At 66.1% G+C, this 461373-nt stretch carries 391 protein-coding genes, 8 pseudogenes and 3 riboswitches (1 of these 402 only partly in view); of the genes and pseudogenes, 182 read left to right on the top strand and 217 right to left on the bottom strand.

What is annotated here, in order from left to right; all coding sequences use genetic code 11:
• The 6 genes from OYT95_RS24150 to OYT95_RS24125 all read right to left on the bottom strand — a co-directional run.
• On the bottom strand, positions 1–272 hold the 5' portion of the coding sequence (locus OYT95_RS24150) for a hypothetical protein (protein ID WP_268789315.1). 52 nt of this gene lie to the left of the window's left edge; only the first 272 of its 324 coding nucleotides appear in the window; its start codon is at positions 270–272; its stop codon lies off the left edge, out of view.
• A gap of 312 nt (positions 273–584) precedes the next feature.
• On the bottom strand, positions 585–1859 hold the full coding sequence (locus OYT95_RS24145; RefSeq protein ID WP_268789314.1) for an amidohydrolase family protein: 1275 nt from the start codon (positions 1857–1859) through the stop codon (positions 585–587).
• A complete protein-coding gene (locus OYT95_RS24140; protein WP_268789313.1) occupies positions 1856–3118 on the bottom strand; it encodes an amidase family protein in 1263 nt (420 codons plus the stop codon). Before OYT95_RS24140 ends, OYT95_RS24145 begins: the two co-directional genes overlap by 4 nt.
• 447 nt (positions 3119–3565) lie before the next feature.
• Positions 3566–4702, bottom strand: coding sequence for an acetamidase/formamidase family protein (locus OYT95_RS24135; protein ID WP_268789312.1), 1137 nt, complete (start codon positions 4700–4702; stop codon positions 3566–3568).
• 338 nt (positions 4703–5040) lie between these two features.
• Positions 5041–6234 (bottom strand): amidohydrolase, encoded by a 1194-nt coding sequence (locus OYT95_RS24130; protein ID WP_268789311.1) that lies wholly within the window; start codon positions 6232–6234, stop codon positions 5041–5043.
• A 241-nt stretch (positions 6235–6475) separates the two neighbouring features.
• Complete coding sequence (locus OYT95_RS24125; protein WP_268789310.1) at positions 6476–7129, bottom strand: TetR/AcrR family transcriptional regulator; 654 nt, start codon at positions 7127–7129, stop codon at positions 6476–6478.
• Between the two features lie 458 nt (positions 7130–7587).
• Here OYT95_RS24125 and OYT95_RS24120 point away from each other — a divergent pair, with 458 nt between their 5' ends.
• Together OYT95_RS24120 and OYT95_RS24115 are read left to right on the top strand one after the other, a co-directional pair.
• Positions 7588–8847, top strand: coding sequence for an MFS transporter (locus OYT95_RS24120; RefSeq protein WP_268789309.1), 1260 nt, complete (start codon positions 7588–7590; stop codon positions 8845–8847).
• Between the two features lie 112 nt (positions 8848–8959).
• Positions 8960–9448 (top strand): nucleoside deaminase, encoded by a 489-nt coding sequence (locus OYT95_RS24115; RefSeq protein ID WP_268789308.1) that lies wholly within the window; start codon positions 8960–8962, stop codon positions 9446–9448.
• 334 nt (positions 9449–9782) lie between these two features.
• On the opposite strand, the gene OYT95_RS24110 is transcribed toward OYT95_RS24115, so the two are convergent.
• Both OYT95_RS24110 and OYT95_RS24105 read right to left on the bottom strand, forming a co-directional pair.
• On the bottom strand, positions 9783–10421 hold the full coding sequence (locus tag OYT95_RS24110; protein WP_128641116.1) for an RES family NAD+ phosphorylase: 639 nt from the start codon (positions 10419–10421) through the stop codon (positions 9783–9785).
• Positions 10422–10428: 7 nt separating this feature from the next.
• A complete protein-coding gene (locus OYT95_RS24105; protein WP_268789307.1) occupies positions 10429–11025 on the bottom strand; it encodes a hypothetical protein in 597 nt (198 codons plus the stop codon).
• A 555-nt stretch (positions 11026–11580) separates the two neighbouring features.
• Between OYT95_RS24105 and OYT95_RS24100 the strand changes: the two genes are divergently transcribed.
• The gene (locus tag OYT95_RS24100) at positions 11581–11907 is read left to right on the top strand and encodes a hypothetical protein (protein WP_268789306.1); all 327 of its coding nucleotides are present in this window, start codon (positions 11581–11583) and stop codon (positions 11905–11907) included.
• Positions 11908–12207: 300 nt separating this feature from the next.
• Here OYT95_RS24100 and OYT95_RS24095 read toward each other — a convergent pair.
• A pseudogene (locus tag OYT95_RS24095) lies at positions 12208–12825 on the bottom strand (alpha/beta fold hydrolase); the annotation flags it as partial.
• A gap of 829 nt (positions 12826–13654) precedes the next feature.
• On the opposite strand from OYT95_RS24095, the pseudogene OYT95_RS24090 reads away from it, so the two are divergent.
• A pseudogene (locus tag OYT95_RS24090) lies at positions 13655–13933 on the top strand (YciI family protein).
• Positions 13934–14189: 256 nt separating this feature from the next.
• Here OYT95_RS24090 and OYT95_RS24085 read toward each other — a convergent pair.
• Together OYT95_RS24085 and OYT95_RS24080 are read right to left on the bottom strand one after the other, a co-directional pair.
• A complete protein-coding gene (locus OYT95_RS24085) occupies positions 14190–15185 on the bottom strand; it encodes an LLM class flavin-dependent oxidoreductase (RefSeq protein WP_268789305.1) in 996 nt (331 codons plus the stop codon).
• 79 nt (positions 15186–15264) lie between these two features.
• Positions 15265–16521 (bottom strand): MFS transporter, encoded by a 1257-nt coding sequence (locus OYT95_RS24080; protein WP_268789304.1) that lies wholly within the window; start codon positions 16519–16521, stop codon positions 15265–15267.
• A 50-nt stretch (positions 16522–16571) separates the two neighbouring features.
• Here OYT95_RS24080 and OYT95_RS24075 point away from each other — a divergent pair, with 50 nt between their 5' ends.
• The 15 genes from OYT95_RS24075 to OYT95_RS24005 all read left to right on the top strand — a co-directional run bounded on the left by OYT95_RS24075 (position 16572) and on the right by OYT95_RS24005 (position 35188).
• On the top strand, positions 16572–16949 hold the full coding sequence (locus OYT95_RS24075; protein WP_442971705.1) for a MerR family transcriptional regulator: 378 nt from the start codon (positions 16572–16574) through the stop codon (positions 16947–16949).
• Between the two features lie 230 nt (positions 16950–17179).
• Positions 17180–18103 carry a nuclear transport factor 2 family protein gene (locus OYT95_RS24070; RefSeq protein WP_268789303.1) on the top strand — a complete coding sequence of 308 codons (924 nt, stop codon included), beginning with the start codon at positions 17180–17182 and terminating at the stop codon, positions 18101–18103.
• A 95-nt stretch (positions 18104–18198) separates the two neighbouring features.
• Positions 18199–19215 (top strand): LLM class flavin-dependent oxidoreductase, encoded by a 1017-nt coding sequence (locus tag OYT95_RS24065; protein ID WP_268789302.1) that lies wholly within the window; start codon positions 18199–18201, stop codon positions 19213–19215.
• 560 nt (positions 19216–19775) lie between these two features.
• Positions 19776–23276, top strand: coding sequence for a serine/threonine-protein kinase (locus OYT95_RS24060; protein ID WP_268789301.1), 3501 nt, complete (start codon positions 19776–19778; stop codon positions 23274–23276).
• A gap of 386 nt (positions 23277–23662) precedes the next feature.
• A complete protein-coding gene (locus OYT95_RS24055) occupies positions 23663–24931 on the top strand; it encodes an MFS transporter (protein WP_268789300.1) in 1269 nt (422 codons plus the stop codon).
• Between the two features lie 3 nt (positions 24932–24934).
• Positions 24935–27373: a glycoside hydrolase family 3 protein gene (locus OYT95_RS24050; RefSeq protein WP_268789299.1), complete on the top strand. Its 2439-nt coding sequence runs from the start codon at positions 24935–24937 to the stop codon at positions 27371–27373.
• Positions 27374–27382: 9 nt separating this feature from the next.
• A complete protein-coding gene (locus tag OYT95_RS24045; RefSeq protein WP_037237211.1) occupies positions 27383–28036 on the top strand; it encodes a TetR/AcrR family transcriptional regulator in 654 nt (217 codons plus the stop codon).
• Positions 28037–28038: 2 nt separating this feature from the next.
• A complete protein-coding gene (locus tag OYT95_RS24040; RefSeq protein ID WP_268789298.1) occupies positions 28039–28797 on the top strand; it encodes an IclR family transcriptional regulator in 759 nt (252 codons plus the stop codon).
• A gap of 123 nt (positions 28798–28920) precedes the next feature.
• A complete protein-coding gene (locus tag OYT95_RS24035) occupies positions 28921–30258 on the top strand; it encodes an MFS transporter (RefSeq protein WP_268789297.1) in 1338 nt (445 codons plus the stop codon).
• An 84-nt stretch (positions 30259–30342) separates the two neighbouring features.
• Positions 30343–30840: a nuclear transport factor 2 family protein gene (locus OYT95_RS24030; RefSeq protein WP_268789296.1), complete on the top strand. Its 498-nt coding sequence runs from the start codon at positions 30343–30345 to the stop codon at positions 30838–30840.
• Positions 30837–31133 carry a hypothetical protein gene (locus OYT95_RS24025; RefSeq protein ID WP_268789295.1) on the top strand — a complete coding sequence of 99 codons (297 nt, stop codon included), beginning with the start codon at positions 30837–30839 and terminating at the stop codon, positions 31131–31133. Before OYT95_RS24030 ends, OYT95_RS24025 begins: the two co-directional genes overlap by 4 nt.
• A gap of 4 nt (positions 31134–31137) precedes the next feature.
• Positions 31138–32421 carry an aromatic ring-hydroxylating oxygenase subunit alpha gene (locus tag OYT95_RS24020; protein WP_268789294.1) on the top strand — a complete coding sequence of 428 codons (1284 nt, stop codon included), beginning with the start codon at positions 31138–31140 and terminating at the stop codon, positions 32419–32421.
• Entirely contained in the window at positions 32411–32917 is a 507-nt protein-coding gene (locus OYT95_RS24015) for an aromatic-ring-hydroxylating dioxygenase subunit beta (RefSeq protein ID WP_268789293.1), read from the top strand. Before OYT95_RS24020 ends, OYT95_RS24015 begins: the two co-directional genes overlap by 11 nt.
• 10 nt (positions 32918–32927) lie before the next feature.
• Positions 32928–33875, top strand: a complete 948-nt coding sequence (locus tag OYT95_RS24010) for a PDR/VanB family oxidoreductase (RefSeq protein ID WP_268789292.1) — start codon at positions 32928–32930, stop codon at positions 33873–33875.
• A gap of 35 nt (positions 33876–33910) precedes the next feature.
• A complete protein-coding gene (locus OYT95_RS24005) occupies positions 33911–35188 on the top strand; it encodes an amidase (protein ID WP_268789291.1) in 1278 nt (425 codons plus the stop codon).
• Here the strand turns inward: OYT95_RS24005 and OYT95_RS24000 are convergent.
• Positions 35185–36094 (bottom strand): IS5 family transposase gene (locus OYT95_RS24000; protein WP_268789290.1). Its coding sequence is split into 2 segments (ribosomal slippage): positions 35185–35736 and positions 35738–36094, totalling 909 coding nucleotides; the frame shifts between segments, so codons are not numbered across the junction. The two genes, OYT95_RS24005 and OYT95_RS24000, sit on opposite strands and share 4 nt — an antisense overlap.
• Before the next feature lie 188 nt (positions 36095–36282).
• Positions 36283–36477 (bottom strand): SDR family oxidoreductase, encoded by a 195-nt coding sequence (locus OYT95_RS23995; protein ID WP_268789289.1) that lies wholly within the window; start codon positions 36475–36477, stop codon positions 36283–36285.
• Between the two features lie 990 nt (positions 36478–37467).
• Between OYT95_RS23995 and OYT95_RS23990 the strand changes: the two genes are divergently transcribed.
• Positions 37468–38541 carry an alkene reductase gene (locus OYT95_RS23990; protein WP_268792265.1) on the top strand — a complete coding sequence of 358 codons (1074 nt, stop codon included), beginning with the start codon at positions 37468–37470 and terminating at the stop codon, positions 38539–38541.
• A gap of 662 nt (positions 38542–39203) precedes the next feature.
• Complete coding sequence (locus OYT95_RS44465) at positions 39204–39587, top strand: helix-turn-helix domain-containing protein (protein ID WP_328286510.1); 384 nt, start codon at positions 39204–39206, stop codon at positions 39585–39587.
• 129 nt (positions 39588–39716) lie between these two features.
• Here the strand turns inward: OYT95_RS44465 and OYT95_RS23980 are convergent, their stop codons facing one another.
• Together OYT95_RS23980 and OYT95_RS23975 are read right to left on the bottom strand one after the other, a co-directional pair.
• Positions 39717–40163, bottom strand: coding sequence for a cupin domain-containing protein (locus tag OYT95_RS23980; protein WP_037237187.1), 447 nt, complete (start codon positions 40161–40163; stop codon positions 39717–39719).
• 104 nt (positions 40164–40267) lie between these two features.
• On the bottom strand, positions 40268–40765 hold the full coding sequence (locus OYT95_RS23975; RefSeq protein ID WP_052033453.1) for a MaoC/PaaZ C-terminal domain-containing protein: 498 nt from the start codon (positions 40763–40765) through the stop codon (positions 40268–40270).
• Positions 40766–41048: 283 nt separating this feature from the next.
• Here OYT95_RS23975 and OYT95_RS23970 point away from each other — a divergent pair, with 283 nt between their 5' ends.
• From OYT95_RS23970 to OYT95_RS23920, 11 genes are all read left to right on the top strand, one after another.
• Positions 41049–41939 carry an HpcH/HpaI aldolase/citrate lyase family protein gene (locus OYT95_RS23970; protein ID WP_012690301.1) on the top strand — a complete coding sequence of 297 codons (891 nt, stop codon included), beginning with the start codon at positions 41049–41051 and terminating at the stop codon, positions 41937–41939.
• Positions 41940–41978: 39 nt separating this feature from the next.
• Entirely contained in the window at positions 41979–42446 is a 468-nt protein-coding gene (locus OYT95_RS23965; protein WP_005565830.1) for a MaoC family dehydratase, read from the top strand.
• Positions 42443–43279 (top strand): fumarylacetoacetate hydrolase family protein, encoded by an 837-nt coding sequence (locus tag OYT95_RS23960; protein WP_268789286.1) that lies wholly within the window; start codon positions 42443–42445, stop codon positions 43277–43279. The genes OYT95_RS23965 and OYT95_RS23960 overlap by 4 nt, the downstream gene beginning before the upstream one ends.
• Positions 43280–43669: 390 nt before the next feature.
• Positions 43670–44794 carry a substrate-binding domain-containing protein gene (locus OYT95_RS23955; RefSeq protein WP_012690303.1) on the top strand — a complete coding sequence of 375 codons (1125 nt, stop codon included), beginning with the start codon at positions 43670–43672 and terminating at the stop codon, positions 44792–44794.
• Positions 44795–44857: 63 nt separating this feature from the next.
• Positions 44858–47398 (top strand): ATP-binding cassette domain-containing protein, encoded by a 2541-nt coding sequence (locus tag OYT95_RS23950; protein WP_442972570.1) that lies wholly within the window; start codon positions 44858–44860, stop codon positions 47396–47398.
• Positions 47399–47401: 3 nt separating this feature from the next.
• Positions 47402–48427: an ABC transporter permease gene (locus OYT95_RS23945; RefSeq protein WP_268789283.1), complete on the top strand. Its 1026-nt coding sequence runs from the start codon at positions 47402–47404 to the stop codon at positions 48425–48427.
• Positions 48424–49275, top strand: coding sequence for a mycofactocin-coupled SDR family oxidoreductase (locus tag OYT95_RS23940; protein ID WP_012690306.1), 852 nt, complete (start codon positions 48424–48426; stop codon positions 49273–49275). Before OYT95_RS23945 ends, OYT95_RS23940 begins: the two co-directional genes overlap by 4 nt.
• A 46-nt stretch (positions 49276–49321) precedes the next feature.
• Positions 49322–49675, top strand: a complete 354-nt coding sequence (locus OYT95_RS23935; protein WP_012690307.1) for an EthD family reductase — start codon at positions 49322–49324, stop codon at positions 49673–49675.
• A 48-nt stretch (positions 49676–49723) separates the two neighbouring features.
• The gene (locus OYT95_RS23930; RefSeq protein WP_012690308.1) at positions 49724–50584 is read left to right on the top strand and encodes an LLM class F420-dependent oxidoreductase; all 861 of its coding nucleotides are present in this window, start codon (positions 49724–49726) and stop codon (positions 50582–50584) included.
• Positions 50585–50627: 43 nt separating this feature from the next.
• On the top strand, positions 50628–51140 hold the full coding sequence (locus OYT95_RS23925; protein ID WP_012690309.1) for a nuclear transport factor 2 family protein: 513 nt from the start codon (positions 50628–50630) through the stop codon (positions 51138–51140).
• Positions 51141–51220: 80 nt separating this feature from the next.
• The gene (locus OYT95_RS23920; protein WP_268789282.1) at positions 51221–52003 is read left to right on the top strand and encodes an SDR family NAD(P)-dependent oxidoreductase; all 783 of its coding nucleotides are present in this window, start codon (positions 51221–51223) and stop codon (positions 52001–52003) included.
• Between the two features lie 87 nt (positions 52004–52090).
• Here the strand turns inward: OYT95_RS23920 and OYT95_RS23915 are convergent, their stop codons facing one another.
• The 5 genes from OYT95_RS23915 to OYT95_RS23895 all read right to left on the bottom strand — a co-directional run bounded on the left by OYT95_RS23915 (position 52091) and on the right by OYT95_RS23895 (position 58104).
• On the bottom strand, positions 52091–53374 hold the full coding sequence (locus tag OYT95_RS23915) for an MFS transporter (protein WP_268789281.1): 1284 nt from the start codon (positions 53372–53374) through the stop codon (positions 52091–52093).
• 333 nt (positions 53375–53707) lie between these two features.
• Entirely contained in the window at positions 53708–55171 is a 1464-nt protein-coding gene (locus OYT95_RS23910) for an aldehyde dehydrogenase family protein (protein ID WP_037237148.1), read from the bottom strand.
• Between the two features lie 185 nt (positions 55172–55356).
• Positions 55357–56460 carry an NADH:flavin oxidoreductase/NADH oxidase gene (locus OYT95_RS23905; RefSeq protein WP_268789280.1) on the bottom strand — a complete coding sequence of 368 codons (1104 nt, stop codon included), beginning with the start codon at positions 56458–56460 and terminating at the stop codon, positions 55357–55359.
• Between the two features lie 28 nt (positions 56461–56488).
• Positions 56489–56890 carry a cupin domain-containing protein gene (locus OYT95_RS23900; protein WP_268789279.1) on the bottom strand — a complete coding sequence of 134 codons (402 nt, stop codon included), beginning with the start codon at positions 56888–56890 and terminating at the stop codon, positions 56489–56491.
• 41 nt (positions 56891–56931) lie between these two features.
• Positions 56932–58104 (bottom strand): acyl-CoA dehydrogenase family protein, encoded by a 1173-nt coding sequence (locus OYT95_RS23895; protein ID WP_268789278.1) that lies wholly within the window; start codon positions 58102–58104, stop codon positions 56932–56934.
• A gap of 294 nt (positions 58105–58398) precedes the next feature.
• On the opposite strand from OYT95_RS23895, the gene OYT95_RS23890 reads away from it, so the two are divergent.
• The 3 genes from OYT95_RS23890 to OYT95_RS23880 all read left to right on the top strand — a co-directional run bounded on the left by OYT95_RS23890 (position 58399) and on the right by OYT95_RS23880 (position 60751).
• Entirely contained in the window at positions 58399–58740 is a 342-nt protein-coding gene (locus tag OYT95_RS23890) for a DUF485 domain-containing protein (RefSeq protein ID WP_268789277.1), read from the top strand.
• Positions 58733–60319 carry a solute symporter family protein gene (locus OYT95_RS23885; RefSeq protein WP_037237141.1) on the top strand — a complete coding sequence of 529 codons (1587 nt, stop codon included), beginning with the start codon at positions 58733–58735 and terminating at the stop codon, positions 60317–60319. Before OYT95_RS23890 ends, OYT95_RS23885 begins: the two co-directional genes overlap by 8 nt.
• A 114-nt stretch (positions 60320–60433) precedes the next feature.
• Complete coding sequence (locus OYT95_RS23880) at positions 60434–60751, top strand: EthD family reductase (RefSeq protein WP_037237139.1); 318 nt, start codon at positions 60434–60436, stop codon at positions 60749–60751.
• A gap of 15 nt (positions 60752–60766) precedes the next feature.
• Here OYT95_RS23880 and OYT95_RS23875 read toward each other — a convergent pair whose 3' ends face one another.
• Positions 60767–61630 (bottom strand): acyl-CoA thioesterase, encoded by an 864-nt coding sequence (locus OYT95_RS23875; protein ID WP_037237132.1) that lies wholly within the window; start codon positions 61628–61630, stop codon positions 60767–60769.
• 189 nt (positions 61631–61819) lie between these two features.
• Here OYT95_RS23875 and OYT95_RS23870 point away from each other — a divergent pair, with 189 nt between their 5' ends.
• Genes OYT95_RS23870 through OYT95_RS23855 form a run of 4 tightly spaced genes read left to right on the top strand, consistent with a single transcriptional unit; the run spans position 61820 to position 66736 of the window.
• Positions 61820–63610 carry an acetyl/propionyl/methylcrotonyl-CoA carboxylase subunit alpha gene (locus OYT95_RS23870; RefSeq protein ID WP_037237126.1) on the top strand — a complete coding sequence of 597 codons (1791 nt, stop codon included), beginning with the start codon at positions 61820–61822 and terminating at the stop codon, positions 63608–63610.
• 1 nt (position 63611) lies between these two features.
• Positions 63612–64361, top strand: coding sequence for an SDR family NAD(P)-dependent oxidoreductase (locus OYT95_RS23865; RefSeq protein WP_037237123.1), 750 nt, complete (start codon positions 63612–63614; stop codon positions 64359–64361).
• A gap of 54 nt (positions 64362–64415) precedes the next feature.
• Positions 64416–65981, top strand: coding sequence for an acyl-CoA carboxylase subunit beta (locus tag OYT95_RS23860; protein ID WP_037237121.1), 1566 nt, complete (start codon positions 64416–64418; stop codon positions 65979–65981).
• Positions 65978–66736, top strand: a complete 759-nt coding sequence (locus OYT95_RS23855) for an SDR family NAD(P)-dependent oxidoreductase (protein WP_268789276.1) — start codon at positions 65978–65980, stop codon at positions 66734–66736. The genes OYT95_RS23860 and OYT95_RS23855 overlap by 4 nt, the downstream gene beginning before the upstream one ends.
• A 612-nt stretch (positions 66737–67348) precedes the next feature.
• Here OYT95_RS23855 and OYT95_RS23850 read toward each other — a convergent pair.
• The 4 genes from OYT95_RS23850 to OYT95_RS23835 form a co-directional block, all read right to left on the bottom strand.
• A complete protein-coding gene (locus OYT95_RS23850; RefSeq protein WP_005250628.1) occupies positions 67349–68191 on the bottom strand; it encodes a mycofactocin-coupled SDR family oxidoreductase in 843 nt (280 codons plus the stop codon).
• A gap of 399 nt (positions 68192–68590) precedes the next feature.
• Positions 68591–69202 carry a TetR/AcrR family transcriptional regulator gene (locus tag OYT95_RS23845; RefSeq protein ID WP_255221632.1) on the bottom strand — a complete coding sequence of 204 codons (612 nt, stop codon included), beginning with the start codon at positions 69200–69202 and terminating at the stop codon, positions 68591–68593.
• Between the two features lie 108 nt (positions 69203–69310).
• Complete coding sequence (locus OYT95_RS23840) at positions 69311–70837, bottom strand: class I adenylate-forming enzyme family protein (RefSeq protein WP_268789275.1); 1527 nt, start codon at positions 70835–70837, stop codon at positions 69311–69313.
• Between the two features lie 388 nt (positions 70838–71225).
• Positions 71226–71528 (bottom strand): hypothetical protein, encoded by a 303-nt coding sequence (locus OYT95_RS23835; protein WP_037237111.1) that lies wholly within the window; start codon positions 71526–71528, stop codon positions 71226–71228.
• Positions 71529–71722: 194 nt separating this feature from the next.
• On the opposite strand from OYT95_RS23835, the gene OYT95_RS23830 reads away from it, so the two are divergent.
• A complete protein-coding gene (locus OYT95_RS23830; protein WP_255221630.1) occupies positions 71723–71848 on the top strand; it encodes a hypothetical protein in 126 nt (41 codons plus the stop codon).
• 14 nt (positions 71849–71862) lie between these two features.
• On the opposite strand, the gene OYT95_RS23825 is transcribed toward OYT95_RS23830, so the two are convergent.
• Positions 71863–73479: an amidohydrolase gene (locus tag OYT95_RS23825; RefSeq protein WP_128641095.1), complete on the bottom strand. Its 1617-nt coding sequence runs from the start codon at positions 73477–73479 to the stop codon at positions 71863–71865.
• Positions 73480–73515: 36 nt separating this feature from the next.
• A complete protein-coding gene (locus tag OYT95_RS23820; RefSeq protein ID WP_268789274.1) occupies positions 73516–74886 on the bottom strand; it encodes an MFS transporter in 1371 nt (456 codons plus the stop codon).
• A 123-nt stretch (positions 74887–75009) separates the two neighbouring features.
• Here OYT95_RS23820 and OYT95_RS23815 point away from each other — a divergent pair, with 123 nt between their 5' ends.
• Positions 75010–75939, top strand: coding sequence for a LysR family transcriptional regulator (locus OYT95_RS23815; RefSeq protein ID WP_235214640.1), 930 nt, complete (start codon positions 75010–75012; stop codon positions 75937–75939).
• Positions 75940–75948: 9 nt separating this feature from the next.
• Here OYT95_RS23815 and OYT95_RS23810 read toward each other — a convergent pair whose 3' ends face one another.
• Positions 75949–76803, bottom strand: a complete 855-nt coding sequence (locus OYT95_RS23810) for an alpha/beta fold hydrolase (RefSeq protein ID WP_268789273.1) — start codon at positions 76801–76803, stop codon at positions 75949–75951.
• Positions 76804–76871: 68 nt separating this feature from the next.
• On the opposite strand from OYT95_RS23810, the gene OYT95_RS23805 reads away from it, so the two are divergent.
• Positions 76872–77474: a CGNR zinc finger domain-containing protein gene (locus tag OYT95_RS23805; protein ID WP_268789272.1), complete on the top strand. Its 603-nt coding sequence runs from the start codon at positions 76872–76874 to the stop codon at positions 77472–77474.
• Positions 77475–77521: 47 nt separating this feature from the next.
• Here OYT95_RS23805 and OYT95_RS23800 read toward each other — a convergent pair whose 3' ends face one another.
• Genes OYT95_RS23800 through OYT95_RS23790 form a run of 3 tightly spaced genes read right to left on the bottom strand, consistent with a single transcriptional unit; the run spans position 77522 to position 81556 of the window.
• A complete protein-coding gene (locus OYT95_RS23800; protein WP_268789271.1) occupies positions 77522–78877 on the bottom strand; it encodes a styrene monooxygenase/indole monooxygenase family protein in 1356 nt (451 codons plus the stop codon).
• A 28-nt stretch (positions 78878–78905) separates the two neighbouring features.
• On the bottom strand, positions 78906–80321 hold the full coding sequence (locus OYT95_RS23795) for an LLM class flavin-dependent oxidoreductase (protein ID WP_268789270.1): 1416 nt from the start codon (positions 80319–80321) through the stop codon (positions 78906–78908).
• Positions 80318–81556: an acyl-CoA dehydrogenase family protein gene (locus OYT95_RS23790; protein ID WP_128641090.1), complete on the bottom strand. Its 1239-nt coding sequence runs from the start codon at positions 81554–81556 to the stop codon at positions 80318–80320. The genes OYT95_RS23795 and OYT95_RS23790 overlap by 4 nt, the downstream gene beginning before the upstream one ends.
• An 821-nt stretch (positions 81557–82377) precedes the next feature.
• On the opposite strand from OYT95_RS23790, the gene OYT95_RS23785 reads away from it, so the two are divergent.
• The 14 genes from OYT95_RS23785 (at position 82378) to OYT95_RS23720 (ending at position 97918) form a co-directional block, all read left to right on the top strand.
• On the top strand, positions 82378–83808 hold the full coding sequence (locus OYT95_RS23785; protein ID WP_268789269.1) for an aldehyde dehydrogenase family protein: 1431 nt from the start codon (positions 82378–82380) through the stop codon (positions 83806–83808).
• A gap of 23 nt (positions 83809–83831) precedes the next feature.
• Positions 83832–85808, top strand: coding sequence for a 3D-(3,5/4)-trihydroxycyclohexane-1,2-dione acylhydrolase (decyclizing) (iolD, locus tag OYT95_RS23780; RefSeq protein ID WP_268789268.1), 1977 nt, complete (start codon positions 83832–83834; stop codon positions 85806–85808).
• A complete protein-coding gene (locus OYT95_RS23775) occupies positions 85805–86590 on the top strand; it encodes an HpcH/HpaI aldolase family protein (RefSeq protein ID WP_268789267.1) in 786 nt (261 codons plus the stop codon). The genes iolD and OYT95_RS23775 overlap by 4 nt, the downstream gene beginning before the upstream one ends.
• Before the next feature lie 55 nt (positions 86591–86645).
• Positions 86646–87860 (top strand): Gfo/Idh/MocA family protein, encoded by a 1215-nt coding sequence (locus OYT95_RS23770; RefSeq protein ID WP_268789266.1) that lies wholly within the window; start codon positions 86646–86648, stop codon positions 87858–87860.
• Between the two features lie 42 nt (positions 87861–87902).
• Complete coding sequence (locus tag OYT95_RS23765; protein ID WP_037237249.1) at positions 87903–88835, top strand: NAD(P)-dependent oxidoreductase; 933 nt, start codon at positions 87903–87905, stop codon at positions 88833–88835.
• The gene (locus OYT95_RS23760) at positions 88832–89824 is read left to right on the top strand and encodes a Gfo/Idh/MocA family protein (RefSeq protein WP_268789265.1); all 993 of its coding nucleotides are present in this window, start codon (positions 88832–88834) and stop codon (positions 89822–89824) included. Before OYT95_RS23765 ends, OYT95_RS23760 begins: the two co-directional genes overlap by 4 nt.
• A 100-nt stretch (positions 89825–89924) precedes the next feature.
• Entirely contained in the window at positions 89925–90821 is an 897-nt protein-coding gene (locus OYT95_RS23755) for a sugar phosphate isomerase/epimerase family protein (protein ID WP_268789264.1), read from the top strand.
• Positions 90822–91187: 366 nt separating this feature from the next.
• Positions 91188–91967, top strand: a complete 780-nt coding sequence (locus OYT95_RS23750; protein WP_037237073.1) for an SDR family oxidoreductase — start codon at positions 91188–91190, stop codon at positions 91965–91967.
• On the top strand, positions 91967–92974 hold the full coding sequence (locus OYT95_RS23745; RefSeq protein WP_128641070.1) for a Gfo/Idh/MocA family protein: 1008 nt from the start codon (positions 91967–91969) through the stop codon (positions 92972–92974). Before OYT95_RS23750 ends, OYT95_RS23745 begins: the two co-directional genes overlap by 1 nt.
• On the top strand, positions 92971–93834 hold the full coding sequence (locus OYT95_RS23740; protein ID WP_268789263.1) for a sugar phosphate isomerase/epimerase family protein: 864 nt from the start codon (positions 92971–92973) through the stop codon (positions 93832–93834). Before OYT95_RS23745 ends, OYT95_RS23740 begins: the two co-directional genes overlap by 4 nt.
• Positions 93831–94811 carry a Gfo/Idh/MocA family protein gene (locus OYT95_RS23735; RefSeq protein WP_268789262.1) on the top strand — a complete coding sequence of 327 codons (981 nt, stop codon included), beginning with the start codon at positions 93831–93833 and terminating at the stop codon, positions 94809–94811. Before OYT95_RS23740 ends, OYT95_RS23735 begins: the two co-directional genes overlap by 4 nt.
• Positions 94812–94949: 138 nt before the next feature.
• Complete coding sequence (locus OYT95_RS23730) at positions 94950–95978, top strand: substrate-binding domain-containing protein (protein ID WP_268789261.1); 1029 nt, start codon at positions 94950–94952, stop codon at positions 95976–95978.
• A gap of 61 nt (positions 95979–96039) precedes the next feature.
• A complete protein-coding gene (locus OYT95_RS23725) occupies positions 96040–97098 on the top strand; it encodes an ABC transporter permease (RefSeq protein ID WP_037245954.1) in 1059 nt (352 codons plus the stop codon).
• A 4-nt stretch (positions 97099–97102) separates the two neighbouring features.
• Positions 97103–97918, top strand: coding sequence for an ATP-binding cassette domain-containing protein (locus tag OYT95_RS23720; RefSeq protein WP_115948502.1), 816 nt, complete (start codon positions 97103–97105; stop codon positions 97916–97918).
• Positions 97919–97941: 23 nt separating this feature from the next.
• Here OYT95_RS23720 and OYT95_RS23715 read toward each other — a convergent pair whose 3' ends face one another.
• Positions 97942–98976: a LacI family DNA-binding transcriptional regulator gene (locus OYT95_RS23715; protein ID WP_037239824.1), complete on the bottom strand. Its 1035-nt coding sequence runs from the start codon at positions 98974–98976 to the stop codon at positions 97942–97944.
• Positions 98977–99233: 257 nt separating this feature from the next.
• Here OYT95_RS23715 and OYT95_RS23710 point away from each other — a divergent pair, with 257 nt between their 5' ends.
• The 5 genes from OYT95_RS23710 (at position 99234) to OYT95_RS23690 (ending at position 104644) form a co-directional block, all read left to right on the top strand.
• On the top strand, positions 99234–100670 hold the full coding sequence (locus OYT95_RS23710) for an NAD(P)/FAD-dependent oxidoreductase (protein ID WP_268789260.1): 1437 nt from the start codon (positions 99234–99236) through the stop codon (positions 100668–100670).
• Between the two features lie 44 nt (positions 100671–100714).
• On the top strand, positions 100715–100963 hold the full coding sequence (locus OYT95_RS23705) for a hypothetical protein (protein ID WP_268789259.1): 249 nt from the start codon (positions 100715–100717) through the stop codon (positions 100961–100963).
• Positions 100964–100993: 30 nt separating this feature from the next.
• Entirely contained in the window at positions 100994–102487 is a 1494-nt protein-coding gene (locus tag OYT95_RS23700) for a CoA-acylating methylmalonate-semialdehyde dehydrogenase (RefSeq protein ID WP_268789258.1), read from the top strand.
• A gap of 121 nt (positions 102488–102608) precedes the next feature.
• On the top strand, positions 102609–104024 hold the full coding sequence (locus OYT95_RS23695) for a sugar porter family MFS transporter (protein ID WP_268789257.1): 1416 nt from the start codon (positions 102609–102611) through the stop codon (positions 104022–104024).
• Between the two features lie 161 nt (positions 104025–104185).
• Complete coding sequence (locus OYT95_RS23690; RefSeq protein WP_268792264.1) at positions 104186–104644, top strand: hypothetical protein; 459 nt, start codon at positions 104186–104188, stop codon at positions 104642–104644.
• Positions 104645–104712: 68 nt separating this feature from the next.
• Here the strand turns inward: OYT95_RS23690 and OYT95_RS23685 are convergent, their stop codons facing one another.
• The 7 genes from OYT95_RS23685 to OYT95_RS23655 form a co-directional block, all read right to left on the bottom strand.
• Positions 104713–105465, bottom strand: coding sequence for an SDR family NAD(P)-dependent oxidoreductase (locus OYT95_RS23685; RefSeq protein WP_268789256.1), 753 nt, complete (start codon positions 105463–105465; stop codon positions 104713–104715).
• Positions 105462–105770: a YciI family protein gene (locus tag OYT95_RS23680; protein WP_037239817.1), complete on the bottom strand. Its 309-nt coding sequence runs from the start codon at positions 105768–105770 to the stop codon at positions 105462–105464. Before OYT95_RS23680 ends, OYT95_RS23685 begins: the two co-directional genes overlap by 4 nt.
• Before the next feature lies 1 nt (position 105771).
• Positions 105772–107505, bottom strand: a complete 1734-nt coding sequence (locus tag OYT95_RS23675) for an FAD-dependent oxidoreductase (protein ID WP_268789255.1) — start codon at positions 107503–107505, stop codon at positions 105772–105774.
• 164 nt (positions 107506–107669) lie between these two features.
• A complete protein-coding gene (locus OYT95_RS23670; protein WP_268789254.1) occupies positions 107670–108431 on the bottom strand; it encodes an IclR family transcriptional regulator in 762 nt (253 codons plus the stop codon).
• A gap of 18 nt (positions 108432–108449) precedes the next feature.
• Positions 108450–109802 (bottom strand): MFS transporter, encoded by a 1353-nt coding sequence (locus tag OYT95_RS23665; protein ID WP_268789253.1) that lies wholly within the window; start codon positions 109800–109802, stop codon positions 108450–108452.
• Between the two features lie 170 nt (positions 109803–109972).
• The gene (locus OYT95_RS23660) at positions 109973–111250 is read right to left on the bottom strand and encodes a hypothetical protein (protein ID WP_268789252.1); all 1278 of its coding nucleotides are present in this window, start codon (positions 111248–111250) and stop codon (positions 109973–109975) included.
• 120 nt (positions 111251–111370) lie between these two features.
• The gene (locus tag OYT95_RS23655) at positions 111371–112024 is read right to left on the bottom strand and encodes a TetR/AcrR family transcriptional regulator (protein ID WP_268789251.1); all 654 of its coding nucleotides are present in this window, start codon (positions 112022–112024) and stop codon (positions 111371–111373) included.
• Between the two features lie 76 nt (positions 112025–112100).
• On the opposite strand from OYT95_RS23655, the gene OYT95_RS23650 reads away from it, so the two are divergent.
• A complete protein-coding gene (locus OYT95_RS23650) occupies positions 112101–112994 on the top strand; it encodes an SDR family oxidoreductase (RefSeq protein WP_128641059.1) in 894 nt (297 codons plus the stop codon).
• A gap of 30 nt (positions 112995–113024) precedes the next feature.
• A complete protein-coding gene (locus tag OYT95_RS23645; protein WP_268789250.1) occupies positions 113025–114518 on the top strand; it encodes a flavin-containing monooxygenase in 1494 nt (497 codons plus the stop codon).
• 32 nt (positions 114519–114550) lie between these two features.
• On the opposite strand, the gene OYT95_RS23640 is transcribed toward OYT95_RS23645, so the two are convergent.
• Positions 114551–115594, bottom strand: coding sequence for a YihY/virulence factor BrkB family protein (locus tag OYT95_RS23640; protein ID WP_128641058.1), 1044 nt, complete (start codon positions 115592–115594; stop codon positions 114551–114553).
• A gap of 42 nt (positions 115595–115636) precedes the next feature.
• Positions 115637–118041: pseudogene (locus OYT95_RS23635) on the bottom strand (response regulator).
• Positions 118042–118239: 198 nt separating this feature from the next.
• Here OYT95_RS23635 and OYT95_RS23630 point away from each other — a divergent pair.
• Positions 118240–119586, top strand: coding sequence for an MFS transporter (locus OYT95_RS23630; protein ID WP_128641057.1), 1347 nt, complete (start codon positions 118240–118242; stop codon positions 119584–119586).
• 69 nt (positions 119587–119655) lie between these two features.
• Here the strand turns inward: OYT95_RS23630 and OYT95_RS23625 are convergent, their stop codons facing one another.
• From OYT95_RS23625 to lipA, 5 genes are all read right to left on the bottom strand, one after another.
• Entirely contained in the window at positions 119656–120879 is a 1224-nt protein-coding gene (locus OYT95_RS23625; RefSeq protein ID WP_268789249.1) for an amidohydrolase, read from the bottom strand.
• A gap of 51 nt (positions 120880–120930) precedes the next feature.
• The gene (locus OYT95_RS23620) at positions 120931–121668 is read right to left on the bottom strand and encodes a hypothetical protein (RefSeq protein WP_268789248.1); all 738 of its coding nucleotides are present in this window, start codon (positions 121666–121668) and stop codon (positions 120931–120933) included.
• A gap of 29 nt (positions 121669–121697) precedes the next feature.
• The gene (locus tag OYT95_RS23615; protein ID WP_235214634.1) at positions 121698–122390 is read right to left on the bottom strand and encodes a DUF5058 family protein; all 693 of its coding nucleotides are present in this window, start codon (positions 122388–122390) and stop codon (positions 121698–121700) included.
• Between the two features lie 123 nt (positions 122391–122513).
• A riboswitch (glycine riboswitch) is annotated at positions 122514–122614 on the bottom strand.
• A 3-nt stretch (positions 122615–122617) separates the two neighbouring features.
• Positions 122618–122709: riboswitch (glycine riboswitch) on the bottom strand.
• A gap of 205 nt (positions 122710–122914) precedes the next feature.
• A complete protein-coding gene (gene lpdA, locus OYT95_RS23610; RefSeq protein ID WP_268789247.1) occupies positions 122915–124288 on the bottom strand; it encodes a dihydrolipoyl dehydrogenase in 1374 nt (457 codons plus the stop codon).
• 35 nt (positions 124289–124323) lie between these two features.
• Complete coding sequence (lipA, locus tag OYT95_RS23605) at positions 124324–125253, bottom strand: lipoyl synthase (RefSeq protein WP_268789246.1); 930 nt, start codon at positions 125251–125253, stop codon at positions 124324–124326.
• Between the two features lie 281 nt (positions 125254–125534).
• Positions 125535–125626: riboswitch (glycine riboswitch) on the top strand.
• A gap of 197 nt (positions 125627–125823) precedes the next feature.
• Here lipA and gcvP point away from each other — a divergent pair.
• The 5 genes from gcvP to OYT95_RS23580 are packed head-to-tail and all read left to right on the top strand — an operon-like array spanning position 125824 to position 132909.
• Positions 125824–128703 carry an aminomethyl-transferring glycine dehydrogenase gene (gcvP, locus tag OYT95_RS23600; protein WP_268789245.1) on the top strand — a complete coding sequence of 960 codons (2880 nt, stop codon included), beginning with the start codon at positions 125824–125826 and terminating at the stop codon, positions 128701–128703.
• The gene (gene gcvT, locus OYT95_RS23595; protein WP_268789244.1) at positions 128700–129815 is read left to right on the top strand and encodes a glycine cleavage system aminomethyltransferase GcvT; all 1116 of its coding nucleotides are present in this window, start codon (positions 128700–128702) and stop codon (positions 129813–129815) included. The genes gcvP and gcvT overlap by 4 nt, the downstream gene beginning before the upstream one ends.
• 38 nt (positions 129816–129853) lie before the next feature.
• Positions 129854–130258 (top strand): glycine cleavage system protein GcvH, encoded by a 405-nt coding sequence (gene gcvH, locus OYT95_RS23590; protein ID WP_037239775.1) that lies wholly within the window; start codon positions 129854–129856, stop codon positions 130256–130258.
• On the top strand, positions 130255–131523 hold the full coding sequence (glyA, locus tag OYT95_RS23585) for a serine hydroxymethyltransferase (protein WP_268789243.1): 1269 nt from the start codon (positions 130255–130257) through the stop codon (positions 131521–131523). Before gcvH ends, glyA begins: the two co-directional genes overlap by 4 nt.
• Before the next feature lie 3 nt (positions 131524–131526).
• Positions 131527–132909, top strand: a complete 1383-nt coding sequence (locus OYT95_RS23580; RefSeq protein WP_268789242.1) for an L-serine ammonia-lyase — start codon at positions 131527–131529, stop codon at positions 132907–132909.
• Between the two features lie 69 nt (positions 132910–132978).
• Here OYT95_RS23580 and OYT95_RS23575 read toward each other — a convergent pair whose 3' ends face one another.
• From OYT95_RS23575 to OYT95_RS23565, 3 genes are all read right to left on the bottom strand, one after another.
• Positions 132979–134487 (bottom strand): carboxyl transferase domain-containing protein, encoded by a 1509-nt coding sequence (locus tag OYT95_RS23575; RefSeq protein ID WP_128642316.1) that lies wholly within the window; start codon positions 134485–134487, stop codon positions 132979–132981.
• Positions 134484–135686 carry a CaiB/BaiF CoA transferase family protein gene (locus tag OYT95_RS23570; RefSeq protein ID WP_128641048.1) on the bottom strand — a complete coding sequence of 401 codons (1203 nt, stop codon included), beginning with the start codon at positions 135684–135686 and terminating at the stop codon, positions 134484–134486. Before OYT95_RS23570 ends, OYT95_RS23575 begins: the two co-directional genes overlap by 4 nt.
• A 163-nt stretch (positions 135687–135849) precedes the next feature.
• Complete coding sequence (locus OYT95_RS23565) at positions 135850–137211, bottom strand: SLC13 family permease (RefSeq protein WP_268789241.1); 1362 nt, start codon at positions 137209–137211, stop codon at positions 135850–135852.
• Between the two features lie 196 nt (positions 137212–137407).
• Between OYT95_RS23565 and OYT95_RS23560 the strand changes: the two genes are divergently transcribed.
• The gene (locus OYT95_RS23560; protein WP_037239763.1) at positions 137408–138103 is read left to right on the top strand and encodes a FadR/GntR family transcriptional regulator; all 696 of its coding nucleotides are present in this window, start codon (positions 137408–137410) and stop codon (positions 138101–138103) included.
• A gap of 6 nt (positions 138104–138109) precedes the next feature.
• Here OYT95_RS23560 and OYT95_RS23555 read toward each other — a convergent pair whose 3' ends face one another.
• Genes OYT95_RS23555 through OYT95_RS23545 form a run of 3 tightly spaced genes read right to left on the bottom strand, consistent with a single transcriptional unit; the run spans position 138110 to position 142367 of the window.
• Positions 138110–139291 carry a CaiB/BaiF CoA transferase family protein gene (locus tag OYT95_RS23555; RefSeq protein ID WP_268789240.1) on the bottom strand — a complete coding sequence of 394 codons (1182 nt, stop codon included), beginning with the start codon at positions 139289–139291 and terminating at the stop codon, positions 138110–138112.
• Positions 139288–141003 carry an acyl-CoA dehydrogenase family protein gene (locus OYT95_RS23550; RefSeq protein WP_268789239.1) on the bottom strand — a complete coding sequence of 572 codons (1716 nt, stop codon included), beginning with the start codon at positions 141001–141003 and terminating at the stop codon, positions 139288–139290. Before OYT95_RS23550 ends, OYT95_RS23555 begins: the two co-directional genes overlap by 4 nt.
• A complete protein-coding gene (locus OYT95_RS23545) occupies positions 141000–142367 on the bottom strand; it encodes an MFS transporter (protein ID WP_268789238.1) in 1368 nt (455 codons plus the stop codon). The genes OYT95_RS23550 and OYT95_RS23545 overlap by 4 nt, the downstream gene beginning before the upstream one ends.
• 143 nt (positions 142368–142510) lie before the next feature.
• Here OYT95_RS23545 and OYT95_RS23540 point away from each other — a divergent pair, with 143 nt between their 5' ends.
• Positions 142511–143401 carry a LysR family transcriptional regulator gene (locus OYT95_RS23540; RefSeq protein ID WP_128641043.1) on the top strand — a complete coding sequence of 297 codons (891 nt, stop codon included), beginning with the start codon at positions 142511–142513 and terminating at the stop codon, positions 143399–143401.
• Between the two features lie 583 nt (positions 143402–143984).
• Here the strand turns inward: OYT95_RS23540 and OYT95_RS23535 are convergent.
• Both OYT95_RS23535 and OYT95_RS23530 read right to left on the bottom strand, forming a co-directional pair.
• Positions 143985–144665, bottom strand: a complete 681-nt coding sequence (locus OYT95_RS23535; RefSeq protein WP_268789237.1) for an epoxide hydrolase N-terminal domain-containing protein — start codon at positions 144663–144665, stop codon at positions 143985–143987.
• Between the two features lie 235 nt (positions 144666–144900).
• Positions 144901–146277, bottom strand: a complete 1377-nt coding sequence (locus OYT95_RS23530) for an Lsr2 family DNA-binding protein (protein ID WP_268789236.1) — start codon at positions 146275–146277, stop codon at positions 144901–144903.
• Positions 146278–147037: 760 nt separating this feature from the next.
• On the opposite strand from OYT95_RS23530, the gene OYT95_RS23525 reads away from it, so the two are divergent.
• Together OYT95_RS23525 and OYT95_RS23520 are read left to right on the top strand one after the other, a co-directional pair.
• On the top strand, positions 147038–148546 hold the full coding sequence (locus OYT95_RS23525; RefSeq protein WP_442972569.1) for a protein adenylyltransferase SelO: 1509 nt from the start codon (positions 147038–147040) through the stop codon (positions 148544–148546).
• A gap of 256 nt (positions 148547–148802) precedes the next feature.
• On the top strand, positions 148803–149396 hold the full coding sequence (locus tag OYT95_RS23520) for a hypothetical protein (RefSeq protein ID WP_268789234.1): 594 nt from the start codon (positions 148803–148805) through the stop codon (positions 149394–149396).
• Positions 149397–149938: 542 nt separating this feature from the next.
• Here OYT95_RS23520 and OYT95_RS23515 read toward each other — a convergent pair.
• The 3 genes from OYT95_RS23515 to OYT95_RS23505 form a co-directional block, all read right to left on the bottom strand.
• Positions 149939–151141 (bottom strand): cytochrome P450, encoded by a 1203-nt coding sequence (locus OYT95_RS23515; protein WP_268792263.1) that lies wholly within the window; start codon positions 151139–151141, stop codon positions 149939–149941.
• A gap of 30 nt (positions 151142–151171) precedes the next feature.
• Positions 151172–152146, bottom strand: coding sequence for a PDR/VanB family oxidoreductase (locus OYT95_RS23510; protein WP_268789233.1), 975 nt, complete (start codon positions 152144–152146; stop codon positions 151172–151174).
• A 101-nt stretch (positions 152147–152247) separates the two neighbouring features.
• On the bottom strand, positions 152248–152931 hold the full coding sequence (locus OYT95_RS23505) for a TetR/AcrR family transcriptional regulator (RefSeq protein WP_037229809.1): 684 nt from the start codon (positions 152929–152931) through the stop codon (positions 152248–152250).
• Positions 152932–153038: 107 nt separating this feature from the next.
• Here OYT95_RS23505 and OYT95_RS23500 point away from each other — a divergent pair, with 107 nt between their 5' ends.
• The gene (locus OYT95_RS23500; RefSeq protein ID WP_037229811.1) at positions 153039–154019 is read left to right on the top strand and encodes an NAD(P)-dependent alcohol dehydrogenase; all 981 of its coding nucleotides are present in this window, start codon (positions 153039–153041) and stop codon (positions 154017–154019) included.
• 4 nt (positions 154020–154023) lie between these two features.
• Here the strand turns inward: OYT95_RS23500 and OYT95_RS23495 are convergent, their stop codons facing one another.
• The 7 genes from OYT95_RS23495 to OYT95_RS23465 all read right to left on the bottom strand — a co-directional run bounded on the left by OYT95_RS23495 (position 154024) and on the right by OYT95_RS23465 (position 159564).
• Positions 154024–154176, bottom strand: coding sequence for a hypothetical protein (locus tag OYT95_RS23495; protein ID WP_005256569.1), 153 nt, complete (start codon positions 154174–154176; stop codon positions 154024–154026).
• A gap of 156 nt (positions 154177–154332) precedes the next feature.
• Positions 154333–155085, bottom strand: coding sequence for an IclR family transcriptional regulator (locus tag OYT95_RS23490; RefSeq protein WP_268789232.1), 753 nt, complete (start codon positions 155083–155085; stop codon positions 154333–154335).
• A 27-nt stretch (positions 155086–155112) separates the two neighbouring features.
• The gene (locus OYT95_RS23485; RefSeq protein ID WP_268789231.1) at positions 155113–156750 is read right to left on the bottom strand and encodes an ABC transporter permease; all 1638 of its coding nucleotides are present in this window, start codon (positions 156748–156750) and stop codon (positions 155113–155115) included.
• On the bottom strand, positions 156747–157676 hold the full coding sequence (locus tag OYT95_RS23480) for an ABC transporter ATP-binding protein (RefSeq protein WP_037229819.1): 930 nt from the start codon (positions 157674–157676) through the stop codon (positions 156747–156749). The genes OYT95_RS23485 and OYT95_RS23480 overlap by 4 nt, the downstream gene beginning before the upstream one ends.
• 8 nt (positions 157677–157684) lie before the next feature.
• A complete protein-coding gene (locus OYT95_RS23475; RefSeq protein ID WP_128641031.1) occupies positions 157685–158389 on the bottom strand; it encodes a TetR/AcrR family transcriptional regulator in 705 nt (234 codons plus the stop codon).
• A gap of 48 nt (positions 158390–158437) precedes the next feature.
• A complete protein-coding gene (locus tag OYT95_RS23470; RefSeq protein ID WP_128641030.1) occupies positions 158438–158818 on the bottom strand; it encodes a decarboxylase in 381 nt (126 codons plus the stop codon).
• Positions 158819–158946: 128 nt separating this feature from the next.
• Positions 158947–159564 (bottom strand): hypothetical protein, encoded by a 618-nt coding sequence (locus OYT95_RS23465; RefSeq protein ID WP_037229824.1) that lies wholly within the window; start codon positions 159562–159564, stop codon positions 158947–158949.
• A 301-nt stretch (positions 159565–159865) separates the two neighbouring features.
• On the opposite strand from OYT95_RS23465, the gene OYT95_RS23460 reads away from it, so the two are divergent.
• The gene (locus OYT95_RS23460; protein ID WP_037229826.1) at positions 159866–160408 is read left to right on the top strand and encodes a hypothetical protein; all 543 of its coding nucleotides are present in this window, start codon (positions 159866–159868) and stop codon (positions 160406–160408) included.
• Between the two features lie 19 nt (positions 160409–160427).
• Here OYT95_RS23460 and OYT95_RS23455 read toward each other — a convergent pair whose 3' ends face one another.
• Positions 160428–160904: an SRPBCC family protein gene (locus OYT95_RS23455; RefSeq protein ID WP_037229828.1), complete on the bottom strand. Its 477-nt coding sequence runs from the start codon at positions 160902–160904 to the stop codon at positions 160428–160430.
• A 106-nt stretch (positions 160905–161010) separates the two neighbouring features.
• Here OYT95_RS23455 and OYT95_RS23450 point away from each other — a divergent pair, with 106 nt between their 5' ends.
• Genes OYT95_RS23450 through OYT95_RS23440 form a run of 3 tightly spaced genes read left to right on the top strand, consistent with a single transcriptional unit; the run spans position 161011 to position 163325 of the window.
• Positions 161011–161694: a hypothetical protein gene (locus OYT95_RS23450; protein ID WP_128641028.1), complete on the top strand. Its 684-nt coding sequence runs from the start codon at positions 161011–161013 to the stop codon at positions 161692–161694.
• Complete coding sequence (locus OYT95_RS23445; protein WP_128641027.1) at positions 161691–162896, top strand: PrsW family intramembrane metalloprotease; 1206 nt, start codon at positions 161691–161693, stop codon at positions 162894–162896. Before OYT95_RS23450 ends, OYT95_RS23445 begins: the two co-directional genes overlap by 4 nt.
• Before the next feature lie 57 nt (positions 162897–162953).
• The gene (locus tag OYT95_RS23440; protein ID WP_037229834.1) at positions 162954–163325 is read left to right on the top strand and encodes a hypothetical protein; all 372 of its coding nucleotides are present in this window, start codon (positions 162954–162956) and stop codon (positions 163323–163325) included.
• A gap of 215 nt (positions 163326–163540) precedes the next feature.
• Here the strand turns inward: OYT95_RS23440 and OYT95_RS23435 are convergent, their stop codons facing one another.
• A complete protein-coding gene (locus tag OYT95_RS23435; RefSeq protein ID WP_200887780.1) occupies positions 163541–163687 on the bottom strand; it encodes a hypothetical protein in 147 nt (48 codons plus the stop codon).
• A 360-nt stretch (positions 163688–164047) separates the two neighbouring features.
• Here OYT95_RS23435 and OYT95_RS23430 point away from each other — a divergent pair, with 360 nt between their 5' ends.
• Positions 164048–167338 (top strand): protein kinase domain-containing protein, encoded by a 3291-nt coding sequence (locus OYT95_RS23430; protein WP_268789230.1) that lies wholly within the window; start codon positions 164048–164050, stop codon positions 167336–167338.
• A gap of 254 nt (positions 167339–167592) precedes the next feature.
• Here the strand turns inward: OYT95_RS23430 and OYT95_RS23425 are convergent, their stop codons facing one another.
• The 25 genes from OYT95_RS23425 to OYT95_RS23305 form a co-directional block, all read right to left on the bottom strand.
• Positions 167593–168993, bottom strand: a complete 1401-nt coding sequence (locus OYT95_RS23425) for an ammonium transporter (protein ID WP_128641025.1) — start codon at positions 168991–168993, stop codon at positions 167593–167595.
• 327 nt (positions 168994–169320) lie between these two features.
• Positions 169321–170718, bottom strand: coding sequence for an aldehyde dehydrogenase family protein (locus tag OYT95_RS23420; protein WP_235214632.1), 1398 nt, complete (start codon positions 170716–170718; stop codon positions 169321–169323).
• Positions 170719–170939: 221 nt separating this feature from the next.
• On the bottom strand, positions 170940–172433 hold the full coding sequence (locus OYT95_RS23415; protein ID WP_268789229.1) for an aldehyde dehydrogenase family protein: 1494 nt from the start codon (positions 172431–172433) through the stop codon (positions 170940–170942).
• 130 nt (positions 172434–172563) lie between these two features.
• Positions 172564–173643, bottom strand: a complete 1080-nt coding sequence (locus OYT95_RS23410) for an LLM class flavin-dependent oxidoreductase (protein WP_268789228.1) — start codon at positions 173641–173643, stop codon at positions 172564–172566.
• Between the two features lie 390 nt (positions 173644–174033).
• Positions 174034–174429 (bottom strand): RidA family protein, encoded by a 396-nt coding sequence (locus tag OYT95_RS23405; protein WP_268789227.1) that lies wholly within the window; start codon positions 174427–174429, stop codon positions 174034–174036.
• Positions 174430–174458: 29 nt separating this feature from the next.
• Entirely contained in the window at positions 174459–175631 is a 1173-nt protein-coding gene (locus tag OYT95_RS23400; protein WP_128641022.1) for an LLM class flavin-dependent oxidoreductase, read from the bottom strand.
• 494 nt (positions 175632–176125) lie between these two features.
• Complete coding sequence (locus tag OYT95_RS23395) at positions 176126–178483, bottom strand: ATP-binding protein (RefSeq protein WP_128641021.1); 2358 nt, start codon at positions 178481–178483, stop codon at positions 176126–176128.
• Positions 178484–178813: 330 nt separating this feature from the next.
• On the bottom strand, positions 178814–180076 hold the full coding sequence (locus OYT95_RS23390; protein WP_128641020.1) for a bifunctional 3,4-dihydroxy-2-butanone-4-phosphate synthase/GTP cyclohydrolase II: 1263 nt from the start codon (positions 180074–180076) through the stop codon (positions 178814–178816).
• Positions 180077–180139: 63 nt separating this feature from the next.
• Positions 180140–181324: a thiolase family protein gene (locus tag OYT95_RS23385; RefSeq protein WP_128641019.1), complete on the bottom strand. Its 1185-nt coding sequence runs from the start codon at positions 181322–181324 to the stop codon at positions 180140–180142.
• A 31-nt stretch (positions 181325–181355) separates the two neighbouring features.
• Positions 181356–182753, bottom strand: coding sequence for an aldehyde dehydrogenase family protein (locus OYT95_RS23380; RefSeq protein WP_235214632.1), 1398 nt, complete (start codon positions 182751–182753; stop codon positions 181356–181358).
• A gap of 162 nt (positions 182754–182915) precedes the next feature.
• The gene (locus OYT95_RS23375) at positions 182916–184037 is read right to left on the bottom strand and encodes an LLM class flavin-dependent oxidoreductase (protein ID WP_005567537.1); all 1122 of its coding nucleotides are present in this window, start codon (positions 184035–184037) and stop codon (positions 182916–182918) included.
• 129 nt (positions 184038–184166) lie between these two features.
• Positions 184167–185687, bottom strand: a complete 1521-nt coding sequence (locus OYT95_RS23370; RefSeq protein ID WP_128641018.1) for a GMC family oxidoreductase — start codon at positions 185685–185687, stop codon at positions 184167–184169.
• A gap of 498 nt (positions 185688–186185) precedes the next feature.
• Positions 186186–186830, bottom strand: coding sequence for a TetR/AcrR family transcriptional regulator (locus OYT95_RS23365; RefSeq protein WP_235214631.1), 645 nt, complete (start codon positions 186828–186830; stop codon positions 186186–186188).
• 161 nt (positions 186831–186991) lie between these two features.
• Positions 186992–187321 (bottom strand): carboxymuconolactone decarboxylase family protein, encoded by a 330-nt coding sequence (locus tag OYT95_RS23360; RefSeq protein WP_128641016.1) that lies wholly within the window; start codon positions 187319–187321, stop codon positions 186992–186994.
• 55 nt (positions 187322–187376) lie between these two features.
• Complete coding sequence (locus OYT95_RS23355; RefSeq protein ID WP_128642313.1) at positions 187377–187904, bottom strand: NADPH-dependent FMN reductase; 528 nt, start codon at positions 187902–187904, stop codon at positions 187377–187379.
• A 35-nt stretch (positions 187905–187939) separates the two neighbouring features.
• Positions 187940–188434 (bottom strand): flavin reductase family protein, encoded by a 495-nt coding sequence (locus tag OYT95_RS23350; protein WP_009475734.1) that lies wholly within the window; start codon positions 188432–188434, stop codon positions 187940–187942.
• 12 nt (positions 188435–188446) lie between these two features.
• Positions 188447–189229: an enoyl-CoA hydratase-related protein gene (locus OYT95_RS23345; RefSeq protein ID WP_268789226.1), complete on the bottom strand. Its 783-nt coding sequence runs from the start codon at positions 189227–189229 to the stop codon at positions 188447–188449.
• A 71-nt stretch (positions 189230–189300) separates the two neighbouring features.
• Positions 189301–189696, bottom strand: a complete 396-nt coding sequence (locus tag OYT95_RS23340; protein WP_268789225.1) for a RidA family protein — start codon at positions 189694–189696, stop codon at positions 189301–189303.
• Positions 189697–189736: 40 nt separating this feature from the next.
• Complete coding sequence (locus OYT95_RS23335; RefSeq protein WP_128641014.1) at positions 189737–191083, bottom strand: MFS transporter; 1347 nt, start codon at positions 191081–191083, stop codon at positions 189737–189739.
• Between the two features lie 65 nt (positions 191084–191148).
• A complete protein-coding gene (locus OYT95_RS23330; RefSeq protein ID WP_128641013.1) occupies positions 191149–191997 on the bottom strand; it encodes an amidohydrolase family protein in 849 nt (282 codons plus the stop codon).
• A 5-nt stretch (positions 191998–192002) separates the two neighbouring features.
• The gene (locus tag OYT95_RS23325; protein WP_128641012.1) at positions 192003–192398 is read right to left on the bottom strand and encodes a RidA family protein; all 396 of its coding nucleotides are present in this window, start codon (positions 192396–192398) and stop codon (positions 192003–192005) included.
• Between the two features lie 28 nt (positions 192399–192426).
• Positions 192427–193599 (bottom strand): LLM class flavin-dependent oxidoreductase, encoded by a 1173-nt coding sequence (locus OYT95_RS23320; RefSeq protein WP_128641011.1) that lies wholly within the window; start codon positions 193597–193599, stop codon positions 192427–192429.
• A 200-nt stretch (positions 193600–193799) separates the two neighbouring features.
• The gene (locus OYT95_RS23315; protein ID WP_009475742.1) at positions 193800–194501 is read right to left on the bottom strand and encodes an SDR family oxidoreductase; all 702 of its coding nucleotides are present in this window, start codon (positions 194499–194501) and stop codon (positions 193800–193802) included.
• Positions 194498–194947 carry a hypothetical protein gene (locus tag OYT95_RS23310; RefSeq protein WP_128641010.1) on the bottom strand — a complete coding sequence of 150 codons (450 nt, stop codon included), beginning with the start codon at positions 194945–194947 and terminating at the stop codon, positions 194498–194500. Before OYT95_RS23310 ends, OYT95_RS23315 begins: the two co-directional genes overlap by 4 nt.
• Complete coding sequence (locus OYT95_RS23305; protein WP_128641009.1) at positions 194944–195396, bottom strand: MaoC/PaaZ C-terminal domain-containing protein; 453 nt, start codon at positions 195394–195396, stop codon at positions 194944–194946. Before OYT95_RS23305 ends, OYT95_RS23310 begins: the two co-directional genes overlap by 4 nt.
• A 320-nt stretch (positions 195397–195716) precedes the next feature.
• Between OYT95_RS23305 and OYT95_RS23300 the strand changes: the two genes are divergently transcribed.
• The 3 genes from OYT95_RS23300 to OYT95_RS23290 all read left to right on the top strand — a co-directional run bounded on the left by OYT95_RS23300 (position 195717) and on the right by OYT95_RS23290 (position 200303).
• Positions 195717–196868: an acyl-CoA dehydrogenase family protein gene (locus tag OYT95_RS23300; protein ID WP_128641008.1), complete on the top strand. Its 1152-nt coding sequence runs from the start codon at positions 195717–195719 to the stop codon at positions 196866–196868.
• Positions 196868–197893, top strand: a complete 1026-nt coding sequence (locus OYT95_RS23295; protein WP_128641007.1) for an acyl-CoA dehydrogenase family protein — start codon at positions 196868–196870, stop codon at positions 197891–197893. The genes OYT95_RS23300 and OYT95_RS23295 overlap by 1 nt, the downstream gene beginning before the upstream one ends.
• A gap of 1006 nt (positions 197894–198899) precedes the next feature.
• Positions 198900–200303, top strand: a complete 1404-nt coding sequence (locus OYT95_RS23290; protein ID WP_268789224.1) for a WS/DGAT/MGAT family O-acyltransferase — start codon at positions 198900–198902, stop codon at positions 200301–200303.
• Positions 200304–200324: 21 nt separating this feature from the next.
• Here the strand turns inward: OYT95_RS23290 and OYT95_RS23285 are convergent, their stop codons facing one another.
• The 14 genes from OYT95_RS23285 to OYT95_RS23220 all read right to left on the bottom strand — a co-directional run bounded on the left by OYT95_RS23285 (position 200325) and on the right by OYT95_RS23220 (position 217303).
• Entirely contained in the window at positions 200325–201581 is a 1257-nt protein-coding gene (locus tag OYT95_RS23285) for an ATP-grasp domain-containing protein (RefSeq protein WP_268789223.1), read from the bottom strand.
• Positions 201578–202897 (bottom strand): MFS transporter, encoded by a 1320-nt coding sequence (locus OYT95_RS23280; RefSeq protein WP_268789222.1) that lies wholly within the window; start codon positions 202895–202897, stop codon positions 201578–201580. The genes OYT95_RS23285 and OYT95_RS23280 overlap by 4 nt, the downstream gene beginning before the upstream one ends.
• Positions 202894–203640, bottom strand: coding sequence for a hypothetical protein (locus tag OYT95_RS23275; RefSeq protein WP_128641004.1), 747 nt, complete (start codon positions 203638–203640; stop codon positions 202894–202896). Before OYT95_RS23275 ends, OYT95_RS23280 begins: the two co-directional genes overlap by 4 nt.
• Positions 203637–204557, bottom strand: coding sequence for a branched-chain amino acid transaminase (locus OYT95_RS23270; protein ID WP_268789221.1), 921 nt, complete (start codon positions 204555–204557; stop codon positions 203637–203639). Before OYT95_RS23270 ends, OYT95_RS23275 begins: the two co-directional genes overlap by 4 nt.
• Positions 204548–205813, bottom strand: coding sequence for a GNAT family N-acetyltransferase (locus tag OYT95_RS23265; RefSeq protein WP_268789220.1), 1266 nt, complete (start codon positions 205811–205813; stop codon positions 204548–204550). Before OYT95_RS23265 ends, OYT95_RS23270 begins: the two co-directional genes overlap by 10 nt.
• Positions 205810–207036 (bottom strand): ATP-grasp domain-containing protein, encoded by a 1227-nt coding sequence (locus OYT95_RS23260; protein ID WP_037229853.1) that lies wholly within the window; start codon positions 207034–207036, stop codon positions 205810–205812. Before OYT95_RS23260 ends, OYT95_RS23265 begins: the two co-directional genes overlap by 4 nt.
• Positions 207033–208112, bottom strand: coding sequence for an Ldh family oxidoreductase (locus OYT95_RS23255; RefSeq protein ID WP_268789219.1), 1080 nt, complete (start codon positions 208110–208112; stop codon positions 207033–207035). The genes OYT95_RS23260 and OYT95_RS23255 overlap by 4 nt, the downstream gene beginning before the upstream one ends.
• Positions 208109–209599, bottom strand: coding sequence for a GNAT family N-acetyltransferase (locus OYT95_RS23250; protein WP_268789218.1), 1491 nt, complete (start codon positions 209597–209599; stop codon positions 208109–208111). Before OYT95_RS23250 ends, OYT95_RS23255 begins: the two co-directional genes overlap by 4 nt.
• Positions 209596–210918, bottom strand: a complete 1323-nt coding sequence (locus OYT95_RS23245) for a KamA family radical SAM protein (RefSeq protein WP_268789217.1) — start codon at positions 210916–210918, stop codon at positions 209596–209598. The genes OYT95_RS23250 and OYT95_RS23245 overlap by 4 nt, the downstream gene beginning before the upstream one ends.
• Complete coding sequence (locus OYT95_RS23240) at positions 210915–211931, bottom strand: AurF N-oxygenase family protein (protein WP_268789216.1); 1017 nt, start codon at positions 211929–211931, stop codon at positions 210915–210917. The genes OYT95_RS23245 and OYT95_RS23240 overlap by 4 nt, the downstream gene beginning before the upstream one ends.
• Positions 211928–212686 carry a TauD/TfdA family dioxygenase gene (locus tag OYT95_RS23235; protein WP_328286509.1) on the bottom strand — a complete coding sequence of 253 codons (759 nt, stop codon included), beginning with the start codon at positions 212684–212686 and terminating at the stop codon, positions 211928–211930. Before OYT95_RS23235 ends, OYT95_RS23240 begins: the two co-directional genes overlap by 4 nt.
• 195 nt (positions 212687–212881) lie before the next feature.
• Positions 212882–214489 carry an SLC13 family permease gene (locus tag OYT95_RS23230; RefSeq protein WP_037229860.1) on the bottom strand — a complete coding sequence of 536 codons (1608 nt, stop codon included), beginning with the start codon at positions 214487–214489 and terminating at the stop codon, positions 212882–212884.
• A 103-nt stretch (positions 214490–214592) separates the two neighbouring features.
• The gene (locus OYT95_RS23225) at positions 214593–215483 is read right to left on the bottom strand and encodes a universal stress protein (RefSeq protein WP_268789214.1); all 891 of its coding nucleotides are present in this window, start codon (positions 215481–215483) and stop codon (positions 214593–214595) included.
• Positions 215480–217303 (bottom strand): amino acid permease, encoded by a 1824-nt coding sequence (locus OYT95_RS23220; protein ID WP_268789213.1) that lies wholly within the window; start codon positions 217301–217303, stop codon positions 215480–215482. The genes OYT95_RS23225 and OYT95_RS23220 overlap by 4 nt, the downstream gene beginning before the upstream one ends.
• Before the next feature lie 314 nt (positions 217304–217617).
• Between OYT95_RS23220 and OYT95_RS23215 the strand changes: the two genes are divergently transcribed.
• Complete coding sequence (locus OYT95_RS23215) at positions 217618–217923, top strand: hypothetical protein (RefSeq protein ID WP_268789212.1); 306 nt, start codon at positions 217618–217620, stop codon at positions 217921–217923.
• A 52-nt stretch (positions 217924–217975) separates the two neighbouring features.
• Here OYT95_RS23215 and OYT95_RS23210 read toward each other — a convergent pair whose 3' ends face one another.
• The 6 genes from OYT95_RS23210 to OYT95_RS23185 all read right to left on the bottom strand — a co-directional run bounded on the left by OYT95_RS23210 (position 217976) and on the right by OYT95_RS23185 (position 224891).
• Positions 217976–218950, bottom strand: a complete 975-nt coding sequence (locus OYT95_RS23210; RefSeq protein ID WP_268789211.1) for an MBL fold metallo-hydrolase — start codon at positions 218948–218950, stop codon at positions 217976–217978.
• Between the two features lie 47 nt (positions 218951–218997).
• On the bottom strand, positions 218998–219894 hold the full coding sequence (locus tag OYT95_RS23205) for an alpha/beta hydrolase (protein WP_128640993.1): 897 nt from the start codon (positions 219892–219894) through the stop codon (positions 218998–219000).
• A 52-nt stretch (positions 219895–219946) separates the two neighbouring features.
• Positions 219947–220393 carry a VOC family protein gene (locus OYT95_RS23200; RefSeq protein WP_268789210.1) on the bottom strand — a complete coding sequence of 149 codons (447 nt, stop codon included), beginning with the start codon at positions 220391–220393 and terminating at the stop codon, positions 219947–219949.
• A 102-nt stretch (positions 220394–220495) separates the two neighbouring features.
• Positions 220496–222463, bottom strand: a complete 1968-nt coding sequence (locus tag OYT95_RS23195) for a hydantoinase B/oxoprolinase family protein (protein ID WP_268789209.1) — start codon at positions 222461–222463, stop codon at positions 220496–220498.
• Between the two features lie 2 nt (positions 222464–222465).
• Positions 222466–224556 carry a hydantoinase/oxoprolinase family protein gene (locus OYT95_RS23190; RefSeq protein WP_268789208.1) on the bottom strand — a complete coding sequence of 697 codons (2091 nt, stop codon included), beginning with the start codon at positions 224554–224556 and terminating at the stop codon, positions 222466–222468.
• Between the two features lie 110 nt (positions 224557–224666).
• The gene (locus OYT95_RS23185) at positions 224667–224891 is read right to left on the bottom strand and encodes a hypothetical protein (protein WP_128970076.1); all 225 of its coding nucleotides are present in this window, start codon (positions 224889–224891) and stop codon (positions 224667–224669) included.
• Between the two features lie 533 nt (positions 224892–225424).
• Between OYT95_RS23185 and OYT95_RS23180 the strand changes: the two genes are divergently transcribed.
• The 10 genes and pseudogenes from OYT95_RS23180 to OYT95_RS23130 all read left to right on the top strand — a co-directional run bounded on the left by OYT95_RS23180 (position 225425) and on the right by OYT95_RS23130 (position 235374).
• Entirely contained in the window at positions 225425–226000 is a 576-nt protein-coding gene (locus OYT95_RS23180; protein ID WP_158461308.1) for a TetR/AcrR family transcriptional regulator, read from the top strand.
• 591 nt (positions 226001–226591) lie between these two features.
• Positions 226592–228079: an aldehyde dehydrogenase family protein gene (locus OYT95_RS23175; RefSeq protein WP_128640988.1), complete on the top strand. Its 1488-nt coding sequence runs from the start codon at positions 226592–226594 to the stop codon at positions 228077–228079.
• Between the two features lie 64 nt (positions 228080–228143).
• Positions 228144–229031, top strand: a complete 888-nt coding sequence (locus OYT95_RS23170; protein ID WP_128640987.1) for an SDR family NAD(P)-dependent oxidoreductase — start codon at positions 228144–228146, stop codon at positions 229029–229031.
• Positions 229028–230788 carry a class I adenylate-forming enzyme family protein gene (locus OYT95_RS23165; RefSeq protein ID WP_268789207.1) on the top strand — a complete coding sequence of 587 codons (1761 nt, stop codon included), beginning with the start codon at positions 229028–229030 and terminating at the stop codon, positions 230786–230788. The genes OYT95_RS23170 and OYT95_RS23165 overlap by 4 nt, the downstream gene beginning before the upstream one ends.
• Before the next feature lies 1 nt (position 230789).
• A complete protein-coding gene (locus tag OYT95_RS23160; protein WP_128640985.1) occupies positions 230790–231881 on the top strand; it encodes an NAD(P)H-dependent flavin oxidoreductase in 1092 nt (363 codons plus the stop codon).
• A gap of 96 nt (positions 231882–231977) precedes the next feature.
• A complete protein-coding gene (locus tag OYT95_RS23155) occupies positions 231978–232457 on the top strand; it encodes a MaoC family dehydratase (RefSeq protein ID WP_128640984.1) in 480 nt (159 codons plus the stop codon).
• Positions 232394–233463: pseudogene (locus OYT95_RS44710) on the top strand (AMP-binding protein). The gene OYT95_RS23155 and the pseudogene OYT95_RS44710 overlap by 64 nt, the downstream one beginning before the upstream one ends.
• Entirely contained in the window at positions 233436–233921 is a 486-nt protein-coding gene (locus OYT95_RS23140) for an AMP-binding protein (protein ID WP_268748103.1), read from the top strand. The pseudogene OYT95_RS44710 and the gene OYT95_RS23140 overlap by 28 nt, the downstream one beginning before the upstream one ends.
• Entirely contained in the window at positions 233918–234334 is a 417-nt protein-coding gene (locus OYT95_RS23135; RefSeq protein WP_268789204.1) for an AMP-binding enzyme, read from the top strand. The genes OYT95_RS23140 and OYT95_RS23135 overlap by 4 nt, the downstream gene beginning before the upstream one ends.
• Positions 234335–234483: 149 nt before the next feature.
• Positions 234484–235374 (top strand): HpcH/HpaI aldolase/citrate lyase family protein, encoded by an 891-nt coding sequence (locus tag OYT95_RS23130; protein WP_268789203.1) that lies wholly within the window; start codon positions 234484–234486, stop codon positions 235372–235374.
• A gap of 77 nt (positions 235375–235451) precedes the next feature.
• On the opposite strand, the gene OYT95_RS23125 is transcribed toward OYT95_RS23130, so the two are convergent.
• The 13 genes from OYT95_RS23125 to OYT95_RS23070 all read right to left on the bottom strand — a co-directional run bounded on the left by OYT95_RS23125 (position 235452) and on the right by OYT95_RS23070 (position 249664).
• Entirely contained in the window at positions 235452–236210 is a 759-nt protein-coding gene (locus OYT95_RS23125) for an SDR family NAD(P)-dependent oxidoreductase (RefSeq protein WP_128640983.1), read from the bottom strand.
• Between the two features lie 40 nt (positions 236211–236250).
• Positions 236251–237507: a CaiB/BaiF CoA transferase family protein gene (locus tag OYT95_RS23120; RefSeq protein ID WP_128640982.1), complete on the bottom strand. Its 1257-nt coding sequence runs from the start codon at positions 237505–237507 to the stop codon at positions 236251–236253.
• Positions 237500–239005: an aldehyde dehydrogenase gene (locus tag OYT95_RS23115; RefSeq protein ID WP_268789202.1), complete on the bottom strand. Its 1506-nt coding sequence runs from the start codon at positions 239003–239005 to the stop codon at positions 237500–237502. Before OYT95_RS23115 ends, OYT95_RS23120 begins: the two co-directional genes overlap by 8 nt.
• A 56-nt stretch (positions 239006–239061) precedes the next feature.
• The gene (locus tag OYT95_RS23110; protein WP_128640980.1) at positions 239062–240201 is read right to left on the bottom strand and encodes an NDMA-dependent alcohol dehydrogenase; all 1140 of its coding nucleotides are present in this window, start codon (positions 240199–240201) and stop codon (positions 239062–239064) included.
• Positions 240202–240287: 86 nt separating this feature from the next.
• Positions 240288–240809 carry a cupin domain-containing protein gene (locus tag OYT95_RS23105; RefSeq protein ID WP_128970075.1) on the bottom strand — a complete coding sequence of 174 codons (522 nt, stop codon included), beginning with the start codon at positions 240807–240809 and terminating at the stop codon, positions 240288–240290.
• A gap of 324 nt (positions 240810–241133) precedes the next feature.
• Entirely contained in the window at positions 241134–241439 is a 306-nt protein-coding gene (locus tag OYT95_RS44705) for a zinc-binding dehydrogenase (RefSeq protein ID WP_442972521.1), read from the bottom strand.
• A 171-nt stretch (positions 241440–241610) separates the two neighbouring features.
• Complete coding sequence (locus tag OYT95_RS23100) at positions 241611–242060, bottom strand: nuclear transport factor 2 family protein (RefSeq protein WP_128640979.1); 450 nt, start codon at positions 242058–242060, stop codon at positions 241611–241613.
• Between the two features lie 66 nt (positions 242061–242126).
• Entirely contained in the window at positions 242127–243470 is a 1344-nt protein-coding gene (locus tag OYT95_RS23095; protein WP_268789201.1) for an SLC13 family permease, read from the bottom strand.
• A 166-nt stretch (positions 243471–243636) separates the two neighbouring features.
• Positions 243637–245034 (bottom strand): MmgE/PrpD family protein, encoded by a 1398-nt coding sequence (locus OYT95_RS23090; protein ID WP_268789200.1) that lies wholly within the window; start codon positions 245032–245034, stop codon positions 243637–243639.
• A 54-nt stretch (positions 245035–245088) separates the two neighbouring features.
• On the bottom strand, positions 245089–245862 hold the full coding sequence (locus OYT95_RS23085; RefSeq protein WP_235214626.1) for an N-acyl homoserine lactonase family protein: 774 nt from the start codon (positions 245860–245862) through the stop codon (positions 245089–245091).
• A 49-nt stretch (positions 245863–245911) separates the two neighbouring features.
• Positions 245912–247378: an aldehyde dehydrogenase gene (locus OYT95_RS23080; RefSeq protein WP_200887779.1), complete on the bottom strand. Its 1467-nt coding sequence runs from the start codon at positions 247376–247378 to the stop codon at positions 245912–245914.
• A gap of 376 nt (positions 247379–247754) precedes the next feature.
• On the bottom strand, positions 247755–248651 hold the full coding sequence (locus tag OYT95_RS23075; protein WP_128640975.1) for a LysR family transcriptional regulator: 897 nt from the start codon (positions 248649–248651) through the stop codon (positions 247755–247757).
• 83 nt (positions 248652–248734) lie between these two features.
• Entirely contained in the window at positions 248735–249664 is a 930-nt protein-coding gene (locus OYT95_RS23070) for a LysR family transcriptional regulator (RefSeq protein ID WP_128640974.1), read from the bottom strand.
• A gap of 213 nt (positions 249665–249877) precedes the next feature.
• On the opposite strand from OYT95_RS23070, the gene OYT95_RS23065 reads away from it, so the two are divergent.
• Positions 249878–251236 carry an MFS transporter gene (locus OYT95_RS23065; protein WP_128640973.1) on the top strand — a complete coding sequence of 453 codons (1359 nt, stop codon included), beginning with the start codon at positions 249878–249880 and terminating at the stop codon, positions 251234–251236.
• Positions 251237–251371: 135 nt separating this feature from the next.
• The gene (locus OYT95_RS23060; protein ID WP_268789199.1) at positions 251372–252058 is read left to right on the top strand and encodes an IclR family transcriptional regulator; all 687 of its coding nucleotides are present in this window, start codon (positions 251372–251374) and stop codon (positions 252056–252058) included.
• A gap of 10 nt (positions 252059–252068) precedes the next feature.
• On the opposite strand, the gene OYT95_RS23055 is transcribed toward OYT95_RS23060, so the two are convergent.
• Positions 252069–252938 (bottom strand): acyl-CoA thioesterase domain-containing protein, encoded by an 870-nt coding sequence (locus tag OYT95_RS23055; RefSeq protein WP_268789198.1) that lies wholly within the window; start codon positions 252936–252938, stop codon positions 252069–252071.
• Between the two features lie 225 nt (positions 252939–253163).
• Between OYT95_RS23055 and OYT95_RS23050 the strand changes: the two genes are divergently transcribed.
• The gene (locus OYT95_RS23050; protein ID WP_268789197.1) at positions 253164–254852 is read left to right on the top strand and encodes an aldehyde dehydrogenase; all 1689 of its coding nucleotides are present in this window, start codon (positions 253164–253166) and stop codon (positions 254850–254852) included.
• Positions 254853–254857: 5 nt separating this feature from the next.
• Positions 254858–255871: a zinc-dependent alcohol dehydrogenase family protein gene (locus OYT95_RS23045; RefSeq protein WP_128640970.1), complete on the top strand. Its 1014-nt coding sequence runs from the start codon at positions 254858–254860 to the stop codon at positions 255869–255871.
• A 116-nt stretch (positions 255872–255987) separates the two neighbouring features.
• On the opposite strand, the gene OYT95_RS23040 is transcribed toward OYT95_RS23045, so the two are convergent.
• The gene (locus tag OYT95_RS23040) at positions 255988–257109 is read right to left on the bottom strand and encodes an NDMA-dependent alcohol dehydrogenase (protein ID WP_268789196.1); all 1122 of its coding nucleotides are present in this window, start codon (positions 257107–257109) and stop codon (positions 255988–255990) included.
• Positions 257110–257511: 402 nt separating this feature from the next.
• On the opposite strand from OYT95_RS23040, the gene OYT95_RS23035 reads away from it, so the two are divergent.
• From OYT95_RS23035 to OYT95_RS23010, 6 genes are all read left to right on the top strand, one after another.
• Positions 257512–258666: a CaiB/BaiF CoA transferase family protein gene (locus tag OYT95_RS23035; RefSeq protein WP_128640968.1), complete on the top strand. Its 1155-nt coding sequence runs from the start codon at positions 257512–257514 to the stop codon at positions 258664–258666.
• 152 nt (positions 258667–258818) lie between these two features.
• Positions 258819–259973, top strand: a complete 1155-nt coding sequence (locus OYT95_RS23030; RefSeq protein WP_268789195.1) for an acyl-CoA dehydrogenase family protein — start codon at positions 258819–258821, stop codon at positions 259971–259973.
• A gap of 39 nt (positions 259974–260012) precedes the next feature.
• Positions 260013–260531: a MaoC/PaaZ C-terminal domain-containing protein gene (locus OYT95_RS23025; RefSeq protein WP_128640966.1), complete on the top strand. Its 519-nt coding sequence runs from the start codon at positions 260013–260015 to the stop codon at positions 260529–260531.
• A gap of 58 nt (positions 260532–260589) precedes the next feature.
• Positions 260590–260949, top strand: coding sequence for a Zn-ribbon domain-containing OB-fold protein (locus OYT95_RS23020; protein WP_268789194.1), 360 nt, complete (start codon positions 260590–260592; stop codon positions 260947–260949).
• Positions 260950–260959: 10 nt separating this feature from the next.
• A complete protein-coding gene (locus tag OYT95_RS23015; RefSeq protein WP_268789193.1) occupies positions 260960–262183 on the top strand; it encodes a CaiB/BaiF CoA transferase family protein in 1224 nt (407 codons plus the stop codon).
• Between the two features lie 18 nt (positions 262184–262201).
• The gene (locus OYT95_RS23010; RefSeq protein WP_268789192.1) at positions 262202–263350 is read left to right on the top strand and encodes a CaiB/BaiF CoA transferase family protein; all 1149 of its coding nucleotides are present in this window, start codon (positions 262202–262204) and stop codon (positions 263348–263350) included.
• Here OYT95_RS23010 and OYT95_RS23005 read toward each other — a convergent pair.
• Positions 263340–263741 (bottom strand): VOC family protein, encoded by a 402-nt coding sequence (locus OYT95_RS23005; RefSeq protein ID WP_268789191.1) that lies wholly within the window; start codon positions 263739–263741, stop codon positions 263340–263342. The two genes, OYT95_RS23010 and OYT95_RS23005, sit on opposite strands and share 11 nt — an antisense overlap.
• A 330-nt stretch (positions 263742–264071) precedes the next feature.
• On the opposite strand from OYT95_RS23005, the gene OYT95_RS23000 reads away from it, so the two are divergent.
• The 5 genes and pseudogenes from OYT95_RS23000 to OYT95_RS22980 all read left to right on the top strand — a co-directional run.
• Positions 264072–264344, top strand: a complete 273-nt coding sequence (locus tag OYT95_RS23000; protein WP_128640962.1) for a WhiB family transcriptional regulator — start codon at positions 264072–264074, stop codon at positions 264342–264344.
• A gap of 231 nt (positions 264345–264575) precedes the next feature.
• Entirely contained in the window at positions 264576–266006 is a 1431-nt protein-coding gene (locus tag OYT95_RS22995; protein ID WP_128640961.1) for an aldehyde dehydrogenase, read from the top strand.
• A gap of 106 nt (positions 266007–266112) precedes the next feature.
• On the top strand, positions 266113–266457 hold the full coding sequence (locus OYT95_RS22990) for a hypothetical protein (RefSeq protein ID WP_128640960.1): 345 nt from the start codon (positions 266113–266115) through the stop codon (positions 266455–266457).
• A gap of 17 nt (positions 266458–266474) precedes the next feature.
• Positions 266475–267302, top strand: a pseudogene (locus tag OYT95_RS22985) (FUSC family protein); the annotation flags it as partial.
• 30 nt (positions 267303–267332) lie between these two features.
• Positions 267333–267707, top strand: a pseudogene (locus OYT95_RS22980) (MFS transporter); the annotation flags it as partial.
• Between the two features lie 495 nt (positions 267708–268202).
• On the opposite strand, the gene OYT95_RS22975 reads toward OYT95_RS22980, so the two are convergent.
• From OYT95_RS22975 to OYT95_RS22955, 5 genes are read right to left on the bottom strand one after another with little or no spacing between them, the layout of a single operon-like run.
• On the bottom strand, positions 268203–269015 hold the full coding sequence (locus tag OYT95_RS22975; protein WP_128640957.1) for an SDR family NAD(P)-dependent oxidoreductase: 813 nt from the start codon (positions 269013–269015) through the stop codon (positions 268203–268205).
• Positions 269012–270187: a CaiB/BaiF CoA transferase family protein gene (locus OYT95_RS22970; protein WP_268789190.1), complete on the bottom strand. Its 1176-nt coding sequence runs from the start codon at positions 270185–270187 to the stop codon at positions 269012–269014. The genes OYT95_RS22975 and OYT95_RS22970 overlap by 4 nt, the downstream gene beginning before the upstream one ends.
• A gap of 53 nt (positions 270188–270240) precedes the next feature.
• A complete protein-coding gene (locus tag OYT95_RS22965; RefSeq protein WP_128640955.1) occupies positions 270241–271425 on the bottom strand; it encodes a lipid-transfer protein in 1185 nt (394 codons plus the stop codon).
• A 49-nt stretch (positions 271426–271474) separates the two neighbouring features.
• A complete protein-coding gene (locus tag OYT95_RS22960) occupies positions 271475–271816 on the bottom strand; it encodes an AtuA-related protein (protein ID WP_268789189.1) in 342 nt (113 codons plus the stop codon).
• A 4-nt stretch (positions 271817–271820) separates the two neighbouring features.
• Positions 271821–273179 carry an acyclic terpene utilization AtuA family protein gene (locus OYT95_RS22955; RefSeq protein ID WP_128642307.1) on the bottom strand — a complete coding sequence of 453 codons (1359 nt, stop codon included), beginning with the start codon at positions 273177–273179 and terminating at the stop codon, positions 271821–271823.
• Between the two features lie 457 nt (positions 273180–273636).
• Here OYT95_RS22955 and OYT95_RS22950 point away from each other — a divergent pair, with 457 nt between their 5' ends.
• The 3 genes from OYT95_RS22950 to OYT95_RS22940 all read left to right on the top strand — a co-directional run bounded on the left by OYT95_RS22950 (position 273637) and on the right by OYT95_RS22940 (position 276597).
• A complete protein-coding gene (locus OYT95_RS22950; RefSeq protein ID WP_268789188.1) occupies positions 273637–274989 on the top strand; it encodes an MFS transporter in 1353 nt (450 codons plus the stop codon).
• A gap of 233 nt (positions 274990–275222) precedes the next feature.
• The gene (locus tag OYT95_RS22945; RefSeq protein ID WP_268789187.1) at positions 275223–276059 is read left to right on the top strand and encodes an alpha/beta hydrolase; all 837 of its coding nucleotides are present in this window, start codon (positions 275223–275225) and stop codon (positions 276057–276059) included.
• A gap of 61 nt (positions 276060–276120) precedes the next feature.
• Complete coding sequence (locus tag OYT95_RS22940) at positions 276121–276597, top strand: cupin domain-containing protein (RefSeq protein ID WP_268789186.1); 477 nt, start codon at positions 276121–276123, stop codon at positions 276595–276597.
• Positions 276598–276599: 2 nt separating this feature from the next.
• On the opposite strand, the gene OYT95_RS22935 is transcribed toward OYT95_RS22940, so the two are convergent.
• On the bottom strand, positions 276600–279866 hold the full coding sequence (locus OYT95_RS22935) for a protein kinase domain-containing protein (protein WP_268789185.1): 3267 nt from the start codon (positions 279864–279866) through the stop codon (positions 276600–276602).
• 210 nt (positions 279867–280076) lie between these two features.
• Between OYT95_RS22935 and OYT95_RS22930 the strand changes: the two genes are divergently transcribed.
• Positions 280077–280505, top strand: coding sequence for a MarR family winged helix-turn-helix transcriptional regulator (locus OYT95_RS22930; protein WP_012689917.1), 429 nt, complete (start codon positions 280077–280079; stop codon positions 280503–280505).
• Positions 280489–281934, top strand: coding sequence for an MFS transporter (locus tag OYT95_RS22925; RefSeq protein ID WP_268789184.1), 1446 nt, complete (start codon positions 280489–280491; stop codon positions 281932–281934). Before OYT95_RS22930 ends, OYT95_RS22925 begins: the two co-directional genes overlap by 17 nt.
• Positions 281935–281966: 32 nt before the next feature.
• Here the strand turns inward: OYT95_RS22925 and OYT95_RS22920 are convergent, their stop codons facing one another.
• A complete protein-coding gene (locus tag OYT95_RS22920) occupies positions 281967–283091 on the bottom strand; it encodes a helix-turn-helix transcriptional regulator (RefSeq protein WP_268789183.1) in 1125 nt (374 codons plus the stop codon).
• A 107-nt stretch (positions 283092–283198) separates the two neighbouring features.
• Between OYT95_RS22920 and OYT95_RS22915 the strand changes: the two genes are divergently transcribed.
• Together OYT95_RS22915 and OYT95_RS22910 are read left to right on the top strand one after the other, a co-directional pair.
• Complete coding sequence (locus tag OYT95_RS22915) at positions 283199–284218, top strand: methyltransferase (protein WP_268789182.1); 1020 nt, start codon at positions 283199–283201, stop codon at positions 284216–284218.
• 27 nt (positions 284219–284245) lie between these two features.
• Positions 284246–285373, top strand: coding sequence for a flavin-containing monooxygenase (locus tag OYT95_RS22910; RefSeq protein WP_268789181.1), 1128 nt, complete (start codon positions 284246–284248; stop codon positions 285371–285373).
• Between the two features lie 146 nt (positions 285374–285519).
• On the opposite strand, the gene OYT95_RS22905 is transcribed toward OYT95_RS22910, so the two are convergent.
• Genes OYT95_RS22905 through OYT95_RS22890 form a run of 4 tightly spaced genes read right to left on the bottom strand, consistent with a single transcriptional unit; the run spans position 285520 to position 289628 of the window.
• Positions 285520–286716, bottom strand: coding sequence for an acetyl-CoA C-acetyltransferase (locus OYT95_RS22905; protein ID WP_268789180.1), 1197 nt, complete (start codon positions 286714–286716; stop codon positions 285520–285522).
• A gap of 16 nt (positions 286717–286732) precedes the next feature.
• Complete coding sequence (locus OYT95_RS22900) at positions 286733–287185, bottom strand: MaoC family dehydratase (RefSeq protein ID WP_037229871.1); 453 nt, start codon at positions 287183–287185, stop codon at positions 286733–286735.
• Between the two features lie 45 nt (positions 287186–287230).
• Complete coding sequence (locus OYT95_RS22895; protein WP_268789179.1) at positions 287231–288454, bottom strand: acetyl-CoA C-acetyltransferase; 1224 nt, start codon at positions 288452–288454, stop codon at positions 287231–287233.
• Between the two features lie 4 nt (positions 288455–288458).
• On the bottom strand, positions 288459–289628 hold the full coding sequence (locus tag OYT95_RS22890; protein ID WP_037229873.1) for an acyl-CoA dehydrogenase family protein: 1170 nt from the start codon (positions 289626–289628) through the stop codon (positions 288459–288461).
• A 231-nt stretch (positions 289629–289859) separates the two neighbouring features.
• On the opposite strand from OYT95_RS22890, the gene OYT95_RS22885 reads away from it, so the two are divergent.
• Genes OYT95_RS22885 through OYT95_RS22870 form a run of 4 tightly spaced genes read left to right on the top strand, consistent with a single transcriptional unit; the run spans position 289860 to position 293091 of the window.
• Positions 289860–290210 carry an AMP-binding enzyme gene (locus OYT95_RS22885; protein WP_009475779.1) on the top strand — a complete coding sequence of 117 codons (351 nt, stop codon included), beginning with the start codon at positions 289860–289862 and terminating at the stop codon, positions 290208–290210.
• A 22-nt stretch (positions 290211–290232) separates the two neighbouring features.
• The gene (locus OYT95_RS22880; RefSeq protein ID WP_268789178.1) at positions 290233–291423 is read left to right on the top strand and encodes an acyl-CoA dehydrogenase family protein; all 1191 of its coding nucleotides are present in this window, start codon (positions 290233–290235) and stop codon (positions 291421–291423) included.
• 14 nt (positions 291424–291437) lie between these two features.
• Positions 291438–292181: a 3-oxoacyl-ACP reductase FabG gene (gene fabG / locus OYT95_RS22875; protein ID WP_037229875.1), complete on the top strand. Its 744-nt coding sequence runs from the start codon at positions 291438–291440 to the stop codon at positions 292179–292181.
• Between the two features lie 40 nt (positions 292182–292221).
• Entirely contained in the window at positions 292222–293091 is an 870-nt protein-coding gene (locus OYT95_RS22870) for a LysR family transcriptional regulator (RefSeq protein WP_128640943.1), read from the top strand.
• On the opposite strand, the gene OYT95_RS22865 is transcribed toward OYT95_RS22870, so the two are convergent.
• Positions 293031–293924, bottom strand: coding sequence for a LysR family transcriptional regulator (locus OYT95_RS22865; RefSeq protein WP_128640942.1), 894 nt, complete (start codon positions 293922–293924; stop codon positions 293031–293033). The genes OYT95_RS22870 and OYT95_RS22865 overlap by 61 nt on opposite strands.
• Positions 293925–293933: 9 nt before the next feature.
• On the bottom strand, positions 293934–294131 hold the full coding sequence (locus OYT95_RS22860) for a hypothetical protein (RefSeq protein WP_128640941.1): 198 nt from the start codon (positions 294129–294131) through the stop codon (positions 293934–293936).
• Between the two features lie 210 nt (positions 294132–294341).
• Between OYT95_RS22860 and OYT95_RS22855 the strand changes: the two genes are divergently transcribed.
• Positions 294342–295826: an aldehyde dehydrogenase family protein gene (locus OYT95_RS22855; RefSeq protein WP_268789177.1), complete on the top strand. Its 1485-nt coding sequence runs from the start codon at positions 294342–294344 to the stop codon at positions 295824–295826.
• A 37-nt stretch (positions 295827–295863) separates the two neighbouring features.
• Complete coding sequence (locus tag OYT95_RS22850; protein ID WP_268789176.1) at positions 295864–296982, top strand: NDMA-dependent alcohol dehydrogenase; 1119 nt, start codon at positions 295864–295866, stop codon at positions 296980–296982.
• 57 nt (positions 296983–297039) lie between these two features.
• Here the strand turns inward: OYT95_RS22850 and OYT95_RS22845 are convergent, their stop codons facing one another.
• Positions 297040–298326 carry an MFS transporter gene (locus OYT95_RS22845; protein WP_037229881.1) on the bottom strand — a complete coding sequence of 429 codons (1287 nt, stop codon included), beginning with the start codon at positions 298324–298326 and terminating at the stop codon, positions 297040–297042.
• Positions 298327–298617: 291 nt separating this feature from the next.
• Between OYT95_RS22845 and OYT95_RS22840 the strand changes: the two genes are divergently transcribed.
• Positions 298618–299310, top strand: a complete 693-nt coding sequence (locus tag OYT95_RS22840; RefSeq protein ID WP_081792293.1) for a GntR family transcriptional regulator — start codon at positions 298618–298620, stop codon at positions 299308–299310.
• Positions 299311–299339: 29 nt separating this feature from the next.
• On the opposite strand, the gene OYT95_RS22835 is transcribed toward OYT95_RS22840, so the two are convergent.
• Positions 299340–300323, bottom strand: coding sequence for an AraC family transcriptional regulator (locus tag OYT95_RS22835; RefSeq protein WP_268789175.1), 984 nt, complete (start codon positions 300321–300323; stop codon positions 299340–299342).
• A 237-nt stretch (positions 300324–300560) separates the two neighbouring features.
• On the opposite strand from OYT95_RS22835, the gene OYT95_RS22830 reads away from it, so the two are divergent.
• The 5 genes from OYT95_RS22830 (at position 300561) to OYT95_RS22810 (ending at position 307453) form a co-directional block, all read left to right on the top strand.
• The gene (locus OYT95_RS22830; protein WP_052032999.1) at positions 300561–300779 is read left to right on the top strand and encodes a hypothetical protein; all 219 of its coding nucleotides are present in this window, start codon (positions 300561–300563) and stop codon (positions 300777–300779) included.
• A gap of 14 nt (positions 300780–300793) precedes the next feature.
• On the top strand, positions 300794–302833 hold the full coding sequence (locus tag OYT95_RS22825; protein WP_268789174.1) for a hydantoinase/oxoprolinase family protein: 2040 nt from the start codon (positions 300794–300796) through the stop codon (positions 302831–302833).
• A 4-nt stretch (positions 302834–302837) separates the two neighbouring features.
• Entirely contained in the window at positions 302838–304799 is a 1962-nt protein-coding gene (locus OYT95_RS22820; protein ID WP_268789173.1) for a hydantoinase B/oxoprolinase family protein, read from the top strand.
• 51 nt (positions 304800–304850) lie between these two features.
• Positions 304851–305870: a zinc-dependent alcohol dehydrogenase family protein gene (locus tag OYT95_RS22815; protein ID WP_037229890.1), complete on the top strand. Its 1020-nt coding sequence runs from the start codon at positions 304851–304853 to the stop codon at positions 305868–305870.
• A gap of 92 nt (positions 305871–305962) precedes the next feature.
• The gene (locus OYT95_RS22810) at positions 305963–307453 is read left to right on the top strand and encodes an aldehyde dehydrogenase family protein (RefSeq protein WP_268789172.1); all 1491 of its coding nucleotides are present in this window, start codon (positions 305963–305965) and stop codon (positions 307451–307453) included.
• Positions 307454–307495: 42 nt separating this feature from the next.
• Here the strand turns inward: OYT95_RS22810 and OYT95_RS22805 are convergent, their stop codons facing one another.
• The gene (locus OYT95_RS22805) at positions 307496–308386 is read right to left on the bottom strand and encodes a helix-turn-helix domain-containing protein (protein ID WP_268789171.1); all 891 of its coding nucleotides are present in this window, start codon (positions 308384–308386) and stop codon (positions 307496–307498) included.
• 239 nt (positions 308387–308625) lie between these two features.
• On the opposite strand from OYT95_RS22805, the gene OYT95_RS22800 reads away from it, so the two are divergent.
• The 6 genes from OYT95_RS22800 to OYT95_RS22775 all read left to right on the top strand — a co-directional run bounded on the left by OYT95_RS22800 (position 308626) and on the right by OYT95_RS22775 (position 312435).
• Positions 308626–309402, top strand: coding sequence for a carboxymuconolactone decarboxylase family protein (locus OYT95_RS22800; protein WP_268789170.1), 777 nt, complete (start codon positions 308626–308628; stop codon positions 309400–309402).
• Positions 309399–310244, top strand: a complete 846-nt coding sequence (locus OYT95_RS22795; protein WP_268789169.1) for an SDR family oxidoreductase — start codon at positions 309399–309401, stop codon at positions 310242–310244. Before OYT95_RS22800 ends, OYT95_RS22795 begins: the two co-directional genes overlap by 4 nt.
• A gap of 86 nt (positions 310245–310330) precedes the next feature.
• Positions 310331–311164 carry an SDR family oxidoreductase gene (locus OYT95_RS22790; RefSeq protein ID WP_268789167.1) on the top strand — a complete coding sequence of 278 codons (834 nt, stop codon included), beginning with the start codon at positions 310331–310333 and terminating at the stop codon, positions 311162–311164.
• A gap of 11 nt (positions 311165–311175) precedes the next feature.
• Positions 311176–311589, top strand: a complete 414-nt coding sequence (locus OYT95_RS22785; RefSeq protein WP_037229899.1) for a (R)-mandelonitrile lyase — start codon at positions 311176–311178, stop codon at positions 311587–311589.
• 38 nt (positions 311590–311627) lie between these two features.
• Complete coding sequence (locus OYT95_RS22780) at positions 311628–312062, top strand: alcohol dehydrogenase catalytic domain-containing protein (RefSeq protein ID WP_268789166.1); 435 nt, start codon at positions 311628–311630, stop codon at positions 312060–312062.
• Positions 312063–312081: 19 nt separating this feature from the next.
• Positions 312082–312435 carry a zinc-binding dehydrogenase gene (locus tag OYT95_RS22775; RefSeq protein WP_268789165.1) on the top strand — a complete coding sequence of 118 codons (354 nt, stop codon included), beginning with the start codon at positions 312082–312084 and terminating at the stop codon, positions 312433–312435.
• A 46-nt stretch (positions 312436–312481) separates the two neighbouring features.
• Here the strand turns inward: OYT95_RS22775 and OYT95_RS22770 are convergent, their stop codons facing one another.
• Positions 312482–312775: an ATP-binding protein gene (locus tag OYT95_RS22770; RefSeq protein ID WP_442972520.1), complete on the bottom strand. Its 294-nt coding sequence runs from the start codon at positions 312773–312775 to the stop codon at positions 312482–312484.
• Positions 312776–313182: 407 nt separating this feature from the next.
• On the opposite strand from OYT95_RS22770, the gene OYT95_RS22765 reads away from it, so the two are divergent.
• Positions 313183–314049 (top strand): helix-turn-helix domain-containing protein, encoded by an 867-nt coding sequence (locus OYT95_RS22765; RefSeq protein WP_268789164.1) that lies wholly within the window; start codon positions 313183–313185, stop codon positions 314047–314049.
• Between the two features lie 4 nt (positions 314050–314053).
• On the opposite strand, the gene OYT95_RS22760 is transcribed toward OYT95_RS22765, so the two are convergent.
• Both OYT95_RS22760 and OYT95_RS22755 read right to left on the bottom strand, forming a co-directional pair.
• The gene (locus OYT95_RS22760) at positions 314054–314773 is read right to left on the bottom strand and encodes a nitroreductase (protein WP_268789163.1); all 720 of its coding nucleotides are present in this window, start codon (positions 314771–314773) and stop codon (positions 314054–314056) included.
• A 63-nt stretch (positions 314774–314836) separates the two neighbouring features.
• On the bottom strand, positions 314837–316009 hold the full coding sequence (locus tag OYT95_RS22755; protein ID WP_268789162.1) for a CaiB/BaiF CoA transferase family protein: 1173 nt from the start codon (positions 316007–316009) through the stop codon (positions 314837–314839).
• 194 nt (positions 316010–316203) lie between these two features.
• Between OYT95_RS22755 and OYT95_RS22750 the strand changes: the two genes are divergently transcribed.
• Together OYT95_RS22750 and OYT95_RS22745 are read left to right on the top strand one after the other, a co-directional pair.
• Positions 316204–316383, top strand: coding sequence for a DUF2255 family protein (locus OYT95_RS22750; RefSeq protein WP_268789160.1), 180 nt, complete (start codon positions 316204–316206; stop codon positions 316381–316383).
• Between the two features lie 23 nt (positions 316384–316406).
• Positions 316407–317546 carry a low temperature requirement protein A gene (locus OYT95_RS22745; RefSeq protein WP_128640925.1) on the top strand — a complete coding sequence of 380 codons (1140 nt, stop codon included), beginning with the start codon at positions 316407–316409 and terminating at the stop codon, positions 317544–317546.
• Between the two features lie 16 nt (positions 317547–317562).
• Here the strand turns inward: OYT95_RS22745 and OYT95_RS22740 are convergent, their stop codons facing one another.
• The gene (locus OYT95_RS22740) at positions 317563–318438 is read right to left on the bottom strand and encodes a helix-turn-helix domain-containing protein (protein WP_128640924.1); all 876 of its coding nucleotides are present in this window, start codon (positions 318436–318438) and stop codon (positions 317563–317565) included.
• Positions 318439–318617: 179 nt separating this feature from the next.
• Here OYT95_RS22740 and OYT95_RS22735 point away from each other — a divergent pair, with 179 nt between their 5' ends.
• On the top strand, positions 318618–319544 hold the full coding sequence (locus OYT95_RS22735; RefSeq protein ID WP_200887776.1) for an alpha/beta hydrolase: 927 nt from the start codon (positions 318618–318620) through the stop codon (positions 319542–319544).
• A 38-nt stretch (positions 319545–319582) separates the two neighbouring features.
• On the top strand, positions 319583–320509 hold the full coding sequence (locus tag OYT95_RS22730; RefSeq protein ID WP_128640923.1) for an alpha/beta hydrolase: 927 nt from the start codon (positions 319583–319585) through the stop codon (positions 320507–320509).
• Between the two features lie 55 nt (positions 320510–320564).
• On the opposite strand, the gene OYT95_RS22725 is transcribed toward OYT95_RS22730, so the two are convergent.
• Positions 320565–321458 (bottom strand): HpcH/HpaI aldolase/citrate lyase family protein, encoded by an 894-nt coding sequence (locus tag OYT95_RS22725; protein WP_268789159.1) that lies wholly within the window; start codon positions 321456–321458, stop codon positions 320565–320567.
• 34 nt (positions 321459–321492) lie between these two features.
• Positions 321493–322668 carry a CaiB/BaiF CoA transferase family protein gene (locus OYT95_RS22720; protein WP_268789158.1) on the bottom strand — a complete coding sequence of 392 codons (1176 nt, stop codon included), beginning with the start codon at positions 322666–322668 and terminating at the stop codon, positions 321493–321495.
• Between the two features lie 264 nt (positions 322669–322932).
• On the opposite strand from OYT95_RS22720, the gene OYT95_RS22715 reads away from it, so the two are divergent.
• Genes OYT95_RS22715 through OYT95_RS22705 form a run of 3 tightly spaced genes read left to right on the top strand, consistent with a single transcriptional unit; the run spans position 322933 to position 326767 of the window.
• Positions 322933–324414: an aldehyde dehydrogenase gene (locus tag OYT95_RS22715; RefSeq protein WP_268789157.1), complete on the top strand. Its 1482-nt coding sequence runs from the start codon at positions 322933–322935 to the stop codon at positions 324412–324414.
• A 25-nt stretch (positions 324415–324439) separates the two neighbouring features.
• Positions 324440–325834 carry an MmgE/PrpD family protein gene (locus tag OYT95_RS22710; RefSeq protein ID WP_268789156.1) on the top strand — a complete coding sequence of 465 codons (1395 nt, stop codon included), beginning with the start codon at positions 324440–324442 and terminating at the stop codon, positions 325832–325834.
• A gap of 57 nt (positions 325835–325891) precedes the next feature.
• Complete coding sequence (locus tag OYT95_RS22705) at positions 325892–326767, top strand: alpha/beta fold hydrolase (RefSeq protein WP_268789155.1); 876 nt, start codon at positions 325892–325894, stop codon at positions 326765–326767.
• A gap of 104 nt (positions 326768–326871) precedes the next feature.
• On the opposite strand, the gene OYT95_RS22700 is transcribed toward OYT95_RS22705, so the two are convergent.
• Positions 326872–328248 (bottom strand): HNH endonuclease signature motif containing protein, encoded by a 1377-nt coding sequence (locus OYT95_RS22700; RefSeq protein WP_268789154.1) that lies wholly within the window; start codon positions 328246–328248, stop codon positions 326872–326874.
• A 294-nt stretch (positions 328249–328542) separates the two neighbouring features.
• Between OYT95_RS22700 and OYT95_RS22695 the strand changes: the two genes are divergently transcribed.
• The 3 genes from OYT95_RS22695 to OYT95_RS22685 all read left to right on the top strand — a co-directional run bounded on the left by OYT95_RS22695 (position 328543) and on the right by OYT95_RS22685 (position 332327).
• Entirely contained in the window at positions 328543–329607 is a 1065-nt protein-coding gene (locus tag OYT95_RS22695; RefSeq protein ID WP_268789153.1) for a lactonase family protein, read from the top strand.
• 49 nt (positions 329608–329656) lie between these two features.
• Complete coding sequence (locus OYT95_RS22690) at positions 329657–330571, top strand: mycofactocin-coupled SDR family oxidoreductase (RefSeq protein ID WP_268789152.1); 915 nt, start codon at positions 329657–329659, stop codon at positions 330569–330571.
• A gap of 157 nt (positions 330572–330728) precedes the next feature.
• The gene (locus OYT95_RS22685; protein ID WP_268789151.1) at positions 330729–332327 is read left to right on the top strand and encodes a sigma-54-dependent Fis family transcriptional regulator; all 1599 of its coding nucleotides are present in this window, start codon (positions 330729–330731) and stop codon (positions 332325–332327) included.
• A gap of 11 nt (positions 332328–332338) precedes the next feature.
• Here the strand turns inward: OYT95_RS22685 and OYT95_RS22680 are convergent, their stop codons facing one another.
• Positions 332339–333202 (bottom strand): helix-turn-helix domain-containing protein, encoded by an 864-nt coding sequence (locus tag OYT95_RS22680; protein WP_268789150.1) that lies wholly within the window; start codon positions 333200–333202, stop codon positions 332339–332341.
• Between the two features lie 152 nt (positions 333203–333354).
• Here OYT95_RS22680 and OYT95_RS22675 point away from each other — a divergent pair, with 152 nt between their 5' ends.
• Complete coding sequence (locus OYT95_RS22675) at positions 333355–334251, top strand: alpha/beta hydrolase (protein WP_268789148.1); 897 nt, start codon at positions 333355–333357, stop codon at positions 334249–334251.
• A 67-nt stretch (positions 334252–334318) separates the two neighbouring features.
• Here OYT95_RS22675 and OYT95_RS22670 read toward each other — a convergent pair whose 3' ends face one another.
• Positions 334319–335413 carry a lactonase family protein gene (locus OYT95_RS22670; protein ID WP_268789147.1) on the bottom strand — a complete coding sequence of 365 codons (1095 nt, stop codon included), beginning with the start codon at positions 335411–335413 and terminating at the stop codon, positions 334319–334321.
• A gap of 381 nt (positions 335414–335794) precedes the next feature.
• Between OYT95_RS22670 and OYT95_RS22665 the strand changes: the two genes are divergently transcribed.
• Both OYT95_RS22665 and OYT95_RS22660 read left to right on the top strand, forming a co-directional pair.
• Complete coding sequence (locus tag OYT95_RS22665; RefSeq protein ID WP_268789146.1) at positions 335795–336919, top strand: NDMA-dependent alcohol dehydrogenase; 1125 nt, start codon at positions 335795–335797, stop codon at positions 336917–336919.
• Positions 336920–336962: 43 nt separating this feature from the next.
• On the top strand, positions 336963–338393 hold the full coding sequence (locus OYT95_RS22660) for an aldehyde dehydrogenase (protein ID WP_268789145.1): 1431 nt from the start codon (positions 336963–336965) through the stop codon (positions 338391–338393).
• Between the two features lie 55 nt (positions 338394–338448).
• Here OYT95_RS22660 and OYT95_RS22655 read toward each other — a convergent pair whose 3' ends face one another.
• Positions 338449–339528, bottom strand: coding sequence for a LuxR C-terminal-related transcriptional regulator (locus OYT95_RS22655; protein ID WP_268789144.1), 1080 nt, complete (start codon positions 339526–339528; stop codon positions 338449–338451).
• 148 nt (positions 339529–339676) lie between these two features.
• Positions 339677–340048 carry a nuclear transport factor 2 family protein gene (locus tag OYT95_RS22650; protein ID WP_235214617.1) on the bottom strand — a complete coding sequence of 124 codons (372 nt, stop codon included), beginning with the start codon at positions 340046–340048 and terminating at the stop codon, positions 339677–339679.
• Between the two features lie 273 nt (positions 340049–340321).
• On the opposite strand from OYT95_RS22650, the gene OYT95_RS22645 reads away from it, so the two are divergent.
• From OYT95_RS22645 to OYT95_RS22625, 5 genes are all read left to right on the top strand, one after another.
• On the top strand, positions 340322–341341 hold the full coding sequence (locus OYT95_RS22645; protein ID WP_268789143.1) for an ABC transporter permease: 1020 nt from the start codon (positions 340322–340324) through the stop codon (positions 341339–341341).
• Positions 341342–341403: 62 nt separating this feature from the next.
• The gene (locus OYT95_RS22640) at positions 341404–342474 is read left to right on the top strand and encodes a sugar ABC transporter substrate-binding protein (protein ID WP_268789142.1); all 1071 of its coding nucleotides are present in this window, start codon (positions 341404–341406) and stop codon (positions 342472–342474) included.
• 13 nt (positions 342475–342487) lie between these two features.
• Positions 342488–344680 (top strand): ABC transporter permease, encoded by a 2193-nt coding sequence (locus OYT95_RS22635; protein WP_268789141.1) that lies wholly within the window; start codon positions 342488–342490, stop codon positions 344678–344680.
• Positions 344677–345762, top strand: a complete 1086-nt coding sequence (locus OYT95_RS22630) for a hypothetical protein (protein WP_268789140.1) — start codon at positions 344677–344679, stop codon at positions 345760–345762. Before OYT95_RS22635 ends, OYT95_RS22630 begins: the two co-directional genes overlap by 4 nt.
• Positions 345763–345773: 11 nt before the next feature.
• On the top strand, positions 345774–347288 hold the full coding sequence (locus OYT95_RS22625) for a sugar ABC transporter ATP-binding protein (protein WP_268789139.1): 1515 nt from the start codon (positions 345774–345776) through the stop codon (positions 347286–347288).
• Between the two features lie 1385 nt (positions 347289–348673).
• Here OYT95_RS22625 and OYT95_RS22620 read toward each other — a convergent pair.
• From OYT95_RS22620 to OYT95_RS22595, 6 genes are read right to left on the bottom strand one after another with little or no spacing between them, the layout of a single operon-like run.
• Complete coding sequence (locus OYT95_RS22620; RefSeq protein ID WP_268789138.1) at positions 348674–349828, bottom strand: CaiB/BaiF CoA transferase family protein; 1155 nt, start codon at positions 349826–349828, stop codon at positions 348674–348676.
• A complete protein-coding gene (locus OYT95_RS22615) occupies positions 349825–350616 on the bottom strand; it encodes an enoyl-CoA hydratase/isomerase family protein (protein ID WP_268789137.1) in 792 nt (263 codons plus the stop codon). Before OYT95_RS22615 ends, OYT95_RS22620 begins: the two co-directional genes overlap by 4 nt.
• A gap of 51 nt (positions 350617–350667) precedes the next feature.
• The gene (locus OYT95_RS22610; RefSeq protein WP_268789136.1) at positions 350668–351789 is read right to left on the bottom strand and encodes a CaiB/BaiF CoA transferase family protein; all 1122 of its coding nucleotides are present in this window, start codon (positions 351787–351789) and stop codon (positions 350668–350670) included.
• Between the two features lie 25 nt (positions 351790–351814).
• Positions 351815–352981: an acyl-CoA dehydrogenase family protein gene (locus tag OYT95_RS22605; RefSeq protein ID WP_268789135.1), complete on the bottom strand. Its 1167-nt coding sequence runs from the start codon at positions 352979–352981 to the stop codon at positions 351815–351817.
• A 10-nt stretch (positions 352982–352991) separates the two neighbouring features.
• Complete coding sequence (locus OYT95_RS22600; RefSeq protein WP_268789134.1) at positions 352992–354941, bottom strand: AMP-binding protein; 1950 nt, start codon at positions 354939–354941, stop codon at positions 352992–352994.
• Positions 354942–354992: 51 nt separating this feature from the next.
• Positions 354993–355457, bottom strand: a complete 465-nt coding sequence (locus OYT95_RS22595) for a MaoC family dehydratase (protein WP_037229976.1) — start codon at positions 355455–355457, stop codon at positions 354993–354995.
• Positions 355458–355665: 208 nt separating this feature from the next.
• On the opposite strand from OYT95_RS22595, the gene OYT95_RS22590 reads away from it, so the two are divergent.
• Both OYT95_RS22590 and OYT95_RS22585 read left to right on the top strand, forming a co-directional pair.
• A complete protein-coding gene (locus OYT95_RS22590; RefSeq protein WP_268789133.1) occupies positions 355666–356997 on the top strand; it encodes an MFS transporter in 1332 nt (443 codons plus the stop codon).
• Positions 356998–357207: 210 nt separating this feature from the next.
• Entirely contained in the window at positions 357208–357426 is a 219-nt protein-coding gene (locus OYT95_RS22585; RefSeq protein ID WP_268789132.1) for a WhiB family transcriptional regulator, read from the top strand.
• A gap of 76 nt (positions 357427–357502) precedes the next feature.
• On the opposite strand, the gene OYT95_RS22580 is transcribed toward OYT95_RS22585, so the two are convergent.
• The 9 genes from OYT95_RS22580 to OYT95_RS22540 all read right to left on the bottom strand — a co-directional run bounded on the left by OYT95_RS22580 (position 357503) and on the right by OYT95_RS22540 (position 369205).
• The gene (locus OYT95_RS22580; protein WP_268789131.1) at positions 357503–358930 is read right to left on the bottom strand and encodes an MmgE/PrpD family protein; all 1428 of its coding nucleotides are present in this window, start codon (positions 358928–358930) and stop codon (positions 357503–357505) included.
• 48 nt (positions 358931–358978) lie between these two features.
• Positions 358979–360442 carry an aldehyde dehydrogenase family protein gene (locus OYT95_RS22575; RefSeq protein ID WP_128640902.1) on the bottom strand — a complete coding sequence of 488 codons (1464 nt, stop codon included), beginning with the start codon at positions 360440–360442 and terminating at the stop codon, positions 358979–358981.
• Between the two features lie 107 nt (positions 360443–360549).
• Positions 360550–361314, bottom strand: a complete 765-nt coding sequence (locus tag OYT95_RS22570) for an SDR family NAD(P)-dependent oxidoreductase (RefSeq protein WP_128640901.1) — start codon at positions 361312–361314, stop codon at positions 360550–360552.
• 34 nt (positions 361315–361348) lie between these two features.
• Complete coding sequence (locus OYT95_RS22565) at positions 361349–361609, bottom strand: hypothetical protein (RefSeq protein WP_128640900.1); 261 nt, start codon at positions 361607–361609, stop codon at positions 361349–361351.
• A 13-nt stretch (positions 361610–361622) separates the two neighbouring features.
• On the bottom strand, positions 361623–363542 hold the full coding sequence (locus OYT95_RS22560; RefSeq protein ID WP_268789130.1) for a hydantoinase B/oxoprolinase family protein: 1920 nt from the start codon (positions 363540–363542) through the stop codon (positions 361623–361625).
• 10 nt (positions 363543–363552) lie between these two features.
• Positions 363553–365619, bottom strand: a complete 2067-nt coding sequence (locus OYT95_RS22555; RefSeq protein WP_128640898.1) for a hydantoinase/oxoprolinase family protein — start codon at positions 365617–365619, stop codon at positions 363553–363555.
• A gap of 138 nt (positions 365620–365757) precedes the next feature.
• Positions 365758–366867, bottom strand: coding sequence for a LuxR C-terminal-related transcriptional regulator (locus OYT95_RS22550; RefSeq protein ID WP_268789129.1), 1110 nt, complete (start codon positions 366865–366867; stop codon positions 365758–365760).
• An 84-nt stretch (positions 366868–366951) separates the two neighbouring features.
• The gene (locus OYT95_RS22545) at positions 366952–368313 is read right to left on the bottom strand and encodes an MFS transporter (RefSeq protein WP_268789128.1); all 1362 of its coding nucleotides are present in this window, start codon (positions 368311–368313) and stop codon (positions 366952–366954) included.
• A 181-nt stretch (positions 368314–368494) separates the two neighbouring features.
• Positions 368495–369205, bottom strand: a complete 711-nt coding sequence (locus tag OYT95_RS22540; protein WP_268789127.1) for a TetR/AcrR family transcriptional regulator — start codon at positions 369203–369205, stop codon at positions 368495–368497.
• Between the two features lie 146 nt (positions 369206–369351).
• Between OYT95_RS22540 and OYT95_RS22535 the strand changes: the two genes are divergently transcribed.
• Together OYT95_RS22535 and OYT95_RS22530 are read left to right on the top strand one after the other, a co-directional pair.
• Positions 369352–370743, top strand: a complete 1392-nt coding sequence (locus tag OYT95_RS22535; RefSeq protein ID WP_128640895.1) for an APC family permease — start codon at positions 369352–369354, stop codon at positions 370741–370743.
• Positions 370740–371885 carry a serine hydrolase domain-containing protein gene (locus OYT95_RS22530; RefSeq protein WP_268789126.1) on the top strand — a complete coding sequence of 382 codons (1146 nt, stop codon included), beginning with the start codon at positions 370740–370742 and terminating at the stop codon, positions 371883–371885. Before OYT95_RS22535 ends, OYT95_RS22530 begins: the two co-directional genes overlap by 4 nt.
• 4 nt (positions 371886–371889) lie before the next feature.
• Here the strand turns inward: OYT95_RS22530 and OYT95_RS22525 are convergent, their stop codons facing one another.
• The gene (locus OYT95_RS22525; RefSeq protein WP_268789125.1) at positions 371890–372957 is read right to left on the bottom strand and encodes an amidohydrolase family protein; all 1068 of its coding nucleotides are present in this window, start codon (positions 372955–372957) and stop codon (positions 371890–371892) included.
• 31 nt (positions 372958–372988) lie between these two features.
• Positions 372989–373348: a carboxymuconolactone decarboxylase family protein gene (locus OYT95_RS22520; protein WP_268789124.1), complete on the bottom strand. Its 360-nt coding sequence runs from the start codon at positions 373346–373348 to the stop codon at positions 372989–372991.
• Between the two features lie 364 nt (positions 373349–373712).
• On the opposite strand from OYT95_RS22520, the gene OYT95_RS22515 reads away from it, so the two are divergent.
• The 6 genes from OYT95_RS22515 to OYT95_RS22490 all read left to right on the top strand — a co-directional run bounded on the left by OYT95_RS22515 (position 373713) and on the right by OYT95_RS22490 (position 380000).
• Positions 373713–374525, top strand: coding sequence for an enoyl-CoA hydratase/isomerase family protein (locus tag OYT95_RS22515; protein ID WP_268789123.1), 813 nt, complete (start codon positions 373713–373715; stop codon positions 374523–374525).
• Positions 374526–374732: 207 nt separating this feature from the next.
• Complete coding sequence (locus OYT95_RS22510) at positions 374733–374951, top strand: helix-turn-helix domain-containing protein (protein WP_268789122.1); 219 nt, start codon at positions 374733–374735, stop codon at positions 374949–374951.
• The gene (locus tag OYT95_RS22505; protein ID WP_268789121.1) at positions 374948–375550 is read left to right on the top strand and encodes an IclR family transcriptional regulator; all 603 of its coding nucleotides are present in this window, start codon (positions 374948–374950) and stop codon (positions 375548–375550) included. The genes OYT95_RS22510 and OYT95_RS22505 overlap by 4 nt, the downstream gene beginning before the upstream one ends.
• 249 nt (positions 375551–375799) lie before the next feature.
• Positions 375800–377170, top strand: coding sequence for an MmgE/PrpD family protein (locus tag OYT95_RS22500; protein WP_268789120.1), 1371 nt, complete (start codon positions 375800–375802; stop codon positions 377168–377170).
• 47 nt (positions 377171–377217) lie between these two features.
• Positions 377218–378612, top strand: a complete 1395-nt coding sequence (locus tag OYT95_RS22495; protein ID WP_268789119.1) for an MmgE/PrpD family protein — start codon at positions 377218–377220, stop codon at positions 378610–378612.
• A 173-nt stretch (positions 378613–378785) separates the two neighbouring features.
• Complete coding sequence (locus OYT95_RS22490; RefSeq protein ID WP_268789118.1) at positions 378786–380000, top strand: MFS transporter; 1215 nt, start codon at positions 378786–378788, stop codon at positions 379998–380000.
• A gap of 382 nt (positions 380001–380382) precedes the next feature.
• Here OYT95_RS22490 and OYT95_RS22485 read toward each other — a convergent pair whose 3' ends face one another.
• Both OYT95_RS22485 and OYT95_RS22480 read right to left on the bottom strand, forming a co-directional pair.
• Positions 380383–380691 (bottom strand): antibiotic biosynthesis monooxygenase family protein, encoded by a 309-nt coding sequence (locus OYT95_RS22485; RefSeq protein ID WP_037230022.1) that lies wholly within the window; start codon positions 380689–380691, stop codon positions 380383–380385.
• Positions 380692–380812: 121 nt separating this feature from the next.
• Complete coding sequence (locus OYT95_RS22480; protein ID WP_268789117.1) at positions 380813–381058, bottom strand: sigma factor-like helix-turn-helix DNA-binding protein; 246 nt, start codon at positions 381056–381058, stop codon at positions 380813–380815.
• Positions 381059–381190: 132 nt separating this feature from the next.
• Between OYT95_RS22480 and OYT95_RS22475 the strand changes: the two genes are divergently transcribed.
• A complete protein-coding gene (locus OYT95_RS22475; protein WP_268789116.1) occupies positions 381191–381958 on the top strand; it encodes a hypothetical protein in 768 nt (255 codons plus the stop codon).
• Here OYT95_RS22475 and OYT95_RS22470 read toward each other — a convergent pair.
• The 4 genes from OYT95_RS22470 to hppD form a co-directional block, all read right to left on the bottom strand.
• Positions 381931–382836: a DMT family transporter gene (locus OYT95_RS22470; RefSeq protein WP_268789115.1), complete on the bottom strand. Its 906-nt coding sequence runs from the start codon at positions 382834–382836 to the stop codon at positions 381931–381933. The genes OYT95_RS22475 and OYT95_RS22470 overlap by 28 nt on opposite strands.
• Before the next feature lie 126 nt (positions 382837–382962).
• Positions 382963–385338: an FdhF/YdeP family oxidoreductase gene (locus OYT95_RS22465; RefSeq protein ID WP_268789114.1), complete on the bottom strand. Its 2376-nt coding sequence runs from the start codon at positions 385336–385338 to the stop codon at positions 382963–382965.
• A gap of 14 nt (positions 385339–385352) precedes the next feature.
• The gene (locus tag OYT95_RS22460; protein ID WP_268789113.1) at positions 385353–386903 is read right to left on the bottom strand and encodes an FAD-dependent oxidoreductase; all 1551 of its coding nucleotides are present in this window, start codon (positions 386901–386903) and stop codon (positions 385353–385355) included.
• Between the two features lie 91 nt (positions 386904–386994).
• Positions 386995–388200 (bottom strand): 4-hydroxyphenylpyruvate dioxygenase, encoded by a 1206-nt coding sequence (gene hppD, locus OYT95_RS22455; RefSeq protein ID WP_268789112.1) that lies wholly within the window; start codon positions 388198–388200, stop codon positions 386995–386997.
• A gap of 181 nt (positions 388201–388381) precedes the next feature.
• Here hppD and OYT95_RS22450 point away from each other — a divergent pair, with 181 nt between their 5' ends.
• The 4 genes from OYT95_RS22450 (at position 388382) to OYT95_RS22435 (ending at position 393083) form a co-directional block, all read left to right on the top strand.
• Positions 388382–388909 carry an Lrp/AsnC family transcriptional regulator gene (locus tag OYT95_RS22450; RefSeq protein WP_009475814.1) on the top strand — a complete coding sequence of 176 codons (528 nt, stop codon included), beginning with the start codon at positions 388382–388384 and terminating at the stop codon, positions 388907–388909.
• A gap of 207 nt (positions 388910–389116) precedes the next feature.
• Positions 389117–390343, top strand: coding sequence for a Glu/Leu/Phe/Val dehydrogenase dimerization domain-containing protein (locus OYT95_RS22445; RefSeq protein ID WP_009475816.1), 1227 nt, complete (start codon positions 389117–389119; stop codon positions 390341–390343).
• A 16-nt stretch (positions 390344–390359) separates the two neighbouring features.
• Positions 390360–391781 (top strand): amino acid permease, encoded by a 1422-nt coding sequence (locus OYT95_RS22440; protein WP_268789111.1) that lies wholly within the window; start codon positions 390360–390362, stop codon positions 391779–391781.
• 132 nt (positions 391782–391913) lie between these two features.
• Positions 391914–393083, top strand: coding sequence for an NADH:flavin oxidoreductase (locus tag OYT95_RS22435; protein ID WP_268789110.1), 1170 nt, complete (start codon positions 391914–391916; stop codon positions 393081–393083).
• Positions 393084–393104: 21 nt separating this feature from the next.
• Here OYT95_RS22435 and OYT95_RS22430 read toward each other — a convergent pair whose 3' ends face one another.
• Together OYT95_RS22430 and OYT95_RS22425 are read right to left on the bottom strand one after the other, a co-directional pair.
• Complete coding sequence (locus tag OYT95_RS22430) at positions 393105–394646, bottom strand: SLC13 family permease (protein WP_268789109.1); 1542 nt, start codon at positions 394644–394646, stop codon at positions 393105–393107.
• Positions 394643–396049 carry a class-II fumarase/aspartase family protein gene (locus tag OYT95_RS22425; protein ID WP_268789108.1) on the bottom strand — a complete coding sequence of 469 codons (1407 nt, stop codon included), beginning with the start codon at positions 396047–396049 and terminating at the stop codon, positions 394643–394645. The genes OYT95_RS22430 and OYT95_RS22425 overlap by 4 nt, the downstream gene beginning before the upstream one ends.
• 181 nt (positions 396050–396230) lie before the next feature.
• On the opposite strand from OYT95_RS22425, the gene OYT95_RS22420 reads away from it, so the two are divergent.
• Positions 396231–397253 (top strand): LacI family DNA-binding transcriptional regulator, encoded by a 1023-nt coding sequence (locus tag OYT95_RS22420; RefSeq protein ID WP_268789107.1) that lies wholly within the window; start codon positions 396231–396233, stop codon positions 397251–397253.
• A 10-nt stretch (positions 397254–397263) separates the two neighbouring features.
• Here OYT95_RS22420 and OYT95_RS22415 read toward each other — a convergent pair whose 3' ends face one another.
• Positions 397264–397752, bottom strand: a complete 489-nt coding sequence (locus OYT95_RS22415) for an SRPBCC family protein (RefSeq protein ID WP_128640862.1) — start codon at positions 397750–397752, stop codon at positions 397264–397266.
• Positions 397749–398081 (bottom strand): ArsR/SmtB family transcription factor, encoded by a 333-nt coding sequence (locus tag OYT95_RS22410; protein ID WP_268789106.1) that lies wholly within the window; start codon positions 398079–398081, stop codon positions 397749–397751. Before OYT95_RS22410 ends, OYT95_RS22415 begins: the two co-directional genes overlap by 4 nt.
• 155 nt (positions 398082–398236) lie before the next feature.
• Here OYT95_RS22410 and OYT95_RS22405 point away from each other — a divergent pair, with 155 nt between their 5' ends.
• From OYT95_RS22405 to OYT95_RS22395, 3 genes and pseudogenes are all read left to right on the top strand, one after another.
• Complete coding sequence (locus tag OYT95_RS22405) at positions 398237–399517, top strand: glycosyltransferase 87 family protein (RefSeq protein WP_268789105.1); 1281 nt, start codon at positions 398237–398239, stop codon at positions 399515–399517.
• A gap of 71 nt (positions 399518–399588) precedes the next feature.
• A pseudogene (locus OYT95_RS22400) lies at positions 399589–399953 on the top strand (TA system antitoxin ParD family protein); the annotation flags it as partial.
• A 17-nt stretch (positions 399954–399970) separates the two neighbouring features.
• A pseudogene (locus tag OYT95_RS22395) lies at positions 399971–400499 on the top strand (zeta toxin family protein).
• Here the strand turns inward: OYT95_RS22395 and OYT95_RS22390 are convergent.
• The 20 genes from OYT95_RS22390 to OYT95_RS22295 all read right to left on the bottom strand — a co-directional run bounded on the left by OYT95_RS22390 (position 400444) and on the right by OYT95_RS22295 (position 427682).
• Positions 400444–401139 carry an NAD(P)H-binding protein gene (locus OYT95_RS22390; protein ID WP_268789104.1) on the bottom strand — a complete coding sequence of 232 codons (696 nt, stop codon included), beginning with the start codon at positions 401137–401139 and terminating at the stop codon, positions 400444–400446. The pseudogene OYT95_RS22395 and the gene OYT95_RS22390 overlap by 56 nt on opposite strands.
• 119 nt (positions 401140–401258) lie before the next feature.
• The gene (locus tag OYT95_RS22385) at positions 401259–404774 is read right to left on the bottom strand and encodes a multifunctional oxoglutarate decarboxylase/oxoglutarate dehydrogenase thiamine pyrophosphate-binding subunit/dihydrolipoyllysine-residue succinyltransferase subunit (protein ID WP_268789103.1); all 3516 of its coding nucleotides are present in this window, start codon (positions 404772–404774) and stop codon (positions 401259–401261) included.
• Between the two features lie 411 nt (positions 404775–405185).
• Positions 405186–406379 (bottom strand): NAD(P)-dependent malic enzyme, encoded by a 1194-nt coding sequence (locus OYT95_RS22380; protein ID WP_268789102.1) that lies wholly within the window; start codon positions 406377–406379, stop codon positions 405186–405188.
• Positions 406380–406463: 84 nt separating this feature from the next.
• Positions 406464–407822, bottom strand: coding sequence for a coenzyme F420-0:L-glutamate ligase (locus OYT95_RS22375; RefSeq protein WP_268789101.1), 1359 nt, complete (start codon positions 407820–407822; stop codon positions 406464–406466).
• The gene (gene cofD, locus OYT95_RS22370) at positions 407819–408784 is read right to left on the bottom strand and encodes a 2-phospho-L-lactate transferase (RefSeq protein ID WP_128640857.1); all 966 of its coding nucleotides are present in this window, start codon (positions 408782–408784) and stop codon (positions 407819–407821) included. The genes OYT95_RS22375 and cofD overlap by 4 nt, the downstream gene beginning before the upstream one ends.
• Positions 408785–410041 (bottom strand): MFS transporter, encoded by a 1257-nt coding sequence (locus tag OYT95_RS22365; protein ID WP_268789100.1) that lies wholly within the window; start codon positions 410039–410041, stop codon positions 408785–408787. It lies immediately after the preceding gene.
• Positions 410042–410182: 141 nt separating this feature from the next.
• Complete coding sequence (cofC, locus tag OYT95_RS22360) at positions 410183–410896, bottom strand: 2-phospho-L-lactate guanylyltransferase (protein ID WP_268789099.1); 714 nt, start codon at positions 410894–410896, stop codon at positions 410183–410185.
• A complete protein-coding gene (locus OYT95_RS22355) occupies positions 410893–413451 on the bottom strand; it encodes a bifunctional FO biosynthesis protein CofGH (RefSeq protein ID WP_268789098.1) in 2559 nt (852 codons plus the stop codon). Before OYT95_RS22355 ends, cofC begins: the two co-directional genes overlap by 4 nt.
• Positions 413448–414611 carry an acyl-CoA dehydrogenase family protein gene (locus tag OYT95_RS22350; RefSeq protein WP_268789097.1) on the bottom strand — a complete coding sequence of 388 codons (1164 nt, stop codon included), beginning with the start codon at positions 414609–414611 and terminating at the stop codon, positions 413448–413450. Before OYT95_RS22350 ends, OYT95_RS22355 begins: the two co-directional genes overlap by 4 nt.
• Positions 414608–415306: an enoyl-CoA hydratase/isomerase family protein gene (locus OYT95_RS22345; RefSeq protein WP_268789096.1), complete on the bottom strand. Its 699-nt coding sequence runs from the start codon at positions 415304–415306 to the stop codon at positions 414608–414610. Before OYT95_RS22345 ends, OYT95_RS22350 begins: the two co-directional genes overlap by 4 nt.
• Positions 415303–416352, bottom strand: a complete 1050-nt coding sequence (locus OYT95_RS22340; RefSeq protein WP_128640853.1) for an LLM class flavin-dependent oxidoreductase — start codon at positions 416350–416352, stop codon at positions 415303–415305. Before OYT95_RS22340 ends, OYT95_RS22345 begins: the two co-directional genes overlap by 4 nt.
• A 109-nt stretch (positions 416353–416461) precedes the next feature.
• Positions 416462–416779: an NIPSNAP family protein gene (locus OYT95_RS22335; protein WP_128640852.1), complete on the bottom strand. Its 318-nt coding sequence runs from the start codon at positions 416777–416779 to the stop codon at positions 416462–416464.
• Positions 416760–417440, bottom strand: coding sequence for an NADPH-dependent F420 reductase (npdG, locus tag OYT95_RS22330; RefSeq protein ID WP_268789095.1), 681 nt, complete (start codon positions 417438–417440; stop codon positions 416760–416762). The genes OYT95_RS22335 and npdG overlap by 20 nt, the downstream gene beginning before the upstream one ends.
• Positions 417441–417577: 137 nt before the next feature.
• Positions 417578–418399, bottom strand: a complete 822-nt coding sequence (locus OYT95_RS22325) for an IclR family transcriptional regulator (RefSeq protein ID WP_128640850.1) — start codon at positions 418397–418399, stop codon at positions 417578–417580.
• 29 nt (positions 418400–418428) lie between these two features.
• A complete protein-coding gene (locus OYT95_RS22320) occupies positions 418429–418899 on the bottom strand; it encodes a VOC family protein (RefSeq protein WP_128640849.1) in 471 nt (156 codons plus the stop codon).
• 41 nt (positions 418900–418940) lie between these two features.
• Entirely contained in the window at positions 418941–420548 is a 1608-nt protein-coding gene (locus OYT95_RS22315) for an AMP-binding protein (protein ID WP_268789094.1), read from the bottom strand.
• The gene (locus OYT95_RS22310; RefSeq protein WP_268789093.1) at positions 420530–421984 is read right to left on the bottom strand and encodes an aldehyde dehydrogenase family protein; all 1455 of its coding nucleotides are present in this window, start codon (positions 421982–421984) and stop codon (positions 420530–420532) included. Before OYT95_RS22310 ends, OYT95_RS22315 begins: the two co-directional genes overlap by 19 nt.
• A gap of 28 nt (positions 421985–422012) precedes the next feature.
• Entirely contained in the window at positions 422013–422900 is an 888-nt protein-coding gene (locus OYT95_RS22305) for an LLM class F420-dependent oxidoreductase (protein WP_268789092.1), read from the bottom strand.
• Positions 422901–422928: 28 nt separating this feature from the next.
• Positions 422929–424131, bottom strand: coding sequence for a CaiB/BaiF CoA transferase family protein (locus OYT95_RS22300; protein ID WP_128640845.1), 1203 nt, complete (start codon positions 424129–424131; stop codon positions 422929–422931).
• A 284-nt stretch (positions 424132–424415) separates the two neighbouring features.
• A complete protein-coding gene (locus OYT95_RS22295) occupies positions 424416–427682 on the bottom strand; it encodes a protein kinase domain-containing protein (RefSeq protein ID WP_268789091.1) in 3267 nt (1088 codons plus the stop codon).
• A 385-nt stretch (positions 427683–428067) separates the two neighbouring features.
• On the opposite strand from OYT95_RS22295, the gene OYT95_RS22290 reads away from it, so the two are divergent.
• On the top strand, positions 428068–428907 hold the full coding sequence (locus OYT95_RS22290; protein WP_268789090.1) for a hypothetical protein: 840 nt from the start codon (positions 428068–428070) through the stop codon (positions 428905–428907).
• The gene (locus OYT95_RS22285) at positions 428904–429359 is read left to right on the top strand and encodes an OsmC family protein (RefSeq protein WP_268789089.1); all 456 of its coding nucleotides are present in this window, start codon (positions 428904–428906) and stop codon (positions 429357–429359) included. The genes OYT95_RS22290 and OYT95_RS22285 overlap by 4 nt, the downstream gene beginning before the upstream one ends.
• A gap of 47 nt (positions 429360–429406) precedes the next feature.
• Here the strand turns inward: OYT95_RS22285 and OYT95_RS22280 are convergent, their stop codons facing one another.
• Positions 429407–430390, bottom strand: a complete 984-nt coding sequence (locus OYT95_RS22280; protein WP_128640841.1) for a potassium-tellurite ethidium and proflavin transporter — start codon at positions 430388–430390, stop codon at positions 429407–429409.
• A 140-nt stretch (positions 430391–430530) separates the two neighbouring features.
• On the opposite strand from OYT95_RS22280, the gene OYT95_RS22275 reads away from it, so the two are divergent.
• The gene (locus OYT95_RS22275) at positions 430531–431100 is read left to right on the top strand and encodes a TetR/AcrR family transcriptional regulator (RefSeq protein WP_268789088.1); all 570 of its coding nucleotides are present in this window, start codon (positions 430531–430533) and stop codon (positions 431098–431100) included.
• 173 nt (positions 431101–431273) lie between these two features.
• Complete coding sequence (locus OYT95_RS22270; protein ID WP_128640839.1) at positions 431274–433583, top strand: serine/threonine-protein kinase; 2310 nt, start codon at positions 431274–431276, stop codon at positions 433581–433583.
• 90 nt (positions 433584–433673) lie between these two features.
• Here the strand turns inward: OYT95_RS22270 and OYT95_RS22265 are convergent, their stop codons facing one another.
• Entirely contained in the window at positions 433674–434300 is a 627-nt protein-coding gene (locus OYT95_RS22265; RefSeq protein ID WP_037242567.1) for a TetR/AcrR family transcriptional regulator, read from the bottom strand.
• Between the two features lie 141 nt (positions 434301–434441).
• Between OYT95_RS22265 and OYT95_RS22260 the strand changes: the two genes are divergently transcribed.
• A complete protein-coding gene (locus OYT95_RS22260) occupies positions 434442–435674 on the top strand; it encodes an oxygenase MpaB family protein (protein ID WP_268789087.1) in 1233 nt (410 codons plus the stop codon).
• Here the strand turns inward: OYT95_RS22260 and OYT95_RS22255 are convergent.
• The 5 genes from OYT95_RS22255 to OYT95_RS22235 form a co-directional block, all read right to left on the bottom strand.
• Complete coding sequence (locus OYT95_RS22255; protein ID WP_268789086.1) at positions 435659–436165, bottom strand: mycothiol transferase; 507 nt, start codon at positions 436163–436165, stop codon at positions 435659–435661. The genes OYT95_RS22260 and OYT95_RS22255 overlap by 16 nt on opposite strands.
• A gap of 52 nt (positions 436166–436217) precedes the next feature.
• The gene (locus tag OYT95_RS22250; RefSeq protein ID WP_268789085.1) at positions 436218–437324 is read right to left on the bottom strand and encodes a Glu/Leu/Phe/Val dehydrogenase family protein; all 1107 of its coding nucleotides are present in this window, start codon (positions 437322–437324) and stop codon (positions 436218–436220) included.
• 100 nt (positions 437325–437424) lie between these two features.
• Positions 437425–438576, bottom strand: coding sequence for a M20 family metallopeptidase (locus OYT95_RS22245; protein ID WP_268789084.1), 1152 nt, complete (start codon positions 438574–438576; stop codon positions 437425–437427).
• Positions 438573–440006, bottom strand: a complete 1434-nt coding sequence (locus tag OYT95_RS22240; protein WP_268789083.1) for an aldehyde dehydrogenase family protein — start codon at positions 440004–440006, stop codon at positions 438573–438575. Before OYT95_RS22240 ends, OYT95_RS22245 begins: the two co-directional genes overlap by 4 nt.
• 33 nt (positions 440007–440039) lie before the next feature.
• Entirely contained in the window at positions 440040–441602 is a 1563-nt protein-coding gene (locus OYT95_RS22235) for a GMC family oxidoreductase (protein WP_128640832.1), read from the bottom strand.
• A gap of 131 nt (positions 441603–441733) precedes the next feature.
• Between OYT95_RS22235 and OYT95_RS22230 the strand changes: the two genes are divergently transcribed.
• A complete protein-coding gene (locus OYT95_RS22230) occupies positions 441734–442219 on the top strand; it encodes a GbsR/MarR family transcriptional regulator (RefSeq protein ID WP_081792755.1) in 486 nt (161 codons plus the stop codon).
• Between the two features lie 41 nt (positions 442220–442260).
• On the opposite strand, the gene OYT95_RS22225 is transcribed toward OYT95_RS22230, so the two are convergent.
• Positions 442261–443766, bottom strand: coding sequence for a PucR family transcriptional regulator (locus tag OYT95_RS22225; protein ID WP_268789082.1), 1506 nt, complete (start codon positions 443764–443766; stop codon positions 442261–442263).
• A 174-nt stretch (positions 443767–443940) separates the two neighbouring features.
• Between OYT95_RS22225 and gabT the strand changes: the two genes are divergently transcribed.
• The 4 genes from gabT (at position 443941) to OYT95_RS22205 (ending at position 450970) form a co-directional block, all read left to right on the top strand.
• A complete protein-coding gene (gene gabT, locus OYT95_RS22220) occupies positions 443941–445287 on the top strand; it encodes a 4-aminobutyrate--2-oxoglutarate transaminase (protein ID WP_268789081.1) in 1347 nt (448 codons plus the stop codon).
• Between the two features lie 47 nt (positions 445288–445334).
• Positions 445335–446789 (top strand): NAD-dependent succinate-semialdehyde dehydrogenase, encoded by a 1455-nt coding sequence (locus OYT95_RS22215; protein ID WP_037242587.1) that lies wholly within the window; start codon positions 445335–445337, stop codon positions 446787–446789.
• A 54-nt stretch (positions 446790–446843) separates the two neighbouring features.
• Complete coding sequence (locus OYT95_RS22210; RefSeq protein WP_268789080.1) at positions 446844–449909, top strand: NAD-glutamate dehydrogenase domain-containing protein; 3066 nt, start codon at positions 446844–446846, stop codon at positions 449907–449909.
• Between the two features lie 173 nt (positions 449910–450082).
• Positions 450083–450970, top strand: coding sequence for an HpcH/HpaI aldolase/citrate lyase family protein (locus tag OYT95_RS22205; protein ID WP_268789079.1), 888 nt, complete (start codon positions 450083–450085; stop codon positions 450968–450970).
• Positions 450971–451076: 106 nt separating this feature from the next.
• Here the strand turns inward: OYT95_RS22205 and OYT95_RS22200 are convergent, their stop codons facing one another.
• The 7 genes from OYT95_RS22200 to OYT95_RS22170 form a co-directional block, all read right to left on the bottom strand.
• Positions 451077–451769 carry a PucR family transcriptional regulator gene (locus OYT95_RS22200; RefSeq protein WP_268789078.1) on the bottom strand — a complete coding sequence of 231 codons (693 nt, stop codon included), beginning with the start codon at positions 451767–451769 and terminating at the stop codon, positions 451077–451079.
• 13 nt (positions 451770–451782) lie between these two features.
• Positions 451783–452457 carry an RraA family protein gene (locus tag OYT95_RS22195; protein WP_200887773.1) on the bottom strand — a complete coding sequence of 225 codons (675 nt, stop codon included), beginning with the start codon at positions 452455–452457 and terminating at the stop codon, positions 451783–451785.
• Positions 452454–452831 (bottom strand): RidA family protein, encoded by a 378-nt coding sequence (locus tag OYT95_RS22190; RefSeq protein ID WP_217999492.1) that lies wholly within the window; start codon positions 452829–452831, stop codon positions 452454–452456. Before OYT95_RS22190 ends, OYT95_RS22195 begins: the two co-directional genes overlap by 4 nt.
• A gap of 17 nt (positions 452832–452848) precedes the next feature.
• Complete coding sequence (locus OYT95_RS22185) at positions 452849–454219, bottom strand: MFS transporter (RefSeq protein WP_268789076.1); 1371 nt, start codon at positions 454217–454219, stop codon at positions 452849–452851.
• A gap of 413 nt (positions 454220–454632) precedes the next feature.
• Positions 454633–456084, bottom strand: a complete 1452-nt coding sequence (locus OYT95_RS22180; RefSeq protein ID WP_442972519.1) for an amino acid permease — start codon at positions 456082–456084, stop codon at positions 454633–454635.
• A 9-nt stretch (positions 456085–456093) separates the two neighbouring features.
• Positions 456094–457737, bottom strand: a complete 1644-nt coding sequence (locus tag OYT95_RS22175) for a flavin monoamine oxidase family protein (RefSeq protein WP_037242596.1) — start codon at positions 457735–457737, stop codon at positions 456094–456096.
• A gap of 65 nt (positions 457738–457802) precedes the next feature.
• Positions 457803–458570, bottom strand: coding sequence for a nitrilase-related carbon-nitrogen hydrolase (locus OYT95_RS22170; protein WP_268789075.1), 768 nt, complete (start codon positions 458568–458570; stop codon positions 457803–457805).
• Between the two features lie 319 nt (positions 458571–458889).
• On the opposite strand from OYT95_RS22170, the gene OYT95_RS22165 reads away from it, so the two are divergent.
• Positions 458890–460050 carry a PucR family transcriptional regulator gene (locus tag OYT95_RS22165; RefSeq protein WP_268789074.1) on the top strand — a complete coding sequence of 387 codons (1161 nt, stop codon included), beginning with the start codon at positions 458890–458892 and terminating at the stop codon, positions 460048–460050.
• Between the two features lie 44 nt (positions 460051–460094).
• On the opposite strand, the gene OYT95_RS22160 is transcribed toward OYT95_RS22165, so the two are convergent.
• The gene (locus OYT95_RS22160) at positions 460095–461357 is read right to left on the bottom strand and encodes a M20 family metallo-hydrolase (protein ID WP_037242605.1); all 1263 of its coding nucleotides are present in this window, start codon (positions 461355–461357) and stop codon (positions 460095–460097) included.
• Positions 461358–461373 lie beyond the last annotated feature (16 nt).

Below are 461373 nucleotides of genomic sequence, written 5' to 3'. Positions count from 1 at the left end.
TTCGGGTTCGGGTTCGGGGCGGAGCGGTAGGAGCCCGGATCGATGGTCAGGTCTTCGGTGTCGGCAAAGACCAGCCGACCGTCGTCGAGCGCGACCGCCCACCGATGCACCGGCGCCCACGCGTGCCCACCGCCGCCAGGGTCGGTCACTGCCGCATAATCCTCGACCACCTCACCGGTGAGATCGGCCCCGGCGCTCCTGCGGACCAGCACCCGGACACCGACCGTCAACTCCGGGCCATCGACCGGCCGGTTGCCGCTGTGTCGGGCCATCTTGATGCACCTCTTCGCTCGGCGAAACTCCCGAGATCGAGCATAAGCACCACCCTGCCCGGTCGGCGCATCGAACACGGAAGAACCCCAACTCTCGACCGCCTCGCAGCGTCGCTACCACCGAGAATCGGAACTAGCCGAGCGACCGCACTCGCGGAGTCCGCGATACTCATCCTGTCCCTGCCGTTTCCTCCCCAGCGCTATGCCCATTAGTCAATCCACCTAGACCACCAATTCGTCGCTCTCCGCGAACCTCACGCCAACTCGTTGGCCCAATCGCTTCCAGGAACAGAACTCTCCACGGGCCAACTGTTACTTCGCTAGTTCGAGTTGTCGGGCCCTGTGATGCCAGTCGCGTTCCCGACGTTCGGTGTAGACCGGTAGCCCGCCCGTCAGTACGAGAGTTCTGGGCGGCTGATCGAATAGCAGCGTGGTGGGATCCTCGGTGTCGAGGACGACTAGATCGCCGCGAGCGCCAACCGTGACGCCGTGGGGCTCACCCGGACGGACCACCGCAGCGGCCGCAACAGTCGTCATGCCAACGATACGCGTGAACTCGTCCGGCGAGGACACGTGCGCGACTCGGGCCGCGAGAAGGGCGATGTCGAGCGGGTCCGCTCTCCCTGTGGGAGTGAATGCGTTCCGAATGTTGTTCGACGACAAAGCCGTCGGCACACCGGCCGACCACAACTCGCGAATCGGAGCGACACCGCGTCGAACATTTCGTTCGTCGTCGCGACCCATGAGATAGAGGTCCGTCGCCGGCAGGGCGACAACGGTGATCCTCGCGGCGGCGAGAGCGTCGAGCACTCGGCCTCGAGCCGAGAGGGACAATGCCGCCAGGGTGGTGACGTGGCCGATGGCCACGCGACCTTCGAGTCCCCTTGCCACGGTTTGGTGAGCAACGTACTCGGCGAGCGTGAAGCGTGGATCGGTGTCGTCGTTCGCCAGGTCGAGGTGCAGGTCTGCCGGGATCCCGAACTCGACAGCGAGGTCCAGAATTGCGTCGACGTGCCGTTGGGCGTGCCGCAGCGAGTCCTCGGCATAAGGGCATCCACCGACGACGGTTCCGGTGATTTCGAGGGCCTCCCGCAGCAGGGGCATCGTGCCGGGACGGCAGAACAGTCCCTCCTGCGGGAATGGCGCCACCTGAACGTCGACGACGCCAGCAAGCTGACGTGCCAAATTGTCGATTACTCGGACCGACAGCAGACCTATGTCGGGGTCGATCTCGGTGTGCGCGCGTATCGCGGTGGTTCCGTGGGCGACGGCTCGGGCGAGAACACGAAGTGCACGCGTACGCACGTCGCGGTCGGTGAACAGTGCCTTCGCCGCTGCAGTCTGTGCGATCGCCTCGCGTAGCGACCCACCGGCGGCCGGTGTTCCCAGAAAGGCCTTGTCCAGATGGAGGTGTGGTTCGACGAAGCCGGGCAGTACCACTCGCCCGCCGGCGTCGTGGGTGACGCCTGCGGTTAGAGGTGCGGTTCCGGCAGAGGTCACCGACGAGATCCGTCCGTCGGTGATGCATATGTCGACTGGCCGGTCACTGTCGAGCAGCCGAGCCGACAACAGAGTGGTCGATGTCATGGCTTCACTCTCCGGATCGGCGCGAGGAGGCGGTCTGCCACTGTTGCCGCTGCGAGCAGCGTCTCGTCGTCGCCCGGGTGGCCGACGAGGCACACTCCTACCGGCAGTCCCGCAACTGTGGTCAGCGGGAGGGATACGGCGGGGAGTCCGCCGAGCCCGGCCACACAGGTCATGGCGATGGTGCGGTTCCGCAGTTCGGCTTTGGCGGTACCGGGAAGGTCGATTCGTGGTGCCGGCCCCGCGGCCGTTGCGAAGGCCAGCATGCCTCCCGGCGGGATCGTGGATTCGATCTTCTCGCGGACCATCTCTCGTCCTACGTCTGCGAGCCGGGCCCGCTCGGGATCCGCCGCGGCGGCCTGGCGCATGCGTGACGTCACCCCCGGCCCCAGGTTGGGGTGCCGACTTGTCACCCAGGCGCCGTGAGTTGCCCAGATGTCCGCCATCTGGCGCACTGTGAACAGCTGCTGCCAGTCGGCGAGGGTGCCCACCCCAGCAAGTGTCGCCTCGGTGACCGGTACCCCAGCGACTTCGGCCAGTCCTCGCGCTGCTGCGGTCACGGCGGCAGCGGTGTCGGAGTCAGCCAGCGCGAGTAGGTCGGTCGCGAGGACGATCTCGGTGGGCGGCGCGGCAGTGGCCTGCGGGCCGGCACCAGGTTCCAACAGGACGGTCGCTGCCCGCTGCAACGCCTCGCCCGTAGCGGCGAGCACACCGACGGTGTCGAAGAACGGTGCCAGTGGAACCACGCCGGTCATCGGGATTCTGCCGTGGGTGGTGCGTACTCCGAACGTGCCGCAGTACGAGGCGGGGACACGGGTGGACCCTGCAGTGTCGGTGGCGAGGGCATAGTCTACGCGTCCTGCCGCCACCGCTGCGACGGAGCCGCTCGACGAGCCGCCCGGAACATGTTCCGGAGCAGCCGCGTTCACCGGGGTCCCGTAGTGGGCGTTGGTGCCGGAGAGACTGAATGCGAGCTCGTCGCTGTGTGCGATTCCGATGACCGAGGCCCCGGCGTCCGTCCAGCGTTTCACGGCCCAGGCATGCGACGATTCGATGCGGGCAGCGGCAAGCCAATCCGGGTTTCCGGCACCGATTCGGTGGCCCTCAATCGCGAATAGATCCTTGACGACGGTCGAGGTGCCGGCGAGCGGGCCGGTCGGTGAACCGCCTGCGAGAATCTGGGGCCCGACTCTGAGCGATCGGCTTCTGGCATACGACTGCCTCACCTCTAGTGGGACGTCGCATAGTGCGTCTGTCGTCATGATTGCCCTTCGCGGTAGACAGGCTCAGTCCCGGATCCCGACGATGCCGACCTCGACGATGGGGTTCCCGGATTCTGATAGCGGGGGTTCGGAGGATGGACGAGCCCACGCTGCACAGCGGCGGGCATCGACTACCTGTGGATGCTGCTCATTCCGAGTCTCGAGTGTGTCACCCAAATGTTGCGCGAGACCTACGATCTGTTAACTGAAAGTTACTGGACTACAAGCATTTTCGACTCTCTCAAGAGGGGGATAGCGCGGGCCGCCCGAACGCGGCAGTTCCGTCGAGCCTGACGCCCGACATCTACGTACCGCGGGCGCGGACAACACGTCCGGGCCAGCGCACCGAAGCGGGGGTCACCGTCGACCTCTCCGCGGCTGTGCGTAGCGCGATGAGTAGACAGCGCACTGAGAAGGGCTGCGGAAGAGGGAATTCCATAGGAACGGCTAAGGCCTCGACGAGAGGATCAGACGTTGAAGCGAAGCCCATCCGGTGGGACCGAAGTCGCTGGTGCGGATCTGACCGTGGACTCCCTGCACGAGATCCACGGCCTGGGAGACCTGGAAGTCGGTTGCCGCACTCAGGTACAGGTACGCCTGCTGTCGATCCATGCCGAACAGAGAGACGAGCATCTGCACGGCGTTGGTAACACAGGACGACAAGGCTTGGCCGAGGTCTTCGTGCAGTCCCGTCGGGATGAGGAGGCCGTCACTGATGGCGAATGGGCCGGTGACCCGGGTCAGCTCGCCGAGATCTGCGGCGGGAATGACATCGACTGTGAGTGTCGCGCGAAGCGGAGCCTCGAGCGCAGTCAGCGCGACCTCCCCGTTTCCTTGGGCGTAGTGCGGGTCGCCGACGTACAGCAGTGCGTCCGCCACCTGCACGGGGAGGTAGAGCGTGCTGCCGACCGTCAACAGCTTGATGTCGAGGTTGCCACCATGATGTCCGGGCGGGATCGAGTTCGCTCGACTCGTGGAATCAGTTGCGACACCCATGATTCCGAGGAACGGTTGCAGCGGAAACGAGGCACTCTCGTGCTCGTCGGGGCGCAGTGCCATCGAGGCCACCCACCCTCGGTCGGGATCCGCAGTCACCGGGCAGAACGATCCGTAGTTCCCCGACAACACCGGGTTCCCGCGCAGGACGCCCCGTCCGTGGCGGGTCGAGATGACACCGTATGGTGCCCGCATGACGAGGTCGTCGACTCGTACCGCGAGCAGATCCCCTGGGCGTGCACCGGAGACGGCGATCGGACCGGTCACGATATGTGGCCCCTGCCCGGGTGCCGGGGTTCGTATTCTGGCGATTTCTCTTGCATCGGTGAGTATCTGATCGGATGGGACTCCGTGTCGGCCGAAGAAGGCGACCGGGTCGGAACCCTGGTCAGGGAGAAGTCCCTCATGGCTGACGGTGTCGACGACGATGGTCTCGCCTGGTTCCACCGACACGATTGCAGCATCGGTGCTGCACGGCAGAGTCCCCCAGAGGACGGTATCCGGTTCCGCCGGCACGTACCGGACACCGGTGGTGATGCCGTCCCCTGTTTGGACGAGCGGGAACGCATCGATGTGTGTTGCAGTCACTTCTGGGCCTTTCACCGACGACTGGCGTGGATATGTGTTGGTAGCAGGGCTGAACGGTGGGTGTGGCAGGATGCACACCCATCGTTCAGCCCTCGACGAGATGGGAACTGCGTTGCCATCGATGTCCTTGCACGGGAGAATCGATGGCCGATCGCGTGCCCCAGGTCGGCGTCTGCGAGAACGGGTACCGGCACGAGCCGCTAGCCGGTGGCCGCCCGAATGAACTGGAAGGAAGACCCATTCGCCGGCAGCGTCCGACGATTCGCCGCGGGCGCACCGACCGGGTTGGATGCCTAGTCGACTGGATTCTCAGGTTGTGCGATCGCCGAACGCGGATGTTACACGAGGCATTCGCCATCGCGGGCGACGATGCGCCCACGCTTGAGGACGAGGCGCTCGGTCGGGCGTTCGATGATCGTCTGCACGTGCGTTTCGCCAGGCAGAAGAACCAGATCCGCATAGCATCCGACCTCGAGCCCGTACGATTCGGCCCGCATCACCCGTGCGCCACCGTAGGTGGCGAGGTCCAGGGCGATCTCCAGCTCGTCGTCGCCGCTGAGACGGTTTCGGAAGGCAACGAGGTACGCGCGGTTCAACACGTCCGGCCGGTTGAACGGATTCCAGGTATCCCCCACGCCGTCGTTTCCCATTCCGCAGGCCACTCCTGCTTGATGCAGACGCTTCACCGGCGGATTCGGATGTGACCCGCCGGGGCCGTTGCTCGTGATCGAGATGCGATTCTCGGCGAGCTCCTCGATCAGCCTGTCCGCGTAGGCGGGCTCGATGTCGCCGAGGAAGTTCGGATGGCTGATCACGGTGCGATCGTGCCATCCCAAGGTCTTGACCCGCTCGATGATCAACTCGCAGGTGAACGCACCGAGGGTACCCACCTCGTGGAAGTGAATGTCGACGTCCTTGTCGTACTTCTCCGCGAGGCCGAAGATCACGTCGAGGTGCTTGACCGGGTCGCGGTCGTAGTAGGCGGGGTCCATGCCGCCGACGGAATCTGCCCCATTTTGCAGGGCTTCCTCGAGGAGTTTTTCGACGCCTGGCGTCACCAGCAGCCCGCTCTGCGCGAACGCGACGATGTTGATCGTGAGCGCCCCGGCCAAGTCCTCGCGAGTTTTGAGGACACCTTCGAGGCCCTTCAGTCGCGCGCTCGGATCAATGTCGACAAAGGTCCGAAGGTGAGTTGTGCCTGCTGCGATGGACGCCCGCGCCTGGCGGGACGACTGGACGTGGTGGTCGAAATCCGGTCTTTCACGGTAGTCCTGGCCGTCCTTGATCATCTCGGCCCACGAGCGTCCTGACCTGCGGCTGTACCAGCCCAGCCCGACTGTGCACTTGTCGATGTGGGTGTGGGCGTCGGCGAATCCGGGCAGGACCAGGTGCCCGTCCCCGTCGATCACCTGTGCGTCGGGCGCCGAGGACGTCAACGACGGTCCGACGGCAGCAATGCGTTCATCCTGCACCAGGATGTCCACGGCGGAGCCCGCCAGCGGGCGGACGTTCTTGATCAAGGTTTCCTGCACAAGGCTTCCCTTCGAATCCGGGTCCGGACGTTGCGTGCGTCAACGGCACCCACCGAGCTAATGGACTAACCGTTCCATACATTAAGGCCGGCGTGGGCGACTGCGCAAGAGGTAGGGCGGGTGAGATCGCGCCGCGTCGCGGAAAGAGGTCACGCAAAAGCGGGCGAGCCCGGCGCCAGATCGCGCACGGGCTCGCCCAACTTCACTGTGAAAATGTATCCCCTGCAGGGCCTTCGGTGCGTCAGGGCATCCCCGGCGCCGCCCCTGTCGTCAGGTAGCTGACGATGAGATCGCCGATCATCGCGCGATAGTGGTCCCGATAGTCGGGATCGCGGAGATCGCGCCCGAAAAGAGCCCTGAAGGTGTACCGATTCGCCACGCGGAACACGCAATACGCGCTGATCAGCATGTGTACATCCAATGGATCGACCTGGCGGACGAACACACCCTGCGCCTGCCCCTTCTTCAGCACGCGATCGATCACATCGATGGCCGGCGTCCGCAGGTTGGACAGGAGCTCCGACTTCACAAGATGCTCGGCCTGATGGACGTTCTCGATGCCGACCAGCTTGAGCATGTACGGGTTCTTGTCGTGATGGTCGTAGAGCAACCCAGTGATGCTGCGGATCGCGGACACCGGATCGAGCTGGTCGACATCGAGGCCCTCCTCGGCGACCTGGAGCCCCAGGTACGCACGCTCGAGGACCGCGATGAACAACTGCTCCTTCCCACCGAAGTAGTAGTAGACCATCCGTTTCGCGGTCCCGGTCCGCTCCGCGATCTGATCGAGCGTGGCCCCGGTATAGCCCATGCGGGCGAACACCTCGGTGGCGGTGTCCAGAATCTCTTCGCGCGTTCGTTCTTTGTCCCGCTTCCGCGTCACCCCTGTGGGCACCACGCCTCCTCACTCCGTGTGGGTCTCAATAGTAGGCGCCCCCAGAAACAGCGCCCACGACCAGCATCTGAGATGGGTTGGCGCCCCGGGCCGCAGTGATGTCCGCCGCACCCGACCAGGCTCGATCTGGGAGTGTTCATCCCTCCGTAACAACACCTCTCGACGATTAGTTGGGCATCGAAAATAATGTGGATCAGGGTCTAGCGGACGGTGAATATCACACCCATAATGGACTAACTGATCCGTACACAACGGTGACGTGTGCCGCTCCACTCTTTCCGCGTGTCAGGATCCTGGGCCAGCGATGTCCCAGACGCCGGCCGCTCCAGCATCGACCACACGAGGCCCATCACATGAACGGTAATCCCGCATCCACGCAGTCGGTCCAGACAGCCACAACACCGCAAACCGAGGCCGAGCGCCGAAGAGATGTCCGGCGCGTCCTCATCGGAGCCCCGATGGGAACCATGCTCGAATGGTTCGACTTCGGGCTCTACGGCGCGGTGTCGGCGATCGTCTTCCCCCAGGTCTTCTTTCCCAGCCTCGACCCCGTCGCCGGCACACTCGCATCACTGGCCTCATTCGGTGTCGGATTGGCAGCGCGCCCCCTAGGCGCAGTGGTCTTCAGCCACATCGGCGACCGCGCCGGCCGCAAAAAGGCGATGGTCATCGCCATCATCTTGATGGCCGCGGCCTCGCTGGGCATGGCCGCGCTTCCCGGATACGACAGTTGGGGGATCTGGGCACCACTGCTGCTCGTCGCCCTCCGCTGCGTGCAGGGCCTCAGCCTCGGCGGTGAATCCACCGCCGCGCAGCTGATGGCAATGGAGTACGCCCCGCCCGGCCGCCGCGCCCTCTACGGCTCGTTGGTCAACGTCGGAGCCCCACTCGGCCTCGGCATCGTCTCGCTCACACTCGTCGCCATCCGTGGAGCCGTCGGCGAAGAAGCCTTCATCGAATGGGCATGGCGCATCCCCTTCCTCGTCGGCTTCCTCATGGCGATCACCGGCTTTGTGATCCGCCGGTACGTCAACGAGACACCGGTGTTCGAGGAAGCCAAGAAGAAGCATGCGCCCGTGCGGCGCCCCATCCTCACCATGTTCAAGAGCTACCCCCGGACAGTCTCACGCCTGACGCTCTTGTGGGCCGCCAACGTCGCCACCGCCTACATCGTCAACACCTACTCCGCCGCCTACATCACCAAGAACCTGGGGATGTCGTCACAAACCGTCTTCACCCTCGTCCTGACGGCAACAGCGCTCGGCGCCATCGCCACCCCCACCGGCGGATACCTCGCCGACCGGGTCGGACGCAAGAAAGTCCTGTACACGGGCACCATCATCAGCCTCGTCGGCGTCATCGCCTACTTCCCACTACTCAACACCGAAACCTGGCCATTGATGGCACTCGGCATGATCCTCGCCCTCAACGGCCAAGGATTGGCCTTCGGCGCCCTCGGTGCCGTACTCGCCGAACACTTCCCCACCCCCGTGCGGTACTCCGGACACGCGGCGACATACACCCTCACCAACCTGGTCGGTGGAGCCGCAACACCCTTCCTCGCGGCATGGCTGATCAACACCTCCGGAACAACGTGGAGCATCGTGGCCGTGCTCGTCGCCGGCTACGCCGTCAGCCTGACCATGATCCATCGCACCCCAGAAACCCGCGACGTCGACTTCTACGCCGACAACATGAACGTCGTCGCCGCAAGATAGTTCGCCACCGCTTCTCGGTCCGCCCGCCCCGACCCCTGCGGGCGGGCCCGGGAGCGGCCCGGGCCGAACAATGCGCGCGAATACACTTCCACCAACGAAATTGAGGAATTCGATGTACATCGAACGGCTGATGCGCGAGGTCATCGACCTCTCCGCGAGCGCGGTCCACCAACCCGGCCGTGCACCGTTCGCCGCGATGGTGACACGCAACGGCGGCACCGTTGCAACCGGACTCAACGACGTCAACGAATCCCTGGACCCCACCGCCCACGGAGAAATCCTCGCAATCCGGGCCGCCTGCCGCGCACTCGGACGACCGGACCTGAGCGACTGCGACCTCTACACCTCCTGCGAACCCTGCCCCCTCTGCACCGCAGCAATATCCATCACCAAGATTCGCCACATCTACTACGCAGTGGGACGCACGCAAGCACGAGAACTGCTGGGAAACCCACCCACCAACCACCCACCCCTAATGCGGATCGAGCAAGTCATCAACGATGTCAGCTCGCCCATCGACGCACGCAGCGTCCCCGCGTCCCAACACCTCGAGACTGATGCCTCCCACGCGTTGCGATTGTGGCGAGAAAGTTGCACCTGATGCCGACCGTAGCCGGGGACCGGGCGTCCAGGGTGTGCAGCGAATTGTGCAATGTGTGATGGCAGAATTACCGCCAACCGATACCGCTAACCACTCTGCCGAGCAATCCGTTACCCCAACACACGAGCCCGCCAGTCGCGTTGCGAGGTCCCGCACGCAACGATCATCGACTGCCGGCGCCAACCAGGTAACCGCCCAGCACAACCCGGTTCGAAGGAAATTTTTCGACGCGGCCCGCGTCGCCGGCCTCTATTTCACGTTCCGTTCAGTCCCCGAATCAGATCCATGGACGTCACGAAACCCGGCGTGCCGCTATCTGCCGGTACTGGCTGGATCAGGGTCCGAGCGCGGCGTTGTGCGGGGTGAGAATCGCACCCAAAAGGTAGTGCCCGTCGGCGGAGTCGAGCGCGATCACCCCTCCGACGGCGGTGACGGCGGGGTGGGTGTGCGTGGCCGGGTCATCGGCCAGCATCCAGGCGAGGGTGTTCTCGTCGTGCCGCGGACGGTATTGCACGCCATCGACATCGGGGTTCGCGGCGAGGATCGCGGCGACCCATCGGCGGGTGTGCAGATACCCTGAGGGGTCGCACTTGGACAACCAGGCGCCGGCGTTGATCCGGGACGCCCCGGTTCCGGTCAGGTCCACGACCTTCACCGTGCGGGTGGTCCGCAGTTCACGCAGAACCCGGCCGGCGATCGTCGCCCGCGGGATCAGCCGCGGGGACTGGTCGACCGGCAGGTTGCGGCAGAGCGTCTCGGCGACCGCCGCAGCGGGGCTGTCACCGAGGTACAGGTACGCGTAGGAGCCGTCGAGACTGTCGAACCGGCCCCCGGCCCGGGCCCTCGGCCGGGCGGTGGGGTTCAACTCCGCGGCGCCGCGGGCGGCGCTGTGGATGCGCCACAGCGAGGTATCGGCGGGGATCGTGGTGACCAGGGCAGGCGGCAGCGGTGTGGGTGGATCCGGGTAGGACACTGCCGATTCAGTCCTGCGTCAGATCGTCGGCCATGTCCCGCAGATCCTGCTCGTGCCCGCCGGCGACGGCCAGGGCCGCCGGCGATCGCGGGTCGTCGGCGAAGTCGGTCGGGCTCAGCCACCAGGACGCCACACCCCACGGGTCGCCCTTCGCGCCGAGGGCCCGGTTGATCTCGGCGACGATCGGGCGGACCTGCCGGCGGTCGGCGTCGAACTGGAAGGCCGGGTAGAGCTTGTGCCCCGATACCGGCAGCGCGATCACCGTGCCGGCCGCCGACAGGCGGCTGGCGGTGTTGCGGCTGGTGGGCGCCTTCCCCAGGACACGACTGACGGCGGTGGAGTCGAGCATCTCGTGCTGGTCGACGATCGAGTTCAGCACGGACGCCACAATCCGTGTGCGGGCCACCGCCGCGGCGGCCGGGTTGGCGACCGCACGCTCCTGTTGACGTGCCAGCGCGGGGCTCATCGACAGCAACGCCGTCACATCGTCACGGACAGGACGCAGGGCGGGGCGCCGGGAGAACTCCTCGACCAACAGCTCCACGAGGTCCGGGTCCGACAAGGCATGGATCGAGTCGCGGGCCCGATCTCGGTCGACGAGCATATCCACCTCCGATTGTGCCAACAGTGTACCGCGTACCGCCCGTGTCACGATAGGCGCGTGCGGACGAATCTCGGCACGGGCGCCGTCTCGCCGAATACTTCGACAGCCCGCGGGCAGGTCCGCAACCGCAACAAGCGCCCCCCGCCGTGCCGACATGGGTCGGCATTCACACTCAACGGCATCGGGACCGCTTCGGCTCCCCAGATAACAACGAGCCCTTTCACTCACAATCAAGCGCCAGCACCGTCCCACTTCGGACCTCGGCGAATGCCCACAGCCGAATGAGCGCGGCGGCATGATGCACCCGCGCAGCGGGTGGCGAGGTCATGAAATTACTTAGCAAAAAGAGTTAGCACTCCCACGACACGAGTGCTAAATTTCTTATGGGGTCTTCGTCACAAGCGGAGACCCTCGACCGAGTCGCAATCCTCGACCTCCGAAACGGCTTCGACACCACCGTTCCCGTTGCGCCCGAACAGTTCTTGGCGACACTTTCGGTCTCGTCCATCGTACTTGCCTCGTCGACCCGACTCGTTAACCGTGAAAGGGAGGATCATGACGGCCGCCGTCCCCGACAGCCCCCGTGCCGACCACCGCATGTGCTCCTCCCTCGACGACAACGGGATACCGAAACAGCATGGGTCGCGGCTGCCCGCGGTGTCGATCGCGATCGGGGCGCTATCCGTGGCGTCGTTCTGGGTGGTCGGACTCGGCTTCCTCCTGGGGTTGGCCGCGGTGGTCTGCGGCGCCGTCGCCACGTCGCGGTCCGCGGTAGCGGACGACGAGGCGGCATCCTTGCGGGCCCTCCTGGGCGTCGTTGCCGGCGCCGCAGGGATCACCGTCTCCGCGATCGCCCTGTTCCCCATGCTCGCGCACCTGTGAATAACGGGAACCGGTAGCAGCGCGAACATGGCGGATCCACTATTTGATCGCCATCCGAGGTCTGCTGCGGTTCGGTCGCCCACGCCCCTCCTGCCCTGACGGTTACGATCGCCCCGCTCGTTGGATTCGCGAAATGTTCCGACAGTGCAGCATTACGATGCTGACCCACTCCGATCGCCTACGGACGGATCAGTCGGACGGCGACCGGTTGCGGAGCCAAATCCGGTTCGCCGCTGCAACCGGCACGGATGCAGATTTAAGCTGATCCCTCGACCGGTCGCGTCCGAGGGCTCGACCGCGTCAGTAGCGCGCTGCGATAACGTCTTCGTCGAGGAATCCCTTCAATCCGCCACTGAAGGCATCGCTGTCATCGCCGGCGACCATATGGCCGGCCCCGGCGACGTCAATCAGCGTGGCCGTCGGAATCAGCTCGAGCAGCTCCCTGGCGCCTTCCTCGCTGACCACATGGGATTGCGTGCCCCGCACGAGCAACGTGGGAACCGTGACCGCGGCCGCGGCGGCCCGAGCGCGTTCGTATCGCACGATCGAATCGGCCTGACGAGTCGGTTCGTCGCCCTGGCGAAGGAACGCCGGATCCCAATGCCAGAACCAGCGGCCATCACGCAGGCGGAGGTTTTTGCGCAACCCATCCGGGTTGGGCTTGCGAACCCGGTTCGGGGTATACGCCGCGATCGCCGCAGCAGCCTCGGCCAGGCTCGCGAAACCCTCGAGGCCACTGCGCATGAACGCCATGATCTCCGCCGTGCCGGCGGTTTCGACCTTCGGCGCGATATCGACCAAGACCAGACCCCGAGCGAGCTCCGGGTTCTCCCCCTGCCCGATCAACGACGTCATACCGCCCATCGAGGCACCGACGAGCACCGGCCTCACCCCCAGCTCGCCGATGACCGACGTGACTACCGACTGGATACGCGATCGGGTCGAACGCATCTACGACACCATCATCGCCATCCTCGACAGGTCGAACGCGGAGTCGATCACCCCCGGACAGGCAGCCGACAGCATTGCCGTAGCACGCCTGTCCTCCACCCCCTCACGTAGAGCCCGAGCCACCAGCTCGGCCGGGGCCCTGTGCCGCTGCCGCCCGACGGCAGCGAGCGTATCCCGAGCGTTCTGGCGCCCGCCCGGGATGCGGGCGGCCCCGTCGTCCAACCGGCAACGACGGGGCTGCCGATTACCAATCTGATCCGATCTCCCGGATCACGCTAGGGTCCCGTACGTGCTGCGCATTCGACTCTCTCGGCATCTCCGCCGTTTTCCTCGGGGTGGTGCCTGAGCCGGGGTGGTCAGTTCAAGCACCCAAGTCCACGGTGGCGGCGGCCGTATCAGGCGATGTTCGATCCCGCCTCCCCCATTCTTTAACGAACCGGCGGGATCGCGCACACACTGCTCGGGCCGGAGGATCGGACGCAACCACGCCGCGGAGTATCCTGATGACAAAGTATCAAAAGGCGGATATACCATGGGTCTTCGAGGCTTTGGCGGTTCCAGTCGATCGCTCGGTCCTCTATGGACCGAGCGTCCCGAGATCGGGGTCCTTGCTGATGCCTCCGCTTGGTAATGAAGCCGCTGATGGCCGAGTTTGATCCACTGGAGACACAGAGCGACGTCGCGCACCCGGTCGCGACCGAGTTGAGCACGGCCGGATTCGAGGATGCCGATGAGATCGGTCGCGGCGGCTTCGGTGTCGTTTATCGCTGCTGGCAGCCACGAGGAATCAGAAACCATGCCAATCTTCGTCGTCGACTACACCTACTAAGCCCAAACCGCCGCAGGCCGTGACACGTACCGATCCGGACACCGAGCATGGCTCTCCGAATTGGTCGACCAGCGGATCGTCATCGCCTGCGGCCCGTACGCCGATGACAGCGGTGCCTTCATCCTCGTGGAGGCCGACACGACCGACACGGTCGCACAGCTCTTCACGCACGATCCCTTCGTCATCCACGGCCTGGTACCGGACCATCGAATCGTCGAGTGGACGCCGGTGATGGGTCGTCTCTAAAACTATGGGGCAGGATTCGGAATCATATTGCTCAACTGGTCTTCACAACCGACTCGGCTGGAAGACCAACTGCACTGCGGGGTTTCGGCAGCGTCAGCAGGCGTGCCATCCGAGGCGGCACGCGCTCTGGTCATGGGATCACGTTGCGATTAGCCACGGTAAGGGCGCCCACCGTTGCGCTATCGAACGACGGGGGGTCACGGTGCCCTGTCCCTTCTGTGCATCGAGGCGGGACGAACGGTGAGAGAGTCGGGTGTCATGCGGTCTTCAGGTCGGCGAGGAGTTCGTAGCTGCGGATCCGGTCCTTGAACTCCCAGGTCTCGGTGAGAACGATGAGTTCGTCGGCCTGCGTCTGCTCGACCAACTCGTTGAGGCCGTCGCGGACGGTGTCAGGCGAGCCGACGCAGGACGCGCGGAGCATGGCACCGACGGCCGAAGCTTCTTGCGCGGACCACAGCTGGTCGATGTCGTCGACGGGAGGCAGGTTCTGCAGTTCGCCGCGGATCAGGGTGAGGAACTTGCGCTGGAGGGTCGTGAAAATGTGCTGGGCGTGTTGGTCGGAGTCGGCGGCGATCACGTTCACGCCGACAACGGCGTGTGGCTTGTCCAGGTTCTCGGAGGGGCGGAAGTTCGCACGGTAGATGTCCAGGGCAGCGGACAGCTGGTTGGGAGCGAAGTGCGAGGCGAAGACGAAGGGCAGGCCTTCCTTCGCGGCGAGGGCCGCGCCGAAGGTGGAGGAACCGAGGATGTACAGCGGGACGTTGGTGCCCTCGCCGGGGATGGCGCGGACCCGGCTGGTGGGTCCGCCCGGCGCGAGGTAGCGGCGAACCTCCGCCACCTGGGCCGGAAAGTCCTCGGCGGTGGCTTCACCGCGCCGCAGTGCCTGGGCGGTCCACGGGTCGGTACCCGGTGCGCGACCCAACCCGAGGTCGATGCGTCCGGGGTAGAGGGAGGCGAGGGTGCCGAACTGCTCGGCGACCACGTACGGGGCGTGGTTGGGGAGCATGATGCCGCCGGAGCCGACCTTGATCCTCTCGGTGGCAGCGGCCACCTGCCCGATCAGGACGGAGGTCGCCGCCGAGGCCACGGCGGCCATGTTGTGGTGCTCGGCGATCCAGTAGCGGTGGTAGCCGAACTCCTCTGCCTTGCGTGCGAGTTCGATGGTCTCGTGCAGCGCCTCGGTGGCTGTGCCGCCGTGCCGGATGGGGGCGAGGTTGAGAAGGGAGAGCGGGATATCGCGGAGGTTGTTCATGACTGTGCGAGATTGCCTTTCGCTTGCTGCGGCGGATGTGTGATCACGCCTGGATATGTGCGGATGAGGGTGGTGCAGGTCAGCGGTGCTGACCGAGCTCGGCGAGTTCGTGAGTGAGGCTGGCCTCGTCCTTGTTGCCGGGTCGGGCGATGACGGCCGACGTCGTGCGCCGGGGGAACGCGGACGTGCGCGCGAACACGACGATGAGCAAGGCGACCGCGGTGAGTGCAGCGGCCGCACCGGGCACGGCGGCCACGCCGATGTGATCGAGGACCCGGCCGCCGACCAGCGAACCGCCGCCGATGCCGAGGTTGAAGCCGATTATGAACAGCGCGGAGGCGGCAGCCTGTGCGGCTGGCGCTGCTTTGAGCGCGGCCGACTGCAGGAAGGTCGGTAGTGCCGCGTAGGCCAGTCCCCACAGCACAATCAGAGCGATCGTCGCAGGAGTGAACCAGCCGACTGCCCCCAATCCGGCAAGGGCCAGAACCACGATGCCCACGGCGCTCAGCAGGGCACCCCGCGGGCGCCGGTCCACCAGCATTCCGGCGCACCACACCCCGGCGATGCCCGCGACACCGAAGGCGAAAAAGACTGGGCTGACCGCTTTCTCGGAGATACCGGCATCCTGCAGATAGGGGGCGACATAGGTATAGAGCGTGAAGTGACCCAGCATGACCACGGTGGTCGTGACGGCGATGGCCAGCACTCCAGGGATCCTGAACGCCTTGGCGGCCGACGAGTCGGCGGAGCGCGTGCCAGGAACCTGAGGCAACAGGGCAGGAGCCGCGACCATCACGAGGACCGCAACCCCGGCCAGGACGACGAAGGCCGCCCGCCAGCTCAGGGCATTACCCAGCGCCGTACCGAGGGGCACGCCGAGGGACAGGGCTGCGCTGTTGCCGGCGTAAACCGTGGCGACGGCGCGGCCGGCGCGGCCGGGAGCGACCATCTGCGTGGCGTAAGCAGCCATCATCGACCAGAGCACACCGTGCACCAGCGCCGCGATGAGTCGGCCGATAACGGCCACGGGAAAGGTGGGGGCGAGGGCCATCAAGAGGTTGCTCACGGCGAAAGCTGCCATGATCACCAGAAAGAGTCGACGCCGTGGCCAGTTGGCGGTCCATGCGGTGACGGGCAAGGTCACGAGCATGACAACGAAGGCGTAGATCGCGACCAACAGTCCGACCTGCGACTCTGATGCCCCCAGGCCTTGGCCCATCTGCGGCAGCAGACCCATGGGCAGGGTCTCGGTGGTGATGGTCATGAAGGCCGCCACGAACAGGACGGCGAGGCCGCCCCTTTTCGATCTGGAGGAGTCGTTCATTACGTCGGTCACGCCACTGACGCTAAACTTATACATTGATGTCAAGGTCAAGCCGAAACGGAGTGAAGCACATCACCATGAAGATCGGTGAACTTTCCCATCGCACCGGAGTCGCCACCCGACTCCTGCGCTACTACGAACAGCAGGACTTGCTGCACCCCGACCGCCTGGCCAACGGCTACCGGGACTACCCCGAGAGCGCAGTGCAGCGCGTCCAACAGATTCGCGATCTGCTCCAGGCGGGGCTGAGCACCGGGGTCATTCGCGAGATCGTGCCCTGCTTCCTCGGCGCCGGTGCCGCCTTGCGCCCGATGGTCGACGCGGAGTTGGCCGCGAATCTCGCCCGCGAGTTAGGCGAGATCGAGCGGCGTATCGACACCCTGACGCGCAATCGGGACGCCATCCGCGCCTACCTGACGGTCGCCAGCCCGGCTGCCTGAGAGGCAAGAGAGAGAAGGGCGCCCGCCGACAGGGTGTGGATCTCAGGTTTCCGAGTTCGGTCGAATTCCGTTCTGCGCGTAGCACCGTGCGTGGATGGTGACGTGCTTCACTCCGCTGTCGCTTGACCTTGACATCAATGTCATTGTTTAGCGTCGTCGACATGACCCGCAACAATCGATCGATCACATCGGAGCGAGGCCGCCTCGACCCAGAATCAGGACAAAGGTCGATGTCCCCGACGGCCGAGGGGGTACTCGCGGCGTTGGACATCTTCGTGGCAGGTTGGGCCGACAGTGACCAGGACGCCCTGACTACCGTCTTCGCCGACGCGAGCGTCCTGTACTCCAGTGCGCATGGTCAGGCCCGCGGAGCCAGGGCAATCACGGCTCTGTTCAGCGCCGATTTCGATCCCATCATGCCCCTCGACATAGTCACCACGAACCACTTCGTCGGCGGTGACGACGAGCGGACAGTACTTACCTCCTACCTGTACGGTCTCACGCCGCAAACGGAACCGGCGCCTTCGACGTTCGGCGCGACACTCGTGGCCGACCTCGTCCGGACCGAGTCCGGTTGGCAATTCGAGGTCCTGCGGCTGTCCATCCCATGGATCGACGGGGACGAGGCTCGGTTCGCGAAATGGAGCATCCCGTCCCCCGAAGGATGGAAGATCGGCGACGCGACGCCCAGCATCGTGAGCGAGTTGGACTCGCCCTGGGCCCGCGGTATCCCTGATCTCGACCCCCACGATGCCGTGCGGCAGGTCGCCGACTTCTACTCGCGCTATTCGTGGGCCATCGACCAAGGCGACATCACGCTCCTACGTGGCTGCTTCACCGAGGACGTCTTCGGGGCGTTCCCCCCGATGGGTGACCTCCAGGGACGTCATGAAGTCATCGGACAGATGAAGTCCTTCCGTCGTCTGTGGCCGTGGATGCAACATTTCGGCTGCCCGCTGCAGATCACGGTCGACGAAGCTCGCAATACCGCTCACCTTGTGGTCGGCCGGATCATCCCTCAGCGGCCGGCTACACCGAGTGGGCAGGATCTCTACGGAGCCCACTATCAGTTGGATCTCCGCCGCGAAGACGGTACCTGGAAGATCTCGCGTTTCGAATACATACCCGGCTGGATCACCGCGGCGGAACGGTAGACCGCCCGCCGAGTCGCGGCCGCCGTGCCGCCTCCCAGGTGTCTTTCCCCGCCGAAGGCACCCCTGACCCACCCCTAGACAAGAAACGGCACGCGATGGATACCCTTTCCACTCCTCCGGATCGTCCGGCACTCTCGCTTCTCGATCTCGCACCTATCCGTCACGGCCACACTGTCGGTGACGCATTGCACCGCACCGTCGAACTCGCCGCCTATGCCGAGCGCCTGGGCTTCCACCGCTACTGGCTTGCCGAGCACCACAACATGGCGCCGATGGCGAGCTCGGCCAACATCATCCTGGCCGGCGCGGTCGCCGCCGGGACCCGGACCATCCAGGTCGGCACCGGCAGTCTCAATCTGTCCAACTACGCGCCGCTCGTCGTGGCCGAGCAGGTCGGCACTCTGACAGCCCTGCACCCCGGCCGCTTCGATCTCGGGCTGGGGCGCGCACCGGGAACGGACCCGTGGACGGCGGCCGAAATCCGTCGCGGGCGACCGGCGGATCAGGAGTTCACTGCGCAGTTCGCCGAACTCCTCTCCTACCTCCACGGCACACGACCACAGGTGCGGGCCATCCCGGGAGAGGGCGCCGATATACCCATCCACCTGCTGGGTTCCGGTGTCTACAGCGCGGCCTTGGCTGCGCGTCTCGGGCTGCCGTTCGTCTTTGCCGCACACTTCGCCCCGTCTCGGCTGCAGGAAGCAACGGATCTCTACCACTCCACATTCCGCCCTTCGCAGACGCTGTCCGAGCCGTATGCGATGGTCTCCGTGAACGCAGTCCTCGCGGATGACGACCGAGAGGCGGCCCGGCTGTTCACCTCCGTCCAACAGCGGTTCCTCGCAACGGTGCGCGGCCGGATGCAGCCGCTGGATCCACCGGTGGACGACATACACCGGCTGTGGACCCGGGCCGAAGCCGCGGCGGTGGCGGAGCAGCTGAACCAGTCCTACATCGGCACTCCTGAGACCGTCCGTCCTCGACTCGAAGCGCTCGTGGCTCGGACGGGCGCCCGCGAGCTCGTCTTCATGTCGGAGACCTACGACCAAGCAGCACGTATGCGCTCGTACGAGCTCATCGCCAGCCTCTGGGACCCCGCGACGGCACGGTAGCCCGACAGCGCAAGGACTGCGGCCTGGGCTGCCCGGCGCGCAGTTCACCGTCGTGGCCACCAATCCGAGTCAGAGTTCGTCTCTGCTCCCGTCCAGGATCGGAGTGCCGGCTAAATACACCCGATACTTCATTCGACGCATTTGATGCAGGTAATGGGTCCGAATACCGTTGCGAGAGAAATCGATATGCCTGGACACCACGAGCAGCGCAGAGGTCTGCACGATTCCCGCGAGCTGCCAAAAGGAACCAAAATCGATTTGGGCACAACAACTCCCGATGTCCTCTAGTCCGGTCTGGAATAGCTCGGCCGCTCTGGTCGGCATCACCGAGGGTTGCGGCGGCACCGCAGCCGTGGGCGAACAGTGCGAGCGCTACTCGATCTTGCCTTGACGGACCACCGACCTCGACCTGGGCCCCGGCTGACCGTGCGAGCCGCTCGAACTAACTATTCACCGACGATTCGTGGGTTCGGATCGGGGCTATGCTCGCATTGATGCTCGAGAGGTGATGTGCATGACACCGCGATTGCGGACACCAAGGCACGGGATCGAGGTCGGCCGTGGCCGAATACGATCCAACGGCGACACAGCGTGATCTGACCCCGGGTATCGCCACGGAGTTGGCCGCGGCGGGGTTCGATGATGCCCAGGAGGTCGGTCGGGGCGGCTTCGGCGTCGTCTACCGCTGCCTGCAGCCATCCCTCGACCGCACCGTCGCGGTGAAGGTGCTCACCGCCGATCTGGATCCGGACAACCTCGAGCGGTTCATTCGTGAGCAACGGGCGATGGGCCGGCTGTCCGGGCATCCGAACATCGCCAACATTCTGCAGGTCGGTGCCACCACCAGCGGGCAACCGTACATTGTGATGCACTACCACCCGCACGGTTCGCTGGCGACACGGATTCACCACACGGGCCCGATCGAGTGGCAGGAGGCGGTTCGACTGGGCGTGAAGATCTCGGGCGCGCTCGAGACCGCACACCGAATCGGCACCGTACATCGGGACGTCAAGCCCGCGAACATCCTGCTCACGAACTACGGGGAACCGCAGTTGACCGATTTCGGAATCGCTCGCATCGCGGGTGGCTTCGAGACCTCGACGCGAGCGGTGGTCGGCTCACCGGCGTTCACCGCACCCGAGGTGCTCAAAGGCCAGCCCCCCACCCCGGCATCGGACGTGTACGGCCTCGGAGCGACGCTGTTTTGCGCGATCACTGGGCATGCCGCGTTCGAGCGGCGCAGCGGCGAGCACGTGATGGCCCAATTCCTGCGGATCACTTCCCACCCCGTCCCGGAACTGCGTGGGGAGGACATCCCCGACGACATATGTGCCGCGATCGAACGAGCGATGTCCCGGGAGCCGGCCAGTCGTCATGCGACCGCCGTCGAGTTCGGGGAGGAATTGCGCGAAGCCCAACTCCGGAACGGCCTGCCCGCCGACGAGATGGCCCTACCCGCCGACCTCGACACGCAGACCCACGATGAACATCGCCGCGGCGCCTCGACCAGGACTGCGTCGGGCAGGTCCGGCCCGATGACGACGGCCGGCCGAAACGATGCAGCGACGCCAAGCACGCCGCCGGCCCCCTCCACCCGATTCCGCCCGCCCACGCCGACCCGGCAACTGGTCGAGCGTAGACAACTCATCGACTCCCTACGCGCCGGAGAGCGGCGCAGGTTGACGGTCATTCACGCGCCTGCCGGATTCGGCAAGAGCACCCTCGCCGCCCAATGGAGTGAAGTGCTGACCGAGGAGGGTGTGGCGGTCGCGTGGCTGACGGTCGATCACGATGACAACAACGTGGTGTGGTTTCTCTCGCATCTGGTCGAGGCGATCAGACGGGTCCGCCCGACCCTGGCGCGCGACCTCGGGCAGGCGCTCGACGAGCACGGCGACGAGGCCGAGCAGTACGTCCTGTCTTCGCTGATCAACGAGATCCACGCCCGCGGTGAGCGGGTGGCGATCGTGATCGACGACTGGCACCGGGTCACCGACGCCGGGACACGCGGAGCCATGGGATTCCTGCTCGACAACGGCTGCCACCACATCCAGGTCGTCGCGGCAAGCCGCACCCGGGCCGGCCTTCCGATGAGTAGAATGCGCGTGCGTGATGAACTTGTCGAAATCGACTACACAGCATTACGTTTCGATGACAATGAGGCACGATCCTTCCTGGTCGACCTAGGCGGACTGGAGCTGGAGCAGGAGGATGTCGCGGACCTGCGGGATTCAACCGACGGGTGGGTGGCGGCGTTGCAATTGGCATACCTGTCACTGCGCGGACGCGACGACCCCACCGAGCTGATCGGGCACATGTCGGGTCGGCATCACGCCATCGGCGAGTTCCTCGCCGAGAACGTGCTCGACACGTTGGAACCGGAGATCCTCGATTTTCTGCTGGCGACGTCGGTCACCGAACGGATCAGCGGCAGCCTCGCGGGCGCGCTGGCGCACGTGTCCCGCGGGCAGGCGCTACTCGAAGTAGTCGAGGAGCGGGATCTGTTCCTGCGACGGGTGGACGAGGACGGAGTGTGGTTCCGGTACAACCACGTGTTCGCCGAGTTCCTGCAACGACGACTCGAGCGTGATCAGCCCGAGCGGATCGACGAACTTCACCGCACGGCATCGACATGGTTCGCCGATCACGAGCTACTCGGCGAGGCCGTCGATCACGCGCTCATGGCTGGGGATCAGGTCCGGGCGGTCGAGCTCGTCGAGCGCGATGGGATGCACCTGATCGAGTACTCGCACATGACGACCCTCCTCGGTATGGTTGCGAAACTCCCTCCCGCGCTAACGGAGTCGCGTCCGTGGTTGCAACTCGCCGTAACCTGGGCCAATATCATGCTGCACCGTGCCGAACCTGCACAGAGAGCACTCGACCTCGTCGAATCAACGCTCGATCGTGTTCCCTCCACCGACGAGGTCGCCGATCTCAGAGTAGAGGCCGCCGTGATGCGGGGCGTTATTCGGTTCCGCGCGGACCGAATCGACGGCGCGGACGAGTTGGTCCAGGCATGCCTGCCGCGGCTGGACACGTTGCGGCCGTGGGTTGTGTCGAGTGCCGCGAACATGGCAACCTATCGCGCGACGTACCAGTTCGATTTCGACGAAGCGCGCCGACTGCAGGAATGGGCCTCCACATTTCATGCGCGAACCAACGGTCCGTACCTGGTGATGCACGGGCACTGCTTCGCCGGCCTTGCCGCCTACGAACAACTCGATGTCGCCGCAGCAGAAAGCAGCTTCCGGGCGGGGGTGCGTGTGGCAAGGAAGATGGGCGGTAAACACTCGGAGGCCGCGCGCCTGGCCGATTCTCTCCTCGGCGCGTTGTTGTACGAACGGGGCGAGATCGACGAAGCCGAACAGTTGCTCGACGAAGGCTATGAGCTTGGGGGCGAAGGCGGTCTCGTGGAATTCAAGATCCCTCGGTATGTCCTCGGGGCGCGTATCAAGGCCCTGCGGGGCGATCGGTCAGCGGCAGCGCAGCGACTGGATGAGGGGGCGAGGATCGCTGTGACACTGTCCCTTCCGCGGTTGCGCGCCAATGTCGAGAACGAACGGATCAGGCTGGGGCTACCCCTGAGCTCCGACATCCCGGTCTCGCCCCCCGCAGAATATTCTTCCCGTCGACGACCGGTCGACGGCATCGAGGCACTGACGGCGCAGATCGAAGAGGCAACAGCGATCAGACTGCTGCTCGATGAGCTTTCACCGGACCAGGTCGAGCTCGCCTGCACGTGGGCACAGGAGTGGGTGGACTTACTCCGAGGTCGCGGCGCGCACCGGCTGTTGATGCAGGGTAGGAGGCTGCTCGTGGCCTGTTTGTCCGCCTCGGGCCGCATCGACGAAGCCAAGGAACTGCTCGCCTCGATCGCAGCACAGTGCGCCGAGCTGGGCATGATGCGTCACCTTCCGGATGGCGGACCGCACATCGTCTCGCTCATCGCGGCATTGCGGGGGGACCAGGTCGCGGGGCGGTGGCGCAAGGACTGGGCACCGGTCCCGGCCGCTTTTCTCGCGGACGTGGTGACTGCCGAGGCACCGCACAGGATCTGATGAGTTACGGCCAGCGACGCGCTCTGGCACCCACTCGAGCAGGCTTCGAGACCACCAGCCGCTTCCATACAGCACCACACGCTCGAATGTCACGAGCCCATACGGTCGGGCAACGCCACGACGATGTTCGGGCCGTCCGCAATGAACACTGCCCCGCCGCTACCGTGCGTGACATTGGGTTTCGGTCCTGTTAACGATTGCTCTCGCCCCACGCTTCGGCCCGCACAGCGGACCATAGCGTTTGATTTCCGTTCACGCCCTCGCCACAGTCTTCACACCCCCCACCAAGGGTCACAGCAGTCTCGCTCCAACATGCAGACCGAGTACTCGGTCTGTCACACTCATCTCTCCGCCCACGCCGCTGCGTGGGTGCTGAAGGAGGACCCATGACCACGACAGGCGAAGCAGTACCCGTCGCCGCCGTCATCTCCCCACCGACCGAGAAAGCCCCGCCGAAACTCGTGGGGTCCATGGCGCTGGCACAGTTCGGTCTGTCGATCGCGCTGCTCACCCCAGTGACCGCGAGTCTGACGATCAAGGTGCAATCGCTCGTCGGCACGGACAACGTGATCGCCGTGTTCGGTGCGGTCAGCAGTATCGGCGCTCTCGCCGCGTTTCTGGCGAACCCCATCTTCGGCCGGATCAGCGACCGGACGACCGGGCGGTTCGGCCGACGCCGACCCTGGCTTCTCATAGGGATCGTCGGCCTCGCCGTGAGCGAGCTCATCCTTGCTCTCGTGCCCAGCATCGTCGGAATCGCGATTGCCTGGTTCGCGGCGCAGGCGTTCGCCAACGCAGCGCAGGCCGCGCTGATGGCATCGATCGCGGACCAGATACCACCGCAACAGCGCGGCAGGGTGAGCGGTCTCATCGGTGTCATGCAGCAGAGCAGCAAGCTCGGCGCCGCCTATGCGGCCCAGTTTCTGGTGGCGAACATGCTGCTGATGTTCCTGATACCAGCGGTGATCGGCATCGTGTTCCTCCTGCCGTTCCTCCTCCTGCTCCCCGACAAGCCGCTTCTCGAGCGCCCACCGAGCGAAGGCTTCCGCGTGGTACTGAAGACGTTCTGGCTCTCGCCGCGCCGCTACCCCGACTTCGCCTACGCCTGGTCGTCGCGCTTCATGATCACGATGGCGTTGTATCTGTTCATGACGTACCGCCTGCTGTACATGCAGCACGAACTGGGGCTGTCGATCGCCCGCGCGACCGCGGTGATGGCCACCGGTGTGCTGTTCTACACGATCACGCTCGCCGTGGCAGGGCAGGTCGCCGGCTGGCTCTCGGACAGGGTGGGTAGGCGCAAGCCGTTCGTCGTCACCGCGTGCCTGATCTTCGGCATCGGGTTGGTGATGCTCACCCAGGCTCACACCGCGGGTGGTTTCTACGTCGCCGAAGTCGTGCTCGGGCTCGGTTTCGGCATCTACATGGGCGTCGACCTGGCGCTGGTCATCGACGTCCTGCCCGGCCTCGACGACTCGGCCAAGAACCTGGGTGTACTCAACATGGCCAACGTACTGCCGCAGACCCTCGCTCCCGGGATCGGCGCCCTGCTGATCGGGATCGGCGGGCACAACTACGACCTGTTGTTGAGCACGGCCGCCGCCGCCTGCGCGGTGGGTGCGCTCCTCATTTTCCCGATCGGAAAGGTGCGCTAGGCGATGGCTGACACACGGAATCCGCTGGCCGACCAGGCATCCACGGGCCCCCGCCAAGATCTGGAATCGCGAATCCACAAGTCGATTGCGACCCTGGATCTCGAGTCGAAGGTCCGGTTGCTGACGGGTGCAACGAACTTCACGCTGTACCCCGACCCGGCGATAGAACTCGCCGAGGTCGTACTCTCGGACGGTCCGACCGGCGTGCGCGGCGAGCGCTTCACCGGCGGGCGCATCGCGTGCCTGCTGCCCAACGCCACCTTGCTTTCTCAGCACTGGGACACCGCGGTCGCGGAGGAGGTCGGGGCACTGCTGGCGGAGGAGGCCGGCGCGCAGCATGTCCATGTGGTGCTCGGGCCGACGGTCAATCTGCATCGCACCCCCCTGGCCGGACGACTGTTCGAGTCGTTCAGCGAGGACCCGTTGCTCACCGGAGCGCTTGCCTCGGCATACATCAAAGGCCTACAAGACAACGGCATCGGGGCCACGCTGAAACATTTCGTCGCCAACGAGTCGGAGACCGACCGCAAGACCGTGAACTCCGTCGTGGACGAGCGAACCTTGCACGAGGTATATCTCCTGCCGTTCGAGATGGCGGTCGCCGACGCCAATCCCTGGGCGATCATGGCCGCCTACAACGACATCAACGGCGTTCCCGCCACCGCGAACACCGCGCTCATCGAGGGAGTCCTGAAGGACGAGTGGGGATACGACGGGCTGGTCATGTCCGACTGGTACGCGACCGACTCCACTGCCGAGAGCGCCAACGCCGGACTGGACCTCTCGATGCCGGGCCCCGCGGGTCCCTGGGGTGACGCACTTGTCGCCGCAGTCCGAGCCGGCGAAGTGGCGGAGACGACGGTCGACGAACACGTGCGCCGGGTACTGAGATTGGCGGGGCGGGTCGGAGCGCTCGGCTCGGAGCGGGAGTGGCCGTCCACTGCGCCGGCACCCGACAGTCCGAGCCGGCGCGAGGCTCTCCGGAACCTGGCCGCCGGTGGTATGACCGTGCTCGTCAATCGACAGTCGATCCTCCCGCTGGCGACCGAGGGAACCGTCGCACTCATCGGACGGCACGCGACGGAAACCGTTGTGCAGGGCGCTGGTTCGTCGCAGGTACGCCCACCCCATGCGATCGGCATCGCGGACGGCATCACGGAGGCTCTCGGCGCGGATCGGGTATCCGTCGTCGACGGGGTCGAGATCAGCACGGATCCGCTGGCCGCCGCCCAGCACTTCCTGCGCGACCCGGAGACGGGCGAGTTCGGTATGCGGGTCACCACTCGCGACGACCGGGGCGAGGTGATCGAGTCGCGATACGTCGACTGGAGCGAGGTCTCCCTGCGGGAGAGTCCGTGGTTGGAGTCGGCGGCGACCATCGAACTCACCGCCGAGGTCGTCATGGAGCAGGCGACACGCATGCAAGTCGGTGTGCGCGGCCGTGGTGACTGGACATTCACGGCACCGGGTCATTTCGAACAGGTTCACCTGGACCGCGTCGACGACGCGGGTGAAGTGCTGCGACTGCCGTTCCGCACCGTGGTCCTCGACCTGGAACCTGGCGCGACGATCACTGCGGTCGCGGCGGCCGCACCGGGCAGACCCGTCCTCGGACTGGCCGCTCGTGTGGCGACGAAACCACCCGCGGTTGCAATCAGCGCCGCCACTCGGGCAGCGCGTAATGCCGACGTCGCGGTGGTGGTCGTCGGACTCACTCCGGAGCAGGAGACCGAGGAGGTCGACAAGATCACCCTCGCCCTTCCCGGAGAGCAGGACGCCCTGGTCGCCGCTGTCGCGGCCGTCGCGCGCCGTACCGTTGTCGTGGTCAACGCGGCCACGCCGGTGCTGATGCCGTGGTTGGATCGGGTGGACGCTGTGCTGTGGGCCGGGCTGCCCGGCCAGGAGGCAGGGGCGGCGGTGGCCGCGGTCCTGACCGGCGAGGTGGAACCCGCCGGTCGACTCGTCACCACCTTCCCGGCGCGGGACGGGGACGGTCCGACCTGGTCGCCGGTACCGGTGCACGGCGAACTGCCGTACAGCGAGGGCAGCGCCGTGGGGTACCGCGGCTGGCAGACCGAGCCGTTGTTCTGGTTCGGGCACGGATTGGGCTACACGGAATGGTCGTACGGCGAAGCGAATTTGACCGTCGACGACGCGATTCGTGCGGTGACGGTCCCGGTGACCAACAGCGGCTCCCGAGCCGGACGTGAAGTCGTCCAGGCGTACTGGCGACCGGAGGGTGAGCCCGTGCGGCTCATCGGATGGGCCGGCGTCGACGTCGAGCCCGGACAGACCGCGTCCGTCGATGTTCCCGTCGACCGGCGGGTACTGCGTCGGTGGCACCGAGGTGGATGGCAGCCGTTGCCGCTCACCGGCGAGGTGCTGATCGCTCGTGGCCTCGGTGACATCCGGGTCACCCTGCCCGTATCCGGACAACGATAGGGAGCGCGCATGTCCTTTCCACCCGGTTATCACACAGCGCCGCCGAAATCGCAGCGCGAGTTGTCCGGCGAGGTGTCGCGGGCCAAGGCGGTGCGGACGGCCCTGGAACTGTTTGCCACCTCGGGCTTCAAGGGCACGTCGATCGCGAAGGTGGCGGCAGAGAGCGGACTGTCGCAATCCGGTCTGCTACACCACTTTCCGAGTAAGGTGGCGCTACTCTCGGCGGTCCTCGAGGAGCGCGACGCCGAGGACGGCATGTTCCTGACCAACGAGGACGGGGAGGCACCGTTGGGCTGGGACGCGTTCGACGCGCTCGAGGCGTTGGTGGCACGCAACTCGACGCGCCCGCACCTGGTCGGACTGTTCGTCCGACTGTCTGCGGAGGCGGTGGAGGTGGGGCATCCCGCTCACACCTGGATCAAGGATCATTACGTCGGCATGGAAGCCTGGCTGACCGACGCCGTCCGTGTCGGCCAGGCCCGCGGCGACATCCGTGCCGACGCCCCGGGGCCCATCCTGGCTCACCGCACGATCGCATTGGTGGACGGGCTGCAACAGCAGTGGCTGCTGCATCCCGGCCGAGTGTCCATGGTCGAAGAGTTCGGTGCGTACATGGCCGAACTCCACGCCCGCTGGGGGACCGCGCCCGAGCGAGAAGGGTAACCGTGGGAACGACCGAGCCGGAAGGCGAATCATTACTGCGGAAGGTGCGGAGAATCCTGGACGCCTTCGACACCGGCGCGCCAGTGCTCGGACTGTCGGAACTGGCGCGGCGGACCCAGCTCGCCAAGACGACGGTCCACCGGGTAGCCACGGAGATGGTCGAGGTCGGTCTGCTGAACCGGCACGGCCGCCGCTACGAGCTGGGCTCCCTGCTCTTCGAGCTCGGGCAGCGCGTACCGCGGACCAGAGACCTGAGGCTGATCGCGGCGCGGTACCTCGAGGACCTGGCGCTCACCACCCGGGAGACCGTGGTGCTCGCCTTCCCCGGCGATCAGGCGGTCCTCTTCGCCGAGAAGTACTTCAGCCAGCGTGGGGGCGGTGTCACCTTCACCCAGGTCGAGGGCCGGGTTCCATTCCACTGTGGGGCGTCCGGCAAGGCGCTGCTGGCCTTCGGTGACGCGGCGATCCGCGAGCGTGTCCTGGCGTCGACACTGTCACGCCGCACCCGGTGGACTATCGCGGATCCGGCACGGCTGACCGCCGAGCTGGACCAGGTGCGGCGGCACGGCTTCGCGGTGGATCGTCAGGAACTCGTCGTCGGCTACGGGGCCGTCGCGGCACCGGTCCTCTCGCACGGTGTCGCCGTTGCGACGTTGACCGTGGTCGGTCCGATCGACCGCATACAGGTCTCGCGTCTCGCTCCCGTGGTCACAGCGGCAGCTGCCGCTCTCACCCGGGATTTCGAACATGTAAACAACTGACCGTCGCTGACTTTTCGGTCCGAGCACCGGACCGATTGCATTCTCTCGAATGAATCCGTCGTGAACACTCCGTGCAGCTGAACCACAGCTACCGATCTCGACAACGGCCCATGGAGGACCCCTATGACAGGAACGCAGCGTACGCCGCGTCAGGTACGCACGGCGGCGATCGCGAGCCTGGTCGGCAGCGCATTGGAGTGGTACGACTTCTTCCTCTACGGCACCGCTGCGGCGCTCGTCTTCAACACACTGTTCTTCCCCACCTTCGATCCCTTGGTCGGCACGATCGCGGCCTTCGGAACGAACGCGGCAGGGTTTCTCGCCAGACCGTTGGGTGGCGTGATCTTCGGTCATTTCGGTGACCGGGTCGGCCGAAAGTCGATGCTCGTGGTGACTCTGATGATCATGGGGGTGGCGACATTCCTGATCGGCGTCCTGCCGACCTACCATTCCATCGGAGTGTGGGCGGCCGTACTGCTGATTGTGCTGCGCATCGTGCAGGGCATCGCCGTGGGCGGAGAGTGGGGCGGCGGCGTACTCATCGTCAGCGAGCAGGCTCCGAGCCACCGCCGCGGTTTCTACTCGGCGTGGAGCCAGACGGGCGTCGGACTGGGGTTCGTGCTCTCCGCGTCGGTGTACGCACTGGTCCAGACGACGACCACCACGGAAGCATTCCTCGCGTGGGGATGGCGGATCCCCTTCCTGGCCGGCATCGTGCTCACCGTCGTAGGGCTGCTGATCCGGCTCCGGGTCATGGAGACACCGGTAGCCCGGCAGAACGCTGCGGCCACCAAGCCCGCGAGGCCGCCGATTCTCGAGGTGCTCCGCAGCCACCGGAAGTCGGTTCTGATCACGTTCGGCGCGCGAATCGCAGAGAACGGCGCGATGTATGTCTTCCTCACATTCAGTCTTGCCTACGCGGCCAAGATCGGTCTCGACAGCGGGCTCGTCCTGGCCGCAGTCGTAGTGGGGATGCTGATCGAATCGTTCGCGATGCCTGCGTGGGGAGCGCTGTCCGACCGTGTCGGACGCCGTCCGGTGTATCTGGGTGGCGCGATCGCGATGATCGCCTGGGCCTACCCGTTCTTCGCGCTGTTCGACTCGGGCAATCCGATCCTGGTATTCCTGGCTGTGCTCGTGGCGGTCGTGATCTGCCACGGGGCGATGATCGGCACCCAACCGGCGTTCTTCACCGAGCTGTTCGACCGCCGCGTGCGGTACAGCGGAGTCGCCCTGGGACACGAGCTCGCCTCGGTTGTCGCGGGCGGGTTCTCGCCCATCATCGCGACCGCCCTGTTCGCCTGGGCAGGTGCATCCTGGCCGATCGCCCTGTTCCTGATCGGCATGGGTGTCATCACCGTCGTGTCCGTGGCGGCCGCTCCCGAGACCAACGCGAAAGACATCGACGAGCAGGACACTGCAGACACAGCAGAGGCCGACACCGAGGTCCGGACGGGCTGATCTGCCCTCGAACCTTTCTCACCCGGAATCACCACAGCACTCGCCGGCACCGGCACACCATCCTCGAAAGGAGGCCGAAGAAGCATGCCCATCAACAGTGCCGTCTCACCGTCACCTGAGCGCCTGGCACACGACGTGCTGGCCCGCTACCTGGAACTCTGCGACGTCCCCCGACCACCGGCCGTGACCGGTCGGCTCGACGACCTGTTCACGCCGGACGCCGTGTGGGAGGGCATCGGGCCTCTCTACACCGAAAAGTTCGGACGGACGACGGGCTCCGAGGCGATCGCGACGATGCTGTCGGCCCACTTACCCCCGCACGGGAACTTCCTGTCCAACGTCCACCTGCTTCACCCCGGCACGACGACCCTCGACTGCGACGAGGTCGACGGCAGGTGGCTGATGCAGCAGCTCTCCCGGTTCCACTCCGGTGCAACCGAACTCGTCGTGGCCAGGCTCAACGTGACCTTCCTGATCGACAAGAGCAGAGCCAGAATCTCCCGATTCCGCACCGAACGTGTCTTCGACACCGCCCTGACCCCGGCCACGGCCGCCCACCTTCAGGCGTTGATCACACGATGACGACACCGGACGGCCGGACGATGCTCCTCACCTGCTACCGGGACATCCGCTATTACGGCTGGTACCACGTGGACCTGTTCCTGCACGACCGCGACGGCAGAGAACTCAACTGGGTCCATTGGGGAACCCCAGAGGAAGGTCCCGACGGCGCCGACGCCGCCTGTGCGGCCGTCGAGCCCAGTCTGCGACGGATCACCGAGTGGCAGCACGGCATTCGCTCCGACGGCAGCGACTACTGGAGTGCCGGCGCCGCATGGGACGAACACACCGAACCCGACGACTTACAGGAATGACGACATGGACACACCGACCTCACCTGAACTCACGGACACCGACATTGCCGGCCTGGTCCAGAGCGACCGCGTGGACGTCTCCCTCTACACCGACCCTGAACTGTTCGAACTGGAAATGGACCGCATCTTCGACCGGACCTGGGTATGGGTGGCCCACGAGAGCGAGATCCCGAATGCCGGGGACTTCAGAACCGCGATGGTGGGCAGGCAGCCGGTCATCGTGACGCGTGACCGCCGCGGCGGGATCAACGTCCTGCTGAACCGGTGCCGCCACCGCGGCGCCAGCCTGTGCGAGGTACCCCGCGGCAACGCCAACGGTTTCACCTGTCCGTACCACGCGTGGTCGTACGCGCTGGACGGGAAGCTGCGCGGCATCCCCTACCCGGACGGATATGAAGACGTTCTGGAGAAGAAGGACTTGCCGCTGCATCGACTGAAGGTAGACAGCTACGCGGGCATGATCTTCGCGAGCGTCAACCACGACGTGGAACCGCTCGCGGATTTCCTCGGGCCGGCCAAGCGCTGGATCGACCTGTTCATGAAGCAGGGGGCCGGGTATCCGATCAAGGTGCAGGGAGAGCACAAGTTCCGGTTCAACGGCAACTGGAAGATCCAGCTCGAGAACACCACCGACGGGTATCACTTCCCGATCGTGCACCGGTCCTGGATGTCCTCGGTGGACGAGGAGACCGCCGACATGCTGTCGTTCATGACCGACGAGAAGGCGCTCACGCATTCGCTCGGCAACGGCCACAGCGTGATGATCATGGTGCCCGAGCACGTCGACCTCGACGAGGACGACGGCACCGAACAACTACAGGAACGCTTCGGCCACATCGTCGAGGAACTGTCGAAGGAGTTCGACCCGGCGAAGGTGCGGCGTATCGTGCGCTCGATGCACGGAGCCGGGTTCAACCTGAACCTGTTCCCGAACGTGGCGATGTCGATGTCGTTCTTCCGTGTGCTGCGACCGGTCTCGGTGACCGAGACGGAGATTCGGCACCTGGCGCTCGGTTTGGACGGTGCACCGGAGGTCGTCAACCGGGAGCGGCTGCGAATCCACGAACACTTCCAGGGCCCGTTCGGGTTCGGCACCACCGACGACTCCGAGGCCTGGGACCGGGTGCAGCGTGGCGCCGCCGCCGGCCCGGGGCTGCCGATCATGGTGAACCGCGGGCTGGGGCGCGAGCAGGACGAATCCAAGGGCCGGGTCTCGCACGCCACCGACGAGACCGGCATGCGCGAGGCGTACACGATGTGGAAGGCGATGATGACCGATGTCCGTTGAAACCTTTGAGGCCGCACAGCTCTCCGATGTCGGGATCGTCCCGGCCATCGAATTGATCTGGCGCGAAGCGCACCTGCTGGACCGCAAGGAGTACCACGACTGGGACCGGTTGTGGGCGCCCGGCAGCCGATACGTGATCCCCATCGATCCGGACACCGACGATTTCGAGTCCGAGCTGAACATGGTCTACGACGACGACCGCATGCGTCGGATGCGGATCGAACGGCTGACGTCCGGGTACTCCATCTCGGCGACCGCCGCCGCACGCACGGTGCGGACACTCTCCCGGTTCGTGGTCCAGCACCGCGACGACGAGACCGTCGAATTGAGTTCGGCACAGGTACTGGTGGGCTACCGGCGGGAGGAGACTTTCGTACTCGGCGCGGACGTGACCCATCGCATCCGCCTCGACGGGGCCGAGCCGCTCATCGAGGAGAAGGTCGTCCGGCTGATCAACTCTACGGACGCCGTGAACGCGTCCGGATTCCTGCTGTAGGAGACCGACGATGATCACAGTGACGGTTACCGACATCACGACCGAAACCACGTCGGTCAAGCGCTTTTCATTGCGTCGCAGCAACGGCGCTCCCTTCGCGTCATACGCGGCGGGAGCCCACGTGGACGTCACGGGCCCGGGCGGAGTCACCCGCCAGTACTCACTGTGCGGCCCACCCCACCGCACCGACAGCTACGAAATCGCGGTCAAGCGGGAGGACTGCTCCCGAGGCGGGTCCGCGGCACTGCACGACCAGGTCGCGGTGGGCGACGAACTCACGATCAGCGAACCTCGGAACCTGTTCGCCCTCGCCCCGGAAGCCGACACCCACGTCCTGGTGGCGGCCGGTATCGGTATCACCCCTCTCCTGAGCATGGCCTACCAGCTGTCCTCCGACGGCATGCCGTACCGGTTGCATTACTTCGCATCCCGGCGGGAGCAAGCGGCGTTCGTTCCGGTGCTCGAGAACGAGATGTTCGCCTCCTCGGTCGAGTTCCATTTCGGAATCGACCGAAGCGAGCAGCCCGCGGCGCTCACGCGGATTCTCGCCGGTGCCGGATCCGGGACACACGTCTACTCGTGCGGTCCAAAGGAGTTCATGCAGCGTGTCGTCGAGGTGGCAACCCGATCGCTGCCGGACGATCAGGTCCACATCGAGCACTTCCAGCCTCTGGAACCGACCACGCACGATGGCGGCGAGTTCGAAGTCGAACTCGACACCGGTGAAGTGTTCGCCATCCCGTCCGGGCGAAGTATCGTCGAGGTCCTCGGAGACGCCGGCATCGACGTCGACACGTCGTGCCGGGAGGGCATCTGCGGCACCTGCGTTCTGGCCGTGCTCGACGGTGTTCCGGACCACCGCGACAACTGCCTGACTCGCAAAGAGAAAGAATCCGGCGACCAGATCGCTACCTGCGTGTCGCGGGCGAAGACCGCACGGCTGGTACTCGAACTGTGACGACGGCCCACCGACGGACTTCGAGGAGAACCCCGATGGAGACGAGCCTGTCCGCTCTCGCTGAGAGCGTGGCTTCCGGCGAATTGCCCCCGAGCGAGGTGGTGGCCGATGCACTGGAGAGGGTCGATCGCACGGAACCCGACATCCGGGCCTGGGTCCGCGTCGACCGAACACGGGCACTCGACGCCGCCCGGCGACTCGACAGTACGGTTCAGAAAGGCCCTCTCCACGGAATTCCGTTCGGGGTCAAGGACATCATCGATGTGCGCGGCCTCCCCACCGAGTGCGGATCACCGTTGCGACGAGGACGGGTGGCCGCCGACGACGCGCACCTCGTCGCCCGACTCCGTGAACTCGGAGCGATCCCACTGGGCAAGACGGTCACCACCGAGTTCGCCTACTTCGCCCCCGGCCCCACACGGAACCCGCGTCGGCTCTCACACACCCCCGGCGGCTCCTCGAGCGGGTCCGCGGCTGCGGTCGCAGCCGGCGTGGTCCCCTTGGCCCTCGGCAGCCAGACGGCCGGTTCGCTGACCCGGCCCGCCTCGTACTGCGGCGTCGCGGGACTGGTCGCTCCGGTCGGCGGACCGCTCGTCACCACCGGGTTCGCCGGCCTGTCCCACACGCTCGATGCGCCCGGGATTCTCACCCGGACTGTCGCGGACGTCCGACTCGCCTATCTGGCATTGACGGGCCCCGACCGGCTCGCCGACCCGGTACGGGATCTGGAGCGCCCGCGGCTCGCGGTGTGGTCCGGCATCGAACTCGTCGACATCTCCGACGACATGCAGACGGCGGTGCGACACACCGTCGGGGCTGCCGTCGCCGATGGCGCCGAACTCGTCGACTTCGACTGGCCTGCAGTGACGCCTCGCCTCGCCGAAGCACACGGCACCGTCATGGCGTACGAGGCAAGCCGCGCGCTGGCGTCCGAGGGACGGCATCCCGCACAACTGAGCGCACCGCTCGACGATCTCCTCACGCAGGGCCGGAGTATCACCGACCGCGACTACCAGGATGCTCTCGCCGTGGCTGCATGGGCACGATCGGCGATACTGACCTTGCTCACGGACGTTGATGCCATCATCGGCCCCGCCGCACCCGGCGCTGCACCCGAAGGACTGTCCGCTACGGGGTCACCTATTCTAAGCCGACCCTGGCAACTGCTGGGGCTCCCTGCCCTGACGGTCCCCGGTCGCTTCGACGGGCAGGGCATGCCGCTCGGCATCCAGCTCATCGGGCACCCAGAGCGCCTCGACAGGCTCTTCGCACTCGGTCACACCATTGAACAGGCAGCCCACGGACGGCACTAGGGCATGTCTCCCAATAACTTGAGCCACTCGACGATGCCGGCGAGCAGGAATCCGGCGCGGTAGGTGAGGGCGAGTTTGTCGTAGCGAGTGGCCACCGCACGCCACTGTTTCGCCTTGTTGAAGGCCCGTTCGACCACGTTGCGCCCCTTGTAGGACTCCGGGTCGAAGTTCGGTGGCCGCCCGCCCGCGCGGCCCTTGTTCACCCGGTTCGCTGCCTGATCGGTCTTCTCGGGGATCACCGCCTTGATGCCTCTGCTTCGCAGCAGTTCCCGGTTTGCCCGTGATGAGTACGCCTTGTCGGCCCGGACCTCGACGGGGCGCGTGCGGTGCGCTCCGCCCGCGAGCCGCGGCACGCAGATGCCCTCCAGCACGTGGGCGAACATCGGACTGTCACCGGCTTGGCCTGGGCCGACCAGCACCGACAGCGGGCGCCCGTGACCGTCGCACGCCAGGTGCGCCTTGCTGGTCAACCCGCCCCTCGACCGGCCGATGCCGTGATCGGCAGGCTCGTCACGCAGGTTCGTGTAATTCGGTAGATCCCCCTGTGTGGCGGGCGGCGTTCGCACCGTGCTGATGGACACGGACCACTGTGGAATCGACCGATACCGCCCAGTCCAGGTTCCCGCCGGCGTCGGCCATCGCGACCAGAGCCGTCAGCACCCGATCCCAGGTTCCGTCTCCGGCGTATCGGCGATGTCGCTTCCACACCGTCTTCCACGGCCCGAAATGCGACGGGAGATCTCGCCAGGGCAACCCGGTCCGCAGTCGATACAGCATCCCCTCGACCACCACACGATTGTTCCGGAACTTCCGCCCCCGGAGCCCATCGGAACTGGGCAACAGCAGCGCGAGCAACTCCCACTGCTTGTCCGTCAACACCTCAAACCGATCAACAACGTCTGCCACACCGAAGAGTCTGCAGCACAACACCACAAATCATTGGGAGACACACCCTAGGACGGGTGGCTCCGGTGACCACGGCAACACCGCCAGCCAGCACCATCCCCACGGTGGTGATGTCGGTTCCACACAGATGTTCGATGCCGCGACGCAATGCGCGGACGTTTTGGCCCACGCCGCATCCAGAAGACCATCTAGTGTGTGGTCCACCCACCGTCTGCCATGTACACGGCGCCGTGCACAAAGTTGGCTTCGTCGCTGGCTACAAATAGCGCCACGTTGAATAGCTCGGAGGGTTGGGCATGCCGTCCAGCCGGGGCTTTGCGCAGAGCTTCGACGACGGGCAGTTCCTCGTTGGTGAGGATGTTCCTCGTCGTTTCGGTCTCCACCGCGCCGGGTCGACGGCATTGACTCGCACGTCACCCGGTGCGCCAGGGCCGAAGCAACGTGCCTATTTGTCGGACCAGACAACGCGAAGCCGAGTCGGAGTGAGCGCGGAGAACTTCCACGTCCCGCCCACGCGCTCATACTTCTCGTGGTAGTGGCCGTAGCCTCGAAATACCGCGACTTCAACTGGCGAATCTCCTCGATGGCGCACAGCTTGGGGCTGGAATATGGTGACTCTTCACTTCTCGCGTGTCCGCATTTGTCGACTCTGGAACGATCACGGATCCTCCGCGTCTGGGGATACCTACCGGACCGATGGGAACGCTGAGCTGGATCTGCTGCGAGCCGTCCGTGTGTTTCGACGGATACGTTGCGCAGCCAGAACGGCAACCGACGATTCGAACGGCGCGTCAGGAACGACAAAGTATAGAAAACGAGCATAAGAACGCCTACAAACACTCGTTTGTTAAATGAGTTGTAGTTCATAGTTCACGGGGACGCAAGAGGCCGCGGGCACCGAACTCGCACCACCTCCGGCACCGCACCGCTGCAGAACTTTCCGTCCCATCACTTGCCAGTTCGGTCGTTCGAGAGAAACGAATCCCCACCGGAGCAGTCGCATCGTGCCCGATCGCCACGACCTGCGACATGCGCCGGCCATGCTGCCGCCTGTGAGGGTTGACACATCGACCGATTCCGCTAATACTTACGAACGTCCGTACGTTTACTGCACGGGAGAGGCACTTCGACCAATCATCGATTGCATGCGGGGTCAGCGAAGGCACCAGGCGAGACATCGGCCCCACCTGAGCATGGGAATCCGACGATTCATCCTACGACGACGCTCGATGATGCCCGGAATCGGCGCTGTCGTCGCGAACTACTCACCGCGCCAACGAGACTGCGCTCTTGGGCTCGACCGACGAATACACAACCACAGGCCAGGCTATGACCGGGCGGACAAACACCCCACAGTAAGGAGATCTCAGGTCATGTTGTTCGAGACATACAAATTGGGTTCACTCGAGCTGTCGAATCGAGTAGTCATGGCACCCATGACACGGGTTCGCGCCTCTGAGACGGGACTGCCTTCCGAGAGTGCCGCTCTCTACTACGCGCAACGGGCCAGCGCGGGTCTCATTGTGAGCGAGGGTATCTCGCCGTCGAAGCAAGGACAGTCCGAGCCGAATATTCCCGGTCTCTACAACGACGAGCAGGAGGCAGCCTGGCGCCCGATCACCCAGTCTGTTCACGATGCCTGCGGCCGGATCTTCGCCCAGCTCATGCACGGCGGCCGCGTGGGACACCCTGAGATCAACGGAATGCAGCCGCTCGGAGCCTCGCCCATCGCTGCCCAGGGCACGATCTTCAACTCCGGAGGTCGGCTCGCCTTCGTCACTCCCGTCGAGATGACCGTCGAGCAGATACAAGAGCAGATCAACGTGTTTGTCGCAGCGGCCGAGCGCGCGATCGCTGCCGGCTTCGACGGCGTCGAGATCCACGGCGCCAACGGCTACCTGATCCAGCAGTTCTTGTCCGACAACAGCAATCAGCGCACCGACCAGTACGGCGGGTCGCACGAAAACCGGGCACGCTTCGCGGTCGAGGTCGCTACCGCCGTCAGCGCCGCCATCGGCGCCGACCGGGTGGGGATCAGGTTCTCTCCCGGCGGAAAGTTCCACGACATGAACGAAAGCGATCCCGAAGGCCTGTACACAACGCTCCTCAACGCCCTGAATCCGCTGGGATTGGCGTACCTTCACATCCTCGAGACTGCATCGGACGACATCAACGACCGGATCCGGGAAATCTGGACCGGCCCGCTGATCGTGAACCCGGCAATTGTCGGAAGTGCAGACTTCGTCAACAAGTCAAATGCCGATCGGTGGTTGGCGCGCGGCGGCGACCTGATCGCATTCGGCCGGTATTTCATCTCCAATCCGGACTTGGTGCGTCGCCTGCGCGATGGCCTCGAACTGACCATGCCCGATCTCGACACCTTCTACTCGGGCGGCGACAAGGGCTACATCGACTACCCGGAGTGGTCGGACAGCGCTGTCGGCTGACAACCTTGGGCGGGCCGGTCCGGAGTTCCTCCGGCCCGGCCCGATTCCGTGTCTCGGCGAGTAGCTCATCTGAGGTGGCAAAATCGGCGCATACTGCTTCGGCGGCGTCGAGCTCGAACCCGTCTGCGAATGTCGACAGCACCTCCCACAGACACCGCTCAGCCGCGGAGCACAGGTCGCAACTCCAGTCCAGGCTCGAGCGCAGGCTCTGCTGGTGTGCGGGCGCTCCCCGGGCTGCCGAGGGTGAGGAAACAGCACAGATCGTCGAGGTGTCCGAAGATCTGCTGTGCCGCCACGCGCAACGTCAGACGTGTCTTCCCCACTCCCCCTGGCCGGTCACGGCGACCAACCGGTCAGTCCCCAAGAGTCGTCCGGCCGCCGCAAGTTCGGTGCGCCTCCCGACAAAGGTGGTCAACTCGAGCGGGAGATGTGCTGCTCGATCTCCGATGGCGATCGACATGGAACCGCTTCTTTCGTGGAGTTGCTTCGGTACCCGACACCCGGTTAATCTAACGTGTGTTTGTTTGTTTTGGCCTACGACTCTTCCCGGCAGATCGCAAGAACCCCTTTGTCGAGCAACCATTTCAGACTGAGCGTCAACAGGTGTCGAACTCCTCTTCGGAACGCCCAAGGCCGGATTGGACGCGGAGGCTGCGGAATCGATGACGATGGACGCCGAGCTGAGCCGAATCCTCGACTTGCTTCACTCTCAGCACGTGGATGACCGGGCAGCACGCCTTGGAGCCGCATCGGCGCTGGAGAGGGTCCTCCTCTCCGGCGCCCACGCCAATTCGTGTGTTCACGCCGGTCCCGCGGCCCGCGCGGAGACCGCATGCCCTTCGGATCACGACGAGCCGCTGACCGGTCGCGAGCACGAGATACTGGGCATGATCGCCGATGGTGCGTCGAATGCCGAAATCGGTCGTGACCTGTTTATTTCGAGGAACACGGTCCGGTTTCACGTCAGCAACATCCTGCGCAAGATGTCGGTGAACAATCGCACTGCAGCGGTCGCGAAGATGACGACCGGCACCGGCGCGCGCTGACACTTCCGCCAGGCCCCCGTCTCGGCACACCGAAGCCCTCCAGCCGTGATTCGACCGGAGGACTTCCGTGGGTGGAAAATATTGAGCCGCAGCGAAAGATTGTCTGCGGATGAGGCGATGACGGGAACGTCAGTGCGCCTCGGCGTGAGTGCCGACACGGACGTATCCGGTGAGGACGCTGTCCGCGACCTCGGGCAGGTTGACGACGATGTTCTCGGGCGTGCGGGTGGTGAGCCAGATGAGTTCCTCGGTGGTGCTCATGTTGGCTTCGACGTGCGGCATGAAGGGCGGGACGAAGACGAAGTCCCCTTCGGACATGTCGATGTACTCGCTGAAGTTCTCACCGAAGTAGATTCGCGCCTTGCCGGTGAGAACGTAGCCGCCGGTTTCGGCCTCACCGTGATGATGCGGCAGTGACCGATATCCGGGCTCGTTGAAGACCTTCCCGAACCAGATCTTCGTCGCCGGCGTGTGCTGGACGCTGACCCCGGAGATGCGCACGGCACCACCGGATTGGCCCGTGTTCTGCGCTTCCTCTCCCTTGCGAGTTACTACCGGCTTGTCGTGCTCAGCCATACTCGATTCCTTTCAAGAACAAACGTTCGCTTTTAACTAAGGGTACGAGCGCATCCTGGATCGCACAAGAGTGCGCGACGGTCACGATCCGACGGCTGCACGCGTCAGCGAAGCGGCTCGGGGCGTCGGCGGATCATGAAGCTGCTCCGGAAGGTCATCACGGCCTCGCCTCGCTGATTGAGCGCGCTGTAGGCGAAAGACCAGATTCCCTGGTCGGGCTTCTTCGTCGGGCGGGCGGCAATGAGCTCGGCTTCGGGATGCAGGGTGTCGCCGATGAGCACGGGACGCAAGGCGCGAACCTCGTCGAGGCCGAGCCAGGCGACGACGTTGTTGAAGTAGCCGGTCTGAGTCGTCAGCCCCAGGGCGAGCGAGAGCGTGAACGGCCCGTGCGCGATCCGCTGCCCGAACTGGGTGCCGGCGGCGTACTCCTCGTCGAGGTGCAGCGAGACGATGTCGCAGGTCAGGCCGGCCCACTGCACCAGGTGCGCATCGGTGACGGTCATGCCGGGACCCCGGAGCACGTCCCCCAGGTCGAGGTCCTCCCACCAGCGATCAGGCTGCCCGATCACTCGTGTGGCAGTACTGACGTCGTTGATTGTCATCGAAACTCCTCATAGCGCCGGCGCCGCCGGCCGTGTTAACGTACGAGCGATTGTTCGTTTAACAGTACGGGCCACCAACCCGCTGGTCAATCATTTGGTCAAAGCCTTGCACCACGAAGTCTGGATGTGACGAAATGCCGCACACCACGAAATATCGCGCCGCGTCCACGGCGGGTTCGGATACGGCCGAGTGGCCGGGGCGGCGACCGTCAGTCTCCCCCGGGAATTTGCGGGGAGCCTGTGTCGTCGCCGCACCGGCGGTGCCCAATCGAGTGAGGAAGTAATGCGACCCCTACGTTCTCTCCAGTTCGTGCCGGCTCATCGTGAGGGCTGGGCACAGAAAGCTGTGCGCGCCGGCGCCGACGCCGTGATCCTCGATCTCGAGGACTCGGTTCCCGAGCCGAGCAAGGCGGATGCCCGCGCAATGGCAGCCGAGACGATCGACGCCCTGCGCAGTGACCATCCGGATGTGACGGTGCTGGTGCGCCCGAACCCACTCGACACGGACCACTTCGGCCGAGATCTCGCGGCCGTGGTGCGCGCGGGACTCGACGGGTTACTGTTGCCGAAGGTGTACGGAGCCCGAGAGGTTCTCGACTTCGCCGCGCTGCTCGAGCACTTCGAGATCGAGGCCGCCCTGGTCCGTGGCAGCATCGAGGTGATCCCCACTCTCGAAACCGCGAAGTCGCTGGTGAACTGCGAGTCGATCGCGGCGGCCCATCCCCGGGTCGCATCGCTGATGGTCGCGGCGGCTCGCGATGCCGATGTCTCGCGTGAGGTCGGTTTCGAGTGGACCGCCGAGGGCCTGGAAACCCTGCATTACCGCAGCAAGGCCGTGCTCGCCTGCCGAGCCGCAGGGTTGGCCCATCCGATCGTGGGACTGTGGCAGGAGATCTCCGACCTGGACGGCCTGCGCCGGTTCGCCGAAGGCAACCGGCGACTGGGCTTTACCGGGCAGGTGCTCATCCATCCCTCGCACATCGAGACGATCAACGACGTCTATGCGCCGGACCCGAAAATCGTCGACCGCTTCCGCCGCATGATCGAGGCCTTCGAGCAGGCCCAGGCGAACGGGCAGGCGGCGGCACTGTTCGAGGGCGAACACGTCGACATCGCCCACATCAAAACCGCTCGCGGCGTGGTTGCCCTCGCCGAAACCATCCAGTCGCACTGACCCCATCACCCGACCGACCGAACCCTTGAGGACCCCAAAATGAGTGGATTGTATTTCGAAGAACTCGAGCCGGAGCTCACCATCAAGCACGCGGTGACCCGTACAGTGACCGAAACGGACAACCTGCTGTTCACGACGCTCACGATGAACGTGCAGCCGCTGCACCTCGATGCCGAGTTCGCGAAGGACAGCATGTACGGCGAGCGCATCGTCAACAGCGTCTTCACCCTCGGCGTCGTCGTCGGCATTCCGGTGCAGGAAACGACCCTCGGAACGACGCTGGGCAACCTCGGGTTCGAGGAGATCGCCTTCCCCGCGCCGGTACTGATCGGCGACACCCTGCGCGTGGAAACCGAGATTCTGTCGCGCCGCGAGTCGAAGTCCCGCCCGGATACCGGCATCGTGCGCTTCGAGCACCGCGGTTTCAACCAGAACGACAAACTGGTCTGCCGCGTCCAGCGATCCGGTCTGATGCTCAAGAAGCCCGCCGAGGTCGCCGTCTCATGAAACTGGCCACGCTGCGTGTGGAGGGATCGACCGCCGCCGCGCGGATCGACGGCGAAAACGCGGTGCTGATCGAGCCCTATCCCAGCCTCTCGGATCTGCTACGCGACCCGCACTGGCACCGCATCGCCACCGAGGCCTCCGGGCAGGTTGTCGACCTCGGTGCCGTGGAGTACGCCCCCGTGGTCACGCACCCGACGAAGATTGTGTGCGTGGGCCTGAACTATGCGAATCACATCGCGGAAATGGGACGCGAACTCCCCCGCTACCCCACCTTGTTTGCCAAGTTCCCCGAAGCGCTCATCGGGGCCTACGACGACATCCACGTCCCGGCCTACGCCGATCAGCAGGTCGACTGGGAAGGGGAGCTCGCCGTCGTCATCGGCAAGAAGGCGCGATCGGTGCAGGCCGCCCACGCCGGGGAGTACATCGCCGGCTTCGCGGTCGCCAACGATGTCACCATGCGCGATTACCAATATCGGACTCAACAGTGGCTGCAGGGCAAGACCTTCGAGGGAACGTGCCCGCTCGGTCCGACGCTCGTGACCCCGGACGAGTTCAGGCTCGGTGCCACCCTGAACACTCTCGTCGACGGTGCCACCGTCCAGTCGGACTCGACCGGCGACCTGGTGTTCACACCGGCCCGGTTGATCGAGTACATCTCCCACATCGTCACCCTGCAGGCCGGGGACGTGATCTTGACCGGAACTCCCGGCGGAGTCGGCCACCCGACCGGAACACATCTGTCTGACGGCCAGACACTCACCACGGAGATCACCGGCCTGGGCACGCTGCGCAATGCCGTGTGCGTTGCCGCCCCGGTCCCGGTCGGCTGACCCTCCGCGCTCCGCAATCGAATACGGCACGGCCCAGCCCTTCCAGTCCGTCACGGACCGGGAGGGCTAGTGGCCGTTGCTTCGCGAGCGTCCTTCGAGCCCCGCTGCCTCAGATCGCGCACATCGGTTCCCGCCCCGGTGTTCGCGCGACACCGACCCCACGGCAGCGACCGCACGAGCGGTTACCTACCGACGCAACAGGGTTGGTGCGTCGATGGTGAAGGCGCGTCACCTGCGACACAGCCCTGTCGGCGTGTGACGGCCACGAAATACCCAATCGTCCAGGTAGTGGCATGCCGCAGATCACCCGTTGACGGATGCTGTGCTCTACGCCACAATACAAACAAACGAGCAAACGTTCGTCTGTGTCTGGCAGAAGAAGGAAAATCCATGAACGCTCTGTTTTGTCGTCGCGCAACCCTTGCCGGAGTTGCCCTCAGCGCAGTCCTCAGCGTCGCGGCATGCACGGCCAGTGCCCCGGCAGAATCGGGTGGCAGCTCAGCAGGTTCGACGAGCGACGGCGGCCAGGCCCTGCCGGTCGGGCAGCTCTGCGGTGACCAGCCACTCAAGATCGCGCACGTCGCCGGATTCGGCGCCAACTCGTGGCGCAAGATCACGCAGGCCGAACTCACCGACGAGCTTTCCGCCTGCCCCAACGTGACCCTCGAGTACACCCAGGCCGACAACGATCTGCAGAAGTACATCACCGCAATCAATTCGTACACCGCACAGGGTTTCGATGCGATCGTCACGTACGACGACTTCGGCAGCCAGGCCCTCAGCGCCCTGAAGAACGCCCATGACGCCGGCGTGGTCGTCGTCCCCTACATCGCCGATCCCGGCGGTGAGGTCGGTGTCGACTACGACGGCTACGTCCAGTACAACTTCGATGTCGAGGGCGACACGATGGCCAAGTGGCTGGGCGGCCAGGTCCAGCCGGGCAGCACACTGCTCTTCAGCGGTGGACTACCGGGCGGAAGCCCCTCGACGGTCGCCCTGTGGGACGGAATCAACGAGACCTCGAAGGAACTCGGCGGTGCCTTCACCCCCCTGACCAACGAGCCGCAGCCCTCGAGCTGGGACGCGGCATACGAACAGCGCGCCATGGCCGGCGCGTTGACCAAGTACCCCGAGATCGACGCCCTGGCATCGGATTACGGTGTCGCATCGAAGGGTGGACTGCGTGCCTTCATCAACGCCGGTCGGCCGATCCCGCCGCTGGCCACCTCCGCTACCGACAACGAACTCGGGTGCATGTGGCTGCAGCACCACGAGGCCAACCCCGGCTTCCAGTTGTTGACCCTCGACGGCACCACGACGGTCGTACGCATCGCAGCCCGCAAGGCGCTCGCTGCGCTCAACGACCAGCCCGACAACGAGCCGGAGAACTTCGAACTGCCCACGTTCGTCGACACCCTGGGCGGCAAGCTCCCGACCTGCCGCGAGGATCTGCCGCCGGACGCCGACCTGTCCTCGGCGCTCTCGCCCGAGCAGCTCTCGGCCGTCTTCCAGTAGCGGCTGGGCGCCAGGGATAAGGAGTGGTCAACTATGACTCAGCAAGACATTGTCGAGGATGTGATGTACGTGAGTGACGTACAGGTTCAGGAAAGTCCCGTCCACGAAGTGCCCGATCAGGACGTCGTTCTCCGGCTCGAAGCGGTGGACAAGAAGTACCCGGGCGTGCACGCAATCAAGAACGTCTCGCTGACGGTCCGGCGCGGCGAGGTTCATGCGCTGGTCGGCCAGAACGGCGCAGGCAAGTCCACGCTCGTCGGCATAGCGGCCGGTTCGATCACCGCCGATTCGGGGACGGTGGAGATCGGTGGCGTCGCCGCCGCCGACCCGTCCCCGGCGTGGTGCCGCGAACAGGGTTTGGCCATCGTCTACCAGGAGCCAGCGCTCCTTCCGGACCTGACGGTCGCCGAGAACATGCGCCTGAGCATGCCCGAGGAACTACGTCCATCCGTCGGGGACCAGGTCGGCTGGGCAGAAGGCATCCTCGCGCGGTGGAGCAACGTGGCGTCGATCGATCCACGCACTCCGGTGCGCGAGTTGCAGCCGGACGCTCGGTTTGTCGTCGAAATCGCCAAGGCTCTGGCCGAGGAGCCGAAGGTCATCGTGCTCGACGAGCCCACCGAGCACCTCCTACCGCCCGCAGTCGCGGAGTTGTTCCGGCTGGTGTCGGAGCTGATCGCGGCCGGCGGTGCCGTTGTCTACATCTCGCACCGCCTCAACGAGGTCAAGCAGATCGCCCACGCCGTATCGGTGCTGCGCGACGGCGCGCTGGTCGGCACGTTCACCGGCGCCGACGTCACCGAGCAGGACGTGGTCAACCTCGTCGTCGGTCGGGAGCTCACGCGCGGTCTCACGCGGGCCGACACCCGCTCGAGCCAGCTCGGTGACACCTTGCTACAGGTCACCGACTTCTCCGGCGAGGGTTTCGACGACCTTCACCTGCAGGTACGGGCCGGCGAAATCGTCGGGTTCGCCGGTGTCGAGGGACAAGGCCAGCGTGAGGTGCTCCGCGCGCTCGGCGGTCTGGTCGGTAACCACGGCACCGTCGAGATCGACGGCCGTCCGGTCAGGACGTCGAGCCCGACCACCGCACTGGCCGGTGGGATCGCCTATCTCCCCCACGACCGGCACAACGAGGGCATCCTGCCGGGACTGAGTCTTCGGGAGAACGCCTCGCTGGCCTCGCTGGGGCGGTTCACGCGCTTCGGTGCCCTCTCACGCCTGCGCGAGCGCAAGGCCACTTCCGAGACGTTCGCGTCGATGCGGGTCAAGGCTCCCTCCCCCGAGGTCGACATCACCACTCTGTCGGGCGGAAACCAGCAGAAGGTCGTGCTCAGCCGGGTGCTGATGACCGAGTCCACGGTGATTCTCGCCGATGAGCCCACCCAGGGTGTCGACATCGGCGCGCGGGAGGAGATCTACACCATCCTCCGAGAGGCGGCGGCGCGCGGGGCGGCGGTCATCGTGCTCTCCTCGTCGGCCGCGGAACTCGAGCAGCTCTGTGACCGGGTCATCGTCTTCTCCCGGGGGAAGGCCGCGAAGGAGCTCGTCGGCGACGAACTGACCGAGCACGGCATCGCCCAGGCCGCGCTCAGCGCGACCGGTAGTCGTAGCCGGGTCGGTACGGCACTGCGGAAGGTCACGCTCGGCCGGAAGATCTCCCGCAGCGACCTGACGCCCGCCGCGATTCTCGCGCTCGCCACTGTGCTGCTGGCGATCGTCGCGATCAGCCAGAGCGAGTTCTACCTCACGTCACGCAACTTTGGTCTGATCCTGCCGCTGCTGGCCACCCTCGCGTTCTTCGCGATGGCACAGCAGGTGGTAATGATGATCGGGGGCATCGACCTGTCGGTGGGCCCACTCGCCGGTCTGCTCGTCGTTGTCGGCTCATTCGTGCTGTCGGCGTACAAGACACCCATCGGCATGATCATCGGCCTGGTCGTCCTCGCGATCGTCGCCGCGGTTGTCGGCCTGGTGAACTGGACGCTGGCGGTGGTCGTCAAGATCAACCCGTTGATCGCAACGCTGGTTACCTACACCGCGATCCAGGGCATCGCCTACCTCCTGCGTCCGCTGCCCGCGGGCAAGATCGATCCGGTCTTCACCTCGTACGCATCGACCAAGCTCGGATTCGTACCGATCATGCTGGTTGTGGCAATCGTCGTGGCGGTGCTTCTCGAAGTCGCCATGTACCGCACCATGTTCGGTGTCCGACTGCGAGCCACCGGATCCCAGCACGCCACGGCTGACCGTATCGGAGTCCGCACCAAGTGGATCACTCTCGCCGCCTACGTGAGCTGCTCGGTGCTGATCGTCCCGGCAGCCGTGCTGCTCATGGCTCAGGCCGGTACCGGCAACGCCAGTATCGGTGACAGCTACACCCTCGCCAGCATCGGTGCCGCGGTCCTCGGCGGCGCCTCGATCTTCGGCGGGCGCGGCTCGTTCATCGGAGCCTGTCTCGGCGCAGTGCTGGTGATCCAGATCAACACGGTCGTCCAGTTCATCGGGCTGCCGCTGTATTGGCAGCAGTGGCTTCTCGGCGGTCTGACCATCGCCGCGGCCGCCTTCTACTCGAAGTCCCGAACCCTCGCAGAGCGGAGCTGACCAGTGAGCGCGACACAAGAACAACGACTCCCCCAGAAGTCCGGGAACGAGTCCACCCGCGGTCGCCGTTGGACCCCGACCTGGAACGGCACCAGCTCGGTCATCGCGATCACTGTGGCACTGTTCCTGTTCAGCTGGCTGATCGCCCCCGGCAGCATCTCGGGCAGCGCTATCGACTCGCTACTGCCCTTCGCCGGAATCCTGGCGATCGCGGCGATCGGGCAGACCATCGTGGTCATGCTCAAGGGCATCGACCTGTCGCTGCCCGGCATGATGACCCTCGCCGCGCTGGTCAGCAGCCAGTACGCCCAGGATCACGGCAGTATCCTCGCCGCTCTGCTGGTCGTCGCCGCCATCGCCGTCGTCGTCGGACTGGTCAACGGCATCGTCGTCTCGGCATTCTCAGTGACCCCGCTGGTGGCCACTTTGGCAGTCAACGCCGTCCTGATGGGCGCCGCCCTCGCGTACTCCGGAGGAACCCCGACCCGCGCACCGCAAAGTGTGTCCGACTTCGCGCTGGAAAAAACGGTCGGTGTTTCCAACACGGTATGGCTCGCGGTGCTGCTGATGATCGTGACGGTATTCGCGACAGGGCGCACCGCCTGGGGGCGCCGGGTAGTCGCCGTCGGGTCCAACGAGCGGACCGCCCGCGCCGCGGGTGTGCGCACCTCCCGAATCAAGATCAGCGGATACGTCGCCGCGGCACTGTGTTACAGCGGCGCCGGTGTCCTGCTGGCCGGGTACGTGAGCACACCGAACACCAATGCCGGCACCAGCTACCTCCTGCCGGCCATCGCAGCTGTGGTCGTCGGCGGCACCGCGCTGACCGGTGGTCGCGGCAACATCATCGGCACGGCGGTTGGGGCCCTGTTTCTGAGCCAGCTGACCCAGCTCGTGCTCTCCCTCGGAGCACCCTCTTCCACTCAGTTCCTCGTCCAGGCAGTGGTCATCGCCGTCGCGGTGGGAGCACAGCAACTGGACCTGCGTCACGTCATCCAACGTCTGACTCCCCGAAAGGAATCTGCATGACGAACATCGGTCAGCGACTGCACGAGAAGGTGGCCTTCGTGACCGGCGCCGCCCGCGGCCAAGGTCGATCGCACGCTCTCACCCTCGCGGACGAAGGCGCGGATCTCATCCTGCTCGACTCGGTACGCCCGATCGACCAGGTGAGCTACGCAATGCCTGACCACGCGGACCTGAAGGAAACCGCACGCCTGGTGGAGGAGCGGGGCCGCAGGGTGGTGATGATCGAAGCCGACGTCCGTGACGAGTCGATGATCGCCGCGGTCGCCGAGGCCGCCGCCGAACTCGGTCGACTCGACATCGTCGTCGCCAACGCGGGCGTACTCGGAGCAGCCAAGCCCTCCTGGGAGCTCACCCGTGCCGAATGGGACACCCTGATCGACATCAACCTCACCGGCGTCTGGCAGACGATGAAGGCGGCGCTGCCGCACATCATCGCCGGCGGCCGAGGCGGGTCGATCATCGCGATCAGTTCCATCGCGGGCATTCGCGGAGTGCCGCACGTGGCGCACTACAGCGCCGCCAAGCACGCGCTGGTCGGACTGGTCGGCTCGGTCGCGAACGAGGTTGCTCCGCACAGCATCCGGGTGAATACCGTGCATCCGACCAATGTCCGCACGGACATGATCGACAATCCGACGGCGGCGAAGATCTTCCGGCCCGACCTCGAGAACCCGACCCTCGACGACGGGATCGACGTTCTCGGGCGGATCAACCTGCTGCCGGTGCCATGGGTGGACTCCGCCGACATCTCCGAGGCCGTCCTGTGGCTGGCCAGCGACGAGTCGCGGTATGTGACCGGTACCGCGCTGCCCGTCGATGCCGGAATGCTCGCGAAGTACCCCGGCTGACAACCCCTACTCCCCTTCAACCGACCCCAACAGAGAAGGAAAATCAATGACACTCAATGGTGGACCGGTCCGCACGATCGCACTGATCGGACGCAAGCCGGGTATGTCGTTCGCCCAGTTCGACGAGTACTGGCGTGAGAAGCACGCCCCGCTCGCCGCGCAGGTGCCCGGTGTGATCCGCTACGTGCAGCGGCACGTCGTTCCGCAAGAAGGTGCCACCGAACCCGACAACGGATTCGGAATCGACGGTCTCGCCGTCCTCGATTACGAGAGCGCCGAGGCGATGGAGGCCGGTTGGGCGTCCGAGGCCGGCCAGGCAGCCCTCGCGGACGTCGAGAACTTCATCGGCAAGCACTACGTAGTGGTCCTCGAGGACCACGTCGTGGTCGACGACGCCTGAACCCCTCGGCGTCACCTCAAAGAATGACAATGAGTTAAGGATCCCGTCATGGATGTGGGCGTAGTTTATTTCTTCACCGATCAGGGTCCGGACCCCGTGGAGTTCGGGCAGGCCGCGGAAGGGTACGGATTCGAGTCCCTGTTCGTGCCCGAGCACACGCATTTTCCGGTATCCCGGAAAACCGACTACCCGATCCCCTACGGGGGACCCGAACTACCCGAGTTCTACCTACGCACCTACGACCAGATCGTCACGATGTCGATGATCGCTGCACACACGCAGACGATCATGCTCGGCACCGGTATCTGCCTGCTGGCCCAACACGATCCGATCGCGAAGGCCAAGCAGATCGCCACCCTCGACCACCTATCCGGCGGACGCGTCATCTGCGGTGTCGGAATGGGGTGGAACGTCGAGGAAGCGGAAGCGCACGGCGTCGTGTGGAAGCAGCGCTACTCCACCGTGCGGGACAAACTCAAAGTCATGCAGGCACTGTGGACCGAGGAGGTGGCGAGCTTCGACGGCCCCCGTGCGTCGCTCGCCCCCTCGTGGGCCTGGCCGAAGCCCGCGCAGCCGAACGGCCCGCGCACCTACCTCGGCGGCGCCGGTCCCACCACGATGCGGCATGCCGCCGAGTGGGCCGACGCTTGGTACGTCGTGCCCTCCGCAGAAGATCCGAGTCTGTCGAAGACGGTGCCCGAATTCCGCAGAGTCGTCGAGGAGTCCGGCCGCGACCCTGAGTCGGTCGGCATTGCGGTGGCCTCGGCGCCACCGGATCCCGCACTGCTCGAGAGCTATCGAGAATTGGGGATCGAACGGGCGGTGCTGTGGGTCGACCCGGCAGACGACCCGGGCGAGGGCATGCGCAACCTCGAGACTGTTTCCAAGGTTCTCGCACAGATCTCCTAACCAAAATTTCCAGAAATCAACCCTCACAGGAGGACCCGTTATCATGAACGCTGCTACCGCGGATGTGAGCGTCACCGAGCTCGCCGAGCGACTGACACGACTCGAGGACGTCCGCGCAATCGAACAGCTCAAGTATCGCTACGCAGGCTTCTGCGACAACGGCTACGACCCGCAAGGCATCGCCAGTCTCTTCGTCGAAGACGGCCGGTGGGTCGTGGACGGCGAGGGTGGATCCATGACCGGCCACGAGGAGATCAAGGCGCACTTCCGGACGTTGTCGGACAAGATCACCTGGGCTCTGCACTACATGATCGCCCCACGTGTGGAACTCGCCGACGACGGCCAGAGCGCAGTCGGATACTTCTACCTGCTGTGCCTGTGCACCATCGAGAACAGTCAGGACGCCACCAAGAAGGACCCGGTCATCCTGACCATCAACTACACCGATCAGTTCGTCAAGCGCGACGGCACCTGGTACTTCCAGGAACTGCGCGGACGCACACACCAGGTGTCCAACTGGGATCAGGGTTGGGTCAAGCAGCCGTTCCGCGACTGAGCCACGTACACCATCGCGGGTGGGGAGGGTAGCAAAGAATTCAATTCTGTTCCGCCATTTCATATTCAGGGGAGGAAGTAATGATCGAAACGGCTAGCGCTACGGGAACTCGACTTGCCGATCGGACGGCGGTGATCACCGGCGGCGCGTCGGGTATCGGCCGCGCGAGCGCTCTACGGTTCGCCTCCGAGGGTGCCGAGGTCGTCGTATGGGACCTCGATCCGGTCGGGATCGATGCCGTGGTCACCGAGATCCGCCAGGAGGGCGGATCGGCTCACGGGGTGGCGGTCGACATCTCCGACGCGTCGGCGGTGGCAGCGGCGGCCGCTGAGACTGCAGCTGTGGCGGGTGAGGTGACGGTGCTGATGAACAACGCGGGTGTTCTCGACGAATATGCCCCGATCCTCGACACCGACGAGGCGCTGTGGGACCGCATCGTCGGCGTCAACCTCAAGGGCATGTTCCTGGTGACCCGCGCGGTGTTGCCGGCGATGATCGCCGCCGGCGGCGGGTCGATCGTCAACACCGCCTCGGTCGCCGCATTCATCGCCGGTGGGGGCGGTACTGCATACACCAGTTCCAAGCACGGTGTCGTCGGGTTTACCCGGCAGATGTCCTTCGACTACGCGCACCAGAATGTGCGGGTGAACGCGATCGCGCCAGGTGCGGTGGAAACCGGGATGTCCAAGGACATCTTGTACAACGAGGATCTGCCGGTCGTCGAGGCGTTGCGTAGTGCACCGGCCGGCCGGCACGCGCAGCCCGAGGAGTTGGCGAACGTCGCGCTGTTCCTGGTCAGCGACGAAGCGAGCTTCGTGCACGGCGCGGTCTACGTCGCGGACGGCGGCTGGACCATCCGCTGAGATGTGCCCGCGTAGCCGACCCGCGAGGGCGCAGAGGCTGGGATAGCGGGCCTCGCGGGTCGGCGATCAGGGGGTTGGAGTGCGGGTCTACAGCCGGGAGCGGCGGGCGCACTCCACGCTCAGCAGACCGAGGACTCCGACGGTGACCATGGCGTAGGTCGCGCTGCCGGTGGCGTCGATGATCATCCCCAGCATCGGGGCGGCCAGCACGGCGCCGACATTGCTGACGGTCACGATGAGTCCACTCGTCTGGTAATTCGCCTGCGGCTGAGACAGTTCCGCCGCCCACGCCCAGTAGGTGCCACCGTAGAGCGATGCTGCCAGGAACATCATGCACAGGTAGATCCCCAGAGTGCTCGCGGGAATCCCAGGCAGTGCGACAACCATGACACCGGCGAGACCGGCACCGATCATGTTCGTCTGGAATCGCTCGCCGCGGAAGAGCCTGTCCGACATCAACCCCCCGATGGGGGCGGCGACGAGTTTGAACATGAAGGTGACGCCGATGATCGCCGAGGCTTCGAGCAGCGTCATGCCGCGGTCTTGTTCGAGGAACAAAGGCAGGGCGTAGGAAAGCCCGTAGAGGGTGATCGCCGTGCCTGCACCGTAGAGCGAGGACCACCAGACGCGGGAGCTGCGGAGCGCCTCGGCGAGTGATCCCGGTTTGGGGAGCGCGTCGAATCGGGTCGAGTGCGGGCGCCGGAGTCCGACGGGTTCGGCAACGAGGGCGTCCATCGAGGGCACACCGGGGTGGGTCTTGTGGAAGTCCTTGACAGTGAGCACGAACAACGCACCGCAGGCGATGCTCGGGACCACGGTCAGCCACATCGAGGCGATCTCCCACGACATGCCGCTGTCGGTCAGCAGCGGTCCGGCGAACGAGGTTATCGAGAAGCCGACGCCGAGGAAGCCCATCAGGAGGCCGGTCGCGAAACCGCGCCGGTTCTTGGGGAACCACAAGGATGCATGGGTGGCCAGCGAGGCATTCATCACGCCGCCGCAGCAACCCAGGAGCAGACGCAGGAGGAGCATGCCAGCGTAGGACTCACCGACCACCGGGATCAAGAGCGCCGAAACGGCGTTGCAGAGTAGGCCGATGACGACGATCTTCTTCACCCCGATACGGGCGGCCCACTTGCCGGCGAAGACCGGAACCACGCAGAACGTGAGCATCGATGCGGTGGTGAGCAACGACAGTTGGGTGGCGTTGATCCCCCAGTCGTCCTGAATGACCGTGCCGAACACGGCGACGGTGTTCAGGCCGATGAAGCAGCACATGAAGCACAGCAGGCTGACCAGCAGGACCCACCAACTGTAGAGGGGCGCACGCGTGTAGGTCACACGCGCGCCGGTGAGCGTCGATGTTGTCATGACGTGGCTCCTGGTATCTGGATTCTCCGCCGACAAGGCAGGAGGCGTCTTCGGGTGGGTGCGGTGAACCGAAGTGCACACGGCACGCGGCGGATTCGACCGTCAATTGCAGTCGGAACCGATGCAGGCGGTGACGCAAGGTGGGGCCACAACCCAAGAAACGAACGTACGTATGTTAGTTCGGTCTCGGTTGTCGTGTCAACGATCACAACGAGGCGTGCATGCCGAACAACCCCGCAGTGTCCAAGTAGTGAGGAAACAGGCATCGGCCACAGAACATGCATACGCCCGGCTGGTGCACCAGCCGGGCGTATGCGAGGGCTTCGAGCGGTATCAGGCGAGCGAGACGGTGACCGCCTTGCTCTGCAGGTAGCCGTCGAGGGCTTCGCCGCCCATCTCCTTACCCCAACCGGACTGCTTGAATCCGCCGAACGGCAGCGCGGCGTCGAAGACGTTGTAGCAGTTGACCCAGACCGCACCGGCGTTGACCGCCTCGGCGAAGCGGTGGGCGCGACCGACGTTGCTCGTCCACACTCCGGCCGCCAGACCGTAGGTGGTGTCGTTCGCGCGGCGCAACACCTCCGCTTCGTCGTCGAACGGCATCAGCGACACCACCGGGCCGAAGATCTCCTCCCGGGCGATGGTCATGTCGTCATCGACCCCACCGAGCACGGTCGGTTCGAGGTAGTAGCCAGGCTCACGGGTCTGGGCACCACCGGCAATAATTTCGGCTCCGTCACCGAGCGCGCCCTCGACGAAGGTCTTGACCTTGGAGCGGTGCTGGTCGGAGATCATCGGGCCGACCAGCACACCGCGCTCGGCGCTGGGGCCGATCTTGATCTGCGGCACCTTGGCGGCGATACGGGTCTGGACCTCGTCGTAGACGTTGCGCTGCACATACAGCCGTGACCCGGCCGTGCAGGCCTCACCCTGGGCGTAGAGGACGGCACCGAGCACTCCGTCGACGGCGATGTCGAGATCGGCGTCGTCGTAGATGACATTGGGGGATTTGCCGCCGAGTTCGAGCGTCAGCTTGCTCAGGTTCGATGCCGCCGCGACGACGATCCGCTTACCCGTCTCGACCGAGCCGGTGAACGCGACCTTGTCGACCTGCGGGTGACCGGCCAGCGGAGCTCCGGCATCTGCGCCCGTTCCGGTGATCACGTTGACCACTCCGTCGGGCACACCGGCTTCGACAGCCAACTCCGCCAGACGCAGCGGGGCCAGGGAAGCGAGTTCGGCGGGTTTGAGCACCACGGTGCATCCGGCGGCCAGCGCCGGGGCCAGCTTCCAGACCGCGGCGAGCGCGGCGCCGTTCCAGGGGATGATCTGGGCGACCACGCCGACCGGCTGACGCCGGGTGTAGGAGAAGAAGTCGCCGGGGTTCTGCCGCGACAGCGGGATGGTGCGTCCCTCGAGCTTGGTGGTCCACCCGGCCATGTAGCGCAGCAGGTCGGCCATGTTCGGCAGGTCGATGTCGCGGATGAACGCGTAGGGCTTTCCGCAGTCCTGGGTGTCGATGAGGGCGATCTCGTCCGCGTTGGCCTCGATGAGGTCCGCGAAGCGGTGCAGGATCCGGGCGCGGGCCTCGGCCGGCATGCGCCGCCACGGACCGTCGTCGAATGCGCGGCGGGCAGCCTGCACCGCCAGTTCGACATCGCGCGGGCCGCCCGCGGCGATCTCGGCGAGCTTTTCTCCGGTCGACGGGTTGAAGACGTCGACAGTGCCGCCTTCGACCGGATCCACCCACTTACCGTCGATCAGCAGTTGATGACGGCTGGGGCTGGTCTCGGACATCTTTTCTCCTTCAGGTAGAGCTGTTCGGCGAACACACGAACGCTGGCAGCGATGATGCGGCCGTGGGTGCCGCCCGGCGCGCGCGGAAGTTCGGGACCCGGCACGTTTACCACATACGAACGATTGTTTTCTTACGGTACCGGGTGGGCACCCATCCATGTCAACGATCGGCGCCCACCAGGAGATCAGGGGATGTTGCCGCGGTAGCGGGCCGACCGGTACGGGGTCGGCCAGTCGAGCGTGTCCTCGACTCCGAGTTCCTTCGCCGCCTTGAGCGGCCACATCGGCTCGCGCAGCAGGTTCCGTCCGACGAAAACAGCGTCGGCGGCTCCGTCGACGAGGACTTGCTCGGCCTGAGAGGAGTCGGTGATCAGCCCGACGGCCGCGACCGGCAGGGATGTTTCGTTGCGAATCCGGCGAGCGAACGGCACCTGGTATCCCGGTCCGACGGTGATCTTCTGCTCCGGGGTCAGACCACCGCTGGAGACGTCGACGAGGTCGATCCCGGAGCCCTCGAGCGAGCGGATCAGTGCGACGCTGTCGTCGACGTCCCAGCCGTCCTCGGCCCAGTCGGTGGCGGAGATCCGGAGCAACAGCGGCAGCTCCTCCGGCCAGACCGCACGGACCGCGGCGATGATCTCCCGCAGCAGCCGGGCGCGGCGGTCGGGGTCTCCGCCGTAGTCGTCGCTGCGCTGGTTGGTGATCGGCGACAGGAACTGGTGGAGCAGGTAGCCGTGTGCGGCGTGGATCTCGACGACCCGGAATCCTGCGGCCAGGGCACGGGTGGCGGCATCGGCGAAGTCGGCGACCACCTTCGCAATGTCGGCGACGGTCATCTCGCGCGGCACGGCCTGGTCTCCCCAGGCCGTCGCCGACGGACCGACCGTCTCCCAGCCGCCCTCGCTGATCGGGACGGTGCCGTCGCCCTCCCAGGGAACCTGCGCGGACGCCTTGCGGCCGGCGTGCGCGAGTTGAATTCCGGGGACCGATCCGTGCTCGGTGACGAACCGGTTGATGCGGGCGAACGCGTCGAGCTGCGTGTCGTTCCACAGCCCGGTGCACTTGGAGCTGATCCGCCCCTCCGGGCTGACCCCGGTCGCCTCGGTGAGCACCAGGCCGGCCTTCCCCTTGGCGAACGAGCCGAGGTGCACCAGATGCCAGTCGTCGGGCATGCCGTCGTCGGCCGAGAACTGGCACATCGGCGCCACCCAGAGGCGGTTACGGAAAGTCACACCGCGCAGGGGCAGCGGCGAGAACAGCCGCGTGCGATGAATGGTGGGTTGAGACAACACGAACTCCTCAGCTCGGGTGGTGTGGCTATTCCAGCGTGGCGCCGGCGTTCGGCCCCTCGAGGAACTTGTTGGGTGTCAGGAAGAAACACAGCACCAGGGCCCCGTTCGGCGCCGAGGCGCGGTGCTGGTTGCCCTGCGGTCGCCACGAGAAGTTCCCGACGGTGGTCTCGCCTTCCTCGTCGACGATGCTGCCTTCGAGCACCCAGGTCTGCTCGATCCGGACGTGCTCGTGCAGCGGCAGGATCGATCCGGGCTGCCAGCGGAACAGGGCGGTGAGCAGACCGCTCTCCTCATCCTTGAGCAGCACCTTGATATCGATGCCCTCGTACCCGGAGGGGCGCCAGGGCAGGGCGTCGACGTCTACGTAGCGCGAGGCCAGCGGCGGAAGTGCGTTGAGTTCGTCGGCGAAGGGGGTGATCGCGGGCATGATGGTGTTTCTTTCTGTGTTGTGTTGTGCGGGTCCGCGAGTCAGAACGACCGCGGCAATCCCAGGTACTTCTCACCGATGTGGTTGCGGAGCATCTCGTTGGTCAGTGGGGCGAAGGTGTAGAGGCGGGCGTCGCGGAACAACCGTTCCATCGGGTACTCCTTGCTGAACCCGGATCCGCCCATCAGACGCATGCCGGCGTCGGTGACGGCGACCGCCGCATCGGAGGCGGCGACCTTGGCCATGGCGCTGAGAATGTCGGCGCGTTTCCCGGTGGCGGTGGCCTCGGCGGCCTGGAGCATCAGGGCCCGGGCCGACTCGATCGCGATGGCGCCGTCGACGAGCCGGTGCTGGCCGGCCTGGAAGCTGCCGACCGGACGCCCGAACACCTGACGCTGGCGGCCGTAGTCGACGGCGGCTTCCAGCGCACCCCGCGCGATCCCCAGTGCGGCGGCGGCGGCGTTGAGTCGTTCCCCGTTGAGGGTGCCCAGCACCTGCCGGAACCCCTGGTCGACGTGCCCGAGTACGGCGGAAGCATCGATTTCGACGTTGTCGAAGGTGACCTCGCAGGTGTCCAGGCTGTGGATGGCGAAGGTATCGAGTTCCCGCACGGTGATGCCGGGAGTGTCGGTCGGGACCACGAACATGGTGATGCCATCGATCGGAGAGGACTCGGGCGTCGAGGTCCGGGCCAGGACGATGAGATTCCTCGCGTGCTGCGGACCCGAGATCCAGGTTTTGGCGCCGTTGAGTACCCACCGGCCGCCGTCGGACTGCTTCGCCCGGGTACGCATGACGCGGGCGACGTCGGTGCCGCCGTCGGGTTCGGTCAGTGCGAAGGCCACCCGCTCGCTGCCGTCGAGAAGCGGGGCCAGGACGCTGCTGCGCTGCTGGTCGCTGCCGTACTCGGTGAGCAGTCCGACGCCCATGTACTGCACGACCAGGCACACCGCCATCGAAGTCGGGCCGGCGGCGAGCTCTTCGAGGACGATGATCTGATGTCGGGGGTCGGCGCCGGTCGTGCCGTCGGCCTGGGCGTCGAGTCCGATCAGCCCGGCTTCCCCGAGCGCCCGGTACAGCTCGAGGTCGAACGCGTTGGCGTCGTCGAGTTCCCTGACCCGCTGCGGGGGTGCAAATCGTTCGATGATCTCGCGCACCATCTCGCGCAGATCCGCTTGCTCCGTGGTGTCCGGCAGGGTGCCGCTTCCGATCATGAGACTCCTCCGACTCGGGGTGACCGCGGCCTTCGGGGCGCAAAGGTGCGGCCGTCGCGCTGTGACCTGGTCACCCATCCCACGATACAAACGAACGAACGTTTTTCCAAGGGCTCAGGCAGCCACTCCTTCCGCCTAGACAAACAAACATCCGTTCGTATAGCGTGTGTGATGCCCATTACAGAGGGCGTGCACGCCGCACGGTCCCACAACGCAACCGGCCCGCCATCACTCGTCGTGAACTCGCGTTTCACCCGCGAAAGACGGCACCGACCATCACGAGAAAGGGTGACCATGCCTCCCACCGAGACCGCTGTCGACTGGAGTCGGCTCTGGTCGGATCCGTCGATGCTCCGCCTGCGACGTGACCGCCGAAGTTTCTTCACCGTTGCCTGGAGCGTTTTCGCGGTGGCATTCTGCGCGCTCGTCGGCTTCGCCGCCTTCGCCCCGGAGATCATCGCGAAACGTCCCGTCCCGGGTCTGAGCGTCGGGCTGATCCTGTCCCTGGCGTACGTCGCGACGGTGATGAGCCTCGGCGCCTGGTACGTGCGGCGCGCACGCCACTGGGACATCCTGGCCGCGGCCGTGCTGAGCGTGCCCGCCACCCGAGAGCGAGAGGTCGCGGGCAATGTCTGACGGATTCAACACCACCGCCGTCGTCGTCACGATTCTGCTGCTGGCGACCACCTTCGTGGCGACCTACTTCGCCTCGCGCCGCACGAAGACGTCCGCGGAGTTCTGGACGGCCGGCGGCGGCATGACCGGACGCAAGAACGGCACCGCCATCGCCGGCGACTTCCTGTCCTCGGCCTCCCTGCTGGGTTACGCCGGACTGGCCTACCTCTACGGCATGGACGGCATCGTCTACGCGATCTTCGCGTGCGGGATCTTCCTGATGGTGATGTTCCTGATCGCCGAAAAGCTGCGCAATCTGGGGCGTTTCACGTTCGCCGACGCGCTCGCCACCCGACTCCGGTCCGGTCCGGTCCGCATCGTCTCGGCGATCTCGACGTTGTTCATCTGCGTCTTCTATCTGCTCGCCCAGATGGTCGCCGGCGGCGTGCTGATGGAGGCACTCGCCGGGATCGACTTCTCCTGGGGTGTGGTGATCGCCGCGGTCCTGATGCTGACCTATGTGCTCTTCGGCGGCATGCTCGCGACGACGTGGCTGCAAATCATCAAGGCCGTGGCCCTGATGAGCGTCGTCGCGCTGCTGGTGATCCTGGTTCTCATCCGGATCGATCCCAACCCGCTCAACATCATCGAACAGGCGGTCTCGCAGAGTAAATTCGGCGACCACTATCTGGCCACCGGCAACTCCTTCAAGGGACCCTGGAACATCATCTCCATGGCAGTGGCCGTGACGTTGTCCGCGGTGGGCCTGCCCCATGTGCTGATGCGGTTCTTCACCGTCCCCGACGCCATCGAGGCACGCAAGTCCGCGATCTGGGCGATCAGCCTGATCGGCGGATTCAACGTCCTCATCGCGTTCCTCGGCATTTCCGCGCGCGCCGCCCTCGGCGCCGGCGGGGAGGAAATCGCCGGCAAGGGCGGCAATCTCGCCCTGCCTGCCTTGACCGTCTGGCTCGGCGGTGGGGACGGCTTCGCGTCCGACCTGCTGCTGGCGCTGGTGGTGGCGGTGTCGATCGCCACGCTGCTGGCGGTATCGGCCGGCTTGGTGCTCAGCGCGTCGAGCACGATCGCCCACGACCTGTGGGCCAAGACGTTCCATCGTCCCGAAACCGAGGAGATGACGGTCGGCCGGATCGCGGCGGTGGCGTTGGTGATCGTCACCGTCGGTGTCACCCTGGCCATCGGCGGCACCCAGAACGTAACCTTCCTGGCCACGCTGGCGACCTCCACCGCGGCCAGCGCGAACTTCCCCGTCCTGATCATGACGTTGCTCTGGCGGCGGATGCGCACCCTCGGTGCCGTAGTCGGGGCGCTGTCGGGTCTGCTGACGGCGTTGGCGCTGATTCTGACAGGTCCCCTCGTCTGGCCGAGTCTGGCTCCGCTGCTGTCGGATTCACTGTCGACCACAGCGCCCTTCCCGCTGGCATTCCCGATCCTGCTGTCGGTGCCCGCCGGATTCCTCGGGTGCATCGTGGGCAGCTACCTCAGTCGCGAGCCCGCAAATGACGCCGCCTTCGACGAACTTCAAGTGCGAGCCCTGACCGGGGCTGGTCTGGACAAGACGAAGACCCTCGCCCACTGATCCCCTCACGGCGGCGTTCGACCGGAAGCTGTCATCTCCGGCCGAACGCCGCCGTGCATTCCCGATTGGTCGCCGAATTTCTACCGTCGCCGACCCCGACTGAAGGAGAAATGCATGTCCGTCAAGATCGTTGCGCTGATCACGTCAAAATCCGAGCTCTCTCGCGACGAGTTCCTCCGGTACTGGAACGTCGAGCATCCCCAGTACGTATGGAAGCTCCCGGAGCTCGAGCGCTACGTGCAGAATCCGGCGATCGAGCATCGCACGGAATGGGCGTACGACGGGATGGCGGAGCTGTGGTTCCCGTCCGTCGCCGCGGTGGCCCAGGCGTTCGCCTCGCCGGAAGCGGACGCCGTCCGCGAGCACGAGGAAGAATTCATCGGGGACATCACCTGGTTTCTCGCCTCCGAGTCGGAGATCGTGCCGGCCTGAACGGTGCCGTCGAGATCAGGGTTCGCGCAGAACGCCCTCCTGGGAGGCCGACGCGATACGCGCACCCGCCTCGGTGGTGAAGTCGCAGGTGCACAGGCATCGGCCACCGGTGGCGATCGGGCTGACCTGCCGACACAGCATCCAGTCGTTCATCGAGAACCGGCGGTGAAACCACATCGCGTGGTCGATGCTGGCACCGGCGATCACCCGGTTGCCGTACCAGGAGCGCCCGTGCGGCATCAGCGCCGGGTCGAGCAGGGTCAGGTCGCTGACATACGCCAACAGGGCAGTGTGCAGCAGCGGCTCGTCCGGGACCCGGGTGGCCGCGCGCACCCAGAACCTCTGCTCGGGATTCCGGGTGCCGGCCGCGGCCAGCGCCTCAGGATGTTCGAGGAAGCGGAAATCGAAGGGGTGGGGCCTCGACCACCACTCCGGCAGCACCGAACTCTCGCCCTCGAGTTGCTCGTGCAGCGGCAACAGTTCGTCCGGTGCAGTCTCGGTCAGGGGCGGGGACCATTCGTGTTCAGGGCCGTCCTGCTCGGTGGCGAACGAGAGCTGCAGTGTCGCCAGCACATCATCGCCCTGGGTGGCGGTGACGGCGCGAGCGCTGTAGGAGCGGCCGTCTCGCAGGACCGCCACCCGATAGGCGACGGGCGCACCAGGGTCCCCACCCCGCAGGAACAAAGTATGCAGCGAATGCGGATACCGGTCGGCGGGCACGGTCGCACCGGCCGCCATCACGGCCTGGGCGAGAACCTGTCCGCCGAAGAGCCGGGGAAGTTTGCGCACCGAGGTCGGTCCATCGAACCGGTTCACCCCCGCGGGGGTCACTCGCAGAGCGTCGACCAGGGACTCGAGTTCTTCGGCAGAGGCAATCACTGTCCGCGCCCTCTCTGTTGTCGACCCCACCTCACGGATGCGGCGGGGGACCATCGTTGACCGTTACCACATCTGACGGTACCGTAAGCGAACGTACGATTGTTTGTCTAAGCGACATGGTCTTACGAAGGCGACCCCACACCGGGGCGTCCATCGCACAGGTATTTCGAAACCCCAAGGAGTCCGGGCATGTTGTCCAAGGTCCTCGTCGCCAACCGCGGCGAAATCGCGGTCCGCATCATTCGCACATGTGCAGAGGCCGGTGTAGCCAGCGTCGCCGTGTACTCGGAGGCGGACGAGAAGGCACTGCATGTGCGGCTGGCCGACGAGGCGGTCCTGCTCGGCGCGGCCTCCGCGTCGGAGTCGTACCTGGCGATCGACAAGATCATCGAGGCCGCCAAGAGCACCGGTGCGCAGGCCGTGCACCCCGGCTACGGCTTCCTGGCCGAGAACGCAGCGTTCGCCAAGGCCGTGGAAGACGCGGGATTGATCTTCATCGGGCCCCCCTCGTCGGCGATCGAGGTGATGGGATCGAAGATCGCCGCCCGCGATCTCGCCGCGAAGGCCGACGTCCCGCAGGTCCCCGGCTCGCAGGGCACCATCGCCTCCGTGGCGGACGTGATCGCGTTCGGTGACGAGCACGGCTACCCGGTGGCGATCAAGGCCACCTACGGCGGTGGCGGCCGCGGCATGCGCATGGTCGCCTCGGCCGCGGACGCCGAATCCGCGTTCGCCTCGGCCAAGCAGGAATCCGCTGCCGCGTTCGGTCGCGACGATGTCTACCTCGAGCGGTACCTGTCCAGCGCTCGCCACGTCGAGGTCCAGGTCTTCGCCGACACCCACGGTAGTGCGGTGTGGATCGGCGACCGCGACTGCTCGGTGCAGCGCCGGCACCAGAAGCTGATCGAGGAAGCACCCGCCCCCGGCCTGTCGGATGGGCTGCGCCGCGCCATGGGCGAGGCGTCGGTCCGCCTGGCCCAGCAGGTCGGTTACGTCGGCGCCGGGACCGTCGAGTTCCTCGTCGAGGCCGACCGGGAGGCCTTCTACTTCCTGGAGATGAACACCCGCATCCAGGTCGAGCACCCGGTCACCGAGATGACCCTGGGCCTGGATCTGGTCGCCGAGCAACTCGCCGTCGCCGCCGGGGAGCCGCTGTCGATCACCGAGTCCGGCGCCGTCCCGCGAGGGCACGCGATCGAGGTCCGCGTCAACGCCGAGGACACCCGCGGCGCCCTGTTCATGCCCAGCCCCGGCCCGATCGCCACCGTGCAGGCACCGACGCGGGCCGGCGTCCGCTGGGACGGCGGCTACGAATCCGGCGACGAGGTCCAGCCGTACTACGACAGCCTGGTGGGCAAGCTCATCGTGTGGGCACCGACCCGGGACCGCGCCCTGGACCGGCTGACCCTCGCCCTCGACGAGCTGATCATCGACGGCGTGCCCACCACCGTCCCTGCCGCACGACAGATCATTGCGCACAAGGACTTCCGCAACGTCGCGATGCACACCAACTGGCTCGAGCGCGATATCGACTTCGCCTCGTTGCTGCCGCCGGTCGAGGACCTGTCCGACACCGATGCCGAGGACACCGAGGAGATGCTGCCCCGCAACGAGGTGTGGGTCGGTGATCGCCGCTACGTCATCCCGTTCTTCACCCCCACCGGTCCGGCCGCTGCCCCGCCCGTCGCCGAGCCGCAGGCGCGCCGCGCCGCGACCGGCGGACCACGGAAGAAGCGGGGCGGCGGCGCCGCGGCGAGCGGTGAGGCCAAGAGCCCGATGCAGGGCACAGTCGCGCAGATCGACGTAGAGGTCGGCGCCCAGGTCGAGGCAGGGCAGGTGCTGATGGTCCTCGAGGCGATGAAGATGCAGAACCCTATCCGCGCCGCTGTGACCGGTGTCGTCGAGTCCTTGCACGTCGAGGTCGGGCAGGTCGTCGCGGCCGGAGCGTCCCTGGCCTCCGTCGTGGCGGCAGGTGAGTGAGATGACCACACCCGCAGGGCCGCCGGTCGCCGTCGTCACCGGCGCCGGAGGCGGACTCGGAGCGGTCACCGCCACGGTGCTCGGCGAACTCGGCCTGGCGGTGGCCTGCGTCGACATCGACGAAGTCGCGGCCAAGCGCACCGCCACCGAACTGGGCAACAACGGGGTCACCAGCACCGCCTACGGCGTGGACGTCACCTCCGAATCGGCGGCCAGTTCGCTGGTCGACACGGTGCACGCGGACCTCGGCCACGTGTCCCATCTGGTCAACATCGCCGGCATCCTGCGCCGCACCCATCTCGCCGACACCACCGCCGGCTCCTGGCGGCAGGTTATGGACGTCAACGTCACCGCCCCGTTCCTGCTCACCCAGGCCTTCGCGGTCGATCTGAAGGCCGCCGAGTACGGGCGAGTGATCAACTGCGCCTCCTTCGCCGGCACCCGCGGCTACGAGTACCCCGCCTACGCCGCCTCCAAGGCCGCACTGATCAACCTGACCAGCTCCCTGATGTTCGACTTCTGGGGCACCGCGGTCACCGTGAACGCCGTCGCCCCCGGCGCGATGGTCACCCCGATGCTCGACCGCCCCGCGGCGGAGCGGATGGCGGCCAAGACACCGACCGGACGCATCCTCGACCCCGACGACGTCGCCGCGGTCATCGGTTTCCTCGCGGGCCGCACCTCACGCGGGGTCAACGGCACCACCACCGTGATCGACGGCGGCGCCTCCCTGCTGTTCAGCTACAAGTAGCGCCCCGCACCGACGATTCGTAATCCACTACCTCCGAAACAGTTTGGAAAGATCATGACTGACACTCTCGACGAGAAGACCACAGCGGCCCCGGTAGGCCCGCATGAAGAGCTCGAGACGCGGCTGACCAAGGCTCGCCTCGGTGGCTCGGAGAAGCAACGCCAGAAGCAGATCGATGCAGGCAAGATGCTCGTGCGTGACCGGCTGGAACTCCTGTTCGACAACAGCTGGTCCTTCGAGGACGGCCTGCTCGCCCGCTACGACGAAGGTCTGCCCGGCGACGCCGTCGTCACCGCGGTCGGCAAGGTCGACGGCCGCGATGTCGTCGTCATCGCCAACGACTACACCGTCAAGGCCGGCACCTGGGGCAAGCGCACCTTCGAGAAGATCGTCCGCGCTCAGGAACTCGCCGACTCCACCGGCACCCCGATCGTGTACCTGTTCGACTCCGCCGGCGCCCGCATCGACGAACAGTTCGAGAGCTTCGTCGGCCGCCGCGCCTGGGGCAACATCTTCTACAACCAGGTCCAGATCTCCGGCCGCGTCCCCCAGGTCTGTGCCCTCTTCGGGCCCTCCCCCGCCGGCTCGGCCTACGTACCCGCATTGTGCGATCTGACGATCATGGTCCGCGGTCACGCCACCGCGTACCTCGGTTCGCCGCGCCTGGCGCAGATGGTGACAGGTGAAGACGTCACCCTCGAGGAAATGGGTGGCGCGGAGATGCACTCGACCGTCTCCGGCCTGTCCGACGTCCTCGTCGAGGACGACGCCGAAGCTATTGCCGCCGTGCGTGTGTGGCTGTCGTTTCTGCCGTCGAACTGGCAGCAGGAGCCGCCGATCACCACGCCGGCGGACCCCTCCGGTGCCCGGACCATCAAGGAGATCGTCCCCGAGGTCGAATCCGAGATCTTCGACATTCACGAGCTGATCGACTCCCTCGTCGACGACGCCAGCTTCTTCCCGTACAAGGATTTGTTCGCCCCGGAACTGGTCACGGGATTCGCGCGTCTGAACGGGCAGAGCGTCGGCATCGTCGCCAACCAGCCCACCGTGAAGGGCGGGGTGATCTTCCCCGACTCCTCCGACAAGGCGGCCCGGTTCATCTGGATCTGCAACGCCTACAACATCCCGATCTTGTTCCTGGTCGACATCGCCGGCTACATGATCGGCTCCGAGGTCGAGCGGCAGGGCATCATCCGGCACGGCGCGAAGATGATCTTCGCCGTTTCCGAGGCCCGCGTGCCCCGCATTACGGTGCTGCTGCGCAAGGCATACGGTGGCGGGTACCTCGCAATGTCCGGTGCCCCGATGCAGCCGGACGCCCTGATCGCGCTGCCGACGGCCAAGCCCGCCCTGATGGGCCCGGACGCTGCCGTGAACGGCATCCACTACAACCGCATCCAGGCCATCGAGGATCCGGAGGAGCGGGCCGCGTTCATCGCCGAGAAGCAGGCCGAGTACGCCGCCGGGATCGACGTGTTCAAGATCGCGAACGAGAACGCCGTCGAAGCGGTCGTGCCTGCGAACGAGCTGCGGAACGAGCTCACCCAGCGTCTGGCGCTCTACCGCAAGCGGGACCGCACCGCGCCCGCCCGTCGCAACGGCGTCACCCCGGTATGAGCGCGCCGGTGCTCGCACCGCGGCGGGAAGGTCTCACCGGTGTCGTCACCGGTGCGGGCACCGGGATCGGTCGGGCCTGTCTCGACGTGCTGGTCGACCACGGCGCCCGCGTCGACGCGTGGGATCGGAGCGACGAGGCGCTGGCAGATCTTGCCGGGCGGGAGGATGTCGCTGCCCGTACCGTCGATGTCACCGATGCGGCGGTGGTCTCGTCCGCAGCGTCGGCGGCGTTGAAGCACTGGGGCCGCATTGACTTCGTGATCAACTGCGCAGGCGCGTTTTTGGTCGGTCCGCTAGCCGACGTCAGTGCCGCGTCGGTGCGTGCGCTGTTCGAGGTGAACGTACTCGGGACGACGGTGGTCACGCAGGCGTTGCTCCCGGCGCTCAAGAGCACCCGGGGGTCCATCGTGAACGTGGCCAGCTCGGTTGCCCTCAAACCGACCGCCAGTAACGCTCACTACGCGGCGTCGAAGGCGGCGGTCGCGCACCTGACCCGGTGCTGGGCCCTCGAGTTGGGGCCTGAGGGGGTTCGGGTCAATTCCGTCGCGCCCGGACCGACGCCGACCGCGATCTACCGGACCGCCGGGATGAGCGCGGAGCAAGAGTCGACGCTACTCCGCGAGCGGGCTGAGGCGATTCCACTGCGCCGGGTCGGCGATCCCGTCGACACCGCCCGGTGGATCGCACGGTTCGCACTCGAGGACGACTGGACGACCGGCGTCGTTCTTCCGGTGGATGGTGGAATGGCGCTCTGACGCCGCGCATCCTCGCCATTCGCTTTCAGCACCCGGATCCCGGGCCCTCACGACGAGGGCCCGGGATCCGGGTTCCTCCCGTCGGATCAAGTCGACGTTCGACTCCGAATGCGACCTATCCCGCAGGGCCTGATCATTCGCACCAAGCGCGTCCGCCAGACCAGACGTACCCGCCTCGCATCCCGGCCCCGGGAGTGCATCGCGCCACCGGCCCCTCGTACCCGGCCGGACCCGAGCACGTCATGAGGTAGAACAATCACGGCCACCCGCTACGACGCACCGAGAGTCATCGAACCCGGCGAGTCCGCAGGAACGTTCCTCGAACAGGTGGCGGCCAGCAGGGAAAAAGCGCAGTCACCCGTCGAGGACATGCGTGATTCCGACCAAGTCCGACGAATCACCTGCACCAGTTGCATTCTGTTCCACTGCGCACTTTGTCAGCGTCAGGCCCGGCCGTGGTGCGCGTATGAGCCGCCCTCACTGAGCACAGGCGAGAAAACACGCAGCGCAAAGCCCGCTGCCCCGTCACCCGCGACGGAAACATCTCGGGTGAAGGGGCAGCGGGGATGGTCCCGCGGCCGGAACTGAACCGGCCACGGAATCCGACGGCTTCTAGCCGCCCACCTTCTGACTTGCGCCGGCGTCGATGGGCAGGTTGATTCCGGTGATGTACCGCGACTCGTCCGAGGCCAGGAAGAGCACGGCGTTGGTGATGTCGATGGGTTCGACCCACGGGATGTTCGGGAGCGAGTGCATCGTGGCGAACGCGTCGCGGGAGTCCTCGAGCGTCGGGTGCGCGAGGTCCGGACGGAAGAGTCCGTAGAAGGTCTCGTTCTGCAAGAGCTTGGTGTTGACGTTCGTCGGATGGACCGCATTGACACGGATCCCCTTGGGGCCCAGCTCGTTCGCGAGGGTGTGCATCAGTCCGACAATGCCGTGCTTGGCGGTGACGTAGTGGCCGACGTTCGGGTAACCGTTCAAGCTTGACGTCGATCCGGTAAAGATGACCGAGCCACCTTCGCCCCGCTCGACCATGTTCGGCACCGCGGCCTTGACGGTGTGGAAGACACCGGTCAGGTTGGTGTCGATCATGTCGTTCCACTGCTCTTCGGTCAGGTCCAGGACCTTATTGGCCGAGATGATGCCTGCGTTGGCGCAGACGATGTCGATACGGCCGAACTCGGCGAGGCCGTCGGCGACCGCAGCCTCCATCTGCTTCAGGTTGCGCACGTCGGCCTGCGCGATGACCACCCGGCGGCCCAGCTCCTCGACCAGTCGCGCCGTTTCCTTCAGGTCGTCGAGCGACGCCATCGGGTACGGCACACTGCCGATCTGGTCGGCGATGTCGATGGCGATGATGTCAGCGCCCTCTTTGGCCAGCCCCAGTGCGTGTGAACGGCCCTGGCCGCGTGCGGCCCCGGTAATCAGGGCGACCTTGCCCTCCAAGCGGCTCATTGAGTTTCCAATCTCTCGATGTACGACCCTGCCGATGCCGGCGGAGCAACCAACAAACGTACGTGCGTTTGTTTAATTAGAGTGTGATGTGAGCGACAGCAAATGTCAACCATGTGCGCAGAGTGAGGACGAGGGCCCGCTGCATGCGCCATTGCGGCAGACGAGCACCACCAAGAGATCAACACAGACCGGGAAGCATTCCCCACGAAAGCAATACCGAGACAACGGGACTGACAGCGCAGCGATCCCACGTGAGTACGCGGCCGTAGTCATCGATCGGAGACGCCCGCAACCAGGCACCGCTCCGGGGCATTCGTTGGGTGTGTGTCACCAAAGTTGTCAGCCCGCGCCGCCCCGGGCTGGTGCCCCGGGCGCGGGCTGAACGGATATACGGTCGGGTCAGCCGGCGTTCTCGACGCCGAGCTGGCGCAGCGCCATCTTGATGTAGGTGTTGACGACCTTGTCGAGGGACTTCGGGCCGCCGGGTTTGTACCAGGACGACACGTGCGCACCCTGAGCCAGTATCGAGTATGTCTGCAATTTGGCATCGAGGATGTCGGCGCCGGTTTCCTTGGCCACATCCTTGATGAGTTTCTGCAGCAGGCGCTCGTACTCGGCACGCTTGGCGAGGACCAACTCCAAGTCTCCGTCGCTCAGGGCCCGGAGCTCGGTATTGCCGATGAACGTCTCTCGCGCATGCTCCGCGTGATAACGGATGTGGCAGTCGACCGCCGCCTTGAACCGGTCCAGCGCACTCCCGTCGACGCTGACGAGCGCATTGTTCACGGCTTCGAGGAGTTCGTCCATGACCGACACCATGATGTCGGTCAGCAACTCTTCTTTGCCGCTGATGTGGTTGTAGAGGCTGCCGACCTGGATGCCGACCTCGCTCGCAACGGTGCGCAGCGACGTGGCCTCGTAGCCGTGCTCGTAGAACAGGCTGGCCGCGGCCTCCCGTATAGCGACGTTGGTGCGCGCGCCGCCGCGTGTCACCCGAGTTGCTCGCGTCACTGTGCCCCCTCCGAGGTAAATTGGACGGTCCCCGAAGGGCCGGCAAGCGGTCTCAGGAACAATCGTACGTTAGTCGATCGCTATTCTCGCTGATTGTCGGCACGGTTGTCACCAGCCCATCGTCGCCCGGATGTTGGTTTTGACAATCTTGCCGCTGGGATTCATCGGCAGGGCGTTCGGGCCCACGAGCGCGATCATCTTCGGAACCTTGTATCCAGCCAAGTGCTTGCGCAGGAACGTGGCGATCTCCGTCTCCGTGACGGTCTGACCCGGCCGAACGGCGATCACAGCGCGCACCTCCTCGTCCCACTCTTCACTCGGCACGCCGAGGACGGCGGCTTCCATGACAGCCGGGTGCGTGTGGAGCAACTGCTCGATCTCCGAGCTGTACACGTTCTCGCCGCCGGTCTTGATCATGTCCTTGGCCCGGTCGCGGAAGTACAGGTAGCCATTCTCGTCGCGAACCGCCAGGTCACCGGTACGCAGCCACCCGTTGTCGAGTACCTCCTTGGTGGCCTCCGGTCGACCGAAGTATCCGGTCATCAGATTGGGGCCGCGGACGCAGATCTCTCCGATCTCCCCCACCGCGGTCGGGGCACCGTCGTAAAGATCACGCAACTCGACCTCGGTGAGGAGGTATTCGGTGCCGATCGAGCCGTCTATCTCCGGCCGGAGCATGTCCTGTGGGAGCAAACGGGTGACCATCGGCCCGGCTTCAGTGAGGCCGTAGCGGAAAAACAGGTCGACATCCGGGATCAGTGCCGACACTGCCAGCTTGTCCGGCATGCGCAGCAACCCGGCACCGGTGTGGAGGGCCTTGAAATTGTTGCGGAACCCGTCGGTGTCGAACGTGCCCGACTTGAGCATGCGCCGGATCATGTTGGGCACGAGAAACATGTTGGTGATCGACTCGCGGGCGACGAGGTCCGCGATCTCCTCTTCCACGAATTTGTGGACGAGGACCGAACTGTTCCCCGTGACGTAATGGGGCAGGAACCAGCACAACAGTGCGGCAGAGTGGAAGAGCGGGGTGACGACGAGGCCGCGATCGTTCGGGCGGCCACCGATCCGGCAGTCGGCGATTTCGTTGACTGCGTTGGTCAGGATCGCCGAGTGCGAGAGCACGACCCCCTTGGAGAAACCGGTGGTGCCGCCGGTGAACAGGATGCAGGCAGCATCCGATGCCTGAACCGGCACATCCTTGATCGGTTCCGACCGCAGCAGGTGATCGAACTCGTCCCCCTCGTGCACCACGGCGACCGGCGCTTCGAGGCCGTCACCGGCCAGGACCTCCGCGATGGCGGCGTCGAAGCCATCGCCGACGAGTACGACACGGGCGCCGGTCTCGTTGATGCCATGGGCCAGCTCCTCCGTCGCCCATCGCCAGTTGTATGGGACAAAGGCGGCGCCGGCAGCAACGATTCCCAGGAAGGTTTCGATGCTGAAGGCAGTGTTGCCCGCCAGCACGCCGACGGTGTCACCGGGCTCGACACCCCGCGCCCGCAGGCCGCCGGCGATCCGCCACGCCCGGTCCGCGAGTTCTCCATGGGTGAGCCGGCGCGTACCGTCGAAGATCGCTTCACGTTGAGGCACCAACCGCTCGTTGCGACGAATAGCGTCGACGAGAGTAAACATCGTTCTCCTTAGCCGTACCAGGTGTTGCTGTGGCCTCCAACACTACGTTAGGCGTACGTACGTTCGCTAGTCCCACGGTTCTGGAATTCTCGCGTTTCTCAGCAGTGCGACCCCCAGGTCGCTTCAACCCGGATCGAAGGCGTATCGACGTCGCGCGCCCCGAAGCTTCCTTGCCCGGTCTCGGCCCGGCGTGCGCCCTCACTACCCGAGCGCCTCGACGGAAGGGCGGCCTCGGAACACCTCACCCGAGGCACCCCTCGAGCGACGGGCCGTACCTGCCGCCAGCAGATAGGGCACGCGCCACCGATCAGCCGACGGACGTTGCCGTACAGCGATCAGGCATCACGAAGGCGTCTGATCCAACAGTGAGGCAGGCAGGCTGGAAGCCCTACCGCTGTCGGCTTTCCGCAATCCGCGCTTCCGCGATCGCGGTCATGACGCGCTCAGTCATCTCCGGCCACGGCGGTCGCCGCAGCACCGCGATGGTGCCGATCACCGCCGCCGCGAATCCTGTGCATACCCCGATCAACGCGTGCAGGCTGGTGTCGACGGCCGGGATCCACGCGGTATTTTCGGCGCTGACGGAGTAGATGCCGACCGGACGCTCGGGCCGTGAGCCCCACCCTTTACGTGAAACGGTGACAATCACGGTGCCGTTACTCGCCTCGTATGGCTCGCCGAAGACCAGCAAATCGAGTCCTCCTGTCGGGGGTCGTCGGTCCCACTGTGCCCGACGGAACGTCTTTATGTGACCGATCCCGACCATGTTCACGTGGTGGTTACCCAAATCCCCACCGCGGGCATCTACCGTGAGACACGCACGTCATTCGGTATCGCCGACGATCCCGGCCCCTCCCTCGCCGAGCACCTACCTGTGGAGCAGCCATGGAATTCCTGGCCATCATCGTCGCCCTGACCACCGCCATCCTCATCGTTCCCGGCGCCTATCTCCTCCTGTGCGCTGTGATACTCGTCGAACGATGTCGACTCGAAGCCGACCACGACCGGTAGTGGCCACCGCCGTCTCAGTCTCGCGCGTACACCTCCACTCCCCCGACAAACGTCGATTGGACGCCGATTTTCGAGATCTGGTCGTGCGGCACATCCAGCGGATCCTCGTCCAGCACCACGAAGTCGGCGAGCCGGCCCGCGGCGAGTGTGCCCTTGCGGTCTTCCTCGCCGGTGGCAACCGCTGATCCTGCCGTGTAGATCGCGAGGGCCTCGGCCGGCGAGACTCGTTGCGATGCCCCGACGAGGGCACCGTCCCACCCGGTTCGAGTGACCATGCTCTGCATCGCCAGGAGGGGTTCGACTGCCCCACAGGGGAAGTCGGAGGACCCCGCCACGGTGACTCCGGCATCGAGGAACGCCCGGTGTGCAAACATCCGCTCTACCCGTTCCTCGCCGTACCAGTCGATGAGATGGCCGCCATGCTGATGGACGTAGTTGCCGAAGGGGACCGCGATCGCGGAAAGCTCGTGCATGCGTCGCAAGATGTCCTCGTCCACCACACTGCAATGTTCGATGCGGTGCCGCAGTCCGGGTCGCGGCATTTTCTTTTGCGCGGTTTCGAATTCGTCGAGGACGAGCCGGATGGCGCGGTCACCGTTGGCGTGGACGCAGACTCGGTTGCCGTCACCGTGCACCTTCTGGACCACCTCCGCGAGCTCCTCACGGGTGAGCACCTGGATGCCGTGATGCCCGGTGTCGTGGTCCGGTTCTTCCAGCAGGAGGGTTCGCCCGCCGACAGCGCCGTCGACGAGCGCCTTCACCCCGACAAAGCGCAGGTGGTCGTCGCCGAAACCCGAGCGTAGGCCGAGCCGGTGTACTGAGTCGTAGTGCTCGGCGGCGAGAAGGAATCCGACACGCATCGTCAGCAGGCCCTGCTCGCGAGCCGCCTCGAACAGACGAATATCGGCGGGCCCGGCAAAGGCGTCGCAGACCGAAGTCAAGCCTGCTGCGTGCCAGCGCCGAATCACGTTCCCCAGCGCTGTTATCCGTTCGTCGAGTCCCAACTCGGGTACGACCGTCCTCCCGTCCACATCGCCCTGGGCGTAGGCGAAATCGGTGAGAGCGCGCTCATAGAGAATGCCGTTGAGCCGACCAGTTCCGTCTCGTCCGAAGTCACCTCCGCTGGGCGGTTCCGAGTTGTCGGTGATGCCCCCCGCGGCGAGTGCTGCGGAGTTGACCACTCCCCAATGACAGGCGACATGGAGGACGATCGTGGGAACGTTCCCGGTGACGGTGTCCAGGTCCCAGCGGGTCAGAACGCGACCTTCGGGCATCTTTGCGTCGTCGTAGCCCACCGCGCGAACCCAGCCCTGTGCAGGATCGCCCTTGGCCGCGGCACCGACTTTGTCGAGTAGCTGCGTGAGCGTGGATGCCTGCGAGGGTGACACGTCGAGCTTCAGTTCGTTGTCGGCGGCCATCGCGAGGTGCAGGTGTGCGTCGTGAAATCCGGGTGAGATCACGGCGTCTCCCCGGTCGTCGATCCAGGCGGTGGGGAATTGTCGGAGCAGATCGTTGGTGTCGCCGAGCGCGACGATGCGGTCACCGATCGTCGCGATCGCGTCGGCGGATTCCGCAGCGGAGGTGAGGATTCGACGTCCGCGAACGATGCGCGGTTGTTCCGGTGTGTCCATGAGATAGTCCTCGAGTCGTGGTGATGTTGGGGGTGTTCAGTCGACTTCGGCAGCGACGTGACGGTCGGCCGAGACATTGAGGCTGATATCTGCGGGCTCCGATTGAGGGGCGGTCCGAGTTCGCGTTCGCCGGGCGAGCATGAGCACACACGCCAAGGTGAGCAAGGTGAGGGCCACGTGGTACCCCGCCACCATGGCGATGCCGCTGCCGGCGAGGAGCCACTGAGCGATGAACGGCACCATTCCGCCGATCAACGTTGCAGACAACTGGTAAGCCAAAGAGATACCGGTATAGCGGATCCGGGCGTCGAACGCTTGCGCGAGGAAGCCGGCCAACACCGCAAAGTACGCCGGACTCGTCAGAGCACCGAGGGCGAGGCCGACGTAGATCAGACCAATCTCACCTGTGCTGACCAGCGCATAAACAAGCGGGGTCAAGATCACCGTGGCGACCAGCGCCGTCACCATGATTCGCGTCCCCCCGAAGCGATCCGCTAGGAGTGCGCCGATCGGTTGGACGAAGAACTGCACGACCGTTGCCAGCAGCAAGGCCGACAAGATCGTCGATCGGCTGACACCCAGGTCCGTGGTCGTCCACGCAACCATGAACGTGCCCATGAAATAGGCCCCGCCGACACCGATCGCCGCGGCTCCGATTCCGAGAAGGAGAGGGGCGGGAGCGGTTCGGATGGTTTCGAGTGCCGGCGCCTCGGAAATTTCCCCGTGCTCCTTCGCCGCAAGGAATTCCGGTGATTCCTCCACACCGATTCGAATGATCAACCCGACCAGAAGCAGTACCGCCGAGAAGAGGAAGGGGATCCGCCAGCCCCAGGCGGCGAAATCGTCAGCCGGGAGTGTGCTGACCCCCAGAAAGGCCAGGGTCGCCAAGATGTTGCCGACGGGCGATCCCTGTTGCGCGAAGGCGCCGAACAGCATGCGTCGGCCGGGCGGCGCGTGCTCGGCGGCGATCAGCACCGCACCACCCCACTCGCCGCCCAACGCGAGTCCTTGAACCATCCGGAGCAGGATGAGCAGAACGGGGGCGGCGAGGCCGATCGATGCATAGCCGGGCAAGAGTCCGATGGCCGCACTGGAAAGACCCATCAGGACGAGGGTGGTGATCAGCGTCTTCTTCCGGCCGATCCGATCGCCGAGATGGCCGAAGATCACACCCCCGAGGGGACGAGCCAGAAAACCCGACCAGAACGTCGCGAACGAGGCGAGCAGTCCCACGGTCGGCGATGCCGACGGGAAGAACACAGGCCCGAAAGCGAGTGCGGCTGCGGTACCGAAGATGAAGAAGTCGTACCACTCCACCGTGGTGCCGATCAGCGCGCCGAAGCCTGCTCTCCGCGCCCCTCGAAGGTTCGGGACGGCCTCGGAACCCGGGCCGGGTTTAGCGTTCATGCCTTCTCCTCGAAAGATCCGGAGCCATGAGCCGGCTCACAATCATCTGCGTGGAGATAAGTGTGAAGAGTGCTGCTATAACCGTCCAATATCCATTTCGCAGCAGCCCGATGCCTAGGAGGCATGGTGGAGATTCGTGTGCTTCGATATTTCCTCGCCGTCGTCGACCATGGGTCGGTTACGGCGGCCGCCCGGGCGGTGAGAGTGGCGCAACCCTCGCTCTCCCGGCAACTCCACAATTTGCAGCAGAAGCTGGGTGTCGAGTTGTTTCGGCGCGGACCGGGCGCTTTGCGTCTGAGCGTCGCGGGCGAACGCTTCCTGCCGCTCGCCCGCGACCTCGTGGCGCGGGCCGACCAGGCGAGCTCGGTACTCCGGCACCTCGCCCGCGGCGACGACATTCCGCTGACGATCGCAGCGCCGGCGACCACCATCGCCGACGTCCTCGGACCGTATCTCGCTGGCCGATACCTGCGGTCAGGCCTGAACGACATCATCGAGCGGGATACCCGCACCGTGTACGACGTAGTCCAGCGCGGAGATGCCGACATCGGGATCTCGACGTTCCCACCGCCCGGGTCGATGGAGACCCGGGTAATCGGCCGCGCCCCGGTGTGCGCGCTGACGGCACCCGAACATCCCCTGGCCGGACGGACCCACGTCTTCCTGGCCGACCTCGTTCGAGAGTCGCTCATCCTGATGCAGCGCAACAACGCCGCCCGACTCGCATTCGACACCGCAACCGCCGGCCAAGGCCTCGCCTACGTCGACCCCCGGGTCGTGTCGGTGACGTCTGTGGCCAGAGCACTCGCCGCATCGGGCCAGGGGGTTGCCGTACTGACCGACCAACCCCTCTTCAACCTCGTCCGTGTGCCGATCCGGATCCCCGAGGGCATTCTCGCCGTCACCCTCTATGCGGGCTGGGAGCCCGACCACTTCGCCGCGCCGGCAGTGTCGGCCCTCGTCGATTCGATCTCCGACTACCACCGAAACGTCCTGACGCCGACGGCGGAGATCACCATTACCGACCCGCTGCACACTCCCGACCGACAGTGACACCGGCGCTCACTGCGTGAGGAAGTCGGCGAGAGCCTGCGCCACGAGGTCGGGCTCGTCCTCGGTGAGGAAGTGCCCGGCGCCGGGAACGAACGTTGTTCGCGCCCCGGGGATGCGGCTCGCGAGATCGTCGGCGAACGAACGGTTCAGCCATTCGTCGTCCGCGCCCCACACGATCTGCACCGGCACCTTCACCGTGCCGAGTTCCTCGACGACCTCGGCGGTGTCGCGTTCGTCGAAATAGTGGACCTGGTCGAGGTAACGCTGCTGTCCGGCGGGGCCCGCGAAGGGACCGAGGTAGGCCTCCGCGACGGGCGACGGCAACCGACGACGCGTCGCGGTGTCGAGGTGCGCCTCGATGATGCGCTGGAAGATGTGCGTCGGCATCGTGCGGTACACGTCGAGGTTGCGTTGCATGTGCTGCGCTACCGGCGTCACCCACGGCGAGAGCACGGCCGCGTCGAGGAGGGCGATGCGCCGGACCGGGACTCCCTCGACGAGGTGCGCCCGGAGTACCGCCGCCGCACCGATGTCGTGGCCTACCAGCACGGGCCGGTCGAGTCCCCAGTGCTCGACCAGCCGGGCGAGCACGCGAGCGTGCGTGCGGATCGCCACCGGCTCGCCGGGAACCGCGGGCGAGTCACCGTAGCCCGGGAGGTCCCAGACGTACACCGTGTTCTGCTCGGCGAGGCGGGGAATCACCGCGCGCCACAGATACGACGACGAGGGTGTGCCGTGCACCAGGACGACGGGCGGGCCGTCGCCGAAGACTCCGGCCGCGACGGTGGCGCCGTCCACCGTCACCCGGTCGGGAAGGGGCCACCGGCCGGTGTCGGCCGTGTTGGAGATCTGCTGTCGAGTCATGATCATCCTCCGAGACGTAATGGTTAAACTGGTCCGGTAACCATTACGCTAGACGGAGGATGTAAGTGATGCAACTGACTTTCACCGATTACACCTTCGGGGCATCGGTGGCGACGGCGCTCGTCCTCACCGCCCCGGAGGTGCTCGTCGCGACCGGTGACGCCCTCACCGACGGCGAGTCGCTGCACGCTTTCCTCACCGAGCACGGCATCGCCCCCGGAGACCGGCCTGCGACCGGCACCGATCTGGACGACGTCCGTGCGTTGCGGACACGCGTGCGCGACGTCGTGGCCGCGCCGAACGAGGAGGCGATCGTCGAAGGAGCCAACCAACTCCTGCGCGTGGCCCGCACCGTCCCCTTCCTCGCGCGCCACGACGGCACATGGACGTGGCACCTCGAGACCGCACCCGAGTCGACTCTCGCCGACGACCTGGCCGTCGTCATCGGAACGGGCCTGCTCGGAACCGTGGCTTCACTGGGACCGAGCCGGTTCCGGTCGTGCGAATCCCCTTCGTGCAAAGGAATTTTCGTCGACACCAGCCGGGCGGGCCGGCGCCGGTTCTGCATGCCCCAGGTGTGCGGAAACCGCGTCAACGTGGCGAACTTTCGCGCCCGTCGTCGACGCGAACAGCAGGATCATCCCGGAACCGGCCCCGCAGACGCCGGGTGAGCACGTAGCTCGGCGGCCACGGGTCCGGTGGGAACGCTGGGAGCCGCTCAGACTCGGGCCGCCGGAGACGCGGCGAATCCGGCGCTGGGCGCGAACCGTGCGAGCACGTCCTCGGCCGGTTCCCCGGCCGCCGCGGCGATGAACGCGAGAACGTCCTCCCGGGTGTCGATACCGATCAGGGTGTCGGGTTCGGAGAGGAACCCGAACAGGGCCGCGGCGACGGGTTCGCTCACGGTCGCCGCCGGGAACAGCAATTCGGCGTGGACCGCGTACTTCGGGTCGCCGAGGAACAGCCGGGTGACCTCGGCGGCCGCGTGACCCCTTGTGTTCCAGTGCTTCTCGAACTGCTCGGACAACCAGTCGGCGGTGAACTCGCCGTCGTGCCCGCGGACCGCGTCGACGAGCGCGGCCACCTGCACGGCGGTGTTCTGGGCCCCCTGTCCGGCGAGGGGATCGAACGCGATCGCGGTGTCACCGATCGCCGCGACCACGTGGCCGCTCGTGGTCGTTCCGACTGCGCGGCGCACCGTCGGGGTGACCGCCCCTGTCAGCCACGAGTGCGGGTCGGACTCGATCACCTGCAACCGCTCGATCTCAGGGGCGTCGTGCGGGAAGTAGTCGCGGTAGAAGTCGACAACGGTCTGCCGCGCGGAGTGCACGTCGGTGACCGCGGCGAACCGCTCCTCCCACGGGCTGCCCGGTTTCGCGAAGCCGAGGAAACTCCACGTGGCACCGGCGTCCTTGTGCAGGTACGGGCCGAGCCAGGCCTCACCGAAATCGGTGTGCAGGTTGAAGAGATTGTGCGCGCCGCCCGCATCGGACCGGTAGCCGAAGGTGTCGGGGCCGTGTCCCAGGCCCTGCAACGTCACCAGCAGCAGTCGGCGCTGCGGTTCGCTGTACACGGTCCGTTCGGTGTCCACCGGGAACAGCGTGGACAGCCCGCCCTTTCCGGTCGCCACGAGCGTCAGATCGTGGTCGGCGGCGATCGCGTCGAGGTCGTCGAGGTTCACCGCCCGGACCTCGAAGCGGCCGCCGCGGTCCAGGAACCGGCCGAGCCGGTCGTCGGCCCGCAGTCGCACGTCGACGCCCTGCGCGACGTACCGGAAGTCGGGGTCGAACTCGAGGACGTCGGCGCGGGTGTCGCCCTCTCCCGTGTGCAGACGGGTGCTCATCCCGGTCGAGTGCGGACCGTCGGCGTAGAGGTCCTCGATGATGCGGGCGTCGGCCTCGCGGGACTTGCCGAAGTAGACGGCGGTGCCGGTGGCCGGGACGTCGTTGCGCAGGGCGTCGCGGTCGCGGTCACTGTAGAGGGTGACGGCGAAACCGGCGTCGACGAGGCCGAGCGCGGCGGTGGTGCCGGCCAGTCCGGCTCCGACGACGGCGGCGGTGCGGGGTGTGCTCATGGGTTCTCCCGGTGGTTGTGGTGGTCGTTCAGGTGTTCGTGTACGCGCGGTAGCGGTCGGTCCGCGTCGAGAGGTCGCCGCCGAGTCGGTACCGCGACCCTCGGTGGTCGGTAGGAAGCCCGTCGCCCTTCCCGAACAGCTTGTGGCGCAGGGTTCCGTCGGTGTAACCGGTCGGGTAGGCACCGCGGGCCTGCAGCGCCGGCACGACATGGGTGACGACGTCCTCGAACGATCCCGGCGTGATCGCGTACGCCAGGTTGAACCCGTCGACGTCGGTGTCGGCCACCCACTCCTGCAGCTGCGTCGCGACGGTCTCGCCGGAGCCGACGAACCGCGGCCCGAGACCGCCGATGCTCGCCCACTCCGCGATGTCGCGGACGGTCCACTCGCGGCCGTCGTCGGCGGCCTCCTGGAATGCGGCCACGGCCGACTGGATGGCGTTGCTCTCGACGTTTCCGATCGGGTCGTCGAGGTCGTACCGCGACAGGTCGATCCCCATCCAGCCGGAGGTGAACACCAGGGCGCCCTCGAGGTCCGCGTACCGCCGGTACTCCTCCTGCTTCGCGGCCGCGGCCTCGTCGGTGCTGTCCGTGATGACGGTGGCCAGCGCGTAGATCCGCGCCGAATACGGGTTGCGGCCGGCGTCGACGAGGGCCTGCCGGATCCGTGCGACGGTGTCCTTCAGCACCCGCTTCGACGGCGGCCCCACGAAGATCGCCTCGGCGTTCTCGGCGGCGAACCGGACACCGCGCGGCGACGCCCCCGCCTGGTAGATCACCGGCGACCGCTGCGGCGACGGTTCCGACAGGTGGATGCCCGGGACCGTGAAATGCGTTCCGCGGTGGCCGATGTGGTGCACCTTCTCCGGTTCGACGTACACGCCGCGCTCGGTGTCGCGCACGACGGCGTCGTCCTCCCACGAGCCTTCCCACAGCTTGTAGAGCACCTCGAGGTACTCGTCGGCATGGTCGTACCGGGTGTCGTGGTCGAGTTGGTCGGCGTCACCGAAGTTCCGGGCCGCGGACGGCAGGTAACCCGTCACGACGTTCCACCCGATCCGTCCCCGGGTGAGGTGGTCGAGGGTGGAGAGTCGGCGCGCGAACGGATACGGATGCTCGAATCCCGTCCCCGTGGTGACGCCGAAGCCGAGGTGCTCGGTGACCGCTGCCATGGCCGAGACGAGCAGCACCGGGTCCGCGACCGGGATCTGGGCGCCCTGCCGCAGCGCGGCCTCATCGGTTCCGCCGTAGACGTCGTAGGTGCCGAGCACGTCCGCGATGAACAGGCCGTCGAACAGCCCGCGTTCGAGGAGCCGGGCGAGGTCGGTCCAGTAGCCGAGGTCGGTGTAGCGGTGCGACTGGTCCGCCGGGTGCCGCCACAGTCCCGGCGACTGGTGGGCGACGCAGTTCATGTCGAAGGCGTTGAAACGGATCTGCCGGGTCATGCCGGCGCGCCCGCGTCACGCACGCTCTGCCGCTGCCCGGCGCTCCAGGCGTACGGCAACGGATCACCGTTCAGGACGTACGCCCCCACCGACTGCTGCTTGTAGATCAGAGGGTTGTGCGCCGAAATCGTGCGTGCATTGCGCCAGTGCCGGTCGAGACCGAGTTCCGACGAGGTGACGGACGCACCCCCCACCTCGAACAACTGCGCGGTCGCGTCGAGGACGAGGCCGATCACCACGGACTGCGCGCGGGCTGCAGCCGCCTCGGCGCGGTCCAGGAGTTCAGGGTCCTCACCGCCGGCGTCGAGCAGGTGGTCGAGTTCGTCGGCGACGGCGAGCACGGTCGCGCGGGCGCCGTACGCGGCGGCGGACAGCTTGCCGATCACCTGCTGCACGAGCGGGTCGTGCCGGGGCAGGTCGGCGGCGGCGTGGGTGAACGTGCGGGTACGGGCACGAACCCACTCCGCCGTGTCCGTCTCCGCACGACGGGCGATCCCGGCGAGGACGGCCAATTGCACGAGTTGTAGGTAGGACGTCGCGTAGGTGCGGCCGGGCGCACCGTATCCGGGCCCGAGGATCCGGCCCTCGGGCACCACGACACCCGAGAATGTGGTCGTACCGCTCGCGGTGAGCCGCTGTCCGAAACCGTCCCAGTCGTCGGTCTGTGTCACGCCCGGAGCGTCGGCGTCCACCAGCACCGACACGCGCTCGCCGTCGCGGTCGGCCGCGACGAGGATGTGATCGGCGTAGAGACTGCCCGTGCTGTAGTACTTCACGCCGTCCAGGACCCAGGTGCCGTCGTCGCGGCGGCGCAGCGTCGTCTGGTACCGGTCGGCGGCTCCCACACCGGGTTCGGTGATGGCGTTGCCGACCAGTGTTCCCTCCGCCGCCGCGCGCAGCCACCGCTCACGGGCGTCGGTCGGCTCGGCGAGACGCTGGTCCTCGACGAAGCTCCAGTGCACCCGAAGCGCTTGCGGCAAATTCGATTCCGCGGCAGCCAGATCGATCAGCAGACCGAACAGCTGTCGGACCGACGCACCGAACCCGCCGAACTCGACCGGGACGCGCAGGGCACCGAACCGCGCGTCGCGAAGCAGACCCACCTCGTCGAACGGCAACCTGCGTTCCCGTTCCCGGCCCAGCGCGCCCTCAGCGATCCGGTCGAAGATCGGATGGAACCGATCCTCGAGTTCGCGGTCGGTCACTGCCTCGGCCTCGATCGTTGAACTGCTCACTGCCCTGCTCCTCGGTGCGTCGACGATGTCGACACCACGATGGGCGAACGGGCCGCGTGGGGGCACTACTTACGATCGCACAGAGTCGAACGCGCCCACGGTCGCGGCACGTCGACCAGGATGGGGTCCCAGCCCTCCCCGCAACCGACTTCTTGTTGCAGATGCTGCGAAAAGCGTGAGCGGAAGCTGCCTGGAGCGGCGTGTGCGCCGCATTCTGCGAATAGCGCGGGCCCAGCCACCTGCCTCATAGGCCGAATGACGTTGGCAGTACTCGTTATCGGGCGCGACAATCGTCTCTTCTCACTCGTAGTCGCCAGGTAAGAGCGATCGATACTCGGCGTGAGCCGAGAATCCGGCGGCCAGAGGCGGATCACTATTTGTATGAGGTTTGAGTCTCGATAGTGCCCACAGCGCGTTGAGCCTGGCGCCATGGACGGCAACGTGAGGCCACACTCCTCACGCCGGGTTGATGTGAAGACGACTTGCGTCGCTCGCACACCACGCTGCAAATGATGGATATTTGATGGTTTTTCCGTCTTGATTGAGGCATGGATCACAGCAAGACTGGCAGCATGAGTAAGAGCGATGCTTCACAGGCACGGGGTGCCCGGTCGTTCCCCTCGAGGGGACGGCGCCGACAGAGCCACCTCGATCGGTCGCGGCACACGCGTTGACCGGTTAACCGGGCGTCACCGACACCCTTTCACACATGCCACGGCCGGTCCGGAACCGCCGACGGCACACGATCTTTCGCTTGCAATCACATGCCACCCTCGGCACATGCGGGGGGTGACGACGAACTCGACGTATGGAGTCCTGACATGGATATGTTGCTCGCCGGTGAATGGCGCGGCGCCGCAGACGACCGCACGGAGACCGTCCGGTCACCGTTCGACGGTCATGCGGTGGATACGGTTCCGGTCGCCACTGCCGCCGACGCCGCCGCGGCCCTCGATCGCGCCGAGATCGGCGCACGAGTGTTGCGGTCGATGCCCGCGCACGAACGAGCCGCCGTTCTGATGCGTGCTGCGGATCTGGCCGATCAGCGCGCCGAGGACATCGCGCAGACCATCAGTGCGGAGACCGGCAAGCCGATCAGTGAAGCCCGCGGTGAGGCCGGCCGCTCGGGCAGCATCATCCGGCTGGCAGCCTTCGAGGGCAGCCAGCTCTACGGCTCGTCGTTGCCGCTCGACGCCAATCCCGGAACCGGGCTCGAGAAGATCGGCTTCACCCTGCGCCAGCCCTGCGGCATCGTCGTGGCGATCACCCCGTTCAACTACCCGGCACTGCTGGTGTTGCACAAGATCGCTCCCGCACTCGCCGCGGGTAATTCGGTGGTGCTCAAACCGGCCCGCACCACCCCGCTGACCGCACTGAAGCTGGCCGAGTGCTTCGTCGACGCCGGCCTCGCACCCGAGGCGCTGTCGGTGCTGACCGGGCCGGGCTCCGTGCTCGGTGACGTCCTGGTCACCGACCCCCGGGTGCGCAAGGTGTCCTTCACCGGTTCCACGCAGACCGGCACCCGTCTGGCCTCCATCGCGGGGATCAAGAAGCTGTCCTTGGAGCTGGGCGCGTCCTGCCCGGTGATCGTGCTCCCCGACGCCGACATCGAACTCGCCGCCTCGGCGGTCGCTGCCGGCGGGTACATCAACGCGGGCCAGGTCTGCATCAGCGTGCAACGCGTGATCGTCGACGAACGCGTGGAGGCGGACTTCCTCGACGCCCTCGTCCCGAAGGTCGAAGACATCGTCGTCGGCGATCCCGCGAACGCCGACACCAAGCTCGGTTCGTTGATCTCGGAAACCGAAGCGACACGGGTGCATTCGGCCATCGCCGAGGCTGCCCTGGCCGGCGCGAAGGTCCTCACCGGCGGTGACCGGGACGGCGCCGTCGTCTCCCCGACCGTCGTTGCCGGCGTCGACCCGACCTCCCCCTTCAGCCGCGACGAGTTGTTCGGCCCCGCGGTCGCCGTCTCCTCCGCCCCCGACATCGAATCCGCGATCGCCCTCGCCAACGACAACGAGTACGGCCTCGGCGCCGGACTGTTCACTTCCGACGTCAGCGCGACGACTCGGGCGATGCGGCAGATCGACGCCGGCAACATCCACATCAACTGGACTCCGCTCTGGCGGGCCGACCTGATGCCGTACGGCGGTCTCAAGGGCAGCGGCATCGGCAAGGAAGGTGTCCGGTCCGCGGTCGAGGAAATGACCGAGGAGAAGACCATCATCCTGCACGGCCGACCCTGGTAACCGGTTCCCGCTCACTCACATTCGTGGCACTCACAGAAAACGACGACATGACACCACTGAGCACACACAAGACAGTTCGGCTGACCACGGCCCAGGCGGTCGTGAAATACCTCGCTGCGCAATACTCGGTCGCCGACGGCGACCGGCGCCGCCTGATCCCCGCCGCACTCGGCATCTTCGGTCACGGCAACGTCGCAGGCCTCGGACAGGCCCTCGACGAACTGTCCGACGACCTGCCTTTCATCCAGGGTCGGCACGAGCAGTACCTCGCGCACATCGCCACGGCCTATGCCAAGGCCAGCCGCCGCCGCGCCACCCTCGCCGTGACCGCGTCCATCGGACCGGGTGCGCTGAACCTGGTCACCGCTGCCGGGTTGGCGACGATCAACCGGCTTCCGTTGCTGCTGCTGCCCGGTGACACCTACGCCACCCGCCATCAGGGGCCGGTGCTCCAGCAACTCGAGCATGCCAGCGAAGCCGACCTCACCGTCAACGACACCTTCCGTCCGGTCGCCCGGTTCTTCGACCGCATCACCCGCCCGGAACAATTGCTGACCGCGCTCCCCCAGGCCATGCGGGTGTTGACCAGCCCCACCGACACCGGCGCCGTCGTACTCTCGCTGCCGCAGGACATCCAGTCCCACGCCTTCGACTTCCCGGTCGAGTTCTTCGAACCCCGCGACTGGAAGATCCGCCGCCCGCTGCCCGACCCCGCGGAGGTCGACGCGGTCGCCGCCCAGATCCGCGAGGCGGCGCGTCCGGTGATCATTGCCGGTGGCGGCGTGCACTACTCCGACGCCACCGCGGCACTCGAGGAGCTCGCCGAGCAGGCCGGTATCCCGGTCGTCGAATCGTTCGGCGGCAAGGGCGCGGTCAGCCGCGACGAGTGGTGGCAGCTCGGCGGTGTCGGACTCGAGGGCAACTTCGCCTCCAACATCCTGGTCAAGCAGGCCGACCTCGTGCTCAGCGTCGGGACCCGGCTGACCGACTTCGTCACCGGATCGGAGTCGATCTTCGAGAACGATAACGTCCGGTTCGCGTCCCTCAACGTCGTCGACGGCGACACCCGCAAGCAGGGGGCCACCGGAATCCTCGCCGACGCCCGCCTCGGACTCGAGGCCTTGACCGCCGCGCTCGCCGGGCACACCACCAGCACGGCCTGGCAGGACACCGCGCGGACGGCGAAGGCGGACTGGGCCCCGATCCGGGCGGCCGCTCTCGACCCCGACACCGCGTTCGTCCCGGCCGAGCACCCGCACGCCCCGGTCACCGGTGCCGTGCTCACCCAGCCCCAGCTGATCGGGCTGCTGCAGGAACACGCCCGCGACGGCGACACGATCATCGCCGCGGCCGGTGGCCCGCCCGGCGACCTGCAGAAGGTGTGGGACGCGACCGGGAACCGGCACTGCCACCTCGAGTTCGGGTTCTCCTGCATGGGGTACGAGATTCCCGCCGCGATGGGTGTGCGCCTCGCCGAGGGCAACCAGGGCCAGCGAATCGTCACCTTCATCGGCGACGGCACGTTCCTGATGGCACCCACCGAGCTGGTCACCGCCGCCCAGGAGGGCCTGGACGTGACCATCGTGGTGTCCGAGAACCACGGCTACCAGGTCATCCACCGATTGCAGATGAACCGCAACGGCCGCGAATTCGGCAACGAGTTCCGCTACCGCACCGACGGTGACATCATCGCCGAGACCGGCGAGAAGGCGCGCCTCGAGGGCGACTACCTGAGGGTCGACCTGCGGCAGATCGCCGAAGGACTGGGCGCACAGGCCATCCGCGCCACCACCGCCGCCGAGTTGCGTACCGCCCTCGACGAGACCCGGACCGCGTCCGGCCCGGTCGTGATCGTGGTGCCGACGGTGCCGCACGTGGACCTGCCCGGCGGGGACGTGTGGTGGGACGTCGCACCCGCCGAGGTGTCCGATCAGGAATGGGTGCAGACCCTGCGCGCAGACTACGACAACGCCGTGGGACGGCAGAGGTGGTTCGGATGAGCAACACTCCACTCGACAAGGGCACTCTCCGTCAGCGGTTGGCCGACGGCGAGACCACCGTCGGCACCTTCGTCGGCATGGCGTCCTCGACCGCAGCCGAGGTGTGCGCCGCCGCCGGCGCCGACTGGATCCTCATCGACCTCGAACACGGGTCCGGATCCGAGGACGTATTGCGCGACGGCATCCTCGCCGCCGGCAGCTACGGCGTTCCGACCGTCGTGCGGATCGAATCCGGTGAACGGATCCGGATCGGCCGGGCCCTCGACCAGGGCGCGGCCGGGATCATGGTCCCGCGGCTGGACAAGCCCGACCAGGTCGCCGACGCGGTCACGCACCTGGCGTACCCGCCGCACGGAGACCGCGGGGTCGCCACCTACAACCGCTCCTGCCGGTGGGGCATGGACCGCTCCCCGCTGCTGACGGACGAGCAGTCCGCACTGGGCGTCATCCAGATCGAAACCCTCGCCGCCCTCGACTCGGTCGACGAGATCGCCGCGCAGGACGGGGTCGACGTGCTCTTCGTCGGACCGTTGGACCTGTCCTTCGCCCTCGGGGTGCCCCTGCAGTTCGACAGCCCGGTGTTCACCGCCGCGCTCGGCCGGGTCCTCGAGGCCGCCCACCAGCACGGCAAGACGGCAGGCATTCTCGCCGCGAACGCACCGCTGGCCGCCGGCTACGTCGAACTGGGATTCCGCTTCGTGGCCATCGGCTCCGACTCGACCATGCTCGCCGCCGCCCTGACCGAGGCCTTTGCCACGGCCCGGCCCGAGCAGACCGCCTAGCCCACCCGGGCAGAACCATCTAGCCCACTGGGGCAGAACCGAAAGAGGTAACACCGTGAGCACGACCGCACGCACCGTGGGAGTCGGCCTGATCAGCGTCGGCTGGATGGGACAGCTGCATTCGCGCGCCTACCGCGACGTCCCGATCGTCTACCCCGAACTCGGGATCACCCCGAAGCTCGTGATCGCCGCCGACACCGCACCCAGCCGCGTCGAATTCGCGCAGAACGTCCTCGGTTTCGCCGAGGGCACCACCGACTACCGTGAGGTCCTCGCGCACCCCGACGTCGAGGTCGTGTCCATCTGCGCGCCGAACTTCCTGCACGCCGAAATCGGAATCGCCGCGGCGAAGGCGGGCAAGCACTTCTGGATCGAAAAGCCGGTCGGTCGTAGCTATTCCGAGACCGCCGCGATCGAGGACGCCGCGACCGAGGCCGGAGTCATCACGTCGATCGGTTACAACTACCGGCACGCCCCCGCCGTCGAGCACGCCCGCACGCTGATCGCCGACGGCCGACTCGGCCGCATCACCAACGTGCGCGCCTCCTTCTTCTCCGGCTACGCCAACGAGCCCAATGGTGCGTTGTCGTGGCGGTTCGACCGTGAGCTCGCCGGCTCCGGTGTGCTGGCGGACCTGTTCAGCCACGCCAGCGACCTGTGCCAGTACGTGGTCGGCCCGATCGCGGAGATCAATGCGCTCACCAGCACCGTCTACACCGAACGCCCGAAGCTGGAGATGGGATCGGGCACCCACTTCGCGGTCATCGAGAACGGGGACATGGGGCCGGTGGAGAACGAGGACTACGCCGCGGCGCTGGTGCGATTCGGATCCGAGGGCCCGGGATCGGGTGCGGTGGGCACCATCGAGGCGTCCCGGGTGATCGTGGGCCCCGAGTGCGGTTACCAGATCGAGGTCTACGGCACCGAAGGGTCCGTCAAGTGGGACTTCGAGCGGATGAACGAGCTGAAGGTGTGCCTGGGCCGCGCGAACGCCGAGCAGGGCTACACCACGGTCAACGCCAGCCTGAAGCACGGCGACTACTCCCGCTTCCAGCCCGGCCCCGGCAATGCCCTCGGGTTCGACGACCTCAAGACCATCGAGGCCAAGAAGTTCCTGCTCGCGGTATCCGGTGGACCGCAGGAGAATTCGAACGTTCACGACGCCGTGTCGGCGGCCGCGATCGTCACCGCCGCTGAGGTGTCCGCCGCGAGCGGGCAGTGGCAGAAGCTCGACGATATCGCCGGTACCACCGCCTCCCGCACGGCCTGACCGGTTCCCCGCCCACGACCTTTCGACACTGCAAGGATGCTGATGTCAACCACGACTTCGACCCAACTGTTCGTCGCGCTCGGCCCACTCGACCGGGAGCTCGTCGACCCGTATCTGGAGGCGCACCAGCAACTGATCCTCGACCCTACCGAGGAGCAGTTGGCTGTGGCCGAGGCGGCGATCGTGCGGGCGGCGTTTACCGTCGACGCCGCGCTGCTCGACCGCATGCCGGCGCTGAAGGTGCTCGCCCGCACCGGTGTCGGAACCGACCTCGTCGACGTGGAGGAAGCCGGACGCCGCGGAATCCCGGTGGTGATCACTCCGGGCAGTAACACGGTGTCGGTCGCCGAAGGGGTGTTCGCGCACTTGCTGTCACTGGTCAAGAGACTTCCCACTCTGACCGGTCTGGTCCGGGGCGGGCGGTGGAACGACCGGGGTGCGGTCACGGTCGGTGACCTCGAAGGCGCCACCCTCGGCGTCGTCGGATTCGGGCGGATCGGCCGCAAGGTCGCCCAGATCGCCGAGGCGTTCGACCTACAGGTGCGGGCGTACGATCCGTTCGCCGAGATCCCCGAGGCGTACCGGTGTGCCACCGTGGACGAGGTCCTCCGCTCCAGCGACTTCGTCACCCTGCATGCGCCGCTGACCGCCGAGAACCACCACCTGATCAACGAGTCCCGGTTGGCCCGGATGCGACCGGGGTCGATCCTGGTCAACTGCAGTCGCGGCGCGCTGATCGACCTCGACGCCGCGCACGCGGCGATGCAGTCCGGGCACCTCGCCGGGCTCGGTCTCGACGTGTTCGATCCCGAACCGCCCGCGTATCACCCGGTGTTCGACCACGCCAATACCGTGTTGAGCCCGCACCTGATGGGGTTCACACAGCGGGCGATGGCATTGACGATCCGCGCCGCGGTCGAGGGCGCGATGGCCGTCCTCGACGGCCGCGATCCGGCCGCGGTGGCAGCGTCGTGAGCATTCGGGTGGGGGTGATCGGTGTCGGCGTGATGGGCGCCGATCACGCCCGGACCCTCGCTCGGTCGGTGTCGGGTGCGCAGGTGACGGTGGTGACCGATTACGACGCGGCCCGTGCGGACGCGGTCGCGCAGGAGGTGTCGGCGCGCACCGTCGCGACGGCGACAGAGTTGATCACCGCCCCGGACGTCGATGCGGTGGTGATCGCCTCCCACGACTCCGCCCACGCCGAGCAGGTGGCGCTGTGTCTCGATCACCGCAGGCCGGTGCTGTGTGAGAAGCCGCTGGCCCCGACGCTTGCCGAATGCGTCGACCTGGTCAGCCGCGAAGAGGCTCTGGCACTGGCGAATCCGCTCGTGTCGGTGGGCTTCATGCGACGGTTCCACGCCCCTTACCAGGCCATGGTGCAGGAGATTCGGTCCGGTTCCGTCGGAGCCCCGCTGCTGGTGCGTGCGTCCCACCGCAATGTGACGTCGTATCCGGGTGGCGACTCGGCAAGCACCGTCACCAATTCTGCGATCCATGAAATCGACATCACCCGTTGGCTTCTCGGGTCCGAGATCGTCGAAGTCAGCTGGCATGCGCCGAAGCCCACCTCACTGGACACCTCACGTCACGACCCGCAGATACTGATGCTGCGCACCGCCGACGGTGTGCTGACGGTGGTCGATGTGTTCGTCAATGCCCGATACGGCTACGACGTGCGCTGCGAAGTGGTCGGCGAAACCGGTGCGGTGAGTCTGGCACCGAGCCACGTCCTGACGGTCGACTCGTCGCTGCGTTCGGCGGCGACGTACCCGGAGGATTGGCGGCCGCTGTTCGCCGATGCCTACCGGCGCCAACTGCAGGCGTGGGTCGACGCCCTCACGGCCGAGGTGCCGTCCCCGCTCGCGTCGGCCCGTGACGGGTTGCGGGCCACGCAGGTGGCCGCCGCCCTGATCGACTCGATGAACAACGACGGTGCCACCATCAAGGTCGACTACCACTGATCGTGTTGTGATCCCCTCTGTGATGCATCCCCCGAGCGACGCACCACCACTACCTACATCTGCGTTCTACGATCGAGACGACCACTGAAGGGTACGAGGCATGAACAGCTCACCGGGGCCGGAGCTTCTGGCCGCATGTTGGACTTCAGCCGGAGACGTGATGCCGGCGCGAGGGTCGGACCGTAGTCCGGTCCCGATCCGGGAGCGGATCGAAGCCGTCGCAGGAACCGGCTACACCGGCTTCGGTTTGACCCGGCCCGACCTCGTCGCCGCGCGCGAGACGATCGGCCTCGGCGAAGTCGCGAAAATGTTTGCCGACAACGGCATCACTCACGTGCAGTTGGAGTGGATCACGAACTGGTGGACCACCGGCGAGGCCCGCAAACTCTCGGACGAGGTCCGCCGGGACCTGTTCGAGGCCGCCCCCGTTCTCGGGGTCGACAACATCAAGGTCGGCGCCGACGACGATGGCGTCCCGGTCTCCCGGGACGTGCTGTGCGAGCAGTTCGACGCCCTGGCTTCCGACGGTGCCGCGGCAGGGGTGAAGATCGCGTTCGAGAACACACCGTTCTCGCACCACGTCAAGACCACCGAACAGGCTGCTCAGTTCGTCAAGGACGTCGACAATCCCAACGGCGGGCTCATCCTCGACATCTGGCATGCATTCCGGGGTGGGACGGATTACGACGTCCTCCCGGAGATCATTCCGTCGCGTTTCGTCTTCGGAGTCGAACTCGACGACGGCTGGACTGTTGTGCGGGGAACGGATCTCGAGGACACCTTCGACAACCGAGTTCCCTGCGGTGAGGGCGAATTCGACGTCCCGAAGTTCATCAACGCGGTTCGCCGCATCGGCTTCGACGGGCCGTGGGGTGTCGAGCACATGTCGCAGGAATTCCGGCAGCTGCCCGTCGCCGATGCCCTCATACGGGCGCGGGACGGGGTCCTGCAGTGCTTCGCGGTCGCCGACCGGGCCGCGAATCGGGACGACACCTGATCGCACCGGATCTTCACCACCCGTGACCCGCGTCGTTCTTCGGCGCGGGTCACGGGCGCGGAAGGACGATTCACCGCAAACCCTGTGCTGCCCAGCATGATCGAGCGATCCCGGCAGACCGTGGCGGGATCGCCGCGCGACCACGAACCACCTTTCGCGCAAAACGAAACCGACTCGAGGTGAAAATGATGGGAATACCGTATTGATTGAGGCCTACGTCACAGCAAGACTAACAAGAGCACACGGACAACATCCGCTGACGCATTCGCGTCGCTTGCTGGAGAACCCGGCCCCGACGCGGACTGACCGTGTGCAGCACCGACCCACCGGCACCAACGCCGGCCGGGACAGATCGAAAGGAATCCAGTGGCCACCCTGTTGAACGGGAAAGTCGTTCTGATCAGCGGAGGGACGCAAGGTGTCGGCGCCGGCGTCGTGCGGGCCGCAGCCCGCGAAGGCGCCCGCGTGGTCTTCACCGGGCGCCGCGCCGAAGCCGGCAAAGCCTTGGCCGCCGAGCTCGACGCATCCGGTGCGCAGGTGCGGTTCCTTCAGGCCGACATCACCGACCCGGTCGAAGCCCGCGAGACGGTGACCCGGACCATCGAGGAATTCGGCCGCATCGACGCACTGTGCAACGCGGCCGGCCTGACCACCCGCGGCACTCTCCTCGACACCACACCCGAGTTGTTCGACCAGCACATGGCGGTCAATCTGCGGGCCCCGTTCTTCACCATGCAGGCCGCAGTGGCGGACATGGTCGAACGCAAGGAGCCCGGGACGATCGTCAACATCCTCTCCATCGCGCAGCACGGCGGGCAGTCCTACCTGGCCCCGTACGTGGCGGCGAAGGCGGGGCTCGCGGGACTGACCCGCAACGCGGCCTACGCACACCGCTTCGACCGGATCCGGATCAACGGCCTCAACATCGGGTGGACCGAGACCGAAGGCGAGACCGCGATTCAGCAACGCTTCCACGGCGCCGATGACAACTGGGCCGCCGAAGCAGCCGCGAAGGTACCGATGGGCAAGCTCGGCCAGGTCGACGAGATCGCCGACATGGTGGTGTTCCTGCTCTCGGATCGCAGCGGCGTCGTCACCGGCTCGGTGATCGACTGGGACCAGACCGTCATTGGAGGACAAGACTGATGGGATCGACAATCGGCGTGATCGGCCTCGGCCGGATCGGCGCATTCCACACTGACACCCTCGCGCAGCTGCCCGGGGTGGACGGCCTCGTCGTCACCGACGAGCGCCCCGACGCCACCGCCGCCGTGGCCGCCAAGTTCGGCGCCAAAGCGGTCGATGACGCCGCCGCCGTCTTCGCCGCAGGCGTCGACGGGGTCGTGATCGCCGCGGCCACCCCGGCGCATGCGCCCCTGATCCTGGCGGCCGTCGAGGCCGGGATCCCCGTGTTCTGCGAGAAGCCCGTCGCGTTCACCGCCGACGAGAGCTACCAGGTCGTCGAGCGCCTGAAGACGACGACGGTGCCGGTACAGATCGGGTACAACCGGCGGTTCGATCCCGCATTCGTCGCGGCACGCAACGCCGTCGTCGGCGGGGAGCTCGGCTGGCTGCACACGGTCCGCTCGACCACCCTCGACCCGGCACCGCCACCGGCGGAGTACGTGGCCGCCTCGGGCGGGATCTTCCGCGACTGCAGCGTCCACGACTTCGACATCGTCCGCTGGGTCGTGGGCCAGGAAGTCGCCGAGGTGTATGCCGCCGGCACCAACCAGGGCGATTCGATCTTCGCCGACTGCGGCGACGTCGACACCGCAACCACCACAATGACTTTCGAGGGCGGCGCCCTCGGCGTCGTCTCCAACACCCGCTACAACGCCCGCGGCTACGACTGCAGGCTCGAGGTCCACGGCTCCCAGGACAGCGTCGTCGCCGGCTGGGACGCCAGCGCGCCGGTCCGCAACCTCGAACCCGGCATCGCGTTCCCCGACGGCCCGCCGCACCGGTTCTTCATGGACCGTTTCACCGCCGCCTACCGCGCCGAACTCGGCGCGTTCCTCGAGGTGATCGCCGGCACCGCACCCTCGCCGTGCACCGCCGCCGACGCCCTCGAGGTGGCCTGGATCGCCGAGGCGGCCGCTCTTTCCCTTTCCCAGCACCGACCCGTACAGATGAGTGAGGTTCGACGATGATTCGTATTGCAGGAGCGCCTATTTCGTGGGGTGTGTGCGAGGTCCCGGGCTGGGGTCACCAACTCGGCCCCGAGCGCGTGCTGTCGGAGATGCGCGACGCGGGTCTCGAGGCCGCCGAGATCGGTCCCGACGGATTCCTCCCCGCCGACCCGCAGGAACTGGCGGCGACGCTGGCCTCCTACGACCTGAAGGCGGTCGGCGGCTTCACCCCGGTGCTGCTGCACGACTCCGGTCACGACCCGGTTCCGGACATCACCGGCACCCTGGCCGCGTTCACGGCCGCCGGCGCCGAGGTGCTGGTACTGGCCGCGATCACCGGCACCGACGGCTACGACTCGCGTCCCGACCTCGACGACGCCGGCTGGAAAACCCTGTTGTCGAATCTGGACCGGCTGCACGACGTCGCCGCCGAACAGGGCATCCGCGCCGTGCTGCACCCGCACGTGGGCACCATGATCGAGAAGAACAGCGAGGTCCAGCGGGTCCTCGACGGCTCCTCGATTCCGCTGTGCCTGGACACCGGGCATCTGCTCATCGGCGGCACCGACCCCCTCGAGTTGGCCCGCGCCGCCGCCGACCGGATCACCCACACGCACCTGAAGGACGTCGACGCCGAGTTCGCCGCCCGCGTGCAGGCCGGTGAGCTGAGCTACACGCAGGCCGTCGCCCAGGGCATGTACACCCCGCTCGGCACCGGTGACGTCGATGTCGCAGGCGTGGTCCGTCACCTCGTCGCGTCCGGTTTCGACGGCTGGTTCACGCTCGAGCAGGACACCATCCTCGCCGGCGAGCCCGAGGGCGAGGGACCGGTCGTGGACGTCAAGACCAGCGCCGCGTTTCTGCGGAGTCTGCAGCTGTGACCGAGCTGCGCATCGGCGTCCTCGGCGCCTCCCGGATCGCGGAGCCGGCGATCGTGAAGCCCGCCCAGATCCTGGGGCATCGGCTGGTTGCGGTCGCCGCCCGCGACCGCGGCCGCGCAGAGGCCTTCGCGCAGACGCACGGGGTCGAACGGGTCCTCGACTCGTACGCGGATCTGATCGCCGACCCCGAGGTCGACGTGGTGTACAACCCGCTCGCCAACGCCTTCCACGCCGAGTGGAATCTGAAGGCGATCGAGGCGGGCAAGGCGGTCCTGACCGAAAAGCCGTTCGCTCGCAACGCCGCCGAAGCCGAGCTGGTGCGGAACGCCGCACGCGAGCGGAATGTGCCGATCATGGAAGGGTTCCACTACCTGTTCCACCCGATCACCGGCCGGATGTTCGCCCTTCTCGGGGACGGCACCCTCGGAACGCTGCAGCGTGTCGAGGTGATCATGCGGATGCCCGAACCCAAGCCGGACGATCCGCGGTGGAGCTTCGACCTCGCGGGCGGTGCGGTGATGGACCTCGGCTGCTACGGCCTGCACGTGCACCGGCAGTTGGACCGGTTCGCCGGCGGCGAACCCACTGTCGTTGCGGCCCGCGCTGTCGAACGCACCACAGGAGTCGACGAATCCATGGATATCGACCTCGTATTCCCCAATGGTGCAACGGGTTCGAGCATCAACTCGATGAACTCGGAACGGTTCGAGATGACCCTGCGCCTGGTAGGCGATCGGGGCGAGGCCTTCGCGCACGATTACGCGCTGCAGTCCGGCGACGACCGGATCACCATCACCACCGACTCCGGGACCACGGTCGAACGCCTCGGAACCCGCTCGACGTACACCTACCAGCTCGACGTATTCGCTCAGCACCTCGCCGACGGGACCGCGTTCCCGATCGACGTCGCCGACGCGGTCACCACGATGGAGCTCATCGACTCCACGTACCGCGCCGCCGGCCTACCCGTGCGGTAACGCCACATTCTCCCCTCCGGGCCGCGAGAACCGACTTCCACCGTCCGGCCCGGCGGGGGTTCCACCCACACCCCTCACCGTTTCCCCCTCGCTGCTCCTCCATGCCTGCATGGTTGCGGCTTCCGAAAGGCCAAGCACATGGATACACACGACGGCCGGTCCGTCCCGTTCACAGGCAAGCGCACTCGCCGGGTGACCACCCTGGCGTTGGGCATCACCACGGCAGTGCTCCTCGCGGGATGCTCGAGCACGGGCGGCAATCCCGAGGCATCCGGCAATGGCATGGCCTCGGGCACCGCGGACACCCCCCGCGCGACCATTGCGATGATCACACACGAGGTTCCTGGCGACACCTTCTGGGACCTGATCCGCAAGGGCGCCGAAACCGCGGCCGCGAAAGACAACATCGAACTGCGCTACTCCTCGGACCCTGAAGCACCGAACCAGGCCAACCTCGTGCAGAGCGCCCTCGACAGCCAGGTCGACGGTATCGCCCTCACCCTTGCCAAGCCGGACGCGATGACACCTGTGGTTCGGGCGGCCGTCGATGCAGGTACCCCGGTCGTCGCCTTCAACTCCGGTTTCGACCAGTACCAGGCCCAGGGTGTGGCCCAGTACTTCGGTCAGGACGAGAAGCTCGCCGGCATCGCGGCGGGGCAGCGTCTGACCGCTGACGGCGCCAAGAAGGCTTTGTGTGTCATCCAGGAGCAGGGCCAGGTCGCGCTCGAAGCACGCTGCGCCGGCGTGATCGAGGGGTTCACGGGACAGACCGAGATCCTCAACGTCAACAGCAAGGACCTGCCGTCGGTCGAGGCGACGATCACCGCAAAACTGCAGCAGGATCCCGCGATCGATCACGTCGTCGCGCTGGGCGCTCCGATCGCTCTGACGGCAGTTCAATCCGTCACCAACGCCGCCAGCTCCGCGAAGATCGTCACCTTCGACACCAATGCAGCCCTCGTGGATGCGATCGAGGCCGGGGACGTGCAGTGGGCTGTGGATCAGCAGCCGTTCCTGCAGGGGTACCTCGCCGTGGACTCGCTGTGGCTGTACCTGAACAACCGCAACACCATCGGAGGTGGCGCGCCGACGCTGACCGGCCCCGCCTTCATCGACCAGTCCAACATCGACTCGATCGCCGAGTACGCCAAGGCCGGAACCCGCTGAGCACGGTGCCCGGCACACCGTTGCGTGTGCCGGGCACCGTCGGCGTAACGGAAGGAAAGTCATGTCCACACAGCAAGATCTGGACCTTGCCAGTCACAAGGTCGTCCACGACGAGAGGGTGAAGGAGCAGAAACGCCTGCAGCGTCTGCTGGTCCGCCCGGAGATCGGGTCCCTGTTCGGGGCGATCGCCATCTTCGTCTTCTTCATGGTCGTCGCACCCCCGTTCCGCAGCCCCGAAGCGTTGGCCACGGTGCTCTACGCCTCCTCCACGATCGGGATCATGGCGTGCGCGGTGGCGCTGTTGATGATCGGCGGCGAATTCGACCTCTCCGCCGGTGTCGCGGTCACCACCAGTTCCCTGGCGGCGTCGATGATCGCCTACAACCTGCACCTGAACCTGTGGGCCGGCGCCGCCCTCGCCCTGGTGGTGTCGCTGGCGGTCGGGTTCTTCAACGGGTACCTGGTGATGAAGACGAAGATCCCCAGCTTCCTGATCACGCTGAGCTCGTTCCTGATGCTCACCGGCATCAACCTGGCGGTCACCAAACTGATCACCGGGCAGGTCGCCACCCCCAGCGTGTCCGACATGGCCGGGTTCGACTCGGCGAAGAAGGTGTTCGCGTCCTCCTTCGAGGTCGGCGGGGTGTCGGTGCGGATCACCGTGGTGTGGTGGCTGCTGTTCACCGCGATCGCCACCTGGGTGCTGTTCAAGACCCGGATCGGGAACTGGATCTTCGCGGTCGGCGGCAACCAGGACTCCGCCCGCGCCATCGGTGTGCCGGTCACCAAGGTCAAGATCGGGTTGTTCATGACCGTCGGGTTCGCCGCCTGGTTCGTCGGCATGCACCTGCTGTTCTCGTTCAACACCGTCCAGTCCGGGCAGGGCATCGGCAACGAGTTCCTCTACATCATCGCCGCGGTCATCGGCGGCTGCCTGCTCACCGGCGGCTACGGCACCGCGATCGGCGCCGCGATCGGCGCGTTCATCTTCGGCATGACGAACCAGGGCATCGTCTACGCCGGCTGGAACCCGGACTGGTTCAAGTTCTTCCTCGGCGCGATGCTGCTGTTCGCGGTCATCGCCAACAATGCCTTCCGCAACTACGCCGCCAAGAGGTGACCGCATGAGTACCATCGAACAGATGCCCGTCGATACCGAACCCGGGGACGGCGGCAAGATCCCGCTGATCGAGCTCAAACACGTCGGCAAGCAGTACGGCAACATCATCGCCCTGCAGGACATCAACCTGCGGGTGCGGGCCGGGGAGGTCACCGGTGTCCTCGGCGACAACGGGGCCGGCAAGTCCACCCTGATCAAGATCATCGCCGGGCTGCACCAGCAGAGTGAGGGCGAGTTGCTCGTCGACGGCGAGGCCCTCACCTTCGGCTCCCCGAAGGAGGCCCTGTCCAAGGGCATCGCCACCGTCTACCAGGACCTGGCGGTGGTGTCGCTGATGCCGGTGTGGCGCAACTTCTTCCTCGGCCAGGAACTGCGGAAGGGACCGCTGAAGTCCCTCGACGCGAACGGGATGCGCGCCACCACGATGTCGGAGTTGTCGAAGATGGGCATCGAACTGCCCGACGTCGACGCCCCCATCGGCTCACTGTCCGGTGGGCAACGCCAGTGCGTGGCGATCGCCCGGGCGATCTTCTTCGGCGCCCGCGTCCTGATCCTCGACGAGCCCACCGCCGCCCTGGGTGTCAAGCAGTCCGGGATGGTGCTGCGCTACATCTCCGCCGCCAAGGAACAGGGCTTCGGGGTCGTGTTCATCACCCACAACCCGCACCACGCCTACATGGTCGGCGACCACTTCGTCCTCCTCAACCGCGGACGCCAGAAACTGGACTGCACCTTCGACGAGATCAGCCTCGAAGAACTCACCCAGCAAATGGCCGGCGGCGACGAACTCGAAGCACTCACCCACGAACTGCGGCGCTGAACTCACGGATCCCAACCACACCCTCAGGGCATGTTGTAGGGAGTGATGATCCGGATCGGTGACATCGCCGTGGTCACGTTCGATAGCCCGCCGCGCCCCTGAATCAGCATGCGGCAGGCCAGGTTCGCGTCCGACCGAAGATCGTGATCGAGGACCGCCGAGATCTTCTTGTCGCGAAGCAGTTGCTTGTTGTCCTGGTCGAGGTCGTGGCCGATGAACACACGGTAGCTCCGGCCGAGCTTCTCGAAGGCACGCACGGTCGCCGTGTTGCCGCCGCCGATCGAATAGACCGCCTCGATCTCGGGGTTGCGTTCGAGGGCATCGAGGACGAGGTGCTCGACGGTGGTGTCGAGGCCCTCGCTTTCGGAGATGTCGATCAATGTGCGCTGAGATCCGATACCCCCGACGCTCCCCGAGCGGCGCAGCGCGCCGCGAAAACCCATCTCGCGCTCCTCTTCTCCACGAAACGCGTTGCTGCTCAGCGTGACCAGCACACTGGCCGAGGTGTCGTACAGCCATTGCTCGAGCAGATACGCGGCGGTCTCACCGGCGGCCCGGTTCTCGATACCGACGTAGCCGACCCGACTGCTGCTCGGCACGTCGGTGGCGTAGGTGACGACGGGGATCCCCGCCTCGGTGAGGCGGTCGATGGCGTCGGAGACCTCGGTGGTGTCGGGGGCCTTGACGATGACGCCCTGAGATGGCTGTTTGACGAGTTTGTCGAGTACCTCAACCATGGCAGGTACCGAGCCGGTCTCTCGAAAGTGGAATCGGGTACGAACCACGGCAGGTGCGAGTGAGGGTAGCTCGGCTTCCACCGCCTCGCGGAACGCTCCGGAAAATCGCGCCGGGGCCTGCATCACGACATCGAAGAGGTACTTTCGCCCCGCCAACCGCAGCTGGGATTGCTGTTTGTCGAGGTCGATGATCGCCTGCGCGACTTCTGCGCGGGTGCCTTCCCGAACCCCGGGTCGGTTGTGAAGCACGCGGTCGACCGTCGCCTCGCTGAGGCCCGCCTGCTGGGCGATCTCTCGAACCTTGTAACGACTGTGCGCCACAACTTCTCCCTTGAGGTGAAAATGATGGACATTGCCTGTTGATTGAGGCGCGTGTCACAGCAAGACTAACAGGGGTAAACGAAACACGCTCCCGGCAACCGGATCGTGATCGACACGGCTTGCCGCGACCGGTGCCACTCGATGACCGTTGTTCCGCACTCCCCGGTCTTCACGCTCACGGCTCGCACCGACCTCAACTCTGGAAATCCGCACGCACACTTCGGTGCCCGAACAGGGCACCGCGGAAAGGCTTTCACATGACCACGCCAGCGCACCAGAATCCCGAACGCCACCAGGTCGTGGTGATCGGCTCGGGATTCGGAGGGCTGTTCGCCACGCAAGGTCTGAAACGCGCCGATGTCGATGTGACGGTCATCGACCGCTCCACCACCCACCTTTTTCAGCCGCTGCTCTACCAGGTGGCGACTGGAATCCTGTCCGAGGGAGAGATCGCACCGTCGACTCGGACGGTGCTGAAGGACCAGGACAATGCAAGGGTGCTGCTCGGATCGGTGATCGACATCGACCTCGCCGCCCGCACGGTCACCTCACAGTGCGACGATACGACGACCGTCACCCGCTACGACAGCTTGATCGTGTCCGCCGGCGCGCAGCAGTCGTACTTCGGCAACGACCACTTCGCTGAGCACGCACCCGGCCTCAAAACCGTCGACGACGCCCTCGAAGTTCGAGGCCGCATCCTGCATGCCTTCGAGAAGGCCGAGCTGACCGACGACCCGATCGAACGCATCCGTCAGCTCACCTTCGTTGTCGTCGGCGCCGGACCCACCGGGGTGGAGTTGGCCGGTCAGATCGCCGAGCTCGCGCACCGCACCCTCGACGGAACATTCCGATCGATCTCCCCCAAGGCGGCACGAATCGTGCTGCTCGATGCCGCACCGCAAGTGCTGCCGCCCTTCGGGGCCAAGCTCGGCAGTGCCGCGGCCCGCACCCTGCAGAGCAAGGGCGTCGAGGTCGAACTCGGATCGATCGTCACCGACGTCGACGCCCATGGTTTGACCATCAAGGATGCCGACGGAAATACGCGGCGAATCGAGGCGGCGTGCAAGGTGTGGTCTGCCGGAGTGGCGGCCAGCCCCCTGGCGAAACAGCTTGCCGAGCAGACCGGAGCACCACTCGACCGCGCCGGCCGCATCGGTGTCGGTGCCGATCTGACCCTGCCGGGACAGCCGAACGTCTTCGTCATCGGCGACATGATGAGCCGCGACCAACTTCCCGGTGTAGCCCAGACCGCCATCCAGGGTGGACGGTACGCCGCCAATCACATCGCCCGGGAAGTCGGTGAGACTTCTCCTCCCTCGGAGCGAGCACCCTTTCACTACCGGGACAAGGGCAGTATGGCCACGGTCTGCCGTTTCAGTGCCGTCGCGCAGGTTGGACGGTTCGAGTTCAGTGGATTCGTCGCGTGGCTGCTCTGGCTCGCCGTCCACCTGGTCTACATCGTCGGCTTCCGCAGCCGCATCGCCACTCTGTTGTCCTGGACATCATCGTTCCTCGGTCGCGGCCGCGGCCAGCTGACCACGTCCGAACAGCAAATCCGCGCCCGCTCCGCCGTGACCGGCCAACACATCCAGTTCGGCAACCCCTTCCTGGCGCACAGGACAACTGGTGTCCAGAACCCGCCCAGCGGCACAACCGCGCGCGAAGCCGAACCGGCAATCCGCGCCTCCTAGCCGGCATCCCCACCCCCGTTGTCCCCCAGTCGATCGGAAGACCCATGACAGAGAAACTTGGTGACGCCCTCATCGACTTCGCCCTGCGGTGGGCCCCGTTCGGCGGCCCGAACGACGACGACCTCCTCGTCGAATTCGGCATGACCTCGCGCACCTACTACAACCGACTCGCACGCGCGCTGCGGGTGCGGCCGCCCGCTGAGGTCGGAGAAGACATCCATCGCGCACTCCTGGCTCTGTGCTACCGCCCGTACACCACCTCGTACGAGTCCGAGCCCTCCCACATGACCTAGTCACAAGCTCCACACATGAAAGGTTCACCGATGTCTGACGTCATCTCTCATTGGTTCGACAACAAAAGTTTCACCGGCACGAGCGGCAACACCGCCCCGGTCACCAACCCGGCCACCGGTGCCGTGACCGGTCAGGTCGCCCTGGCCAGCGTCGAGGACGCCCGCGCCGTCATCGACGCCGCCGCGGCCGCGTTCCCCGCCTGGCGCGACACCTCCCTCGCCAAGCGTTCCTCCATCGTGTTCAAGTTCCGGGAACTGCTCAACGCCCGCAAGGGCGAGTTGGCGGAGATCATCACCGCCGAGCACGGCAAGGTCGTTTCCGACGCGTTGGGTGAGGTCTCCCGCGGCCAGGAAGTCGTCGAATTCGCCTGCGGCATGCCCCACCTGCTCAAGGGCGGCATGACCGAAAACGCCTCCACCAACATCGACGTCTCCTCCATCCGCCAGCCCGTCGGCCCGGTCGGGATCATCTCCCCGTTCAACTTCCCCGCCATGGTCCCGATGTGGTTCTTCCCCATCGCCATCGCCGCCGGCAACACCGTCGTCCTCAAGCCCAGCGAGAAGGACCCGACCGCCGCGATCTGGATGGCCGAACTCTGGGCCGAAGCCGGACTCCCGGCCGGGGTGTTCAACGTCCTGCAGGGCGACAAGACCGCCGTCGACGAACTGCTCACCAACCCCGCCATCAAGGCCATCAGCTTCGTCGGCTCCACCCCCATCGCCCAGTACGTGTACGCCACCGGCACCGCCCACGGCAAACGCGTCCAGGCACTCGGCGGGGCCAAGAACCACGCCATCGTCCTCCCGGACGCCGACCTCGACCTCGCCGCCGACGCCATGGTCAACGCCGGCTTCGGCTCCGCCGGGGAACGCTGCATGGCCATCTCCGCGCTGGTCGCGGTCGGCGACATCGCCGACGAACTGGTCGCCAAGATCAAAGAGCGCACCGACACGTTGAAGATCGGCGACGGCACCCAGGACTCCGACATGGGCCCGCTGGTGACGAAGGTGCACCGCGACAAGGTCGCCTCCTACATCGACGCCGGCGAACAGGACGGCGCCACCATCGTCGTCGACGGCCGACAGGTGCAGGCGAATGGCGGTGCGGACGGGTTCTGGCTCGGACCGACCCTGATCGACCACGTCACCACCGACATGAGTGTGTACACCGACGAAATCTTCGGACCCGTCCTCTCCGTGATCCGGGTCGAGTCCTACGACCAGGCCCTGGAACTGGTGAACTCCAGCCAGTTCGGGAACGGCACCGCCATCTTCACCAACGACGGCGGCGCCGCCCGGCGGTTCCAGAAAGAGGTCGAGGTCGGCATGGTCGGCATCAACGTCCCCATCCCCGTCCCCATGGCCTACTACAGCTTCGGGGGCTGGAAGAACTCCCTGTTCGGCGACAGCCACGCCCACGGCACCGAAGGCGTGCACTTCTTCACCCGCGGCAAGGTCGTCACCACCCGCTGGCTCGACCCCAGCCACGGCGGCCTCAACCTCGGATTCCCCCAGAACAACTGACCTCCGGCGCCAGCCGGCACCCCGGCAAAGACTCGGCAAATGATCCCCCGGTTCGATACAAGAGTCTCTGCTTCAGCAGAATTCGCATCTCCTGTCACGGAGTGCAACGAGGAGAAGTTTCATGTTGACCGACTCTGGCCGCGAAACCCACGCCACATCCAGTCCCACTCGCAGCAACCGCCCCTCCAAGCGTCTCGGCCTCATCGCATTCATCGCAACGTTCGGCGGCCTGCTCTTCGGATACGACACCGGTGTCATCAACGGTGCCCTCGAACCACTCGAGGAAGACCTCGGGCTCACCGCGCTCACCGAGGGCTTCGTGGTCAGCATTCTCATTTTCGGCGCGGCATTCGGAGCACTGATCGGCGGCCGACTCTCCGACCGATACGGCCGTCGCCACAACATTTTGCTGCTCTCGGTCGTTTTCATGACGGGAACTCTCGGCTGCGTCCTCGCGCCGACATGGGAGGTACTGGCAGCCTTCCGCTTCGTCCTCGGCCTCGCCGTCGGTGGTGCATCAGCAACCGTCCCGGTGTATTTGGCCGAGATGTCCCCCGCGGAGCGACGCGGCAGCATCGTCTCGCGCAACGAGTTCATGATCGTGTCCGGTCAATTCCTCGCATTTGTCATCAATGCCGTCATCTTCAACCTCTGGGGGGAGCACGATTCGGTCTGGCGGTACATGCTGCTGGTCGCTGTGGCCCCGGCGATAGTGCTACTCCTCGGCATGCTTCGAATGCCCGAAAGCCCGCGGTGGCTGATCTCGCAGGGTCGTCACGACGACGCACTCATGGTCCTGAAGCAGGTCCGCACCCCCGAAGCCGCGCATGCCGAAATGGCGGAGGTCGAAGCCCTCGCCGAGGAAGAAGAACTCACCCAGGTCGGCGGCCCAATCGATCTGTCCGTGAAGTGGATACGACGCTTGATGCTGATCGGGATCGGACTCGGGGTATTCCAGCAGTTCACCGGCATCAACTCGGTGATGTACTACGGAACCCAGCTGCTCGCCGATGCTGGATTCTCCTCGAGCGCCGCCATCGTCGCGAACACCCTCAACGGTCTCGTCAGCGTACTCGGCATCACCATCGCGCTGAAGGTAATGAACAAAGTCAACCGACGCACCATGCTGTTCGTCGGTTTCGCTCTCATCACCATCTTCCACCTCCTCATCGGCCTCTCCGCAGTGCTGCTACCGGATGGCCCCGTCAAGGCGTATTGCATCCTCGTATTCGTCGTCCTGTTCGTGTTCTCCATGCAAGGCACAATCGGACCCCTCGCGTGGTTGATGCTCGCGGAGATCTTCCCGCTCAAGATCCGCAGCTTCGCCATCGGCGTCTGCATCTTCGTCCTCTGGATCGCCAACGCCCTGGTGGCGTTGTTCTTCCCTCCAGTCGTCGCAGCGATCGGCATCGCGATGACCTTCTTCATCTTCGCCGGCCTCGGCCTTCTCGCACTGATCTTCGCCACCCAGGTGCCTGAAACCCGCGGACGTTCCCTCGAGGAGCTCGAAGACCATTTCCGCCAGAAGTACTCCTGATCACGCGTCTTACGAGAAGGACCCGATCATGAAGGTGTCAGCCAGCGACTGATCCTGCACGCGCCCGTACCCGTCTCGGCCGTCGAGAACGAGTGACATGACGTCGGTGCACCGAGACCGCGCCGTTGCACACCCTCATGTGGTCGAACGAAGATGGAACGGTGATCATCGAACGCAGCTCGGTCGTCGGCGCACCGATAGGACAGGTGTGGGCCAGGGTCGTCGACCCGGAGGGGATCAACGACGAAATGCGTCCGTGGATGACGATGAGCATCCCGCGGGGTCGGGAGTCGATCACGATCGACACGGTCCCGGTCGGTGAACCGCTCGGGCGGGCGTGGCTGCGGTTGTTCGGGCTCGTCCCGTTCGACTACGACGATCTGACCATCGCCGAACTCGAACCGTACCGGCGGTTCCACGAGAAGTCGACGATGCTCAGCATGCGCCGGTGGGAGCACGAGCGGACGCTGCGGCCCTTCGATGACGGGAGCACCGGCGTCCACGACCGGATCACGTTCGAGCCGCGGCTTCCGCTGGTGCCGTTGACGCCGGTGCTCGCCCGCGTCCTCGGCGCGTTCTTCGCGCACCGGCATCGCCGTCTGGTGCGGCACTTCACCTGACGGCCGCGTCCAATGTCACACCGGTGCAGTCGGACTGAACCAATGCGACATTGGGCGCGGCCAACGAGTCAGTGCGCCGTGTACCCACCGTCGACGACGAGTTCGGTGCCGGTGGTGAAACCGGACTCGTCCGAGGCGAGGTAGAGCACCCCGTACGCGATCTCGTCGGGCTCCCCCTGCCGCGGGAGGGGGTTGCCGGAGACGAGTTGACGGTAGTACTCCTCCGGTCCGACGGCGCTGCCCTCGGCCGACCGCTGGCTCATCGCCGTCCGCATCGACCCGGGGTGAATCGAGTTGACACGGATGCCGTGCGGACCGTACGTGACGGCGTCGGCCTTGCTGAGAAGTCGCACAGCACCTTTCGACGCGTGATACAGCGGTACGTTGGAGCCTCCGGTCAGCCCGTGGATCGACGAGAAGTTCACGATGCTGCCCTTCGTCCGGCCGATCATGTGCGGCACGACGTGCTTGGTCGTGAGCCAGACGCCCTTGACGTTGACGTCGAAGATCTGGTCGAACTCGGCGACCGACGCCTCGTGCGACGGTGCGGGCCTGCCGATGATGCCGGCGCAGTTGACCAGGACGTCGGGGACGCCGACGGTCTCCACCACCGCTGCGACTGCCTCGGCGACGCTGGCCTCGTCGGTGACGTCGACGGCGAACGACGTGATCGACCCCGACTCCCATGGTGCATCCGGCACTGTGAGGTCGAGGGCCGCGACGAGCGCCCCCTCGCGTGCGAGCATCCGCGCGGTCGCGCCGCCCAGATCACCGTTCGCCCCCGTGACGACGGCGACCTTCCCTGCCACACGACCCGTCATGACCTACCTCCCACTGCTGCGACGGCCCACGGGCCGATCATCGGAATCCACTCGGTGATGTCGTACGACGCGACGTACCCATGCGTCCGGAACGGGTCGCCCTCGACGACGTCGACGACGTCCTGCTTGCCCGCGGCCTCGTAGATCATCGCCGCGCCGGGGTCTTCGCCTGCCGCGAACGGACCGGACCCGAGGATCAGTCCTCGGTCGGCGGCCGCCTGCAGGTAACTCTTGTGTTCCGGGCGGTGCTCGTCCCGGCCGGCCGTGTCGCCGGTGTATGCGTAGCGGACGAGGAAGAACGGCATGTCAGACCTCTTCCAGAACGGTCGGCTCGACGGATTCGCTGCGCAGCGACGCGAGGATCTCGGCGTCCCGGCCGATGGTGTATCCGAAGACGAGGGCGGGACCGATGTTGGCGCCGTAACCCGGGTACCCGCCGCCGAAGATGCTGACGACCGCGGAACCGGCCGCGAACAGACCGGGGATCGGCTGGTTGTCGTCGTCGAGTACCTGGCTGTGCCGGTCGACGGCCAGGCCGGAATAGGCTCCGAGGTCGCCCATCTCGATCTTCGCGGCGTAGTACGGTCCCTTGTCGAGCGGCTCGAGGTTCGGGTTGGGCTGGTGTTCCATGTCGCCCTTGAAGTGGTGGAACCAGTTGGATCCGCGATTGAACTTCGGGTCCTCCCCCTTCGCGGCCCCAGCGTTGAACTCGGAGAGGGTCTTCGTCAGCCCGGCGGCGTCGACACCGATCTCGCGGGCGAGTTCCTCTACCGTGTCGGCCTTGTGGAGGAAGCCGGTCTTCTTGAAATAGCCCTGCGGGATCGGCCACGGCTTGGCGTACCCGATTCCGTACTTGTTCATGGCCTTCGAGTCGGCGATGATGTAGCCGAACGTCTCGTCCTGGCCTACGTTCTCCTGAATCATCGCCATGCCGAAGTCGTGGTACGAGCTCGACTCGTTGGCGAAACGTTCGCCCTTGCGGTTCACCGCGATCAGTCCGGGGAGCCCGAACGCCCGCAGGTGCGGGAAGATCCGCTGCTGCCCGCGCAGACCGGTGAACACCGTCACCGGGGCCCAGGCGGCCGGCTCGTGGACGTCGGTGTCGACGTGCCCGCCGAGCGGCGCGGCCAGGCGCACGTTGTCGCCGTCGTGCCCGACCGTGGGAGTGAAGTGATTGTCGCCGTGCGGATCATGACCCCAGTACTCCGCCCGCAGCGCCGGATCCGAGGAGTATCCGCCGGCCGCGATCACGACGCCGAGCCGCGCCTCGACCGTTCCCGCGTGTACGCCCCCGAGTACCGCCCCGGTGACGACCCCGTTCTCCGACTGCAGAATCTTCGTCACGGGCGTCTCGGTCCACATCCGGATGCCGAGCTTCGCGGCGGACGACACCATCCGCACCATGAGCGAATTGCCGTTGGTCCGGTCGAACGATCGACGGCAGAGCACCGTCTCGACCCACGTCTTGAGGAGCTTCTTCGACACGTACACAAAAGATTTCAACGACTGATTGGCGTGCAGGAACTGTGCGATATCGGGTCCGACCTCCGGCATGTACCCGAATACGGTGTAGGTGTCGAGGTAGGGACGCAACCGCAGCCGGTTCTCGCCGAGCGTGCGCGCGTCGACGACCTTGCCCGAGATCGCGCGTCCCGACGGCTTCGCGCCCGGCGCATCCATCTGGTAGTCCGGAGCCATTTCCGGATAGACGAATTCGACGTCGGTGTCGCGCTCGAGCCAGTCGATCGCCTCGGGGACCTCGTCGAGGAACGTGTCGACCATCTCGGCCTTGTAGCAGTCCTTGGCGAGTGCGCGGATGTAGGTTTCGATGTCTCGACGGGTGTCACCCTGCGCGACGCCCTGCTTGTTGCCCGGCACCCACGCCCAGCCGCCCGAGATCGCGGTGGTCCCGCCGAGCCACTGCGACTTCTCGGCGACGATGACGCTGTGCCCCTCGCTCGCCGCCTTGAGTGCGGCGGCCATGCCTGCGGCCCCGGATCCGATGACCAACAGGTCGCATTTGACAGTTTTCGAGCTCATGTTTGAACCTTCCCTGGAGAGTCGGCACACGATCGGACATGTACTGGTGTGCAGTACCTTTCGGCTCACGCTGTGCGATCGGTGACAGTGTGTTCGTGACAATCACTCTGACCGACCTGCGACCGGAGTCACAGCGCGACTCCAATGGATGGAAAAGGATTCTGTCAGGGCCGCGATCCGCGCGTCATCGCCCGGGTGATGCCGCGGGACGCCGTCGTCAGCGCCGCGACCACCGACTGAGGGTTGGCCTGATCGTGCGGTATGACGACGGACAGGGCGGCGATCACCCTGCCGCCGTCGGTGTCCCGCACGGGCACAGCGACTCCCGTCGCTCCCGGGGTGATGAGACCGGCGGCCACCGCGAAGTGCTGGTGCCGGACCTCGGCGAGCAGACGTCGCATCTGCTCCGGGTCGGTGACGGTGGCATCGGTGTAGCGCTCGAGCGGCTGCGCCAGCAACTGGTCCTGCACGTCGCGGGAGGCGTTCGCCATCAGGACCAGGCCGGACGAGCAGGCATGCACCGGAAGACGTCCGGCGATCTTGGTGACGTTGACGACGGACCCACGCGTGGAGAGCCGTTCGACGAACAGCACCTCGTTGCCGTCGAGGATGCCCAGCTGGGTGTGCTGCTTGATCGCGGCGTTCACGTCCTCCATGAACGGCATCGCGGCCTCGCGCAGGCTCAGGGTGTGCGAACCGCGGGACCCGAGTTCCCACATCCGCACGCCGATGCTGATGCGGGTGTCGTTGCGTTCGAGGAGGCGGTACTTCACGAGTTCCCCGACGATGCGGTGCGCCGTCGCGACGGGGAGGTCGGACCGACGTGCGATATCGGACACCGACAGGGACGGTGTGTCCGCGTCGAAGGAGGACAAGACCCTCACGACGCGGGCAGTGACCGATTCTCCAGTCGGTGTCCGTGACATCGTCCTATTGTCCTCCGGCTACTCCTGCGGGGTCGACGTACGTCCGAGTTCGGCCAGCGGTACCCGGTACGTCTCGCGGGCAGTGAAGGCGGCGACGGACGAGACCAGCATGCAGAGCGCCGTGAACACCGCGACGGGGACCCACGCGTTCACCCCGGTGCCCAGCAGCGCCCAGCCGATCGCCGGGGCGAAGCCGGCGATGAGGAAGCCGATCTGCGTACCGACCGCGAAGCCGGAGTAGCGCACGGGCGCGGCGAACATCTCGGTGAAGAAGCTGGGCCAGAGGCCGTTCACCATCGAATAGAACAGCGTCATCGTGAGCAGCGCGGCGAGGAAGATCAGTGGAATGGAGCCGACCGAGATGGCCCAGAAGTACCCGAAGATCGTCACGGCGCACCCGAGGGCACCGGTGATCCAGACCGGTCGGCGTCCGACGCGGTCCGACAGCTTGGCGAGCAGCGGGATCGCGACGATGGACCCCGCGATCGACACGGACGACGCCCACAGCATCGTGGTGCGGTCGATGCCGACGTCGGGTCCGGTGGCGTAGGCGAGCCCGAAGACCGTGAACACCGTCTGCCCGACCGCGAACAGCGAACACAGAGCGATCCGCAGGACGTCCCGCCACTGGGTGGTCACGACGGTGACGACGGGCAGCTTCTGCACTTCCGCGTGCTCGCGCGACTCCTCGAACACCGGGGTCTCGTCGAGCTTGGTGCGCACGAAGTAGGCCACCACGAGCATGACCGCGCTGCACCAGAACGGAATTCGCCAGCCCCAGCTGTCGAGTTGTTCTTTCGGCAGCGCGGCCACGGGGATGAAGACGAGGGTCGCGAGGACCATCCCGGCGGCATATCCGGTCATGGTGAAACTGGTGAAGAACGCCCGCCGCCCCTCGGGTGAGTGCTCGAGCGTGAGGGTGCTGGCGCCGGCGGCCTCACCGCCCGCGGAGAATCCCTGCGCGAGCCGGCACAGCACGAGGAGGATCGGGGCCGCGATGCCGATCTGCTCGTACGTGGGCAGGAATCCGATCGCGAGACTGGACAGGCCCATGATGAGCAGGGTCAGCAGCAGAATCTTCTTGCGTCCCAGCTTGTCTCCGAAGTGGCCCAGGACGATGCCGCCGACGGGCCTGGCCACGTAGCCGACGCCGAACGTCGCGAGCGCGGCGACCGTGCCGATCGCGTCGTTGCCTGCCGGGAAGAACGTGTGCCCGAAGACGAGGGCGGCGGCGGATCCGTAGATGAAGAAGTCGTAGTACTCGAGCGCACTTCCGAGGAAGGACGCGAGCGCCGCCTTCTTCGGCGTCTTCGCGACCTCCGTGGGTGTCGCGGTCGTCGGGCTGTCGTGCGTGACGGCGGATACGTTCATCGACTCTCCTGCGATCGGGCCTGGCGTGGTGTGACACAACGTGCCAATCACGGCTACGCGTGCACAACGTCACATCCATCCATTGGAAAGCCGGCCTCGCGCCCCGGACGAACGGGACGGTCGTTGCGTCAGATCGAACGAGCGTCCCGTTCGTCCTGCAACGGCAACGGCTACGGATGCGCCGGGGACAACTCCCAGCCGGTGCTCATGTCGCGGGCGAGGTCGGGCACCCGCCGCAGCACCCGCTGGCTCTCGACGAAGTCGCGGAACGGGATGGCGAGCAGAGCCCGCAACTCTCCCGGACGTCCTTCGGCGAGCCGCTGGTAGGACGACGCGATGTCACTGACGATGTACTGCCAGCGCGGTTCGCGATCGGCCCAGTTGAAGCCGGGCATGGGCGTGCGGAGCCGGTAGGTCGAGCCGTTCACGTCGCCGTCGACCGACATCGGCGCAACCTGTCCCGGTGCGCGCGAACCGGGAACCGACGGTTGCGCCGCCAGGGTCGTGGCGTACGTGAGCGCGCGGCCGACGCCGTCGCGGGCCGCCGCGGTGACGTCCCACTGATCGGCGATGATCTGATTCTGCTCACGCGACGCCATCCGGAACAGCGCGTCCACATACCCTTCGGGTGTGCCGGAGAAGATGCCGTTCCAGGCGATCTCGGCGTTCTCGTCGAGCAGTCCGGCGGCGGCCATCTCCTCGACAGCGGTCCGGCCCTCGTTCAGGTACGCCTCGTGCATGGGCACCATGTCGAAGTAGATGTGCTTCTGCATCATCAGCAGGCGCTTCTGGTACCAGTCCATGTCCTCGGCGGTCATCGCCGGGCCGAGGGTCGCGAGCGTTCTCGGGTCCGCGGGCAGGAGCGTCATCGCTCCGCCGGGCAACCCCCGGACCGTGGACGCGACGGCGTTGCCCAGGGCGTGGACGGTTTCGACTCCGAGCACGGTGCGGCCGAGGTCGAGGTCCCAGAAGCCGGCGGCGAACGAACCTCCCGCCAGCCCGGCCATCCCGGACCAGTAGAGCTCGGTGCGCTGGAGTTGATACCGGCCGTAATTCTCGTAGACCCGGTCGACCACCGCAGCGTTGGCGATCAGCCCCGCGTTCGGATCCCACGCCGCCAGGTCGATGCCGGACGCCTCGGATCCTCGAGCGAGCCAATACTGTTGCAGAAGCGCGGAATAGCGTGTCGGAGCGACGCTGTCGGAGCGGGCGGCCGCGAGCGCGGCAGCGAGAACGGCGGAGTCGGTGGGCAACCGGGGGTCGAGTCCGCCGATCGATTCCGCCGCCGCGTTCGCCGGCGTGATGTCGAGCAGGCCCTCGTAACCGGCGGCGTGCGCGACGATCGGCGGCGGCGCCGCGAGCCCGACGATCCCGAGCAGCGCGACGAGCACCGCGCGGATCGTGGTGTTGCGGACCCACGGCGATTGGCAGTGCACAGCACCGGGCATGTCAGGTATTTAACAACATATATGTGATGGTGTCCGGGGTTTGCCGGGATTGCTGCCGGCACACGCAGTCCCAGGTCAGCGCACGTGAGTGGCAAAGCGTGCGCCCGGACTCCGCGCCACTCACGTGGGCGGGGTACCGAGTTGGCCCAGGACGGCCGAGAGGATGGTGTGCGCGCTGCCGATGACGGACTCGATCGGCTGCGGGTTCTCCGACAGCACCCATTGCTGGGCAATCATCAGCACGGCCCCCACCAGGCCGGTCGCGAGGGTGCGCAGGTGGAAGTCGGGGAATGCGGTCCGGTCGACGGCCGGACCGATTACGACGAGGACGGCGTCCACGAACGACAGGGTGACGCGACGGTACGCGTGGTCGACCTCCGGACCGACGCCGAGAACCTCCTGGAATGCGATCCGCGGGATCCGCGGGTCGTCGGCGACGGTTCGGAAGAACGCGGTCAGTGCACCGCGAACCCGCGCGTCGAGATCGGCGCCGCCGTCTCCCGCGCCGCGCAGGACGCTGTCCCGCAGGCGGTCGGTCACGCTCGCGTACGCCGCCAGGAGCAGGGCCTCGCTGTCGTCGAAGGACTCGTAGAAGTAGCGCTTGGTGAGCCCGGCGGTCGCGCAGATCTTCTCCACCGTCGCGGACCGGTATCCGCTGGTCCCGAACACTTCGACGGCCGCGTCGACGAGGCGCACGCGCCGCTCTTCCTGACGCTGGCGCGGACCCGCACCGCGGTAGGTGCGGCCCGTTGCGTCGAGCTTGGGCGAACTCACGCCCCCATATTGACACCGCACAGTTCCAGATACAAACTGACACCGAACGGTGCCAGATCACACGCCAGGAGATCCCATGCCCACGCTCAGGAACAAAGTCGCGCTCGTCACCGGGGCCGCGCGTGGCATCGGTGCAGAGACGTCTCGCGCCCTCGCCCGCAAGGGCGTCAAACTGGTTCTGATCGATCTGGACGCCGAACCGCTGAAGGCGCTCGCCGCCGAACTCGGCGACGACGTCGCGATCGCCGCGGCCGCCGACGTGTGCGATCTGGCCGCCGTGCAAAAGGCCGTCGACGCCGGCATCGCGAAGTTCGGCGGCATCGACCTCGTACTCGCGAACGCCGGCATCGCCAGTTTCGGCTCGGTCCTGCACGTCGATCCGGCCACGTTCAAGCGGGTCATCGACATCAACATTCTCGGCGTCTTCCACACCGTCCGCGCTGCACTGCCCTCCGTGATCGAACGCAAGGGCTACATCCTCGTCGTCTCTTCGCTCGCCGCGTTCGCGCCCGTGGCCGGTCTGGCCGCCTACAACGCGAGCAAGGCCGGAATCGAACATTTCGCCAACGCCCTGCGTCTCGAAGTCGCACACCACGGCGTCACCGTGGGCTCCGCGCACATGTCGTGGATCGACACACCGCTCGTCCAGGACGCGAAAGCCGACCTCACCGCGTTCAACCAATTTCTCGCCACTCTGCCGGGACCGCTCGGCAAGACGACGTCGGTGGGCTCGTGCGTCGACGCGTTCGTGGTCGCCCTGACCAAGCGGAAGCGCCGGGTCTACGTGCCCCGGTGGGTCGGAATCTTCGCCTGGCTGAAGGCGGTGGTGACGTCGCGGATCGGGGATCGCACGCTGCTACCCCCGGTCCCCCGGATCCTTCCGCTGATGGACGAGGAAGCCGCGAAGCTCGGCCGGTCCACCAGCGCACGTAATGTCGCTCTCGGCGACGTCGCCGTAGACCCGAAGTAACCACCCGTCCCCGCCAGCGAGAGAGTGTTCATGTCACACACCGATAGCGCCGTCGAAACCACCGGCGCGAAGGCTCCCGTCGAACACGTCGACGTGCTGATCATCGGGGCCGGACTGTCCGGGATCGGTGCGGCGTACCACCTGCAGGACAACTTCCCCCGACGGACCTACGCCATCCTGGAGAGCCGCGAATCGATCGGCGGCACCTGGGACCTGTTCCGCTACCCCGGTATTCGCTCGGACTCGGACATGCACACCCTCGGGTACCGGTTCAAGCCGTGGACGGGTGAGAAGTCCATCGCCGACGGGCCGTCGATCCTCGAGTACGTCAAGGCCACGGCGGCCGAGCACGGCATCGACCGGAACATCCGGTTCCAGCACAGGGTCGTTCGCGCCGAGTGGTCGACACCCGACGCCCAGTGGACGATCGACGCCGAGCGCTCCGATACCGGTGAAACGGTCCGGTTCACCGCGAACTTCCTGATGTCCTGCAGCGGTTACTACCGCTACGACGAGGGCTACACCCCCGAGTTCCCCGGGATCGACCGGTTCGCCGGGCAGGTCGTGCATCCGCAGAAGTGGCCGGAGGACCTCGACTACGCGGGTAAGCGTGTCGTCATCATCGGCAGCGGCACCACCGCGGTAACGCTGGCGCCGTCGATGGCCGCCGACGCCGCACACGTGACCATGTTGCAGCGGTCGCCCACCTACATCATCTCGATGCCGGCGAAGGACAAGCTGGCCAACAAGTTGCGGCGCCACCTGCCCGCCAAGCTCGCCTACGCGCTGACTCGGCTGAAGAACGCCTCGGTCGCGACCGCGATCTATCAACTGTGCCAGCGCTATCCGGAATTCATGAAGGGGCGCATCCGGCAGATGCAGGAGAAGTGGCTGCCGCAGGGCTACGACATCGACACCCACTTCACGCCCCGATACAACCCGTGGGATCAGCGACTGTGCCTCGTGCCCAACGGGGACCTGTTCCGTTCCATCCGGAACGACGAGGTGTCGATCGTGACCGATCACATCGACACCTTCACCGAGACCGGTATCACGCTGACGTCCGGCGAGGAGCTGCACGCCGACGTCGTCGTCACCGCGACCGGCCTGAACCTGCTCGCGTTCGGCGGAACGACGCTCGCCGTCGACGGCCACGACATCGACCTCACCGACACCATGGCGTACAAGGGGATGATGCTCAGCGGGGTGCCCAACTTCGCGTTCGTCATCGGGTACACCAACGCGTCCTGGACGCTGAAGGCAGACCTGGTGTGCGAGTACGTCTGCCGTCTCCTCGCGCACATGGACGCGAACGGGTTCGCGCAGTGCGCCCCGGAGCGCGACAGTTCGGTCGAGGAGGAGCCGTTCCTCGACTTCGCCGCCGGCTACGTGCTGCGGTCGGTGGAGTCGTTCCCGAAGCAGGGGTCGGAGGCCCCGTGGCGGCTGCGGATGAACTACTTCCGCGACCTGGTGACCTTGCGGCACGGCAAGATCGTGGACGACGCGATGGCGTTCCGCCCGTGAGTACTTGTTAACCGCCCGTGGTTAACAAGTACTCACGGGCCCGGAGGGCACTCACTCTCGCGTAGCGCCCTGCCCTCCTGCACGTACTGCTCGTACTTCTCGGCGTTCTTGTCGGAGGCCCGCGTATCGCGCGGCGGCAATTGCAGTTCGACCTCGGCCGGCATGCCGGCCTGCAATTCCCGTCCGCGTTCGAGTTCGGCATCCAGTTCTGCGCCGAAGAGCAACGCCAGGTTGGTGATCCAGAGCCAGAGCAGGAACACGATCACGCCGGCCAGGGAGCCGTACGTCTTGTTGTAGCTGCCGAAGTTGGCGACGTACAGGCCGAACAGGACCGACGCGAGAATCCACGTCACAATGGCGAGGAACGCGCCGGCGCTGATCCAGCGGAACTTCGGTTGCTTCACGTTGGGCGTGACGTAGTACAGGATGGCCACGGCTACCACGACGACGCCGAGGACGAACGGCCAGCGCGCGATGTTCCAGACGGTCAGGGCGGTGTCGCCGAATCCGATCGCGTCACCCACCGAGCGCGCGACGGGACCGCTCAGGGCGAGCATCGCCGCAGCAGCGGCCACCAGAACCAGACCGACGATGGTGACGGCCAGCATCAGGGGCCGGAGCTTCCACACCGGACGCCCTTCCTCGACCTCGTACATGCGGTTCATGGCGCGTCCGAACGCCCCGATGTAGCCGGACGCCGACCACACCGCACCCAGCAGGCCGAGGACGAGGGCCATGCCCGCGGTCGGAGCCGCGACCAGTTGCGCGATGGGGTCACGCAACGTGTCCACGGCGGAGGACGGCCCGAGGTCGTCGACCATCTGCAGTACCGCATCGGTGGTGCGCTGCCCCTGCCCGAACACCCCCAGCAGCGAGACCAGCGCCAGCAGCGCCGGGAACAGCGAGAGGACCGCGTAGTACGTCAGTGCGGCGGCCAGGTCGGTGCACTGATCGCGCGTGAACTCGTGCGCCGTCTTCCTGATGACGTACCACCAGGAGGGTTTCGTCAGGTCCGCAGGCGAATCCGGCTTGCGCGGATCGTCGGGGTCCGGTTCGGCGTGCTGATCGTCGTTCATCGGTCACGCCTACCCGGAACGCAGGTCGGGGAAACTGCGGCCTTATTCGCGGTCGGTGCCTGCGGTGAAGTTCGCGACGACCTCTGCCGCGATCTCCCGAAGTTTGACGTTGCGATTCTGCGGCACGAGGCGAGCTTGTCGAAAGCGGTGTCGGCGTCGCACTGGAAGGCGGCCATGGTCAGCCCGACAGCTTGGCTGAGGGTTGTTCGCGTATCCAGCGCTTTGCGCAGTTGTTCCGTTTCGAGCTCACTGTCCGTGACCAAAGTTTCGCGAAGCCACGACATTTCGAGATGAACACGCACCCGCGCGACGAGTTCGCTCGGCTGAAAGGGCTTGACGATGTAGTCGTCGGCTCCGTGGTTCAGCCCGTCGATGGTCGACTCCGTTCCCGCGCGGGCCGTGAGCAGAATGACCGGCAGCCGTGCCGTCGACTGCTCAGATCGCAGCTCTCGGAGGAAGTCGATGCCGTCGCGACCGGGAAGCATGATGTCGCTGAGCACGAGATGCGGCGTGCGGGCGGCGACGTGTTTCAGCGCGGACTCCGCGTCGGCGACGGCGTCGACGTCCCAGCCCTGCGCGCGCAGCAGTCGGGTGAGGTACGCCCGCAGGTCCGGGTGGTCTTCGACGACCAGGATGCGGCGGCGGTCCGCTCCGGATTCGTGCGATGCCGCGGCTTCGGCGGACGGTTCGAGCTGGTCGACGTCGCCGGAGGACGTCATCGCACCGACAGGTCGGTCGTCTGTGCGCGGGGTCACACCGTCCGGCGCCGGGATCCGCGGTACCCGGACGGTGAAGGTGCTGCCCCGGCCCGGTGCACTGTCGAGATCGACGGAACCGCCGAGCGCCGCGGCGAGATCGGCGACCAGGGAAAGCCCGATGCCGACGCCGCCACTGCCCGGCCCGCCGGCCTCGACGCGATGGAACCTGTGGAATACGCGTTCGCGTTCTTCGGCGGGAATTCCCACACCCGTGTCGGTCACGCTCAGCACCAGCCGGTCGGCGTCCTGACTGAGCGCGACGGACACGGATCCGGACCGGGTGTACTTGACCGCGTTCGACACGAGGTTCAGCACGATCTTCACCCACATCTCGCGGTCCAATTCGACCGGACCCGAGCCCTCGTCGATATCTGCCCGCAGTGCGAGGCCGGCCTGCACGGCGGCGGAATCGAACATGCTCACGCAGTCGGCCGTCAACCGGCCGACATCGGTCGGCTCCGCGCGGGGCCGAAGCTGACCGGCTTCCGCCTTGGACAGATCGAGCAGGTCGTCGACGAGCTGTTGCAGCCGGACCGCCGCCCGGTAGGCGGCCGCGATCGCGTCGCGCTGATCAGCGGACGATTCATCGCCGGTCGGCTCGCGCAGTGTCTCGAGGGGTCCGAGCAACAGGGTCAGCGGGGTACGGAACTCGTGACTGACGTTCTGGAAGAACCGCGTCTTCGCCGCGTCGAGCTCCGCCAGCGCAGCGGCGCGGTCCCGTTCGAATTCGTAGGCCAGAGCGTCCGAGATCAGGGTCGACACCTTCGCCGTGACCAACTCGGCGAAGCCCCGATACGCGTCGTCGAACGCGCGATACGGACTGATCCCGAGCACCAGCACGCCCACCGGCTCCGCGTGACCCGTCACGATCAACGGGCACAGCCGTACCTCCGTCACCGCCTTGGTCGCCACCGGCTGGGTGACGTCGGTCGCCGGGATCCGGGCGGGCCTGAACTCGCCGTCGTCGTCCACCCCGGCGGCACCGACGAGCACGAGGTCCTCGGCAGCGTCGTCCCCGGGACCGCCGACGACCTCGCCGCGGAGATAGATCGCCGCCAGCGGGACGTCTTGTCCGCTGGCGCCGAGTACCCGCACGACCGCACGGCAGGCATCGACCAGCGGATCGTCGCCGCCCGCGGTGGATACCGTGCCCAGTTGCCGCAGAGTCTCCAGTCGACGCTCCCCGAGCACGCTCGCGGTCACGTCGGTCGTCGCCACGAAGACCCCGGCGACGTTCCCGTCCTCGTCCTGCACCGGACTGTAGGAGAACGTCCAGTACGTCTCCTCGAGGTACCCGTGCCGCAGCATGTACAGCGGCTGATTCTCCGTGTAGGTGGATGCGCCGCCCGCCATCACCTGCTCGGCGAGCGGTCCCACCTCGTCCCAGATCTCCGCCCAGCACTGCGCCCCGGGTTCACCGATCGCGGCCGGGTACTTGGCGCCGAGGACCCGGGTGTACGCCTCGTTGAAGATCTGCACGAGCTCAGGGCCCCACCAGAGCAACATCGGGACCTCGGAGGGCAGCACGGTTCGCACTGCCGCCCGCAACTCGACAGACCACGTCTCGACGGGCCCCAGCGGCGTGGCCGCCCAATCGGTGCGGCGTAGCCGCTCCCGCGTCTCGCCCGGCCCGGCGAACAACCGTTCCGCCGACCAGGAATTACCGAAACCCGAGCCAGTCACATCCATGGACCTTTCCGCCCACTGCCGGTCGCCCGGACCCTTCCAGTTGTCAACAGGGAAATGATGGCCCAGCACCGCGTCCGACCGCCACTTCTCGTCTTCCGACATTCGGAAGCGAAGTTGGAAACGAGTGACCTGTCCGCCACGGTAGGTGAGTCGTGAGCCACATCACAGCCCACCTCTGAGAAAGAGCAGGTCCAGCGCATGCAATTCGACCTACGCGAACGCATCGACAGCAGCCCCATGACGCGCTACCAATGGGGCGCCATCGCCATCTGCGGTCTACTCAACGTGCTCGACGGCTTCGACGTCCTCGTCATGGCGTTCACCGCACAGTCGGTGTCGCAGGAGTGGGATCTGTCCGGGTCGATCGTCGGCCTCCTGCTCAGCGCCGGACTGTTCGGCATGGCCGCGGGGTCGCTGTTCCTGGCGCCGTGGGCTGACACCATCGGCCGCCGCGCCATGATCCTGCTGTGCCTGGCACTCGCGTCGACGGGCATGCTGCTGTCCGCGGTCAGCCAGAACGCGATGCAACTCGGACTGCTCCGCGCCCTCACCGGCGTCGGCATCGGCGGAATCCTCGCCAGCAGCAACGTCATCGCCAGTGAGTACGCGTCGAACCGCTGGCGCGGGCTCGCGGTGAGCCTCAATTCCACCGGTTACGCCGTCGGCGCCACCCTCGGCGGAATCATTGCCGTCGTCCTGCAGAACTCGCTCGGCTGGCGCTCGGTGTTCCTGTTCGGCGGACTGTGCACGGCGGCGATCATCCCCGTCGTCTACGCCCGGCTCCCGGAATCGATCGACTTCCTGCTCGTCCGGCGACCGGCCAACGCCCTCGACCGGATCAACGCGTTCGCCCAGCGGGCCGGTCAGCCGCGACTGGACGAGCTGCCCGCACCGCGTGCCGCCGCCACCGCCGACGCCGGTTTCGCGATGCGCGTCCTGCTGTCCCCGCAGCGACGCCGCAGCACACTCCTGGTGTGGTTCGCGTTCTTCATGGCGATGTTCGGGTTCTACTTCGTCACCAGTTGGACCCCGAAACTGCTGGTCGAGGCGGGCATGTCCGCGAACCAGGGCGTCACCGGCGGAGTGCTCCTCAACCTCGGCGGCATCTTCGGCGCCACCCTGCTCGGGGCGCTGTCCGCACGCTTCGCCCTGAAGCGTGTGCTCATCGCCTACATGGCGATCGCGGGTGTGCTGCTCGTCGTCTTCGTCCCTGCCACCGCGTCCATCGTCATCGCGTTCGGGCTCGGCGCCCTGATCGGCGTCTTCGCCAACGGCTGCATCGCCGGGCTGTACGCGCTCACGCCGTCGGTCTACTCGCCTGCCGTCCGGGCCACCGGCGTCGGCTGGGGAATCGGCATCGGCCGCGTCGGCGCCATCGCGTCGCCGATCGTCGCGGGCGCCCTACTCGACCGCGACTGGTCGCCCACCCAGCTGTACATCCTCGTGGCCGCGTCCTTCGTCCTCGCCGGACTCGCCGTGTCGCGGTTGCGTTTCGAGAAGACCGGCGTGGACGCCACCGCGGACGCACCGCTGACCACCCACTGAGGCGGCTCCGCCGCCCGTGAGTGGTTAACGAGTGCAGAGACTCGTCAACCACTCACGGGCCCGGAGGGCCTAGATCCCGACCTTCGACAGGATCGCCGTCATCGCCGCCTGGACGCCGGTGGACAGGGTGGGCTCCGCGACCGGCGCGAAGAACGGTGAGTGGTTCACCGGCACAGGCTTTCCGCTCTCGAGCGTGTCGGTGGTGTGACCGCCGAACATCCAGAACACCGACGGCACGCCGATCACCTCGGCGAGCAGGCCGAAGTCTTCCGAACCCATCATCGGCGACGACGGCGTGACGTTGTTCTCGCCCAGCACCTTCCGCAGCTCGGCGACGAGATCGGCGGTGGCGTCGGGATCGTTGTAGTTGCGCGGGAACGTGTACAGCTCCTCGATCAGCGGCTTCGGTGCCCCGGACGCGTCGGCCTCGGCGTAGATGATGCGGCGCAGCGCGGCGTTGACCTGCTCACGGACCTCGGGGTCGAGGGTGCGCACGTTGATCGTGAACTCGGCCCGGTCCGCGATGATGTTCTCCTTCAGCCCGGCATGGAACGTCGCGACCGTGACGACCGCCGGCTTCAGAGGGTGCACTTCGCGGGACACGATGGTCTGGATTCGGTTGATCATGTTGACGCCCTGGATGATCGGGTCGATCGAATCCTGGGGCTGGGAGCCGTGTGAGCCCTGACCGTAGACGGTGACCTTCAACGAATCGGCCATGGCCATCGCGTCGCCACTCGTGACGTGCACGGTGCCGGCCAGCATCGGCCCGACGTGCTGCCCGAAGACGATTTCCGGCTTGGGTGCCCGATCCCACAGGCCGTCCTCGATCATCGCCCTGGCGCCGGCCGCCGTTTCCTCGCCCGGTTGGAAGAGGAACACGATCGTTCCGGCCCAGGCCTCCCGCGCGCCGGCAAGCAATTCGGCGACGGTGAGCAGGGTGGCGACGTGCGTGTCGTGGCCGCAGCCGTGCATCACGGGCACCTCGGTGCCGTCGTCGAGGTATCCGGTGGCCGTGCTGGCGTAGTCGACGCCGGTGTCCTCCGCGATCGGCAGCCCATCCGAATCGGCGCGGAACGCCACCGTGGGACCCTCGCCGTTGGTCAGGACACCGACCACTCCGGTGCCGCCGCAGACGAACGTGTCGATCCCCAGGGCGACGAGGGAACTCTGGATCAGCTCGGCGGTCTTGTGTTCCTGCATCGACAGTTCCGGGTTCGCATGCAGGTAGCGGTAGAGGTCGTGCATCTTCGTCCGCAGCTCGTCGGTGAGCGCGATCGGCAGGTCGGTCATGGAGCCTACTTTCGAATCAGGGGAAGGTGACGTATCTCCGCGCATCGATTCTTACTCGATGGTCGCGAGCTCGGCAGGGCTCTGGTCGTTCTTGTTCCTGAGGAACCAGGCGAGGACCGCCGTCACGATCACCGCGATGGCGGTGGACGACAGCGCGAGGCTCGGCATCGCCGGAACCACGACGAACGTGATGATCGCGGCCACCAGCAGCGCGACCACCGTGGCCCGGGGCTGCTTCATCGACACGATCGCCTGCACGAGGACCGCCCCCAGGACCGAGGGAAGGATGTAGGAACGGGTGACGGTCACGATGTCGGCGGGAATCACACTGATCAGCCAGGTGCCGAGCAGCCCGACGAACACGGCCAGGGACACGAGGTGCACCATCGCGGCACCGCAGATCGCCAGGACCGCAGCCAGTTCGGCCCGCTTGGATCCGGGTTTGGCTCCGATGTTCGTCTGCGCGATCAGCGCGGCGGGCAACAGCTTGTTCGCGATGTTGCCGATCATGAACGCCTGGTACATCGCGGCCGGACCGAGGATGGGGAAATAGGTCAGGGGTTCGACCAGCCAGATGATGAAGAAGGTCCCGGCCACCGCGGCAAACGCGGTCCACAACTGGCCCGCCGTGACGTCCACCTCACCCGAGAACACCAGGTACAGAGGCGCACCGATCGACAGGAGCAACCCGGCGATCATCGTGATACGACCCCAGCGGGATGTCGTCTTGTCGAATTCGGCGAGTTCACGCGCGCCGGTGGACACTGTTACGGCTTCGTCGGTAGTCATCGAAAAGTCCTTTCCGTGCGAGTCGTGAATCAGGAGGTGACCAGGTAGGTGACGGTGAGTGCGACGAGGATCGAAATGCCCAGTCCCCATTCGCGGAGCCAGCTCTTGCCGAACGTGCGGGCGACGAAGAGGCAGATCCCCATCGCGACTGCGGAGGCGGCGAACGCGACGATGTGGTAGCTGGACTTCGTCAGTTCCTGAAAGCCCAGCGACGCGAACGCGCCGATCAGAGCGGCTGAGGGGACGACCGCCATCAACGCCGGATTCACAGTGCGGATCTTCGCGTCGCCCCGCTTGAGCAGTGGAGTGAGGATGAGCGCGGACAGCATCCACATCACGCCGCCGATGCTCATGGCGAAGAAGGCGACGACGAACACGTTCTGGGTGTACGTGTCGGCGCCGAGTTTCGCGCCCATGGAGTCGGCGGCGATGCTGGCCGCGGACACGTCGTACGCGGCGGAGCCGATCAAGCCGATGCGGGCCAGCACCGCGGGCGTGCCGAAGAGAGCGAGGAGGGCGATCGCGACGAGGCAGACCGCCAGGGACGGTCCGATCGCCGAGACGGCGCCGGAGCGGAACGAGACTTTCATGTCTTCCGGCGACATGTCCGCGACGGGTGCCACCTTGCGGACCGCGGTCATGTAGATCGCCGACTGCACGACGATGACGACGAAGATGCCGGCAACGGCCACCCAGAGAACAGGTGAGTTGGCGACAGCCATGATGTTCGTGGATGTCCCACTAGCAGTCACATTCATGGATCTCCCAGGGAGAGTGAGCAACCGGTGGGCCGATTGCTCGAGCGATGTGAGGGTGATCCGGTGGATCACCTCGGCTGACACCCGCTCTGTTCCGTAACCTGAGAGTTTGGAGACACACTCGTGGGAGTGGTCGTCGTGCCCCGTCGGTGAGCGTGCCGTTACAGGCGACACGCTGCTCTCCAGAGTTCCCGACCCTGACTGTCCTGGTGCCTGAGAGTTTGTGGGTACTTGCTCCTTCGGCGCCCGGGACGCGGTCCCGGAACTCTCCAGCCAGGTTCATAGGGAGAAACCATCGAGATGGTTCCGAATCGAACTGACTCGGGACGTACTGTTCCGCAGACGTATTACGAAAGCATGACTTCACCGTTCCGGCGTGTTAACTCACGACAGTTCCTGGTCGGAAATCGCCAGTGCGCGTTCGCATGCCGAACACCCCATGTGAGTGGCAAAGCGTGCGCCAGCACACTTTGCCACTCACATGGGGGTCAGACGTGGACGTGGAGCGGTTTGCCGGCCACCGCCATCAGCGCCTCACCGAGCGCCTCGCCCTGTGTGGGGTGGGCGTGGACGAACTTCGCCGCCTGCGCGGCGTCGACCTGGAAGTTGTAGAGCAGCTGCGCCTCACCGATCAGCTCACCGACTCGGTCGCCGACCATGTGCACGCCGACGACCACCCCGGTCGGCGCCACCACGAGCTTGACCGCCCCCGACGTCTTCAGGATCTGGCTCTTGCCGTTACCGGCGAGGTCGTAGGTGACGGTCTCGACCTTGTCGCCGAACTTCTCCCGGGCCGCGGTCTCGGTCAACCCGACGGACGCGACCTCGGGGTGGGAGTAGGTGACCCGCGGAATGCCGGTCTCGTCGATGGGGTCGGGGCGCTGCCCGGCGATCTCCTCGGCCACGAAGATGCCCTGCTGGAAGCCGCGGTGAGCCAGTTGGAGACCGGGGACGATGTCGCCGACCGCGAAGACGTTCGGGACCGTGGTGCGCAGTCGGTCACTGGTCACCACGAAGCCTTTGTCGAGCATCACACCGGTCTCCTCGTACCCCATGGATGCGGTGTTGGGTCCTCGCCCCACCGCGACCAGCACGACGTCGGCGTCGAGTACGTCGCCGGAGTCGAGCGTGACGGACACTGCATTCTCGTCCTGCGTCACCTCGGTCACCCGCACACCTGTCTTCGCGGTGATCTTGCGACGACGGAATGCGCGCTCGAGGTACTTGGAGATCGTCTCGTCCTCGTTCGGCACCAGCCGCGGCATCGCCTCGACGATCGTCACGGACGCACCGAACGACGACCAGACACTGGCGAATTCGACGCCGATGACACCGCCGCCCAGGATGATCGCCTTCTCGGGGACCGACGGCAGCACGAGCGCCTGATCACTGGTGACGACCCGGCCGCCGATGCTGATGCCGGGCAGCGTCTTCGGCGACGACCCCGTTGCCAGGACGACGGCGCCGCCCGTGATCAACTCGCCGTCGACCTCCACTCCGTTGGGTCCGACCAACCGTCCACGGCCGTTGACGACGGTGATGCCGTACGCGTCGACGAGGCCCTGCAGTCCCTTGTGCAGTCGGGTGACGATGGTGTTCTTGTAGCTCAGCACCTTCTCGAGGTCGACACCGCCGAACGTGACGTCGACACCGAACTGCGAGGCGGTGCGGGCACTGTCCGCGACCTCGGCGGAGTGCAGCAGCGCCTTCGTCGGAATGCACCCCTGATGCAGGCACGTGCCGCCGAGTTCGTTCTCCTCGATGAGAATGACCGAACGGCCCAGTTCGGCCGAGCGGATGGCGGCCGCGTAGCCGCCGGAACCGCCGCCGAGGATGACGACATCTGCAGATCGGGTGGACATGGGAACTCCTTGCTGGAACGGACGAGAAAGGGGATTCAGTGAACGGCGTTCGCGGCGACGGCCTCCGCGTGCAGGCGGCCGGCCCGGTAGGAGGAGCGCACGAGCGGACCGGACAGGACGCCGAGGAATCCGATCTCACGGGCGATCTCGTCGAGCTTGACGAACTCCTCCGGTTTCGCCCACCGCTCCACCGGGTGGTGCCGGGCCGACGGCCGCAGATACTGCGTGATCGTGATCAACTGGCAGCCGGCGGTGTGGAGGTCCCGAAGTGCCTCGATCACCTCGTCGGTGGTCTCCCCCATCCCGAGGATGAGGTTCGACTTGGTGATCAGGCCGTCCTCCCGAGCCCGCGTGATCACCTCGAGGGAACGCTCGTAGGTGAAGGCAGGCCGGATACGACGGAATATCCGGGGAACGGTCTCCACATTGTGCGCCAGTACTTCCGGGCGGGTGCCGAACACCTCGCGTAGCTGCGCGGCGTCGGCAGTGAAATCGGGGATCAGCAGTTCGACGCCGGTACCCGGGCACAAGTCGTGAATTTGCCGCACCGTCTCGGCGTACAGCCAGGCGCCGCCGTCCGGCAGATCATCGCGGGCCACGCCTGTGACGGTGGCGTATCGAAGGCCCATGGTCTGCACCGACTCCGCGACCCTCCTGGGCTCTCCCCGATCCAGTGCGGCGGGACGGCCGGTATCGATCTGGCAGAAGTCGCACCGCCGGGTGCACTGGCTTCCGCCGATGAGGAACGTCGCCTCACGGTCCTCCCAGCATTCGAAGATGTTGGGACACCCGGCCTCCTGGCACACGGTGTGCAGGTTCTCGCGTTCGACGAGGGCTGCGAGTTCCCGGTATTCGGGGCCCGTCCGCATCTGCACCTTCATCCACGACGGTTTGCGTTCGACCGGGGTCTTTGCGTTGCGGACTTCGAGGCGGAGCAGTCGGCGGCCGTCAGGGACTGCAGTCATGTGAACTCCTAGGACCGGTCGAAACCGGTCGGTATGCGACGTCGGGCCCGCGCGGTGGACAGCGCGGCACCGGGAAGGGTGAGCGGGGAGAGCGAGCACACATCGACAACCGTTGCGGCTGCGGGCATCTGGGCTCTGGTCGCCCGGCGTGTGCGGTCACGTCGGAGCGAAGATCCATCGAGGATGCCAAACGACGTGGACTTTTGGCAAGACCGTCGGTCCGAGGAGACAAACCCGGGGCGCCTGTGTACTGTTTGGCCAATCACAACTGAAGACGCCGTTGACGCGCAGCGGGAGAACCTCCGTCTCGGAGGCGCCGTAGGAGCAACTTCCTCCCCGGGAATCTCTCAGGCCCCAGTACCGCAGCGCAGAGGCAACTCTGGAGAAAGCGTCGGCCGTACGGCCGGAACTTACCGAAGGTGAAGAGCACGCCGCAGTTGCGGTGCGCCCAAACTCTCAGGTTTCAGGACAGAGCGGGGAGGTGCCCCCTTGTCGATGTCCGGTGCGGTCCGGACTCAACGAAACCGGAGTCACCTCTTGCCAGCAGAACCCCGCACCGCCACTCATGGCGTGCCCCTCACCAGCGACTTTCCCTCGCGCCACATCGGCCCGGACGCCGACGCGTCCCGGCGCATGCTCGGCACCCTCGGCTACGGCACCCTGGCGAACCTGATCGACAGCGCGGTGCCGGAGCAGATCCGCAGCTCACAGCCCCTGAGTCTGCCCGCGGGGCGGTCCGAGCAGCAGGTGCTCGCCGATCTGCGGGCCCTGTCGGAGCGCAACGAGACCCGCGTCCAGATGATCGGTCTCGGATACTCCGACACCGTCACGCCCGCGGTGTTGCGGCGGAACATGCTGGAGTCCCCGGCCTGGTACACGGCCTACACCCCGTACCAGCCGGAGATCTCCCAGGGCCGGCTGGAGGCGCTGCTGACGTTCCAGACCGTCATCGAGGATCTCACCGCGCTTCCCCTGGCCGGCGCCTCGCTGCTCGACGAGGCAACCGCCGTGATGGAGGCGGTACTGCTGATGCGGCGCGCGAACAAGCCGAAGGCCGCCACCAACCGCGTCGTCCTCGACGCGGACTGCCTGCCGCAGACCCTGGCCGTCGTCCGGGGACGAGCGAAGGCGGTGGGCATCGAGGTGGTGGTCGCGGACCTGTCCGGGGAACTGCCCGACGGTGACATGTTCGGGGTGGTCTTCCAGGCGCCCGGGGCGAGCGGCGCGGTGCGCGACCTGGCTCCGATGATCGCCGCGGCACAGACGCGTGGTGCGTTGACCACCGTCGCGGCCGATCTGCTGTCGCTCACGATCCTGACGCCGCCCGGCGAGCAGGGCGCCGACATCGCGGTCGGGTCGGCGCAGCGTTTCGGTGTGCCCCTGTTCTTCGGCGGACCGCACGCCGGCTACATGGCCGTGCGCAGCGGACTCGAGCGCATGCTGCCAGGCCGCCTCGTCGGAGTATCCGTCGACGTCGACGGGAAGACCGCCTACCGGCTGGCGCTGCAGACCCGCGAACAGCACATCCGGCGTGACAAGGCAACCAGCAACATCTGCACGGCGCAGGCATTGCTCGCCAACGTCGCCGCGATGTACGCCGCATACCACGGCCCGGAAGGGTTGCGTGCCATCGCGAACCGGGTGCACGCCCACGCGACGACCATCGCCGGCAGCCTCCGCGCCGCCGGTCACACGATCGTCCACGACACCTTCTTCGACACGGTTCTCGTGCGGGTCCCGGCGGGCGCCGAGTCGATCGTGGCACTCGCCGATCGCGACGGCATCAACCTCCGTCTCGTCGACGCCGACCACGTCGCGATCGCCTGCGACGAGTGCACCACCGACGACATCGTGCGGCGGGTGGTCGCCGTGTTCGGCGCACAGCCGACGACCGTCGCGGTGCCCGAACTGCCGTCGGCGCTCGCCCGGACGTCGGACTACCTGCAGCACGGCGTGTTCCACAGTCACCGGTCCGAGACGGCGATGCTGCGCTTCCTGCGCACCCTGTCGGACAAGGACCTCGCGCTCGACCGCACCATGATCCCGCTCGGATCGTGCACCATGAAACTGAACTCCGCCGTCGAGATGGAGCCGATCAGCTGGCCCGGCTTCGCGTCCATCCACCCGTACGCCCCGGCTGCACAGACGGCCGGCTACCTCGAACTCGTGGCCGACCTGGAACGGTGGCTCGGTGAGATCACCGGTTACGACCGGGTGTCGTTGCAGCCCAACGCCGGATCACAGGGTGAGCTGGCCGGTCTGCTCGCGATCCACGGCTATCACGAGTCCCGCGGCGAACTCGGCCGCAACGTCTGCCTCATCCCCCAATCCGCGCACGGAACCAACGCCGCGTCCGCGGTTCTCGCGGGCATGAAGGTCGTCGTCGTCGCGACCGCGGAGAACGGCAACATCGACTTGGGCGACCTGCGCGCGAAGATCACGGCACACGAGGGTGCGGTGGCCGCCATCATGCTGACCTACCCGTCCACGCACGGCGTGTACGAGAACGACGTGCGGACGGTCTGCGATCTGGTGCACGAGGCCGGCGGGCAGGTGTACGTCGACGGCGCGAACCTCAATGCGCTGGTCGGTCTCGCGCAACCCGGCAAGTTCGGCGGCGACGTCTCACACCTGAACCTGCACAAGACGTTCTGCATCCCGCACGGCGGCGGCGGACCCGGTGTCGGGCCCGTCGCGGTGCGCGAGCATCTGGCGCCCTTCCTGCCGGGCAATCCGCTGGGCGGCGACGACCTCGGCACCCCGGTGTCGGCGGCCAACTACGGATCGGCGGGCATCCTGCCCATCACCTGGGCGTATCTCGCGCTGATGGGGCCGGACGGGCTGACGAGCGCCACCGAAACCGCGGTGCTCGCAGCCAATTACGTTGCCAGGTCACTGGACCCGCACTTCCCCGTGCTCTACACCGGACCGTCCGGCCTGGTGGCGCACGAGTGCATCCTCGACCTCCGGCCCGTCACCAAGGCGACCGGAGTCACCGCCGAGGACGTCGCAAAGAGGCTGATCGACTACGGCTTCCATGCACCCACCCTGTCGTTCCCCGTCAACGGCACGCTGATGGTGGAGCCGACCGAGTCCGAGGACCTGGCCGAACTCGACCGCTTCATCGAGGCGATGGTCTCCATCCGCCGCGAGATCGACCTGGTCGGTGACGGCGTGTGGCCACTCGAACGCAGCCCACTGCGACAGGCCCCGCACACCGCCGAACAGGTGACCGCCGACAACTGGGACCTGCCCTACCCGCGCCACCTCGCCGCCTACCCCGTCGCGTCGCTCCGCGCCGCCAAGTACTGGCCCCCGGTGCGCCGCATCGACGGCGTTCACGGCGACCGCAACCTCGTCTGCTCGTGCCCGGCGCCCGAGGCCTTCGAGAACACCACCGACATCGACACTTCGGCCATCGCCGAGACCCCCGAGGAGGCCTTCGCATGACCCTCACCACGACGCCCACCTCCCCGCTGCTCGGCGAGCACGGCGCCCTCGGCGCCCATTTCACCGATTTCGCCGGCTGGCAGATGCCGCTGAAGTACGACAGCGAACTCGCCGAACACCACGCAGTCCGGACCGCGGCGGGGCTGTTCGACCTCTCGCACATGGGCGAGATCGCCGTCACCGGACCCGAGTCCGGAGCGGTCCTGGATTACGCTCTGGCCGGCGAACTCTCGAAGATCGGGGTCGGCAGGGCCAAGTACTCCCTCCTGTGCAATGCGGACGGCGGAGTCATCGACGATCTCGTCGTCTACCGTCTCGCCAACGAGCATTTCCTCGTGGTCGCCAATGCGGCCAACGCGCCGACGGTGCACCGCGAACTGGCGGCACGCGTCGAGGGCTTCTCCGCGAACGTCGACGATCAATCCTCGGAGACCGCGCTGATCGCGGTGCAGGGACCGGCCGCCCAGGACATCGTGCAGTCCCTGGTTCCCGCTCAGTTGGTCGAGGCGGTGGCGGAATTGAAGTACTACGCCGTCACGCGCGCGGTGGTCGCCGGCATCGACGTCCTCCTCGCCCGCACCGGGTACACCGGGGAGGACGGCTTCGAACTCTATGTTCCCAACGACCAGTCCGTGCAGTTGTGGCGCGCACTGCTCGACGTCACCACGGCCCGCGGGGGCGTCCCCGCCGGCCTCGCCTGCCGCGACACCCTCCGCCTCGAGGCCGGAATGGCGCTGTACGGCCACGAACTGACTCTCGACACGAATCCGTACGAGGCCGGGCTCGGCAAGGTGGTCCGGCTGAACAAGGACTTCGTCGGCCGCGATGCCCTGCAGACGTTGTCGGATCAGGCGCCGCAGCGGGTGCTGGTCGGCCTCGCGGGTACCGGTCGCCGGGCCGCCCGCGCCGACTACACCGTGTTGGACGCGGCCGGCGAGTCCGCGGTCGGCACCATCACGTCCGGGGCGTTGTCTCCGACGCTCGGCCATCCGATCGCGCTGGCGTTCGTGGACGTCGCGTTCCGCGAACCCGGTACCGAACTGACGGTGGACATTCGAGGCAAGAAGGAACCGTTCGTGGTCACCCCGTCGCCGTTCTACCGCCGCTCCTGAACCGTTCCCACTCCCTCAGCCCTGGAAGAGGTACCGCCATGTCTTCAGCAGCTTTCCCCGACGACCGCAGCTACACCGACGACCACGAGTGGGTCCTGATCGAGCCGGGCGCCACGCTCCCCGACGAGCCGGTCCGCGTCGGCATCACGTCGGTCGCCGTCAACTCGCTCGGCGAGCTCGTCTTCGTCGACCTGCCGGAGGTCGGGTCGACCATCGTCGCCGGTGAATCGTGTGGCGAGGTCGAATCCACGAAGACCGTGTCCGAGCTGTACCCGCCGGTGAGCGGCCGGGTCACCCTGATCAACACCGCCGCCGTCGACGACCCGGGACTGGTCACCTCCGACCCCTACGGCGAGGGCTGGCTGTTCGCCGTCCAGCCGTCCGCCGCCGGCGAACTCCTCACCGCGGCCGAGTACGCCGAGAAGAACGGCGTGCAGGCATGAGCGTCCTGAACCGCGACCTCGCAGATTTCGATCCGGACGTCGCCGCACTGATCGGCAAGGAGCTGGGGCGTCAGCGCACCGGCCTCGAGATGATCGCGTCGGAGAACCACGCACCCCTTTCGGTGATGCAGGCGCAGGGTTCGGTGCTCACCAACAAGTACGCCGAGGGCTACCCGGGCCGGCGCTACTACGGCGGCTGCGAGCACGTCGACACGCTCGAGCAGCTCGCCATCGACCGCGTCAAGGCACTGTTCGCCGCCGAATACGCCAACGTGCAACCGCATTCCGGTGCCACCGCGAACGCCTCGGTGATGCACGCACTGATCAAACCCGGTGACACGATCCTCGGACTGGCCCTCGCCGACGGCGGTCACCTCACGCACGGCATGCGCCTCAACTTCTCCGGCAAGCTCTACAACGTCGCCGCCTACGGGGTGTCCGAACAGGACTACCTCATCGACATGGACGAGGTGGCGAAGGCGGCGCGCGAGCACCGGCCGCAACTGATCATCGCCGGCTGGTCGGCCTACCCCCGGCACCTGGACTTCGCCCGCTTCCGGGAAATCGCCGACGAGGTCGGCGCGTACCTGATGGTCGACATGGCTCACTTCGCGGGCCTGGTCGCCACCGGATTCCACCCGTCCCCCGTCCCGCACGCGCATGTCGTCACGTCGACGACGCACAAGACGCTCGGCGGACCCCGCGGCGGCATCATCCTGACCAACGACGCGGCCATCGCGAAGAAGATCAACTCCGCGGTGTTCCCCGGCCAGCAGGGCGGTCCGCTGGAACACGTGATCGCGGGCAAGGCAACGGCGTTCAAGATGGCGGCCGAACCCGAGTTCGCGGAGCGTCAGGAACGCTGCCTCGACGGCGCGAAGGTACTCGCCGAACGGCTCAGCCGACCCGACGTCAAGGAGGCCGGAATCAGCGTCCTCACCGGCGGCACGGACGTGCACCTCGTCCTCGTCGACCTGCGGGATGCCGCGATCGACGGGCAGCAGGCCGAGGACCGCCTCGACGCGATCGGAATCACCGTCAACCGCAACGCCGTTCCGTTCGATCCGCGGCCGCCGATGGTGACGTCCGGACTACGCATCGGCACCCCGGCACTCGCCGCCCGCGGCTTCGGCCGGGACGACTTCGCGACGGTCGCCGACCTGATCGCGCAGGCCCTCGTCGCGCCCGCCGACGCGGACACGTCCGGGTCGGCCGCCCAGGTCCGGGCACTCGCGGACAAGTACCCCCTCTATCCGGGTCTGTAAGTCGTGACGATCAGTGTGTTCGACCTGTTCTCGGTCGGTATCGGACCCTCGAGTTCGCATACGGTCGGGCCGATGCGGGCGGCGGGCACGTTCGTCGACGACCTCGACACACTCGGCCTCCTCGGGGACGTCGCCGGTGTCCGTGTCGATCTGTACGGATCGCTCGCGGCCACCGGCGCCGGGCACGGCACCATGTCGGCGATCCTCCTCGGCCTCGAGGGATATCGGCCGGAGACCATCGCCACCGAGGAGATGGAGACGCGGCTCGACGAGGTGCGGGCGAGTCGGCGGATCCGCCTCGACGGTGTAGTGGACATTCCGCTCGCCGAAGACGAGATGGTGCTGCACCCGTTGACGGTCCTGGACTTTCACCCCAACGGCATGACCCTCACCGCCACCGGCGTGCACGGCCGCGAACTGCATGCGCAGACGTACTTCTCGATCGGCGGCGGATTCGTCGTCACCGGCGCCGAACCGGAAGTCTCGGTCGGCGCAAGCTCGAATTCGCTGTCGTTCGGGTCCGCGCGCGAACTGCTCGACCTCAGCGAGCATTACGGTCTCTCGATCAGCGAGATCATGCTCGAGCACGAACGCACCCTCCGGCCCGAGCCGGAGGTCCGGGCGCGGCTACTGCACATCCGTGACGTGATGGTCGAGTGTCAGCAGCGCGGAATCGGCCGGGACGGGTACCTGCCCGGCAGTCTGCGGGTGCGCCGACGCGCCCGCGGCTGGTACGAGCGGCTGAACGTGGAGGATCCGGGTCGTGAACCCGCGTTCGCGGAGGACTGGGTGAACCTGGTGGCCCTCGCCGTCAACGAGGAGAATGCGTCCGGCGGACGGATCGTCACCGCCCCCACCAACGGCGCGGCCGGCATCATCCCGGCGGTCCTGCACTACGCGCTGCACTACACCCCCGCCGGGAAGGCGGATCCGGACGGCACGTCGGTGCGATTCCTGTTGGCGGCAGGCGCAATCGGATCCCTGTACAAGGAGCGGGCGTCGATCTCCGGGGCCGAGGTGGGCTGTCAGGGCGAGGTCGGGTCCGCGGCGTCCATGGCCGCCGCCGGACTCGCCGAGATCCTCGGCGGCACCCCCGAGCAGGTGGAGAACTCGGCGGAGATCGCGATGGAACACAGCCTCGGTCTCACGTGTGATCCCATCGGCGGCCTCGTGCAGATCCCGTGCATCGAGCGCAACGCCATCTCGGCGGGCAAGGCGATCAACGCCGCCCGGATGGCGCTGCGCGGCGACGGCACCCACCGTGTCAGCCTGGATCAGGTGATCGAGACGATGCGGGCCACCGGCGCCGACATGAGCTCGAAGTACAAGGAGACCTCCACCGGCGGTCTCGCCGTGAACGTGTCGGTCAACCTGGTCGAATGCTGACGTAAGTCTTTCGCGGACCAGGGGACGGGCGCGGTGCCGGGGATCCGATCGGGATCCCCGGCGCCGCGGTCACGCATGTGCGGGTTGCAACAGACCGATCCGGTCGAATCGCTCCGCACGGTCGGAGAGTCGCTGGGTGGTGTCGGCCGCATCGAGGACCGACAGCTCGCGGTGGAGCACCGCACCCACCCGGGTGCAGAACGCCGTGGATTCGTCTGCCGCGTCGGGGAATTCGGGGATCACCTCGTCCACGATGCCGCTGGCGAGGAGATCGGACGACCGGATTCCCTGCCGGGCGGCCATGTCCGGAGCGTGCGCGATGTCGTGGTGCAGGATCGCGCTCGCGCCTTCGGGGGGCAGGGGTGACAGCCAGCCGTGCTGGGCCGCGAGCACCCGATCGGCCGGGATCAACGCGAGCGCGCCGCCGCCGGTGCCCTGCCCGAGCAGCAGGGAGATGGTGGGGACGTCGAGCGAGACCATGTCGGCGATGCAGCGCGCGATCTCGCCGGCGAGACCGCCTTCCTCCGCCTCCTTCGACAACGCCGCTCCCGCGGTGTCGATGACCGTCACCAACGGCAGGTTCAGTTCCGCCGCCAGCCGCATCCCCCGGCGGGCCTCCCGCAGCGCCCCCGGGCCGAGTGGCGACCGCGTGGTCTGCCCACGACGGTCCTGGCCGAGCAGGACGCACGGCATGTCACCGAACCGGACGAGAGCGAGGATGAGTCCCGGGTCGACCTCGCCCTGACCGGTTCCGTTGAGCGGAAGGACATCCGACGCGGAGTGGAACATCACCTCACGCACACCGGGCCGGTCCTCGCGGCGCGAGGCGACCACCGAATCCCACGCGGGGACGTCCGGCAGACTCGCGTGCACGGGGGTTTCGGCGAGCGGCGACCGGCAGGCACGGCTGGAGGTGATGATGCGCAGCGCGCGGTCGACGATCTCGGCGAGCTGGTCCGGTGGCCGCACCGCGTCGATGAGTCCGTGCGCGTGCAGGTTCTCGGCGGTCTGGACACCCGCCGGGAACGGTGACTCGTACAGCGCCTCGAACACGCGGGGTCCGAGGAAGCCGACGAGCGCTCCCGGTTCCGCGATGGTGACGTGGCCCAGCGATCCCCAGGACGCGAACACTCCGCCGGTCGTGGGGCTCCGGAGGTAGACGAGATACGGCAGATGGGCCTCCTTGTGTTTGATCACCGCCGCCGTGATCTTGACCATCTGCAGGAACGCGGTCGTCCCTTCCTGCATTCGCGTGCCACCCGACGTGGGCAGGGCGAGCAGCGGAAGGCGTTCGCGCGTGGCGCGGCGGATCGCGGCGACCAGACGCTCGCCCGCGGCCACACCGATGGAGCCGCCGAGAAAACCGAATTCGCAGACGAGGATTGCCGTTCGGCGGCCGCGGATGGTGGCCACCCCGGTCAGAACCGCCTCGTCGAGGCCGGTCTTCTCCTGTGCGCGAAGAAGTTCGTCGGCGTACTCGGTGTCCGCCGCGACCTGGATCGGGGGCGTGTCCCACGACTCCCAGGTGCCGGCGTCGACCACGAGGTCGATCAGTTCGTGTGCGGTCAGGCGGGTCATCGGACCGACTCCCGCAGCAGCCATTCGGACACGGTGTCGTTGTCCGCGCCGAGCACCGGCGGTGCGGTGTGCTGGGTGCGGGTGACCTCGGTGCCGTCCGGTTCGAAGAACCGCAGCGGCGGGCCGGGCAGCGTGATGTTGCCGAGGGTGCGGTGGTCGACGTCGATCAGCAGTCCCTGGGACTTGGTCTGCTCCCATTCGTAGACTTCGGAGATCGTCCGGACGCGTCCCGCGGGCACCCCGATGCGGTCGAGTTCGACGAGAAGTTCGTCGCTGGTGTACGCGCCGAATACGTCCTCCACCAGTTCCAGGACCTGCTTGTGGTTCTCGACGCGCTCCGGGTTCGTGGCCATTCCGGGGGTGTCCGGATCGAGGTGGAAGCCCGCGCAGAACCTCTTCCACAGCCCTTCACTGCCGACCGAGATCTGGACGGCGCCGTCGGCGGTGCGAAACAGCCCGTACGGCGAGATCGAGGGATGGTGGTTGCCCTGCGCCTCCCCGACCTCACCGGCGACGGTCCACTTCGTCCCCTGGAAGGCGTGCACCCCGACGACGCCGGCCAGCAACGACGTGCGCACGACGCGACCCCGACCGGTGCGCTCCCGTTCCTGCAGGGCGGCGACGACGCCGAACGCCCCGTACATGCCGGCGAGCAGATCCGCGATGGGCACGCCGACGCGCTGGACGTCGTCGGGATTGGGTCCGGTCAGCGACATCAGTCCGGCCTCGCCCTGCGCGATCTGGTCGTACCCCGCGCGTCCGCCCTCGGGTCCGTCGTGACCGAAGCCGCTGATGGACAGGACCACCAGGCGCGGGTTCAGCTCCGCGAGACGTTCGGTGGTGAATCCCAGGCGGTCGAGGACGCCGGTGCGGAAGTTCTCCATGAGGACGTCGGCGCGCCGGACCAGGGCTTCGAGGGTGGCCCGTCCGTCGTCGGCCTTGAGGTCGAGGGTGATCGACTTCTTGTTCCGATTGGCGGACAGGAAGTACGTCGATTCCCGCTCCGCGTCAGCCGGGTTCACGAAGGGCGGCCCCCACCCGCGGGTGTCGTCGCCGCCGTGCGGGGTTTCGATCTTGATGACGTCCGCGCCGAGGTCGCCGAGCATCATCGCCGCGTGGGGACCCGCGAGTGCGCGGGTCAGATCGACGACGACCACTCCTTGCAGCGGGCCTGTGCGCTCCATCGTTTTCGTGGACATGTGAAACCACCGTTACTTCCTGGCGAGAGCCGCGAGAGCTGGACTGTTGGTGCAGTGACCTAGTGGACTAGCCAATTAAATGAAACATCTGATCCGGCCGATGTCAAGAGTTGAAAATCGACGTGCCGGGCGGGCGGCGGGCCGGGCGCCTACCCGTCGACCGTCAGAGCCAGCCGGGTACGACCAGAATCGCCCAGGCCGCGAGTGGACCGATGGCGACGACGAGCGCGCTGTACTCGAGGATCTGCTTGTAGAAGCGGTCTCGATCGACGTTCTGCGCGTTCGCGAGGACCAGCGCTCCGTTGGTCGAGAAGGGGCTGACGTCCACGATGGTCGAGGAGATGGCGAGGGCGACGATGACTCCCACCGCGCCCACCTCACCGGCGAGAAGGAACGGGACTGCGAGCGGAATGGTCGCTCCCAGAATTGCCGTGGACGACGCGAACGCGGAGACGATGGCCCCGATGTAGCAGAGGAGAAGGGCAACGAGGAGAGGCATGCCCAGGCTTGCGACCGCGTTTCCGACGTACTCGACGGTGCCCGCCTCCTGCAGGACTCCCACGAAGGTGAGGACACCACCGATGAGCAGCACCGTCGACCAGCTGATCTGCGCGATCGCGCCCTTCTGGGCCTTCGGCGAGGCGAGCGCCAGGATGACGGCCACCGTCATCGAGATGAATCCCACGTCCAGGTCGAGGATCAGCGAGAACACGGCGAGCGCGGCGAGACCGACCAGGGTGAGCGCCTGATCGAATGTGACACGAGGCTCGGGCGAGCCGGCCAGGGTCTGCGTCGGGCGCACCTTGGTCGCCGTGGCCCCTCCCGAGCGGGAGTCGCCTCCGGTCGCGGGCGCTCCTCCGCCCGAACCACCGGCGCCGCTTCCTCCGATGTCCTCGGCGGCGTCGTCGTGGACGCTGCGCCCGATCAGGTCCCGTCCGCCCAGGAAGACGAACAGCAACACCCCGATCGCGGCATTGAACAGGAGGCTTCCGAGGAACAGCGTGAGCGGGCTGTTGGTCAATCCCGCCTTGGTCGCGATGTCGTTCACCGTGACGCCGTAGATGCTGATCGGCGAGAATCCGCCCGCCTGGGCCCCGTGCACGACCATCATGCCCATGAGCAGGGCGTTGATCTTGTACCGGGCGGCGAAGCCGAGAGCGATCGGCGCGACGATCGCGACGGCGGCGGGGCCGAGCGCACCGATCGAGGTGAGCACCGCGGTGATCCCGAACATCACCCAGGGGATCAGCGCGACACGACCGCGGACCAGCCGGACCGCCCCGCGGACCATGAGGTCGACGGTCCCGTTGTTCTGGGCGATCGCGAAGAGGTAGGTGATGCCGACCAGCGTGAGAAACAGGCTGCTGGGGAATCCGGCGATGATGTCGTCGCTGCTCATGTGCAGTGACAGGGTTCCGACGAAGAATGCGGCAACGAAGCCGAGGGCGCCCATGTTCACGGGCAGCACGGTCGCCGCCAGGAACATGACGGCGAGCGCAAGTATGGGGATCAACTCGGTCGACATGAAAGTCTCCGGTTCTGTGGCAGTGGCATCTGGTCTCGACCGCCGCCGGCGAGCAAATTGACTCAGTGGCAGATTGGCCTAGCCACTTCATGCAAGCAGTGTCGTGGATCACTGTCAATAGAGACTATGGGTGCGGTTACATGCCTATGCGAGATACCGTGGAGTAGTTTCAGTGGAATGGAGAGTGGGTGGCCCAGTGGCTGAGCAACTGCGTCCGGTAGCACGACCGCGGCTGTACGAGGTGATCGTCGAACAGCTCTGCGCCCATATCGCCGACCACGAGATGACGCCGGGCGACCGCCTCCCCGCAGAGCGTGAACTCGCAGCTCAACTCGGTGTGAGTCGCGCTTCCCTGAGTCAGGCGCTCGTCGCCCTCGAAGTGCAGGGTGTGGTGTCGGTCCGGCACGGCGACGGTGCCGTGCTCGTCCGCCGCCCCATCGAGGAACGAGCCGTCAAGGCGCTGCGCGAACACGCAGACCGTCTCCCCGAGGTGATCGAGGCCCGCGAGGCGCTCGAGGTCAAACTTGCCGGGCTCGCCGCCGAGCGCCGGACCGACGCGGAGATGGCGGCGATCGATTCCGCCCTCGCGACGATGGAAACCGAGATCGCCGCGGGAGATCGCGGCGTTGTCGGCGACGAGCAGTTCCACGAGGCCATCACCGTCGCCGCGCACTCGTCACTGCTGGCCAAGCTGATGCACGAGATTTCCGGGCTGATCCGGGAGACCCGGATCGAATCCCTCTCCCAGGCCGAACGCCCGCGGGCCTCGCTCGAAGGGCACCGGCGCATTGCGACGGCGATTCGAGACCAGGACTCCGCGGGCGCTTCCCGTGCGATGGCCGATCACATCCGGATGGTGTCCGACGTCGCGCTGCTGCGCGAGGGCGGGTAACCGGGTCTACCCGCCGACCACCGACTGCGGCCGATGGGCAGCGAGGATCTCGTCGGTGTCGGCGCCCAGTACCGGCGGCGCGGACGTCAGGTGCGGGCGTTCGCCTGCGAAACTGACCGGAAACGCGATCTGCTGCAGGCTGCCGAGCGTCGGGTGGTCGACAGTGCCGATCATTCCGAGTGCCGCAGTGTGCGGGTCGGCGTAGATCTCGTCGAGGTGCCGGATCGGTGACACGGGCACGGCGTGCGCGGTGAGCGTGTCGCACCATTGCTCGACGGTGCCCGATGCGAAGGCCGCCGACAGTTCCCGGTCGAGATCGCCGCGATTCGCCACGCGGTCACGGTTGCGCGCGAATCGCGGGTCGACCGTCAGATCTTCGCGTGCGATCGCCGAGCACAGGCTCCCCCACTGGCTGTCGTTGCCCACCGCGACGACGAAGTATCCGTCGCTCGCGGGAAACGCTTGATAGGGAGCGAGATTCGGATGACCGGATCCCAGTGCGCCGGGACGCTCGCCGGTCGCGAAGTAATTGGTCGCCCAGTTCACATGCAGGGCGAGCTGGCACTCGAACAGCGACGTCGTCACGTACTGCCCTCGGCCGGTCCTCGACCGTTCCACGAGGGCGGCGAGCACGCCGATCAGCCCGAAGAGCGCCGCCCCCAGATCGCCCATCGCGAATCCGGCCTTCATCGGCGCCCCGCCCGGCTCACCGGTGAGTGACATCAGTCCGCCTGCGGCCTGCGCGATCATGTCGTAGCCCGGTTCGTCGCGCAGCGGACCCTCCTCCCCGAACGCGGAGATGTGCAGCACGACCAGATGCGGGTACCGCTCGGACAGCGTCCGGTAGTCGAAGATCCGCTGTAATCCACTGCCGGGCTTGAAGTTCTCGACGACGACGTCGGTCTCCTCCAGAATGCGGTGGATGACGTCTTGTCCCTCTTCCGATTTGAGGTCGACGGTCACCGACTTCTTGCCCCGGTTGATCGCGAGGTAGTACGTGGCGTCGGGGCCGACGAACGGCGGCCCCCACGACCGTGTCGGATCGCCGCCGTCGGGGTGTTCGACCTTGGTGACGTCGGCGCCGAGGTCCGCGAGCGACATGGTGGCGTACGGTCCGGCGAGGATCTTGGAGAGGTCCAGCACCCGGACACCCGCGAGGGGCGCCGGTCCGGTGCGGGTGGCGTTCACAGGAGAACTCCTGTCGCAGAGTCGGATCGGGGTTCGGCGGCCTGCGCGGCGTCCGCGGTGACGTCGGTACCGTCGACGACGGCCGCGAGATGGTGGAGGGCGGCCCCCGGGAGGTGGCCGGTGTCGCCGGACAGGTAGGCGTTCGCGACGAGCAGCGACCGGTAGCCGCTGCCCGAGGTGATCGCGAAGTCGGCGAGGTCGTAGAGCAGGGTGGCCATCGCCGCGCGGGCAAGTTCGTTCGCGTAGCGTGCGCATCCGGCCTGCGCGGAGTCGTCGTCGCCGGCGACCAGCAGGTCGCCTTCCTCGACGAGGTCGTCCCAGCGTCGACGGAGAACGTCGGCGCCGACGGCGCAGTCGGGTCCCCATCCGGCGAGGATGCCGCGCATCGTTTCGGCCAGCCGGCGATGCGCACCGAGCTTGCGCATGCACCGCAGCACGTCCAGGGCGATGACGTTGCTCGACCCCTCCCAGATCGATCCCAGGTGGGCGTCGCGGACCAGCCGGGCGTGGGCCCATTCCTCGATGTAGCCGTTGCCGCCCCGAACCTCCATGGCCTCGCCGGTGACCACCCGCGCCCGCTTGCAGATGTAGTGCTTCGCGAGCGGGGTGAGGACCCGGATCAGGGCACGCGCGGAGTCGTCGCCGCCGTCGGCGGCCTGCAGGCACTGCGCGCTGTACGCGACCAGGGCGAGTGCCGCCTCGGCGTCGAGCGCGAGCGGCAGCAGGGTGGCGCGCATCAGGGGCTGGTCGAACAGGGCCTTGCCGAACACGACCCGCTCCCGGGTGTGGTCGACGGCGTCGCGCACGGCTCGTCGCATCAGGGCGCTCGACCGCATCGCGTTCGACAACCGCGACGTGTTCACCATCTCGGCCATCTGCCGGAACCCGCGGTCGAGTTCGCCCACCTGCAGGGCGTACGCGCCGGTCAGCGACACCTCGCCGCTGGGCATCGATCGGGTGCCGAACTTGTCCTTCAACCTGTCGATCGTGAAGCTGTTGCGCTCGCCGTTCGCCAGAACCTTGGGCACCATGAACATTCCGACGCCGCGGGTGGACTGGTCGTCGCCGCCGGGGAACCGGGCCAGGGTCACGATGACGTCGGCATCGGGATTGGACGCGAACCATTTCTTCCCGGTGAGCCGCCACGCGTCGCCGTCACGCTCGGCCCGGGTCTCCGTGCGGGCGATGTCGGTGCCGGCGTGAGGTTCGGTCATGAACATCGCGCCGGTCATCGCGCCCTCTGGGTCCGTCGACGTCAGCGCGTCGATCCACGGTCCGAACACGTCCGGGTCACCGAACATGCGCAGTGTGCGGGCCGCGGCATCCGTCATCGACACGGGGCACGCCAGCCCGAACTCGGCCTGCACGAACACGTACGACGCGAGGTACTTCACGAGGTGCGGCGGGACTGCGTCCCAGCCGTGCAGGCCGCCGCGGTGCGACAGTGCGGACAGTCCGTATTCGCTGTATGCGGCGCGGCACAGTTCCTGGTAGGAGGGGTGATACGCGATCCGGTCGATGCGTTCGCCGTCCCGGTCGAACTGCTGCAGCACCGGCGGATTCTTGTCGGCGGTGGCGGCGAGGGCGTCGAGTCGCCCGCCTGCGTCGGCGCCCAGCCGGTCGAGCAGGGTGTTCAGCTTGTCCCGGTCGGACGCTGTGGTCCACCGGTCGACGACGGCGCGCAGGGCGGGATCGGTGTGTGCGAAATTCATGAGTGTGCAACATCTTTCCGGGTCGAGGTGTGTTCGGGACGGGACTCGGCGTCGGTCCGGCCCGAGCGGGCTTTCCCGCGGCGGAGCAGCAGGATCATGCAGGCGAGCGAGAGCACGACATAGCTGAGCCCGAGAGCGACGACCGGCCAGATCGAGTCGGTGTGGGTGAGCAGGAACTGGCAGAGCATCGGGGCTGTTCCGGCGAAGATCGCCGTCGACAGCTGATACGACAGCGAGATTCCGGTGTAACGGACGTTGGTCGGGAAGACCTGGGCGAGGATGCCGGCGAGCGCGGCGTAGTACATCGCGTGCGGCGCCGTGGCCAGCACCATGCCGAGCATGGCCAGCGGCACCGACCCCGTCTTGACGAGGAGGAACATCAACGGCAGCAACACGAGTTCGGGCAGCAGCATCCACCGGACCGCCCGCGACGGATCGATCTTCGTGGCCAGCACGGCGCCGAACGGCTGCACGAGCACCTGCGCGACGAGCGCGATCGTGATCACGAGCAGGAAGTCCCCGCGGTCGAATCCGAGATCGGCGGTGGCCCAGGCGAGTGCGAACGTGGTCTTCACATAGGTGATGGCGACACCCGCGACCACGGCGCCGACGCCGAGGACGAGTTCGACGGGGTGCGAGCGCAGCACCTCGACGAGCGGCATCCGGGTGCGCTCCTGGGCGACGACGGCCTTCTTCATTTCCGGTGTCTCCGAGATCCGCAACCGGATGTACAGCGCGACGACGACGAGGGCGGCGGACGCGAGGAACGGCAGACGCCAGCCCCAGGACTCGAACACGCTGTCCGACAACAGCGTCAGTGCCAGGAACGCCAGGGTTGCGAGCAGATTGCCGACGGGCGATCCCTGCTGCGCGAATGCGCCGTACAGCACCTTCTTGTTCGGTGGTGCGAATTCGGTGGCGATGAGCACCGCGCCACCCCATTCGCCGCCCATGGCGATGCCCTGGACCACGCGGAGCGCGACGAGCAGTATGGGCGCCCAGATCCCGATCTGCGAGTAGGTGGGCAGACAGCCGACGCCGACGGTGCCGACCCCCATCAGAATCAGCGTGATGATCACGGCGTTCTTGCGTCCGAACTTGTCGCCGAAGTGACCGAACACGATCCCGCCGAGCGGGCGGGCCACGAACCCGATCGCGAACGTCGCGAAGGCGGCGAGGGTGCCCACCGCGGGCGAGGCGTCGGGGAAGAACAGCCGACCCAGCACGAGCGCGGAGGCGGTGCCGTAGATGTAGAAGTCGAACCACTCGATGGTGGTGCCGACGAAGGCGGTGACACCCGCCTTGCGGGCCTGCCGGGTGCTGTATTCGGGTGGTGCGGCGTCGCGGCCGGGATTCGGATTCACGGTTCTCCCTGACTTTCGTGCTCGGGGGCATCACACCGAGGTGCGGGTGAGGTGTGAATCACTATGCTCGCGAATCCGTGTAGAGTCCAAGACTTAATTCAGCTTGTTTAGGTGATTCAGACACATAGTTGCGAGGAGGGGTCGTGGAACTCCGTCACCTGCACGCCTTTCTCGCGGTCGCGGAAGAACTGCACTTCGGGCGGGCCGCCGAGCGTCTCCACGTGGCGCAATCCCCGCTCAGCCAGACCGTGCGGGCCCTCGAACGCGAACTGGGCACCGACCTGTTCGTCCGCACCACCCGCTCCGTCCGGCTCACGGCCGCGGGCGAGGCGCTGGTGGGGCCGGCCCGGACCATCGAGGCGCAGGTCGGGATCGTGCGGGGCATCGCGCAGGCGGCGGCCGCCGGGGAGACCGGCCGCGTGACCGTCGGCTTCGGCGGCGCAGGCGGCTACACCGTGCTGTCCGTCCTCGCCCGCTCCCTCGCCGACGCCTACCCCGGCATCGAACTGGACCTCCGCCCGCAGATGTACTCCGGTGAGGTGCTCGACGCCCTCACCCGCGGAACCCTCGACATGGGCATCGTGGGACTGCCGGTCCCGCGGGGATTCGCCACCCACACCGTGCGCAAAGAGGCCCTGATGGTCGCGGTCCCGGCCGGGCACCGTCTCATCGACGCGGGTGCCGTCGTGCCGCAGGAACTGGCGAGCGAACGCTTCGTGATCTACCCCGCCGAACACGGATCCGTGGTCCGCGACGCCACGCTCGCACTGTGCGCGGCAGCAGGATTCGCCCCCGTCGTCGCGCACGAGGCGCCCGACCCGTACAGCCTGCTCGCGATGGTCGGCGCCGGGGTCGGAGTGGCCGTCGTGGTGGATTCGACGGCGCACCTCACCATGGACGGTGTCGAATACCTGCCCATCGCCGGCGACGCCCCCACCCTCCCCATCGCCATGGCCTGGCAGGACACCAACCCTTCGCCCGCAGTGCAGACGGTCACCCGGGTACTGCGCGACGTGATCGGGGATGTCGGGTAGCTGCGGCCGCCACCCCGCAGGGGTCGTTCAAGGCCTGCGGCCGTGGAAGGTGCGGCGCAGGTCGCTCACCCAGGCTTCGGGGTTCTCCCAGGGGATGAAGTGGCCGCCGTGATCGTGGGCGTTGACGTTGACGTGGTTGAACCACTCGGCCTGCGGGCCGGTCTCGAACGCCCGGACACGCTCGACGGCGGTGTGGATGCCGGGCGGGTTCTCGTATGTGACGAAGGTGAGGCCGACCGGAGCCTGCACGACCGGGGTGCGGTCGTGGGCGGGAGCCCAGGGGTAGCGGTTGGCGTTGGCGTAATAACGCATCGACGTGGCGATGGAGTTGTTCACCCAGTAGATCGTGGCGTGGGTGAGCAGGTCGTCCCTGGTGAAGACGGACTCGACGTCGCCGCCGTTGTCGCTCCAGGCGTTCCAGCGCTCCAGCAGCCAGGCGAGCAGTCCCGCGGGTGAGTCGCTCAGCCCGTGGGCCAGGGTGGCGCCATCGAGCATGTGTACGGCGAGGTGGGACGCCGAACGGTGGTCCAGCTCGATGATGCGGGCACGGACGTCTGCGGGCTGGTCGTCGGCGAGGGGCCGATTACGGGCGAAGTCCCAGGCGCGTGGGCCGGTGAAGAAGTCGAGCGGCAGCCCGGAGCCGATGTGGATGCCATACAGTTCGTCGGCGTACTTGTGGCCGAGCTGGCTGGAGACGATCCCGCCGATGTCGCAGCCCCCGGCAGCGTACTTCTCGTATCCGAGGGTCTCGGTCATCAGGGTGTGCCAGAGGTCGGAGACCTTCCAGAAGTTGACGTCCGAAAAGCCTGTGAGCGCGCCTTCGGAAACCGAAGCCGGGCAGGGACGGCACGATGACATCGAACGCGTCGGCGGGGTCACCACCGAACGCGGCCGGGTCGGCGAGCGGGTCGATCACCTTCGACCAGTGCCAGAACGTCCACGGCCAGCCGTGGGTGAGGATCAACGGGATCGGGCGCGGGCCGAGGCCGGGCTTGCGCATGAAGTGCACCGGAACACCGGCGACGCTCACCTGGTAGTGCTCGTAGGCGTTGATGGCGGCCTCGGCCTCGCGCCAGTCGTAGCCGTCCCGCCAGTAGGCAACCAGCTCACGGAGATAACCGTCCGGGACACCGTAGAACCAGTCCCCGTTCCCCTCGTCCAGCGGCGGACGAGTCAGTGTGAGACGGGCGCGCAGGTCATCGAGGACCTCGTCGGACACATGGATCGGCGTGGGCTCCAGGGGAAAGGCGTGCGGGATGGTCACGGCTGCTTCCTTACTCGGTGAGAGACACGGTGCCGCCGGCCTGATGGCCGTGACTCGACCACCTTGACACCGGCGGGCGTGACATGCACCAGCACCGCCCGGCCGCCTCGCTCGACCCGGGGCGGCCTGTCATATTTGTGGAGAGCGGTGGTGTGGACCTCGACGATGCGCTCGCCGTTCCGACAAGCGGCGAGAACGAGGCCATCCCGCGGGATCCATCAGGGCGGTGTCGCACTCACGCGACCGGCATCTCTGCCTGTGCGTCATGGAAGGCTCGCTCGAGCTCAGCCGAGATCCGACCGCGGGAGGACACTTGGTGACCCGCCCCGATCGCCCACTCACGAATCTCCCTGGACGTCTTCTTCGCCGGAGCCGCACTCACCACTGACCTCTTCACCGGCAGCTTCACCGCGACCATCTTCTTCACGGCAGCCTTCTTCACGACTGTCTTCTTCTCAGCCGCCTTCGTCGCCCGCGCCTTTTTCGTCTGAGCCTTCGTCGCCTGAGCGTCATGGAAGGCTCGCTCGAGCTCAGCCGGAATCCGACCACGGGAGGACACTTCGTGACCCGCCCCGATCGCCCACTCACGAATCTCCCTGGACGTCTTCTTCGCCGGAGCCGCACTCACCACTGACCTCTTCACCGGCAGCTTCGCCGCGACCATCTTCTTCACGGCCTTCTTCTCCGCAGCCGCCTTCTCCGCGACTATCTTCTTCCCACCCTTCTTCTTCGCCGGAGCCTTGCTCGCCGCCACCCTCTTGGCCGGAGCAGCCGCGGCCGTGTTCTTCGCGGCCGTCGTCTTCGCGGGCGTCGTCTTCGCGGGCGTCGTCTTCGCGGGCGTCGTCTTCTTCGCGGCCGTCGTCTTCGCGGGCGTCGTCTTCGCAGCCGTCTTCTTCACCGGCGCCGGCTCAACCTGAACCTTCTTCGCCTGAGCCTCGTCGAAAGCGAGCTCGATCTCGGCCGGAATCCTTCCGCGGGAGGACACTTCGCGACCCTCCCTGATCGCCCACTCACGAATCTCTCGCGTCGTCTTCTTCGCCGGAGCCCTGCTCGCCGCCACCCTCTTGACCGGAGCCGCCGCGGCCGTCTTCTTCGCGGCCGTCGTCTTCGCGGCCGTCGTCTTCGCGGGCGTCGTCTTCGCGGGCGTCGTCTTCTTCGCGGCCGTCGTCTTCGCAGCCGTCTTCTTCACAGCCGTCTTCTTCACCGGCGCCGGCTCAACCTGAACCTTCTTCGCCTGAGCCTCGTCGAAAGCGAGCTCGATCTCGGCCGGAATCCTTCCGCGGGAGGACACTTCGCGCCCCTCCCTGATCGCCCACTCACGAATCGCCTTGGTCGTCTTCTTCGCCGGAGCCTTGCTCGCCGCCGCCCTCGTCGCCGGAGCCGTGTTCTTCGCGGCCGTCGTCTTCGCAGACCCCTTCTTCACAGCCGTCTTCTTCACCGGCGCCGGCTCAACCTGAACCTTCTTCGCCTGAGCCTCGTCGAAAGCATGCTCGATCTCGGCCGGAATCCTTCCGCGGGAAGACACTTCGCGACCCTCCCTGATCGCCCACTCACGAATCGCCTTGGTCGTCTTCTTCGGCAAACCTTCAAAACCCCTCGGTGATACCGCCATGTTGTCTCCTTCTTCGCCGGGCAATCGTCGAATGCACACAGTAACGGCTGCATCCCCTTCGTAATGAGGACGCTCACCCGAACAGACATTTCGACCTCGCACCAAGCAACATTTCAGGACCAGCGGGACTCACCCTGACAAGACGATTCCCGCGGTCCGAGACCGTGCGGCGGATCCAAGACACCCGCTCTGTAACGCTCGTCTCCAGTTGGCGTCCGACCGCTTCCAGGACCCTATTCCGGTTGCGGATCCGCGCGGTCCGCTTCGGCCTGCAGCCCTGGCCTCGTCCATCCGCTGACACTGCGCAGCAGTGCCGCAGATTTCGCGACCACGAACGTGTTGCCGGCAGCCGAGTTCGGCGGCGATCACCGACACGGGTGTGAGCTCATCGGTCTTGCCATCGCGCTCCAGCACTCACAGAACCTGACCCTCTTTGGTCCGCAACGGCTCCGCGACGACCGTCTCACGTTCCGCATCGGCCATAGGCTGGTGCGAAACGGATGCGAACTGCCCAACGGTCGCGCACACCACACCAGTGCTGCGCACGGCACACCCGAGCTCGCCAGGTAGCCACACTTCGGTCGTTGCTTCACCCTCCGGACGCGACGACTCCGGGACCAGCTCAGCGGGACCACCACGGGGCGATGCCGCCCGGCCTGGGCCAGGTCGCAGGCATCGAGGTCCCCGGCAGTCTTCTTGGTTTTCGGATGTTCTCACGGTCGTGCGCGACGAGACAGGTCGAGGTGGTTACGCTCGCATGATGGCTGCAATCCCCGATTCCACAGTGAGCACGAATACCGCCGTGGCTGGCCTCGAGAGCACCTTCGCCGACGAGCTGGGCGCCTTGACGGTGCCGTGGCAGGGTGCTCCTGCGCCTGACCCCACGTTGCTCGTGCTGAACGAGCAACTCGCGGCGTCGCTGCGGTTGGACGTCCAGGCACTGCGAAGCGAGGACGGGGTCGGCGTCCTGTCCGGATCGACGGCACCGGCCGGGGCCAAGCCGGTGGCGATGGCGTATGCGGGCCACCAGTTCGGCGGATACGCACCGCTCCTCGGGGACGGTCGGGCGTTGCTGCTCGGCGAACTGACGAACAGTGATGGGCAACGGGTGGATCTGCATCTCAAGGGCTCGGGGCGCACGCCGTTCTCCCGGGGCGGCGACGGGTTCGCGGTGGTCGGCCCGATGCTGCGCGAATATCTGGTCAGCGAGGCCATGTACGCCCTCGGCATCCCCACTACGCGCGCGCTGTCGGTGGTCACGACGGGTCAGCACGTCCACCGACACGGTGCCGAGCCCGGTGCCGTGCTCGCACGCGTCGCGGCCAGTCACCTGCGGGTCGGCACCTTTGAATACGCGGTCCGGCAGGGTGAGGTGTTGCAGCCGCTCGCCGATTACGCGATCGCCCGCCACTACCCGGACCTGACCGAACTGCCGGCGGACGGTGACGATAGTCGCTACCTGGCATTCTTCGAGGCGGTGGTGGAGGCGCAGGCGTCACTGGTGGCGAAGTGGATGCTCACCGGTTTCGTGCATGGGGTGATGAACACCGACAACACGACCGTTTCGGGTGAGACCATCGACTACGGTCCGTGCGCGTTCCTCGACGCGTTCGACCCGGCCGCGGTGTTCAGTTCGATCGACCACGGCGGCCGCTACGCGTTCGGCAACCAGCCTGCTGTCCTGAAGTGGAATCTCGCGCGCTTCGCGGAAACTCTACTGACACTGATCGGTTCCACCCCGGATGACGCGATTGCCGCGGTGTCGGCGGTCCTCGATACCTTCGACGAGCGTTACGACGGCCACTATGCGGCCGGAATGGCGGCAAAGCTCGGTTTGGCCGGCAAAGCCATCGATCGAGCAGTGGCCGACGACCTGCTGACGCTGCTGGAGGAATCCAGTATGGACTGGACAGGCAGCTTCCGTGCTCTCGCGGACGAGCTACGCGGCAATTCGACGCCTCTCGACGGTCTCGTACCGCGCGAGCGCATCGGGCCGTGGTTGGAACGCTGGCGCGGCGCACTGACGAAACATGGGCGCGGGGCAGCGGAGACCGCGGACGCGATGGACTGCGTCAACCCGCTGTACATCCCGCGCAATCATCAGCTCGATGCCGCTTTGCGCGCCGCGACCGACGGGGAGCTCGCTCCGTTCGAGAAACTATTGGAGGTCGTCACGCATCCGTTCGACCGCCGCGACGAGTGGTCCGACTACACCACGCCCGCCCCACCGTCGTTCAGCAAGACCTTCCAAACCTTCTGCGGTACTTGACTTCCGGACCGGAAACAGGATGACGCCGGGTTCACGGTTCTTCCCGTCCCACGCCCATCCCTGGATGCGCAACGAAGGGTCCGGTGCCAGGCCGCACATAGGGCACCCGACCACGCCGCGCGAGCCGGCTGGCGGCGGCGGGCCGCCATTCGCGGCACGGCGTGGGTAATCGGACGCTGTTTCGGGTAAGCGGACGTCGGTAGACCCCCTCAGCGGCAACACGCCGTCCTGAACTTCCACCCGATATAGAGGCCTCATGAACGCCATCACCGCCCTCCCCCTGGCCATACTGCGCGTGCAGTACACGATCGTGCGCTATCCGCTCCATCTGATCGACGACCAGGTCATCGCGCACCTGGCACCCGCGGCACCGGCCCGGCGGCTGTACCGGGGCAGCCTCGACCTGCTCGATTGTGCCGTCGGCACCGTTCTGGGTGACCAGGACCGTGCCCATCGCGGTGCCGACACCGAGCCCCGCGTCACCCCGGTCTCCGGCAACGCAGCCGACACGGATGACGCCAGCGCATCGGATATCGCCGCCGCTGGCGCCGTGGCCGCCCCTCGGTCGGCGACCGTCGAGAACGCCGAGTTGAACGAGAAGGCGGCCCACCAACTCGACACCGATTCGCTCGCCGAGCACCTCGAAGACATCGAGGCGCAAGAACAACTCGAGCACTCCGCGACCACCGACCCGGCGACCACCACCGTCATCACCCAACTCGCGGACGCCGCGAGCACCGAACCCGACACGACACTGACCGGAGAACTGGCCGACCGCGTAGCCGAACTCGCCCGCGCCGACACCCCACCACCGGGCGCCGGAACCACCCAGACCGGCAAACGCCACTGACGACCGCGCGATCACCGCAGCAACGTCCGCACATCATCGAGGGCCAAGGCCTGACGGACAACAGTTCCGCACCGGCCCAGGCGTTGGTGATGAGCGTCCTCGCCGCCGCCCTCTCGGCAACCACATCGTCTTCGGGTCGACCGGATGCGCACCCGACGCTCGACTGCCTACTCGCAGACTCCGGCCGCTCACCGAGACGTGCGCACCTGTCCGGACCCAGGACGACGAAACCGATACTAGGACATAAAGTCCCGAGTCGAGTAACTCACACGGCATAACGACCAGGAAGCGCTCCTCCGAAGCGTGTCGCAACACCCCGCGCAGATCTAGCGGGCAGACCGGCCGTCGAAACAGTCGACCAGGACGGTCATGTGTCCCACGGAACTTGTCCGATGGCTTGCTGGACAAATGAGCTCCGCGGCCAGGCCGAGGGGTTTACATAGCCCGGATCCGGGCCTGCCGGACCTGCGTCTCGAGGTGCTCGAAGCAAGTCGAGGATAGCCTTCCGTTCAGTCAATACATACGTACGTATGGTCCGGTGACTATGCCAACCGCACCCGCACAGGCACGGATTCCCACGACCGCAGCGTGTTGTTGAGGTGCCGCCGCACTGGTCCGGCGACCTCCAGTGATTCGACCCGGGATGCCAGTGCCGTCAGCAGCGCCTCCGATTCGAGCCGGGCGACATGCTGGCCGACGCACTGGTGGAGTCCCATCCCGTACCCCACGTGCCCGGACGGGTTGCGGCCCAGATCGAACGCGTCCGGGTTGTCCCACCTGCGGGGGTCGCGGTTCGCGGCGCCGAGGAACATCAGGACCTTCTTCCCGTCCGGGATGATCGTGCCGCCGATCTCGGTGTCGCTGGTGGCGGTTCGGAAGAACGTCTGGACCGGCGACTCCCATCGGACCGCCTCGTCGAACGCCGTCCGGGCCAGCGTGCGGTTCTCTCGCAGCCTCGCCCACTGTTCCGGATGCGTCGCGAACGCGTAAAGCACGGCCGCGAGGCCGTTGACCGTGGTGTCGACCCCCGCCGTCAGCAGGGACCGCACGACGAGCGGCGCCTGCTCGTACGTGATGTCGCCGCGGTCCGCCGCCGCCCAGATCTGCGCGCCGAAGCCGTCACCGGTGAGCGCGTCGCGGGCGCATTGCGCGTTGACCCAGCCCATCAGTTCGGCCACCCGCGGTGCCCCCTTCTCCACCAGGCTGTTGACCGGACCGAACGCGTTGAATGCGTGATCGCCGTACGGCAGGAGGTTCTCGCGTCCGGCGTCGGAAATGCCGACGGCATCCGGAAAGACCCGCAGCGGGAACGCGGCGGCGAGGTCGGTGACCGCGTCGAATTCGGTTGCATTCGACAGCAACTGGCCGACGAGGATCTCCGCGTCCCGAATCCAGGACGCTCTGAGCTTCTGCAGCGCACGAGGACCCAGAATCTTGCTCAGCACCGCTCGTGGAGCGTCGTGGTGCGGCGGGTCGGCCTCGAGCAGGACGCTCGGCGGACGCCACGGGGTCTCGTCCCGGAAGTTGCTCAGCCCGACCCCGGCGGCGGATTGGAACGACTGCCAGTCGGTCAGCGCGGCGTGGACCTGCTCGTAGCGGCCCAGCGCGAAGACGTCGTATCGCCGCAGGTACACGACGGGGCCGGCGTCCCGCAGGTCGGCCTGGAACGGTAGCGGGTCCTGCAGGACGTCGAGGGCGAACGGGTCGGCGTCGCTGACGGGCAACGCGGGGACGGGGGCGAACATCGTCACGGTGAATCCCTTCGAGTGGGTCGGTCAGAGGTCGAGCACGAGGCGGTCGGAGCAGGACCGGGAGACGCAGATGAGCATGCAGTCGCCGGCGGACCGCTCGTCGTCGTCGAGGACGGAATCGCGGTGGTCGGGGGCTCCGGCGAGGACGGTGGTCTCACAGGTCCCGCACGTGCCCTCGCGGCACGAGGACAGGACGTTGACCCCGGCCGCCTGTACGGCGTCGAGGACGCTGGCCCCGGGTGTCACCGTCACCGCGAGACCGGAGCGTGCGAGTTCGACCTCGAACGGTTCGTCGCGCAGCGGCGCGCCGCGGTCCTTCGGGACGAAACGTTCGGTCCTCAGCCTGCCGACGGGCCAGTCCGCGCAACAGTTTTCGACGGCTGCGAGCAGCGGTCCGGGTCCGCAGACGTAGACCTTCGCATCGGTGGCGGCGGCCGCGGCGACATGCGCCGGCAGGTCGAGGTGGCCCTGCTCGTCCCGAGGCACGACGGACACTCGGTCACCGTAAGCGGCGAGTTCGTCCCGGAACGCCATGGACGTGCGGGTGCGGCCACCGTACAGAAGCTGCCAGTCGATGCCCATCAGTTCCGTCTGGCGGACCATCGGCAGCAGCGGAGTGATCCCGATACCGCCGGCGACGAACAGGTACCTCGGCGCGGGGACGAGCGGGAAGTTGTTGCGCGGTCCGCCGACCCCGACGAGATCCCCCTCCGCGAGTGCGTCGTGGACGAACGACGACCCGCCCCGGCCGGCGGGTTCCCGCAGCACCCCCACGCGGTAGCTGTAGGCGTCCCACCGGTCGCCGCACAGCGAGTACTGCCGCGTCAGTCCATTGGGTAGCAGCAGGTCGATGTGAGCTCCCGGGGCCCAATCCGGCAGTCGCCGCCCGTCGGGATGCCGCAGGGTCAGCGCGACAACACCCTCCGCGACAAGCTCTTTGGCCGCAACGCGTAGCGCTGCGTCGGCTGGCGTACCGAAAGAACCCGGGTTTTGTGGCATCTCGACTCCTCGATCTCGCGTTTGTTCGAGGATCTTCCGAGCCGGGGGTGAGCCGCCAGACCATTTTCAATAGTTGAAAGTCGAGATGTAACGGGGGTCACTCAACTGGGCAGGGGTGGTCCGCCTGCCCGCTCGAGTCCGTCGAGAATCAGATCGAGCCCGTATTCGTACTCGTCACCGAAGTCGTATCCGGGCGCCATGGCGTGCTGCGTCACGAACTCGGTGAGGTGGGGGTACTCGCCGGCAGGGACGCTGCCGAGGATCGATTCCGCCACGTCGGTGAGCTCGCCGGAGGAGCCGAACGGCAGGCTCGTCTCCTGCATCGCGAACCCGTAGACATAGCTGTCCAGGGCCGAGAATGCATGCGCGGCAAGCGCGATGGAGAATCCCGCTACTCGCAGAATCCCCAGCACCGCGTCGTGGTGCCGGAGCGTCGCGGGGCCGGGGGTCGCCCGCGATTCCATCAGGACGGTGGCCCAGCGGTGCCGTGCGAGCACCTCCCGTGCGGAGATCGCCCGCCGTCGCATCGCGGACCTCCAGTCGGGACCGTCCGACGGCAGGTCGATCTCGCCGAAGACGACGTCCACCATGCCGTCGAGGAGGTCGTCCTTGTTCTTCACGTGGCGGTACAGCGACATCGCCTCCACCCCGAGCGTCTGCGCGATCCGGCGCATCGTGAGCGCCTCGACGCCGCTGTCGTCGGCGAGTGCGACGGCGGCGCGCAGGACGCGCTCCCTGGTCAGGGGAACTCGGGGTTCCACCGTCGGGTCGGTCGCGGCCGTCATCGCACGTTCTCCACCAGTGCAGTTTACGTTGTAAGTCTTGACTTACAACGTAAGCTTACATCGTAAGTAAGTCGCTTCCACAATCGGAGTCCGAGCATGGAGACACCATGAAGGCCGTCGTCCAGGACGTCTACGGTCCGCCCGAAATCCTCGAACTGCGGGACGTCGAGATGCCGGTGCCCGCCGACGACGAGGTCCTCGTCCGAGTACACGCGGCGGGTGTCGATCGCGGCGTCGCACACCTCGTGACCGGGCTCCCGTATCCGTTACGCCTCGCGGGCTACGGGATCCGCCGGCCCAAGGCCGCCGTTCCCGGGATGGATCTGGCCGGGCGCGTCGAAGCGGTCGGCCGCGCGGTCACGGGATTCCGTCCCGGCGACGACGTGTTCGGCATCGGCGCCGGGACGTTCGCGGAGTACGCGTGCGCACCGGCGGCCAAACTCGCGCACAAGCCTGCCGGTCTGACGTTCGTGCAGGCCGCGGCTATCGCGATCTCCGGGCTGACGGCGCTGCAGGCCGTGCGCGACCACGGCACGGTCACGGCGGGGCAGGCGGTGCTGATCATCGGCGCGTCCGGCGGAGTCGGCACGTTCGCCGTGCAGGTGGCCAAGGCGTACGGAGCCGAAGTCACGGGCGTGTGCAGCACCGCGAAGGTGGACCTGGTCCGGTCGGTCGGGGCCGACCACGTCGTCGACTACACCCGCGAGGACTTCACCCGCCTCGGGCGGCGCTACGACGTCGTTCTCGACATCGGCGGCAACTCGTCCCTCTCCCGCCTGCGCCGGGTCCTCACACCGCGCGGCAGACTCGTCATCGTCGGTGGCGAAACCGACGGGCGGTGGCTCGGGGGAACCGATCGCCAGATCCGCGCACTCGCGTTGTCCCCGTTCGTGAGTCAGACACTGTGCGTGTTCGTCTCGAAGGAGGACGGTAAGGATCTGCTCGTTCTCCGCGACCTCGTCGAGTCCGGCGACCTCACGCCCGCAATCGACCGGAGGTACTCGTTGAGCGAGGCCGCCACGGCACTCCGACGCCTCGTCGACGGTCAGGTTCGCGGAAAGCTCGTGATCGCCGTGACTGCCGACTGAACTATCAGGTGTGTGCCCTTCGGCTGATGTCTTTGTCGACGGCGGTCGCGATGTCGTGGACGAGCCGGGAGTGCCAGAGTTTGTGTGCCTCGAGGTCCGCGGTGAGCGCGTGGCAGTCCGGGCATTCCCGGGGGCTGGGTTGCGAAGTGCTTTCCATGATGCTGCGCTTTCTGGGAGAAAGTGGTTCCGATTCCACCGTGGCACGGGCGGGGCGGATAGTCCACCGCGCACAGCGTCCCAGACATTGGTCAGCTGCCCGCGCAATTGCGTCGGATTCCGGCAAATCCGTGGGCGTCTGCCACCCGGGCTCGCCTCATGTCGGTGCCGCCGCCATCACGCGGGTGATGCCCTTCGCGGCCGCCTGCAGCGCGGGGATCTGCGCGTACGCTTTCTCGTCGTTCGGCACGATGACCGACAGCGCGGCGACCACCTTGCCGCTGCCGTCCCGCACCGGGACCGCGACGCCCGTGGTGTCCGCGTAGAGGTGGCCGGCGCAGAGGATGTAGCCGTGCCGCCGCACGTCGGCCAGCACTCCCCGCAGCTGTCGTGCGGTGCGAATCGTCTTGTCGGTGTACACCTTCAACGGCTCGCTCAGGATGCGCTCCTGAAGCTCCGACGGGCCGTGCGCGAGCAGGACCAGCCCGGACGACGACACATGGAGCGGCATCCGGCCCGCGATGCGCGTGTAGTTGACCACGGCCCCCGGTGCGGTGAGCCGCTCGATGAACAACACCTCGTCACCTTCGAGGACACCGAGCTGAGTGTGCTGCCCGACGACGGCGTGCAGGTCTTCCATGAACGGCATCGCCGCTTCCCTGAGCCCGAGGGTCGGGGACGCCCGCGACGCGACCTCCCACAGGCGGACCCCGATCCGCACCTTCCGGTCCTCACGCTCGAGCCAGCCGCAGCCCACCAGTTCGTCGATCAACCGCGACGTCGTGGAGATGTGGAGACCGGACCGTCGCGCGATCTCGGACACCGTGAGCAGCGAATCGTCCGAACGGAACGATTCGACTATCCGCACCGCCCGGGCCAGGACGGACTCGCCGGTGTGCACACGCGCCATGCCTTCAGTGTGCACACCGGCCGGCGCTCAGCGCAGGTCGCGTCGCCGGAACGCCGCCACACCCACCACGATCAGCACCACCGTGATCAGGAGCAGCCACACGATCGGTGTCGCCTCGAACTGCCCGCCCGGCAGCTTCGGGGCGTGGCTGAACGGCTCCAGATTCAGCACCGTCTGCGGGAACTGCGCGATCGACCCGACCATGAAGATCAGGAGGAACGCGACGAGCACGCCCCACGCCACCGGCGTGAACCTCGGGACGACACCGAACAGGAGGACCGTCACTCCGGCGAGCATCCAGATCGCGGGAAGCTGCACGAGCGCCGTCCCGATCACGTCGGGCAGGGCTCCCCCCACGTCGCCGATGGATGCACCGTACGTGAGTCCGGCGGCCACTCCGGCCCCGATCATCGCGACCGCAGGTCCGAGCAACGCGAACAGGATGTGGCTCGACGCCCACCGGACGCGGCCGACGGAACCGGCCGTCACGGGTTCGAGGCGCTGGGCGTTCTCCTCGGAGTACAGCCGCAGCGACGCGGAGATCGCGTAGGCCGCGGCGGCGATCGCGAGCATGGTGAACGCGTAGCCGATGAACGATTCCTCCAGCGACTGCGACCCGCCCATCCGCGTGATGATGTCCCGGATCGTCTGGCTGTCGCCGACCTGGCCACCGATCCCCTTCGCGGCGCTGCCGATGAGCAGGCCGTAGAGTCCGAGCCCGGCGGTCCAGGCCGCGAGCGTGCCGCGGTGCATCCGCCACGCCAGTCCCAGAGTTCCGGCGAGCGCCGGCGACGCGTCGGTGGGGCCGGGGCGTTCGGCGATCAGACCGGCACCCACATCGCGCCGGCGCAGGAGAGCGTATGCCGCCCAGGTGAGGACGACTGCCGCGACGAGGCTGGGAACGACGACCCACCAGCGTTCGTCGGCGTACGGACGGATCTGCAAGTCCCAGCCGAGCGGTGAGAACCACGACAGGGTGCCGGACCCGGCATCACCGACCGCGCGCAGCGCGAACGCGACCCCGAGCACCGTCAACGCGACCCCGCGCGCGACGCGGGCGCCGGTACTCACCTGCGCCGCAACGGCTGCGACCGCCGTGAACACCAGACCGGAGCAGGCCAGCGACGTCCCGAACGCGACCGAACCACCCACCGGAAGGTCGCGGGCGAGCAACGCTGCCGCACAGAGAATTCCGGTGACGACGGAGGCGCCGCCGGCGAGGAGCAGCGCCGCGGTCAGGCCCGAATACCGTCCGACGGAGGTGGAGTCGAGAAGCTCCGCCCGGCCGGTCTCCTCCTCGGCTCGGGTGTGCCGGATGACCGTCAGGATCACCACCAGCCCGATCAGCGTGTAGTAGATACCGGCCTTCCAGACACCCACCGAGCCGAGGCTGGAGTTGAAGATCGGCCCGTACATGGCGATCTGCGCGGGGCTGGCCGCCGTGGTGGCCGCGAACTCCGCCAGCTGGGCGTCGGAGGTGTAGATGTCGGCGATGCTCGCGACGTACAGAGCCGGCGCGAACGCGAAGATCAGGATCCACAGTGGCAGCGCGATCCGATCCCGGCGCAGGAACAACCGCAGAAAGTGCAGCGTCCCCTTGAAATCCGAGGATGATACCGGCGCCGGCTCCACGGGCCGGTACCGGGACACCGTTGCGGTACTCATGCCCGCACCTTCTCCACCGTGTCGGACGACGTCGTCGTGCCGTCGTCGATCTCGTAGTGCCGCAGGAAGAGTTCTTCGAGGGTCGGCGGCTGACTGACGAGGCTGCGAACCCCGGTGTCGCCGAGCACCCGGATGAGCTCGCCGAGATGCTCGCTGTCGACTTGGCAGTGCAGCGTCGACCCGTCGAACTGGATGTCCGCCACGCCGTCGATGCGGCTCAGATCACCGGGATCGCCGAGCAGTTCGGCGGTGATCGACGTACGACTGAGATGCCGCATCGACGCGAGTGTCCCGGATTCGACCGTGCGTCCCGACCGAATGATGGTGACCCGCTCGCACAGCGCCTCCACCTCGGACAGGATGTGACTGGACAGCAGCACCGTCACACCCCGCTCGCGGGCCTCGGCGACGCATTCACGGAATACCTGTTCCATCAACGGATCCAGGCCCGATGTCGGTTCGTCGAGCAGCAGCAGGCGAGCCTCGGACGAGAACGCCGACACCAATGCCACCTTCTGACGATTGCCCTTCGAATACGCCCGCCCCTTCTTCCTCGGGTCGAGGTCGAAGCGCTCGATCAGATCCTGCTTGCGGGTCTCGTCCAGTCCGCCGCGCATCCGCGCGAGGAGGTCGATGGTCTCGCCGCCGGACAGCGACGGCCACAGCGTCACGTCGCCGGGGACGTACGCCATGTCGAGATGCAGGGCCACGGCGTCGCGCCAGGGATCGCGGCCGAACACGGTGGCCTCACCGCTGTCGGAGTGCAGGCTGCCGAGGAGGACGCGGATGGTGGTGGATTTGCCGGCGCCGTTCGGCCCGAGGAACCCGTGCACCTCCCCCTCGCCGACCTCGAGGTCGAGTCCGTCCAACGCCCGGGTTCGTCCGAACGTCTTCACCAGGTTGCGCACTTCGATGATCGCACTCATAACTGCTCCTAGTTCGGGGAGTCGGTATGTTCTGCGGGACCCGCGCCCGCCTGCGCGGCGCCGTCTTCGGTGGCCAGATATGCCTCGAGCGTCGACGAATCCGGCAGCAGGCCCTCGGTGTACATCTCGAGGGCGGGCAGCGTGACGTCGGTGGCGAGGTCGCGGATGGCCGTGGCGTAGTCGAGCGGAGCTTCCTTGTCGGCGCGCATCTGCAGGTAGAGCAGCATCGCGCCCACGTTGTAGAGAGTGAGGTAGCGCGCCCGCGCCTTCGGGTTGCGACTGGGCCGGACACGTCCGGCTGCCACTCCCAGCGCGAGATACTGCTCGGTGTCTTCCACCATGTGCTCGAAGAGGGATTCGCCGAGACCTCCGCCCGCCTGGAAACTCCGCACGATGTACGCGACGAGCGGGGCGTACTGCTCGATCTCGGCGAGGGCGTGCATTGTGCCCGCCGGCCCGGGGGTCGAAATCGCCTCCGCCTTCTGCTCCCGGATGATCCGCAGGACGTGCTCGTCGCATTCGGCGCGCAGCCCGTCCTTGGAACCGAAATGGTGGATCACCAGACCGGGTGACACTCCGGCTGCGGTGGCGATCGCCCGCACTCCGGTACTGAAGCCGTGATTGCCGAACACCGTGATGGCCGCGTCGCGCACTCGGGCGCGAGTGGTCATATCGGGTTGCGGGACCTCGGAACCGGCACTGGTTGAACGCATGTTTAATACGCTAAACGCGCGTTCAACCGCGCGCAAGGGGTGAGGGCGTCAAGATTTCGTCAAGGCGGGAAGTCCCGGCTCGACCGGGTGCCCGGTGAACACGACGCTCGGTCGGGGATACCGGTTGCGGGCGCAGGCCTCGTCCAGCGCCTCGTCGACGATCTCCCGCAGATCGACACCGTCGACGCCCTGCAGGACCAGTTCCGTCAGGATCACGCCGTAATCGCGCCGGACCTGTTCCATCAGCCCGATCGCTTCGTCGATCGCACCGGAACCGGCAGTGCAGCGGAAACCGATCAGCCGCAGCTGCGGTTGTTCCATCACCGCACGCAGCGCGTCTTCGATCCCCTGGCCGAGCACCGAAAGGTCGAGCACGATGTTCTGGCGTGGCTGCTCGTGTACGAACGGGTGGGGAAGGTGAAGCGTCATCGGAACCTCCTCGGGGATTCAGTTCCAGATCTACCCCCACCAGGCGAGGTCGCGGCCGTTCTTGACGGCACTATGACTCCGGTGGCCGCAATCCTGACGCGGTGTTGGCGCCGCGAGGGTCGCCTTCCCTATGCCGTTGCCTTCTCGACCGCGTCGCGAGTGAGACCGGCCAGCTTTTCGACATTCTCGGTGGTAGCCGGATAGCCGGCCGAGGTCACCCCGATGACGTACTCGCCTGCGAGCGCGCCGTACCCGATGTGCGTGTCGGCTCCCTGAGTCACGGAGCCGGCGAATGCCTTGTCGCCGACGTCGGCCGGCGCCGGTAGCGGTACGAACCCCTGGACGGCTTCGCTGTTGTCGATCGCTTGCTCGAAAGCTGTCGAGGCTGCGTCGGCGCTGGGATACCGATCGACGGAGACGGTTACCCTACTGCCGTCGCCCCCTTCGTAGATCACCATTCTCGTCGCGTCGGGGGAACCGGACGCAGTGGAGTTCTCACTCGTCGCCGTCTGTTGCTCTATCTCCGGGAAGTACTTCTGTACGACGTCCAACCCCACCAGAGCCTCCTGAGGCAGCAGGTTCGTCCCCGATGTCGTCGCGTCCTGCTGCGATTCGGCGCCGGACTGCGTGTCCTGCTGCCCACACGCACCGGCGAACAGGACTCCGGCCAGGATGATCGCGAGGATGGCGAGAGGTGCGCTACTGCCGGCCCTTTGCACGCGGTATCGCTCCGTCGGCTGCATCATGATCGATCCCCCCTCTTGCTCGGGACAATGCCTCATCGTGTGGCCGGACCATGAGCTGACCGACCAGAGCTCACATGGCACCAATTCTCTCCGCTCCGAAAGCCCTTGGCAATCGTCGCGCTTCGTTCGGCCGTGCTCGAGTGCCAATTTCCCGATGATGCGCTGAGATCATTGCCGAATACGACTGCGTGAGTGGCGGTCCAGTTCGCACGATCTGTAACAGATCTTGTCCCGCTTCCGAAATGGAATGGGGGGGCGACGGACGTCTCAATTCTCGTGGTAACGAAGGAATGGAGCGCTCATGAATAAGCAGCTGGGACGACGGGTCTGTGCCGCGGCACTCACTGCTGTCGGACTGGGAACCGCTGTGGCGACCGGAGGAGGCGCTGTCGCAAGCGCTCAGCCCGCGCCACCGACATCGACGACAATGACGTGCTCGAGCGCGAATCCCCTCGTCTGGGCACCGCCGTTCACGTGGACCATCAACGCCGCGTCCGGGGAGTCGCTGCGACCGGGTGGATCTGCACTGGAGCCGGCAATTCTGCTGAGCGGCGGCAATGAACTGCCGAGGCCGCCGGGTGGTCTCATCCCGAGCATCGGAGTCAACTGGTACGGCACGCGGGTGTCGGTCGACTGGCACAACACGACAACCGGCGCGACCGGACACAGCGTCAGCGACGAGGCTGCCTGGCAGCAGAATCCCGGAATCCCGATCAACCGCACCTGGACAGGAACCGGAACGGTGTCATTCACCGTGACCGTCCAGACCGGCGCGGGATGGTGGTTCGTCAATTCTCAGAATGCCGTCTGCCAGGGAACGATCTCCGTCGTACCCGGACGGTGACTCGGGACCTCGGCTACGGTCAGGCCGGAGGCCTTGGGTCGTTCGCCTCGGCGAGTTCGGCAAGCCTGTCGACAGAGGCCTGAAGCCTGTCCGACGTGGTGGCCCGGGCGCGCTCGAGGCGCTTCTCGTCGGTCAATCGCGACCAATCGTAGGTATGCGTGACACGGACGCGCGCCTCGTCGACTCGGTCGAGTTCCCAGCGCCACAGATGACCCGGCGGTTGTTGGCCCTGCACCGAGGGCAGCCAGGCGATCAGGCGCTCCTCCTCGAACTCCACGACGTGGTTGTCGCGGATGCCGCCGTTGGTGAGCGTCATGGTGAACACGTCACCGGCGGCGCGTACCCGCTGGCCGGCGGCGGCCTCGGCCAGGTTGTCGTTGCCATCCCAACGCGGCTGTTGCGACGGGTCGGCAATCAGTTCGAAAACCGTGCGCGCCGGGGCGGCGATAATGCGGCCGGCGGTCACGACGGTGGGAATCCCGTTCTCCTCGGTCATAACTCGATCAAACCATGATGTGTCGGCAGAACTGCGCGACCGGCCGATGTCTGGATCGCGGATCCGGAATCGAGCCCGTATGTTCTGAACAAATGTCCACCGAGGGATGGTGACCGTGACAACTGGAACACAGATCGACGAGGCACGCGATGCTCCCGCTCGCCCGTTCGAGCCCGACGACCGTTGGGTTCCGGTCGATCGGAGATGGTTCGGCCTGGACCGTGCCACGATCGCCCCAGCGCTGATCGTCCTCGCTGTCGCGTCGGTGATGGCACTGATTCTGCCGGCAATCAATCGGGCGGTGCCCTACGAAGACACGGTCGCCGCCGGTGACGTGCTCGAGGTCAACGGCGATGTCACCTTCAGCCCGGCCACCGGGTGGGGCATCACATCGGGAGTGCGGGTCGGCGACAGGCCGGTCTCGGGCGACTACCCCGACACCGCCACCGTCGTCGACGGCGACGTGGTGTTCTCCGTCCACACCGGCGAGTTCGACGGCGACGCCGAAGCCTTGCTCGCCCAGATCGCCGACACCACCGACGCCCTGCACGGCGCGCAGGGCTTTCACGTGACCGGGAGCCCCGAGACGATCGTCACCGACACCGGTGACCGGGGAGTGATCGCCGGGTTCTCCGGCACGCACTCCGACGGCGTGATTGCGGCCTTCGTCCTCGACGGCCGTGGGGTGGAAGTGGTGGCCACCGGCCCGGCCGAGGTCTCCGGCGACACCACCGTCACCATTGCCCGCATGATCACCAGCATCGGCCACCGCACCGGGGAGGGCTCGTGACCACACCGCGACTCGACGACCTCGACGCGGAGCGCGTCGCAGCCATCGACAACTCCGGGTGGGGAAAGTCGTTCACCTTCTTCCAGCCCCGCAACCTCGCGTTCTGGGCGTATCTGCTGCTCGTCGTCACGGGCCTGTTCTCCTTCGCCTCGATGCTGGCCGGTCAGTACGCCGCGTACGGACAGGCGATCGTGGTGGCGGTGGTGCTGTTCGCCGTCTACGGTGCGATCTTCTGGTGGTTCACCCACCACATCGACCGTTACGCCCGCCAGCCCGCCGCGCTGGTCGTCGTGGCGTTCCTGTGGGGTGGCTTCGCCGCCACCTGGACCATGGCCGCGCACGCCAACGATGCGGTGCGCGCGTTGTACGCCAAGGCATTCGGCCAGGCCTGGGCGCTGGACTGGGGCGCGGGACTGGCGGCGCCGTTCGACGAGGAGATCGCGAAAGGCGTCGGGTTGCTCCTGCTGATCTCGTTGGCACCTCGCCTGATCCGTACCGCCTTCGACGGGTTCATCCTGGGCGCGTTCATCGGCCTGGGATTCCAAATCGTCGAAGACGTCGCGTACGCCCTGGGATCTGCGGGCTCGCAGTTCGGCGCCAATCAGGTCGAGTCGGCGATGTCGACGGTGTGGATGCGGATGGCCACCGGTGTCAGCGCACACATTCTCTACAGCGCCGTCTTCTGCGCCGGGCTCGTCTATCTCGTCGGCCGGCCGGCCGAACGTCGCAAGGTCGGGCGGGGACTCGCATTGATGGCGACCGCGATGCTGTTGCACGGGGTGTGGGACTCCATGGGTGCGCTCGTGCGAGGGCACACGGCGCTGCTCTTCGTGCTGATGCTCGCCGTCATCGTCATCGCCCTCGGAGTCGCCGTCAAGGTCTTCGCGATGACGGTCCCCACCGAACGACGGTTCTTGCGCGCGATCATGGCACCCGAAGTCGCCCGGGGCGGGCTGACCGCCGCCGAACTCGAGGCGATGTGCGGCGACCGCAAGGCGCGAAAGGCGTTCCGCAAGGCGGGAGTCGGACGAGCGGAGCGGACCCGCGCCGTACATGTCCTCGACGCCGCCGACGAACTCGCCGACGCACTTGCCGCCACCCGCGGCGCGGACACCGGCCGTGTCGCGTTTGCCCGGTCCGAACTCGCCCGCATCCGGGACGGCGCTCCGCCGCCTTCGAGGGACGCCGCCCTGACAAGGTGAGCGCACCAGTAGCGTACAGATCGGGACAATCCGGACAACCGAGGAAAGGGCACATCCATGCGCAATTTTCGACGTACGGCAGTGGCGGGGACCATGATCGCGGGGCTGATGACTGCGGGGGCGGCAACGGCGTCCGCCGCCCCGTTCGGCTCTCTCGGCGACGGACCCGACCTCGTGATCACGCAGGCGAACGCCGAGGGTGTCAACGCGTGCGCCGTGCGTGTCACCAACGAGGGTGACGGGACCGCCACCGGAGTCACGGTCCACACTCCGCTCGTCTACGAGAGCCGGAACCTCGGCACGCTCGCCCCCGGCGAATCGAAGATCGCCGAATACTTCGATTGCGGATTCTCGGAGCGCATCTTCTACTTCGCGACGACGAGCGGCGAGACGAACTGGTCCGACAACTTCCTGTACATCGAACTCTGAGCGCCGGGGTCGCCGGGAGCGCGGGCTCACAGCCTGGTCAGCTCCCGGAAACCATGGAACCAGGCGCCGCCCGCGGACTGGGAGCGTTCATGGCCCCAGAACGCCACCGCCGCCGCGGAACCCGCGCAGTCGACGTCACCGTAAGTCGTCTCCCCTGAGTCCGGGGTCTCCCCGTAACCTGGCACCATCCTGGTCGAGCCCGGCGGCACAACCCTCTACGGTCCCGCCGCCGCAACCGTCAACTCCCAGCAGGTCGCCACCATCCACAGGTCAACTACCCCCTCGAGCCCGACGACGGAGTGATCTCCCACCCACTCGATCCGGTCTTTCACGTCTTTGGGGCGGTCGACGATGTTGGCCATTCCGGCTCTTGCGCTGGCCGACCTTCCGACTGGGTCGGCGCACCGTCGACGAAATGCTTGTCCAGACAATACGGCAAATGCCTTCTTCGATCGGTGGAGTAAGACCCGTTCAGGGCGAGATTCGGGAACTATTCCGGATGCTGTCCAGGAAGCCGCTGAGGACGTTACGCAACGCCGCGGCGTCCGGTCACCGCGATTGTTCGTGACGCGGCGTTCCGTGACCGAGATACTGCGAGGAATCGGTGACTGTTCACTCAAAGGCTCCGATCAAGCGCGATATCCTTGGAGGACTCTGCAGAGGTGATTGAGGTGGCAGGGACGTTCCGGTGTTACGTGATGAATAAGCCGACGGAGTGAGCCATGCCGCCGGCTGAAAACGATCCGTTATCGACCCAACGCGACGAACTGCACGCCGTCGATACGGAGCTTCGAGACGCCGGATTCGACGACCCCCGAGAGATCGGCCGCGGCGGGTTCGGTGTCGTGTTCCGGTGCCGGCAGCGTTCCCTCGATCGCACGATTGCCGTGAAGGTCATGACCTCAGAGCTGGACGACGAGAACCGCGCCCGGTTTTTCCGGGAGCAGCGGGCGATGGGACGACTCACCGGCAACCCCAACATCGTAAACGTGCTGCAGGTGGGCACCACGGGAAGTGGGCGGCCGTACCTGGTGATGCAATTCCATGCCCAGGGCTCACTTCAAGCATGGATTAGCCGTCAGGGTTCACTTCCACTGGACGAAGCTCTCCGGATCGGGATACGTATCGCCGGAGCATTGGAGAGCGCCCATCGGCTCGGGATCATTCACCGCGACGTCAAACCTGCGAACATCCTGCTCACCGACTATGCCGAGCCCGCCTTAACCGATTTCGGAATCGCACACATACCTGGCGGATTCACCACCACCAAGCGTGTCATCACCGGATCGCCCGCCTTCACCGCACCTGAAGTGCTGCGGGGGGACGAGCCGAGCGCGGCGTCCGACATCTACGGTCTCGGCGCCACCGTATTCTGCGCCCTCACTGGTCATGCCGCCTTCGAACGTCGCAGCGGAGAGAACGTGATCGCTCAGTTTCTGCGGGTCACGACCGAACCGGTCCCCGACCCACGGATCGCCGGAATCCCCGATGACGTCAGCACCGTTATCGAACGTGCAATGGCTGCCGAGCCACACCAACGCCAGCCCACTGCTGCTGCGTTCGGTGACGAACTCAGGGGCATCCAGGCACGCTACGGATTTCCGATGGATGTGATGGCGGTCCGCGTCGAACCGGGAGGCGGGTCCGCCGGGTCGCACGCCGGCACGAGAGGGTATCGATCGCACTCCATACCCCGTGTCGGCAAGTCCGCACAGGGTGATCTTCCTCTGGAGTTGACCAGCTTCGTCGGTCGTCGTCACGAACTCGCTCAGGCCCGACGACTGCTCGGGGTGTCGCGCCTTGTCACCCTCACCGGCATCGGTGGGGTCGGCAAGACTCGGCTGGCGCTGCGTGTGGCGGCGAAGGTACAGGCAGCGTTCACTGACGGTGTGCGGATCGTCAAGCTCGGCGCCGTCGAGGACGACTCCCTCGTCGTGGTCGTCGTCGCATCCGAACTCGGGCTACGCAATCAGACGGCGCGACCGCTCATCGAGATTCTGCAGGAGTTTCTAGGCTCGCAGAAGCTTCTTCTGGTGCTCGATAATTGTGAGCAAGTGCTGGAGAAAACGGCAGAAGTTGTCGACCAACTTCTGCACTTCTGCCCCAATCTCTACATCCTCGCCACCAGCCGCGAGCCACTGGGAATCAGCGGGGAAGCCGTTCTGCGCGTGCCACCACTCAGCGTCCCCAGCGACAGCCGCCCGACGACACCGGAAGGCCTTCCCCAGTTCGACGCCGTAAGGTTGTTCGCCGACCGGGCCGCTGCTGCCGTCCCCACCTTCGCTCTGACCGAAGCCAACACGAGCACGATCGCGCAGATCTGCCGGCAGCTGGACGGTCTGCCCCTGCCGATCGAGTTGGCGGCCGCACGATTGCGGGCGATGTCCCCCGAGCAGATTCGGGATCGGCTGAGGGACCGCTACGAAGTGTTGTCCCGCGGGCACTGGGCCGGACCGCCGAGACAGAGAACGATGCGATTGTGTATCGACTGGAGCTACGAGCTGTGCTCACCGCAGGAACGACTCGTGTGGTCCCGGTTGTCGGTGTTCGCGGGTCACTTCGAACTCACCGCGGCAGAGACTATCTGCGGCCGCGACATCTCGTCCGACGAGTTCTTGGACACGCTTACCTCTCTGGTGGACAAGTCGATCCTGATCCGGGAAGAGATCGGCCGGGATGTGCGATTCCGGATACTCGAGATCCTGCGCGTCTACGGCAAAGAGAAGGCGCAGGCGTCCGGCGAACTTCAGCAGCTGCGCCGTGAGCATCGAGAATGGTGTCGGCAGCTGTCCGCTGGCGCGGCCGCCGATTGGATCAGCCCCCGTCAACTCGAGTGGATCACGCAACTGACCCGTGAGCAGTCGAACCTACGTGAGGCAATGGAGTTTTCCGTGGGCGATGCCCCCGAAAAAGGTCTCGATATCGCCTCTTCTCTATTCGCGTTCTGGTTCTCCCACAGCCTGTTCAACGAGGGCAGATACTGGCTCGGACGTCTACTGGCGTGCGAGGCAGGGCAGCATCCCGCCACCAGGATCAAAGCGCTCTACGCTGCGAGCTCGCTTGCCGCGGTACAGCGAGACTTCGACACTGCGTCGACCCTGATGGAGGAGGCACGCTCGCTGGCCGAGGAAACGACAAACCCCGTTGTCCACATTTTCCTCTCCCGCGCCGAAGGCGTGGTCGGAGTCTACAAGGGCGACCTCACTCCTGCGTGCGCCGAACTCGAAATGGCGCGCGCCGCATTGCCCACCGATCATGATCTCACGCAACATGTTTGGATCCTCGTGATGCTAGGTGTGGGTTACGATCTGCTCGGAGAGTCGAATCAGGCGATCGCGTGTTTCAACGATGCTCTTTCCATTACGGAAGCTCACGACGAGACCATGTACCGGTCGTACACACTGTGGGCGATGGGCGTGGCCATCATGCGCCGAGGCGAGTTGGAACGGGCGAGCAGGCTTCTGAAAGAAGCGTTGGTGCTGATTCGACGTGTGGACGACCGCTTGGCCGCGGCGGTGTGCCTCGAGGCGCTCGCGTGGACAGCGGGCGAGGAGCGACAGTTTCAACGATCCGCCACACTTTTGGGCGCCGCGGCGAACTTCGCGCATTCCGTCGGGAGTAGCCCGCTGCTGTTCACCGCCCTCAACGAGCAGCACGATCGATGTGTGACCGACGCCTCCCGCGAACTCGGCTCCAGCACCTTCAGCGCAGCTCGAAGCAAGGGAAGCCAGTTCGACACGGATGGCGCAATCACCTACGCGCTCGAGGGGGAGGCGGTGGAGTCCTCGCAACGACCGCACTCGTCACAATCCGGCCAGCCGTCTGTCCGGTTGACCAACCGTGAACGCGAAGTCGCTGCGCTCGTCGCCGAAGGGCTAACCAATCGTCAGATCGCGACCAGACTGACCATATCGCCGCGGACCGCACAGGGTCATGTGGAACACCTCCTCACCAAACTCGGATTCAACACCCGCGCCCAGATCGCGGCATGGTTCGTAACCGAGAACGCGTGAGCGTGATGTAACGGTGAAGGTTCGGTCTCCGCCCTGGGGGAACGAACAGTGCTCACCGGCTGGCGGCTCAGTAATCAGCTTTCCCCCGGACGATCCGAGACCTGTCGAAGGCTCCCTGATCGACTTCCATCAGGCGCGCTGAACAGTACCGGAGCAGGAATGAACGCGTCGTGCTGGCGATCTGTTGGCGATCCCAACTCGCATCCAGGTGACGCGTTCATCTGCTCAGGCGAATGAATAGCTCTAGCGTGCCGTCAAGGCACTAAGCTGACCTCGGCAGCCGGTTCCTCGGATACGTCAGCCTGTTGTAGCCCTGCAGGTGCCCGGTCAGGATATGCGACCTCACCAATGACTGCGCGATCCAGTTTCGCCTCCAGGCCTTCATCGACTCGCCCGTCACGCAGCCCGATGGTCTTCTCGACCACGAAGACCACGAGAAGCGCCGACGCGAGACCGAGCACCAGGAAAACGATAACTCCGTACACTTGATGTCCGATGTTGATCGAGGCGTGCTGGAAGGCGTACTCACCCTGCGCAATTCCAAAGTAGCCACCCTGCTTGACGCCACCTGCCAACACCGCGGCCATCAAAGCGCTGTAGATTCCCGGGCCCAGCGTAAGTGGTACAACTTTGACGTCGTCCAGCCGGAGCCTGATCATCAGCTTGTAACCGCCGAGCAGGATAAAGGGCGCAAACATGGCGGTCAGACCTGCCTGCCAGGGCTTGACGACGTCGATCAGCCCCGACACCGAGATCCAGCCGGCCACCGGTGACACCAAGAAGAAGTACGGGTGTTTCGCTATCTTCCAGACCAGCAGGCCGCCGATCGCCGAGGCTGCGAAGGCCATCATGAGATTCGTGACAATCAGCCCCATGCCGCTCTCGTTGAGGGTGATCCCGAAGTATCCGGATCCGGGTACCAGGTAACCGTTGGTAAGCGCATAGCCGCAGATTCCGGCAAGGAAGAGGACCATTCCGACCACTACATACAACATGTTGTGCGGGATCGCAGGCTCGGTCGCGGTGCCGTCGAAAACACCCACCCTTGGCCTGGCTCGCCACACCAATACGAGCGCCCAACACCCAAGCAATATATAGAAGAATGCACCGCCGAAGTCGTGGGTACCGGCGTTGGAAAGCGGCCCGACAGAGCCGTAGACCAGGTACCCAGCGACCGGGATGACTACAGCCCCGAAGAGTAATGCGATCAACGCCAAGGAACTTGTTTTGACCCGTTCGATCACAGACCCGGCCAACAGCGCCGCGAAGAAGGCGGCGAAGAGAATGAAGAGCGCGTAGAAGGCCTGGAAGGAGTCAGCATTCGGCACGACCGCTGGGTCGAGATCCTGGGGTAGGGTGTTGATGCCCGTTCCTCCGAGCCACCACGACTTGATCGCCTGGCCGAGCGGATTTGCAACACCGAAAGCCTGGTTGAACTGCGTGACCCAGATGGCGAATCCGATCAGTGACATACCCGCCGCAGCAACGAATGCGGCGACAAGCTTTTGCGTCAACGTGTGCATCACGTTTCCTGCGCGACTGAGGCCGGCGTCGAATAGAAGTATCCCGGCTATGGCCAGCAAGATGGCGATCAGCCCGATAATGTAGACCACCGTCGGAAACTGCGCCGCCATAGAAACTTGATCAAGGTACATTGGCATCCTTCTACCTGAGAGTGGAGTGGTAAGACGCGGTTGCCTCGTGATTCCATAAGAGATTCCTTGCCAAAGGAACCATCTATACGAATCAGGCCAGCCCCTGTACGGCGTGCCGCCGTCAAATTTCTCACGATGTGTGAGACGTTTCTGAGTCTGTTCCCCCACCGGATGCGCGGTGACCTTAAGTGCAAAGATTGCCGCGCAACTTCGTTTGATCTTTGATAGAGCGATTTTTCGAGTGAGTTTCGTCGTCGAGCCTAAAGATCTGTTTCGATGACGACTGCGGAGTTCATGCCGCGCTCCCACTGGTTCGCCGGATGGTGCTCACCATCGGGTGACGACCAGTTTCTGATCGGTGAAGAAATCCAACGGCGCAGCACCACACACATGCGAATCACCGTAGAACGAGGCACCGTACCCGCCCATCGTCACATTCGCCGGCGGCGCCGGAAACGCATTGACACCCACATTGCCGGCCCGGATACCCCGCTCGAACTCCGCCGCCACCGCACCAGAGCTGGTGAACACCGCTGCAGCGTTACCGAACTCGGTGTCATTCGACAACGCGATCGCCTCCGCGAGCGTATCCACCCGATGCACATTGATCACCGGACCGAACAACTCCCGACCCTCCACCCCGTGCCGCGGATCCAGATCGGCCACGACGGTCGGCCCGATGAAATAGCCGTTCTCCGACCCCACCCCACCCACCGGCTTCACGTTCCGACCATCGAGAACGAACGTCGCACCCAGATCCTCCGCCTCCCCCAGCGCCGCCAGGATCCGCACCTTGCTCTCGGCGCTGACGACCGGGCCCATCGTCACACCCTCGTCCATACCGTCACCGACCACCAACTGATCGGCCAACGCCACCACCCGGTCCATCAGATCGCCGTAGACATCACCAACCACCACCACCCGACTCCCCGCCAGGCACCGCTGACCCGCCATCCCATAGGACGAGGACACGATCCCGGCCGCCGCCCTATCGAGATCCGCATCCGCGGCCACCACGATCGGATTCTTCGCACCACCATTGGCCTGCACCCGCTTCCCGGCCGCTGCCGCCGCCCCGTAGATCGCCCGCGCCGTCGGCGACGACGTGATGCACGAGACCGCCACCACCGACGGGTGGGCGATCAGGTGCTTGACCACATCCGCCCGACCGTGCACCAAGTTCAGCACCCCATCCGGCAGACCCGCCTGCTGCAGCAACCGAATCGCCGCGGTGGACGCGAGCGGATCCTGCTCGGACGCCTTGATGATCAACGCATTACCCGTGACCAGAGCCCACGCCGAGAACTGCACCGTGTTCATCACCGGGAAGTTCGACGGCGTCACCGCCACACACACCCCCAACGGCTCCCGCACCCGCCGCGCATCCACACCAGTGGTGACGTTCACGGCGTCGCTGTGATACAGCATCGGAGCGGCAATCGCCGTCTCCAAGAAATCGACCGCCCGCCCCACCTCACCGCGCGCCTCATCCAACGTCTTACCCTGATCGATCGTGATCGTGCGCGCCAACGACTCGACATTGTCCTCGAGGATCACCTTCATCCGATACAAAAACCGCACCCGCTCCGACAACGGCCGCGAACCCCAGTCGGCGAAGGCACGAGACGCAGCCACCACGGCCGCCTCCGCATCCTCGATCGTCGCCGGCACCAACTCCGTAATCACCCGCCCCGTCGCAGGATTGAACACATCGATCGCATCCACTCCCGACCCCGGCACCCACCGACCACCAATCAAACACGCAGCCGTCAAATCCACATCGGCGATTATCACTATTCAAACCCTCACTACTCGAAAATCGTTGGTAGGTGCCGCCGATGACCGCGCCCGGCAAGACCGACACATGCGGGTCCTCGGTCAGACGTGGGCGGATACGACCCCGCACCGGCGCCACCGACGACCATGGAGCCATATGTGCCCGTGGTCTACGACAGATCGACGACGACTGTCTTGAGCTCGAGATATTCGTCGAGACTCTCCTTGCAGGTCTCCCGACCCAACCCCGACTGCTTGTGCCCACCGAACGGCAACGCCGCATCCACCGTCTGATAGCAGTTCACCCACACCTGACCCGCTTCGATTCCCGCGGCAACGCGGTGCGCGCGGCCGAGGTCCCGGGTCCACACCCCCGCACCGAGTCCGTAGTGCGAATCGTTCGCCAGCGCCAGCACCTCGTCCTCGGTGTCGAACGGCACAATCGTCAGAACCGGACCGAAGATTTCCTCCCGCATGACTTTCGAGTCCGAGCCGACGTTCGCCAAGACGGTGGGCTCGACGAAATAGCCTTCGCTCCCCCACGCAGAGCCCCCGGTGACGATCTCGGCTCCCTCGCTGCGGGCGAGTTCGATGAAACCGAGCACCCGGTCCCGGTGCTCCGCGGAAATCAGCGGACCCATCTGCGACGCCGCATCCAAGCCGCGGCCCAACCGGATGCTGTCAGCCGCCTCGACCAGCCCGTTGACCACATCCTGGAACACTGAACGGTGCGCGTACAGACGCGACCCGGCGACACAACTCTCACCCTGGCAGGCGAAGATCGCCAGCGCGGCCGACGGAATCGCCTTCCCCAGATCGGCGTCGCCGAAGATGATATTCGGTGACTTCCCGCCCAGCTCGAGGGAGACGCGCTTGAGGTTGCCCGTGGCCGCCTTGATGATCGCCTTCCCTGTCGGACCCGAGCCGGTGAAACTGATCTTGTTCACGTCCGGGTGCTCGACCAAGGCGGCCCCCACCGTCTCTCCGTAACCGGTGACATAGTTGAAGACGCCCTCGGGGAAACCGGCCTCCAGCACCAACTCCCCCAGCAGTGCGATCGACAGCGGAGTCTGCTCGGCCGGCTTGACAACCACCGTATTTCCCGTCGCGAGCGCCGGCGCAATCTTCTTGACCGCCATCATCAACGGCAGATTCCACGGCACGATGCACCCCACCACACCGAGGGGCTCGCGTAGCGTGTACGAGTGATAGGGGCCGCCAAAGTTCGTCGGAAACGACACCGGGATCGTGTCCCCGGTGATCTTGGTCGGCCATCCCGCGTAATACCGCAACACATCGACCGAGAACGCCACATCGACGTATCTGGCCTCGCCGATCGTCATCCCCGCATCCAGCGACTCCAACTCTGCGAACTCCTGCGCACGGTCCTCGATCAGATCCGCCAGCTTCCACAGCAGTCGGCCACGTTCCTGCGGAGTCAGCCGGCGCCACGGTCCGCGGAATGCTGCGCACGCAGCCGAGACCGCGCGGTCGACATCCTGGGCGTTAGCGGCCGGGACAAGAGCGACGACCTCCCCGGTCGCGGGATCCTCCACCGCGATCGTTTCGGCAGTGGACGCGTCGACCCACTCGAAGCCGATCAGCATCCTCTCGGCCTTCTTGATGTTCGTCCTCAGTTCTTCACTGAGCAGCGTTGTGGACATGGTTCCATCCTCATCTTCATCGCATTAACAGGTTTTCGGCACTCTCACAACGGAAGGTGCCGCCCTGGGCCACACAGCCTGGCCAGATCATGTGGCGGCCCGCATCTGGGAGCTCGAGGCGCGGGAAAACTCAGGCGTTCTGCAGTGCCTGCACCGCGGTAAAGTTCTTCATCAGTGGGAACACCTCACGCCCCATCCGCTTGATGTCCTCCACGTAGTCCGGGAAGATCAGCATGAATCCAGCGACGTCGAGTTCGGCCCACTCGTCGAGCTGGCGCGCGATACTCTCCGGGGAACCGGTGATGAAATCCGTCGAAAACTGCACAAATCCCTTGGCGTCGACCCCGGCGAGGATCTCTGAGGTGCCGCCCTTGGCGGAATCGGTGGATGCCTGCCCGATCATGTACTCCATCACGCCCCGATCCGGGCTGTCGATGTAGCTCTGCAGTTTTGCTTCCGCTTCCTCGTCGGTGTCAGCGAGGACAACACCCAGTGCCACAAACGGCCGGATGGTCCGCCCCGCGTTCTCCATCTGCTCGTTGAACCTGCCCACGACCTCCTCGAGGGCGTCCACGCCTCCCCAGGCCAGGCGGAACGAGTAGTCGGCGTACTTCGTGGTGAATGCAATGGCGTCGTCCGAGGCGCCGGCACACACGATGTTCACGTGATTGTCTGGCTTCGGGCCCATCCGCAGATCGTCATACTGGAAGTGCTTGCCCTTGAAGTTCGAGACGCCGTTCTCCCAGAGCTCGCGCACCACCTGGCAGTACTCACCCGCGTACTCCCAGCGGTAGTTGTTGTACTCATAGCCGGGCCACACATTCATGACCTCGAGCTCACGGGGGTGCCAGCCGCCGGGAACGATGTTGAGTGAGAAACGCCCGTCGCTGATCTGGTCGATCGTCACCGCCATCCGCGCCGCGATCGCCGGATGGATCGCCAGAATATTCACGGAGCCAATCAGCTTCATCGTCGTCGTGTCCCGGGCAAGGGCAGCCATCTGTGTCATCGACTCCAGTGCGTCGTCCCAAAACCCCGTCGTACCACCGTGCCCGCGCAGCGCCGACAACGACAGGGCAAAGGAGAACCCGTTTTCCTCACCCGCCTGGATGATCTCCCTCATGTGCGAGTACGTCGGCGAGTACTGTGGAGCAGCCTCAGAAATGATGTAACCATTCCGAGCACTGGGAATGAAAATACCGAACTCCATCGCAGGTGTTCCTCTCTTTAGCGACCCGCCTTCTCACGGATCGGTCGAATAATGCGCGGAGCCTCTGATTCGAGGGCAATCCGACTAGGACAAGACTTCGGATTCGGGCGTCCTGGGCAGGACGGTGTCAGTAGGGGCTGGGAGCTGTTGTCGCCGTCATGTCTGCGCCGTGGTCGTCGCAGAACCCTGTAGGAAGCATGATCAGCTTCAGCGTGCAGTTTGGGCACCGTGCTGACTTCGACGGCGGCCCTCATTCGGCGCGGGCGCTTCGTGTGCTTGTGCAGATTTTGTCTGTTCCGGTCGAGCGGTCTCACCGATGACTTCGGGGAAGAGTTGTGCCTCGGTCGACGACTTGTCGGTCGCACGGCCCGACATTTTCTCAGCGCGGTTCTACCGCTGGTTCCGTGGTCGGATCGCGAGGGCGTCGATCTCGACGCGGCAGTCGCCGGCGATGCCGACGACGAGCGTCGTGCGCGCCGGGTACGGGCCTTCGCCGACGACCTCGGTGTACGCGGTCCAGAACTCCTTGCGATACGAATCGTCGGCCAGGTAACACGTCGTCTTCACCACGTCCCCGAGCGTGCAGCCGACAGTCTCGAGGATCCCCTGGATCTCCTCCAGCGCGAGCTTCGTCTCGTTCGCGATGGTGTCGGCCTCCGGCTTACGCTCCAGCGTCTCCAGATCCAGCGCCATCTCGCCGCAGAACACGTAGTCCTTGGTCGCCACACCCGGATTCATTCCGAATCGAGGGTAGGGAAGGTTGCCCGGGTTGAGGTATTCCGCCATGAGTACTCCTTCCGTGAGGGCTTCGTCGATCACTGCGCAGCCGCGAGGGTGGAGTCGAGCTTGCGCACCTCGGGCATGACCTCGGCCGCGAACAACTCGAGGGAACGATCCACCTCGTCATGTGCCACACCGGGAAAGCCCATCTGCAGCAACCAATTCTGAATGCCATGCGATCTGGTCAGCCGCATCATCTTCTCGGTCACACTCGCCGCCGAGCCGATCATCAGGTGATCGCGCTCCATCAGCAGATCGAACGGATCCATCTCTTTGAACCGCGGATCTTCCGGATCCTCGTCGGCGTCGAGCCACACCCCGATGCCACGGACCCGGCATACGAACTCGAAGAACTCCACCACACTCGCCTCGGTGACCCGACGCGCCTGCTCATCGGTCTCGGCGACGTAGCACAGTCGCAGCACCCCGACATCCTCCCCCAGGTCCGGCGTCGCGCCGGTGACAGCCGCCTTCTCCGCCCGATAGAGGTCGAGCAGATTGCGCAGCACCTGACCGGTCGGATACCAGGTAATCGGCTTGAGACCCTTCTGCGCCGCACCACGGAACCCCTCCACCGACTCGGTCACCGCGAACAGCGGCGGCATCGGCTGTTGGAACGGCTGCGGCGTCATCCCGAACGCCTTCAGATAGCCCTGCTCGTCGACCCAGCCCTCCGGCATCGGCGCCCCCGGCGAGTGAATGAACTTCGTCCGCGGCTCCGGGAACGTGTACCGCTCTCCCGACCAACTGAACAGATCCTCCGTCCAGATCCTGCGGACGATCTCCAGGTTCTCCTCGAAGATCGCCCGGCTGTTGTCCGAACCATTCCACCGATTCGCTGCAGGATTGAGGTTCATCACCTCGATCGGCAGGATCCCGCGACCGAACGCCACATCCAACCGGCCCTCGCTGAAATGATCAAGCAACGCAAGATCCTCCGCCACCCGCAACGGATGCCACAACGTCAACGACACCGCAGCCATCCCGAACCGGATCCGGTTCGTCCGAGCGGCCAGATCCGTCGCCAACATGATCGGATTCGGGCTCGCATCCGTCCCATCTGTGTCGAAATGATGCTCACCCAACCAAATCCGGTCAAACCCCAACTCGTCCGCCGTCACGGCATGACGCCGCGTCGCCTCCAGCACCTCATGCCAGGACAACTCGCCCGAACGATTCGTCAACGCATACAGCAGATCGATTTTCATTTCACTCCAAAGTTCATTGGTTCTCGCCCATATTTCGGACAAGGACCGCATTGCTGTCCAAGCCCGTACCCGAAGGCCGACCTTGGGGGTACAACCGTTCAGGTGATGCCCATCACATGAGAATCGCTGCAGCCACGCCTCGGTGCCAGCGGGAAATTACCTATTCGCTACCTATTGGCCGTACCCACGTACTACGTAGGTGGGCATGTGAGAGTGGGTGCCGTGGTATGCCCAGGTCGCCGGAAGCCGAGTGCTTTGACTGCTGGCTGGTTCAACGACTCGATGGGAAGCCCGGGCGGACCCTCGGGGCCACTCTCACGTCCTGCGCGGCCGGCTGACAACCCGCGCACCGGCACTTCGGACCAGCCACTTAGGTCACACACGGTGCGGACATGGTGCCGCTGTCAGCGCGTCGATTGGGATCACCAAAGACGCGCACTCGCCGTGCGGACGGTCCGTTCTCGGATCAGCCCCAGCTCGGACGAGAAGGTGGCTCAGCGGCCGGGTTTCTGTTCGTGGACCCACGCGGCAAGTTGCGTACGCGAGGTGAAGCCGAGTTTGACGAGGGAGTGCTCGACGTGACCTTCGACGGTGCGTTGGGAAATTACAAGCCGGTCGGCAATTGCCCTGTTACTCAGTCCTTCGGCGACCAGTTCAGCCACTTGTTGCTCGCGTCGGGTGAGGCTGAGGGCCTCGCCACTCGTCGCGGGCACCTCGGCCCGCGTTTCTTCACCCAAGGCGTAGGCAACCGCCTCGTCCGCGCTCAGTGCTGCGCCTCGATTCATTGCGGCCTCAAATGCTCTTTCACCGAGAGAGGTTCGAGCGTGCTGCCGCGACTTCTCGTGCAAAGTGGCAGTGTTTGTCAGAGCGGGTGCGCGACCACCGGTAGCGCTGAACAGTACGTCCGCAGCGCCCAGCAGCACCGTGGACCGTTCCGGCCTCTGTTCGACGTCGGTCCACGCAAATTGCTCGAGCGCCCAGGCGTAGCTCAGCTGACTTCCCACCATCCGGGACAACCGCAGACCATCCTCGAGGAGCGCGGTTCCACGCTCACGTTCTCCGTGCTGCCACATCGCGAAACCATAGTCACACAACGCCATTGCTCGCCATATTCTTTCCTCCCGCGACTCGGTAAGCGCGATGAGCTCCTCGTAGCTCTCTGTAGCTCGCTGGATGTCGCCGGTCATCTCGAAGGCGAGCGCCAGCCAGACCAGTGCCGGCACCAGCTGGTTGAGATCGCCTTCGGGACGGAAGACGTTGATCGCGTTCTCGAGGCTGGCGATACCTGTCCGAAGCTCTCCGTTGGAAACGGCGAGGCACCCCTCCGCGAAGGCGACCAACGCATCGAGGTCGGCATCCCCAACCCGGGCAGCCAGCAGTCGTGCCTGGTCCGTCGATACGGTGCCGGCGGCAACGTCGCCCTGCAACGCGGCCAGCATGCTGCTGGTGCACAAAGCCTCGATCCGGTCGAAGGGTTGCTGACCTTCCCGACTTGTGAGTGCACGATCGAGCCAGTGACGGCCTTCGCTGAACAATCCTCGCACGAACCAGAATTGATACATCGCGGTGACGATGCGCATGCCCGCTTCTGCCTCGCCGTCTTCGCTGAGGCAGAACTCCATGGCGTCGCGCAGATTCGGCTGCTCACGCTCCAGTCTGGCGATCCACTCCACCTGCAGCGGACCGATCCATTCGGTCTTCGCGCGGAGCACGAGTTGCTCGTACCAATCTCTATGCCTTTTTCGAAGCTCCCAGTATCCGCCGGCTTCGTATAATTTCTCTCGTCCGTATTCACGAATCGTGTCCAGCAGTCGATACCGCACCACCGACCCGACCTCTTCGCGGATCAAGACCGACTTATCGATCAGAGACGTGAGCAGATCGAGTAACTCTCCGTCAGGCGGGTCCGCGGCGAGGACCCCCTCGGCGGCGTCGAGCTCAAAACCGCCGGCGAACACCGCCAGCCGAGCCCATAACCACTGTTCCTGCGACGAGCACAGGTCATAGCTCCAGTCGATGCACAACCTCAAGGTCTGCTGCCTCGTCGGTGTTCCTCTGCCGCCTAGGGTGAGAAGTCGGAGTCTGTCGCCGAGGCGCTCCCTTATCTGCTCGACCGACATCGCCCGCAATCGTGCCGCCGCCAGTTCGATCGGCAAGGGCAGGCCTTCCAGACGCCGGCAGATTTCAGCCACCGCGCCCATGTTGTCCTCGGTGAGCCTGAAACCCGGCACTGCGGCGCCCGCACGCTGCTCGAACAGGGTCACCGCGTCATATCGGGAAATCTCGCGTAGCGTCGCCGTCGATCGCGTCAGCTCCGGCAGCGACAGCGGGGGTACTCGAACCACTACCTCCCCACGAATGTCGAGAGACGCACGGCTCGTGGCGAGGATGTGGACACCCGGGCACGTCCGCAGTACGACCTGTGCAACACCTGCAACTGCCTCGATTAGATGCTCGCAATTGTCCAGGACTAACAGGATCCGTTTTTCCGCCAGCTGTTCGGTGAGCACAGTCATGGGCGGCCGGACGGAGTGATCCTGTAAACCCAGCGCACCCGACACAGCCTGTCCGAGCAGGTCCCCGTCGTGTAGTTCACCCAGTTCGACGAACCAGACACCGTCGTCGTATGTCCTACGCGAAACGTCGCCGATCCGCAGGGCGAGCCGGGTCTTGCCCACGCCGCCGGCGCCGATGAGAGTTACCAGCCGCGATCCGGACAGCAGCTGGCGGGTGTCTGCCAGCTCGTGCCGACGGCCGACGAAGCTGGTCAGGTCCAGTGGAAGATTTCCGGATTTGCCTCGCCTCGACTTGGCATGCACGCCGATGTCCGCGGGGGGCTCACTTTCGGGCATGGTCGCATCCAATATCGAACCGGCACATTACGCAGGAGGCTGATTTGACGGGCGCGTCCGATGCGCCGAGCCGATCGGCCAATCCGAAAGAAGTCGGCCGTACAGTCATGCGCCACCTCTTGACAAATCGTGCCCGCTATACGATGTACGTTCTACAGCCTGGTGACGGCGAGTTCAACTCCCCTGGCCCGCTCGACTGCGGGCGTCACCGCGGTGATGGCCAGTCCCGCGAGATTCACGCTTCGACCCGGTCGTCGGATGCGGCGAGGGAGTTCCCTCGTGAACGGATTATCCGTTCCGATTCCAACGGTCGGCCAGCCGGGCTGTTGCTCAGCCGAAGGCGGTGATACCTCGCTCCCTCACGGGTGTCGCCGGGCACAGGTCGGGGAGGTCGTGGCCCATCCGGTCCCGTTTGGTCTGTAGGTAACCGAGATTGTGGTTGTTCGGCCGCGGCAGTAGGGGAACACGTGCTGCGACCTCGATGCCTGCATCCTGCAGACAGGTCACCTTCTGCGGATTGTTCGTCAGCAATCGCACCGACCCGATACCCAGATCTCGCACGATCTGCGCAGCCGTCCCGTAGTGCCGGGCATCAATCGGCAGACCGAGATCCAGATTTGCGTCGACGGTGTCCCGGCCGAAGTCCTGCAGACTGTAGGCCTGCAGCTTCGCCGCCAGTCCGATGCCGCGCCCTTCGTGCCCACGCAGGTAGATCACGACACCGCGGCCTTCACATCTGATCCGCTCCATCGCTTCGGTCAGTTGCGGCCCACAATCGCAGCGACACGATCCGAAGACGTCACCGGTCAGGCACTCCGAATGCACTCGTGTCAGCACCGGGGCGGCATCGGAGATGTCGCCGTGCACCAGCGCGATGTGCTCGGTGCCGTCGGTTTCCACGCGATATCCGAAGGCAGTGAAGTCGCCGTGCCGTGTCGGCAGCCGGGTCGCGGCGACCCTCTCCACGAGCAACTCGTGCCGGCGCCGGTATCCCACCACACTGTCGATGGAGATCATCGCCAGACCGTGGGTGTCAGCGAAGTCCCGCAGCTCAGGAGCCCGTTTCATGGTGCCGTCGTCGTTGACGACCTCCACCAGCACACCCGCCGGAGCCAACCCCGCCATCGTGGCCAGATCCACTGCGGCCTCGGTATGGCCGCGCCGCACCAACACCCCGCCCTCGCTGTAGCGAAGCGGGAAGACGTGACCGGGCCGCGTCAGATCCGACGGCACCGAACCCGCACCGGCAAGCACCCGAGCAGTCCGTGCACGATCGGCCGCAGAGATCCCCGTGCTCACACCGTCGGCCGCGTCCACTGACACCGTGTACGCCGTGCGCATCCGGTCCTGGTTGTGCGGGGTCATCAACGGAATGTCCAGCCGGTCGAGCATCTGAGGCGCCATCGGCACACAGATCACCCCACTGGAATACCGAATGGTGAACGCCATCAGCTCCGGTGTGGCCTTCTCCGCGGCGAAGATGATGTCACCTTCGTTCTCCCGGTCCTCGTCGTCGACCACCACGACCGCCTTACCGGCCGCGATGTCGGCGATTGCCCGCTCCACACTGTCCAGACGGACTCTGTCGCTCATGGGAGTGCTCCTGCCTTCTCAATGGGAGGTGCGGGACGCTCTGGGAAGGGCGTCCCGCACCCGTCAATCTCTTTCCAGAATGAGTGCGTTTGCCATGCCGCCCGCCTCGCATACCGTCTGCAACCCGCGTCGCTGGTCGGCGTCTTCCATCGCATGCAGCATCGTCGTCAGCAACCGGCAACCAGTCGCTCCGAGCGGATGACCGAGGGCGATCGCTCCCCCTCGCGGATTCAGGCGGTCGATGTCGACCTCGAGATCCGACTGCCACGCCAGCGGCACGGAGGCGAAGGCCTCGTTGACCTCGAAGTGATCGATCTGATCGATCGCCAGGCTGGTCCGGGCCAGGATCTCCCGTGTCGCCGCGATCGGCGCCGTCAGCATCATCAACGGATCGTCACCGCAGGCGTAGAAGGACCGGAGTCGGGCCCGGGGACGCCAGCCCATTCGCCTGGCCGCCCGTTCGCTGGCGATCAGCACCGCGCTGGCGCCGTCGGTCAATTGGGACGAGTTCGCCGGCGTGACGTGCCATCGCAATTCCGGGAACCGTTCGGCGTACTCCTCGGTGCGGAAGGACGGTGTCAGCGCCCCGATCGAGTCGAGGGTGGTACCGGGACGAATGGTCTCGTCCCGGTTCACCGTCTCCTCCGTGGCCGGCACGCGAATGGGCACGATCTCGCGCGCGAAAGCGTTGGCGGAGTCCGCCCGCGCCGCGAGTTGATGTGAACGCGCGGCGAACTCGTCGAGTTGTTTCCGGTCGAGATTCCACCGGTGCGCGATGAGTTCGGCTGCGACACCCTGGGGTAGCAGTCCCGGAGCGTACCGCTCGTTCACCGAGGGACCGTAGATGTCAGCACCCTGACGATTCGATCCCATCGGCACACGGCTCATCGACTCGACGCCGGCCGCGATCACGATGTCGTAGGACCCCGCCATCACGCCTTGCGCCGCAAACTGCAACGCCTGCTGACCGGAGCCGCACTTGCGCTCGATGGTCACGGACGGCACCTGCTCCGGCAGCCCCGCCGCCAGCCACGCCATCCGCCCGATGTTGCCGGACTGCTCGGAGGACTGCGTGACACACCCGACCAGTAGATCGTCGACCTCGCCGGGATCCACCGCCGTTCGCTCCACCAGCGCGGAAACCACCTGCGCCAGCAGCTCGACCGGATGAACACCGGCCAGTGCGCCAGCCGGGCGGGCTCGGCCCATCGGCGACCGGACCGCGTCGATGACGACCGCGGAGTTCATGCCGCGCTCCCACTGGTTCGCCGGATGGTGCTCACCATCGGGTGACGACCAGTTTCTGATCGGTGAAGAAATCCAACGGCGCAGCACCACACACATGCGAATCACCGTAGAACGAGGCACCGTACCCGCCCATCGTCACATTCGCCGGCGGCGCCGGAAACGCATTGACACCCACATTGCCGGCCCGGATACCCCGCTCGAACTCCGCCGCCACCGCACCAGAGCTGGTGAACACCGCTGCAGCGTTACCGAACTCGGTGTCATTCGACAACGCGATCGCCTCCGCGAGCGTATCCACCCGATGCACATTGATCACCGGACCGAACAACTCCCGACCCTCCACCCCGTGCCGCGGATCCAGATCGGCCACGACGGTCGGCCCGATGAAATAGCCGTTCTCCGACCCCACCCCACCCACCGGCTTCACGTTCCGACCATCGAGAACGAACGTCGCACCCAGATCCTCCGCCTCCCCCAGCGCCGCCAGGATCCGCACCTTGCTCTCGGCGCTGACGACCGGGCCCATCGTCACACCCTCGTCCATACCGTCACCGACCACCAACTGATCGGCCAACGCCACCACCCGGTCCATCAGATCGCCGTAGACATCACCAACCACCACCACCCGACTCCCCGCCAGGCACCGCTGACCCGCCATCCCATAGGACGAGGACACGATCCCGGCCGCCGCCCTATCGAGATCCGCATCCGCGGCCACCACGATCGGATTCTTCGCACCACCATTGGCCTGCACCCGCTTCCCGGCCGCTGCCGCCGCCCCGTAGATCGCCCGCGCCGTCGGCGACGACGTGATGCACGAGACCGCCACCACCGACGGGTGGGCGATCAGGTGCTTGACCACATCCGCCCGACCGTGCACCAAGTTCAGCACCCCATCCGGCAGACCCGCCTGCTGCAGCAACCGAATCGCCGCGGTGGACGCGAGCGGATCCTGCTCGGACGCCTTGATGATCAACGCATTACCCGTGACCAGAGCCCACGCCGAGAACTGCACCGTGTTCATCACCGGGAAGTTCGACGGCGTCACCGCCACACACACCCCCAACGGCTCCCGCACCCGCCGCGCATCCACACCAGTGGTGACGTTCACGGCGTCGCTGTGATACAGCATCGGAGCGGCAATCGCCGTCTCCAAGAAATCGACCGCCCGCCCCACCTCACCGCGCGCCTCATCCAACGTCTTACCCTGATCGATCGTGATCGTGCGCGCCAACGACTCGACATTGTCCTCGAGGATCACCTTCATCCGATACAAAAACCGCACCCGCTCCGACAACGGCCGCGAACCCCAGTCGGCGAAGGCACGAGACGCAGCCACCACGGCCGCCTCCGCATCCTCGATCGTCGCCGGCACCAACTCCGTAATCACCCGCCCCGTCGCAGGATTGAACACATCGATCGCATCCACTCCCGACCCCGGCACCCACCGACCACCAATCAAACACGCAGCCGTCAAATCCACATCGGCGATTATCACTATTCAAACCCTCACTACTCGAAAATCGTTGGTAGGTGCCGCCGACTCGACGAACACGTATGGACGGTTCGGCCCCGAGAAGCCGATGAGTTGCTATGACGTCGGCGTCAGTGTTCGGTCGACACCGTAGGTAACACCGAGTTCGCCGCCCACATCGTGGGCTTTGAGGCGCGGAAGCACCTCGGAGGCGAGCAGTTCGAAGTTTCGGGATGACACTTCGGGCGCCATGCCGCCGAAGGACGGTGCGATCAGGACCCCGCCCGCGTCCAGTCGATCGACATACTCGAGAATCCGGTCGACGACCTGATCCGGCGTTCCCCACACCTGGAGATCGGCGAGGAAGTCACAGAAGCCGTCGACTCCGTGCTTCTCGATGTTGCGGCTCAGCCCGGCGTAGTACTCGTAGCCTTCAATTTTCGCGAAGCCGACGTTGTCGAATTCGTAATGCTCGACGGTCGACTCGGCGTAGCGCCGGAGGTACACATCGCGCATCTGCCGGGCCTCGGCTTCTGTCTCTCCTACTCCGACGAAGACGCAGATGATCGGCTTTGCCGGCTCCTCGCCGTTGATCTCGAGGTAACGGGCACGGTAGTCGCGCATCTCGGCTTCGGCTTTGTCCCAAGGCTTCTGCGCGATGACCATCAGCCCGACCTGCAGGCTTGCCATGAGGTCGATTGATTGCGGAGACACCGCCGATGCGAAGGTGCGACCGCGGAACGACGCATACGGCGCGGGGCGCAGGTCCATGGCCGGCTGTTTGTACAGTTCGCCGTCGGCTTCGATGACGCCGGACTCGAGACCGTTCAGGATCGCTTCGGCATACTCCGCGAAGAGCCTGCGGGACTTGCCCATCTCCACCCGGAAGCCGTCGAACTCTACCCGGCCGAGCCCTCGGCCGATGCCGAGCATCGAGCGGCCACCCGAGAGATGGTCGAGCAGGATGAAGTTCTCGGCGGTCCGAACCGGGTCCTGCCAGGGAAGGACGGACACCATCGTCCCCAGTTTGACCGTGGATGTCTTGGCCGCAAGCCACGAGAGGAACTGCGGGACATCGGGTGTCATGCCGTAGGCAGTGAAGTGATGTTCTGGCGTCCATACCGAATCGAAGCCGGCGGACTCTGCCCGCAGCGCGAGATCCAGCTCGTTGCGGTAGGTCTCCGCGTCCGAGACGTTTCCGTCGATGTTCTGAAATACGAGAGTGATGCCGGTGTGCATCTCTCCTCCTTCGTCGAGTAGTGCAATCGGTCCTACCGACCGGTTGGTACGTAGTGTAGCGGCCGAAACCTCGGGGCGCCAGAGGCAAATCGCCGTCGAATCAGCTGATTCGTGGGACCGCGCCCGGAATCACCCAGCGGGTCTGCCGCACAGCAGATCGGCGGCCTTCTCACCGATCATCACGGTCGCAGCATTCGTGTTACACGAGACGATGCTCGGCATGACTGACGCATCTGCGACGCGCAACCCGTCGACGCCGCGCACCCGAAGGTGCGGATCGACCACCGCCGTCGCGTCAGTGCCCATGCGACAGGTTCCCGAAAGGTGAAAGAAGCTGCTGACACTGTCGTGGATCGCCTTCTCCAACTCCGGGCGGTCGAGGCGAAGTAGTGCGGAGGCGTCGGAAGTGCCACCCCATGCGTCGAATGCGCTCGTCTCGGCGAGTGTGTTCACCACCTCGATTCCGGCGATGAGCTGTTCGATGTCGTATGGGTCGCTGAGGTATTTCGGATCGATCAGCAGCGGCGCTTCCGGGTCGGAAGACGCCATGCGAATGCTTCCGCGGCTTCGCGGGCGCATGTGCCCGATCCCGAAGGTGTAACTGTTCTCGGCTGGCCGTTGCCACGGCGTGTGGTAGTCGACCTGGATCTGCACGATTTGCAGCTCCGGCCGGGTTTGAGACGGGTTCGTCTTCGCGAACAGCGTCGACTCGGCGTAGTTGCCACTCGGTGGGGGCAGCTGTCGATCCGCGCGCATCCGGACTCCCGCCAGCAAGATGTGGTCCTGCAGGTTCAGGCCGACCTCCGGCGACTCGATCACCGGTTGCACGCCGACCGACTCGAGGTCTCGGACCGGTCCGACGCCCGAATGCAGCAGCAGCCGCACGGAATCGACTGCACCGGCGCACAAGACAACGTCGCCGGCCGCCGCGGACCGGATCGAGTGACCGTCCCAGGTGTACTCCACCCCGCGACAGCGATCGCCCACGATGACGAGGCGTCGACAGATCGCCCCGGTGCGAACTGTCAGATTTGTCCGGCCGCGAGCCGGCCTGAGGTAGGCGCTCGCGGTGCTCTGTCGCCTGTTCCCGCTGATCAGCAGCTCATGGCACGCTGCCCCGAGTAACTCGCCACTGTTGAGGTCTGCTGCGACAGCGTGCTGCGCCTGCCGCGCGGCCTCGACGTGGGCGAGTGACAACGGGTGGGGCGAGTCGATCGGCCGCGGCGCCAGTGGTCCGCCCCGACCCCGGAATCGGGGGTCGCCGTCGGGGACGTCCTCGGAGCGCATGAAGTAGGGCAACACCGAGTCGTAGTCCCAACCCTCAGCGCCCTCCGCGGCCCACGAGTCGTAGTCGACTCGGTGTCCCCGCAGGTGCGCCATGACGTTGATCGAGCCCGAGCCGCCCAGGACCTTGCCGCGGGTCGCGGGGACCGTCCGCCCGAGAGCCTTCTGCGGAACGGTCGCGTAGTTCCAATCCAGCTCGCTGCCAGCCAAACTCGGCCAGGCACCTGGGTTCTCGATTTCTGGTCGTCGCTCGGAGCCGCCGGCCTCCAGGAGCAGGACACGGACCTCGGGATCCTCGGTGAGTCGCGCAGCAATGATGCACCCGGCGGTTCCGCCGCCGACGACGATGTAGTCGTAGGTGTCCACGATGCTCTACCGCCCGACCCCGACCGGCTGCACCGCGCCCGCCGTCACGGTATTCGCGTTCGGAACGTCACCGAGTAGTTCTGCTGGCATGATCGAATCCTCAATGTCGTACGGATAGAGTGGTTCTCATCGTTCTCGAGAACGGACACCGATCTCGGATATCTCGGGGAACGACCGCCCGGAGTCACTGATTCAGGCTGGAGCGCGTCCGGTGAGTGAGGCTTCTCGACAACAGAGGAACGCCTTCCAGCCAGGAAGCGTGCCGCCGGCTCAACAGATAAACGAAGTTCGTCTGCGCTTACATACTAACCGGGCGGTACGTAACGTTGTGAGATGACGTTACCGCACTACACGTCAGGGGGTCAAGAGATCGCGACGATACCGCTGGGACCGCGGTTCACCCGGATGCCGCGAACCCGCTGCGTCACGGTAGGCGCTAAACGAGCACGGCCTCCACGAAGGGGCATTCGTGGAGGCCGGGTGGTCGAAGAGTGCAGCTCAGGCGTCCGCCGGTCGCTCGATCAGTCCGTCGATGAGGATGTCGGCGTAGATGGTGCCGATTTCGCGGGGGGTTACCGAGCCCTTCAGGTCCAGCCAGACGTGTGTCCACGCCCCCATGCCGATGATCCCGAATGCCACCAGTCGTGCCGGGCCCTTCTGTCGGAACACACCCTCCTGCATGCCGCGCTCGATCACGTCGACGAAGAAGCGCTCGAACTCGTCACGCTTCTGCTGGATCTCGGCGAAGACATCAGTGGGCAAGAACTTCCGTTCCTGCATGAACACCGTGATCTCCGCCTTGTAGATCGACATCGGTTCGAGTAAAGCCTCGGTGATCAGTCGTCGCAGGATCTGATCCGGACTCTGTTCCTTGTCCGCCATGACACTGCGCGCACGCCCGAGCTGATAGTTGATGAACTCGTCGTGCACCCGGTAGAGCAGGTCTTCTTTGCTCTGAAAATGGTGATAAAAGGCGCCCTTGGTCAGCTCCGCCGCATCGACGATGCTCTGGACAGACGTTGCCGCGTATCCGTTCCGCTCGAAAAGTTCGACCGCGTTCTCGAGCAGGGCACGCCGAGCTCCCTCGGGGTCGCGGACCCTACGGCCACTCGTCTTGCCACTCGAAACCTTCGGCCTCGCCACGAAACTTCCTCCCTGGCTGTTCAGCCCGCCGTCCATCTCGAACACTCTGTCCGGAGCGGGTAGGCGCGATGCTACGGCACGTCCAGTACACCCACGGCTCGTCGGCGTACCGATCAAGTATACATTCGTACCAGTCGGCATGCTATGCGCGCCCGGCCAACCTATCGAGAGGCTTCGGGGCCGGGGAGATCCCGAAGGATCTGGACTGCCGTCATCGCGGTGGGCCAGCCGGAGTAGAACGCGAGGTGAGTGGCGACTTCCACGAGTTCTTCGACTGTGAGGCCGTTGTCCAGTGCCCTCCGCAGATGGAAGGGCAGCTGCTCGGAGCGGTAGAGCGCGATCAAGGCAGCGACGGTGATGAGGCTTCGGTCTCGAGGTGTCAGTTCACGACGTTCCCAGATGTCGCCGAACAAGGTGTCGTCGGTGAGTTCGGCCAGCTTCGGAGCGAACGAACCGAGTGCCCGTCGGGCGGGGCCGGGCATATCGGGCATAATTGTTCCTTCGAGGTACTTGGGGCCGCGGTGTCGCCGGGTGTCCCGTGTTCATCTACGCCGGCGCAGTGCGCAGTGCGTTCGTCAGCGAGGCACCTTCCCTGGACAGCCAGGTGCTGACCGTGTCCGTGAGGTGGTCGAGTTCGGAGTCCACGACGTAGAGACTCCGAGTGGGCACGACGGCACCCAGTTCGACCAGCAGCGGTCGGAGGTGGACCTCGCCGGCCATGGCATGGTGTGGGGCACCGCCCACCATCACGGGCACCGCTACGACGCCGTCGAGTGAGACGAAGCCGAAACGGTCGAAGAAGGATTTGAGCAGGCCCGTGTAGGTCGCCTTGTAGGTCGGCGAGACCACGATGAGGGTGTCGACTCCGCTGACGAGCTCCATGTCCCGTTGCACCGTCGCGGAGTCGGGGTCCAGAACGTCCCCGCCGTGCATCGCCAGATCGACGACAGGACCGACCCTGCCTCCGACCGCATCGGCAACTTGACGGCCTACCTCCAGTGCGACGGTTGCCGTCCGCGATGCCGGCCGCGGGTTTCCGACCAGAACGCCGACTGTGATGTCGCTGTGCGCCATGGACTCTCCTCGATTGATCGTCAGCGAGTATCGGTTCATACCTGCGATCCGACGGCCGTGAAGAATTCCCGGCGTGCATAGGCCAACGCATGGCAATCCTCGCGCACTCCCCCGTCGACCACGGCACCGACCACGATCGTGTGATCGCCGGCCTCGACCATCTGCTCGACCCGGCACACTGCGAACGCCGCGGTGTTCTCCGCGAGCACCGGCCCGCCCAGTCCTCCGTCCGGGGCCGACCATGCATGTCCGTCGAACTTCGAGTCCGACTTGACCGCGAAGGCCAGCGCGACGCTCTCGTGGCCGTCGGCGATGTAGTTGACGGTGAAGGATCCCGACGAACGCACCGCCTGCAGGGTGTTCGACCCGTGGTCGAGGCATGCGAGGACGAGCGGGGGATCCAGCGAGACAGAGCACACCGCGGACATCGTCAGACCCTGGTGCCTGCCGTCGTCACCGGTGGCAGTGACGACTGTGGCGGGGCCTGGTGCATACGCCATGATGTCTTTGAACTTGCCCAAGTCGATCATTGTTCGTTTCTCCTAGCTCGATCGGGATGACGTGGTGCGGCCCGCGGCGCGAATCGCGTCCTGGACACCGGGGTTGTACGCACTGGCTGCCTGAGCCCAGGACTCGAATCCCACCGTCACGTCGAAGGAATTCTCGGCGGCGAGATTCACGGCTTGTTTCATGTCGCGAGCGAGCGACGGCTGCAGATCAGCGACCGAATGTGCGAGAGTCAAAGCTTCTCCGAGCGGGTCATCGGCGTAGACGTCTGCGAGTCCCTCGTCATGGGCCTGCACGCCGTCGAGTGTCCGGCCGAGGAGAACCGTGCGTAGTGCACGTCCCCGCCCCAGCTTCTGCGTCAGGAAATAGGTGCATCCGCCTCCCGGATGCAAGCCCATTTTCGCAAAGGTGGCGCCGAATCTGGCGTTCGGCCCCGCGATGGTGATGTCGCATGCCAACGCGAGATTCAACCCAGCACCGATCGCGTGACCGTTGACGGCGGAAACCGTGGGGTATGGAAGCTCCCGCAGCCACAGGAAGCTCTCGTAGTACGACAGTTGACGGGCCCGCATGCTCGACGGGGTCGCGCCGTTCACGCCGAAGATCGCCATGAGATCCGCCCCGGCACAGAAGGAGGTCCCGGATCCGGTCACCACCAGGCACCGCGTTTCAGTGTCGGTGGACAGCTGGTCCGCCGCTTCGAGTAGCTCGAGGCGCATGGCGGGGCCGATGGCGTTCCGCTTCTCCGGGTCGTCGAGTACGAGAACCCGGATGCCGTCGTCGTGGCGCTCGATGCGGATTTTATCGAATTCTGTCATTTCCCAGTCCTTCTGCGAGGTTCCGGTCGACACCGATGAACGTGGTCCGACCGTCGGCGTTCGTTACCGACTCAGGCTGCGTCGGGACGTACCGCGACGGCTTCGATCTGAACACGCAGGTTCGAGGCGATACCGAGGACGAACGTCGACCGTGCCGGGTATGGTCCCTCACCGAAAGCGCCCTTGTACGCATCGAGGAACTCGAAGCGATGTGCCTCGTCCTGCAGGTAGCAGGTGGTCTTGACGACGTCTCGCAGTGTGAGGCCTGCGTCCGCCAAGATCGTGGCGACGTTCTCGAGGCAGATCCGGGTCTCGTCGGCGATCGATTCCGCCTCCTTACGTCTCGCCATGGTCTCGGGGTCGATCGCCAGGCCCGCGGCATAGACGAACACGTCGGTCGCGGTACCGGACGACAGCCCCTGCGGGCTGAAATCTCCCAGGTCGGTTGGATTCAAGTAGTCGATCATTTCGACCTCGTCTTTCGTTTGTACGGTCTGGTTGCAGTCATCACGCATTGCGTAAATCGACGGTCCGGGTCTCACCGAGTGCGCTGACAGAAAGCGCGGCCACGATGCACAGCGCGGAGATCATCACGGAAACCGCGATGCTGCCCGGGCCTCCCGGCGCGATGAAGGTTGCAGCGAGGAGCGGGCCGAGGCCGCCACCGATCATGCCGGCAAATTGGTAGCACAGGGATACGCCCGTGTAGCGGGACGCCGTCGGGAACAGCTCCGCGAGCAGTGCGGGGACCGGGCCGTTCGCCGCCGCGTTGAGCACGGTCATGCTGATGACATACGAGAGCAGGATCAGTGGGAAGCTTCCCGACGTCACCAATGGGAACATCGCGAACGCGTGGATCGCCGTGAGCAGGGCTGCGGTGACGTAGACCGGTCGCCGGCCGTATCGGTCGGAGAGCCACGCGAACAACGGGACAGTGAGAAGCATGCCCGCCGTACCGATCATCATCGCGTTGAGCAGCGTCTGGCGCGGGATCCCGAAGTCCTTGTGCGCGTAAGTCACCAGCAGTGACGTCGCCACTGCGTACGCCATGAACGGTCCAGCGTAGACGCCGATTCCGAGCAGCACGCGACCCCGGCGTTCCCGAAGTAGCGCGAACAGCGGCGCGCGGCGCGGCTCCTCTTCGTTACGCTCCTTCTTCTCGGCCAGCAGGACGGGACTCTCGCGTACGCCGACCCGGATGTACATGCCGATTCCGACGAGGACGACCGTCACGAGGAAGGGTAGACGCCAACCCCAGGACAGGAACTGGTCCTCGGAGAGCCCGCCCAGCGCCGCGAACGCAACGAAGGACAGCAGGAGTCCGGCCGAGGCTCCCATCTGGGTTGCGCTGCCGTAGAAGCCGCGGGACTTCGTGTTCGCATGTTCGACAGCCATCAAGACGGCGCCGCCCCATTCACCGCCGACGGCGATTCCCTGTATGAGACGGAGGGCCACGAGCAGGGTCGGGGCGAGCACGCCGATCTTGTCGGGTGTCGGCAGCAATCCGATCGATACGGTTGCCACCCCCATGATGCTCAGGGTCCAGATGAGCGAGGATTTCCTGCCGAACCGGTCGCCGAAGTGGCCGAAGATGATTCCACCGAGCGGGCGGGCGAGGTATCCGACGGCGAGCGTGCCGAACGAGGCGATGAGCGCCACGGCCGGCGACGATCCCGCGAAGAACACCGGGGCGAACACCAGGCTTGCCGCGGTCGCGTAGATGAGGAAGTCGTAGTACTCGATCGTGCTGCCGATCGCGCTGGCGATATAGACGCGGCGCCGTTGGCGAACAAGATCGTCGTTGGGCCTGTCCGTAGTTGCCCTTGGGGAGGAAGTGCCGTCAAGAGTGCTCATTGCGGTCTCCGGATTCGGGGCGGGGGGTGGATCGCTGGTGATCACATCGGCCCGCTGAGTGGGGGCTATTTCGGGAGAATGATGTCGAGTGGCCGGTTGTAGAGGATGTCCTCGACCACGTCGTGTGGGATCGGGAGTGGCATGTCGAGTTCCGAGATCGCCAGGAACTGATCGGCGGACTCTTTCGGGCAGAATGACGGGAAGTCGGAGCCGAACACAAGGCGGTCGGTGACATGGCCCTCGATGGCGAGTCGGAGCCCGTTGTAGAGCTGCCAGGTCTTCACCGGTAGCGTCGATACGTCGGCGAAGACGTTGCGGTTCTTCATCATCAGCTCGACCGTCTCGTTCATCCACGGCTTCCCGAAGTGGGCAACGAGGATGTTCATATCCCGGAACTCGCGGGCGACCTTGTCCAGAAACATGGGGTACGCGTATTCGTTGCACCCGTCGGGCGCGAACACGCTCGCCTGGTGGAACATGAGGAAGATGCCGAGATCAGCGGCAGCGCGATAGACCTCGTAGGCCTCGTCGCAGTGCGGATGGAAACCCTGATACGGCGGTGAGAGTTTCACCCCGTGAAGGCCGTATTCGCGTACGGCGCGGCGGAGTTCGTCCGCCGCGCCGGGCTGGGTCGGGTCGACGCTGCCGACCCCGATCGCCCGTTCCCGGTTGGCGTCGAGGTACTCGCCGACATAGTCGTTCGGCACCTTCATTCCGATCCGGGCAACCTGCAGGCCGAGGACCAGGAACCTCTCGACACCGGACGCCGCCATCACCCGGGTGTGCTCGGCGAGGTCCGCGCGGCCGAAGCCTGGCCGCCCGACGAGCTCGGTTCCTCGGTCTGTCCATACCGGGCCCAGATGTTCGGGTAAGTAGATGTGTGTGTGCCAGTCGGTGAACGGACGGTCGGGCATCGCGGCTACCCCTGTCTCTTCGGCCGGAGCGCGACGGCGTCGATCTCGACGCGGCAGTCGCCGGCGATGCCGACGACGAGCGTCGTGCGCGCCGGGTACGGGCCTTCGCCGAAGACCTCGGTGTACGCGGTCCAGAACTCCTTGCGATACGAATCGTCGGCCAGGTAACACGTCGTCTTCACCACGTCCCCGAGCGTGCAGCCGACAGTCTCGAGGATCCCCTGGATCTCCTCCAGCGCTACCTTCGTCTCGTTCGCGATGGTGTCGGCCTCCGGCTTACGCGCCAGCGTCTCCAGATCCAGCGCCATCCCGCCGCAGAACACGTAGTCCTTGGTCGCCACACCCGGATTCATTCCGAATCGAGGGTAGGGAAGGTTGCCTGGGTTGAGGTATTCCGTCATGAGTATTCCTTCTGTGGGATCCGGTGGATCAGTTCGCGGCGACAGCCGTAGAATCGAGCGTGCGGAGTTCCGGCATGCACTCGCTGGCGAAGAGTTTCAGCGATCTGTCGATGTCGTCGTGTGCGATGCCCGGCACGCCCATCTGCAACAGCCAGTTCTGGATGCCGTGCGACTTCGTCATCCGCGTCATCTTCTCGAGCACGGTGTCCGGCGAACCGATGAAGAGGTGATCACGATCGAACATGAGATCCCAGGGGGCCATCGCCTTGTACTTGGGATCGTTCGGGTCCTCGTCGGCGTCGAGGAAGACCCCGATACCGCGAACCCGGCAGATAAGTTCGAAGAACTCCACCACCGCCGGCTCAGCGATGCGACGCGCCTCCTCGTCCGTGTCCGCGACGTATGCCATGCGCAGCACGGCCACATCCTCACCGAGTGCCGGGGTGACGCCGGTGACCTTGGCCCGCTCGTCGCGGTAGAGCTCGCAGAGGTTGTGGAGAATCCGACCGGTGGGGTACCAGGTGATCGGCTTCATACCTTTCTGAGCGGCGCGCCGGAAGCCCTCGACAGTCTCGGTGACCGCGAACAGCGGCGGCATCGGCTGCTGGTACGGCTGCGGAGTGATCCCGAACGCTTGAAGCATGCCGTCATCGCCGACCCAGCCTTCCGGATCGGGCGCACCGGGCGAGTGGATGAACTTCGTCCCCGGCTCCGGGAATGTGTAGCGCGGCCCCTTCCAACGGAACTGGCGGTCGGTCCAGATCCCCTTCACGATCGCGAGGTTTTCGTCGAAGATCCCGTAACTGTTCTCGCTGCCGTTCCAGCGGTTTGCCTCGGGATTGAGATTCATCACCTCGATCGGCAGAATTCCCCGACCGAACGCCACATCGAGGCGACCGTCACTGAAGTGGTCCAGGATGGCGAGATCCTCCGCCACCCTCAGCGGATGCCACAGGGTCAGCGATACCGCCGCCATCCCGAACCGGATGCGGCTCGTCCGAGCGGCCAGATCCGTCGCCAGCATGATCGGATTCGGGCTCGCATCGGTCCCGTCGACATCGAAGTGATGCTCCCCCAACCAAATACGGTCATATCCGAGCTCGTCCGCCATCACGGCATGTCGCCGCGTCGCCTCCAGCACCTCATGCCAGGACAACTCGCCCGAACGATTCGTCAACGCATACAGCAAATCCAGTTTCATACTTCACTCCAAGTCTCTGTGGCCGAACGCCGCTTCCCGACGAGAACGACCGTCGTTTCTTCAACCGGTTTTCGAGGGCCGACATCACACCGCACCCTTCCGTGACGACCATCACACGAGGGTCCCTGCGGACCAGCCCCGATGCCAGCGGGAAACTACCTATCCACTACCTGTGCACTACGTATCTGCCATGACCGCCTTCAGCCATGACTGCGACCTCCGCAGCACGGCAATACCTGTCCCGTGACATATGCCGCCTGGTCGGAGCCCAACCAAGCGACTGCTTCGGCGATATCGATGGGCCTGCCCGGGCGTTGCAGCGGAATGCGCGAGATGATGCGGTCACGCACCCTCGCGGGTACCGCGTCGGTCATGTCGGTGGCGATGAAGCCCGGTGCCACGGCGTTGACGCGCAAGCGCGGCGCGTGGCTCAACGCCAGTGACCGGGTCAGGCCGACTACGCCGCCCTTGGAGATGGCGTAGTTGAACTGGCCGACGTTGCCGAGGTATGCGCGTGAGCTGATATTGACCACCGCGCCACCATCGACGATCTCGTCGGCCAGTTCGGACGTCAACTCGAAGGTCGCGCCCAGGTTGATTCGATTGACGAGTCGGAAGTTCGGTTCGGTCATGTCGCCGATCAGAGCATCGCGCGTGATACCGGCATTGTTCACCAGCAAGGTCGGCTGCCCCTCTTCGGACCGTATTGCGGAGCGAATCTGCGCACGGCCCTCCGGATCGGCGATGTCGGCCTTCACTGGCGTGGCATCGATCGATGCTGCGCTGTCCCCGACCGTCGGATCCACGTCTACCAGGACCAGGCGGTAGCCGTCCTTCGTCAGGCGCCGGGCAATTTCGAAGCCGATACCCCGGGCCGCGCCTGTGACCACTGCAATCTTCATGGCAGAGCTGCTCCTAAATGTTCGTCGCCGAGTACGAAGGCTTGACCGTTGGCCCCGCGAGTGGCGACGAGGAGATCCACCGCGTCGGCAACCGACTTCGGTTCCACATCGTCGGCCACGGCGACGACCGTCGAGTAGCCGTTGTGTTTTCGGCGCTCGAGCGCGAGTGCGCGTGCACCGCTGAGTAGGCCGGCTGCGACAGCCGCGTCCAGCGGTTCGGTTCGTCCCAGCAGTGCGGCCGAGCGCACGACGTAGACCACTGCACCACCTGCCGCGACTGTCTCCCGGGTCATGTCGAACGCCTGAGCCAGTTCGTCCTCGGTCTCCGCCCATACACGAAGACCGGTCCGTGCGACGAATACGAGACCGTCACGGGGGTCTTTTCCCGCAGGGCCGGCGCCGGTCAACACCTCATTGAGTTGCGGGTCGTCCGCGCGGACCCTCATACCTTCGCCTCCCGCTTCACCAATGCCACCACTTCTCCTTCTTGTACGACGACATCGTGCTGGTTGAGAACCTGCACGTGCTGGACCATGACGCCACGGTCGGGTTTCGACGTGGGAGTCAGCTCCACGACCTCGTTGGCCGCGCGGATCGTGTCGCCGATGAGCACCGGACGCACGAAGCGCCAGCGACGGATCTCGGCGAACGCCACCAGGGTGTCGTCGAAGATTCCGAGCCGGCCCCGAAGGCCTGTCACGATCGACAGAACGAGCGCTCCGTGAGCGATCCGTTCGCCGAACTGACTCTCGCGCATAGTTTGCGCATCAGTGTGCAGCGTATGAAAATCACCGGACACTCCGGCGAAGTTGACCACGTCCGCCTCCGTCACAGTGCGACGCGGAGTCTCGAACGTCATTCCGATTTCCACGTCGTCGAACCACAGTCCGGCCATGGGACACCTTTCGAGAATTCATTTGCGGAACTCCGACTCGAAGCAGTTTGCCGAGCGGCTACCGTTCACGGAAACTTAGTACCGCCCGGTCGGTACGTCAAGCGTCAAGATGCACTCACGTGGCAGATCTCGGTACCTGCACCGAATTAGCCACCAGCATTGCGTATATCGCCCACTTTTGCCATAGTGCGTAATCAAGACATGCGGCGGTCAACATCGACCAACATTCCAACCGGTTTGCAGACGGACATGCAGGCACCGGGACCCAACGTCGACGCAACACCCGAAACCGACTCAGCCACAACCGAAGGGATTCTCCAATGAGAGATCCGCGACTGGTTCCGCCCATCGCGTCGGACCCACACGACATGGACGACTTACGCGCCGAAGTCCGGCAATTCGTCGACGCTCAGTTCGCTGATGGGCGCATCACTCCGCGGATCGACAGCTGGCTCACCGGCTGGCACGAGGACTTCTCGCGCGCACTCGCCGACCGGGGATGGGTCGGCATGACGATCCCAATCGAGTACGGTGGCCGCGGTTGCAGCCACCTCGAACGTTTCGTCGTCACCGAGGAACTCCTCGCTGCAGGCGCCCCGGTCGCCGCGCACTGGATCGCCGACCGCCAGATTGCACCGTCACTCCTTTTGTACGGCAACGAATTTCAAAAACGGAAGTATCTACCCGAGATCGCCCGTGGCGAGTGCTACTTCGCCATCGGCATGAGTGAACCCGACTCCGGATCCGACCTCGCCAGCGTCCGCACCAAAGCCACCCGCGTCGACGACGGCTGGGTCCTCAGCGGCACCAAGGTCTGGACGTCCGGCGCCCACCATGCCCACGCATTCATCTGCCTCGCCCGCACGACCCCCGTCGACCCCGCACATCGGCACGACGGACTGAGCCAGTTCATCGTCGATCTGCGGTCCCCGCGCGTCGACATCCGACCCATCGTCTCGATGCACGGTGGGCACCATTTCAACGAAGTCATCCTCAACGACGTCTTCGTCGCCGACGACATGGTCTTCGGCACCATCGGCAGCGGCTGGCAGCAGGTCACCTCGGAACTGAGCTTCGAACGCAGCGGACCCGAACGCTTCCTGTCCACATTTCCTCTCCTCGCCGACACCGCCGAACAGATGCGGACAGGGGCAGTACCCCGACACCCCGACCTAGGCCGGTATCTCGCCCGAACAATGGGGCTGCACCAGATGTCCACCGCGGTCGCCGGAGCCCTCGGACGCCACGAACCCGCCGACGTCGCCGCGGCCGTCGTCAAAGTCCTCGGAACCACCACCGAAGGCGACATCGCCGATTTTGCCGACGTCATCACCGGTGACGCCGGTCCGACCCCCCGCCGCTACCGGGCAATGATCGATGACGCCGCCGCCCAACGCCCCGGATTCACCCTTCGTGGCGGCACCAACGAAGTTCTGCGCGGCGTGATCGCGCGGGGATTGGGAATGCGCTGATGACGACACCAACCACTGTCGACCCCGATCTTGTGGCAATGATGTCTGCGGTCTTCGTCGCTTACCGCGACCAGAAGGAACCTGACGCCGGTACCGCTACGTGGGACCCAATCCTCTGGTCCCACCTCACCGATCTCGGCCTAACCCGCCTCACCGGATCAGAGGAATCCGGCGGCAGCGGAGCCGGATGGCTCGAAGCCGCGGAACTGCTCCGCGCCGCCACAACCAACGGCGTCCGAATCCCGCTGGCCGAACACGACCTGCTCGCCGGCTGGCTGCTCGATACCGCCGCGCTTCCCGCAGACGACGCCCGCCGCACCGTCTGCCTGCTCGATCACACCGGAACTGCCCACCGGGTGCCCTGGGCCGCCCAATCCGACAAGATCGTCACGGTCTGGCGCGACACCCACACGTACGTTGTCGCCGACATCGAGACGAACATGCTCACCATCACGCCTGACGCCAACATCGCCGGCGAACCCAGGGACACCGTCACCATCGACAGCGCCCACTCAGGCACTCCGGTAGCTGACGCGGTCGTTGACCAACTACTCCTGCGCGGCGCACTGATCCGAGCCGTGCAGACGAGCGCCGCCCTCGACCGCATCCTCGACCTCTCAATCACGCACACCACCGAACGCACCCAGTTCGGGCGACCGCTCGCGAAGTTTCAGGCCATACAAAACCTCGTCGCCGATATCGCCGCCGAAGCCGCACTCGCCCGGGCCGCCACCGAAGCCGCCCTGAACGAAGCCGTCCGCACCGACTGGTCCGCACCGAACCTCGACGTCCTTGTCGCCGTTGCCCGTTCCTGCGCCGGGCACGCCGCCTCCATCGTCGTCCGTAATGCCCACCAGGTGCACGGAGCGATCGGCACCACCCGCGAGCACCGCCTGCACGAGTTCACCCAACCTGCCCTCGCGTGGCGCTCCGAGTTCGGCTCCCTCCACCACTGGGACGACATGCTCACAACCGCGTCCATCACGGCAGGCCGACAGAACCTGTGGTCCGTTGTCACCGCATGATCTCTGGGCGTGTGTGGCCGATGAATCAACGAGGGTGCAATGACACACTTTATTATGCAAGGAATTACGGCAGTCTTCCGCGTTCTCGCGCACACTCGCGCTCCCGCGCGGGAGCTCGAGTTCTGGGCTGAGATGACGAGTCCGGCGTCCTCGCCTGAGCCCAGCAGACCGGTCCACGCCCTTGACAGAATCGACATGAGAAACGCCGGCGGATACACAACGGGAGACGCACGATGAGTTGCGGTCAAGACCTACCTCGCGAAGCGCGCGAACTCATCACCCTCGCTCGGATGTGGATTCCCTACGGAGGAGTTCCTGCAGAGCTGGTCTTCCAGACTTTCGGAATCGCCGAGCACCAGTTCGTCGACAGGCTATGGGCGGCAGTCCAGGATGCGCGCTGCGACCCACACCTCGTCCGTGCGCTTTCGTCCGTGTATCCGCGCCGTCGGTCACCCTGGGCAGCACCCACAACGCGCGGTAGCTCACCGGTCTGAGCAGCAGACACCGCCCCACATACTGCCGATCCGCACTATTCGAGGCAACTGCAGCACCACGGGGTGCTTTGTCCACACGTTCTGCTCATCTCCACTAGCTGTTTCGACAAGACCGGGAGACGGGAGTGTTGCGCAGGTGGTTCTCGACTGCATCCGGAGATTTTCCGCCCGCTCGGTCAGGAGGTACGAACCATGCGTCGGGCGTTGGGGCTATCGATAAGGGGGCTCGGACTTGGTGGGGTTCTCGGCCGCGGCGACGAACCCGAAGCGGTACAACGTGCCTTTCGCCAGGAACTGCAACCCGTGGGCTCGTCGGCATTCGTCCTGTTGGCATTCGCGCATGTGGCGGAAAGCGTGATTGTGCTGTAGAACTACAAACAGCGAGACCGGTTTGTGACATGAACCACATCTAAACGTTACCTTGCGACACCACTACACAGACATGAACAACAGTTCCGGGGGGAGCGGATCCGCGCAGGTGGATCCGGGTTCGGGAACGGTAAGGACACCACATGCTGTTGCCGATGGCACCGACCGATTCACTGTTTCTGCTCGGCGAGTCCCGCGAGCATCCGATGCACGTCGGCGGCCTGGCAGTGTTCACGCCGCCCGAGGGGGCGTCGGCGGCCGATGTGCGTGCGATGTTCGATGCCGCGCTGGTCGGTGACCAGGTGGCGGCGCCGTTCCGCAAGCGGGCCCGCCGTTCGGTGACGTCACTCGGCCAGTGGGGCTGGGACACCCTCCCGCACCACGAGGTCGACCTGGAACATCACGTGCGCCGGGACGCCCTGCCGCAGCCGGGCGGGATGGCCGAACTGATGACCCTGGTGTCGAGGCTGCACGGCACCCTGCTCGACCGCAGCCGTCCCCTGTGGGAGATGCACCTGATCGAGGGACTCGCCGACGGCCGCTACGCGATCTACACCAAGATCCACCACGCACTCGCCGACGGTGCGTCCGCGATGAGACTGCTCCGCGACAGCATGAGCGAGGACCCCCACCGCCGGAACATGCCCACCCCCTGGCAGCCCCGCAACCCGCTGTCGGCCGTCCCGGACGCGGGCGTCGCGGTTTCGGGAGGGCTCGGCTCGGCACTGCCCGCGATGGCGTGGGACGCTGCCCGCGCCGCGGTCGGCGAGGTGGCCGGACTGCTGCCCGCAGCGGTCGGCACCGTGGATCGTGCCCTGCACGGCAAGGGTGGTGCGGTGTCGCTGACCGCACCGCACACCCTTTTCAACGTGCCGATCAGCGGAGCCCGGCACGTCGCCGCCCGGTCCTTCCCCCTCGAACGGATCCGCCTGCTGGCCAAGCACGCCGACGCCACCATCAACGACATCGTGCTCACGATGTGCGCGGGCACCCTCCGGGCCTACCTGCACACCCGCGATGCGTTGCCGGACAATCCCCTGATCGCGATGGTCCCCGTCTCCCTCCGCGCACCGAACACCGGGGCCGGAGGCAACCGGGTGGGAGTGCTCATGTGCAACCTGGCCACCCACCTCCCCGACCCCGCGCACCGCCTCGAGACCGTGCGCAACTGCATGAACGAGGGCAAGGCCGCCCTCCAGGCGATGAGCCCGGCCCAGGTCCTCGCGATGAGCGCTCTCGGCGCCGCCCCACTCGGAGTCGAGATGTTCCTCGGCCGGCGCGGCCCGCTGCGGCCCCCGTTCAACGTCGTCATCTCCAACGTTGCCGGCCCCCGAACCCCGTTGTACTGGAACGGGGCCCGACTCGAATCCCTCTACCCGCTCTCCATCCCCACCACCGGGCAGGCACTCAACATCACCTGCACCAGCAGCGACGACCAGATCGTCTTCGGCCTCACCGGCTGCCGCCGCACCGTCCCGGATCTGCACCCCATGCTCGATCAGCTCGACGCCGAACTCGATCTCCTCGAAACCGCTGTCGGACTGTGACTCGGTAGGACATCTGCAGGGTCACACCGTCACCGTGCTCGCGGCGGCCACGCGCACCTGAAACTCGAGACGCGCCACGGCCTCCCGGGCGGAGTCGAGGGCCTGCTCGGCGGTGTCCCCGACGGCGCGGGCGTACGCGACACGCGAATCGGACGACTCCAGGACGCTGACCGCGCCGCCCGGGCGGACCAGGAGTTGCACGTCGGTCACGCCGTCGACCTTCCGTGCGTCGTCGACACCGCCCACGTCGACGAGGACGCCCGCGACCGGTGCGGCGGCGAACCAGATCGCGGAACAGCGGCCCGGCCGCTCCTCGGCGAGGACGGCCCGGATCCCGGGTAGGACCTTCTCCCCGACGGTCTGCCGCACGACGCATTCGGCGAGGTCCACACCGGTGGCATCGAAGGCCAGGGACGGAATCTCGTCGCCGCCCATCCGCACATGGGTTTCGATCACCCTGGGGCCGGTTGGGGTGAGCACGATCTCGGTGTGGGTTGCACCGAACTCCACGCCGACGGCGTCGAGCACCCTCGTCACGTACGTATGGATCCGTTCTTCCTGTTCCGCGGAGAGGGCGGCCGGTGCGACGTGCCCGAGTTCGACGAAGTTGGCGGGGTCGGAGAACTTGCGGGTGACGGCGACGATCTGGTGTTCGCCGCATTCCGACAGGGCCTCCACGCTGAATTGCGGGCCTTCGTGGAACTGCTCCACCAGCACGCCGCTGTCGGTCAGTCCGTCGAAGTCGCCCCCGGCGCGCGCGAACGCCGCGGCCAGTGCGCTGTGCTCCCGAACGATGGCCACCCCGGCACTGCCCGCGCCGCACACGGGTTTGACGACGCAGGGTAATCCGTGTTCGGACGCGAAGGCGCGCAACGCATCCACATCGGCGACGACCGCGGAGGCGGTGGCGTCGACACCCGACTCGCGAAGCGCGGCCCGCATGGCGTTCTTGTCGTGAACGGACGTCACCGTGCGGCGCGAGTGGGTGGCAAGGCCGAGGGCCTCCCCGATCGAGGCGCAGCGGTCCTGGTCGCGTTCGCCGAACGTGGCGATCCGGGTGAACGGATGCTGCGCATGTGCGGCGGCGGCCAGCGCGATCCATTCCTCGTCCGGCGCATCGTGGCGCACGGCGATGACCCGCGCATGCTCCGTCAGGCGGCGAAGCTTGGCGACGAATTCCAGTCGGCAGATCACCGAGGTCTGTGTGCCGGGGAGGGCGTCACGGACCCGGCCCGGGAGGTCGCGGCCGCTGCCGACGACGAGGACGTGTTCGGTCATTTCTTCACCTCGAGTGTCGAGAAGGGAGACAGTGCAGGAAGGTCGACGGCCGGGAGTTCCTTCGTCCGTGCGCGTTCCGCGAGACTGCGATGCGCCGCCGTCCGGGAGACCAGTGCCGCGGCCCCGAACGTCCCGGCCAGGACGGGCCAGGCCAGGACCCCGGCAGGCAACAGGACGACGACCAGAATTGTGGGGCCGAGCACCTTCTGGCCGGTCATGCCGAGGCTGAACGCGCCGAGGTAGCGGGCGACGGCCGGCTGCGGGGACAGCTCGGCCGACAGCTCCCAGGCGGCCACGGAGTGGATGTTCTCGGCGATCGACAGCGCCACGACTGCAACGACAACGGCGGCGATCGCCACTGTGGTGGCGGCCATCTGGCCGACCGCGAGTGCACCGCAGCAGAAGGCCATCAGTCCCCCGGTCCACGTCAGGAGCCGCACCGCCGCGGCCGCGCCCTCCGCGAACCGGGCGACGTAGACCTGCAGGACCACCGTGAGCACGGTGTTGACCGCCATGAGCACCGGCACCCACGCGAGCGGCACCGACGTGTACTCGATGACCCAGATCGGGAGCAGAACGATCAGCACGGTGTCGTACAGCGACAGGACACCGTTGCCGACGGTGAAGACCATGAACCACCGGTCGCGGAACGGTGAGCGAACCCCGGTTTCGGTCTGCTCGGGACCGTCGGGGCGAGGCGTGCGTTGCACGACCGTTCCCGTCCTCCGGAGTACGAGCCGCACGGCGAACGCGATGACCACGAAGGAGATTCCGTTGCCCAGGAACAGCGCCGTGAACGCGGCGGGGGTGCCGGTCACGAACACGACACCCGCAAGCAGGAACCCCGCGGTGAGACCGACGTTGCGGATGGCGCGGATGGTGGCCATCGTCCGAGTCCGGTCGCGGCCACCGATCACCGCGGTCACCACCGCCTGCTGGATCGGGCTGCTCGCCCGGTCGGCCGCGGTGAGCAGCACGGTGAGCACGAGGTAGGCGGTGAAATCGGATACGAGCGCGAAGCATCCGTAGCCGATGCCGCGCACCAGCAGGAGTGCCACGTAGAACCGGCCGGGCCCCACCCGGTCGGCCAGCCTGCCCAGCGGTACCGGGGCGAGCAGCGCGAGCGCACCCGCGATCGTCGTCGCGAGGGCGATCTGGTTCGCGCTGAGGCCGACCACGCCGATGAAGTACAGAGCGAAGGACGCGAAGAACATCCCGGTGCCCAGCGAGTCGATGCCTGCGCCGACGGCGAGCGTGCGACCGGCCGGGCTGTCGGGGAGCAGCGCATCCCCGAGCCGCCGGAGGCGGGTGTTCACGGGATGCTCCCCGGCGTCAGGAACGCGTGCACGAGATCGGCGGACCGCTGTACGTGGGTGGGTGTCGCCGCTTCGGGCGCCGGTCGCCGCAGGTGGTTCCAGGCGTACCGGCGGGCCGCGTTGACGAGTAGTTCGGTGGCCCTGGACGACTCGGCCGCGGCGGACTGCGCGACCAGCGCTGCCGCGATGAGGAGTCTGCTCATCCGGTCGACCAGAACACACCCGGCGGCGGCGACGGTCGCGGGGTCTGCACCGACCCATTCGTGGCGGGTGGTGCCCAGGGCTCCGAGCGCGTCGTCCACCATCTGCCAGGCCGCGAGCAACCTCCCCTGGGGCGCCGCTCCGAGAAGCTCCCTGGACCGATGGGCCGCCGCGTCGAAGTGTTCGCGAATCGTCAGCAGTTCCAACGCGTGGGTGGTCAGGGTCCAGCAGTCGGCCCGGGCGGTGCCGCTCCCGTCGGCGCGGACGGTGTCCGCTGCAACCGAGTACGCGATGCAGCGCCGGGCCACCCTCCGTGCGCGACCGTGCGACAGCTGCGGAAGGGCGTGCCAGGCCCGGACGGCCATCACGTCGACCACCCGGTCGGCAATCTCCTCGCGCCGCGCATTCGCCCACGCACTGCCGTCGAGCAGGTCTGCCGCGCTCGCGAATCCGGTGACGGCGCCCTCCAGGATTCCGAGGCCCGCGGCGTCCCACACCGCGGCGACATGATCAGGGGCCGAGGGAAGCGAACGGGCGCTCATGCGAACTCCAGCCAGTGGCGGTAGGCGGGCTCCCGCCCGCGGACGACGTCGTGGAACACGTCGCGCAGCTGCTTGGTGATCGGGCCGCACCCACCCGCCGCCACCGGTCGGTCGTCGACGGACGCCACCGGGACGACTTCGGCGGCCGTGCCGGTGAGGAACGCCTCGTCGGCGACGTAGAGCTCGCTGCGGGTCAGGCTCTGCTCCCTGACCGTGATCCCCAGGTCGCGGGCGAGTGTGATCACGGTGTCCCGGGTCAGACCGGGCAGGATGTTGTCGCCGACCGGCGGGGTGATCAGCTCACCGTCGCGGACGGCGAAGATATTCGCGGCGGAGGCTTCGGCGACGTGCCCGGTGGAGGTGAGCATCAGTGCGTCGTCGTATCCGGCGCGCAGCGCGCCGACCTTGGCCAGTGCCGAATTGACATAGGCACCGGTCGCTTTGGCCAACGGCGGGACCGCGTGCACTCCGTTGCGTTGCCAACTGCTGACGACGAGGCGGCAGCCCTCTTGGTCCGCGGTTTCGCCGAGGTAGGAACCCCACGGCCAGGCCGCGACGGCCACCCGGGCAGTGTCCAACGCGGGCGCGACACCCATCGAGCCGTAGCCGAGGTAGACGATCGGTCGCAGGTAGCCGGAGTCCAGGCCGGTGCGGCGCAGCAGTTCGAGCGAGATCTCGGTGAGCTCGTCCACCGACCACCCGGGGTCCAGCAGATATACCCGCGCCGAGTCGTGCAGCCGGCGCAGGTGGTCGCGCAGCCGGAACACGGCCGGACCTCGGTCCGTCGCGTAGGCCCGGATGCCCTCGTAGACACCCCATCCGTAGTGCAGACTCGGTGTCAACACGTGGACCTGCGCCTCGTCCCAGGCAACGAATTCACCGTCCATCCAGACGGTACTGGTCGGGATCAGTTCCATTGTTCTGCTTTCGGTTCGGTGGCGGCAGGCCGCCGGGAAGGGACAGGGAGTGCCGGTGCGCCGACCAGATCCAGCCGCCGCTCGATGCTGCGCGATTGCAGCGTCAGAGCCTCTCGATACTTGTCGGCGCCTTCGCCTCGGAAGGCGAACCAGCCCCAGCGGGGTCGCAGTCGGCATCCGCGGGCGATCTTGGCCTCGTAGGCGGCGAGGCCGTAGTGGACGCGACGGATGCCGTGCTCCACCGCCCACCGCGCCGTCTCGTGGTAGGTCAGCGTCAGGTAGCAGCCACGAACACCCGGGGCGAATCCGGCAGTCCTGGCGAACAACGTGTCGGGGGTGCGGAGGTAGAGCACGAAACCCATGGGCCGACCGTCGAGTTCGGCGCGGAGCACCACACAGGAGTCGCCCAATTCCTCACGGACGGCGTCGAAATCGCGTCGGACGCGGTCCTCGCCACCGGGTAGCCCGTACTTGGCCCGGTGAGCGACCTGGAGGGCGACGACCTCGTCGTCGATCGCCGCGGGACCCCAGCGGACCACTGTGCGCAGACCGGCCTCGGTGTAGTCCGCGACCTCCTTGCGGAGCCGGACGCGACGGCGTTTGCTCAGGCTCGCGACGTATTCCGCCCAGCTGTGTCCGCTCAGGTCCTGCACACCCTCGGCGCCCAGCAAGGCCGCCGTGTACCCGGCGCGGGTCGCGGAACCGTCCACGTCCTCGGCCTCCGCCTCTCCGACGTACAGCAATGCTTCACTGCGGCAGCCGAGTTCGTCACCGGCCTGATGGAGCAGGTCGGGCAGGGCCGCCATGACCGCGCGGCGCTGATCGTGCGAACGGCCGGGCGCGTGCGCGACACCGTGGTGGTTTCCGAACATGGCGAGCGCCACCGACGGGTACTGATCCTCGCGGGCACCGGGCAGTGCCTCGGTCAGCTCGGCCCAGCGCAGCCGATCGGGGTGATCGAGCAACTCCGGTTCGGCCATCGGTCCTGCGGTTCCCGCCAGCCGGGGCGGGTCGTAGAAGAGCAGGCCCCCGGGCCGGGCCGTGAACAGCAGCGGCGCGACCGCGACGGTGCAGCCGCCCGCACGCACCTCGAGGTAGCGCACCTCGTGCAGGTCGGTGCGTTCGGTGAACCGCCACCACCGCACGTCCTCCCAGATGATGTCCGGGTCGGCGATGCCCGCGAAGTCGGCGGCGGTGGGGCGGGCGCCGCGGGGCAGGACGTGGCCGGTGATCCCGTCCACATGGGTGGCGGTCATGCTGCGTCCTCGCTTTCGGCACGGTCCCAATCGAATCCGGCGCTCACCTGTTCCGCGGTGGCGATCAGCCGATGTCCCAGCGCCGTGAAATCGGGGTCGGTCACCACCCAGTAGGCCAGGAAGTCCGCCGACTTGCGGTCGCGGTACCGGGCAGGGGTCCACTCGTCCCCGACGTGGGTGTTCAGCGTGAAGTCGTGCACGCCCGGCGGTGCGTCCGGCAGTCGCAGCACCCGGCCCTGGCGCGGCGGCACGCCATAGAACGCCGCGTGCGGGGCGGCCGCCACCCGGTCCCGGACCGCGTCCAGGTCGGTAGGCAACCCGCATTCCACCCGCGCCCAGAGATGCCGGGGGTCGATGCCCAGGACATGGCGCAGCATCGTCGGTATCGGCCCGCCGCCGATCCGCGCGGCCACTTCACAGAGCACGATGTCGCCGCCGGCGGTGACGAAGAACTCGGCGTGCACGCAGACGGTGGGCGGTGAGACGAGTGCATCGACGAGCCGCCAGGTCTCGTCCACGAGGCGCGCGCAGACCGGGTCGGTGGTGTCGACCGACCGGGAGCCGAACGGGGCGTCGGTCCAGTGCTCGAGGCACCCTTGGCCGGTGTAGCGGGACGCGACGGCGGCCACGGGGGCTCCGGCCACGCGGAAGGCGTCCACATGATGCACCGCTCCCTCGACGAACTTCTCGACCTCGTACGGTGTCGCCGTGACGATGTCGGTGAGTCCGGTCGCCTGTGCCGGCGAGTCGAGCACGTACACGCCGGTGGAGCCGGAACCACTACGCGGTTTGACGACGACGCGGCCCGGATTCTCAACCATGAAGTCGACGATGTCCGCCGGGTGGCGCACCGGCGCGAACGTCGGGACGAGAAGCCCCGCGGCCTGCGCCAATTCCTTCATCAGGATCTTGTCGCGGTAGGCGCCTGCTGTGGCGGAGTCCAGGCCGGGCAGGCCGAGTTCGCCGCGCAGTCTGGCGGCCCGTTCCACGTCGACCTCGGCCAGGGCGAACACAGCTTTCGGCCGGTGCCGTCCGGCGAGTTCCCGAGCGGCGCCGAGCACAGCGTCGTCGTCGTGATAGTCGGTGACCGTGACGATCTCGGCGAATCCCTCGCCCGGGTCCGTTCCGGCGGCGCAAACCGCCACCAGCCGTCCACGTTTCTCCGGCAGCCACTGGGCGAAGGGCAACCCGGCGGCGCGCGGGCTGATCAGTACGAGAATCATCGAGAAGTTTCCTTCCTGGTCGCGGCGAATCCATCGAAGTTCGGTGCCACCGCCGCGAAGACTTCCGCGGTCCGGGCGTCCAGCGGTATGCCCCGTGCCCGCCGTTCGCGCTCGTGGGCGCGTTGCGGATCACCCGGGGCCACCACCGGCGACCCGGTGGCGGATGTTGCCCCGCGGACGGTGCCCAGGAGGTCTGCCAACCCGGCCGCGAATTGCGTATGCCCACTGAATGCTCCGGGGTCCAGAGCGAGGACGAAGTGGCCGACCCCTCGGCTTCGACCGGGCGTTCCCTCACCGACTTGCTCGAGCTGCCAGTCGGGCGGCGACCCGGTCAACACGGCGCCCAGCAGAGTGACCGCCATTGCCAGGCCCTGTCCCTTGTATCCGCCGAGTGGCGACAGGGCGTAGGCCTCGTCGGGTTCCGCGGTCGGCCGCCCGTCGCGGTCGGTGGCCCAGCCGCTGTTCAGTGGTCGTCCCTCGGCCCGGCGGTGCTTCACCTCGCCGAAACACACCTGGCTGGTGGCCATGTCGAGGGCGAGCCCGTCGTCCCCCGTACCCGCGGCCACGCTGATCGGGTTCGTGCCGAACAGCGGCTCGACCCCGCCGTACGGGGCCACCCGGGAGGCGGCGGACGTGACTGCGATACCGATCATCCCCTGCCCGGCCAGGTGCCGGGTATAGACCGACGCCGCGCCGAAGTGGTTGGAATTGCGCACGCCCACCGCCGCGACGCCGAAAGCCTTGGCCCGGTCGGCTGCCAGGCGGGCGGCGGCGAGTCCGGCGAGCACGCCGAGTGCGCCGTCCGCATCCAGCAGCAGTCCGGCCCCACGGTCCCGGACCACGGTCGGACACGCCGCTGCATTCGCGACGCCCGTCGCGAGTTCGTCCAGGTATTGCGGCAGCAACCGCAGACCGTGGGTGTCGATGCCGCGCAAGGAGGTGTCGACGAGCGCGGCGGCCACCAGATCGGCGTCGTCCTCCGGCACTCCCGCCTCGACGAGTGCGATCGCGGCAAGCCAGCGGGCCTCCTGCTCGTCGAACAGCGAGTTGTTGTTCCGCTGTGTCGGGTGGATCATGAAGCACTCCAATGCATGAAGACGTGTCGGCCGATGCCCGGGATGTCGAACTCCGGGCCCAGAATCCGGAAGCCCTGCTTGACGTAGAAGCCGGCGGCGGACGTGCGGGCGTTGCACCAGACCGCGCCTGCACCGGCCAGCACGGCGTTCGTGAGGACGGTGCGCAGAAGTGTTGTCCCGGCACCGGTACCGCGAACCTCCTCGAGGGTGGCCATACCGCGGAGGCGCCAACCGCGGCCGGGGCGAAGGCCTGGCACGGCGTGCGTTTCGGGTGGATCCTCGTGGTACAGCGAGGCCACGCCGACTGGACGTCCCGCGACGAGTGTGGCGAAGTGCCGGGTGCCGACGTGCGCGTCCTCGGGGTAGGCGCAGGTCTCGGGTGGTTGACCGGGCCGGAGCACCGTGTGGCGGATCGGCCGCACGTCGGCAGCGGATACCGGCCGAACATGCCAGCCGTGCGCGGTCGGATCGGGGAGGTAGCCGGAACCGGGACGATCCGGGAGGGTGACGCGGCCGGCGCCGTCGAGTGTCAGCCCGTGGCCGGTGTTCACCGCGAGGAGGTCGACTGCGTCGACATCGAGGTGGTCGGCCAGTCCCCCGAGGTGGGCGGTGGCCGACACCCCGGCCGCGGATTCGGGCATGCAGCCGAGCATGGTGATCAGGCCGCGTTCACGGGCCCGGCGCAGCAGCGCGACGGACGGGGTGATGCCCCCGGCCTTCATCGGCTTGACGTTGATGCCGTCGAACGCGTCGGTGCAGGCGTCCAGATCACGCGGTGATGCGATGCTCTCGTCCGCGATCACCGGGATCGGGCTGCGCTCCTTCAGGATCCGGGCCTCTCGCCACGCCGAGCGCGGAAACGGCTGCTCGATCAACTGCACGCCGAGTTCCTGCAGGCCGGGCAGGACGGGGAGCAGTCGGGACAGCTCCCAGCCGCAGTTGCCGTCCACGGAGAACGGCGCGTTCGTATGGCAGCGGAGTTCCTTGACGACGGTGAGGTCGCCCGGATCGGCGAGCTTGATCTTGTACGCCGACCACCCGGGCCGTTCGCGGAGTTTGTGGACCATCACCTCGGTCTCGTCGAGCCCGATACTGAAGCTGGAACGCAACTCCCGCGGTCGTTCCAGCCCGAGGGCCTGCCACAGCGGCACACCGAGCAGCCGTGCCCGCAGATCGTGCACCGCGGTGTCGAGGGCGGCCAGGACGAACGGCGAATCGGGCAACTCGGCGGACAACGCTCGCCACACCGCGACCGGGTCGTCGGGACCGAGGTCGATCAGCAACGGCGCAATCCGCCGCAGATCCGCGTGCATCCGGTCCAGGTCCGAATTGTAGTGGTCCGTCATGAACGCGGATGCCTCGCCGAATCCGGCCAGACCGTCCTGCTCCACCTCGACCACCAGTCCCCGCTGCACCGGAATCGCCTCTCGCGCAGAGCGCCACAGATGCCGTTGCGTCAAGCTGATTTCGTGCGCGGTGACCTTCACGCGTTGCCTCCGGCGCCGAAGTATTCGCGGTCACGCGGGCCGTGCGGGCGGAGGTCGTCCCACCACTGCGCGTGCTCGTCGTATTTCGCGAAGAACGGCTTGCCGACCAGGTCCGCCCGGCGTGCCTGCAGGAACCGCAGCGCGAACGCACGTCCGCCGTCGAGATCGACGACGCCGTCGACCACGACCTTCCCCGGGGACGCCGACATCACCGGACCCCGCGCGGTCCGCCCGAGTCCGGAGACGCGTTGCAGCGCTTCGCGGTAGATGTCGACCGCTCGCGCCAGTGGCAGACCGAAGTACGGTCGGGCACCGGTGTCCCGCTCGACGAACATGTAGTACGGCACGACCCGGTTGCGGACCTGTGCCTGCCAGAGGTCGGCCCACGTGCGCGGGTCGTCGTTGACGTGACGCACCACCGGGGCCTGAGCGCGGAGCACCGCGCCGGTCGACGCCAGCCGGGCCAGCGCGGCCCGGGCGGCATCGGTCTGCAATTCCGCGACGTGCGACAGGTGCAGCATCATCGCGACGTGCTTGCCGGCGGCGGTCAGCCGCTCGAGCAGCCGCAACAGGTCGTCGGCTTCCGGCCCGGCCAACAGCCGGTACGGCCAGAACGAGACGGCCTTCGTGCCGATCCGGATCGTCTCGACGTGTTCCCGCCCCGGTTCGAGCAGCGGCTCCAGATACGAGGCCAGCAACTCGGTCCGCATGACCAGCGGGTCGCCCCCGGTCAACAGCACGTCGGTGATGCCGGGGTGCAGGTCGAGGTACCGGGTCATCGCCTCCGGCCCGGACATGGCCATCTTCAGGTCCGGGGTGTCCACGAACTGGGCCCAGCGGAAGCAGTAGCCGCAATAACTGTGGCAGGTCTGCCCCTGGCGGGGGAACACCAGCAGGGTCTCGGAGTACTTGTGCTGCATGCCCGAACCGTCGATATCGTCGTGCTGCGGAACGTTCATGCTCAGCTGGTCACCCGGGTGCGGGTTCAGTGCGGCCCGGACCGTGTCGACCGCCTGCCGGACGGTGCCCCGATCTCCCTGCGCCACGGCCTGCTCGATCAGCGCGAAGTGCTCGGGCTCGAGCATGTCGCGGTGTGGGAAGGTCAGCCGGTAGATCGGGTCGTCCGGCGCACGGCCCCAGTCGATCAGCTCGTCGATGACGTAGCTGCTGACCTTGAACGGCAGCACCTGGGACACCACGTGGGCCTCGTGCCCCAGGACCGGGTCGCCGGTTCGCTCGGCGACGAGCTTGCGGAGCCGGTCGCCGCTGATCGATCGCGGAGCGAGGGCCGCGCGGGTGTCGAGATCGAGTAGGGTCATTTATCCGTCACCGCCAGACCCCAGTCGAAGTCGACGTCGCCCAGAACATTCATGTCCGACATCAGCGAGTACAGACCGCTGTAGTCGCGCACGAGCCGCGAACCGGATTTCTCGGCGCGCACGTCGGCGAGCATCTTCTCCCATCCGGTGACCTTCTCGATCCGGAAGATCGCTTCCCACGTCGAGTAGTCCGTGGCGACGAACGCCTCCAGCCCGGCAACCAGCATGTCCAGGAAGAAGCGGCGTTTGACGGGGTCCAGCACCTCGTACACCAGCTTCGCCATCTCGTCGGAAATCGATGCGTGGCAGTACTCGTCCCGGTTGTGCAGCTTTGCGGTGGTGGAATTGACCACCTGGATGTCGTGATCGTCGGCCAGCAGATCGAGATACGCGTTGATCGAGATCTCGGAGACCGTGGCGAAGGCCAGCGTGGTCAGGCTGCGCTGCCAGCGTTCGGCGGCATGGGCCCGCAGCCGACGGTGTACCTGCGAGGTGTGCGATTCGGGTAAGGCGCTGTCGGGGAACAGGTTCTCCCGTTTACGTCTGGTCAGCGCGCTCGCGTTGATGTGCATCAGGGTGTGGTACTGCTCGTCGACCATGGCCTGGGCGAGGGCGATGTCCATGTCCTGGCCGCCGAGACCCGGGAATTCGCCGTCCATGACGAGTGCGAACGCCGGGTTGGCGACGCGCTGCTCGGCGAGCACCGTGTGCCGGTTGTACGCGATCCAGGCCCAGCTCAGCAGCCGCGACCGCAACGGGTCGGGCATCGCCTGCCACGTCGGATGGTCGCGGAACGGCACGATTGCCTCGGGGTAGTCGGCCCGGCCGGCGTCGAACAACTCGTCGAGGTCGGGCTCGTCACGCTTCACCGTCGACCGTCGGTGCCAGTTGCCGGCGAGGCGGCTGATGACGGCGTTCTCGGCTTCGTCGGCAGGGTCGAACGACGGCAGTCCGGGAAGGTGCACCAGCCCGTCGTCCTCCGAGCACTGCAGGTGGAATTCATCGATGATCATGCGCGAGTCCGGTCGCCGGCCCAGAAACGAGTGAGGTGACGGGCGCGGTCGGCGTACTCCGAACGCGCGTGCAGCATCCGCTGGTTGTCCCAGATGAGCAGTGCGTTCTCGGGGATCAGCACGCGGGTGCGCAGTTCGTGGAACAGGTCGCTGACGCGATGCGCCAACCTGCGACCGGCCCGGCCGAGCGGCAGCCGAAAGTCGTCGACGTCGGAGTCGTGGTGCGGGTCGTAGTCGGCCGCGGTGAGCAGGTTGTAGCTGAAGCGCAGGGCGGTGCGGCCGGTGTCGTCCGCGCCCAGCATCGTGGTGCGTACACCCCCCTCCGGGCCCGGGAAGGTCAGTTCGGCGTCCGTCATCAGGGTGAGCTCGGCCGGTTCCAGGGCGTCGACGAGCCGCCGGATGTCGAGCAGATCGGTGTGGCCGCCGCCGCAGCGCGCCTGCCGGTGGCAGAACAGCGCCAGGTACGCCGGGCTGGGATTCCAGCCCGGGGCCTCGGTGTGCGCCAGAATCGTGTTCGCGCTCTGCGAGTACGCCCGATGGTCGTTGCCGGGACGGTACGTCACCTCGTGAGTGAGAAGCCCGTTGTATTGCGGGACCAGATCACCCAGGGAGCCAACCACTTCCGCTGCGGCGGCGCGGTCGGGCACGTCGTGGACGACGACGTAGCCGTCCTCCCCCAGCCGGGACCGGTCGAGACGGCCTTCCACCGTTTTCCCACCTGCAGGGGCAGAAACCACATGACAATTCGGCGACATCCATTCCTCCATTCCGAAAACCCGACTGGGATACGCACCCCGTGATGCCGGTCGGTCGAGACCGGGATCGTCGTGATCGGTTTCAAGAATGTGGCCGTGCCGCCACGCACACCAGGCACCCTAGGGGAGCCAAAACGTCACCCGGACAGAACTGCCGGGGCTGTAACAACATCTTCAGGTGGCCGCACCGACTGATCACCCACCGCCGAGGCCGACCACTCCGATCATCAAGGGCAGGAAGACGATGATCAGAATCGCGCCGACGATGTCGAAGGTGATACCGCTTCGGATCATCGTGGTGATCCGGACGGCTCCGGAGCCGTAGACCACCGCGTTCTGCGGCGTCGAGACCGGCAGCATGAAGCCGAACGAGGCGGCGAACGTGGCCGCGAGCGCAGGCACGAAGGGGTTGACGCCGGCCGCCACCGCCACCGGGATCACGATCGGCACCACGACCGCCGCCGACGCCGTGTTGCTCGTCGTCTCCGACACGGCGATGGCCAACAGCACCGCGAAGATCGTGATGGCGACGACGCTCGTCAGGCCCAGCGAGTCCGCGACGGATGTGCCGATCGTCTCGGCGAGTCCGGTGTCGGCGAGCAGTGCGCCGAAGATGATGCCGCTGCCGAACAGCACGATCGTGCCCCAGTCGATCTCTGCTGCGTCCCGCCAGGTCAGCGTGAATTCCCGATTCTCCCAGTCGGTCGGCAGAAGGTAGAGCAACGCCGCCCCGAAGACCGCGACCATGCCCTCGTCGAGTCGGTCGCTGATCGTGGCGTAGAGATCCGAGTCGTTGCCGGCGATCACCGCGACGACGCCGGGCAGGATCCACAGCGTCACCGTGACTCCAAACGCGATGAGCGTGTTCTTCTCGGCACGCGACAGCGGGCCCATTTCTGCGCGCTGTTCCGCCAGGTAGTCGGCGACGCCTTCGATGCGCCGGATCTCGGGCGTGTTGAGGCGCAGCAGGATGATGGCGAGCGCGATGAACATCAGCAGGCAGATCGGGATGGCCATCACCATCCACTGCCCGAAGCTGATCCGCTCCCCGGTGGCCTCCTCGATGAGCCCGCGTCCGATGAGGTTGGGTGGGCTCCCCACCGGCGTCAGCAAGCCGCCCACGCTGGCGCTGTACGCGAGCATCAGCATGATCGCGGCCCCCACCCGTAGGCGCAGCGGGTCGAAGTCCGGGGCGACGACGCCGCGGTGCTGCATGACCTTCGCGATGACGCCGAGAATTCCCAGTGCCGTGGGCAACAGCATGGCCACGGTCGCGGTGTTCGATACGAACGCCGAGAGCCCGCACGTGATCGCGCCGAACGCGACGATCACGCCGGTAGTGGACTGGCCGACACGCGGCAGGGTCAGGATCCGAAACGCGAACCGCCGCGCCACGCCGTGCTTGAGCATCGCCTGGGCGAGGATGAACGCTCCGATGAACGTGAAGATCGTCGACGACCCGAACGCGGCGAGGACCTCGTCGGCCGGCGCCACGCCCAGAAATACGACGATCGCCACCCCGAGCAGCCCGGCGATCGGGATCGGCACCGCCTCGGTCACCCACAGCACGATGACGCCGAGCAGCACGCCGGCCAACGTCTGCTGGTTGGGCGGTATGTCGATCGGCAGGGCGAGGAAGCCGATCGTGATCAGCGGCGCGAGAAACAGCCCGATCGTGCGGCGGCCCTTCTCGAACCGCTCCTCGGCGGGTGAGAGCTGCTGTTCGCCGAGGCTGCGATAGGTGGTGTGCCCGAGCAGCGCCTTGTCGACGTCGGTGCGGTCGCCGTGGTTCTCGGCTGTCATGGTCCCTCCCCTGCGACACGGATCGGTACGGGAGTAGTACCCAGCAACGAACGTCCTAGTCGTTGCGACGGCATGTTTTCTCGCGGATGGGCACGAACGACGCCTAGGCCGTCACCTTGTTTCTGGGAACGATCAGCACCGGCACCGGTGCGTGACGCAGGATCTTCGAGGCTGCCGAGCCGAGGAACACGTGGGCCGCGGGTCCGGCTGCGCCCGACCCGAGCGCCAGCATGTCGCCGGCTTCCCAGGAGACGGCCTCCACCGCTTCGCGCCAGTCATGGCCGCTGCCCACCACGACGTCTACGTCGGGTACCGGGATTCGGGCGCGAACTACGTTGAGCTGCTTGATGATGTCGTCGCGCGTCCGGCGCGCCCACTGTTGGACCACGAGGTCCTCCGTCGATCGCTCGATCGCGCCACCGAACATCGTCATCGGCCGCACCGTGAACGACACGATCCGCAGTTGCACCGGCCACTGCCTGGCCAGCTCGGCGGTGGCAGCAACGAGCCCGTTGACATCGGCCTCGCCTCCGTATGCGACGGTGATCCGGCGGATCGACTCGGGCACCGGCGGGTAGCCGCGCGGAGCGATCGCGACGGGCACCGCCGCGGTATGGACCAGTCGTTCGGTGACGCTGCCCAGTGTCACCCTGCCCAGCAACCCGGACGACGACGACCCGACCACGACGTAACGCGCGTCGTGGTCGGCGACGAGTTCGATCAAACCTGTTGGAATGGAATCGGATTGGTAGACGAGGCGGGGAATGTCCAGGCCCCCGGGCAGCTGGCCGACCACCCTGTCCAGTGCGCGCGAAGCCTGCTCGGTGACGTAGCCCAGGTATTCGCGTTCGATGGGGTCGTCTTTCGCAGGCCACGGCCGTTCCACGATCGCCGCGGCCACAACCTTGTCACCGGTCCAGCGTGATATCTGCACCGCCAGGTTGAGGGGCGCGGTCCCCTGACGGCTCGAGCTGAAGCCGGCGATGATCGTCATCGGGGGGATCCCTCTGCGGCGACCGGGGTGACGACGACGTGCGTCACCGGCACAGAGTGCTCGGCGCGGGCGCGGTCCACGACGTCGAAGCGGTGCCACACCGACTCTTCGGGTGGCAGTGTCGAGATGACGATCTGATCCGGACGGAACGAGTCGACGGCCGCGGCCAGGGCCCGCAGCGGCCGGTAGTCGCCCAACTCACCGTCGGCTTCGAGGTTCTCCGCGCGGAGGGTCGCCAGCGTGTCGTCCAGCCGCTGCTGTGCGACCTCTCGGGTGGCTTCCGCGACGTCGAGTGGACCGTGGGTGGCGGCAGTTCCGGTCTCGATCGGGCTGGCCGGCACGACCACGAAGTAGGTGGCATCCCGATCCGCGTCGATGCGACGAAGCTCGTCGAGCATTTCCTCGGACTGGACGGTCTGGTTCGCCAGCACCAGCACACGGTGAGGTCGTGTCGTCGCCGCGACGCCTTCCACGACCGGCCGCCGACCCACGAACCACTTGTTGGCGAGGAACAGCAGGATGACGACTGCCCACGACACCAAACTCAACACCAGCTGCGACCGCACGTCGTCTTGCAGGCCCATCTGCACCAGGATCGCCACGATCGCGGCCGCGGTGATGATCGACAACACCGGGAACAGCCACATCTTGACCCGTAGCTCCGAGTCCGGGGTGCGGTACCGCAGCACGATCTGGGAGACGGCGATGAGCAGGTACACGAACAGGATGACCGCACCGCTGGAGTTCAGCAGGAAGACGAAGACGGTGTCCGGTGAAACTGCCGCGGCGATGACACACAGAAAACCGACCACCGAGGAGGCGAGAATCGCGATGGCAGGCACCCCTCGACGGGTCACCCGGACCAGCTGCGCGGGCGCCTCCCGGCGCGCAGCGAGCACGAACAACATGCGCGATGCGGTGTACATGCCCGAGTTGAGACAACTCAGCACCGCCGTCAACACCACGGCGTTCATGATGTGGTCGGCGTACGGAATACCCATTTCGGTGAACGCGGCGACGAAGGGGGACGCGGCCGCATCCTCGTCGTTCCACGGAAGGATCGTCGCCAGCAGGAACGTCGAGCCGACGAAGAACACGGCGATTCGCACGATCACCGAGTTGGCGGCCTTGGTCACCGCCCGCTCCGGATCCGACGACTCCGCAGCGGCGATCGTCGCGATTTCGGCGCCGACCATGGAAAAGATCACCGTGACCACACCGACGGTAATGGCCATGGCGCCGAACGGAAGGAACCCGTCATGGCTCCACAGGTTGGAGAAATCGAGTGATTTGGACGGCCACAAGCCGAGCACGAACAATGTGCCCAGCCCGATGAACACCACGATCGCGGCCACCTTGATCCCGGCGAACCAGAATTCGAACTCGCCGAAGGACGAGACGGAGAACAGATTCGTCGCCGTCATCAAGATCATCAGAACCAACGCCGCCAACCACAGCGGGACGTCGATCCAGTACTGGATGATCGTCGCCCCGGCGATCGCCTCGAAACCGACGACGATCACCCAGAAGTACCAGTACAACCAGCCCACGGAGAAGCCGGCCCAGTTGCCCAACGCGGCGCGGGCATAATCGGCGAACGATCCGGTCGACGGATTGGCCACCGCCATCTCGGCCAGCATCCGCATGACCATGATGATCAGGACCCCGGCAAGCCCATAGGTAATGAAGGCCCCCGGCCCGGTGTCGCCGATGACGACACCCGAGCCGACGAACAGGCCTGCGCCGATCACCCCGCCGATCGCAATCATCGTCAGCTGCCGCTGGCTCAGCGCCTTCTTCAATGTGGGTGTTGCGCTCATGACGTCCCTCCGATACTCGACGCACCGGCTACTCGCTCTCTTGGCGAGACCGGCTGTCGGATTCCGTGGGATGTACTCGGCTGGGCACGCGACCAGAGGGAATGAGCCGCAAGGCTTACGTCTCAATCGTAAGCCGCACCGTCCGTCCACCGAGCGGGATCGGGCAGCTGGATCCGGTGCGCGCTGCGTTTGACGGCACCGGAACTTCCGCCCCGGGCAGGCGACAGCGCCCCCCGAAGTGCGCACAATAGAAGGGTGCAACCGGCGCGCCTACTCCACAGCACGAGGTCGAGCAGCCGCAGAAGGAGTTCACGATGAATTCGAAGAAGACCGTGGCGGCAGCCGTGATCGCCGGTGCGCTTGGCGTCAGCGCACTTGGGCTCGGCACCGGCACGGCTAATGCTGATCCATGGCCACCGCCGATTCCCGGTATCTCGGTACCCGACGTGGTTCCACCGCCCGGACAGCTGGGGCAGCTGCCGTTCATCCCACCGCCGGGCCAGTTGGGACAGCTTCCGTTCGTGCCGCCCCCGGCCACTGGGACAAGCCGTGGAAATGGCTTCGTTGAGCTGAGTCGGGTGTGCGCGGGCTTGACCAACTCAGACCGATTTGCCGCGTAGTCGATCAGCGGGCGAGGGCCTAATGGCGCGTCGTGGTGCCGTCAGTGTGGTTTCAGCCTGCCGTGCAGGGAGAGTACGTCGAGGTGGGCGGTGATCTCCATGACGGCGGACAGCCGGTGCTCGGGTGGCAGTTCGTCGAGTTGCCGCCTTCGGTGAGTCCTTCGCATCGATTTCGCCACGTGGTAGGCCGCGGTCGCGCCGGCAGCGATGTGCTCACACACTTCGTCGAGACGCTCACGGTGGTGGTGGAGAATCTCGTCGACTCGATCGCGGGTGCTGGCGGTGACGGGGCCGTGAGAAGGCAGCAGTGCGGTGCCGGGAGACCTCGAACGAGTTCGAGGGAGCGGAGATAGGAACGCAACGGATACGGTTCGGGTGCCCACTCGAAACCGATCGACGGCGTGATCCGCGGCAGAATATGGTCACCCGAGAACAGAATTCGGGTGTCGGCGTGTTGGAAGACGACGTGCCCTCGGGTGTGTCCCGGGGTGGCAATCACCTCGAGCGCCCCGTCGCGTAGTGGAATCACGTCACCGTGGTCGGGCCAGCCTTCCGGTCGGCCGTGGGCGATGTCGGCCCCTTCCCTGGCTTCCCCATTTCGTGCGATACGCTCAGCGAGTCTCGTTGCCCCGCACCGTGTGAGCAACGGCGGATGATTGGGAAACCGTCCCACATCGGTGAGGAAACTGTCGATACTGTGGCGCTCTTCTCGGCCCGCGAACAGTGCGCAGCCCAGCGTCGTCCGCCACGCGAATGCCTGCGAGTAGTGATCTCCGTGGTGGTGTGTTGCCAGGCAGACGGTGATGTCGTCGAGTCGGTGGCCGAGTTGCCGTAGCGCGGCGGTCATGGCCTGCTCGGTTTCCGGGCCGACCCAGCCGGGATCGATGACGAGCAGGCCGTCGGCACCCTCGAGCACGTAGGAGTTGACCGCTGCCGGCCCGTCCAAGGGGAGGGACAGCGGAATGCGGTGTACGCCCGGAGCGACGAATTGAGCACCGGGTTCGGTCCAGTCCTGCGGTTGCTGCATGGTGGGCACCGTGGTTGTCTCCTGTGGAACGTGGCCGGTTCGTTATGTCAGGCGTCGGCGAGGTGCTTGGTGAAGAACTCCGTCAGCTTTACCAACGCGGGGGTGATGTACTCGTCCTTGTCGTAGAGGTCGACGTGGGTCGCGCCCTCGATCGTGAAGAGCTCGGCGGTCTCGCCGGCGTTCTTCACGGCCCGCTGGCTGTCGGGCAGTGTGACCGCTTGCGTGCCTGCGATCATCAGCAGCGGCCGTGGCGCGATCTTGGCGGCGTCGGCAAAGGAGTCGAACTGGTCGAGTTGGTCAGCGCTGCGCGCCACCCACTTGTTGGTCGCGCGCGGGTGATGGCCGCGTGGAGTTTTGTAGTAGTCGAAGAACTCCCGAACGGGACCGGGGGTGGAATCGTCGACAGAGTCCGGCAGCGCGTCCACGAGGGTCGCGGCCTTGCCTGCCGCTTCCTCGCTGCGCAGGCGGCCGGCCTGCTCGACCATCTTCGCGAAGCCGTCGGGGTCGCCGCCTCGGAAGAAGCCCGGCACGTCGGTTCCACTGACGGCGGCCACGGCCTTCATCCGGTGGTCCGTCTGCGCGGCGTAGGGGGCGTAGCAGCCCGACCCGCAGATGCCGAGTATGCCGATCCGTTCGGGATCGACGTCGTCGCGGGTGGTCAGGTACGACACGGCGTTGCGGAAGTCCTCGGCCCGCTGAAACGGGTCTTCAAGGCCGTGTGGTTCGCCCTCGCTCTCACCCTGGTAGGCCGCGTCGAACGTCAGCGTGATGAAGCCCTCTTCCGTGAGGCGCGGGGCGTAAAGCGCGGGCGACTGCTCCTTCACCGCGGTCGTCTGGTGCCCAACCACAATGGCAGGTAGCCGTGCCGAGGTCGGGTGGTCGGGGGTGTAGAGGTGTCCTGCAAGCATCATGCCGCTGCTCGGGAACCGCACATCGGTCTTCATGGATTCGTTCTCCTTCGGCGAGTTGGATGTGGGTGCTCACTCGGTGTGAGTGTTACTTCCTCTGATGGATGTGCGGAATCGGATGGGGAATCTTCTGGCCCGTGGGAATGCCGTCCAGGGTGTCGGTATTCCCGGAGACGATCTCGACGAGATACCCGTCGGGATCGGCGACCATGCAGATGTTCACGGCGCCCAGACTCAGCGGCTCGACCGCCAGCTCGAACCCGGCGTCGTGGATCTCCTTGCGGGCGGCGTCGATATCGTCGACATTCACCACCAGCGGAGCCCACCCGGGTGAGGCGGAAGGAACGGGCATGACGTCGCCGTGCAGGAGTACGAGACCCCTTGTTCCCGTTGCATCTTCGAGTAATGCCTCGGTCACGTCCGGATCGGCGAACTCGAGCCGTACCGCTTCCTTCAGGCCGAAGACGCTATAGAACGCGAGGGATCGATCGAGGTCGCTGACGACGAGTTTGAAATTGGTGATCTGTGCGCGCATGTGAGCACCTCCGTGTGAGTGACAAGTCCGATAGAGGGAGATGGGATGGGGTGTGGCGCCACCGCGCCGGGCACCCCATCCCATTTTCAGAGTGCCGTGGCGTCAGCCGGGCTTCTTGGCTGTAGTTCGCCGCTGCCGAGTGGCCTCGACGTCGACGTGGAGGCCCTCGGGGTCGAAGTGCGGGTCGCCGGTGATCACGACGCCGAAGCCGCGTTCGGCACCGGCGATGGTGACGTAGCCGTCGCGGACGTCGAGTTTGACGCGTTCGGGGTCGCGTTCGAGCGGGTCACCCCACCCACCGCCGCCGTTTGTCAGGTATCGCCAGGTCGCTCCGGGTTTCGTGGTCCAGATCGGGGTCTGCCCGAAGTAGAAGTAGGAGCCGTCCACGTCGGGGACCTGCGTCTGCGGGTTCAGTGTGCCGGCGACGGCGACGGAATCGGTGTAGACGGAGTCGTCGGAGTCGACCAGGATGCCGGTGCCGCTGGTCGGCGCTCCGTCCTGGCCGAAGATCCACACTCCGCCGAGGGCGCCATCATGGCCGCCGTGCACGCCGATTCCGCTGGGCCGGCGGAACCGCAGCGGCATCGTCTGGTGCTGGGCCGCCTGGGTGTACTGGATGTCGCGGGCGATCGCGGCGCCGCCGCGGTTCAGGCCGGCTCCGGCCGTGTCGGGGATGTATTCGCGGCGCATGATCCGCAGCGGGAAGTCGACTTCGAGTGACTCGGTGGAGGGCGACATGATGTTGAGCAGGTAGTTGCAGGAGCAGCTGTCGCCGTCCCCCACCTGCGATGCACCCCAGGGTCCGTTCTCCCCTCCGGCCATCGCCGAGCAGAACCAGGGTGTGCCGTCCGGTCCGACGCCATTGGCATTGTGGACGTTGGTCGAGCCGAAGTCGCCGCCGATCGCCTTGGCACCCAGCACCGGCTCCAGCGCCCGGAGGAGCACCGTGAAGATCACCGCCTCGATTTCCCAGTAGCAGAAGATTGCACCGTCGGGCGGCAGGGCGCTGGTGATCGTTCCCGGGGGGATGACGAGGTCGATATCACGGAAGGTGCCGGAAGTGAAATCGCTGCCCGGTGCGAGCAGCATCTTCAATCCGACGCCGATCGCGGACTTGGCGTCGAGTGCGCCGGCGTTGATGGAGGTGCGGGCCTGCCTCGAGGAGCCACTGAAGTCGACTTCGACCTTCGTCCCGCGTTTGCGCAGCGCTACCTTGACCACGTACTCCTCGTCGGCGTCGACGCCGTCGGCGTCCACGGACCCGGCGCCCTCGTAGTCTCCGTCGGGGATCGAGGCGATGGCGTGGCGCATGCTCTCCGCGGAGGCGTCGCAGGCGTAGCGCAGGCTGCCCAGATAGGCCTCGATGCCGTAGCGTTCGATGGTTTCGTGGATCAGCTGCTCCCCCAGGGTGCAGCAGCCCTGAATAGTCTTGAAGTCCGGTAGCAGGAGCTCGGACATGCGCACGTTGTCGAAGATCATCGAGAACGTCTCCCGCACCGGTTCGCCCGCGTGATACAGCAGGCGCGGGCTGATCACGAGGCCGTTCTCGTAGACGTTGCGTTTGGTGCCGGAGAACCCGCCGGGTACGTCGCCGCCGATGTCGAGCTGGTGGGCGCGCAGCACCATGAACCCGGCGATCTTCTCGTCGTGGAACACCGGCCGGATGAAGCAGACGTCGTTCGGGTGGTTACCCATTCGGTACACGTCGTTGCAGATCAGCAGGTCCCCGGGTACGAGCCGCTCGGGTCCGTACTCCTCGACTGCCACCCGCACACCGTCGGACATGGTGCCGAGGAACACGGACAGGCCGCTGGTGACCGCGCTCATCGTGTAATCCTGCTCCGGCGGGGCACAGATGCAGGCTGCGAAGTCGTACGACAGCGCGATGATCGGAGAGAAGGCGCGGTGCAGGAGGCCAGTGACGACGTGCTGCACCGAGTAGCTCAGCCGGTTGGAGAGCACGGTCGCCGTGAAGCGGTCGCAGTCGTAGAGTTCCCGGAATTGCGCGTCGGTGAGGTCACGGAGCAGGATGTCGGCGCCGGCGACCGGGGCAGGGATCGTGGTGGTCATGGTTACTTCTCCTCGGAAACGCCGGTGCTGTCGGTTGCCCGGGTAATGACGATCTCGCCGACAGTGCCCACACGGGCCGTCTGGCCGGGCAGGACGAACGTGGTCGACAGTGGCTCCCGGATCACGGCGGGGCCGTCGATGACGTCATCGAGCATGAGAGCGTCGCGTTCGTATTCGGCCGCGGTGATGTCGTTCTCCTCGAGGTAACGCAGGCTGATCGTGCCGACCGGCTGGAGTCTCTCGCCCGCCGGGCGTCGGAGCGGTCGGGCGTATTCGACCTTGGTGGTCGGAACGATGGCGGTCAGACGGTAGGTAACCCCCTGAACCGGCATGCCCTCGAAGCGGTTGCCCGAGCGCTTTTCGTAGCCGTCGTGGAAGTTGGCGATCATCTGCCCGACCGTCTCGGCGGTGATCGGACCGCCGGGGACCTCGATGAACGGGGTCTCCCACACCTGTCCCATCAGTTGACCGTCGAAAGTCCGGACGAACGTGACTCGGTCGGCGTCGTCGCCGAGCGTGCGCCGCATCGACGCTTCCATATCGGAGTAGATGCCGTTGATCTCGTCGGCGGCGTCCGGCGTCAGGACCAGGTACGAGGTGCGGCTGTCGGCGTGCACCTGATCGGCGCTGACCAGCCCGAGCGCCGAGAACAAGCCTGGGTGGGGTGGAACGATGACGCTCTTGAGATTGATCATGTCGAGCAGTGCCGGCAACATCATCGACCCCGCGGCGCCGAATGAAATCATCGCGTAGTCGCGAGGGTCGACTCCGTTCTTGACGACGACGTCGAAGACACCTTCGGCGACGTTGTTGACCGCCATCTTGTAGGCGAACCGGACCCGTTCGGCCAGACTTGCCTGAGTATCGAGTCGCTCGAACGCTTTTCGGGCCAACTCCGGGTCCAGTCGAGAGCGACCGGCCGCGAATCGCTTCGGGTCGAGGATGCCGATCATCAGGAAAGTGTCGGTGGTGGTCGGCTGCTCGCCGCCGCGCCCGTAGCACGCAGGTCCGGGATCGGCGCCTGCGCTTTCCGGTCCGACCTTCAGCTCGCCGGTCGGGGTGATGCTGACGATGCTGCCGCCGCCTGCCCCGACACTGATGATCTCGTTCGACAGCGTATTGACGATCAGGTCGTGCTCGAGCTCGAAAGTCGTATTGACGAAAGGGGTTCCGCCGGTGACGACGCTCATGTCGCTGGACGTACCGCCGATGTCGACGCACAGCAGGTTGGGTTCGTCGATCATCGCACCGAGGTGCGCGCACGCCACCGTTCCGGCGGCAGGCCCCGAGAAGACGATGCGCGAGGGCCGCTCCATCGCTACATCGACAGGCGCCAGAGTTGCTGCGCAGTCGGCGAAGTTGAGGTCACCGGTAAACCCGAGCTCGCTGAGACCGGCTTCGAGTCGCTTCGAATAGGGGCCGTAGATCTTCTTGCACAGCACGTCGACGACCGTCGTCGACGCGCGCGGGTACTCGCGCGCTAGCGGGGAAACCTCGCTCGAGATGGAACAGGCGACGTCGCCGACCTCCTCCCGCACGAGTTCACGCAACCGCCTCTCGTGGCGGCCGTCGACGTACGAGTTGAGCAGGCAGATCGCGACGCCCTCGACCTTGCAGCGGGCGAGCACCTTCAGCTCTTCGCGGGCCTGCTCCTCGTCCAGCTCGATCACGATCGAACCATCTGCGCCGATCCGCTCGCGGATTCCGCGGCGGAGATAGCGCGGAACGATCGGCGCGGTTGCGTCGCCGAAGCTGCGACGCCAGGTCGGATCGGTGTTCCCTTCGGCCGGCCGCCAGCCGCGCGCCATGTCGAGGATGTCCCGATGGCCCTCGGTGGTCAGGAACGCGATCTTCGGTATCCGCCGAGTGATGATCGCGTTCAGACCGTGGGTGCTCGCATGGTTGAACACCGCCGCCGACTCGACACCGACCTCGGCCGCACCTTCGAGCACACCCTGGTAACTCTCGACGACGTTGGTGGCTACCTTGGTCGTCTCGATCCGGCCGTCCTTGATGGAGACGATGTCGGTGAAGGTACCGCCTACGTCGACCCCGATCATTTCCTTCATCTTTGCCACAGTCTTGCCCTTCACTGGGGCCACTCCTGCTCGTCAACCGTGGGAACACGGTCTGCATGACGCAGGGCAGCCTTTGGTGGTAGTCGAGGAGATTGACGCTCTCGCTGTCCGAACTCGATTCCGGTTCAGATCCGATCTGCCAGCAGTTCGATCGGTCCCAGTTTCGGCCCGGGGTTCCGGGCGACCGAATGCAGGCAGTGCGCGCACTTGACGACGTCGAACCAACCTCCCTCGGAGAGAAGCGGGTACGCCTGCAGCGCGCTGGCTCCGCATTGCGGGCAGTTTCCGTCAACGGGCGCTCGCTGCACCGACAGTGTCGGCTCACTCGGACGCGGATGCGCGATCGTCATCTGTTGCTCCTTTGCTGTCTTGTGCCGAATTTCGGCCAGATCCGGACTGGAATCCGGAGGCCGATTCGTGGCCATGTGTTGTGACGGTTCACGAGCGTTCGCCGGGGCCGCCCCGATCTCGACGGGGTGCACTCACTGTGGGACTCGGACTGGGGATCTAATCATCTATCGAAATTCCATCTCAGCGTCCTTGCAGCGAACTTGGCCTCTGAGGCATGTCCGGCTGGGTACGGATACGTTGGAGTAATCTAACCGCTGCTCGAAAAAAACTATAACATAGCTCACACTCGCCGCAAGGGCTGATTCCTCACCGATCGGACGTCTACGGCAGCAAACTCCACCAGCGGGGGTATTCTGTTGGTGATTAGAATTCAGCTGCGCGGCTCGACGGCGGGTCGTGTGGGGCGATGTGGCAGATGCAGCACGAATCCGGAACCCTAGGCAGACGGGCGCAGAGGACTATGACTCAGACCAACACGAACGGATCGGCGCGCACTTCGAGGCTCTCGAAGTCGGCGGCGACGCGGCGGCGCGTGATAGAGGCAGCTGCCCGGGTGCTGGTGGAGCAGGGCTATGCGGGTACCCGACTCTCGGACATCGCCACCGAGGCGGGGCTGCAGGCGGGGAGCCTCTACTACTACTTCGAGTCCAAGGAGAACCTGGTCGAGGAGGTCCTGCGCTACGGTGTGCAGTTCACGCACACCCATGTGCGGGTGGCTGTCGAACAGCTGCCCGAGACAGCGACGCCGGGAGAACGCCTCTCGACCGCAGTCAGCGGATTCCTGGAAGCGACGCTCGAACTCGGCGACATGTCACCTGCGCACGTACGGACCTACCAGCAACTCCCGCCGGAGATACAGGAACGTCTGCGGCCCATGCGCCGGGCGTTCGGACGCTTCTGGGAGGAATTGATCGATGCGGCGATCGCGGCCGGAGATGTCCGGGACGATATCGATCCGTTGATCCTGCGTCTGTTCATCATCAATTCGCTCGAGCGGGTCGCCGAGTGGCCGCTCAAGACCCGGCGTTCCCCTCGCGATCTGTCGGACCTGATGCAGACCCTGATCTTCGATGGAGTCGGTCAGGGAGACCGTCATCGACGCAAGTAGGCCGTAGGAGGAGCTCCTTTACCCTCCACCACAACGTATTCGGGGACGCCCGGCGACGCTGGAATTCCACTTGCGCCGGCAACCGTCACGTTCACGGGCACCAGTTCGCTGATCTCGTGCCACCGGTAGCCCATGACGGTACTCACCACTCGTGCGACGGTCGGACCGAGCGCGGATTGGACTGCGCGACGACCGCGGTAGTTCGATCTGCCGGCGACGTGACCGCGGACGATGTCCGTGCCGCGCCGGACCTGGCCACGCAATCGGGTCCCCCGCCACTCTTCGCCCCGGGCGGCCATGAATCACCTCACCTGAGGGTTGATCAGAAATCTAAGAGCGGTTAGACTATAGATCCTAACCGCTGTTAGAAGTTCGGAGCTGCTCCCGCAGTCATGGGAGGTCCAGTCCAGTTATCGATGCCGGGAAAAATTGATCTGCTCTTCGATTCCCGCTACATGGCGGGCCCGGGCCCCGAGGTTCCACCTCCGGTCAGCAGACATTCGTCCGATCGCTGCTCTGACCGAGGTCGAGAGAAATGCGCATCGAACCGGTCGAAGCACAGGCAATTGAACGCCAGAGGAGTGCCGTCGAGTGAGTACAGTCAACAGTTGTGGCCGACCCGAGGTCGTCGTTGCCGGCGATCTGCGTGTACCGAGGCCGGACGCCCTCCTGATCGGTGGGGAGTGGCGCCCGTCGATCGGGGGTGAGGTGTCGAAAATCGTGTCGCCTGTGACCGAGTCGACCGTGGCAGAGGTCGCGATGCCGTCGGTCGAGGATGCCGACGCAGCGACTGCCGCGGCGGCGGAGGCTTGTCGCGGCGACTGGCCCCGGTGGTCGATTGCGCGGCGCAAAGAGGTGTGCGCCCGCTTCTGCTCGCGAGTCGAGGAGCGTCTCGACGAGATCGGTGAGGTCTGGGCGGTGGAGGCCGGCATTGCTGTGCGCTGGAGCCGCACCCTGCACCGCTTCGCGGCGAAGGCCGCGTGGCGTACCGCGCTCGAATCCGTCGAGCAGGCCCTGGCTCCGGAAGTGCGGCAGACATCGGTCGGACAGGTGCGGATCGAGCACGGGCCGGTCGGCCCCGTTCTCGCGGTGCTCCCCTACAACGGTCCGCTGGCGACCATCGGTTCGAAGGTTATCCCGGCACTGCTGGCCGGCACCGCGGTTATCGTCAAAGCGGCACCGGAGTCCGCGCTGATAATGCGGATCGTGTCGGAGTGTGCGCTCGATGCCGGCTTTCCGCCGGGCGTGTTCAGCATCCTGGCCGCCGACACCGAGGTCTCGCGGCATCTGGTGCGGGACCCGAGGATCGAGCTGATCTCCTTCACCGGGGGACCGCGGGCGGCGTCGGACATCCTGTGTCAGAGTGCGGAACGTCTGCCGCGCACCGTCTTCGAGCTCGGCGGCAAGTCTCCCGCCGTACTGCTCGAGGATGTCGACCTCGATCAGGCGATGCGATCCCTGGTTGCGGGAGCGATGAGTGGTTCGGGGCAGGTGTGTGCGACGTTGTCGCGGATCCTCGTTCCGGTGTCGCGGCACGACGAGGTCGTCGATGCACTCGCCGGCGCGTACCGCGCCTTGCGGATCGGCGACCCCCGCTCCCCCGACACCGATCACGGTCCGCTCGCCAACCGGGCGGCCTACGACCGCACAACGGGTTTCGTGGCAACGGCACTGCAGGAGGGTGCGGAGGTGGCGTGTGGTGGCCGCCGGCCCGAGGGCTTCGAAACAGGCTGGTTCTACGAGCCGACACTGCTTGTGGGGGCAGGGGAGAACGACTCCGTGGTCCAGGAAGAGGTATTCGGACCAGTCACCGTCGTCCAGCCCTACACGGACGTCGATGACGCGGTCCGAATCGCGAACGGGACGGACTACGGCCTGGCGGCGAGCGTGTACACGCGAGACCGCGAGCACGGCCTCGCCGTCGCGCGCCGAATCCGGGCAGGATCGGTTGCTCTCAACACTTTTGGGCCGACGATGGCTGCACCGTTCGGCGGCGTGAAGCGTTCCGGATGGGGCCGAGAATGCGGGCCCGAAGGAATCCTGGAGTTCACCGAAACCAAACAGATCCTGATGGGCTGACAGTACAGACGAGAAGCCGCGAGCAGCACCCGATGCTCTCGCAGGCAATACGAAAGGACAAGACATGGCTGATCAAGTGGCACTGGTGACCGGCGGAGCGAGCGGAATGGGACGAGCCACGGTGGCTCGGTTCCTCGACCGTGGATTCAGCGTCGTCATCGCCGACCTCAATCAGGACGTGGCAGAGAAGGCGATCGCGGAGATCGCGGAGCAGGGCGCGGGCGACCGCGTGACGTTCGTGCGCACCGATGTCAGCGCGGAAACCGACTTCGAGGAGGCCGTGGCGAAGACCGTCGAGACGTTCGGTCGCTTCGATGCCCTTGTGAACGCGGCCGGTGTCGGCGGAGCGTTCGGCCCGCTCACCGATATCGACGTCGAGGACTGGGATTACACGTTCGATGTCCTGCTGCGCAGCGTCTTCCTCGGCATCAAGCATGCGGGCCGGGTCATGCGGGCGCAGGGGACCGGCGGGTCCATCGTCAACTTCGGGTCGGTGGCCGCGCACGCCGGTGGGCTGGGGGTCCAGCCCTACTCGGTTGCCAAGGCCGCGGTTCTCCATCTGACACGGGTAGCCTCGGTCGAGTTCGCGGCCGATCGGATCCGGATCAACGCGGTGTCCCCGGGGATCATCCAGACACCGCTGATCGGCCTCGATGAAAAGGACCTGGCTCCGGTCCTCGGGACGGTCCAACCTCTCCCCTACGCCGGTGAGCCAGATTTCGTCGCCGGTGTCGTCTCGTTCCTGGCCAGCGACGACGCTCGCTTCATCACCGGCGAGAACATCACTGTCGACGGTGGAATGGTCGCTGCAGGACCGCAACTGGGCGACATGGTCAACAACAACCCGGCATTGCGCGGTCTCGTCGGTGTGAACCGGGGCAGCACTGGTGAGCGGTCGACGATCCGGCGCAAGGTCGAAGTGTCGGCCGGTGCCGTGGACGGCGCACGATGAGCGTTCCCACTGTCGCAACACCGGACGAGCGGCGGGCGGCGCTCGAACGAGCGTTCGCGCCGTGGCAACCGCGGACCTTCGACGAGCAGTTCGATCATGCCGTCGCAAAGTACGCGTCGCGTCCCTACGTGATCAGTGGGGACCGGGTCTTCACCTACGCCGATGTCCAAAGCCGTGCGCGCCGCTTTGCGGACGGATTGGCAGCCTTGGGGGTTCGCCCCGGTGACCACGTCGGTCTGATCATGGCCAACTATCCCGAGTACGCGCCGATCAAGCTGGCGATCGCCCGGGTGGGCGCCGTCGCCGTGCCGCTGAACTACCTGTACCGCACGCAGGAACTCGGGTACGTACTCGCGCAGTCGTGCTGCCGGGTGCTGATCACGATGACCTCGTTCCGGGACATGGACTACCAGTCGATGCTCGACGACCTCGCGCCCGGCTGGGAGCGCGACGGGAAGACAGCGCTGGGTGACCTCGAGTTCGTGATCACGTTCGCGCCGGACGGCGCGGACGAACGGCGCGAGGGCGCGCTCGATCTGACAGATCTGGAACGGATCGGCGCCGAATCCCCCGGCTCGGCACCCGGCGGTCTGCGGCGGCCCGACGACCCATCCGACATTCTCTACACCTCGGGTACCACCGGGCAGCCGAAGGGCGTGATGCTCAGCCACGACGGCCTCCACCGCGCCGCCTACGGCTCACTGCACTGTCGCGCGCTCCCCGACGGAAACCGGGTCGTCTTCGCGCTGCCCTGCTACCACCTGTTCGCCTACGGCCAGGCGGTACTCGCGTCGGTCTTCGTCGGCGGCGCAATGCTCCCCCAACCGAAGTTCGATCCCCTCGAGTACTTCACGGCCATCGAACGGCACCGCGTCACCGATGTTCTCGCGGTACCCACGATGAGCGTCGCCCTTGTCGAGCACCCAGAGCGGAACCGATTCGACCTCTCGTCGTTGCGGATGATGCTGTCCGCGGCGGCGGTGGCTCCGACCTGGCTGTGGCAGCGGATTCGGGACGAACTCGGCGTCGCCGAACTCGTCACCGCCTACGGCATGACCGAGATGAGCGGGACGATGACCATGACACGTCCCGAGGACCCGTTCGACGCAATCACCTCAACCGTCGGCCGCCCCTTGCCGAGCGGTGCTGCAGGACTGTCCCGGATGAACGGGGTGATCGCCGAGTACCGGGTGATCGACCCCGTAACGGGCAACGAGGTTCCCCGTGAAGAGGTCGGTGAACTCATCGCACGGGGCCCCACGACGATGAAGAGATACTGGAACCGGCCCGAGGACACCGCGGCCATGCTGCGCGATGGATGGATGCATTCCGGCGACCTCGTGCGCTTCCAGGCGGACGGCTCGATGGTCATCGCCGGGCGGACGAAGGATCTCATCAAGACCGGCGGAGAGTTGGTCATGCCCAAGGAGGTCGAGGACTTCCTCACCGGCCGGCCCGGCGTCAGTCAGGCGTACGTGGTCGGGATCCCCGACGAACGCTGGGGGGAGGTCGTCGGTGCCTTCATCGTCCCGGAGCCGAACGCGACAGTGAGTGTCGAGGACCTGAGTGCGGTGTGCCGGGCCGAACTCTCCCGCTTCAAAGTGCCCCGGCACATCTTTCTGATGGACTCCGGCCAGATCCCGCAGACCCCGACCGGCAAAGTGCAGAAATTCAAACTCGTTCCGACGGCCCAGCGGCTGATCGGTTCACACACCCCGCTCGGTATCACCGCTTCGAGCATCACCCAAGGAGAATGACGTGACCACCCTACGGACCCCGCTCTGCGACCTGCTCAACATCGACGTGCCGATCATGCAGGCCGGCATGGGCTTGATCGCCTACGCCGACCTCGCCGCCGCCGCTGCGAACGCCGGCGGGCTCGGCTGCCTCGGCGGCATCGACATGTCCGTCGCAGAGGTCGACAGCAACATCAAACGGTTCCGCGAACTGAGCGACAAGCCATTGGCCCTCGACCTCGGATTCCCCGAGAACGCGCCCTCCGCGCGAACCGACGTCGCACTGCCGAACCCGCTGCCCCAGCCCATCCGGCAACTCCGCGCCGAACTCGAGGAGATGGGAATCGCGGTCCGCGACGACGTCCCGGACCAGGCCATCAGCCGCGACGACAACCTCGAGAAGCTCGACATCGCCCTGGACCAGGGAGTCGAGATCATCGTATGCGGCCTCGGCACCCCCGTCGACGTCGTCGAGAAGTGCCACTCTCGGGGAGCGACGGTGATGAGCATCGTCGGCACCGCACGCGCCGCCCGGAAGGTGATCAACAACGGCACTGACGTGGTGATCATCCAGGGCACCGAGGGCGGTGGTCACTCCGGTGACGTCGGTACCCTCGTCCTGCTCGCCGAGGTACTCGACTTCGCCACCGTCCCCGTGGTCGCTGCCGGAGGCATCGCGACCGGATCGCAGATTGCCGGGGCCCTCGTCACCGGCGCCGACGGCGTGTGGATCGGAACCCGGTTCATCGCGACCGCCGAAGCGGGATGCCAGGACGTCTACAAGGAAGCTGTCGTCGAGGCTGGACCGAACTCGACGCTGCGCACCCCCCGATTCGACGGACTCCACGTCCGCCAGCTCCGTAACCGATTCACGGACGTCTGGGACGGACACGAGAACGAGATGCAGCCCTACCCCGTGCAGCGGATGCTCACCATCCCGATCCGCGACGCCGCGGCGAAGAACTCGGTGAAAAGCCACATGAACCTCGCCGCTGGGCAGGCCGTCGGACTGATCAACGACCTGCCCAGCGCCGGCGACGTCGTCCGACGCCTCACCGAGGACACCGTCACCGCACTCGAGCTCGCTGCCAAACGCATCCACACCTCCAACTGAGTTGAATTCGCGAAACCACCGATCCATCACTGAATTCGACGTCCCGGTCATTGAGGCCGGGCCGGACGATCTGTCGACGACGAAAGGACTCATGCCATGCCCGGTCTGTATTTCGAGGAGTTCGAACCCGGTGCGGTCATCGATCACCCGACCCGCCGCACTGTCACCGAGACCGACAACCTGCTGTTCAGCACGATGACGTTGAACCTGGCGCCGCTGCATCTCGATGCCGAGTACAGCAAGAACTCCATGTGGGGACAGCGGCTGGTCAACAGCCTGTTCATCCTCGGGCTGGTTTCCGGTATCTCCGTCCCGGAGACCACACAAGGAACCACACTCGGCAATCTGGGCTTCGAGGAAATCAAATTCCCCAAGCCCGTCTTCCACGGGGACACGATCCACGTGCGCACCGAGATCGTCGGCAAGCGGGAATCGAAGAGCCGCAACGATGCCGGGATCGTCTTCTTCCGCCACTTCGGCATCAACCAGCGCGACGAGATCGTCTGCGACGCATGCCGAACCGGCCTGATGTTCAAGCGGTCCGCGGTCGACACCGTTGCCGTCGCCGGCGCCTGAACCGCCGGCAGCAGAAGGACACGATGATGCGAGGCTTCGGAGTATTCGGGGCCAGTGACGAGCCGGCCTGGATTCCGGGCGCGCCAGCCCGCGACCGCAGTCGCCTGCTCACCGCGATGGGCACCTGGGGTTACGCACGAATCGAGGACCTGCACCGGGCATCGATCGACGATCCCGACTGGTTCTGGCGGGCCGTCGTCGACGATCTCGACATCACGTTCGACACCCCCTTCGACACCATACGGGACGTCACCGCCGGAATACCGTTCCCGCGGTGGTTCACCGGCGGCCGGATCAACGCCGCGACCCTGTGCGCCCATCGGCACGCCCACGGACCGCACGCGAACAAGCCGGCCGTCGTCTACGAGGGCGACGCAGGGCAACACCGGTCATTGACCTACGCCGAACTCGACACCGAGGTCCGCCGCTTCGCCGCGAACCTCACCGCCCTCGGTGTCGGACGGGGCGATCGGGTGGTGCTGTTCCTCCCGGTCACCCCGGAAGCGACGGTCGCGTTCCTGGCATGCGCGATGATCGGCGCCATCTCGGTGCCGGCCTTCACCGGATACGGGGCCGACGCACTCGCCGCCGCGTGCGGGACTCGGGAGCGGCCGTCGTCGTCACCGCCGACGGCACGACCCGCCGGGGAAAGACGATGCCGCTCAAACAGACCCTCGACGAGGCTCTGAACTCCGGTGCAGCGGTCGACCATGTCGTCGTGGTCCGTCACCTCGCGCACGGTGTGGACATGCGCAAGGGCCGCGACGTGTACTGGGACGAACTCGATCCGACCCCGGCGCCGGTGGGGACGGCACCGACGGAGTCGAACGATCCACTGACGATCGTCTACACCTCCGGGACCACCGGCAAACCCAAGGGCATCGTGCACTCCCACGCCGGACTGCTGGTCAAACGGCCGTCGACTTCGGCTACGGGTTCGACATCCACTCCGACGACGTCATCGCCTGGATCGCCGACATGGGGTGGGCACTGGGCCCACTTCTGATCCTCGGCGGCCTCCAACACGGCGCCACCATCGTGATGACCGAAGGCGTGCCCGACTATCCGACCGCGAACCGGTTGCGGGACATCGCCGGCCGCAACCACGTGACTCTGCAGGGCATCGCGCCGACGGCGGCCCGTGCGGTGATGGCGGACGGTGGCAGTGAGTTCGCGGGCATCGACAGCGTGCGGGCGTTCGCCTCCACCGGCGAGGCCTGGGACGAACCGACCTGGCGCTGGCTCTTCCACGAGGTCGGTGACTCACGACGGCCGATCGTCAACTTCAGCGGCGGCACCGAAATCGGGGGCGGCATGCTGATCAGCTACCCGATCCTGCCCATTGACCCGGCCGGGTTCAACGGCCCGCTGCTGGGGATGGACGTGGCGGTGTTCGACCTGACGGGCGGCCGGTCACCGGCGAGGTCGGAGAACTCACCGTCCTCAACACGTGGCCGGGGATGACCCACGCCTTCTTCCGCGACCGCGACCGGTACCTCGACACGTACTGGCGGCACTGGAACGACGTATGGCTGCGCGGCGACCTCGCCAGCGTCCACCAGTGTGGGACGTGGCGCGTGCACGGCCGCTCCGACGACACCGTCAAGGTATCCGGCCGTCGCGTCGGACCGGCGGAGATCGAGGCCGCGCTGCTGGAGGACCGCACCATCGCCGAGGCTGCCGCGATCGGCGCTCCCGATCCACAGCGCGGCCAACATGTCGTCGCCTTCGTCGTGCTCCGCGCCGACGCGGTCGACCACGAGCACCTCACCGCCACCGCGGTACAGAACGTCGGGCGGTCCTTCGCACCGGTCCTGCATGTGGTTCCGACGTTGCCGAAGACCAAGAACGGCAAGATCATGCGCCGCGCCATCTGATCCCGGTACCTCGGCCAGCAACAGGGCGATCTGTCGTCACTGGACCCGGCCACCCCCATCGACAGCATTCCCGTCATGCAGACCTAGAGGTTCGGCCGCCATCCGCAGCGGTGGTGCCGACTACACTGAACACGAGAGGAACACTTTTCATGAATCCCTACCGGAGCATGCTCTTCGTACCCGGTCACAAGCCGTCGTGGGCCGAGAAGGCTGTCGCCGCCGGAGCCGATGCGATCATTCTCGATCTGGAGGACTCCGTCCCCGCCGCCGACAAGGACGAGGCACGGCAGACGGTCCGCGAGACGATCGACCGCCTGCGCGCGCAGAATGTCCGCGCCGACATCTGGGTTCGGACCAACAGCGTCGACAGTGGCCTGTTCGGCGCTGACATCGAACGGGTTCTCGGGCCCGGTCTGGCCGGACTGCTTCTTCCGAAAGTCTTTGACGCCAAGGAGATCGTGCAGATCGATGCCGTGGTCTCACACGTCGAGAAACGCGAGGGGCTCGATTCGGGTTCGGTGGGCCTGATCGTCAGTTTCGAGACCGCGGTCTCGATGGCGCACTGCGAAGATCTCGCCGTGGCGAGCCCTCGTGTGTCGAGCCTGCTGGGGGCCACCGGCCCCAACGCCGACGTCGGACGCGAACTGGGGTTCGAGTTCACCCCTGAGGGACTGGAGACCCTGTATCTGCGCAGCCGCATCATTCTGGCAGCACGCGCAGCGGGACTGCATCACCCGGTCTGCGGCGTGTGGCAGGACATGAAGGACCTGGACGGGTTCCGGCGTTTCGCCGAGGACAACCGCCGGCTCGGCTACAAGGGCATCGTCCTCATCCACCCCTCGCACGTGGAGATCGCAAACGAGGTCTTCACACCCTCACCGGAGAAGGTCGACTTCTACCGGCGGATGATCGCCGCTTTCGAAGATGCGGAGGCCCGGGGCAGCGCCGCGGTCGACTTCGAGGGCCAGCACATCGACCTGGCCCACGCGAAGACGGCCCGCAGTGTCATCAACCTCGCCGAGGCCATCGGCGTCGGCTGAGCCACCCGCGTGGTACCTCCCCCAGCATTCGTCGGGGATCCCGGCGAACGCTGGGGGAGGGCGGCCTCGAAGCATCGTCAGATCGTGGTGTATCCACCGTCGATCACGAATTCCTGACCGGTGATATACGACGACTCGTCACTCGCGAGGAAAAGCACGAGTTCGGCGACCTCCTCCGGCCGACCGACCCGCCCCAACGGCACCGCCGCGAGAAGCTGCGGCAGCACCTCCTCGTCCGAGACCAGGTAGTCACTCTGCGGGGTGTGAATGATCCCGGGGTGCACCGAGTTGACCCGGATGTTGCGCTTGGCCAGATCAGCTGCGGCACTCTTGGTCAGCAATCGGTTGGCGCCCTTGGACGCCGAGTAACCTGGGTGAAGATTCGGCCACACGATCATGCCGGCGATCGAGGACATGTTGACGATCGATCCTCCGCCCTGGGCCTCGAGGTGCGGCAGAACGGTTTTAATCCCGTAGAACTGGCCGTAGACGTTCAGCTCCATCAGGCGCTTGAAGTCATCGATTGTCGCCTCCTCCCAGGTTTTGGGAGTCCCCGGGAGGCCCGCGTTGTTCACCAGGATGTTCAGCTTGCCGTACGTGTCGATTGTATTCTGGACGACGGCATTCCAGTGTTCGGGTTTCGTGACATCCAATTCGATGCCGATCGCCGAGCCGCCCTGATCGGTGATCCGGGTCGCGACCTCCACCGCAAGGTCCTTTCGAATATCCGTGACGACGACGCTGGCCCCCTCCCGCGCGAACACGTGCGCGTCGGCAGCACCCATGCCCGATGCCGCACCGGTGATCAGTGCGACCTTGTCTCTCAACCTGTCCACGATCGAAGCCCTTCCGCTAGTTCAATTGTCTTGGGTCACTTCAGATGACCCTTTTCGCCCTGAGCCCGGCCAGATCGTCCTCGGTCAATCCGGCCAGCTCGATCAACACCTCATCGGTATCGGCTCCGAGCAGATGCGCTGAACGCCCCACACTGACGTCGGCATCGGACATGTGGATGGGCACTCCCCCGGCGACAGCATCGAGTGTGCCGGCCGTCGGGTGCACGAGCGGTTCCAGCACTCCCCTGTCGAACAACGCCTGATCCGCGAGTACCTCGACCGCCGTGCGAACCGGTACGCACGGAACGGACCGCCGTGCTCCCAACTCGGCGATCACGTCATCCGTGCTGTGCTGCGATGTCCAGTCCTCGATGATCACGTTCAATGCATCAGCGTTGACCGCGCGGGGACCGCGGCCCGCAAATCGCGGGTCGTCCATGAGCTCCGGCTGTCCGATCGCGTCGAAGATCGCAGCCATCCACGCATCGGAAGCTGCGGCGATCGACACGTGGCCGTCACGCGTGCGATAGATACCGAACGGCGCCAGACGGTTGTGATGATTTCCCGAGCGCGCTTCGAAACCGTTGCGCTGTAACACATCGGAGTGCTCGAACGGCAAGAGCGCACTCATGCACTCCAGCATCGACACTGTCACATGCTGGCCTTCGCCGGTGACCCGACGTTGCAGCAACGCCGATTGCACTCCGATAACCGCGTAGAGCGGGGCCAACATGTCGGATATGGGCAGTCCGAATCGCATCGGCGGGCCATCACTGCACCCGGTGGTATCCATGACTCCGCTCAATGCCTGAACGGTGATGTCCATCGCCTTGACACCGGGGTAATAGCTCGGCCGCCCCAGGCCACTGAGCGAGCAGTAGATCAATTTCGGGTTGATGGCGCGCAATGTGTCATAGTCGACCTCCAGTCGTTCGACCACTCCCTCGCTCAAGTTCTCGAACACGATGTCGGCATGTTCGGTCATCTTGTAGAAGATCTCGCGCCCCTCCGCAGATTTGAGGTCGAGTTCGACAGACTTCTTCCCACGGGCTCGGGACAATATCGACAGAGAAATGTCGTCGTCTCCCACGGTGCCGAAATGAAGCCCGCCATCGGAGTTCGAGAACGGGGGATTGAAGCGCGCAATATCACTCCCTCCGGGAGATTCGATCTTGATGACTTCGGCCCCCATCGCAGCCAACAGCAGAGTCCCGTAAGGCCCTGCCAGCGCCACGGTGAGGTCCAGGACTCGGAGGCCCTCGAGGGGGCGGCGTTGTGCCGCAACGTTGTCAGGCAACGTCCGCTCCAGTGTTGACGCTCTGTCTGGTCGTGAGGAGTGAATCGGCCAGGTCAGTGGAGATACCGAAGGACTTCAGCTCCACGTACTCGTCGAATCCTTCGGGCCCGGCCTCCCGGCCGATCCCGCTGCATTTGAAGCCCCCGATCGGTGCCCCGAATCCGGCTACCTTTCCATTCACCTCGACTGTCCCCGTCCGGATACGCCGAGCCACCTTCAGTGCGTGTTCGGCGTCGGCGGAGAACACCGAACCGTTGAGACCGTACGTCGAATTGTTGGCTGTGGCGATCGCCTGATCCTCGTCCTGCGCGGTCAGCACGGACAGCACCGGGCCGAAAATCTCCTCCTGCGCGATGATCATCTCGGGGTCGACGTCACTGAAGACCGTCGGCTCGACAAACCATCCATGGTCGAGCCCCGACGGCCGGCCACCGCCCACGACGAGCTTGGCTCCTTGGTGACGACCGGACTCGATATACCGCTCGACCCGCTCGCGCTGCCGTGCACTGACCAGCGGGCCGATTTGGGTATCGGGGTCGGCGGGATCGCCGACAGGCATGTCCGCGATCATCGCGGTGAGTCGGTCGAGCAACTCCGCCTTGCGGTTCGGCGAGACGACGAGTCGAGTCTTGTTGTTGCACGCCTGACCGTTGTAGCGGAGCGAGAGCGCGCGAACCGAATCGATCACCACATCCAGATCGGCGTCGTCGAGAACCAGTGCTGCCGACTTCCCACCGAGTTCCAGACTGACCCGCCGCAGGTCCCTGCCGCAGATCTCGGCGATGCGGCGGCCGGCCCCGGTCGACCCGGTGAAGGAGACCTTGTCGACCCTCGGGTGGCTGACCAGATACTCGCTTGCGCTGCGCTCCGCAGGGACGATGTTCACCACCCCGGGCGGCAGCCCGGCCAGGTCGAGCGCCTCGGCAAGCACATACGAATCGAGCGGCGCCTCCGGTGACGGCTTCAGTACCGCCGTGCAACCGGAGATCAGAGCAGGCGCAAGTTTCAAGACGGCGATGACCAACGGCGAGTTCCACGGCACCACGGCAGCGACCACACCGACAGGCTCTCGGGTCACCAGCGCGTCAGCCACTGCGCCGCGACGCACCTCGCTCCACGGATGGTCGGCGGCCAAGGTCAGGAACGTGTCGAGCAGCGCAGTCGCTCCCGGCGCCTGCATGGCTCGCGATTGGGTGATCGTGCACCCCATCTCCTCGGTGATCAAGTCTGCCAACAGATCATGGCGCTCGAGGAGGGCATCACGTAGCCGCTCGACCGCTTCCAGTCGCCCGGCCAGGGGCAGGTGGGGCCACGGTCCATTGTCGAATGCCTCTCGCGCCGCAGCGACCGCTCGGTCCATATCGACATCGTTGCCCGACGGCACCTCCGCGACGACACGTTCGGTGAACGGCGAGATCACCGTGAGAGTGTCCGAGGACGCCGGATCGACCCACCGGCCGCCGATGTAGAGCCTCTGGTAATTGCCTTGCCACGTCATTGCAGTTTCCTTCGCGACCGATAGTCGATGGGATTTCGGGTCGGGCCGACAACGCACTAGTGGTCGTGGAGAATCACTCCGCGGATGATTTTGCCGTCGATCATGTCCTGGTAACCCTGGTTGACGTCTTCGAGGCGATACGTCTTCGTGCGCAATTCGTCGAGTTTCAGCTTGCCCGCGTCATACAGGCGCAACAGCTTGACGATGTCGTAGTGAGGGTTGAGTGTTCCGAACATTGATCCTTTGATGGTCTTCTCGTACTTGGTCAACACCGCACCCGAGACGTGGATCGTAAGTTCCTCTGGCGCACCGAGGCCTGTCACAACAACGGTTCCGCCCTTGCCGACGATATCGAAGGCATCCTGAATCACCCTCTCGTGGACCACACCGACCGTCACCAGAGCTTGATCCGCTCCCTGACCCCACGTGAGTTCGTTCACCTTTTCGGCTGCCTCCTCGGGGGTGGCGAACGCGTGGGTCGCGCCGAACTCGAGAGCGATCTTCCGCTTGAGCTCTACTGGGTCGACCACCACCAGGTACTTGGCACCGGCGTACGCCGCACCCTGCACCGCATTGATGCCGATGCCACCGATGCCGTACACGACGACAGTGTCGCCGACGCGTACCGAACCGGCCGAGGTCGCCGTGCCCCACCCGGTCGGGACTCCGCAACCCACCAGCACAGCCGACTCCAGGGGAAGCCAGTCGTCGATCTTGACAACCGACTGCTGCATCACTGTTGCGTACCGCGAGAAGGTGCCAAGCATGGCGATACTGCCGTAGGCACGGCCGTCGTCGTCGTGGTATCGGAACTCACCGTCGGGGAAGGTTCCGTCCATGGAATGAGCGCCCCAGTCGCACAGACTCGTGCGGCCGGTGGCGCAGTACCGGCAGGCGCCGCACGCGGGCATGAAGCTGCACACCACATGATCACCAGGTTTGACGCGCGTGACACCGGGCCCAACGGACTCGACGATGCCGGCGCCCTCGTGTCCGACGACAATCGGCTTGCGACCGGCGAGGATAGGCGGTTTACCGTCCTTGACCCCGTCGATCATGTGGAAATCAGAATGGCAGAGACCGGATGCGACGAACTTGATCTGGACCTCGCCCTGGCCAGGATCCATGACATTCAGTGTTCGTAGTTCGAACTCGGTGCTGCCCTGATCGACAACTGCGGCGAGCGTCTTCTTCATGGACTCTTCCTTCGGTACTTCATGTTTCGACAGTCCCCACTGCTGGGACGCCGGAAGGCGGGGTGAGTGGACCGGGGTGATCAGGACTACGTGCGCTCGGCCGCGATGTAGATGTAGACCATCGTCGCAACCTTGCCGCTGCGGTTGCGCCAGGCATGGCGAGTGCCGCGTTGGACGACACAGGTTCCCGGAGTGATCCGCCGCTCCTCGCCGTCGTCGAGTTCCAGGTACAGCTCACCCTCGAGGCAGATTCCGTAGTCGATGCTGTCGGTGACATGCATCCCGGGATCGTCGCTTTCGAACACGCCGCCGATTCCGCCCGGCTGCTCTTCCTCGGCCCTGGCCAGCGCGTCCGCATCACCCGTGGGCGCTTCAGGCGGGAATTGGACGATCATGAATCGCGAACCGCCGGGCTTGGGGAAGAACGGCTCGAATTCCGGTGCCGGGTTGTCGCCCGCACCGACTCGCGGGATACCCGCGGGCGTGCCCCACATGTTGAGAAAGTCGATGTCCAGCACGGTCTCCAGCTCGACTGGCCCCTCCGATTCGAAGACAGATTTTCCATCGGCGGTGCGATCGGTCACGATTCGCTTGAATTCAAAGGTCACGCTGATTCTCCTTGCTTCCCGAAGAGGCACTCGGCACGCAAACGGGGTGCTGATCGATCCACTCCGCTGGCCGGCTTCGAGACATCCGAGGCGGATGGCTCCGATCACATCAACCCGAGACTGTGGCCCAGCACACGGTGACGTGGTAATTTTCTAACACCGTTCAGAAATTAAGGCAAGGCTTTCGGCGAAACCTACACACTCCACCCGCGGCGATGAGACGGTCCGGCGCCGGGTATCAAGACCGAACCGGAGCCGGTGATCCCACGGGATGGAGGTGCAACGATGGTCACCACCCGGGGGCAGCGACAGAAATACTGAGCGTCAAACAATTCGACGACAATGGCGACGTTGAAGTCGCGCAATGCTCGACTGCGACCCGCGAGTGCCCTCGCGGAATTCGTGGTGCTCGGCGGCCAATTCGCCTACCGCCGTTGTGGTCGCGTCGGGTGTGCTCGGACGTTGACCAACCCAGACAAACGTGAGGACGATCTTCCCCCGGGACTGGTTGCTGCGCAGTCGATCAGCGGCCTTCTTGGCCTGATCGAACGAAAGAACACTGTCGACGGCGGGACGAACCCGTCCGTCTGCCACAGCGGGGACGACGTCGGGCGTCAGGGCCGGAATCATAGGGGCCGGGTTCCCCTGCCCCGGCTGAACCCGAACGACTGACGAGTCTGCCCTAAACGCGGCGTGGTGGGGGCGATCGGAGAAGGTCTGTCCACCGTGGCGCCCTGCTCGCGGGCTCGGACGTGCCTGACCGGTGGTGCGGAGGCCGGTCCCCGCTAGCCTCGCAGCGACCTATGCGTTCGTGGCGAAGATCGGGCTGGTGGAGACGAACGGGCTGAACTCCATCCGGCGCGTCCTCCATTCGCCCTCTCGCCGGACGAATTCCAACGCATAGCCACCCGACAGCAGTTGGTTGACGCCGTCGTCGGTGAGCCGGAAGTAGAAGACGTCGGTCTTCGCGGTCGCGGTGTAACCGTCGATGTCGATTACCGGATTGGTGATGTGGTGGTGGCATTTGGGCACCTGATCCCATACCTTGTGCACCAGTGCGCGGATTCCGTCGATCCCGTGGCCCTCACCTCGGGGTAGTACATAGTCCGCGTCGTCGGACCAGATGCTCATGAACGTCTCTTCGTCCTGCTTGTCGATGCCGTGGCAGTACTTCGACATCAACATCTTGATTTCTTCGATGTCGATCACCCACTGGATTTTCTCCTGCGGGGTACCTGCTTGTTCCTTCATGTCGTTCCTTCTCTTTGGATTCGTCGGTTCGGGTAACTGCACACAACACCAACCTGCGCAATCAAGCTAGACAGAGGTGGGCACGACAACGAGCGCCCACACGATGAGCGGAGCGAAGAGCACGACGACTCCACAGTAGGCAAGCATTTTTCGCTGGAATCGAATCTTGTCCTCGACTTCTGCATTCGCCAGAATCATGACTCCGTGCAGGGAGAAGGGACTCACGTCGACAACAGTCGCCGAGAAGACGATTGCGGCGACGAAGCCCAGGACGCCCACCTCACCGCCGAGAAGCAACGGCATCGCGAGCGGCAACGCGATGCCGATCGTCGCCGTCGACGACGCGAACGCCGACAGGATGCCGACCGCGTAGCAGAGGATCAGCGCAGTGAACAGTGGAGCTACTGCGTCGGAGACAGTGTTGCCCAGGAAGTCCAACGTTCCATTCTGAGTCAGAACCGCCATGTAGGTGAGCATTCCGCAGACGAGGACAACCGCCGGCCACGCCACGTTGTCCACGATCTTCGGGTGCGACTTGGGCGCCATCAGCAGCAAGGCGGCACTCACACAGATTGAACTGACACCGATGTCGATTCCGAACCCGACCGAACCTACGGCAAGGAAGAGGATTCCGACCAGGGTCGTGCCCTGGTACCGGTCCAGCCGGGGACGCGCGGGTGCTGTCTCGACGACAGTGCCGGTCGTGCTCCGACTCAACACTGCCGTCGATACACCCGAGCCGTCGGATGCGGGAGACGAAAGTCTCCCCGCCTCGATCCCGCCGATCGGTCCATCCGAGGCTGTTACGTCGTCGCCACGAATGAGGTCACGACCGAAGACCAGGAAGAGCACCACACCGATCGCCAGATTCAGCACGAACGGCACCAGGAAGATGACACCCGGATTTGTCGGCAGGCCAACAGACTTCATGATTCCGGTGACGAGCGCGCCGTACAGATTGATCGGAGAGAATACACAGGCCAGCCCCCCGTGAGTGATCATCATGCCCATCAGGAAGGGGTTGATGCGGTTTCTGGCGGCAAGGGGCATCGCGATCGGTGCGAGCATTCCCACCGCCAGGACGGCCCCCATCGACATGAGCAGACCGGATAGTGCGAACAACATCCACACGATGGCCCAGTGTCTGCCGCGGACGAGGTGCAGACATCTGTCCATGATGTAGTCGAGGGTGCCGTTTGCCTTCGCGATGGCAAACAAAAGGGTGATGCCGCCGACGATGTGGAAAGTTCCCGCGGGGAAGGCGTCGACGACGTCCTCGATAGGGATGTCGGAAACCCAGGCACCCACGATGAATGCCGCGGCGAACGCGAGGATGCCCATGTTGACCGGCGTGACGGTGGCGACCGTGAAGATCGCCGCCAGGACGAGAACGGAAATTGCGTAGATCATACCCAGTCCTTCCAGGACCATGTGGTGGAGCACCGAGCCCGCATCAAGAAATCATGTTCTACAGCAAGGTTTCTCGGTGGAGACATCTGTGTCTCCGGCAGGCCCCCGGACACGGTGCCAGTGCTCAGCTGCGTGCCTCGCTGCCGCCGAATGGTGCCGGCGCCGGCTACCGTGAAACCAGGGCCTTGGCCAGCTCGACGCCGCCGTTGGCGTCGTCCCAGATCACGGCCGCCAGTTCGTCCCCGGTCGGAAAGTTGCCCTGAGATGCGAGCCCGTCGCCCTTGGCGATGATCTGCTCCTTGGTCATGGGGTGTTGCGCCGTGCCGACGCTGTCGACCACCGTCGCCGACCTGGTGCTGCCGTCGGTGAAACGCATGCGCACGCCGCTCGCGAAGTGCTGTGGGTAGTACTTCTCCTCGAGGTCGGGATCGACCTCGAACCGGACCTTGCCGGCGATCCGCAGGATGCGTTCATCGTCGAGGAAGTCCTCGCCATAGGCGTCGTATCGGGTGGGTCCGTAGGCGAGCGTGGCGCCGACGATGTACGGGCAGCTGTACTGTGCCGTCATCGTGGACTCGGCCTTGGTCATGTGCTGGTCGGCGATGAGCTGGGGCCCGGTGACGAGAACCTCCTCGATGCTGTCGGTGGAGGCGCTGAAGTCGTCGGTCACCTCCCGCAAGGCGTCGATCGTCGAGTGGAACAGCCGGCAGCACGAATATGGCTTGAAGCTGATCACGTGAATCTGCAGCTTTTCGTCCGGCGTGACGTCGCGTAGTGGTCCGCCGAAGCTGGCGGCGGCGCCGTAGGTTCCCTCGACCGACAGTTGCGGTGCCGTCACATCGGGCAGCATCGCGAAGTCTGCTGCGAGTACACCGTTGCGGGCGCCCAGTCCGGCGTGCACGCGTTTGACCTCGCCCCCGGTCGGCTCGACCGAGAACTGCATCGAGCCACTGGCTTGGGAGAGGGCATGCCCCCAGGCGGTCACGAGGACGCCCGGATCGACGGGCTGCTTGTTCCGGTACGCCCGAAGGCTCAACACCGCCGCCGCAGCACCGAACGATCCGAATACGGAGGTGGGGTGGAATCCGCGGTGAACCGTCTCCAACCCGCCGGCAGTCGTGCCGATCAGCGCCATGGCTTCGTAGCCGGCGGCGACTGCGCGGAACAGTTCCGACTGCGACGCGTTCGTCTCCGCGGCGACGGCAAGCGCTGCCGGAATGATCACGCAACCCGGGTGGCTCGTCGTCACGTCATGCGTGTCGTCGAGTTCGTAGCTGTGCCCCGCGGTGCCGTGGACCAGAGCAGCGGTGGACGCCTCGGTGGTCCAGTCACCGCCGAGCACGACACTGTTTCCGGTGCCCGCAAACCTGCGCGACCACTCGGCGATCTGCTTGGCCGCGGGACGAGTGCTCCCCCACAGCGAGACGACGAAACTGTCGAGGAACAGCCGTCGGACCGCTTCGACGTCCTCTGCGGTCAATGACGAGTTCGCCACGTGGGCGACGTGATCCGCCAGTCGCGCTGTGAGACCGGCGAATCCGGACTCATCCTTGCTCTTGTTCATTACTCTCTCTCACTACTACGCCTCCGAGACGAAGAATTGGCTGGTGCGGCGTCGTCACTTGTAACCGCCTTCGACCTTGCCGAGCCGTTGCCAGTCGTCCGGGTCGTGCAACACCCAGATCTCGGCCTGCAGGCTCGCGCTGATCTGCTTGATCCGCTGGATGGATTGCACGGTCTGAATCGCATTGACGTCCACCGGGCACGGGCATTCCGATTCCAGACCGGAGCGGAGATGGACCGAGTCGCCGGTGATCAGGAACGACCGCGACGGGAGCTTGACCAATAGACTGACCTCGCCGGGGGTATGCCCCGGGGTCTGGTAGATGACGAGGCTCCCGTCGCCGAACAGGTCGTAGTCCTCACGCAGCGGATTCCACTTGAACGACCGTGTCAGCTCGAGATCCTGCGTCCGGTAGAAGCCGCGGTAGGGCGGGTCCGGCCAGAATGCGTAGCGCAGATCCACTTCCGACATGTAGAACTCGGCGTCCGGGAAGAGGTACATGCCTCCGGTGTGGTCGAAGTGGGAGTGGGAGATGACGACGTGAGTGATGTCGGAGAGCTCGAACCCGCACTTCTGGATCTGCAGTTCCAGGGTGTTCTCCGGCGGGCAGTCGAGGGCGAACACATCGACCAGGTCGCCGTACACCGAGCGGGGGTCGTTCCACGCCTCCGGGGCCAGGCCGGTGTCGAAGAGGACCAGGCCGCGATCGTGCTCGATGAGGAAAGTCGGAATCGGGACCGAGAGCGGTCCGTGGTGGCCCATGGTGATCAAGCCACTGTCGAGGGTGATGGATGCTCCGGCCAGGGGCCAGAGTCGATTTGCCGTCATGGACATAACCTTTCGAGGTTGCGGGACAAGGGAGTGGGCGACGGCCATGTCAGCCGAGGGTGTCGGCGACCTCCGCGGAGATGCCGTAGGACTTCAGCTCGACGAACGCGTCGAATCCTTCGAGGCCGGCCTCGCGGCCGATACCGCTGTGTTTGAATCCACCGAACGGGGCGTGGAAGCCGGCGCTGTTCCCGTTGATCTCGACGGTGCCAGTCTGGATCCGGCGGGCGACCGCGAGTGCGTGGTCGGGATCCGCGCCGTAGACGGCACCGCTGAGCCCGTACGCCGAGTCGTTCGCGACGGCGATCGCCTCTTCTTCGTCGTCGACGACGAGCACGCCCACGACCGGACCGAAAATTTCCTCCTGCGCGATCTTCATGTCGGGGGTGACGTTGGTGAACAGCGTCGGTTCGACGAACATGCCGCGCTGGAACTCGGCGGTCCTGCCACCGCCGACGACGACGGTTGCGCCTTCCTCCCGACCCGCGGTGATGTAGCCTTCGACGCGCTCGCGATGTTGCAGACTCACCAGGGGGCCGATCTCCGTCGACTCGCCGAAGGGATCACCCACGCGGAGATCCTCGACCATTGCCGCCAACCGGTCGGTCAGGTCCTTCACACGACGCCGCGACACGATGATCCGCGTCTTGTTCGTGCATGCCTGACCGTTATAGCGGAACGACTGCGTCCGGAGGGACTGCACCGCACCATCGAGGTCGGCGTCGTCGAGGACGATCGCGGCGGACTTCCCGCCCAGTTCGAGTGTGTAGCGCCGGAGGTCGTTGCCACACAACGACGCTATGCGTCGACCGGCGACAGTCGAACCGGTGAACGACACCTTGTTCACGCCGGGGTGGGTGACGAGGTATTCACTCTCCGCCCGGTCTGCGGTGACGATGTTCACCACGCCGGCCGGGAAGCCCGCGGCCTGAACCATTTCCGCGAGAAGGTAGGAGCTCAGCGGAGCCTCGGGGGACGGCTTCAGGATGACAGTGCAGCCCGCCAGTAGGGCGGGAACGAGCTTGAGCATCGCGACCGACAGTGGTGCGTTCCACGGGACAACTGCCGCGACCACTCCGATCGGCACGCGGGTGACGAGCGCGTTGCCGGTGTTCGAGCGGCGCACGGTCCGCCACGGGTACTGCTCGACGAGCTCGAGGTTGGTATCGATCAACGCAATGGCGGCGCCGGACTGGGATGCGACCGTCTGCGTGATCGGACAGCCCATCTCTTCCGTGATCAACGCCGCGATCGATTCACGATTCTCGGTGATCGCTTTGCCGAATCTGCGGACCACATCCATCCGCTCCGACAGGCTCATGCGCGGCCACGGACCGCTGTCGAACGCCTCGCGCGCAGCACCTACCGCGCGGTCGACGTCCGCCCGCGAACCGGCGGGAATCCGAGCGAGCGCCTGTTCCGTAAACGGCGACACGACCCCAATAGTGTCATCGGTGGCGGGTTCGACCCACTCCCCACCGATGAACAAGCTCGTGTAGTTGCCCTGCCACACCATGAGGAAACTCCTGCCAATTCTTGGATTGAAGACGAATGCACTATCCGCCACGCGGCCTGGCAGCCCGGCAAGGCGACCGACCACACCGTCCGAGAGACGACGAGACGGTGCAACCATCACTCGCCGCCACGTCTTGCCACCCACCGACGATGAGGAAGTGCCCGGGCTTCGCTTGCCGCACTGTGATTCACCTTCAGCCGTCGGAGACTTTCGCACGGCGATCAGGTTCAACTCACAGACCCGATCTGTTGTGACCTACGCCTCCACAACTATCGAACGGCTGATCACGACAGTCAATTGGCAATTCGGCAAGGTCACTTCGCGGGCGTCGAAGTGTGCAGCTCAGAGCATGGCTCCCCGACGCTGCGGCGGACATCTACTCTGCGGACGTCTGCGGGACCTGTCTGACCAGGCACCCGAGGAAAGCGGCGACCGTCGGGGCACCCAACGTCCGCGTCGTCGTGGCGACATTGATGCGCCGCACCGCCCAACTCTCGTCGAGCGGCCGCACCAGCATCTCGGAGTCTGCTGCCTGGGTAGCCATTCTCTGCGGGACGACCGTGGCTCCCAGGCCTGCCCGGACCATGCCGAGCGCCACCTCACCCGTGCGCACCACATGTCGGAGATCGCGGGCTTCTGCTCCGTGAGCCTGGAAAATCATCACCGTCGTGTGTGTTGCGATCAGCCCCTCGGTGGCAAGTTCGCCGAATCTCACGGAACTCCGATGTGCGAGACGGTGTTCTCGTGGCAGTACGGCTACGAGAGGCTCGCTGCCGAGGAGTTCCATCTCGGCGGCGGCGCACTGCGGTTCGCCGACGCTGGCGAACACACCGATATCGCAGTCCCCGGCTTCGATCTGGCGAATCACTTCGCTGTTGTCCACCTCGCGCAGCGACAGCTCGACGAACGGACGCTCGTTGATGAACATTCGGACCGCTGGCGCCAGGAGATCGATGATCACCGAGTGCGCCGCGGCGACCACCAGCCGATCCTCCACCTGCGCGGTGAGGGTGGTCAGTTCCGAGTGCAGATCGTCGAAGTCGGCGAGCATTTTCTGCGCGTATCGGACCAGGACCGCACCCGCCTCGGTTGGCGCCACGCCCGTTCGTGCCCGGTGCAGGAGGGGGAGGCCGAACATGGCTTCGAGAGCCTGAATTCGCTTCGTGGCTGTCGACGGGGCGATATGCTCCCGCGCTGCAGCGAGCCCTATCTGACGTTCTTCGACGGCCGAAAGAAAGAGCCTCAGGCTGAAAAGGTCGACCTGCCACTGCATGGTTGGAGCATAATACCGATCAGTCGGATCACCCGGTCCACGTCGCGCACGCTCGGGAAACCCCCGGTTCGCTCAGGACGAATTCACGCGTCGGACTCGTCGTGCGGGCGGTCGAGCAGCTGCTTGACCAGTGCGCGCGCCGCGGGGCTCGGGCCTCGCCCGTGTGCGGTGGCGAGGTGGATCCTGCGCACCGCCCACGGCTCGGCGAATTCCATCACCGCCACACGGCTCGTCATTTCGTGGCTGAGCAGGCACTCCGGCTGAACAGTGACACCCATTCCCGCCTGTACGAGACTGATCGCGACTTCTCCGCTCCGTACGGAGTGCTTGGAATCGAATTGCTCGCCCAGCCGGTTCGCCGCTGCCCGGAACGCGGGGACCATCGCGCGTGCCGCGAACAGGTTTTCGGGCAGCAGTTCCTGAAACGTCACAGCCGACTGCTCGGTGAGCCGGTGGCCCAGCGGCACCACAGCGACCAGCCGGTCTCGCCGGTAGGGCGTGACGTCGACGCCGTCGAGATCGAGTTCGTGTGCGGCGGCGAATACCCCGAGGTCCGCTTCGCCGCGCGCGACTTGTTGAACGATCTCGGCGTTCTCGGTCTCGCGCACGGCCAGGTCGACGAGTGGGTATTCACGGGTGTACTCGCCCAGCTCTCGCGCCAGGAACGGAACGATGATCGATCGGGCCGAGACGATCGTCAGGTCCCCCTGCACGCCTTCGGTCAACGACGCTATCTCTGATCGCATCTCCTCGAGGCTGCCGAAGATCGAGCGAACGTGTCGTTCGAGGACCGCACCGGCGGGGCTGGGGACCACCCCCTTGGGGCCACGATCGAGAAGCTTGATGCCGGCGATGTCCTCCAAGACCTGGATGCGCTTGGTTGCCGTGGATGCGGCGATGTTCTCCCTGATCGCGGCCAGTCCGATCTGCTGCTCTTCGATCGCGGAAAGAAACAGTCGCAACGTGAACAGATCGACCTGTCGAATCAGATGAAGTCTGTTGAACATAGCCATACCGCCCTCACGATCTTCGAAACGCGCACTCGGCCACGCCAATCGAGCCGTGCCTTCGCGGCCGGGACCGCAAGCGACAACTTCTGGAACAGGGTTGACGTGGCCTAGCTCACTCCCTAGTGTTCCAGATCATACCATCGTAGTTACGAATGCCATGTTCATATATATGAACATAGACAGTTCTCATTCGAAGCAAGAGAAGAGGCTCGACCAGTGACCCATCCACCGGAATCGCTCCACAACGCCCCCAATCCGCCCCGTCGGAAGCCCAAGAACGTCGGTCCCGCAGTAGTAGTCGGCACAGCGCTCGAGCTGTTCGACTTCTACCTCTACGCATCGATGGCCGCGCTGGTGTTCGGCCCGCTCTTCTTTCCCTCGGAGAACTCCACGGTCAGCACTCTCGCCGCGTTCTCCACATTCGCGGTCGGGTTCCTGGCCCGCCCGCTCGGTGGAATCGTGTTCGGCATCCTCGGCGACAAGATCGGTCGCAAGGCCGTTCTGTCGTTCAATCTCCTGCTGATGGGTCTGGCCAGCGGCTGCATCGGCCTGATCCCGTCGTACGAGACGATCGGGATTGCCGCACCCGTGCTGCTGGTTCTGTTCCGCATCGTCCAGGGACTCGGTGCCGGCGCCGAATTCGGCAGCGCGATCGCGATGTCCTACGAGCACGCCGACGCGAAGTCGCGCGGACGGCAGGGCGCGTGGCCGGCCATGGGAGTGAGCGTCGGCCTTCTGGCGTCGTCTCTGGCGGTCGCCGCTGTGACGAGCCTCGACAAAGCTGACCTCTACAGCTGGGGCTGGCGGATCCCGTTCCTGGCCAGCTTCGTCCTCGTTGCTCTGGGCTACTGGATGCGGCGGAACCTGCCCGAGACCCCCGACTTCGAAAAGGTCGCGGCCCAAGCTCAGACCCGCAAGAAGGCGCAGCCGTTCCGTAACCTGCTGAAGAACCACTGGCGTGGTTTGACCGTCGTCGCCGTGTCCACCATCGGCCTCAATGGCATCAGCTACATCTTCAAGACGTTCTCGCTGTCCTATCTCTCCGAGTTCCGCGACGTCGCCGCCAACGTCGGCGCGTTCGGCATCAGCCTGGCCAGTGCCGTCGCGCTCGTGACCATCCCCATAGCCGGACGGCTCTGCGACAGCGCCGGGACACGCCGGATCATGCTGATCGGCGCCGGGTGTGTGGCTGGGCTGGCGTTCCCCTTCTTCTGGCTCCTGAACACCGACCGGCCGGTCTACATCTGGCTCGCACTCATCCTCACCGTCGGCATCGTCCAGCCCACCCTGCTCGCGGCTTCCGGGTCCTTCCTCGCCCGGCAGTTCCCACCCGAAGTCCGCGCCTCGGGCCTCGGCGCCGGACGGGAAGTCAGCGGTGCCCTCGCCGGTGGCCTCGCTCCGCTTGCGGCACTGACCATGGTCACCCTCTCCCCGACCCACTCCACCTGGGGCGTCTCCCTGATCTTCATCGTCGGCGCGATACTCATCGCGGGCGCTGCACTCGGTGACCAGTGCCGCACCATCAGCATCAGCAATCACACCAGTGCCGCCGAAAGCGCTCCGGCCGCCCGGTGACTCGGCTGGGGCACTGCCCGGCGTGGCAGTGCCCCAGCCACCTGTAGTCTGAGTCGATCGGTGATCGAGAAGAGGGAGAGCCACGTGCCGCCGGTCCCTGGTGAGGCGAAAGAGCATCGCACGGTCTCGCGTGTCATGACGATCCTCGAGCTCGTTTCCCGGAGCGCGAACGGGCTCTCACTCGCCCAGCTCGCCGCGGCGCTGGACGCCCCCCGGTCGTCGGTGCACTACATCGTGAAGGGCTTGGTCGCCACCGGATACCTCACCGAGAACGGTTCCTACACCCTGGGCCCCGCCGTCGGCACCCTCCTCGCGGCGCACACCCCTCAGGTGGACCGGGTAGCGCGGGAGAGCATGGAGTCCTTGCACAGCCGCTTCGACGAGACGGTCACACTCTGCGTGCGAATCGGGGAATCCGTCGTGAACATCGACATCATCGAGTCGACGCAGCCGATTCGGTTCTCGCCCGCACTCCACGTCCGGCGCCCGCTCTTCCCGTCGACCGCAGGCAAATGCTTCCTGGCCTACAGCGATCAGCGGTTCCGCGACGCCTATCTCGACACCCACATCGAGGAGCCCGAGAAGCGCCGACGGGCACACGAGGAACTCGGGCGCATCACACGTGACGGAATCGCGTTCGCGAGTAAAGAGGTGACACCCGACCTCGGCGGCGTGGCCGCCCCGGTCTTCCACGGCGAGAAGCACGTTGCGGTCCTGACCGTCGCCGGGCCGCGAACACGGATCGACCTCCGACTCGAGGAGATCGCCGACGCCGCGATCACCGAGGCACGCCACGTCGCAGAGCGCCTGACGGCACAGTAGCGGCGGAAGCCTAGGTCGCAGCACCCGATTTCGGCTGCGACCGCGCGTCGTCGCCGTGTCCGAACATCCGCAGGTCGACGGCTCGCCGGGCGTTACCGACCGCGGAGACGGTGACCGAACCGACCACTCCTACCCGGTCGAACACCAGCCCCGTGCCGACGGAGATGCCGTGCTGCTCGGAGCGGTCCAGTGCAGCCAGTCCGAGTTCGAGACCTTCCGGCAGACGCGCGAGCGCAAGAGTCACATCGGCATTGATGTACTCCAATCCCGAACTGCCCAAATTACTTACGACATTCGCGGCATCCGCGACACTCGCGGCCATCTGGAACGCGGTCAGCGGTTCGCCCTCGACCACCGGGATCGCAAACTGCCAGATCTGCTTGCGATCACCGTTCTGCGGAGCGTCGGCAGGCGGTGTCCAGCCTGCACTCTCGCTGTAGTACAGCCTTTCGGCGCCGCCCGCGGACCGCCGGCAGTCCTCATGGGGCGGCTGCGGGCTGTTGCCCGAAGCCCACACGATCCCCTCCGGTGTCGAGGTGGGACTCAGATACAGCGCGCTGGCCCGTGCGACCGCTTCCCCGTCCTGGGTCAGCACCGCGTCGACGAGGCACAGGCGGCGTCCTTCGCGAACAACGGTGGTGGACGTGAAGGACGGCTTCATCCCCGCGGGACGGAAGAGGTCGAGCGTCCACCGAACCGGTTGGAGGTCCTGACGCCCGAGTTCCTCCACAGTCTTCTCGGTAGCACGAGCAAGAGCCCCGCTGACGGCCATGCCGCGCATGTGCTCACTGCCCCAGCCACTTCCGGCGGGCGATTGGGGCAAGTATTCCTCGGACTGCACATCGCGACCGGGCGCCAAGCGAAAGAAGGCGGACGTCATCCTCGATTCTCCTCTTCTTCGTTTTCGAATCGGAACGATCTCATCGCATATTACGGACCGTGACAGTGTCACGACGAAAGGGATCTACAGAAGCGCCGGCTCCCACTGTCGGCCGTCGATGACGAGTGCCTTTGACGGCGGAATCCGATACCACGACGGACTTTCCGATACGGCAGAGGCAATGACGACGCGGCGTGCTTCATGAGTCACGCGCTTCTCCCTACCGTGGCCGGTTCCGCACATAGAACTCTTTCGCAGATTATCCTCGGTGCGAAACCGCGTCAATTTCGTATTTTCGAATCATCTAGTTCCCGGGAGCGAAGCGTCTTTTTTTCCATTTTACGAACTGGCGATTTCTTCCAGAGAAACCGCAGTTCACAGTTGACGCCAAGTCATTTCACGGCGTACATGTTGCGTATGCCACAAACGGAATTGCGCGTTTTCGACAAGCTCTATATCGGTGGTGAATGGGTCGACCCCATCGACGGCGTCATCGTCGAGAGTATCGACCCAGCATCGGGAAAGCCGTGGGCGGCGGTCGCGATGGGGGGTGCGGGTGACATCGACCGTGCCGTCTCGGCAGCGGCCGAGGCGTTCGCCGGCCCGTGGCGCCGCACCCCCGGTCACGAGCGCGCAGCGTTACTGCGACGGTTCGCCCAGCTTTTCGAGGAAGCGATTCCCGAATTGGTGGAACTCGAGTCCCACGATACGGGCGCCCTGAAGTCCGACCTGCGCGGGAGTCTGGCTGCACAAGTGCAGTGGTACTACTGGTTCGCCTCGCTCGCCGACAAGACCCAAGGTCGCACGATACCGATGGACGACACGGTGCACGCCTTCACCACCATGGTGCCGATCGGTGTGGTGGGTGCAATCGTGCCCTGGAACGCGCCGTTGCTGACCACGTGCATGAAGATCGGTCCTGCCCTCGCTGCAGGTTGTACGGTCGTCGTCAAGCCTGCCGAACAGACTCCGGTGTCCGCACTCGTCCTGGCGCAACTCGCGGAGAAGGCGGGGTTTCCACCGGGTGTCCTCAACGTCGTCCCCGGTTACGGGCGCACGGCCGGTGCGCGCCTGGTCGCTCACCCCGACGTCGGCAAGGTCTCGTTCACCGGCTCGACCGACACCGGCCGGCGGATGGTGGTCGACGGCACCGACAACCTCAAGCGATTCACCTTCGAGCTGGGCGGCAAGGCGCCGCACATCATCTTCGGCGACGCCGACGTCGATCAGGCGCTCAATGCGGCCACCGCCTCGGCGTGGCGGTTGTGCGGGCAGAGCTGCGCGCTCGGGTCGAGGGTGCTGGTAGAGCGATCGATATACGACCGTGCCGTGGACACCTTCCGCACCCGGGCCGCCCAGGTACGTGTCGGCATTCCGGCCGACGAGACCGCACGCATGGGACCCCAGGCGCACGAAGAGCAACTCAACAAAACCCTGTCGTACGTGAAGATCGGCCGGGACGACGGCGCCGAACTGGTCGCCGGAGGCGAACGGATCCTCACCGACGAACTGGCACCCGGTTACTTCGTTCAGCCGACCGTTTTCGCCAACGTCTCCAACGACATGCGGGTGGCGCGTGAAGAGATTTTCGGCCCGGTGGTGGCACTGATCCCGTTCGACGACGAAGAAGAGGCCATCGCCATCGCCAATGACACCGCGTACGGGCTGACCGCGGGACTGTGGACGGGCAATATCGGTCGCGCGCATCGGGTCTCGAACCAGATCGAAGCCGGATCGGTATGGGTCAACACCTACTCGTTCGTGCGGTGGTCACTTCCCTACGGCGGCTTCAAGGCCAGCGGTTGGGGCCGGGAGAACGGCATCGACGCCCTCACCCCGTACATGGAGACCCGTACGACGGTCATCGGCCTCACCGCGCAATTCCCAAACTATTTCGAGAACACGGAGGATTGATCGCGATGCGTGCAATTGCCTTTCCGGGCGACGACACCACTGCCATCAGAGAGTTCGACGACCCTGTACCGGGGCCCGGCGAGGTCGTCGTCCGGGTCCGAGCCTCGGGCATGTGCGGAAGCGACCTCCTGTTCCGTCGGGGCGCGATAGCTGTCGGAACCGACATCATCCAGGGCCACGAACCGTGCGGGGACGTCCACGCCGTCGGTGACGGTGTGACGCCGATGATGGCGCGCGTCGGCGATCGAGTGATGATCCATCACTATTGGGGCTGCGATGCGTGTCCCGCCTGCCGCTCCGGCTGGCCGCAGATGTGCGAGCGCGAACCATCGAAGGTCATGGGAATCTCCGCGAACGGTGGGCACGCCCCATTCCTCAAAGTGCCTGCCCGCACTCTCCTGCCGCTTCCGGACACCTTGAGCTACAAGGCCGGGGCAGCGATCGGGTGCGGAACCGGCACGGCGTGGGGTGGCCTGCAACGGCTCGGCAATGTCGCAGGGGAAACGATCGTGGTATTCGGCCAAGGCCCCGTCGGTCTGTCGGGCACGATGCTCGCGTCGGCGCTGGGTGCGACGGTAATTGCCGTGGACATCGATGACAACCGCCTACAGCGCGCCAAGAGTTTCGGTGCGGCCTCGACTGTGAATTCGCGGTCCTCAAATGTGGTCGAAGCGATCGCCGACATGACGGGTGGACGCGGCGCACCGCTGATTCTGGAGACTTCCGGAAAAGCCAACGACGATGCTCTCGCAGTACTCGCTCCCTGGGGCCGCGCATGCTTCCTCGGCCTGCCCGGGCATATCGAGTTCGACGTGCAGGCTCACTACAAGAAGCAATGGACGTTGATGACGTCGTGGACGATGTCCACGATCGAGCAATTGCGGTGCGCCGAGTTCATCGCCGCACGGAATCTCCCCATCGACGACATCTACACCCACACCTGGTCCCTGGATCAGGGTGTGGAGGCGTACGAATGGTTCGCGCAGCAGAGCGACGGCAAGGGTGTCTTCGAGTTCTAGCGTTCAGATCGCCCGGCCGCCGGAGTGCCCTCGGCAGTGGCGCTGACCATTCACTGATCCATCCCGAACGGGTAACGGGGCGGACGCGCGTCGCGCATCCGCCCCTACCCGTCGGTTCAGGAATCGAAGACCACGACTCCACGCAGATTGCGGCCGGCCTTCATGTCGTCGAAGCCGACGCTGATGTCGTCGAGGGAGTAGCGGGTGGTCACCAGCTCGTCGAGCCGAAGCTGCCCGCGCTGATACATCTGCAGCTGTGCCGGGATGTCCGCGGTGGGGCAGCTGGCCCCGAACAGGGAGCCCTGCAGCCGCTTCTGGTACAGGACGAGCTCGTGCAGGTTGATGTCACCGTCTTTCACCGCGATATCACCGAGCCCGACCGCCACACACGTACCGGCCTTGCGGACGGACTGCAGACCCTGCCCCACATGACGTCCGCTGGTGACGCCGACGGTGACGATGGTGGCGTCGGCGCCCTGACCGTTGGTCATCGACCGGGCCACCTCGGTGGCCTCCTCGATGTCGGCGACGGCATGGGTGGCCCCGAGCTTCAACGCCGATTCGCGTTTGAACTCGACCGGGTCGACGGCGATGACGGCGCCCGCACCGGCGTGTGCGGCACCCTGGACGGCATTGATCCCGATCCCGCCGATGCCCATCACGATGACGACGTGCCCCGGCCTGACCTGTGCGGAGTTGACCGCCGCACCCCAGCCGGTCCCCACGCTGCACCCGGTCAGGCATGCGACGTCCAGTGGGATCGAGGGGTCGATCTTGATCGCCGATGCCGTCGAGACGGTCACGTATTCGCAGAATGTTCCCAGACCGGCGAGCTGTCCGACCGGTGCACCGTCGAGGGACAGTCTGAACGAGCTCGGATCGTCGAAGCGGGCACCGGTGGCGAGGAAGCGGCCGAGATCGCACAGGTTCTGATGACCGGTGGCGCACCATCGGCAGCGACCGCACACCGGGAGGAAGGAAAAGACCACGTGGTCGCCCTCGGCGAAGCCTGTGGTGCCCGGTCCCACTGCCTCGACGACCCCCGAGCCTTCGTGGCCACCCGCAATCGGGAGGATCCCCGGTTGCTGGTCACCGGTCGCGAAGTGGTCGTCGGAGTGACAGAGGCCGGTGGCGGCCATCTTGACCCGGATTTCCCCAGGCCGGGGATCATCGACCTCGAGCTCGACCACCTCGTACGTGCCCGGCGACTGCCGCAGCACAGCGCCCCTGGTCAGCATGAGCGCGCCGCCCGCGTGCTGGAATCGGACACCGCCTTGCCCGCATCGACGCGATCATTCGGTGTTCTCATAGTGCATCCACTCCTTTTGGTGACGATCCCGCTGGTGAGCGCCGGTGATCACCGGCGTACGTTCGATGACCCCGACTGGCAGACTGCGCACAGTGTCGACCATCGCCGAACCTTTGCCGTTTGTCTTCGTGCGCGGATAGTCGCCGCAGCACGGGAAGAAATACTGTCTCCATGAATGGTGTCACTGTTCAGTCGAATTCGTCAATGGCGGCATAGAATTGATGAAATGGATCGATGGAATTCGATCCGTTCGAATCGACACTTCACGTTTCTTCAATTGGAACCGACACAGGTGAGCAATAGACTCGAGGCGGTCGATTGGAGCCGAAATATGAAGAAATCCCGTGGCCCGCTCGCGGGCGTCAAGATCGTGGAACTGGGTGGAGTCGGACCGGTTCCGTTCTGCTGCATGCTTCTGTCCGACCTGGGTGCGGACATCATCCGAATCGACCGGCCACCCGGCTACGACGGCGGCGCGCCGGTAGATCCACGTTTCAACCTTCTCAATCGCGGTCGCCGCAGTGCTGCAATGGATTTGAAGAACAACGCGGCAGTCGGGGCGGTCCTCGACCTCGTGCGTCGAGCCGATGTGCTGGTGGAGGGCTTTCGGCCCGGTGTGGCGGAGAAGCTGGGAATCGGCCCGGACGACTGTCTCGCCGCGAATCCCGCGCTGGTGTACGGGCGGATGACGGGATGGGGTCAGGACGGACCGCTGGCCCAGTCCGCGGGGCACGACGCCAACTACATCTCACTGACCGGCGTCCTTCATGCCATCGGCGCCAAGGATGGGCCACCGACGTTGCCGCTGAATCTCGCCGGCGATTTCGGCGGCGGCTCACTGTATCTGGCACTGGGAGTGGTTTCGGCTCTGCTCGAGAGCCGGCTGTCCGGACGCGGCCAGGTGATCGATGCAGCGATGGTGGACGGGTCGGCGTCGCTGATGGCCCTGTTCTACGGCCTTCACGCCGCCGGATACTGGCGCGACGAGCGCGGAACCAACCGACTCGATTCGGGCGCACCCTGGTACCACGTGTACGAATCCTCGGACGGACGCTGGCTCAGCGTCGCCTGTAACGAAACCCGATTCTGGCGCAACACTCTTCGCCTCCTCGGACTGAGCGAATCCGACATGCCCGACCAGCACGACCGGACCCGCTGGCCGGAGATACAGGAACGGTTCGCCGCGGTGTTCCGGACCCGCACCCGCGACGAATGGTGCGCCCTCGCCGAAGGGGAGGACGCGTGCTGGGCGCCGGTGTTGTCGCTGACCGAGGCGCCGCAGCACAAGCATCTCGTTGCGCGCGGCACGTTCACAGAGGTCGACGGCGTGGTGCAGCCGGCACCGGCGCCGCGGTTCAGCCGCACTCCGGGCGCGATCCAGGGCCCGCCCGACGCGCCCGGACAGCACACCGACGACGTTCTCGGCGACTGGGGTTTCACGGCCGAACAACTCGCTGCGCTCCGCGCGGCGGGCGCAATCACCTGACCCCCTCGGCTGCGCCTCACAACAGGATTCGCACTCGCCGAATCGTTGATTCGAAAAGAATCACTAGGTTCGGCAACCGCGCAGTTCTAACATTTATTCAAGCGGTGCAACCGAAATACGGGCACCATTCCTTCCGATCTGGAGAGAAGAATATGAATTCGAACTTCCTCGACGAATCCCAGGCAGCCTGGCTCGACGTCGTGAACGATTTCATGGACAACGAAATCACCGTCGAGTATGTCCGGCACTGCGACGAGAACCGGCTCTACCCGTACGAGGCGTACGAGAAGATCGCCAAGCAGGGCTGGCTCGGCATCCTGTTCCCCGAGGAGTTGGGCGGCTCCGGCGGCGATATCTTCGACTACTCGCTGATGGCAGAGGGTCTCGGCAAGTTCGGATTCGACTTCGCGTGCTCGGTGCTCGTTCCGACCTTCACCGCCATGAACATCCTGAAGTTCGGCACCAAGGAGCAGCAGGACCGCTACGTCAAGCCGTTCATCGACGGTGACATTCGCTTTTCGGTCTCGATCTCCGAGCCCGACGCCGGTTCGGACGCCGCGAACACCAAGACCCGCGCTCGCCGTGACGAGAACGGCGACTGGGTGATTACGGGCTCCAAGCTCTGGTGCTCAGGTGCAGCGGCCGACAACACGGTCATCGCGATGCTGGTTCGCACCGACACCTCCGACAAGCACAAGGGTCTGTCGGTGCTGCTGATCCCGAATGACACCCCGGGACTCGTCATCAACAAGCTGCCGACCCTGTCGCGGCACGCGACCGGCACCACCGAGATCTTCCTCGACGAGGTCCGGGTTCCCGGCGACGCGCTGCTGGGCGAAGAGGGCCAGGGCTGGAAGGTCATCACCGACCACCTCGAACTGGAGCGTTGCGCCGTCGCAGCCGCTTACACCGGCAACGCGCAGGAGGCGGTCAACAACGCCAACCGGTATGCGCACCAGCGCACTCAGTTCGGCAAGCCGATCCGTGAGTTCCAGGTCCTCAAGCACATGCTGGCGGAGAACCAGACCCGCGTCGACGCTGCTCGTCTGCTCTGCTACCGGGCCGCCGCGATCAAAGCCGAGGGCACCCCCGCCGCCCGCGAGACCTCGATGGCCAAGCTGTACGCGTCGGAGACCCTCAAGCAGTGTGCGCTCGACGGCATGCAGATTCTGGGCGGCTACGCCAACCTGCCCGAGGGCGACATGGAGCGCTACCTGCGCGAGTCGATCCAGTGCACGATCGGCGGCGGCACTTCGCAGATCCAGCGCACGATCATCGCCAAGTCGATGAAGCTGACCAACGCCTGAGTCTCCCCCGATCACCCTTCACGTCCCAAGGAAGCAGCGATGACAACGACGAATCCCGTAACCATCAACAACCGCATCGACATGCCGCTCGACGAGATCGAGGTCGGCACGGTGTTTCGCAGCGGCGGTCGCACCATCACCGAGACCGACGTGGTCAACTACTGCGCGCTGACCGGGAACTGGATCGAGATCCACTCGAACGTCCACTACGCGGCCCAGACCCGTTTCGGTGAGCGCCTGGTACAGGGGTCGCTGACCTACTCCATCATGACCGGCCTGATCACCTTCGGTCCGCCGATCCAGGCGAACTACGGGATCAACAACCTTCGGTATCTCACGCCGGTGCACATCAACGACACCATCTACGTCACCGCCGAGGTCCTCGCGAAGAAGGACAAGGACGACAAATACGGCGTCATCACGCTGCTGATGAAGGCGCTCAACCAGAACGGCGACGTGTGCCAGAAGAGCGAGTGGAGCCTGTTGATGCTGCGCAAGCGCGAGGATCTGGAGGCCCTGGTCGGCGCATCGCTGCCCACCGAGCGCGCCAAGAACTAACTATGTCGTCGAAGCCCGGCGCAGCGATCGTCGGCATGGGCGATGCGTACGCATCGCGATGCAAGGCGCCGGGCTGACGTCGATTATCACCGCCGCGTCGCAGACGATCGCCGCAGGCACGGTGGTGAACGTGCTCTGCCTGCACGGCGATGCGACGGAGTCGGCATTGTCGTGGACACAATCGGCCGGGAGCGGGACGATCTACTCGTACAGCACGATCATGCGTGGACCGACGCCGGTCTGGACCACGATCGTGCCGTACGCGGTCGGCTTCGTGAAGATGGACGACGGCTACACCTTGTTCGCACAGATCGACGGCGAACCCGACGCCATCGCGATCGGAAAACCGATCACGACGCGTTTCGTACAACGTGGGGAGCAGAAACTCCCCGTATTCACCATGACGGACCACCAGTAGGAGCAGTGACATGACCGGACCATTGGAGGGTGTGCGCATCCTGGACCTGACATCGAACTTCATGGGCCCGTATGCGTCGCTCCTGCTCGCCGACATGGGCGCAGACGTCTGGAAGATCGAGTCACGGGCCGGCGATACGACTCGCGGTGTCGGCCCGTCCCGCAACCCCGGAATGAGCGCGATCTTCCTGCACCTCAACCGCAACAAGCGCAGCCTCGTCCTCGATCTCAAGTCCGCCGGCGGCAGCGCCGCACTCGAGCGGATGATCGGTTCCGCCGATGTGCTGCTGTACAGCTTGCGGCCACAAGCGATGGCCAGGCTGGGGTTGAGCTACGAGGACGCCCGCGCGATCAATCCGCGGATCATCTACTGCGGCTGTTACGGGTTCGGCCAGAACGGCCCCTACGCCGACCGGCCGGCATACGACGACCTGATCCAGGCAGCGGTCGGCATGCCGGTACTCCAGAGCCGCAAGGCAGGTCCGCCGACCTATGTGGCCACCGCCATCGCAGACCGCGTCGTCGGCATGGCCGCGAGCACGGCCGTGTCGATGGCACTGTTCCGGCGCGAGAAGACAGGTGTCGGTCAGGAAGTCCAGGTACCGATGTTCGAGACGTTCGCGCATTTCGTCATGGGCGACCACCTGTACGGGCACACGTTCGATCCGCCGATCGGCGATTGGGGGTACGGCCGGATGATGAACCCGGACCGCCGCCCGTATCGGACGCTCGACGGCGGCTACCTCGGGGTGAACGTCTACGTCGACAAGCATTGGCAGCGCTTCTTCGAAATCTCCGGACACCCGGAGATGGTCGAGGACCCGCGTTTCGCCGACATCAACGGACGGACCCACAACATCGGAATCCTGTACGAGTTCCTGGGGCAGGTGTTCGAAACGAAGACGACCGCCGAATGGATGAAGCTCCTGACCGAAGCGGATATTCCGGTCATCGAGATGAACACCCCGGAATCGTTGCTGGACGATCCACACATGAGGGAGGTCGGCTTCTTCGTCGACCAGGACCACCCCTCGGAAGGCCCGCTGAAGACGATGGCGATTCCGCAACAGTGGAGCGAGAGTCAGCCGGACCTGCGGTACCCGGCGCCGCGCCTCGGCGAACATTCGGTGCAGTTGCTCACCGAAGCCGGTTTCGATCGCGGTGAAATAGACGAGATGCTGAATTCCGGCGCCACGTACACACCCGAAGTGCGCGCCGCACATTCGGCCGGCTGACCACCAAGGAGGAAGACAATGCAGCGTGATCTGCCGTTATCGGGAGTTGTCGTGGTCGAGCTGGGCGACAGTGCCTCGGCACCGTTCAGCGGGAAGATCCTCGCGGAACTCGGCGCCGAGGTGTGGAAGGTGGAGCGTCCGACGGGCGACTCCGCCCGCGGCTGGGGGCCGAGCACATGGAAGGGCAGCGGCGCCGCGTTCCATGCGCTCAATCGCGGTAAGCGTTGCATCAGCATCGACATCAAGGATCGAGATCAGCTGAAGACGCTGCACACGCTGATCGCCGAACGTGCGGACGTCTTCATCCACAACCTCCGGCCGGGTTCCAGCGCGAAATACGGGCTGGACGCCGACAGCCTCCGGGTAACCAAGCCGGAGTTGATCTATTGCGAGATCGGCGCGTTCGGACATGTGGGTCCGCTGAACACACTCCCCGGATACGACCCGCTGATGCAGGCATTCTCCGGAATCATGAGCATCACGGGCGAGGAGGGACAGCCCCCGGTGCGGGCGGGGGTGTCCATCATCGACTTCGGGTCCGCGATGTGGGCGGTGATCGGCATCCTGTCGGCGCTGCACCGCCGTCAGGTGAAACACTCCGGTGCCACGGTCAACGCGTCGCTCTTCGAGACTGCCATGGCATGGATGTCGATCGGCGTGGCGAACTACAACGCCGACGGCGAACCCGGCGGCCGGCATGGGTCGGGTGTCGCTTTCATCGTCCCGCACCGCGCGTACTCGACCAGCGACGGCGATCTGATCGTCAGTTGCGCCAACGACCCGCTGTTTGCTCGCCTCTGCGCCGCACTCGGACATCCGGAATGGTCGACCGACGATCGGTTCGCCACCAACGCTGGGCGGTTGCAGAACCGGGCCGAGATCGACCGGCTGATCGGTGAGCAACTGGCGAAGGAAACACGTGCCCACTGGCAGGAACTGCTGCAGGGCGCCGGCATCCCGGCGGCACCGATCCAGACCACCGCCGAAGTCGTCGCCCACGAGCACACCCATGCGCTCGGCATCATCGGCACGCCGTCGGACGACGAGATCGGACTCGTCGGTCTGCCCCTGTCGTTCGACGGCCGCCGCCCACCACCCCTGCACGCGGCCCGCGACATCGGGGCGGACAACGACCAACTTCCCGAAGTGCTGAAGATCAGACCCTGAGAGAGGTGCCCGGTTGGTATTCCGATAGCTCGATGAGATTTCCGTCCGGATCGCGGATGTACACACTCGTCATCAGCCCTCGAGCGCCGTGGCGCTGGACAGGACCTACTTCCACCGGAACGCCCCTGTCGGACAGCTCGCAGACAACCACGTCGATGGACTCTTCGACGATCAGGCAGACGTCGGCACTACCGGGTTGAGCATGCCGAGCGTTGGGCGTCACCTCGCTCCCGTGCTGGTGCAGATTGATCTTGCTGCGACCGAACAGCAATGCCCGCCGATCGTCGCCGTACCGGTGTTCGGACATTCCCAGCACCGTCGAGTAGAACTCGACGGTGCTGTCGATGTCGGCAACAGTCAGCACAAAATGGTCGATATGCTCGATATGCATCTGAATCGTCCGTTCCCGTCTCGAGCAACCCTATCGCTCAGTTCATTTGCGCCCGAGCACCGATCTGCGCCCGCACTGAGAATTTTCTGCAGAATTGTTCCGAAAGTCAAAGATGCGGAAGCTAACCCGAGGTAAGCCTCACGCTATGGATCGTAACTTCAACTCCCCCTTGCATTTCTGTGTGCGTTAGCCCACTCTTGACACTTACGCGACATTGCCGAATATTCACCTGTGGCTGAACTCTTCTCGTGTAGGCGAGAATCATTGTTCAGAAAAGAAAATTCCCAAAGGCCGAACGCACGCCGCGAAGCCAGGAAAGCACTGAGAACCATGAATCTCGCATCACACGTCGATCGTGACGATTGGCGACCACAGGCGCGTTGCCGTGGCATGGACATCGCAGTCTTCTATACCGATCGCGAAGACAATCGCACATGTTCACGCCGTCAGGAGCAGCAAGCGAAGGCGATCTGCCGCCAATGCCCGGTGATCAGCGAATGCCGCACAAGCGCGATTCATTTCGGAGAGCAACACGGAATCTGGGGCGGCCTGAACCCGAACGAGCTTCGCGCCGCGCGCAAGTGGAGTCGATGGCAAAGATAGCCGATCAATTGTCGCGGTCATGGGGGTGCTGGTGGCCCCTCCCACGTCGGCTTCGAGATACGTAAGATCAGGCCAGAGGGCACACTCGATCGGCTCGCCGAATCGAATTCGTCGGATCACTCGGCCCTCATCCGACATCGGCAGACGTCGCATTACCCGTCCCGACGTTCCGGTCGGGGCATCCATCATTTCTTGCCGCCATCACAATGCGGTGGGACCAGGAGGACAAGAATGGTCACGAACCACGAATCCCATTACATCGGCGGCGAGAACCGGGCCGCCCACTCCGCCGAGACAATCTCCGTCATCAATCCGTCGACGGAGGAAGTCTTTGCCTCCATCGTCGACGGTGATTCCTCCGATATCGACGCGGCCGTGCAGGCCGCCGACGCCGCCGGGGTCACGTGGGCCGCCACCCCTCCGTCCGAGCGAGCCGCTTCCCTGCGCCGCCTGGCCGACACCTATGAAGGCCGTATCGACGAGATCGCTGCGCTGGTGACGCGGCAGAACGGCACCCCGATCAGCGTGTCCCGGGCGATGCAGCAGCAAGTTCCGCTGTACTACCGGTATTTCGCGTCGCTCGCCGACACCCTCGTCGAAGAGGAGCCACTGGAAACGTCCATCGGTGACGCGCTCCTGCAGCGTCGGCCGGTCGGCGTGGTGGGGGCTATCACCCCCTGGAACGGCCCCCAGCCCCTGCTCGCGTGGAAGATCGGACCGGCACTCGCGGCAGGATGCACCGCCGTGATCAAGCCGGCACCAGAAACTTCGCTCGATGCTTTTCTCTTCGCGGAAATCGCCACCGAAGCGGGTATCCCCGCCGGCGTCGTCAACGTCGTCACGGGAGGCCGCGAGACCGGCAGCGCCCTCGTCGAGCATCCGCTGGTCCGCAAGATCGCCTTCACCGGCTCCACCGTCGCCGGCAAGGCCATCGCCGAGACCTGCGGCAGGGACCTCAAGCGGGTAACGCTCGAACTGGGCGGCAAGTCGGCCGCCATCCTGCTCGAGGACGTCGATCTCGACGCCTTCAAGCCGTTCGTGGCAACCGCGTGCTCACCGAACACCGGCCAGATTTGCCGGTCCCTGACCCGGGTGCTCGCACCCCGGTCGCGGTACGACGAAGTAGTCGACGCTGTCAGTGCCGCGATGAGCGAGATCCCGATCGGCGATCCCACCGATCCCGCCAACCTGTTCGGCCCCCTGGTGTCCGAACGGCAGCGAGATCGGGTCGAGTCTTACCTGGAGCTGGGACAACGTGAAGGAGCGAAGGTCGTCGTCGGCGGGGGCCGATCCACGGCGAACGACCGGGGTTTCTACATCGAGCCGACCGTCTTCCGTGACGTCACCAACGACATGCGCATCGCCCGTGAAGAGATCTTCGGCCCGGTCCTCGTCGTCATCGCCTACGAGAACGAGGACGAGGCCATCGCCATCGCAAACGACTCCGAGTACGGCCTCGGCGGCGGCGTCTTCTCTCCGGACCGCGAGCACGCCACCGCCGTGGCACGGCGCATCGTGACCGGCACGATCGGTGTCAACAGCGCGTCATTCCCCACGGAGGCTCCATTCGGCGGTGTCAAGAACAGCGGCATGGGCCGAGAACTCGGGCCCAGCAGCCTCGAACCGTACCTGGAGCTCAAAACGATCTTCCGCAGCGCCTGACAGCCGGATCCCGGAGAAGGGGGCACCCCCGCGAAGGACGAACAGTGCGAAAAACGTCATGACAGGCTCGAAGTGACCGAAAGACGCCACCGGTAGGCGGCATGTGATGCACCGCGAGGCACTCGTTCGCGCTGCGCTGCGAGGGCTGAAGCCCGGACGGCCCCTCCAGGATCCTGCCCGTCTGCTTCGTGTGGCAGTCGGCATGATCGTCGCGGCGATCGGTGGCTACTTCCTGCACGACTTCGAAGAGAAGGTCCTGATCTGTGTCGGTGCGTTCCTCGGGGGCATCGCATCCTTGATGCCACACAACCGCTCACGTCTGGGAGCAGCCGTCCTCACCGGAACAGCCGAGATCTTCGCCGCGGCCGCCGGGATCCTCTTACACGGGCTGTGGTGGCTATCCTCCCCGTTCTCTTCATCGGCTTGGTCACGGCCGGGATCCTGCGTGTAGTGGCGCTGAGCATCAGCATGCGGTTTCTCGTGGTCACGATCATCTTCGTCGCCTTCGCCGAGATCACCCCGTCCCTGCCGGTCGGTGCCCGTGAGCTCGCACTGTTCGCGGTCGGCGTCGCGATCATGCTCATGGCACAACTGCTCCCGCCGTACGAGCCACGCCATGCGGTGCAACGCCGCGCCGTCGCATCGCTCTACGACGCCTTGGCCTCCGGGGGGCCCTACGGTCCGGCGCTACTGGCCGCCGACCGAAGCCTTGCCCTGCTTCGCGGGCGCCGCCACCGCGAGATCGACCACCTCACCGAACTCGTCGAGCGTGGGGAGGAAATAGCCCAGTTGCTCGCGGCTGTGAACAATCGGGACGACGATGTGGCCGCCCCCTGGCGAGCAGCTGTGTCCGAGCATCTGCACGCGATCGGAGGCGCCATCCGGCGCCGCCGACCCGAACTTCTCCCGTCGGACCTGGCAGTGACACCCGGGCAGGACCGACTGCAGGGCAGGCTGATCGACGCGATCACGACCGCGGCGCGGACCACCGCCGGCGCCCCTGCCCCCGTCCCGTCGGACGAGCGTCGACCGCCGACCTCGCGGGAACTCGTCCGTGCCGAATTGCATCCGGCGTCACCGATCGTCCATCATGCGTTGCGGCTCAAGGTCACCGGTGTCATCGGTCAAGTGATCGGCGTCGCGATCGGCGTCTGGGTCGGCACTCAGGTGTTGCTCCACGGACACGGCTTCTGGGTTGTCGTCGCTGTGGTGCTGATCCTGTTCCCCGACTACGGAGAGACTTTTGCGCGCGGCATCGGCCGTACCGTCGGTACGCTCGCCGGCGCCGCCGTCGGTCTTGCGTTGTCGTTCCTCCCGCCGGATCCGATCAATCTCCTAGTCTGGGCGATCGCGACCCCGATCATGGGGCCTGCTCAGTGATGGGCGCCATAAGAGGCGACTGTTGCTCGGGGACTGGCAACCGTGGTCGCCGGGTCGATCGTCGCCGCGGCGGCACCCAATTTCACCGTGTTCCTGGTCGGACGTGCGTTGCAGGGATTGACCCATGGGATCGTCCCGGTGACGATCGCCCGGGCGCGCCGGTACCTGAGAGACAAGAACATGCGGTATGGCATCTCGAGCGAGTCGGTGACCGTCGCGAACGGCCTCGGGGACGGGTACCCGTTGACCGGGATCCTCGGCGACCTTCTCGGTCTCCGCTTCGCCTTATGGTTCGCCGCCCTGTTCACCCGCCTCACCCTCGACGCGCCGGCCTGCGCGGCGGTATCCGTCGCGCTTGTCACCAACCGCGTGACAGCACCGCGGCCCCGAGGGCACTGGACCGTGAACCGTTGCGGCAACCGTGGGAGCACGAGAGACTTAGGTACCACCACGCCCATCCCACGCACACCGGTCTGCGGATCGTGACCGTTGACGGAGGTCGCGATGGCCAACTGGCGGTGCCTGTGCCGCGGGCAGACGGAAACGCTCCGATCAACGCGCTCGGACGGTCGTGCAGGCACCGACTCTGGACACATGCCCGAGCCGGGGCTGAACCACACCCACCGAGCGTGGCACTCGAGTCGATACGGTTCGAGCCACCAGCATCAGAAGGCGGCCTGATCGGCATCCGTCAAATACAATGATCGCCAACACGATCGGTGCACACCGGCGAGAACTCTTGGCGCGTGACTTCCGAAAAAGATTCGAGACCGTTGCGAAATCCGGCAGTCCAGGACCCCGGCATATGGATGCCGATCAATGAAGGGTGAGCCCTCCGGTAGGGCTGAGTACCGCGCCCGTCAAATACCTCGACTCGTCGGACGCCAGAAAGCTCACCACGTCACCGATATCCGGAGGTGAAGCGATACCGAACGGCGCCTTCTCGACAATCTTCTCGTACTGCCGACGATGCGCCACGGAGACGGCGTCATCGTGATCGAACGCAGCCTGCCACGACGGTGTGTCCCGGACGACGGTCACGCACACGCAGTTGACTCGGATCTTGTCTCTGGAGAGTTCCTTCGACAACAGTTTGCTCACCTGAATCAACGCAGCCGAGAATGCTGCGATGCCCGTCTGCCCCGGCGTCGGTGCACGTCCGCCCTCAGAGGTAACGAATACCACCGACCCACCGTTCTCCCGCAGGTACGGCACCGACGCCTGCACCACCGCTAGCTTTCCGAGCAAAGCTTGACCTGCGAAATTCGTGACCCGTTCCAGATCGATGCCTGCGAACGGCCCTCGGACCTTCGGATCACGCGCCTGCTCGTCAAACCCGCCGGCATTGGGCACGACAATGTCGATACGACCACACTGCTCGACGACGGATTGGGCCAACGTCCGCATATCGCTGGTTGACCCGACGTCCCCGGATTGGAAGTGCGCATTGCCGCCTGCCGCGCGGATCTCGTCGACCACGTAGGCAGCTCGCTCTTCGCTGCGCCCGTTGACGACCACAGTCGCTCCGCGAGCGCCCAATCTGGTGGCAATACCGCGCCCGATCCCGCCGGACCCGCCGGTGACGATCGCGACTTTCCCTTTGAGGTCCGACACCACCCGCTCACTCATCGGGCACTCACCACATCACGCTGTCCGAGCTCGTCGGTCACCGCACCGGATGCGAGGAGCGTGCCGATTTCGCCTTCACTCACTCCGGCCTCACGCAAGAGCTGGACCGAGTGCTCTCCGAGTCGTGGCGCCGGATGGCGGACCGCCGGGGCACAGGAGCTCCATGTCTGCGGGATGCCGAATGAATTGATCCTGCCTTCGGACGGATGTTCTTCGACAAACGAGAAGCCGGTCTGCCGCAGGTGAGGATCATCGAGTGCCCCTGCGGGAGTGTTCGTCTCGATCGCCGGGACATCCGCAGCCGCCAGATCGGCCAGCCATTCGTCCGCCGGACGTGTTGTAAAGATGTCCGACAGAAGACGCAGCAACTCCGGCATGTTCTCGGCGCGGGCGTGCACGTCGGCGAATTTCGGATGGTCGGCCAAGTCTGGGCGACCCGCGACCTGAAAGAAGCTCCGCCAGTGCTTGTCGATGTAAATGCTGACAGCGACGTACCGCCCGTCCTTCGTCCGGTACGGACGACGGTCCGGATTCATCGTCCGCGCATAGCCCCAGTCGCCAATCGGCGGATCGAAAGAGTGCCCCCACAGGTGGTCCCCGAGAACCAACTGCGCGAACGTCTCGAACATCGGAACCTGGACTTCTTGCCCGACGCCCGTGACGTTGCGGTGATAGAGCGCAGCACAGACAGCCATCGCGGTAGATATGCCGACCACCCGGTCTGCGATCGGTGTGGCGACGAACTCCGGGCTACCAACCTTCCGGTTCTGCAGTGCAGCCATTCCCGACGCCGCCTGAATCAGGTCGTCATACGCAGGGCGGTCCGCATATGGTCCACTCTGACCGAATCCCACGGCGCCGGCATAGACGATCCGTGGATTGACCTCGCGAACATCGTCGTAGGAGAACCCGAGCGAACGCATTGCTTTCGGACGCATGCTGTACAAGAACACGTCAGCGCCGGCGATCATCCGGCGAAGCACCGACGCCCCACCCTCCGATTTCAAATCGAGCACGATCGACCGCTTGTTACGATTCAAGTGCAGAAAGTTCGAACTCATCCCCACATTCCGCGCCGGACCGACCCGGCGGATCGTGTCCCCACAGCCGGATTCGACTTTCCACACGTCGGCACCCATGTCCGCCAGGTGCAAAGACGCGAACGGCCCCATCACGTTCGACGTGAGATCGAGGACCCTGACGCCGTCGAGCGGACCGGAGACGGTCATGACACCCTCCGATACATGGTGACGACGCACGCGCCCCCCAGCCCGATATTGTGCTGTAGGCCGATCCGTGCATCGTCGACCTGCCGCTTTCCTGCCGTGCCGCGCAGGTGCCAGACGAGCTCGGCACACTGCGCAAGCCCGGTCGCACCGAGCGGATGACCCTTGGACATCAACCCACCGGAGGGATTCACCACATACTTACCTCCGTAAGTGTTGTCCCCGTTCAGAATGAGCTTCTCCGCAGTACCTTCGGCGCACAGGCCCAGGCCTTCGTAGCTGATGACTTCGTTCGGCGTGAAGCAGTCGTGCAACTCGACGACGTCGACGTCCTCAGGGCCGACGCCGGCCGACTCGTACACTTCTGCCGCCGCACGGCGCGTCATGTCGGCGCCGACCAGGTTGATCAGGTCAACCGAACTGGCCTCGGTGTCGGTGGTCATCGACTGCCCGATTATTTCGACACCCCCCGTAAGTCCGTGTCGTTGGGCGAAAGCCTTGCTGACCACGATCGCAGCTGCCGCTCCGCAAGTGGGTGGGCATGCCATGAAGCGGGTCAGATACGGGAACAGGGTCGGCGCTTCCATCACCTGATTTACGGTCAGAGGCTTGGTGAACAGCGCATACGGGTTGTTACCCGCGTGGGTACGCGACTTGACCGCAACTCGCGCAAAGATGTCCGGATTCGCACCGTACCGCTCGATGTACTCCCACCCGGCCGCGCCGAATGCCTGGATCGCACGTGGGGCATCGGTCGGCAGCTCCGGATGCAGCTCCACCCGACGCTCGTGAATCCAGCCCACCGGAGACGTCCGATCGGGGAACGCGCTGCCGAGGGCGCCCGGTGTCATCTCCTCGAATCCGAACGCCAGCGCGCACTCGACGATCCCGGTCTCGACTGCCTGGCGGGCGAGCATGAGCGCGGACGAACCGGACGCGCAGTAGTTGTTCAAGTTGTACACGGGAATGCCGGACATCCCGACCGAATACACCGCGCGCTGACCACACGTGCTGTCGCCGTACACATAGCCGGCGAACGCCTGCTGTACCAGGGAGTAGTCAATTCCCGCGTCGGCGAGGGCCCCGCGGATCGCCTCCGCAGCCATTACCTCGTACGGGTCGTTTGCGCCGGGCTTGGCGAATTTCACCATGTTGACGCCGACAACTTGCGCTTTGTCACTCATCTCGGGATCTCCGAACTCTTGTCGATTGTGCAGTACGAAATCGAACCGATCAGTGCATCAAGTGCAGATCGGGCTCGGCGACCTCGAACTCGATGCGCAGCAGGGCCTGGCACATCGTCTTGCCGGTGAAGTCGGCGCGCAGGCTACGTGTGGCTCCGCCGCCGAGTGCATTGCGCAGAACGAAATTCATCGCTTCCAGGGTGTGCACCTCGTAGCGGTTCACCTCGCCCTTGACCATTCCGCCGAAGAACTCCTTGACCACGTCGGCGGTCAGGTATTCCAGGATCAGCGGGTAAAAACGCTTCTTTTTGGCTATGACAGCGATATTGCAGATGTCGCCCTTGTCGCCGGAGCGGGCGTAGGCGATGTCGTTCAAATGGATACGGCTCATGTCGTCACAGTTCCCTAGTCTCGACGGTCTGCGAGATCTCCTCGCGCGGAATCAAAGTCGGCCACAGTGCGAAAACCTCGCGCGGCGGCGGAGTGTTGAGCTGACCGGTCGATCCGATCGGGCCGGTGCCCATCAGCATCACGCATTCGCGAGCTACCTTCGCTGCCTCTGCACGCTCGGCGCACTTGGCCGCGACGCGAATGCGGACCTCGTTGATGTCCGGGTCCGGAGCGGGTGACGCCGACCAGTGGCACGAGTTGACGCCGATCATGTCGAACCGGACTTCCTCGGCATCGAGGTTTACCATCTGCAGACGCTTCTTGATGATCTCGATCGACCGCTCGGCCTTTTCGACGGCGTCCGGCCAGGTCACTGACGACTCGGCCTCGCCGATGAAGCCGTCCATGTAGGCGATGCCCGCTTTGAGAGTGTCCGGACGTGGCTTGCCCTTCGCGCCCCATACCTTGACACGGTCCTTGGCGACCTCGTCCATCTCGACGTTGGTGAAATCCGTGATCACCTCAGGCATCAGGTAGTTACCCGGGTCGTGCACTTCGTACAGGAGGTGCTCGGTCAGGGTGACCTGGTTGACGACGCCGCCGGTGCCGTCCACCTTGGTGATGAACAGTTCACCGTTCTCGTTGACCTCGGCGATCGGGTAACCGATATTCCAGGGCTCGGGAACCTCGCGCCACAGGCTCGAGATCCCGCCGCTGCACGCCGCGCCGCACTCGATCAGATGTCCGGCGAGGATGCCGATCGCGAGGTTGTCCCACTCGTCCCACTTCCAGCCGAATTCGTGGACGAGCGGGGCCAGAATAGCCGCGTCGTCGGTGGCTCGATCGGAGATGATGATGTCGCAGCCCGCTTCGAGCGCCTCCACGTAACCGTATGCGCCGGAGTAGACATACGATCCCACGATCTTGTCGCGCACTCGGCCGAGATCCGCGTCGCCGTTGTCGAGGTTGGTGAACTGGACTCCGTTGTCGAGAAGCTCCTCGACCTTGGCCTGAACATCGTTGGTGGTGACGATACCCACCTTCAGCTTGGTGATCCCGAGTTCCTTCGCGGTGGTAAGGATCGTGTCAGCACAGGCCTGCGGATTGGCAGCACCCGCGTTGGTCAAGATCTTGATGCCCTTTTCCAGACAAATCGGCAGCACACCACGGACCACAGCCCGGATCGACGGGACATAGCCGCGCGACGCATCCTTGCGCTGCATCTTCTGCAGGGAGGGGATGGTCGGCTCGCCCAGGAAGTCATATGCGAGGTACTGCACGTCACCGTGCTTGGCAATCTCGATCGCGGGGTCCAGATTGTCGCCCCAGAATCCACTTCCAGATCCGATCCGAATCTTCTTCATACTGTGTCCTCTTCCATTGCTGAATGTGTCGTCTCGCGAGGGCCGCGGCCCGGCTCCGCCGAGAAGCTCGTTGAGCTCGGCGTCATCCCGGCCGACGGGCCCGGCCGCACACTGGACCGGCGGTGACTCGCGGTCGTCCTTCATGTGAGGGTCGTCGCAGCATCTCCGGGGTGTTCCTCGCGATAGCCGGGACTCTGCCTGACCGAGGACCTCGACCCATTCTGCTGTCGACTTGGCGGCGAGCACCTTGTGTCCGAGCTTATGACTCACCCAATCGCCGATCAATTGACTTCTGACGAAGTTCGAATTCAAGTTTTCCGAAGGACCCTCTGATTGCCGTGGACCGAATTCGAACTTCGAGATTTTTCAGTCGATTCGATGCTGCCTCTGATGTTTCATAAGTGTGAGCCGAGTTACATGCCGGCTTGCAGTCATTCTCCCGACATGAAAGCAACACATGCCCACTTCGCTCACCCCCAGCGCGTCAGCCTCTCGCGGCCCCGGTCTGGTGTTGGCCCTGTGTTTCGCCACCATTCTCGCCGACGGATACGACCTGATCGTCTTCGGTGCAACTCTGCCCTCGCTCATGCACCAGTGGGGGCTGGAAAAATCTGCACTGGCGGACGTTCACAGCATGACTCTGTGCGGCCTGATGGTCGGCTTCCTCGTCGCCGGCACTCTCGCCGACCGCATCGGGCGGCGCGCCGTGATCTTGGCCGGTGTCACCTGGTTCTCATTGTTGTGCCTGGTGTGTGCGTTCGCGCCCAGCTTCACGGTCTTCGGAATCGGCCGCGTTCTCTCCGGCGTCGGACTCGGTGCGGTCGTCCCCGCCGCGGTAGCCCTGGCCAGTGAGTTCGCAACCGCCCGGCGCAAGCAGCTGTTCAATGGAATCACCCTTACCGGATACCCGATCGGCGGTGTCCTCGCCACGGTCGCCGCGCTGATCGTGCTTCCCGGTGCGGATGCGCTCGCGAAATCCACGCCACCGTCCGAGCAGTGGCGGCTCCTGTATTTGCTTGGCGGTGCGCTGATCGTCCTCGTCCCGATCCTGTATTTCGCGCTCCCCGAATCGCCGAGCCTCCTCGCTGCGCGTGGCCGCGACGAGGAAGCACGCGAGGTCGCCAACCGGTTCGGCATCGAACTCACTGCGACAGAAGCCCGTCCAGCAGATCAGGCGAAGGGCGGCATACGACTGCTCCTGTCGCGTCGATACCTGTTTGCCACGGCAATCTTTACGGCGGTGATGTTCTGCTGCCAGATTCTCGTCTACGGCCCGAACACCTGGCTGCCGAGTATGACCAAGGAATTGGGTTTCGGTGGAACACAAGGAATTCTGGCGCTGATGATGCTGCAGTTCGGTGCGGTCGTCGGCACGATCGTGGGCGCCCTGCTCGTGGACCGGGGTGGTGCCACGCAAACCATAATCCCGTACTTTCTCCTCGGAGCCATCGCTCTGCTGGCGCTCGCGTTCGGTACCGAACTCGGTGCGGCCGGCCTCTTCGTCGCCGCTTTCGCAGCGGGCGTCGGAACCGTTGGCACCAGCACGCTCATGTACGGTGTGATCGCTGCACACTATCCGACAGCAATTCGGGGATCCGCAATCGGATTCTGCCTGGGCATCGGCCGAATCGGTGCGATTCTCGGCCCTCAGATCGGCGCGCTGTTCGCGACGCCACGCGCAAGACTCCTCGCATTCATGGTCCCCTCTCTCGTCGGTGCCGGACTGATTCTCGTCCTCGCCCTGAGCACGCGGAATCGACCGGTGAACGACAGCGCCCAGGGCGAAGACCTGGTCGACAGCCGGGCATGAGGAGTGCTGGTCAGATCTGTTCACGCTGAGGCTCTTGATTTCAGCGATCGAAGAAGGAAATCGGGTGGGCTGCGTACCGGTCTTCGCTGACATTCACCAAAATCCACTGAGCGCCATGAACCACTACTGGCATCGCATTGTTCGACACACCGAGAAACGAAGGTCAGGTATCCATGATGTCGACTGAGTTCGCTGATCCCCTCCGCACGCTTTACCTGGATTGGGTCGCCCGCATGCAGGCCGACCCAGAGATGTCGGTGCAGATCATGCGGGACATGCAGGAGGGGTGGCACACCGTCGCAACCGAACCGAAGGGAGTCAGCTACGAGTCGGTCGACATCGACGGACTCTCCGCAGTGTGGAGCATTCCGGCGGACGCCGATCCGACAACGGTCGTCCTCTACTTCCACGGCGGGGGTTTCGTCACCGGATCCGCCCACTCGCATCGGAAGATGGCCGGTCACCTCGCACGAGAAATCGGTTCTCGCGTCCTGCTCGTCGACTATCGACGCGCACCGGAGCACGCCTATCCCGCTCAGGTCGACGATGGGGTCACGGCGTTTCGGTGGCTGATCGATCAGGGCTTCGCGCCGAACCGGATTGTCAGTGCGGGTGACTCTGCAGGCGGCACACTCGCCCTCGCTCTCGTCGTGAGTCTCCGAACCCGGGGCCTACCGACCCCCGGAGCAGTGGTGACCTTCTCTCCCGGACTCGACTGGGACGGCGAGTGGATGGTCAACGAAGAGAACGACATACTCGCGAGCAAGGCCATCATCGTGGCGATGGGCTCACTCGCCTTCGGTGATCGCAACACCAAGGACCCGCTCTGCAACCCGACGTACGCCGATCTCGTTGGATTTCCCCCCGTGTACCTGTCGGCGGGCGGGCACGAGAATCTGCTCGGCGGCATACGGAAATTTGTCGAGGCGGCCGATGCCGCGGGCGTCGAGGTGACGCTCGACGTCGCTCCGAGCAGACAGCATGTTCACACGTTCGCGGTGGGCAATGACCCCGAGGCCGACCGGACGATCACCGAATCCGCCGCCTGGGCCCGCGAGCGGTTGGGCTGACGGCCGACGCCTTGTCTGTGTTCGGTCACTTCACACTCACACCCAGGAAGAAGAGCGAAAGATGAAGCACCAGGCACGACGTGTTGTCACCGGCCACGATTCGGACGGCCGCTCGGTCGTCCTTTCCGATTCGATCGTCGACGCGTTCGAAGCGTCCCCTGCCGCATTCGCGACACGGCTGTGGGCCACCGACACGTTTCCGTCCGACAATACGGATCCGTGGGACGGAGCGGAGTTGATCGAGACGTTCTCGACCGCAGACGGAACCGCCTTCTACATTGTGGACTGGGCTCCGAACAGTGAGTTCCCGTTCCATCGAACCCAGAGCCTCGACTACGGCGTCGTGATGAGCGGTCAACTCGAAGCAGTGATGGATGGCGGAGACGTCGCCGTGTTGACCACCGGCGACAGCATCGTTCAGCGCGGGACTATGCACGTCTGGCGCAACTCCACCGACCAGTGGGCACGTACGGTGTTCGTTCTGGTCGGGACCTCACCGGTGACCGCCGGCGGACAAACCCTCGAACCCAACATGTAACCCTAATCGTGCGCCCGCTCCACGACCCAGGCCGCGACCTGGGTCCGGGAGGTGAAGCCCAGTTTCGCCAGGATGTGCTCCACATGACCTTGTGCGGTGCGCGGTGAGATCACGAGGCGGTCGGCGATGGCCTGATTGGTCAGGCCTTCGGCGATCAGATCGGCGACCTGGCGTTCCCGCTTGGTCAGTCGCGTCGACGCGTCGGCGTCTCGTGTGGTGGTGCCGGACTGTTGCTCGTGGAGGGCGTAGGCGATTGCCGCGTCGAAGCCGAGCTGTTCACCTTTGCGGTGGGCCGCTCCGAATGCTTTGTCCCCGATCTCCTTCCGGGATTCATTTTCGCAGTCCTGATGGTAGACAAGCAGATTGGAATGTATGATCACAGCGCTGCCCACCGACCGCGCCAGCCCTTCCGCGGCTCCCATCAGCACTGCGGCCCGAGTCGGGTCGCGCCGCTCGGAGGCGATCCAGGCCAGCGCCTCGAGTCCGGCCGCGACGACGCGGGGACTGCGCACCTGCCGCGTCAGCTCCAGGGATTGTTCGAGGAGCCGGACCGAACGATCGGCATCCCCCTGTCGCCACATGGCGATGCCCAGAGCCCACAGCGAGTGGGACCGATACATTTTCTCGCCGTATCGTTCCGTGATCGAGAGTGCACGTTCGTGGCATTCGATCGCCTGGTCCGTCAGGCCGGACAGGCCGTAGGCCACACCCAACGGGTACAGGATGCTGACTTCGAGTGTGCGATCCTTGCGTGCGGTGAACTCGGCGAGTGCGGTTTCCAGTTGCGAGCATGCTCGCGCGAGATCCCCTCTGTAGAGGGCCAGCATGCCGTCGGAACAGTCGACGTAAGCATGCATCACGGGGTCGCTCGTGTGCGCGGTGAGGGTCCGCGCCTCCTCGACGAGCGCTGTTCCGGCCTCGAGGTCGCCCTGAGCGAAGGTCATCACGCTGCAGCCGTACATCGCCTTGATGGAATCCAAGGTGGGTGGGCCACTGCGGCGGGCAAGCAGTTGGTCGAGCCAGCGCCGCCCCTCGTTGTAGAGACCCTGGGAGCTCCAGAACAAGAACAGCGCGGCCGCGGTGCGCAAGGCGGCGGCGGGGTCGTCCTCGGCGCTGAATTCGAGGGCCTCCCGCAGATTCGGTTGTTCCCGCTTCAGCCGGGCGATCCAGTCGAGCTGGCGGGCACTGATCCACTCGACCTCCGCATCCAGCGCCAACGCCTCGTACCAGTCCCGGTGCCGCCGACGCAAAGACACCGCCTCACCGGTCTGCTCGAGTTTCTCGAAGCCGTACTCGCGGAGAGTCTCGAGCATCCGGAACCGCACCACCGACCCGTGCTCCTCGCGGATCAGGATCGACTTCTCCACCAAGGACGTCAACGTGTCCAGCAACTCGTCCGGGTCGAGGCCCTCGCCGCACACCCGCTCCGCGGCGTCGAGTTCGAAGCTTCCCGCGAACACCGCCACCCGCCCCCACACCAGTTGTTCACCGGCGGAGCACAACTCGAAGCTCCAGTCGATACACAACCGCAGCGTCTGTTGCCGTGTCGGCGCACCCCGGCTGCCGCGGGTCAGCAGGGTGTAGCGGTCGGTGAGGCGACCGAGGATCTGCTCGGGTGACATCGCCCGCAACCGGGCCGCCGCCAACTCGATCGGCAGCGGCAACCCGTCGAGCCGGTGGCAGATCCCCGCCACCGTCGCCGCGTTGTCCTCGGTGAGCGCGAAATCGGGAACCGCGGCCGCAGCGCGTTCGGCGAACAGGGTCACCGCATCGTATTTGGGTAACCCGCGCACGGAGGGCCGCCGTTCCGGATCGGGGGCAGCCAGTGGCGGGACCCGCAGCACCGCCTCCCCGCCGATGACCAGGGGTTCGCGGCTGGTGGCCAGAATCCGCAACCGCGGACACACCCGCAGCAAGGGACCGACGAGTTCCGCGACCGCGTCCACCACCTGCTCGCAGTTGTCGAGCACCATCAACACCTCACGCGGGGCGAGGAACTCGATCAGGACCTCCCGCAGCGGCCTCGCCGAGTGATCCCGCACCCCCACGGCGCCGGCCACCGCATCGACCAGTGACGACGCGTCACGCAGTTCACCCAACTCGACCAGCCGCACACCGTCGGCGTACTCGCGCTGCACGGCGGACGCGACCCGCATCGCCAGCCGCGTCTTCCCGACACCCCCGATCCCGGTCAACGTCACCAGCCGCGACCCGGCCAGCAGGTTCTTCGCCTCGGTGAGCTCGTGTCGGCGGCCGACGAAGCTGGTCAATTCCAGAGGGAGACTTCCCGTCGCGCCCAGCGTGGAGTGCGCCGGCGAGCCTCGTCCGCTGCGCGAGGTCGATGGCTTTCGGTTCACCTGCACATCGGGTTCGGCACGGAGCGCCATCTCGTCGACCGGAAAGCCGTGGTCGCGTTGCAGACCTCGCAGCTGCTCCCCGAAGTCGGCGGCGGTGACCGGGCGCGCACCGGGCTCGCGGGACATCGCCCGCGCAATCGCGTCGGACACATCGTCCGGGATCCCGTGCTCACGCAGATCCGGCACCTCCTGCGTGGTGATCCGCAGAAACTGCGCGACCACCTGCTCACCGCTGCGACGCTCGAACGCAGCATGCCCGGTCAACGCACTGAACAGGGTCGCGCCCAGACCGTAGACGTCCGCGGCCGGACTCGGCGGATCACCGCCGAGCACCTCCGGCGCGGTATACGCCGGCGACCCGGTGACTGCACCGGTGGCCGTCTCGAAACCCCCGCTGACGTGCGCGATACCGAAATCCGCCAACTCCGGCTCCCCGTACTCGGAAAGCAGAATATTCGCCGGTTTGACGTCCCGGTGCAGAATCCCGAGCCGATGCGCCGACTCCACCGCACCGGCCATCTTCACCCCCACCCGCAGAACCTGCTCCAGCGCGAGCGGACCGCCCTCCCGGACCCGGGCCTCCAGCGAATCCTGCGGGTGATACGGCATCACGATGTACGGAAGGCCGCTGTCGGTGGCGCCGACCTGCAAAATGTTGACGATGTTCGGGTGCCCGGTCAGCCGCCCCATCGCCTGCTGCTCCCGGAAGAATCGGGCCCGGTTCTCCTCGTCGAGGTCGACGGTGAGCACCTTCACCGCCACCGTGCGATCCAGTTCCGACTGGGTGCAGCGGTAGACGACGCCGAAACCGCCGCGGCCGACCTCCTGAACGTCAGCGAAGCCGGCTCCACCCAGCTCGGAGGGCGGGGACGGCGGGTACCGCTGAGTGTCGAGCGGATCACCTGCACCCATCGGACGGTCTACTCACCCCGTCGGATCGTGGTTCCGGCGCATTGGTCCCGACGGCGCGACCAGCGCGGATACAACCGTGGACTCACCTCTCGACGGCGTCTTCTCGAGGATATCGCTGTCGGTGATCGGTGCGGGCGATCCTTGCCGCACCCGGTGTGAGTCTCCCCATTTAGTCAATTAGATTGATCAATTTGGTTGTACGCTTTGCGCATGATCACCGAACAGGCCACCGCGCAGGTCCTGCGGGAAGCGCTGCGCCCGATCTGGCGTCAGCTCACCGCAGGCAGGACGATCTCCGTCGGCAAAATAGGCGTGCTCGCGTACCTGTCGAAGCACGGCCCTACGTCCGCTTCGACCCTCGCGACGGCCGAGAAGATCAGTCCCCAGGCGATCGCCAACGCGGTGCGCGAACTCGAAAGTCTCGGCTTGGTTGCGCGGACACCCGATGAGCAGGATCGACGCCGGATCTGGATCGAGCTCACCGACGCCGGCCGGGAGAGGCTGGCGCAGGAGCGGTCGAAAGGCCTGGACTGGCTGGAACAGGCCATCGCGGAGCGGCTGACGGCCGAGGAGAAGAAGACTCTCGACTCCGTCGTCCCGATTCTGCACAAGTTGGTGGACGATGCCCCAGTCGACTGAGTCCACCACGCGTCCCCGCTTACTGCCGGCCCTCGCGTATGCCGCCCTGACGACCGCGATCGTCAGTTCACTCGGCATGCTGCTGGTGCCCACGATCTCCCACGACATGCACGTCGAGGTGAGCACCGGCCAGTGGATGCTCACCGTCAACCTCCTGGTCGGGGCGGTCGCAACACCGATCATGGGCCGGCTGAGCGACGGCCCCCACAAGAAGCGCCTGCTCCTGTGCTCCCTGACCACGATCCTCGTCGGTTCGATCGTCGCCGCCGCCGCTCCCAACTTCACCGTCTTCCTGATCGGCCGCGCGTTGCAGGGACTCACCTACGGAATCGTTCCGGTGACGATCGCCCTGGCCCGCCGCTATCTCCCCGAGAACCAGGCCCGGATCGGCATTTCCAGCCTGTCGGTGACGGTGACGACGGGCCTGGGACTCGGATACCCGCTGACTGGCATCCTCGCCGACCTCCTCGGGTTCCGATTCGCCTTCTGGTTCGCGGCGCTGTTCCTGATCACCACCATCCTCGTCGTCTGGCGTGTCGTTCCCGCAGGTCCCGACGAGCAGGCACCGCGCAACACACTCGACGTCCCTGGCGCACTGCTGGTCGGCACCGGACTCGCGTCCCTACTCGTCGCCGTCAGCGAAGGCTCCCGGTGGGGCTGGGGCTCACCGTGGACCATCGGATTCTTCGCCGGTGCGGCAACACTGCTGACGGCGTGGTCCCTCGTCGAACTGCGCACCCCGTACCCACTGATCAACCTGCGGGTACTGCGCAACGGTGACGTGCTGGTCGCGAACAGCACCGCGATCGGCCTCGGCGCCGCGATGTACATCGGACTCTCGATCGGCAGCCTCATCGCCCAGGCGCCCGACTCCACCGGATACGGCATCGCGCTGCCCCTGTTCTGGGCCGGATTCGTGATGCTTCCCCTGTCGGTGGCCAGTTTCGGCGCGAACCGACTCGTCCGCGCGGTCTCGCACCGGATCCGCATGAGGACTCTGCTGCTCATCGGCGCGGGCCTCGTGACGGCCTCGAGCGCGCTGCTCTGGGTCGCCCACAACGCGCTGTGGGAAATCCTGATCGGAATGCTGGGGTTCGGGGCAGGAATGGGCATGACGTATGCGGCGATGCCGGCCCTGATCGCCCGCAGCGTCGCCGACACCGAACTCGGTAGCGCAGTGAGCTTCAACCAGGTGCTGCGCACTGTCGGTGGTTCGTTCGGCAGCGCCCTCGCGGGCGCGGTGCTCGCGGCGAATCTGGCACCGGACCTACTTCCCACCGAAAGCGGGATCAGGCTCGCTCTCGCCGTGGGTGCCATCGGATGCGCGATCGTCTTCGCCGCATTGCTCGTCAACTACGTGAAGTCCCGCCTACCGGCGCCGGAGCGACGAACGGAGGGAATCGGGGCCACCTCCGTTCGCTGGCCGTGAAGCAGATACGCACCGCCGAGAGTTCGGCGAATTCAGTTGATGCCCTTCGCCCACCATCCGGATGGCGGGGATGCCGCAAGCTCCCAGCGTGGCGCGTAGTGCTCGAGGAATATCTGCCCCACCAGTTCCCCGCGGCTGCGCACCCCGGTCTTGTCGAAGATCGACTTCATGTGGTCTTGAATTGTGTAGACGGATAACGACATTGCGTGCGCCATCTCCCTTGTCGATCGCCCTTGGACGCACAGCGCAGTGAGATGGCATTCGCGTTGGGACAGTCCGTAGGCCATGGCAATGACGGGCGCGATCTCATGCGGCGTCGCGGGTTGGATGATGACGGCGGTGCGTCCGTCTTCGACGCCGGAAAGCCTGGTCCCGTACAGCAACAGCCAGGCGCCGGATCGCGTGCGTACCCGCGAGCGCGCGGCAAGTTCCAGCGGATCGGTGCCCGGTTCGATCGCCCGCGCCCGGGCCGCGATGGCCTGCACGACCTTCGATTCGAACGGCGTCGACGGCGCCGGGACCTCGACAATTTCGTCGATCCAGCGTTCCGCGGCGGGTGAGACCGATTCCGGGTTGCCCGCGGCGTCGAAGACCACCACGCCGGGACCGTAGTCCACGGCCGTCACGGCGGCCTCGACCTCGTGGAGCATCGAACGTCGCAGACCGGTCGCGAGCGCGGGCGCCAGCGCGGCGATTGCGCGGACGTGCTCGGCGGTGTACCACGGCGCGCCCGCATCGCGCAGGAATGCCGCTGCACCCCAATAGACCCCGTCCGACACCAGGGAGACCCGCAGCTCGTCGCCGATTCCGTACGCCTCGTGCGAACGGTGCCGTGCACTGCGGGACAAATCTCCGTGGGTATCCAGACTGAGTGCACCCGCCAGGCGGCCACTGTGCGCAAGAAACGCCCACTTGTCGACGTCCTCGACCTCGTATTCGTAGTGCGCCAACCAGGATCCGGAACACCCAACGTTCCGGTTGACGCTGCCGGTGAACAGGATGGTGCCCGGGTCGACGGTGTGCCAGCAGCAGCGGTCATGTGGGATCACCGTGCGCAGGGCCTCGCTCATTCGCGCGCTGTACCCCACCCAGTCCAGCTGGTCGGCGGCGGCACGCGAAATTTGATCGCGGACGCGTGGCAGCAAGCTCTCCGCCATGTCCGAAGTGTATCGCAGCAGGTCAGGGCTGCCTACCCCAGAAATCTGGGTGGATTCCCCAGGATTCAGGGATATGACGCAGAACCGACAACGACGACGCTGGTTTCATGACGATGACAGCCCATACCTCCGCCGAAACCGACCACGACCTGCCTAACCCGGAGCCGATCATGCAGTTGGCGTCCGGGTTCATGGCCGCCAAGCACCTCTTCGCCGCCAGCGAACTCGGTTTGTTCGAGGCGTTGGGCGAGGGCCCCACCGACCTGCATGGCCTGGCCGCCCGCACCGGGCTTACTGCCCGAGCCACCCGGATCAGCGCCGACGCCATGGTCGCGCTGGGTATGCTCGAACGCCGAGGCGAACAGTATGTCAATACCGAGACGGCGGCCGCGTTCCTCGCCGGCGGATCGCCCGCCGACCTGCGTCCGCTGCTGCGGTTCTGGGACAAGATCAGCTTCCCGGCGTGGGAAGACCTGGCCGGCGCACTCGCCCGCGGGCCGAAACGCCAGATCTTCGACCTCGACGCAGCCCTGCAACCCATCGCCTCGATCGGTATCGAGGCGTTTTCGGCCGGCCCCTCGCTCGCCCTGCCGGACACGGTCGATCTGTCCGGCAGTCATCGACTCCTCGACATCGGCGGCGGCACCGGCTCCTGGTCCATCGCGGTGGCGCGCCACTGCCCGCAACTGACCGCGACCGTGTTCGAGTTGCCGGCGGTTGCCCAGACCGCGCAGGACCGCATCACGTCGGTCGGGCTGGAGGGGCGAGTCGACGTATGCGCCGGCGACGCGATGGCCGACCCGCTGCCCGCCGGATACGACGCCTTCCTGGTCGCGAACCTGGTGCATTACTGGTCGCCCGAGCAGAATCGTGCGCTGCTACAACGCATTCGCGACGTCGCCGCACCCGGCGCCACGCTGCTGATTGCCGACTTCTGGACCGACCCCACCCACACCCAGCCGGTCGCGGCCGCCCTGATGGCGGGCGAATTCGCGGTCCACCTCGAACACGGCGACGTCTACAGCGTCGGAGAAGGCATCGCCTGGCTGCAGGACACTGGCTGGCGCTACCGCGACCAGCGCCCGCTCACCGGCCCGATGAGCGTCATTGTCGCCGAAACCGCATGACACAAGACAACACCCAAGGAGCACACGATGAGCGAGCATCAAGTCGCAATCGTCGGTGCCGGCACCTCCGGGGTCGCGGCGGCGGTGGCCCTCGCCGACCGTGGCATCAACCCGTTGCTGATCGACCGAGCCGACCAAGTCGGTTCGTCGTGGCACTCTCGTTATGACCGGCTGCGACTGAACACCGGCAGGCAGTTCTCCCACCTGCCGAACCGCCCCTACCCCAAGGGCACACCGACCTTTCCCACGCGGGAACAGGTGATCGAGCATCTCGAGCGGCACGCACGTGCGGACGGGATCGAGTTGCGCCTGGGCTGCCCGGTGGAACGGCTCGACCTGACGGACGGGCACTGGCGGTTGACCACCGCTGCCGGTTCGGTCGACGCTGCCGAGGTGGTGGTCGCGACCGGCTTCGATCATGAGCCCTTCGTCCCGGACTGGACCGGACGCGGGGACTGGCTGGGTGCACTGGTTCATTCCTCGCAGTACCGGAATCCCTCGCAGTACAACGGGAAACGGGTCCTCGTGGTGGGAGCGGGCTGCTCGGGCATGGAAATTGCCTACGACCTCGCCACCGGAGGCGCGGCAAAGGTCTGGCTTTCGGCTCGCACGCCGCCGAACATCATGCTCCGCCAGGGACCTGGTGGCATACCGGGAGACTTCATCGCGACGCCGCTCTACCATGCCCCGGTCCCTATCGCGGACGCAATCGCTCGGTTCGGCCGGGAGAGGAGCATCGGCGACCTGCGCGAGTTCGGATTACCGATCCCCGACGAGGGGATCTTCGCCCGCAGCGCCCGCCTCGGCGTGGCACCGGCGATCGTCGACAAGGAGCTCATCGCCGCGATCCGAGACAGGTCCATCGAGGTCGTTCGTGGAGTCGAGTCACTCGACGCGGACAGCGTGTGGCTGGTGGACGGTGTGCGAATCGACCCGGAGGCAATGGTCTGCGCGACGGGGTTCCGCCAGGAACTCGAAAAGCTGGTCGGGCACCTCGGCGTACTGGACGAGCGAGGTTGGCCGCACGCCACCGGTGAAAAGCCGGCCGCCGAGAGGTTGCGTTTCATCGGGTTCGTGCCCAGGCCGTCGCAGATCGGGTTCGCGGCGAAGCAGGCTCGCCGCGCGGCCCGAGCGATCGCGCGGGAACTGCGGTGAGCATCGGCGGTAGGATTCGCCCACCCTGCCTCGGCGCTCGAACAATGGCGGGTCTGCGCAGAGATGGCCGACCGGTCAGATCGAACCGTGAAGTCGCGTCCGCCGACCCCGATGTCGGAGCCGGCGGACGCGCGTATCAGTCGGGGCTAGGCACCTTCGACGATGGCGGCCATTCCCTGCCCGCCACCGATGCACATCGTGAGAAGCGCCTTGCCGCCGCCACGTCGCCGCAATTCATGCAGCGCGGTGGTCGTCATTCGGGCGCCGGTCGCGCCGATCGGGTGTCCGAGCGAAATCCCGGACCCGTTGACGTTCAAGCGGTCCCGGTCGTCGAATCCCCACTCCTTCAGGACGCCGAGCACCTGGCACGCGAATGCCTCGTTCAGCTCGATCAGCGTGAAGTCGTCGAAGCTCGCACCCGTCCTGCTGAACAGCTTGGACGTGGCCGCGACCGGGCCGAGCCCCATCAGCGCCGGTTCGCACCCGGCGGCGGACCACCCGGTGAGGAAACCCATCGGCTCCAGCCCGAGTTCGTCGAGCTGATCTTCGGCGACGACGAGCATCGATGACGCGGCGTCGTTCTGCTGACTCGCGTTGCCCGCGGTGACGACACCGTCCGGGAGGGCACTGCGCAGCCGCGCCAGGGTCTCCGGCGTGGTTTCGGGCCGGATGCCCTCGTCCCGCGCCACGACGGAGACGTTGCCCTTGCGGTCGGTGATCTTCACCTCGATCACCTCGTCGTCGAACTTTCCTGCTTCCCAGGCGGCGTGGGCCTTGGCGTGGCTCTCGGCGGCGAACGCGTCCGACTCCTCACGGCCGATTCCACACCGTGTTGCGACGTTCTCGGCGGTCTCGATCATGCCGCTGATCTTCCCGAACCGCCATTCCGGCTGGGAGCGTTCCCGACCGCGATCGAGGCGGTCGTACAGGTTCAGCGATCCGGCGCGAGTGCCCCAGCGGGCCCCGGTGGTGTAGTGCTCGATGTTGCTCATCGACTCGACACCGCCCGCGAGCACGACGTCGGCCGCGCCGGTCTGCACCATCATCGACGCGGTCACGAGGGCCTGAAGGCCCGTGCCGCACCGGCGGTCGGTCTGGAGTCCGGCGACGCGGATCGGCAGTCCTGCCTCGAGCGCCGCCCACCGTCCGATGCACGGGGCCTCGGAGTTGGCGTACGACTGCCCCATCACGACGTCCTCGATGAGGATCGGATCGATCCCGGACCGCGCCACGGTCTCTTTGATGACGGTGGCGGCCAACGTCTCTGCCGGGACGTCGCGCAGTGCGCCGCCGAAACGGCCGACCGCGGTGCGGACGGGGGCGACCAGTGCTGCTCTTCGCATTGTTTTTCCTTGTGTCTCAGGCAACCAGGACGCGGACGGTTTCGGCGACGCACGCCGGCTTGTCCGCACCCTCGATCTCGATGGTGTATTTGACGACTACCTGCGCGCCCTGCTTCGTGTGCTCGAACGACACGATCTCGCCACCGGCCCGCACCTTCGCCCCGACCTTCACCGGCTGCGGGAAGCGCACCTTGTTGAGACCGTAGTTGATCACGAGCTTCACGCCGTCGACGCGCATGAGGTCGGCGCCGAGCTTCGGCAGCAGCGACAGCGTGAGGTAGCCGTGGGCGATGGGGGCGCCGAACGGGCCCTGGGCGGCCCGCTCGGGATCGACGTGGATCCACTGATGGTCGCCGGTGGCGTCGGCGAACACGTTCACGCGTTCCTGCGTGATCTCGAGCCAGTCGCTGTGGCCGAGATGTTCGCCGACTGCGGATTCGACGTCGTCGATTCCCTGGAATACGCGCATGACACTCTTTTCGGGTCGGCCCGGTACCGGGCGAAGTGGAAACGGCTAGAGGTTGACGTTCTCGAACACGGCCGCGATGCCCTGCCCACCGCCGATGCACATCGTCTCGATGCCGTAGCGGTCCTGGCGGCGGTCCAGTTCGCGGAGCAGGTTGGCCAGGATGCGACCGCCGGTGGCGCCGACGGGGTGACCGAGGGAGATGCCGGATCCGTTGACGTTGAACCGGTCTCGCATGTCGGACTCGTCGAACTTCCACTCCCGCGCGCACGCCAGGACCTGCGCTGCGAACGCCTCGTTGATCTCGAGGAGATCGATGTCGTTGAGGGTGAGCTTCGCCCGGGTGAGAGCCTTGTCCACGGCCGGGACCGGGCCGATGCCCATCCGGTTCGGCTCCACGCCGGCGACACCCCAGCTGACGAGCCGGGCGAACGGCCGCAGGCCCAGACGTTCCGCGTTCTCGGGGGTGGTCACGATCGCGGCGGCGGCCGCGTCGTTCTGACCGCACGCGTTCCCCGCGGTCACGGTCGCCTCCGGATCGACGTGTGATCGGATGGGCCGCAACGCCGACAACGACTCGGCCGTGACGTCGCGGCGCGGGTGTTCGTCGGTGGTCACGACGACGTCAGCCTTGCCGCGCTTGCCCGGCACGGTCACCGGGATCGTCTCGGCGTCGAACAGGCCGCCGTCCTGGGCGCGGATCGCACGGGCATGAGATTCGGCGGCGTACGCGTCCTGCTCCTCGCGGCTGATCGAATACTCCCGGCGCAGGTTCTCCGCGGTCTCGATCATGCCGCCCTCGACGGGGAAGTTCACGCCACCGGAGTTGATGCGGGGCTTGGCCAAGCGGTCGTGGAACTCCACCGAGGCGCCCTTGACGCCCCAGCGCATACCGGTGCTGTAAAACTCGGTCTGGCTCATCGACTCGGCGCCGCCCGCGATCACCAGATCGCTCATCCCGGTCTGCACCTGCATGGCCGCGTAGATCACCGCTTGGAGCCCGGAGCCGCAGCGGCGGTCGAGCTGGATGCCGGGCACGGTGACGTCGAGGCCGGCGTCGAGCGCAGCGATCCGGCCGATGGCCGCCGCCTCGCCGTTGGCGTAGCCCTGACCGAAGATGACGTCGTCGATGTCGTCGGACGTGAGCGACGTCCTCTCGATCAGACCCTTCAACACCGTCGACGCGAGGGTGGTGACGGGGATGTCGCGGTACATGCCGCCGAATCCCCCGACGGGGGTGCGGACGGGTTCACAGATCACTGCTTCGTACATGGGTTCAGAGTGCTTTCTTGGCTTCGCGGACGAGGCCGCCGCCGATGATCAGGCGCTGGATCTCGCTGGTGCCCTCGTACAGACGCAGCAGGCGGACCTCACGGTAGATCCGCTCCACCGGAACGTCTCTCATGTATCCGGTGCCGCCGTGCACCTGCACCGCGAGGTCGGCGACCTTGCCGGCCATCTCCGTGCAGTACAGCTTCGCCACGGACGGGGCGATACGACGGTCCTCACCGCTGACGTACTTCTGCGCCGCGTCCCGCACCAGCGCGCGGCCCGCGGACACGCCCACCTGCTGATCGGCGAGCATGGCCTGCACCAGCTGGAAGTCACCGATCGGGGTGCCGCCCTGCTTCGTGACCGCCGCGAAGGCGACGGACTCGTCGAGCGCACGCTGCGCGCTGCCGACGGCGAGGGCGGCGATGTGCACGCGGCCCCGGGCGAGCGACGTCATGGCGGCGCGGTAGCCGGCCTCTTCACTGCCGCCGACCAGAGCGGATTCGGGGACGGTGACGTCGTCGAACGCGACCTCCGCCGTCCAGGCGCCCTCCTGGCCCATCTTCTTGTCCTTCGGACCGACCACGACACCGGCGGTGTCGGCGGGAACGAGGAACACCGCGATGCCGGTGCCGGTCTCGTCGGCGGGACGGGTGCGGGCGAAGACCACGAACAGATCGGCCAACGGTGCGTTGGTGATGAACCGCTTGGTGCCGTTGATCGTCCACTTGCCGTCCTTCAGGACGGCGCGGGTGGTCAGGCCCGCCGGGTTCGACCCGGCCTCCGGCTCGGTCAGCGCGAACGACGCGACCACGTCACCGGACGCGATGCGCTCGAGCCATTCCGACTTCTGTTCGTCCGTACCGAAATTCACCAGCACCTGGCCGGCGATCCCGTTGTTGGTGCCGAACATCGACCGCAACGCCAGGCTCGTGTACCCGAACTCCATGGCCAGTTCCACGTCCTGCGTGAGGTCGAGTCCGAGCCCGCCCCACTGCTGCGGGATGGCGTACCCGAACAGACCCATGTCCGCCGCCTTGCGGCGAATGTCGTCCGGAATCAGATCCTTTTCCGCGATTTCGTTTTCCCTGGGAATTACTTCCTTCTGAATAAAGGTTCTCGTCTGCGCGAGAATGTCCTGGAAGTCTTCGTCACTCACTTCACGTTCAGCCATGAAGGTGAATATCCAGCAACCCGGCCTCGCTGTCAAGCGAGTGCCGCGAACGAGAACGCGCAGCGCAGACGGCATTTACGACCCATAGGAAGAGGGAAACTGTCGGTTTCCTACAGCGTCTTTGACCACGGCGGGTCGAGGCACTTCAATAGGTGTCAGTGTCCGGAGGAATTGTCCGGGCATATTCACGAACAATGAAATTTCCCGGCGAGATGGAACTCGATATTCGACATGGTTGGCAGACCCGAGGACGCACTTCTCTACAAGGGCTACACCGTCGATCCGCACGAATTGGAACAGCTGTTGCTGTCACGACGAGGCATTCTCGACGTCGTGGTGGTCGGCCGCTCCGTTCCCGGGGTCGGGGAGATGCCCGTCGCTTTCGTGGTGGCAGAAACCACGGCGCGCATCACCGCCGAGGAACTGATCGAGTTCGTGGCGGCCACGGTGCCGCCGTACAAGAAGGTGCGCGAGGTGGTCTTCGTCGACGAGTTGCCCCTGTCCCCACGGGGTGCGGTCCTGCGGTCCGCGTTGCGCGACCGTCTGAACGACGTGCACGCCGAGCAGAGCACGGAGAAATGATGAATACGGGACAGGTGGAACGATGACACGACTGGCGCAGACCGCCGGGCTCACGGACACCCAGGGCGAGATCGTCTCGGCGGTACGCGAGTTCGTGGACAAGGCGATCATCCCGCAGGCGCAGGAGCTCGAACACTCCGACACGTACCCGACGGCGATCGTCGAGCAGATGAAGGAGATGGGCCTGTTCGGGCTCACGATCCCCGAGGAGTACGGCGGCATCGGGGAATCCCTCCTCACCTACGCACTGTGCGTCGAGGAGATCGCGCGGGGCTGGATGAGCGTGTCCGGGGTGATCAACACCCATTTCATCGTGGCGCACATGATCGCCAATCACGGCACACCCGAACAGAAGGCCCACTACCTGCCACGCATGGCGACGGGTGAACTGCGCGGCGCGTTCTCGATGTCCGAACCCGAACTGGGTTCCGACGTCGCCGCCATCCGGACCAAGGCGGCCCGGGCAGCGGACGGCAACTACGTGATCGACGGCCAGAAGATGTGGCTGACCAACGGCGGGTCGTCGACGCTGGTGGCGGTGCTGGTCCGCACCGAGGAGGGTGCGGCCAAGCCCCACGACAACCTCACGGCGTTCCTCATCGAGAAGCCCGCCGGGTTCGGTGAGGTGCTGCCCGGGCTCACGATCCCCGGGAAGCTCGAGAAGATGGGCTACAAGGGCATCGACACCACCGAGATGGTGTTCAGCGGCTACCGGGCCGCCGCCGACACGATCCTCGGCGGCGACCCGGGCCGCGGCTTCCGGCAGATGATGGACGGCGTCGAGGTCGGCCGCGTCAACGTCGCCGCCCGCGCGTGCGGGATCGCCCAGCGCGCATTCGAACTCGGCGTGAAATATGCAAAAACACGGGAGACGTTCGGGTCGCCGATCGCCGAACACCAGGCCATCGCCTTCCGGATCGCGGAGATGGCGACCAAGGTCGAGGCGGCACACCTGATGATGGTCAATGCCGCGCGGCTCAAGGACTCCGGCGAACGCAACGACGTCGCCGCCGGGATGGCCAAGTACCTGGCGAGCGAGTTCTGCTCGGAGGTCACGCAGGACAGCTTCCGGATCCACGGCGGCTACGGCTATTCCAAGGAATACGAGATCGAACGCCTCATGCGGGAGGCACCGTTCCTGCTCATCGGCGAGGGAACCAGCGACATTCAGAAACAGATCATCAGCCGCGGGCTGCTGCGTTCGTACAACTGAGGAAGGAAGAATCAATGACACTTCTCGAGGGACGGGTCGCCGTCGTCACGGGCGCGGCCCAGGGCATCGGTTTCGAGATGGCCAGGAAGTTCGCGAGTGAGGGCGCGTCCGTCGTCCTCGGCGACATGCACGCCGAGAACGTCAAGGCCGCCGCCGGAAAGCTGGAGGCCGACGGCTTCCAGGCCGTCGCCGTCGCCTGCGACGTGACCGATCCGGATCAGATGCAGAACCTGGGGAAGACGGCGCTCGACGCGTTCGGCGCGATGGACGTGTGGGTCAACAACGCCGGCATCACCCGCGACGCGACGCTGCGCAAGATGTCGCTCGCCGATTTCCGCTCCGTCATCGACGTGCACCTGCAGGGCGCGTGGCTGGGCACCCAGATCGCGTCGATCGCGATGCGGGAGGCCGGCAAGGGTTCGATCGTGAACATCTCGTCGATCTCGGGCAAAGTCGGCATGGTCGGGCAGACCAATTACAGCGCCGCGAAGGCCGGCATGGTGGGCCTCACGAAGGCGGCCGCGAAGGAGGTCGCCCACCTCGGGGTCCGGGTCAACGCGATCCAGCCCGGCGTGGTGAACACCGATATGATCCGTGCCCTGCGCGCCGACATCATCGAGGCGAAGCTCAAGGAGGTCCCGATGGGCCGCGGCGCCGAGCCCGAGGAGATCGCCAACGTCGCGCTGTTCCTCGCGTCCGATCTGTCCAGCTACATGACGGGCACCGTCCTCGAAGTCACCGGCGGACGTCACATCTGACAACCGGCGGCCCGACAGTCGCACGCAGTAGTCTGCACTGGTGGAGTCGCGACACGTCGAGTATTTTCTCGCCACCGTCGACAACGACGGCCTCGCGCTCGCGGCCGAGGCCCTGGGCGTCACCAAGCCGTCGTTGTCGAAGGGGCTGCGCAATCTCGAGCGTGACCTCGGTGTCGAACTGTTCCACCGCGTGGGCCGCGGCCTGGTGCTCAGCGCGGCGGGAAAGGCCTTCGTCGGTCCCGCGCGGAAGATCGTGCGAGACCTGGTGGCCGCCGAGAGCTCACTCGTCGACGTCTCGGGACTGCCGCGCGGAAGGCTCGACATCTGCGCGTCGGCGCACGTCGCGGAAGGCCCCGTCACGGAACTGATCGGGTCTTTCCGCAAGCAGTATCCCGGTGTGGTCGTCCGGCTCGCCGACCTGCGACCGGTCGACGTCATCGCGTCGCTCATCCGGGACGGGCACTGCGAGATCGCCTTCAGTCACTTCCCTTTCGCTGCAGGAGGATTGACGACACGCGCCCTCGGAATTCACGAGTACTGGCTGGTGGTTCCGCACGACGCCGAGATCGCCTGGCGGGATCCGTTCCCCCTCGCCGACCTTCCGGATATTCCCGTGGTGGGGCTGCCCAAGGAATCGTCGTCGCGCACCGTCATCGAGAAGGCGCTGCAGGCCGCAGGGAGCCGGACGATCATGTCGGCCGTCGTCGAGCAACGGGAAGCCGTCGGCGCGTTCGTCGTCGAGGGCGTGGGAATGTCCTTCATGGAACGCACCCTCGCGGAACGGGCCGCGGTCGGCGGCGCGCGGATCTGCACCCTCGACCCGCCGATCACCGCCCCGTACGGGGTGATCTACGACGAAGCCCGGCTGTCCCCGGCCGGACGCGCGTTCCTCGACACGCTCGAGCCGTGATCCTCGTCGAGCGCGGCGATGAACGCCGCCGCGGCCGGCGGAAGCGGATCGGGTCGATGGACGAGGCCGATGGTGCGCACCTCCGGCGGTGCGAGCGAGCGCACCACGACCCCCGGCAGTTCCTGCTCGGCGACACGCCGCGGGAGTAGGGTCGCCCCCGCGCCCTGGACGACCAGTTCCCACATCGACTGACGATGCGCACACTCGACGGCGATGTTGTCCACCGGCAGTCGTGGACGCGACCCGATCTCGACGATCATCGGAATGTCGGCGAGCAGGCCGACGGGCACCGGATCGGGTAGCTCGATCGCCAGATCCGCGTGCAGCGCGAGCACGATCTCCTGTTCCCCCACCATCCTGAACTCGAGCCCCTGGTGGTCGACGAGCAGTTCGGTGAGCCCGAGGTCGCACTCACCCGACCGGACCGCGCGCCCCACCCCGTCGGGAACGTCCGCCGACACCGTGGCCAGGACCACGCGCGGGTACTGCCGGTGGAACCGGCCGACGATCCGCGGAAGCGGATCGGCGGCAAGGGAATTGAGAACCGCGATCGTGAGCGTGCCGGACCGCAGTTCGGCGACGTCGTGCACGACGGCCCGTGCCCGCTCCACATCGGCGAGAACCTGTCGTGCCGCATGCGCGAACGACGTGCCCGCGGGGGTGATCCGCAGCTTCCGTCCTCCACGATCGAACAGTTCGACACCCAGATCGCGTTCGAGAGTCCGGATCGCCTGCGACAGCGACGGCTGCGCGATGAACAGCGCCCGCGCGGCCTCGGTGATGCTGCCGTGATCGGCCACGGCGACGAGGTACTCTGCGTCCCGGATGTCCACCAGCCGAGTCTAGCGGCCACGCAGTTCACCGAGGCCACGGCCGGCCGTCGAGTGTCTCGCCTGGACGACCTGACGCCCGTTCAGGCGGAGCCGGTTCCAATCGTCGATGTCGTGATTGACGCACACCGTCGTATTCGGTTGGCTGCGCAGCAACTTCAACTTCTTCAGCGATTCGATCGCATCGGCGGTGTCGGAGTCGGCCGGCATGCCGACGCAACAGCTGATGCTGTCCTGGATCTACGCGACGTCGCCGGACAAGACCATCGTGCCCCTGTCCGGCAGGCGGAGCTGCAGCCCGAGTGAGCCGCGTCACGGACGATGTACAAAGCACGGTGCATCACATGCGTTTTATATATTCTGTACTATGCGCTCATAGGCAGTGGCGCGATCGGTCACAGAACCACTCGGAGGTAACAGATGACGCCGACTAGCGGTGTCCAGGCACTGAAAGAACTCATCGAGCCGGAACGCCTGCTGATCGACGGTTCCTGGGTGCCCGCGGTCGAGGGCGCGTCGTTCCCCGCGATCGATCCCGGTACCGGAGAACAGGTGGCCCGGATCGCCGAAGGCTCCGAAGCCGACGTCGACGCCGCGGTGGCCGCCGCCCGCCGCTCCTTCGACGAGGCTCGGTGGCTGCGGTTGTCGGGCCAGCAACGGTCGGTGATCCTGTGGCGCATCGCCGAGACGCTGGAGAATCGGGCCGATCAGCTCGCCGCACTGGAGAGCATGGACGCGGGCATGCCGGTCTCGCAGGCGCGCCTGATGGTCGGCGAGGCGGTCAATCAGTTCCGGTACTTCGCCGGCTGGGCCGACAAGGTCGAGGGCAAGAGCGTCGAGATCGGTCCCGCCGAACTGCGTTTCCAGGGATACACCCGCAAGGAAGCGGTCGGGGTGGCCGCACTGATCGTGCCGTGGAATGCACCGATCGTCGCGATCGCGCAGAAACTGGCCCCCGCGCTCGCCGCCGGGTGCTCGTGTGTGCTCAAGCCCTCCGAAGAGGCGTCACTCACCGCGCTGGCCGTCGGCCGACTGGTCCTCGACGCGGGCCTGCCGCCCGGCGTCGTCAACGTCGTCACCGGTTTCGGGCCCCGGGTCGGCGCTCCGCTCGCCGCGCACCCCGGCGTCGACAAGGTGAGCTTCACCGGGTCGACCCAGGTCGGCAGGCAGATCGTGCAGGCCGCCGCAGGCAACTTGAAGAAGGTCTCACTCGAACTCGGCGGCAAATCGGCGATGATCGTGCTGCCGGACGCCGACCTCGACACCGTGATCCCCGGCGTCGGAATCGGGATCTTCTGGAACTCCGGCCAGATCTGCACGTCCGGCTCCCGGCTGTTCGTCCATCGCGACATCGCCGACGAGGTTGCCCACGGGGTCGCCGAGTTCAGTCGAAACCTGAAGGTCGGTTACGGCGCCGACCCGGACGCCGACCTGGGGCCCCTCATCTCGCAGCGCCACCTCGACCGGGTGAACGGCTACATCGAGAGCGGGATCGCGGCCGGCGCCCGGGTCGTGGCCGGCGGCAAGCGAATCGGCGACCGGGGCTACTTCTACGAGCCGACCGTGGTGGTCGACGCCGACCCCTCGATGGCGATGATCCGCGAAGAGATCTTCGGCCCGGTGCTCGGCGTCATGCAGTTCACCGACATCGACGCAGCCGTCGCCGCCGCCAACGACACCGAGTACGGCCTCGCCGGCAGCGTCTGGACGCGGGACGTCGCCCGCGCCCACTCGATCGCTCATCGGCTGCGGGCGAGCCGGATCGGCATCAACGTCCACCGAGCGGGCGGGGTGCAGATGCCCGTCGGCGGTTACAAGCAGTCCGGCTGGGGCCGCGAAAACGGTGCCGAGGCCCTCGCCGAATACCTCGAGACAAAGTCCGTGGTCACCCGACTCTCCGACTGAGACCAGTACATCCCATCCACCGACCCCAAGGAGAAGCATGAGAACCCGCGGCGCAGTCATCCGGCAGATCCCCGGCGAACTCGAGGTCATCGACCTCGAACTGGAGGATCCCCGCGACGACGAGGTGCAGGTCAAGCTCGTCGCGAGCGGCATGTGCCACTCCGACGACCACCACGTCACCGGGGACATCCCGGTCGGCATGTACCCGTTCGCCCTCGGCCACGAGGGCGCCGGCATCGTCACGAAGGCCTCCCCCAACTACAAGGGCATCGAGGTCGGCGACCACGTCGTCTTCTCCGCGATCCCGTCCTGCGGCCACTGCCGCTGGTGTTCGAGCAACCTGCAGAGCCTGTGCAATCTCGCCGCCGGCATCCTTGCCGGCCCGCGTTGGACGGACGGCACGTTCCGGGTGCACACCACGGACGGGACGCCGGTCGGTCAGATGTGCGGCATCTCGACCTTCCTCGAGACCACCACGGTCTCCATCAACTCGGTCGTCAAGATCGACAAGGACATCCCCCTCGACAAGGCCTGCCTCGTCGGATGCGGGGTGAGCACCGGCTGGGGATCGGCCGTCAACCTCGGCAACGTCGAACCTGGGCACACCGTCATCGTCATGGGCATCGGCGGACTCGGCTCCGCCGCACTGCAGGGCGCCCGGCACGCCGGCGCCTCGCACGTCATCGCCGTCGACCCGGTCGCGTTCAAACGGGACAGCGCGAAGACGTTCGGTGCGACCCACGCCGTCGCGACCATCGAAGAGGCGGCCGAACTCGCCAAACAGTCCACCAACGGCCAGGGTGCGGACGCCCTCGTCATCACCGTCGGCGTGCTCGAACCAGAACACGTCGCCCAGGCACTCGCCGCGGTCCGCAAGGCGGGCACCGTCGTCGTCACCGCCGTCGGCGAACACTCCCGAGTCGGTCTGCCCATCCCGATCGCCGACCTGACGCTGTCCCAGAAGCGGCTGCAGGGATGCGTCTTCGGCTCCACCAACGGCACCTGGGACGTCAACCGGCTGCTGAACATGTACAAGGCCGGCCAGCTCAACCTCGACGACATGATCACCCGTACCTACCGTCTCGACGACATCAACCAAGGATACCGAGACCTGAAGGACGGCAAGAACATCCGCGGCGTCATCCTGTTCGACTGAGTGGACGACCGCTCGACAGCGAAGGACCGCCCGGGAGGATCCCGGGCGGTCCTTCGGCTACTCGGGAGAGACGAGTGGGCGGGTTTCCACCCTCGACGCCTCGGTCTCGACGGCACGGGTGACGCGCATGAGGGCCGTCGCCACGACCGCCGCCAGCACGAGGGGCACGACGACTGCAAGGTACATCGCGCGCGGTGTCATCACGCTGAGTGCGTAACCCGCGATGATCGGCGACAGAATGGCTCCACCGCGCGCGACGCCCATCATCGCGCCGTATCCCTTGGCGCGTGCGAGCACGGGGTAAACCGCGGTCGAGGTCGAGGTGTACCCGGACATGGCGGCGTAGGTGCCGCCACCGAGCAACCCGGCCATCGCCAGTGCGAACGGGCCCTGGAGCGTGACCGCGAAACCCGCGATGGCCAGGGCGGACACGACGGAGGTGACGAGCGCGATCCGCGCCCCGGGGAATCGCAACCCGAATGCGCCGAACAAGCATCCCCCGACGACCGCACCGAAGCTGATCATGATCCCGGCGAGAGCGCCGCTGCCCGCGTCACCACTGGCGTTCTTGATGAGCTGTGGTGTCCAGGTGCTGACGAAGTAGTACCCGGCGGTGAGCATCGAGTACCCGAACGCCAGGAGCACGGTGCGAGATCGCAGTTCCCTGCCGAGCAGACGGGTCGCGTCCTGCGGTGCGGCGACTGCCGGATCGGGCTGCTCCTTCGCGCCTTTCCGCGCGAGGAAGTCCTCCGATTCCCGGAGGAACGCGGCAGTCACGACGAACGACAGGACCCCCAGCGCCGAGCCGATCCAGAACATGCCCTGCCATGCCCCGCCGGCCAGGGAGACGAGGCCCGCGCCGGCGAAGCCGGCGAGCGTCGTGCCGAGCGGGTAGCCGATCATGACCAGTCCGAGCGCCACACTTCGCCGATTGGGCGGGACAACCTCCTGACACAGGACGATGATGACGACGCTGATGGTCCCGATCGCGATGCCCGTGACGAACCGGGTCACGAGGAGCGTCTCGAAACCGGTCGAGAGCGCCGACGCCGCCAGCCCGACCGTGTTGGCGGCAAGGCCGGCCAACAGGACGCGCCGTCGGCCGATGACATCCGCGAAACGGGCGAGGCCGATCGCGCCCACCGCCATGCCGGCCAGCGCGGCGCTGATCAGATACCCCTTCTGCGGATTGGTAGCGAAACCGTCCGGTAGGTGCGGCATCGCGAAACCCATGACGAGGACGTCATAGCCGTCCAGCATGTTCAAGAACATGCAGAAGAGAACGGTGGCAATCTGATACGGGCGCAATCCTGCCCGCGCCGTCCCATCCTTCGTACCGGTCATCAGGTCCCTCTCACTCGACTCGTCGACGTGTCCGCGCGCATGTCCGGTAGGAACCACCGACCCGCCGCGGCGCATGCGATCTGGATCACAGTGACAGCAATATATGATGTGTTGTGGATTATGTCCATATGGACACGGTTCCCAGCGGTGGCTCGAGCATCGACTCATGGAACGGGGCGACGCCGCACGACAGCGGCCGGCAGATCGGCTCAACCGGGCGCTGCGGTCGCCGGGCGGGGCGCGAATGGTACATTATGTCGAGTCTCTGAATCCGGGAAGGTGCGACCGACGATGGCCCTGAATGACAGATCAAGGCGACAGCAACTTCCAGAGGAAGTTGCCTCGTACGTACGCGAGATGATCATTTCCGGCGAGGTGCGTGCAGGCGATTTCCTCCGCATCGAGCGGATCGCCGAAGCCGTGGGAGTCAGCACGACGCCCGTGCGAGAGGGACTCCTTGCGCTCCGGAGCGAAGGCTTCGTCGAGATGGTTCCCCGGCGCGGCTTCGTCGTGGCCCCGTTCACGAAGCAGGACGTGCGCGACCTCTTCTGGGCTCAGGCGCAACTGGCCGGTGAACTGGCCGCCCGGGCCGCGAAGAACATCACACCCCAGCAGATCGCCGAGCTCGAGGGAATCCTCCAGCAGCACCAGGACGCCATCACCAAGGGCGACACCGACCGTATCGCCTCCCTCGGTCACGCATTCCACCGCAAGATCAATCTGACCGCGGACTCTCCGCGCCTTGCCCGTCTCCTGGGCTCCGTCGTCGCGAATCTTCCGAACCGCTTCTACGCCACCATCGAGGGCCACATCACCACCACGCAAGAGGAGCATCCCGTCCTGCTCGAGGCCCTGCGGAAGCGTGCGGGCAAGCGAGCGAAGGCTCTCATGGAATCGCACATCCTGGACGGCGCAGATCACCTGATCGAGGAACTCGAGCAGCGCGGGCTGTGGGATGCCGACGACGAGGCGAACGCGGGCTGATTCGAAGCCTGCCGCGCCCGTCTCTTTTGTCAGCGCCGGGCGCGCTGCACAGTTTCCGAGGGTAGGAATCCGAACCGCGCTCGATACTGCTGAGCGAAGCGGCCGGGATGGAAGAACCCCCACCGCGCGGCGACGTCGGTGACAGATCCCGGTGCGCCGCAGATGAGTTCGCGATGCACCCGGTCGAGCCGGACGCCGCGCAGGTACGCGGTCGGCGACATTCCCACCACCTCCCGGAAACCCGCCTGCAGCGCGCGCTCGCTGACTCCGGCCATCGTCGCGAGATCGGCGGTGGTGATCTCGTCCTCCGGATGCCGGTCGACGTAGTCCACGATCTCGCGAATCTTGGATCGCCGGGTGTGGGCGGGCTTTCCGTGCAACTCCGGGGTGAGCTGACTCGGCACGGTCATCAGCAGTTGAGTCATGAGGGCCGACTCGAGCTCGTGGCAGGCCGCCGGAATCGTGGAGATGCCGTCCGGCCTGGAGAGCTCGGCATAGAGGAAACCGGCAGTCGCGACGAGCGCCTGCCCCGCGCTGGACGTCAGGTCGAATGTCAGGTCGAACCGGATCTCCTCCCCGATCGGGCGTCCGGCCAACTTCGCTGCATGTGCTTCGAGCGGATCCTTCGGCAATTTGATGTGGTACTGCCAGGAGTCCGCGCTCCACTGCACCAGCACGGGCGCCTGCGGACCGAACGCCACACCGGCTTCGCCGGCGACGAAGCTTCGCCGCACGCCACTCTGCTCCACGGTGCTCTCACCCGTCACCGGCAGATTGACGTGGTAACAGAGCCGCATCGGCGGCCCGGTCAGGGTCGCAGCGGCTCCGTACGACATCCGGCCGATCGTCAACCGCGGCGCAGGAGCGAGATCGAGTCGGAAATCGAGTTCTCGGCTGTTCGGAACGTGGACGTCGTGGCCCGCAAACGTCTCCGCGACCTGCGCGTGTGCGGTATCGAGATCCGCCGTGCGGAAGCTGAGCTGCCGGTCCGCGCCGGCGTGTCGGCGATGCACGCGCTGTTACCTCCTCCGACCGTCGTAGCCCGACGGCCTCGAACGGCTCGACTACGGATAATACATCATATTCACGAGTTTGTGCAGGTCGCGCACGTATGCCGACTTTCTTCGTGCGGAAAGTGGACGTCGGCCTTCGCCAGAAGGATTGTGACGCATATCCCATCGGACCTACCGTCGTGACGACCAGCGCATCCGCGTTGTGGCCGCCCCCGAACACATGGAGCTGTGCCCACCATGACCGAAGATCGCGACACCCCAACGACATTGGTTCTCGAACGAACCCCCGTAGACGGCAACTGCCCACGATGCGGCGCCGAGGAACTCCGCCGCTACCCCGTGGTGTCCGAGGGTGGCTGGTTCCAGGTCCTCAAATGTCAGAACTGCCTGCTGTCCCTGGACCGGTCACCGTGGTCCCGGCTCGGGCCGATCCAACTTCTCACCGACCTGCTCTAACGAAGGATTCCACGATGATTGCAGTCGATGTCGGCGGCACGTTCACCGACGTTGTCGCACTACGCGACGGACAGATCAAGACCGCGAAGGTCACCACCGACTACGCCGAGGTGTTCGGGCCGGTCCTCGAGGGTGCCGCGGCGCTCGGCGTGGAGGACGCCAGTGTGTTCAACCACGCGAGCACACACGGCCTGAACGCGGTGATCACTCGGCGGCTGCCCAAGATCGGTTTTCTCACGACCGAAGGGCACCGCGACATCCTCGACATGGGACGGGTGTGGCGTCCGGCGCACGCCATCCTGGACTCGCGCTGGCGGCGAAGCTTCGGTGACGCCGCGCGGCCGCTGGTTCAGCGGTACCTGCGGCGCGGCATCCACGAGAGGATCACCGCCGACGGCGGCGTGCTCTTCGAGCTGGACGAAGCCCAGGCCCGCACCGAACTGGAAGTGCTCCGAAGCTGCGGCGTCACCGGTGTCGCCATCTGCCTGATCAACGCCTACGTGAACCAGGCGCACGAGGTACGTCTCCGCGAGCTGGTCCGCGAGATTCTCGGCGACGTACCCTGCTCGATCTCCAGCGAGGTCTCCCCGCTCGCCAAGGAGTACGCCCGGGCGTCGACCACGGTGATCGACACGCTGATGAAGATCATCTACACCGACTACACGGCCAAATTGGAGAAGGGCCTCGCCGACCTCGGGTTCAGTGGTGAGCTCAACTTCGCCGACTGCGCGGCCACCCTCGTTCCGTCCGGTCGCGCGATGGAACTGCCCTTCCGCATCGTCTTCTCCGGTCCTGCTGCCGGCACCGTCGGGTGTGCCCACTTCGGCGGGCTGATCGGCGAGAACAACCTGCTCTGCGCGGACGTCGGCGGCACGTCCATCGACATCAGTGTGGTCACGGCGGGTGAGCCGTTCGTCAACACCAGCTTCGAACTCGAGCACGACCTCGTCGTGAACGCACTGGCGAACGACATCTCCAGTATCGGTGCCGGCGGCGGCAGCATCGTCGCGATCGGGCCTGCGGGCGAAATTCAGGTCGGCCCGGACAGCGCAGGATCCTCCCCCGGTCCCGCCTGCTACGGACGCGGCGGCACCCAGCCGACCACCACCGACACCTGCCTGATGATCGGGATCATCGATCCCGCCCGGTTCGCCGGCGGCGCGGTGAACCTCGATCCGGCACTGTCCCTGCAGGCGTTCGAGAATCTCGATTCGGAATTCACGCTGGCGCAGAAGGTCCGATACGCCTACGAAATGGCCGTCAACAACATGGCGGAGGGCGTGTTCAACGTCGCGATCAAGAACGGTGTGGACCCCCGCGACTACAGCCTCGTCGCTTTCGGCGCGGCCGGCCCGATGCTGTTGCCCGCGGTGCTCGACACGGTGCATTGCAAGCAGGTGATCGTGCCACCGAATCCGGGCTTGTTCTCGGCGTTGGGCCTGCTGTCCGCGGACCAGGTGTTCACTGCCAACCGCAGCGCCTACATGCTGCTCACGCCCGAGGCCGCCCCGGCGATCGACACGTTGTTCGGCGAGATGGAATCGCAACTGCGCGAAGGGCTCGACGAGGGTACCGGTGTGACGTTCCACCGCAGCATGGACGCCCACCTCGCCGGGCAGAGCTGGGAGACACCGTTCGTCCCGGTTCCGGACGGCGTCATCGACGCCGACGCGATCACCACCATGGTCCAGTCCTTCCACGACACCTACGAGAACCGGTCGGGCAACCGATTCGAATCGATGCCAGTCGAGGGCGTGACGTTCCGGGTGCGGGCGGTCCTCGACACCCAGAAGGTCGCCTACCCCGAGGTCCCGCAGCGCGGCGACGCCCCGCTGAAACCGGTCCGGACGACGGTCCTGCGCTACCTCGGCGACATCGACGCCGACGGCGAAGGAGCACAGACCGCCGACGTGTACGACCGCGACACACTGTGCGCCGGAGACGTAGTGGACGGCCCGGCGATCGTCGACGAAGGCCTGTCGACGACGCACATCGGCGCCACCCAGCGGGCGACCGTCGGCCGCTACGGCGAACTGATCATCCGGAGGAAGTGAACCCATGACCACTCTCGATACGTCCGCGGCGAATGCGGCCGACCAGGCTCGGCTGCGTGACATCTCGGACTCCCAGTTCACCGATGCCTACGGCTGCGACCGCTTCACGGCGGCAGTGATTCTCAATCGGCTGCGGTACGCGGTGGAACACATGTCCACCGGATTCATGCGTGAAGCCTTCTCCCCGATCATCCGCGACTGGTACGACTTCGCGTGCACCATCAGCGGTCCGCCCGATCACAACTATCCGATGGCCGTCGTCAGCAACAGCCTCGTGGTCTTCCTCGGCACACTCGGCGACGCCGTGCGCAACACAGTCGAGGAGTTCGGACCCGAAAACCTGTCCCCGGGCGACGTACTCATCTGCAACGACCCCTACCGCGGCGGAACCCACGTCAACGACGTCTGTTTCATCCGCCCGGTCTTCGTCGACGGCACGATCGTCTCGTTCGTGAACATGCGCGCCCACCAACTCGACATGGGCGGCACCGTGCCGGGCGGATTCTCCGCCACGAAGGCGAACGTGTACGAGAACGGTCTCGTCATCCCGCCGATGCTGCTGTGGTCCAAGGACGAACCGGTCCGCTCGACGTTCAGTTTGATCTTCGACAACACGCGGTGGGGTGGGATGCTGCTACCCGACTTCAAGAGCATCTACCAGCAGCTGAAGCTGGGCGAGCAGCTCGTGCTCGAGAACATCGCACGCTACGGTCTCGACGCCTATCTGGGAACGCTGACCTACGCCTGCGACACGTCGGCGGAACGTATGCGCGACGCGATCGCACTCGTGCCGGACGGCGACTACGAGGGATCGGCCGTGATCGACGCCGACGGTGTCGACGACAGCATCGACTACACGGTCAAGGTGACCCTGCGTAAACGTGGCCGGGACATCGAGGTGGACCTGTCGGGCACCTCTCCGCAAGCACGCACCTGCATCAACTGCGGTGTGCTCGACACCAAGACGGCCGTCGGCGTCGCTCTGACGATGCTGTTGGACCCCGAGGTTCCGTTCACGTCCGGGACCTGGCGCAACATCGACCTCGCCACCCCGCCGGGCACGCTGGTCTCGTCGCTGCCACCCGACGGCGGAATCATGATGTTCTGGGAAGCATCCGGCGCGGTCGTGTCCGCAGTCTTCGATGCGCTCAATCCGGCACTCGGCGAGAAGGGTGTGGCGGGCGACTACGGTTCCACCAACACCCACAACGCCTCCGGCGTGACCGCCGACGGAACGCCGTGGACCAGTGCCACCCAGTGCGGCGGTGAGCACGGCCCCTGGGGTGCCACGAAAGAGGGCGACGGTGACAGCTACACCGTCCTGTTCTTCCTCAACAATCTCGACCCCGCCACCGAAACCATCGAGCACGATTCCCCCGTCGTGATGCTCCGCAAGGAACACGCGATCGACACCGGCGGTCCCGGCACGTTCCGCGGGGGCGCGGCCAACCTCAAGGACACGCTCTGGCTGAGCGAGGGCAACCACTACTTGTCGCCGTTCCGCACGAAGGTCCCGAGTGGAGTCGGCGCCAACGGCGGCGAACCGGGGCCGAACGGCGCCATCTGGATCTTCCCGCCGGAGGACGACGCGGTCGATCGGCCGCGGATGATCGGCACGTCCCCGGAGGTCTACAGCGACAGCGTCCCTGTCGCCGGGGTGCTCGACCCCGAGACGAAGGCCCTGGATCCGGACGCCGGCGTCTACCACTACTTCGCCAGTCAGCAAGTGTGGCAGACGAAGACCGGGTCCATCCTGCGGTGCCTCACCAACGGCGGCGGCGGTTGGGGCGACCCGTACGTCCGCGAGCCCGAACGTGTGCTGGCCGATGTCCGCAACGAGTACGTCAGCGTGGCGGGCGCGGCTCGGGACTACGGCGTCGTCGTGATCGGCGACCCACGGTCCGATCCCGAGGGACTGCGCATCGATGTGGAGGCCACGGCGGCGCTCCGAAACCGGCCGAGCTGAGTGCGCGCGGACGGAGTAGTCGCTCTACCTGATACGAGGAGGAAGAAGACAATGCAGGGAATCACGTTTCCGGGGGATGGCCGAGTCGTTCTCAAGGAGTTCCCGGCACCCCAACCGGGGCCGGGAGAAGTAGTCGTCCGGATGCGGGCGTCCGGGATGTGCGGAAGCGATCTCCATTTCTACCGGGGCGCAGTGTCTTTCGGAGGGAGCGCCGACACCATCCAGGGTCACGAGCCCTGCGGTGACGTCCACGCTGTCGGGGAGGGGGTGGCGCCCGACACGGCTTCCGTCGGCGACCGCGTCATGATCCACCATTACTGGGGTTGCGACGTGTGCGAGCAGTGTCGCTCCGGTTGGCCGCAGATGTGCGACCGCGGGAACGCCCAGACGATGAGCATCACCACCCACGGCGGTCACGCGCCGTACGCTGTCGTGCCTGCCAGGACTCTCCTGCCGCTTCCCGACGGCCTCAGCTACAAGGCGGGCGCCGCGATCGGCTGCGGCACCGGGACGGCGTGGGGAGGTCTCATGCGGCTGGGCGACATCGGCGGTAAAACGCTGGTCGTCTTCGGGCAGGGCCCGGTCGGACTGTCCGGGACCATGCTCGCCTCGGCACTCGGAGCCCGGGTCATCGCGGTGGACGTCAACAATTCGAGACTGGAACGCGCACGCGCGTTCGGCGCGAGTGAGGTCGTCAACTCGGCCGAGGTGGACCTGTCCACGACGATCGCCGATCTCGCCGGCCGGCGGGGCGTGGAGCTGATCCTGGAAACCTCCGGAGTAGCCGGCGCCGACGCGCTGAGCATCCTCGGCAAGTGGGGACGGGCCTGCTTCATCGGACTCCCCGGGGAGGTGCACTTCCGGACCGAGGAACAGTACAAGAAGCAGTGGACGATCATGACGTCCTGGACGATGTCCACGATCCAGCAGCGGCGCTGCGCCGAGTTCGTCGTCGAGCACGGACTCCCGATCGACGACCTCTACACCCACAGCTGGTCGCTGGACCAGGCCGCCGAGGCGTACGAGTGGTTCGACAAGCAATCCGACGGCAAGGGCGTCTTCGAATTCTGACGCCCGCTCAGGTCACCGAATCAACGACATCCCTCGGCCGGACCGGCCGACCACTACCGTTTCGGCCCGCGGCCCGGACGGGAGGAGAACGAATGCTGACACAAGACGAAAAACCGTTTGCAGTACCGGATTTCATCCAAGGGTCGAAGAAGAACCTGATCGGCGGCAAGTGGATCGAGGCGGCATCCGGCCGGCAGATCGACACCGTCAACCCGGCGACGGGGCAGGTGCTCTGCCGTATCGCCGGGGGTGACGCGACGGACGTCGACCGTGCCGTCTCGGCGGCCCGCCAAGCCTTCGAGGGCGAATGGAGTCGATGGACGCCGCATCAGCGCCGCAAGCTGATACTGAAGATCCACGACATCGTCCTCGATCACTTCGACGAACTGGCGCTGATCGAGACGCTGGACATGGGGGCGCCGCTGTCGCGGACCACAGGCCTGGCCGAGTGGACCTCGCAGGTTCTGCAGTTCTTCGCTTCTCAGTGCGATGCCGCGACCGTGGCGGCACCCCCGAACTCGCTTCCCGGGGACTTCCTCACGCTGAAGTCGCTCGCCCCCGTCGGCGTGGTCGGTGGGATCATCCCCTGGAACGGCCCCTTGATCGGCCTGTGGTGGATCTTCGGCCCGGCACTCGCCACCGGGTGCACCGCCGTTCTCAAGCCTGCCGAGGATGCCTCACTGTCGGTGCTGCGAGTCGCCGAGCTGATGATGGAAGCCGGTGTGCCCGACGGTGTGATCAACGTCGTGACAGGATATGGCGCCGATGCGGGCCAGGCTCTGGCCGAACATCGGGACGTCGACCGGATCGCGTTCACCGGATCGATCGGCACCGCGCAGACCATCGTCCGCGCGTCGGCAGGCAACCTCAAGCGTCTGCAACTGGAGCTGGGCGGCAAGTCGCCCGACATCGTCTTCGCCGATGCCGATCTGGACAAGGCCGTGCCCGGCGCCGCCATGGGTGTGTTCACCAACAGCGGCCAGGTCTGCGTTGCAGGCACGCGGATCTTCGTTCAACGTTCGATCCACGACGAGTTCGTCGAGCGCATGACCGAGTTCACGAAGACCATCCGCGTGGGAGACGGGCTCGACCCGAATACCAAGTTGGGGCCATTGATTTCAGAGCGACAACTCGAACGGGTCATGCATTACATCGACCTCGGCGGCGGCGAAGGTGCGCAGCTGGCGAGCGGTGGCAACCGCCTCGGCGGCGAACTCGCATCGGGTTACTTCGTCGAGCCGACCGTCTTCTCCGGCGCGTCCAACGACATGACCATCGCCAGAGAGGAGATCTTCGGGCCGGTCGCCTCGGTGATCCCGTTCGACGACATGGACGACGCGCTGCAACTCGCGAACGACACACCGTTCGGGCTCGCGGGCGGTGTGTGGACCCGCAGTCTGTCCACCGCGCACAAGGCCTCGCAGAACATCAAGGCCGGAACGATCTGGGTCAACTGCTACGGCGTCCTCGACCCGGCCATCGGCTTCGGCGGCACCAAGATGAGCGGTTACGGCTGGAAGGGAGCCCGCGAACACGTGGAGGGTTACCTGTACCCGAAGGCCGTCTACATCAATCTCGACTAGGAGAACCCCTGAGCGCCGCCCGGATTTCGGTCCGGGCGGCGCTCACTGCTTTTGTCCGTGGTGGGTGGCGAGTTCGCCGGCTTCTTCGAGGGTCGCGGCCCAGGTGGCGAGGAGTGTGAGGCCGTCGGCGGCGGGACTGTCCTTCGGTGCGGTGTACACGAGGAGGATGAGGCCGGGATGCGCAGGGAACTCCATCGCCTCGAAGTTCAGCTCGAGGCTTCCGACGGCAGGATGGCGGACCTTCTTGTACCCGGTTCGGTGGAACCGGACGTTGTGTGCCGCCCACCGGGCCCGAAAAACCTCACTGCGGGTGGATAGTTCGCCGATCAGCTCGATGAGTTGTTTGTCGTGAGGGTTGCGGCCGGCCTCGGAACGAAGCATGGCGGCGATGTCGTCGGCGGCGCGGTCCCAGTCGACGTAGAAGTCGCGCGCGGCCGGGTCGAGGTAGACGAACCGGGCGTTGTTCGCCGGCCGACGCGGGTCGGCGAGCACCGGCGCATACAGAGCACGGGCCAACCGGTTGGCGGCAAGCATGTCGTGGCGGGCGTTGCGTACCCAGGCGGGTGCGTCGGTGATCGCGTCGAGGACCAGCTGCACGCCGGCCGTGACCCCCGAGGTCTTCGAGCGGCGCTGCCGGACTGGTCCAGGTTCGGCGGCCCGGGCGAGGTCGAACAGGTGTGTGCGCTCGGCCTCGTCCAATTGCAGTGCGCGGGCGAGGCCGTCCAGGACGCTGTCGGAGGCGCCGGCGAGGTTGCCGCGTTCCATCCGCACGTAGTAGTCGATGCTGACGCCGGCGAGCAGGGCCACTTCCTCTCGGCGCAGCCCAGGAACCCGCCGGTTGCCGCCGTATGCGGGCAATCCGGCCTGTTCGGGGTTGATCCGCGCCCTCCGGGACGTGAGGAACTCCCGCACCTGTGCTCGCTGGTCGTCCATGAGTTCCACGGTATGCGGACCGGCACGGCGGAGGGAGGTACTGCGGTTACCTGGAAGAGCAGTGACTCCCGAGAGTGCCCAATCGCGCGTTTACTCGAATTGTGACCACCTCGCACGACCGACCGCCGGTCGCGGCACAGCCGCGGCGATCCTGGCGACAGCCCTGATCGGCCACCGCTGACGAACGCCGCGCTCGGGTGCGGAATCGAGTACGACGAACCCCTGGAAGAGAGTTGGACATGGCGATCACCGAAGCTGCCCGGAACAATCATGCCGAGTTGTTTCCGGGACACATCTCGACATTGCTGCAGACGGATCCGGAGCTCATCGAGGTGTTCGACAACTTCGCATTCGACGAGGTGCGGCAGTACGGCGGCCTGAACACCCGTACGCGTTTGATGGTGCAACTCGCCTCGACGATCGCGAGCCAGGCACTTGCCGAGTACCGGGTCATGCTGGGGGCAGCCCTCACCGTCGGAGTGAGCCCTGTCGACGCCAAAGAGGTTGTGTATCAGGCGGTCCCGTACGTCGGCATGTCGAAAGTCTTCGACTTTCTCCACGCGACGAACGACGTGCTCACCGAGCGTGGCATCAGCCTCCCCCTGGAAGGCCGAGCGACGACGACGGCCGAGGACCGGTTGGCGAAGGGTCTCGCCAAGCAGAAGGAGATCGTCGGCGCAGACGCCGTTGACGGGATGTACGAAACGGCAGCACCGGACGAGCTCCACATCCAGCGCTACCTGTCGGCGAACTGCTTCGGTGACTACGTCACACGCAGTGGTCTGGACACGCCGACCCGTGAGTTGCTCACGTTCGCGATGCTGGTCTCCCTCGGTGGTTGCGAACCGCAGGTCAAGGGGCACACGATGGCGAATCTCCGCGTCGGGAACACCCGGGCCGACCTACTCGCCGTCCTCACCCACCTACTGCCGTTCATCGGCTACCCGCGCACGCTCAACGCCCTGCGCGTGCTGAACGAGTCCGCACCCGCCGCCGACCCTTCGACGCAGTCATGACCGAACGCACCTGGTTGATCACCGGCGTCAGCAGTGGCTTCGGCCGCCACCTCACCGAGCAACTGCTCGAACGCGGCGACCGTGTGGTCGGCACCATCCGCCGACCGGAGTCCGTCGACGACCTGACCAGCCGGCATCCGGACCTGTTCCGGGCCGAGGTGCTCGACGTCCGTGACACCCCGGCATTGCGCGCAGCCGTGACGCGAATTGTCGCGGACTTCGGCAGGATCGACGTGGCGGTGAGCAACGCCGGATACGGCCTGTTCGGGGCCGCGGAAGAACTCACCGACGAACAGATCGACGACATGATCGCCACCAACCTCACCGGGTCCATCCAGTTCATCCGTGCCGTGCTCCCGCACATGCGGGCTGCCGGCGGAGGCCGGATCGTCCAGCTCTCGACGTACGGCGGACAGGTCGCGTTCCCCGGCAACTCGATGTACCACGCCACCAAGTGGGGAATCGAAGGCTTCGTGGAATCGGTGGCGCAGGAGGTGGCGCCATTCGGCATCGGCATGACGCTCGTCGAACCCGGTGGCGCGCGCACCGAGTTCCGCTACCGCGGCGCCCAGATCGCCGAACCGATTCCGGAGTACGACGCGACACCCGCGCACAACTTCCGGACGATGCTCGACCCCGCCGCCGGCCTGGCGCCCGGAGACCCGGCACGAATGGCCGCGCGCATCATCGAAAGCGTGGATGCGGAACCGGCACCGCTGCGCCTCATGCTCGGCTCGCAGGCACTCGAGTCCACCCTCGCGGTACTCCGCAAACGCGTCGCCGACTTCGAAGCCCAAACCGAACTCGGCGCCTCCACCGACTTCCCTCCGGAAGCCGACTGACGACTGCATCCATGAACGGCGCGCCCCCAGGTGCTGCTGAAACAACTGACAGTCACCACGACCGAAGAATCGAGAGACACATACTTATGAGCAAGGTCATTCTGGTCACCGGCGCAGGCCGAGGGCTCGGCACCGACATCGCCCGCACGGCCCTCGCGGCGGGCCATCAGGTCATCGCCACCGGCCGTCGCCCCGAAAAAGTGCAGGAACTGCTGGGTGAGAGCGACAACCTGCTGGCCGCCGCCCTGGACATCACCAACCCCGCCGACGCGGAAGCCGTGGTCGCCGCCGCGGTGGAGCGGTTCGGCCGGATCGACGTGCTGATCAACAACGCCGCCACCTTTCAAGCCGGCTACTTCGAGGAAATCTCCGACGCCGCGATGCGTGCGCAGGTGGAGACGAACCTGTTCGGCCCCATGAACGTCACCCGCGCCGTCCTTCCCCAGATGCGCAAGCAGCGGTCGGGGCACATCATGACCGTCTCGTCACTGGCTGGGATCATCGGCCAGGAATTCTGCGTCGCCTACGCCACCACGAAGTTCGGTGTCGAGGGCTGGATGGAGTCGCTGAGCTTCGACCTCGAACCGTTCGGCATCAGGACCACGATCGTCGAGCCCGGGTTCTTCCGCACCGAACTCCTCGAAGAGGCGTCCACCACCTGGGCCGACCAGTCGATCGACGACTACGCCGAGCGCACCACCCAGACCAAGGCGGCCTGGCAGTCGATGAACGGGCAGCAGACCGGCGACCCGCTCAAGCTCGCCCAGGCACTGGTCAAGGTGGCAGAGCTGGATGAGCCGCCGCTGCGGTTCGTCGCCGGCTCCGACGCGATCCCCGCCGTCATCGACAAGGGACGTCAGATCAGCGATCAGGCCGAGGCCTCCCGCGAACTCGGCTTCGACCTCGACATCACCAAGTAGAGAGAAACACGATGGAGTTCATCACCCCCGTCCCCACGGGCAAAGGCCCGGCCGAGTCGTTCACCGGCGACGTCTGGTTCGACGTCATCTATGCCGGGAAGGAACCGTCCCGGGCGCGCACGAACATGGTTCGTTTCTCGCCGGGGGCCCGCACGTTCTGGCATCACCACGTCCTCGGGCAGACCCTGCACGTCGTGAGCGGGACCGCGCTCGTCGGCACCCGCGACGGTGTCGTCTTCGCAGCCCAGCCCGGGGAGACCGTCACCTGCCCTGCCGGTGAAGAGCACTGGCACGGCGCCACCGACGACCGGTTCATGGAACACCTGGCCATCTGGGAAGGCGACGGGTCCAGCACGCCGGAGACGACCTGGCTCGAGGAGGTCACCGACGAGCAATACCACGCGCCGCGCACCCGCCGTTCCTGACAACCGTGCCCGACTCGTTCCCGGAGGAGAGACCACACATGACTGACACGATGCGTGCCCTCGTCGGCGGGATCGGCCCGGAATGGGTCCTCGGGGAGGTCCCCGTCCCGCGGCCCGGGCCCGGCGAGGTCCTGATCCGGAACCGGGCCGCGGCGACCAACAACGCCGACATCCCGATGCTCGCCGAGGCCGATCCCACCCACGGTGGTCACGGCAAGGAGTTCATCGCCGGGTTCGAGTACGCCGGCGAGGTTGCCGCACTCGGCGAGGGCGTAGATACCTGGCAGGTCGGTGACCCGGTGATGGGGTCGATCCCGTCGGCCTTCGCCGAGTACGTGGTCGACGACCACCGGTTCGTCCTGCCCCGCCCGGAGGGACTCGACCCCCCGATCGCCTGTGCGCTGCCGACCGGCCTGCTGACCGTCACGGTGCGCTCACCACCGCCGGGTTCACGGCCGGGCAGAGCGTGCTGATCACCGGTGCGCCGACGTCGTGCTCGACAACATCGCCGGGCAAACCTTCGCCCAGTGCCTGCCCGCCACCGCCGAGGACGGTCACGTGGTCAACATCGGACGCCTCGACGGCGCCGAGTCGACGATCAACCTCGACCATCTGTCCTACCGTCACCTCAACGTCCACGGCGTGTCCTTCGGATTCACCCGCGACTGGGAGATGGCCGACATCATCGCCGGCCTCCTGCCCGACGTCATCCCCGCCGTCGCGCGTGGTGAGATCCGACCCGTGATCGGCCGGGCCGCGGACATCACCGACTTCCAGCAGGCAGCCGGCCGGCTCCGCTCCGGTGAGGCGGTCGGCAAAATCGTCCTCACCCTCGCCTCGGCGTGAGGACGCCGGCCGGTTCCCCGTCGCGACGGTGACGCCTACCTTCCTGTTAGCTGCGCGTGACCGCGGACGTCCGGAGGCGCTGATGGGTGACAGTGGCAGTGCCGGAGGGTTCGATCGCAGGTATCCGAACGCGGAACGTCGTGTCGGCCTGAGTCGACTCGACACTCGCCTGACTGTGATGCGCGTCGACGATCGACGAGACGATTGCCAGCCCGAGGCCGGTGCTGTCGGTCTCGCGGGACCGGGCCTTGTCGCCCCGAACGAAACGCTGAAACAGAGTCTTCAGCAGATCCGGCGCGATTCCAGGCCCGTTGTCGGTGATCGTCAATTCGGCCGTCACCACATCCCTGTCGTAGCGAGAGGAAGTGAAGTACAGAACTTACGTGGGTGCTGCATCCAGATAGGTTGTAACAACCAGGATCAGGAAGACAATCGCGAAGATGATCGCCCCCTTCCGGGTGATCAGCGGTTACGCCTTGGAGGCGGTGGCGCGGTCGTCGAGTGCGCTCACGCTCCGGGAGGTTGCCCTGCCGTACATGGAGGACCTGCGGTCGTCGTGCGGGCCCCGACAAGTTCCGCATGTGCGTGCCGTACTCGATGCATCCGATGGACGCACGTGGTCGACAAGATGATTCCCGACGTGCTGTACCTGGACAAGGTGGACGACGTCGTCGCCTCCCTGCTCCTGCCGCTGACACCGGACACCTGACCCTTCCCGGCGGCCGGGTCTGTTCCTACTGTGGATCCATGGACATCGCCAAGGACGTCAAAGAGTTCTTGATGACCCGGCGGGCGAGGATCACCCCGGAGCAAGTGGGCCTGCCACCCGGCCGGCGACGCCGGGTGCCGGGCCTGCGGCGTGAGGAGGTCGCCCAGTTGGCCGGGGTCAGCATCGAGTACTACACCCAGATCGAACGCGGGAACGTCGCCGGGGTCTCCGACGACGTCCTATACGCCGTCGCCCGCGCACTGCGACTCTCCGAGGAAGAAACGGCGCACCTGTTCGACCTCGTGCGGGCCGCCGGCACCTCGACGGGCGCCGCGCGGTCTCCGCGGGCCGACCGGAAGATCCCCGACGGCGTGCAGGCGCTGATCGACGGCATGGTCGATTCGCCGGCGGTCGTGCTGAACGGGCACCTCGACATCGTTGCCGCCAATCCGCTCGGACGCACGCTGTACGCGCCGGTCTTCGCGGGGGCGACGGGAGTGCCGAACCTCGTCCGATTCATCTTCTTCGACCCGCACGCCGACGACGTGTTCCCGGAGTGGAATACCGCGGCAGACGACGCCGTGGCCCTGCTGCGAGTGGAGGCCGCACACTCGCCCCACTCCGCCGTCGTCACCGGGCTCGTGGGCGAACTCGCCGCTCGGAGCGAGGAATTCCGCACCCGCTGGGACGCCCACAACGTGAAGGCGCATCGGCACGGCGTCAAACAGTTCCGGCATCCGGAGGTCGGTGACCTGTCTCTGACCTACAACGTATTCGACATCACCGGCGCGGACGGACTGTCCCTCGTCGGTTACACCGCGGAACCGCAGTCGACGTCCGAGCAGGCTCTGCGACTGCTCGCGATCGTGACCGCAACCGATACACCCTCCACGGCAACCGAATAGGGCGCTACCGGTCCTGCCAGGTGACGACCTCGTCGAGCGTCGCGCGTGCCGTCCGGTAGCTATTCGCTGGGTGGTCGAGGTCGGCGTAGCCGAAGGAGATCCCGACGAGGATTTTGCGGTCGTCCGAGATGCCGAAATGCTCACGGATGAAGGGAGACTGGCTCGCAAGGGCGGCCTGCGGGATCGTGGCGATCCCCAGGCTCCGCGCCGCCAGCAAGAGGGTGCCGAGGTAGAGGCCGGAATCCACCGCGCCGTACACGCCCTGCTCGGCGTCGGTCGTGATGATCGCGACGTGCGGAGCGCCGAACAGGCGGAAGTTCTCGAACGACTGGCGTGCGGACGCGGCGCGGTCACCGCGTTCGACTCCCACGGCCTGGTACAGCTGCCACCCGCTCGCCCGGCGCCGGTCGCGGTAGACCCCGCGGTACTCCGCAGGCGGATCGAATTCGAAGGCGGCACCGTGTTGCTGCGCGTACTCCGCGAGACCGTCGCGGAATCGCTCGGTTGCCGCACCGCCGGTCACGATGACCTGCCAGGGCTGCGTGTTGCACCACGACGCGGACCGCTGCGCCAGCGTGAACATGCGCTCTATGAGCGGGCGCGGAACCTCGCGCGGCTCGAACGCGCGGCAACTCCACCGTGTCGACAGCAGGTTCTCGAGCACGGTGGACGCATCGTCGACCGGACTCACCGCGATTCTTTCGGTCGATACATCGGCAGACATCGATTACTCACCCATCGTCGTTCGAATGCGGAACACGTGCCCCCGGTCGGGGCACGATCAGGCTCAGGGTTCGACGAACAGAACGTCCGCCTGCACCAGGTCGTCGATCTGCTCGGCGGAGTACACCTCCGCGGCGACGTCGCGGCTGTCGGCGCCGACCCGCGGCGCGGTGCCCGCCCGATCGGGGCGTTCGCCCGCGAAGCGCCACGGCGGGCGGATGAGCGCCAGTCCGTCCTGCTGCCGTTCGACCAATTCGAGCCATTCCACCTGCTCGTGCTCGACGAATCCGGTCATCGACAGCACTGGGGCGAACGGCACGTCCGCAGCGGCGAGGGCGTCCTCCCAGTGCTGTAGCGACTGCTGCTCGAACTCGGCTTCGACGATCTTGGCCAGCTCGTGGTAGTTCGACTCCCGGGGGCGGTATTCGGCGAAGCGGGGATCCTCGGTGAGATCCGTCCGGTTCATCGCCGTGCACAGCGAGCGCCAGAATTTCTGCGAGGACGACAGGTGGACCGCCAGATACTCGCCGGTGGCGGTCTTGACGCAGAAGTTCTGCGCCTGCGGATGCCTACTCTGCCTGCTCGGGTCGTATCCCAGTTCGAAGGACTGCGTGATCCCATCGGTCGCCAGAACGCTGACGGCCTCCATGATCGACGTCTCCACATGTTGCGGTGAGCCGGTGCGCAGCCGTCCGACCAGCGCCGCGAGGACGCCCGTCGCCGTACTCAGTCCGGTGATCAGATCCGCGCTCAGCCCGCCGGCCAGCTGGGGCCGGGCGTCGTCACCGAACAGGGAGTAGAGACCGCCGAACGCATGCCCGATCGTGTCGTAGGCGGGGCGGCTCGCCAGCGGACCACCCGAGCCGAACCCGGTCACCGACCCGTAGACGAGGTCGGATCGCAGCGCGCGGCACTCGTCCGGCCCGAGGCCCATCGCCGCCAGCTTGCCCGGCCGCAGGTTCTCGAGGACCACGTCGAAGTGCGGCACGAGGGCCTTGACCAGCGCGACGCCTTCGGGACGTTTCAGGTCGATCGACAGGCTCCGCTTTCCGGTGTTGTATTGGCGGAAGTAGGGGCTGCCGTCGTTCTGGTGGCGACGGAAGTCCTCCCCCACGACGGGCTTCTCCACCTTCACGACCTCTGCGCCGAGAGCGCACAGGATCGACGTGGCGAACGGAAGGGCGATGTAACCCCCGATCTCCAGGATGCGGATCCCGTCGAGCGGCTTGTGCTGCATGGGTGTGCCTCCGTGAGTTCAAGTAACAATATAATACATTATCCGTGGATCGCGCTCTGTCAAGGCGGGACCCACCTCACCCTGCCGGCCGCGGCAGTCTCGCGGGAGTCCCTGGCTACAGGGGTACCAGCAGCCTCTCCTTCTAGCGCCGAACCGCCTCGACCTCGGATCACGGAGATCGCCGACAGCACGAGATGACGACATGGCATGGCACAGCGACCAACTCGACCCTGCACCCGGCCAACGACCCCGCGACGAACGCCGCAGTCGAGACGGCGTACAAGGCCAAGTACTGCAGCCAGCCCGCCGCGCTGGATCCGATGGTCGCGAACACCGCCGCCGAAACGACTGTCCGCCTCGACGCCGCCGGATAGGATTCGGACGCCGAGGAGGATCCATGATGGTCAGGCAAGCACGCAGCACCCACCGTGAGGTCTCGCCGCTCGAGCTGTTCTTCGACCTGGTGTTCGTGCTGGCGATCGGTCAGCTCACGCACCATCTCGTCGACCACCTGACCTGGCACGGCGCCGCCGAAACCCTCGTGGCACTCGTCGCGGTGTGCGGGGTCTGGGCGTTCACCACGTTCGAGGTCACCCTCCTCGACATCGAACGCACGGCCACCCGGGCCGTGACGATCACGGTGATGGGCCTCGGCCTGTTCATGAACGCCGGCATCGGGCACGCCTTCGACGAAAGCCCTTGGCTCTTCGTCGTTCCCATGCTGCTGGCGCTGATCGGCCCCGCCGTCTACGCGGCGGCCACCGCCCCGACGCCCAGCCTCCGCACGCACTTCCTGCATGTACTGATCTGGTTCGCGGTCTCGGCGCCGTTCTGGGTGGCCGGCGCAGCACTCGACCCGAAGTGGCGCCTGTGGCTGTGGGCGGTGGCCGCGCTCGTCGACCTCGTCGGCACCTGGAGCGCGCACCCGCTGCCGGGCGGACGCACACAGACGCAGCAACTTCCGTTCGATGCGGAGCACATGCTCGAGCGGATGCGACTGTTCCTCATCATCCTGCTGGGCGAGACGGTCCTCACCCTGGGACGCGTGATTGCCGCCCATCATTCCGATGCACTGACGCTTGCGCTGGCGGCGGGGTGCTTCGTCGCGCTCGTCTGCCTGTGGGCCGTCTACTTCGGGCGCGCCGAACAACTCGTGGAAAGTCATATCGCCGCCACAGAGAACCCCATCCGAGCCGTGCACATCGGGATCAACGTGATCTACGGCGTCGTCACCGGACTCGTCATGTTCGCCGCGGGCAGCGAGTTGGTGCTCGCCCATGCCGGCGACGACCGGGCGGGGGTCGGCGGCGTTCTGATGCTCGCAGGTCCGGCGATCTACCTGCTCTCGCACGCAATCTACTTCCGGCTCACCACCCACACCGGCTGGGTTCCGCGCGCCGTCGGCGCCGCCGTGCTCGGATCGGCCGCCGTCGCGGCGTACTGGCTGCCGTCCTACGCCGTCGTCCTCGCACTGGTCCTCATACTCCTCGCGGTGGCCGTGACCCTCACCCGGGACGCGTCACCGAGCGAATCCTGAACGCCGTTGCCCTCCTTCACGAATTCCATGAAGGCTGATGCGCCGAGCTGTCGGTGGCGATCCAGCTGGACAGCAGGCGGAGAGCCTCCTCGGAGGAGGAACCCGGCGACGCGGTGAATCCGTACAGGGTGAGACCGGCCGCGCTGGCCACCTCGAGCGCTTCGAAACGCAGCGTCAGGTCACCGACGACCGGATGATGGAACCGCTTCGTTCCGCGCCGGTGCGCCTTGATGTCGTGAGCCGCCCAGCGAGTGCGGAACTCGTCGCTGCGGGTAGCGAGCTCGCCGACGAGACCGGTGACCGCCGCCGAGTACGGCGACCGCGCCGCCTCCACCCGCAGCATCGCGACGGCGTCGTCGGCCGCGTTGGTCCAGTCGGGGAATGTTTCGTCGGCGCGGCGGTCGAGGAAGATGAACCGGGCCAGGTTGGGCGCGCCGTCCACGCGGTCGTACACGTCGGCGTACAGCGCGCGACCGAGCGCATTGGCGCCCACGATGTCGAGAAGACCGTTCTGCACGACGGCGGGGGCCGTGATCATCGCATCGACGAGCGCTTGGACCGGCTCCGGCATCTCGACGCGCGCCTTGGCGGGCTTACGCCTGCGGGGCTTCGTGGCCGCGGCGCGGGCAAGGGTGAACAGATGCTTCGTCTCCTCGTCGTCGAGTCGCAGCGCGGTCGCGATGGCGTCCAGCACCTCGTCGGACACGCCCGCGACACCACCCCGTTCGATCTGTACGTAATACTCGGCGCTCACTCCGGCGAGCAGTGCGACCTCCTCGCGACGTAACCCGGCGACCCGACGTCGGCCGCCGGCGGGCAGGCCCACCTGGTCGGGCGTGATGCGTGCGCGACGGGTCGTCAGGAAGTCCTTGATCTCCTTGGCGATCTCCATACCTGCAGCCTAGGGACCTCCGACAGCCCGAGGGAGAGGCTGCCGGTACCCCCGATAACCGGCCTCTGGTACAGCCCCGCGCGTCGCAGCAGAGTGATGAGTGCGGGTCGAGGACATCGTCCACGACGCAATGAGATTCAGACCGCCGGGTTCCGGCGGAGACGAAGGGAGATCAATTCATGGCCACCGAGAGGATCGAGACCGTCAGCGTCAAGACCCCGTACTGGGACATCGCGGCGGACATCTACTACCCGCCCGGATTCGACGAGACGAAGAAGTACCCGGCCATCATCAGCGCGCACCCCATCGGCAGCTGCAAGGAGCAGACGTCCGGCAACGTGTACGGCACCGCCCTCGCCGACGCCGGCTACGTCGTCATCGCATTCGACGCCAGCTACCAGGGCGCCAGCGGCGGCGAACCCCGATTCATCGAAGACCCGGCGCAACGAGTCGAGGACTTCGGCTTCGTCGTCGACCACCTCGTCACCCTCCCCTACGTCGACGCCGACCGGATCGGCGTGCTCGGCATCTGCGGCGGCGGCGGGTACTCCATCGCCGCCGCGAAGACCGACCGACGCATCAAAGTCGTCGGCAGCGTCGTCGGCGTCAACTTCGGCCACCTCCTGCACGAGGCGTTCAGTGCATACGACCCGATCGCAACATTGGACGCGATCGCGGCGCAGCGCACCGCCGAGGCCCGCGGCGCCGAACCGAACGTCGAGAACCTGCTGCCGCCCACCGTGGACGCGGCGGCCGGGACGGGACTCGACGTCGTCGAGGCCACCGACTACTACAAGACACCCCGCGGGGAGAAGCCGAACGGCGCCACCCGCAGCCTGATCTCACGACGAGCAGCGGGATACGGGTGGGACGCCTTCACCCACGCCGAAGTACTCCTCACCCAGCCGCTGTGCGTCGTCGTCGGCGACAAGCCCGGTGCGTTCGGTTCCTACCGTGACGGCCTCGAGATCTACCGCCGCGCCCGCTCCGAGAAGAAGCAACTCGTGGTGGCCGAAGGCTTCTCGCACTACGACCTGTACGACCAGCCCGAGCCCGTCACGATCGCCCTCGACGCCCTGATCCCGTTCTACGACACCAACCTCTGACCACCCGCGACAACACCCCATCAGAAGGAGACACACCAATGGACAGCATCACTTTCCCGAACGGCCCGATCGCCATGGCCGGCAACCTGTTTCTGCCCGACAACTTCGATCCGCAGAACAGCTACGCCGCCGTCGTCACCGTGCACCCGGGCGGCGGTGTGAAGGAGCAGACCGCGGGCCTGTACGCCGCGAAGCTCGCCGAGGAAGGCTTCGTGGCACTGGCCTACGACGCCTCGTTCCAGGGCGAGAGCGGCGGCGACCCACACCACCTCGAGGACCCGGCAGCGCGAGTCGAGGACGTCCGCGCGGCCGTCGACTTCCTGCAGAGCCTGGACTACGTGGACGCCGAGCGAATCGGTGTTCTCGGTGTCTGCGCCGGCGGTGGGTACGCCGTGAACGCGGCCCTGACCGACTACCGGATCAAGGCTGTCACCACCGTCAGCGCCGTGAACATCGGCACCTCGTTCCGACGCGGCTGGTACGGAACCGACTCCGACGCGGCCGCGGTGCCCACACTGCAGGCAGTCGCGCAGCAGCGGACCGCCGAGGCCCAGGGCGCCGACCCGGCATACATCCCGTACGTTCCGGAACAGCCGGACGAGAGCACTCCGCGCGACCTGGTCGAGGCGCACGACTACTACCTCACCCCGCGTGCGCAGCACCCGAACGCGAAGAACAAGCAGCTGTTCACCAAGAGCATCTCGCGGATCTTCACGTTCGACGCGTTCCACCTGGTCGAGGACATGTTCACGGCACCGTTGCTGATCGTCGCGGGCAGTGAAGCCGGTTCGCTGTGGATGTCCACCGAATTGCACAGCCGGGTGCGCAGCCCCAAGAAGCTGGTAGTCGTCGACGGCGGCGCCCACATGGACTTCTACGACGTGCCGAAGTACGTCGACCACGCCGTGGCCGAGGCGACCCCGTTCTTCCGGGAGAACCTCGCAGCTCGCCCAGTCGAGAACTGACACCACGACCGAAGCCCCGCATCCTGCCGGATGCGGGGCTCTTCGGTCGATCCGCTCAGGCGTGGGCCATGACTGCTTCGGCCTGCGCGATGATGCCCTCGGCGGTCTTCACGTGCGCGATGTCGATGTGCTGGCCCTCGAAGTCGACGGCCGCGCTGCCGGCCGCCTCGGCCACCTTGAACGCCTCGATCATGCGACGGTAGAAGTCGACCTGCTCGGGGGACGGCGTGAACACGTCGTTGGCGACGGCGATGTGCGAGGGGTGAATGCACACCATGCCGCGGTAGCCGAGCTGCTTGTTGTCCAGACAGAACTGCCGGGCACCGTCGAGGTCCTTGATGTCCTGCCACACGCCGGCGACGGGGTGGTGCAGGCCGGCCGCGCGGGCTGCGAGGACGATGCGGCTCCGCAGGTACAGCGTCTCCAGGCCGGCCGGGGTGAATTCGAAACCCAGCTCGCGGCCCACGTCCGCGCTCGGTCCGGTGGCACCCAGCAGGCTGGAGATGCGAGGGGTGGCTGCGGCGATCTCTTCGCAATGCGCCATCGAGACCGCGGTCTCGTAGCTCACGATGAGTCCCACGCTGCCCGCCTCGAGCCCCTGCCGGGCCTCGATGTGCGACACCACCGCGTCGATCCGCACGAGTTCCTCGGCGTCGAAGACCTTGGGCAGGAACAGTCCGGTCAGCCCGGGCCGGATCACCGCTTCGAGGTCACTGCCCTGGATCCCGGTCACGAACGCATTGGGCCGAACCCACACGTCGGCGCGAACACCCTCGGCGTGCAAACGGTCGATGGTGGCGGCGGTGACGCCACGCGCCTCGTCCTTGTCCGCGACGGGAACCGAGTCTTCCAGGTCGAGGATCAGGGCGTCGGCGCCGGAGGCCAGACCCTTGTCGGCCCAGGAAGGCTTGTGGCCCGGCACGAACAGCATGGAACGGTACGGATTCATGAACACTCCTCAGTGATATGCGAATTCGAAAGAATCAGGACTCGTCGGCGTAGAGGACGCCGGACGCGAGCAGCTCGTCGATCTTCTCGGCGGGGAGCACCTCGCCCGCGACCGATCGGGTGTCGGCGCCGACCTTGGGAGCACGGTCACCGCGGTCCGGGCGCTCGCCGTCGAACGTCCACGGCGGCCGGATGAGGGCCAGGCCGTCGGGTTGCCACTCGACCAGCTTCAGGTGCTCGACCTGCTCGTGCTCGAGGTAGCCGGTCATCGACAGGACGGGCGCGAACGGCACGTCGGCCTCGGTGAGGACCTTCTCCCAGTGGTCCTTCGACTGCTTGGCGAACTCCGCCTCGACGATCGGCACCAGCTCGAAGTAGTTCGACTCCCGCGGGCGGTACTCGGCGAACCGGGGGTCCTCGGCCAGGTCCATGCGGTCCATCGCGCGACACAGCGACTGCCAGAACTTCTGCGACGAGGACAGGTGGACCGCCAGGTACTCGCCGGTCGACGTCGGGACGCAGAAGTTCTGCGCCTGCGGATGGCGGCTCGTGCGGGCCGGATTGTCGCCGAGTTCGAAGGACTGCGTGATGCCGTCGATGGTCAGCGCGCTGACGGCCTCCATGATCGACGTCTCCATCCGCTGCGGCTGCCCCGTCTTCAGCCGCCCGACGAGGGCCGCGAGGACGCCGGTTGCGGTGCTCAGACCGGTGACGAGGTCCGCGCTCAGGCCACCGGCCAGCTGCGGGTGGTCTCCGTCGCTGAACAGCGAGTACAGACCGCCGAAGGCGTGGCCGATCGTGTCGTAGGCGGGACGGTTGGCCAGCGGACCACCGGCGCCGAATCCGGTGACGGACCCGTACACGATGTCGGGGCGCAGGGCGCGGCAGTCCTCGGGGCCGAGTCCCATGGCCGCGACCTTGCCTGGGCGCAGGTTCTCGAGCACCACGTCGAAGTGCGGCACCAGCGCCTTGACCAGCGCGACGCCCTCCTCCGACTTCAGGTCGACCGACAGACTGCGCTTGCCGGTGTTGTACTGCCGGAAGTAGGGGCTGGCGTCGTTCTGATGGCGCCGGAAATCTTCACCGACCACAGGGCGTTCGACTTTGACCACTTCGGCGCCGAGGGCGCACAGCATCGACGTCCCGAACGGGAGCGCGATATATCCCCCGATCTCGAGGATCCGAATACCGTCGAGCGGCTTGTGCTGCATGTTGCCTCGCCTTCGTCTCCACAAAATATTATATATCGTTTTCAGTGAGGTCAAGCCCCGTCGAACCCGGGGTACCCCGCCGAGACGACTCCCAGTCGGGGCGATCACGGTAGGCACTTCCACGGAGCTATGCAACATTATATACTTTGCATGGTGCAGCTCACATATCGAGCAGAAGGCTCCGCCCCACCAGGCCGGACACGTCGGTCCCGCCTGCGATCCGGACCACTTCCACCCCTTATCGACCAGCGAAGGAGCGGCACCATGAGTGTGCAGACAGAAATTTGGCAGGGACGGTACGACAAGCTGTTCATCGGCGGACGGTGGGTACAGCCGGCCTCCGAGCGCACGTTCGACGTGATCTCGCCGGCCACCGAGGAGCTCGTCGCGCGCGTCCCGGAAGGCGTCGAAGAAGACATCGACGCCGCGGTGAACGCGGCACGCGAGGCGTTCGACAAGGGGCCCTGGCCCCGGATGGCACTCGGCGAGCGGATCGCGGTCCTCCGGAAGCTCAGCGCGGAACTCGCCGCGCGCGAGGCCGACGCCGCCAGACTCGTCAGCGCCGAGATGGGTTGCCCGATCACCCTGTCCACGAAGATGCAGTCCATCGGACCGCGCCTGCTCCTGGACTCGTTCCTGGACCTCGCCCCCGCCTACCCGTGGGCCGACACGCGGTCGTCTGCAACCGGCAGCGCGCTGGTGACCCGCGAACCGGTCGGGGTCGTCGCAGGCATCGTGCCGTGGAACGCCCCGCTGCTCATCACCATGATCAAGCTCGCGCCGGCACTGCTCGCGGGCTGCACCATGGTCATCAAACCCTCCCCCGAGACCCCGCTCGACGCCTACCTGCTCGCCGACATTCTCGACAAGATCGGCCTCCCTGCCGGCGTCGTGAACATCGTCCCCGCGCAGCGCGAGGCCAGCGAATACCTCGTGCGCCACCGCGGCATCGACAAGGTCTCCTTCACCGGATCGACAGCCGCGGGCCGTCGGATCGCCTCACTCTGTGGTCAGGACCTGCGCCGCGTGACCCTCGAACTGGGAGGCAAGTCCGCCGCGGTCCTGCTCGACGACGCCGACCTCGAGGCCGCAGTCGCCGCGATCCGTGCGGTCTCGCTGCGCAACAGCGGCCAGGTGTGCAGCAACAAGACCCGGATCGTGGTGGCGCGCTCGCGGCGCGACGAACTCCACGACCGGCTGATTGACCTCATCAAGTCGATGCCCGTCGGCGACCCGTTCGACCCCGCCACCGAAATCGGCCCGATGGTCAGCGCCAATCAGCGGTCCCGAGTCGAGGGCTACATCGACGACGCGAAGGGATCCGGGGCCTCCCTGCTGGTGGGCGGCGGACGCCCCCACGGTCTCGACCGCGGCTGGTACGTCGAGCCCACGATCTTCACCGACGTCGACCCTGCCGCGAAGATTGCGCAGGAGGAGATCTTCGGCCCGGTACTCACGGTGCACACATTCGACACCGAGGCCGAGGCGATCGACATCGCCAACAATTCGGAGTACGGCCTCAACGGATCGGTGTTCGCCGCCGACCCGGAGCACGCACTGGCGGTGGCCCGCCACATCCGAACCGGCACAATCGAAGTCAACGGAAACCCGGCGGGCTTCAGCGCCCCGATGGGCGGTTTCAAGAACAGCGGCATCGGCCGCGAGGCGGGCCTCGAGGGCTTCGACGCCTACGTCGAGCTCAAGTCCTACGGAATCCCGGGCGGCCTGCTCGGTTCGCTTTCCTGACCCCAACACCGCAAAGGACACACCCATGGGCACCCTCCCACCCGTCGAAGAAGCCGTCGCCCGGCTCGTCACCGACCTGACCTTCGACACCATCCCCGCCGACGCCCTCGCCGGCGCCCGCCGCCTCATGCAGGACCAGCTCGCCCTCCAGGTCGCAAGCGCCTCGCTGCCCTGGAGCCAGGCACTGCTCGCACTCACCCGCGCCGCGCACGTCCCCGGCAAATCACACGTCGCGGCCACCGGTGACGAGATGAGCGCCGCCGACGCCGCCTTCGTCAATGCCTCCTTCGGCCACGGCTTCGAATACGACGACGCCCACCGCGCCAGCTCCTCACACCCCGGCAGCTGCGTCGTCTCCACCGCACTCGCCGTCGGCGAAGAACTCGACGCCACCATGGCCGAGGTCATCACCGGCATCGTCGCCGGCTACGAGGTCTACACCCGCATCGGCAACCTCGCCGCCCCCCAACTCCTCGAACGCGGCTTCCACCCCCACGGACTGCTGTCGAACTTCGGCGCCGCCGCCGTCACCGCCAAGATGCGCGGCTTCGACACCGAAACCACCGTCCACGCCCTCGCCATCGCCCTCAGCCACGCCTCCGGCACCACCGAATACACCTCCTCCGGCGGCTCCATCAAACGCATCCACTCCGGCATCGGCACCCGCAACGGCATCCGCGCCGCCGACATGGCCGCCGCCGGCATCACCGGCCCCACCACCTTCCTCACCGGCGGCAAAGGCTTCTACCGCACCTTCGTCGGCCGCCCGGTCGCCGACGACGCCGCCACCACCTTCGGCCTCGACCAGCCGTTCGAGATCACCCGCGTGTGGATCAAGCCCTACTGCTGCTGCGGCATCAACCACGCCTACATCGACGGCGCCCGCCAACTCGCGGCCCGCGCCGCCGACGTCGACTCCGTCGTGCTCGGCATCCAGACCGGCGGCGACGTCGTCATCGGCAACAAAAACGCCAACGCCTACGCACCCAAAATCATCGAGCACCTGCAATACAGCCTGCCGTTCCAGTTCTCGCTGTCGTTGCTCGGCAAGGGCAACGGCTTCCGCACTCACAACGAGTACCTGGCCGGGCGGCTCGACCTCGGCCCCGGCAGCGACGTCGCCACCCTCGCCCAGAAGGTCAAGATCGAGGTCACACCCAAACTCGACACCGCCTACCCCGGCCGCTGGGTCGGCGACATCACCGTCACCTACACCGACGGCACCACCGAACACCTGTTCATCGACAACCCCACCGGCACCGCCGAAAACCCGATGCCGCAGGAGGACCTCGACGCGAAATTCCGCGACGTAACCTCGGCATCGCTGGGCACCGAACGCGGCGACACCCTGCTGCGGGCCATCCAGCACGGCGACCCCGACCAACCCGCCTCCGACTTCGCAGCCCTGCTGAAGGTCTGATCCCCTCCGGCCGCCGGCCCCCACCGGGCCGGCGGCCGATGACGAGAAGGAGAGCTGATGGACGCCCAGGCCACAGCCCGGCCGATCCCCGTCGAGTTCACAGGATCCGGTGGGGTCCGCCTTGTGGGTGATCGGTGGGAGACCGACGATCGGCTGACCGATTCGACAGAGGGGACCGTTCTTCTCCTCCACGGCGGCGGCCAGACCAGGCACTCGTGGGATCGCACGGCGGCGCGACTGGCCGAGCGCGGCTGGCGCGCGGTCACTCTCGACGCACGGGGGCACGGTGACAGCGAATGGGCATCTGAGTATTCGGCCGAGCTTTTCGCGGCCGACCTCCAAGCGGTACTCACCGAACTCGGCGGCCGTGTCGTCGTCGTAGGAGCCTCGCTTGGCGGCCGGACGGGCATCGTCGTCGCGGGCGAACGCCCCCGTTCCCTCGCCGGGTTGGTGCTGGTCGACATCACGCATCGGATCGACCGCACCGGCCAGCGGAGGGTCCGCGACTTCCTGGGCGCGGCGCCCAACGGGTTCGCCTCGCTCGACGACGCGTCCGCGGCCATCGACGCCTTCCGCGGCACGCCACCCCGCCGTCGTCGCAGCGACGGGTTACGAAAGAACCTGCGTCTCAGAGGTGACGGTCGCTGGTACTGGCACTGGGATCCGGCCTTCGTCGGCTATGCGGACAACCGTGGCAATTCCGACGAGCGGTGGCTCGCGGACCTGGCCGCCCGGATTACGGTTCCTACCTTGATAGTTCACGGAACGAGGTCGGAGATCGTCTCGCGGGAGGCGGTCGACGAGATGCTCGACCTGGTGCCGAATTCCGAGGCCGTCGAAGTGGACGCGGGGCACATGATCGCCGGCGACGACAACGAGGCGTTCGCCCTGCACCTCGAAGGTTTCCTCGAACGGGCTCTTCCACCGCGCTGAACCCTGCCGCCGGTGTTTGGCAGTGCGGGTGCCCCGCATCCGAGTGGGGGCTCGGATGCGGGGCGTCTATGGGGGGATGGAGTTATGTTGCGGCGCTGGGCCGGTCAGGCCGCCGCGGGGCCGGCCCGCCGGTTGTGTGAGGGCAGCGGCCCACGGAAGGGGTCGACACTCGGCGGTGGAATGAACCAGGGGCGCCGGTCGGGGCCGATCTGGACCTCCCACCCGTCGTGGTGAATGATCCGGTGGTGGGCACCGCAGAGTAGGACGAGGTTGTCCATGTCGGTGAGGCCACCGTTGACCCAGTGCACGCAATGGTGGCCCTCGCACCAGACTGGTGGCGCCCCGCAGCCGGGGAACGCGCATCCTCCGTCGCGTACGGCCAGCGCTCGGCGTTGCTTTCGGGTTGCCGTGCGGCTGGTGATGCCGACGTCGAGGGGTGCGCCGTGGTCGTCGAGGATCACCGTGCTCACCTGAGCATCACACGACAGATGCCGGGCAGCGGTGATCGTCAACGGTCCCATCCACGCCGCCCACGCGACGCCCGTTTCCGCCAGCACCACCGCCCAGTCCTCCGGGGAAGTGGGCCGGTCGCCACCGGTTGGGCCAGCTGGGCCGGCGTGCATGTCGGTGCCATCCGTTCCACCTGCCCCGCCCACGCGGTCCTCACCGCGGGTGTCGACAAGGTCCCGTGCCCGCACCTGCACGCTGATGTGCGGGCGTTCGCTGGCCTCGGTGCCGTTCAGTCCGGACGCGAGGTAGCGGCGCAGCAGTTCGGTGAAGGCGTCGGCTCGCCGCCGTCCGGGGGCGCGCGCGTCCCGGGTCCCGTCCGCGGCCGGTCGTGGTGCGGCGAGCTTCGACAACGCGGTCAACAGCATTTCTCCGGTTACCGCATCCAGATCACCTTTGACCGAGACCCGTCCGTTCAACATCTTCGACGCGTGCAGTTCATTGCGGTCGAGATCCTCGCTCGCGGGGTGCGCGTCGCTTTCGAAGATCCGCTCCACCTTCGCGATACCTTCCCGGATCAGGTCTGTGCGGGCGTGTGGTCCGTCTGCTGCGGCCAGTAAGGCGTCCAGCACCGGACCCATAGCGTTCAGCGGCATTCCCTTCGGGGGTCGTTCACAGAACCGCAGAATCAACCCTGCGTGATCCGCGGAGATCTCGCAGCCGTAGAACTTTGCGGCAATCGCTGGCTGCGACCGGAGCCCTCGCGCCAGGTTCACGATCCGTCCAGCCGCCCCCGGTTCGAGCATCGTGTGCGCCACGAGCCACGCCTTCGCGTTGAGATGGCCCAGGATGTCGACCCGGCAGCGCGCATCCACCGCGTCCATCAGCTTCACCCGTACCGCCTCGAGGCGAGCGATTTCCGAGGACACCGTCAGCACCGTCTCGAGCAACTGATCCTCGGACAACCGCCACGTCTCCCCCACCGCCGGATCATCGTCCGGCACCGCCCCCTGAGTTCCCTCCCCGTCACCCATGCATGAAGACTACTTCGAACATCAATTCGAAGTCAATGGAAATTCACGTAATCATACTGTGCCGAAACGTATTCGACGCGGAGCAGGTCGCCCGGCCTCGGGCTCGCCTGCGCCGGAGTGTCCAGATAGTTGGACACTGCCACCCCGGCTCCCGGGTTTACGTTCGGCGTGGCGAACTCACCGACACTAGGAACCACGGAGGTTGCATTGAGAACTCGGAACCCGCCGGCGACTACGCGAATACGTACGACCGTACTGGCGATCGGCCTTGCTGCGACCGTGTCCGTCGGCGCTGTGGCCACCCCCGCAACCGGCGCGGCTCCGGCGGACAATGCGGAGAGGTCGAGCTACCTCCTGGTCGGTGGCACAGGCTCGTCGAACATCGGGGTGTTGCGCGAATCCGGCGGTCGACTGACTCCCGTCGGGCAGCCCGTGCCCACCGATACCGGCACGCTGTCGATCGCGGTCACACCGAATGGCCGGTTCGCGTATGTCGCACATACTGTCTCGGGCACACTGCAGGGATTCCGCGTCGGCGACGACGGCACACTCGAGCGCCTCGAGGACGCCCGCCTCGCTCCCGGCCGGCCGATCGTGGGTGCAGTCGTGAGCCCGGACGGGAGGTGGCTCTTCGCCACCGTCGGCTCGACGACCAACGACGTGCAGACGTATGCCATCGCGCCGTCCGGAGCTTTGACACTCGTCGATTCGGTAACCATCCCCGGCGCGACGAGTGGCCTGTCCATTCCGGTGGTGTCGCCGGACGGCCGATTCCTGTTCGCCCCGAGCTTCATCGGGGCGACGATGGACTCCTACGCGATCGGATCCGACGGGAGGCTGACACCGACCGGCTCGCAGGTGCCGACCGGTGATCGTCCGGCGCTGCCGTCGGTGACACCGAACGGCAAGTTCCTGTACATCACCAACGAGGGGACCAATGACGTCTCCGGATACCGCATCGCCCCCGACGGTGCACTGACCCCGATCGGGCGCTTCCCGACGAAGGCGATTCCGCACGGTATGGCCATCACACCGGACGGCAGGTATCTCTACCTTCCCCAGACCGGCGGTCAAAGTGTGAACGGATTCGAGATCCGAGACGACGGCGCCCTGGTACCCGTGCCCGGCGCCGACGCACCCAGCGCACCGGGCCACTTCCCCGGCCGCGTGGTGCTGAGTCCGGATGCCCTGCGGCTCTACGTCATCGACACGCTGACGACGACCGGCACCGCGAAGGTGTTCACCTACCTGGTGAAGCCGGGCGGGGCGCTCGAGGCCACGGCCGAACCACCGGCCGACACGGGTGTGACGTTCTCCGACGGCGCCACCGGAGTGTTCGCATCCGTCGATCCTGCGTGAACCACCCACCCATCCCGCACTACTGAATGAAATTCGAAAGGACATCGACATGGGACTACTGGACGGCAAGGTCGTCTTCATCACCGGCGCCGCACGCGGGCAGGGGCGAGCGCACGCGGTGACCGCGGCGAAAGAAGGAGCCGATGTCGTCATCACCGACATCTGCTCACCCGTCGACGGGATTCGATACGCGCTGGCGAGCAAGGAGGATCTCGACAGGACACAGGCTCTCGTCGAGAAGGAAGGCCGACGGGCGGTCAGTGCCGTCGCCGACGTCCGTGATCAGGCCGCGCTCGACGCGGCAGTCGCTCTCGGGCTCGACGCCTTCGGCCGGCTCGACGCGGTCATCGCCAACGCCGGACTGTGGGATCTCGGGCCCAAGCCCTGGGAGATCACCGAGCAGATGTGGACGACGGTCACCGACGTGGTGCTCGGCGGCACCTTCCGGACGATCAAGGCCACCGCGCCGCATCTCGTCGAGCAGCGTGGCGGTGCGATCGTATGTATTGCGTCGGTGGGCGGCCTGGAGGCTACGGCCGGATACACCCACTACATCACGGCCAAGCACGGCGTCCTCGGCCTGATGAAGAACACCGCTCTGGAGATCGCGGAGTACAACGTGCGGTGCAACGCCGTCTGCCCCGGCGCGGTGGACGCGAAGATCTGGGACAACCCGATGGGCCACCAACTGTTCGTCGCCCCCGGCGAGACGGCCAACCGCGACGTGGCGATAGCCGCGACGTACGGTTATGCGCCGCTGGCCGGCCGGCCCGCGCTTCCGCCCAACGCCACCAGCAATGCCGCATGCTGGCTGCTGTCCGACTACGCCGAGCACATCACCGGTGTGGCCCTGCCGGTCGACGCCGGGCACCTCCTGCTCCCCGGCGTGAACTTCGCGCCGCAGACCGAGGGGCCGGAAGCCGATCGCTACCGTTCACCGGCCCAGTCGCCCGACGATCTGTGATGGCCTGACGACACCGGCCCCGACCGCTGCACGCGGCCGGGGCCGGTGTCTGTGCGTCCTACCCTTGCCCGAAGGGGACGCATATATTATATTGTGTTCTCGCTCACATGTGGTGCGAGTCCGTTCCCATCGCACCTGGCCAGGAGGTGGTGTCGGAGTGCTCAGTAGGTCAGTGCATTCCACGGTCGACGCTCGGCCGGAAATCGCGTCGTCGTGGATGCGTTCGCAATTGTCGGGTCTCGACTGCGATACGACGCCGAAGCTGGACAGGATCGACGTCGCCTCGGACGGATGCCTCCGACGCGCCGCGGCGCCCGTTCTGGATCGCGTCTGCCGCGAGTTCGACGGTGCGCCACTGGTGTTCGTTCTCGCCGACCACGACGCCAGGATCCTGGATATCCGGCACGCCAGTCCGGCCGTCCGCGACGCTGTCGACTGGATGGGCATCGAGCCCGGCATCCGGCTGGCCGAGGACGAGGTGGGAACCAATGCGGTGGGCACCGTCCTGGAAGCCCGGCAACCGCTGCTCGTCCACGGCCCCGAACACTTCATGTCCGCGTTCCACGATTTCAGCTGCTTCGGCCAGCCGATCATTCATCCGATCACGCGAAGACTCGAAGGCGTTCTCGATGTCGGAGGCGGCGCAGGCGAGGATCACCGGTACTTCGCGCCGATCGCCCAGCGGTTGGTCGGGGAGATCGAGGATCGGCTGGCGCTGAGCACCCCCGTCGCGCAACGAAATCTGCTGGCGGCCTTTCATTCTGCGGCACGGCGGAAGGAACGGCCGGTGATGGTGCTCGGCGAGGGAATGGTGCTCGCGACCCCGGCGGCCCTCGACCTCCTCGATCCCGCCGACCATGCGGCCGTCCGAGCCAGCGCCGACACCGCTCGCACAACGGCCGTCACCAATCGCCTGACGCTCGAATCCGGGCGCGAAGTGGAGTTCACCTGCACTCCGGTCGACGGCGGGAACGGCGTCCTGGTCGATTTCGCCACGGCGAGAACGAGTCCGAAGCCGCAACCACGAACATCGGTCGAGGAATGGCCGCTCCTCGTCTTCGGAGAATCCGGCACCGGCCGGACGACCGAAGCGGTGCGTGCGGCCGGACCGGGCGGGGCGATCGTCGACGCCGCGGACGTCGTGCACAAGGGTGAGCAGGCCTGGGCCGTCGGACTCGGCCGGCAGCTCGAGCATGATGGTGCCGTCGTGATCATCGAGAACGTCGACTTCCTCACCGACTCGATGGCCACTCTGGTTGCCCGCCTCATCCGGGGCACGCGGCGACACGTCGTTCTGACCTCGACGAGTGCGGATGACGACGCGGCGATCCACCCCTCCCTGGTGGGGCTCTGCGCCGCACGACGTGAACTCGCTCCGCTCCGCCGGCGCCGCCACGAGATCCCCGGGCTGGCACGTCGGATGCTGGCGGAGGAAGCCGTGACGTCCGACCTACGCCTCACCTCGACGACGCTGCAGGTCCTGGCAGCACATCCGTGGCCGGGCAACCTCGCCGAACTCCGGCGGGTGGTCCACGCCCTGGCTCGGACCCGCTCGGCCGGAGACATCATTCCGACCGACCTTCCCGCACCGTACCGGGAAGTCGGCACACCCCTGTCACCCATTCGACATGCCGAACGGGAAGTGATCGTCGCGGCGATCGAAGCGGCAGGCGGCAACAAGCTCAAGGCCGCGCAGTCACTCGGGGTGAGCCGGTCGACTCTCTACAACCGGCTCCGGGTTCTCAAGATCGCCTGACCTCTCCGGTTCTACATCCGGCCCAGCCGTGCCAGTCGCTCCTGGGTCGGCGAACCGTCCTCGGCGGAGTTGAGCACCAATTGCTGCTCGGGCGCACCGGAGTAGCGGAATATCTCCCAGTCGAGAGTCAGTTCACCGACGACCGGGTGATTGAGCACCTTGACGCCGAAGTCCTGGCGCGCCACGTTTCTCGCCGCCCACCACTGTCCGAACTGACGATCGGCGATCGTGAGTTCGCCGACGAGCGCGGACAGGGCCGGATCGGCCGGATTGATGGCCGCCTCGCGGCGCAGGATCGCCACACAGGACCGCGCGACCGCCGTCCAGTCGGCGAACAGCTCCCGCATCCGAGGGTCGGTGAAGATGAGCCGCACATAGTTCAGCTCGTGCGGAGCCATCGCATCGAAGTCGGCATACACCTTGGTGGCCAACGGGTTCCAGGCCAAGATATCGGTCCGAGGACCCAGGACGATGGCCGGGGTGTCGGTGAGCTGGTCCAGTAACCGCCGCACCTGCGGGCGTACCCGGCTGCCGCCGGTGCGCAACTGCGCCGCCGGACGGGGCGTGGACCGGTGGGTGGCGTGGTCGGCCAGATTGTCGAGGTACTCGGATTGGTCCGAGTCGAGTTGCAGCGCTCGCACCAGCGCGGCGAGCACCTGCTCGGACGGGACGAGCCGCCCCTGCTCGATCCGGGTGTAGTAGTCGGTGCTGATCGCGGCGAGCTGCGCCACCTCCTCGCGCCGCAGCCCGCTCACCCGGCGGCGCTGGTCGAGGTCGGGTAGGCCGACGTCGGACGGCGACAGCTCGCTGCGGCGGGTTTTGAGGAACGCGCCGAGCTCACGTAGATGGGGTGCCTGATGTACCGGACTGGGCATGAAACCAGGGTAGGTCCGGGGCGCAGATTTATCCTGGGAAAGATCGTTCCCAGGATAAATGTCTCCCTTCCCCGGTTTCCCCGGAACTCCGAGACTAGGTGTCGAGCGATCCGGAATGCGGATCGGAATTCTCGAAACACCACGGAGGCACCATGACCACCAAATCCGATGTTCGGTTCACCAGCAGCGGCTTTCAGCTCGCCGGCCACCTCTACACTCCGGCCGAGGTCGACGGGCGGCTGCCCGCGATCGTCGTCGGACATCCCATGACCGGTGTCAAGGAGCAGACCGCGGCACTGTACGCGCAGCGCCTCGCCGATAAGGGTTTCATCACCCTGGCGTTCGATGCCGCGTACCAGGGTGAGAGCGAGGGCGAGCCGCGCGGACTGGAGGATCCGTTCCAGCGCGCGGACGACTTCCGGAACGCGGTGACCTACCTGAGCACCCGCGACGACGTGGACCCGGAGCGGATCGGCGTCCTCGGCATCTGCGCCTCGGGCGGCTACGTTCCGTTCGCCGCGCAGACCGACCACCGGATGAAGGCGGTCGCCACCGTCAGCGGCGCGGACGCCACCTGCTTCTTCCGCGTGCCGGACCCCGAGGCGTTCGCGAAGCTGGTCGGTCAGGCAGGCGCCGCGCGGACCGCGGAGGCAAAGGGCGAGGAGATCCCCATGGTTCCGGTGCTGCCGGACTCGGTGGACGCGTCGACGCCGAAGGCCGTCGCGGAGTTCTTCGATTACTACAAGACTCCGCGTGCACAGCACCCGCGGTCGATCGGGAAGTTCGCGCTGCGCAGCGTCGACCAGCTCGACCAGTTCGATGCGTACGCCGGTGTCGCGAAGATCGCGCCTAGGCCGCTGCTGATGATCGCGGGAACCGAGGCCGAGACCAAGGGCTTCAGTGAGGGCGCGGTGGCGGCCGGCGGCGAGACCGCCGAGCTGTTCGAGATCGACGGCGCCACCCACGTCGATCTGTACGACGTCGACCAGTACGTCTCGCAGGCAGCGGACAAGCTCACCGAGTTCTTCACCGAGAACCTGGCCGGATAGCCGGATCGGCTGCCGGTCGGTGTGACTGTGCCCCCGCCCCCGACTGGGGGCACGGTCACGCTCGCGCCTATGGCGTCTTCACCAGCACCGGTCCGTCTGCCACGACAGTGCCCGTGTCCACCGACGGCAGTGCGGACGGTGTCAGGCTGCCGTCGGGCCGGACGTCGAACGTATGCACCTTCGACGTGACCGTGGTGGTCAGGACGTCAGCCGCGTAGAGATGCCGCTCGTCGTCACTGAGAAGTACCCGGCCGGGACCCGTCCCCGGCGGTGCCGGATAGGGCGAGCCGGCAAGCGGAGTCAATGCTCCGTCCGCGCCGATCGAGAACCCCGAGACCCGGCCGCCGGAGACCTCGGGAATGTACAGACGGCGTCCGTCCCCGGTGATCTCTGCGCCGTGCGGCATACCGCCCGTCGAGTACGGGGATCCAGGTGTGGACGTCATCCGGCCGTCGGGCCCGATCGAGTAACCCGACACATTGCTTCCCTGCTCGTTGCTCACGTAGATGAAGCGACCGTCCGGTGTGGTGCCCGGGTTGACCGGGAGCACACCGCCGGGCACCGGCGAACCGAGAGCGGTGAGCGCACCGCCGGGCCCGATGGCAAAGCTCGAAATGGAACCGTCCACGGCGCTGACGAAACGGAGGTAGCGGCCGTTCGGGTCGACCGTCACCATGGGGATCGCACTCGTGCCTGCGACGGCGGTCGACGCGATCGGCGTCAGTGCACCGGATGCAGCGACCGAATACGAGGAGATGTGCCCCGGTAGTCCTCCCACTGCGACGAACAGCAGACTGCCGTCCGGCGACAGTACCGAGGTGACCGGTACACCGTCGGTCGCGACGTCCGCCCCCGGAATCGGATGCAACGCTCCCTGGTCGTCGATCCGGTATCCGGTGACCTTCCGTACGCCCGCCTGCGTGACATACACCGTTCGGCCGTGTGGCGCGACGGCCAACGAGAGCACACCCGCGCCGACCGGGAACGGCGACCCGTCCACCTTTCGCAGCGCGCCATCCGGCTCCATGCTCATCACCGCGACATTTCCGCTCGCGGTGCCACCCACCAGGAGGAACTGCGGAACCGTGGCCGGCGCGGCCGTTGCCCCAGGCACCGCCCACCCCGCACTCAGCAGAACTGTTGCCAGAACGACCGCTGACATCCGGTGTCTTCCGATTGCCGTCATCGACTCCCCTTCCCGCACGCGGCGGTACTCGTGAACTGTCGTGCAGTCGGATCTTTCTGTCAACGAGCGTGTTTCGGAACTCGCTCTCCGACCGCTCGCAATCGTACGAAGGACACGCGCGCGGAACTGTCCAGGAATCTGCACACCTGCGTCCCGTCGCGTCAATCATCCTTTGGATGTATCGGAATACGACCGATGGCAGATTCCCGCACGCCACGTCGGCAATCACACTGGAGCGCAGTATGGCGACCGTCACATCCATCCGACCGCATGATCCGCAACGGGATCCTGCCGATTCAGAAAGCCGCAGATGACACTCGACACGACCAGCGCATCCCTCTCACCGGTGGTGCGCAGATGAAGACACGAGGGGCAGTTCTGCTCGAGGTCCCGGGACGGTACGAGATCGTCGATCTGGACCTCGACGAGCTGCGACAGAACGAGATTCGTGTCCGGATGGTCGCCGCCGGCCTCTGCCATTCGGACGACCACTTCGCCACCGGCGACCAGATGCCCGGGATCCTTCCCATCGCCGGCGGTCACGAGGGTGCGGGCATCGTGGAGGCCGTCGGCCCCCACACTCCCGGCTACGAGGTCGGCGACCACGTCGTCTTCTCCTTCCTGCCGGTATGTGGCCGATGCAAGTGGTGCGCCCGGGGACTGCAGAATCTCTGCGATCTGGGCGCTCTTCTGACCACGGGCTGCCGTTTCGACGACCCCGGTTCGTATCGCCTCTCCCGGGGCGGCAAGCCGGTCGGTCAGCTCGCCGGGCTCGGAACGTTCTGCGAACGCATCATCGTTTCGACCGCGTCGGCGGTGAAGATCGACAAGGCAGTCCCCCTCGAGGTGGCGTGCCTCACCGGGTGCGGCGTCGGAACGGGCTGGGGTGCCGCGGTCAACTCGGCCGACGTCCGGGTCGGCGACGTGGTCATCGTGGTCGGGATCGGCGGTATCGGGATCAACGCCGTCCAGGGTGCCGCTCACGCCGGTGCCAGTGCCGTCGTCGCGGTTGATCCTGTTGCGTTCAAACGAGACACCGCACTGAAATTCGGTGCCACGCATGCTGTCGCGACGATCGAGGAAGCGAACGCGCTCACAGCCCCGCTGACCAATGGCCAGGGCGCCGACTCGGCGATCGTCACCGTGGGAGTGATCACCGGGAAGATCGTCGGCGAGGCACTCGCTGCGGTCCGCAAGGGCGGCACGTGTGTTCCGGTCGGAATCGGCGACACCTTCTCCAAGGACGGAGACATCAATCTGCACGACCTCACGCTGAGCCAGAAGCGGCTGCAGGGTTCGCTCTTCGGTGCGAGTCGGCCGACGTCCGACATTCCCGCGCAACTCGAGCTCTACCGGCAGGGGAACCTGCTGCTCGACGAACTCGTGACGAACCGATACACCCTCGACGAGATCAATCAGGGATACGAGGACATGAAGGCGGGCAGAAACATTCGGGGGATCGTCGTCTTCGATCACGAATGACCGCCTCACGACACTCGACAGCACGCCGATTCCAGGAGTCCTCATGACATGCGACCACGACCACCATTTCATCAACGGCCGACGGGAGCGCGCCCACTCGGCGGACCGCATCCCGGTGATCAATCCGGCCACCGAGGAGCAGTTCGCGTCCATCGCTGACGGCGACGCGTCCGACGTCGACGCCGCGGTGACCGCGGCTGCAGTGGCCGGCGAGAAGTGGGCGGCGCGCACGCCGGCCGAGCGCGCCGGTTACCTGCGAAGTCTGGCCGATGCCTTCGAAGCGCGCAGCGACGAGATGTCGGCTCTGGTCACGCGTCAGAACGGAACGCCGATCAGCATCTCCCGCGCCATGCAGAGCCAGGTTCCGGTCGCCTACCGGTACTTCGCGTCGTTGGCCGACGATCTCGAAACCGAGACACTGGTCGAGACCGCGAGTGGCGACGCGGTGCTGCGCCGCGACCCCGTCGGCGTGGTGGGCGCCATCACGCCGTGGAACGGGCCGCAACCGTTGATCGCCTGGAAATTGGGTCCGGCGTTGGCCGCCGGCTGTACCGCGGTGATCAAGCCCGCACCGGAGACCTCCCTGGATGCCCTCGTCTTCGCCGAGATCCTCGATGCCGCCGGCATTCCGGAGGGCGTGGTCAACATCGTCACCGGTGGCCGCGAAACCGGTGCTGCCCTCGTCTCGCACCCGGGCGTGCACAAGGTGGCATTCACCGGTTCGACGGTCGCGGGTAAGGCGATCGCGGCCGAATGCGGCAAGCAACTCAAGCACGTCACGCTCGAACTCGGCGGCAAGTCGGCGGGAATCCTGCTCGACGACGTCGACCTGGACGCGTTCAGACCACTCACGATGTCCGCGTGCGCGCCGAACACCGGCCAGACGTGCCGAGCGTTGACCAGAGTGCTGGCGCCTTCGTCTCGGTACGACGAGATCGTCGAGATGCTCGGCGCCACACTGAGCGCCATTCCGCAGGGTGATCCGACGGATCCGGCCAACTTCTTCGGACCACTCGTGAACGCGACGCAACGCGACCGAGTCGAGTCGTACATCGAACTCGGCCGCAGCGAAGGCGCCGAGGTCGTCATCGGCGGTGGGCGTCCCGCGAAGCTCGATCGCGGTTACTACGTGGAGCCGACGATCTTCCGTAATGTCACGAACGACATGCGCGTTGCTCGTGAGGAGATCTTCGGGCCGGTGCTCGTCGTGATGCCGTACGACACGATCGACGAGGCGATCGCCATCGCAAACGACTCCGACTACGGATTGGGCGGCGGCGTGTTCTCACCCGATCGAGATCGGGCAACCGAGGTTGCACGCCGGATCGTGACCGGCAGCGTCGGGGTGAACACGTCGACTCTCCCGATCGAGACGCCGTTCGGAGGTCTGAAGAACAGCGGTATCGGACGCGAACTGGGTCCCCAGAGCCTGGACGCCTATCTGGAATACAAGACCATCTTCCGCAGCAGGTGACGCGGAGACGGTGATCGAACCGGTTCCCGGGGCCGGTTCGTTCCGGGACCCGACATCATCGTCTCAGCCAATAAGCCACGGCTTCAGCACGATTCGACGCATTGAGCTTACGCAGGATGTGGGTGATGTGGGTCTTGACGGTCCCCTCGGAGATCGACAGCTTTCGGGCAATCGATCGATTGGCATCGCCTGCCGCCATGAGCTCGATGACGTCCACCTCACGGCTCGACAGCACGGGGTGGCGTGGGTCGCTCATCGTGATCTGGGGCGGTGCAGCGATCTTCACGTCACTCACCAACCGGGTCATCCCTTCGCTGAGCGAGGCCAGTCCCTCCAGAACCGAGACTCGTGCCAACGTGTGACTCAACCCCTCTGCATAGAGGTTGAGCACCGCACGGTCGGTGGCGTCGACGTCGCGAGCCGGATAGTGACTGTCGGCGTGGACGAGACCGATGACCTTGCCGTGCGAACGCAACGGAGCCACGATGTACGACGTGCACCCGGACATCGAGACCAGTTGCCGATTCACCCGGGGATTGTTCTGAACGTCGAACACCAGCCCGGAGCGGGCTCGATCGACCACGTCCGACTCGATGATGGAGCCGTCGAGTTTCGGTGGATCCTGGCGGCCGGCCGCAACCATGTCCCGGGCCAGTCGGGGGTCCCGCTCGATGAACATCGAATGCAGGTTCCACGTCGCATCACCGATGGTGGAGACGAGCGCGCGATCGAACCCGATGGTGCACGCCTCGGCCGCGGCTCGAGACAGAAGCTCGTTCGCGGTCGACACGACCTGTAAGCGGCCGAGTGCCCGGCGTATCCGCCGCATGGTTTCGACACCGTCTGCGACGCGGGCGTCCTCGACCCGCGACTCCAGGTCGCGGATACGGCCGAGGAAGCCGGTCAGCTCGGCGAGACGAGGCGGCGTGGGGCCCGCCGCGGGCCGATTCATTTCAACCACCACGCAGTCCCACACATGCGCCAGGAGCCGCTTCGCGGACGACACGTGCGCGCACTCGGCGACGGAGATGCTGCACTCCAGGGCGTCGCCGGCAGCGATTCCCAGTTCGCGAATCTGCGCGGTGACGTCTGCGTCGAGCTCCACGTCACTGCGTCGTGTATCAGGGGAAGTCATACTCATCGGCACCACTCCAAGACGGGGCCTACATCATATACAAATATGATGCGTGACACACCCCGGGTTTGCCGAATGCCCGGCGCGCAGTCCGCGCGCCCGGCACTCGTTCGCCGATCAGGCTATTGCTCTCCGGGATACGGCGATTTCAGGGCTGGATACCCATCTCCGGGCCGATGTACTCCCGAACTCGAACGGCCTTACCGTCACGCGCCTCGACGATTTGCACGAGGTGCAACTTGACCTCCTGGCCGCCCATCTCCAGTTCGACGGACGCCTCGTTGAAGAAGCCCTTTTCGGTGAAAGTGATGCCCTCGGGGCGGAAGTCCGGCACGGGCCCGTCGCCGGCGCGTTCGTACACGGCGGCGACTGCCTCGGACACCGAGACCCACTTGTCGTCGGCGCTGTGCCACACGGGGCAGTCCTCGACGCAGATCTCGAGGAACAGGTCGATGTTCGCCAAGGCCTTGACCCAGTTCTCCGAGAGTTCGATGGTTGCCTGGTCTGGGGTGCTGCTCATCTGTGGTCGGACCTTCCTGTCGGTTTCGCTGCAGGTGATCTGCGTCACCCATGCTGCCCGCGCGTGAACCGATCGAGTGTCCAGATATCTGGACACTGCCCCGAAGCCGGGATCGTCCATAAGTCGTAGTGGGAATCCGACCGCAGGCAGATGTAGGCGCACTACGCCATTCGCCACACTGGCTCGACCGATATGACACAGATCACCGACTCGATCTGTTCACCTCCGCCTCGTTGCGGTCGACACCCATATCCGAATCGACACAGGAGTCTCATGACTACGGCAACAGTGGCGGCCGAGCCGAGCCGAGTAACGCTCCGCGGCCGCCTGGGCGGCTTCGACCAGGCGTATCTGGTCCTCGGCATCACCGTGCTACTCGCACTGGTCGGCGGCGCGACAACGACCAACTTCCTGACCACCGGAAACCTCACCAGCATCCTGAGTCTGTCCGCAGCGTTCGGCATCCTCGCCGTCGGCGAGGCGATCGTGATCCTGGGCAAGGGTTTGGACCTGTCCGTAGCGGGGATCGGTCTCGGCTGCGCGCAGGCCACGTTGGCACTGATGAGCACGGGTATGCCCGAGTGGCAGGCCATCGGGCTGATGGTCGGCCTTGCTGTGGTCATCGGCCTCGTCAACGGCGTGATCATCGCCTTCCTCAACGTGCCCGCACTGTTCGTGACGCTCGCGACCGGCATGCTGGTGATCGGCGGTATCGACATTCTCGTCCTCACCCAGAACGTCTACAGCGTTCCCGGATCGTCGCTACTCGCGGCGATCGGCGGCGGTTCGGCGCTCGGGGTCCCGCGTCCCGTGATCATCGCGGGATCGGCCTTCCTGGTCGCCTGGCTGTTCATTTCGTACACGTCCCCGGGACGCCTGATCCGCGCCATGGGGGACAACTTCGACACCGCCCGAGCGTCGGGCGCCCCGGTCCGGCCGCTGCAGATCCTCACCTACGTGATCTCGGCACTGCTCGCCGCTGTGGCCGGCTACGTCACGGTGTCCATTCAGGGAAGCGTGCAGACAACCATCACATCCTTCGATCCGATCCTGTTCACCGCCCTCACGGTGGTGGTGATCGGCGGCGTGTCGCTGTCCGGCGGCCGGGGAACCATCCTCGGTGTCCTCGCCGGTGCGATCTTCGTCGGAATCCTCAACAACCTGTTGGTACTTCACGGGCTGAGCACCGCCGTCCAGGACCTCATCCGGGGAGCAGTACTCATCTCGGCGATCGCGTTCGACGCATGGCTGCACCCGCGGAACGAGGAGACCGAGAAATCCGGCGAACTATGACACCCCCTCGGAAAACCATCACTCACACAAGCTCTTCCGGCCACCAGAAGGAATCGAGAACCATGAAGACGATGAAGGAGATCGCCGCGTGCATCATGGCGGTGGCGGCCACCGTCGCCGTCGCGGGGTGCACGGTCAACAGTGGTACTGCCGCCACTCAGTCCGAGGGAGGCGAAAAGGCGTTCGGTACCAACGTCGAACTGCTCCCGGCGCGACAGACGGCACTCGACGCGATGCAGGGCAAGAAGATCGCCTTCGTGCCGATTCTCTACAAGGGTTACCAGTTGACCGAGAACTGGGGCACGACGATGCAGCGTACGTTCGACAACCTGGGAGCGGAGTTCACGGTCTACGACTCGAACTTCAGTAGCGACCGAATGCTCAGCACCATCAACGATCTGATCGCCCGCAAGGCGGCCGACGTGTTGATCCTCCAGAACCAGGATCAGGGCCTACTCGACAGCGTCATCGACCAGGCGGCGAAGGCGGGCATCTACACGGTGGTGCTCAACATGATGTCCAACCGGCTCGGAGACGCCTTCGTCGGAGTCGACGTCTACGGTGCCGCGAAGTCGATCGCGGGCCGTGCCGTCGAGGACTGCGAAAAGCGCAACGCCCCCAAAACGATCTCGATCATCGATGGTCCCGGCAACGACCCGGCATCGATCCTCTGGAATCAGGGCATCAAGGACGCGGTGGAGCCGCTGGGCTACAAGGTTCTCGTCAACCACTCGCAGTTCCAGAACGCGCAAGCGCAGGCGGCCGCCGAATCGGTGATCCAACAGCAGGGCGAGCTGTGTGGCTTCATGGTGACGTTCGACCTCAACTCGATCACCGTCGGGCAGACGGTCAAGGCCGCGGAGTCGCGGGGACAGGTGCAGCCCGGATCGATCGGCGTCTACACCCTCGATGCGGACAGCAACTGGTGCGACGCACTGAGGCAGGGACTGGTGACCGCGTCGGCGGCCTACGACGTCCAGGGCATCGGTGCCGCGGGCGCCGCGGCGGCCCAGAACCTGATCTTCGACGGCGCACAGCCCGGTGCCACCAACTCGGTCGCCTACGTCTCGAGCACAGTGGTCGACAGAACCAACGTCGACCAGACCACGATCGCCTGCTACACGAGCCAGTAGGGACCGATATCTGATGACAACGACGACTACTTTGCGCCGCAGCGGCTTCGGTCCGCTTCGCCGCGGCATCGATGCCTTCCCCCTGACCGGGGGCCGGCGGTCCGATCGCATCGCGCGGTTCCGCACGATCTCCGACCTGTTCGAGAAGCGGTGGATGGAGGGCGCCGTCCCACTCGCGCTGGCACTCGCGCTGTGCGCGTATGTCCTGGCAACGACGAACGTCGGCGCCGCCAACGCGCCGCTCATCCTCAACGAGTTGTCCGAGTACGGCCTGCTCGCACTCGGCCTGACGCTCGTCCTCGTCGGCGGCGGCATCGACCTGTCGATCGGATCGATGGTGGGCGTCTGCGCGCTCGGCGCCATGGTCGCCGACCGGGTCTGGATGTGGCCGACCGCGGTCGTCGTCCCGGCGGCGATCGTGCTCGGGGCGTTACTCGGGTCGGTCAACGGGTACCTCATCGCCTATCGGCGGATGCGTCCGTTCATCACCACCCTCGTCACACTCATCGCGTTCGGCGGGGCGGCATCTGCACTGCAGAACGCCTACAGCACCAAGATCGGCATCGGCAAGCAGTCGCTCGTATGGGACTTCTTCAGCAACGGCACGATCATCGGGATACCCACCGAGTGGTTCCTCTTCGCGGTTGCACTGATCGTCGCGCACCTGGCACTGACGCGCTCACGTTGGGGCTGGTGGGTGACGGCGACCGGATCCGACCGGCGCTCGGCGCGTCGTAACGGCATTCCGGTTACCGCCGTGACCTTCTGGACGTATGTCCTGTCCGGCGCGTTGGCCGGCACCGCTGCGATCCTGACGTCGGCACGACTCGGTCGTACCGATCCCAACATCGGAAGGGGTTGGGAGATCATCGTGCTGACCGCGGTCGTCCTCGGTGGGGTGAGCCTGAAGGGCGGGCGTGGTTCGGTACTCCGTGCGACGGTCGGCGTCGTCGTGGTTGCCATCATCCAGCAGGCCACTGTCGCCGAGGGCGCCCAGGGGTCCTACTACACGGTTATTCTCGCGGCCGTGCTGCTGGTGTTCACGATCCTCGATCTGCAGTGGGGGAAGTACCGGCAGCGGGCGGTCGAGAAGCTGAAGATCGACCCGGCCCGCCTGTCCCTCGGCCCGCTCGTCGACGTCAACGAACCGGGCACCGTCTGGTCGCTGAACCGGCGGCTCACCGACGCGCCGCCGGTCGGCCTCGGCAAGATCCGGGGAGCAGAGGACTGCGCGGTCGACTCGGACGGCAACGTGTACTGCGGTGACCAGCGCGGCTGGGTGTGGCGGTTCCGCGGCATCGACGACACCGAGGGCGAGATCTTCTCCCGCACCGGCGGATTCCCGTGCGGACACGTCTGGGATGCGGAAGGGCGCCTCGTCGTCGCTGTGGGCGGCATGGGTATCTACCGCATCGGGAACGACGGTGAACCCGAGCTCGTCGCCAACAAGGTCACGCGCAGTCCCCTGTCGCTGATCGATGATTCGGGCCTGCGCGCCATCGATGATCTCGACGTCGCTCCGGATGGCTCGATCTACGCGTCCGACTTCTCCACGCGGACAAACACGGCCGACTTCCTGCTCGAGCTCGTCGAGTTCCGGCCGAACGGCCGGGTCATCCGCGTCACTCCCGACGGGAAGACCGAGGTGGTCGTGTCCAACTACGTCTTCCCCAACGGCATCTGCACCGCCCACGACGGCGAATCGATCCTCATCGCGAGTACCGGCCTGTGTCGCGTCGATCGGCTCTGGATCTCCGGACCGAAGACGGGACAACTCGAACCGGTACTTGAGAACCTGCCCGGCTACCCGGACAACATCAACCGGTCGTCGGACGGAAACTACTGGATGCCGTTGTGCGCGATGCGCACCCAGATGTCCGATCTTCTCGGGAAGTACCCCGCGGTCCGCCGCCGGATGACCCGCGAGGTGTCCGTGGACAACTGGGTGGTGCCGCAGCTCAACGTCTCGTGCGTGATCAAGTTCAGCGACCGCGGCGAGATCCTGTCGGTGCTCTGGGACGAATCGATGGAGAACTATCCGATGGTCACCGCGGCGAAGGAACGCGACGGTGCGCTCTACCTGTGCGGCGTCAGCAACAACCGTATCGGCCGGCTGGAACTCGACCCGAGTGAAGTCGGCACCATCGATCCCTCGGCAGTGCCGGGGACCGCTCGCACGCGCACTCCCGAGGAGGTAACCCGATGAGTTCGACCCTGAGCACCCTCAGAGAATGGATCAACCCGAATCGGGGCAGGCACCGCACCGTGCCGCCGATGGACACCGGGCTGCGCCCCAATCTCCGGCTGGACGAGGCAACGGAACTCTTGCCTCCCGGGCGGTACGAGCCCGACGACGTGGTGATCACCCCGTCCGGCGCTGCGGCTTTCAGCAGTGGCAACGTCGTGTTCGACTGCCACGACGGTGAGGTCGGCCTCCGCGCAGAGTTCTCCGGCAGGGTTGCGGCCCTCGCGGCCGTCGGCGACGCGGTCGTCGCCGCGGTCGAGGGTCGCGGGCTCTGTGCGATCTCACCGTCCGGTGCGGTCGCGGAGATCTGCACGGACCGGTCGGTCACCTCGTGCGTGACCGCGCTGACGGGGACTCCCGACGGCGCCCTGCTCGTGGCCGTCGGCTCGACCGCCGGGCAGTCCGCGGAGTGGGCACGTGCCCTGGTCACCGGCGACAGGTCCGGACAGATCGTGCAGGTGGACGGAGACCGGGCGCGGGTAGTTGCCGAAGGCTTGGCATGGCCGTCGGGGATCGGCATGGCCTCCGACCGCGACGTGCTCGTGTCCATCAGTCTGGAGCACAGTGTCGAACTGCGCGAACTCGCGGCGCTCGGCGACCGGGGGCGCATCGTGACGGCGAACCTCCCGATCTACCCCGGTCGGGTGAGCGTCGCCGACGACGGCTACTGGTTCGCCGCGCCGTATGTACGCAACCGGGTCACCGAGATGCTGCTCGACGAACCCGAGGTGCTCGCCGAGATGATCGGCACGATCAGCCGCGACGAATGGTTCGTCCCGCGCCTGCACAGTGAGGATCCCTTCACCGAGACGATGCAGATGGGACAGCTGCGGGTGCTCGGGGTCGTGAAGAGCTGGGCGCCTGCCCGCTCCTGCGGGCTGGTGTTTCGCATGGACCGCACGGGTCGGGTCGTCGAGAGCGCTCATGCCCGCGTCGACAGCAGCCGTCACGGCGTCACCGGTGTCGCCGTCCGGAACGGACAAGTGATCGCCGCGGCGCGCGGGCACGGAAATCTGCTGAAACTACAAGCCCACAAGAGATGAGGATGGCAACGATGTCAGAGGTAGCGAGTGGCTCATCCGCCGCACCGGTGATCCGGTTGACGAACGTCGGCAAGAGCTACAAGGGAACCCACGCGCTCGCCGGAGTCGACTTCGATGTCCGCCCGGGCGAGGTCCACGCCGTACTGGGCGAGAACGGTGCCGGGAAGTCGACGATGGTGAAGATCATCTCGGGCGCGGTGGCGCACGACACCGGCACTCTGGAGATCTCCGGGCGGGCACGAACGTTCGCGACACCGCGCGAATCGGTGGAAGCCGGTGTGGCGATGGTCTACCAGGAAGGGTCGCTAGTCGAGTCGATGACGGTCGCCCAGAATCTGTTCATGGGTGACGAGAAAGTGTTCAACAACCTCGGGCACCTCAACGTCATTGCCCGAGAACTACTCGAATCGCACAACTTCCACATCCGACCCGACGTGGCAGCCGGTTCACTCGGGGTAGGCCAAAAGCAGATGGTGGAGATTGCCCGCGCGGTCCATCGAAATGCGAACCTGGTGATCCTCGACGAACCGACCGCATCGGTGACACCCGAGGAACGGCTGCAGTTGTTCATGTCGATGCAGAGTCTCGCGCGGCGCGGGATCGGCGTCATCTTCATCACCCACATTCTCGACGAGGCATTCGAGCAGGCCGATCGCATCACCGTCCTGCGTGACGGCGTAGTCCAGGGGACCCTGACGAAACCGGAGTTCACCCACGACCGGGTGGTCAAGATGATGGTGGGCCGCACCGTCGAGATGGGACGCGTGCCGCCGGGCCGCACACCGGAACCGACGCCGACGCTGCAGGTCGAGGACCTGACACTACTGCCCGCTGTGCGCAACATGGCGTTCTCCGCCTATGCGGGTGAGATCGTCGGCCTCTACGGGCTGGTCGGTGCGGGGCGCAGCGAGGTCGCCATGATCATCAGCGGCATCACGAAGCGTCGTCGCCTCCGCGGTGGCACGGTGCAACTCAACGGAAAACCGGTCCGCTTCCGAACACCGCGGCACGCGCGGCGAGCCGGCATCGTCTACATCACCGAAGATCGCAAAGCCGCCGGCTTCTTCAGCCATCTGACAATCGCGGACAACATCTATCTCGGCCACCTGTGCAGCGCGCTCCGCCTGCCGTTCCTGTTCCGCCCCCGCGTCCGGAAGACGGTGGCGCAGCGGTTCGTCCACCAGTTCGAGGTCCGCACCCTCGCGCCCGAAAAGGCCACCCTCGAGGAGTTGAGCGGCGGAAACCAGCAGAAGGTCGTACTCGCCAAGGGGCTGACCCGCAAGCCACTGGTCGCGATAATCGACGAGCCCACCCGCGGTGTGGATCTGGGCACGATTCCGGAAATTCACGCGATGATTCGCGCTCTCGCCGACGACGGAGTCGCGGTGGTGGTCATCTCGTCCTACCTGCCCGAGATCCAGTCGCTGTCCGATCGGGTGCTGGTCGCACGCGCGGGCAGCATCGCAGCCGAGTTCTCGCCGGAGGAAGCCGACGAGGAGAGCCTGATGTTCGCGGCGGTGCACTGACGCGCGGCGCCGCGACCTCCGTCACGACACGCGTTCGATGAGATTCACCTTGACGTGGTCCGGTCGCGCGAGGGTGCCGTCGGGCACGAGCTCGACCACCGCCTTGACGCCCAGAGCCCGACCGGACCCGCTGCTCGATCGACGACCGCAGGTCGTCCTGCTGCTCGGTACCGAGCCCGTCGGAATACTCCACGACCAGCATGAGCGGCTTCTGCGTCGAATGCCCCTCGAAGTCGACGCGGATCCGCATCTCGCCAGTGGTGGCCGGCGCCAGCTCCGAGACCAATTGCTTGACCGCGGAAGGAAAGAGGTTGATGCCGCGCACGATCAGCATGTCGTCGGTCCGGCCGACGCACCGCACCTTGTACCCGGTACGGCCACATGCGCAGTCGGTGCCGGTGACCACCACGTGGTCGCGGGTGCGGAACCGCAGCAGAGGCGACGCCTGCCTGCGGAGCGCCGTGTACACCAACCCGCCCCGCGCGCCGGCCACGGGCTCGACGATCTCGTCGGTCTCCGGATCGATCAGCTCGGCCACCATCAAGTCCGGGGAGAGGAAGTGCATTCCGTCACCGGCCTCGCACTCGCCCCAGTAGATGCAGGCGATGTCGGTGCCGCCGAGCATCTCCCGCGACGTGGCGCCCCACAACGATTCGAGCTTGCCGCGTACGGCGGGCAGCCCGCCACCGGGCTCGCCGCCCACACTGATGGCGCGCACACCCAGATCCCGGGCCCGCAGGCCGAGGATCGCCGGTGCCTGCTCGGCCAGATACGCCAAGAAGTTCGGCGTGCCGATCAGGGCACTCGGCCGCTGATCCGCCTGCACACGCAGGAGCCGCTCCGCGCCCGCCTCCGCGCCGATCGGAATGTCGACGATGCCCATGTACTGCGCCATCTGCACGACGGGGATCCCGCCGACGAAGCCCTTACTCATTCCGAACCCGTGCAGCAACCGGTCGCCGGGTCGAAAACCGTTGGCGTACAGGGCCCGCGCCCCGAGCTCGGACCAGACGTCGATGTCGCGGCGCGTCAACCCAACGTAGGACGGGCTGCCGGTGGTGCCCGACGACGCCTGGATCTGCACGATGTCGGCGGCCTCGGCCGCGACGTGGTTGCCCAGCGGCGGCGTGGCCGCCAGGCTGTCCCGCAGTTCCTGCTTCTCGGTGAACGGCAGGCCCGCGAGGTCCTCCACCGTCCGCACCCGGGTGACGTCGACGGAATGCTCGGCGAACTTCGCCTGGTAGAAATCGCTGCGGGCGGCGAGGTAGTCGAGTTGCTCGCGCAGCCGACGGTTCTGCAGATCCGCAGCGTCGCCGGGCGCGAGCGACTCGACCGCGCTCCAGTGCCGTGCCGAATGGGGAACAGCCATGGTGCGATCCCTCTTCCTACTCGAATTCGGCCCGGATGGCGTCGGTGTGCGCGCCGAGAGCGGGCACCGCGCCGCTGCGCACCGGCCAGCCGTCGGCCACCGCGGGCGGCAGCAGCGCCGGCACCGGGCCGGACGGGGTACCCACTTCGCGCCACCGTCCGCGCTCGACAAGCTGCGGGTGCTCGGCCAGGTCGCGCACGGTGTTGAGCCGGGCGTTGCCGATCCCCGCGGCGTCCGCCGTCTTCTGGATCTCCGCCAGCGTGTGCTCCGCGCACCACGCCCCCACGACCGCGTCCAGTTCGTCCCGCGCCTCGACGCGATTGTCGTTGTGCGCGTATCGCGGTTCGTCGGCGAGCTCCGGTCGGCCGATCATCTCGGCGAGACGTCGCCACTCGCGGTCGTTGGTCGTCCCGAGCACCGCGGTCTGCCCGTCGGAGGTGGGGTACGCGCCGTAGGGCGCGATCATCGGTGAGCCCATGCCGACCGGCACCGGCTCGGTGCCGGCGTGGATGACCTGATTGAGGGCGAACCCCATCATCTCGGCGACGGTGTCGAGCATGGCGATCGGGATGACGGCTCCCCGCCCGGTCCGTTCCCGGTCGTAGAGCGCGGCCAGCACCGCGGAGTACGCGTACAGCGCCGTGCCGACGTCGGCCACCGGGATGCCCGGCTTGGCCGGATGTCCCGGTGCGCCGGTGATGCTGCAGGATCCGCCCTCCGCCTGGATGAGCAGGTCGTACGCCCGCTTGTGGTCGAGGGGACCACCCTTCCCATAGCCGGAGATGTCGACCACGATCAGTCGCGGGAAGTCACGCGAGAGGTCCCGGGTACCGATCCCCAGCCGGTCGAGCGCGCCGGGCGCGAGGTTGCTGACCACGACGTCGGCGGTGGCGAGGATGTTCCGGAAGGTCCCCATGTCGGCTGCGGACTTGAGGTCCAGCGCCGCCGACTCCTTGCCGTGGTTCAGCCACGTGAAGTGCGCGGACATCCCGCCGACCACGGAGTCGTACGCGCGCGTCGAGTCGCCGAAGCCCGGGGCCTCCACCTTGATCACGCGGGCCCCGAGGTCCGCGAGGTGACGCGTGCAGAGCGGCGCCGAGATCGCCTGCTCCAGCCCGACGACGGTGATGCCGGCGAGCGGCCCCTGGGTTTCCTGTTCGGTTCCGGTCACGAGAACTTCGGCTCCCGCTTCTCGCGGTGCGAGGACACACCCTCGACCACGTCGGGACCGCCGAAGCCGTAGAACTCCAGCCCCAGCGACGCGTCGAAGATCGGCATCGCCTGCCGGTACCAGCCGTTGAGGGCCATCTTGGTGCCCTGGATGCCGGCCCGAGAGCCGGCGGCCAGCTTCCGCGCGATCTCCATCGCCCGGTCCTGCACCTGGTCGTCGTCGACGCACAGCGAGACCATGCCGATCCGCTCCGCCTCCTCGCCGGTGAGCACCTCGTTGGTGAGCAGGTGGTACTTGGCCTTCGCCATGCTCGTCAGCAGCGGCCAGCAGATGGCTGCGTGGTCGCCGGCTGCGACACCCAGCCGGACGTGGCCGTCGACGATCTTGGTGCGGCGGCCCGCGACGGAGATGTCGGCCAGCAGAGCGGCCACCAGGCCGGCACCGGCAGCCGGTCCGTTGATCGCAGAAATGATCGGCTGCGGGACCTCGATGATGTTGCGCACCAGGTCGCGTGCCTCACGCATCACCCGGGTCCGCGACGAGTAGTCGCCGATCATGGCCTCGACGAGATCGAAGCTGCCTCCTGCCGAGAACGCACGCTCACCGGCGCCGCGAATGACCACGGCGCGAACCGACTGGTCGAGACCGATCACCGGCCAGATGTCGGCCAGCTCGCGGTGCGCGTCCGGGCCCACCGCGTTGAGGTTCGGCCCGTCCAGCACGATGCGGAGAATGCCTTCTTCCGGGCGGTCTACCTTCACGGACTTGAAGTCCTCGTAGCTGGTCACTGTGCTTCCTTCCTGGAAATTCTCGGGTCGATCGGTGCGCCGGCGGTTCGGTCAGTCGCCGAGACCCCACCGCGACGCGACGTCCGTGGTCGCGACGGTGCCCGCCCGCGGGATCTCGGGTTCGCGAGCGGGTGTGCCGCTGAAACGCGGCGCGGGCATCGGATGCAGGACACCGCCGACGGTCCGGTACACGCCGCGCTGGGTGTTGTGGGGATCCACGGCGGCCTCGTCGAACGTGAGCACCGGGGTGACGCAGGCATCGGTACCCGCGAACACCTTCTCCCATTCGTCGCGGGTGCGGCGCTCGACCGCGTCGCCGATGAGCTTGCGCAGATGCGGCCACGCTGCGCGATCGTTCTGGTCGGGCCAGTCGGCGGTATCGACGCCGAGCCGCGAGGTGAACTCGCGGTAGAAGTCGGGTTCGAGCGCGCCGACAGCGATGTAGCCGCCTTCCGCGCACCGGTAGGTGTCGTAGAACGGTGCTCCGGAGTCGAGGAAGTTCGTCCCCGGATCGTCCGAGTAGAGGCCCGCGGCGCGCAGGCCCTGCAACTTGGCGGTCAGGGCCGCGACACCGTCGACCATCGCCGCGTCGATCACCTGCCCCCGCCCCGTGCGGGCGGCGGAGACCAGGGCGCACGCAATGCCGTACGCGCCCATGGCTCCGCCTGCCGCGTAGTCACCGAGGAGGTTGATCGGCGGGCGCGGCGCACTGTCGGACCGTGCCATGGCGTGCAACGCGCCGGACTGCGCGACGTAGTTGATGTCGTGTCCGGCGTCCCGCGAACGGGGCCCCGTCTGTCCGTAGCCGGTCAGCCGCACGTAGACGAGGCGCTCGTTGCGTGCCATCACCTCGTCCGGGCCGAGCCCGAGGCGTTCGGTCACGCCGGGCCGGTATCCCTCGATGAAGATGTCCGCGGCTTCGGCCAGGCGCAGCACACTCTCGCGTCCGGCCGGGTCCTTGAGGTCGACGGCCACCGCGTCGACGCCCCGGTTGACCACGTCGACTTCCTCGGTCAGACCGTCCGTCTGGCTGAGGGCGCGGGCCGACCGGTTCGGTGGCCGCACCACCCGCACCACGTCGGCTCCCATGTCGGCGAGCAGCATCGAGACGTACGGCACCGGGCCCATTCCCGCGAGCACCAGTGCCCGGACTCCAGCCAGCGGACCGGTCATCGTCACACTCCTTCGTCGGTGGGGCTCAGTACGACCGCGGCAGGCCGAGCACCTGCTGCGAGACGTAGTTGCGCACCATCTCCTGCGAGAACGGCGCGTTGCGCAGGAGGCGCACCTCCCGCCACAGCCGCTCGATGTGGTACTCCTTGGCGTACGCGTAGCCGCCCAGCGTCGAGAACACCCGGTCGCACGCTTCGAAGCCGGCCTCGGCGCCGAGGTACTTCGCTGCCGCGGCCTCGTGCCCGCACTCCTGCTTGTCGTCGAACAGTTTCGCGGCGTGCATCGCCATCCGCTCGGCGGCCTCGAGACGGATCCACGAGTCCGCGAGCGGGTGAGCGACGGCCTGGTTCTGGCCGATCGGGCGATCGAACACCACCCGGTTCTTGGCGTACTCGGTGCCGATCTCGAGGGCCGCGCGGCCGAGGCCGATGCCCTCCATCGCGACGACGATACGTTCGGGGTTGAGTCCGTCGATGATGTAGTAGAAGCCCTTGCCGACCTCGCCGACCACGTCCTCGTCGGCCACGAACAGGTTGTCGATGAACAGTTCGTTGGTGTCGATGGCCGCACGACCGAGCTTGTCGATCTCGCGGATCGTGACGTGCTTGGGGTCGAGTTCGGCGAAGAAGATCGTCATCCCGGCCAGTGGCTTGTTTTCGTCACGCGGGCTCGTGCGGGCCAGTAGCAGGATGCGGTGTGCGTTCTGGGCGTTGGTGATGAACACCTTCTGGCCGTTGATGACCCAGCCGCCGTCGACCTTGGTCGCCTTCGTCTTGATGCGGGACGTGTCGACACCTGCGGTCGGCTCGGTGATGCCGAACGCGGTGAGCATCTCACCCGAGGCCAGCTTGGGGAGATACTTCTTCTTCATCTCCTCCGAGCCGTACCGGACGATCGGCGCCGGGGGGAAGACGTAGAAGTGGATCGCCGAGCCACCGCTCATGCCGCCGCCGGAGGACGCGATCTCGCCCATCATCACGGCGGCCTCCTGCAGGCCCAGTCCGATCCCGCCGTACTCCTCCGGGATCATCGCGCCGAGCCAGCCCCCGTCCGCGAACGCCTTGATGAAATCCCACGGGTATTCGTGCTTGTTGTCCTTGTCGAGCCAGTAGTTGTTGTCGAACTTCCGTGCCAGCTCGCGAGTCGCCTTGCGGACGATCTCGATGTTGCTTTCGTTGTCGAAATCTGCCATCTCAGTACTCCTAGTCTTCGCCCGCGTACACGGGAATGTCCTCGAGCGGCGTCGCCGGGTCGAGCGACGACATGTCGCCGATCGGGGCACCGATGAACCGCGACCGGATGGCGCGGCGCATGATCTTTCCGTTCTTCGTCTTCGGCAACGTCGGCACCGCATAGACCTCGGGCGCAAAGGATTTGCCCGCGTTCGCCAACGCTGTCGCCTGCAGGTCGTCGTTGTCGACGCCGTCGGCGCGCAGAACCGCGAACGCCACCGCACGCTGACCGCGCATCTCGTCGGGCACGCCGATCACCGCGACCTCCGTGATCCGGTTGTCACGCAGCAGGGCCGCCTCTATCTCGGCCGGCCCCACGCGGCGCCCGGAGAGCTTGATCGTGTCGTCCGAGCGGCCGTGGATCCGCCACATGCCGGCAGCATCGACGCTCGCGAGGTCGCCGTGCACCCAGACCCCGTCCCATCGACTCCAGTAGGTGTCCAGGTAGCGGTCCCGGTCCTGCCAGAACGCGTGCGTCATCCCGGGGAACGTGTTGAGCACCGCGAGTTCGCCGATCTGGCCGACGACGGGCTTGCCGTCCTCGTCGAGGACCGCCGCATCGACGCCGGGCAGTGGCCCGGTGAACGCCGCCGGTGCGGCGGGAAGGAACGGGTAGCCGACGAGGATGCCGCCACCGACCTCGGTGCCGCCGCTGTAGTTGACTATCGCGCGCTCTCGCCCGCCGACCTCGTCGAACAGCCAGAACCAGGTCGGCTCGTCCCAGGCCTCGCCGGTGGAGACGAACGTCTTCAGGGTCGGCATCGCCGGAGCGCTGCCGTCGCCCGCCGCCTTGAGTGCGCGTGCCGCCGTCGGCGCGATGCCCTGCACGGTGACGCCGTTACGGTTCACGATCTCCCACATACGATTCGGTGTGGGATGGATGGGCAGGCCCTCGATCATCACGATGGTCGCGCCGAGCTGCAGCGGGCCGGTCATGAGCATCGGGCCCACGAGCCAACCGAGGTCGGTGATCCAGGAGACCACGTCGTCGGCGTGCACGTCGAAGCCGTAGGCGAAGTCGACCGCGGTCTTGGCCGCGAAACCGCCGTGCGAGTGCACGATTCCCTTCGGCCTGCCCGTGGTGCCGGACGTGTAGACGATGGCCAGCGGGTCGTTCGACTCGGTCTCCGCGGTCGGCACCGGCTCCGGATCGGCTGCCAGTTCGTCGTAGTAGACGTCGCGGCCTTCCTGCATCGGCACGTCGGCTCCCAGGTGCCGGATCACCACGACGGAACGCACCGTCGGCGCCTGCGCCAGTGCGACGTCCGCGGTCGCCTTCATCGCGACGACCTTGTCGCGGCGCGTCGTGCCGTCGGCGGTCACCAGGAGGACGGCGTCCGAATCCTGCAGTCGCGTGGCCAGGGCGTCGGGCGCATATCCGCTGAACGTGGGCACCGCGACCGCGCCGATCATCGCGATCGCGAGGAACGCCACGGCGGCCTCGGGCACGACTGGCATGAACAGCACCACCCGGTCGCCGCGGCGCACTCCCAGGCCCGCGAGGTGCGCCGCGAATCGGCTCACCTCCGCCGCGAGCTCCGCGAAGGTCAGCGTGCGCCGCTGTCCCCCGTCGCCCTCGTAGACCACCGCGGTCTTGCCGGCGAGGTCACCGCGGGCGTGCCGGAGGGCCGCCAGTTCGGCGACGTTGATCCGGCCGCCCGGGAACCATCTCGGGAATTCCTTGCCCTCGGACTCGTCGAGAACCCGGTCGAACGGCACCGAGAACTCGACGTCGAGGTCGGTGAGCGCCTCGCGCCAGAACCACTCGGGATCGGCGACGGCGCGGCGGCCCAGCTCGGTGACGGCGGCGGCATCGTCGCCGAAGCCCCAGCTCTTCATCGCTGCGAGCAGCCTCGCGCGCTCGCGCACCGCGGGGCCGGGAACCCAGGCCATCTCCTCGGGCTGGCTACTGATGCCCATTTCCGTGTTCTCCTCGTCTGGGGCGGTCGATCGTCCGGTCGGGATGTGCGATCAGGCCTGCGCGTCGGCCGACTTCTTGAGCATCAGGCCGACGCGGGTGGCGTCGCACACGATCTCGTCGCGCTGGTTGATGCCGTAGTGGCGGAAGGTGACGATTCCGGAGTCGTTGCGGCTCTTGGACTCCCGCGCGGACACGATCTCGGTACGCACGTGGATGGTGTCACCGTGGAACACCGGCTTGGGGAACTTGATCGAGTCGAAGCCGAGGTTGCCGAGGGTGGTCCCGTACGTGGTGTCGTGCATCGAGATACCGGCAACGAGGCCGAGGAGGAACAGGCTGTTCACCAGACGCTGCCCGTGGATGGAGTCCTTGCTGTACTCCGCATCCAGGTGGAGCGGCGCCATGTTCAGGGTCATCGTGCTGAACAGGACGTTGTCGGTTTCGGTCACGGTGCGGCGCACCTCGTGATCGATGACCATTCCCGGTGCGAATTCCTCGAAGTACAGACCCGGCATGTGACGTCCCTTTCTCTCGAGCGACGACGAGTGCTCTCGGTCGCTGCAGTTCGTAGCCTCACTCTAAGTGAAATATATTATGCATGCAAGGACGGATGTTTAGTGCTTGATGCATTGCGCAACCTCCGCCACGCGTGAATAGTATATGATGCATAACACACAGCGTTGATGGTGTGATCTCGACGACAAGACTGAAGGGCACCCTTACGTGAACAACACCGAAGAACACCTCATAACCGACCCCGTGCCCACGAAAGCCCCTCGGTCCGAACCGGAAACCGAACCTCGCAAGCTGACCGCGTGGGGCATCACGGGAATGCTCGTGGTGCTGTACCTCATGAACGCATCCGACAAGGCAGTGTTCGGCCTCATCGCTCAACCGCTCAGCGAGGACCTCGGGCTCAGCGCGTCACAGATCGGCTTCACCGGCAGCATGTTCTTCCTCGCCTTCAGCTTCGGCGGCTTCTTCGCGGGACCGATCAACAAGGTTCTCGCGCTCCGGTGGTCCATCGCGATCATCGCCGTGCTGTGGGGCGTTGTCATGCTGCCGCTCGTCGTGTGGTCGACATTCGCGGTGCTGCTCGCGAGCCGGATGCTCCTCGGGCTCACCGAGGGGCCCACATCCGGTTTGCTGCACACCGCCGCCTACTCCTGGCATGCGCCCGCCAAGCGGGGGCTCCCGAGCGCGCTCATTATCAGTGGAAGCATGCTGGCCAAGATGGCCGTCGTCCCGATTCTCGCGCTCGTGGTGGCCGAGTACGGGTGGCGCGCAGCAATCATCGTGCTCAGTTGCGCGACCGCGTTCTGGTGCGTCCCGTGGCTGCTGACCTGGCGGCCGGGACCGTATGTCGTCGGCGGGAAGCACACATCGACGGAAGACACCGACAGCGAGCCGGCGGTCGCTTGGCGGCGTCTGCTCACGTCGAGGACCTTCGTGTCCGCCGTTCTCGTCGCGATGAGCGCCTACGCGCTCATGACCGTCGTGCTCACCTGGCTGCCGTCGTACTTCGAGCAGGGTTTGGGATATTCACGGCTCGAGTCGGGCACCCTGTTCGCTGCGCCGAGCTTCGTCGGGCTCGCGACGCTCGTCGGCGGCTCCTGGCTGAGCGACCGCGGGATCAGCCGCGGCCTGTCGATCCGCCTCGTCCGAGTGGTCGTGCCGTGCGTCGGCGTCATCGTCGCCGGTGTGTTGCTGCTGAGCCTGCCGGCCCTCGGATCTCCGCTCCTTGCGGTCTGCGCGGTGTCGGTGGCGTACGGGCTGGTGGTCGCGGTGTTCCCGCTGCTCAATGCCGCGGTGATCGCGACGTGCCCGCCCCGCCAGACAGCAGGCGTCATCGGCGCCTTCTTCGCGATCCAGGCAATCGGCGGGATCATCGGACCGTGGGCGATGGGGATCGTCGTCGACGCCTCGGCGACGAAGATCGACGGGTACCAGGCGTCGTTCCAATGCCTGGGCATCGTGGGTGCCGTCGTCGCGGTTCTCGCACTGATTCTCGCCGACCCGGCGCGGGATCGCGAACTCCTCCGCGTCACCCGCTGACCCACAGCGATCGGTTGTGTGCCCGGTACTTCTGACAGTTGACAGAAGTACCGGGCACACGCGTCTGCCCATTCGATTGCCCCAGGCCGACTCGCAATATATTATGTTTGAATCCTCGTCGATCGATCGGAGCGCGTCCTGATGACTGGATCGCACGCGGCGCCGGGTGCCACCCCTGAGGAATGGCGCCTGCGCGCGCGGTGCCGTGGCATGGACATCGCCGTCTTCTATCTCGACGACGACAACCCGAAGGCCCAACCTCAGCGCGAGCGAACCGCGAAGAACATTTGCCGACGGTGCTCGGTCATCGCTGAATGCCGGCAGTATGCAATCAACTCGGGCGAGCAACACGGCGTGTGGGGCGGACTGACGCCGAGGGAACTCGGCGCTGCCAGAAAATGGAGCCGCTGGCAGAGGAAGCCGGGGTAGGGCTCCACGGGTGCCTACACAGAACCGCGCCGCCCTCGCCAGTCTTCGGCAAGGGCGGCGCAGTGTTTCGATCCGATCAGTCAGCAGAGTTGGGCTGCAATCGGTTCAGGATCGTCGAGATGTCGTCGACGTTCTCGAGGTCGTACACGGCCTCGATGACGGCGTCCGCGTCCGCGTCGCTCACTGCTCCGTCGACGTTGTGGCGGAATTTGGCGATCAGTTCGTCGTCGGTCATGTAGGTGGCCGGGTCGGGGGACGGACTGCCCTTGGGGTAGCCGCGTTCGCCGGAGAACTGGGTGCCGCGCGCGTGGACCTCGATGCGCGATCGGCGTGCGGCCGGGTTGCTCGCCAGTGCCGCGGTGTAGTCGGGGTGTTCCTGAAACGTCGTCTTCGTGGTGAGCTCGAGGACGGACGGATCGAGCACCACTTCCGGCGTCTGCCAGTCCTTGCCCGGGGGAATCCGGTGGGCGGCGAGGGCAAGGCCGTGGGTCATGCTGAACTGCGCGTCGCGCGGATTGCGGATGGTCTCGTTGACCCACACCGGCTGCATCACGAAGCTCTCGCCCCAGGCATTGATGGCCTCGATCTCGTCGGGCTTGATGTCGTTGACCTCGATGATCTCGGTGAGGGCGTCGAACAGCGCGTGCATGACCCGGCAGTGGGGATACGGCTTGAACGACTGGAACGGGGTGAAGGTCCACTCCGTCCCCAGACCCGCGGTGATCGGCGTCGGCTCCCAGCGTGAGGTCCCGATGAATCGGGGGAAGCCGTATTCGCGGTCGTCGAGCATCTGGCGGTCACCGGTGTGCCCGAGTTCGGCCAGGCTCGCTGCCGTCACGGCCGACAGGGCCAGGCCCCCGGCGAGCTGGTATTTGATCGTCGTCGACGGCGCGTGCATCATCCATGCCCGCTGGGTGTTGGTCGGAATCGTCGAGCCCATGATCCCGAGCGCATCGGCCAGCGTGTCGTTGCCGAACCCCTTGACCACGCCGATCGCGGCCGCCGCACCGAACAGTGTGCTGCTGTAGCCGATGACCTTCGGGATGGTGACCACACCGTCTTTGATGTCGCGTAGATAGTCGGTGGCCTTGCCGATGCGGTACGACATCTCGTGCGCCACTGCGATCGACGTGAGCAGCCGTTCGCCCGAGGAGTGCAGAGCTTCTGCCGTCGCCAACGCACCGGGCACGACGTAGGGCGTCACGTGACCGGGCGGCAGTACCGCGTCCTGGTCGAGCGCGTTGACCAATTCGGCGTTGGCGAACGCCGCACCGGGTACCGACGTCTTCGTGCCCGTCCCGATGATCGACGCCGAGCCACCCGACCCGCCGAGGAACCGGCCGTACTCGATTCCCCGGCGCGCGCCCGCGTCGCCGAGCGACGCCACCGCGCAGCCCAGGGTATCCAGCAGAATCCGCTTGGACTCGGCAACCACGTCACCCGGGAGTAATCGTCCCTCGGCGCCGGCGGCGAAATCTGCGAGTTCTTCGACAATTGTTGGCATCAGATTCTTCCTCTTGTTGCTGTGTTGGTGGTGGTGACGTCGGTTCGGTCACACGGGCCACTGAATGTGCTTGACTTCGAAGAACTCACGGAATCCCTCTTCGCCGCCTTCGCGGCCGATTCCGCTGTGTCCGGGTCCGCCCCACGGGGCGTCTCCGCGCATCCCGCCACCGCCGTTGATGGTGACGGTGCCCGAGCGAAGGCGGCGAGCGAACGCGAGTGCGTCGGCGGTGGGACCCCACACGTTGGCGTTGAGGGCGTACTTGACTCCGTTGGCCATGCGGACGGCCTCGTCCAGGTCGGTGTAGGGCATCACCACTCCGACGGGCGCGAAGAGTTCCTCCTGCGCGATCTCCGCGTCGTTCGAGATGCCGGTCACCAGAGTCGGTTCGAGGAAGAAGCCGTCATCGAGGCCCGGCGGCCGGCCCCCACCGACAGGAACCTCGGCGCCCGCCTCTCGGGCGCGCGCCAGGAATCCCTCCACATTTGCACGATGATCCCCGGTGATCAGCGGTCCCAGGACGGTGTCGGGCCGATGCGGGTCGCCGACCGTGAGGCCACCGAGGAACTTGCCCGACCTCTCGACGTACTCGTCGAAATCGGCCTGAGGCACCAGGGTTCGTGTCGTCGCCCCGCACGCTTGGCCGCTGTTGCGGGTGAAGCGCAACGCGGACGCGGGCACCGCCGTCTCGATGTCGGTGCCGGGCAGCACGATGTTGGGTGATTTGCCGCCGAGCTCGAGGACGACCTTCTTCAGCGTCGGGGCCGCCAAGGTGAGGATCTTGCTGCCGACCGCGGCGGAACCGGTGAACGTCACCAGGTCGACCTCCGGGGCACCGACCACCTGGGCGGTCACACTCGGCGGGCCGAAGACCAGGTTGACCGCGCCCGGCGGGAATCCCGCCTCCTCGATCAACCGCATGATCGCGGACGTCAGCAACACGGCCCTCGGCGAGGTCACCAGGACGGTCGAGCAGCCCGACGCCAGGGCGGGGCCGAGCTTGTACGCACACATCATGACCGGGACGTTGTAGGCGACGACCGCGGCCACCACACCGGCCGGGTCCCGCACCAGCATGCTGCTCGAGACGACCGGGTCGTGATGCAGCGGAAGGGGCTGCTCGTACCCGTCCCGCGGCCCACGGGCCGCCGCGTCGGCGAACCATCGGAAGAACCTGACGGGCAGATCGACATGCAAGGCCGCCGCGCTGCCGACCGGTGTGCCGATCTCGGTGGCGGCGAGGTCGACGATCTTCTCCCGGTCCCGCTCGAGCAGATCCGCCAGCCGGTGCAGCAAGGCACCACGCTCACCAGGCCCGAGACGGCTCCACTCGCCGTCGTCGAACGCCCGCCGGGCAGCGGACACCGCTGCGGCGACCTGCGCCGGGCTCGCCGCCGGTGTGACGGCCAGTTCCCGGCCGGTCGTCGGGTCGATCGACCGGACCGCCTCCCCCTCACCCGCGATCCGGCGCCCGTCGATGTGGCACTCGGCCTCGACAATCAGTGCGGACATGACAATGAACCTCTGCCTCTCGATCGTGCACGGCGCCCTTCCCGGCACAAGGCCGGGCCAGGACCACCATACTCAATATATTATGTTCACGAGTCGAACTTGCGGTGTTACCCCGCCATGTATCCGCCATCGACGACGAACGAGCCGCCGGTCGCATAGCCGGCGCGATCGGAGAGGAGCCAGCACGCCATCTCCGCGATGTCGTCGGGTCGCGCGAGTGCGCCGAAGGGAATCCGGGACATGATGGTGGATCCGCTGCGGCGCTTGGCATCCTTCATCAAATCGGTGTCGGTATAACCCGGGCACACCGCGTTGATCCGGATGGTCGGCGCGTATTCGATTGCCGCAGTCTTGGTCAGGCCGACGACGCCGTGTTTGGCCGCCGCGTACCCCGCTGTGGTTTTGAATCCGGTGAGACCCGCGAGTGATGCGGTATTCACGATGACGCCCCCACCCTGCGTCACCATCTGCTTCAACTCAGCACGCATACAGAGCCACACGCCCTTGAGGTTCACTGCGATGGCCCGGTCGAATGCTTCCTCGTCCCAATCCGCAACGGATCGACCACCCTGACCGATCTGCCCGCCACTCACTCCCGCATTGTTGAACGCGCCGTCCAGGCCGCCGTAGTGGTCGACGGCCGCGGCGACCATCGCATCCACCGACGCTCCGACCGTGAGGTCGGCGGGAAGCGCGATCGCCTCACCGCCCGCCGCGCGCACAAGGTCAGCCGTCGCCGCGACGCCCTCCTCGGACACATCGGTCGCCGCAACCCGTGCGCCTTCCTTCGCGGCCAACAGCGACGTCGCGCGCCCGATGCCTCCCGCCGCGCCGGTGACGAGTACTACTTTCCCGTCGAGTAATCCTGACATTTTCCGTCCTTCTTCCGAGTAGATGCGTTGATGCCTATCCGACGCGTGAGGCCGGCCAGTCGCGGGCCGGCGAACGCCATGCAGGCCAGTTGTCGTCGGGCTCGGGACGCGTCACCGACACGTGGTGAAAGCAGTCCTGGCACTTCACGACCATGCGGGGGCCGAGGTGGTTGGCGACGGGATAGCGAGCGAGACTCGTTGCGCCGCATGACGGACATTCGCCGTCGACGATGGTGCGTTCGACGTAGACCCGGTCGGTCTCGGGACGGGGAAACAGGAGCCGGTCGACTGCCATGGGGATGCCTTTCTCAGAGATTCCAGTTGCGGGGGGTGGCCACCGGCACGCTCCAGCGCCCCTGGCCGCGGTCGGCGGTCAGCTGCGCTCGTCGTGCCGATGTGGCGGCCTCGTCGACGTCACCGTTCGCGATCACGACGCCGTGGGCGTCGGCCGCGAACTCGGGGCTGACAAGTCCGCTACGGACGTCCTGCAGCACCTTTCCGGGAATGCGGGCCAGGGGGTCACCCCAGCCGCCGCCACCGCCGATGACGAAGCGGAGCGCATCGCCGGCTTTCAGGACGAGTCCGGAGAACTTGCCGGTCTGGTAGCGCGCCCCGCGCCCGAACTCACCGTTGTCCGGGTCCGGCCGACCCTGATCGTCGAACATGCCGAACAGGGGCTCGGCGCCACGCAGGTCGAGTGGATCACCGTGTTCGGCAAGGTCGAAGTTCTCGATGTACCAGCCGTAGGCCGGCGAGCCGGCGCCACCACCGTTCGAGCCGGGAGCGCCGCAGCGGACCCGGTCGGCGGTGATGGTGACCATCGTGTCGGACTCGGCGAAGATCGAGTAGACCGAGCCGAGACCGCCGCGGAATTCTCCGGCTCCGGCGGTGTCGATCACCATCTCGTGTTGGACGATGACCAGGGGGCTCTCGATCTCGACATGTTCCTGCACCGACGTCCGGCAGTTGCCGATCGGAATCACGCAGAAGGAGACACCGTCGTCCTTCCACGTGCCGCCCCAGCCGCCACCGGCGAGCGCGAAGGCACCCCATGGTGTGCCTTCGTGGCCCGGGCGGGTATCGATACCGCCGAGGCTGACGACGACGGCAGTGCCTGTGTCACAGGCGAATGCCTCGTCCATCGCCTGGCTCAGGGCCTGCGTGACGACATTGATCCCCCGGGCGCCGATATCTGCGTGGTTGGAGCAACTCGACGGCGGCAGGACCTGCACCACGCTGCCGGACGGCAGCAGAGTCTCGATCGGGCGCAGCGTGCCACTGTTGACCGGTGTCGACGGGTCGACCATCAGCTTGACCGCCTCGATGCAGCGTGAGGCCTCGCACCAGGCGGTGCCACAGTTGCCGAGGGGCTGCCGACCCGAACCGGAGAAGTCGATCTCCATGGAATCTCCGCGCACCTTCACGGTCACGTTGACCGGAATCGGCTCGTCGGAGACGCCGTCCTCGTCGAGGAAGTCCTCGGCGGTGTAATCGCCGTCCGGAATACTCGCGATACCTCGCCGCATGCTGGCCTCGGTGGCCTCGATGGCGAAGCGGCCGGCCGCACGCACCTTCGCCAGGCCCCCGCGGGCGATCAGATCCTGCAGCTGGCGCTCGCCGACCACCAGGCAGCCGTGCAGGGCCCGCAGGTCCCCGAGCACGAGCTGCGGCACCCGGTTGTTCTCGAGGATGAAGTTGAACAGCGGGCGAACCGGAACGTCGTTCGCGTACAGCAACGTCGGCGGCAGCTTCAGCTGCTCCTCGAAGTGCGTCTGGGTGCCGTTGGAGAAGCCGCCCGGGATCGCACCACCGAGATCGACGAGGTGGGACGTCGAATGCAACAGGAACTCCACGCGGCCATCGACGAATACGGGCCGGAGCAGGTTGACGTCGGACTGGTGGATGGTGCCGCGCCACGGGTCGTTGACGAAGATGACGTCACCGGGCTGCATGCTGTCGATGTCCCACTCGTCCATCACGAAGTTCGCAATGTGCGGGGCGGTGAACGCGTGCTGCATGCAGCCCTCCCACAGCGCGACGGTTTCCCAGCCGTCGTCGGTGCGCATGTGAATGGCGCTGGTGCAGTCCAGGATGTCGCGGCAGACCGGGGAGAAGGCGCTGCGCATCAGCGAGTCCAGCATCTCCCGGGCGACCTCGGTGAGGCCGTAGCGGAGGATGTCGAGTTCGACATCGACCGCGGGGCCGGTGTCGGGGGTGGTGATCGTCATGGTCTGCTCCTCAGCTCTGGGGCTCGATGATGAGATTCAGGTCGCCGTCCACGTAGGCCGTCCGGCCCGGAAGGACGAGGGTTGTCGCGAACTTCTCGGCGACGAGGGCGGGGCCCTGCACCCGCTCGAAGGGTTGGAGACGCTCCCGAACGTAGATGGACACCTCGACCTGCTCGGTCGTGCCCGGCAAGGTGAGCTCCGTCGTGCGGAGGAATGCCTCGCCGTCCTCGGGGGTGAGGTCGGTCTTGTGCTGCTCGCGCGGGATGATCGCCGTCACCTCGACCGTCGAGATCACGACAGGAATCTCGGTCGCCGCGAAACCGTATGATTCCCGGTAGAAGTCGTGGAACTGCGGCACCAGATCGGTCACACCGTCGGCAGTGAGAGCGCCGGAATGGATAGGCATGCGGTTGTCCCACGTCTGGCCGCGATACATCGCGAAAACGGCCCGCTCGAAGCGGATGCGACCCACGTCGGCGCCCTGGCTGTCGAGTTCGCCACGGATGCGGTCCTGCAGTGCGACGAAGGCGGCCTCGATCGCATCGGCGCTCGCGGGTGCGAGCGGGCTCATGATCGACTGCGCCCGGGTGACCATCAGGTCACTGCGGAGCAGCCCCATGGCCGAGAACTGGCCGGGGTTGCGAGGCACGATCACCTTGTCCAGGCCCAGGATCTGCCCGACGCGGTCGGCGAGCATCGGGCCGGCCGACCCCGACGGCTGCAGGGCGAACTCGCGGACATCGAGTCCCCGGTAGACCGAGATCGTGCGGACCTTCGCGGCGATGTCCTCACACGCGACCTCGTAGGCGGCCGAGGCGAGCTCGAGGGCCGACATGCCGAACTGCTCCCCGGTCTTCCGGAGCGCATCGAGCGACGCATCGACGTCGAGCCGAATGGAACCGTTGGCGAACAGGTCCGGCTGGAGGACCCCGAGAGCCGCGCACGCATCGGTGAGCGTGGGCTCGACGCCACCGCGCCGGTAACACACCGGACCGGGATTCGAACCGGCCGAAGCCGGACCGACCGCCACATTGCCGAGCGTGCTGGGCCGGATCAGGCTACCGGCACCCGAGCCGACGCTCTCCACGTCGACCAGCGGCATGGTCAGGGTGAGACCGGTTTCCAGCGTCCACAGATCGGTGAGCGGCGTCTTTCCGAGCACGATCGCCGCCACGTCCGTGCTCGTCCCGCCGACGTCGATGGTGAGCAGGTTCGGCGAACTGCTCTCGTTGGCGAGCTTCACGCTGCCGCTCACGCCACCGACCGGGCCGGAGACCAGCTGGAACACCGGAGCGCGGCCGGCGTCGGCGAATGTCGCGACACCGCCGTTCATCATCATGATCCACAGCGTCCCAGCGTAATTGCGCTCGGACAGCTGGCTCATAAGCCGGTCGAGGTAGCCGACGACGGCCGGGCCCACGTACGCGTCGAGGGCGACGGTCGTGGTGCGCTCGTGTTCCTTGGTCACCGGGTAGAGCGCGGAGGTCTGAATGTAGGCTTCCGGCAACTCTTCTGCGACGATCTCGGCCGCCCGCTGCTCGTGGTCGGGGTTGATGTAGGAGTTCATCAAACACACCGCCACCGACTTCGCGCCCTGGCTCGCGAGGGAGCGTGCAGCGTCGCGGACGGCGTTCTCGTCCAACGGCAACAGCTCGGACCCGTCGTACCGCAGTCGCTCCGGAACGCCGAAGCGCGATTCACGCTGCACGATCGGCCGCTCCTGGTGCGGCCGAAGCCAGGTGGGATCGTAGAACCGGTCACCGAATTCGCGGTGCATGCGACCGATGTCGAGCAGATCCCGGTGACCGCGTGTCGCGATCAGACCGGTGCGCTCGCCGGTGCGGCTGAGCAGGGCGTTGATGCCCACCGTGTGCCCGTGCACGATCTCGGCGACGTCCGGAACCTCGACACCGATCGCCTCGATGCTCAGCAGTACTCCCTCCTCCTGCTGGAGGGTCGACAGCACCTTGCCGTCTCGGGTCTCACCCGTCTTGCGGTTGAGCGCAATGATGTCGGTGAAGGTGCCACCGACATCGATGCCGACAATCCAGTCGGCTGCCCGCTCACTCTGCGTCATATCTCGGCCTCCGTGCTGTGTACTTCAGTGACATGCGCAGTGCATCTGCGCCACGTTTGTGTTGCACGTCACTCTTCCGCACGGAGGGTGCGGGAACATCTGACGAAGGTCGTAGATCCGTACGACCTTCAGCCGACGTCAGCGTTGCGTCGTAGTGCGCGTGACGTCGGAATTGCGCAGCCAGATCGACACGGCCTCGGCCCGGTTGGCTGCGCCGAGTTTGCGCAGGATACGGGTGATGTGGGTCTTCACGGTTCCCTCGGAGATGACCAGCCTGCGGGCGATCTTGCCGTTGGAGTCGCCGTCCGCCATGAGTCGTACGATCTGCACCTCGCGGCGGGTGAGCACGGAATCGTCGTCGCGACCGAGCGCGACGGACTTCGCTACCCCGGGGCCGGGTGCCTTGGTCCAGCGTCCGAGGCCGTCCAGTTGGGTACGTACCACCGAAAGCCCCTCGAGCACACTGACTCTCGCCAGATTTTGACTCATCGCTTCGGCGAACGTCGACAGCAGCGCTTGATCGACACTGGTGAGATTGCGTTGCTGGTGATAGCAATCTCCGTGCACCAGCCCGACGACGTCACCGTCGACCATCAGCGGCGCAATGCCGTACGACGAGGATCTGGTGATCTCGGCCAGCGGGCGGTTGACGCGAGGGTTGTCCTGCACCTCATGGACAAGCGTTGCGCGAGCACCGACCACGGTGTCGTTCTCGACGAGCATGCGGTCGAGAACCGGCGGATTCTCCCGGCCCACCGCCACGATCTCGTCCGCCCAGCGAGGGTCGCGGACGACGTGCATCGAATGCAACCGCCACGAGCCGTCCACCGTCGACAGCAGGGCGCGATCGAAACCGAGGCTGCATACCGCCTCGGGAGCCCGGGCCAGCAGCGCGTCGACGGTCTGCACGTCGCCGACCTGTGCCAACGCCGACTGAACCTTCGCGAGAATCTCCGCGTGGTCGGCCAGCCCCAACTGCGCCACCGCGGCCTCCGCCTCGCGTATTCGGCCGAGAATCGCCATCAAGGGCGTCAGAACATCGGACGACGGGTCGTGTTGGCCGATCGCACGCGTCATCTCGGCGGTCACGAGGTCCCACAGCCAGCCAAGCGCCTGACTGTGGGACTGCGCGCCGGCCGGCTGCGGACCGCTCAGGTCGCGGTCGAGCAGCACACTCACGTCGTGGGTGAGGTCGGCGATCGCATTGTGCAGCGCCGAGGCGTCCTGCCGGATCGACGTGTTGCGCATACCGCACTCCCATGAAGTCGCTGGCCTACGCACCATGCTAGGCATCCTGGTGAGCCACGTCACGACCGCACGACCTGCGGCGGGCTAGCGGCGCTGCGGCTCCAGCGCCTCCGGGACCTCCGACGGTGCGGTCGCGCCACCCGTCACCCGACGGGATTGGTCGAACAGCCCGCCACCGACCACCAGAACCGCGCACCCGATGATCAGCAGCGATACGCCCCACGTCGAGTGGCTGGGCGACATGGTCACCATCGTCAGCGCAAGGATCGGGGCCAGGCCACCTGCTGCGGCGCCGCTGACCTCCCGGCCGGTGCCGATGCCCGAGGCGCGGACCTCGGTGGGGAATTGCCGTGCCATGTACGGGCTTGCCGCCACCATGATCATCGGTGCCAGGACACCCGTGGTCACGACCATGACACCCCAGATGAGCGGGGAGCGACCGGTGTCGAACAGCCAGAAGGCAGGGAAGGCCATCAGTGCGACCCCGATCGCCGCGCCGATCATGACCTTGCGGGTGTCCACACGGTCGGACAGGCGCCCGATCAGCGGACACGCGATGATCGCCGCGATGCTCGCGAACGTCACCCCGAGGGCGCCGACATTCTTCGCCACACCCTGAAACTCCGTGAGGTAGGACAGTGAGAACGTCTTGAAGGTGTAGGAGAGGGCGGAATACCCGCCGTACACGGCCGCAACCACGAGAAGGCCCCGCCAGTTGCCGCGCACCAGGTCACGCAGAACCTGGAAGCCCTTACGTTGCCGCGCCTCGGTCGCCACCTTCTCGAATTCCTCCGATTCGGGCATCGCGCGGCGAATCCAGTAGCCCACGATCACGATCGCAAAGCTCGCGATGAACGGCACCCGCCATCCCCACGTGTAGAGGGCCTCGTCGTCGAGGCTGGTGACCGCGGCAACAGCGAGTGACGCCGCAAGCAGGCCGATCTGCGCCCCCATCACCGGGTAGGCGCCGTACCGGCCCCTGGTCTTCTCGTCGGCATGCTCGTACGCCACCGTGATTGCGCTGCCCAGTTCGGCACTCGCGCCGAAGCCCTGCAGGATCCGCAGAATGATCAGCAGCGCCGGTGCCGCCACGCCGATCGCGGCATACGACGGCACGAGCCCGATGAGCCCGGACGCGATTCCCATGATCAGCAGGCTGATCGACAGCACCGCCTTGCGCCCGATGCGGTCACCGAGGATTCCGAAGAGGATGCCCCCGAAGGGCCGGGCCAGGAATCCGACCGCGAACGTGGAAAACGCCGCGAGGGTGCTGACCGACGAATTCACCGACGGGAAGAACACCTTGCCGAAGACGAGCGCCGCCATCGACGCGTAGAGGTAGAAGTCGAACCACTCCAGCGACGTTCCGATGATGACTGCCGCGCCGACCTTTTTCCCGCGCTCGTGGGATCCCCGCCGAACGGATATCTCGCGTTTCTTCGCCACGCGTCAAGTCCTCTCTGATGGTCAGCTTGTCGCGTGAATCTATTATGCATAATCTTTAAAATCAAGTGACGGGGGTCATGGGTGGCGAGTGAGTGAGATGCGCGCCACCCCTACGGCTGCGGGCGAACACACGGGGAGGGCGGTCGGCACGAACGGTGTCGTTCGAGCCCCTGAGGAATGGCTAGGCCGACTCGGCGCTCTCGCGCTCGGCGGCCGCCAGCACAGCCTCGACCACCAGATCGTAGATCGTCCGACGATCGATGCCAGTCAGCTCCGTGATGTGGGCACGGGCCGTCGGGTACTCGCCGTCGGGTAAATGCGCGTAGATGCGCGTCCATGACGCAGCGTCCTTCGCCTGGATCTCGGGATCCAGGGTCGCGAGTACGGCGACCTGCCCGGCGAGCCCGAGCGTGGCGTCGGCAAATGCCCGGTAGTACCGGACCGTGGCTTCGCGTGACAGGCCCGACCGCGCGAACGTCTCGAGGATCAGCTCGACCATTCGGCGCTCTGCCGGACCGCCCGTCGTGCGGGCGAACGTCAGCGCCGCGATGGCAGGAGAGCGGACCGCGGTCACCCAGATCCGATCGGCGATGCGCCGCAACGTGTCCTGCCAGTGCTCGTCTTCGGGCACCTCTCCGATCTCCGCAAGCTCGACCGCGGTCGCGTGGTCGTAGACGGCCAGTAGCAACTCGTCCTTGTCACGGAACAGCCGGTACAGCGTCGTCGCATCGACCTTCAGTTCCTCGCCGAGGCGACGCATCGTCAGCCCCGCGGCGCCGTCGCGCTGAGCGAGTTCGAACGCGGCTTTTACCGCGGCTTCCTGCTGCAACCCCTTGCGTTCCCGCCGCGTCGCCCGCCCCGGTGTTGTGGCGCGAGCGGTGTCCTTCGCCATCCTGCTCCCCTCGATTCCTCGACCGATCCACCGTAGCAAAACAGCACCTGCACATCGCGCTACCCACAAAGTTGTCAACAGCGTTGACAACGACGTTGCAGCGGAGTTTAGTGGTCGTCGCCACAGCACTACTTCAAGGAGTTCGCATGACGGAATCGCGGGTCGCGACAGCGACTGACGAACCACAGTTGACGCCGCGACTGACACTTCCGTCAGTGGTGGCGTTCGGGTTGTCCTACATGGCACCCAGCCTGGTCATGATCATTTTCGGCGTCATCGCGGTCGTCAGTGCCGGCACGGCGCCCACGGCGTTCCTGGTCGCGACCGGGGCGATGCTGCTCACCGCACTGAGCTACGCACGGCTGGCGCGCATCTACCCGGTCTCGGGTTCGGCGTACTTCTATGCGCGCCGCAACCTCGGGTCGGCGGCCGGGTTCCTGGTCGGTTGGGCGATCCTGTTGGACTACCTGTTCTTGCCGATGGTCGCGTGGCTGGCGCAGTCGATCCTGCTCAACGCACAGTTCCCGTCGGTTCCGATCTGGCTGTGGATGTTGATCAACGCCGGCTTGACGACGGCGATCAACGTCATCGGGATCGCGCTCGCCGATCGTCTCAACCGGCTGCTGCTCGCCGTCTCCACCTTCTTGGTACTGCTCTTCTTCGCGTACTGCATCAAGTTCCTCGTCGGCAATCCCGTCGCCTCGTACAGCGAGCCGTTCTGGAACTCCAACAGCACGGTCGCCGGCATCTCCGCGGCAGCGGCGATCGCGGCATACTCGTTTCTCGGTTTCGACGCGGTAACCACACTCGCCGAGGAGACCAAGGACGCCGCGCGAAACATTCCGCGGGCCATCATCTGGATCGTCTCGATCGGCGGCGTCATCTTCTTCGCCGTGGCATATGTCATGCAGCTCGTCCACCCCGGCGACATCTTCGACGATGCGCAGGCCGCGTCGTACGCGATGTCGGTGCAGGTCGGTGGTCAGTTCTTCGCAGATTGGACCAACCTCGCCGGAATCATCGCCGGATCGGCATCCTGCCTCGCCGTCCAGCTCAGCTCGAGCCGTCTACTGTTCATCATGGGCCGCGACGGCGTGCTTCCCCGCCGATTGTTCGGAAAGCTCAACGGCCGCACCCGGACTCCCGTGTTCTGCGTGCTCGTCACGGGCAGCATGTGCTTCCTCGGTATGAACATGCCGCTCGAGACCGCGACGGGATTCATCAACTTCGGCGCGTTCACGGCCTTCACCGCAGTCAACCTCTGCGTCATCGTGTACTACCTGCGAAACTACGCCACACGGCAGTTGAGTGCAGTCCGCTTCGTGGTCTTGCCGCTCGTCGGCGCCGCGGTGACGCTGTACATGATCACCCAGCTCAGCGAGCATGCACTGATCTCCGGAATCTCCTGGTTGGCAATCGGAATCGTCTACCTCGTCTGGCTCACACGCGGCTTCCGCCGGCCGACACCCGAAATGAGCTTTACCCACGAGCAGGCGGTCATTGTCGCCGCCGGACAGAGCAGCGAGGCAGTGAAATGATCGATACCAAGTCGTTTGTCAGCCTTGCTGATTGGCAGAGCCCACCGGCCAACCGGTACACCTTCGGCCGAATGCGGCAAGTCGTGCCGACCGCACGGGTCGCTGCCGGATCGGAGCCACTGCGACTCACCGACGGCGACCCGCTCGATCTCGACCTCCCCGTCGGCACCGAGACCCTCCGTTCGGTGCTCGACCGCACCTACACCGACGGGTTCATGGTCCTTCACAACGGCACCGTGCGCGCCGAGTTGTATCCCGGAGACCTCGAACCCGGCCGGACGCACATGCTGTTCTCGGTCAGCAAATCAATCGTCGGAACCGTTGCCGCGAACTTGATCACATCCGGTCTGCTGGACCCCGAAGCAGCGCTCACCGAGTACATTCCGGAGCTCGCGAACTCCGGCTACGCGGGTGCCACCGTGCGCCACATCCTCGACATGCGTTCCGGCATCCGATTCTCCGAAGAATACCTGGAACCGGGCGCCGAGGTGCGGTTCCTCGATCAGGCCGTGGGCTGGATTCCGCGGGTCGACGATTGGGTGCCGTCGTCGCTCTACCAGTTCCTTCCGATGCTGAAAGCGGCTCGCCCCCACGGCGGCCCTTTCGAATACCGATCGTGCGAAACGGATGTACTCGGCTGGGTATGCGAACGCGCCGCCGCCGATCGTATGCCGGCACTGCTGTCGCGGCTCGTGTGGTCGAAGTTCGCCGCCGACGACATGGACGCCGGGGTCGACCGTGCCGGAGCCGTTTTCGCGGACGGTGGCCTCGCCGCGACGCTCCGGGACGTTGCGCGATTCGGTGAGATAATCCGCCGCGGCGGACGCCTCGGCGCCGAACAGGTCGTGCCGCTGCACTGGATCGACGATTCCCTGCGTGGCGCGCCGGATTCGCATGAGGCATATTCTCATTCGCCGACCGGAACACCGTTCCCGGGCGGAATGTACCGCAATCAGTTCTGGATTCCCCACCCCGACCGGCGTGTGTTGTTGTGTCTGGGCATCTACGGTCAGTACATCTACATCGACATCGACCGGGGCGTCGTCGTCGTGAAACTGTCATCCTGCCCGACACCGGTGAACGACGAACTGGACAACGCCGCATTCGCCGCGGCCGAGGCCGTCGCCGCAGCGTTGACCTGAACGGTCACAGGATCAGGGCGGGCGGAGACCCCGATCCACGGCCGCGGTGGCCGCGCACGTCCGCCTGTCCAACGGACGGGATTCGGTAAACACGCCTCGCCGTACGACTGAACAGAGCCGTCCTCTCCGAGGCAGAGAAGGCTCCCGTAACGGACTTGAGCGCATTCCACAGGGGAACGAATCCGCACGATCGAGCATCCGGTGGAAAGTTACTCTCCATCATGCAGCGGTGAGCACCAAACGCCTCCACCGCGGTTTCGACGTATGGGCGCCAGATCTCTGCCAGTTCATCAGAACCGGCCTTGCTCTCCCGACTTTCGAGGCCGAAACCCCAGAAGGGCAGGCCTAGACCACCGATCTTGCAGACGACGTTCGGACGTCGTGCAAGATCATGCAGGGAGTCTCTCCAGCATCGAAAGATTGCGTTGCTCTCCTCAGCGTTCGTTTCCATGGCTATCGCCAACCCCAGATGGTTCAGGACCATCGTCGTCTCCGGAACGGAGTCCGCCAATCTGCTCAGCTCTGGGAGCTGATGGTGGAGGACCGCGGCGTCGAAAGTGAGTTCTCGTTTCCCGAGCTCGCGCAGACCTGACACGAGCCCCGGGCGGCGGATGAGTCCGCTCGGGGGACGGTGCGTGATGTACCGGTAAGGCGCCTCAGACGGGTGGTCGATGAGTATCTGACGGACCCCACGGAAGCGGTCGGGTGCGGTCGAGAGCGCGAGATCGAGGAACTCTCCCACGGACTCGCCGACGGTGAGGTCTGCGTAGCCCACAATCGCGGCCGAGACTCGGCAGTGTCCGTAACCGCCGGTGTCACTCATCGCGGCCACGCCGTTGGCGAACTCGACCTCACCAATCGCGCGCAACTGCGCCGGACCGTAGGTGCGTGCCATCGCCTGGGTTTCGACGTACACCGAGGAGGCGATGTTGTGCCCCGCCGAGGCATCCGCCAGATAGTCCTCGAACATGTAGCGCCCGGTCGGGCGGTCGAAGAGGTGGTGGTGCGAGTCGACGATCTCGAGGTCGGGATCGAGAATCGGTTCACTCGTCCTGCCGTTGTGTTCGGTCATAGCGGTTCCCTTCCTGCTGCGCAGACCTAGGTCAGCTCGTCGGGATCGCTGCATCATTCTCTTGTTCGAGGACGGTCGTGAGCGTCGCTATCGCCGTCACGGCATTGGGCCATCCTGCGTAGAACGCGAGATGTGTGATGATTTCGACGAGTTCATCTTGCTGTACGCCATTGTCCAATGCCCGCGAAAAATGCCCCGGCATTTGGTTTTCCCGGCAGAGGGCGACCAGCGCAGCCACGGTTATCAGACTGCGGTCGCGTGGGGACAACCCAGGTCGCTCCCAGACGTCACCGAACAGCACCTCGTCGGTCAGCGATGCCAGCTTCGGCGCGAGAGTGCCGAACATCCTCTGCGCACGACTGACAGTTGCATCTTCGGTATCTTCGGACATCGGTCTCCTTCGAGGATGGGACGGAACCGCAATTCGCGAGCACGCACTGTGTACATATCGCGCTTTGGCCGTGCTCCGCACTAGAGGTACGTGCAGTTCGGACGTCACGGCGGTCGCCTTCGCACCGCACGTTCGACAAGTCGGCGCGTGCGCCGTCGTCGCCGGCACGGAGAAACTCTATCTGCATTCTACATTGCGTTGCATTATATATTGAGCACAACGCGATGTTCCCCACGAGCGCGGTCCTGGGACTGCCCGGCGCGGCCGACGGTTTCCGGCCGAGTAGCCGGTCCAACCCAGACACCGTCCATCCACCGGTCGTCAGTTCCGTCGACCAACGAAATCAATGAGAAACGGAGACGTTGTGGCACCTGAAGCAACGACCACACCGATCGCCGCTGGCGACGTAACGGTTACCCGTCGCAGCGCTGCCGGCGTGATCGAACTCAGCAGGCCCGAGAAGTTCAATGCGCTGAGCCGGGCAGCCTTCGAAACCATTCGTGCGGCAATTGACGAGTTCGAGCAGCCCGACTCCGGCGTCCGGTCTGTGCTGATCACCGCGCAGGGAAGACACTTCAGCACCGGGGGCGATCTCGCAGAAGCAAAAGTGATGATGCGAGACCCGACACTGCTCGACGACTTCCTTCTACTGGTCCACGAGACCTTACAGCGACTGGAGAACAGCCCACTGCCCGTGATCGCATCGTGCCGGGGCCTCGCTCTCGCGGGCGGGCTCGAGCTGGCACTGTGCTGCGATGTGGTCTTCGCCGCAAGTGACGCTCGTTTCGGCGATCAGCACGTGCAATACGGGCTAGTGCCGGCCTGGGGTGGAACCCAGCGTCTTCCGCGACTCATCGGCCTCAGCCGGGCACTCGACCTGATGTATTCAGGCCGGTGGATCGACGCCGAAACCGCGTTGCGCTGGGGGATCGTCAACTACGTGGTAGACCCCGAGCGATTGGACGAAGAAGCGACGCAGTACTGCAGCGCCTTGGCTTCCCGGAGCCGGCCCGGGTTGGCAGCCATGAAACGGCTTGGCCGGGGCGCGCTGCACAACACCCTGAACCTTGGTCTGCGCCTCGAGCGCGAGACAGTTGTCGAGGCCATGGCCGGAGGGGACCCGGCGGAAGGCATCGCCGCCTTTGAGGCGCGGCGGCATCCGCACTTCACAGATTGAGGTCCCCGACCGAATGGACGGATCGGGCAGGGGCGGTGCGATGGCACTGCCCGATTCCCGAATCCGGCCGATTCAACGCCTGGGGCGAGCGAGTAAAGTCGTTCTCCGTCCACACACGCTCGACCCGCGTGCGGGGACTCTACCGGAGCGTTCGGGTAGCTCTCTTCAGAATGTTCCTGCGGATTCAGGTCCAGAGGTGATCAGTCGATGCCGGCGCGTGGCGAGTCGATGATCGAGCGGGTCGTGCGCGTGCTCGAAGCGTTCAAGGACGCCGGTGGTTCCCTGACCGCGTCGGAGATCGCACGCCAGGCGGACATTCCGATCCCGTCGGCGCATCGTATCGTCACGGAACTCTCGGCCTCGGGATCCTCGACCGCGACGCCGACCGCCGGGTCCGAATCGGAATGCGGTTGTGGGAGATCGTGACCAGATCGTCAGGCGTCCTCACACTCCGCGAGATCGCGCTCCCCTACATGGAAGACCTGCGAGACGTAGTCAACGCGCCTACCCTGCTGTCGATACTCGATCGCAACGACGTCATCAACGTCGACACCCTGTCGTCGCGGCAGCCGAGTGCCACGAACGTGACGCAACCCGGAGTTCGCCTACCCGCGTTGACGTCGTCTCCCGGCATGGTTCTCGTCGCCTTCGCGCCGCCGGACGTGCGGGAGCGAATCCTCCAGGAGGCCAAGGTCACTCGCTTCACCGAGCACACCGTGGTCGACCGCACTGAACTTGCACGGATCGTGTACGAGACCCGCCGAGTTGGGTATGTCGTCGCACGGCAATGGATCTCGCCCGACGCCACCGGAATCGCCGTGCCGATACTCTCCGACGACGGTACCGCGCTCGCCGCGCTGTCCGTCACGACGCCGTTCGGTGTGGGCGTGCCGTCCGATCTGCTGCCGGCACTGCACACGACCGCCCGCGGCATCTCCCGGGCGTTCCTTGCAGGCAGCGGGCACACCAACCCCCGGTTGACCCTGCTGATGCAGCAGATCCGGCACGCCACCGACCCCACATGAGCTGCCCCACTCTTCCACGGTGTTGAGACCGGTCTCACTAATTGTTTCTCGTTGACCGAGAAAGCTACTTCCGCCCGCTTCGGCGGTGAGCGAATCTCGACCTGACAGAAAACGGAATGAGAGCGGAGACCTCTGATGCGAAACGCAGCGGACGAGGCGAGACACGTGACCGGCCTCGAGGTCGAGGTCGGCGCAGGACGGACGCCCGAATAGATGACCAGGTATGAGATCCAGAATTCAGAAGACCCGATGAGCACCCTGTGCCGCATGGCGGTGCAGACCGGCTACGCGGATCTGCCGGAGGACGTCGTCCGCCACGCGAAGCACACCCTGCTGGACTGCATGGCCGTGATGATCGGCGGCTCGGGCATGGACGGCATCCCGGCGATCGTGGAGATGGTCAAGGACAAGGGCGGAACACCACAGTCCGTCTTGCCGTTCTATGGCGGCCGAGTCCCGGCGACGGAGGCGGCGCTGGCGATCGGGCCGATGCCACGCGCCATGGACTGCGGCGATCTTCACGAAGAAGCGGGTCACATCAGTGAATACATCGTTGCGTGCCTGCTCGCGGCAACCGGTCTGCGGCCGAACGTCACCGGAGAGGAGTTTCTCACGGCGTTGGTAGTCGGCCAGGAGACTCTCATTCGCGTGGGGTCCGCCTACAAGCTCATCAGCTCGGCAGTGAAGTCCAATGACTGTGGCGGCCACTACATTTTCGGGGCTGTCGCCGCGGTCGGCAAGCTCCTCGGCTTCTCCCAGGAACAGTTGGAGAATGCCCAGGGAATCGCACGCACGCTGACCCAGCCCCACACGATGGCGATCTACGCACCCGCCACCCTGATGGTCCGCGTGCACCACGGTCTGGTCTGCCAATCCGCGATCACCGCCTGCCTGCTCGTAGAAAAGGGCATCACCGGACCGCGTCAGGAGGTGCTGACGGGAGCCAACGGATACCTGCGCACGGCGCGCTGGCAGACGGATCCCGATGCACTCACTCGCGATCTGGGCGAGCGCTGGGAAATGACGCAGATCATCACGAAGGGCTACAGCGCCTGCTACTTCTCGCACTCGTCGATCGACGGAATCCTGGAACAGATGCGCACACACGATTTCGCTGCCGGCGACATCGCCGAGATTCACATCGATGTCTCCACGTCGGGCTGGCGCGCCGTGTGCGAACCGACCGACAAGAAGTGGCATCCGCAGACGGTTCCGGAATGCCAGTTCAGCCTGCCGTATGCCGTCGCAACCGCCGCGATCGACAAAAAGGTCTTCTTGCAGTCGTACGCGGCCGAAGCCCGGCAACGCCAGGACGTCCGAGAACTGATGTCGACGATCTCGGCCACCGAGGACCCGTCCGTGTCGGATTGGGGAGCCCGGCTCACGACCACGCTGCGAGACGGCCGCAAGATCGTGACCGAGCACGTGTACGTCAAGGGGCACCCGGAGAACCCGTTCAGTGAGCAGGACTTCATCGACAAGTTCCGGCTGTGCGTCCCGTTCTCGGTGCTGCCGCTCAGCGAGCAGGTGGTCGAGGCGATGGTCGACGACATCCTTGCGCTGGAGAAGGCCGACGACGTGGTCGCGGCGCTGCTTCTCCCACTGACCCCGGCGCCCTGAGCGCCCGGTGCGCTTTCCTGACCCCCAACACCGCAAAGGACACACCCATGGGCAACATTCCCCCCGTCGAAGAAGCCGTCGCCCGGCTCGTCACCGACCTGACCTTCGACACCATCCCCGCCGACGCCCTCGCCGGCGCCCGCCGCCTCATGCAGGACCAACTCGCCCTCCAAATCGCAAGCGCCTCACTGCCCTGGAGCCAGGCACTGCTCGCACTCACCCGCGCCGCGCACGTCCCCGGCAAATCACACGTCGCCGCCACCGGCGACCAGATGAGCGCCGCCGACGCCGCCTTCGTCAACGCCTCCTTCGGCCACGGCTTCGAATACGACGACGCCCACCGCGCCAGCTCCTCACACCCCGGCAGCTGCGTCGTCTCCACCGCACTCGCCGTCGGCGAAGAACTCGGCGCCACCATGGCCGAGGTCATCACCGGCATCGTCGCCGGCTACGAGGTCTACACCCGCATCGGCAACCTCGCCGCACCCCAACTCCTCGAACGCGGCTTCCACCCCCACGGACTGCTGTCGAACTTCGGCGCCGCCGCCGTCACCGCCAAGATGCGCGGCTTCGACACCGAGACCACCGTCCACGCCCTCGCCATCGCCCTCAGCCACGCCTCCGGCACCACCGAATACACCTCCTCCGGCGGCTCCATCAAACGCATCCACTCCGGCATCGGCACCCGCAACGGCATCCGCGCCGCCGACATGGCCGCCGCCGGCATCACCGGCCCCACCACCTTCCTCACCGGCGGCAAAGGCTTCTACCGCACCTTCGTCGGCCGCCCCGTCGCCGACGACGCCGCCACCACCTTCGGCCTCGACAAGACCTTCGAGATCACCCGCATCTGGATCAAGCCCTACTGCTGCTGCGGCATCAACCACGCCTACATCGACGGCGCCCGCCAACTCACCACCCGCGCCGCCGACATCGACTCCGTCGTGCTCGGCATCCAGACCGGCGGCGACGTCGTCATCGGCAACAAAAACGCCAACGCCTACGCACCCAAAATCATCGAGCACCTGCAATACAGCCTGCCGTTCCAGTTCTCGCTGTCGTTGCTCGGCAAGGGCAACGGCTTCCGCACTCACAACGAGTACCTGGCCGGGCGGCTCGACCTCGGCCCCGGCAGCGACGTCGCCACCCTCGCCCAGAAGGTCAAGATCGAGGTCACACCCAAACTCGACACCGCCTACCCCGGCCGCTGGGTCGGCGACATCACCGTCACCTACACCGACGGCACCACCGAACACCTGTTCATCGACAACCCCACCGGCACCGCCGAAAACCCGATGCCGCAGGAGGACCTCGACGCGAAATTCCGCGACGTGACCTCGGCATCGCTGGGCACCGAACGCGGCGACACCCTGCTCCACGCCATCCAGCACGGCGACCCCGACCAACCCGCCTCCGACTTCACAGCCCTGCTGAAGGTCTGATCCCCTCCCACCGAGGGTGGGCCCATAGCCAGACGTCACGAGGAAAACTTCCCCAAAAATTACCGCTAGGACACTTCAACACTTCGAGCGAGAGGGACCCGATGAGCGGGACCAAGGATTGGCCGACGCGGACGGGCATGCGCCCGTATCAGCTTGCGACGGTGCTCTTTTGCATGTTCTTGAATATGCTGGACGGCTACGACGTTCTCGTGATGGGTTTTGCGATGCCGCACCTGCCCGAGGGCTTCGCCACCAACCCTCAGAAGGGTTACCTGATCAGCGCGGCACTCGCGGGAATGGCGGTGGGCGCGATCGGCCTCGCGCGTTTCGCAGACGTCTTCGGCCGGCGGTGCGTCCTGCTGGCCGGCCTCGCCACCAACACCCTCGGGTTGGCCGGGTCGGCACTCTCGATCAACTTCGAGACACTCCTCGCCACTCGCTTCGTCACGGGCATCGCGATCGGCACCATCAGCGTCGTCATCATCGTCCTCTGCCAGGAGGCCGCCCCGACCAATCGCCGCAGTGTGGCGGTCGGAATGGTCATGATCGGGTACCCGCTCGGCACGTTGCTGGCCGGCTTCGCCGGTGCCGGGCTCATCGCCCTGGCGGGTGGGGCTTGGCAGGGCATGTTCTGGATCGGCGCCGGGCTGGGGATTGTGTCGTTCATCGTGACCGTCGCTTTCCTCCGCGAATCCCCCGAATTCCTCGCACGCAAGAATGCACCTCGAACAGGTAACCGCGTGGCGGCTGAGCCCGAGGTCCCGACCCGTCTCCTCGGTCGGAATCTGCGAGCGCGCACACTCCTGCTGGTGTTCGGCTACTCGATGCTCACCGCGGGCTACTACTTCGTGAGCACCTGGACGCCGCAGCTCATCAAGGCGACCAGCGGGGACGCGGGCAGTGGCGCCTTGGCAGGCATCATGATCGGCGTCGGTTCGGTTGTTGGAGCATGCCTTTTCGGTGCGTTCGGTCTGCGGTTCCCGGGTGCGCGGATCGCGTTCGCAACCTCCCTTGTGTCCGCTGTGGCGATTGCAGCCTTCGCGGTCACGCTTCAGGGTCCGTTCGCGTTGGCGATGGCCGCGCTGCTCGGCGGTGGCATCTTCGCGGGCCTTTCGGGATACACCTCCACCTCGACTGAGGTGTACCCGGTGCTCGCGCGGGCCAAGGGGTACGGCGCGATGATGGGCATCGGGCGTGCTGGCGCGATCCTCTCGCCCATCGTCGCGGGATACGCGCTCAGCGTGATGACGCCGCGTGCGATGTACCTGGCGGTCATCGTGCCCCTCCTACTCGCAGCCCTCGTGGCAGTCCCCCTCATGCGCGTCACCCGCGCCGTCGAAGCCGACGCATCTCACGTGGATGCCCACCCCCTCGCAGTTGCAGAGTAGGAGGCCGCGCTCAGGTGGCGGTCCTTCGCTGCAGCCAGATCCTGTGAGCCGGCACGGTGTTCGTCGTCGGCGCGTGGGTGCCGGCGACAGACGACAGGCCGGGGCTGGGACCGTCGTCGAGCGGGACCGCACGTTGAGCATGCCAACGCATGGATGGCGGTGTCGCAGCGTGACATTCCGGATACGAGTTCGTCAGGGACGGAACTGCTTTCACTTCGTCGAATATTTCAGCGGAAGATGCTTCGACGAATCCGGATACACACCGCCGAACCGAAAATCCGGCACCACCGGATCCCAGGTGGTCCGGGCGCGGCTCGATCAGCACGCCCGGATCACACGTACTCCTCACCCGATTCCAGCCGGTAGCCACCGAGCATCCCGTTCAGTCTTCTTCAGTCGCAGTGTTCTGGACCACCTCGAACCAGGTGGAGTCCATCGGGCCGGCCTCGAGACCCACGAGCTCTTCACGAGTCGAACGGAAGGCTTCGTCATGATGCCAGGCCGACCAGTCTTCTCTCGATTCCCAGACGCCGACGATGGCGCGCTCGAGTGGCTCGTCGACCCCTTTGAGAAGCTGCGCAGATATCCACCCGGGCTTTTCACGCGCCGCAGTGACCCGCTCATGCATTGCGCGGTCCCATTGGTCGGCTCCCTCCTCGCGAAGCACAACGCGAGTGACGATTGTCATCATCTTGGCTCTCCTTTCCGGCCCTTCTCAGAATGAACCCGTGGGTCGACAAACTCCACGAATGCGGCAGCATGCCGTCGCGACGACGTGAAAGAGGCAGCACCGCGGGATCCCGCAGCGTCGATCAGTGCCGCTGGTCCGCAGGATTGTCGCCGTCCAACACCGTCCCTGCGGCGAGTTGCCGCCGGAGGAGGTTGAGCGCCGCATGCTGGAGGAGGAGTACGGCCTCGACGTTCGTCCCGAGGATGCGTGCCACCTCGACGGCGGGGAGGCGGTGCGCGAGCCGGAGTCGCAGCACCGTCCGGTGGCGGTCGGGGAGGGAGTCCATCAGGGCCGCGGCCCCGGCTGCCTCCTCGTCGTCGAGGGTCACGACAGGCCTTTCTCTCGGATCGCACCACTGTCGCTGACCCGACGTCCCAGGGGGAAGGGACCGGCGTCCCGATCGTCCGGGATCCCGCCGACCCGGGTCCGCCGTCCTGCCCGACGCTTTACGCTGAACGGCATGACCGCTCTTCGCGCGGAGTGGATCAGAATCTGGCGCAACCCGGCAGACACCCTTGCCACCGTGGCGTTCAATGCCGTCCTGATGATCGGGGCCTGGTTCCTGCTGCCCAGGAACTGGTTGTTCGAGTGGACCGGACCGTCGGGTTTCGCGCTGGCCCTCGCCGGCTGGATGTACGCCGACGTCACCGCCACCAACGTTCTGGCACCGGACCGCGAGCGCGTCCTCGCCGCACTCGACGACCGGGACGCGCTGGGTGCGTTACTCGCCGCGAAGGCGGTGGCACTGTGGATGCTGATCGCCCCGATCTGCGCGACCATCGCGATCGTCGTGGGTTTCGCCGAGCAGGACTGGCTGTACACCGCGGTGGTGGTGGTCGCGGTGGCGCTGTGCCCGTTCGGCGCACTCGCCGGGTCGAGTCTGGTCGGGGTGTACTTCCCCTACCACCAGCGGTCCCTGCGGTGGCGGTGGGAGCAACGCGACCGGTGGCGCACGGTCGTCGTCCGGTGGCTGATCCTGCTGGTGGTGCCGTACGGGGTGTTCCCCGCGTTCTCGGTCGCGATCGCCGTCGTCCCGGTGGTGCTGTGGCGGCTCGTGCGACCGGCCGACGTGCACACGCGGATCGGCACCGCGGACTTCGCACTGTGCGTCGCCCTCGCCGTCGTCATCTCCGCGCTGATGTGGGGGGCGGCGCGTCGAATCGCTTTGTCGCGCATACAACGCGACGAACCGTTATCGGCCTACCTGCGCGACCGGGACAGGGGCTGAGCCGGATCCGATGCAGTGTCCTCCACGACGGCGGCGCCGCGCGCCAGGGCCACCGCGGCCAAGATGACGGCGACCAGGGCGATGACGAGGACGGCGGTCACCTTCCGGTCTGCATCCAGGTACTCGCCGAGCACCACGAAACCGAGCAGCGACGCCACGAGGGGTTCCATCACCGTGGTCGCGGGGAGCGACGCCTGCAGCGCTCCAACCTGAAAGGCCGACTGCTGAAGCGTGACCGCGGCGGCTCCCACGACGACGAGGGCGTACAACTCGATCGAGGTGAACAGCGGTCTCGGCCCCTCACCGGCGAGGTGCACCACGCCCTTCGTCAGTACCGCTGCCACACCGAACAACGCACCACCCGCCAGGCCGAGCAGCAGTGCGCGGCGCGACCGGCTGCCCGACCGCGCACCCAGCAGGCACGCGAGGACGAAGGGCAGCCCGATCAGGCAGATCACGATCCAGTGCCGGGTCTCCGCGCGCTCGACGCCCGGTCGTGGGTCGCCGACCACGACGAGGACCGCGATCGCCGCGGTGAGGGCGGAGGCCCACAGCCAGTCGGCGCGGGTGACCGTCCGCCCGGAGAACCGGGCACCCAGCGGCAACGCGAACAGCAGCGACAGCACGAGCAGCGGTTGCACCAGCAGCAGCGACCCCAGGCCCAGGGCGGCCGCCTGCAGCGCGTACCCGCCGATCCCGACGACTGTGCCGACCCACCACACCGGTTGACGCACCAGCGTCGTGATCGGTCCGAGTACGCCGACGTTCTGGTCCGGGATCTGCGCAGCACTGCGGTGACGGACCACCGTCCCGACGGCGATGCACAGCGCGGCACCCACTGCGAACACCACGGCGAGCACGGAGTCGGTCACAGTCATTCACTGTAAGTGCAGAATGTCCGGTTCGCCCGGTGACGTGAGTGCCGATGTGCACCCCCGCACACATCGCCACTCACGTGCGCAGGTGAGTGGGAAAGCGTGCCGGGGCACACGATGCCACTCACGTCAGGAGAGGTGCTTCGGCTGGGGGGTCGCCTTGTGGAATCGGTCCGATCCGACCTCGTCCTGGCTCGCCTCCGGTGGGCATTCGGCGCTGTATTTGCCGGCGTGTTCGACCGAGACGATGACGGACTTCGACGTGGGACAGTTGCTGCCGACGGCCGTGGAATCGAGCGGGACGAGCGGGTTGGTCTCCGGGTAGTAGGCGGCGGCCGAACCCCGGGGCGTGTCGTATTCGACGATCCGGAAATCGTGGGCGCAGCGGACCCGGTCGTCGCCTGCCCAGTGGGTGAAGAGGTCGACCATGTCACCGTCGTCGAATCCGAGGGACGCGATGTCGTCGCGGTGCAGGAAGATCACGCGGCGACCTCCCTCGATTCCGCGGTAGCGGTCGCTGAGCCCGTAGATCGTGGTGTTGAACTGGTCGTGGCTGCGGATCGTCTGCAGGATCACGTGCCCCGGAGGCACCTGCAGCACCTCGATCGGGGACACCGCGAATTCGGCGCGCCCCGAGTGGGTGGGGAACGTGCGGGAATCGCGCGGCGGGTGCGGCAGGACGAACCCGCCCGGCCGGCGGACGTTCACCTCGTAGCCTTCACACCCGGGCACCACCCGCGAGATGTGCAGGCGGATGTTCGCGTAATCGTCCCGCATCTTCTTCCACTCGAGACCGTAGCGGTCGCCGATCGTGGCCTCCGCGATGCGCGTGACGATTCCGACCTCCGAATCGAGGTGCGGGCTGGCCGGTTTCAACGGTCCCCGGGACGCGTGGACCGAGCACGTCGAGTCCTCCACCGAGATGAACTGCGGCCCGCCGGCCTGGACGTCCTGCTCGGTGCGTCCCCGCGTCGGCAGGATCAGGGCGGTGTCACCGCACACGAGATGCGAGCGGTTGATCTTCGTCGAGACGTGGACGGTCATCCGGGTCTTGCGCAGTGCGGCCGCGGTGACGTCGGTGTCCGGGGCGGCCTGGACGAAGTTGCCGCCCAGCCCGAGGAAGAAGTGCGCCTTGCCGTCGCGCATCGCGCGGATGGAATCGACGGTGTCGTAGCCGTTCTCGCGAGGCGGATCGAAGTCGAACTCCTTCGCAAGCGCGTCCAGGAAGTGTCGCGGCGGACGCTCCCAGATCCCCATCGTGCGGTCGCCCTGCACGTTCGAGTGCCCGCGCACCGGCAGCAGCCCGGCACCGGGTTTGCCGATGTTTCCCTGGGCGAGAGCGATATTGGTGACTTCCTTGATGATCGCCACCGAGTTGTGGTGCTGGGTGAGGCCCATCGCCCAGCAGAAGACGGTGGCGTCGGAGTCCCGCAGGAGCCGGGCCGCGTCGGTGATCTGCTCCCGCGACAGCCCGGTCGTGCGGGTGACGACGTCCCAGTCGATGTCGGTAACGTGCTGCTTCCACAGCTCGAACCCGATCGTGTGCTGTTCGATGAACTCGTGGTCGAGGGCATCCCATTCGACGAGCAATGAGCCGAACGCCTGGAGCAGCGCGAGATCGCCGTTGAGTGCGATGGGCAGATGCATGTCGGACAGGTCGGTACCGGGACCCACCATCCCGCGGGGCGTCTGCGGATTCTTGAAGTTGACCAGGCCCGCCTCACGGAGCGGGTTGATCGAGAGGATCTTCGCGCCGTTCTGCTTGGCCTTCTCCAGCGCCGACAGCATCCGCGGATGGTTGGTCCCCGGATTCTGGCCCTGCAGGACAATGAGTTTCGCCTGATAGACGTCGTCCATCGTGACGCTGGCCTTTCCGATGCCGATCGACTCCTGCAGCGCGATGCTGGTCGATTCGTGGCACATGTTGGAACAGTCGGGCAGATTGTTCGTCCCGAACGCACGGACGAACAGCTGGTACGCGAACGCGGCCTCGTTGGACGCCCGGCCGGACATGTAGAAGATCGCCTCGTCCGGACGGTCCAGGGCGTTCAGCTGATTGCCGATCAGGGCGAATGCCTCGTCCCATTCGATGGGTTCGTAGTGCGTACCGCCGGGCCGCTTCACCATCGGATGCGTGATCCGGCCCTGCTGCCCCAGCCAGTGCTCGCTGTGGCAGTCGAGTTCGGCGATACTGTGGCGGGCGAAGAATTCGGGTGTTGCGCGGTCGCGGGTGGCTTCTTCCGCCACCGCCTTGGCGCCGTTCTCACAGAACTCCGCGGCGTGGCGGTGACCCGGGTCGGGATCGGGCCACGCGCAGCTCATGCAATCGAACCCCTCGGCCTGGTTCAACTGCAGCAACGTCTCGGCCGTACGAACCACGCCCATGTGCTCGAGCGCGCGCTTCATCGACACCGCGACAGCGGTCGGACCGGCCGCGTGGTCCTTCGGCGGCCCGACCTCGAGATCGGCCTCGTCGTAATCGCGTTCCTCGTCCTTGTGTCGCATCGTTCAGCCTTTCGTCAGGACGACCTCCCCACCAGCCGACCGAGATAGTCGATGACGTCGTCGGTCGCGGTGGCCGCGGCGGTGAGCGCGACGTAACCGTCGGGGCGCACCACCACCAGCGTGCCACCGTGTGCCCCGTATGCGCTGCGTGCCAAACCGCGGTCGTCGACCACGTCCACGCCGGGACCGCGGGAATCGCCCACTACCACGTACTTCACGTCGTCGGGCGCGTCTTCGGCCAGGGTCTGCATGGTGTGCCGGGATCCGCCACCGAACCCGAGAATCGTGAAGTGTGTGCCCCGGAAGACGTCGAACAGTCGCAGCGGCGTGCCGTCCGGGCTCAGGCACGGCGCGTCGGGTGCCCGGTCTCCCGCGCGCACACCTGTCGTCACGTCCCCGTCCCGAGACAGTGAACTCCACGGGTAGCCCAGACCGAGTTGCTGACCGTCTTCGGTCACCGCGCCCGCAAACCCCTCGGAGTCCTCGCGTCCGAGGTTCGCGGCCACCTTCTGCAGCCCCGCACTGCTCACCCCGAGCGTCCAGCGCGCGAGCGGCAACCGTTCCTCCTCGTACGTGTCGAGGAGCGACGGGTCCGCGGAGCCGGCCAGGACGAGAGCGAGTTTCCACCCCAGGTTGTAGGCGTCCTGGATTCCCGTGTTCATCCCGAGCCCACCGGCAGGCGGATGAACGTGGGCCGCGTCCCCGGCCAGGAACACCCGACCGTCGCGGAAGCGGTCCACCATCCGCACGTTCACATGCCAGGTGGACAGCCACGTCGGGTCGGACAATCGCACGCCCGGGCCGCAGGCGATGTCGTCGAGAACGCGCTGGAAGTACTCGAGCGACGGTTCGGGCAGGTTGCCCTCCTCGTCGAAGTCCGCGAACGGCACTCCCTGGAACTGCCAGGAGTTGATTCCGCGGAACGGGCACAGTGCGACGAACCCCTGCTCGGGGTGCGTCCACTGGTACCAGTGATCGGGGACCAGGCCTTCGACGGACACGTCGCCGAGGAGCATGCCCTCGATGCCGCCCGTTCCCTCGAACGACACCCCGAGCGCCTTGCGCACCGTGCTGCGCCCGCCGTCGCAGCCGACGAGGTAGCGCGCCATGACTGTCCCGCCACCGGCGAGTCGTACGGTCACCTTGTCGGTGGTCTGCTCGAACCCCACCACCTCGACACCGCGCTCCACGTCGATCCCGAACTCCGACAGCCTTTCTCGCAGGATCCGCTCGGTCCGCCACTGCGGGATCATCAGCCCGCCGTCGTAGGGCCGATCGGGGGTGGGACTCAGGTCCGCGTGCGGGTCGCTGTCGCGCACCACCTGGCCGCGCACCGCGACCCGGCTGGGCAGATGCCGGAACCCGGCTTCGACGATTTCGTCGACGATGCCGAGATCGTCCATCACCTCCTGGCTGCGCGCGGTCAATCCTTTTCCCCGCGAACCCGCGAACGGCTCGGGCGACCTGTCGAGGATCCGCACCTCGACGCCACGTCGCGCGAGTTCCAGCGCGAGCGTGAGCCCGGTCGGACCGGCACCGGCCACCACTGCCTCGGTAGGGCTCATGGCGTCATCGTATTCGCGACGGCACCGATCCGGCGGGAAAGTCGCTGCACAATCGTCGACGAAGGACCCCCGCGCGCAGTAATCCTCTCGCTCAGAAGTTTCCGCGGGCGGCCTGTTCGCGTTCGATGGCTTCGAAGAGGGCTTTGAAGTTGCCGATGCCGAAGCCGAGGGAGCCGTGGCGTTCGATGAGTTCGAAGAACACGGTGGGGCGGTCGACGAGGGGTTTGGTGAAGATCTGCAGCAGGTAGCCGTCCTCGTCGCGGTCGACGAGGATGCCGCGTTTCTGCAGTTCGGCGATCGGGGCGCGGACGTTGCCGATCCGGGCCCGCAGTTCGGGGTCCTCGTAGTAGGAGTCGGGGGTGGCCAGGAATTCGACGCCCTCGGCGGTGAGCTGGTCGACGGCGGTGAGGATGTCGTTGGTGGCCAGGGCCAGGTGCTGGGCGCCGGGGCCCTGGTAGAAGTCGAGGTATTCGTCGATCTGCGACCGCTTCTTCGCGATGGCGGGTTCGTTGAGGGGGAACTTGACCCGGTGGTTGCCGTTGGAGACGACCTTGCTCATCAGCGCGGAGTAGTCGGTGGCGATGTCCTCGCCGACGAACTCGGCCATGTTCGTAAAGCCCATGACCCGGTTGTAGAAGTCGACCCAGTGGTCCATCTTGCCGAGTTCGACGTTGCCGACGACGTGGTCGAGGGCCTGGAACAGGCGCTTGGGGGCCCCGTCGCGTTTGGTGTGGCCGGAGGTGCGGGCGGTGTAGCCGGGCAGGTAGGGGCCGGTGTAGTTGGTGCGGTCGACGAGGGTGTGGCGGGTGTCGCCGTAGGTGGCGATCGCGGCGAGGCGGACGGTGCCGTGCTCGTCGGTCACCTCGTGCGGTTCGTCGAGGACGGTGGCGCCCTGGGCGCGGGCGTGGGCGATGCACTTGTCGACGTCGGGGACGGCGAGGGCGATGTCGACGACGCCGTCGCCGTGGGTGCGGTGGTGCTCGATCAGCGGGCTGGCCGGGTCGACGGCGCCCTTGATGACGAAGCGGACGGCCCCGGATTCGAGGACGAAGCTGTGGTGGTCGCGGTTGCCGGTGGTGGGTCCGGAGTAGGCGACGAGGGTCATCCCGAACGCGGACTGGAAGTAGTGGGCGGTCTGGGTGGCGTTGCCGACCACCCAGACGACGGCGTCCCAGCCGCTGACCGGGAACGGGTCGCGGGTGCCGTCGTATTCGACCAGCCCGACCAGCTGCTCGAGCTGGCCGAGGTCGAGACCTGCCAGGCGTTCCTTGTCGGTGAGAGTCTGCTCGATCGTCATCGCTGTCTTCCTGGTTCGAGGGACGGGGGCGTGGCCTGTTGCCTGGGTCACTACGAAAACCCACACCGTTCACATAGGCAACCGAGCCAGCAGAAGCTAGCCGAAGTGCCACCTTCGGCGGCTCCGGTACCAGTTTTCTTATACAGTCGGACTAGTTGAATCCGTTCGGAAAGGTCTGGCCATGAAGGACGCAGTGCAGTTGGACGAGCTCGACTTCGCCCTTCTCGACGCCATGCACGACGACCCGAAGGCCGGCGTGCTGGAGCTGTCGCGCCGGATCAAGGTCGCGCGGGCCACCGTCCAGGCGCGGGTGCGCAAACTCGAGGAGTCGGGCGTGATCGCCGGGTACGAGCCGCGACTCGACATCGCGGCCGCGGGGTTCGACGTGCAGGCGTTCGTCACGCTGGAGACGGCGCAGGGCGCACTCGACTCCGTGACGTCGGAGCTGGAGTCGATTCCCGGCGTGCTCGAGGCCTTCGCGACCACCGGTTCCGGCGACATCCTGTGCCGCATCGCGGCCGGCTCCCACCTGGGGCTGCAGCAGACGCTGATCGATCTGAACAAGTCGAGTGTCGTCGCCCGGTCCACCAGCGTGATGGTGCTGTCGGTGATCGTCCCGTACCGGTCGATGCCCCTCCTGCGGACCCTCGACCGGCCGCGCTCGGCGAAGGCCCCGGCCTATCGCACAGCCCCCACGGAACCGGATTAGCAACGCGATCATCTGTTCTGATGCACAAACTGAATAGAAAATCCTGGAACTTCTTTCTCGGTGATGTTCATCGTGGCTATGTGCTGCCCGGCCGGTTGCGGCGCACGAGTGGCGGCCGACACAGTGATCGCCGTAACAGCGCGGGCACCGGCCGGGAACACGGCCGGGTCGCCCCGAGCCCCGGCAGTCGAGAAACCGAGAGAAGCCATGAAGAATCTGCTCACCCGATTCGAAGAGAAGGCCCCCGAGATCGTCTTCGAGTGGCACGACACGGAGACCTCCGCACGCGGATGGACGGTGATCAACTCGCTGCGTGGCGGCGCTGCCGGCGGCGGAACCCGGATGCGTCGCGGTCTCGATCGGCGCGAGGTGGAATCGCTCGCGAAGACCATGGAGGTCAAGTTCACCGTCTCCGGTCCGGCCATCGGCGGCGCTAAGTCGGGCATCGATTTCGATCCGACCGACCCGCGCAAGGACGAGGTGCTGCGGCGCTGGTTCAAGGCCGTGACCCCGCTCCTCAAGGCGTACTACGGCACCGGCGGCGACCTGAACGTCGACGAGATGGCCGAGGTCGTGCCGATCACCGAGAGCTACGGCCTGTGGCACCCGCAGGAGGGCGTCGTCAACGGACACTTCGCGGCCAGCGACCGTGAGCGGGTGCAGCGGGTGGGACAGCTGCGTCTGGGTGTCGCGAAGGTCGTTGAGGATGCACGGTTCACTCCCGATCCGCAGGCGAAGTACACGGTGTCGGACCTGATCACCGGCTGGGGAGTCGCCGAATCGGTGCGGCACTACTACCGGGTCTACGGCGGCGAACTGGCCGGCAAGCGGGTGATCATGCAGGGCTGGGGCAACGTCGGCGCCGCCGCCGCGTACTACCTGGCGCAGTCGGGTGCCCGGATCGTCGGAATCCTCGACCGCAATGGTGGGCTGACGAACACCGACGGCTACGACTTCGAGCAGATCCGCGCACTGTTCCTGGCCAAGGAGGGCAACGAACTGCGCGCAGCGGGCATGGTGCCGTTCGAGGAGATCAACGAGACGATCTGGAGTTCCGGCGCCGAGATCTTCCTCCCCTGCGCCGCATCACGTCTCGTGACACGCGACCAGGTGGACCGGCTGATCGCGGGCGGCCTCGAGGTGGTGGCGAGCGGCGCCAACGTGCCGTTCGCGGACGACGAGATCTTCTACGGCCCCACTTACGAGTACGCCGACAAGAGCGTCGCCGTCGTCCCCGACTTCATCGCCAACTGCGGTATGGCCCGGGCGTTCGCGCTGCTGATGGAAGGCGACATCGAGGTGTCGGACGAGGCGATCTTCGGTGACGTGTCCGCTACCGTCGCGACTGCCCTCGAGCGTTGCTTCGCGCGTTCGTCGCAGCCGACCGGAATCGCCGGTACCGCGTTCGAGATCGCACTCGATCAGCTCGTCTGACGGCACGGGAGACTCCATGAACACAGTTCACGACCCACCGGCACCCACCAAGGGCCTTCAGCAGGCGATGAAACCGCGGCAGCTGGTGATGATGAGCCTGGGCGGCGCGATCGGCGCCGGACTGTTCGTCGGCTCCGGTGCGGGCATCGCCGTCGCCGGGCCCGCCGTGCTCGTGTCCTTCCTCATCGCCGGATTCCTCGTCGTCCTCGTGATGCGGATGATGGGCGAGATGGTGGCGGCCGACCCGGACAGCGGCGCGTTCTCCGTCCACGCCGAGAACGCGATGGGCCCGGTCGCCGGCCGGACGATCGGCTGGCTGTACTGGGTGCAGGTCGTCATCGTGGTGGCCGCGGAAGCGACCGCGGCGGCGGCGATCACCGCCGCCTCCATACCCGCAGTGCCGCAATGGGTGGCGGCCCTGGCGTACATGAGTGTGCTGACCGCCGTGAACCTGGCGGGTGTCTCCCGTTTCGGTGAGTTCGAATTCTGGTTCGCCGCACTGAAGATCGTGGCGATCGTCGCGTTCCTGGCGGTCGGTTCCGCGATGATCCTCGGCTGGATTCCCACCTTCGACGCGCCGGGCCTGTCGAACCTCACCGGCCACGGCGGGTTCGCCCCCAACGGTGTCACCGGCATCGCGGCCGGCCTGCTGATCGTGGTCTTCGCGTTCGGCGGCACCGAGGTGATGGCCATCGCGGCCGCCGAGACGTCGGACCCGCGGCGCAACGTGAGCCGGGCGGTGCGGTCCATCGTGTGGCGGATCCTGGTGTTCTACGTCGGTTCCGTCCTGATCATGGTGACGGTGCTGCCTTGGACCGCCGACGAACTCGCGACGGGACCGTTCGTCGCGGTCCTGAACGCCGCGCACGTTCCCGGCGCCGGTGCCGTGATGACCGTCGTCGTGGTCATCGCACTGCTGTCGTCGCTGAACGCCATGCTGTTCAGTGGTTCCCGGATGATCTACTCGCTGTCCGAGCGTGGGGCGGCGGCGAAGGTGTTCGGCCGGGTGTCGGGCAACGGCGTTCCCCGCGTGGCGGTGCTGGCGTCGGTGACGTTCGGGTTCGTCACCGTCGTCCTCAACTATCTGGCCCCGGATCGTGTTCTCCCGCTGCTGCTCAACGCGGTCGGCTCGACGATCCTGGTGCTGTGGACGTTCGTCACCGTCTCGCAGATCGTGTTGCGGCGGCGCGCCGAGAAGGCGGGTCGCACGGATCTGCCGCTGAAGATGTGGGGCTTCCCGTATCTGTCGTATGTCGCTCTCGCGCTGCTGGCCGCGGTCGCGGTGCTGGCGTTGTTCGACGACGCGGCGCGCAACCAGCTGTTCGCGACGCTCACGTTCACGTGTGCGATCACACTGGCCTGCTGGGTGCTCGGACGCCGGCAACGCGGTGCGGCCGCCGACACCGCACCGGAGAAGACGCCCGAGACCGTCGGCTGAGACGACACCGCGGTCTCACGGATGTCGAGGGGTCATCCGTGAGGCCGCGACAGTCTCCCGCTCAGCGGACACATTCCGCTCGCCGAACGTTCCCGCGGCCTACCGTCGACCGCACAGAACGAAGGGCCGGGAATGACCACACATCCAGACGTTTTCGCTCCGGCCACGCTGGGCCCCGTCACGTTACGCAATCGGATCGTCAAGTCGGCCACGTTCGAGGGCCGCACCCCCGACGCGCTGGTCACCGACGAACTGATCGAGTTCCACCGCCGGCCCGCGGCGGGTGGGGTCGGGATGTCGACGGTGGCCTACTGCGCCGTGGCGCCGGAGGGTCGCACCGAACGCGGGCAGTTGTGGATGCGCCCGGACGCCGTGCCCGGGCTGCGCAGACTCACCGACGCCATCCACGCCGAGGGTGCGGCCGCGAGCGCCCAGCTCGGGCACGCCGGACCCGTCGCAAACGAGAAGTCCACCGGACTGCCGGCGCTCGCACCGTCGCGGTCGTTCAACCCGCTCAGCATGCGGATGATCCGCAGCGCCACCACCGCCGACATCGCCAGGATCACCGCCGCCCACGGCACCGCGGCACGGCTCGCGGTCGATTCCGGCTTCGACGCCGTCGAGATCCATTTCGGCCACAACTACTTCGCCAGTGCGTTTCTCAGCCCGAAGCTGAACCGCCGCAACGATTCCTACGGCGGATCACTGGAGAACCGGGCCCGGGTGGTGCGGGACGTCGCCCGGACCGTGCGCGACGCCGTCGGCGGCCGGGTCGCGATCCTCGCCAAACTCAACATGGACGACGGTGTACCCGGCGGCTTCTGGCTCGACGAGGCCATCCGGGTGGCCAGGCTGCTCGAGCACGACGGCAGCGTCGATGCCCTCGAACTCACCATGGGGAGTTCGCTTCTCAACCCGATGTATCTGTTCAAGGGCGACGCACCGGTGCGCGAGTTCGCGGCCGCCATGCCACAGCCGGTCCGGCTCGGCGTCCAATTGGCCGGGAAGTCGATGATCCGCGCCTACCCGTACCGCGACCTGTTCATGCTCGAGCACGCACGCCAGATCCGCGCGGCGGTGACGTTGCCGCTCGTCCTGCTCGGCGGGGTCACCGACCGGGCGGGCATGGACACCGCCATGGCCGAGGGCTTCGAATTCGTCGCCATGGCCCGGGCGCTGCTGCGCGAACCCGACCTCGTGAACCGCATCCGGGCCGAGTCCCGCACCGAGTCGTTGTGCATCCACTGCAACAAGTGCATGCCCACCATCTTCAGCGGGGCGCGCTGCGTGCTCGTCGAGTGATTCGCCGCATGGTCGGTTTGCTCACACGTGGAGCGCGATGAGGGATCCGATGCCGACGACGGCGCCGAAGATCAGTGGGATGCAGATGATGTCGATGAAGATCCCGGTGCCGATCATCTTGATCATCGGCACGTACCCCGATCCGTAGACGATGGCGTTCGGTGGTGTCGAGACCGGGAGCATGGCTCCGGCGTTCGCGCCGAACACGCCGGCCATGGCCGGGATGATCGGGTCGACGCCGATGGCCAGGGCGATCGGGATGATGATCGGGACGACGATGCCGACGCTGGCTGTGTTGCTGGTGGTTTCGGAGATGACCAGCCCCATGACGATGGCGATCAGGGCGAGCACCCAGGAACTCTGCACACCCGTGGCCCGGGCGATGGTCGTGCCGAGGGTTTCGGCCAGGCCGGTCGCGTTCATCATGGTGCCGATGGTCAGGCCTGCGCCGACGAGGAGAACCGTGCCCCAGTCGATCTTGGCGGCCTCGGTCCACGTGAGGGTGGATTCACCGCTCCCGTTTCCGCGGGGCAGAAAGAACAACAGGCCGGCTGTGAGAACCACGACCGATCCCTCGTTGAGGTGGTCGGTGAAGGCGGTGACGATCGGGCTGGTGATATCGAAAGTGGTGACCAGAGAGGGCAACACCCACAGGACGACCGTGACGAGGAAGATCACCAGAACGTTGCGTTCGCCGCGGTTCATGGGGCCGAGATCTGCGTAGTGGGCGCGGAAGTAGTCCTGCCCACCTCGGATGTGCTTCACCTCGGGTCGGTTGACGAGGATCAGCGCCACCCACATGACCGCACCCATCACGAGGAGGTACGGGGCCGACATGGAGATCCAGTCGAACAGTTCGACCTTGTAGCCGGTCATTCGCTCGATCGTGCCGCGGCCGATGACATTGGCGATGCCGGTGATCGGGGTGAGGACCGACCCGATGCTCGCGCCGTAGGCGATGGAAAGCATCAACAGGCAGGAGAACTTGGTGCGGTTGGTCTTGATGCCCGGGTTCTGCTCCTGAATGAGGTCGCCGATCGTCTTGACCACGCCGATACCGATGGGAAGCAGCATCGCGGCGGTGGCGGACGACGACACGAACATCGAGAGGATGCAGGCCACGACACCGAACGCCGCCGCGGTGCGGTACGTGCTGTTGCCGATACCCGGGAACGAGAGCACCTTGAGGGCGAATCGTCGGTCCAGTCCGTGCACCGTCATTGCGCGAGCCAGAATGAAGGCACCGATCACCAGGAACACGGTCGCAGACCCGAAGGATCCGTACACCTCCTGGGGCGTACCGACGCCGAGGACGACGAGTAGGGCGATGCCGATCAGCGCCGTCACCGGGATCGGGACGGGTTCCGTGATCCACAGCAGGACCACGACGGTGAGGACCGCGAGCATGGCCTGCTGGGGATTCGGCATGTCGATCGGCAACACGAGGATGCCGATGAGCAGGGGCAGCGCGGCGATCAGTCCGAACCGTCCCCGGATGTAGTCGAAGCGTTCCTCTCCTGCGAGTTCCGGTGGCTGCTCCGTCATTGTGGTCAATGTGCTCATGACGCGGTCCCTGCAAGCTGAGGAATGGAGGGCAGGTCTTCTTCCGCTACGGCGCGGTTGTGCCATCCGCGAACAGCGCTCGCAGCGATATCCTTCGCCTCGCCGAGGTAGTCGTCGGCGGTAACGAGTTGTGCGGGCAGCAGTTCGGCGACTCCGGCCTCCGCCGCGACCTCGCGCAGGGTGTCGGCGAGCACGCGATGCGTGGTCCGGGCGCGGGTGGCGGCCGTGTAGAGCAGATCGTGGGCGCGTTCGCGGCCCATCGCTTCGGCGAGCTGGATCATCTGCGCCTCGGCCATGACCAATCCGCCGTCCAGGTCGAGGTTCGCACGCATCCTGTCGGCGTCGACCCGCATGCCCCGGACGATGACCAGCGCTTCGGACAGTGCGCTGCCGGCGAGGACCCCGAGCTGCGGGATCACCTGCCACTCGATCTGCCACTCGCCGGCGCTGCGTTCGTGGCCCGCTTCCTGGATGCGGCTCAGCGACGACAGCAGCGCTCCGGCGGTCTGGGACAGTCCGATGATCGCCTCGGAGGAGATCGGATTGACCTTCTGCGGCATCGTCGACGACGCACCGCGGTGGCTGTTGTAGGGCTCGAAGACCTCGCCGATCTCCGTGCGGGAGAGGTCGACGATGTTGCGGGCGAGCTTCGCGCACGTCGCCGCGACAGTTGCGCAGAGCCAGCCGTATTCGGCGATACCGTCACGGTCGACGTGCCACGGGATGTCGGTGTCGTGCAGGCCGAGCAGCTCGGCGACGCGGGTCCGGACGTCCGCGGACTTCGCCCCGAGCGCTGCGGACGTGCCACCGGCCCCGAACAGGGAGATCACGGCGATGCGCGGCACCGCCTGCTGGAGACGCTCGCGGTGGCGGGTGAACTGACCCAGCAGCGTCGCGAGCGTGGCGCCGAACGTGGTCGGCACCGCCTGCTGGGCGTGGGTCCGGCCGGGCATCACGGTGCCGGCGTGGGCTTCCACCTGGACCGCGAGCGCATCGCCGAGTTCGCCGAGCTGCCGGTCGAGCGCGGCCAGCGATCGAGCGAGCTGCAGGGCGAGCCCGGTATCCATGATGTCCTGCGTGGTCGCACCGTAGTGCACGCGACCGTTCGGTCCCTCCGGCAGCGCCCCGGAGATCTGCCGCACCAGCCCGAGGATCGGGTAGCCGACGTTCTTCGACGTCTCCCACAGGGAATCGCGGTCGATGTTGTCGATCCGAGCCGCTGCCGCGATCGCCGCAGCGTCGTCCGCCGAGATGACCGCGTGCTCACCCTGCGCGATGGCGAGGGCCCGCTCGGTGGCCAGCCAGCTCTCGATGCAGCTGTCGGCGGAAAAGACGTCGAGTTGCGTCTCGTCCCCTGCCAGGTGAGTGAGGAGGGAGAACGGGTTTCTTGACTGAATGGACACGAAGGGCCTTTCGCTCACGTAGTGGATCACCCACATCTGCGACTGTGACTCACGCCATGTGGAATCGGTTCCACAACACTGTGGCGCAAGCCACTGGTTTCTGTCAAGAGAGGTCGATTCCCTGCCTGCCGCCGCCGCCCTCGACGGCTTCACCTGCGGTTACGTTGGGTATGGTGGGTCTGTGCCCAAACTTCAGGACGTCGCCGCGCTGGCCAAGGTGGGGGTGGGTACCGCCTCACGCGCGATGAGCGGGCGCGGCTACGTGGACCCCGACACCCGCAAGAGAATCCTCGAGGCGGCCGATGCGTTGGGCTACCGGCCGAACAAGGTCGCCCAGGCACTGCGGGAGAACAAGACGCGCGTCGTCGGATTGCTGCTACCCGATATCTCGAACGAGTTCTACACCGACAGCGCCGCCGTGCTGCAATCGGTTCTGTTCGAGGCCGGATTCCAACTCGTCGTCAGCGCCAGCGGCAACGATCCCGAATCCGAGGAACGCGGACTGCGCTCACTGCTCGATCACCGCGTCGACGGAATCATCCACGTCCCCGTCGACGCTCGACGCACACTGCCGACCGGCGTGCCGATCGTGCAACTCAACCGTCACTCGGTCCCGCTACAGACCGACGCAGTCGTCAGTGACGACGAATACGGCATCGAAGCGATCACCGAACTGGCCCTCCAGTCCGGCCACACCGATCTCACACTCGTCATCGGCGGGGCCGACCACAGCACGACCGCCGACCGTATGCGCGGCTTCCGCAACGCCGTCGACCGCGCGGGAATACCGGAGGCGCCCAACGGAACTGCCGGTCACCGCTTCCGCATCCTCGAGGGCGACTTCACCTCGGAATGGGGTCGGAACGCGGTGCACGCGATCGCCGACGACCTACCCGGTGCCGTCATCGCCGCCAGTAGCCGAATTGCGCTGGGCGTTCTGCACGCCTGCTCCGACCTCGGCCTGTCGGTGCCCGGCGACCTGTCCGTCGCGGCACACGGCAATCCCGAATGGTACGAGGTGTTTCCACCCGGAATCACGTCCTACGCCCCTCCCCTGGCAGAGATGGGGCAGGAGGCGGCGGTGAAGATTCTCGCCAAGATGGAGTCCGAAGCCGGGGACGGCGCGCCGACCATGACGAGAATGAGGGGGAAAGTCCACCAACGTCATTCGATCGGTGGCAGCATCCCCCCGCCCTCCGCCTGACGGCTGACGATCACCAGCTCGTCTGCGCCAGAACCGCATCCAGCGCCGCGTAGCTCTCGTTCATGCCGCCCTCCATGCCGGACTGCAGCATGCCGTCGCGCTCTTCGGGGGTGTGGAACTGGCTGACCACGGACAGCTTGGTGCGTCCGTCCCCGAGGTCGGTGTAGGTGTTGTTCTCGATGATGACGTGGCCGGGCATGCCGTCCCACTCGAACGTGTACACGAGGCGCTCTTCCGGGGTGATCTCCCGGAATCTGCCCTCGAATCCGTGGGTTTCGCCGTCCGAATGTTCGACGAAGCGCCAGTGCCCGCCGCGCTCGAATTCCCAGCGTTCGAGGTCGAGTTCGTTTCCGCGGCCCCACCACTGGGCGAGCAGTTCCGGTCTAGTGAATGCGGCCCACACGCGGTCGCGGGGGGCGTTGAAGATGCGTTCGACGTGGATCTCCCGCTCCGTCGGCGTCGAGAGGGTCGCGGTCGTGGGAGTCTGCGAGGTGCTCATGACGTGCCTTCCGTTCGATTGAGGAATTCGTCCAGACGGTCCAGGCGCCCTTCGAGCGACAGCTGGTAGTCGCGGATCCAGGCCACCTCACGCTCGAGGGAGTTGGTCCCCAACATGCAGTACCGCACCCGGCCACGCTTCTCGGTCACGACCATCCCGGCCTCTTCGAGCAGTCGCACATGCTTCTTGATGCCGGTGAGCGTCATCTCGAAGAGTTCGGCCAGGTCACTGATCGAGCAGGCGCCCTCGCCGAGCCGACGGAGGATCCCACGTCGCGTGGGGTCTGCCAGTGCGGCGAACGTAGCGTCGAGAGCCGAATACTGAACCATCGAGTTCAGTGTTGCATGCGTGTGGTGCTCCGTCAACGGTTTTCGGTACGGATCGATAACGAATCCGGACGACCGCCTGTCGCAGCGGTGGGCGTCTCGCGAGCGCCGTTAGCGTCGGACCCGTCGGGGCACTTCCGCGGCCGGAGGGGGCGGGAATGGGAACACGCGTCTTTCCTCGCAGCCCGACGATCGCGGTCGCGCTGGCGGTGTGCGCCACCGTGGCCGTCGCGGCGGTGCTCGGGACCGTCGACCCGTGGCTGCCAAAGATCGGACTGTTCGCCGGCGGCGCCGATCTGCACGTCTACCGTGACGGCGGCTGGCGCGTTCTACATGGCCTGCCGCTCTACGGCGGGCCCGTCGTACTGGGTTTGCTCTACACGTACACGCCCTTCTCCGCGCTGGCATTCGTGCTTCTCGAACGGATACCCGGCGCGTTCGTGGACGACCTGTGGATGGTCGTCAACCTGGGCGTGCTGGCGGGGTGCATCCTCCTGTGCTGGCGCATCCTCGGGTACCGGATCACGCCGTACCTGTTGCTGGTCACGGCGCTGACGACGGTGACGTGCACGTTCGTCGAACCGGTGCGGACGACGCTGTTCTACGGTCAGATCAACCTGGTGCTGATGCTGTGGGTGCTGTGGGACTTCTCCCGGCCGGAGCGCAGCATCCTGCGCGGGGTGGGGATCGGGCTGGGCGCCGCGATCAAACTGACCCCCGCCTTCTTCGTCATCCTGCTCCTCGCCCTGCGGCAGTGGCGGGCCGCCGCGGTCGCGACATCCGTCTTCGCGGGCACGGTGGCGTTGGCGTGGGTGGTCGTTCCCCGCGACTCGTCCCGGTACTGGACCAGCACGTTCTTCGACTCGACGCGCATCGCCGACGACGCGCATCCGTCCAATCAATCGCTGCGGGGAACACTCACCCGACTCACGGACGGGCAGGCGCCGCCGTGGCTGTGGCTGATTCTCGCGGGTGCCGTCGCCGTCGTCGGCCTCGTCGTATCGGTGCGCCTGTACGACCGGGACGAGCGACTGCTGTCGGTCGTGCTCGGCGGGCTCACCGCGGCGGTGGTGTCGCCGTATTCCTGGAGCCATCACTGGGTGTGGCTGGTGCCGCTGATGGTTTTCGTAATGCACCGCGCGGTCTCGGGAAACGGACGCTGGTGGTTCGCGTGCGCCGCATTATTCGTCTCGACGGCGGCGTGGCCGTACTGGTGGGGTCCGAACTTCGCCGTCGTCGGACTGTTCCTGTACCCACCGTCGTGGCCGGTCGCGTTCCTTCTGCAGAACATCTACGTGCTCGTGTACGTCCCGGTCCTCGCCTCGGCGATCCGGATGGTCACCCGACGCACGCAGACTCGGCCGATTCTGAGGTCGGTCGTGACCGACCCGCCGGCACCGGATGAGGCCGCTCTGCTCTGCTACCGCGAGTCTGCGTGAGCAGCACCAATCCGGACCTTGTAGCAAATTGCTACAAGTGGTCGGTGGTTGCGCGGTATCGAGGAGGAATCATGAATAACGTCGCCGACAAAGTGACCAGATTCTCGTCGGAGCTCGTCGATGCCGCGGCGACCGAAGGTGAGCGGGAGAATCGCTCCGCTCGCCAACAGCTCGAACACTGGGCCCGCGTGGGCCGCGAGGTGTCGAATCAGCGTCACGTGGCACGTCGCCGCGTCGAGGCCGCTCTCACCGGACGAGTACCGTTGAGCGAGCTGACCGTCGAGGAAGGCGCGGTGTTCAACGTCGAGATCTCGGTGGCGCTCGAAGAATCGTTGGCCTCGGGTAAACACGTTGCCGAACGCGCAGGTCGGGGCTGTCAACGGTCGCGCAGGGCCGCGTCGTCAAGTACCTGCCTGACGGTACGCAGATTCTTCTGTTAGGCGTCTCGATCTCATCGTCGGGCCCGACGGCACCGCTCCTACCCGGAAGTGCGTTCGTCAATGCCTACGTGCTCGCCAAGGACCGGTGGCCGGGCAGCGCCGAAGAACACACTTACGAGGCCGCGCAGATCGCGGCAACCGTCCGCGACATGCTGATCGAGCGTGGCGAGTCGTTCATCGCCGAGACAGCCTTCTCGCATCCATCGAAACTCGAACTGATCGACCGGGCGCGACGTGCCGGATATGTCGTGGTGCTCCACGTGATCCTCGTTCCGGGCGAGTTGTCGGTAGCCCGTGTCGTCGAACGGGTGGCCGAGGGCGGGCACTCGGTCCCCGAGGACAAAGTCCGCAAACGATTCGAGCGGCTGTGGCCGCTGGTGGCCGAAGCGATCGACCGCTCCGACCATGCGACCGTCTACGACAACACCGCTCCGGACGTCACGCGAATCGTCGCACGGTACGTCGACGGACACGAGGCCGGTGAAATCACCTGGCCTGCCTGGACTCCGGCGGACCTGACCACGCAACCTCCTCGGTCGTAATCGTGCGGTCTCGGTCGAAGTCGAGGACGGCGGGGCCGGTCAACTCATAGACGTGCCCGACGCGATCTGCAAAATCCTGGAGTAGGGCGGCGATGACGCGGGCCACGTCGGTAGCGACGATGGGCGAGGTCCCATCGGTACCGAACGGCAAAGCCAGAACGCCACGGTCGGCGACCGAATGGCTCGCGATGAGGGTGAACAGCGAACTATCCAGAAAGACCGTCGATCTGACATGGACGACGGGCCGACCGGACCAGTTCAGGATGCGCTCGGCGAGCCAGTGCAGTCGTTGATGCCGGGACTCCTCTGTGCTGGTCGATGTCGTCTGCGACACCGTCTTCTGCGACATGTTCACCAACTCCTCTGGATCGCCCCGCTCGTCGGCACTCGGGCAGGCAACTGCGGTGGCTTCCAGATAATCCGTGGAGACAGTCATGTTGAAGAACATCCGCGTGACGCGCACCAGCGCCGCAGCAACGTCGCCGGGGCACGTCAGATCGCCGGCGACGATCTCTGCTCCCAACTCCCGTAGGGCTTCGGCACGACCGTCATCGCGATGAACCGTCGCCCGCCCCGGCGCGCCACTATGCAGGAGTAACTCGGCGACCAGTCTGCTGATGCTGACGTGTCCACTGCCCACACCGGTTATCCGGAACACCGGTCGGTCATTCGTCGACCTCACTCCTACGACGTTGCGACAAGACGGCGCACCGTGGCAGCTCCGCGAGTCGGCGTGAGCGGCAGAGTGCCGGCTCAGGCCTACTTCTCCAGCGCCTCATCGATGAGCTTCCGCTGTTCCTCGGCGTGGCGTTTGCTCGACCCCGTCGCCGGGGCGGCAGAGGCCGCGCGAGACACGAGGCGGATGCGCCGCGAGCCGATGGTCCCGAGCTCGCTGAGGAGGAACGTCCAGGCGCCTTGGTTTCTCGGCTCTTCCTGCACCCATACCAGTTCGGCGTTGGGGTAAGAGTTGACAGCATCAGCCAGCTCCGCTTCGGGCAGCGGGTAGAACTGTTCGATTCGCACCAGCGCGATCTGCGGATCCGGGGACTTGGCGAGCCTGTTGAGCAACTCGTAGTACAGCTTCCCCGACGCCAACAGCACGCGGCGAACGTCGGTCTTGTCGATCGCCCGCTGATCATCGATGACAGGTTCGAACGTGCCGCCGGTGAAATCGGACAGGGCACTGGTCGCGCCACGCATGCGCAACATCGACTTCGGGGTGAACACGATGAGCGGCTTGCGTGGGCGAGCGTAGGCCTGGCGCCGGAGGAGGTGGAAATACGATGCTGGGGTCGACGGTTGCGCCACCGTCATATTGTTCTCCGCGCAGAGCTGCAGGAAGCGTTCGATGCGCGCCGACGAATGATCCGGTCCGCTGCCCTCGTAGCCGTGCGGCAGGAGCAGAACCAGAGAGGACTGCTGTCCCCATTTCTGGTCGGCCGAGCTGATGAACTCGTCGATAATGATCTGAGCGCCATTCGCAAAGTCGCCGAACTGTGCCTCCCACAGCACCAGCGCGTCGGATCGTTCCACCGAATAGCCGTACTCGAATCCCATCACGGCGTACTCACTGAGCAGCGAATCGTATATCCAGATCCGTCCCTGTTCTTCGGCAATGTCGGTGAGCGGGAGCCATTCCCGACCATTGTCACGGTCGTGAAGCACCGCATGGCGTTGGACGAACGTGCCCCGGCGACTGTCCTGACCGGTCAGCCGGACTGGGGTACCCTCCACCAACAGCGAACCAAAGGCCAGGAGTTCGGCAAAGGCCCAATCGATGTCCCCGCCGCGGCTCATCTCCACTCGCTTGTCGAGCAGCTGTTGCAACTTCGGGTGGACGGTGAAGCCGGAAGGCCGGCGGTCGAAGGCATCCCCCACGAGAGCGATCACGTCGGGACTCACCGCGGTGGCGTTGGAACTCTTCCGTGCGTCGGGCTCGTGGGCAAGCATCCTCTCCAGCACGTCGACCGGGTGCGTCGAGGAGTCCGGCACCAGGCCGCTCTGTTCGGCATGGGTCTCGGCGAATGCGCTCTCGAGCCGCCCGCGGAAGTCCGCATTGGCCTGCTCGTACTCGTCGACGGTGATGTCACCACGACCGACCAGCGCCTCTGTGTAGAGGGTCCGGACACTGCGCTTGGCCTCGATGCGGTCGTACATCTGCGGCTGCGTCATCGACGGATCGTCGGCCTCGTTGTGACCACGGCGGCGGTAGCAGATGAGGTCGATGACCACCTCGCGGTGGAAGCGCTGGCGGTAGGCGAAAGCGAGCTCCGCGACCCGCACGACTGCCTCGGGATCGTCTCCGTTGACGTGGAAGATCGGCGCCTGGATCGCCTTGGCGACGTCCGTCGAGTAAACGGAGCTCCGGGCCTCACCCGGCAGGGTCGTAAAGCCCACCTGGTTGTTGATGTTGATTCGGATCGTGCCGCCCGTGCGGTAGCCGCGCAACTGCGACATCTGCATGGTCTCTCCGACGACACCCTGGCCGGCCATCGCCGCGTCGCCATGGATGATGATCGGCAACGTGCGGAATGTACCGGCAGGCCCCAGGTCCTGCCGGGCACGCACGATGCCCTCCAGCACGCCGTCGACCGCGTCGAGATGGGATGGATTCGCCCCCACGTAGACCGGGATTCTTTCGCCGTCCGCGCCGGTGAAGATTCCTTCGGTGCCAAGGTGGTACTTCACGTCCCCCGAGCCGTCGGAGTTGTCCGAGACATCCGTGCCCTCAAATTCATGGAACACCTGACCGTAGGTCTTTCCTGCGATGTTGGTGAGCACGCTGAGCCGTCCCCGGTGCGCCATCGCGATGGCCACACCGTCGAGACCACTGTTGGCCGCCGCGTGCATGATCGCGTCCAACAATGGAATCGTCGACTCGCCCCCTTCGAGACTGAAGCGCGTCTGGCCGATGTATTTGGTCTGGAGGAACGTCTCGAAGGCTTCCGCCTCGTTGAGCTTGCCCAGGATTCGCATCTGCTCGTCGTGGGTCGGTTTCGTGTAGGGCAGCTCGACCCTGTCCTGGATCCACGCGCGTTGCTCCGGATCCTGGATATGCATGTATTCGATGCCGACGGTGCGGCAGTAGGCGTCACGCAGAACACCGACGATGTCGCGGAGCTTCATCTGCCGCTGGTCGCCACCGAAGTCACCGGTGATGAATTCCCGGTCCAGGTCCCAGAACGTGAGCCCGTGACTGGCCACATCCAGATCGGGGTGGGACCGCTGGGCGTACTCGAGAGGGTCGATGTCGGCAATGAGATGCCCGCGGGTACGGTACGCCTCGATGAGCTGCTGCACGCGCGCTGTCTTGTCCACCGCGCTCGCCGGATCCACCCTGATGTCGGGTGCCCAACGAATCGGCTCGTATGGAATTCGCAGGGCGTCGAAGATCTCTTCGTAGAAGCCGGACTGCCCGGTGAGGAGTTCGTGGACTCGCCTGAGGAATTCCCCCGACGCCGCACCCTGGATGACCCGGTGATCGTATGTGCTCGTCAGGGTGATCGTCTTGCTGATGGCGAGATCGGCCAGGGTCTGTTCGCTGGCCCCCTGGAACTCGGCCGGATATTCCAGAGCGCCCGCACCGATGACACACCCCTGGCCTTCCATCAGCCGGGTGATCGAATGTTCCGTCCCGATTCCGCCGGGGTTGGTCAGCGACAGTGTCGTCCCGGCGAAATCCTCGACGGTCAGCGCGTTGGCTCGCGACTTGAGGATGAGAGTCTCATACGCCGAAAGGAATTCACCGAAGCTCATCTCGTCTGCCCGCTTGATGTTCGGGACGACGAGAAATCGAGATCCATCGGGTTTCGTGACATCGACTGCGATTCCGAGGTTCACGTGGTCCGGCGTCACAGTGAACGGCTTGCCGTCCACTTCGGCGTAGGACACGATCTGGCTCGGAAAATCCGCGAGGGCCTTGACGAGCGCCCAGCCGATCAGATGGGTGATACTGACCTTGCCGCCGCGCGCCCGCGCCATGTGAATATTGATGACGATGCGATTGTCGATCATGAGCTTCGCCGGGATCGTGCGGACACTCGTTGCCGTCGGAATACTCAAGCTGGCGGTCATGTTGGTGACCAGAGCCCTGGCAATCCCGCGAATCGCGGTCCCAGTAGATCCACCCTTGGTCGGTTCGGTCGGCACCTCGAGGAACGCGGCCACCGGCTTCGGCTTCAGTTTCGGCGGGATCGACGTCGGCCGCGCAACCTGCGGCGGGCTGCCGGCTATCGATTCGGCCGCCGCGTCGGTCGTAGCACTTGGTCCGGTCATGTTGATAGACACAGCCATTCTCCTACTTCGCTTCTGCCGGCTCTCGTCTTCCAGTGTAAGACCTTTATGTACCCATAGGTCAAAAACCCGATGTGCGATGCGCCACTCAGCTCGACGACGGCATCCCGCTCCCGGGGCGGACTACAAATCAGCGTTTCAGGCTGCGCGGCAGACAGTTCGGTCTCTACGTGCCACTTTTCGTGCCGCTGCTGGTGCGCGTGACGGCACGGTATCGAGCGTAGTACTGGTTCACGGTGAGCCCGAATTCGGTGAAGATGTCTGAGGCACTGGGACCACCGAAGGGTTCCCACGCTCGGTGGAATTGCATGATCGCCCGGTGATATCGGTCCGTCCGTGCATCCCGTCTCGTGCGCGCCCGTTGAATTGTCATATCTCGGTTGCGAATTCTCGCTAGCCGGTGACGCCTCCTGCACGAGCAGCGGCGGCGACTGCCTCCGCGACAGCGGGGGCGACGCGAGGATCGAGCGGGCTGGGAACGATCTTGTCTACAGCCAGCTCGTCACCGACGACCGAGAGGATTGCCTCGGCGGCGGCGAGCTTCATACCTTCGGTGATCCGGCGGGCACCGGCGTCCAGCGCACCCCGGAACACGCCGGGGAAGGCAAGCACATTGTTGATCTGGTTCGGGAAATCGCTGCGCCCGGTGGCCACGATCGCCGCATGCTTGCGGGCGATGTCGGGGTGGATCTCCGGGTCCGGGTTCGACAACGCGAACACGATGGAATCCTTCGCCATGGTGGCGATCAGCTCCTCCGGCACGGTGCCCGCGGACACCCCGAGAAACACATCCGCCCCGTCGAGGGCTTCGACGATGCTGCCGCGGCGGCCGGCCGGGTTGGTGCGCGCGGCCAGGTCGACCTTGATCTCGCCCAGGTCCTGCCGGTCGGCGGAGACGATGCCCTTCGAGTCGAGGACGGTCACGTCGGCGATCCCGGCGGCGAGCAGGATGTTCGCGCAGGCGACTCCGGCGGCGCCGGCACCGGAGATGACGACCCGCAGATCGTGGATGTCGCGGTCCTGGACCTTGACCGCACCCTTGAGGGCGGCGAGGACGACGATGGCGGTGCCGTGCTGGTCGTCGTGCATGACCGGGCAGTCCAACGCCTCGATGACGCGCTTTTCGATCTCGAAACAGCGCGGCGCGGAGATGTCCTCGAGGTTGACCGCACCGAAGCTCGGGCGCAGCCGGATCAGGGTTTCGACGATCTCGTCGGGATCCTTGGTGTCCAGGACCAGCGGGATCGAGTTCAGGCCCGCGAAGTTCTTGAACAGGGCGGACTTGCCCTCCATCACGGGAAGGGACGCGCGCGGGCCGATGTCCCCGAGGCCGAGCACCGCGGAGCCGTCGGAGACGACGACCACCAGGCGGCTGGTCCAGGTGTACCGGTCGGCGAGGGTTTCGTCGGCAGCGATGGCGCGGGAAACCTGCGCGACACCCGGGGTGTAGGCGATCGACAGATCACGCTGGGTGTCCAACGGGGCAGTCAACTCGACGGACAGCTTGCCACCGACATGGCCGGCGAAGATCTCCTCCTCGGTCAGCTCGACCTTCCGCGGTGCAGTGCGCTCGGACACGACAGTCATTCTGTACTCAGTTCCCTTCGCTATCGACGATCCGCGTCAGCGTGTCGCCGGAATTGATCGATCAGGCAGAGCTGTTGTAAGGCGTTATTTCTCGATCAGGGCGTCGCCGGGGTCTGCGGCGGTGCGGGGTGTCAGCGGCTCGAGGGGGTGGCCGACGGCGATCGCGCCGAGCGGGTGCCAGTCCGCGGGGAGATCGAGAATATCGCGCACGACGTCGGCGGCGAAGATCGTCGATCCGATCCAGCAGCTCCCGATTTCCTTGGTGGCCAACGACACCAGCAGCCCCTGCACCGCCGCACCGACCGCGACGGTGAACATCGTCGACTCCGCCGCCCGCCGACGTTGGTCGGGATAGGTGTGGGCGCCGTCCGGAACGCAGAACGGGATGATCACCTCCGGTGCGTCGACCAGGATGTTCCCCCGCGCCACCCGCGCCTCGACGGTCTCCGCGCGCAGACCGTCGGAGGTGAGGTCGCTGCGCCACTGCTCAGCCATCCGAGACAGCAATACGTCGCGGACAGCCCGGGTGCGCACCCACACGAACCGCACCGGCCGGGTGTGGTGCGGCGCAGGAGCGGTGAGAGCCTGCGCGATCGACGCCCGGACCGCACCGGGATCGACCGGATCGTCCGAGAACCGACGGACCGAGCGGCGCAACAGCAGCGCCTCCGAACGCCCCAGCTCGACCGATTCGGCGGTGCCGAGCCAGAACATATCCTCAGCGTCAGAACGATTCAGGTCCTGCGCCCGCGAACCGTCGTCGACCAGCTCCAGGCCACGCACCACGGCGACCGGCACCCCGCCGAGCTTGCCCTTGACCAGGTCACCCGCCGCGGCGATCTCGTCGGCGACCGCCACCTCGGTCACGACCAGCTCATTGCCCTGGCTGTCACGCGACCCGGCGTACCTGTGCAGCACCGGAACACCGGCCGCGCCGATAGCGGCGTCGATCTGCCCGTTGCGCCACGCCCGCCCCATGGTGTCGGTGACCACCACCGCTACCGTGACACCGAGCCTGGCCTTTACGGCATCGCGGAGTGCGCGGGCACTGGCATCCGGATCCTTCGGCAGCAGAGCCAGTTCGGAGCCCTCCACATTCGACCCGTCGATACCGGACGCCGCTTGCACGATCCCGAGCCGGTTCTCGGTGATCAGGGTCCGCCCCTTGCGGGCGACGATGCGGACGGCTTCCTGCTCGACCAGCCGCCACCGGGCCGCATCCCGTTCCTCGGGATCGGTGGGCGAGGACACGATGCGGCCCTCGACCTTCGAGAACACCTTGCTGGTGACCACCAGGACGTCCCCGTCGCGCAGCCACGGCGCCGCCGAAATGATCGCCCCGGCCAGGTCGTCGCCGGGCCGGAACTCCGGCAGACCGGTGACAGGGCGGATCTCGAGCGCACGGCCGGGCGCGTGATCGGATTGTCGCGCAATTTCACTCACAGAAGCACCCCTACCAAGTCGAGTGCGGCACGAACCATGTCCGCGGTCGTGCCAGGGTCGGTCATGATCAGCGGGACTTCCCGCACATCCACGCCCGGCACCTCGGCGGAATCGGTGTCGTGAATCAGCCAGCCGTCGAGGATCCCGGTCCCGCTCCGCGCCCCGTACCAGCGCCCGATCGCCTCGGCTGACGTCTCGACACCGATCACGTCGAGACATTCGTCAGCCATGCCGCGCAACGGTTTTCCACCGATGATCGGGGAGATCCCGACCACCTTTGCCGGGGTGGTCCGCAACGCACCCCGAATCCCGGGGACCGCGAGGATCGCGCCGACGCTGACCACCGGATTGGACGGCGCCAGCAACACGATGTCGGCGTCCTCGATCGCCTCGACGACACCCGGTGCCGGTGTCGCCCGCTCGGCACCGATGTGCGCGAAACTGTGTGTCGGCACCTTCGCGCGGTGGCTAACCCACCACTCCTGGAAGTGGATTGTCCGCTGCTCACCGGCCTCGGGATCGGTGATGACGACATGAGTCTCGCTACGATCGTCGGTGACCGGCAGCAGGGTCACACCCGGCTGCCAGCGGTTGCACAGCGTCTCCGTGACCGCCGACAAAGGATGCCCCGTGCGCAACATCTGCGAACGGATCAGGTGTGTGGCGATGTCCCGGTCGCCGAGCCCGAACCAGTCCGGTTTCGCGCCGTAGGCAGCGAGTTCCTCCTTGGCGTTCCAGGATTCACCCACGTGACCCCAGCCGCGCTCGGGGTCGATGCCCCCACCGAGGGTGTACATGCAGGTGTCCAGGTCCGGGCAGATCCGCAGACCGTGCAACCACACATCGTCGCCGACGTTGACCACGGCAGTGACGCGATGGCCCGAATCCGCACCGAGAAGCCTCCGCACCCCTTGCAGGAACCGGGCCCCACCCACCCCGCCGACCAACACGGTTACGTTCACTCAGACCTCGGCTGGGGTGCTTGCAGTAACGGTGGTGTGGTTCTTCTCGGACTTGTTCGCCGCCAGCGCGACGCAGCACAGAAGTGCGGCGAACACCCCGATCCCGGAGAGAGCAGAGAAGATGACGATCGGAGGCCGGCCGGCGAGCACACCGCCCAGAATCGGTCCACAGACACCACCGATCCGGCCCACGCCGGAAACGAATCCAAGAACGCTGGTGCGGATATCGACGGGGAAGTAGGTGGCCACGTAACCGAAGACGATCGGCTGCGTTCCGCCCGTCCCCGCCCCGGTGAGGAACAGAAAAACGTAGAGGACGGGCGACGGCAGGTGTACCGCAAGGGTCATGACGGCAACCGCGCCGACTGTGAATGCCGCAAGAACTGCGCGACGTTCTCCGAACTTGTCCGCAATCCAGGAGCCTCCGGACGCACCGGTGGCAGCACCGATACTGAAGATCACCAAGAAGACCAATGCAGATCCGAGGGAGTAACCGCTGGCCTTCATGATCTGCGGCAACCAGGTGAGCAGTCCGTACCACTGAATCTGGCCACAGAAGGTCAGTGCGGTGAACACTGCCAGGGCACCCCATCCGGTGGGTCCGAGATTCTTGAAGACGTCGCGCAAGGTGCGGCGGGTGGCCCCGCCGTCCGAACGCAGAGCGTGCGGGGCGGGTACCCACCGCCGGAGTTTCACCGCGGCGACCGGCACCACGGTCAGCAGGGGAAAAGCGCCCCCGACGAAGAAGACGCCGCGCCAGCCCAGCACGTCGAGGAAAGCCAGAGCGGTGAGAGCGGCAAGGACGCCGCCTATGGGTATGCCGGCCAGGATCACGCCGTTGAGGAAATTCTTCCGGTCCGCCGGTGCGACGCTCATCGTCACCGCGACCGCGGTGGGCACCACCCCACCGAGGCCGAACCCTGCGATCAACCGGGCGACACCGAGCAGTTCGGCGGTGGGCGCCACTGCGCACAGCATCATGCCGACGGAGAACCAGGTCACGGAGAGTAGGAACAATCGTCGGACACCGTATCGGTCGGCGAGCACGCCTGCTGCGATGGATCCGATACCCATCCCCATGATCGCCGTACTGGCGATCACGCCGACCTGCGCGGTCGTGAGACCCCAATCAGCGTAGAGGAGCAGTTTCGGCGTCGCGGCACCGAAGATGGCGAGGTCGTAGCCGTCGGCGGCTATCGCAAAAAATGCGAGCATTGCGACGCTGACGTATGCGGGAAGGCTGAATCGATTGTTCATGTGTCTCCTCGATAGGGGAGGGAGCCGCTGGGATGCGGAGATCGGGTCTGAATACTGATGGAGGCAGGCCGAATCGGGGCCGCGTCCGCGGTCGAGCGTCAATGACGCTGAGCCGATCCGCTCGTAGATCGTGTGCGCCGGTTATGCCCGGACAGTGGCGAAGGGCCGCCGAGACGGCTCCGACTCGAAGGGGTGCCCCAGACTGCGCAGGACGCCACTCAGGGTCGCACCGGGCCGTCTCACGGCGGCGTCCAGCAGGTCGTCGATATCGTCCACGTCTCGACGTAGGGACTCGATGTTCGAGTCCAGCGTCTCCACTGCGCCGGAATCCAGATGCGCCAACCGTGAACGCCTTCCGAATTTCGGAGCCAGGTCGACGCCCTCGCGGGCTGTCAGGAGACTCGTGCCCTCACGTCGCCAGTCCGCGACGAACGTACGCTCGTGTCGCGCAGCCACCTTCAGCGCGACGTCCAGGTCCTCGCTGCGCAGGCTCGGAAGATCGGCGGGCATTCCCGCGAGCCGGCAGCGCGGCCACAACTCGCGGGCGCGGCGTCCGCCCTCACACAGAGCGGCGTTCATCCCGCCCGTGTCCGGCGCCACCAGCGCAGCGACTTCAGGCGACCCCACGTGGGCGGCGTCCTGAATCCGGTCGACGACTACAAGGACAGCCTCCACCTGCGAGGACGCCAGAACCGCGGAGACCGTATCTCGGAACATGGCACGCACGACCGCTTGCCGGGCCTCCGGCCGGAGCAGGAGCCGGGATTTCGCGGACGTGATGTCCCGCTGGGGAATGACGGCCACCCAGGACCCGCGGGACCCCCGCCCCAGGGATGCGCCGCGTGCCGCACTCACGGGGCGACCATCCCCACACTGAGTGGCAGCACGGTCCTCACCTGGTCGTCGAATCGTTGGGCCGCAGCGGAGCGTTCGGCGTCGACATCCTCGTAGGTGGTGGTGCGCTGCCGGGCCGGCCGGCCCGCCGCGCCGGCCATGTGGGTGATGTCTGCGATGGTCTTCATCGACCCATTGGTCGAACCGGCCATCCTGCTGATGGTCTCTTCCATCAGGGTGCCGCCGAGGTCGTTGACCCCGCCGCGGAGTAGTTCCACACATTCGTCCGAACCGAGCTTGACCCAAGAGCACTGGATGTTGTCGATTAGACCGTGCAACATCAGCCGCGCCATCGCGTGGACTGCGCGGTTGTCCCGTCGGGTCGGGCCCGGCCTTGCCAGCCCTGCAAGGTAGATGGGCGAGCTCTGGTGCACGAACGGCAGCGGGACGAACTCCGTGAAGCCGCCTGTCTCCTTCTGGATGTCGAGCAGGACGCGGAAGTGGCCGACCCAATGCCGGGGCTCGTCCACGTGGCCGTACATCATCGTGGCGGTGGTGCGGATTCCAAGCTCGTGCGCGGTCTTGACGACCCGAATCCATTCGGCCGCGGGGAGTTTGCCTTTGGTCAGCACCCACCGAACCTCGTCGTCCAGGATCTCGGCGGCGGTGCCCGGCACGGAGTCGAGCCCGGCTGTGCGTGCCTCGGTGAGCCATTCGGCCACCGAGATGCCCATGCGCGAGGCTCCGCTCACGATCTCCATGGGCGAGAACGCGTGGAGGTGGATCTGCGGGCTCCGGCGTTTCGTTTCGGCCGCCAGGTCCAGATGGATGGTGCTGGGCAGGCCCGGGTCGATACCGCCCTGCATGCAGATCTCGGTGGCGCCGACATCCCAGGCCTGGGCGACCCGCTCCCCCACCTCGGGGATGGAGAGCCGGTACGCATCGGCATCGCTTGCGCGTTGCGCGAACGCACAGAAACGACAGCCGGTGTAGCAGACGTTGCTGAAGTTCAGGTTCCGGTTGACGACGTACGTCACCGCGTCGCCCACTGTCGACTGCCGAACCTGATCTGCCAACACGCACAGGGCATCCAGATCTGGGCCCTCGCAATGAATGAGCGCCAGGGCCTCGGCGTCACTGAGACCGGCGGGATTCCGCTCGGCCGCACGCAAAGCGGCGAGTACCTCGCTGCCCAGACGAGGAGGGGCGCCTGCCCCCGCACGTGCTGTCATTTCCTCACCGAGCACGGTCCAGTCACCGAAGGCGTTCGCGAAGTCACTGCGGGTATCCGTCCGGCGCCCTTCCGTATCGATCTCGAGGTGCAGATCGGTTCTGCCACTGGACTCGCCAGGCGCGGCATCCTGCCACGGTCGACCCTCCGGCAGCACATCGGCGGCCAGCCCGGTCTCCAGGTCGGCGAGCGCCAGCAGGTGCGGCCGGACGCGGGCGTCCACCCACCGCTCCCCCGCGAGGACGTATTGCGGCTGGACGGCGAGGCGCTCCCGGAGCTCGAAACCGGCGGCAGCACTCAGGTCACGGAGTCGCTCGATCTCCGGCCAGGGCCGCTCGGGGTTCACGTGGTCGGGGGTCAGTGGCGACACCCCACCCCAGTCGTCGACCCCGGCCGCCAGCAGCCGGCGCAGTTCGTCGGGCTCCGACAGGTTGGGCGGGGCCTGGATACGCATCGAGGGTCCGAACAAAATACGGGCCACTGCGATCGTGGCCAGGTACTCGTCGAGGTCCGCGTCGTCCGCCGACCGCATCGCGGTGTCCGGCTTCGCGCGAAAATTCTGGACGATCACCTCTTGGACGGCGCCGTACTGCCTTGCGATCCGGCGGATCTGGAGGATGGACTCCACGCGGTCGGCGTGCGACTCGCCGATCCCGACCAGGATTCCGGTCGTGAAGGGAATGTTGGTGCGGGACGCATCCTCGATGCACGCCAGGCGAACAGCGGGATTCTTGTCCGGGGAACCGTAGTGGCAACCCCCGGGTTCCGCCCACAGCGAGCGTGCAGTGGATTCGAGCATCAGACCCATGGAACCGGCCACCGGCTTGAGGCGCTGGAGTTCCGCCCAGGACATTATTCCCGGGTTCAGATGCGGCACCAGACCGGTCTCCTCGAGCACCAGCACCGCCATGGCTCGTACGTAGGACAGTGTGTCGGCGTAGCCGCGCGACTCCAGCCACTCGCGGGCGGCGTCCCATCGGTCCTCGGGCCGATCACCCAGCGTGAAAAGCGCTTCCTTGCAGCCCATCCGGGCGCCTTCGCGGGCAATCTCCAGCACCTGGTCGGGCGACAGGAAGGGTTCGTCGACCCGTCCCGGCGTCGTCGCGAAGGTGCAGTAGTGGCACCGGTCGCGGCACAGACGGGTGAGCGGGATGAACACTTTCCGGCTGTAGGTCACCACCCCGGGGCGTCCGGCGTCGAACAGGCCTGCCGACCGGACGGCCGCGGCGGCCTCGCACAGTCGGTCGAGGTCGCCGCCTCGCGCACTCAGGAGTGCCTCGGCTTCACCGGCGTCGATCGTCTTGGCGGAACTCACCCGCGCAAGTGCGCGGCTCAGACTCGTCATCTGCTCGCTCCGATCCCTAAGCCCATCGACCGCGCAACGAAGTCGAGCTGGACCGAGGGAGGTCCCGCGACGACACGGGCGATGATCCCGTCGGAGTGGTGCATCGGCAGGGCATGGTCACGCACGTAGCCGTAGGCACCCTGGATCTGCATCGCCAGCGCGGAGGACTCGGCGTAGAGCTGGCCGGAGAGAAATTTCGCCATGGTGCTCTCCACCTCGCACGGGAGGCCCGCGTCGAAGAGGTCGGCCGAACGACGTACGGCGCACCGGGCCGCGTCGAGCCTGACGAACATCTCGGCGAGGGGCAATGTCACTCCCTGGTAGCTCGAGAGCGCCTTGCCGAACTGCTCGCGTTCGTTGGCATATTGGATCGTCAGGTCGAGCACCGCGGCCACGCTGCCGAGGAAACCAGAGCTGATCATGATTCGCTCGAGCACCAGACGTTCCTTGAGGATCTGCCACCCTTCACCCGGCTCACCCAGCACCGCCGTCGCCGGGAGGGCGACGTCCCGCAGGAAGACCTCGTAGATGCCGCTTATGTTCCGCCCGAGCGCGGGCATACGGCGAACCTCGACACCCGGATGGTCGACCGGCACGAGAAAAACGCCGAGCTGGTCGCGCTTGCGGCCACCCCCGCCCACTCGGGCGACGAGTTCCATCACCGCACCGGGGAGACCCGCGCCCTCGCAATAGGTTTTCTGCCCGTTGAGGACCCACCCGTCGCCGATCTTCTCGGCGCGCGTCGCAACGCTTGCGGCGTCCGAGCCCACGTCCGGTTCGCTGACGGCGATCGACAGGCGCGCCTCACCGGCCAGCACCGGTGCACCGTACGTCTGTTGCTGTTCGGGTGTGCCCCAACGGTGGATGTCGCGCAGCCCGCTGAGGTTGAGGTTGAACAGGGCCACGAGGTCGGAGCTTGTGCGGCCGATCTCTTCGCAGAGCGTGATCAGCAGGCCGGCCGTCTCCTCGACGACCTCGCCGCCGGTCACCACGTCGTACCAGCCGAGGCCGGCGATCTCGCGGAACAGCTGTTCGGGATAGGACCCCGCCTCGTCCCAGATGCGCACGTCGTGCGCGGGGGCGTGCCGGGCCAGGAATCCTCGGGCAGCGGTACGGAGGTGCGTCTGCTCTTCGGTCTGAGTGTGGATGCTGGTGGTCATGACTGCCTTTCGAGGGTGGTCGGTAGGGGGCCCGCTTCCGAGACGGAGAGGCCTGCTTTGAGATCGCGCAACAAGGCGGGCGGAAGAACCGCGAGCCGGGCGACCATCTCGCGCGCGGTCCCGTCGAGTGAAGCCTCGGGAACGACGTCCACCAGGCCGAGCCTGGCGAGGTCGTCGGCGCCGTAACGCTCATTCAGGGCCAGAAGCCGCAGCGCCCGCGCCGGGCCGACGACGGCCTCGAGCCTGCGCACCGTGCTGTCGGGTGGCGGGAACCCGAGTGGGAGCTCGGGGAATCGGAACGAAGCGGCCGGCGCGGCCAGGGTGATGTCCGCAGCCGCGGCGATGGCCCACCCGGCACCGACCGCGGCACCCTGCACCGCGACCACGGCGGCCGGGTAGCCGCCCATCAGGTCGAGACTCTCCTCGATCAGCCGGCGCCGGAGTCCCGGGCGGCCGATCGCGGTGCCGTCGTCCGAACGCACGTCGGCACCTGCGCAGAACGCCGCCCCCTCCGCGCGCACGAGAAGGACATCGGCGCCCGCGCGTTTTCCCTCGGCAAGCCGGGCGACGAACGCCTGCAGCAGGGGCACGTCGAGGGCGTTGCGCGCCTCCGGACGATTGAGCGTCAGCACGACCAGACCGTCGTGGTGCTCGGCCGGGCACAGGTCCCGAACGCCTTCCACGTCCACGCTCATCGAAGCTCCGGCAGGACCTGGGAGGTGAGCAGCTCGACCGCCTCGCGGGGGTCGGGGCCGACCGGGGCCCCGATGTAGGCCTCGGTGAACCCGGCGCCCTCCGCGTATTCGAGCAGCTCGGCGAGAGCCTCGATGCAGTCGCCGGGGGTGCCGGAGACGACGAGCTGGTCGGCGACTTCCTGCGGGAGGAGGTCGGCGGCCGCGTCGACGCCGTCACCGGCTTTGAGTGCCGCTCGGGTGGCGGCGTAGTCGGAGGGTTCGAAGCCCACCCGGTGCAGGTTTTCCGGGGGCTGCTGGCTCACGATGAGTGTGGCCTGTCGTCGCGCGGCCGCGCGGGCGCTGTCCCGGTCCGCCGACACGGACAGGTTGACGCCGTAGATCCGGGTGAACTCCTCCCGACTGCTGCGCTCGCGTCCTCGATCCAGGGAGTCGAGATTGCTCACCGCGTCGAACTGGCCGCTGCGGAAGGCCGCGAGACTGTGGGCCGGGAAGTTACTGGCGCAGATGACGCCGTCGGCGATCTCGCCGGCCATCTCCAGCACCAGCGGTCCGGCGCCGGCGACGATCACGCGTACGTCGGGCTTGCTTGTCCAGGAGAACGACGCCCGACCGTCCTCACGCAATCCGAGGGCCGCGCAGGTCTGCGGGTAGTCACCCATCCGGATCGTTTCACCCTGCCAGAGCAGTCGGCACATCGTGATGAACTCGGCTACGTATTTCGTCGGGTTCTGTCGCGACATGAGCGCGCTCACCAGCCCACCCCCGGTGCCGATTCCCATGCTGACCCGGCGCCCTTCGGGCATGAATTCCGCGAGGGTGGCCATGCTCGACGCCATCTCGAGGGGGTTGCGGCCGAAGGGGAAGGTGACAGCCGTACCGACGCCCATGCCGGTGCGGGCAGCGATGGCGCCGAGGAGGACGGCGACGCCCCGGGACTGGAGTTGGTCGCTGAGCCAGACGGTCTCGAAACTCCGGGCGGCGATCTCGGCCACTTCCACCATCTGTGGCCCGTCAGCCCATCCGTGGAGCTGGATGCCTTTGATCATAGGACTTCTTTTCATGATGATGAACTCGAATCACTATATGGAACAGAGTAGGGACAGAGGGCGGCCACGGTCAAGAGCCGGCCGACGCCTTTTTCGGGGGCCGCGCCGGTCAGGGTCGGGCGTAGTCCGGAGTGACCATGAGCGTGCTCCGGATCTCCGAGATGAGCGGCCCGTCGCTTTCCGTGCGCGCCTTCAGCGCAAGCCACCGCGGATCGGCTTTGAACCGGGCCCAGTGAGCCGTCGCAGCCTCCGCATCGGGAAAGGCCACGAGGTAGACGATCCGATCACGGTTGCCGACCTCGTGCCAGAAACCCTCGACCTGCAGCCCGAGTTCCGTGAACAGGGCCAGGGTCTCGTCGGCGAACCTGCGGTGCAGCTCCTCGGCGCGGCCCGGTAGCGCAATGTACTCACGCAGCTCGTGAATCATGAACAACCCCATTCACGGCGAGACCGGAGCGCGTCTTGTAGCGCCGATTGACGTTGATGAGAACGGCGGTCAGCGGTTCGAGCTGCCGAGCCACCCGCAGTACTCCTCCGTCGATGCCCGGCCGACCGGTGATCGCGACGGCCAGGCGAGCCACCTCGTCCTTGGCGGACCGATCGTCTCCGCACACGAGCACATCCTCGGGAAGGAGGCCTTCGTGCTCCCAGAGGTTGATCGCCGACAGGTGGTGAAAGGCCGCCACGACGGTGGCATCGGGCACGAGGTCGCGCAGCTGCTCGGCAGCGCTGCCTTCTTCGACGTCCAGACCGTAGGCCCCGGACTTGTCGAAGCCGAGCGGGTTCACGCAGCTGACGACGAGCTTGCCCGCGAAGGTGGGCGCCAGTTCCGAGACCAGCTCACGATGGCCGTCGTATGGGACGACCAGCAGAATGATGGAACAGTCGGCGGCAGCCGTCGCGTTGTCGGCGGCGGTGACCACGGCGCCGTCGCCGGCGTGTCTGCGCACCTCGGCGGCCGCCTGCTCCGCACGTTCGGCCGATCGCGATCCGATGACGACGGGCCAGCCGGCCGCCGCGAACCGGTAGGCGAGCCCCTTACCCTGGGGCCCGGTGCCGCCGACGACGGCGATTTTGTTGCTGATCATCTGTGTCTCCTACAAACAGTGGACGGGTATACCTCGGGCGCGTGGCACTCGGAGGTGGGCGGCCGGCCATCGAGGGTCGACTCGGAGCGGCAGGCCCCGGGTGGGGCCTGCCGCATGAAAAGAAAAGTGCGGTTCGGTCAGCCGCGTTCGGCGTCGAAGTCGGCTGACCCCAACGGTGTCGGGAAATCCTCGGGGATGCGGCCGCCGATATGGGAGCTGATCTCCCGTGAAGCCGTCACGAGGTAGTCGGCGATCCCGGCCACGCCCTCGGCCGTGAGGTCGTCACCGATACCCAATAGGGCAATGAACAGGCATGGCTCGCCGTCTCGGTCGAACACCGGGACTCCCGCGACGTTCAGTTCCGGCCGGTATTCGCCGTAGACCGCCCCGTAACCCTGTGCCCGGAGTTTCTCGAGCTCATCGGCGGAATACTCGACAAGCTCCGGACGACCCCGGCTCGGCCATGCGGCCGCGAGTCGGCTGATCAACGGAGTGTCTCGGGCGAATCGCGCGCCGACCTCGATGGTGACCTTGACGGCCTTGCGGCTCTCGATCTTCGCGATCGCCGTGAAGTGTCCGTCCGGCATCGGCTGGATCGCCAGACATGCCAGCTCGGTCCGCTCGGCCAACCACTCCATGTACGTCCGCGACGCGGCGACCGCCGACGTTCGCGCGATCGCAGCGACCCCGAACTCCACGAGCAGCGGGCCGAGGTTGTACCGACGGGTCTCCTGGTCGTACACGACGAGGCCCTCGACCACCATGGTCCTGAGCAGGACCGACGCCGTGCTCTTGGCCAGGGCGCACCGCTTGGCCAGCTCGGTGAGCGTCGCCCCGGAGGACTGTTGAACCAGTGTCTCCAGCACGCGGGTGGCGCGTGAGACGGCGGGCACCAACTGCTCGCTGGATTGCTCGCCCCGCTCGTCGGTCGCGCCGCCCGGGACCTCTGCCTTCGTCAAGGGTTCCTACCTTCGTCGTGTCGTTGCTGTCAGCCGACCGTAGCCGCCTGCCCAAGCAGTTCGGCGAAGTGGAACAGCGTGCCGTCGGGATCGCGGGCGAAGAGCAGTCGCCAGCCGTTGACTCCGTCCGGACCCATGATGGTCTGCGGCGAGTGCAGGAACTCGACACCGTCGTCGGCCAGCCGTGCGTATTCGGCGTCGATGTCGTCGGTCAGGATCGAGAAGCGGCACAGGCCGGGGTGGACGAGGTCGGTCTGTGCTCGCCCCTCGGAGCGTGCATCCCGCCACTCGATGAGGTCCAGCATGGCCTCGTCCGGGGAGTCGTTCAGGCGCAGGTGCGCGAAGCGGAGCTTGCTGGCCCCCTCGACCATGAATGCCCGCGCGAGGTTGCTGTCCTCGACCTCTTTGTCCTGCGCTACCGCGAAACCAACTTTCCGGTAGAAGTCGATCGATTTGTCCATGTCGGTCACATTGATGCCGACGTGCCAGAATTTACGCATAGCTTCGTCTTTCCACTTGTTCGTCTTTTCGGATTCCCAACTCACGTTGGGGGCGACACCAGTTCACGGCGACGGATCTTTCCGGTCTCGGTGCGCGGCAACGTGGCGACTGCCTCTATCTCTCGTGGTCGTGCGTGCGGTCCGACCGCTGCGGTGACGAGTTCGCGGAGCTGTGTCGCGATCTTCTCGGTGAGCTCGCCGGTAGCGAGGTGCACGAACGCCTTGACCTGTTGCCCCATCTCCCGGTCGGGCAGCCCCACGGCCGCCGCGTCCAGGACCTGGGGGTGGCACTTGAGGGCCTCTTCGATCTCCGCGGGGCCGATTCGATAACCGCGGCTCTTGATCACGTCGTCGGCGCGGCCGAGGTACTCCAATCGTCGTCCATGGGAGAGCCGCGCCAGGTCGCCTGTCCGGTGCCACCCTCCAGAGGGAGGTACCACTCGAGCGGACGAGCCGTCCCAATGACCGAGAAGGGCAACCGGATCCGGAAGTCCCAGCGCGATCTCACCGACCTCGCCGGGCGCGACGCGGGTGCCCGCGTCATCCAGCAGCGCGATGCGGTGCCCGGGATACGGAGCGCCCATGGTTTCGTCGTCGACGGACCCGAGTACGGCGGAGTCCCCGATGAGGGCGTTCGCCTCGGTCTGGCCGTAGGCCTTGTTGACGGCGTCGCTGAGATGGTGCCTCGCCCAGCTGAGCTCCGTCGCACCGGCGGGCTCTCCTCCGGTCACGACCGCGCGGAGGCGGCGCGGAGCCGATTCCCCGTGCTCGGCGAACATCCGCAGCACCGACGCCGGCAGGAACGCGGTCGTCACACCGAGACGGGTCATCATGTCCAAGGTGGCGCCGGGGTCGAAGCGTTGCGGCCGGTGCGCCACGACGGGAACGCCGAACGACCACGGAACCAGCAGGCCGAGCATCAGGCCGCCGATCCAACCCCAGTCCGCGGTGCCGAAGTACACGTCGCCCGGCCTGAACAGCTCGAAGGCGTAATCGACGCCGGCATGTCCGAGCAGGGCACGGTGTGCGTGGACGATGCCCTTGGCCGGACCACTGGTGCCGGACGTGTACATCAGCAGGGCAGGCTCCGAGGACCGCCCGGGCGCCGGGGCCAGTGGGTCGACCCGGCCGGCCAGGTCCCCGAGCCGTGGGCCACGGGAACCGTCCACCGTGAGCACATCGACGTCGTGCAGGGAGCACTCCGTCGACTCCAGACGGTCGAGGCCCGGACCGTCCGTGACCAGCACAGTCGCGCCCGAATCGACGAGGCGGTGCGCCACCGAGGTACCGGTGAGCAGTCGGGGGACGGGCACGAGCACGGCGCCGGCGACCAGCACCCCGAAGACGACCTCGGCTGCCTCCACCGAAGGGTCGAGGTAGAGGACCACGCGGTCACCGGGATTGATTCCCCGGGAACGGAGGACAGCCGCAATGCGCACAGCGGCACGCTGAATCTGACCGAACGTCACCTCCTCGGGCGCGTTGATTCCCCCGCGCAGCACGGCCACGGCGCCGGGGTCGCGGGAGAAGAGGGCGTCCTCGGTGATCGTGTAGTCCGCCGCGGGTTGCCAGTCGTGGGTGTGGCGAGCATCGATCAGCCGACTTACCCGTGGTCGGGATGACCCGGAGATCAATCCAGGCGTGCCCATATGCTCTTCTCCTTGGTGAAGCTCTCGATTGCGGCCTGGCCGAGGTCGCTGCCGTAGCCGCTCTGCCCGAAACCTCGGTACGGCGACGCGGGGTTGAGCACCCCCCAGCTGTTGATCCACACGTTGCCGGCGTCGAGGGTCTGCGCGAACCGCAGTGCGCGGCCCACGTCGCGGGTGAAGACGCCCGCGGCCAGCCCGTAGACGGTGTCGTTGGCGAGGGTGATCGCCTCCTCTTCCCCTTCGAACGGCAGCACCGACAGCACAGGCCCGAAGATTTCCTCCCGGGCGATGCGCATGTCCGCGGTGACTCCGGCGAAGAGCGTCGGGCGGTAGTAGAAGCCCTGCTCTGCCGCACCGTTCGCCGACTGGCCTCCACCGCTGATCAGCTTGGCGCCGTCCTCGGTCCCGGAGACGACGTACGAGTGCACCGACTCGCGCTGCTCGGCACTGATCAAGGGGCCGATCTCCGTGTCGGGGTCGAGAGGGTCGCCCACTCGGGCGGCCTCGACGCGCTTCTGGACGAGTTCGATCACCTCGTCGTAGATGGGCCGCTCGACGAGCAGCCGACTCGGCGCAGTGCATGTCTGACCCTGGTTGCTGTACATCGCCTGGAAAACCAGCGCGGCCAATGCTTTCGGGGACGAGTCACCGAAGGCCACGAGCGCCGACTTGCCACCCAGCTCCAACGAGGCCGTGATCAGACGGTCGGCTGCCATCCGGCCGATCTGCTGCCCGACCTCGGTCGAGCCGGTGAACGTGACCTTGCCGATCAGGGGGTGCTGCACCAAGGCGTTGCCCGTCACCGAGCCGCGACCGGGCAGGACGTTGACCAGCCCCGGCGGCAGACCTGCCTCGAGGGCGAGTTCGCCGAGTGCCACGGGCACGAGCGGTGCGAGCTGCGCGGGCTTCAGGACGATGGCGTTGCCCATCGCGAGAGCCGGGGCGATCTTCCAGACAGCCTGTACTGCAGGAAAATTCCACGGAGTGATCGCACCGACCACACCGATCGGCTCACGCACGGTGTAGTTGAGGAAACGACCGGGCGCCGGCGTCGTGCGACCTTCGATCTTGGTCACGAGGCCCGCGAAGTACTCGAGTGTCTCGACCATGATCGGCAGGTCGATCCCGAGCGACTCGCGGATCGGCTTACCCATGTCGCGGCTCTGCAGCTGGGCGAGCTCCGTTTTGTGTTGCTCGATCAGCGCGGCGTAGCGGAACATCAGGCGGGTCCGCTGGGCCGGACGCATGCGCTGCCACGCCTTGGCCGCGACCCTCGCAGCCTCGACGGCGCGCGCGACGTCCTGAGGCGTGGCCTCGGCGACGCTGGCCAGGTACGACCCATCGGTCGGGTTGATCGAGTCGAACGTCGCCCCGGTCGACGATGCACTCAGTTGGTCACCGATGACGAGGGGAACTGATGAGGTGAGTGCCTGCACGATTCTCGTCCTTTCTTCCGCCCGGCCCTCAGGCCAGGTTGTGTGCGGTGGGGAGGACGGCATCGGCGAGTTCCGCGAGCTCGTCCATGGTTGCCTCGAGCGTGTCGTGCTCGAAGGACGTGTCGCAGATGAAGTGGGTGACGCCGAGGTCGCCGTACGCTTCGATCGTCTCGGCGTTGTACGGCGCCTTCCGCAAAGGCCTTGCGGTGAGGGTGATCTCGTCCATGTCACGACCGGCTTCTTCGACGTACTGCCGCAGGGTGGCCAGGTAGCCGGCGTATTCCTCCGGCCCGATCGCGAGCGGGTGCCAGCCGTCGCCGATGGCGGCGATGCGGCGCAGGGAGGCCGTGCTGTAGCCGGCGAACCAGACAGGGATCGTGCCCCGCACCGGCTTGGGATACATCTTGAAGTCGTGGAGCTGGTAGAAGTCGCCGTCGAAGTCGACCTCGTCTTCCTGCCACATGTGCCGCATCGCGTTGACCATCTCCGTGGTCCGCTTGCCGCGGTCCTTGAATGGCGCTCCCAACAGCTCGAACTGTTCTTTCATCCAGCCCACGCCGATGGCGACCGACAGTCGGCCTTGCGACATCACGTCGATGCTGACCAGCGTCTTGGCGGTCTGGACGAGCGGGCGCCACGGGAGGATCAGGCAGGAGGTGCCCAACTCGATCTGCTCGGTTGCAGCCGCCGCCCACGTCAACGACGTGAGGCAGTCGAGGTACGGCGTGGCGGGGTCCCACAGGAATTTGCCGTCGGCGGTGTACGGGTACGGCGTCTCGACTCGGGTCGGCAGCGCGACGTGATCAGTCATCCAGAGGGAGTCGAAGCCGATCTTCTCAGCGAACCGCGACACCTTCGCGATCGCCTCGGGCCCTGCCCACGGTCCCGCTCCGGGGATCCTGATTCCGACCTTCATTGGTGGTTCCTTTCGCCGTGTTCTGTGGTCATCGGACGATCCTCTCGGCCCTCAGGGCCGCGATCCGGTCGTCCTCGTAGCCGAGATCGCTGAGAATCTCGGTTGTGTGCTCGCCCAGCGACGTCGGTGGGCGATGCACGTGGCCCGGGGTGCCCGAGAGCTTGACCGGGAGACCCGGGACCCGCATCGGTCCAAGTTCCTCGTGGGCAATGTCGACGACGAGGTCCAGGGCCTGGATCTGGGGGTGTGTGACGGCCTCGTCGTACGCGAGGACCGGGGCGCAGATGATGTCGTGGGCCGAGAGCTGGGCGACCACGTCGTCGCGGTCGCGGGCAGCGAACCAGGGCTCGAAGGCGGTGTCGAGCGCTTCGCGGTTTTCCAACCTGGACGGGGCGTCTGCAAAGCGCGGATCGTCGAGAAGCGCCTCGGCGCCCATCGCCCGGGTCAGCTTGACGAAGTGGCGGTCGTTGAAAGCGACCAGGTGTACCGCACCGCCGTCCCGGGTCGTATAGGCGTTGTACGGCGCGTAGAAGTTGCTGCCGTTGCCCACCTTGCCCTGGATGTAGTCGGCGAGGAGGTACTGACCCAGCCACGGGGTCTGCAGATGGAACAGCGCACCCACCAGGGATATCGAGCCTGTCTGCCCCTCCCCGGTGCGCTGTTTCGCGAAGAGGGCGACGAGGGCGGCGATCGCGACGAGGTAGCCCGCCGCGCTGTCGGCGACGGGCGGCCCGGCCTTGAGCGCAGTCCCCGAGCGCTCGCCGGTCGCCTCCATCAGGCCGGTGAGCGCCTGGGCGACGGGGTCCATCGCGGGACGACCCGCGAGGGGGCCGCTCTCGCCGTATCCGCTGACATTGAGGCAGATCAGGTGGGGGTGCCGTTCGCGAAGCTCCGCGGCGGTCAGCCCGAATCGCTCTCGAACCGCAGGCAACATGTTCTCGATCAACACATCCGCGGTCGAGCAGAGATCGTGGAACAGCTCGCGACCCGCCGCCGTACGAAGGTCGAGCGCGAGGGCGCGCTTGTTCCGGTTCACGCCGGAATAGACACCACTCATGCCGTCTCGTCCCGGTCCGAATGTCCGTGACTCGTCGCCTCCGATCGGCTCGACCTTGACGACGTCGGCGCCGAAGTCGGCGAGCAGCGACGCACCCAAGGGGCCGGCCACCATCGTCGCGGCGTCGATCACCCGGATGCCCGAGAGCGCCTCGATTTTTCCGGTGAACCCCATCACTAGCTCCGTTCATTATCCTGAACTGACATCATTATTTGGAACACCACGGACGTTACGAGCAGCTTCGCTCGCTGTCAATAGGGAAAATCGCCGCCCACCTCGGAGAGACCGTCGATGCGCCGAACGGGGCCCTACCGGCAGCGCCAGGCTCCGGTGATGATCAGGATGAGTTTCATGATGAACACCGTTGAGCCGAAGAAGGTTGCGCCCCAACGATTCTGCACACCATTTCCGCCGGGGACGATGCCCGCACCGGTTTCGACGCGAACTGTTGGGCGGAGTTATGCGTCGGTGTTCTCCACGACCCAGGCCGCGATCTGCGCCCGAGAGGTGAAACCCAGTTTCGCCAGGATGTGCTCGACATGGCCTTGCGCGGTGCGCGGCGAGATCACCAGGCGATCGGCGATGGCCTGGTTGGTCAGGCCTTCTGCGACGAGGTCGGCGACCTGGCGTTCCCGCTTGGTCAGTCGCGTCGACGCGTCGGTGCCCGGCGCGGAGATGCCGGGCGGATGTTCGTGGAGGGCATAGGCGATCGCCGCGTCGAAGCCGAGCTGTTCACCTTTGCGGTGCGCCGCTCCAAATGCCTTTTCCCCAAGCCTACTTCGAGACTTCTTCTCACATTCGTCATGGTAGACAAGAAGATCGGAGTAGATCACCACATCGCTTCCCACCGACCGCGCCAGCCCCGCTGCGGCTCCCAGCAGAACCGCCGCCCTCGGTTCGTCGCGCCGTCCGCAGGCGATCCAGGCGAGGGCCTCGAGGCCGGCTGCGGCGACGCGTGGGCCGTGCACCTGCCGGGTCAGTTCCAACGACTGCTCGAGCACTCGGACCGCGCGATCGGTGTCACCCTGACGCCACGCGGCGATGCCCAGAGCCCACGACGAGTGCGACCGGTACATCTTCTCGCCGTGCTGCTCCGTGATCGCGAGAACACGCTCGAGGTGTTCGATCGCCGGGTCCGTCGAGCCGCGGAGTCCGTACGCCAACCCCAACGGGTACAGGGCTGCTACTTCGAGCAATCGATCTCCGCGCTCGCCGAACACCGCGAGCGCGGTTTCGAGGTGCGAGGTCGCGCTCGCCAGCTCACCGCTGTAGAGGGCGAGCATGCCGGCGGAATAAGCGATGAGAGCACGCATCATGGGGTCGCTCGTGTGCGCGACGAGCGCACGACCCTCCGCCACGAGCGCAGCTCCGGCCTCCAGATCACCCTGCACATCGGCCATCATGCCGGCGCGCTGGAGTGCCTTGATCCACTCGACGGTCGGTGGGCCGCTCTGGCGGGCGAGCAGCTGACCGAGCCAGCGCCGCCCCTCGTTGTACGAGCCCTGGGAGCCCCAGAACAAGAACAATGCGGTGGCGGTACGCAGGCCGGCAGCGGGATCGTCGGCCAGACTGAATTCGAGGGCCTCCCGCAGATTCGGCTGCTCCCGCTTCAGCCTGGTGATCCAGTCGAGCTGGTGGGCGCTGATCCACTCGGCCTCCGCGGCCAGCGCCAGCCCCTCGTACCAGTCCCGGTGCAGTCGGCGCACGGACAGGAACTCGCCTGCCTGTTGCAGCTTCTCGCAGCCGTACTCGCGGAGGGTCTCGAGCATCCGGAACCGCACCACCGCACCGGATTCCTCGCGAATCAGGATCGACTTCTCCACCAACGACGTCAACGTGTCCAGCAGCTCGTCCGGCGCGAGGCCGTCACCGCACACCTGCTCTGCCGCATCGAGTTCGAAGCTTCCCGCGAACACCGAAACCCTGCCCCACACCAGTTGCTCACCGGCGCTGCACAACTCGAAACTCCAGTCGACGGACAACCGCAACGTCTGCTGCCGCGTCGGCGCACCACGGCTTCCGCGGGTCAGCAACGCATAGCGGTCGGTGAGCCGCTGCAGGATCTGCTCGGGCGACATCGCACGCAACCGGGCGGCCGCCAACTCGATCGGCAACGGCAGCCCGTCGAGCCGGCGGCAGATCCCCGCCACCGCCGCCGCGTTCTCCTCGGTGAGGACGAAGCCGGGAACCGCGGCAGCGGCGCGTTCGGCGAACAACGACACCGCATCGTATTTGGTCAACCCCCGCAGGGACGGCCGCCGGTCGGGATCGGGCACCGCCAGCGGCGGAACCCGCAGCAGCGCCTCCCCGCCGATGCCGAGAGGTTCGCGGCTGGTGGCGAGAATCCGCAGCCCCGGACAGGTGTGCAACAGAACGCCGGCGAGTTCCGCCACGGCATCCACCAAGTGTTCGCAGTTGTCGAGCACCAGCAGCAGTTCCTGGACCGCGAGGTGCTCGACGAGGACCTCACGCAGCGGCCTCCCCGAGTCGTCCCGCAACCCCACTGCGGCGGCCACCGTGTCGACCAGCGACGACTCGTCGTGCAGTTCACCCAACTCGACCAGGCGCACCCCGTCGGCATATTCGCGCCGCACAGCCGACGCGACCCGCATCGCCAGGCGCGTCTTGCCGACACCGCCGATCCCCGTCAACGTCGCCAGTCGCGATCCGGCGAGCAGGTTCTTCGCCTCGGTGAGTTCGTGCCGCCGGCCGACGAAACTGGTCAGTTCCAGAGGGAGCCTTCCCGTCGCAACCGGCGTGGAGGGTGCCGGCGACCGGGGCAGTCGCGATACCGAGTGTGCCTGGTCGCGTGCCGAACCCCGCGCGGTATGGAGGGCCAGCTCGTCGACCGGAAAGCCGTGATCGAGTTGGAGCCGGCGCAGTTCCTCCCCGAATTCGGCGGCCGTGGCCGGGCGCGCGCCGGGCGTCCGGGACATCGCGCGGGCGATCGTGTCGGCCACGTCGTCGGGGATTCCGTGCTCGCGCAGGTCGGGCACGGGTTGGGTGGTGATCCGGAGAAACTGCGCGACCACCTGCTCACTGTCGCGACGTTCGAACGCGGCATGAGCGGTCAAAGCACTGAACAAGGTGGCGCCGAGGCCGTAGACATCCGCAGCCGGGCTCGGTGGATCGCCCTCGAGGACCTCCGGCGCGGTGTAGGCCGGCGATCCGGTGACGGCACCGGTGGCGGTTCGGAAGCCGCCGGTGATGTGCGCGATGCCGAAGTCGGTCAACGCCGGTTCGCCGTAGTCGGTGAGCAGAATGTTCCCGGGTTTGATGTCCCGATGCAGGATGCCGAGCCGGTGCGCGGTCTCCACCGCGCCGGCGATCTTCACCCCGAGCCGCAGCACATTCTCCAGCGGCAGCGGACCGCCGCGACGGATCCGCACATCGAGCGAATCCTGCGGGTGATACTGCATGACGATGTAGGGACGGCCACTGCCGGTGGCACCGACCTGCAGGACGCCCACGATGTTCGGGTGGCCGGTCAGTCGGCCCATCGCCCGCTGTTCCCGGAAGAACCGGGCCCGGTTCTCCTCGTCGAGGTCGACGGTGAGCACCTTCACCGCCACCGTGCGATCCAATTCCGCCTGGGTGCAGCGGTAGACCACACCGAAGCCGCCGCGCCCGATCTCCTGGGCGTCGTCGAAACCAGCCTCGCTCAGCTCCGAAACGACAGCGGGAACGACGTACCGCTGCGTGTCGCGCGGATCACCTTCACCCATCGGACGGACTACTCACCCCGCCGGCTCATGGTTCCCCGCACACTGGTCCCCGACGGCGCGGCCAGCGCGAATCACCCGTGGACTCACCTCTCGATAGCGTGCATCCAAGGATATAGCCGCAGGACGTGCGTGCGGTGGCATGTAGGAATTCCCGATCCGTCCAGGACTTCCGGACCGGGCCGAACCCGCGAGGCCGCAGAGTACCCAATAGCTTTGCGCAACAATATTGTTCGTGTGTCGCGATGCTCGCGCTCAGGGATGGCGCTCGCGCCGGCCACGGGCGCGGTGCTTGACAGCGTCCGAGGACCCTCTCTACATTTTGTTCCAAATAACGTATCAAGTTCATTATAGTGAACATGCAGCGGCTCGCCGAGAAGGACCGGACATGATTCTCCTGGGGTATCGCGATCACAACGTCCACGAATTGGTGTGCCACGAGATCGCCAAGCGGGCGCGCTACTACGACCGTCTGGGGATCGACGTGGAGGCGGTGCCCGGCTCGGAGCACCCGGAGGCAGAGTTGTCTGCGGGGCTGGGCGGCTCGCTTGTCGAAGCACTTCGAGGGCAACGCCACTGGAAGGTAGCGCTCGTCCACACTCTTCACCCGTTGTTCTGGATCTGGGAACGAAGGGGAGGGACGCAGCCGGCTGGGCCGACCGTCCTGGCCGCGCACCCCGAAGGATCGATCGTGTGGGCTTTCACCCAGCGGTTGCTGACCAGCTGGGCCGGGGACGAAGCCCCGTCGGTACGGCATTTTCCCGGAGGAATCGCAGGTGATCGACAGAGGCTGGAGGCACTCCGGTCCGGTGCAGCCGACGCGGCTGTTCTGGGCTCCGCTTTTGCGCCCAGCGCCTTGTCACGGCTCGGGCTCACCGAGTCGTTGTTCTTCGGCGCCGCCCTGAGGTTCCCCACTGCCGGTATCGCAGTCGACCTGCAGAGAACGAGCCTCGACGACCCCTCGGTACGGAAGGTCGTTGCCGCACAGACGGCAGCAATCGGTGACGTCGAGAACCGGACTCCCGTGGCACTCGATGCCGTGGCGTCGCTGCTGCACGACAGCAGCCGGGCGGATGCGCAGCGGATGTTGTCGGACTACCTGTCCCCTCGATACGGCCCCGATCCACAAGATGTTCGAGCCGCCGGTGCGGATGCGTGCGAATGGTTGACAGGCGTACTACCCGCGAGTGGGCACACCACCCCAGACTTCTACGAGGCGGTTCGGTGACTACTTCTCGACGTGAACAACTGGTCGTACAGGCAGTGCCCGGGACCCATGGCACGACGGTCACCGCGCGCGGGCACGAGCTGACGATCGACGAAGCCCCGCGCTATGGCGGGCACGACTCCGGCGCAAACCCGGTCGAGCACCTGCTTGCCGGCATTGCCGCTGCCTCTCTGGTGGTGCTCCGACTGCTCGGCGAGGTCGCAATAGCCGAGTCTGCCGCGCTCACAGTGTCCGCGAGCTTGAACGTCGATCGCGTGATGGGAGCCGACGACGGCCCCGTCGTCGAACTGATTCGCCTGGACTGGGAAGTGGCGAACGCGGCGCACGCCGAGCGCTTGCGTGCCGCCCTTCCCCACCTCGCGAGCCGTCGCCCAGGACAAGCACTGATCGATGCCGCGTCCACCTGTACGGAAGAGGTGTCCGTCCGCGAATCGACAGCTGCCTGCGGGTAGCGCTCTTCGGCTGCCACACCGGCTGCGGCGGCAATTGCCGGGGCACGTCACTGCACGGCGCGACGCGAAGGAGTGAGGATCAACAGCATGGATTTCACCGCGATCACCCCCACGAAGATCGTCACAGCGGCGAGTAGCGCCGTGGTGACGGCCCGCCAGGCAGGCGGGTGCAGGAGGTGAAGCCAGATGATGGCGAGGGCAGCCACACTCGCCAGGGGAAAGGTGAACGACCAGAAGCCGTGTGAGAATGGGAGAGCGCGATAGCGCGGCAGCAAGGGCACCTGGACCATCACCATGAATGCCGTAATTGCTGTCAGCGATCCGAACAGAGCGTCGGGTCGGCCGTTCGAGATGGCCAGCCATGCGGCAGCGCCGACTGCCGGCGGAGCGATCATGATGACGAGCGTCGGGACGAGGGGCGCGGGCATGGCGGGGCGCAATGCGAGCCGGAGAAACAGAAGCATGGAAATCACCACCCAGAAGAACAGGCCGATCGCGAAGCTTGCGATAGCGAGCCAGTCGAGACCGGTCTGGGCGGCGGTGAGTGCGCCGACGAGGCCGGCTGCGCTGATGGGCAGGTAGTAGCCGCCGTGCACGGACTCGAGTGCCATTTCTCCGCTCATCCAGAAGCTCATCATCCACGCCCCGAAGATGGCTGCGGCCATGATGGCGATCAGGGTCAGCGCCGTACCGGCGAGGGGAAACGTGCGGTGCAGGTTTGCACCCAGCAGCATTGCGGAGAGCGGAAGCAGCGCCGCGAGCGGACCGTGCGCGAAGTGAGTGAGTTGGTGCGAGAAACCTAGGGCGACGCGCCGGTCGCGGTGCGCGTGCGCAGCCGCCATCACGATCCAGGCGAGCGCGGCGATCAGCCAGAACGCCTGCGTGAGGGCGAATGGAGTCCCGAGCGCGACCGTCGCGATCGACCAGACCTGGGCAAGGCCTGCCAGACCCAGCGGGACCGCGAGGGAGTTCAGTGGGAAATGGGTGCGCGAGCGTGGCTCGCGGGCAACGCTCTTGGAGTGGGCTGCCATTGAATGCCTTCCTGGCTGGGCGGAGATTCTCGGACCTACAGACCACTCCGAGTTATTGACTCCTGGGTCTAATACACTGGCCGCCACCATATTAGTTATCGACCTTGAGGTCAAATACGGTTGCGGGTTAATCTACTTCGATGGCTAGACCGATGCTCTTCAGTACCGATGTGGCGGTTGACAAGGCGATGGACCTGTTCTGGCTCCAGGGATACGCCGCGACGACTCCCCAGGAACTGGCCGGCGAAATGGGAATCGGCAAGGGCAGTCTCTACAACACTTTCGGGAGCAAGCACGGCTTGTTTCTGCGAGCGCTTCGGCGCTACAGCGAAATGCGACTCGAGTACCTCGCCGACCTGTTCGCCGCGCCCGGCCCGATGAGGCCCCGCCTCGGGGTGGCAATGACTGCCCTCGCCGGGGTCGGCGAGCACCGGCGAGGGTGCGTCATGGTCAATGCCGCGGCAGAACTCGGCACTGCCGACGACGAGGTGAATCGCATCGCGGACGAACTGTTCACTCAGATCGAGGGAGTCTTCGAGCGCGCAATCGAGCATGGACAGGAGTCCGGGGAATTCGACAAGAACCGGCGTGCCGACATCGCAGCTCGTCAAATGCTGGCCTCGGTGATCGGCCTCAGCGTGCTCGTGAAGTCGGGTGGCCAACCGGAGATCTGCGCCACCGTCGTCGAGGGGTGCGTCGACGGGCTGTGACCGTCGCGACCCCTACCCGGCGCCCGGTGCTCGTCGAATCTGAGACACAGCACCAGCCGGAGGCGGTCGTGCCGCGGCCTTTCCGTACCCCGTGACCCGCGGTCAGGAATACCCTGGCAAGTGCACGCCCCTATACACCTCCCGGAATCTGCACCGCCCGGAATCGGACCGCCATGAACGATCGCCCGCCGAGTGATTCGACGGTCGCGTCTGGGCCGCCCACCGAACTGGGTCAGGACACCCAGCTGCCGCCGTCGACGACGTCGGGCGCCGAACCGGTGTTCGTCGTGGAAAGCGGCGTCGAACGCCTCGTCGCGGATTGGGAGTCTTCCGGTTCGCCCGCCGAGCTCACCGAGTATCTCCCCGACACCTCCGCGATCAGGCGGGCCGCGCTGATCGAGCTGATCAAGGTGGACCTCGAGTACCGGTGGCTGCGGTCGGGTCACCCGAAGCGCATCGCCGACTACTGCCTCGAATTCCCGGAGCTGCTCGCCGAACCACTGCCACCGGAACTCGTCTATCTGGAGTACCGGGTCCGCCGTCAGAGTGGCGCCGACGTCGATCCCGGTGAGTACGTCGCCGAATACCCGCAGCAGGCAGCCCGGTTCGAGACTCTTCTCGAACACGATCGCCGCATGGACCGACGGACCATCACTGCGGAACTCGGCCCGGGCGACGACCTCGACGTCGGTGAGCGCCTCGACGATTTCGATCTGATGATGGAGCTGGGTCACGGCGCGTTCGCGCGGGTGTTCCTCGCCCGGCAGCGTTCGATGCAGCGTTGGGTGGCGCTGAAGATCTCCCGGAACATCGGCAACGAGCCGCAGACCCTGGCGCAGCTCGACCACCCGTACATCGTCCGCGTCTACGACCAGCGGGTGCTCGAGGACCGCCGGCTGCGGGTGCTGTTCATGGAGTACGTCCCGGGTGGCACGCTCCTCGACGTGGTGCGGCTGGTCCGCAAGACACCGCCGGAGCAGCGGACCGGGCAGCTGCTGCTCGATTCGGTGGACCGCGTCCTCGCGGAGAGAGGCGAGATCCGGCCGGAGTATTCGAGTGTGCGGGACGAGATCGCCGCGCTGTCGTGGCCGGAGACGGTGGCATGGATCGGGCTGCGGCTCGCCGACGCGCTCGACTATGCCCGGGCGCACGGCGTCCTGCACCGCGACATCAAACCGGCGAACGTCCTGCTGGGACTCGAAGGCATCCCCAAGCTCGCCGACTTCAACGTCAGTTCGAGCGACAGCGTCGAGAATCGCGGCGCCGGCGGATTCATCGGCGGCTCCGTCGCCTACATGTCGCCCGAACAGCTCGAGGTGATCGACCCGAGCACCCACAGGACCGCCTCCGACCTCGACACCCGCAGCGACATCTTCGCGTTGGGCGTCATGCTGTGGGAACTGCTGACCGGGGCTCGGCCCTTCCCGGACGACGACGGAACCGCGTCACCGCCGTCACCTCGGGTACTGCTCGAGTCCCGACGCCGGGGAGTGGACCCGGAGCGATCCGCGCTCCCCGAGGACTGCCCGGCCGCGCTGCGGCGCATCCTGGTGAAGTCGCTCGCACCCGACCGGGACAATCGGTGGTCGAGTGGCCGGAAGCTGACACGGCAGTTCGCGCTGTGCCTCGACCCGCACGCCCGCGACCTCGTCGACCCCGCGCCGGGAAGCGTGCGGTCCACGATGTGGCGGTGGGCGCTTCCCATCGTGATCGCCGCCGTCGGCATCCCGAACCTGCTGGCAGCCGGATACAACTACTACTACAACAAGGTGCTGATCATCGCGACGCTGCCTGTCGAGGCACAGGAGGATCTCGAATTCGTGCATCTGGTGATCGGCGGGATCGCGTTCCCGCTGGGCGCAGTGCTCATCGTCTACTGGTGTCGACTCGCGCTCACGGTGCCGCGCGGTCTGCGCAACGGCAGAACCTACAGTTCCGAGGTGCTGGAGAAGGCGCGCGCCACGACGCTCGGGCTCGGCCACCGCGCGGTGGTGGTCAGCTTCGGACTGTGGGTCGTCGCCGGCGTCGCCTACCCGGTCGCCCTGGAGATCACCGCAGGCGGGATTCCGTTGCGCGCATATACGCAACTCCTCGCGTCCCTCGCCGTGTGCGGGGCGGTCGCGCTCGCCTACCCGTTCTTCATCCTCACCTTCTACGCAGTGCGGTGCCTCTGCCCGATCCTGCTGTCGCACGGCGAGTTGCGTGGAAGCGACGGACGCAACATCCGGGCCCTCGGCCGGAGCATGCCGCGGTACCTCGCCGTTGCCGCGGCCGTCCCGTTGATCGGGGTCGCCGGGCTCAGCTTCGTCGGCGGAAGCACCGGCGATGCCGTGAACGCGACGGTGCGCGCGCTGTGCCTGGGCGGCATCTTCGCGTTCATCGCCGTGTATCAGTTGTTCCGGCGGATCGAGAGCGATCTGCGCGCGCTCGAGAGGGTCGTGTGGCTGGAGGTACCGGGATCGCCGACCAGGCGACGCCGCTGAGAGCGCAAAAAGAAGGCCCCTGGCGCTGCCGGGTCGGGGTCCGACAGCGCCATGGGCTCAACTTGTATTTCTCTCGAAGCCCCCTCCGCGTTACACCCTTTTTGTCGCACTCCCGGCGAGACCGCCCATCGTCATGTCGTAGAGCACGGTGGCCAGCTCGTTCCGCCGGTCACGAAGGTCCCGGCGGAGATATTCGAGACCCACCTCCCGGTAGCTGACGGTGAGCACCAGCAGCAGCGCGTCGAGGTCCACACCCGGTCCGATCGCGGACGGGTTCACCGTCACATACGTACGGAGGAGGTCGCGGGACCGCTCCTCGATCCGGACGGAACGGTGAGCCGACAGGGTCAGGTGCGGGGCGTCGTTGAGCAACGACGTGAGGATGTCGCGATAGCGGTCGAGGACCGCGAGAAGCTGGACCTGCAGGGCAGCGTCCTTCAGGAACGTCCCCTGCGCGACGGCCTCCTCGAGATTGGCCCCGAGGGAGGCGGTGGCGTCCTCCATGATCTGGTCAATCAGCACCACGATGATCTCGTCCTTGTTTGCGAAGTACTGGTACACCGAGCCCTTCGAAATGCCCGCGGCTTCCGCGATCGCGTTCGTGCTGCAGCCGGTGTATCCCTTGGTCCGTAAAACCTGACCAGTTGCCGACAGGATGCGCGCGACCGTCTCCTGCGACCGCTGCTGGGAGGGGTCTTTCCGCTGGCCAGTACCCATTCGCTGAACCCTCCCGATCTGCCGCACAATGCGACTTGTACCCGTCCGATTCGGTGGGGTGAACTGTAACTCACAGCCCTCCGAGCGGGGGCTGACGCACCCAGACGCCCCTTTCTCGACTACCGAATCGAGTGCACCGCAATGACAGACACCCAGTCCCGGGAGTCGGCGCCCGGCCTCTCCGACTTCACGCCGCCGCGGCGGTTCGACATGGACTCGGAGTGGGGTCGCCGCTCGATGCGGACGCTGTCGCGGTTCGTGCACGGCAACCCGACGCCCACCGCGGCGGAGCGGGAACTCCACGCCCGCGCGGTGGTCAGTCAGGACGAGATCGGTGCCGCACTGGCGCGGGCCGTCCTCGTCGACAAGACCGTCACGATGGCCCAGTTCTCTCAGGCACTCTCCGACGGCATCGGCAGCGTGCCCGACGCCGCGCCGCCCCTGGTCGCGTTCTTCGACGCAGTGGACCGCCGGCCGTCGTGGGTCGACGACCGCCGCCTCGAGCACGGGGCCGCCGTCTGCCTGCGCAGCGGCATGACCGGCCTCGACCTGCTCGCGACCGGTTCCCTCATGAACGGCTACCGCAGCGCCGCCACCTCCCGCCAACTCGTGGCCACCGGCAGGCTCGTCGGGGACGGCGCCGGTCAGCGCGTGGCCGAGACCGTGCGGTGGTGGTACGAGTGCGTCCTGCCCGGCGGCATGGACCGCGACCGCCGGGGCTGGCAGTTGTCCGTGCACGTCCGGTTGATGCACGCGTTCGTCAACCTGAGCCTGCTGCAGGACGAAAGCTGGGACGTGTCCGACTGGGGCATGCCGATCAACCAGTCGGATCAGGCCGGGACGCTCGCCCTGTTCTCGACGACGTTCCTCGTCGGACTCCGGTCGCTGGGCGTGTGGGTCTCCGCCGACGAGGGCCGCGACGTCATGCATCTGTGGCGGTACATCGGCTGGCTGATGGGCATCGACGAGCACTGGCTGGTCGACGACGAGAACACCGGACGCCGCAACATGTGCCAGATCGGGATGTTCGCACCCGGCCCCGACGAGAACTCCAGGGTGCTGGCCGACTCACTGCAGAAGTCGTGGGCCACGTTCCACTACCCGCTTGCAGAGCCCCTGCGACGCCGGCTCAACCGCCAGCGTCTGCTCAGCATCCAGCGGATGTTCTCCGGCAAGCGCGGCATGCAGGAACTCGGATTGCCGGTCGTGCCCGCCTGGTTCGTTCCCCTGGCACTGGCGGGGAACGGCACACTGCACGGTGCGGCGCGAGTGAGTCCGGCAGTCCGGGACCGCGTCGGCCGACGCTCCCGGCGACGAGTCGAGGCGTGGCTCGCCGCCAACGAGACGTCGTCGCGGGCTCAGCGGCGCTCGTAGATGCCGCGGACGTACGCCGCCTGCCCGGCATGCTGCAGATCGTCGGAGACGACGCTGATCAACCGGACGCCGAGAGTAACTGGCGGATCCCAGTTCTCGTCGACGATCCGATCGAGGTCGTCCGTCCCGATCGACTGGACGTAATCGACGGTGCGGTCGTGCACCGCGTCGTGATACTCCCGCAGGAGGTCGGCCCCGGTCCGTACCTTCGCCACCTCGTCCGCGGAGTGCCCGTAACCGATGTCGGCCACCCGGAACGGCAGGTCGAGGCGCTCCACCCACCCGCCGGACGTCCACACCTGCTCGGTGCCCGCGACACCGGCGATGTGGTCGTCCTGAACGCGCGTCAGATGCCAGATCAGCCAGGCGATGGTGTTCGCCTTCGCGTCCACCCGAAACGTGAGGGCGTCGGCGGGGAGATCGGCCAGCGTGGAATGCACGGTCTCTTGAATGCGATCGAAGGCGTCGGTCAACAGCGCACTATGGTCCACGATCTTCCTTTCGTCGTGTTCACCTCACGTTCCACTATGACGCCACTCGGGCTCACAGAACCGGCATCTCCGAACCTTCCGGAAAAGAGTTCGTTCTACGGGGAGCGGAGTCGGCTGTCGCGATCCGGCGGCGAGCCAGGATTCGCGCGGCACGATCAGTGTCGATGTCCTCGCTCTCGGCGAGAGAGTAGACCTCGGCAAGCGTGTCTCCGATGCCTCGGGTGCGTGCTCCGACCGTCTCCTCGCTCCAGCCGAGGACCTCTCGGCCTACCAAGTGAAATGCGCCGCCGGCGTTGGTAACGAAGTCGGGCGCGTACGTGACATCGCGCTTGTGGAGGATTTCTGCCGCCGCGTCGTCGGCAAGGACGTTGTTCGCGGCGCCGACCACTGCGGACGCGGGCAGTTCACAGGCGACCGCGCTGTCGAGCACTCCGCCCATCGCGCAGGGCGCGAAGATGTCACAGGGCGTGGTCAGGACGTCATCGATCCCGACAATGGCGTGACCGAGTTGCCGAGCCCAGGCCAACCGCTCGGAGTCGGTGTCCGCGACGAGGAGGCGCGCCCCGGCCTGTGACGCGAGGTCGGCCACCCCGCTGCCGACCGCGCCAAGGCCCTGAACAAGCACGGTGAGACCGTCGAGCGTCCCGAGTCCTCGGTGCACGGCGGTCGCCTTCATTGCCTCGAAGACACCCAACGACGTGTTGAATGCACTGGAACCGGCTCCGCCACGCACGGCGGAGCGGCCGAAGACGAACTCGGTTGTGTCGTTGATGACGTCCATGTCCGACGAGTTGGTATTGACGTCGGGGCCTGTCCAGTAGTTGCCGGCGAGTTTATCGATGTTCTCGGCGTGCAGGGTCAGGATTCGTTCCCAAGTGTCCTGGTCGATCTCACTGCGTGGAGCCGGGAGAGCAATGACCGACTTGCCACCGCCCATCGGGAGGTTGCTGACGGCCATTTTCACAGTCATTGCACCCGCAAGTCTGCCGGCATCGTCGAGCGCCTCACCGAAGGATGCGTACTGTGCCGCGCGGGTGCCACCCGCGGCAGGTCCGAGTCGGGTCGAGTCCAAGCGGATGATGAAGGACACTCCGGTTTCCCGGTCGTGCCGCGTCACTGTCAGTTCGCCGTCCCAGCACAATGTCTTGTCGAGTGTCATAGTGTCCTGTCTTTCGAAAATGTTGCTTCGCCTGAAGTGCACAGTCACGGGAGCGGTCGTCCTGACCAAACGTTCTCCGATCGCCACTGCCGTCACTCATTCAGCGAGGATTTTCCGGATGCTGCATCGCGAAATCCACTGCGGTCCAGGCCATTGCGATGGCGCCGTCGAGAACGGCTCTGTCGGCTGCCGGGCCGATGCAGGCGTCGGCGAATTCGGGTTGGTGGTTGACCGCGGGATGGCAGTCCAGGCCGAGCATGGGGTGAATGGTGGGCACGGCGTGAGAGACGTTGCCCATGTCGGTCGCTGCACCCACCATTCCGTCCGGTAGATCAGGAAAGCTGCGACCGAGGGCTTCTGCGTTGGCGCGGTATCGCGCAAGCAGGGTGGCGTCCGGACGCAAGTCCGCGTAGTCGGGTCCGCTGGGCGTGATCGACATGGCACATCCGGTGGCCCGCGCCCCAGCCTCGAAGCAGGCCTTCACCCGCGTAGTGAGCGCGGCGAGTGCCTCCGCGGTATCGGAGCGGACGATCCAGCGTCCGGCCGCAGTATCGGGGATCACGTTGACGGCGGTGCCGGCATCGGTGACGATGCCCTGAATTCGGTCGGTTCCGCGAGTTTGTTGTCGCAGTTGACCTATCGCTACCTGCGCGATGAGCATCGCGTCGGCAGCGTTGACCCCCAGTTCGGGGTAGGCCCCGGCATGGGCGGGCTTGCCTTTGTACGCAACTTCGAACTGGGAAACAGCCGTGCCGGGCATCGCCGCCATCTCGACGGCGGCGGGGTGGACCATCATCGCCGCGTGGAGCCCGTCGAAGGCACCGCGTTCGAGCATGAGGATCTTCCCGCCGCCGCCCTCTTCGGCAGGTGTGCCGAGGAGCGTGACGGTCAACCCCACGTCGTCGACGAGGTCGGCCAGGCCGAGGGCGGCACCGACGCCGGCTGCGGCGATGATGTTGTGTCCGCATGCGTGCCCGATCTCGGGGAGGGCGTCGTACTCGGCGCAAATTCCGACGTGCACCGGACCCGATCCGATCGTGGCGCGCACCGCCGTGGGTAGGTCGTAGCAGCCGTGCTGCACCTCGAATCCCCCGCCGCGGAGTTCGTCGGCGACCCACTCACTGGCTCGGTATTCTTCGAATCCCAATTCAGGGTTCGCGTGGATGCGGTGAGACAACTTCAGAAGCGCCCCTTCGTACCGCCGAATCCTCTCCTCGACAGCAGCTTTCGCTCCGACGGCAGCCGTCGTCATGAGGGCGTGGACACCGCTGCGGGGGCAGTGTGGATCGTTGCGGGCCGGGTCGCGGCGTCATACGCCGCTCGGGCGCCGGTCGCGCCCATGCCGCTGTCGCCCGCGGGCTCATAGAGCCTCTCCGGGCCACCGCCCTGCCACTGATTGATCCAGGTCACCCCGGCAGGGATGCCTGCGGCTGCGGCGGCATGGTCGGGGTTGTGCGTGTAGACGGTGGCCCCGAGCGCGAAGCGTGACGAACTCGCGCGCTCGAGCCCCTCCTCGAATGAGGAGACGACAACGACCGGGGCGATGGGGCCGAACGTTTCCTCGGTCATCACCAGCATGGAGTCGTCGACGTCGGTGAGCACAGTGGCCGGGTAGAAGAACCCCTTCCGCTTCGGGACTACGCCGCCGGTGTGCACGCGAGCCCCACGCTCGACGGCATCGGTCACGTGCCGATGGACGATATCGCGCTGGCGTGCATCGACCAACGGCCCCAGTACGGTTTCGGCGTCGTGGCCGTCACCGAGGGCATAGGTGGATGCAGCGTCGACCAGGGCGTCGACGAACGCCTCGGCGATGTCCTGGTGGACATAAATGCGTTCCATGGACGTGCAGATCTGTCCGGTGTTGACGAACGCGCCGAAGGCGATCGCGGCGGCGGTTGCGACCGGATCGACCCCGGAGTCGACGACGACTGGGTCCTTGCCGCCGAGTTCGAGGATCGACCGGCACAATCGCCCACCGGTTCCAGCGCCGATCCGGCGTCCGGCCTCGACGGACCCCGTGAAGTGCACCAGCCGGATCTGGTCGTGCTCGACCAGCGGTGCCCCCGCCCGGGCGTCACCGAGGACGAGGTTGACCACGCCTGGAGGCAACGTCGACAACTCGAACAACCGGGCGGTGGAGAGTGGTGAGCGTTCGGACGGCTTGACCACGACGGTGTTGCCTGACGCGAGTAGCGGCCCGAGAGCACCCAGCACCATCGGCACGGGGAAGTTCCACGGGGTGATGACGGCGGTGGCGCCGAGCGGATGACGCAGGATCGTCGTTCCGCCGCCGTCCGCGCCGGGGAGGGTTTCGACGAAGGGATAGGTCAGGGCCTCTTCGACCGCGGTCCGAAACCCTTGGACACCACCGTCGATGAAGGACCTACCGAGGGCGACAGGCTTCCCCATTTCCTGACATTCGAGCTCCGCGAGTTCCTCGGCATGATCAGCGATCTGCACGGCCCACCTGGTCAGATGTTCCACGCGTTCGGCGACCGGCAGCTCCGCCCACCCGGGCTGCGCCTCCACTGCCGCATCGACGGCGCGGTCCACATCGTCGGGCGATCCGCCGGGGTAGCGTGCGATCACGTCTTCGGTGGCGGGGTTCACCAGATCATGCAGCGTCGAACTCTGGGAGTCCTCCCATTTTCCACCGATCAAGTTCTGCAAGGTCTTCATACGAAACGTGTTGCCTTCCCTGTGATGTGGAGTTCAGCGGATACGGTCGGCCATGAGCTCGCCGACCATGATCGCCGTCAGATTGGTGTTGGCCCGCGGGACGGACGGGAATATCGACGCGTCGACCACCCGCAGCCTGTCGACTCCGAGGACCCGACACGACGGGTCGACCACGGTGTCCGCGTTCCCGGCTGCACCCATCCGGCAGGTACTGGTGGCGTGCTGAACATCGCTCACGGTTGCGAGCAAGTGGTCGTCGAGCTCGCTGTCACTGTCGAGCACCGAGAACAAGGCCCTGTTCTCGGCCTCGAGCGGCCCATGGGTGATGGCGGCGACCGCCGGGTCACGAGCGAGTTCGACCAGGTCGCGTATCCCGTCGCGCAAACGGGACAGGTCCCGCTCGTCGGAGAGCATCCGAGAGTGAATCTGAGGTTGATCCGCCGGGTCGGCCGAGGTCAGCGTCAACACCCCGCGCGAGTACGCCTGATTCACCCAGACGCCGAACGCACCTGCCAACGCGCGCATATCAGGATTGGCCATGGCAACGACATTCTGATTCTGCGACACGAACATCATGTCGCCGACGGAGGCGCCGGGCTCGCTGGTGTAGCGGACGCAGACGTTGGTGTGCCGGTCGTCCGGGCTTTGGATCCCTGCCTCGTCGATCAAAGGAATCGACACCACCGCCATCGGATGGTCTTGCAGACCTCGCCCGACCGGAAGGTCCTGGCGCACCTCGATCCCCAACGAGCGCAGATGCCCGGACGGACCGATTCCGGAGCGCATGAGAATCGCCGGAGAGTGGACCGCGCCGGCGCTGAGTACCACGTCGTCGGCGTGCTCGGTCACCACCGTTCCGTCGACGATGATCCGGACGCCGACCGCGCGGCTTCCGGAGAAGATCACCTGGTCGACCAGGGCATCGCCACGGATCGTCAGGGTCGAGGATTCGCGAGCGGCCTCGAGGTAGGCGTCGTTGACCGACACGCGTCGGCCGGACCGTGAGTTGATCGGGTACGGCGAGACACCCATGGCGTGGGGTGCATTCACGTCCGCGGCCCAAGCATGACCGGCCGACAGGGCAGCCCTGCACAGCGCGGCATCAACGGATCCCCAGTTCTCCTGGGGCATGCGGTAAATCGGGGTCGGCCCGCCTCGGCCGTGATAGGCCTCGTCACCGTACTCCTCGTCATCCTCGAGCTTGGCGAAGTACGGCAGGACGTCGTCGGGCCCCCAACCCAGGCAACCCCAGCTGACCCAATCGTCGAAGTCCTCCATCGGGGGACGGATCGCGATCTGTCCATTGATCGATGAGCTGCCGCCGACCCCTCTGCCTCGCCAGTAGGGCGCAGGCGCTTGCTTCTCGGTCCGTGCCGCATCGAGCCCCATCCACACCAGATTTTCGGTCGCCGTCGGGTCGAGCAATGCCCTGATCGGGTTGGGCGACCGCCACGCCTGGTGCATCTGCGCCGAGCGATAGTCCGGTCCGGCCTCGAGGAGCAGGACCCGCTTGCCTTTCTCTGCGGAGCGGACCGCGAGCGCGGCCCCCGCCGAACCCGCACCCACCACGATGACGTCCCAGCCTGTCTCGGTCACAACAAACCTCCGTAACGAGTTGCGCGAATGAGGTCTCCGGAATCACCCGGGTCCTGCCGAGTATGATTCTGTAGACAGAGAGTTCAGTCAATAGTGAATATTCATTTTTTTCTGACCGAATGGAGGTGGCGGTGTCCGTCGACGGCAGCGACAGCGGAGAGAAGGTTTCCCTCATCGAGGACTTCGGTGTGCATATCGGCGGTGCGATGGGCTGGCCCCCCATGGCGGGTCGAGCCGCGGGCGTGCTGATGCTCAGCGAGGCTCCGATGACAATGGCGCAACTGCAGGATGCGCTCGATGCGAGCAAGGGATCGGTATCCGAGACAACCCGGTTGCTCATCACCACCGGCACCGTGGAACGATTCAAAGAACCGGGAAGTCGCCAGTTCGTCTACCGATGGCGCGACGACGCCTGGATCGGATGCCTACAGCACCAGCTCGAGCAGACCACCGAACTGCTGGCGCTGGCGGAGAGTGCCCGAACCCGCGGAAAAAACCTCCCACCCGAACAGCGCGCCCGCTTCGACGAAATGCACGCGTACTACAGCTTCATGGTCAGCCGACTCGAGTCGCTCCTTGCGGAGTACACGGAAGGATTCAACGCCGCGCGACCATGACCCCTCGGTCTCATTCGGTACGTCTGGACACGAGAGCGAGTCTACGAATCCGACCCTCCCCGGAGTAGTTCGAGCTCGAACCACAGTTCGGCCCGGGCGGCGGGCGAGTCCAGCGAGACACCCAGAAGGTTCTCGATTCGATCGAGACGTCGCCTCAAGGTGTGCCGGTGAATTCCGAGGTCCTTGGCCGCGGGGTCGGTTTGACCGTTGTGAGTCAGCCATGAACGCAGGGTTCGACAGAGGCTTCCCTCCCCTCCCGCGTTTCCGGCATCCTGCAATACCGAGAGATGGTTCTCCGCATAGGACCGCGCCCGGTACCTGTCGAGGTACGAGGCGAGGCCCTCGCCTCCGAGTTGAGCGAAGTGCAGTGCCCCCTCGTTGCGCTGTGCGGCTTCGTCCGCCGCCTGCCTGCTTTCCCGGCGGGCGCGGGCGAACTCGTCCCACCACGCGTTCTCCGAGATTCCCAGCCGGAGGTCGGAAACGGTGACGAGCCTCGAAACCGACTCTTCGACTGAGGCTTCGGAGACCACCACCAGCAGGTGGCCTTCGACCCGGCCGAATATGGCTGCCCCGCTCGGTCCGGTGTCGAGGACCGCGATCGCGCTGTTCAACGCACTCTGCGAACCCACCGCTGTGATCACCTTGACCGGTTCGGAGGGAAATCCGCCCCATAGATCCTGGGAAACCTCCCGGGTCGCCGCCGTCTGACCGGCGATCAGGAGTCGAAGGGCTGCGGCTCGCGCGCGGGCGAGTGCCCGCTGGGTCTCGTCGGTTCTGCGCACGAACAACGTCAGGAGGGAGGCCGCCACCGTCACGACACCGTGGTCCAGCGATCCGACCACGCCCTGACGTCCCGCGACGAGATACCCGAGCACTCTGCCATCCACGGCCGCCAGTGGTTGAGAGATGATGTCCTCGCCGCCCTCGGAAGAGAACACGACTTCACCCGGGCGTGCGATGCGTTGCGGTGCAGTGCGGTTCACGGCTCCGCGCACAGTGCGGTGCGAGCCGTGCACGACGTGTCCTGCCGCGTCGAGCAACGCGGCCCAGCCCCCGATGAGTTCTGCCGTGCGCCGCACAAGGGTCCTCGCACCGTCTGCGGCCAGTGTCGCGTGAATCAGCCGGCGCTGCTGCTGATGCGTGCGCTGCAATCGGGCGTGATCGTCGGACGAGAGCGCTTGCGATACAGCCTTTTCCAAGACGATGAACGGAACAGCGAGGGGCACTTCCACTAACGGGAGCTGTTCGGCGCGGGCCGCCGCGACAAATGCGTCCGGGACGGTGTCGAAGCGCAGTCCGACGCCGAACCCCACGGCCGCGACACCCGCCGCAACCAGTCGCCGCACCCGCTCCTCAACGGCCTCGGCGTCGGCGGGTAGCGACACCCCGGTGGTGAGAAGGAGTTCACCCCCGCTGAGGAATGCTGTGGGATCTTCCAGTTCGGAGACGTGTGCCCAGCTCAGCTCGCGTTCGAGATGCTCCTCGCCGGCCCGGACGGTCAGGTTGAACGCTTGGGTGTCGCAGAGCTGGCGGACTGTGATCGGCATGCACCCAGTGTGCCATTCTGGCGCATCGGTTGACCCCTCCTGCCCAGTTTGGCCACTGTTGGTTGTCGGCCCTCGCCGGAACACTTGCTGAAGACATCGACCGGAGATGCGTGAAAGCCGAGCCCACTGGATCGGCCGTCATCGTCGGGTTCCTCAACGCCTATGGGAGCATTCATGACCGACTTCACCTATCGACTCGCCCAGAAGAGGCACCTCGCCACCACGCTTCCCGGGCCGCGTTCCGCCGAGATCGCAGCCCGGCGCAGGAACTTCGTCGCCGCAGGTGTCGGTTCCTCGGTGCCCGTCTACGCAGTCGACGCGGACGGTGGAGTCATCGTCGACGCGGACGGCAACTCCCTGATCGATCTCGGCGCCGGGATCGCCGTGACCAGCGTCGGCGCATCGAACCCCGCTGTAGCGGCGGCGGTGGCCGAGCAGGCGCAGCGCTTCACCCACACCTGTTTCATGGTGACCCCCTACGAGGGGTATGTGCGGGTCGCCGAAGAACTCGCCGCACTGACCCCGGGATCGCACGAGAAGCGTTCGGTGCTGTTCAACTCCGGTGCGGAGGCTGTCGAGAACGCAATCAAGATCGCTCGACTCGCAACCGGCCGGACAGCGGTGGTCGCGTTCGACCACGCTTATCACGGCAGAACCAACCTCACGATGGCACTCACGGCGAAGTCGATGCCGTACAAGGCGCACTTCGGCCCGTTCGCGCCCGAGGTGTACCGCATGCCCGCGTCCTACCCGTACCGCGACGAGTCCGGCCTCACAGGCGAGCAGGCGGCGCTCCGGGCGATCACGCAGATCGAGAAGCAGATCGGCGCCGACTCGGTGGCCGCGATCATCTACGAGCCCATCCAGGGTGAGGGCGGTTTCATCGTGCCTGCACCGGGATTCCTTCCCACCCTGGTCGCCTGGGCGAAGGACAACGGCGTCCTCTTCATCGCCGACGAGGTGCAGACCGGCTTCGCGCGGACCGGCGCATGGTTCGCGAGCGAGCACGAAGGCGTGGTTCCCGACCTCATCACCCTGGCGAAGGGGATCGCGGGCGGCATGCCCCTGGCGGCGGTCACCGGCCGCGCCGACCTCATGGACTCGGTCCACGCCGGAGGGCTCGGCGGAACCTACGGCGGAAACCCGGTGGCCTGCGCGGCCGCGCTCGCCACCATCGACACGATGCGCGAGTGGGATCTACCGGCACGCGCGCGCCAGATCGAGAATTCCGTGAAACCGCGCCTCGAAGCATTCGCGACAGAGGTCGGAGTCATCGGAGAGGTGCGCGGTCGCGGCGCCATGCTGGCCATCGAGATGGTCCGGCCCGGCACCACCGAACCCGACCCGGAACTGACCAAAGCGGTTGCTGCCGAGGCATTGTCACAGGGAGTTATCATTCTCACCTGCGGCACGTACGGGAACGTCATCCGCCTGCTGCCGCCCCTGGTCATCGGCGACGACCTACTCGACGAGGCCCTCACCGTCCTCGAAGACGCGATTCGCACGCACGCGCGTCGCTGATCCCGACGCGCGGCCAACGACCACCTCGACACCTGAAGGAAACACACATGACCGACACCCAGACCCTTCTGGCCGCACTTCCGACCGACCTGTGGATCGGTGGCGAGCAGGTGCCGGCTACCGGCGGCAAGACGTTCCCGGTCCGCAATCCCGCAACCGGCGAGGTACTGATCGAGGTGGCCGACGCGAGCCCGGAGGACGGCGTGCGGGCGCTCGACGCCGCCGCGCAGGCGCAGTCCCGATGGGCATCGACGCCGGCTCGCGAGCGTTCCGAGATTCTTCGCCGGGCCTGGGAACTGGTCATCCAGCGCCGGGACGACTTCGCGCTGCTGATGACCCTCGAGATGGGCAAGCCACTCACCGAGAGCTACGGAGAGGTGACGTACGGCGGTGAATTCTTGCGCTGGTTCTCCGAGGAAGCAGTGCGGATCAACGGCCGCTACACGCAGTCACCGTCGGGCAACGGCCGGATTCTGGTCACGAAGGAACCGGTAGGCCCCACGCTGGCGATCACGCCGTGGAACTTTCCTCTTGCGATGGGCACCCGGAAGATCGCACCGGCATTCGCGGCCGGGTGCACGATGGTGGTGAAGCCCGCCGCCGAGACACCGCTGACGATGCTGTTGCTCGGCGAGGTCTTCCGGCAGGCGGGCCTTCCGGCGGGTGTGCTGTCCATCCTGCCGACCTCGAGTTCGTCCAAGCTCACCGCTCCGCTGTTCGACGATCACCGACTTCGGAAGGTCACCTTCACCGGCTCCACCGGTGTGGGAAAGATCCTGCTTCAGCAGTCCGCCACGCGTGTGTTGCGGACGTCGATGGAATTGGGCGGCAACGCGCCGTTCGTCGTGTTCGCCGATGCCGATATCGACGAGGCAGTCGAGGGCGCGATGGCCGCGAAGATGCGCAACACCGGTGAGGCGTGCACAGCCGCCAACCGGATCCACGTCGACAATGCGGTACGAGCCGAGTTCGTCGAGAAGCTGACCGCTCGGATGAAGGCACTGAAGGTCGGGCCCGGGGACCTCGACGGCACACAGGTGGGGCCGCTGATCACCGAGAAGCAGCGGTCGAGTGTTGCAGAGTTGGTGACGGACGCCGTGGACAAGGGCGCCGTCGTCACCACCGGCGGCTGCAACGCCGCCGGCGAGGGCTATTTCTACGAGCCGACGGTGTTGGCCGACGTGCCGGCCGACGCGCGGATTCTGAAGGAAGAGGTCTTCGGGCCGGTCGCAGCCGTCATCGGGTTCGACGGCGAGGACGAAGGAGTCGCCGCGGCCAACGACACCGAATTCGGTCTGGCTGCGTACATCTACACCGAAAACCTCGACCGGGCGCTGAGGGTGTCCAGCGCACTCGAGTCCGGGATGGTCGGCGTCAACCGGGGCATCATCTCCGATGTCGCGGCACCGTTCGGAGGAGTGAAGGAATCCGGGCTCGGCCGTGAGAGCGGTAGCGAAGGTATCGAGGAATACCTCGAGATCAAGTACATCGCACTCCGCTAGCCGGGCAACCCACAACGTCACACGCACCGGCACTTCGATGATGAGGACACGACGATGACTATCCAGACCGATTCCACGGTCGACTATTCACCCACGGCGTCAGGGCATCCACAGGTCACGTTCGAGCACACCGCCGCCGGCATGGCGGCGGTGGTGGGGTGGCCCGGGACCGAACCCCTGCTGGTCGATGTCTGCGCGATGTTCGAAAGCTTCGGTCTCCGCACCGCAGCGCATCGCCAGGTTTCCGCCGACGGCGCCGAGGGCACAGGATCGGTGCACGAGTTCGCTTTCGCAGGATCATCCTTCTCCACCCCGGTCCTGGATCACATCGCGGCGGCATTCGAGGCAGGTTCGGCCGGCCGGTGGAGAATCGATCAGTACGCCCGCCTCGTCGCGACAGCGGGAATCGACTGGCGTGAGGCCGTACTCGTCCGTGCGATGTGCCGCTTTCTCCGGCAGACGCAACTCGGATTCTCCGAGACCTATCTTGTCGACTCGCTGGCGAGCAATCCCGATTTCGTCCGCGCCCTGGTCACACTCTTCCGGGCACGGCTCGACCCCGCTCGGACCGGCGACCCCGAGAGGGCGAACGCCGCCCTGACCGACCTGGTCGACAGTGCGACCACCCTCGATGAGGACAGGATCCGACGAGCCCTCCAGGCGTTCGTCCTGGCAGTCGTGCGCACCAACTGGTTCCAGCGCGACACGCAGGGACAGCCGAAGCCCTACCTCTCCTTCAAGATCGATTCCGGACGGTTGGCCACGCGGGGGCGAGTGGTTCCCTTTCGTGAAATCTTCGTTCACTCCGACGAAGTGGAAGGGATCCACGTCCGAAGCGGCGCTGTGGCGCGCGGTGGTTTGCGCTGGTCGAACCGCAGCGAGGATTTCCGGACCGAAGTGCTGGGTCTGATGAAGACTCAGTCGGTGAAGAACGCTCCTATCGTCCCGATGGGAGCCAAGGGTGCCTTCGTCGTTCGTTCGACCGACACCCCGGCGCGGGCGGGATACGCGACCTTCATCCGCGGGCTCCTCGACATCACCGACAACATCGTCGACGGGGCCGTCGTCCATCCGGCCGACACCCTGTGCCTCGACGGCGAGGACGCGTACCTCGTCGTCGCCGCGGACAAGGGAACCGCCACCTTCTCGGATCTGGCGAACGGCATTGCGGCGGAGTACAACTTCTGGCTCGGTGACGCGTTCGCGTCGGGCGGCTCGGCTGGATACGACCACAAGGCCATGGGCATCACCGCGCGCGGAGCGTGGCTGTCCGTCGAAAGGCACTTCCAGGAGGCAGGCCACGATATCGACACCGACGAGTTCTCCGTCGTCGGTATCGGCGACATGTCCGGTGACGTGTTCGGCAACGGGATGCTGTTGTCGCGGAACATCAGGCTCGTCGGTGCGTTCGACCACCGGCACATCTTCCTCGATCCCGACCCCGATGCCGCCGTGTCGTACCGCGAGCGCGAGCGCCTCTTCGGACTGCCGACGTCGTCCTGGACGGACTACGACCGCGAGAAGATCTCGACCGGTGGTGGTGTGTGGTCTCGGTCGGCGAAATCGATCACCCTGTCACCACAGGTGCAGGCGTGCCTCGGCATCGAGTCCTCATCGCTCGACCCCGACGAGCTGATCCAGGCGTTGCTGCGTGCACCGGTCGACCTGCTCTGGAACGGCGGCATCGGCACCTATGTCAGAGCCGCGAGCGAGACCGACGTCGATGCTCAGGATCCGGCCAACGATCGCGTACGAGTGTCGGCAGGGGAACTCCGGTGCGCGGTCATAGGCGAAGGCGGCAACCTCGGGTTGACGCAGCAGGCCAGAATCGACTACGCGGGTGATGGCGGGCGGATCAACGCAGACTTCATCGACAACGCGGCGGGAGTCGCCACCTCGGATTTCGAGGTGAACATCAAGATCGCGCTCGACGCGGCAGTACGAGCGGGCAGCCTCTCGCCGGAGCGACGGGCGTCCTTGCTGGCGCAGGTCGCCGACGACGTCGCCTCGCGGGTACTCGACGACAGCGCGAGCCAGATCCTGGCCATCAGCCTGGCCTCCGCGCAAGCCCGCCATCTCCTCGACAGGCACGTCCGGTTGATCGGCAACCTCGAAAAGGTCGGCGGAATCAATCCACGCACCGAGGGACTGCCGTCCCCCGCGGAATTGAAGCGCCGCGCGACCTCCGGGCACGGACTCACACGACCGGAGATCGCGATTCTCCTTGCACAGTCGAAGAATTTGGTCTCGCAGGAACTGCTCGCCTCCACCGTGCCGGACGACGAAGTTTTCGCTGCGCGCCTCACCGAATATTTTCCGGACGCCATCACCGAGAACGTGGCCGCTCAGATCGCCGCCCATCCCCTGCGGCGGGAGATCATCGCGACGTCGATCGCCGACGAGCTGATCAACCGCGTGGGCCCGGGAGCCATCTTCTGGCTACAGGAGCGCTTCGGAATCACCACATCGGAGGTCGCTTCGGCATACGCTGCCGTGAGCGCGATCTACGAGCTGGATGCGCTGTGGGAACGGGCACTCGAGGGTCCGGGCACCGGCATCGAACGACCGGAGTCACTGCTCGACACCAGCTGGCTGATCGAACACGCCGTCTCGTGGCTGTTGCGCCGACGACGTGGAATCGTGGTGCCGGAGAGGGAGATAGACCGGTTCGCTGATTCGGTCCGCAAGCTCGTCGAACTCCCCCGGGGCGAACGTCCGCTCGATGCAGATCTTCCCGGTGCGCTCCAATTCGCGGACACCGCAGACTCACTGGGAATCTCGGTGGAGCGGGTGGCCGAGGTGCATCACGAACTCGGGCAGCGACTCGGCATCGGCTGGGTAGTCGACGCGTTGTCGGATCGCACGGGTTCCACCCACTGGGATGTGCTGGCCGCGGCGGCGGTGCACGACGACCTGTCCGACCTGCACCATGCGCTGACAGTCCGGGTGCTGAGTGACGACGGCACCGGGACGGGGAACGCAGTCGCTGCGTGGTGCGAGGCCCATTCTCACGATCTGCATCGCTTCGAACTCGTCGTGGATGCGGTTCGCGGGGACGGCGAGGTGGACCTGGCGAAGACCTGCGCCGTCACCGCCGCACTGCGCGCTCTCGACAACTGAACGAATTCGGCCGGCGGATCCGCGACACGCGGATCCGCCGGCCGCTCTGCATTCCCACGAATCCAGGAGCCGATCACGACGGTTGCCTGTGGTGAACGTGGATACTGCGGACCCTCCGAGACGCGATTCCGGGGCCCCGGAGGAAATCCGACGAACAATGGAAGTGGGAAAAAGTGAAATCGAGTAACACCATCGATACCTGGACGGACGAGTCGGCGAGTGGTGGGCGAAGCCAGGAATTGCCGTACACCGTGGCACGATCCTGGTTCCTGATCTCCGGAGCATCCGACCTGCCGCAGTCGCTGGGATCCGGCTCCGACGTCGATATCCTCGACCTGGAAGACGCCGTACCTCCCGGCAAGAAGCTCGCCGCACGCACCCAGGTCGTGAACGCGCTTCACCATCGACGTGCGTGGGTCCGTATCAACGACGTCACGACCGAGTTCTGGAAGGACGACATCGCGGCACTCCGTGATTCACCAGGCCTTCTCGGCGTCATGCTCGCCAAAACCGACTCGGCGAGCGATGTCGACAAGGTTGCCGAAGGGCTTCGCGCCACCACACCGGTCATTGCCTTCATCGAGTCCGCCGCGGGTCTCGAAGCTGCAGGAACGATCGCCGCACACCCGCGGGTGGGTCGGCTGGCCTTCGGAAGCGGAGACTTCCGCATGGACGTCGGAGCCGGCACCGACCGTAACGCTTTGACGTACGCGCGTTCTCGGCTGGTCGTGGTGAGCCGCGCGGCGGGCCTGCCCGCTCCGATCGACGGGCCGACAGTGCCCGATGATCAGATCCTCGCCGTCGACGAAACCGAGTACGCGGCCGGTCTGGGTATGACCGGCCGCATGTGCTTACACGCGTCACATGCCACCACGATCAACACGGCCCTCAGTCCGACCGGTCGGGAGATCGAGGATGCGAAGGAATTGATCACTCTGCTCGGACCCGATGGAGCGAACGCACGAAAGGGAAGCGATCTGCCTCGGCTCGCCAGGGCCCGTCGAGTTCTCGACCGAGCGCGGATATTCGGACTGGATGCCCTCGCACCCGAGCTGCACTGAACCACTGCGTGCTTCGCCGGACTTCATCAGCGCACAGGGGAAGAACGCTGTGAGTGGCCGATCTCGCTGACGGGCCGACGGAACAGTCGGCCCGTCAGCGGATGCGTCACGGAGCGGGCCGACTCGGGTATTCGCACACGATGAGGGCGAGCAGCAACTCGGCGCGCACGTACGCCGAGGTCAATGAGCACTCGAGAATGCGCTCGATTCGAGCCACGCGGGTGCGCAGAGTATGGCGATGAATACCCAGGACCGCGGCGGCGGATTCGTTGTGACCATTCGCCTCGAGGACCGCCCGAAGGGTCGGCAGCAGGGCGGTACGGTTGACGCGGTCGTAGTCGTCCACACGCCCGAGTGTCGACTCGCCCACCACTCGTAGTACCTCACGACACGGCGTCGACACCAAGAGCTCGCCGCCCGCGATCTCCCCGAAATCCAGTACGGCAGCTCCGTCCGACGCGGCGGCCGCGGCAACGTGTGCCTGCCGCGAGGCATTCGCCACCTCAGCGGCAGGCTGCGTTGTGCTCAGCCCGACACGCAACCGTGAGCGAATCGCAGGGGGCAGGTCTGCGAGCAACTCTTTACACTCGTCGACGTCGGTATCACCGCTGAGTAACACGGTAATCCGGAAGGCATTCTCGTCAAGGAAAAGTGGCCGCCCGGAACTCTCGAGTTCGTGGGTGAGGACGGTTCTCACGAACGTGAGGTCGGCTGTCGAAAGACCACCGGCATGAACACCGAGAACGCGAACCGAACCGTCGATACCGCTGATCGTGATCGGCATCCATCCCGGGTTCACCGCGGTGGTTCCTTCACGATCTACGTGCCTTGCCGCCCATATGGAGCACGTCGGCGAGGGGCTCGCCTGCCCGGAGACGGTCAAGGGTTTCCGGTTCGGCAGCATCGGACGCGAGGGCCAGGTCGACGACATCCGCCGCACCATCCGGGGTCAGGACCAGGACACCGTTGTCGTCGGCGAGGACGATGTCACCAGGATTGACGGAAACACCGCCGACCATGACCGGCACGTTGATCGCACTGTTGTCGCCGTCATGCCTCTTGGTGGTGAGAATCGAAGTGCCGCGAGCAAACACCGGCAGACCACCCTGTCGCAGTTCGACGATGTCGGTTACCACTCCGTCGACGACGATTCCCACCGCGCCGGCCGACAGTGCCGCGCAGGAGGTGACAGCTCCGACCGAGGCGTGAACCGCGTCGCCCCCCATGTCGACGACCAGCACATCGCCCGGCGTCAGGGCACTCAATGCGTGATTCATCGCCACCGCATCCGCATCCGCAATGCGCGCCGTCATTGCGCGTCCCACCACACGCACATCGGCGAGAAGAGAGCGGATGGCCGGATCGACGAACCCGTCTTCGAGGTAGTGGCCGATGGTCGGGAAGCTGACCCGGCGGAGCTTGGCCAGCAGCGCCGCCTCGACGGGCGGCACCGGCGGCGAAGTGGACGTTCGAGGTAGAGACATCATGCGCCTTCCGGGATCGAGTGTTCAGCGAGGACGGCGACGCATTCGATCTCCAAGGCGATGCCGAAAATATTGACACACACCGTGGTTCGGGCGGGCAGGTCGCTCCCGAAGAACTCTGAATAGACCGCGTTGTACTGCTCCAACTGCCCAGGATCGGTGAGGTAGGTGTTCACCTTGACCACGTTCTGCAGGGAAGATCCGGCCTCACGCAGTGTCGCTTCCAGATTGGCCAGAGTCTGACGAACCTTGTCGTCGAAGGCGTCCGGCTGATCGCTGAGGTCCGAGATGGCGGGGAGCTGACCCGAGGTGAAGACGAACCCGTTGGCCACCACTGCGTGAGAGAACGGTCCGACCGGACGCACGTCGCCGGACACTACGCCTATGCGCCGCATCAGACCCGGACCCGCTCAGGATCCGCCTCCGGGAGAGCGTTCTCTGCCGGCGCTTCGTCGGCCGAGTCGAGGCTGTTTCGCAGCGTTTCCGTCAACAGCAGCAGAGCAACGATGGAGACTGCCGCGGATCCGATCATGTACCAGGCCACGGAGGATCCCGAGCCAGTGGCGCTCAGCAGCGCCGTCGTGATGGCGGGGGTTGCGGCACTCCCCAGTAGTCCGGACAGCATGTACGCGATGGACAGACCCGAGTACCGGACCCGGGGCCCGAACAGCTCGGCCAAAAATGTGGCGATGGGGCCGTAGTTGGCCGAGAAGGCGGTCATCATCATGGTATAGGCGAGGATCACCATCGGGACGGACTTGGTATCCATCATCCAGAACATGGGGAAGGCGACGACGGCCTCGGCGACTATGCCGCCGATGATCACGGGTTTGCGCCCGATGCGATCGGACAGTGCGCCGAAAGCCGGAATCATGAACAGCCCTGTGGCACAAGCAATCAGGACGGCCAGCAGCATGGTGTCACTGGAGAAGCCGAGTTGCTGCTTGCCGTAGGTGAGCCCGAAGGCCACCATGATGTTGAACGCGGTGCCGGTGGACAACGTGGCAATACCGCCCAGCAGAACCTGCTTCCAGTACTTGCGCATGAGAACCACGAACGGAATCTTGGCTTTCGCGCCGGCTTCCTTGACCGCTTGGAACGACGGTGTCTCTTCCAGAGTCAAGCGGATGTAGAGGCCGACGGCCACCAGTAGAGCGCTCGCCAGGAACGGAATACGCCAACCCCAGGTGAGAAGAAACTCCTCCGGCGTGTTTGCGGCGATGATCAGGAAGACCAGGTTGGCGATCAATGTTCCGCCGGGAACGCCGACCTGGACCAACGAGCCGTAGAATCCACGTTTCGTCTTGGGCGAGTGTTCGACCACCATCAGAACCGCGCCGCCCCATTCGCCGCCGAGCGCGAGGCCCTGAATGACGCGAAGAGTCAACAGCAGGATCGGGGCCATGATGCCGATCGCCGAATAGGTGGGTAGCAGTCCGATCGCGAAGGTTGCCGCGCCCATGGTGATCAGGGAGATCAGCAACATGGACTTACGGCCCAACTTGTCGCCGAAGTGGCCGAACAGCGCGGCACCGACGATCCGGGCGACATACGCTGCGGCAAACGTGCCGAAGGCCAACATGGTTCCGACGAGCGCGTCGAAGCTCGGGAAGAAGATCTTGTTGAAGACCAGGGCCGAGGCCGTGGCGAAGACGAAGAGGTCGTACCACTCGACGGTTGTGCCGATAACACTGGCCGTGGCGATTTTACGCATCTTGCTCTTGATATCGTGCGACGCCTGGCCGCCGACTGCAGATTGAGCCATGGGTTCTCCAAAGAACGGCTGGGAAAGAGTGACGGGTAGCTGACCACTCCCGATGACATCAACTATCCGCTGTGACAGGAGACACGTTCAATAGGGAAACACACACTGTTTACCCCTTTCCGGTGGGCAGATTCCCACCTCCCGGTCCAGCTCGGTGCGGCCGCAGCAAACTGAGCCTGCGTTGCGGCAATACCGTGATCCGAGAGCCGTTCTCGCAGAAAACGACTGGCCGCCTCGCGCCCCGGCGTTCCCGGGTGTGAAGCGATGTGACGATCGTGACATCTACTGGAAACATCTGTCCGCACGCACAGCCGGGACTCGCACCGAACCGCCGATGCCCCGGTTGCCGCGAGGTGTGGATGCGGAGTTGGGGCACCGGTGGGCACGGGTCGGAGCATCGAACACCGGTGCGGCTACTGCCGACCCGCGAGCACCCGCACTTGGTGCCGGACAGCGAACCAGCCGGCGATCAGTGCCGGGATCACGACGACAACCGACGCGACCGTGTACGTTCCGACCGGATAGTCGAGCGCCATGAGAACCAGGACCGCCGCCACGAACACCAGCGTCGCGTACGACGAGTAGGGGGCGAACGGCATTCGGAACGCCGGGCGTTCCGCCACTCCCCGAGTCGCCCAACGGTGCAGCTTCATCTGGCACAGCACGATCACCGCCCACGTCGTCAGTGTGCCGAGCGAGGACACGTTGATTGCGATCTCGAATGCGTGGTCGGGGACGACGTAGTTCAGGCCCACCCCGATCAGCGTCACCGTCGCGGTGAGGAGAATTCCACCGTAGGGGACGCCGGAGCTGCTCATGCGGGCGGTGAACCGTGGTGCCGTCCCGCTCATCGCCATCGACCGCAGGACTCTGCCCGTCGAGTACAGACCGGCATTCAGACTGGACAGCGCCGCGGTCAGCACCACGAAGTTCATGACGTTGCCGGCGCCGGGTATGCCCAGTTGGGTGAAGAACGTGACGAACGGGCTCTGTGTCGGGCTGTAGTCGGTGTACGGCAGCAACAGGACGAGAAGCAGCACGGCGCCGACATAGAACACCATGATCCGGACGATCACGCTGTTGATCGCACGGGGCATGATCTTCGCGGGGTTCGGAGTCTCTCCCGCCGCGATGCCGACCAGTTCGATGCCGGAGTAGGCGAACGTGACACCGACGATCACGATGACCAGGGGAAGCATGCCGTTCGGGAGCCATCCACCGTTGTCCGAGATGAGCGTGAAACCGGTCTGGTGACCGTCGACGGGGAAGCGGAGTGCGACGACGATCCCGCCGATCACCAGGAACGAGACGAGTGCAACGACCTTGATGATCGCGAACCAGAACTCGAGCTCCCCGAAGACCTTGACGGACAACAGGTTGACGAACAGGACGATCGCCAACGCACCCAACGCGAGCACCCACTGCGGAACCGACGTGAAGAAATGCCAGTAGTGGACGTAGATCGCGGCGGCGGTGACGTCGACGATCGAGGTGATCGCCCACAGCATCCAGTACATCCACCCGGCGACGAAGGCCATCTTCTCGCCGTAGAACTCCCGGGCATACGACACGAAGGATCCGGACGTCGGGCGATGAAGTACCAGCTCACCCATCGCACGCAGCATCAGAAAGGCGAAGAAACCGGTGACCGCGTACACGATTACCAGGGAGGGCCCGGCTGAGGCGAGGCGGCCGCCGGCGCCCAGAAACAGACCCGTTCCGATCGCGCCGCCGATCGCGATCATCCGGATCTGCCTGGTTTTGAGATCCTTCTTGTAGTCGTCGTCGCCCTCGTGGGACAGGCGTGCCGAGGAGTCCGACGGAATGTGTACCGCGGGCGATTCGGGTGAATGGCTCGTACTCACAGTGCTCTCCTAGTCCAGTCGAACAGGTTTGATCGAGTCGAAAAGGTCGCCGGGGCCGGGATTCGACGGCGGCGTGGTGCCTCCGAACTGATTCATGACCCCCCACACCGCGTTGAGGCCGGTGGTGACGGCGCCTTCCGCCCATCCACCGGTGAAGGAAATGTCGTCACCGGCGAGGTAGATTCCCCTGTGCCCGGGCTCGAAGTCCGACTGTTCGAAGTGTGTGAACAACCGCTCCTGGTAGCGGTAGTGCCCGGGCAGGTTGTCGCTGAAGGCGCCCATGAAATGGGGATCCGCCTCCCACGAGACGGTGACCGGTTCGCCGATGATGTGCGAGGCGATGTCGACACCGGGGTAGATCTGGGCGAGTGAGTGGAGCATCATCTTCACGCGCTCGTCGGCGTCGAGCGGCATCCACTTGAGGGAGTCGTCGTTCCAGGTGTACGACAGGCAGATCAATGCCGGCTTGTCCGGTCCGTCGTCTAGCAGATAGGTGCCGCGGGTGATGCGGTCGGTCAGGGTCGTGCTCATGACGTCGCGACCCGTCTCGGGATCGACGTCCTTCCAGAACGGGCGATCCACCATCACGAACGTCTTCGAGGCCTGCATGTAATGGCTACGTTCGATTGCCATCCACAGCTTCTGGCTGAACAGCTCTTCACTGCACTCGATGCGGGCCGACAGCAGCCACGACTGACAGGTGACGACGGCCGCGTCGTACGACTCTTCGTTGCCCCACCGATCCGTGATCGCGATCCGGCCGGGACCGCTGGGCGTGTGGTCGCGCCTGATCCGCTGTACCCCGGACCGGGGCGAGCCGTTGTGGAGGGAGGCGAGAGTTGTTCCGACCGGCCAGTGGACGAGGTCTGCGGGAGCGTGATTCCACAGTCCGTGTGGTACCTGGTCGGCGCCGCCCAGGATGCGCTGCTGGTTCGCGTCCGCGTCGACGTAGACGACGCGCATGACCTCGAGCATCGAGTCCGGGAAGTTGGTATCCCATCCGCCGGTGCCGAACCCGACCTGACCGAACGCCTCTCGATACTCGAAAGGGAGCGCGGAGAACGCTTTCGACGATTCCAGGTATCCGTAGAAGGACATGCCGTCGAAGGCGGGCACCAGTTCGTTCCAGATGCGTTTGATCTTCTTCAGGTCGCGGTCTCGGATTGCGGTCTGCATCTCCGTGAACGCGGCCCGCTCCTCGAGGCAGTCACTCCATGCCGCGGAGACGTCGTGGAAGAACTCGGGCAGCTCGTCCGGGGTGTGGGCGTAGTGCGCCGTGCCGCCCAACTCGACGACCGTGCTCGAACTCGCGTCGGTCAACGGGTTGGGGAACGGTGCGGTGTTCAACCCGAGCAGATCGACGTAGTGGAAGAACGTCTGTCCCGACACCGGGAACCGCATCCCGCCGAGATCGGCGACCGGTCCCCCGTCGGTCCCGAATCTCTTGCCTCGCATCCGTCCGCCGATCTCCGCGGACTCGTAGATCACCGGATGGAGGCCCATCTTCATGAGCTCGTACGCCGCGATGAGCCCGGCCATGCCGGCGCCGACGACGGCGACCTTGCGACCGTATGCCTCGCTCGGCACGGAGCCGATTCCGGCGGGGTGACGAACGTACTCGTCGTAGGGAAACGGGAAATCGGGGATCAGCATCGTGATCGGGGCAGAGGAAGACACACTACTCCTTCAGGGTGGTTCGGTTCGGAAGATGTTTCTCGTCAGTACAAGTCGAGTCGGCGCGAGCGCAGGTACGGATTGTCCACTCTGGCGCCGCGAATCGTTTCGCTCGTGATGTCGGCGAAGATGAGTTTCGCCCCACCCTCGGTCTGCGCCGCGATGGACCCGTCCGGCGCGACGATGCAACTGCGGCCGGCGAACCCGGTGCCGCACTGATTGGCGTACGCGATCGCCACCGTGTTCTCGAGTGCGCGCGCCGGCACGAGCAGGCCTGGCACGGCGGCGGCGTCGAATGTCGAAGAGACTCGGGTGGGTACCGCCGTGGGTACGAGCACCAGGTCGGCCCCTCCGACGGCGAGGGCGCGCACGTACTCCGGGAACTCGACGTCGTAGCAGATCCCCAGTGCGACTGTGAGATCACCGAAACGAACGATGCGCGACAGTTCCGTGCCCGCGGTGAAGAACTGCTCCTCCGTGCCGAAGAGGTGTGACTTACGGTAGTGGAGCACCTGTGTGCCATCACTCCCGAACAGGGTGGCGGTGATGAACCGTCCGGAATCGGCCTGTTCGACGGTAGAGGCGACGACGGCGATGCCACTACGCTCGGCCAGTTGCGAGACCGCCTGCCGCACAGGCGCACCGTCGAGGTGGTGAATCCTGGCCGGCGCGTATCCCGTGGGAAACAGTTCGGGGGTGACGAGGATGTCGGCGCCCCTGTCGGCCGCATCCCCGGCCGCGGCGGTGAGGATGTCGAGATTCGCGTCGATGTGCCCAACCGCGGACGTTGCTTGGAGGACGGCAATGCGCACTGGGAGACTCCGGAATTGTCGTGGGAACTTGGCGAATTCAAGTCTGCTGGTGAACTGCGCCACATCCAATGACAGTGGTCAACGAAAACGCGGGGCAGAAATGGGCGAAAGCACATCGATTCGGGAACTTTCCTGGTGCTCGCCCGATCCGCTGTACACAATGGGTTCGGATGGTCCACGATTGTCACCCCGGGCACTTGCCTCTTCACGACTTCGCCGCAACACGGGCCGACCACGTCTCAGAACCGGTGCCCGGGGCTCGCGTTCGGTCCGGCAGCGCATTTGTGCGTTAGTACAGTAGGAACGGAGAACGGTGGCGGTGACCAACCGACAAGACACTCAGCGGTGGCACACTCTGGTGTCGCGGCAGAGTGAGAACCTGGGCGCGTTGGTCGAACAGTTCATGAAGCGGCTGCTCGATGCCGGCGAGTACCGCGATGCCGGGCTTCGTGAGGCCGAACTCCGCGCCACCAGCAGTGACGTGTTCGCACTGATGCTTCGTGCTCTCGTCGACCCCACACAGGTCGGAGTGGTCGAGCGCCTGGCCTCCCGCCTCGGTAGGCGCAGAGCACGCGACGGCATCCCTCTGGAGTCGATGCTCACGGCCATCCGACTCGACTTCCCGATTCTGTGGTCGGGACTGCTGTCGACGGCCGGCCGGAGTGAAGCGCACGTGCTCGCCGCGCACGCCGAGGAGGTGTGGAACGTCGTCGACACCTTCGCCCGCTTCGCTCAGGCCGCGTACCTGGCGGAACAGGACCAGCTGATCCGCGAACGCCAAGACCTCCAGCGCCAGCAGATCAGTCTTCTGTTCGACGCCGTCGGCCAGTTCGAGGTCAACCATGTGCAGATCGCCCGGGCTCTCGGCGTCTCGGTGTCGTCGTTCTATCGCGTCGTGGCAGTACCCAGCGAGTCGGCGGTGACGCTGCGGCACAACATCGACAAGGCACATTTCTCCGAACGGGTCTTCACGCACGAGCAGGGGCGCCACCTCATCGCATTCTGGCAGATTCCCGCCACCTCACCCATGGTGGTGACGCCCCGCGAACTGGCGCTACTCGACCGGGTTCGAGCCGCGGTGGCGCCGATCGCCCGGGCGATCGCCGACATTCCCCTGGCAGCGCTCGCCGCGAGCAGAATGGTCGATCAGCTCCGCCCGGACGAGGAACGCGTGACCGATCTGAAGGCCTCGTGGCCGATACTGGCGAAGAAGTATCTCGCCGAGATCGGCTGCGATCTCGGTCAATACGTTCTGGTTCCCCTACGCGAGGCAACCGAGCGGGAGAACGAGCGGCTCCTGGAGACGATGGTGGCGTATCTGCACACCGGCAGCCTGCTGGGAACGGCCGCGACCATCTACTGCCATCGGAATACCGTGCTGAACCGGCTTCACAGAATCGAGGAGCTGACCGGGCTCGACATCACGAAACCGGCCGATGCGGCGCTCGCCATGGTCGCGCTTGCGTCGCAGCAGAACTGAATCAACCGCGCCGGCTGTGCCGGCGCGGTTGATTCGGATTCCGACTACGAGGTCCGGTCGAGTTCTCCGACCGCGAGACGGGCGACCACCTCGGTCAACAGGTCCACACCGGCGCACACATCGTCGTCGGTCGTGAATTCGTGCTCGTTGTGCGAGATTCCGTCGACGCTCGGCACGAACAGCATCACCGTCGGCACGACATCCTTCATGTTCACCGAATCGTGTCCGGCGACAGTCATGATCTGCCGATACGTCAGCCCCAGGTCCTCCGCGGCGGCCATCGAGAGCTTCACACCCTCGGGTTGATAGCCCGCCACTCCCCAGGAATGCGCGGTGGCCTTCTCGATGCGCACCTGAGCGCGGGCTTCGATCTCGGCGAACCGGGCCATCAGCCGCTCGTTGGCGAGATCGACGACCGATTCGATGGGCGATCGCAGGTCGAGATGCATCCGCACTTCCCGGGCGATGACGACCGGGGAATTGGGCTCGATGGTCATCTGGCTGACGGAGGTGTGCAGTGGCGCGGTCGCGAAATCCTCGGCCAGCTCACGCGCCGCGACCACCAGCAAGGAGGCCCCGAGGAGCGCGTCCTGCCGATCGGGCATCGTCGCCGACCCGGTATGGGCCTGATCGCCGTGGACCACCAGTTCGTACTTCTGCGCCGCCCACGTGGAGTCGACCACGCCGATGGTGATTCCGTCGTTCTCGAGATTTCGGCCCTGCTCGATGTGGATCTCGGCGTAGGCGGCGGCCTGCGGTCCCGTACCCGACCCCAGGCAGCCGATACCGGACAGTGCCTCCGCGACCGAGACTCCGTCGCGATCGGTGGTCGACAACGCCTGTTCCACATCGATTTTGCCGGTGTAGACGGAACTGCCCATCATGCTCGGCTTGAACCGGCAGCCTTCCTCGTTGAACCAGTTGACCACCGCGAGGTTGTACTTCGGCGCGAGGTTGCCCTCCCGCCACTGCTGTGCGACGCGCTGAGCGGCGTGCGCCGAGGCGAGCACCCCGTACGCACCGTCGTAGCGGCCACCGAGCGGCTGACTGTCCAGATGCGAGCCCGTCACAACGTAGGGGGCGCCGGGATGGATTTCCAGCAGACCGAACTGGTTGCCTGCACGGTCGTATTCGACACGGAATCCTCGGGCGACCAGCCATTCGGCGAGCCAGGCCCGCTGTGCTCCGTCGGCTTCGGTGGCGGCCTGCCGGTCGACGCCACCACCCGGGGTCGCACCGAACTGTGACAACTGCTGGAAGTCCGTGACCACGGAACGGTCCAAATCGGTCTTGCTGGCGGTGGTCATGTGGATTCCTCCCGGG

Origin of the sequence: Rhodococcus sp. JS3073, from assembly GCF_026810085.1 — a bacterium.
Classification (GTDB): domain Bacteria; phylum Actinomycetota; class Actinomycetes; order Mycobacteriales; family Mycobacteriaceae; genus Rhodococcus_F; species Rhodococcus_F wratislaviensis.
This window is presented reverse-complemented; position numbering and strand designations above follow the sequence as displayed.

Bases quoted from the DNA above. Each gene is read 5' to 3' on its own strand.
- OYT95_RS23410 (WP_268789228.1), bottom strand. From the start codon at position 173,643: ATGGAGTTCGGTATTTTCATTCCCAGTGCTCGGAATGGTTACATCATT.
- OYT95_RS24035 (WP_268789297.1), top strand. From the start codon at position 28,921: ATGACAGGAACGCAGCGTACGCCGCGTCAGGTACGCACGGCGGCGATC.
- OYT95_RS23865 (WP_037237123.1), top strand. From the start codon at position 63,612: ATGACCACACCCGCAGGGCCGCCGGTCGCCGTCGTCACCGGCGCCGGA.
- OYT95_RS22355 (WP_268789098.1), bottom strand. From the start codon at position 413,451: ATGACGAGTCTGAGCCGCGCACTTGCGCGGGTGAGTTCCGCCAAGACG.
- OYT95_RS23465 (WP_037229824.1), bottom strand. From the start codon at position 159,564: ATGATGCAGCCGACGGAGCGATACCGCGTGCAAAGGGCCGGCAGTAGC.
- OYT95_RS22565 (WP_128640900.1), bottom strand. From the start codon at position 361,609: ATGGCAGTCGACCGGCTCCTGTTTCCCCGTCCCGAGACCGACCGGGTC.
- OYT95_RS22790 (WP_268789167.1), top strand. From the start codon at position 310,331: ATGAGCAAGGTCATTCTGGTCACCGGCGCAGGCCGAGGGCTCGGCACC.
- OYT95_RS23915 (WP_268789281.1), bottom strand. From the start codon at position 53,374: ATGACAACATCGACGCTCACCGGCGCGCGTGTGACCTACACGCGTGCG.
- OYT95_RS23085 (WP_235214626.1), bottom strand. From the start codon at position 245,862: ATGACGGCAAATCGACTCTGGCCCCTGGCCGGAGCATCCATCACCCTC.
- OYT95_RS23235 (WP_328286509.1), bottom strand. From the start codon at position 212,686: ATGTCGCCGAATTGTCATGTGGTTTCTGCCCCTGCAGGTGGGAAAACG.
- OYT95_RS22970 (WP_268789190.1), bottom strand. From the start codon at position 270,187: ATGGGGCCGTTCGCGTCTTTGCACCTGGCGGACATGGGTGCCGACGTG.
- OYT95_RS23305 (WP_128641009.1), bottom strand. From the start codon at position 195,396: ATGGCCGGACTGTGGTTCGACGACGTGGAAATCGGAATGACGTTCGAG.
- OYT95_RS23395 (WP_128641021.1), bottom strand. From the start codon at position 178,483: ATGCCCGAAAGTGAGCCCCCCGCGGACATCGGCGTGCATGCCAAGTCG.
- OYT95_RS22630 (WP_268789140.1), top strand. From the start codon at position 344,677: ATGAGTTCGACCCTGAGCACCCTCAGAGAATGGATCAACCCGAATCGG.
- OYT95_RS23795 (WP_268789270.1), bottom strand. From the start codon at position 80,321: ATGACCCGGCAGATCCGTTTCAACGCCTTCGACATGAACTGCGTCGCC.
- OYT95_RS23830 (WP_255221630.1), top strand. From the start codon at position 71,723: ATGGAATTCCTGGCCATCATCGTCGCCCTGACCACCGCCATCCTCATC.
- OYT95_RS23720 (WP_115948502.1), top strand. From the start codon at position 97,103: ATGAGTACCATCGAACAGATGCCCGTCGATACCGAACCCGGGGACGGC.
- lipA (WP_268789246.1), bottom strand. From the start codon at position 125,253: ATGACTGCAGTCCCTGACGGCCGCCGACTGCTCCGCCTCGAAGTCCGC.
- OYT95_RS23990 (WP_268792265.1), top strand. From the start codon at position 37,468: ATGTTGTTCGAGACATACAAATTGGGTTCACTCGAGCTGTCGAATCGA.
- OYT95_RS22930 (WP_012689917.1), top strand. From the start codon at position 280,077: ATGATCACCGAACAGGCCACCGCGCAGGTCCTGCGGGAAGCGCTGCGC.
- OYT95_RS22680 (WP_268789150.1), bottom strand. From the start codon at position 333,202: ATGCCCAGTCCGGTACATCAGGCACCCCATCTACGTGAGCTCGGCGCG.
- OYT95_RS23890 (WP_268789277.1), top strand. From the start codon at position 58,399: ATGCCTCCCACCGAGACCGCTGTCGACTGGAGTCGGCTCTGGTCGGAT.
- OYT95_RS23880 (WP_037237139.1), top strand. From the start codon at position 60,434: ATGTCCGTCAAGATCGTTGCGCTGATCACGTCAAAATCCGAGCTCTCT.
- OYT95_RS22160 (WP_037242605.1), bottom strand. From the start codon at position 461,357: ATGACCACCGCCAGCAAGACCGATTTGGACCGTTCCGTGGTCACGGAC.
- OYT95_RS24115 (WP_268789308.1), top strand. From the start codon at position 8,960: ATGTACATCGAACGGCTGATGCGCGAGGTCATCGACCTCTCCGCGAGC.
- OYT95_RS23665 (WP_268789253.1), bottom strand. From the start codon at position 109,802: ATGAACGTATCCGCCGTCACGCACGACAGCCCGACGACCGCGACACCC.
- OYT95_RS23855 (WP_268789276.1), top strand. From the start codon at position 65,978: ATGAGCGCGCCGGTGCTCGCACCGCGGCGGGAAGGTCTCACCGGTGTC.
- OYT95_RS23825 (WP_128641095.1), bottom strand. From the start codon at position 73,479: ATGGACACACCGGAACAACCGCGCATCGTTCGCGGACGTCGAATCCTC.
- OYT95_RS22240 (WP_268789083.1), bottom strand. From the start codon at position 440,006: ATGAAGACCTTGCAGAACTTGATCGGTGGAAAATGGGAGGACTCCCAG.
- OYT95_RS23360 (WP_128641016.1), bottom strand. From the start codon at position 187,321: ATGCCCGATATGCCCGGCCCCGCCCGACGGGCACTCGGTTCGTTCGCT.
- OYT95_RS23895 (WP_268789278.1), bottom strand. From the start codon at position 58,104: ATGATCGGAAGCGGCACCCTGCCGGACACCACGGAGCAAGCGGATCTG.
- OYT95_RS23495 (WP_005256569.1), bottom strand. From the start codon at position 154,176: ATGGAAAGCACTTCGCAACCCAGCCCCCGGGAATGCCCGGACTGCCAC.
- OYT95_RS22900 (WP_037229871.1), bottom strand. From the start codon at position 287,185: ATGCGCGTATTCCAGGGAATCGACGACGTCGAATCCGCAGTCGGCGAA.
- OYT95_RS24055 (WP_268789300.1), top strand. From the start codon at position 23,663: ATGACCACGACAGGCGAAGCAGTACCCGTCGCCGCCGTCATCTCCCCA.
- OYT95_RS22345 (WP_268789096.1), bottom strand. From the start codon at position 415,306: ATGAGCGTGGACGTGGAAGGCGTTCGGGACCTGTGCCCGGCCGAGCAC.
- OYT95_RS22660 (WP_268789145.1), top strand. From the start codon at position 336,963: ATGACATGCGACCACGACCACCATTTCATCAACGGCCGACGGGAGCGC.
- OYT95_RS22650 (WP_235214617.1), bottom strand. From the start codon at position 340,048: ATGAGCAGCACCCCAGACCAGGCAACCATCGAACTCTCGGAGAACTGG.
- OYT95_RS23980 (WP_037237187.1), bottom strand. From the start codon at position 40,163: ATGGCTGAGCACGACAAGCCGGTAGTAACTCGCAAGGGAGAGGAAGCG.
- OYT95_RS22350 (WP_268789097.1), bottom strand. From the start codon at position 414,611: ATGACCACCAGCATCCACACTCAGACCGAAGAGCAGACGCACCTCCGT.
- OYT95_RS22435 (WP_268789110.1), top strand. From the start codon at position 391,914: ATGACCACACATCCAGACGTTTTCGCTCCGGCCACGCTGGGCCCCGTC.
- OYT95_RS22955 (WP_128642307.1), bottom strand. From the start codon at position 273,179: ATGAAGAAGATTCGGATCGGATCTGGAAGTGGATTCTGGGGCGACAAT.
- OYT95_RS22305 (WP_268789092.1), bottom strand. From the start codon at position 422,900: ATGAAGGTCGGAATCAGGATCCCCGGAGCGGGACCGTGGGCAGGGCCC.
- OYT95_RS22340 (WP_128640853.1), bottom strand. From the start codon at position 416,352: ATGATCAAAGGCATCCAGCTCCACGGATGGGCTGACGGGCCACAGATG.
- OYT95_RS22625 (WP_268789139.1), top strand. From the start codon at position 345,774: ATGTCAGAGGTAGCGAGTGGCTCATCCGCCGCACCGGTGATCCGGTTG.
- OYT95_RS23225 (WP_268789214.1), bottom strand. From the start codon at position 215,483: ATGACGATCATCGCCGGCTTCAGCTCGAGCCGTCAGGGGACCGCGCCC.
- OYT95_RS22705 (WP_268789155.1), top strand. From the start codon at position 325,892: ATGGACGCCCAGGCCACAGCCCGGCCGATCCCCGTCGAGTTCACAGGA.
- OYT95_RS23325 (WP_128641012.1), bottom strand. From the start codon at position 192,398: ATGACGGAATACCTCAACCCAGGCAACCTTCCCTACCCTCGATTCGGA.
- OYT95_RS22735 (WP_200887776.1), top strand. From the start codon at position 318,618: ATGGCCACCGAGAGGATCGAGACCGTCAGCGTCAAGACCCCGTACTGG.
- OYT95_RS24050 (WP_268789299.1), top strand. From the start codon at position 24,935: ATGGCTGACACACGGAATCCGCTGGCCGACCAGGCATCCACGGGCCCC.
- OYT95_RS22780 (WP_268789166.1), top strand. From the start codon at position 311,628: ATGACTGACACGATGCGTGCCCTCGTCGGCGGGATCGGCCCGGAATGG.
- OYT95_RS23625 (WP_268789249.1), bottom strand. From the start codon at position 120,879: ATGACCGACCTGCCGATCGCGCTCACCGACGAGCTGCGGACGAAGATG.
- OYT95_RS23375 (WP_005567537.1), bottom strand. From the start codon at position 184,037: ATGCACACCGGCATCACTCTCGTATTTCAGAACATCGACGGAAACGTC.
- OYT95_RS23805 (WP_268789272.1), top strand. From the start codon at position 76,872: ATGCAACTGACTTTCACCGATTACACCTTCGGGGCATCGGTGGCGACG.
- OYT95_RS23025 (WP_128640966.1), top strand. From the start codon at position 260,013: ATGACAACGACGAATCCCGTAACCATCAACAACCGCATCGACATGCCG.
- OYT95_RS23400 (WP_128641022.1), bottom strand. From the start codon at position 175,631: ATGAAAATCGATCTGCTGTATGCGTTGACGAATCGTTCGGGCGAGTTG.
- OYT95_RS23385 (WP_128641019.1), bottom strand. From the start codon at position 181,324: ATGAACTCCGCGGTCGTCATCGACGCGGTCCGGTCGCCGATGGGCCGA.
- OYT95_RS23740 (WP_268789263.1), top strand. From the start codon at position 92,971: ATGATTCGTATTGCAGGAGCGCCTATTTCGTGGGGTGTGTGCGAGGTC.
- OYT95_RS23930 (WP_012690308.1), top strand. From the start codon at position 49,724: ATGGATGTGGGCGTAGTTTATTTCTTCACCGATCAGGGTCCGGACCCC.
- OYT95_RS23315 (WP_009475742.1), bottom strand. From the start codon at position 194,501: ATGAAGATTGCAGTGGTCACAGGCGCGGCCCGGGGTATCGGCTTCGAA.
- OYT95_RS23765 (WP_037237249.1), top strand. From the start codon at position 87,903: ATGTCAACCACGACTTCGACCCAACTGTTCGTCGCGCTCGGCCCACTC.
- OYT95_RS22795 (WP_268789169.1), top strand. From the start codon at position 309,399: ATGACCGAACGCACCTGGTTGATCACCGGCGTCAGCAGTGGCTTCGGC.
- OYT95_RS23960 (WP_268789286.1), top strand. From the start codon at position 42,443: ATGAAACTGGCCACGCTGCGTGTGGAGGGATCGACCGCCGCCGCGCGG.
- OYT95_RS22975 (WP_128640957.1), bottom strand. From the start codon at position 269,015: ATGAGTGAGCGGGTGGTGTCGGACCTCAAAGGGAAAGTCGCGATCGTC.
- OYT95_RS22710 (WP_268789156.1), top strand. From the start codon at position 324,440: ATGGGCACCCTCCCACCCGTCGAAGAAGCCGTCGCCCGGCTCGTCACC.
- OYT95_RS23210 (WP_268789211.1), bottom strand. From the start codon at position 218,950: ATGCAGCAACCGCAGGACTGGACCGAACCCGGTGCTCAATTCGTCGCT.
- OYT95_RS23415 (WP_268789229.1), bottom strand. From the start codon at position 172,433: ATGTCCACAACGCTGCTCAGTGAAGAACTGAGGACGAACATCAAGAAG.
- OYT95_RS24105 (WP_268789307.1), bottom strand. From the start codon at position 11,025: ATGCTCGTCGACCGAGATCGGGCCCGCGACTCGATCCATGCCTTGTCG.
- OYT95_RS22765 (WP_268789164.1), top strand. From the start codon at position 313,183: ATGGACATCGCCAAGGACGTCAAAGAGTTCTTGATGACCCGGCGGGCG.
- OYT95_RS23000 (WP_128640962.1), top strand. From the start codon at position 264,072: ATGAATCTCGCATCACACGTCGATCGTGACGATTGGCGACCACAGGCG.
- OYT95_RS22185 (WP_268789076.1), bottom strand. From the start codon at position 454,219: ATGGCTCAATCTGCAGTCGGCGGCCAGGCGTCGCACGATATCAAGAGC.
- OYT95_RS23800 (WP_268789271.1), bottom strand. From the start codon at position 78,877: ATGAGCACACCCCGCACCGCCGCCGTCGTCGGAGCCGGACTGGCCGGC.
- OYT95_RS22555 (WP_128640898.1), bottom strand. From the start codon at position 365,619: ATGACGCAGAGTGAGCGGGCAGCCGACTGGATTGTCGGCATCGATGTC.
- OYT95_RS22550 (WP_268789129.1), bottom strand. From the start codon at position 366,867: ATGCGCAACACGTCGATCCGGCAGGACGCCTCGGCGCTGCACAATGCG.
- OYT95_RS23290 (WP_268789224.1), top strand. From the start codon at position 198,900: ATGCTGTTGCCGATGGCACCGACCGATTCACTGTTTCTGCTCGGCGAG.
- OYT95_RS44465 (WP_328286510.1), top strand. From the start codon at position 39,204: ATGACGATGGACGCCGAGCTGAGCCGAATCCTCGACTTGCTTCACTCT.
- OYT95_RS23390 (WP_128641020.1), bottom strand. From the start codon at position 180,076: ATGAGCGACAGAGTCCGTCTGGACAGTGTGGAGCGGGCAATCGCCGAC.
- OYT95_RS23515 (WP_268792263.1), bottom strand. From the start codon at position 151,141: ATGTTCGCCCCCGTCCCCGCGTTGCCCGTCAGCGACGCCGACCCGTTC.
- OYT95_RS22215 (WP_037242587.1), top strand. From the start codon at position 445,335: ATGACCGACACCCAGACCCTTCTGGCCGCACTTCCGACCGACCTGTGG.
- OYT95_RS23480 (WP_037229819.1), bottom strand. From the start codon at position 157,676: ATGAGTGCGATCATCGAAGTGCGCAACCTGGTGAAGACGTTCGGACGA.
- OYT95_RS22485 (WP_037230022.1), bottom strand. From the start codon at position 380,691: ATGATGACAATCGTCACTCGCGTTGTGCTTCGCGAGGAGGGAGCCGAC.
- OYT95_RS23700 (WP_268789258.1), top strand. From the start codon at position 100,994: ATGTCTGACGTCATCTCTCATTGGTTCGACAACAAAAGTTTCACCGGC.
- OYT95_RS23240 (WP_268789216.1), bottom strand. From the start codon at position 211,931: ATGATCATCGATGAATTCCACCTGCAGTGCTCGGAGGACGACGGGCTG.
- OYT95_RS22725 (WP_268789159.1), bottom strand. From the start codon at position 321,458: ATGAATCCGTACCGTTCCATGCTGTTCGTGCCGGGCCACAAGCCTTCC.
- OYT95_RS22365 (WP_268789100.1), bottom strand. From the start codon at position 410,041: ATGAACAATCGATTCAGCCTTCCCGCATACGTCAGCGTCGCAATGCTC.
- OYT95_RS22860 (WP_128640941.1), bottom strand. From the start codon at position 294,131: ATGCCGGCCGACTCCGACACCGCCGATGCGATCGAATCGCTGAAGAAG.
- OYT95_RS22525 (WP_268789125.1), bottom strand. From the start codon at position 372,957: ATGACCGAACACAACGGCAGGACGAGTGAACCGATTCTCGATCCCGAC.
- OYT95_RS22635 (WP_268789141.1), top strand. From the start codon at position 342,488: ATGACAACGACGACTACTTTGCGCCGCAGCGGCTTCGGTCCGCTTCGC.
- OYT95_RS23015 (WP_268789193.1), top strand. From the start codon at position 260,960: ATGACCGGACCATTGGAGGGTGTGCGCATCCTGGACCTGACATCGAAC.
- OYT95_RS23520 (WP_268789234.1), top strand. From the start codon at position 148,803: ATGAACGCCATCACCGCCCTCCCCCTGGCCATACTGCGCGTGCAGTAC.
- OYT95_RS23725 (WP_037245954.1), top strand. From the start codon at position 96,040: ATGTCCACACAGCAAGATCTGGACCTTGCCAGTCACAAGGTCGTCCAC.
- OYT95_RS22915 (WP_268789182.1), top strand. From the start codon at position 283,199: ATGACGATGACAGCCCATACCTCCGCCGAAACCGACCACGACCTGCCT.
- OYT95_RS22300 (WP_128640845.1), bottom strand. From the start codon at position 424,131: ATGGGGTTCACCGGAAAAATCGAGGCGCTCTCGGGCATCCGGGTGATC.
- OYT95_RS22640 (WP_268789142.1), top strand. From the start codon at position 341,404: ATGAAGACGATGAAGGAGATCGCCGCGTGCATCATGGCGGTGGCGGCC.
- OYT95_RS22715 (WP_268789157.1), top strand. From the start codon at position 322,933: ATGAGTGTGCAGACAGAAATTTGGCAGGGACGGTACGACAAGCTGTTC.
- OYT95_RS23045 (WP_128640970.1), top strand. From the start codon at position 254,858: ATGCGTGCAATTGCCTTTCCGGGCGACGACACCACTGCCATCAGAGAG.
- gabT (WP_268789081.1), top strand. From the start codon at position 443,941: ATGACCGACTTCACCTATCGACTCGCCCAGAAGAGGCACCTCGCCACC.
- OYT95_RS22840 (WP_081792293.1), top strand. From the start codon at position 298,618: ATGGCCCTGAATGACAGATCAAGGCGACAGCAACTTCCAGAGGAAGTT.
- OYT95_RS22575 (WP_128640902.1), bottom strand. From the start codon at position 360,442: ATGTCCGCACTGATTGTCGAGGCCGAGTGCCACATCGACGGGCGCCGG.
- OYT95_RS23570 (WP_128641048.1), bottom strand. From the start codon at position 135,686: ATGTCCACGAAAACGATGGAGCGCACAGGCCCGCTGCAAGGAGTGGTC.
- OYT95_RS24085 (WP_268789305.1), bottom strand. From the start codon at position 15,185: ATGAACAACCTCCGCGATATCCCGCTCTCCCTTCTCAACCTCGCCCCC.
- OYT95_RS23320 (WP_128641011.1), bottom strand. From the start codon at position 193,599: ATGAAACTGGATTTGCTGTATGCGTTGACGAATCGTTCGGGCGAGTTG.
- OYT95_RS22415 (WP_128640862.1), bottom strand. From the start codon at position 397,752: ATGAGCACCTCGCAGACTCCCACGACCGCGACCCTCTCGACGCCGACG.
- OYT95_RS23055 (WP_268789198.1), bottom strand. From the start codon at position 252,938: ATGACGTCCGCCTTCTTTCGCTTGGCGCCCGGTCGCGATGTGCAGTCC.
- OYT95_RS23615 (WP_235214634.1), bottom strand. From the start codon at position 122,390: ATGGCTGTCGCCAACTCACCTGTTCTCTGGGTGGCCGTTGCCGGCATC.
- OYT95_RS22820 (WP_268789173.1), top strand. From the start codon at position 302,838: ATGACCACTCTCGATACGTCCGCGGCGAATGCGGCCGACCAGGCTCGG.
- OYT95_RS24145 (WP_268789314.1), bottom strand. From the start codon at position 1,859: ATGACATCGACCACTCTGTTGTCGGCTCGGCTGCTCGACAGTGACCGG.
- OYT95_RS22745 (WP_128640925.1), top strand. From the start codon at position 316,407: ATGATGGTCAGGCAAGCACGCAGCACCCACCGTGAGGTCTCGCCGCTC.
- OYT95_RS22910 (WP_268789181.1), top strand. From the start codon at position 284,246: ATGAGCGAGCATCAAGTCGCAATCGTCGGTGCCGGCACCTCCGGGGTC.
- OYT95_RS23100 (WP_128640979.1), bottom strand. From the start codon at position 242,060: ATGAAGGAACAAGCAGGTACCCCGCAGGAGAAAATCCAGTGGGTGATC.
- OYT95_RS22760 (WP_268789163.1), bottom strand. From the start codon at position 314,773: ATGTCTGCCGATGTATCGACCGAAAGAATCGCGGTGAGTCCGGTCGAC.
- OYT95_RS22465 (WP_268789114.1), bottom strand. From the start codon at position 385,338: ATGCGACACAAGGACGAGGAACGCGATTACGACGAGGCCGATCTCGAG.
- OYT95_RS23405 (WP_268789227.1), bottom strand. From the start codon at position 174,429: ATGGCGGAATACCTCAACCCGGGCAACCTTCCCTACCCTCGATTCGGA.
- OYT95_RS23340 (WP_268789225.1), bottom strand. From the start codon at position 189,696: ATGATCGACTACTTGAATCCAACCGACCTGGGAGATTTCAGCCCGCAG.
- OYT95_RS23620 (WP_268789248.1), bottom strand. From the start codon at position 121,668: ATGACTACCGACGAAGCCGTAACAGTGTCCACCGGCGCGCGTGAACTC.
- OYT95_RS23200 (WP_268789210.1), bottom strand. From the start codon at position 220,393: ATGCGCGCACAGATCACCAATTTCAAACTCGTCGTCAGCGACCTCGAT.
- OYT95_RS23345 (WP_268789226.1), bottom strand. From the start codon at position 189,229: ATGACAGAATTCGATAAAATCCGCATCGAGCGCCACGACGACGGCATC.
- OYT95_RS23295 (WP_128641007.1), top strand. From the start codon at position 196,868: ATGACGACACCAACCACTGTCGACCCCGATCTTGTGGCAATGATGTCT.
- OYT95_RS22495 (WP_268789119.1), top strand. From the start codon at position 377,218: ATGGGCAACATTCCCCCCGTCGAAGAAGCCGTCGCCCGGCTCGTCACC.
- OYT95_RS22430 (WP_268789109.1), bottom strand. From the start codon at position 394,646: ATGAGCACATTGACCACAATGACGGAGCAGCCACCGGAACTCGCAGGA.
- OYT95_RS23630 (WP_128641057.1), top strand. From the start codon at position 118,240: ATGCAATTCGACCTACGCGAACGCATCGACAGCAGCCCCATGACGCGC.
- OYT95_RS23730 (WP_268789261.1), top strand. From the start codon at position 94,950: ATGGATACACACGACGGCCGGTCCGTCCCGTTCACAGGCAAGCGCACT.
- OYT95_RS23060 (WP_268789199.1), top strand. From the start codon at position 251,372: ATGACGATCCTCGAGCTCGTTTCCCGGAGCGCGAACGGGCTCTCACTC.
- OYT95_RS22270 (WP_128640839.1), top strand. From the start codon at position 431,274: ATGAACGATCGCCCGCCGAGTGATTCGACGGTCGCGTCTGGGCCGCCC.
- OYT95_RS23955 (WP_012690303.1), top strand. From the start codon at position 43,670: ATGAACGCTCTGTTTTGTCGTCGCGCAACCCTTGCCGGAGTTGCCCTC.
- OYT95_RS22440 (WP_268789111.1), top strand. From the start codon at position 390,360: ATGAACACAGTTCACGACCCACCGGCACCCACCAAGGGCCTTCAGCAG.
- OYT95_RS24120 (WP_268789309.1), top strand. From the start codon at position 7,588: ATGGGAACCATGCTCGAATGGTTCGACTTCGGGCTCTACGGCGCGGTG.
- OYT95_RS22690 (WP_268789152.1), top strand. From the start codon at position 329,657: ATGGGACTACTGGACGGCAAGGTCGTCTTCATCACCGGCGCCGCACGC.
- OYT95_RS22275 (WP_268789088.1), top strand. From the start codon at position 430,531: ATGGCTAGACCGATGCTCTTCAGTACCGATGTGGCGGTTGACAAGGCG.
- OYT95_RS22645 (WP_268789143.1), top strand. From the start codon at position 340,322: ATGACTACGGCAACAGTGGCGGCCGAGCCGAGCCGAGTAACGCTCCGC.
- OYT95_RS24045 (WP_037237211.1), top strand. From the start codon at position 27,383: ATGTCCTTTCCACCCGGTTATCACACAGCGCCGCCGAAATCGCAGCGC.
- OYT95_RS22265 (WP_037242567.1), bottom strand. From the start codon at position 434,300: ATGGGTACTGGCCAGCGGAAAGACCCCTCCCAGCAGCGGTCGCAGGAG.
- OYT95_RS23820 (WP_268789274.1), bottom strand. From the start codon at position 74,886: ATGAACGCTAAACCCGGCCCGGGTTCCGAGGCCGTCCCGAACCTTCGA.
- OYT95_RS22450 (WP_009475814.1), top strand. From the start codon at position 388,382: ATGAAGGACGCAGTGCAGTTGGACGAGCTCGACTTCGCCCTTCTCGAC.
- OYT95_RS22290 (WP_268789090.1), top strand. From the start codon at position 428,068: ATGATTCTCCTGGGGTATCGCGATCACAACGTCCACGAATTGGTGTGC.
- OYT95_RS22670 (WP_268789147.1), bottom strand. From the start codon at position 335,413: ATGTCAGCGGTCGTTCTGGCAACAGTTCTGCTGAGTGCGGGGTGGGCG.
- lpdA (WP_268789247.1), bottom strand. From the start codon at position 124,288: ATGTCCACCCGATCTGCAGATGTCGTCATCCTCGGCGGCGGTTCCGGC.
- OYT95_RS23710 (WP_268789260.1), top strand. From the start codon at position 99,234: ATGACCACGCCAGCGCACCAGAATCCCGAACGCCACCAGGTCGTGGTG.
- OYT95_RS22500 (WP_268789120.1), top strand. From the start codon at position 375,800: ATGAGCACCCTGTGCCGCATGGCGGTGCAGACCGGCTACGCGGATCTG.
- npdG (WP_268789095.1), bottom strand. From the start codon at position 417,440: ATGATCAGCAACAAAATCGCCGTCGTCGGCGGCACCGGGCCCCAGGGT.
- OYT95_RS23670 (WP_268789254.1), bottom strand. From the start codon at position 108,431: ATGTCACGGACACCGACTGGAGAATCGGTCACTGCCCGCGTCGTGAGG.
- OYT95_RS22895 (WP_268789179.1), bottom strand. From the start codon at position 288,454: ATGTACGAAGCAGTGATCTGTGAACCCGTCCGCACCCCCGTCGGGGGA.
- OYT95_RS22470 (WP_268789115.1), bottom strand. From the start codon at position 382,836: ATGACTGTGACCGACTCCGTGCTCGCCGTGGTGTTCGCAGTGGGTGCC.
- OYT95_RS23335 (WP_128641014.1), bottom strand. From the start codon at position 191,083: ATGAGCACTCTTGACGGCACTTCCTCCCCAAGGGCAACTACGGACAGG.
- OYT95_RS23130 (WP_268789203.1), top strand. From the start codon at position 234,484: ATGAATCCCTACCGGAGCATGCTCTTCGTACCCGGTCACAAGCCGTCG.
- OYT95_RS22570 (WP_128640901.1), bottom strand. From the start codon at position 361,314: ATGTCAGGATTACTCGACGGGAAAGTAGTACTCGTCACCGGCGCGGCG.
- OYT95_RS24030 (WP_268789296.1), top strand. From the start codon at position 30,343: ATGCCCATCAACAGTGCCGTCTCACCGTCACCTGAGCGCCTGGCACAC.
- OYT95_RS22720 (WP_268789158.1), bottom strand. From the start codon at position 322,668: ATGCAGCACAAGCCGCTCGACGGTATTCGGATCCTCGAGATCGGGGGA.
- OYT95_RS22750 (WP_268789160.1), top strand. From the start codon at position 316,204: ATGACGACATGGCATGGCACAGCGACCAACTCGACCCTGCACCCGGCC.
- OYT95_RS22295 (WP_268789091.1), bottom strand. From the start codon at position 427,682: ATGGGTGAAGGTGATCCGCGCGACACGCAGCGGTACGTCGTTCCCGCT.
- hppD (WP_268789112.1), bottom strand. From the start codon at position 388,200: ATGACGATCGAGCAGACTCTCACCGACAAGGAACGCCTGGCAGGTCTC.
- OYT95_RS22605 (WP_268789135.1), bottom strand. From the start codon at position 352,981: ATGGCAGATTTCGACAACGAAAGCAACATCGAGATCGTCCGCAAGGCG.
- OYT95_RS22245 (WP_268789084.1), bottom strand. From the start codon at position 438,576: ATGACGACGGCTGCCGTCGGAGCGAAAGCTGCTGTCGAGGAGAGGATT.
- OYT95_RS23020 (WP_268789194.1), top strand. From the start codon at position 260,590: ATGCAAGGCGCCGGGCTGACGTCGATTATCACCGCCGCGTCGCAGACG.
- OYT95_RS23475 (WP_128641031.1), bottom strand. From the start codon at position 158,389: ATGCGTTCAACCAGTGCCGGTTCCGAGGTCCCGCAACCCGATATGACC.
- OYT95_RS23965 (WP_005565830.1), top strand. From the start codon at position 41,979: ATGAGTGGATTGTATTTCGAAGAACTCGAGCCGGAGCTCACCATCAAG.
- OYT95_RS22815 (WP_037229890.1), top strand. From the start codon at position 304,851: ATGCAGGGAATCACGTTTCCGGGGGATGGCCGAGTCGTTCTCAAGGAG.
- OYT95_RS23350 (WP_009475734.1), bottom strand. From the start codon at position 188,434: ATGATCGACTTGGGCAAGTTCAAAGACATCATGGCGTATGCACCAGGC.
- OYT95_RS23530 (WP_268789236.1), bottom strand. From the start codon at position 146,277: ATGGCGGTATCACCGAGGGGTTTTGAAGGTTTGCCGAAGAAGACGACC.
- OYT95_RS23645 (WP_268789250.1), top strand. From the start codon at position 113,025: ATGTCACACACCGATAGCGCCGTCGAAACCACCGGCGCGAAGGCTCCC.
- OYT95_RS23195 (WP_268789209.1), bottom strand. From the start codon at position 222,463: ATGACCACCACGATCCCTGCCCCGGTCGCCGGCGCCGACATCCTGCTC.
- OYT95_RS22610 (WP_268789136.1), bottom strand. From the start codon at position 351,789: ATGACCGGTCCGCTGGCTGGAGTCCGGGCACTGGTGCTCGCGGGAATG.
- OYT95_RS22945 (WP_268789187.1), top strand. From the start codon at position 275,223: ATGCAGGCCGACCCAGAGATGTCGGTGCAGATCATGCGGGACATGCAG.
- OYT95_RS22405 (WP_268789105.1), top strand. From the start codon at position 398,237: ATGGGAACACGCGTCTTTCCTCGCAGCCCGACGATCGCGGTCGCGCTG.
- OYT95_RS23870 (WP_037237126.1), top strand. From the start codon at position 61,820: ATGTTGTCCAAGGTCCTCGTCGCCAACCGCGGCGAAATCGCGGTCCGC.
- OYT95_RS22475 (WP_268789116.1), top strand. From the start codon at position 381,191: ATGACCGCTCTTCGCGCGGAGTGGATCAGAATCTGGCGCAACCCGGCA.
- OYT95_RS23230 (WP_037229860.1), bottom strand. From the start codon at position 214,489: ATGACAGCCGAGAACCACGGCGACCGCACCGACGTCGACAAGGCGCTG.
- OYT95_RS23185 (WP_128970076.1), bottom strand. From the start codon at position 224,891: ATGACGATCGCGCATCCGCGTCCGAGTGAGCCGACACTGTCGGTGCAG.
- OYT95_RS23090 (WP_268789200.1), bottom strand. From the start codon at position 245,034: ATGAACAAGAGCAAGGATGAGTCCGGATTCGCCGGTCTCACAGCGCGA.
- OYT95_RS22530 (WP_268789126.1), top strand. From the start codon at position 370,740: ATGATCGATACCAAGTCGTTTGTCAGCCTTGCTGATTGGCAGAGCCCA.
- OYT95_RS23310 (WP_128641010.1), bottom strand. From the start codon at position 194,947: ATGAGGGTCCGCGCGGACGACCCGCAACTCAATGAGGTGTTGACCGGC.
- OYT95_RS23565 (WP_268789241.1), bottom strand. From the start codon at position 137,211: ATGTCGACCGAGTTGATCCCCATACTTGCGCTCGCCGTCATGTTCCTG.
- OYT95_RS23080 (WP_200887779.1), bottom strand. From the start codon at position 247,378: ATGGTGTGGCAGGGCAACTACACGAGCTTGTTCATCGGTGGGGAGTGG.
- gcvH (WP_037239775.1), top strand. From the start codon at position 129,854: ATGTCTTCAGCAGCTTTCCCCGACGACCGCAGCTACACCGACGACCAC.
- OYT95_RS22940 (WP_268789186.1), top strand. From the start codon at position 276,121: ATGAAGCACCAGGCACGACGTGTTGTCACCGGCCACGATTCGGACGGC.
- OYT95_RS22580 (WP_268789131.1), bottom strand. From the start codon at position 358,930: ATGCCAACAATTGTCGAAGAACTCGCAGATTTCGCCGCCGGCGCCGAG.
- OYT95_RS22960 (WP_268789189.1), bottom strand. From the start codon at position 271,816: ATGAGCCGTATCCATTTGAACGACATCGCCTACGCCCGCTCCGGCGAC.
- OYT95_RS24140 (WP_268789313.1), bottom strand. From the start codon at position 3,118: ATGACGACAGACGCACTATGCGACGTCCCACTAGAGGTGAGGCAGTCG.
- OYT95_RS23485 (WP_268789231.1), bottom strand. From the start codon at position 156,750: ATGAGTACCGCAACGGTGTCCCGGTACCGGCCCGTGGAGCCGGCGCCG.
- OYT95_RS23330 (WP_128641013.1), bottom strand. From the start codon at position 191,997: ATGCCCGACCGTCCGTTCACCGACTGGCACACACACATCTACTTACCC.
- OYT95_RS23355 (WP_128642313.1), bottom strand. From the start codon at position 187,904: ATGGCGCACAGCGACATCACAGTCGGCGTTCTGGTCGGAAACCCGCGG.
- OYT95_RS23810 (WP_268789273.1), bottom strand. From the start codon at position 76,803: ATGACTCGACAGCAGATCTCCAACACGGCCGACACCGGCCGGTGGCCC.
- OYT95_RS23270 (WP_268789221.1), bottom strand. From the start codon at position 204,557: ATGGAACTGATCCCGACCAGTACCGTCTGGATGGACGGTGAATTCGTT.
- OYT95_RS22540 (WP_268789127.1), bottom strand. From the start codon at position 369,205: ATGGCGAAGGACACCGCTCGCGCCACAACACCGGGGCGGGCGACGCGG.
- OYT95_RS22210 (WP_268789080.1), top strand. From the start codon at position 446,844: ATGACTATCCAGACCGATTCCACGGTCGACTATTCACCCACGGCGTCA.
- OYT95_RS23215 (WP_268789212.1), top strand. From the start codon at position 217,618: ATGAATTCGAAGAAGACCGTGGCGGCAGCCGTGATCGCCGGTGCGCTT.
- OYT95_RS22880 (WP_268789178.1), top strand. From the start codon at position 290,233: ATGACACGACTGGCGCAGACCGCCGGGCTCACGGACACCCAGGGCGAG.
- OYT95_RS22785 (WP_037229899.1), top strand. From the start codon at position 311,176: ATGGAGTTCATCACCCCCGTCCCCACGGGCAAAGGCCCGGCCGAGTCG.
- OYT95_RS23935 (WP_012690307.1), top strand. From the start codon at position 49,322: ATGACACTCAATGGTGGACCGGTCCGCACGATCGCACTGATCGGACGC.
- OYT95_RS23430 (WP_268789230.1), top strand. From the start codon at position 164,048: ATGCCGCCGGCTGAAAACGATCCGTTATCGACCCAACGCGACGAACTG.
- OYT95_RS22935 (WP_268789185.1), bottom strand. From the start codon at position 279,866: ATGGGTGCAGGTGATCCGCTCGACACTCAGCGGTACCCGCCGTCCCCG.
- OYT95_RS23975 (WP_052033453.1), bottom strand. From the start codon at position 40,765: ATGACAATCAACGACGTCAGTACTGCCACACGAGTGATCGGGCAGCCT.
- OYT95_RS24015 (WP_268789293.1), top strand. From the start codon at position 32,411: ATGTCCGTTGAAACCTTTGAGGCCGCACAGCTCTCCGATGTCGGGATC.
- OYT95_RS22600 (WP_268789134.1), bottom strand. From the start codon at position 354,941: ATGGGCATCAGTAGCCAGCCCGAGGAGATGGCCTGGGTTCCCGGCCCC.
- OYT95_RS23575 (WP_128642316.1), bottom strand. From the start codon at position 134,487: ATGACCCGCCTGACCGCACACGAACTGATCGACCTCGTGGTCGACGCC.
- OYT95_RS23745 (WP_128641070.1), top strand. From the start codon at position 91,967: ATGGGATCGACAATCGGCGTGATCGGCCTCGGCCGGATCGGCGCATTC.
- OYT95_RS23685 (WP_268789256.1), bottom strand. From the start codon at position 105,465: ATGACGGGTCGTGTGGCAGGGAAGGTCGCCGTCGTCACGGGGGCGAAC.
- OYT95_RS23260 (WP_037229853.1), bottom strand. From the start codon at position 207,036: ATGATTCTCGTACTGATCAGCCCGCGCGCCGCCGGGTTGCCCTTCGCC.
- OYT95_RS22520 (WP_268789124.1), bottom strand. From the start codon at position 373,348: ATGTCCGAAGATACCGAAGATGCAACTGTCAGTCGTGCGCAGAGGATG.
- OYT95_RS22965 (WP_128640955.1), bottom strand. From the start codon at position 271,425: ATGAGTGACAAAGCGCAAGTTGTCGGCGTCAACATGGTGAAATTCGCC.
- OYT95_RS23640 (WP_128641058.1), bottom strand. From the start codon at position 115,594: ATGAACGACGATCAGCACGCCGAACCGGACCCCGACGATCCGCGCAAG.
- OYT95_RS23840 (WP_268789275.1), bottom strand. From the start codon at position 70,837: ATGTTTACTCTCGTCGACGCTATTCGTCGCAACGAGCGGTTGGTGCCT.
- OYT95_RS22445 (WP_009475816.1), top strand. From the start codon at position 389,117: ATGAAGAATCTGCTCACCCGATTCGAAGAGAAGGCCCCCGAGATCGTC.
- OYT95_RS22905 (WP_268789180.1), bottom strand. From the start codon at position 286,716: ATGCGAAGAGCAGCACTGGTCGCCCCCGTCCGCACCGCGGTCGGCCGT.
- OYT95_RS22410 (WP_268789106.1), bottom strand. From the start codon at position 398,081: ATGGTTCAGTATTCGGCTCTCGACGCTACGTTCGCCGCACTGGCAGAC.
- OYT95_RS23170 (WP_128640987.1), top strand. From the start codon at position 228,144: ATGGCTGATCAAGTGGCACTGGTGACCGGCGGAGCGAGCGGAATGGGA.
- OYT95_RS22460 (WP_268789113.1), bottom strand. From the start codon at position 386,903: ATGAGCCCTACCGAGGCAGTGGTGGCCGGTGCCGGTCCGACCGGGCTC.
- OYT95_RS24100 (WP_268789306.1), top strand. From the start codon at position 11,581: ATGACGGCCGCCGTCCCCGACAGCCCCCGTGCCGACCACCGCATGTGC.
- OYT95_RS23075 (WP_128640975.1), bottom strand. From the start codon at position 248,651: ATGCAGTGGCAGGTCGACCTTTTCAGCCTGAGGCTCTTTCTTTCGGCC.
- OYT95_RS23900 (WP_268789279.1), bottom strand. From the start codon at position 56,890: ATGCCCGCGATCACCCCCTTCGCCGACGAACTCAACGCACTTCCGCCG.
- OYT95_RS23110 (WP_128640980.1), bottom strand. From the start codon at position 240,201: ATGAAGAAGACGCTCGCCGCAGTTGTCGATCAGGGCAGCACCGAGTTC.
- OYT95_RS23140 (WP_268748103.1), top strand. From the start codon at position 233,436: ATGGGGTGGGCACTGGGCCCACTTCTGATCCTCGGCGGCCTCCAACAC.
- OYT95_RS23675 (WP_268789255.1), bottom strand. From the start codon at position 107,505: ATGAGCTCGAAAACTGTCAAATGCGACCTGTTGGTCATCGGATCCGGG.
- OYT95_RS22490 (WP_268789118.1), top strand. From the start codon at position 378,786: ATGTTCTTGAATATGCTGGACGGCTACGACGTTCTCGTGATGGGTTTT.
- OYT95_RS23815 (WP_235214640.1), top strand. From the start codon at position 75,010: ATGGTGGAGATTCGTGTGCTTCGATATTTCCTCGCCGTCGTCGACCAT.
- OYT95_RS23705 (WP_268789259.1), top strand. From the start codon at position 100,715: ATGACAGAGAAACTTGGTGACGCCCTCATCGACTTCGCCCTGCGGTGG.
- OYT95_RS23155 (WP_128640984.1), top strand. From the start codon at position 231,978: ATGCCCGGTCTGTATTTCGAGGAGTTCGAACCCGGTGCGGTCATCGAT.
- OYT95_RS23470 (WP_128641030.1), bottom strand. From the start codon at position 158,818: ATGACGCTTCACCTTCCCCACCCGTTCGTACACGAGCAGCCACGCCAG.
- OYT95_RS24020 (WP_268789294.1), top strand. From the start codon at position 31,138: ATGGACACACCGACCTCACCTGAACTCACGGACACCGACATTGCCGGC.
- OYT95_RS23950 (WP_442972570.1), top strand. From the start codon at position 44,858: ATGTACGTGAGTGACGTACAGGTTCAGGAAAGTCCCGTCCACGAAGTG.
- OYT95_RS22850 (WP_268789176.1), top strand. From the start codon at position 295,864: ATGAGAACCCGCGGCGCAGTCATCCGGCAGATCCCCGGCGAACTCGAG.
- OYT95_RS22675 (WP_268789148.1), top strand. From the start codon at position 333,355: ATGACCACCAAATCCGATGTTCGGTTCACCAGCAGCGGCTTTCAGCTC.
- OYT95_RS23660 (WP_268789252.1), bottom strand. From the start codon at position 111,250: ATGCCCGGTGCTGTGCACTGCCAATCGCCGTGGGTCCGCAACACCACG.
- OYT95_RS22925 (WP_268789184.1), top strand. From the start codon at position 280,489: ATGCCCCAGTCGACTGAGTCCACCACGCGTCCCCGCTTACTGCCGGCC.
- OYT95_RS23255 (WP_268789219.1), bottom strand. From the start codon at position 208,112: ATGATCCACCCGACACAGCGGAACAACAACTCGCTGTTCGACGAGCAG.
- OYT95_RS23920 (WP_268789282.1), top strand. From the start codon at position 51,221: ATGATCGAAACGGCTAGCGCTACGGGAACTCGACTTGCCGATCGGACG.
- OYT95_RS23940 (WP_012690306.1), top strand. From the start codon at position 48,424: ATGACGAACATCGGTCAGCGACTGCACGAGAAGGTGGCCTTCGTGACC.
- OYT95_RS23205 (WP_128640993.1), bottom strand. From the start codon at position 219,894: ATGAAGACCGATGTGCGGTTCCCGAGCAGCGGCATGATGCTTGCAGGA.
- OYT95_RS23860 (WP_037237121.1), top strand. From the start codon at position 64,416: ATGACTGACACTCTCGACGAGAAGACCACAGCGGCCCCGGTAGGCCCG.
- OYT95_RS22995 (WP_128640961.1), top strand. From the start codon at position 264,576: ATGGTCACGAACCACGAATCCCATTACATCGGCGGCGAGAACCGGGCC.
- OYT95_RS23425 (WP_128641025.1), bottom strand. From the start codon at position 168,993: ATGTACCTTGATCAAGTTTCTATGGCGGCGCAGTTTCCGACGGTGGTC.
- OYT95_RS22510 (WP_268789122.1), top strand. From the start codon at position 374,733: ATGCCGGCGCGTGGCGAGTCGATGATCGAGCGGGTCGTGCGCGTGCTC.
- OYT95_RS22665 (WP_268789146.1), top strand. From the start codon at position 335,795: ATGAAGACACGAGGGGCAGTTCTGCTCGAGGTCCCGGGACGGTACGAG.
- OYT95_RS23115 (WP_268789202.1), bottom strand. From the start codon at position 239,005: ATGACGTGGCAAGGCAATTACCAGAGGCTCTACATCGGCGGCCGGTGG.
- OYT95_RS22560 (WP_268789130.1), bottom strand. From the start codon at position 363,542: ATGACGATCACCACCCCCGACACCGGCCCCGCGGTCGATGTCGAACTC.
- OYT95_RS22805 (WP_268789171.1), bottom strand. From the start codon at position 308,386: ATGGACGACCAGCGAGCACAGGTGCGGGAGTTCCTCACGTCCCGGAGG.
- OYT95_RS23135 (WP_268789204.1), top strand. From the start codon at position 233,918: ATGACCCACGCCTTCTTCCGCGACCGCGACCGGTACCTCGACACGTAC.
- OYT95_RS24005 (WP_268789291.1), top strand. From the start codon at position 33,911: ATGGAGACGAGCCTGTCCGCTCTCGCTGAGAGCGTGGCTTCCGGCGAA.
- OYT95_RS23285 (WP_268789223.1), bottom strand. From the start codon at position 201,581: ATGACCGAACACGTCCTCGTCGTCGGCAGCGGCCGCGACCTCCCGGGC.
- OYT95_RS22595 (WP_037229976.1), bottom strand. From the start codon at position 355,457: ATGCCGGGTCTGTACTTCGAGGAATTCGCACCGGGAATGGTCATCGAT.
- OYT95_RS44705 (WP_442972521.1), bottom strand. From the start codon at position 241,439: ATGATTCCGGCCCTGACGCCCGACGTCGTCCCCGCTGTGGCAGACGGA.
- OYT95_RS23265 (WP_268789220.1), bottom strand. From the start codon at position 205,813: ATGACCGCCACCCATGTGGACGGGATCACCGGCCACGTCCTGCCCCGC.
- OYT95_RS22380 (WP_268789102.1), bottom strand. From the start codon at position 406,379: ATGACTGTCGTGTCCGAGCGCACTGCACCGCGGAAGGTCGAGCTGACC.
- OYT95_RS22280 (WP_128640841.1), bottom strand. From the start codon at position 430,390: ATGGCAGCCCACTCCAAGAGCGTTGCCCGCGAGCCACGCTCGCGCACC.
- OYT95_RS22830 (WP_052032999.1), top strand. From the start codon at position 300,561: ATGACCGAAGATCGCGACACCCCAACGACATTGGTTCTCGAACGAACC.
- OYT95_RS23500 (WP_037229811.1), top strand. From the start codon at position 153,039: ATGAAGGCCGTCGTCCAGGACGTCTACGGTCCGCCCGAAATCCTCGAA.
- OYT95_RS23165 (WP_268789207.1), top strand. From the start codon at position 229,028: ATGAGCGTTCCCACTGTCGCAACACCGGACGAGCGGCGGGCGGCGCTC.
- OYT95_RS23035 (WP_128640968.1), top strand. From the start codon at position 257,512: ATGAAGAAATCCCGTGGCCCGCTCGCGGGCGTCAAGATCGTGGAACTG.
- fabG (WP_037229875.1), top strand. From the start codon at position 291,438: ATGACACTTCTCGAGGGACGGGTCGCCGTCGTCACGGGCGCGGCCCAG.
- OYT95_RS23885 (WP_037237141.1), top strand. From the start codon at position 58,733: ATGTCTGACGGATTCAACACCACCGCCGTCGTCGTCACGATTCTGCTG.
- OYT95_RS23510 (WP_268789233.1), bottom strand. From the start codon at position 152,146: ATGCCACAAAACCCGGGTTCTTTCGGTACGCCAGCCGACGCAGCGCTA.
- OYT95_RS23775 (WP_268789267.1), top strand. From the start codon at position 85,805: ATGAGCAACACTCCACTCGACAAGGGCACTCTCCGTCAGCGGTTGGCC.
- OYT95_RS23010 (WP_268789192.1), top strand. From the start codon at position 262,202: ATGCAGCGTGATCTGCCGTTATCGGGAGTTGTCGTGGTCGAGCTGGGC.
- OYT95_RS22920 (WP_268789183.1), bottom strand. From the start codon at position 283,091: ATGGCGGAGAGCTTGCTGCCACGCGTCCGCGATCAAATTTCGCGTGCC.
- OYT95_RS22730 (WP_128640923.1), top strand. From the start codon at position 319,583: ATGGACAGCATCACTTTCCCGAACGGCCCGATCGCCATGGCCGGCAAC.
- OYT95_RS22740 (WP_128640924.1), bottom strand. From the start codon at position 318,438: ATGGAGATCGCCAAGGAGATCAAGGACTTCCTGACGACCCGTCGCGCA.
- OYT95_RS22950 (WP_268789188.1), top strand. From the start codon at position 273,637: ATGCCCACTTCGCTCACCCCCAGCGCGTCAGCCTCTCGCGGCCCCGGT.
- OYT95_RS23030 (WP_268789195.1), top strand. From the start codon at position 258,819: ATGAATTCGAACTTCCTCGACGAATCCCAGGCAGCCTGGCTCGACGTC.
- OYT95_RS23755 (WP_268789264.1), top strand. From the start codon at position 89,925: ATGAACAGCTCACCGGGGCCGGAGCTTCTGGCCGCATGTTGGACTTCA.
- OYT95_RS22335 (WP_128640852.1), bottom strand. From the start codon at position 416,779: ATGATTCACGAGCTGCGTGAGTACATTGCGCTACCGGGCCGCGCCGAG.
- OYT95_RS23450 (WP_128641028.1), top strand. From the start codon at position 161,011: ATGGTGACCGTGACAACTGGAACACAGATCGACGAGGCACGCGATGCT.
- OYT95_RS24025 (WP_268789295.1), top strand. From the start codon at position 30,837: ATGACGACACCGGACGGCCGGACGATGCTCCTCACCTGCTACCGGGAC.
- OYT95_RS23040 (WP_268789196.1), bottom strand. From the start codon at position 257,109: ATGCTGACCAGGGGCGCTGTGCTGCGGCAGTCGCCGGGCACGTACGAG.
- OYT95_RS23850 (WP_005250628.1), bottom strand. From the start codon at position 68,191: ATGAGCCGCTTGGAGGGCAAGGTCGCCCTGATTACCGGGGCCGCACGC.
- OYT95_RS22535 (WP_128640895.1), top strand. From the start codon at position 369,352: ATGACGGAATCGCGGGTCGCGACAGCGACTGACGAACCACAGTTGACG.
- OYT95_RS22385 (WP_268789103.1), bottom strand. From the start codon at position 404,774: ATGACCGGACCAAGTGCTACGACCGACGCGGCGGCCGAATCGATAGCC.
- OYT95_RS23005 (WP_268789191.1), bottom strand. From the start codon at position 263,741: ATGCATATCGAGCATATCGACCATTTTGTGCTGACTGTTGCCGACATC.
- OYT95_RS22885 (WP_009475779.1), top strand. From the start codon at position 289,860: ATGGTTGGCAGACCCGAGGACGCACTTCTCTACAAGGGCTACACCGTC.
- OYT95_RS22320 (WP_128640849.1), bottom strand. From the start codon at position 418,899: ATGCGTAAATTCTGGCACGTCGGCATCAATGTGACCGACATGGACAAA.
- OYT95_RS22655 (WP_268789144.1), bottom strand. From the start codon at position 339,528: ATGACTTCCCCTGATACACGACGCAGTGACGTGGAGCTCGACGCAGAC.
- gcvT (WP_268789244.1), top strand. From the start codon at position 128,700: ATGACCCTCACCACGACGCCCACCTCCCCGCTGCTCGGCGAGCACGGC.
- OYT95_RS23440 (WP_037229834.1), top strand. From the start codon at position 162,954: ATGCGCAATTTTCGACGTACGGCAGTGGCGGGGACCATGATCGCGGGG.
- OYT95_RS23525 (WP_442972569.1), top strand. From the start codon at position 147,038: ATGGCTGCAATCCCCGATTCCACAGTGAGCACGAATACCGCCGTGGCT.
- OYT95_RS22700 (WP_268789154.1), bottom strand. From the start codon at position 328,248: ATGGGTGACGGGGAGGGAACTCAGGGGGCGGTGCCGGACGATGATCCG.
- OYT95_RS23505 (WP_037229809.1), bottom strand. From the start codon at position 152,931: ATGACGGCCGCGACCGACCCGACGGTGGAACCCCGAGTTCCCCTGACC.
- OYT95_RS23695 (WP_268789257.1), top strand. From the start codon at position 102,609: ATGTTGACCGACTCTGGCCGCGAAACCCACGCCACATCCAGTCCCACT.
- OYT95_RS23070 (WP_128640974.1), bottom strand. From the start codon at position 249,664: ATGGCTATGTTCAACAGACTTCATCTGATTCGACAGGTCGATCTGTTC.
- OYT95_RS23550 (WP_268789239.1), bottom strand. From the start codon at position 141,003: ATGAATTTCGCACACACCGATCCCGCCCTGCGCGCCGTCGTCGACCGG.
- OYT95_RS22315 (WP_268789094.1), bottom strand. From the start codon at position 420,548: ATGGGCACGCCTGGATTGATCTCCGGGTCATCCCGACCACGGGTAAGT.
- OYT95_RS22825 (WP_268789174.1), top strand. From the start codon at position 300,794: ATGATTGCAGTCGATGTCGGCGGCACGTTCACCGACGTTGTCGCACTA.
- OYT95_RS22225 (WP_268789082.1), bottom strand. From the start codon at position 443,766: ATGCCGATCACAGTCCGCCAGCTCTGCGACACCCAAGCGTTCAACCTG.
- OYT95_RS23220 (WP_268789213.1), bottom strand. From the start codon at position 217,303: ATGAGCGCAACACCCACATTGAAGAAGGCGCTGAGCCAGCGGCAGCTG.
- OYT95_RS22855 (WP_268789177.1), top strand. From the start codon at position 294,342: ATGACGCCGACTAGCGGTGTCCAGGCACTGAAAGAACTCATCGAGCCG.
- OYT95_RS23970 (WP_012690301.1), top strand. From the start codon at position 41,049: ATGCGACCCCTACGTTCTCTCCAGTTCGTGCCGGCTCATCGTGAGGGC.
- OYT95_RS23490 (WP_268789232.1), bottom strand. From the start codon at position 155,085: ATGGCGCGTGTGCACACCGGCGAGTCCGTCCTGGCCCGGGCGGTGCGG.
- OYT95_RS22175 (WP_037242596.1), bottom strand. From the start codon at position 457,737: ATGCTGATCCCCGATTTCCCGTTTCCCTACGACGAGTACGTTCGTCAC.
- OYT95_RS23460 (WP_037229826.1), top strand. From the start codon at position 159,866: ATGAATAAGCAGCTGGGACGACGGGTCTGTGCCGCGGCACTCACTGCT.
- OYT95_RS23650 (WP_128641059.1), top strand. From the start codon at position 112,101: ATGCCCACGCTCAGGAACAAAGTCGCGCTCGTCACCGGGGCCGCGCGT.
- OYT95_RS23095 (WP_268789201.1), bottom strand. From the start codon at position 243,470: ATGATCTACGCAATTTCCGTTCTCGTCCTGGCGGCGATCTTCACGGTC.
- OYT95_RS23300 (WP_128641008.1), top strand. From the start codon at position 195,717: ATGAGAGATCCGCGACTGGTTCCGCCCATCGCGTCGGACCCACACGAC.
- glyA (WP_268789243.1), top strand. From the start codon at position 130,255: ATGAGCGTCCTGAACCGCGACCTCGCAGATTTCGATCCGGACGTCGCC.
- OYT95_RS22800 (WP_268789170.1), top strand. From the start codon at position 308,626: ATGGCGATCACCGAAGCTGCCCGGAACAATCATGCCGAGTTGTTTCCG.
- OYT95_RS23455 (WP_037229828.1), bottom strand. From the start codon at position 160,904: ATGACCGAGGAGAACGGGATTCCCACCGTCGTGACCGCCGGCCGCATT.
- OYT95_RS22845 (WP_037229881.1), bottom strand. From the start codon at position 298,326: ATGACCGGTACGAAGGATGGGACGGCGCGGGCAGGATTGCGCCCGTAT.
- OYT95_RS22810 (WP_268789172.1), top strand. From the start codon at position 305,963: ATGCTGACACAAGACGAAAAACCGTTTGCAGTACCGGATTTCATCCAA.
- OYT95_RS23680 (WP_037239817.1), bottom strand. From the start codon at position 105,770: ATGCCGTTCTTCCTCGTCCGCTACGCATACACCGGCGACACGGCCGGC.
- OYT95_RS22195 (WP_200887773.1), bottom strand. From the start codon at position 452,457: ATGATGTCTCTACCTCGAACGTCCACTTCGCCGCCGGTGCCGCCCGTC.
- OYT95_RS22250 (WP_268789085.1), bottom strand. From the start codon at position 437,324: ATGACACTCGACAAGACATTGTGCTGGGACGGCGAACTGACAGTGACG.
- OYT95_RS24010 (WP_268789292.1), top strand. From the start codon at position 32,928: ATGATCACAGTGACGGTTACCGACATCACGACCGAAACCACGTCGGTC.
- OYT95_RS23435 (WP_200887780.1), bottom strand. From the start codon at position 163,687: ATGGCCAACATCGTCGACCGCCCCAAAGACGTGAAAGACCGGATCGAG.
- OYT95_RS24065 (WP_268789302.1), top strand. From the start codon at position 18,199: ATGGATACCCTTTCCACTCCTCCGGATCGTCCGGCACTCTCGCTTCTC.
- OYT95_RS22585 (WP_268789132.1), top strand. From the start codon at position 357,208: ATGGACATCGCCGTCTTCTATCTCGACGACGACAACCCGAAGGCCCAA.
- OYT95_RS22260 (WP_268789087.1), top strand. From the start codon at position 434,442: ATGACAGACACCCAGTCCCGGGAGTCGGCGCCCGGCCTCTCCGACTTC.
- OYT95_RS23275 (WP_128641004.1), bottom strand. From the start codon at position 203,640: ATGAGCGCCCGTTCGCTTCCCTCGGCCCCTGATCATGTCGCCGCGGTG.
- OYT95_RS22755 (WP_268789162.1), bottom strand. From the start codon at position 316,009: ATGCAGCACAAGCCGCTCGACGGGATCCGCATCCTGGAGATCGGGGGT.
- OYT95_RS22890 (WP_037229873.1), bottom strand. From the start codon at position 289,628: ATGGCTGAACGTGAAGTGAGTGACGAAGACTTCCAGGACATTCTCGCG.
- OYT95_RS23785 (WP_268789269.1), top strand. From the start codon at position 82,378: ATGGATATGTTGCTCGCCGGTGAATGGCGCGGCGCCGCAGACGACCGC.
- OYT95_RS23910 (WP_037237148.1), bottom strand. From the start codon at position 55,171: ATGTCCGAGACCAGCCCCAGCCGTCATCAACTGCTGATCGACGGTAAG.
- OYT95_RS22990 (WP_128640960.1), top strand. From the start codon at position 266,113: ATGCACCGCGAGGCACTCGTTCGCGCTGCGCTGCGAGGGCTGAAGCCC.
- OYT95_RS23925 (WP_012690309.1), top strand. From the start codon at position 50,628: ATGAACGCTGCTACCGCGGATGTGAGCGTCACCGAGCTCGCCGAGCGA.
- OYT95_RS24070 (WP_268789303.1), top strand. From the start codon at position 17,180: ATGTCCCCGACGGCCGAGGGGGTACTCGCGGCGTTGGACATCTTCGTG.
- OYT95_RS23245 (WP_268789217.1), bottom strand. From the start codon at position 210,918: ATGACCCTACTCGATCTCGACACCCGCGCGGCCCTCGCTCCGCGATCG.